This window comes from Cohnella sp. GCM10027633, from assembly GCF_042675445.1.
Taxonomy (GTDB): domain Bacteria; phylum Bacillota; class Bacilli; order Paenibacillales; family Paenibacillaceae; genus Cohnella.
This window is the reverse complement of sequence record NZ_JBHTGV010000001.1, coordinates 229,434-690,806: the sequence shown is the minus strand read 5'-3', so window position 1 is coordinate 690,806 and position 461,373 is coordinate 229,434. Positions and strand designations below refer to the sequence as shown.

At 59.4% G+C, this 461,373-nt stretch carries 413 protein-coding genes, 1 tRNA gene, 1 pseudogene and 1 riboswitch (2 of these 416 running past the window's edge); of the genes and pseudogenes, 336 read left to right on the top strand and 79 right to left on the bottom strand.

Annotated features, from left to right (window positions below; translation table 11 throughout):
• Both ACFQZG_RS03020 and ACFQZG_RS03015 read left to right on the top strand, forming a co-directional pair.
• Positions 1-858: the final stretch of a phospholipid carrier-dependent glycosyltransferase gene (locus ACFQZG_RS03020; RefSeq protein ID WP_378149849.1), read on the top strand. The gene continues 2,922 nt to the left of window position 1, outside the view; the window shows 858 of its 3,780 coding nt (coding positions 2,923-3,780); its start codon lies beyond the left edge, outside the window; its stop codon occupies positions 856-858.
• A gap of 97 nt (positions 859-955) precedes the next feature.
• Positions 956-4,717, top strand: coding sequence for a CARDB domain-containing protein (locus ACFQZG_RS03015; protein ID WP_378149847.1), 3,762 nt, complete (start codon positions 956-958; stop codon positions 4,715-4,717).
• A gap of 87 nt (positions 4,718-4,804) precedes the next feature.
• Here the strand turns inward: ACFQZG_RS03015 and ACFQZG_RS03010 are convergent, their stop codons facing one another.
• Positions 4,805-5,272 (bottom strand): hypothetical protein, encoded by a 468-nt coding sequence (locus ACFQZG_RS03010; RefSeq protein WP_378149845.1) that lies wholly within the window; start codon positions 5,270-5,272, stop codon positions 4,805-4,807.
• A gap of 220 nt (positions 5,273-5,492) precedes the next feature.
• On the opposite strand from ACFQZG_RS03010, the gene ACFQZG_RS03005 reads away from it, so the two are divergent.
• The 47 genes from ACFQZG_RS03005 to ACFQZG_RS02775 all read left to right on the top strand — a co-directional run bounded on the left by ACFQZG_RS03005 (position 5,493) and on the right by ACFQZG_RS02775 (position 44,271).
• A complete protein-coding gene (locus ACFQZG_RS03005) occupies positions 5,493-5,708 on the top strand; it encodes a DUF2768 family protein (RefSeq protein WP_378149843.1) in 216 nt (71 codons plus the stop codon).
• A 30-nt stretch (positions 5,709-5,738) separates the two neighbouring features.
• Positions 5,739-6,032, top strand: a complete 294-nt coding sequence (locus ACFQZG_RS03000) for a 2Fe-2S iron-sulfur cluster-binding protein (protein WP_378149842.1) — start codon at positions 5,739-5,741, stop codon at positions 6,030-6,032.
• Between the two features lie 35 nt (positions 6,033-6,067).
• Entirely contained in the window at positions 6,068-6,664 is a 597-nt protein-coding gene (locus tag ACFQZG_RS02995; RefSeq protein ID WP_378149840.1) for a nucleotidyltransferase domain-containing protein, read from the top strand.
• Positions 6,661-7,020 carry a 2Fe-2S iron-sulfur cluster-binding protein gene (locus ACFQZG_RS02990; protein WP_378149839.1) on the top strand — a complete coding sequence of 120 codons (360 nt, stop codon included), beginning with the start codon at positions 6,661-6,663 and terminating at the stop codon, positions 7,018-7,020. Before ACFQZG_RS02995 ends, ACFQZG_RS02990 begins: the two co-directional genes overlap by 4 nt.
• A 24-nt stretch (positions 7,021-7,044) precedes the next feature.
• Positions 7,045-7,797, top strand: coding sequence for a hypothetical protein (locus tag ACFQZG_RS02985; RefSeq protein ID WP_378149837.1), 753 nt, complete (start codon positions 7,045-7,047; stop codon positions 7,795-7,797).
• 227 nt (positions 7,798-8,024) lie between these two features.
• Positions 8,025-9,503, top strand: a complete 1,479-nt coding sequence (gene spoIVA, locus ACFQZG_RS02980) for a stage IV sporulation protein A (protein WP_378149835.1) — start codon at positions 8,025-8,027, stop codon at positions 9,501-9,503.
• Between the two features lie 233 nt (positions 9,504-9,736).
• Positions 9,737-10,789 (top strand): BMP family lipoprotein, encoded by a 1,053-nt coding sequence (locus ACFQZG_RS02975; protein WP_378149833.1) that lies wholly within the window; start codon positions 9,737-9,739, stop codon positions 10,787-10,789.
• 91 nt (positions 10,790-10,880) lie between these two features.
• The gene (locus tag ACFQZG_RS02970; protein WP_378149832.1) at positions 10,881-12,386 is read left to right on the top strand and encodes an ABC transporter ATP-binding protein; all 1,506 of its coding nucleotides are present in this window, start codon (positions 10,881-10,883) and stop codon (positions 12,384-12,386) included.
• Positions 12,370-13,434: an ABC transporter permease gene (locus tag ACFQZG_RS02965; RefSeq protein ID WP_378149830.1), complete on the top strand. Its 1,065-nt coding sequence runs from the start codon at positions 12,370-12,372 to the stop codon at positions 13,432-13,434. The genes ACFQZG_RS02970 and ACFQZG_RS02965 overlap by 17 nt, the downstream gene beginning before the upstream one ends.
• On the top strand, positions 13,418-14,341 hold the full coding sequence (locus ACFQZG_RS02960) for an ABC transporter permease (RefSeq protein WP_378149829.1): 924 nt from the start codon (positions 13,418-13,420) through the stop codon (positions 14,339-14,341). The genes ACFQZG_RS02965 and ACFQZG_RS02960 overlap by 17 nt, the downstream gene beginning before the upstream one ends.
• 43 nt (positions 14,342-14,384) lie before the next feature.
• Positions 14,385-15,059: a sulfite oxidase-like oxidoreductase gene (locus ACFQZG_RS02955; protein WP_378149828.1), complete on the top strand. Its 675-nt coding sequence runs from the start codon at positions 14,385-14,387 to the stop codon at positions 15,057-15,059.
• A 1-nt stretch (position 15,060) separates the two neighbouring features.
• Positions 15,061-15,789, top strand: coding sequence for a nucleoside phosphorylase (locus ACFQZG_RS02950; RefSeq protein WP_378149827.1), 729 nt, complete (start codon positions 15,061-15,063; stop codon positions 15,787-15,789).
• Between the two features lie 111 nt (positions 15,790-15,900).
• A complete protein-coding gene (locus ACFQZG_RS02945) occupies positions 15,901-16,173 on the top strand; it encodes an HU family DNA-binding protein (protein ID WP_378149825.1) in 273 nt (90 codons plus the stop codon).
• A 153-nt stretch (positions 16,174-16,326) separates the two neighbouring features.
• Positions 16,327-16,403: transfer RNA gene (locus ACFQZG_RS02940), tRNA-Pro, on the top strand.
• A gap of 27 nt (positions 16,404-16,430) precedes the next feature.
• Entirely contained in the window at positions 16,431-16,652 is a 222-nt protein-coding gene (gene mtrB / locus ACFQZG_RS02935; protein ID WP_378149823.1) for a trp RNA-binding attenuation protein MtrB, read from the top strand.
• Positions 16,653-16,742: 90 nt separating this feature from the next.
• A complete protein-coding gene (locus ACFQZG_RS02930; RefSeq protein ID WP_378149821.1) occupies positions 16,743-17,279 on the top strand; it encodes a hypothetical protein in 537 nt (178 codons plus the stop codon).
• Between the two features lie 120 nt (positions 17,280-17,399).
• Positions 17,400-18,278 (top strand): heptaprenyl diphosphate synthase component 1, encoded by an 879-nt coding sequence (locus ACFQZG_RS02925; protein ID WP_378149819.1) that lies wholly within the window; start codon positions 17,400-17,402, stop codon positions 18,276-18,278.
• Between the two features lie 7 nt (positions 18,279-18,285).
• Positions 18,286-19,005, top strand: coding sequence for a demethylmenaquinone methyltransferase (locus ACFQZG_RS02920; protein WP_378150431.1), 720 nt, complete (start codon positions 18,286-18,288; stop codon positions 19,003-19,005).
• The gene (locus tag ACFQZG_RS02915; protein ID WP_378149818.1) at positions 19,002-19,877 is read left to right on the top strand and encodes a UbiA-like polyprenyltransferase; all 876 of its coding nucleotides are present in this window, start codon (positions 19,002-19,004) and stop codon (positions 19,875-19,877) included. The genes ACFQZG_RS02920 and ACFQZG_RS02915 overlap by 4 nt, the downstream gene beginning before the upstream one ends.
• The gene (locus tag ACFQZG_RS02910) at positions 19,871-20,512 is read left to right on the top strand and encodes a UbiX family flavin prenyltransferase (RefSeq protein ID WP_378149816.1); all 642 of its coding nucleotides are present in this window, start codon (positions 19,871-19,873) and stop codon (positions 20,510-20,512) included. The genes ACFQZG_RS02915 and ACFQZG_RS02910 overlap by 7 nt, the downstream gene beginning before the upstream one ends.
• Entirely contained in the window at positions 20,505-21,371 is an 867-nt protein-coding gene (locus ACFQZG_RS02905; RefSeq protein ID WP_378149815.1) for a menaquinone biosynthetic enzyme MqnA/MqnD family protein, read from the top strand. The genes ACFQZG_RS02910 and ACFQZG_RS02905 overlap by 8 nt, the downstream gene beginning before the upstream one ends.
• A gap of 15 nt (positions 21,372-21,386) precedes the next feature.
• Positions 21,387-22,361, top strand: coding sequence for a polyprenyl synthetase family protein (locus ACFQZG_RS02900; protein WP_378149813.1), 975 nt, complete (start codon positions 21,387-21,389; stop codon positions 22,359-22,361).
• Between the two features lie 64 nt (positions 22,362-22,425).
• The gene (ndk, locus tag ACFQZG_RS02895) at positions 22,426-22,869 is read left to right on the top strand and encodes a nucleoside-diphosphate kinase (RefSeq protein ID WP_378149811.1); all 444 of its coding nucleotides are present in this window, start codon (positions 22,426-22,428) and stop codon (positions 22,867-22,869) included.
• A 27-nt stretch (positions 22,870-22,896) separates the two neighbouring features.
• Complete coding sequence (locus tag ACFQZG_RS02890; protein ID WP_378149810.1) at positions 22,897-23,712, top strand: CheR family methyltransferase; 816 nt, start codon at positions 22,897-22,899, stop codon at positions 23,710-23,712.
• A gap of 65 nt (positions 23,713-23,777) precedes the next feature.
• Positions 23,778-23,939 (top strand): hypothetical protein, encoded by a 162-nt coding sequence (locus ACFQZG_RS02885; RefSeq protein ID WP_378149808.1) that lies wholly within the window; start codon positions 23,778-23,780, stop codon positions 23,937-23,939.
• Between the two features lie 88 nt (positions 23,940-24,027).
• The gene (aroC, locus tag ACFQZG_RS02880; RefSeq protein WP_378149807.1) at positions 24,028-25,197 is read left to right on the top strand and encodes a chorismate synthase; all 1,170 of its coding nucleotides are present in this window, start codon (positions 24,028-24,030) and stop codon (positions 25,195-25,197) included.
• Positions 25,197-26,303, top strand: a complete 1,107-nt coding sequence (gene aroB, locus ACFQZG_RS02875) for a 3-dehydroquinate synthase (RefSeq protein ID WP_378149805.1) — start codon at positions 25,197-25,199, stop codon at positions 26,301-26,303. Before aroC ends, aroB begins: the two co-directional genes overlap by 1 nt.
• A gap of 6 nt (positions 26,304-26,309) precedes the next feature.
• Positions 26,310-26,678 carry a chorismate mutase gene (gene aroH, locus ACFQZG_RS02870; protein ID WP_378149804.1) on the top strand — a complete coding sequence of 123 codons (369 nt, stop codon included), beginning with the start codon at positions 26,310-26,312 and terminating at the stop codon, positions 26,676-26,678.
• Positions 26,679-27,034: 356 nt separating this feature from the next.
• The gene (trpE, locus tag ACFQZG_RS02865) at positions 27,035-28,600 is read left to right on the top strand and encodes an anthranilate synthase component I (RefSeq protein ID WP_378149803.1); all 1,566 of its coding nucleotides are present in this window, start codon (positions 27,035-27,037) and stop codon (positions 28,598-28,600) included.
• 66 nt (positions 28,601-28,666) lie between these two features.
• Positions 28,667-29,713, top strand: a complete 1,047-nt coding sequence (gene trpD, locus ACFQZG_RS02860) for an anthranilate phosphoribosyltransferase (protein ID WP_378149801.1) — start codon at positions 28,667-28,669, stop codon at positions 29,711-29,713.
• Positions 29,703-30,509 (top strand): indole-3-glycerol phosphate synthase TrpC, encoded by an 807-nt coding sequence (gene trpC, locus ACFQZG_RS02855; protein ID WP_378149800.1) that lies wholly within the window; start codon positions 29,703-29,705, stop codon positions 30,507-30,509. Before trpD ends, trpC begins: the two co-directional genes overlap by 11 nt.
• The gene (locus ACFQZG_RS02850) at positions 30,506-31,180 is read left to right on the top strand and encodes a phosphoribosylanthranilate isomerase (RefSeq protein WP_378149798.1); all 675 of its coding nucleotides are present in this window, start codon (positions 30,506-30,508) and stop codon (positions 31,178-31,180) included. Before trpC ends, ACFQZG_RS02850 begins: the two co-directional genes overlap by 4 nt.
• Positions 31,177-32,403, top strand: coding sequence for a tryptophan synthase subunit beta (gene trpB / locus ACFQZG_RS02845; protein WP_378149796.1), 1,227 nt, complete (start codon positions 31,177-31,179; stop codon positions 32,401-32,403). The genes ACFQZG_RS02850 and trpB overlap by 4 nt, the downstream gene beginning before the upstream one ends.
• On the top strand, positions 32,400-33,236 hold the full coding sequence (trpA, locus tag ACFQZG_RS02840; protein WP_378149794.1) for a tryptophan synthase subunit alpha: 837 nt from the start codon (positions 32,400-32,402) through the stop codon (positions 33,234-33,236). The genes trpB and trpA overlap by 4 nt, the downstream gene beginning before the upstream one ends.
• A 169-nt stretch (positions 33,237-33,405) precedes the next feature.
• Positions 33,406-34,497, top strand: a complete 1,092-nt coding sequence (hisC, locus tag ACFQZG_RS02835) for a histidinol-phosphate transaminase (RefSeq protein WP_378149792.1) — start codon at positions 33,406-33,408, stop codon at positions 34,495-34,497.
• A gap of 4 nt (positions 34,498-34,501) precedes the next feature.
• Positions 34,502-35,650, top strand: a complete 1,149-nt coding sequence (locus ACFQZG_RS02830; protein WP_378149791.1) for a prephenate dehydrogenase — start codon at positions 34,502-34,504, stop codon at positions 35,648-35,650.
• A 439-nt stretch (positions 35,651-36,089) separates the two neighbouring features.
• Positions 36,090-36,686, top strand: a complete 597-nt coding sequence (locus tag ACFQZG_RS02825) for an RNA polymerase sigma factor (protein ID WP_378150430.1) — start codon at positions 36,090-36,092, stop codon at positions 36,684-36,686.
• On the top strand, positions 36,683-37,285 hold the full coding sequence (locus ACFQZG_RS02820) for an anti-sigma factor family protein (protein WP_378149790.1): 603 nt from the start codon (positions 36,683-36,685) through the stop codon (positions 37,283-37,285). Before ACFQZG_RS02825 ends, ACFQZG_RS02820 begins: the two co-directional genes overlap by 4 nt.
• Complete coding sequence (locus ACFQZG_RS02815) at positions 37,282-37,875, top strand: histidine phosphatase family protein (RefSeq protein ID WP_378149788.1); 594 nt, start codon at positions 37,282-37,284, stop codon at positions 37,873-37,875. The genes ACFQZG_RS02820 and ACFQZG_RS02815 overlap by 4 nt, the downstream gene beginning before the upstream one ends.
• 143 nt (positions 37,876-38,018) lie before the next feature.
• Positions 38,019-39,236 carry a hypothetical protein gene (locus ACFQZG_RS02810; protein WP_378149786.1) on the top strand — a complete coding sequence of 406 codons (1,218 nt, stop codon included), beginning with the start codon at positions 38,019-38,021 and terminating at the stop codon, positions 39,234-39,236.
• Positions 39,237-39,376: 140 nt separating this feature from the next.
• Positions 39,377-39,559 carry an IDEAL domain-containing protein gene (locus ACFQZG_RS02805; protein ID WP_378149785.1) on the top strand — a complete coding sequence of 61 codons (183 nt, stop codon included), beginning with the start codon at positions 39,377-39,379 and terminating at the stop codon, positions 39,557-39,559.
• Between the two features lie 129 nt (positions 39,560-39,688).
• On the top strand, positions 39,689-40,120 hold the full coding sequence (locus tag ACFQZG_RS02800) for a DUF2487 family protein (RefSeq protein WP_378149783.1): 432 nt from the start codon (positions 39,689-39,691) through the stop codon (positions 40,118-40,120).
• A gap of 252 nt (positions 40,121-40,372) precedes the next feature.
• Positions 40,373-40,906, top strand: coding sequence for a Rieske (2Fe-2S) protein (locus tag ACFQZG_RS02795; RefSeq protein ID WP_378149781.1), 534 nt, complete (start codon positions 40,373-40,375; stop codon positions 40,904-40,906).
• Between the two features lie 23 nt (positions 40,907-40,929).
• Positions 40,930-41,601, top strand: coding sequence for a menaquinol-cytochrome c reductase cytochrome b subunit (gene qcrB, locus ACFQZG_RS02790; protein WP_378149780.1), 672 nt, complete (start codon positions 40,930-40,932; stop codon positions 41,599-41,601).
• A gap of 20 nt (positions 41,602-41,621) precedes the next feature.
• Positions 41,622-42,512 carry a c-type cytochrome gene (locus ACFQZG_RS02785; protein ID WP_378149779.1) on the top strand — a complete coding sequence of 297 codons (891 nt, stop codon included), beginning with the start codon at positions 41,622-41,624 and terminating at the stop codon, positions 42,510-42,512.
• A 93-nt stretch (positions 42,513-42,605) separates the two neighbouring features.
• Positions 42,606-43,250: a DUF1405 domain-containing protein gene (locus ACFQZG_RS02780; RefSeq protein WP_378149778.1), complete on the top strand. Its 645-nt coding sequence runs from the start codon at positions 42,606-42,608 to the stop codon at positions 43,248-43,250.
• A 52-nt stretch (positions 43,251-43,302) separates the two neighbouring features.
• Complete coding sequence (locus tag ACFQZG_RS02775) at positions 43,303-44,271, top strand: sporulation protein YpjB (protein ID WP_378149777.1); 969 nt, start codon at positions 43,303-43,305, stop codon at positions 44,269-44,271.
• 6 nt (positions 44,272-44,277) lie between these two features.
• Here the strand turns inward: ACFQZG_RS02775 and ACFQZG_RS02770 are convergent, their stop codons facing one another.
• Positions 44,278-45,147 (bottom strand): YitT family protein, encoded by an 870-nt coding sequence (locus ACFQZG_RS02770; protein WP_378149776.1) that lies wholly within the window; start codon positions 45,145-45,147, stop codon positions 44,278-44,280.
• 88 nt (positions 45,148-45,235) lie between these two features.
• Between ACFQZG_RS02770 and ACFQZG_RS02765 the strand changes: the two genes are divergently transcribed.
• The 24 genes from ACFQZG_RS02765 to ACFQZG_RS02650 all read left to right on the top strand — a co-directional run bounded on the left by ACFQZG_RS02765 (position 45,236) and on the right by ACFQZG_RS02650 (position 69,546).
• Positions 45,236-45,604 carry a nucleotide pyrophosphohydrolase gene (locus ACFQZG_RS02765; RefSeq protein WP_378150429.1) on the top strand — a complete coding sequence of 123 codons (369 nt, stop codon included), beginning with the start codon at positions 45,236-45,238 and terminating at the stop codon, positions 45,602-45,604.
• A gap of 47 nt (positions 45,605-45,651) precedes the next feature.
• Positions 45,652-46,200 (top strand): tetratricopeptide repeat protein, encoded by a 549-nt coding sequence (locus ACFQZG_RS02760; RefSeq protein ID WP_378149774.1) that lies wholly within the window; start codon positions 45,652-45,654, stop codon positions 46,198-46,200.
• Positions 46,201-46,205: 5 nt separating this feature from the next.
• Positions 46,206-47,009, top strand: a complete 804-nt coding sequence (gene dapB / locus ACFQZG_RS02755) for a 4-hydroxy-tetrahydrodipicolinate reductase (RefSeq protein ID WP_378149773.1) — start codon at positions 46,206-46,208, stop codon at positions 47,007-47,009.
• 39 nt (positions 47,010-47,048) lie between these two features.
• Complete coding sequence (locus tag ACFQZG_RS02750) at positions 47,049-47,471, top strand: methylglyoxal synthase (protein WP_378149771.1); 423 nt, start codon at positions 47,049-47,051, stop codon at positions 47,469-47,471.
• Complete coding sequence (bshB1, locus tag ACFQZG_RS02745; RefSeq protein WP_378149770.1) at positions 47,468-48,163, top strand: bacillithiol biosynthesis deacetylase BshB1; 696 nt, start codon at positions 47,468-47,470, stop codon at positions 48,161-48,163. The genes ACFQZG_RS02750 and bshB1 overlap by 4 nt, the downstream gene beginning before the upstream one ends.
• A gap of 100 nt (positions 48,164-48,263) precedes the next feature.
• A complete protein-coding gene (bshA, locus tag ACFQZG_RS02740; RefSeq protein WP_378149768.1) occupies positions 48,264-49,427 on the top strand; it encodes an N-acetyl-alpha-D-glucosaminyl L-malate synthase BshA in 1,164 nt (387 codons plus the stop codon).
• 54 nt (positions 49,428-49,481) lie between these two features.
• Positions 49,482-50,960: a CCA tRNA nucleotidyltransferase gene (locus ACFQZG_RS02735; RefSeq protein WP_378149767.1), complete on the top strand. Its 1,479-nt coding sequence runs from the start codon at positions 49,482-49,484 to the stop codon at positions 50,958-50,960.
• A gap of 373 nt (positions 50,961-51,333) precedes the next feature.
• The gene (locus ACFQZG_RS02730; protein WP_378149766.1) at positions 51,334-52,317 is read left to right on the top strand and encodes a biotin--[acetyl-CoA-carboxylase] ligase; all 984 of its coding nucleotides are present in this window, start codon (positions 51,334-51,336) and stop codon (positions 52,315-52,317) included.
• Between the two features lie 513 nt (positions 52,318-52,830).
• Positions 52,831-53,700: a 3-methyl-2-oxobutanoate hydroxymethyltransferase gene (panB, locus tag ACFQZG_RS02725; protein ID WP_378149765.1), complete on the top strand. Its 870-nt coding sequence runs from the start codon at positions 52,831-52,833 to the stop codon at positions 53,698-53,700.
• The gene (gene panC / locus ACFQZG_RS02720) at positions 53,697-54,617 is read left to right on the top strand and encodes a pantoate--beta-alanine ligase (protein WP_378149763.1); all 921 of its coding nucleotides are present in this window, start codon (positions 53,697-53,699) and stop codon (positions 54,615-54,617) included. The genes panB and panC overlap by 4 nt, the downstream gene beginning before the upstream one ends.
• Positions 54,602-54,985, top strand: coding sequence for an aspartate 1-decarboxylase (gene panD / locus ACFQZG_RS02715; protein WP_378149761.1), 384 nt, complete (start codon positions 54,602-54,604; stop codon positions 54,983-54,985). The genes panC and panD overlap by 16 nt, the downstream gene beginning before the upstream one ends.
• 70 nt (positions 54,986-55,055) lie before the next feature.
• Positions 55,056-55,700 (top strand): hypothetical protein, encoded by a 645-nt coding sequence (locus ACFQZG_RS02710; RefSeq protein WP_378149759.1) that lies wholly within the window; start codon positions 55,056-55,058, stop codon positions 55,698-55,700.
• A gap of 58 nt (positions 55,701-55,758) precedes the next feature.
• On the top strand, positions 55,759-58,653 hold the full coding sequence (gene dinG, locus ACFQZG_RS02705) for an ATP-dependent DNA helicase DinG (protein WP_378149758.1): 2,895 nt from the start codon (positions 55,759-55,761) through the stop codon (positions 58,651-58,653).
• On the top strand, positions 58,650-59,303 hold the full coding sequence (locus tag ACFQZG_RS02700) for a redox-sensing transcriptional repressor Rex (protein WP_378149756.1): 654 nt from the start codon (positions 58,650-58,652) through the stop codon (positions 59,301-59,303). Before dinG ends, ACFQZG_RS02700 begins: the two co-directional genes overlap by 4 nt.
• Positions 59,300-60,604 (top strand): amidohydrolase, encoded by a 1,305-nt coding sequence (locus ACFQZG_RS02695; protein WP_378149755.1) that lies wholly within the window; start codon positions 59,300-59,302, stop codon positions 60,602-60,604. The genes ACFQZG_RS02700 and ACFQZG_RS02695 overlap by 4 nt, the downstream gene beginning before the upstream one ends.
• Positions 60,601-61,134, top strand: coding sequence for a cell wall elongation regulator TseB-like domain-containing protein (locus ACFQZG_RS02690; RefSeq protein WP_378149753.1), 534 nt, complete (start codon positions 60,601-60,603; stop codon positions 61,132-61,134). Before ACFQZG_RS02695 ends, ACFQZG_RS02690 begins: the two co-directional genes overlap by 4 nt.
• Before the next feature lie 203 nt (positions 61,135-61,337).
• The gene (locus ACFQZG_RS02685) at positions 61,338-61,874 is read left to right on the top strand and encodes a hypothetical protein (protein ID WP_378149751.1); all 537 of its coding nucleotides are present in this window, start codon (positions 61,338-61,340) and stop codon (positions 61,872-61,874) included.
• Positions 61,867-63,372, top strand: coding sequence for an AAA family ATPase (locus ACFQZG_RS02680; protein WP_378149749.1), 1,506 nt, complete (start codon positions 61,867-61,869; stop codon positions 63,370-63,372). The genes ACFQZG_RS02685 and ACFQZG_RS02680 overlap by 8 nt, the downstream gene beginning before the upstream one ends.
• A gap of 140 nt (positions 63,373-63,512) precedes the next feature.
• Complete coding sequence (locus tag ACFQZG_RS02675) at positions 63,513-64,061, top strand: RNA polymerase sigma factor (protein WP_378150428.1); 549 nt, start codon at positions 63,513-63,515, stop codon at positions 64,059-64,061.
• Positions 64,061-65,248, top strand: a complete 1,188-nt coding sequence (locus ACFQZG_RS02670; RefSeq protein WP_378149748.1) for a hypothetical protein — start codon at positions 64,061-64,063, stop codon at positions 65,246-65,248. The genes ACFQZG_RS02675 and ACFQZG_RS02670 overlap by 1 nt, the downstream gene beginning before the upstream one ends.
• A gap of 87 nt (positions 65,249-65,335) precedes the next feature.
• Complete coding sequence (locus tag ACFQZG_RS02665; protein ID WP_378149746.1) at positions 65,336-66,208, top strand: 3-hydroxyacyl-CoA dehydrogenase family protein; 873 nt, start codon at positions 65,336-65,338, stop codon at positions 66,206-66,208.
• Positions 66,205-67,440 (top strand): acetate/propionate family kinase, encoded by a 1,236-nt coding sequence (locus tag ACFQZG_RS02660; protein ID WP_378149744.1) that lies wholly within the window; start codon positions 66,205-66,207, stop codon positions 67,438-67,440. Before ACFQZG_RS02665 ends, ACFQZG_RS02660 begins: the two co-directional genes overlap by 4 nt.
• Before the next feature lie 18 nt (positions 67,441-67,458).
• Positions 67,459-68,763: an asparagine--tRNA ligase gene (gene asnS / locus ACFQZG_RS02655; protein ID WP_378149743.1), complete on the top strand. Its 1,305-nt coding sequence runs from the start codon at positions 67,459-67,461 to the stop codon at positions 68,761-68,763.
• A gap of 42 nt (positions 68,764-68,805) precedes the next feature.
• Positions 68,806-69,546 (top strand): DnaD domain-containing protein, encoded by a 741-nt coding sequence (locus ACFQZG_RS02650; protein WP_378149742.1) that lies wholly within the window; start codon positions 68,806-68,808, stop codon positions 69,544-69,546.
• A gap of 83 nt (positions 69,547-69,629) precedes the next feature.
• Here ACFQZG_RS02650 and ACFQZG_RS02645 read toward each other — a convergent pair whose 3' ends face one another.
• The 8 genes from ACFQZG_RS02645 to ACFQZG_RS02610 all read right to left on the bottom strand — a co-directional run bounded on the left by ACFQZG_RS02645 (position 69,630) and on the right by ACFQZG_RS02610 (position 78,532).
• Positions 69,630-70,811 (bottom strand): ABC transporter substrate-binding protein, encoded by a 1,182-nt coding sequence (locus tag ACFQZG_RS02645; protein ID WP_378149740.1) that lies wholly within the window; start codon positions 70,809-70,811, stop codon positions 69,630-69,632.
• Between the two features lie 280 nt (positions 70,812-71,091).
• Positions 71,092-71,742: a methylthioribulose 1-phosphate dehydratase gene (gene mtnB / locus ACFQZG_RS02640; RefSeq protein WP_378149739.1), complete on the bottom strand. Its 651-nt coding sequence runs from the start codon at positions 71,740-71,742 to the stop codon at positions 71,092-71,094.
• On the bottom strand, positions 71,739-72,428 hold the full coding sequence (locus tag ACFQZG_RS02635; RefSeq protein WP_378149737.1) for a 2-hydroxy-3-keto-5-methylthiopentenyl-1-phosphate phosphatase: 690 nt from the start codon (positions 72,426-72,428) through the stop codon (positions 71,739-71,741). Before ACFQZG_RS02635 ends, mtnB begins: the two co-directional genes overlap by 4 nt.
• Positions 72,425-73,648, bottom strand: coding sequence for a 2,3-diketo-5-methylthiopentyl-1-phosphate enolase (locus ACFQZG_RS02630; RefSeq protein ID WP_378149735.1), 1,224 nt, complete (start codon positions 73,646-73,648; stop codon positions 72,425-72,427). The genes ACFQZG_RS02635 and ACFQZG_RS02630 overlap by 4 nt, the downstream gene beginning before the upstream one ends.
• A 19-nt stretch (positions 73,649-73,667) precedes the next feature.
• Complete coding sequence (proC, locus tag ACFQZG_RS02625; protein WP_378149733.1) at positions 73,668-74,546, bottom strand: pyrroline-5-carboxylate reductase; 879 nt, start codon at positions 74,544-74,546, stop codon at positions 73,668-73,670.
• A 12-nt stretch (positions 74,547-74,558) separates the two neighbouring features.
• Positions 74,559-75,806 (bottom strand): glutamate-5-semialdehyde dehydrogenase, encoded by a 1,248-nt coding sequence (locus ACFQZG_RS02620; RefSeq protein ID WP_378149731.1) that lies wholly within the window; start codon positions 75,804-75,806, stop codon positions 74,559-74,561.
• Positions 75,803-76,927, bottom strand: coding sequence for a glutamate 5-kinase (gene proB / locus ACFQZG_RS02615; RefSeq protein ID WP_378149729.1), 1,125 nt, complete (start codon positions 76,925-76,927; stop codon positions 75,803-75,805). The genes ACFQZG_RS02620 and proB overlap by 4 nt, the downstream gene beginning before the upstream one ends.
• Before the next feature lie 429 nt (positions 76,928-77,356).
• Complete coding sequence (locus ACFQZG_RS02610) at positions 77,357-78,532, bottom strand: pyridoxal phosphate-dependent aminotransferase (protein WP_378149727.1); 1,176 nt, start codon at positions 78,530-78,532, stop codon at positions 77,357-77,359.
• Between the two features lie 162 nt (positions 78,533-78,694).
• Between ACFQZG_RS02610 and ACFQZG_RS02605 the strand changes: the two genes are divergently transcribed.
• Positions 78,695-79,492, top strand: a complete 798-nt coding sequence (locus ACFQZG_RS02605) for a carbon-nitrogen family hydrolase (protein ID WP_378149726.1) — start codon at positions 78,695-78,697, stop codon at positions 79,490-79,492.
• Positions 79,493-79,559: 67 nt separating this feature from the next.
• Here ACFQZG_RS02605 and ACFQZG_RS02600 read toward each other — a convergent pair whose 3' ends face one another.
• On the bottom strand, positions 79,560-80,462 hold the full coding sequence (locus tag ACFQZG_RS02600; protein ID WP_378149724.1) for a LysR family transcriptional regulator: 903 nt from the start codon (positions 80,460-80,462) through the stop codon (positions 79,560-79,562).
• A gap of 137 nt (positions 80,463-80,599) precedes the next feature.
• Between ACFQZG_RS02600 and leuC the strand changes: the two genes are divergently transcribed.
• From leuC to ACFQZG_RS02580, 4 genes are all read left to right on the top strand, one after another.
• Positions 80,600-82,024 carry a 3-isopropylmalate dehydratase large subunit gene (gene leuC, locus ACFQZG_RS02595; RefSeq protein ID WP_378149723.1) on the top strand — a complete coding sequence of 475 codons (1,425 nt, stop codon included), beginning with the start codon at positions 80,600-80,602 and terminating at the stop codon, positions 82,022-82,024.
• Positions 82,025-82,037: 13 nt separating this feature from the next.
• Positions 82,038-82,637, top strand: coding sequence for a 3-isopropylmalate dehydratase small subunit (leuD, locus tag ACFQZG_RS02590; protein WP_378149722.1), 600 nt, complete (start codon positions 82,038-82,040; stop codon positions 82,635-82,637).
• 197 nt (positions 82,638-82,834) lie between these two features.
• The gene (locus ACFQZG_RS02585; protein ID WP_378149721.1) at positions 82,835-84,421 is read left to right on the top strand and encodes an N-acetylmuramoyl-L-alanine amidase family protein; all 1,587 of its coding nucleotides are present in this window, start codon (positions 82,835-82,837) and stop codon (positions 84,419-84,421) included.
• Positions 84,422-84,475: 54 nt separating this feature from the next.
• Positions 84,476-87,217 carry an S-layer homology domain-containing protein gene (locus tag ACFQZG_RS02580; protein ID WP_378149720.1) on the top strand — a complete coding sequence of 914 codons (2,742 nt, stop codon included), beginning with the start codon at positions 84,476-84,478 and terminating at the stop codon, positions 87,215-87,217.
• 264 nt (positions 87,218-87,481) lie between these two features.
• Here ACFQZG_RS02580 and ACFQZG_RS02575 read toward each other — a convergent pair whose 3' ends face one another.
• Positions 87,482-88,477, bottom strand: a complete 996-nt coding sequence (locus tag ACFQZG_RS02575; RefSeq protein ID WP_378149718.1) for a transposase — start codon at positions 88,475-88,477, stop codon at positions 87,482-87,484.
• 427 nt (positions 88,478-88,904) lie between these two features.
• Here ACFQZG_RS02575 and nth point away from each other — a divergent pair, with 427 nt between their 5' ends.
• The 9 genes from nth to gyrA all read left to right on the top strand — a co-directional run bounded on the left by nth (position 88,905) and on the right by gyrA (position 104,835).
• On the top strand, positions 88,905-89,588 hold the full coding sequence (nth, locus tag ACFQZG_RS02570) for an endonuclease III (protein ID WP_378149716.1): 684 nt from the start codon (positions 88,905-88,907) through the stop codon (positions 89,586-89,588).
• Complete coding sequence (locus ACFQZG_RS02565; RefSeq protein WP_378149714.1) at positions 89,585-93,280, top strand: dynamin family protein; 3,696 nt, start codon at positions 89,585-89,587, stop codon at positions 93,278-93,280. The genes nth and ACFQZG_RS02565 overlap by 4 nt, the downstream gene beginning before the upstream one ends.
• Before the next feature lie 267 nt (positions 93,281-93,547).
• A complete protein-coding gene (locus ACFQZG_RS02560; RefSeq protein WP_378149712.1) occupies positions 93,548-95,350 on the top strand; it encodes an ABC transporter ATP-binding protein in 1,803 nt (600 codons plus the stop codon).
• On the top strand, positions 95,347-97,146 hold the full coding sequence (locus ACFQZG_RS02555) for an ABC transporter ATP-binding protein (protein WP_378149710.1): 1,800 nt from the start codon (positions 95,347-95,349) through the stop codon (positions 97,144-97,146). The genes ACFQZG_RS02560 and ACFQZG_RS02555 overlap by 4 nt, the downstream gene beginning before the upstream one ends.
• 154 nt (positions 97,147-97,300) lie before the next feature.
• A complete protein-coding gene (locus ACFQZG_RS02550; protein ID WP_378149708.1) occupies positions 97,301-98,113 on the top strand; it encodes a GDSL-type esterase/lipase family protein in 813 nt (270 codons plus the stop codon).
• A gap of 26 nt (positions 98,114-98,139) precedes the next feature.
• The gene (locus ACFQZG_RS02545) at positions 98,140-99,111 is read left to right on the top strand and encodes an ABC transporter ATP-binding protein (RefSeq protein WP_378149707.1); all 972 of its coding nucleotides are present in this window, start codon (positions 98,140-98,142) and stop codon (positions 99,109-99,111) included.
• Entirely contained in the window at positions 99,104-100,093 is a 990-nt protein-coding gene (locus ACFQZG_RS02540) for an ABC transporter permease (RefSeq protein ID WP_378149705.1), read from the top strand. Before ACFQZG_RS02545 ends, ACFQZG_RS02540 begins: the two co-directional genes overlap by 8 nt.
• A gap of 63 nt (positions 100,094-100,156) precedes the next feature.
• The gene (parE, locus tag ACFQZG_RS02535) at positions 100,157-102,130 is read left to right on the top strand and encodes a DNA topoisomerase IV subunit B (protein ID WP_378149704.1); all 1,974 of its coding nucleotides are present in this window, start codon (positions 100,157-100,159) and stop codon (positions 102,128-102,130) included.
• 203 nt (positions 102,131-102,333) lie between these two features.
• Positions 102,334-104,835 carry a DNA gyrase subunit A gene (gene gyrA, locus ACFQZG_RS02530; RefSeq protein WP_378149703.1) on the top strand — a complete coding sequence of 834 codons (2,502 nt, stop codon included), beginning with the start codon at positions 102,334-102,336 and terminating at the stop codon, positions 104,833-104,835.
• Here gyrA and ACFQZG_RS02525 read toward each other — a convergent pair.
• Positions 104,832-105,008 (bottom strand): hypothetical protein, encoded by a 177-nt coding sequence (locus tag ACFQZG_RS02525; RefSeq protein ID WP_378149702.1) that lies wholly within the window; start codon positions 105,006-105,008, stop codon positions 104,832-104,834. The genes gyrA and ACFQZG_RS02525 overlap by 4 nt on opposite strands.
• A 190-nt stretch (positions 105,009-105,198) precedes the next feature.
• On the opposite strand from ACFQZG_RS02525, the gene ACFQZG_RS02520 reads away from it, so the two are divergent.
• The gene (locus tag ACFQZG_RS02520; protein WP_378149700.1) at positions 105,199-105,717 is read left to right on the top strand and encodes a MarR family winged helix-turn-helix transcriptional regulator; all 519 of its coding nucleotides are present in this window, start codon (positions 105,199-105,201) and stop codon (positions 105,715-105,717) included.
• Between the two features lie 97 nt (positions 105,718-105,814).
• Here ACFQZG_RS02520 and ACFQZG_RS02515 read toward each other — a convergent pair whose 3' ends face one another.
• The 3 genes from ACFQZG_RS02515 to ACFQZG_RS02505 all read right to left on the bottom strand — a co-directional run bounded on the left by ACFQZG_RS02515 (position 105,815) and on the right by ACFQZG_RS02505 (position 108,808).
• Positions 105,815-107,065 (bottom strand): CapA family protein, encoded by a 1,251-nt coding sequence (locus ACFQZG_RS02515; protein ID WP_378149698.1) that lies wholly within the window; start codon positions 107,063-107,065, stop codon positions 105,815-105,817.
• 40 nt (positions 107,066-107,105) lie between these two features.
• Positions 107,106-107,972 (bottom strand): class I SAM-dependent methyltransferase, encoded by an 867-nt coding sequence (locus ACFQZG_RS02510; protein WP_378149697.1) that lies wholly within the window; start codon positions 107,970-107,972, stop codon positions 107,106-107,108.
• Between the two features lie 86 nt (positions 107,973-108,058).
• Entirely contained in the window at positions 108,059-108,808 is a 750-nt protein-coding gene (locus ACFQZG_RS02505) for a response regulator (RefSeq protein WP_378149695.1), read from the bottom strand.
• Positions 108,809-108,954: 146 nt separating this feature from the next.
• Here ACFQZG_RS02505 and ACFQZG_RS02500 point away from each other — a divergent pair, with 146 nt between their 5' ends.
• Complete coding sequence (locus tag ACFQZG_RS02500) at positions 108,955-111,075, top strand: ATP-binding protein (protein ID WP_378149693.1); 2,121 nt, start codon at positions 108,955-108,957, stop codon at positions 111,073-111,075.
• Between the two features lie 15 nt (positions 111,076-111,090).
• Here ACFQZG_RS02500 and ACFQZG_RS02495 read toward each other — a convergent pair whose 3' ends face one another.
• Positions 111,091-111,438, bottom strand: coding sequence for a helix-turn-helix domain-containing protein (locus ACFQZG_RS02495; RefSeq protein ID WP_378149692.1), 348 nt, complete (start codon positions 111,436-111,438; stop codon positions 111,091-111,093).
• A gap of 234 nt (positions 111,439-111,672) precedes the next feature.
• On the opposite strand from ACFQZG_RS02495, the gene ACFQZG_RS02490 reads away from it, so the two are divergent.
• Together ACFQZG_RS02490 and ACFQZG_RS02485 are read left to right on the top strand one after the other, a co-directional pair.
• Positions 111,673-111,942, top strand: coding sequence for a hypothetical protein (locus ACFQZG_RS02490; protein ID WP_378149690.1), 270 nt, complete (start codon positions 111,673-111,675; stop codon positions 111,940-111,942).
• A gap of 105 nt (positions 111,943-112,047) precedes the next feature.
• Complete coding sequence (locus tag ACFQZG_RS02485) at positions 112,048-112,629, top strand: CatB-related O-acetyltransferase (RefSeq protein WP_378149689.1); 582 nt, start codon at positions 112,048-112,050, stop codon at positions 112,627-112,629.
• A 165-nt stretch (positions 112,630-112,794) separates the two neighbouring features.
• On the opposite strand, the gene ACFQZG_RS02480 is transcribed toward ACFQZG_RS02485, so the two are convergent.
• Positions 112,795-113,109 (bottom strand): Dabb family protein, encoded by a 315-nt coding sequence (locus tag ACFQZG_RS02480; protein WP_378149687.1) that lies wholly within the window; start codon positions 113,107-113,109, stop codon positions 112,795-112,797.
• A gap of 63 nt (positions 113,110-113,172) precedes the next feature.
• Here ACFQZG_RS02480 and ACFQZG_RS02475 point away from each other — a divergent pair, with 63 nt between their 5' ends.
• Positions 113,173-114,516: an MFS transporter gene (locus ACFQZG_RS02475; protein ID WP_378149685.1), complete on the top strand. Its 1,344-nt coding sequence runs from the start codon at positions 113,173-113,175 to the stop codon at positions 114,514-114,516.
• Here the strand turns inward: ACFQZG_RS02475 and ACFQZG_RS02470 are convergent.
• On the bottom strand, positions 114,497-115,381 hold the full coding sequence (locus tag ACFQZG_RS02470; RefSeq protein ID WP_378149683.1) for a helix-turn-helix transcriptional regulator: 885 nt from the start codon (positions 115,379-115,381) through the stop codon (positions 114,497-114,499). The genes ACFQZG_RS02475 and ACFQZG_RS02470 overlap by 20 nt on opposite strands.
• Positions 115,382-115,522: 141 nt before the next feature.
• Between ACFQZG_RS02470 and yicI the strand changes: the two genes are divergently transcribed.
• Entirely contained in the window at positions 115,523-117,859 is a 2,337-nt protein-coding gene (gene yicI / locus ACFQZG_RS02465; RefSeq protein ID WP_378149681.1) for an alpha-xylosidase, read from the top strand.
• Between the two features lie 16 nt (positions 117,860-117,875).
• Here the strand turns inward: yicI and ACFQZG_RS02460 are convergent, their stop codons facing one another.
• Positions 117,876-120,683, bottom strand: a complete 2,808-nt coding sequence (locus ACFQZG_RS02460; protein WP_378149679.1) for a glycoside hydrolase family 3 protein — start codon at positions 120,681-120,683, stop codon at positions 117,876-117,878.
• A gap of 133 nt (positions 120,684-120,816) precedes the next feature.
• On the opposite strand from ACFQZG_RS02460, the gene ACFQZG_RS02455 reads away from it, so the two are divergent.
• The 11 genes from ACFQZG_RS02455 (at position 120,817) to ACFQZG_RS02405 (ending at position 137,656) form a co-directional block, all read left to right on the top strand.
• A complete protein-coding gene (locus ACFQZG_RS02455) occupies positions 120,817-122,607 on the top strand; it encodes a sensor histidine kinase (protein WP_378149678.1) in 1,791 nt (596 codons plus the stop codon).
• Positions 122,600-124,126, top strand: a complete 1,527-nt coding sequence (locus ACFQZG_RS02450; RefSeq protein WP_378149676.1) for a response regulator transcription factor — start codon at positions 122,600-122,602, stop codon at positions 124,124-124,126. Before ACFQZG_RS02455 ends, ACFQZG_RS02450 begins: the two co-directional genes overlap by 8 nt.
• A 165-nt stretch (positions 124,127-124,291) precedes the next feature.
• Positions 124,292-125,245: an ABC transporter permease gene (locus tag ACFQZG_RS02445; protein ID WP_378149675.1), complete on the top strand. Its 954-nt coding sequence runs from the start codon at positions 124,292-124,294 to the stop codon at positions 125,243-125,245.
• Between the two features lie 12 nt (positions 125,246-125,257).
• Positions 125,258-126,166 (top strand): carbohydrate ABC transporter permease, encoded by a 909-nt coding sequence (locus ACFQZG_RS02440; protein ID WP_378149674.1) that lies wholly within the window; start codon positions 125,258-125,260, stop codon positions 126,164-126,166.
• Between the two features lie 90 nt (positions 126,167-126,256).
• Entirely contained in the window at positions 126,257-127,981 is a 1,725-nt protein-coding gene (locus ACFQZG_RS02435; RefSeq protein ID WP_378149672.1) for an ABC transporter substrate-binding protein, read from the top strand.
• A gap of 77 nt (positions 127,982-128,058) precedes the next feature.
• Positions 128,059-130,407, top strand: coding sequence for a glycoside hydrolase family 95 protein (locus ACFQZG_RS02430; protein WP_378149670.1), 2,349 nt, complete (start codon positions 128,059-128,061; stop codon positions 130,405-130,407).
• A 142-nt stretch (positions 130,408-130,549) separates the two neighbouring features.
• Positions 130,550-131,611 (top strand): glycosyltransferase, encoded by a 1,062-nt coding sequence (locus tag ACFQZG_RS02425; RefSeq protein WP_378149668.1) that lies wholly within the window; start codon positions 130,550-130,552, stop codon positions 131,609-131,611.
• Positions 131,608-132,681 carry a glycosyltransferase gene (locus tag ACFQZG_RS02420; RefSeq protein ID WP_378149667.1) on the top strand — a complete coding sequence of 358 codons (1,074 nt, stop codon included), beginning with the start codon at positions 131,608-131,610 and terminating at the stop codon, positions 132,679-132,681. Before ACFQZG_RS02425 ends, ACFQZG_RS02420 begins: the two co-directional genes overlap by 4 nt.
• Positions 132,682-132,833: 152 nt before the next feature.
• A complete protein-coding gene (locus ACFQZG_RS02415) occupies positions 132,834-135,383 on the top strand; it encodes an alpha-helical endospore appendage domain-containing protein (protein ID WP_378149665.1) in 2,550 nt (849 codons plus the stop codon).
• Positions 135,384-135,554: 171 nt separating this feature from the next.
• Complete coding sequence (locus ACFQZG_RS02410; RefSeq protein WP_378149664.1) at positions 135,555-137,027, top strand: exosporium glycoprotein BclB-related protein; 1,473 nt, start codon at positions 135,555-135,557, stop codon at positions 137,025-137,027.
• Positions 137,028-137,116: 89 nt separating this feature from the next.
• The gene (locus ACFQZG_RS02405) at positions 137,117-137,656 is read left to right on the top strand and encodes a DUF1697 domain-containing protein (protein ID WP_378149662.1); all 540 of its coding nucleotides are present in this window, start codon (positions 137,117-137,119) and stop codon (positions 137,654-137,656) included.
• 27 nt (positions 137,657-137,683) lie between these two features.
• Here the strand turns inward: ACFQZG_RS02405 and ACFQZG_RS02400 are convergent, their stop codons facing one another.
• The 3 genes from ACFQZG_RS02400 to ACFQZG_RS02390 are packed head-to-tail and all read right to left on the bottom strand — an operon-like array spanning position 137,684 to position 139,064.
• Positions 137,684-138,316, bottom strand: a complete 633-nt coding sequence (locus ACFQZG_RS02400) for a hypothetical protein (RefSeq protein WP_378149661.1) — start codon at positions 138,314-138,316, stop codon at positions 137,684-137,686.
• Positions 138,317-138,333: 17 nt separating this feature from the next.
• Entirely contained in the window at positions 138,334-138,738 is a 405-nt protein-coding gene (locus ACFQZG_RS02395) for a permease prefix domain 1-containing protein (protein ID WP_378149659.1), read from the bottom strand.
• Positions 138,735-139,064 (bottom strand): PadR family transcriptional regulator, encoded by a 330-nt coding sequence (locus tag ACFQZG_RS02390; protein WP_378149657.1) that lies wholly within the window; start codon positions 139,062-139,064, stop codon positions 138,735-138,737. Before ACFQZG_RS02390 ends, ACFQZG_RS02395 begins: the two co-directional genes overlap by 4 nt.
• 240 nt (positions 139,065-139,304) lie before the next feature.
• On the opposite strand from ACFQZG_RS02390, the gene ACFQZG_RS02385 reads away from it, so the two are divergent.
• Entirely contained in the window at positions 139,305-141,773 is a 2,469-nt protein-coding gene (locus ACFQZG_RS02385) for a DsrE/DsrF/DrsH-like family protein (protein WP_378149656.1), read from the top strand.
• An 18-nt stretch (positions 141,774-141,791) separates the two neighbouring features.
• Positions 141,792-143,027: an aminopeptidase gene (locus ACFQZG_RS02380; RefSeq protein ID WP_378149654.1), complete on the top strand. Its 1,236-nt coding sequence runs from the start codon at positions 141,792-141,794 to the stop codon at positions 143,025-143,027.
• Between the two features lie 60 nt (positions 143,028-143,087).
• Here the strand turns inward: ACFQZG_RS02380 and ACFQZG_RS02375 are convergent, their stop codons facing one another.
• Complete coding sequence (locus ACFQZG_RS02375; RefSeq protein WP_378149653.1) at positions 143,088-143,507, bottom strand: VOC family protein; 420 nt, start codon at positions 143,505-143,507, stop codon at positions 143,088-143,090.
• A 189-nt stretch (positions 143,508-143,696) separates the two neighbouring features.
• Here ACFQZG_RS02375 and ACFQZG_RS02370 point away from each other — a divergent pair, with 189 nt between their 5' ends.
• The 7 genes from ACFQZG_RS02370 (at position 143,697) to ACFQZG_RS02340 (ending at position 149,848) form a co-directional block, all read left to right on the top strand.
• Positions 143,697-144,176: a DUF6530 family protein gene (locus ACFQZG_RS02370; protein WP_378149652.1), complete on the top strand. Its 480-nt coding sequence runs from the start codon at positions 143,697-143,699 to the stop codon at positions 144,174-144,176.
• 1 nt (position 144,177) lies between these two features.
• Positions 144,178-144,564, top strand: coding sequence for a GIY-YIG nuclease family protein (locus ACFQZG_RS02365; RefSeq protein ID WP_378149651.1), 387 nt, complete (start codon positions 144,178-144,180; stop codon positions 144,562-144,564).
• A gap of 231 nt (positions 144,565-144,795) precedes the next feature.
• Positions 144,796-145,893 carry a sugar ABC transporter substrate-binding protein gene (locus ACFQZG_RS02360; RefSeq protein ID WP_378149649.1) on the top strand — a complete coding sequence of 366 codons (1,098 nt, stop codon included), beginning with the start codon at positions 144,796-144,798 and terminating at the stop codon, positions 145,891-145,893.
• Positions 145,894-145,980: 87 nt separating this feature from the next.
• Positions 145,981-147,504 carry an ATP-binding cassette domain-containing protein gene (locus ACFQZG_RS02355; protein ID WP_378149647.1) on the top strand — a complete coding sequence of 508 codons (1,524 nt, stop codon included), beginning with the start codon at positions 145,981-145,983 and terminating at the stop codon, positions 147,502-147,504.
• An 11-nt stretch (positions 147,505-147,515) separates the two neighbouring features.
• The gene (locus ACFQZG_RS02350; RefSeq protein WP_378149645.1) at positions 147,516-148,691 is read left to right on the top strand and encodes a sugar ABC transporter permease; all 1,176 of its coding nucleotides are present in this window, start codon (positions 147,516-147,518) and stop codon (positions 148,689-148,691) included.
• Positions 148,692-148,817: 126 nt separating this feature from the next.
• On the top strand, positions 148,818-149,429 hold the full coding sequence (locus ACFQZG_RS02345) for a LysE/ArgO family amino acid transporter (RefSeq protein WP_378149644.1): 612 nt from the start codon (positions 148,818-148,820) through the stop codon (positions 149,427-149,429).
• Positions 149,430-149,512: 83 nt separating this feature from the next.
• Positions 149,513-149,848, top strand: a complete 336-nt coding sequence (locus ACFQZG_RS02340) for a DUF1801 domain-containing protein (RefSeq protein ID WP_378149642.1) — start codon at positions 149,513-149,515, stop codon at positions 149,846-149,848.
• Between the two features lie 4 nt (positions 149,849-149,852).
• Here ACFQZG_RS02340 and ACFQZG_RS02335 read toward each other — a convergent pair whose 3' ends face one another.
• Positions 149,853-150,485, bottom strand: a complete 633-nt coding sequence (locus tag ACFQZG_RS02335; RefSeq protein ID WP_378149641.1) for a DUF6199 family natural product biosynthesis protein — start codon at positions 150,483-150,485, stop codon at positions 149,853-149,855.
• A 230-nt stretch (positions 150,486-150,715) separates the two neighbouring features.
• On the opposite strand from ACFQZG_RS02335, the gene speD reads away from it, so the two are divergent.
• The 4 genes from speD (at position 150,716) to ACFQZG_RS02315 (ending at position 154,544) form a co-directional block, all read left to right on the top strand.
• Positions 150,716-151,528: an adenosylmethionine decarboxylase gene (gene speD, locus ACFQZG_RS02330; RefSeq protein WP_378149639.1), complete on the top strand. Its 813-nt coding sequence runs from the start codon at positions 150,716-150,718 to the stop codon at positions 151,526-151,528.
• Positions 151,529-151,634: 106 nt separating this feature from the next.
• Positions 151,635-152,213, top strand: a complete 579-nt coding sequence (locus tag ACFQZG_RS02325; RefSeq protein ID WP_378149638.1) for an LURP-one-related family protein — start codon at positions 151,635-151,637, stop codon at positions 152,211-152,213.
• 35 nt (positions 152,214-152,248) lie between these two features.
• Positions 152,249-153,439, top strand: a complete 1,191-nt coding sequence (locus ACFQZG_RS02320) for a winged helix-turn-helix domain-containing protein (protein ID WP_378149637.1) — start codon at positions 152,249-152,251, stop codon at positions 153,437-153,439.
• 121 nt (positions 153,440-153,560) lie between these two features.
• Positions 153,561-154,544: an aldo/keto reductase gene (locus tag ACFQZG_RS02315; RefSeq protein WP_378149636.1), complete on the top strand. Its 984-nt coding sequence runs from the start codon at positions 153,561-153,563 to the stop codon at positions 154,542-154,544.
• 347 nt (positions 154,545-154,891) lie between these two features.
• Here the strand turns inward: ACFQZG_RS02315 and ACFQZG_RS02310 are convergent, their stop codons facing one another.
• Together ACFQZG_RS02310 and ACFQZG_RS02305 are read right to left on the bottom strand one after the other, a co-directional pair.
• A complete protein-coding gene (locus ACFQZG_RS02310) occupies positions 154,892-155,755 on the bottom strand; it encodes an IS3 family transposase (protein WP_378150427.1) in 864 nt (287 codons plus the stop codon).
• An 11-nt stretch (positions 155,756-155,766) separates the two neighbouring features.
• Positions 155,767-156,084 carry an LA_3659 family protein gene (locus ACFQZG_RS02305; protein WP_378149634.1) on the bottom strand — a complete coding sequence of 106 codons (318 nt, stop codon included), beginning with the start codon at positions 156,082-156,084 and terminating at the stop codon, positions 155,767-155,769.
• A gap of 334 nt (positions 156,085-156,418) precedes the next feature.
• On the opposite strand from ACFQZG_RS02305, the gene ACFQZG_RS02300 reads away from it, so the two are divergent.
• Positions 156,419-158,101 carry a methyl-accepting chemotaxis protein gene (locus ACFQZG_RS02300; protein ID WP_378149632.1) on the top strand — a complete coding sequence of 561 codons (1,683 nt, stop codon included), beginning with the start codon at positions 156,419-156,421 and terminating at the stop codon, positions 158,099-158,101.
• Between the two features lie 56 nt (positions 158,102-158,157).
• Here the strand turns inward: ACFQZG_RS02300 and ACFQZG_RS02295 are convergent, their stop codons facing one another.
• The gene (locus tag ACFQZG_RS02295) at positions 158,158-158,436 is read right to left on the bottom strand and encodes a DUF2653 family protein (RefSeq protein ID WP_378149630.1); all 279 of its coding nucleotides are present in this window, start codon (positions 158,434-158,436) and stop codon (positions 158,158-158,160) included.
• A gap of 6 nt (positions 158,437-158,442) precedes the next feature.
• Complete coding sequence (locus ACFQZG_RS02290; protein ID WP_378149629.1) at positions 158,443-158,883, bottom strand: SHOCT domain-containing protein; 441 nt, start codon at positions 158,881-158,883, stop codon at positions 158,443-158,445.
• A gap of 164 nt (positions 158,884-159,047) precedes the next feature.
• Here ACFQZG_RS02290 and ACFQZG_RS02285 point away from each other — a divergent pair, with 164 nt between their 5' ends.
• Positions 159,048-159,611 carry a DUF309 domain-containing protein gene (locus tag ACFQZG_RS02285; RefSeq protein WP_378149627.1) on the top strand — a complete coding sequence of 188 codons (564 nt, stop codon included), beginning with the start codon at positions 159,048-159,050 and terminating at the stop codon, positions 159,609-159,611.
• Here ACFQZG_RS02285 and ACFQZG_RS02280 read toward each other — a convergent pair.
• Together ACFQZG_RS02280 and ACFQZG_RS02275 are read right to left on the bottom strand one after the other, a co-directional pair.
• Positions 159,574-160,149 carry a beta-class carbonic anhydrase gene (locus ACFQZG_RS02280; protein ID WP_378149625.1) on the bottom strand — a complete coding sequence of 192 codons (576 nt, stop codon included), beginning with the start codon at positions 160,147-160,149 and terminating at the stop codon, positions 159,574-159,576. The genes ACFQZG_RS02285 and ACFQZG_RS02280 overlap by 38 nt on opposite strands.
• A gap of 27 nt (positions 160,150-160,176) precedes the next feature.
• A complete protein-coding gene (locus tag ACFQZG_RS02275) occupies positions 160,177-160,512 on the bottom strand; it encodes an iron-sulfur cluster biosynthesis family protein (RefSeq protein WP_378149623.1) in 336 nt (111 codons plus the stop codon).
• A 119-nt stretch (positions 160,513-160,631) separates the two neighbouring features.
• Here ACFQZG_RS02275 and ACFQZG_RS02270 point away from each other — a divergent pair, with 119 nt between their 5' ends.
• From ACFQZG_RS02270 to glnA, 18 genes are all read left to right on the top strand, one after another.
• Positions 160,632-162,161: a carboxypeptidase M32 gene (locus tag ACFQZG_RS02270; RefSeq protein ID WP_378149621.1), complete on the top strand. Its 1,530-nt coding sequence runs from the start codon at positions 160,632-160,634 to the stop codon at positions 162,159-162,161.
• 78 nt (positions 162,162-162,239) lie between these two features.
• Positions 162,240-163,211 (top strand): aromatic acid exporter family protein, encoded by a 972-nt coding sequence (locus ACFQZG_RS02265; RefSeq protein WP_378149620.1) that lies wholly within the window; start codon positions 162,240-162,242, stop codon positions 163,209-163,211.
• A 99-nt stretch (positions 163,212-163,310) separates the two neighbouring features.
• Positions 163,311-163,874 (top strand): outer spore coat protein CotE, encoded by a 564-nt coding sequence (locus ACFQZG_RS02260; protein WP_378149618.1) that lies wholly within the window; start codon positions 163,311-163,313, stop codon positions 163,872-163,874.
• Between the two features lie 230 nt (positions 163,875-164,104).
• A complete protein-coding gene (locus tag ACFQZG_RS02255) occupies positions 164,105-165,547 on the top strand; it encodes a putative amidoligase domain-containing protein (protein WP_378149617.1) in 1,443 nt (480 codons plus the stop codon).
• A gap of 111 nt (positions 165,548-165,658) precedes the next feature.
• Positions 165,659-168,418 (top strand): DNA mismatch repair protein MutS, encoded by a 2,760-nt coding sequence (gene mutS, locus ACFQZG_RS02250; protein WP_378149616.1) that lies wholly within the window; start codon positions 165,659-165,661, stop codon positions 168,416-168,418.
• The gene (locus ACFQZG_RS02245; RefSeq protein WP_378149614.1) at positions 168,415-169,845 is read left to right on the top strand and encodes a S41 family peptidase; all 1,431 of its coding nucleotides are present in this window, start codon (positions 168,415-168,417) and stop codon (positions 169,843-169,845) included. The genes mutS and ACFQZG_RS02245 overlap by 4 nt, the downstream gene beginning before the upstream one ends.
• Before the next feature lie 35 nt (positions 169,846-169,880).
• Entirely contained in the window at positions 169,881-171,878 is a 1,998-nt protein-coding gene (gene mutL / locus ACFQZG_RS02240; protein ID WP_378149612.1) for a DNA mismatch repair endonuclease MutL, read from the top strand.
• A 2-nt stretch (positions 171,879-171,880) separates the two neighbouring features.
• Positions 171,881-172,654, top strand: a complete 774-nt coding sequence (locus ACFQZG_RS02235) for a class I SAM-dependent methyltransferase (RefSeq protein WP_378149611.1) — start codon at positions 171,881-171,883, stop codon at positions 172,652-172,654.
• On the top strand, positions 172,644-173,630 hold the full coding sequence (gene miaA, locus ACFQZG_RS02230; protein WP_378149610.1) for a tRNA (adenosine(37)-N6)-dimethylallyltransferase MiaA: 987 nt from the start codon (positions 172,644-172,646) through the stop codon (positions 173,628-173,630). Before ACFQZG_RS02235 ends, miaA begins: the two co-directional genes overlap by 11 nt.
• Before the next feature lie 29 nt (positions 173,631-173,659).
• A complete protein-coding gene (hfq, locus tag ACFQZG_RS02225) occupies positions 173,660-173,902 on the top strand; it encodes an RNA chaperone Hfq (protein WP_378149608.1) in 243 nt (80 codons plus the stop codon).
• Between the two features lie 174 nt (positions 173,903-174,076).
• Positions 174,077-176,542 (top strand): transglycosylase domain-containing protein, encoded by a 2,466-nt coding sequence (locus ACFQZG_RS02220; RefSeq protein WP_378149606.1) that lies wholly within the window; start codon positions 174,077-174,079, stop codon positions 176,540-176,542.
• Between the two features lie 202 nt (positions 176,543-176,744).
• Positions 176,745-177,305, top strand: a complete 561-nt coding sequence (locus ACFQZG_RS02215; protein ID WP_378149605.1) for a ribonuclease FAU-1 family protein — start codon at positions 176,745-176,747, stop codon at positions 177,303-177,305.
• On the top strand, positions 177,306-177,971 hold the full coding sequence (locus tag ACFQZG_RS02210) for a YdcF family protein (protein WP_378149604.1): 666 nt from the start codon (positions 177,306-177,308) through the stop codon (positions 177,969-177,971).
• A gap of 76 nt (positions 177,972-178,047) precedes the next feature.
• Positions 178,048-179,055 (top strand): AAA family ATPase, encoded by a 1,008-nt coding sequence (locus ACFQZG_RS02205; RefSeq protein ID WP_378149602.1) that lies wholly within the window; start codon positions 178,048-178,050, stop codon positions 179,053-179,055.
• 29 nt (positions 179,056-179,084) lie between these two features.
• Positions 179,085-180,368 carry a GTPase HflX gene (gene hflX, locus ACFQZG_RS02200; RefSeq protein WP_378149600.1) on the top strand — a complete coding sequence of 428 codons (1,284 nt, stop codon included), beginning with the start codon at positions 179,085-179,087 and terminating at the stop codon, positions 180,366-180,368.
• A gap of 55 nt (positions 180,369-180,423) precedes the next feature.
• Positions 180,424-181,692, top strand: coding sequence for a methionine gamma-lyase family protein (locus tag ACFQZG_RS02195; RefSeq protein WP_378149599.1), 1,269 nt, complete (start codon positions 180,424-180,426; stop codon positions 181,690-181,692).
• 104 nt (positions 181,693-181,796) lie between these two features.
• Positions 181,797-182,210, top strand: a complete 414-nt coding sequence (locus ACFQZG_RS02190) for a MerR family transcriptional regulator (RefSeq protein WP_378150426.1) — start codon at positions 181,797-181,799, stop codon at positions 182,208-182,210.
• 31 nt (positions 182,211-182,241) lie between these two features.
• Positions 182,242-183,570: a type I glutamate--ammonia ligase gene (gene glnA, locus ACFQZG_RS02185; protein WP_378149598.1), complete on the top strand. Its 1,329-nt coding sequence runs from the start codon at positions 182,242-182,244 to the stop codon at positions 183,568-183,570.
• Between the two features lie 95 nt (positions 183,571-183,665).
• Here the strand turns inward: glnA and ACFQZG_RS02180 are convergent, their stop codons facing one another.
• Entirely contained in the window at positions 183,666-184,208 is a 543-nt protein-coding gene (locus ACFQZG_RS02180) for an NADPH-dependent FMN reductase (RefSeq protein WP_378149596.1), read from the bottom strand.
• Positions 184,209-184,372: 164 nt separating this feature from the next.
• Positions 184,373-184,993: a transcriptional repressor LexA gene (gene lexA, locus ACFQZG_RS02175; protein ID WP_378149594.1), complete on the bottom strand. Its 621-nt coding sequence runs from the start codon at positions 184,991-184,993 to the stop codon at positions 184,373-184,375.
• Between the two features lie 161 nt (positions 184,994-185,154).
• Here lexA and yneA point away from each other — a divergent pair, with 161 nt between their 5' ends.
• The 5 genes from yneA (at position 185,155) to ACFQZG_RS02150 (ending at position 187,902) form a co-directional block, all read left to right on the top strand.
• Complete coding sequence (gene yneA / locus ACFQZG_RS02170; RefSeq protein WP_378149593.1) at positions 185,155-185,571, top strand: cell division suppressor protein YneA; 417 nt, start codon at positions 185,155-185,157, stop codon at positions 185,569-185,571.
• Positions 185,572-185,706: 135 nt separating this feature from the next.
• Positions 185,707-185,898: a DUF896 domain-containing protein gene (locus ACFQZG_RS02165; RefSeq protein ID WP_378149592.1), complete on the top strand. Its 192-nt coding sequence runs from the start codon at positions 185,707-185,709 to the stop codon at positions 185,896-185,898.
• A gap of 47 nt (positions 185,899-185,945) precedes the next feature.
• Positions 185,946-186,467, top strand: a complete 522-nt coding sequence (locus ACFQZG_RS02160) for a hypothetical protein (RefSeq protein ID WP_378149590.1) — start codon at positions 185,946-185,948, stop codon at positions 186,465-186,467.
• Between the two features lie 13 nt (positions 186,468-186,480).
• The gene (locus ACFQZG_RS02155; RefSeq protein ID WP_378149589.1) at positions 186,481-187,272 is read left to right on the top strand and encodes an HAD family hydrolase; all 792 of its coding nucleotides are present in this window, start codon (positions 186,481-186,483) and stop codon (positions 187,270-187,272) included.
• A 66-nt stretch (positions 187,273-187,338) separates the two neighbouring features.
• Positions 187,339-187,902 (top strand): nucleotidyltransferase family protein, encoded by a 564-nt coding sequence (locus ACFQZG_RS02150; protein ID WP_378149587.1) that lies wholly within the window; start codon positions 187,339-187,341, stop codon positions 187,900-187,902.
• Positions 187,903-187,965: 63 nt separating this feature from the next.
• On the opposite strand, the gene ACFQZG_RS02145 is transcribed toward ACFQZG_RS02150, so the two are convergent.
• Positions 187,966-188,505 (bottom strand): 1,2-dihydroxy-3-keto-5-methylthiopentene dioxygenase, encoded by a 540-nt coding sequence (locus ACFQZG_RS02145; RefSeq protein WP_378149585.1) that lies wholly within the window; start codon positions 188,503-188,505, stop codon positions 187,966-187,968.
• Between the two features lie 145 nt (positions 188,506-188,650).
• On the opposite strand from ACFQZG_RS02145, the gene metH reads away from it, so the two are divergent.
• From metH to ACFQZG_RS02065, 16 genes are all read left to right on the top strand, one after another.
• Positions 188,651-192,103 carry a methionine synthase gene (metH, locus tag ACFQZG_RS02140; protein ID WP_378149584.1) on the top strand — a complete coding sequence of 1,151 codons (3,453 nt, stop codon included), beginning with the start codon at positions 188,651-188,653 and terminating at the stop codon, positions 192,101-192,103.
• A 165-nt stretch (positions 192,104-192,268) separates the two neighbouring features.
• Positions 192,269-193,237 (top strand): metal-dependent hydrolase, encoded by a 969-nt coding sequence (locus ACFQZG_RS02135; RefSeq protein ID WP_378149583.1) that lies wholly within the window; start codon positions 192,269-192,271, stop codon positions 193,235-193,237.
• Positions 193,238-193,391: 154 nt separating this feature from the next.
• Positions 193,392-195,677: a DEAD/DEAH box helicase gene (locus ACFQZG_RS02130; RefSeq protein ID WP_378149582.1), complete on the top strand. Its 2,286-nt coding sequence runs from the start codon at positions 193,392-193,394 to the stop codon at positions 195,675-195,677.
• Entirely contained in the window at positions 195,674-197,089 is a 1,416-nt protein-coding gene (locus ACFQZG_RS02125) for a ribonuclease H-like domain-containing protein (RefSeq protein WP_378149581.1), read from the top strand. The genes ACFQZG_RS02130 and ACFQZG_RS02125 overlap by 4 nt, the downstream gene beginning before the upstream one ends.
• 364 nt (positions 197,090-197,453) lie before the next feature.
• Positions 197,454-198,299 (top strand): HAD-IIA family hydrolase, encoded by an 846-nt coding sequence (locus ACFQZG_RS02120; protein ID WP_378149580.1) that lies wholly within the window; start codon positions 197,454-197,456, stop codon positions 198,297-198,299.
• Between the two features lie 44 nt (positions 198,300-198,343).
• Complete coding sequence (mutM, locus tag ACFQZG_RS02115; protein ID WP_378149578.1) at positions 198,344-199,162, top strand: bifunctional DNA-formamidopyrimidine glycosylase/DNA-(apurinic or apyrimidinic site) lyase; 819 nt, start codon at positions 198,344-198,346, stop codon at positions 199,160-199,162.
• Positions 199,163-199,164: 2 nt separating this feature from the next.
• Positions 199,165-200,001 (top strand): deoxyribonuclease IV, encoded by an 837-nt coding sequence (locus ACFQZG_RS02110; RefSeq protein ID WP_378149577.1) that lies wholly within the window; start codon positions 199,165-199,167, stop codon positions 199,999-200,001.
• Between the two features lie 3 nt (positions 200,002-200,004).
• Positions 200,005-200,355 carry a cyclic-phosphate processing receiver domain-containing protein gene (locus tag ACFQZG_RS02105; RefSeq protein WP_378149575.1) on the top strand — a complete coding sequence of 117 codons (351 nt, stop codon included), beginning with the start codon at positions 200,005-200,007 and terminating at the stop codon, positions 200,353-200,355.
• The gene (locus ACFQZG_RS02100; protein ID WP_378149573.1) at positions 200,348-200,656 is read left to right on the top strand and encodes a thioredoxin family protein; all 309 of its coding nucleotides are present in this window, start codon (positions 200,348-200,350) and stop codon (positions 200,654-200,656) included. The genes ACFQZG_RS02105 and ACFQZG_RS02100 overlap by 8 nt, the downstream gene beginning before the upstream one ends.
• 41 nt (positions 200,657-200,697) lie before the next feature.
• Positions 200,698-201,474 carry an ABC transporter ATP-binding protein gene (locus tag ACFQZG_RS02095; RefSeq protein ID WP_378149572.1) on the top strand — a complete coding sequence of 259 codons (777 nt, stop codon included), beginning with the start codon at positions 200,698-200,700 and terminating at the stop codon, positions 201,472-201,474.
• Positions 201,475-201,477: 3 nt separating this feature from the next.
• Complete coding sequence (locus ACFQZG_RS02090; protein ID WP_378149570.1) at positions 201,478-202,503, top strand: 23S rRNA (cytidine(2498)-2'-O)-methyltransferase RlmM; 1,026 nt, start codon at positions 201,478-201,480, stop codon at positions 202,501-202,503.
• 119 nt (positions 202,504-202,622) lie between these two features.
• Positions 202,623-204,233 carry a serine/threonine protein kinase gene (locus tag ACFQZG_RS02085; protein WP_378149569.1) on the top strand — a complete coding sequence of 537 codons (1,611 nt, stop codon included), beginning with the start codon at positions 202,623-202,625 and terminating at the stop codon, positions 204,231-204,233.
• Between the two features lie 112 nt (positions 204,234-204,345).
• Positions 204,346-204,645, top strand: coding sequence for a hypothetical protein (locus ACFQZG_RS02080; protein ID WP_378149567.1), 300 nt, complete (start codon positions 204,346-204,348; stop codon positions 204,643-204,645).
• Positions 204,646-204,807: 162 nt separating this feature from the next.
• The gene (chrA, locus tag ACFQZG_RS02075; RefSeq protein ID WP_378149566.1) at positions 204,808-205,995 is read left to right on the top strand and encodes a chromate efflux transporter; all 1,188 of its coding nucleotides are present in this window, start codon (positions 204,808-204,810) and stop codon (positions 205,993-205,995) included.
• 11 nt (positions 205,996-206,006) lie between these two features.
• Positions 206,007-206,708 (top strand): response regulator transcription factor, encoded by a 702-nt coding sequence (locus ACFQZG_RS02070; protein ID WP_378149564.1) that lies wholly within the window; start codon positions 206,007-206,009, stop codon positions 206,706-206,708.
• Entirely contained in the window at positions 206,705-208,063 is a 1,359-nt protein-coding gene (locus tag ACFQZG_RS02065) for a sensor histidine kinase (protein ID WP_378149563.1), read from the top strand. Before ACFQZG_RS02070 ends, ACFQZG_RS02065 begins: the two co-directional genes overlap by 4 nt.
• A 95-nt stretch (positions 208,064-208,158) precedes the next feature.
• Here the strand turns inward: ACFQZG_RS02065 and ACFQZG_RS02060 are convergent, their stop codons facing one another.
• A complete protein-coding gene (locus tag ACFQZG_RS02060) occupies positions 208,159-208,641 on the bottom strand; it encodes a C40 family peptidase (protein WP_378149562.1) in 483 nt (160 codons plus the stop codon).
• Between the two features lie 300 nt (positions 208,642-208,941).
• On the opposite strand from ACFQZG_RS02060, the gene ACFQZG_RS02055 reads away from it, so the two are divergent.
• The 4 genes from ACFQZG_RS02055 (at position 208,942) to ACFQZG_RS02040 (ending at position 211,993) form a co-directional block, all read left to right on the top strand.
• Positions 208,942-209,799, top strand: a complete 858-nt coding sequence (locus ACFQZG_RS02055) for a carbon-nitrogen hydrolase family protein (RefSeq protein WP_378149560.1) — start codon at positions 208,942-208,944, stop codon at positions 209,797-209,799.
• 73 nt (positions 209,800-209,872) lie between these two features.
• Positions 209,873-210,505 carry a GNAT family N-acetyltransferase gene (locus ACFQZG_RS02050; protein WP_378150425.1) on the top strand — a complete coding sequence of 211 codons (633 nt, stop codon included), beginning with the start codon at positions 209,873-209,875 and terminating at the stop codon, positions 210,503-210,505.
• A gap of 22 nt (positions 210,506-210,527) precedes the next feature.
• The gene (locus tag ACFQZG_RS02045; protein ID WP_378149558.1) at positions 210,528-211,199 is read left to right on the top strand and encodes a GNAT family N-acetyltransferase; all 672 of its coding nucleotides are present in this window, start codon (positions 210,528-210,530) and stop codon (positions 211,197-211,199) included.
• A 20-nt stretch (positions 211,200-211,219) separates the two neighbouring features.
• Positions 211,220-211,993, top strand: coding sequence for an MBL fold metallo-hydrolase (locus tag ACFQZG_RS02040; protein WP_378149556.1), 774 nt, complete (start codon positions 211,220-211,222; stop codon positions 211,991-211,993).
• Between the two features lie 22 nt (positions 211,994-212,015).
• Here the strand turns inward: ACFQZG_RS02040 and ACFQZG_RS02035 are convergent, their stop codons facing one another.
• A complete protein-coding gene (locus ACFQZG_RS02035) occupies positions 212,016-212,669 on the bottom strand; it encodes a thiamine diphosphokinase (RefSeq protein WP_378149554.1) in 654 nt (217 codons plus the stop codon).
• Positions 212,670-212,824: 155 nt separating this feature from the next.
• Between ACFQZG_RS02035 and ACFQZG_RS02030 the strand changes: the two genes are divergently transcribed.
• The 3 genes from ACFQZG_RS02030 to ACFQZG_RS02020 are packed head-to-tail and all read left to right on the top strand — an operon-like array spanning position 212,825 to position 214,452.
• Complete coding sequence (locus ACFQZG_RS02030) at positions 212,825-213,445, top strand: trimeric intracellular cation channel family protein (RefSeq protein WP_378149552.1); 621 nt, start codon at positions 212,825-212,827, stop codon at positions 213,443-213,445.
• Between the two features lie 10 nt (positions 213,446-213,455).
• On the top strand, positions 213,456-213,932 hold the full coding sequence (locus ACFQZG_RS02025) for a low molecular weight protein-tyrosine-phosphatase (protein WP_378149551.1): 477 nt from the start codon (positions 213,456-213,458) through the stop codon (positions 213,930-213,932).
• Positions 213,925-214,452: a hypothetical protein gene (locus ACFQZG_RS02020; RefSeq protein WP_378149549.1), complete on the top strand. Its 528-nt coding sequence runs from the start codon at positions 213,925-213,927 to the stop codon at positions 214,450-214,452. The genes ACFQZG_RS02025 and ACFQZG_RS02020 overlap by 8 nt, the downstream gene beginning before the upstream one ends.
• A 13-nt stretch (positions 214,453-214,465) precedes the next feature.
• Here ACFQZG_RS02020 and ACFQZG_RS02015 read toward each other — a convergent pair whose 3' ends face one another.
• The gene (locus tag ACFQZG_RS02015; RefSeq protein WP_378149548.1) at positions 214,466-215,218 is read right to left on the bottom strand and encodes an alpha/beta hydrolase; all 753 of its coding nucleotides are present in this window, start codon (positions 215,216-215,218) and stop codon (positions 214,466-214,468) included.
• Between the two features lie 248 nt (positions 215,219-215,466).
• Between ACFQZG_RS02015 and pdhA the strand changes: the two genes are divergently transcribed.
• The 6 genes from pdhA (at position 215,467) to thyA (ending at position 222,022) form a co-directional block, all read left to right on the top strand.
• Complete coding sequence (pdhA, locus tag ACFQZG_RS02010; protein ID WP_378149547.1) at positions 215,467-216,573, top strand: pyruvate dehydrogenase (acetyl-transferring) E1 component subunit alpha; 1,107 nt, start codon at positions 215,467-215,469, stop codon at positions 216,571-216,573.
• Positions 216,574-216,785: 212 nt separating this feature from the next.
• Positions 216,786-217,763 carry an alpha-ketoacid dehydrogenase subunit beta gene (locus ACFQZG_RS02005; protein WP_378149545.1) on the top strand — a complete coding sequence of 326 codons (978 nt, stop codon included), beginning with the start codon at positions 216,786-216,788 and terminating at the stop codon, positions 217,761-217,763.
• Between the two features lie 17 nt (positions 217,764-217,780).
• Positions 217,781-219,133: a dihydrolipoamide acetyltransferase family protein gene (locus tag ACFQZG_RS02000; RefSeq protein ID WP_378149543.1), complete on the top strand. Its 1,353-nt coding sequence runs from the start codon at positions 217,781-217,783 to the stop codon at positions 219,131-219,133.
• 4 nt (positions 219,134-219,137) lie between these two features.
• Positions 219,138-220,559: a dihydrolipoyl dehydrogenase gene (gene lpdA, locus ACFQZG_RS01995; protein ID WP_378149541.1), complete on the top strand. Its 1,422-nt coding sequence runs from the start codon at positions 219,138-219,140 to the stop codon at positions 220,557-220,559.
• A 103-nt stretch (positions 220,560-220,662) separates the two neighbouring features.
• Complete coding sequence (locus ACFQZG_RS01990) at positions 220,663-221,181, top strand: acyl-CoA thioesterase (RefSeq protein ID WP_378149539.1); 519 nt, start codon at positions 220,663-220,665, stop codon at positions 221,179-221,181.
• 46 nt (positions 221,182-221,227) lie between these two features.
• Complete coding sequence (thyA, locus tag ACFQZG_RS01985) at positions 221,228-222,022, top strand: thymidylate synthase (RefSeq protein ID WP_378149537.1); 795 nt, start codon at positions 221,228-221,230, stop codon at positions 222,020-222,022.
• 117 nt (positions 222,023-222,139) lie between these two features.
• Here the strand turns inward: thyA and ACFQZG_RS01980 are convergent, their stop codons facing one another.
• Positions 222,140-222,625 (bottom strand): hypothetical protein, encoded by a 486-nt coding sequence (locus ACFQZG_RS01980; protein ID WP_378149536.1) that lies wholly within the window; start codon positions 222,623-222,625, stop codon positions 222,140-222,142.
• On the opposite strand from ACFQZG_RS01980, the gene ACFQZG_RS01975 reads away from it, so the two are divergent.
• The 7 genes from ACFQZG_RS01975 (at position 222,615) to ACFQZG_RS01945 (ending at position 228,083) form a co-directional block, all read left to right on the top strand.
• On the top strand, positions 222,615-222,860 hold the full coding sequence (locus ACFQZG_RS01975; RefSeq protein WP_378149534.1) for a cupredoxin domain-containing protein: 246 nt from the start codon (positions 222,615-222,617) through the stop codon (positions 222,858-222,860). The genes ACFQZG_RS01980 and ACFQZG_RS01975 overlap by 11 nt on opposite strands.
• Positions 222,861-222,927: 67 nt before the next feature.
• Positions 222,928-223,494, top strand: a complete 567-nt coding sequence (locus ACFQZG_RS01970) for an RNA polymerase sigma factor (protein WP_378149532.1) — start codon at positions 222,928-222,930, stop codon at positions 223,492-223,494.
• A gap of 3 nt (positions 223,495-223,497) precedes the next feature.
• Positions 223,498-224,283, top strand: coding sequence for an anti-sigma factor (locus ACFQZG_RS01965; protein WP_378149530.1), 786 nt, complete (start codon positions 223,498-223,500; stop codon positions 224,281-224,283).
• Positions 224,284-224,394: 111 nt separating this feature from the next.
• Positions 224,395-224,877, top strand: coding sequence for a dihydrofolate reductase (locus ACFQZG_RS01960; protein ID WP_378149528.1), 483 nt, complete (start codon positions 224,395-224,397; stop codon positions 224,875-224,877).
• 187 nt (positions 224,878-225,064) lie between these two features.
• Positions 225,065-226,555 (top strand): glutamate synthase subunit beta, encoded by a 1,491-nt coding sequence (locus ACFQZG_RS01955; protein WP_378149526.1) that lies wholly within the window; start codon positions 225,065-225,067, stop codon positions 226,553-226,555.
• Between the two features lie 82 nt (positions 226,556-226,637).
• Entirely contained in the window at positions 226,638-226,958 is a 321-nt protein-coding gene (locus ACFQZG_RS01950) for a Rieske (2Fe-2S) protein (RefSeq protein ID WP_378149524.1), read from the top strand.
• Between the two features lie 102 nt (positions 226,959-227,060).
• Positions 227,061-228,083, top strand: coding sequence for a hypothetical protein (locus ACFQZG_RS01945; protein WP_378149523.1), 1,023 nt, complete (start codon positions 227,061-227,063; stop codon positions 228,081-228,083).
• A 100-nt stretch (positions 228,084-228,183) separates the two neighbouring features.
• On the opposite strand, the gene ACFQZG_RS01940 is transcribed toward ACFQZG_RS01945, so the two are convergent.
• Positions 228,184-228,924 (bottom strand): HAD family hydrolase, encoded by a 741-nt coding sequence (locus ACFQZG_RS01940; protein ID WP_378149521.1) that lies wholly within the window; start codon positions 228,922-228,924, stop codon positions 228,184-228,186.
• Positions 228,925-229,111: 187 nt separating this feature from the next.
• Here ACFQZG_RS01940 and ACFQZG_RS01935 point away from each other — a divergent pair, with 187 nt between their 5' ends.
• Positions 229,112-229,249: a hypothetical protein gene (locus ACFQZG_RS01935; RefSeq protein ID WP_378149519.1), complete on the top strand. Its 138-nt coding sequence runs from the start codon at positions 229,112-229,114 to the stop codon at positions 229,247-229,249.
• Between the two features lie 41 nt (positions 229,250-229,290).
• On the opposite strand, the gene ACFQZG_RS01930 is transcribed toward ACFQZG_RS01935, so the two are convergent.
• Entirely contained in the window at positions 229,291-229,521 is a 231-nt protein-coding gene (locus ACFQZG_RS01930; RefSeq protein WP_378149518.1) for a hypothetical protein, read from the bottom strand.
• A 136-nt stretch (positions 229,522-229,657) separates the two neighbouring features.
• Between ACFQZG_RS01930 and ACFQZG_RS01925 the strand changes: the two genes are divergently transcribed.
• On the top strand, positions 229,658-230,386 hold the full coding sequence (locus tag ACFQZG_RS01925; RefSeq protein ID WP_378149516.1) for a phosphonate ABC transporter ATP-binding protein: 729 nt from the start codon (positions 229,658-229,660) through the stop codon (positions 230,384-230,386).
• Positions 230,387-230,468: 82 nt separating this feature from the next.
• On the opposite strand, the gene ACFQZG_RS01920 is transcribed toward ACFQZG_RS01925, so the two are convergent.
• Positions 230,469-230,609, bottom strand: coding sequence for a DUF6254 family protein (locus tag ACFQZG_RS01920; protein ID WP_378149514.1), 141 nt, complete (start codon positions 230,607-230,609; stop codon positions 230,469-230,471).
• 112 nt (positions 230,610-230,721) lie between these two features.
• On the opposite strand from ACFQZG_RS01920, the gene ACFQZG_RS01915 reads away from it, so the two are divergent.
• The gene (locus ACFQZG_RS01915) at positions 230,722-231,396 is read left to right on the top strand and encodes an MOSC domain-containing protein (RefSeq protein ID WP_378149513.1); all 675 of its coding nucleotides are present in this window, start codon (positions 230,722-230,724) and stop codon (positions 231,394-231,396) included.
• A 64-nt stretch (positions 231,397-231,460) separates the two neighbouring features.
• On the opposite strand, the gene ACFQZG_RS01910 is transcribed toward ACFQZG_RS01915, so the two are convergent.
• Positions 231,461-234,439 (bottom strand): efflux RND transporter permease subunit, encoded by a 2,979-nt coding sequence (locus tag ACFQZG_RS01910; protein ID WP_378149512.1) that lies wholly within the window; start codon positions 234,437-234,439, stop codon positions 231,461-231,463.
• 126 nt (positions 234,440-234,565) lie between these two features.
• Here ACFQZG_RS01910 and ACFQZG_RS01905 point away from each other — a divergent pair, with 126 nt between their 5' ends.
• The 4 genes from ACFQZG_RS01905 (at position 234,566) to ACFQZG_RS01890 (ending at position 239,303) form a co-directional block, all read left to right on the top strand.
• Positions 234,566-235,483 (top strand): polysaccharide deacetylase family protein, encoded by a 918-nt coding sequence (locus ACFQZG_RS01905; protein ID WP_378149510.1) that lies wholly within the window; start codon positions 234,566-234,568, stop codon positions 235,481-235,483.
• A 145-nt stretch (positions 235,484-235,628) separates the two neighbouring features.
• Entirely contained in the window at positions 235,629-236,633 is a 1,005-nt protein-coding gene (locus tag ACFQZG_RS01900) for a 2-oxoacid:acceptor oxidoreductase family protein (RefSeq protein WP_378149509.1), read from the top strand.
• A gap of 41 nt (positions 236,634-236,674) precedes the next feature.
• Complete coding sequence (locus ACFQZG_RS01895; RefSeq protein WP_378149508.1) at positions 236,675-238,984, top strand: thiamine pyrophosphate-dependent enzyme; 2,310 nt, start codon at positions 236,675-236,677, stop codon at positions 238,982-238,984.
• Between the two features lie 25 nt (positions 238,985-239,009).
• Entirely contained in the window at positions 239,010-239,303 is a 294-nt protein-coding gene (locus tag ACFQZG_RS01890; protein ID WP_378149507.1) for a hypothetical protein, read from the top strand.
• A 460-nt stretch (positions 239,304-239,763) separates the two neighbouring features.
• Here ACFQZG_RS01890 and ACFQZG_RS01885 read toward each other — a convergent pair whose 3' ends face one another.
• Positions 239,764-240,276 carry a hypothetical protein gene (locus ACFQZG_RS01885; protein ID WP_378149505.1) on the bottom strand — a complete coding sequence of 171 codons (513 nt, stop codon included), beginning with the start codon at positions 240,274-240,276 and terminating at the stop codon, positions 239,764-239,766.
• A 145-nt stretch (positions 240,277-240,421) separates the two neighbouring features.
• Between ACFQZG_RS01885 and ACFQZG_RS01880 the strand changes: the two genes are divergently transcribed.
• The 3 genes from ACFQZG_RS01880 to ACFQZG_RS01870 all read left to right on the top strand — a co-directional run bounded on the left by ACFQZG_RS01880 (position 240,422) and on the right by ACFQZG_RS01870 (position 244,071).
• Entirely contained in the window at positions 240,422-240,937 is a 516-nt protein-coding gene (locus ACFQZG_RS01880; protein WP_378149503.1) for an ADP-heptose synthase, read from the top strand.
• Between the two features lie 90 nt (positions 240,938-241,027).
• Positions 241,028-242,992 (top strand): tetratricopeptide repeat protein, encoded by a 1,965-nt coding sequence (locus ACFQZG_RS01875; protein WP_378149501.1) that lies wholly within the window; start codon positions 241,028-241,030, stop codon positions 242,990-242,992.
• Between the two features lie 53 nt (positions 242,993-243,045).
• Positions 243,046-244,071, top strand: a complete 1,026-nt coding sequence (locus tag ACFQZG_RS01870) for a CobW family GTP-binding protein (RefSeq protein ID WP_378149499.1) — start codon at positions 243,046-243,048, stop codon at positions 244,069-244,071.
• Between the two features lie 18 nt (positions 244,072-244,089).
• Here the strand turns inward: ACFQZG_RS01870 and ACFQZG_RS01865 are convergent, their stop codons facing one another.
• Genes ACFQZG_RS01865 through ACFQZG_RS01855 form a run of 3 tightly spaced genes read right to left on the bottom strand, consistent with a single transcriptional unit; the run spans position 244,090 to position 247,847 of the window.
• Positions 244,090-245,277 (bottom strand): Ger(x)C family spore germination protein, encoded by a 1,188-nt coding sequence (locus ACFQZG_RS01865; RefSeq protein WP_378149497.1) that lies wholly within the window; start codon positions 245,275-245,277, stop codon positions 244,090-244,092.
• Between the two features lies 1 nt (position 245,278).
• Positions 245,279-246,766 (bottom strand): spore germination protein, encoded by a 1,488-nt coding sequence (locus ACFQZG_RS01860; RefSeq protein WP_378149495.1) that lies wholly within the window; start codon positions 246,764-246,766, stop codon positions 245,279-245,281.
• On the bottom strand, positions 246,753-247,847 hold the full coding sequence (locus ACFQZG_RS01855) for an endospore germination permease (protein WP_378149493.1): 1,095 nt from the start codon (positions 247,845-247,847) through the stop codon (positions 246,753-246,755). The genes ACFQZG_RS01860 and ACFQZG_RS01855 overlap by 14 nt, the downstream gene beginning before the upstream one ends.
• 171 nt (positions 247,848-248,018) lie before the next feature.
• Between ACFQZG_RS01855 and ACFQZG_RS01850 the strand changes: the two genes are divergently transcribed.
• The 3 genes from ACFQZG_RS01850 to ACFQZG_RS01840 all read left to right on the top strand — a co-directional run bounded on the left by ACFQZG_RS01850 (position 248,019) and on the right by ACFQZG_RS01840 (position 251,512).
• Positions 248,019-248,459, top strand: coding sequence for a GNAT family N-acetyltransferase (locus ACFQZG_RS01850; protein ID WP_378150424.1), 441 nt, complete (start codon positions 248,019-248,021; stop codon positions 248,457-248,459).
• A gap of 134 nt (positions 248,460-248,593) precedes the next feature.
• A complete protein-coding gene (locus tag ACFQZG_RS01845) occupies positions 248,594-250,555 on the top strand; it encodes a stalk domain-containing protein (protein WP_378149491.1) in 1,962 nt (653 codons plus the stop codon).
• A gap of 153 nt (positions 250,556-250,708) precedes the next feature.
• Entirely contained in the window at positions 250,709-251,512 is an 804-nt protein-coding gene (locus tag ACFQZG_RS01840) for a hypothetical protein (RefSeq protein ID WP_378149489.1), read from the top strand.
• On the opposite strand, the gene ACFQZG_RS01835 is transcribed toward ACFQZG_RS01840, so the two are convergent.
• The gene (locus ACFQZG_RS01835) at positions 251,509-252,966 is read right to left on the bottom strand and encodes a sensor histidine kinase (protein WP_378149488.1); all 1,458 of its coding nucleotides are present in this window, start codon (positions 252,964-252,966) and stop codon (positions 251,509-251,511) included. The two genes, ACFQZG_RS01840 and ACFQZG_RS01835, sit on opposite strands and share 4 nt — an antisense overlap.
• The gene (locus ACFQZG_RS01830) at positions 252,963-253,646 is read right to left on the bottom strand and encodes a response regulator transcription factor (RefSeq protein WP_378149486.1); all 684 of its coding nucleotides are present in this window, start codon (positions 253,644-253,646) and stop codon (positions 252,963-252,965) included. Before ACFQZG_RS01830 ends, ACFQZG_RS01835 begins: the two co-directional genes overlap by 4 nt.
• 252 nt (positions 253,647-253,898) lie before the next feature.
• Between ACFQZG_RS01830 and ACFQZG_RS01825 the strand changes: the two genes are divergently transcribed.
• The 15 genes from ACFQZG_RS01825 (at position 253,899) to ACFQZG_RS01755 (ending at position 270,579) form a co-directional block, all read left to right on the top strand.
• Entirely contained in the window at positions 253,899-255,428 is a 1,530-nt protein-coding gene (locus tag ACFQZG_RS01825; RefSeq protein ID WP_378149484.1) for an efflux RND transporter periplasmic adaptor subunit, read from the top strand.
• Entirely contained in the window at positions 255,428-256,156 is a 729-nt protein-coding gene (locus ACFQZG_RS01820) for an ABC transporter ATP-binding protein (RefSeq protein WP_378149483.1), read from the top strand. The genes ACFQZG_RS01825 and ACFQZG_RS01820 overlap by 1 nt, the downstream gene beginning before the upstream one ends.
• Positions 256,122-257,297 carry an ABC transporter permease gene (locus ACFQZG_RS01815; protein ID WP_378149481.1) on the top strand — a complete coding sequence of 392 codons (1,176 nt, stop codon included), beginning with the start codon at positions 256,122-256,124 and terminating at the stop codon, positions 257,295-257,297. Before ACFQZG_RS01820 ends, ACFQZG_RS01815 begins: the two co-directional genes overlap by 35 nt.
• 44 nt (positions 257,298-257,341) lie before the next feature.
• The gene (locus ACFQZG_RS01810; protein ID WP_378149480.1) at positions 257,342-257,908 is read left to right on the top strand and encodes an RNA polymerase sigma factor; all 567 of its coding nucleotides are present in this window, start codon (positions 257,342-257,344) and stop codon (positions 257,906-257,908) included.
• A 108-nt stretch (positions 257,909-258,016) separates the two neighbouring features.
• The gene (locus ACFQZG_RS01805; protein WP_378149479.1) at positions 258,017-259,165 is read left to right on the top strand and encodes a metallophosphoesterase; all 1,149 of its coding nucleotides are present in this window, start codon (positions 258,017-258,019) and stop codon (positions 259,163-259,165) included.
• A gap of 176 nt (positions 259,166-259,341) precedes the next feature.
• Positions 259,342-260,313 (top strand): class II fructose-bisphosphatase, encoded by a 972-nt coding sequence (gene glpX, locus ACFQZG_RS01800; RefSeq protein ID WP_378149477.1) that lies wholly within the window; start codon positions 259,342-259,344, stop codon positions 260,311-260,313.
• A 292-nt stretch (positions 260,314-260,605) separates the two neighbouring features.
• Entirely contained in the window at positions 260,606-262,675 is a 2,070-nt protein-coding gene (locus ACFQZG_RS01795) for a bifunctional aldolase/short-chain dehydrogenase (protein ID WP_378149476.1), read from the top strand.
• A gap of 54 nt (positions 262,676-262,729) precedes the next feature.
• A complete protein-coding gene (locus ACFQZG_RS01790; RefSeq protein ID WP_378149474.1) occupies positions 262,730-263,101 on the top strand; it encodes a sensory rhodopsin transducer in 372 nt (123 codons plus the stop codon).
• Positions 263,102-263,123: 22 nt separating this feature from the next.
• On the top strand, positions 263,124-264,392 hold the full coding sequence (gene rhaA, locus ACFQZG_RS01785; protein ID WP_378149472.1) for an L-rhamnose isomerase: 1,269 nt from the start codon (positions 263,124-263,126) through the stop codon (positions 264,390-264,392).
• A gap of 24 nt (positions 264,393-264,416) precedes the next feature.
• Positions 264,417-265,907 carry a rhamnulokinase gene (locus ACFQZG_RS01780; RefSeq protein WP_378149471.1) on the top strand — a complete coding sequence of 497 codons (1,491 nt, stop codon included), beginning with the start codon at positions 264,417-264,419 and terminating at the stop codon, positions 265,905-265,907.
• Between the two features lie 40 nt (positions 265,908-265,947).
• Positions 265,948-266,712 carry a DeoR/GlpR family DNA-binding transcription regulator gene (locus tag ACFQZG_RS01775; RefSeq protein WP_378149469.1) on the top strand — a complete coding sequence of 255 codons (765 nt, stop codon included), beginning with the start codon at positions 265,948-265,950 and terminating at the stop codon, positions 266,710-266,712.
• 101 nt (positions 266,713-266,813) lie between these two features.
• Entirely contained in the window at positions 266,814-267,542 is a 729-nt protein-coding gene (locus tag ACFQZG_RS01770) for a (Fe-S)-binding protein (RefSeq protein ID WP_378149467.1), read from the top strand.
• Complete coding sequence (locus ACFQZG_RS01765; protein ID WP_378149465.1) at positions 267,539-269,065, top strand: LutB/LldF family L-lactate oxidation iron-sulfur protein; 1,527 nt, start codon at positions 267,539-267,541, stop codon at positions 269,063-269,065. The genes ACFQZG_RS01770 and ACFQZG_RS01765 overlap by 4 nt, the downstream gene beginning before the upstream one ends.
• Positions 269,058-269,816 carry a LutC/YkgG family protein gene (locus ACFQZG_RS01760; protein WP_378149463.1) on the top strand — a complete coding sequence of 253 codons (759 nt, stop codon included), beginning with the start codon at positions 269,058-269,060 and terminating at the stop codon, positions 269,814-269,816. The genes ACFQZG_RS01765 and ACFQZG_RS01760 overlap by 8 nt, the downstream gene beginning before the upstream one ends.
• A 52-nt stretch (positions 269,817-269,868) precedes the next feature.
• Complete coding sequence (locus tag ACFQZG_RS01755) at positions 269,869-270,579, top strand: FadR/GntR family transcriptional regulator (protein ID WP_378149461.1); 711 nt, start codon at positions 269,869-269,871, stop codon at positions 270,577-270,579.
• 13 nt (positions 270,580-270,592) lie between these two features.
• Here the strand turns inward: ACFQZG_RS01755 and ACFQZG_RS01750 are convergent, their stop codons facing one another.
• The gene (locus tag ACFQZG_RS01750; RefSeq protein ID WP_378149460.1) at positions 270,593-270,787 is read right to left on the bottom strand and encodes a hypothetical protein; all 195 of its coding nucleotides are present in this window, start codon (positions 270,785-270,787) and stop codon (positions 270,593-270,595) included.
• A 120-nt stretch (positions 270,788-270,907) separates the two neighbouring features.
• Here ACFQZG_RS01750 and ACFQZG_RS01745 point away from each other — a divergent pair, with 120 nt between their 5' ends.
• The 12 genes from ACFQZG_RS01745 to ACFQZG_RS01690 all read left to right on the top strand — a co-directional run bounded on the left by ACFQZG_RS01745 (position 270,908) and on the right by ACFQZG_RS01690 (position 285,106).
• On the top strand, positions 270,908-272,731 hold the full coding sequence (locus ACFQZG_RS01745; protein ID WP_378149458.1) for an ABC transporter substrate-binding protein: 1,824 nt from the start codon (positions 270,908-270,910) through the stop codon (positions 272,729-272,731).
• Positions 272,728-274,947, top strand: coding sequence for a preprotein translocase subunit SecA (locus tag ACFQZG_RS01740; RefSeq protein ID WP_378149457.1), 2,220 nt, complete (start codon positions 272,728-272,730; stop codon positions 274,945-274,947). The genes ACFQZG_RS01745 and ACFQZG_RS01740 overlap by 4 nt, the downstream gene beginning before the upstream one ends.
• 29 nt (positions 274,948-274,976) lie before the next feature.
• Positions 274,977-276,293, top strand: a complete 1,317-nt coding sequence (locus tag ACFQZG_RS01735) for a deoxyguanosinetriphosphate triphosphohydrolase family protein (RefSeq protein ID WP_378149455.1) — start codon at positions 274,977-274,979, stop codon at positions 276,291-276,293.
• A 74-nt stretch (positions 276,294-276,367) separates the two neighbouring features.
• Positions 276,368-276,724 carry a MerR family transcriptional regulator gene (locus ACFQZG_RS01730; RefSeq protein WP_378149454.1) on the top strand — a complete coding sequence of 119 codons (357 nt, stop codon included), beginning with the start codon at positions 276,368-276,370 and terminating at the stop codon, positions 276,722-276,724.
• Positions 276,725-276,745: 21 nt separating this feature from the next.
• Positions 276,746-277,057, top strand: a complete 312-nt coding sequence (locus tag ACFQZG_RS01725; protein ID WP_378149452.1) for a thioredoxin family protein — start codon at positions 276,746-276,748, stop codon at positions 277,055-277,057.
• A gap of 135 nt (positions 277,058-277,192) precedes the next feature.
• Complete coding sequence (locus tag ACFQZG_RS01720; protein WP_378149450.1) at positions 277,193-278,284, top strand: MBL fold metallo-hydrolase; 1,092 nt, start codon at positions 277,193-277,195, stop codon at positions 278,282-278,284.
• Positions 278,285-278,333: 49 nt separating this feature from the next.
• On the top strand, positions 278,334-278,687 hold the full coding sequence (locus ACFQZG_RS01715; protein WP_378149449.1) for a metal-sensitive transcriptional regulator: 354 nt from the start codon (positions 278,334-278,336) through the stop codon (positions 278,685-278,687).
• Between the two features lie 16 nt (positions 278,688-278,703).
• A complete protein-coding gene (locus ACFQZG_RS01710) occupies positions 278,704-278,904 on the top strand; it encodes a copper ion binding protein (RefSeq protein ID WP_378149447.1) in 201 nt (66 codons plus the stop codon).
• Between the two features lie 120 nt (positions 278,905-279,024).
• Positions 279,025-281,259, top strand: a complete 2,235-nt coding sequence (locus ACFQZG_RS01705) for a heavy metal translocating P-type ATPase (protein WP_378150423.1) — start codon at positions 279,025-279,027, stop codon at positions 281,257-281,259.
• Between the two features lie 286 nt (positions 281,260-281,545).
• A complete protein-coding gene (locus tag ACFQZG_RS01700) occupies positions 281,546-282,307 on the top strand; it encodes an SDR family NAD(P)-dependent oxidoreductase (protein ID WP_378149445.1) in 762 nt (253 codons plus the stop codon).
• A 27-nt stretch (positions 282,308-282,334) separates the two neighbouring features.
• Positions 282,335-283,240 (top strand): aldo/keto reductase, encoded by a 906-nt coding sequence (locus ACFQZG_RS01695; protein ID WP_378149443.1) that lies wholly within the window; start codon positions 282,335-282,337, stop codon positions 283,238-283,240.
• Positions 283,241-283,552: 312 nt separating this feature from the next.
• The gene (locus ACFQZG_RS01690; RefSeq protein ID WP_378150422.1) at positions 283,553-285,106 is read left to right on the top strand and encodes a family 10 glycosylhydrolase; all 1,554 of its coding nucleotides are present in this window, start codon (positions 283,553-283,555) and stop codon (positions 285,104-285,106) included.
• Here ACFQZG_RS01690 and ACFQZG_RS01685 read toward each other — a convergent pair.
• Positions 285,103-285,963 carry an alpha/beta hydrolase gene (locus ACFQZG_RS01685; protein ID WP_378149441.1) on the bottom strand — a complete coding sequence of 287 codons (861 nt, stop codon included), beginning with the start codon at positions 285,961-285,963 and terminating at the stop codon, positions 285,103-285,105. The two genes, ACFQZG_RS01690 and ACFQZG_RS01685, sit on opposite strands and share 4 nt — an antisense overlap.
• Before the next feature lie 100 nt (positions 285,964-286,063).
• Between ACFQZG_RS01685 and modB the strand changes: the two genes are divergently transcribed.
• A complete protein-coding gene (modB, locus tag ACFQZG_RS01680; protein WP_378149439.1) occupies positions 286,064-286,732 on the top strand; it encodes a molybdate ABC transporter permease subunit in 669 nt (222 codons plus the stop codon).
• Positions 286,733-286,821: 89 nt separating this feature from the next.
• Positions 286,822-287,793, top strand: a complete 972-nt coding sequence (gene msrA / locus ACFQZG_RS01675; RefSeq protein WP_378149438.1) for a peptide-methionine (S)-S-oxide reductase MsrA — start codon at positions 286,822-286,824, stop codon at positions 287,791-287,793.
• Between the two features lie 9 nt (positions 287,794-287,802).
• Here msrA and ACFQZG_RS01670 read toward each other — a convergent pair whose 3' ends face one another.
• Positions 287,803-288,708: a DNA-3-methyladenine glycosylase family protein gene (locus ACFQZG_RS01670; protein WP_378149436.1), complete on the bottom strand. Its 906-nt coding sequence runs from the start codon at positions 288,706-288,708 to the stop codon at positions 287,803-287,805.
• A 160-nt stretch (positions 288,709-288,868) separates the two neighbouring features.
• On the opposite strand from ACFQZG_RS01670, the gene ACFQZG_RS01665 reads away from it, so the two are divergent.
• The 22 genes from ACFQZG_RS01665 (at position 288,869) to ACFQZG_RS01560 (ending at position 311,633) form a co-directional block, all read left to right on the top strand.
• Positions 288,869-289,462 carry a bifunctional transcriptional activator/DNA repair enzyme AdaA gene (locus tag ACFQZG_RS01665; protein ID WP_378149434.1) on the top strand — a complete coding sequence of 198 codons (594 nt, stop codon included), beginning with the start codon at positions 288,869-288,871 and terminating at the stop codon, positions 289,460-289,462.
• Entirely contained in the window at positions 289,437-289,958 is a 522-nt protein-coding gene (locus ACFQZG_RS01660) for a methylated-DNA--[protein]-cysteine S-methyltransferase (protein WP_378149432.1), read from the top strand. Before ACFQZG_RS01665 ends, ACFQZG_RS01660 begins: the two co-directional genes overlap by 26 nt.
• The gene (locus ACFQZG_RS01655) at positions 289,955-291,484 is read left to right on the top strand and encodes an extracellular solute-binding protein (protein ID WP_378149430.1); all 1,530 of its coding nucleotides are present in this window, start codon (positions 289,955-289,957) and stop codon (positions 291,482-291,484) included. The genes ACFQZG_RS01660 and ACFQZG_RS01655 overlap by 4 nt, the downstream gene beginning before the upstream one ends.
• A 194-nt stretch (positions 291,485-291,678) precedes the next feature.
• Positions 291,679-292,614 (top strand): ABC transporter permease, encoded by a 936-nt coding sequence (locus ACFQZG_RS01650; RefSeq protein WP_378149428.1) that lies wholly within the window; start codon positions 291,679-291,681, stop codon positions 292,612-292,614.
• A gap of 19 nt (positions 292,615-292,633) precedes the next feature.
• Positions 292,634-293,512: a carbohydrate ABC transporter permease gene (locus tag ACFQZG_RS01645; protein ID WP_378149426.1), complete on the top strand. Its 879-nt coding sequence runs from the start codon at positions 292,634-292,636 to the stop codon at positions 293,510-293,512.
• Between the two features lie 73 nt (positions 293,513-293,585).
• Entirely contained in the window at positions 293,586-295,142 is a 1,557-nt protein-coding gene (locus tag ACFQZG_RS01640) for an extracellular solute-binding protein (RefSeq protein ID WP_378149425.1), read from the top strand.
• 93 nt (positions 295,143-295,235) lie between these two features.
• Positions 295,236-297,041, top strand: coding sequence for a cache domain-containing sensor histidine kinase (locus ACFQZG_RS01635; RefSeq protein WP_378149424.1), 1,806 nt, complete (start codon positions 295,236-295,238; stop codon positions 297,039-297,041).
• Positions 297,038-298,126: a response regulator transcription factor gene (locus tag ACFQZG_RS01630; RefSeq protein WP_378149422.1), complete on the top strand. Its 1,089-nt coding sequence runs from the start codon at positions 297,038-297,040 to the stop codon at positions 298,124-298,126. The genes ACFQZG_RS01635 and ACFQZG_RS01630 overlap by 4 nt, the downstream gene beginning before the upstream one ends.
• Positions 298,127-298,186: 60 nt before the next feature.
• Complete coding sequence (locus ACFQZG_RS01625) at positions 298,187-299,476, top strand: hypothetical protein (protein WP_378149420.1); 1,290 nt, start codon at positions 298,187-298,189, stop codon at positions 299,474-299,476.
• Positions 299,473-300,594, top strand: a complete 1,122-nt coding sequence (locus ACFQZG_RS01620; protein WP_378149418.1) for a glycoside hydrolase family 88 protein — start codon at positions 299,473-299,475, stop codon at positions 300,592-300,594. The genes ACFQZG_RS01625 and ACFQZG_RS01620 overlap by 4 nt, the downstream gene beginning before the upstream one ends.
• A gap of 90 nt (positions 300,595-300,684) precedes the next feature.
• Positions 300,685-301,617, top strand: coding sequence for a manganese-dependent inorganic pyrophosphatase (locus ACFQZG_RS01615; RefSeq protein WP_378149416.1), 933 nt, complete (start codon positions 300,685-300,687; stop codon positions 301,615-301,617).
• A 228-nt stretch (positions 301,618-301,845) separates the two neighbouring features.
• Positions 301,846-302,493, top strand: a complete 648-nt coding sequence (locus ACFQZG_RS01610) for a GntR family transcriptional regulator (protein WP_378149414.1) — start codon at positions 301,846-301,848, stop codon at positions 302,491-302,493.
• Between the two features lie 11 nt (positions 302,494-302,504).
• Positions 302,505-303,533, top strand: a complete 1,029-nt coding sequence (locus tag ACFQZG_RS01605) for a Gfo/Idh/MocA family protein (RefSeq protein ID WP_378149413.1) — start codon at positions 302,505-302,507, stop codon at positions 303,531-303,533.
• 19 nt (positions 303,534-303,552) lie between these two features.
• On the top strand, positions 303,553-304,578 hold the full coding sequence (locus ACFQZG_RS01600) for a hypothetical protein (RefSeq protein ID WP_378149412.1): 1,026 nt from the start codon (positions 303,553-303,555) through the stop codon (positions 304,576-304,578).
• Between the two features lie 13 nt (positions 304,579-304,591).
• Positions 304,592-305,236, top strand: coding sequence for a histidine phosphatase family protein (locus ACFQZG_RS01595; RefSeq protein WP_378149410.1), 645 nt, complete (start codon positions 304,592-304,594; stop codon positions 305,234-305,236).
• Positions 305,237-305,343: 107 nt separating this feature from the next.
• Positions 305,344-306,096, top strand: a complete 753-nt coding sequence (locus tag ACFQZG_RS01590; protein ID WP_378149408.1) for an amidohydrolase family protein — start codon at positions 305,344-305,346, stop codon at positions 306,094-306,096.
• 20 nt (positions 306,097-306,116) lie between these two features.
• Entirely contained in the window at positions 306,117-307,226 is a 1,110-nt protein-coding gene (locus tag ACFQZG_RS01585) for an isocitrate/isopropylmalate dehydrogenase family protein (RefSeq protein WP_378149406.1), read from the top strand.
• A 24-nt stretch (positions 307,227-307,250) separates the two neighbouring features.
• The gene (locus ACFQZG_RS01580; RefSeq protein ID WP_378149405.1) at positions 307,251-308,579 is read left to right on the top strand and encodes a four-carbon acid sugar kinase family protein; all 1,329 of its coding nucleotides are present in this window, start codon (positions 307,251-307,253) and stop codon (positions 308,577-308,579) included.
• Entirely contained in the window at positions 308,576-309,328 is a 753-nt protein-coding gene (locus ACFQZG_RS01575) for a fumarylacetoacetate hydrolase family protein (RefSeq protein ID WP_378149403.1), read from the top strand. The genes ACFQZG_RS01580 and ACFQZG_RS01575 overlap by 4 nt, the downstream gene beginning before the upstream one ends.
• Before the next feature lie 163 nt (positions 309,329-309,491).
• Entirely contained in the window at positions 309,492-309,998 is a 507-nt protein-coding gene (locus ACFQZG_RS01570; protein WP_378150421.1) for a metallophosphoesterase family protein, read from the top strand.
• Positions 309,999-310,081: 83 nt separating this feature from the next.
• Positions 310,082-310,960, top strand: coding sequence for a radical SAM/SPASM domain-containing protein (locus ACFQZG_RS01565; protein WP_378149401.1), 879 nt, complete (start codon positions 310,082-310,084; stop codon positions 310,958-310,960).
• Positions 310,961-311,054: 94 nt separating this feature from the next.
• Entirely contained in the window at positions 311,055-311,633 is a 579-nt protein-coding gene (locus tag ACFQZG_RS01560) for a GNAT family N-acetyltransferase (RefSeq protein ID WP_378149399.1), read from the top strand.
• On the opposite strand, the gene rsgA is transcribed toward ACFQZG_RS01560, so the two are convergent.
• Positions 311,630-312,766, bottom strand: coding sequence for a ribosome small subunit-dependent GTPase A (rsgA, locus tag ACFQZG_RS01555; RefSeq protein ID WP_378150420.1), 1,137 nt, complete (start codon positions 312,764-312,766; stop codon positions 311,630-311,632). The genes ACFQZG_RS01560 and rsgA overlap by 4 nt on opposite strands.
• A gap of 345 nt (positions 312,767-313,111) precedes the next feature.
• Between rsgA and ACFQZG_RS01550 the strand changes: the two genes are divergently transcribed.
• Positions 313,112-314,182, top strand: a complete 1,071-nt coding sequence (locus ACFQZG_RS01550; RefSeq protein ID WP_378149397.1) for a M42 family metallopeptidase — start codon at positions 313,112-313,114, stop codon at positions 314,180-314,182.
• A gap of 43 nt (positions 314,183-314,225) precedes the next feature.
• Positions 314,226-315,464, top strand: a complete 1,239-nt coding sequence (locus ACFQZG_RS01545; RefSeq protein ID WP_378149395.1) for a DUF445 domain-containing protein — start codon at positions 314,226-314,228, stop codon at positions 315,462-315,464.
• Here ACFQZG_RS01545 and ACFQZG_RS01540 read toward each other — a convergent pair.
• Positions 315,444-317,519, bottom strand: coding sequence for a heavy metal translocating P-type ATPase (locus tag ACFQZG_RS01540; protein ID WP_378149394.1), 2,076 nt, complete (start codon positions 317,517-317,519; stop codon positions 315,444-315,446). The two genes, ACFQZG_RS01545 and ACFQZG_RS01540, sit on opposite strands and share 21 nt — an antisense overlap.
• Positions 317,520-317,701: 182 nt before the next feature.
• On the opposite strand from ACFQZG_RS01540, the gene ACFQZG_RS01535 reads away from it, so the two are divergent.
• Entirely contained in the window at positions 317,702-318,070 is a 369-nt protein-coding gene (locus tag ACFQZG_RS01535) for an ArsR/SmtB family transcription factor (protein WP_378149392.1), read from the top strand.
• 39 nt (positions 318,071-318,109) lie between these two features.
• On the opposite strand, the gene ACFQZG_RS01530 is transcribed toward ACFQZG_RS01535, so the two are convergent.
• The gene (locus ACFQZG_RS01530) at positions 318,110-319,039 is read right to left on the bottom strand and encodes a DMT family transporter (RefSeq protein WP_378149390.1); all 930 of its coding nucleotides are present in this window, start codon (positions 319,037-319,039) and stop codon (positions 318,110-318,112) included.
• Positions 319,040-319,129: 90 nt separating this feature from the next.
• Here ACFQZG_RS01530 and ACFQZG_RS01525 point away from each other — a divergent pair, with 90 nt between their 5' ends.
• The 4 genes from ACFQZG_RS01525 to ACFQZG_RS01510 all read left to right on the top strand — a co-directional run bounded on the left by ACFQZG_RS01525 (position 319,130) and on the right by ACFQZG_RS01510 (position 327,686).
• The gene (locus ACFQZG_RS01525) at positions 319,130-320,902 is read left to right on the top strand and encodes an ABC transporter ATP-binding protein (RefSeq protein WP_378149388.1); all 1,773 of its coding nucleotides are present in this window, start codon (positions 319,130-319,132) and stop codon (positions 320,900-320,902) included.
• Between the two features lie 104 nt (positions 320,903-321,006).
• A complete protein-coding gene (locus ACFQZG_RS01520; RefSeq protein ID WP_378149386.1) occupies positions 321,007-322,248 on the top strand; it encodes an MFS transporter in 1,242 nt (413 codons plus the stop codon).
• 74 nt (positions 322,249-322,322) lie between these two features.
• Complete coding sequence (locus tag ACFQZG_RS01515; RefSeq protein WP_378149385.1) at positions 322,323-326,741, top strand: DEAD/DEAH box helicase; 4,419 nt, start codon at positions 322,323-322,325, stop codon at positions 326,739-326,741.
• Positions 326,742-326,786: 45 nt separating this feature from the next.
• Positions 326,787-327,686: a glycerophosphodiester phosphodiesterase gene (locus ACFQZG_RS01510; RefSeq protein ID WP_378149383.1), complete on the top strand. Its 900-nt coding sequence runs from the start codon at positions 326,787-326,789 to the stop codon at positions 327,684-327,686.
• 17 nt (positions 327,687-327,703) lie between these two features.
• On the opposite strand, the gene ACFQZG_RS01505 is transcribed toward ACFQZG_RS01510, so the two are convergent.
• On the bottom strand, positions 327,704-327,898 hold the full coding sequence (locus ACFQZG_RS01505; protein WP_378149381.1) for a uracil-DNA glycosylase: 195 nt from the start codon (positions 327,896-327,898) through the stop codon (positions 327,704-327,706).
• 52 nt (positions 327,899-327,950) lie between these two features.
• Here ACFQZG_RS01505 and ACFQZG_RS01500 point away from each other — a divergent pair, with 52 nt between their 5' ends.
• The 23 genes from ACFQZG_RS01500 (at position 327,951) to rnz (ending at position 352,019) form a co-directional block, all read left to right on the top strand.
• Complete coding sequence (locus tag ACFQZG_RS01500) at positions 327,951-328,220, top strand: YqkE family protein (RefSeq protein WP_378149379.1); 270 nt, start codon at positions 327,951-327,953, stop codon at positions 328,218-328,220.
• 78 nt (positions 328,221-328,298) lie between these two features.
• A complete protein-coding gene (locus ACFQZG_RS01495; RefSeq protein WP_378149377.1) occupies positions 328,299-328,649 on the top strand; it encodes a PH domain-containing protein in 351 nt (116 codons plus the stop codon).
• 201 nt (positions 328,650-328,850) lie between these two features.
• Positions 328,851-330,017: a glucosaminidase domain-containing protein gene (locus ACFQZG_RS01490; RefSeq protein ID WP_378149375.1), complete on the top strand. Its 1,167-nt coding sequence runs from the start codon at positions 328,851-328,853 to the stop codon at positions 330,015-330,017.
• Between the two features lie 280 nt (positions 330,018-330,297).
• Positions 330,298-331,080: a glutamate racemase gene (gene murI / locus ACFQZG_RS01485; protein ID WP_378149374.1), complete on the top strand. Its 783-nt coding sequence runs from the start codon at positions 330,298-330,300 to the stop codon at positions 331,078-331,080.
• A 12-nt stretch (positions 331,081-331,092) separates the two neighbouring features.
• Positions 331,093-331,320: a hypothetical protein gene (locus ACFQZG_RS01480; RefSeq protein WP_378149373.1), complete on the top strand. Its 228-nt coding sequence runs from the start codon at positions 331,093-331,095 to the stop codon at positions 331,318-331,320.
• Positions 331,310-331,720, top strand: a complete 411-nt coding sequence (locus ACFQZG_RS01475; protein WP_378149371.1) for a DUF2203 domain-containing protein — start codon at positions 331,310-331,312, stop codon at positions 331,718-331,720. The genes ACFQZG_RS01480 and ACFQZG_RS01475 overlap by 11 nt, the downstream gene beginning before the upstream one ends.
• A gap of 370 nt (positions 331,721-332,090) precedes the next feature.
• Positions 332,091-332,190: riboswitch (purine riboswitch) on the top strand.
• A gap of 78 nt (positions 332,191-332,268) precedes the next feature.
• The gene (locus ACFQZG_RS01470; protein ID WP_378149370.1) at positions 332,269-333,228 is read left to right on the top strand and encodes an EamA family transporter; all 960 of its coding nucleotides are present in this window, start codon (positions 332,269-332,271) and stop codon (positions 333,226-333,228) included.
• A gap of 344 nt (positions 333,229-333,572) precedes the next feature.
• Complete coding sequence (locus ACFQZG_RS01465) at positions 333,573-334,349, top strand: sortase B protein-sorting domain-containing protein (protein WP_378149368.1); 777 nt, start codon at positions 333,573-333,575, stop codon at positions 334,347-334,349.
• An 87-nt stretch (positions 334,350-334,436) separates the two neighbouring features.
• Positions 334,437-335,297 (top strand): class B sortase, encoded by an 861-nt coding sequence (gene srtB / locus ACFQZG_RS01460; protein ID WP_378149367.1) that lies wholly within the window; start codon positions 334,437-334,439, stop codon positions 335,295-335,297.
• 131 nt (positions 335,298-335,428) lie between these two features.
• The gene (locus ACFQZG_RS01455; protein WP_378149366.1) at positions 335,429-335,854 is read left to right on the top strand and encodes a helix-turn-helix domain-containing protein; all 426 of its coding nucleotides are present in this window, start codon (positions 335,429-335,431) and stop codon (positions 335,852-335,854) included.
• Positions 335,855-335,870: 16 nt separating this feature from the next.
• A complete protein-coding gene (locus ACFQZG_RS01450) occupies positions 335,871-337,130 on the top strand; it encodes an MFS transporter (protein WP_378149364.1) in 1,260 nt (419 codons plus the stop codon).
• A gap of 194 nt (positions 337,131-337,324) precedes the next feature.
• A complete protein-coding gene (locus ACFQZG_RS01445; RefSeq protein ID WP_378149363.1) occupies positions 337,325-339,124 on the top strand; it encodes a sensor histidine kinase in 1,800 nt (599 codons plus the stop codon).
• Positions 339,117-340,700 (top strand): response regulator transcription factor, encoded by a 1,584-nt coding sequence (locus ACFQZG_RS01440; RefSeq protein ID WP_378149362.1) that lies wholly within the window; start codon positions 339,117-339,119, stop codon positions 340,698-340,700. The genes ACFQZG_RS01445 and ACFQZG_RS01440 overlap by 8 nt, the downstream gene beginning before the upstream one ends.
• 175 nt (positions 340,701-340,875) lie before the next feature.
• The gene (locus ACFQZG_RS01435) at positions 340,876-342,300 is read left to right on the top strand and encodes a carbohydrate ABC transporter substrate-binding protein (protein WP_378149360.1); all 1,425 of its coding nucleotides are present in this window, start codon (positions 340,876-340,878) and stop codon (positions 342,298-342,300) included.
• 263 nt (positions 342,301-342,563) lie between these two features.
• A complete protein-coding gene (locus tag ACFQZG_RS01430; protein ID WP_378149359.1) occupies positions 342,564-343,448 on the top strand; it encodes a carbohydrate ABC transporter permease in 885 nt (294 codons plus the stop codon).
• Positions 343,448-344,287 carry a carbohydrate ABC transporter permease gene (locus ACFQZG_RS01425; protein WP_378149357.1) on the top strand — a complete coding sequence of 280 codons (840 nt, stop codon included), beginning with the start codon at positions 343,448-343,450 and terminating at the stop codon, positions 344,285-344,287. The genes ACFQZG_RS01430 and ACFQZG_RS01425 overlap by 1 nt, the downstream gene beginning before the upstream one ends.
• A 6-nt stretch (positions 344,288-344,293) precedes the next feature.
• Positions 344,294-346,054 carry a glycoside hydrolase family 35 protein gene (locus ACFQZG_RS01420; protein ID WP_378149355.1) on the top strand — a complete coding sequence of 587 codons (1,761 nt, stop codon included), beginning with the start codon at positions 344,294-344,296 and terminating at the stop codon, positions 346,052-346,054.
• 33 nt (positions 346,055-346,087) lie between these two features.
• Positions 346,088-347,515: an alpha-L-fucosidase gene (locus ACFQZG_RS01415; RefSeq protein ID WP_378149353.1), complete on the top strand. Its 1,428-nt coding sequence runs from the start codon at positions 346,088-346,090 to the stop codon at positions 347,513-347,515.
• Between the two features lie 138 nt (positions 347,516-347,653).
• On the top strand, positions 347,654-348,967 hold the full coding sequence (locus ACFQZG_RS01410) for an MFS transporter (protein WP_378149351.1): 1,314 nt from the start codon (positions 347,654-347,656) through the stop codon (positions 348,965-348,967).
• 68 nt (positions 348,968-349,035) lie between these two features.
• Positions 349,036-349,701 carry a hypothetical protein gene (locus ACFQZG_RS01405; RefSeq protein ID WP_378149349.1) on the top strand — a complete coding sequence of 222 codons (666 nt, stop codon included), beginning with the start codon at positions 349,036-349,038 and terminating at the stop codon, positions 349,699-349,701.
• Between the two features lie 199 nt (positions 349,702-349,900).
• Positions 349,901-350,245: a YojF family protein gene (locus tag ACFQZG_RS01400; protein WP_378149348.1), complete on the top strand. Its 345-nt coding sequence runs from the start codon at positions 349,901-349,903 to the stop codon at positions 350,243-350,245.
• Between the two features lie 58 nt (positions 350,246-350,303).
• Complete coding sequence (gene bshB2, locus ACFQZG_RS01395; RefSeq protein WP_378149346.1) at positions 350,304-350,960, top strand: bacillithiol biosynthesis deacetylase BshB2; 657 nt, start codon at positions 350,304-350,306, stop codon at positions 350,958-350,960.
• Positions 350,961-351,089: 129 nt separating this feature from the next.
• Positions 351,090-352,019 (top strand): ribonuclease Z, encoded by a 930-nt coding sequence (rnz, locus tag ACFQZG_RS01390; protein ID WP_378149344.1) that lies wholly within the window; start codon positions 351,090-351,092, stop codon positions 352,017-352,019.
• A gap of 73 nt (positions 352,020-352,092) precedes the next feature.
• On the opposite strand, the gene ACFQZG_RS01385 is transcribed toward rnz, so the two are convergent.
• Positions 352,093-353,775: a ribonuclease J gene (locus ACFQZG_RS01385; RefSeq protein ID WP_378149342.1), complete on the bottom strand. Its 1,683-nt coding sequence runs from the start codon at positions 353,773-353,775 to the stop codon at positions 352,093-352,095.
• 161 nt (positions 353,776-353,936) lie between these two features.
• On the opposite strand from ACFQZG_RS01385, the gene ACFQZG_RS01380 reads away from it, so the two are divergent.
• The 6 genes from ACFQZG_RS01380 (at position 353,937) to ACFQZG_RS01355 (ending at position 363,328) form a co-directional block, all read left to right on the top strand.
• Positions 353,937-355,142: an MFS transporter gene (locus ACFQZG_RS01380; protein WP_378149340.1), complete on the top strand. Its 1,206-nt coding sequence runs from the start codon at positions 353,937-353,939 to the stop codon at positions 355,140-355,142.
• Positions 355,143-355,221: 79 nt separating this feature from the next.
• Positions 355,222-356,019: a DUF2935 domain-containing protein gene (locus ACFQZG_RS01375; RefSeq protein ID WP_378149338.1), complete on the top strand. Its 798-nt coding sequence runs from the start codon at positions 355,222-355,224 to the stop codon at positions 356,017-356,019.
• Positions 356,020-356,099: 80 nt separating this feature from the next.
• Positions 356,100-356,825: an MOSC domain-containing protein gene (locus tag ACFQZG_RS01370; RefSeq protein WP_378149337.1), complete on the top strand. Its 726-nt coding sequence runs from the start codon at positions 356,100-356,102 to the stop codon at positions 356,823-356,825.
• A 42-nt stretch (positions 356,826-356,867) separates the two neighbouring features.
• Positions 356,868-358,145 carry an erythromycin esterase family protein gene (locus ACFQZG_RS01365; RefSeq protein ID WP_378150419.1) on the top strand — a complete coding sequence of 426 codons (1,278 nt, stop codon included), beginning with the start codon at positions 356,868-356,870 and terminating at the stop codon, positions 358,143-358,145.
• Between the two features lie 105 nt (positions 358,146-358,250).
• Entirely contained in the window at positions 358,251-359,171 is a 921-nt protein-coding gene (locus ACFQZG_RS01360; RefSeq protein WP_378149336.1) for an NAD(P)/FAD-dependent oxidoreductase, read from the top strand.
• A gap of 329 nt (positions 359,172-359,500) precedes the next feature.
• Positions 359,501-363,328, top strand: coding sequence for a CARDB domain-containing protein (locus ACFQZG_RS01355; RefSeq protein ID WP_378149334.1), 3,828 nt, complete (start codon positions 359,501-359,503; stop codon positions 363,326-363,328).
• A 75-nt stretch (positions 363,329-363,403) separates the two neighbouring features.
• Here ACFQZG_RS01355 and ACFQZG_RS01350 read toward each other — a convergent pair whose 3' ends face one another.
• Positions 363,404-364,219, bottom strand: a complete 816-nt coding sequence (locus ACFQZG_RS01350) for a dienelactone hydrolase family protein (RefSeq protein WP_378149332.1) — start codon at positions 364,217-364,219, stop codon at positions 363,404-363,406.
• 559 nt (positions 364,220-364,778) lie between these two features.
• Here ACFQZG_RS01350 and ACFQZG_RS01345 point away from each other — a divergent pair.
• Positions 364,779-366,554 (top strand): right-handed parallel beta-helix repeat-containing protein, encoded by a 1,776-nt coding sequence (locus ACFQZG_RS01345; protein WP_378149330.1) that lies wholly within the window; start codon positions 364,779-364,781, stop codon positions 366,552-366,554.
• A 31-nt stretch (positions 366,555-366,585) separates the two neighbouring features.
• Here ACFQZG_RS01345 and ACFQZG_RS01340 read toward each other — a convergent pair whose 3' ends face one another.
• The 3 genes from ACFQZG_RS01340 to ACFQZG_RS01330 all read right to left on the bottom strand — a co-directional run bounded on the left by ACFQZG_RS01340 (position 366,586) and on the right by ACFQZG_RS01330 (position 368,885).
• A complete protein-coding gene (locus ACFQZG_RS01340) occupies positions 366,586-367,239 on the bottom strand; it encodes a DUF2238 domain-containing protein (protein WP_378149329.1) in 654 nt (217 codons plus the stop codon).
• 96 nt (positions 367,240-367,335) lie between these two features.
• Positions 367,336-368,109, bottom strand: a complete 774-nt coding sequence (locus tag ACFQZG_RS01335; protein WP_378149327.1) for a YheC/YheD family protein — start codon at positions 368,107-368,109, stop codon at positions 367,336-367,338.
• A complete protein-coding gene (locus ACFQZG_RS01330) occupies positions 368,106-368,885 on the bottom strand; it encodes a DUF6492 family protein (protein ID WP_378149326.1) in 780 nt (259 codons plus the stop codon). Before ACFQZG_RS01330 ends, ACFQZG_RS01335 begins: the two co-directional genes overlap by 4 nt.
• 216 nt (positions 368,886-369,101) lie before the next feature.
• Between ACFQZG_RS01330 and ACFQZG_RS01325 the strand changes: the two genes are divergently transcribed.
• The 12 genes from ACFQZG_RS01325 to ACFQZG_RS01270 all read left to right on the top strand — a co-directional run bounded on the left by ACFQZG_RS01325 (position 369,102) and on the right by ACFQZG_RS01270 (position 387,887).
• Entirely contained in the window at positions 369,102-371,714 is a 2,613-nt protein-coding gene (locus tag ACFQZG_RS01325) for a winged helix-turn-helix domain-containing protein (protein WP_378149324.1), read from the top strand.
• 80 nt (positions 371,715-371,794) lie between these two features.
• Positions 371,795-372,463 (top strand): DUF4386 family protein, encoded by a 669-nt coding sequence (locus tag ACFQZG_RS01320; RefSeq protein ID WP_378149322.1) that lies wholly within the window; start codon positions 371,795-371,797, stop codon positions 372,461-372,463.
• A 73-nt stretch (positions 372,464-372,536) separates the two neighbouring features.
• The gene (locus ACFQZG_RS01315) at positions 372,537-373,169 is read left to right on the top strand and encodes a copper resistance CopC family protein (RefSeq protein ID WP_378149321.1); all 633 of its coding nucleotides are present in this window, start codon (positions 372,537-372,539) and stop codon (positions 373,167-373,169) included.
• A gap of 173 nt (positions 373,170-373,342) precedes the next feature.
• Positions 373,343-377,077, top strand: coding sequence for an RCC1 domain-containing protein (locus tag ACFQZG_RS01310; protein ID WP_378149319.1), 3,735 nt, complete (start codon positions 373,343-373,345; stop codon positions 377,075-377,077).
• 145 nt (positions 377,078-377,222) lie between these two features.
• Positions 377,223-378,326 (top strand): type III polyketide synthase, encoded by a 1,104-nt coding sequence (locus ACFQZG_RS01305; RefSeq protein ID WP_378150418.1) that lies wholly within the window; start codon positions 377,223-377,225, stop codon positions 378,324-378,326.
• Between the two features lie 41 nt (positions 378,327-378,367).
• Complete coding sequence (locus ACFQZG_RS01300) at positions 378,368-379,063, top strand: methyltransferase domain-containing protein (RefSeq protein WP_378149318.1); 696 nt, start codon at positions 378,368-378,370, stop codon at positions 379,061-379,063.
• Positions 379,047-380,189, top strand: coding sequence for an NAD(P)/FAD-dependent oxidoreductase (locus tag ACFQZG_RS01295; protein WP_378149316.1), 1,143 nt, complete (start codon positions 379,047-379,049; stop codon positions 380,187-380,189). Before ACFQZG_RS01300 ends, ACFQZG_RS01295 begins: the two co-directional genes overlap by 17 nt.
• A 42-nt stretch (positions 380,190-380,231) precedes the next feature.
• A complete protein-coding gene (gene fabF / locus ACFQZG_RS01290) occupies positions 380,232-381,488 on the top strand; it encodes a beta-ketoacyl-ACP synthase II (protein WP_378149315.1) in 1,257 nt (418 codons plus the stop codon).
• Entirely contained in the window at positions 381,475-383,532 is a 2,058-nt protein-coding gene (locus ACFQZG_RS01285; RefSeq protein WP_378149313.1) for an MMPL family transporter, read from the top strand. Before fabF ends, ACFQZG_RS01285 begins: the two co-directional genes overlap by 14 nt.
• A gap of 30 nt (positions 383,533-383,562) precedes the next feature.
• Positions 383,563-385,086, top strand: coding sequence for an FAD-dependent oxidoreductase (locus ACFQZG_RS01280; RefSeq protein ID WP_378149311.1), 1,524 nt, complete (start codon positions 383,563-383,565; stop codon positions 385,084-385,086).
• 299 nt (positions 385,087-385,385) lie between these two features.
• On the top strand, positions 385,386-386,852 hold the full coding sequence (gene abc-f, locus ACFQZG_RS01275) for a ribosomal protection-like ABC-F family protein (RefSeq protein WP_378149309.1): 1,467 nt from the start codon (positions 385,386-385,388) through the stop codon (positions 386,850-386,852).
• A gap of 192 nt (positions 386,853-387,044) precedes the next feature.
• The gene (locus ACFQZG_RS01270; protein WP_378149307.1) at positions 387,045-387,887 is read left to right on the top strand and encodes an ion transporter; all 843 of its coding nucleotides are present in this window, start codon (positions 387,045-387,047) and stop codon (positions 387,885-387,887) included.
• Between the two features lie 60 nt (positions 387,888-387,947).
• Here ACFQZG_RS01270 and ACFQZG_RS01265 read toward each other — a convergent pair whose 3' ends face one another.
• The 3 genes from ACFQZG_RS01265 to ACFQZG_RS01255 are packed head-to-tail and all read right to left on the bottom strand — an operon-like array spanning position 387,948 to position 389,693.
• Positions 387,948-389,144, bottom strand: coding sequence for a hypothetical protein (locus ACFQZG_RS01265; protein WP_378149306.1), 1,197 nt, complete (start codon positions 389,142-389,144; stop codon positions 387,948-387,950).
• A gap of 16 nt (positions 389,145-389,160) precedes the next feature.
• A complete protein-coding gene (locus ACFQZG_RS01260; protein ID WP_378149305.1) occupies positions 389,161-389,391 on the bottom strand; it encodes a hypothetical protein in 231 nt (76 codons plus the stop codon).
• 2 nt (positions 389,392-389,393) lie between these two features.
• Entirely contained in the window at positions 389,394-389,693 is a 300-nt protein-coding gene (locus ACFQZG_RS01255; protein ID WP_378149304.1) for a hypothetical protein, read from the bottom strand.
• Positions 389,694-390,006: 313 nt separating this feature from the next.
• Here ACFQZG_RS01255 and ACFQZG_RS01250 point away from each other — a divergent pair, with 313 nt between their 5' ends.
• The gene (locus tag ACFQZG_RS01250) at positions 390,007-392,682 is read left to right on the top strand and encodes an Ig-like domain-containing protein (RefSeq protein WP_378149302.1); all 2,676 of its coding nucleotides are present in this window, start codon (positions 390,007-390,009) and stop codon (positions 392,680-392,682) included.
• A 60-nt stretch (positions 392,683-392,742) separates the two neighbouring features.
• On the opposite strand, the gene ACFQZG_RS01245 is transcribed toward ACFQZG_RS01250, so the two are convergent.
• The 5 genes from ACFQZG_RS01245 to ACFQZG_RS01225 form a co-directional block, all read right to left on the bottom strand.
• Positions 392,743-393,825, bottom strand: a complete 1,083-nt coding sequence (locus tag ACFQZG_RS01245; protein ID WP_378149300.1) for a GerAB/ArcD/ProY family transporter — start codon at positions 393,823-393,825, stop codon at positions 392,743-392,745.
• Complete coding sequence (locus ACFQZG_RS01240) at positions 393,822-394,073, bottom strand: hypothetical protein (protein WP_378149298.1); 252 nt, start codon at positions 394,071-394,073, stop codon at positions 393,822-393,824. Before ACFQZG_RS01240 ends, ACFQZG_RS01245 begins: the two co-directional genes overlap by 4 nt.
• Positions 394,070-395,257: a Ger(x)C family spore germination protein gene (locus ACFQZG_RS01235; protein WP_378149296.1), complete on the bottom strand. Its 1,188-nt coding sequence runs from the start codon at positions 395,255-395,257 to the stop codon at positions 394,070-394,072. The genes ACFQZG_RS01240 and ACFQZG_RS01235 overlap by 4 nt, the downstream gene beginning before the upstream one ends.
• Complete coding sequence (locus ACFQZG_RS01230; protein ID WP_378149295.1) at positions 395,235-396,707, bottom strand: spore germination protein; 1,473 nt, start codon at positions 396,705-396,707, stop codon at positions 395,235-395,237. The genes ACFQZG_RS01235 and ACFQZG_RS01230 overlap by 23 nt, the downstream gene beginning before the upstream one ends.
• Positions 396,708-396,896: 189 nt before the next feature.
• On the bottom strand, positions 396,897-397,769 hold the full coding sequence (locus ACFQZG_RS01225) for a helix-turn-helix transcriptional regulator (RefSeq protein WP_378149293.1): 873 nt from the start codon (positions 397,767-397,769) through the stop codon (positions 396,897-396,899).
• Positions 397,770-397,895: 126 nt separating this feature from the next.
• Between ACFQZG_RS01225 and ACFQZG_RS01220 the strand changes: the two genes are divergently transcribed.
• A complete protein-coding gene (locus tag ACFQZG_RS01220) occupies positions 397,896-400,925 on the top strand; it encodes a glycoside hydrolase family 2 TIM barrel-domain containing protein (protein WP_378149292.1) in 3,030 nt (1,009 codons plus the stop codon).
• Between the two features lie 223 nt (positions 400,926-401,148).
• Entirely contained in the window at positions 401,149-403,599 is a 2,451-nt protein-coding gene (locus ACFQZG_RS01215; protein WP_378149291.1) for a DNRLRE domain-containing protein, read from the top strand.
• 66 nt (positions 403,600-403,665) lie between these two features.
• On the opposite strand, the gene ACFQZG_RS01210 is transcribed toward ACFQZG_RS01215, so the two are convergent.
• Positions 403,666-406,044: a hypothetical protein gene (locus ACFQZG_RS01210; protein WP_378149290.1), complete on the bottom strand. Its 2,379-nt coding sequence runs from the start codon at positions 406,042-406,044 to the stop codon at positions 403,666-403,668.
• Between the two features lie 298 nt (positions 406,045-406,342).
• On the opposite strand from ACFQZG_RS01210, the gene ACFQZG_RS01205 reads away from it, so the two are divergent.
• The 8 genes from ACFQZG_RS01205 to ACFQZG_RS01170 all read left to right on the top strand — a co-directional run bounded on the left by ACFQZG_RS01205 (position 406,343) and on the right by ACFQZG_RS01170 (position 414,342).
• Complete coding sequence (locus ACFQZG_RS01205; protein WP_378149289.1) at positions 406,343-407,104, top strand: SDR family oxidoreductase; 762 nt, start codon at positions 406,343-406,345, stop codon at positions 407,102-407,104.
• Positions 407,105-407,232: 128 nt separating this feature from the next.
• Complete coding sequence (locus ACFQZG_RS01200) at positions 407,233-407,826, top strand: TetR/AcrR family transcriptional regulator (protein ID WP_378149288.1); 594 nt, start codon at positions 407,233-407,235, stop codon at positions 407,824-407,826.
• 146 nt (positions 407,827-407,972) lie between these two features.
• Positions 407,973-409,019, top strand: a complete 1,047-nt coding sequence (locus ACFQZG_RS01195) for a LacI family DNA-binding transcriptional regulator (protein WP_378149287.1) — start codon at positions 407,973-407,975, stop codon at positions 409,017-409,019.
• Between the two features lie 90 nt (positions 409,020-409,109).
• On the top strand, positions 409,110-409,847 hold the full coding sequence (locus tag ACFQZG_RS01190) for a 6-phosphogluconolactonase (RefSeq protein ID WP_378149285.1): 738 nt from the start codon (positions 409,110-409,112) through the stop codon (positions 409,845-409,847).
• Complete coding sequence (locus tag ACFQZG_RS01185) at positions 409,844-411,016, top strand: N-acetylglucosamine-6-phosphate deacetylase (RefSeq protein WP_378149284.1); 1,173 nt, start codon at positions 409,844-409,846, stop codon at positions 411,014-411,016. The genes ACFQZG_RS01190 and ACFQZG_RS01185 overlap by 4 nt, the downstream gene beginning before the upstream one ends.
• A 59-nt stretch (positions 411,017-411,075) precedes the next feature.
• On the top strand, positions 411,076-411,981 hold the full coding sequence (locus tag ACFQZG_RS01180) for a helix-turn-helix domain-containing protein (protein ID WP_378149282.1): 906 nt from the start codon (positions 411,076-411,078) through the stop codon (positions 411,979-411,981).
• Positions 411,982-412,022: 41 nt separating this feature from the next.
• Complete coding sequence (locus ACFQZG_RS01175; RefSeq protein WP_378149280.1) at positions 412,023-413,000, top strand: N-acetylglucosamine kinase; 978 nt, start codon at positions 412,023-412,025, stop codon at positions 412,998-413,000.
• A 25-nt stretch (positions 413,001-413,025) separates the two neighbouring features.
• Positions 413,026-414,342 carry a 6-phospho-beta-glucosidase gene (locus ACFQZG_RS01170; protein ID WP_378149278.1) on the top strand — a complete coding sequence of 439 codons (1,317 nt, stop codon included), beginning with the start codon at positions 413,026-413,028 and terminating at the stop codon, positions 414,340-414,342.
• An 81-nt stretch (positions 414,343-414,423) separates the two neighbouring features.
• Here ACFQZG_RS01170 and ACFQZG_RS01165 read toward each other — a convergent pair whose 3' ends face one another.
• Positions 414,424-416,364: an alpha/beta hydrolase family protein gene (locus ACFQZG_RS01165; protein ID WP_378149276.1), complete on the bottom strand. Its 1,941-nt coding sequence runs from the start codon at positions 416,362-416,364 to the stop codon at positions 414,424-414,426.
• Between the two features lie 109 nt (positions 416,365-416,473).
• Positions 416,474-417,346: a helix-turn-helix domain-containing protein gene (locus ACFQZG_RS01160; RefSeq protein ID WP_378149275.1), complete on the bottom strand. Its 873-nt coding sequence runs from the start codon at positions 417,344-417,346 to the stop codon at positions 416,474-416,476.
• Positions 417,347-417,698: 352 nt separating this feature from the next.
• Here ACFQZG_RS01160 and ACFQZG_RS01155 point away from each other — a divergent pair, with 352 nt between their 5' ends.
• The 13 genes and pseudogenes from ACFQZG_RS01155 to ACFQZG_RS01095 all read left to right on the top strand — a co-directional run bounded on the left by ACFQZG_RS01155 (position 417,699) and on the right by ACFQZG_RS01095 (position 430,294).
• The gene (locus tag ACFQZG_RS01155; protein ID WP_378149273.1) at positions 417,699-419,075 is read left to right on the top strand and encodes an ABC transporter substrate-binding protein; all 1,377 of its coding nucleotides are present in this window, start codon (positions 417,699-417,701) and stop codon (positions 419,073-419,075) included.
• Positions 419,076-419,162: 87 nt separating this feature from the next.
• Positions 419,163-420,059 carry a carbohydrate ABC transporter permease gene (locus ACFQZG_RS01150; protein WP_378149272.1) on the top strand — a complete coding sequence of 299 codons (897 nt, stop codon included), beginning with the start codon at positions 419,163-419,165 and terminating at the stop codon, positions 420,057-420,059.
• Positions 420,059-420,919 (top strand): carbohydrate ABC transporter permease, encoded by an 861-nt coding sequence (locus tag ACFQZG_RS01145; RefSeq protein WP_378149270.1) that lies wholly within the window; start codon positions 420,059-420,061, stop codon positions 420,917-420,919. Before ACFQZG_RS01150 ends, ACFQZG_RS01145 begins: the two co-directional genes overlap by 1 nt.
• Before the next feature lie 8 nt (positions 420,920-420,927).
• Complete coding sequence (locus ACFQZG_RS01140; RefSeq protein WP_378149269.1) at positions 420,928-422,130, top strand: MFS transporter; 1,203 nt, start codon at positions 420,928-420,930, stop codon at positions 422,128-422,130.
• A 30-nt stretch (positions 422,131-422,160) separates the two neighbouring features.
• The gene (locus ACFQZG_RS01135; RefSeq protein ID WP_378149267.1) at positions 422,161-423,189 is read left to right on the top strand and encodes an alpha/beta hydrolase family protein; all 1,029 of its coding nucleotides are present in this window, start codon (positions 422,161-422,163) and stop codon (positions 423,187-423,189) included.
• Positions 423,190-423,207: 18 nt separating this feature from the next.
• On the top strand, positions 423,208-424,449 hold the full coding sequence (locus ACFQZG_RS01130; protein ID WP_378149265.1) for a Gfo/Idh/MocA family protein: 1,242 nt from the start codon (positions 423,208-423,210) through the stop codon (positions 424,447-424,449).
• 30 nt (positions 424,450-424,479) lie between these two features.
• Positions 424,480-425,580 carry a Gfo/Idh/MocA family protein gene (locus ACFQZG_RS01125; RefSeq protein WP_378149264.1) on the top strand — a complete coding sequence of 367 codons (1,101 nt, stop codon included), beginning with the start codon at positions 424,480-424,482 and terminating at the stop codon, positions 425,578-425,580.
• Positions 425,581-425,744: 164 nt separating this feature from the next.
• Positions 425,745-426,374: a TVP38/TMEM64 family protein gene (locus ACFQZG_RS01120; protein WP_378149262.1), complete on the top strand. Its 630-nt coding sequence runs from the start codon at positions 425,745-425,747 to the stop codon at positions 426,372-426,374.
• A gap of 19 nt (positions 426,375-426,393) precedes the next feature.
• Positions 426,394-427,206 (top strand): GNAT family N-acetyltransferase, encoded by an 813-nt coding sequence (locus ACFQZG_RS01115; protein ID WP_378149260.1) that lies wholly within the window; start codon positions 426,394-426,396, stop codon positions 427,204-427,206.
• 114 nt (positions 427,207-427,320) lie between these two features.
• Entirely contained in the window at positions 427,321-427,845 is a 525-nt protein-coding gene (locus ACFQZG_RS01110; protein WP_378149258.1) for a sigma-70 family RNA polymerase sigma factor, read from the top strand.
• The gene (locus ACFQZG_RS01105; protein ID WP_378149256.1) at positions 427,842-429,176 is read left to right on the top strand and encodes a DUF4179 domain-containing protein; all 1,335 of its coding nucleotides are present in this window, start codon (positions 427,842-427,844) and stop codon (positions 429,174-429,176) included. The genes ACFQZG_RS01110 and ACFQZG_RS01105 overlap by 4 nt, the downstream gene beginning before the upstream one ends.
• A gap of 65 nt (positions 429,177-429,241) precedes the next feature.
• Positions 429,242-429,505, top strand: a pseudogene (locus ACFQZG_RS01100) (YetF domain-containing protein); the annotation flags it as partial.
• A gap of 60 nt (positions 429,506-429,565) precedes the next feature.
• Positions 429,566-430,294, top strand: a complete 729-nt coding sequence (locus ACFQZG_RS01095) for a hypothetical protein (protein WP_378149255.1) — start codon at positions 429,566-429,568, stop codon at positions 430,292-430,294.
• 40 nt (positions 430,295-430,334) lie between these two features.
• Here the strand turns inward: ACFQZG_RS01095 and ACFQZG_RS01090 are convergent, their stop codons facing one another.
• Genes ACFQZG_RS01090 through ACFQZG_RS01080 form a run of 3 tightly spaced genes read right to left on the bottom strand, consistent with a single transcriptional unit; the run spans position 430,335 to position 434,154 of the window.
• Positions 430,335-432,131, bottom strand: coding sequence for a glycoside hydrolase family 2 protein (locus ACFQZG_RS01090; RefSeq protein ID WP_378149253.1), 1,797 nt, complete (start codon positions 432,129-432,131; stop codon positions 430,335-430,337).
• Positions 432,128-433,210, bottom strand: a complete 1,083-nt coding sequence (locus ACFQZG_RS01085; protein ID WP_378149252.1) for a family 43 glycosylhydrolase — start codon at positions 433,208-433,210, stop codon at positions 432,128-432,130. Before ACFQZG_RS01085 ends, ACFQZG_RS01090 begins: the two co-directional genes overlap by 4 nt.
• The gene (locus tag ACFQZG_RS01080) at positions 433,207-434,154 is read right to left on the bottom strand and encodes an ArsR/SmtB family transcription factor (RefSeq protein ID WP_378150417.1); all 948 of its coding nucleotides are present in this window, start codon (positions 434,152-434,154) and stop codon (positions 433,207-433,209) included. Before ACFQZG_RS01080 ends, ACFQZG_RS01085 begins: the two co-directional genes overlap by 4 nt.
• A gap of 311 nt (positions 434,155-434,465) precedes the next feature.
• Here ACFQZG_RS01080 and ACFQZG_RS01075 point away from each other — a divergent pair, with 311 nt between their 5' ends.
• The 8 genes from ACFQZG_RS01075 to ACFQZG_RS01040 all read left to right on the top strand — a co-directional run bounded on the left by ACFQZG_RS01075 (position 434,466) and on the right by ACFQZG_RS01040 (position 442,463).
• Positions 434,466-435,533, top strand: a complete 1,068-nt coding sequence (locus ACFQZG_RS01075) for a zinc-dependent alcohol dehydrogenase (protein WP_378149251.1) — start codon at positions 434,466-434,468, stop codon at positions 435,531-435,533.
• Positions 435,534-435,580: 47 nt separating this feature from the next.
• Positions 435,581-436,420, top strand: coding sequence for an AraC family transcriptional regulator (locus ACFQZG_RS01070; RefSeq protein WP_378149249.1), 840 nt, complete (start codon positions 435,581-435,583; stop codon positions 436,418-436,420).
• Entirely contained in the window at positions 436,417-437,211 is a 795-nt protein-coding gene (locus tag ACFQZG_RS01065; protein WP_378149247.1) for a sugar phosphate isomerase/epimerase family protein, read from the top strand. Before ACFQZG_RS01070 ends, ACFQZG_RS01065 begins: the two co-directional genes overlap by 4 nt.
• Positions 437,212-437,253: 42 nt before the next feature.
• The gene (locus tag ACFQZG_RS01060) at positions 437,254-438,558 is read left to right on the top strand and encodes an ABC transporter substrate-binding protein (protein ID WP_378149245.1); all 1,305 of its coding nucleotides are present in this window, start codon (positions 437,254-437,256) and stop codon (positions 438,556-438,558) included.
• Between the two features lie 90 nt (positions 438,559-438,648).
• Positions 438,649-439,530 carry a carbohydrate ABC transporter permease gene (locus ACFQZG_RS01055; protein ID WP_378149243.1) on the top strand — a complete coding sequence of 294 codons (882 nt, stop codon included), beginning with the start codon at positions 438,649-438,651 and terminating at the stop codon, positions 439,528-439,530.
• Positions 439,531-440,337: a carbohydrate ABC transporter permease gene (locus ACFQZG_RS01050; protein WP_378149242.1), complete on the top strand. Its 807-nt coding sequence runs from the start codon at positions 439,531-439,533 to the stop codon at positions 440,335-440,337.
• Between the two features lie 33 nt (positions 440,338-440,370).
• Complete coding sequence (locus ACFQZG_RS01045; protein WP_378149240.1) at positions 440,371-441,093, top strand: ThuA domain-containing protein; 723 nt, start codon at positions 440,371-440,373, stop codon at positions 441,091-441,093.
• A 170-nt stretch (positions 441,094-441,263) separates the two neighbouring features.
• Positions 441,264-442,463, top strand: coding sequence for a sugar efflux transporter (locus tag ACFQZG_RS01040; RefSeq protein ID WP_378149239.1), 1,200 nt, complete (start codon positions 441,264-441,266; stop codon positions 442,461-442,463).
• 52 nt (positions 442,464-442,515) lie between these two features.
• On the opposite strand, the gene ACFQZG_RS01035 is transcribed toward ACFQZG_RS01040, so the two are convergent.
• The 3 genes from ACFQZG_RS01035 to ACFQZG_RS01025 form a co-directional block, all read right to left on the bottom strand.
• Complete coding sequence (locus ACFQZG_RS01035; RefSeq protein WP_378149237.1) at positions 442,516-443,487, bottom strand: stalk domain-containing protein; 972 nt, start codon at positions 443,485-443,487, stop codon at positions 442,516-442,518.
• Positions 443,488-443,577: 90 nt separating this feature from the next.
• Positions 443,578-444,459: an anti-sigma-V factor RsiV gene (rsiV, locus tag ACFQZG_RS01030; RefSeq protein ID WP_378149236.1), complete on the bottom strand. Its 882-nt coding sequence runs from the start codon at positions 444,457-444,459 to the stop codon at positions 443,578-443,580.
• Complete coding sequence (locus ACFQZG_RS01025) at positions 444,452-444,967, bottom strand: RNA polymerase sigma factor SigV (RefSeq protein WP_378149235.1); 516 nt, start codon at positions 444,965-444,967, stop codon at positions 444,452-444,454. Before ACFQZG_RS01025 ends, rsiV begins: the two co-directional genes overlap by 8 nt.
• A gap of 184 nt (positions 444,968-445,151) precedes the next feature.
• On the opposite strand from ACFQZG_RS01025, the gene ACFQZG_RS01020 reads away from it, so the two are divergent.
• The 10 genes from ACFQZG_RS01020 to ACFQZG_RS00975 all read left to right on the top strand — a co-directional run bounded on the left by ACFQZG_RS01020 (position 445,152) and on the right by ACFQZG_RS00975 (position 453,765).
• Positions 445,152-445,916 (top strand): DUF4358 domain-containing protein, encoded by a 765-nt coding sequence (locus tag ACFQZG_RS01020; RefSeq protein ID WP_378149233.1) that lies wholly within the window; start codon positions 445,152-445,154, stop codon positions 445,914-445,916.
• Between the two features lie 6 nt (positions 445,917-445,922).
• On the top strand, positions 445,923-447,305 hold the full coding sequence (locus tag ACFQZG_RS01015; RefSeq protein WP_378149231.1) for an MBOAT family O-acyltransferase: 1,383 nt from the start codon (positions 445,923-445,925) through the stop codon (positions 447,303-447,305).
• A 20-nt stretch (positions 447,306-447,325) separates the two neighbouring features.
• Entirely contained in the window at positions 447,326-448,468 is a 1,143-nt protein-coding gene (locus ACFQZG_RS01010; RefSeq protein WP_378149229.1) for a DHHW family protein, read from the top strand.
• 124 nt (positions 448,469-448,592) lie between these two features.
• Entirely contained in the window at positions 448,593-449,135 is a 543-nt protein-coding gene (locus tag ACFQZG_RS01005) for an RNA polymerase sigma factor (RefSeq protein WP_378149228.1), read from the top strand.
• 4 nt (positions 449,136-449,139) lie between these two features.
• Complete coding sequence (locus ACFQZG_RS01000) at positions 449,140-449,823, top strand: hypothetical protein (protein ID WP_378149226.1); 684 nt, start codon at positions 449,140-449,142, stop codon at positions 449,821-449,823.
• A 260-nt stretch (positions 449,824-450,083) separates the two neighbouring features.
• Positions 450,084-450,275, top strand: a complete 192-nt coding sequence (locus ACFQZG_RS00995; RefSeq protein WP_378149225.1) for a hypothetical protein — start codon at positions 450,084-450,086, stop codon at positions 450,273-450,275.
• Positions 450,276-450,363: 88 nt separating this feature from the next.
• Positions 450,364-451,749: a helix-turn-helix domain-containing protein gene (locus tag ACFQZG_RS00990; protein ID WP_378149223.1), complete on the top strand. Its 1,386-nt coding sequence runs from the start codon at positions 450,364-450,366 to the stop codon at positions 451,747-451,749.
• Positions 451,750-451,823: 74 nt separating this feature from the next.
• Positions 451,824-452,231, top strand: a complete 408-nt coding sequence (locus tag ACFQZG_RS00985; protein WP_378149221.1) for a VOC family protein — start codon at positions 451,824-451,826, stop codon at positions 452,229-452,231.
• Between the two features lie 198 nt (positions 452,232-452,429).
• Complete coding sequence (locus tag ACFQZG_RS00980; RefSeq protein ID WP_378149220.1) at positions 452,430-452,597, top strand: hypothetical protein; 168 nt, start codon at positions 452,430-452,432, stop codon at positions 452,595-452,597.
• Positions 452,581-453,765 (top strand): VOC family protein, encoded by a 1,185-nt coding sequence (locus tag ACFQZG_RS00975; RefSeq protein ID WP_378149218.1) that lies wholly within the window; start codon positions 452,581-452,583, stop codon positions 453,763-453,765. Before ACFQZG_RS00980 ends, ACFQZG_RS00975 begins: the two co-directional genes overlap by 17 nt.
• A gap of 66 nt (positions 453,766-453,831) precedes the next feature.
• Here ACFQZG_RS00975 and ACFQZG_RS00970 read toward each other — a convergent pair whose 3' ends face one another.
• Entirely contained in the window at positions 453,832-455,997 is a 2,166-nt protein-coding gene (locus ACFQZG_RS00970; RefSeq protein WP_378149216.1) for a hypothetical protein, read from the bottom strand.
• A 231-nt stretch (positions 455,998-456,228) separates the two neighbouring features.
• A complete protein-coding gene (locus tag ACFQZG_RS00965; protein ID WP_378149214.1) occupies positions 456,229-457,284 on the bottom strand; it encodes a serine hydrolase domain-containing protein in 1,056 nt (351 codons plus the stop codon).
• A gap of 234 nt (positions 457,285-457,518) precedes the next feature.
• On the opposite strand from ACFQZG_RS00965, the gene ACFQZG_RS00960 reads away from it, so the two are divergent.
• The 3 genes from ACFQZG_RS00960 to katG form a co-directional block, all read left to right on the top strand.
• Positions 457,519-458,418, top strand: a complete 900-nt coding sequence (locus tag ACFQZG_RS00960) for an AraC family transcriptional regulator (RefSeq protein WP_378149212.1) — start codon at positions 457,519-457,521, stop codon at positions 458,416-458,418.
• 137 nt (positions 458,419-458,555) lie between these two features.
• Positions 458,556-459,770, top strand: a complete 1,215-nt coding sequence (locus ACFQZG_RS00955; RefSeq protein ID WP_378149211.1) for an immunoglobulin-like domain-containing protein — start codon at positions 458,556-458,558, stop codon at positions 459,768-459,770.
• Positions 459,771-459,878: 108 nt separating this feature from the next.
• Positions 459,879-461,373 carry the 5' portion of a catalase/peroxidase HPI gene (gene katG / locus ACFQZG_RS00950; RefSeq protein WP_378149209.1) on the top strand. 689 nt of this gene lie beyond the right edge of the window, so the window shows 1,495 of its 2,184 coding nt (coding positions 1-1,495); the start codon lies at positions 459,879-459,881; its stop codon lies beyond the right edge, outside the window.

Below are 461,373 nucleotides of genomic sequence, written 5' to 3'. Positions count from 1 at the left end.
TACGCCGTTTACGAATATTACCGCCAGTCCGTCATCGAGCAGGCGAGCATGCGTCGGACGCTCGTTCCGCTCGCCGTGTCGGCGCTCGCGATCGGCATGGCGATCGCGACGAAGTGGATCGGCTTGTACGCGGGATTAGGCATCGCGGTCGCGCTGCTTCTCGTCTGGCGTTCCTCGCGTTTCCCGCGCGGCCGGTACGCGGCGACGCTCGCCTGGACGGCGGGGCTGTTCGCGCTCGTTCCATTGGCCGTCTACTTCGCGAGCTATATTCCGTTTCTGCGGTTGCCCGGTCCGGGCCACGGCATCGCGGACGTCGTCGCTTACCAGAAGCACATGTTCAATTACCATAGCGATCTCGTCGCCACGCATCCGTTCTCTTCGTCTTGGTGGGAGTGGCCGCTCATCCAACGCCCGGTGTGGACGTACGCAGGGCAAGCGGCTAACGCCGGGGACGTCGTCAGCATCGTGCTCATGGGCAACCCGGCCGTCTGGTGGATCGGTTCCGCGGCCGCCGTCTATATGGCTCTTCGGCTTCTCAAGGATCGCAGCCTTGAGGTTTCGTTCCTGCTGATCGGCCTCGCCGCGCAGCTCGTTCCGTGGATGTTCGTCTCCCGATTGACGTTCATCTATCACTTCTACGCGAGCGTTCCGTTCATCGTATTATGCAGCGTATACGCGCTGCGCTCGATCGCCGAGCGAGTGCCTTCGTTCCGGCTTCGTTACGGGATAGGGGCTTACGCCGCGATCGCCGCCTGCTTGTTCGCGATGTTCTACCCGATTCTCGCCGGCGCGGAAGTCGACAGAGATTACGTCGTCCAGGCGCTGAAATGGTATAAGAGTTGGATCATAAGTCTCTAATCCTCTGAGGGGAGGTGGTCGATCGAAGCTGAAGCGGTCTCGCGCACGCATGCAAGGTCACTCGTCGTTCCATTCACCCATTCGAAGGAGGTAAATTATGTTGCACAAGCGATTCAGATTGTCGGTTCTGGCACTCATTCTGTTATTCGTTCAGATTCCGCTATACGCGTCCGTCGCTTACGCCGATTCGAACTTGGCGCTGAACAAGCCGGTAACCGCTTCCGGCTACTCGGACGTCTACGATCCGGGCAGAGCCACGGACGGGAACGCGTCGACGTACTGGGAGAGCGCCAACAACGCGTTCCCGCAATGGATTCGGGTCGATCTGGGCGCGGCTTCGAACATTAACCAGATCGTCTTGAAGCTGCCGAACTCGACCTCATGGGCAACCCGTTCGCAGACGATCGCCATCGCGGGCAGCTCGAACGATTCGACTTACAACAATATCGCCGGGGCAACCAACTATACGTTCAACCCGTCCTCGGCGAACACGGTAACGATTCCGGTAACGGCCAACAACGTCCGCTACGTTCGTCTTACGTTCACGGCGAATACGGGCTGGCCGGCGGGACAACTATCCGAGTTCGAGGTCATCGGCAACCCCGCGACTTCGACGCCGAACGGCACTTACGAAGCCGAGTCGGCGGCGTTATCCGGCGGAGCGAAGACGAACACGGACCATGCCGGGTACTCCGGCTCGGGCTTCGTAGACGGGTATTGGACCCAAGGCGCGACGACGCAGTTCACGGTGAATGCCGCTTCGGCGGGCAACCACGCCGCAACGCTCAAGTACGCGAACGCGTCCGGCGGAGCGAAGAACGTCAGTCTGTACGTCAACGGTACGAAAATCAAGCAGACGACTCTCCCGAATCTCGCGAACTGGGATACCTGGTCCACGGTGGCCGAGACGGTCGCGCTGAATGCGGGCAATAACACGATTACGTATAAGTACGATCCGGGCGACTCCGGCAACGTTAACCTCGACACCTTGACGCTCGCTTATATCGGGCCAACCCCTACACCAACGCCAACTCCTACACCAACCCCGACGCCAACCCCGACACCAACGCCGACACCGACGCCGGGCTCGAATCTGGCGATCGGCAAGACGATCACCGCGACGTCGACCGTCCACACGTTCGTCGCGACGAACGCCAACGATAACTCGACGTCGACTTATTGGGAAGGCAGCGGCCATCCGAGCGACCTGACGGTCGATCTCGGCGCTAACGTCAATCTGTCCAGCGTCGTCTTGAAGCTGAACCCGGACAACGCCTGGGCGACGCGCACGCAGACGATCCAAGTGCTAGGCAGGGAGCAATCCGCGTCGGGCTTCTCGAACCTCGTCTCGGCGGCGACCTATACGTTCAACCCGGCCACTGGCAACAGCGTCTCCATCCCGGTATCCGGAACGGCAAGGGAAGTGAGACTCCGGATCACGACGAATACCGGCGCGCCTAGCGGCCAAGTGGCGGAATTCCAAGTGTACGGCACGGCGGCGCCGAACCCGGACTTGACGGTTACGAGCGCGACATGGTCGCCTGCGTCTCCGATCGAGACGAGCGCGATCACGCTGACCGCGAACGTGCGCAATGACGGCACGGCGGCGTCCGCCGCTTCGACCGTGAACTTCTATCTCGGAACGACGCTCGTCGGCTCCGCTCCGGTCGGCGCTCTCGCGGCCGGCGCGAACGCGAACGTCTCCGCGAACATCGGCGCGAAGGATGCCGGCACGTACGCGGTGTCCGCGAAGGTCGACGAGGCGAACGCCGTCGTCGAGCTGAACGAGTCGAACAATAGCTACGTGAACGCTTTGTCGCTCGTCGTGGCGCCCGTGCAGACGTCCGATTTGATCGGCAACGTCAGTTGGACGCCTAGCAATCCGTCAGCGGGCAATACGGTCGCCTTCAACGTTAACTTGAAGAACCAAGGCACGATCGCATCGGCAGGCGGCGCGCACGGCGTAACGGTTCTGCTGAAGAACGCCGCCGGAGCGACCATCCAGACGCTGACCGGCTCGTATTCGGGCACGATCGCCGCGGGCGCGTCGGTTAACGTCGCCGTCGGCACGTGGATTGCCGTTAACGGCAGTTACTCCGTCGCGACGACCGTCGCCGCCGACGCGAACGAAGTCGCGACGAAGCAAGCGAACAATACGAGCACCGCGAGCCTCTATTCGGGACGCGGCGCGAACATGCCGTTCACCGTTCTCGAAGCCGAGTCTTCGGCGAACGCCACGAACGGAACGAAGCTTGCGCCTAACTTCACGCCGGGCGACTTCGCCGGCGAAGCATCCGGCCGTTCCGCCGTCTATCTCGACGCGAACGGTGAGTACGTGGAGTTCACGTTGACCGCCCCGGCGAACGCGCTCGTGCTGCGCAACGCCGTCGCGGAGAATACGACGGGCACGGTCAGCGTATACGCGAACGGAGCCGACAAAGGCAACTTCGCGGTCACGTCGAAGTTCTCGTACCTGTACGCCTCCCCGACGACGCTTGGCCGTCTCGGCTATGACAATTCGGGAACCAAAGCTTACTGGCTGTACGAGGATTCCCAGCTCATGCTCGACCAGGTGTACCCGGTCGGCACGAAGATCAAGATCCAGAAGGACGCGGGCGACGTGTCCTGGATCTACGTGGACATGATCGAGACGGAGAACGTCGCGCCGGCGGCTTCCAACCCGGATCCGACGAAGTACGTGCAAGTGTCCGCGACGAAGTCGATCGATCAGGCGCTTAACGAGTTCCGTCAGGACGCGAACAAGAAGGGGATTTTCATCCCGGCGGGCACTTGGGAGATCGGCTCCAAGATCTACGTGTACGGACGCGCGACGGAGATCATCGGCGCCGGTCCATGGCATACGAAGCTCGTCGCGCCGACAAGCCAGACGAACACGGACGTCGGCTTCAACATCGCCTCGACCGCGAACGGCTCGACGATCAAGGACTTGTCCGCGTGGGGCAACTATATCTACAGAACGGACGGACCGGGCAAGTTCATCGACGGCAACGGCATGCAGAACGTTACGATCCAGAACGTGTGGGCTGAACACTTCGTCTGCCTGTATTGGGGCGTCAATTCCTCCTATAACACGTTCAAGGACAACCGCATCAAGAATATGTTCGCCGACGGCATCAACATGACGAACGGTTCGTCGTACAACGTCATCGACAACAACTACGCGCGCGGCACCGGCGACGACTCGTTCGCGCTGTTCAGCGCCATCGATTCCGGAGGCTCTTATAACGTCGGCAACGTGTACAAGAACTTGACGGCGACGGCCGTCCGGCGCGCAGCCGCGTTCGCGGCGTACGGCGGATCGGGCAACCTGTACCAGAACCTGTACGGAGCCGACACGCTCACGTATCCGGGACTGACGATCAGCAGCCTTAGCTTCGGCTACAACACGCTCGGCTTCGGCGACCAAGATTCCGTGTTCGACGGCATTACGCTCGATCGTACGGGCGGAGACTTCTGGACCAGCGTCGGAGCGGACGACAAGATCAACGATTATCAGAACTTCGGCGCGATTTGGATTTTCGGGGGCGACAGAGCCTTGAAGAACATATTGGTGAAAAACGTGGATATCAATAATCCGGTATACTTCGGAGTCATGTTCCAGACGAAATCGCCGGAAAACCTCGCCATGCAAAACATTCGCCTCGAGAACATCAACATCAATAACCCGACCCGCTACGGCATCAAGCTCGTCGTCAGCGCGGAACAGGGCCAAGGACCGGTCGTCGGCGGAGCCAGCTTCTCGAACGTGAAGATCAACAATCCGGGCGTTCAGGCGATCTACGGCACGAGCGGCAGCCCGAACTTCACGGTGACGAAGCTGTCGGGCAACAACTGGTAAGCGCGTAATCGATCGGCGCAATCGCAACAACGGCGGTCCGGGTATGATCCCGAACCGCCGTTTTTTGCGCTTGCTGGAAGCCAATAACTAGAACCGGCCGGACATCCTCTTAGGGAGAGTCCACGCCGTAATGGCGGCGAGGGCGATCCACAGGATATCGTAGCCGCCGAACGCGTCGCCGAAGCTGACGGCGCCGTCCAAGCTGATGCCCAGCTCGTCTTCGATTTCTTTGACGCTTAGATAGAAGTCGAGGTATTTGCCTCCGATGACTCCCGCCAGCGCGAACGCGACGGAGACGACAAGGTGGTTTTGCGCGAGCTGCGATTTCGCCGCGAACGCGACGCCGAGTCCGACGAGTCCGCCGATCGCCCACGCCAAGACGCCGATCTCGGTGTTGCTGTAGAACGTGATCAAGCCCCAGGCGATCGCCCCGACCAAGGCGGCGACGGCCGCCAGAGCCGCGACCTTGCCCATCGTTTGCTGAGGAGAAGCCTCGGGAGGAGCCAGTTCCGGTCTCAGCTGCACCTCGAAGCGGTCGTTCGTTTGATTTTCCACATCGTCACCCAATCCGTAGGAGAATATTGTCGAGCTTTGTTTTATTTCTACGCGGCCTGTCGTTTTCCTGCATTACCCAGTACTGTAATAATCATTTTGTCTTCCCTGTGACAATCGCCGCCGAAACGTCGTCCGAACGCCCGCGATTTTGTCAGATCCGCATGGAAAGTGGTATAATATTGTGCATTTGAGGGACTTGGACAAGGGCGGAGGAACATCAATGTTCGCGATGATTCAACTATATGCGGAAGCGAAGCTGAACCCGATGGACAAAATGTGGGTATCGTTCATCGGAATCGGCCTGATGGTGCTGGCCGCGCTCATCATTACGTTCGCCCGCAACAAGACGAAGGGCTGGGTGAAGCTCGTCCTGACGCTCGTCGCGGTCGTCATGCTCATCTACGGAATGATCTGCGGATTTTTATCGATCGTATAATTCATGAACGCATCACGGAGGGACACAGGATTGATTACGCTAACGGGAAAAACACGAACGACGACGATCGAGCCGACGACCGGCGCGACGTTGCTGAAGCTCGCCCAGGACGCGGGAATCGATTGGCTGTACAATTGCTCGCGCGGAACGTGCGCGAAGTGCAGGTGCATCGTTACCGAGGGGGTCTCTCTGCTGGCCGAATCGACCGACGAAGAGTGGGAACGCCTCGGACCGGACGAGCTGGAAGCGGGCTACCGGCTAGGCTGCCAAGCCGTCGTCGCTCAGGCGGGCACGATCGCGGCGAAGAACAAGCCGTATTTCTAATCGATCCATCAACAAGCAGAATGGAAGTGACTTGCATGCATACCGGTGAGCCCTTGTCCGCGCTGGTCCGTCTGGCGGAGCTGCTGGACGGCTGCGGCGTCCCTTGGGTCGTCGGAGGAAGCACCGGCCTCGCGCTGCGCGGGGCCAATCTCGACCGGGAGCCCCGCGACTTGGACGTGTACGCGGACCGCGAGGCCATTCCGGCGCTGCACGCGAAGCTGTCGACGCACGCGATCGACGGTCCCGCGGACAACGAGACGGACATCTACCGCTCGGTGCTATCGCACTACGAAGTGTCCGGCACGGTCGTCGAGCTCGTCGGAGACTTTCGCATTTCATCGTCGGGATCGACGTACCGGACCGAAGTGGAACTCGCTCTCTATCCGCATGCCGACGACTCGGCCGTGCGCGGCGCGAGCGCGAAGCTCATCCCGCTTGGGCACGAGTTGATCTTCAACATCCTGCGCGACCGAATGGACCGCGCGCGGGTCATCGGGAACTTGATCGCCGCGGACGCCTCGAGGCACATGCCCGTGCTTCTCCTGCTCATCGAGCGGAATCGGCTGTCGGACGACGTCGCGCGACTGGCGCTGCGGATGGCGCAAGGCGGCAACGAGGAGGGGCGGCCATGAGCCGGCAGCGTCCCGTCGTGACGTTCCTTCCGGCCCGCAAGACGGTCGAAGCGAGACCCGGCACGTCGTTGCTCGACGCGTCGAAGCGCGCTAACGCGGGCGTCCGCACCCGCTGCGGCGGCGTTGCGGGCTGCCTCATGTGCAAGGTGAACGTAGCGCCCGATCAGGCAAGGTTCTTGACGCCGCCGACGAATGCCGAGGTTCGCAAGCTCGGGCCGCTGCTGGATGCCGGCATGCGATTGTCTTGTCAGGCGCGCGTCGTCGGGGACGTCTCGGTGACCGTCCCGGAGGATCCGCTCAAGGCGGCGATCCGCAAGAAGCTCGAGGAGCAGGAAGAAGACGATTGGTTACGATAGCCGTAACGTAGGAGGATTACAACGATGAACATTCGCGCGATATCCCGCGCCGCGACGGTCGCGATGCTGATCGCGATGCTGGCGCTCGCCGGGTGCATGTATCCGGACGACAATACGCCGGGAGGCCAGGCGACCGCCCGCGAGTCGGTGCTGAACGTGCAGGACGCCATCGACCGCTATTACGAGAAGACGGGCGTGCTACCGATCGAGAACGCGGATGAAGCGACGCCGCTCTACGAGAAGTACAAGATCGACCTTGGCAAGCTTCAACGGACGGACTACTTGGGCAGCGTGCCCCCGATCGCGTTCGAGAAGGGCGGCCGCTTCCAATTCATCGTCATCGACGAGGAGACGAAGCCTCTGGTCAAGCTGCTCGACCTCGTCGCGTTCCAGCAAGTGAGCGACGTGCGGAAGAAAGTCGAGCAATACTTCATGGCTAACGGAGGGGGACTCCCTGCCGGCAACCAGCTTTACCCCGGCTTGGTCGGCATCGACTTCGAGAAGCTCGGCATGGACGAGCCCGACGTAAGAAGCGTCTACTCCAACCAGCCGCTTCCGCTGATGATGGACGCCGCCGGACGGGTATACGTCGATTACGGCATCGATATCGCCACGGCGATGAACAAATCGCAGTCGACGCCGACGGGAGACGCCGATCTGCGCCGGTATTTGATCGACGCTTCCTATTACGTGCCGGTCAAATCGACCGAATACCGGTACGTCGACGGCGCTCCGCAAGCGGTCGATCCGATCGCGAAGCCCTTGAAGCAGCAATGAACTTTTTCCGAAAGGGAGAGACATACGTCTCTCTCTTTTTTCATATGCTCAGGAGGGAAACAATAGGGGCGCCGGCGGCCGTACGTCGGTATGGCAAACATTTTGTACGTGCTTCGTCATAATCGCGGCGTTCGCACATACAATGTTACCAGTCCAAATTCGTGTACGAGTTCCGCCCAGCAGGCGGGTCACGAAACGTTTCGCGATTACGATGGGAGGGAATCTCAGTGGAAAAAGTGGACATTTTCAAAGATATCGCCGAGCGCACCGGCGGCGACATCTACCTCGGGGTCGTTGGTGCCGTCCGAACGGGCAAATCGACCTTCATTAAACGGTTCATGGAAACCGTAGTGTTGCCGAATATCGCTCTGGAGGCGGACCGCGTGCGCGCGATCGACGAGCTGCCGCAGAGCGCCGCCGGGCGTACGATTATGACGACGGAGCCGAAGTTCGTGCCGAACAACGCCGTGCAGCTCAAGGTGGCGGAAGGGCTCGAAGTGAACGTGCGTCTCGTCGATTGCGTGGGATACACGGTAGAAGGCGCCAAAGGCTTCGAGGACGAGAGCGGGCCGCGCATGATTACGACGCCGTGGTTCGAAGAGCCGATTCCGTTCCAGGAAGCGGCCGAGATCGGCACCCGCAAAGTCATTCAGGAGCATTCCACGCTAGGCGTCGTCGTGACGACGGACGGCTCGATCGCCGAAATTCCGCGCAGCGCTTACATAGGCGCCGAGGAGCGCGTCGTCAGCGAGCTGAAGGAAGTCGGCAAGCCGTTCGTGCTCGTCATCAACTCCTCGCGTCCGAAATCCGAGGAAGCGTTGGCGCTGCGCAGCGAGCTGCAGCAAAAATACGATATTCCGGTGCTGACGCTCAGCGCGGCGACGATGGGCGAGGAAGAAGTGTTCGGCGTGCTGCGGGAAGTGCTGTACGAATTCCCGGTTCACGAAGTGAACGTCAACCTTCCGAGCTGGGTCATGGTGCTCAACGAAAACCATTGGCTCCGTTCGAGCTACGAGAATTCGGTTCGCGAGACGGTCAAGGACATTCGCCGCCTGCGCGACGTCGATCGCGTCGTATCGCAATTCATCGAATACGATTTCATCTCTCGCGCCGGTCTGAGCGGAATGAACCTCGGTCAAGGCGTCGCCGAGATCGACTTGTTCGCGCCGGACGAATTGTACGATAAAATTCTAACCGAAGTGGTCGGCACGGAAATCCGCGGCAAAGACCACCTGCTCCAGCTCATGCAGGAGTTCTCGCACGCGAAGCGGGAATACGACCGGTTCGCGGAAGCGCTGGAGATGGTCAAGACGACCGGCTACGGCATCGCCGCTCCGTCCCTCGCCGAGATGCAGCTCGACGAGCCGGAGCTCATCCGCCAAGGCTCGCGCTTCGGCGTAAGGCTGAAGGCGACGGCGCCGTCGATCCATATGATCCGCGTCGACGTCGAATCGGAGTTCGCGCCGATTATCGGGACGGAGAAGCAGAGCGAGGAGCTCGTGCGCTACCTGATGCAAGACTTCGAGAAGGATCCGATCCGGATCTGGGATTCCGATATTTTCGGACGCTCGCTCCATTCCATCGTGAGGGAAGGCATCCAGGGCAAGATCGCGATGATGCCGGACAACGCGCGCTACAAGCTGCAGGAGACTCTCGGACGCATCATCAACGAAGGCTCCGGCGGTCTGATCGCCATCATTCTGTAACGAAGATCATCGAACGCGAAGCGATTCAGGGTTCTCGGACCCGGGTCGCTTCGCGTTTTTGGTTCGCGTTCCGATTCTCCGAATGTCAAGAGAGCGAACCCGATAGATACATATCTGTCACACAATAAGGGAAATATCTAATCTATATCGCACAATCGTTTTGACAAAAACCGACTAATACACTAGGATATAAAAAAGAGAGAGAAACTAACGACATGGGAGAGAGTGTTCAGATGAAAAAACCGTTACTGCTTATTCTTACGTTCGTATTGCTCGGGGGGCTTCTTGCGGCTTGCGGATCGAAAAATTCGAATAACGAAAACGCGGGCGCCAGCTCGCCGGCAAGCACCGCAGGCGCATCGCCGTCCGCGGACGCGAAAGATCTGAAAATCGCGTTGGTCACGCCGGAGCCGATCGGCGTCAACGCATTCTTCGTACTTATGGATGAAGGCTTCAAAAAAGCAGGGGAAGAATTCGGAGTCGAAGTCAAGACGATCGAGTCCACCGACCCGGCTTCCATCGAACAGAACCTTAGAACGGCCGCCGCGGGCGATTACGATCTGATCATCACGTCCACGTTCCAAGTCGAGGACGCGCTCAAGAAGATCGCTCCCGAATTCCCGGACAAGGCGTTCGCCGTCATCGATACGGTCGTCGACCTTCCGAACGTTCGCAGCGTAGCGTTCCGCGAACAAGAAGCTTCTTACCTCCTCGGCGCGGCAGCGGCTCTCGTATCCAAATCGGGTACGGTCGGCAACGTCGTCGCGGTCGACATTCCGCTGATGAAGAAGTATACGGGCGGATTCGAGCAAGGCGCGAAATCTATTAACCCGGACATCAAAGTTCTGGTAGGTTACGTAGGCGGATTCACGGATCCGGCGAAAGCGAAAGAACTCGCGCTTCTGCAAAACTCCCAAGGCGCCGACTTCGTAGCGGGCATGTCCGCGGTAGGCGATCTGGGCGTGTTCGAAGCGGCGGGCGAGAAAGGCTTCTTCACCTCCGGTCAAGACACGGACAACACGGACGGCAAACAAGTCATCCTCGCGCAGCTGAAGGGCACGGATGCCGTCGCATACGAGACGGTTAAAGATTTCGTAGCGGGCAACTTCTCGTACGGCGTTCGCGATTACGGGCTTAAAGAAGGCGGAGTAGGCTTGACTTTCGTCAACAAAGAAAGCAAATCGCCGCTTAACGACGCGATCGGACAAGCGAACGTTGACAAGTTGAAGAAGATCAATGATGATATTGTGGCAGGGACGATCGTCGTCAACAACCCGCTTCAATAATATCTTGCGAACCGCATACCGCTTAATGTAACCGGCTGCCCTTAAGCAGCCGGTTTCCTATGCTTTCGGACAACGGATAGGAGGATTTCGAATGTTGCTCGAGATGGAACGGATTTCGAAGAGCTACGGCGACGTTAAGGCCAACCGGGATATCGACTATTCGCTCAGGAAGGGCGAAGTCCATGCGATCGTAGGCGAGAACGGCGCCGGCAAAACGACCTTGATGCGTATTCTGTACGGGATGGAACAGCCCTCTTCGGGGACGATCAAGCTGAACGGCAAGGAAGCGTCGTTCGCCGATCCGAAAGACGCGATCCGATGCGGAATCGGGATGGTCCATCAGCACTTCATGCTGTTCCCGAATTTCACGGTCGCCGAGAACATCGTCATCGGCAACGAACCGGGAAAGCTGAGGTTCGACCGCAAGGCCGCCATCGCGGAAGTCGAAGCGCTGTCTCGTACATACGGCATTAAAGTCGATCCCCGGGCGATCGTCGGCGAGTGCCCGCTCGGCGTCCAGCAGCGCGTGGAAATTCTTAAGGTGCTCCATCAGGGAGCGGAGATCATCATTCTGGACGAGCCGACGGGCGTCCTTACGCCGCTCGAGGTGAAGGAGCTGCTGGACGCGATCAAAGCGTTGACGCTGAAGGGAAAGAGCTTCATCCTGATCAGTCATAAGCTTAACGAGGTCATGAGCGCCGCGGACCGCATTACGGTATTGCGGGACGGTCAAGTGACGGGTACGTTAGAGGCGGCGCAGACGAACGTCGAGCAATTGTCCAAGCTCATGGTCGGCCGATCGCTCGCGCCGACGGCGAAGCGTCCGTCGTTCCCGACGCATACGGTTCTAGCGCTGCAAGACGTCTCGATCGCCGGAAGCGGGAGCAAGCCCTTGCTGGATGCGGTCAGCATGGACGTGAAGGCCGGGGAAATCGTCGGAGTCGCGGGCATATCCGGCAACGGCCAGTCCGAGCTCATCCAAGCGATCTCCGGATTGCTCCCGATCGACCAAGGCCGCATTTCCCTTATGGGTGCCGACGTGACGGGCAGAAGCGCCCGCGAGATACGGGCTGCGGGGCTGGCCCACATTCCCGAGGATCGTTACATCTGGGGGGCGAACAAGTCCGCTACCGTGGCGGAGACCGGGATCATGGGACACCAACGCAGGCTCGGGCGGTTCGGGTTATTGAACGGCAAGGCAACGAAATCCCTCGTTAGAGGGTGGATCGAACAGTTCTCGATCAAAGCGGGCTCGGTCGACAATCAAACCCAGAACTTATCCGGAGGCAATCTCCAGAAGCTGATCGTCGCCCGGGAGCTGGCGCAACAATCGCCGTTCTTGATCGCCGCGGAACCGACTCGCGGCGTCGACATCGGCGCGATGGAGACGATACACGATCAATTGATACGGAAGCGGGACGGCGGAGGCGCTATCCTGCTCGTCTCGTCCGAACTGTCGGAAGTACTCAAGTTGTCCGATCGCATTCTCGTCATGTACGAAGGTCGAATCGCGGGTCAACTGCCGGTTAACGAGGCCACCGAGGAGAAAATAAGCTTGTTGATGGCGGGAGGCAAACGGAATGAACAACCTCAATAAATGGCTTCGTCCGTTGTCCGGACCGTTCTTCGCGATATTGATCGGGTTGTTGGCCGGTTCGATCGCCATCCTCGTCGCGGGAGGTTCCGTTACGGAAACGTATTCGGAAATGTGGAAAGGCGCTTTCGGAAGCTTTTACTTTTTCGCCAGCACGCTAAGCCGAGCGACTCCCGTCATCCTGATCGGAATGGGCGCGGTTATGGCCTTCCGTTCGGGCTTCTTCAATCTCGGCGCGGAAGGTCAAATGGTGCTGGGCGGATTAAGCGCTGCGCTCGTAGGCGTCTATCTTCCCGGACCGGGATGGCTCGTATGCATCGCGGCGATCGTCGCCGGTATCTTGGCGGGCGGGTTGTGGTCGGCGATGGCCGGCTATTTCGACGTGAAGTTCCGCGTGAATCTTCTTATCACGACGCTATTGCTCAACTATATCGCCTCGCTGTTGGCCGGCTACATGGTCGCTTATCCGTTCAAGGATAAAACAGGTTCGGCGGCGATGGCGCAGAGCGAGATGCTGGATGCGGGCATATGGCTTCCGAAACTGTTCAAGGGCACCGCGGCGCATGCCGGATTAATCATTGCCGTCCTCGCCGTGATCGTCATCTTCGTCTATCTATCGAGGTCCGTATCGGGTTACGAAGCGCGCATGCTGGGAGGCAATCCTCTGTTCGCCGTGTACGGCGGAATCAAGCGGACGTCGCTCATGCTCGCCACGATGTTCGCCAGCGGCGGACTCGCCGGATTGGCGGGAGCTTCCGAGGTGCTCGGCTCGCAATACCGTTATATCGACAACGCGTTCTCGTCGGCGGATTACGCATGGACGGGCATAATGGCCGCTCTGCTCGCGAACGCGAATCCGATCGGAACGGCGATCGCGGCGTTCTTCCTGGCCGCGCTGCAGACGGGCGGCATGGGCGTCGAATTGAACACGGACGTGCCGCTCGAGATCGGCGCGGTCATTCAGGCGGTATTGATTCTGTTCATCACGGTGAAATTCACGCTCGGATGGAGACGGAGAAAGGGGCGTAAACAAGATGGATCAGTTGTTTGACCTCGCATTGCTCAATTCCGCGCTCCGCGTGCTGACGCCGATCCTGCTGGCCGCGCTCGGCGGCGCGCTATGCGCCCGGGCCGGTCTGTTCAACGTCGGATTGGAAGGCCTGATGCTGATCGGCGCGTTCTCCGCGATCGTAGGCAACCATTACTTGGAGAACACGGCGCTTGCCATCCTATTCGCGATCGCTTGCGTGTCCGTCTTCTCGCTCTTGTTCGCGTATTTAAGCATTCATCTGCAAGCGAACGTGATCGTCGTGGGCATCGCGATGAACTTCTTGGCGCTCGGATTGACGACGTTCAGCCTTCGAACGATATTTCACGTCAAAGGCGCCTATCATAATAGCGAAATGGTCGGACTTCCGAAATGGAACATTCCGCTGATCGAGGATATTCCGGTCGTCGGCGACATTCTGTCCGGCCAATCTCCGCTCGTCTATATGGCGTTGGCTCTTGCCGGACTCGTCTGGTTCTACTTCTACCGGACGATCGGCGGGTTCCGCTTCCTGGCCGCGGGCAGCAATCCGCTGGCGGCCAGGAGCATCGGCATTCGCGTGCGGCGATACCAGTACGGGGCGGTATTGGCTTGCGGCGTTCTGTGCGCGTTGGCCGGCGCTCAGCTGTCCTTGGGGCAAGTGACGATGTTCACCGAAGGGATGACGGCGGGGCGCGGATTCATCGCGCTCGTCGCCATGATGCTCGGTCAGTCCGGCCCGCTCGGCGTCGTCGCTTCAAGCGCGCTGTTCGGGCTGATGGACGCGTTCAGCATCCGTCTGCAGGGCATATCTTGGCCTTCCCATTTCACGCAAATGGTTCCGTACGTCGTCACGATCGTCGCGATGTTCTTCTTCAAAGACAAGGGGTTCTTGAAAGACGCCCAAAGCGCGGGATCCAGCTCCAGATAGCCCAGGCACCACGAACGATAAGCGTTAACACGGAGGTAGAACCATGCATAATAAAGCGGATCGATTGAAGAACGCGAAAGTCATCTTGCCTTCGAACGTAAGCGCCGAGCTCGCGGACCGCATTCCGCCGGGACAAACCTTCACGGAGAAGTTTCCGATACTTCACGAAGGAGAGGTCCCCGAGTACGATCTGAAGCAGTGGACCTTAACGGTCGACGGCGAAGTCGAAGAGGCGGTCGCCTTCGGCTACGACGATATCCTTAAGCTTCCGAGCACGCGAATCCAGCGCGATATCCACTGCGTCACGCGCTGGTCCAAGCTCGATACCGAGTGGGAAGGCGTGCTGTTCAAGGATTTGCTCTCCTCAATCAAGGTCAAGCCGGATGCCAAGTACGTCATGTTCCATGCGGATCAGGATTACGAGACGAACGTTCCACTTGCCGATCTGATGCTGGACGACGTCATGTTGGCCTACCGTTACGCGGGAGAGCCTTTAACGCCGAAGCACGGATGGCCGTTGCGCGCGCTCGTTCCTCATCGTTATTTCTGGAAAAGCGCGAAATGGATTCGGCGGATCGAGTTCATGAAGGAAGACCGCCCGGGATTCTGGGAGCGCAACGGTTTCCATAACGAAGCCGATCCGTTCGCCGAGCAACGTTTCTCCGGAGAGGACTTGCCCATACCGGAAGACGAATGGACGAAGAAGGAGTTCGATTAATATGTTTCTGCCTATTCTGCAAATTCACTCGGAAGACATTCCTCCTTACGCGATCGTCTGCGGAGATCCGAAGAGGGCCGAGCTCATCTCCCGCAAGCTGGATAACGCGCGGGAGCTGTCGTTCAGTCGGGAATACCGTACGTTCGTCGGCGAAATCGGCGGCGTCCGCTTGGCCGTCGTCAGCCACGGCGTCGGGTCGGCCGGCGCGGCGATATGCTTCGAGGAGCTGATCCGCGCGGGCGCGACCACGTTGATTCGGGTAGGTACCGCGGGTTCCTACTCGGAAGCCACGCCGGCGGGCAGCCTGATCGTAAGCACGGCGGCCGTCCGCACGGACGGCTTGACGCGACAGCTCGTTCCGGATGGGTTCCCGGCCGTCGGAGACGGCCAAGTAGTCGAAGCCTTGTACGAATCGGCGCTGGAGCAAGGCGGCATCGTCGCCAAAGGCATTACGGTAACGTTGGACGTCTTCTTCCAAGGCGCGTTGGAAATCCCGCATAAGCAGTACAAGCAAGCGGGAGCGTTGGCGGTCGAGATGGAGATCGCCGCGTTATACGTCATCGCGAGCCTGCGGGGCGTCAGAGCGGGAGCGATCTTGGCCTTGGACGGATTCGCGGACGCGGATTTGGCCGCGGTGTACGATCCTGGCGCCGACGTGGTGGCGCAAGCGGTCGAACGCGAGATCGCCGCGGCGCTGCGGGCGGTCGTGAAGCTCGCGGAACGCGCTTAAACTGCGCAAATCCGCGCCCCGCTTGAAAATTTCGAAGACCCGAGTGTATAATTTCCGTGTAATCGGTTAAACAGATAACATGCCATGTACCCGCCCTGGGAGGTGAATGCCATGAATAAAACCGAATTGATCACCAAAGTGGCCGAGTTGGCCGACTTGTCCAAGAAAGACGCGACTTCCGCCGTCGACGCCGTGTTCGACGTCATCTCCGAAGCGCTTCAGTCCGGCGATAAAGTACAACTCGTAGGCTTCGGAAATTTCGAAGTCCGCGAACGTTCCGCCCGCAAAGGACGCAACCCGCAAACCGGCGTGGAAATCGATATTCCGGCCGGGAAAATCCCTGCATTCAAGCCGGGCAAAGCGTTGAAAGAAGGCATTAAATAAAAGGTTCGAGTTTCGTGGAAGGTCCATTTCCCGGCCGGCGCGCGCAAGCAGCGTCCGAGGGAGATGGTCTTTTTGCTGTCACGGGGTCTAATAAGCTAGCTCCATGTTGCGCCGCGGAAACGGCCTATGCTATAATTTTGCACATATAAGATTCGGGACGTAGCGCAGCCCGGTAGCGCGCACCCTTGGGGTGGGTGAGGTCGAGAGTTCGAATCTCTCCGTTCCGACCATATCAAATCGAGGGTGATTGCGTCCCAATGAGCGCAGGCGAACAAGAATACGTCGTCGTGAAGGCGAAGGATAACGGCGTGACGGTCATCGGATTGACGCGCGGCCAAGATACGAAGTTCCACCACACCGAGAAGCTGGACAAGGGCGAAGTGCTGATCGCCCAGTTCACCGACCATACCTCCGCGGTGAAAGTCCGCGGGAGAGCGACGGTCTGGACGAAGCACGGCGTCGTCGAAGCCGGAGAGTAACGCCGCGAGGCGCGAGCAAAGAGCAGGCATAGCCTGTTCTTTTTTGTTGTACACATAAGAAGAGCGGCGGAGCTTGAAGGGGGCGAGGGAATGGCGGTCGTACATTGGCGAAGATGGGGCATCTTAATCGCGTCGGGCTTGATCGCGGTCGTCCTGCTCGCGCGGCTTAGCGCGATCGACGAGACGATGAAGCAGCGCCGCGCGGCCGCGTTCGTATTCGAGCCCGCGAACGCGGGCATGCTGCGCGACGATAACCTCGTTAACGAGATGGCCAGCCTATCCGCGGACATGCGGCTGCTTCGCGTCCGTTGGGATCACGGCATTCTCGCCGTGGACTTGGCCGCTTCGGCGCCGTCGGACTTCTGGATGAACGCCGCGGCGATCGTAACTTTCGCGTTCAAGGATAAGAACAACGTCGGCCAAGTTCTGATTCGCGCGTTCGATGGCAACAATGATGAACGTGCGCTTCTATCGTCGATCGAGACCCGGCGAACCGACTGGACGGAGAAGGAGCTGTCCCGTTTGCGGCCGACCGATCTGGAGCTCGATGACGCCGCGCGGTCCCGCGTTCGCATGACGATTACGCCCGCGGGAGAGCGATGGCTGCGAAATTTTGCAATTTCATGAACATCGCGCGGCGCTTATGCGAGCCCGGCGCGGATATGCTATAATAGATCGAATCAAGATGTGCGGCCCGCTTAACCGCGTGCTTCATCGGACTTGGGCAACATGTTCGGAGGCGGAACGATGACGAGAGCTCGAATAGCCCAGACGGCTAACAAATACATGAGCCACGATATGATTACCCTGCACACGGAATTGCCGGATTTTCCGGAGGGCAGGATTTCTTTGTTATATGCGGTACTTAGCCATCAACCGTCGGCCGCTCACCAGAAAGAGCTGCTCGCGGTCGTCGCTTCGCTCGTGCAGATGGGACTCGATACGCACGACATGGTCGACAATCGCTCGGCGCCGGCGAAATCCGGCATGATGGCGATGCGCGCGCAGCAGCTCAAAGTGCTCGCGGGCGACTTCTTCAGCAGCCGGTTCTACCAGTTGCTGTCGCAAGCCGGCCAATTGGACATGGTGCGCCGCCTTAGCGAGGCGGTCTGCGACATTAACCGGACGAAGATGAGCATGTACGCGAAGATGATCCAGATGAAGCTGAACGCGGAAGAGTACGTGCAGCATGCGGCCGAAGCGAGAGCCGGACTTTTCCTCGCGTTCGCGGGCGTCATGGGGGGACTGTACGAGCGCGTATGGCCCGAGCTGGTCGACCGGTTCAGCCGCTGCGAGGTGCTCTTGCAGGAGCTGCGGCGCGCCCAGCAACACGCGAAGCTCGAAGGAAGCTGGGGCATATGGCACATCTTGCAGGACGGTACGGAGGAAGACCGCCGCGCGTTGCGCGAACGGCAAGAGGATCAAGGTCTAATCAAGACGTTACTGAATAAGTACGCGGTCGCGGATAAACTTACGGGCTTGCTTCGACAAGCTTCGGCGCAGCTCCAGGCGACGGCGGGGAGGCTGCAATCGGACAAGCTGGCGCGGGAGCTGCAGCCGTTGTTCGAGCCGTTCCTGCAAGCCGCCGGCCCGCAGCCGGCGACCGCTTTGAAGGAGCTGGGTTAACAACATGATGGATGCGGAATCCAAGCAGCGCAAAGTCCACGCGGTGTTCGAGAACATCGCGCCCAAGTACGATTTCATGAACAGCGTCATCAGCTTCAGGCGGCACAAGGCGTGGCGGAAGTACACGATGCGCAAGATGAACGTGCAGCCGGGGCAGACGTCGCTCGACCTGTGCTGCGGCACGTGCGACTGGACGATCGCGCTCGCGAAGGCGAGCGGGACCGGGAAGACGATCGGCCTGGATTTCAGCCGGAACATGCTCGACGTCGGACAAGCCAAGGTCGACAAGGAAGGGCTGGGCGATCAGATCTCGCTCGTGCAGGGCAACGCGATGGCGCTGCCGTTCGAGGACGACAGCTTCGACTTCGTGACGATCGGCTTCGGGCTGCGCAACGTGCCCGATTACGAGCAGGTGCTCCGGGAGATGCGGCGAGTGGTCAAGCCGGGCGGCAAAGTCGTCTGCCTCGAGCTGTCCAAGCCGACGTGGCAACCGTTCAAAGGCATTTATTATTTGTACTTCGAGAAGCTGATGCCATGGATCAGCAAAGTGCTGGTCAAGAAATACGAGCAATACAGCTGGCTGCCGGAATCGTTGACGACTTTCCCCGATATGCGTGCTCTCGCGGACATGTTCCGCGGCGTCGGCTTGCGCGAAGTGAAAGCCCGCCCGTTCTTCGGCGGCGTGGCTGCGCTGCATATCGGAACGAAGGGAACTGACAAGGCATGATCGCCAAAATCCGCACTTTTCTGGAAATGATCAAGTTCGAACATACGATATTCGCGCTTCCGTTCGCGTACATGGGCGCCATTCTCGGCGGCGTCGTCGTCGACGGGAGGCTACCCGAATGGAGCGAATGCGGCTGGATTCTGCTCGCGATGGTCGGAGCTCGCACGGCCGCGATGGGGCTTAACCGCGTCATCGACCGGGCGATAGACGCGCGCAACCCGCGTACGGCGAACCGCGCCATTCCGGCCGGGCTAATCAAGAGCGCGGAAGCGGCATTGTTCATCGTCGCGTCGTTCGCGCTTCTGTTCTGGGCAGCGTCGCAGTTGAACGGCTTGTCCGTGAAGCTGCTGCCGATCGCCGTCTTCATGACCGTCATCTATTCTTATACGAAACGCTTCACTTGGCTGTGCCACGTCGTACTCGGGTTGACGATCGGCCTTGCGCCTCTCGGCGGATGGGTCGCCGTTACGGGCGAAGTCACTTGGACCTCGATTATTCTGTACTTGACCGTCGCGATCTGGACGGCCGGCTTCGATATTATATACGCATGCCAAGATATCGAGTTCGACCGCAAGGAAGGGCTTCACTCGATTCCCGCGCGATTCGGCATCAAGGGCGCGCTATATATCGCGAGGACGTTCCATGCGCTGACGACAGTCGGCTTCGCGTCGTTGTTCGTGCTCACCGATCTCGGATGGCCGTACTTCGTAGGCATGGTCATCGCGGCGGGCTTGCTGCTCTACGAGCATCGCCTCGTCAAGCCTAACGATCTGAGCAAGCTGAACGCGGCGTTCTTCACGATGAACGGCGTGCTAAGCGCCGTCGTCTTCGCCTTCACGTTCATCGATCTCGTGGTGGTGAGATCGTGGTAACCGGAACGCAGCGCAACGGACCCGTCCCCGCTCCGCGGAGATGGGTCGTCGGCATGACGGGCGCCAGCGGCGCGCCATACGGCGTCAAGCTGTGCAAGGAGCTGCTCGCCGCCGGCATTCACGTCCACCTCGTCGTATCCGACGCGGGCTGGCGCGTATTGAAGGAAGAATTGGGCTGGGACGCGGCGAGAAGGCCGGACGCGCTCGAAGCGGCGTTCGGAGGCGCGATCGCGGCGGGAACGATGACTTACCATCCGCTCGGAGATATCGGCGCGAGCATCGCTAGCGGTTCGTTCCGCGCGGAAGGCATGGTCGTCATCCCGTGCTCCATGGGCTCGCTGTCCGCGATCGCCGCGGGCGCTTCGACGAACCTGCTGACCCGGGCGGCGGACGTCACGCTGAAGGAAGGGCGTCCGCTCTTGCTCGTCCCGCGGGAGACGCCGTTATCGGCGATCCACTTGGAGAACATGCTGAAGCTCGCGCGGCTCGGCGTCCGGATCATACCGGCGATGCCGGCGTTCTACAACGGTCCGCAAACGGTCGAAGACATCGTGTCCTTCCTCGTAGGCAAGGTCATGGACAGCATGGGCATTACACATAATTTGTTCAGAAGATGGGGCGAATCCGATGAGTAACGGCAATGAGCGCCCGCTGAAGATCGGACGCATATCGTTCACGAACGCTTGGCCGGTATTCCACCACTTCGACGCTTCCGCCCTCCGCGAACCCGCGGAGATCGTATCGGAAGTGCCGTCCGCGCTCAACCGCAAGCTTCGCGAAGGCGAGATCGACATGGCGGCGATTTCCTCGTACGCCTACGGCTTGTCTTCCGACGCGTATTATTTGCTTCCGAATTTATCCGTAAGCGCGCATGGCGCGGTGCAATCGATTCTGTTGTTCTTGAAGTCGCCGCTCGAGCAGGTCATCAACGGCAAAATCGCGCTGACGACGGCTTCCGCCACGTCCGTGAATCTGTTGAAGATCATCATGGAGAAGTTTTACGGCGGGAAGCCGACCTACGAGGACGCGGAGCCTTCGCTCGGTCCGATGTTGGATAACGCCGACGCCGCATTGCTCATCGGAGACCATGCCATTCGCGCTTCATGGGAGAATCACGGCTACCGCGTGCTCGATCTCGGCGAAGTATGGAACGTATGGACCGGCCATTGGATGACGTTCGCGCTATGGGCCGTGAGGCGCGAAGCCGCGCATGCGAATCCGGAGGCGGTTCGCGCGATCTACGACGGCTTGACTCTGAGCAAGGACTTGTCCTCGCGCAACCTAGAGCCCGTCGTCGCCAAGGCCGTACAGCAGATCGGCGGGACGTCCGCTTATTGGCACAACTATTTCGCGAATTTATGCCACGACTTCGGTCCGCAGCAGAAGGCGGGCTTGGAGCTGTATTTCCGCTACGCGAGGGAACTCGGCCTGATCGACCGTCCGGTCGAGCTGCTGGAACTGCCGCTGACGCGCGTCGCGGGAAACTTACTATAGTCCGCAGGTGACCTTATGAAAATGATGCAATTGTACGCCGCTCTCAAGTCCGACCTGCAAGCGATCGAAGACCGCATGGCCGCAACCGTTACGTCCGACCTCCCGATGCTGAGCGAAACGTCGCTCCATCTGCTCAAGGCGGGCGGCAAACGTCTGCGGCCCGTGTTCGTTCTGCTCGCCGGCAAGTTCGGCGACTATTCGCTCGAGACGTTGAAGCGCGTCGCGGTTCCGCTTGAGCTGATCCATATGGCGACGCTCGTACACGACGACGTCATCGACGACGCGGATACCCGCCGCGGGCAGCTGACCGTCAAGTCCAAATGGGACAACCGGATCGCGATGTATACCGGAGACTACATCTACGCGAAGGCGCTTACGGTCGCAACCGAGCTCGAACACGTTCGCATCCATCAGATTCTGTCCGGCGCGATCGTCCAGATGTGCATCGGAGAGATGGAGCAAATCCGCGACTTCTTCAACGTGGAGCAAAGCGTGCGCAACTACTTGCTGCGCATTCGCCGCAAGACGGCGCTCTTGATCGCGATCAGCTGCCAGCTCGGCGGGATGGCGACGGGCGCGCCGGATCGCGCCTGCCACGCGCTGTACCGGTTCGGCTACAACGTCGGCATGGCGTTCCAGATCACGGACGACCTGCTGGACATATGCGGCACGGAGAAGGCGATCGGCAAGCCGCCGGGAAGCGATTTGAGGCAGGGCAACATCACGCTGCCCGTTCTCTACGCGCTGCAGGACGAAGCGATCCGGGGGCCGTTGCTCCGCGAGATCGAGCTGATCCGGGGCAGCGACGGCCAAGGCGGATCGGCGGCGGCGGTCAAGATCGTGCGCGGAAGCCGCGGCATCGGGATGTCCGAGCAATTGGCCGACCGCTATATCGAGAAGGCGTTGCGGGCGTTGAACGCGCTGCCGGACATTCCGGCCAAGCGGAATCTTGCCGAAATCGCGCGTTTCGTGGCCAAAAGAAGTTATTAAACGGCACTTTGTGGTAAAATGAGGAATAAGTCGCAGCGAGAGATACATAGAGAGGAGCGAACATATGGAGAGAACGTATTTGATGGTGAAGCCGGACGGCGTGCAGCGCGGCTTGATCGGGGAGATCGTCTCCCGGTTCGAACGCAAGGGGCTGAAGCTCGTCGGCGCGAAGCTGATGAACGTCTCGCCCGAGCGCGCCAAGCAGCATTACGCCGAACACGACGGCAAAGACTTTTACGAGCGTCTGCTTACTTTCATCACTTCTGGTCCGGTATTCGCGATGGTGTGGGAAGGCGATCAAGCCGTGGCGCTGTGCCGCGCGCTCATCGGCAAGACGAACGCTCTCGAAGCGGCGCCGGGCACGATCCGGAGCGATTTCGCGATACATACGAATTTCAATCTGATTCACGGATCGGATTCGCACGACAACGCCGAACGGGAAATCGGCATTTTCTTCTCGGAAGACGAGCTCGTGTCCTACGACAAAGCGATACAAGCATGGATCTAATCGATTCTAGGGAGAGAATATGACCTCATGGGAGACAGAGGAACGAATCCGCTTGCGAAAACCGGCCTGACGGAAGACGAAGACTTCGCCCAGTTCATTGCCAACGTCAAGAAGTTCACTTCGATCGACTTGTCGCAATACAAGGAGAATCAGATGCGCCGTCGGCTGACGACGCTGCGCATGAAGCACGGATTCTCCACGTTCGGGCAATACTTCGCGGCGATATCGGCCGAACCGCGGCTGCGCAACGAGTTTCTCGACCGGATGACGATCAACGTGTCCGAATTCTGGCGCAATCCGAACCGGTGGCAAGTGCTTAAGGATCGTTTCTTGCCTCGCATGATGCAAGAGCATTCTCGCCTGAATATATGGAGCGCGGCTTGCTCGACCGGCGAAGAGCCGTATACGATCGCGATGATCCTCGATTCGCTCGGGGCGCTGGACCGCACTTCGCTGCTCGCGACCGATCTGGACGAGGGCGTGCTCGCCAAGGCAAAGGAAGGCGTATACTTGGAGCGGTCGCTGCGGGACGTTCCGGGCGATTTCAAGAAGTATTTCGCCGCGTCCGATGGCGCGTTCAGCGTATCCGACAAGCTGAAGCGCGCGGTGAAGTTCCAGAAGCAGAACTTGCTCCTCGACCGTTTTGGAGACAAGTACGACCTGATCGTCTGCCGGAACGTCATGATCTACTTCACCGAGGAAGCGAAGCACATGCTTTACGGCAAGTTCGCTCAAGCGTTGAAGCCGGGCGGTCTTCTGTTCGTCGGCAGCACCGAGCAGATCTTCTCGCCGGGACAATACGGACTCGAAACCGCCGATACTTTTTTTTACAGAAAGACGTAGCGCAAGCGTATGTTCGCTTCTCTTCCGACCGATAATACGGGTAACGCGGAAGCCGGAGGGACCGAATGGACAAACGCAAAGTAATCGCCGCATACCGGAGGGGATTGATCTCCGTCCAGGAATGCGCGCAAATTCTAGGGCTGGACAACGTCCAGCTTCTGAACGATATGAGGGAAATCCGCACGAGCCAGCCCGCGGGTACATCGCAACAGTCCGTCCGAAGTTGACGGGCTGTTTTCTTGTCAAACGCTTTAACGCTGTAATATAATGAGCAAAGACGTTCACGGGTTTAGTGGCAAAAGGGAGGAACTGGGGTTGACTTTACGTTATTTGACCGCGGGGGAAACGCACGGTCCGCAGCTTACGGCAATCATCGAAGGCTTACCTAGCAATCTGGAGCTTGATTTCGAAGCTTTGAATTTTCAATTGCAACGCCGCCAGAAGGGTCATGGGCGGGGGCGCCGCATGCAGATCGAGACCGACACGGCGAATATCGTCGGCGGCGTTCGTCACGGACGGACGACGGGAGCGCCGGTGGCTCTCGTCGTAGAGAACAAGGACTGGAAGCATTGGACGTCCGTCATGAACGTCGAACCGATCGAAGGCGGAGACGAAGCGAAGCGCCGCGTGCACCGTCCGCGCCCGGGACATGCCGACTTGAACGGCGGGCTGAAATATAATCTGAAAGACTTGCGCAACGTTCTCGAGCGTTCGAGCGCTCGCGAAACGGCAGCGCGCGTGGCCGTCGGCGCGATCGCGCGCCAGTTGCTGGAGAAATTCGGCATCAAGGTGGCCGGTCACGTCGTCTCTATCGGCGACGTCGTCGCGAAGGCTCCGAACTTGCCGATCGACGAACTGATCGCGCAGACGGAAGCATCGCCGGTTCGCGTCGTCGACAAGGACGCCGAACAGAAGATGTGCGATCTGATCGACAAGATGAAAGCCGACGGAGATACGATCGGCGGCATCGTCGAGTGCATCGTCGAAGGGCTGCCCGTCGGTCTCGGCAGCCACGTGCAATGGGATCGCAAGCTGGACGGACGCATCGCGCAGGCGGTCGTCTCGATCAACGCGTTCAAAGGCGTCGAAGTCGGCATCGGTTTCGAAGCGGGACGCATTCCGGGCTCCCAAGTTCATGATCCGATCATGCACGGCGCCGACAAAGGCTTCTACAGGGCTTCCAACAACGCGGGCGGCTTCGAAGGCGGCATGACGACGGGCGAACCGATCGTCGTGCGCGGCGTCATGAAGCCGATTCCGACGTTATATAAGCCGCTCGCCAGCGTAGATATCGATACCAAGGAGCCGTTCACCGCCCAGGTCGAGCGTTCGGACGCATGCGCGGTTCCCGCGGCCAGCGTCGTTATGGAACACGTCGTCGCCTGGGAAGTGGCGAAGGCGTTCCTGGAGAAGTTCGGCGGGGATTCGATGGACGAGATCGCGGCGAACTTGAAGAGCTACTTGAATCAAGTGGAGGCTTACTAATGGCGGGCCAGGCGCGGGAGCTGAAGGTCGAGCTCGGGGAACGTTCGTACCCGATCGTCATCGGCACCGGCTTGTTGGACGGGATCGGCGCGCGTTTCTCGGAGCGCGGCTTCCCGGTCAAGTCGCCGATTCTGCTCGTGACGGACGCTTCGGTCGCCGATCTGTACGCGGATCGCGTCGAAGCGTCGCTCGGCACGGCCGGCTATAAGGTGACGACGGTGGTCGTGCCGTCGGGCGAGACGTCGAAGTCGCTGGAGATGCTGGACGAGCTGATCGGAGTCGCCCTGCAGGGCGGTCTCGATCGCAAGTCGACGGTCATCGCCTTAGGGGGCGGCGTCGTCGGCGACTTGGCGGGCTTCGTCGCGGCTACGTACATGCGCGGCGTTCGGTTCGTGCAGGTTCCGACGACGATTCTCGCGCACGACAGCAGCGTCGGAGGCAAAGTCGCGGTCAACCATTCGTTGGCCAAAAACATTATCGGGGCGTTCTACCAGCCCGAGTTCGTGCTCTACGATCTGGATACGCTCGCAAGCTTGCCGATGCGCGAAGTGCGGGCGGGCTTGTCCGAAGTGATCAAGCACGGACTTATCTGGAACGCGGACTTCGTGAAGTGGTGCGACGATAACGCGGAGCGGCTGCTCGGGCTCGACCCGGATGCGCTCGGCTACGCGCTGTACGAAGGCTGCAAGGTGAAAGCGACCGTCGTGTCTCAGGACGAGCGGGAGAACGATCTTCGCGCCATTCTTAATCTCGGGCATACGATCGGTCACGCGCTCGAAGCGGTCGCCGGTTACGGCGAGCTCGTCCACGGGGAAGCGATCGCGATCGGAATGATCGGGTCCGCGCGGTTGGCCGCGCGATTCGGCTATTCGGAGGAGATCGTCGCGGTAACCGAGGCGATCTTCCTCAAGTTCGGGCTGCCGGTGCGCATTCCGGACGGCATCGACACGGACGAAGTGATGAGCGCGATGCTGCACGACAAGAAGTTCCAGGAAGGCAAGATGGTGTTCGTCGTCCCTACCGCGATCGGGACGGTCGAGATTCGCAACGACGTTCCATCCTCATGGGTGAGGGAGATCGTGGACGGACTAAGAGAGGGGAAATAGGGAGTCATGAGCGTAAGAGGAATTCGCGGTGCGATTACGGTAGCAACGAACGAGGAGAAACCGATTCTCGACGCTACGATCGAGCTCTTGAACGATATCGTGGAAGTGAATCGGATCGTGCCCGAGGATATCGCGTGCGTATGGGTGACGGTCACGCAAGATCTGGACGCGACTTTCCCGGCGCGGGCGATTCGCCAGATGGCCGGCTGGGAGCTCGTGCCGCTCATGTGCTCGCTGGAGGTGCCGGTTAAGGGCAGCCTCGAGAAGTGCATCCGCCTCATGGTGCTCGTGAACACGGACGCGTCTCAATCGGACATCCGCCACGTCTATCTCGGCGGCGCCCGGGTGCTTCGCCCGGATTTGAGCGCGAAGTAAGGTTCATCGCGCGGTTACATAGGTGCGAACAATGCGCCGTTCGTCCTCTCGGGGGCGCGCGGCGTATTTTATTTGCTAAAACCGTTGACGCCCCCATCGCTCCGATGCTATATTGCTTACATAGTAAGCGAAGCGGAACGGTCGGCCATAGGGACGGCAACTTACGCTGAGCTAGCCGAGTAGAGAAGAGCCGAGACGAGCGGAGCATTCGCGAGACTTGACGCGCATGGGCGTATTCTATCCATGCACGAACGGTACAAGCGACGCCATCCCCATCGATATCGACACGCATCTCTGCGAAGCAGAGGTGCTTTTTTTATTGTATAACAGCGTCCTACACAAGGGAGAGATGACCGATGAAAGAGCAGGAACTGCAAGGCATAATCGCGCTCGCGGGCAAATACAACGTCATTCCGGTCGTGCGCAGGCTGCTGGCCGATACGGAAACCCCGATTCGCGTATTCCAACATCTGAGCCGCGACAAGCGCGCCTTCTTATTGGAGAGCGTAGAGGGCGGCGCCAAGTGGGCGCGTTACTCCTTCATCGGCACGGACCCTTTCCTCGTACTGAGGCTGAAGAAGAACAAGCTGTCGCTCGAGCAGGACGGCAAGACCGAATTCCACGTAACCGACCAGCCGCTGCAACTGCTCCGGGAGAAGCTGAGGGCGTACCGCAGTCCGCAGATCGCCGACTTGCCGCCGTTCACGGGCGGGGCGATCGGATTTTTCGGATACGACCTGCTGCAATATTACGAGCGAAAGCTTCCGCCGCACGACATCGACGATCTGAACATGGACGACATGCAATTCATGTTCTGCGACCAAGTGATCGTGTTCGACCACTTCAAGCAGCAGGTGCTCGTCATCGGCAACGTGCACGTTCAAGACGGCGCATCGGATAGGGCGATCGAATCGGCGTACGATCGGACGTGCGAAGCGATCGAAGCGACGATCGATCGGCTGCAGCAGCCGGTATCGCCGATCTCGTCCCGGGGGGCGCCGCCGGTCGATCCGGATCTCGGCGACATCGCGTCGAACCTCACGAAGCAGCAGTTCATCGACAACGTGAATCAGGCGAAGGAGTACATCCGGGCGGGCGATATCTTCCAAGTAGTACTGTCCCAACGGTTCCATATCGAGACCGAAGTCGATCCCCTCCACGTATACCGCGTGCTGAGGACGATGAACCCCTCGCCGTACATGTATTACTTGAAGCTGGACGACGAAGTGATCGTCGGCACGTCGCCGGAGCTGCTCGTCAAAGTCGACGACGGCAAAGTCGAGACGCGCCCGATCGCCGGAACGCGGCCGCGCGGCAAGACGCCGGAGGAAGACTTGGCGCTCGAGAAGGAGCTGCTCGCGGACGAGAAGGAACGGGCCGAGCACGTCATGCTCGTCGACCTCGGACGCAACGACATCGGACGCGTATCGACGTTCGGCACGGTCAAGTGCGACAGCTACATGGAGATCGAACGGTATTCGCACGTTATGCACATCGTCTCGAACGTCACGGGCCGACTGAGACCGGACAAAGACTTCTACGACGCGTTCCTGTCCTGCTTGCCGGCGGGAACCGTATCCGGCGCGCCGAAGCTGCGGGCCATGGAGATCATCGCGGAGCTGGAGAACGAAGCGAGAGGCGCCTACGCGGGGGCGATCGGTTACCTCGGCTTCTCCGGCAACCTGAATACGTGCATCACGATCCGGACGATTATATTCAAGCATGGCAAAGCCTACGTCCAAGCCGGAGCCGGCATCGTATGGGACTCCGTACCGGAGAGCGAATACGAAGAGACGGTGAACAAGGCGAAAGGCATGCTGAAGGCGATCCGCTCGGCGGAAGCGGCGTTCCCGCCGTCTCCGAAAGCGAGCAAGCCGTTGGCCGCCATCGGCGATCGCCGGACGAACCTCGATTACGATTAAGCGACAAGACGATACGACGGTATAACGAGACAAGAGGCGAGATTAGCCGAGAGGACGGAGCTTGAGATGAGCGAAGCGAACACGATGACGTTGCCCCAGGCGTTGACGAAGATGATGAAGGGCGAGAGCTTGACGCGGGACGAAGCGTTCGGCGCGATGACGACGATCATGAAAGGCGAGGCGACGCCGGCGCAGATCGGCGGCACGATGGTCGCGCTGCGAATGAAGGGCGAGACGGTCGACGAAATTACCGGCTTCGCCGAAGCGATGCGTTCATACGCCAACGCCGTCCGCACGGAGCGCGAAGACTTGCTCGACACGTGCGGCACCGGGGGCTCCGGCATTCATAAATTCAACATCTCGACCGTATCCGCGGTTATCGCGGCGGCGAGCGGCGCGCGGGTCGCCAAGCACGGCAACCGGGCGATGTCCGGCAAGGCCGGCAGCGCCGACGTGCTCGAAGCGCTCGGCGTCAACATCAACCTGACGGCGGAGCAGGCGGCCGCGTGCTTGGAGCGGACCGGCATCACGTTCATGTTCGCGCAGCTGTACCATCCCGCGCTGAAGCACGCGGCCGTGCCGCGCCGAGAGCTCGGCGTTCGCACGATCTTCAACATGCTCGGCCCGCTCGCGAATCCGGCGAACGCCGACCGCCAACTGATCGGCCTGTACGATCGTTCGCGCACGGCGACGGTCGCCGAAGTGCTCTCGCGCCTAGGCCTCAAGCGGGCGATGGTCGTCGGCAGCCACGACGGGCTCGACGAGATCAGCATCTCCGCCCCGACGCAAGTATCGGAGCTGCGGGACGGCGAAGTCGTGACGTACGACATTACGCCGGAGGAGCTCGGCTTGAAGACGCTGCCGCTTAGCGAGGTGCAAGGCGGGGACGCTAACGAGAACGCGGGCATCATTCGCCGCGTGCTGGGCGGCGAGCGCAGCGCGTACCGCGACGTCGTCTTGGCGAACGCGGGGGCTTGCATTTACGTGGCGGGGCGTGCACAATCGTTAGCAGACGGCGTGCGCGTCGCGGCGGAGACGATCGATTCCGGGCGCGCGGTCGACAAATTGCAGCAATGGATTGCTACGACGGGAGAAGTGAGCCATGTTTCTTGATCGGATCGTAAATACGAAGCGCCAGGAAGTCGAGGCGCTTGCGCGCACGCTGAACATTGCGGAAGCGGAGAAGACGATCGCCGGACTCGCGGCTTGCCGCGGCTTCGAGCAAGCGCTGAGGGGACGCAACCGTCCCGTCGGGCTTATCGCGGAAGTGAAGAAGGCCAGCCCTTCCAAAGGACTCATACGCCCGGATTTCCATCCGGTATCGCTGGCTCGGCAATACGAAGCCGCCGGCGCGGATTGCATCTCGGTGCTGACCGATATCGATTATTTTCAGGGCAGCAACGATTACTTGACGCAAATTCGCGAGCAAGTGAAGGTGCCGCTGCTGCGCAAAGACTTCACGGTCGACGAACGGCAAATTTACGAAGCGCGCTTGATCGGGGCGGACGCGATTCTGCTCATCGCCGCGATCTTGACGAATGAGCAGCTCTCGTCCTTCCATACGCTCGCCCGCGACCTCGGGTTGGACGTCCTCGTGGAGGTGCATAACCGTCCCGAGCTGGAGACGGTGCTCGAGATCGGACAAGCGACGCTGATCGGCGTCAACAACCGCGACTTGAAGACGTTCGTGACCGATCTCAAGGTGACGGAGCAGTTGATCGGCCTTATGCCGAAAGAAGCGCTCGCGGTCAGCGAGAGCGCGATCTCCACGCGGGACGACGTCTCGTTCGTAAGCGGCGCGGGCGCGCAAGCGGTGCTCGTAGGCGAACACTTCATGCGCCAAGAGGACGTGCAGGCTGCCGTTAACGAGCTGCTCGGTCCGGCGACGAAGGCAGGCGCGGCCGGATGAGAGGCAACGGGCATGCGAACGAACCCGCCAAAGTGAAAATTTGCGGAATCAAGGAACAAGCGACGTTGAGCGGAATGTCCGGTCAACCTATCGACTATATCGGCTTCGTGTTCGCGAAGAGCCGCCGGCAAGTAACCCCGGAGCAAGCGGGAGAGCTGCACGCCTATTCCCGCACGGTGCCGATGGCCGGAGGGCATCCTCCGCGCACGGTCGGCGTGTTCGTCGATCCGACGATCGAGCAACTGGCGGATACGCTCGCGAGCGTGCCGCTCGACGTCGTGCAGTTGCACGGCGAGGAGACGCCGGCATTCGCTAAGGAAGTCGGAGAGCGGTTCGGCGTCGAAGTGTGGCGCGCGCTTCCGGTTACGGAGGGTTCCGGTCCGGAGCGATTGTCCGCTTACGCCGGAGCCGTCTCGACGATATTGCTCGACACGGCCGGCGGCGGCACGGGCGTCGCGTTCGGTTGGGACGTCCTCCCGGCGTACCGCGGCGAAGCCGACAAGCACGGGATGAAGCTGTTCGTCGCCGGAGGGCTGTCGCCCGACAACGCCAACGAATTAATAACGGGCTACCGTCCTTACGGCGTCGATATTTCGAGCGGCGTGGAGACGGACGGCGTCAAAGACAACGTGAAGATCGCGACATTCGCGGAAAGGGTGAAAGGTTCATGACACAAGCATCGCAAGCGTCTTCGGTACCCGACCAGCACGGCCGGTTCGGTCCGTTCGGCGGCAAGTACGTTCCCGAGACGTTAATGAACGCGCTCATCGAGCTCGAAGAGGCGTATAACCGATATAAGGACGATCCCGAGTTCATCGCGGAGGTCCGCTACCTATTGAAGCAATATTCCGGTCGACCGACGCCGCTGTACCACGCCGAACGGCTCTCTCAACACCTCGGAGGCGCGAAAATCTACTTGAAGCGCGAGGACTTGAACCATACCGGCGCGCACAAGATCAACAATACGATCGGCCAAGCGGTGCTCGCGAAGCGAATGGGCAAGAAGAAGGTCATCGCCGAGACGGGAGCGGGCCAGCACGGCGTCGCTTCCGCCACGGTCGCCGCGCTCATGGGTCTCGAATGCAAGGTGTTCATGGGCGAGGAAGACACGAAGCGCCAAGCGCTGAACGTGTTCCGCATGAAGCTGCTCGGCTCGGAGGTCATTCCGGTCATGTCCGGCACGCGCACGCTGAAGGACGCTTGCAACGAGACGCTTCGCTATTGGGTCAGCAACGTGAACGACACGTACTATATTCTCGGCTCCGTCACCGGTCCGCACCCGTATCCGATGATGGTTCGCGACTTCCAGCGCATCATCGGCTTGGAAGCGCGCGAGCAAGCGCTCGAAGCCGAAGGGCGCCTGCCGGACGCGATCGTCGCGGCGGTCGGCGGCGGCAGCAACGCGATCGGGATTTTCCATCCGTTCGTGGACGACGCGTCCGTTCGCTTGATCGGCGTAGAAGCCGCGGGTCGCGGCGTTGATACGGAAGAGCACGCCGCGACGATGACGAAGGGCCGCCCCGGGGTGTTCCAAGGCTCGATGAGCTACGTGCTGCAGGACGAAGGCGGCCAAGTTCTTCCGGCGCATTCGATCTCCGCGGGACTCGATTACCCGGGCATCGGGCCGGAGCACGCGTACTTGAAAGATATCAAGCGCGCGGAATACTATCCGATCACGGACGCGGAGGCGCTCGAAGCGCTGCACCTGCTGTCCCGCCTGGAAGGCATCATTCCGGCGCTCGAATCCGCGCACGCGATCGCCCAGGCGATGAAGATCGCTCCGACGATGGGCAAGGACGAGATTCTGGTCGTCAACTTGTCCGGACGCGGAGACAAGGACGTAGAGTCGATTCTCGCATACCAAGCGAAGATGGAAGGCGGAGAGCAGCTATGAGCACGACGACAGTACCGAACGCGATCGATGCCGTCTTCGCCGAGCTGAAGGCGAGAGGAGAAACCGCGCTCATCCCGTTCATGACGATGGGCGACCCGGACTTGGAGACGTCCGTGGCGCTCGTGCAGGCGGCCGAAGCGGCGGGCGCGCATATGATCGAGCTCGGCGTGCCGTATTCCGACCCGCTGGCCGACGGCCCCGTCATTCAGCGCGCTTCGGAGCGCGCGCTTAAGAACCGCATCGGGCTCGTCGACTGCATGGCGGTCGCGAGCAAGGCGAGAAGCCGCGGCGTGAAGATGCCGTTCATTCTGTTCACCTACTATAATCCGGCGTTGCAGCTCGGCTTGGAGAAGTTCTTCTCCTTGCTGCGCGAGCACGGCTTCAGCGGCGTCATCATTCCCGATCTGCCGCTCGAGGAAGACGGAGAAGCCCGCGCGATCGCGGAAGCTTCCGGCATCCATCTCATTCCGCTCGTCGCGCCGACGTCGAAAGCGCGCGTCGAGCGCATTGCCGCGCAAGCCAAAGGCTTCGTCTACTGCGTGTCTTCGCTCGGCGTAACCGGCGTTCGCTCCACGTTCCACGACGGCATCGACAGCTTCCTCGCGACCGTGCGTAAGGCCGCTAGCGTGCCGATCTGCGTCGGCTTCGGCATCTCGTCCCGCGAGCACGCCGAGCGTTTCGCCGGCCAGTGCGACGGCGTCATCGTCGGAAGCGCCATCGTGCGCAAGATCGAGGAAGCGCAGCCGCTGCTCGCGTCGTCGGACGACGCAGAGCGCGAGCGCGGAATCGCCGCCGTCCGGTCGTTCATCTCCGATCTGAAGCCGCGCAAGTAATTCGCGGATTTAAGCTGTACAGCGGTGAAGCAATGCGTCATAATAGAATACACATTTACATTCGGAGCGAAGTAGGCTTAGCCGGAGACGGCGAACGCGTACGCGCTCCGTTTGCCGTAATCGAGGGTGAGTCAGACCGAGCCCGACGAAGATTCGAGGAGGAAACCCCATGCAAGTGAAACCGAACATCGCGAACCTGCCGGTATACATGCCCGGCAAGCCCGTAGACGACGTCAAGCGGGAACTCGGGTTGACCGAAATCATCAAGCTCGCATCCAACGAGAACCCGTTCGGGTGCTCTCCGAAAGCGAAAGAAGCGATCGAGGGCGAGCTGAACCAGCTGAGCATCTATCCGGACGGAGCCGCGGTCAAGCTCACGAACGCCTTGGCGAAGCACCACGGCGTGAACGCCGATCAGATCATTCTCGGAGCGGGATCCGACGAGGTTATTCTGATGCTGGCCCGCGCGTACTTGTCCCCGGGCGACGAGACGATCATGGCGGACCTCACGTTCTCCCAATATAAGCACAACGCGCAAGTCGAGAACGCGACGATCGTCGAAGTGCCGATGAAGAACGGCACGCACGACCTTCCGGCGATGCTGGCGCGCGTAACCGACAAGACGAAGATCGTCTGGGTGTGCAACCCGAACAACCCGACCGGCACGATCGTCTCGAAGGACGAGCTCGTAACGTTCCTCGATCAAGTGCCGCAGAACGTCATGGTCGTGCTCGACGAAGCGTATTGCGAGTACATCGAAGATCCGTCGTACCCGGACGGCCTCGAGCTGCTTCCGAAATATCCGAATCTCGTGCTTCTCCGCACGTTCTCCAAGATCTACGGCCTCGCCGCGCTGCGCGTCGGCTACGGCATCGCGCGCGCGGACGTTATCCGCGCCGTCAATCCGATCCGTCCGCCGTTCAACACGTCGCGCGTCGGCCAAGCGGCCGCGGCGGCGGCGCTGGAAGACCAAGCGTTCATCGCTTACTGCCGCGAGCAGAACAAGAAGGGGCTGCAATTCCTGAACGCCTCGTTCGCTGAGCTGGGCCTTACGCCGTTCCCGGCATACGGCAACTTCATCATGGTCGACGTGAAGCGTAACGGCTACGACGTATATAACGCGTTGATGCGCCGCGGCATTATCGTCAGAGCGGGCTTCGGCGAGAACTATATCCGCGTTACGGTCGGCAGCCAGGAGCAGAACGAGCAAGTGATCGCCGCTCTGAAGGCCGTGCTCCAAGAAGTCGAGGTAAAGGTGTGACGGCATGACAGGCGAGTTTAGCGAATTTACAGGGACGACCGGCGGCGTCGCGGATAACGGGCCCGTCAGAGTCGTCATCTACGGCGTCGGCCTGATCGGCGGGTCGCTCGCGTTATGTTTCAAAGGCAAGCCCGGATTCACGGTCGTCGGCCATTCCGTCAATCCGAAGTCGGTCGAGAAGTACGTCGCGCGCGGCGTCGTGGACGAAGCGACGACGTCGCTCGAGGACGCGGCGAAGGACGCGGACTTCATCTTCGTCTGCGTGCCGGTCGGCATGCTCGACGATTATATGGACCGCCTGTCCCGCGTCGCGCTTAAGCCCGGCTGCATCATTACGGACGTCGGGAGCACGAAGGCTTCGGTCGTCCGGCATGCGTCCAAGCTGGCGCTGCGGGGCGGCGTCTTCATCGGCGGACATCCGATGGCCGGCGGCGAACGCTCCGGCGTCGAGGCGGCCAGCTCCCATCTGTACGAGAACGCGTACTACGTGCTGACGCCGACGGCGGATACGCCCCGGGACGCGCTGGAGCGGCTCGAGAGACTGCTCAAGCTGACGAAGGCTCACATCGTCAAGGTCGACGCGGTGGAGCACGATACGATCGTCGGGGCGATCAGCCATCTCCCCCACGTCATCGCGGCCGCGCTCGTCAACCAAGTGGCCGGCTACAACGAGACGAACGAGCTGTACGCCGTGCTCGCGGCCGGCGGATTCCGCGACATTACGCGCATCGCCTCGAGCGATCCGGTCATGTGGCGGGATATTCTGCTCAATAACCGCGACGTCGTCTTGAAGCTGATCGGCGATTGGCAGCAGGAGATCGGCCGGTTCGCCGACCAGATCGCGGCGGGGGACGGGGCGGCCGTCGCGGAGCAGTTCCGGACGGCGGGCGAATTCCGCAGCAGCTTGCCCGAGCGGCGCAAAGGCGTCATTACGTCGATCTACGAATGCTACGTGGACGTTCCCGACCATCCCGGCATTATCGGCCGCATCGCGACCGAGCTCGGAACCGCTTCGATCAACCTGAGCAACCTGCAGATCATCGAGAGCCGCGACGACGTGCCCGGCGTGCTTCGTCTCAGCTTCCGCAAGGAAGACGATTTGGAGAAAGCGGTGCAATTGCTCACCGGTTTGCGTTATTCCGTTCATCGATAGGTAAGGCATGCGAAAGACCGTTCGGCCTCGATGCCGAACGGTTTTTGTCATCGAAGAGGGCGCCCGCGCGACAAGCCATGAAAACGCTTAAAATAATCGTTGACAGAATGTAAACGTATACATATAATAAAAGTACAGTATGGTTTCTCTCCACTCCTATCCAATCCTCGCACAATGTGCAGCCACCCTTCGGGGTGGTATTTTTTTGTTCGCCTATCGCGTAAGATGATAAATAGGACGGATTTTCCTCGCATATTTGAGAAAGTTTTAAGCTCATGCAGTCATTTCCTGTGATACAATAGCAGAGATCATTTGTAAAATACTGGCTTATGCTAGGGAAATGCGCGATCGCAGCGCAACTTTTTCGTTCGCCGTCGGTACAATGTTACGTATACCGGTCGCGCGTTCACCCTTAGATGGGGGAGGGTCGCGGAAGATGATGACCGATTCCCAGTTAATACGGGAAATCAAGGACGGCAACGTCGAGCTTTACGCGACGCTGATGGGCCGTTATCAGAAGAAAATCATCGCATTCGTGTTTCATATGCTTAAGAGCGCCAAGCTCGAGCTGCTGGCGGAAGACTTAAGCTCCGAAACGTTCTATAAAGCTTACCGCAGTCTTCATTCCTTCCGGGAAGTAGACGCTTCTTTCTCCACATGGCTGTACACGATCGCCCGCAACACCGTGCTGAGCGAGCTTCGCAAGCAGAAGGCGACGCACCTGTCGCTCGACGACACCGCATATGTGCCGGCTGCGCCGGCAGAGGCGGCTCCCGAGCAGCAGCTTCTCCGCAGCGAGAAGGTGTCGAAGGTGAGAGAGGCGATCAACAGCTTGCCGGAGAAGCAGCGTTCGGCGCTTATCTTGCGGGAATACGACGGCATGGATTACCAAGAGATCGCCAATATTCTCGGCCAGACCGTCAGCTCCGTGAAATCGCTGCTGTTCCGGGCGAGAGCGAGCGTTAAAGCCCAATTGGAAAGCTACTTCACCGAACCTTCGATCATGAAAGAGTACGAGGAGATGAAACTGCGATGAGATGCGATGAAGCTGGAGAATGGTTCGGAGCGTATTGGGATTTGCCCGAGGATGCACCGGAACGATTAGCCGTCGATTTGCATGTACGCGAATGCCCTTCCTGCGCGGAGGAATTCCGCATATGGGAAGAGAGCGCATCGATCATTCAAGAGCTGCCGGACGGGGAGCGCGCCTTCGAGGAGCCCGCCGCCGCGCAATGGGTGAACGACAACGTCATGAACCGAATCTACTCGGAGCAAAGCTGGTTCCTGCCGGCCGTGCGCCGTACTTACGCGTTCTCATATAGCTTCAAGCGCAAGGTGGCGGGCTTGCTCGCCGCACTGCTGACCGTATTCATCTGCGGTTTCCTGTACACGACGATCGGGTCTTCCGGCGGCGACGGCGAGAAGATGACCGGCATCATGAACACGGCCGGAGCGTTCGCCGCCAGCCACAGCTTCGGCGACGGCGTTCATCTCGAAGTGCCGGTCGCCAGTCTCGGCGATCCGATCATGCTCCAAGTATCGCCCGCCATGCCCGAGTATTGGGTCGCCCTCTCCATGCTTGGCATCGTCATGACGCTGCTCATCCTGAACTGGCTCTCCCGCGTGCGTACATGACGAAACCGGTAACGGTCGGCTGGATCCGGCACGGCGTCACAGAATGGAATCAACTGGGCAAGATTCAAGGCGTAACGGATATTCCGCTAAGCGACGAAGGGGTCTCGCAGGCGCGTCTGTTGGCGGAACGGTTGGCGTCGGACGGCATGCGGTGGGACGGCGTCGTGTCGAGCGATCTGAAGCGGGCGGCGACGACCGCGCGCGTAATCGCGGATCGGCTCGGATTGCCGCACGAGACGGACGCAAGGCTGCGGGAGCGCTCGTTCGGCCGAGCGGAAGGCACGACGCTCGCGGAGCGGTTGGCGTTATGGGGAGAAGACTGGCGCAAGAACGTGCCGGATCAAGAACCTAACGCCTCGCTCGAAGCGAGGGGATTCGCTTTCGTGGGCGACCTCGTGACGGCGCGTCCGGGACAGTCGTGGCTCGTCGTCACGCACGGCAGCTTCCTGTCGACGATGATGAAGGCGATGTGCGGCGATTTGGACGACGGTTACATTCAGAACGTTTCGCTGACGGTGCTCGAAGAACGGGGAGGCGGATGGAAGCCGCTCATTCACAATTGCACGTTGCATTTACAAGCCTCTAAGTAAACTGTCTTCTCATAAGCCGACTCTTGACTATCACAAGGATAGTCAAGGGTCGGCTTCTTCTATTAAATACGAACGCCGACGTTTAAAGCGCGTGCCGTCGACCGATAATGGACAGTAAATGCTCCAAGAGGCGGGGAATGCCCATGAACTTGGCCGATATGCTCTGTTACGCGGACATCGCCGAGCTGACCGCGATCGCCGAGACGTACGATTGCACGTGCAGCAGCCATTCGAAGAACGAACTGATCCAGTCGATTCTTTCCGCCGTTCAGCGAAGGGACGTGCTGGAATCGAGGGTCGGGGAGATGGCCGCCGGCGACTTGCGGTTCCTGAATTCGCTGCTGTTCGAGAGCCGCGGCGCGTACAGCTTGGAAGAATTGAAAGCCCGCGCGCTCGGCGGCGAATCGGCAGGCGCCGCTTCGGGCGAAGCCAAGCCGGCGGAACCGAGCTCCTCTGCGCAAACGACGGCGACCAAGGGCAGCCGCTCCCGCAAAGGGAAGAGCGCCGTTCCGGCGCCGCTTGCTCCCGACGACGTCGCGAGGCGCACGATATCCCGGTTCAAGAAGTTCGGCTGGCTGTTCAACGGCTTCTCCCAACAGACGCGTTACTTGTTCCAAGTGCCGGAGGACGTCAGGTCCAGGTTAAGCGAAGCGTTGGAGCGCCGTTACCGGGCAATGCTCGTGGAGAGGGACGAGCCGCCCGTGTATAGGGACGAACGCAACCTTCTATTAGAAGATTCGATTCAGCTGCTGCGGTTCGTAAGAGACAACGATCTTCAGATCACGTCCGAAGGCGTGCTCTACAAACGCCAGCTCGGCCAACTGCTCGAGCTGATGGCCGTGAGCGAATCGGCTCCGACCCGCGGCGGTTGGCGGTTCGGTTACGGCCGCCATTTCCGCGACTATCCCGACCGGCTGTCATTTCTGTACGATTACGCGTATTATAACAAGCTCGTCGAGGAACGGTCGGACCGTCTGACGATTACCGAGGCGGGACGCGACATGGCGGACGGAACCGTCCGTCCGGATCCTGCGGATCAGTACCGGTTCTGGATGAGGCTGTACAAGGGCCCGATTCCGAACGTGACGACGATCGCGCAATGGGTAACGCGGCTCGCGAAAGAATGGGCGACGATCGAATCGCTGTACGCGACGCTGCAACCGCTCGTTCGTTCGTATTACTACGATACGAGCCGCGACGTGTTCGAGAGGCGCGTGCTGGCGATGCTCATGCATCTTGGGGTCATCAAGTGGGGAGAAACCGCGGCGGGAGAGGCGGTCGTTCGCGCGACGCCTCAAGGCAGAGCACTCGCGCAGGGGGCCGTTCTCCCGTTCGAAGACCGCATCGTATTGAATCGTTAGCGGATAGGCAACGGTATATTGATGGGGATGAGGGCGTTCGTCTTGTACTCGGGCCGAAACGCTGAATATGCTTGTAGTGGGGACCGCGCGACCGATACCAGGAAAGGTCCTTAACGCCGGATTATTCGGAGGTGCAACGAATGGACAACATGAAAGTCGCCTACGAGACGATGCTGGGACTGGCGGCAGAAATGGTCCTGGACGAAGCGCTGCGCAATTACCGGACGGAGAAGATTTACGACGCAATCGACGAAGCGCTCGCCCAAGGAGACGTCGAATCATTTCGGCGATTAACGGATGAATTGAAGACGATACGGCCATAGATTGCGCAAGGACCGATCGCCGGTCATTTCATATTAACGTGAGGCCCGACCGGATGGTTGGGTTTTTTCTTTTATTGTCGCGCGATTTGGAGTACGATGGACATACGCGAGTTGCAAGGAGAGAACATCATGAAATTTAGCGAAATCAGCGATCAGAGCTGGGCGGAGCTGCAGCCGTATCTCGACACGTGCTTGCTGCCGATATCTGGCTTAACCGGCATGGAGCCTCCGTGGGAGGCGAAGGAGCGGATGTTGCGAACCGGCGATTGGCTGTCGGTGCTGGAGCGCGCGTTCAACGGCCGCACCGTAACGTTGCCGGCGTACCATTACGATCGGGCGGGCCCGGACGCGTCCGGCAGGCTGAACGAAATGTGCGAGCGGCTCAAGGCGAGCGGTTACCGGTACGTCGTCGTCGTGAGCGGACAAGCCGGCGGCGCGCCGGACGCCGTGACAGCGGCCGACTTGCGCGTTCAACCTCTCTCGGAAGACGAACAGCCCGATGAAGACGCGATTCGGGCGACGGTCGCGGCCATGTGGCGGGCGGGGACGGCCCGAAGCTAGACGAATGCCGTCGTTAATGCCCTCGGCGCGAATAAAGTGAGGGCCGAACGGCAAACAATAGGGCGACAACGCCTACGGAGAAATGTGACAATTTGAGAACATTTTGATCGCGCATTTCACGCCGGACGGGGAAACTCTGCGGCCGATTCTTGACGCTATATATCGCGTGGGCTATTATAGTTATGTCCTTGTGAACAAACTGTTAAAGTCCGTATCGGACGCGAGATTGGTGGGGCAAAGGGGGTAGAATGAATGGACCACAAAGAGCAGCACGATACCGCGCACGCGCCGTCGAAGCGTAAGGAAATGACGAGACGTCAGTTTCTGTCGTATACGCTAGGCGGAGCTACAGCCTTTATGGCCGGCGGTGCCATTTTACCGATGATCCGCTTTGCTGTAGATCCTATATTGCAAAAGAAGGAAAAGGGTAATTTCGTCAAAGTTATCGAGGAAAGCAAGGTAACGACCGAGCCGACCGAGGTGAAGTTCAAAATTCACCAAGTCGACGGCTGGTACGAAAGCGACCCGAAGCTGTCGGCATGGATCACGAAGGGCGAAGACGGCAAGATTTTTGCCTTATCCCCGGTGTGCAAGCACTTGGGTTGCACGGTAAGTTGGGGCGGCGAAGAAGCGCCTAACGAATATCACTGCCCATGTCACGGCGCGCGTTACACGAAAGACGGCAAGACCCTCAAGGTCGCGCCGAAATCGCTCGACGAATACGAAGTGAAATTGGACAACGGTTGGGTATATCTCGGACCGATTGAGCCGAATAGCCGCGTGTAGTAGAAGGAGGGATACTCAGTCCCATGTTCAAAAATATGTACAACTGGATCGACGAACGTCTGGATATTACGCCGATGTGGCGGGATATCGCCGATCACGAGGTGCCTGAGCACGTTAACCCGGCTCACCACTTCTCGGCATTCGTATACTGCTTCGGCGGTCTGACGTTTTTCATCACCGTCATTCAGATTTTGTCGGGCATGTTCCTGACGATGTATTACGTGCCGGATATTATCAACGCTTATTACAGCGTCGATTACCTCCAGCATCAGGTCGCCTTCGGCGCGATCGTGCGCGGCATGCATCACTGGGGCGCTAGCCTCGTAATCGTAATGATGTTCCTACATACCTTGCGCGTGTTCTTCACCGGTTCCTACAAAGCGCCGCGTGAGATGAACTGGATCGTCGGTATGCTGATATTCTTCGTCATGTTGGGCCTTGGCTTCACGGGCTACTTGCTGCCGTGGGACAACAAAGCTTACTACGCGACGAAGGTTGGCTTGGAAATCGCGGGAGCCGTGCCTTTCTTGGGCGAATACATCAAGGAATTGATGAACGGCGGCACGATCGTCGGCGCGCAAACGCTGACCCGATTCTTCGCTATCCACGTGTTCTTCTTGCCAGGAGCGTTGCTCGCTCTGCTAGCCGGACACTTCATTATGATTCGTAGACAGGGCATCTCAGGGCCGCTGTAAACAGAAGGGAGTGGCTAGCGATGGCACATAAACATGATCCTAACGAAAAAATCGTATTCGTAGGCGACTCGCGCGTCCGGAAACGGGCACGCGTAGATAGTCCGCCGCCCGATTATACCGCGTTTCCGGGCAAGTCCGAAGCGTTCATCCCGAACTTCCTGCTGAAGGAATGGATGGCCGGCGTCGTCGTCCTGGTCGGATTCCTCGTCCTCGTCATCGCGGAACCGGCTCCGCTCGGTTATCCCGCGGATCCGCTGAACAGCGCTTTCATCCCGATGCCGGACTGGTACTTCCTGTTCCTGTATCAATTGCTGAAGTATCCGTATGCATCGGAAGATTACCTCGTCCTCGGCGTGCTCGGGTTGTCGGGTATTCCTTTCATCGCGCTCTTGCTTGCCCCGTTCCTCGATACGGGCAAAGAGCGTCGCTTCTACAGGCGTCCGATCGCATCGGGTCTGATGCTGACGTCGCTCGTGGCGGTCGCTTACTTGACTTGGGTATCTTGGGACCATTACACGCACGAATTGGAGAAGAACGGCGTAACGCCGGAACATATCGAGCGCGAGATCAAGTCCGAAGAGAACATCGAGAAGGGTCTCGGACGGTTCATCCCGGGCAAGGAGAAAATCGCGGCGATGGTCGAAGCCGACGATCCGGCGTTCACGGACACGATGACGCAAGCGGCTTGCATCAGCTGCCACGGCGCAGAGCTCGAAGGCGGCGGCGCGCCGACGCTTCGCGGCATCGGCGACACGCACTCCAAGGAAGAGCTCATCGATATCATCACGAACGGCAAAGGCGATGCGATGCCAGCCTTCAAAGAAGGCGGCACGGCACAGCATACGCTGACCGCCGAGCAAATCGAACAAGTCGCGACTTGGCTGTCCAAACAGAAGGCCGGCGCGGAGTAACGACCGACATAAGCAGTTAATCAACGATGGTGGCGCCCGGTTAGTCGAGCGTCACCATTTTTTCTTAGAGATAAGCGTACGGGGGGAAGTCCGTTGAACTGGCGAGTGCTGCAATCGAAGCGATTTCTGCTGAATCCGAAGATCCTCTGGCTGATGATGCTCATCTACGTTCCGGGTACGGTCTACGGCTATTATTGGTACAAAAATCAATTGATCGATACGTACGAGACGCATCCGCTGTGGCAACTGCCGTTCGTCCCGGACAGTCCGACCGCCTCGCTCTGGTTCGCGATCGCGGTGCTCTGGCTCTGGATCAAACCGGAGCGCTCGGAGAAGCCGTGGGTGAACGGCGTACGCGGCATCGTCGAAGCGCTCGGCGTCGTGACTTCGGTCAAATACGGCGTCTGGGCAACGGCGATTATTTTCGCCGGACAAGCGCAAGGCGACATCCTTCAGTGGGAGCATTGGATGCTCGTCATCGGCCATACGGCGATGGCCATCGTCGCGCTGCTATACGCGCGGCTGTTCACTTTCGGCGGGTTCGCCGTTATGGCAGCCGCGGCGTGGACGTTCCTGAACGATGGCGTCGATTATACGTACGGCGTGTATCCCTCGCTGCCATGGCAGCTTGACGACGATCTGGTCGCCGTCGGCGTATTCACGTTTGTCTTGACGGCGCTCAGCGTGCTCGCGGCGGCTATGGCGAAGTTCGCGGTGAACGAGAAGGAGCTGGACTAGCCGTTCTAAACGCGGACATCCCCTCATACGCTTAGGGCAGGAGGGGATGTCCGTGAATGTGCTTATTCGCGCACGATTATTACTGTTCGTCTTGGCGGCTGCGATCGTCATGCTGCTTACGTTGCCGCAGGCGGCAACCGCTGGGCGCGGCGACGGCGAAGTCTCGGCGGACGGCGCGAAGGCGCTGCCGAACGCGGATGTTTCCTCCTCCTCGGCGGAGGCGTACGCATCGCTGCTTCGATCCGCCAACCGATTGTACGCGGCGGCTAATGACGGGGATACGGCGCTCATGTCGCAAAGCTTGGCCGTCATCGACTATCGATTCAAACTGCTACCGATATCCAACGACGATTCCATCGACGGGCTGCAGGCGATGGATCGGCAGTTGACGCAAATCAGATTGTCTCTTGCCGTGCCCAAGCCGGACGAGCTGCGCTTGCGCAAGGAAGCGGCGGCGCTGCTGCTCGCCGCGGACGCGATGGCGAAGCCCGGACGGCCGTTGTGGCACGATTATCGCTCGGTGCTGTCCGAGGACGTGGACGCCCTCGGCCGCGCGTTGAGCGGGGATGCGGGATTTGGCGGCGAGACGAAGCCTCGCGCCGCGTTGGAGCAGCTGCGATCGGATTACGAAGCCATCCGGACGGCGGCGCTGTTCGGCTTCCAAGGCGATACGGCGATCGCGCGAAGCGATGCGGTGCTTCGTTACGCGGATACGGTGCTGCGCGAGGAGCCTTATCATAGGGAGTTGACGGAACTTCTCGTGCCTTCGTTGCAGGATGCTATGTTGGGGTTGTTCCCCGTCCCGGACGAACGAGGGGAGTCGGTCCTCGTACCGGCGGCGCCGGGCGCGTCTTGGGCTTGGTCCGCGATGATGGGGTCGTTCATCGTAACGGTTCTCACGTGGGTCGGCTGGCGCCGGTATCGCGACGAAGGAGAGGAAGGCATTCCGCCTTCGGCCAAAGCCCCGGAGCGCAAAGACGCCGCGGAACGGCTGATGGAACGCTGGCGATATCGCAAATAACGGTTCCTATTCTTCGCGGAAACCTTCTCCCAGCACGTCGTGCACATCGTTAATGACGATAAAAGCCCGTTTGTCGTGTAGACGAACGAGGCTTTTTAATTTGCGGATCTCGAAGCGGCTGACGACGCAATAGACGACGGTCTTCGGCTCGCGGGAGTACCCGCCGACCGCGGGCATAAGCGTAACGCCGCGATCGAGCTCCTTCGTAATGTCGGCCGCGAGCTTCTCCGGCTCGGCGCACACGATCGTGAACGCCTTCGCCGCGTACGCGCCTTCTTGGATGAAGTCGATGACCTTGGACGCGATGAACACGCTGACGAGCGTGTACAGCACCTTTTCCTTCGGGATGAACAGAAGCGACACGCCGAGGATGAACACGTCGAGCGTCAAGATGATCTGTCCCATGCTCCAGCCGCGGAGGCGGTGCACGATGCGCGCGATGATGTCGACCCCGCCCGTCGTGCCGCCGCCGCGGAACACGAGCCCTAGACCGACGCCGAGCGTGACGCCGGCGTAGAGGACGACTAGGATGAAATCCTGCTGCGAAGTGAACGGCGTCAGCCATCCGCGGTCTACGAGCAGCTCCGCGATCCAGAGGAACAGCGAGAGCAGCACCGTTCCCGCCAGCGTGAATACCATCGCGCTGTTCCCGAGCTGCCGCCACCCGAGCAGGAAGAGGGGGAGATTGATCAGCAGGGAGGTCAGGTAGACGGGCAAGTCCGCGGCGTAATTGAGCAGGACGGCGACGCCGGTGACGCCGCCTTCCATGAGCATGTTCGGGATGATGAAATATTGCAGGCCGAACGCGTACACGGCCGTTCCCGCGACGATCAGGCTCCAGCTTCTTACGGCGTTCCACACACGGGTGCTTTTCATCGTCATGACCTCCAAAAATGCATTTGTTTTCGCCAACGTCTTGCGCTAACATAGGAATCATAGCTTCGTGAAAGGAAGGATGCTGCGGATGGGAGAATCCCGCATAACGGGCAAGACGTTGTCGCAGCGCACGCTTGCCGACATCCAGCGCGACGTGGACGATTATATCGGCCAATTCAAGGAAGGCTACTTCTCTCCGCTCGCGATGCTCGCCAGAATGACCGAGGAAGTCGGGGAACTGGCTCGCGAAGTCAATCACGAGTTCGGCGAGAAGCCCAAGAAGCGGGACGAAGCGGACAATTCCATCGAGATGGAACTCGGCGATATTCTCTTCATCGTCATTTGCTTCGCGAACGCTTTGGGCATAGACATGACGGAAGCGCACCGGAAAGTCATGGATAAATTCAACACTCGGGACGCGAACCGTTGGACGAAGAAGAACACCGATACGATCTGATATTCATATGCTGTACCATCCCCTTAACGAAGGAGGGTGGTCGGTTCATGAACGGGGAAGCGTACCTCCGGCAAGCGTACGAAGCCATCTTGAAAGGCGACTTCGAGCTTGCCTTGCACGGGTTCCAGCTGGCGATCGCCGCGGAGCCGGGCAATGCCTCTTATTATTATAAAGGCTCCGTCACTTGCATGCGCAGCGGGAAGCTGCCGCTGGCGATGTCGTACGCGCAAAAAGCGCTCGAGCTCATGCCGGACGATCCGACTTACAAGCTTCATTACCGGACGGTCAAAGCGAAGCAGTTGATCGCCGAGACGAAGGGCCGGTTGGCGATGGCTCTCCCGAACGCGGACGCGTGCATCGCGGATTTGAAGGAAGCGACCGAACTGGACCCGCTGTCCGTAGAGGCGTTCCTGCTGCTCGGTATCGCTTACCGCATTCGCAAAGATTACCGGCGGTCGCTGGAGTCGCTTCGCGAGACGCTCGCGCTCGATCCGTTGAACGAAGAGGCCCGCAGGCTGTTGTTCGAGGTGCGCGCGGAGAGACGGAGAGCGCTCAAACAGCAATATTCGAATTCTAATCCGAAAAGAAACAGGTGATGCGCGTGTCTCAGCCTATTAAAGTAGCCGTAGCCGGCGCCAGCGGGCGAATGGGCAAGGAAGTCGTCAAGATGGTGTTGGAGGATCCGGCGTTGCGGCTCGTCGCCGCGGTCGCTAGAACCGCGGGAGCCGTCGACGCGGGAACGCTCGTCGGCAAACCCGATACCGGCGTGATCGTCCAAGCCGACCTGGAGGAGGCGTTGTCGTCGTCGCGTCCCGACGTGCTCGTCGACTTCACGACGCCGAAGTCCGCGCTTCCGAATACGGAGATCGCCCTTCGTTACGGCGTTCGTCCGGTCATGGGGACGACCGGGTTCACGCCCGAACAGATCGCGGACTTGGACAAGCAGTGCAAGTCCCAGGGCATCGGCGGGTTGATCGCTCCGAACTTCTCGATCGGCGCCATCCTCATGATGAAGTTTTCCGCGATGGCTGCCAAGTATTTTCCCCATGTGGAAATCATTGAATACCACGGAGACCAAAAATTAGACGCCCCCTCGGGAACGTCGATCAAAACCGCGGAATGGATCTCGGAAGCCCGCCAAGAGCTGCGTCAAGGCAATCCGCACGAGGAAGAAGTGATCGAAGGCGCCCGCGGCGGTTACTATAACGGATTCCGCATACATAGCGTAAGGCTGCCGGGCGTGTTCGCCCAGCAGGAAGTCGTATTCGGCGCGTTCGGCCAAACGCTCAAAGTTCGCCACGATTCGTACGATCGCGCGGGATATATGCCGGGCGTGAACACGGCGATCAAGAAGGTCATGGAGACGACGGGCATGGTTTACGGTTTCGAGCATTTTCTAGACTAACGCGCGGGCGCTTACCCCCGGCAGAGGAGAAAGACACCGATGATGGATATCGCGCTGATCGCGCACGACCGCAAGAAGGACGAGATGGTGAACTTCGCCATCGCCTTCGAGCACGTCTTGAAGCACCACCGCTTGTACGCCACCGGCACGACGGGCTCGCGAATCATGGAGAGTACCGAGCTGTCGGTGCACCGGTTCATGTCCGGCCCGCTCGGCGGAGACCAACAGATCGGCGCGCTCGTCGCCGAGAACAAGATGGACCTGATTATTTTCTTGCGGGATCCGCTTATGGCGCAGCCGCACGAGCCCGATATTATCGCCTTGCTTCGCCTTTGCGACGTGCAGGGCATCCCGGTAGCGACGAACATCGCGACCGGCGAGCTGCTGATCAAGGCGCTGGAGCGGGGAGACTTCGCTTGGCGCGAGCTGGTACATAAGTATAAGCCGGGTATCGAAGAATGACCGAACGCAAGCTCGATCTTCTCGTCTTCGCGGCGCACGCGGACGACGCGGAGATCGGCATGGGAGGCACGATCGCCAAACACGCGCAAGCCGGGGACCGGGTCGGCATCGTCGACCTGACGCGCGCGGAGATGTCGTCCAACGGCGACGTCGAGACGCGATTGCGGGAAGCCGCGGCGGCGTCGGCGGCGCTCGGCATCGCCGTTCGGGACAACCTGGGGCTGCCCGATCGGCGGCTGGCCGTCGTTCCGGAGATGATCGATCTAATGGTCGCGGCCATCCGGACGTATCGACCGCGTCTCGTATTCGCACCCTATGGGATAGACCGTCATCCGGACCATGTCGCGTGCAGCCGCATGGCCGAGGAAGCGGTGTTCAGCGCGAAGCTTAGGCGATATCTGCCGGAGCTGCCGGCATGGGGAGCGGATCAGCTCCTCTTCTACTTCATCAACGACGCTCATCCGCCGCAGCTGCTCGTCGATATTAGCGAGACGCAGGGCGTGAAGATGGAAGCTCTCCGGGCTTACCGGTCGCAGTTCATGCCCGCCGGCGAGGACGCTGTGGAGACGCCGCTTACTGCCGCTTATCTGGATGCGGTCGTCGCCAGGGACCGGTTGCTCGGACAACCGAAGCGTTACGAGTACGCCGAAGGCTTCATTCCGAAAGGACCGCTAGCGGTAGAACGCTTCTAAAAGCGCTCGCCGAACGAATACATTGTTGGGAAAGGCGTCCGACAGGATGCGCGGTAATATCCCGCGGATGTCGGAACGCAGCAGGAAGGAGGCATACATCATGAGTCGTCCGCTTAAGATCGGCATTACCTGTTATCCGTCTCTCGGAGGTTCGGGAGTCGTCGCCACCGAGCTCGGCAAGCTGCTTGCCGAGAAGGGACACGAAATTCATTTTATTACGCACAGCATGCCGTTCCGTCTCGGTAAATTTCATCGCAACATCTTCTATCATGAGGTGGAAGTATCGGATTATTACGTGTTCCGGTATCCTCCGTACGACCTTTCTCTGGCGAGTAAAATGAACCAAGTCGCCCGCCTGCAAAATCTCGACGTCTTGCACGTCCATTACGCGGTTCCGCACGCGATATGCGCGTACTTGGCGAAACAAATGAGCGGCGACCGGCTGAAAGTCGTCACGACGCTTCACGGAACCGATATTACGGTGCTCGCGCAGGACGAGTCGCTGAAGGACATTATCCGCCTCGGCATTCGCCAGAGCGACGCGGTGACGGCGGTCAGCAAGGACTTGATTCGCGAGACGCGCGAGCTGCTCGATATTCAGGAGCCGATCGACCTTACCTATAATTTCGTGGACAAGAGGATCTATTATCCGCGCAGATGCTCCGACTTGCGTTCGGATTACGCGGGCAACGGCGAGAAGATCCTTATGCATATTTCGAATTTCCGTCCGGTCAAGCGGACCTGCGACGTCGTCGATATTTTCGCTCGCGTCAGCGAGAAGGTGTCCGCTAAGCTGCTGCTCGTCGGCGAAGGTCCGGATCTGCCGAAAATCCAGGCGAAAATCCAGAAGCTCGGCCTCGTCGACCGCGTGCACTTCCTCGGCAAGCAAGACGACGTCGCGCACGTCATCTCGATCGCGGACCTGATGCTGCTTCCTTCGGAGAAGGAGAGCTTCGGTCTCGTCGCGCTCGAGGCGATGGCCTGCGGCGTGCCGACGATCGGTTCGATCGCGGGCGGCATTCCGGAGCTCGTGCAGAACGGCATTACCGGCTACTTGTCGCCGATCGGGCATACGGAAGAGATGGCCGACAACGCCATTCGCCTGCTGACGGACGATTCGCTGTACGCCAGCTTCAGGGAAGCGGGTTTGCAGAGGGCGCACAACGTGTTCTGCGACGAGCTGATCACGAGACAGTACGAGGATATTTATTACCGCGTGCTTGGCATGCCGGCCAGAGAGCCGGTAACGGTATGCCAGGCCTAACAGCCGGGAGACGTTCGCCCTCGCGGACGTCGCGCGGAAAGGACGTTGCCGGACATGGGTGAATCTGACAATAAGCTGTGGGCTCAAGGCGCGGGGGATGTGGACCGTAAGTTGTGTGCGCAAGGCGCGGAGGAGGCGGACCGTAAGCTGTGGGCGCAAGGCATGAAGCTGCTTCGCGTGCTCGCGGAGGCGGGCCATGAGGCTTACCTCGTCGGCGGCTGCGTTCGCGATCGGCTTATCGGCAGGCAACTCCACGATATCGACATCGCTACCTCCGCGTTGCCGGAGCAGGTGCAGGAGCTCTTCCCCCGCACGCTGCCGACGGGTCTGCAGCACGGCACCGTTACGGTCATGGCGGACGGAGCGCCGTTCGAGTTGACTACCTATCGGACCGAGTCGGGTTACTCGGATTCGCGTCGGCCGGACGAAGTCGCGTTCGTCCGCGACGTGAAGGAGGACCTGGCGCGCCGCGACTTCACGTTCAATGCGATGGCGGTCGGATTGGACGGCGAGCTGCTCGATCCGTTCGGCGGCCGGGACGACTTGGCCGCGGGCATCGTGCGCACGGTCGGCCGCGCGGAAGACCGGTTCGGCGAAGACGCGCTGCGTATGGTGCGCGCGATCCGGTTCGGCGCAGAGCTCGGCTTCGCGCTGTCGGCCGATACGTGGGGCGGCATCGCCTCGAGGCGGGAGAGGCTTGCGAACGTCGCGATGGAGCGGATCGGCGCCGAATGGGACAAGATGATGGCGGGCAGCGGACCTGATCTGGCTTGCGCGTGGCTTCGGCATAGCGGCTTGTTGGCCTATGCCAAGGAGGCGATGCCCGCGGTTAAGGGTGTCGGGGCCGACGAGCTGCAAGAGGGCGAGTGGGCGGCGAAGGAATCGGGTGTAGTTGGATCGTTGCGTCTGGCCGATATCCAGAACGTCGACGCGCGCTGGGCCGCGTTCTGGATCGGCGTCGGCGCGACGGAAGCGGACGCGCTGCAAGCGTGCAAGACGCTGCGCATGAGCGGCAAGCGGGGATCGCGCATCGCCGGCATCGTCGGCATCGAACGGCGGCTTGCCGGAGAGTCGGTCGGAGCCGGTACGAGCGGGTTAGCGTTAATCGGCGGCTGCGATCGCGGGGCGTGGATCGAAGCGGTGCTCGATTACGGCGTGCCGGTCGCGGAGGATTGGCTCGCGATCCGGGATGCCGTTCGGGGCGTCGCGGGCGCGAACCCGAAGGGCGGCGGTCAAGAGGACATCCGGAAGCACGGCGGCGATAAGGCAGCGGCTAACGGCGGAGGGGAGTTGCCGGACGAGCGACAGTGGCTGGCGTACATGCCGATCGCTCGCATCGGGGAGCTGGCCGTCCGCGGGGACGAGCTGTCCAAGTTGCTGGACCGGCCGCCGGGACCGTGGGTCGCGAAGCTGTTGCGGCAGTTGCTGTCGGAAGTCGCTCACGGGCGGCTTGCCAACAATGCGTCTGAGCTAGCGGAAGGAGCAGGAAGGCTAGCCGAAGAAGAGGGCGAACGCGTTGATCCGGCGAAATAGCGCTGCGTCATAACGTTAAAATGGTGCGCGTAAGCTGTTCGGCGAAATAGCGCTGTGTCATAACGTTAAAATGGTGCGCGTGAGAGGTTCGGCGAAATAACGCTGTGTCATAACGTTAAAATGGTGCGCGAGAGAGGTTCGGCGAAATAACGCTGCGTCATAACGTTAAAATGGTGCGCGTAAGCTGTTCGGCGAAATAGCGCTGTGTCATAACGTTAAAATGGTTCGAGTGAGATGTTCGGCGAAATAACGCTGTGTCATAACGTTAAAATGGTGCGCGTGAGAGGTTCGGCGAAATAACGCTGTGTCATAACGTTAAAATGGTGTGAGTGAGATATTCGGCGAATTGCAGCGAGGGAAGAGAGGGTTCATTATGAGCGACGTCACATTGCTCGGCTTGTTGGAATCGGAGCCCGGCTCGTACGTATCGGGAGAAGAGATTAGCAAGAAGCTGAACGTGAGCCGTACGGCGATATGGAAGCAAGTCCGCAAGCTGGAGGCGGAAGGCTACGTCATCGAGGCGACGCCGAGGCTCGGTTACCGGTTGAAGGACAAGCCGGCGCGCCTTACGCCGCAGGAATTGCTGCCGAAGCTGACGACGAACAGCTTCGGGCGCAACGTGCGCATTCTCGACGTCGTCGGTTCGACGCAGGACGAGCTTCGCGTGCTTGCCGAGCAAGGCGCGCCGGAAGGCACGCTCGTCATCGCCGAGCAGCAGACGAGCGGCCGGGGGCGCATGGGGCGCTCATGGGTATCTCCGTCCGGCAAAGGCGTATGGATGAGCTTGCTGCTTCGCCCGTCGGTGCCGCTGCCGCTTACGCCGCAGCTAACGTTGCTCGCCGCCGTCGCGCTAAGCCGCGCCATTACTCGAATCGTCCCGCTCGACATCGGCATCAAGTGGCCGAACGACCTGCTCGTAAACGGCCGCAAGATTAGCGGCATTCTGCTGGAATCGGCGGCGGAGGACGAGCGCTTGCGGTACGTGATCGTCGGGCTCGGCATATCCGCGAACCTGGATCCGGAAGACTATCCCGCCGAGCTGCTGGAGAAAGCGATCTCGCTGAAGATGGCCGCCGGGCACGCGATTTCGCGGAGCGAGTTGATCGCCGCCGTGCTCGAGCAGTTCGAGCAGCTGTACGCGCTGTATCTCGAGCAGGGCTTCGCGCCGATCCGCGCCCTGTGGGAGGCGCGTTCGGTTACGCTGCACCGACCGGCGACGCTTCATACCCCGCAAGGGGCGATCGTGGGCGTGCCGCGCGGCTTGGACGACATGGGCGGCATAAGCGTCGAGTTGGAAGACGGCAGCATGCGAACGATTTACTCGGCAGAGGTAGGGAATCCGGCTGCGGATCGTTAGATGCGAGGACCGTGGAAATAGAGGCCAATCCGCCTCTATTTCACGAAAGTTCCGGCAAGCGATGCAAATAGAGGCACATATGCCTTTAAATCGCGGAAATTCTAGGGCGCTTCGCAAATAGGAGGCAAATCCGCCTCTATTTCACGTAAGTCCCGGCAAGCGATGCAAATAGAGGCACATATCCCTTAAAGTCGCGGAAAACCGAGGAAGAGACGCAATCGGGCATTCGCCGTAAAGCTCGCCTTTCCATGGACTTCAGGGCCGAATTGTGCTACAATCGACATGCAAGGCGGTATCCGCGCGAACCGCACTTGCAAGATGAGATGGGCACACTACTTACGCGTTAACTGAATACCGTCAATGATTCGCGGCGGATTCTGCTCTGAGCCGAAAGGACCGAGACAGAAGGACGTGAAGGACGTTCTATGTTGAATGGGAACCTTTTTTGCTCGCGGGCAAAAAGAGGTTTTTTTGTTTGTTTCCAAACGAATACAACTCTAGGAGGGTACTCCCATGAAGCAAGCATTGACCCTACCTCGCTTGAAAGCGATGAAAAGCCAGAACAAACCGATCGCCATGGTCACCGCGTACGATTATCCTTCCGCCATGCTGGCGGAGGAAGCGGGCGTCGACATCCTACTCGTCGGCGATTCGCTCGGCAACGTGGTGCTTGGCTACCATACAACGGTTCCCGTTACGCTGGACGACATGATCTACCATACGCGCGCGGTCGTCCGCGGCGCGCCCGGCACGATGATCGTCGCCGACATGCCGTTCGCGACGTACCGGCTCGGACCGGCGGAGACGCTGCGCAACGCGGCAAGACTCATGCAGGAGGGCGGAGCCCACGCGGTGAAGCTCGAGGGCGGCGCGGAGCTTGCGGACGAGATCCGTCTGCTGACGCAAGCCGGCATTCCCGTGCTTGGCCATATAGGCCTGACGCCGCAATCGGTTCACCAGATCGGCGGCTACAAGGTTCAGGGCAAGAGCAGCGCGGAAGCGGAGAAGATGCTGCAGGACGCCAAGGCGCTCGAGCAAGCCGGCGCGTTCGGCGTCGTGCTGGAGCTCGTGACGGAGGAGCTTGCGGCGGCCGTGTCCCGGTCGTTGACCGTTCCGACGATCGGCATCGGCGCGGGTCGGGGCTGCGACGGGCAGGTGCTGGTGTTCCACGATCTGCTGCGCTACGGCTCGGGCATTCGCGACAAGCGCTTCGTGAAAGCTTACGCGAACATCGGCGACACGATCCGCGACGCCATCTCGTCGTACGTAAGCGACGTGAAGACCAAGGTTTTTCCGGAGGAGAAGCACGGATTCCCATTGCAGGAATCGAACGCTAACCAGGCATCGCCTGTCAAACTATACGGGGGAGAGGGTCAGCCATGACGCGGACGCCGAAGATTATCCGAACGATCTCCGAGCTTAGGCAAGAGGTTAACGCCTACAGACGCTCTCTCGTAACCGCGGGCGGAACCGTCGGATTCGTCCCGACGATGGGCTATCTTCACGAAGGACACGCCAGCCTGCTCGCGCGATCGAAGGCTGACAACGGACTGACGGTGCTGAGCATCTTCGTCAATCCGCTTCAATTCGGACCGAACGAAGATTTGTCCCGCTATCCTCGCGACGAAGAGCGCGATCTCGCGCTGGCCGCCCGGGAAGGCGTGGACATCGCGTTCCTCCCTTCCGTGGAGGAGATGTACCCGCAGTACCCGCTGCTGACGACCGTCAGCGTAGCTCAAGTGACCGACCATCTGTGCGGGGCGAGCCGCCCGGGACACTTCGACGGCGTCGCCGCCGTCGTGGCGAAACTGTTCAACATCGTTCAGCCCGATCGCGCGTACTTCGGCTTGAAGGATGCGCAGCAGGTCGCGGTCATTACGCAGATGGTGCGCGATCTCAGCATTCCGGTCGAAATCGTGCCTTGCCCGATCGTACGCGAGCAAGACGGACTCGCGCTAAGCTCCCGCAACGTGTACCTGAACGACGAGGAGCGGTTGCAATCGCTCGCGCTGTCCCGTTCGCTCTCGAAGGCCGACGGCTGGATCGCGGAGGGGGCTTCGGCCGTGCAATTGTCCCGTAAGTTGTCGGAAGACATCCGCAATTCGCCGCTCGCCGATATCGATTACGTTGAGATCGTGTCGTATCCGGACATGCGCAGACTTGAAGGCAATGAACCTTTGCGCGAAGCGGCGCAATCGATCCTGATCGCCCTGGCGGTTCGCTTCGGGCGCACCCGGCTTATCGACAACAAGCTCGTGAATCCTATAGAAGCAGGTGAACTCGTATGTTCCGCCAAATGATGAAAGCCAAAATCCATCGCGCGACCGTCACGGAAGCGAATTTGAATTACGTAGGCAGCATCACGATCGACCAGGATTTGCTCGAGCTGGTCGATATTCTGCCCGACGAGAAAGTCCAGATCGTGAATAACAACAACGGCGCGCGCTTCGAGACGTACACGATTCCGGGGCCGCGCGGCTCCGGCGTCATCTGCCTCAACGGCGCGGCGGCTCGGCTCGTGCAGCCCGGAGACCAAGTGATCATCATCAGCTACGGCTACATGACCGACGAAGAGGCGCGTAAACACCATCCTCGCGTCGCGATCATGGACGAGCGCAATCATGTTGTCAAATTGTTGGCGCAGGAGCCGCATTCGACCGTCATGTAAAGCGTATGAAACCCCCCCTCGAAACGCAGAATGAGCAGTACAGTTCGAGTTAGAGGGGGATGAACGCACCGTGATCCGTCAATGGTTCTCGACCATGAACGAATTGCTCGACGAACTTATTATCCGTTATCCGAATGCCTCCGGCGAAGAGAAAAACCAGCTTCAGGAACAATGGAACATGCTCAAAACGTTAAGTGATGATATTATTGAATCATGGCTTCAGTTCGAAGACCGGATGGCGTTTTTCCGGGACGTTCAAGGGCAGCCAAGCCCGCAGAAGCCCGCGCAAGATCCGCTGACGGAGATGGGGGCCTTCATCAAGGGCCAAGGGTACTTCAAGCTTCACATGTTCCCGCAGGCTTCCCAGCAATTGGAGGAAGCGATTTCCCGCTATCCCGATTTCGTCGGGGCGCGGCTGTTCCTGGCCATGTCCCGCATGCATATGAAGGAATGGTGCGAAGCGCAACGCCATTTTCAACTGATCGCCGCCGTCGCCGAAGAGAGCAAGCTTCGCGCGATCGCGCTCAACGCGCTCGGTTGCATTCAGGCGGTATATGCCCACCTGGATCAAGCGCAGTGTTACTTCCGCAAAGCGATAGACACGGATCCTTCGTTCGCCGATCCGAAACGCAATCTCGAATGCTGCCAACAAGGGTTGGGACAGCAGTTACAGCTTCAATTCGGAAGCGCGGAACTGCAGGCGATCGTTACGTGACAAGCAAGCCGCGTCCGGTCCCGCGACCGTAGCCGCCCGAACGGAAAGGAAGTCAGGCATGAAATTCGCCGTGCTCGATTTTGAGACAACGGGCTTGTCGTCCGACAAAGACCACATCATACAAGTCGGACTCGCGCTCGTCGACGAGACGGGCGCGATCGGCCATACTTATAGCAGCTTCGTCAAGCCGCAAGGCTCGATTCCCGCCGAGATTACGCGCCTAACCGGCATTACGGACGAGGACGTCACATCGGCGCCGGAGCTGGACGATATGCTCGCGGAGCTCGTCCCGTACTTGCAGGACGCTATTCTCGTCGGACATAGCATCGAATTCGATGCCAATTTCTTGCAAGCCGCCCTTGATCGGAGCGGCTATTTGCCGTTCGGCGGGCGAATGCTGGATACGCTGGAGCTGAGCCGGCTGGTGTTCCCGACGCAATCCTCGTTCGCGCTGAGCTCGCTGACGCAATCGCTGGATATCGCGCACGACCGCCCGCACCAGGCGGACAGCGACGCGGTCGCGACAGCCGAGCTATTCGCGCGATGCGCGGACAAGCTGCGCGGCTTGCCGATGTTCACGCTGCAACGGTTGAACGGAATGTTCGATCCGGATCGTTCCGACCTCGGCTGGTTCATCGCGCATACGCTCGCTTGGCGCGAGACGCAGCCCTACTCGCAGGAGGAAGGCATCCATCATTTCCGCCAGTTCGCGATGAAGGTTACGGATTGGGGTGAAGACGGCGACGACCGCGACCGCGAGAAGGACGCGGCCGCCGCGATGGAGATCCTCCGCGAGATGACGTTCGAGGATTACGTGACCCACGTTCGCGACAAACTGCGCGAGCTGCTTCCGGCTTACGAGGCGCGGGAAGGGCAGTCGATCATGTTCCGCGAAGTCATGGACGCGCTGCAGGACGACGCGCATTTGCTCGTCGAGGCGGGGACCGGTACCGGGAAGTCGCTGGGTTACTTGCTTCCTTCTCTCTATTATGGGCTGAAGGAGTCCAAAAAAATCGTAGTCAGCACCCATACGATCCAGCTTCAGGAGCAATTGCGGGAACGAGACTTGCCGATGCTGCAGCGGGTGCTGCCGATGCCGTTCCAGGCCGCCGTATTCAAAGGCCGCAACAATTACTTATGCCTGCGCAAGTTCGAGAACCGGCAGCACATGCCGGAGCACGCGCTGAACCGCGAAGACGCGATCGTCCGGGGCGGGATGACCGTATGGCTCGGGGAGACGCTCAGAGGCGAAGCGGAGGAACTGAACATCGGAGGCCGGAACAAGGACGAGTGGGACGTCGTCGCGAGCGATGCCGCTTCGTGCTTGAACCGGGCGTGCCCGTGGTTCCGCAAGTGCTTCTACCACCGGGCCAGGAACGAAGCCGGCAAATCCGATCTCGTTATTACGAACCACGCGCTGCTGTTCACCGATCTAAGGGCAGAGCATCGGCTGCTGCCCGCATACGAGCGGCTCGTCGTCGACGAGGCCCATCACTTGGAAGAAGTCGCGACGAACCATCTCGGACAGAAGACCGGGCATTCCGCCCTCGTCATTCCGCTTCAACGGCTATGGAAGGACGCGAGAAGCGGCCTTGTACCGCAACTAGTCAGCTCTATATCGGCGACGAGCGTCGTCGAAGCGACCGAGTGGGTCGAGAAGCTCGAGCTGGTCACGCCGAAGCTAAGCGAGCTTCGCGAAGCGTGGGAACGTTGGATGGAGGCGCTATACGGCTTGCTCGCTACGAACGCGGCGGCCGACGAGACGGGCAACTTCTCTCTTCGCATTAAGCCCGACGCGTTGCCTGCGGAGTGGGAAAGCTTGTCGGTCGACGGCAACAACGTCATTCAGCTGTTGTCCGACGTGATCAGGCCGCTCGATAAGCTCGCTTCCGAAATTCGCGAATCGACCGACGAGCTGACGATGCAAGGTCTCATTACCGACTTGTCCGGCGTCCTGAAGGATCTGCAGAACATCCGCTCGGACGCGCAATCGTTCGTCTCGCTCGGCAAACCGGAGTTCGTGTATTGGGTGGAAGGCCACTCGCAATACCGCGGCCGGTCGATATGGATTTACGGCGCTCCCGCGGACGTGAGCGGATTGCTCAAGGAAGGCGTGTTCGACCGCAAGTCGAGCGTCGTCATGACGTCCGCGACGCTGACCGTAGACAAGTCGTTCAAGTACGTGACGGAGCAGCTCGGGCTGGACGCCGCGGAGCGGGACGGCAAGCTGAAGACGGCGTTGCTGCCATCTCCGTTCAAGTACAGGGAGCAAGCGCTCGTGCTCATCCCTCGCGATTTTCCGAATATCAAGGGACCGGGCGGGGAAGCGAAGTTCGTGACCGCGCTGACCGAATCGCTCGCGGAGGCCGCCAAGACGGTCGGCGGGCGCATGCTCGTCCTGTTCACGTCGCACCGGATGCTGCGCACCGTCTACGATCCGTTGAAGGCTTCGCTCGAGCCTTCCGGCATCCAAGTGCTCGGACAAGGCGTCGACGCGGGAAGCCGAAGCCGGCTGACGCAGCAATTCACGAGCAATCCGGCGTCGGTGTTGCTCGGAACGAGCAGCTTCTGGGAAGGCATCGACCTGCCCGGGGACGCGCTGACTTGCCTCGCGATCGTCAGACTGCCCTTTCAGCCGCCGAACCATCCGGTCGCGGAAGCGAAGGCGGAGAAGCTCCAGGCGGAGAACAAGAGCCCGTTCATGAAGCTGTCGCTGCCGCAAGCGGTCATCAAGTTCAAGCAGGGCTTCGGGCGCCTCGTGCGCACGACGACCGACCGCGGCATCGTGCTGCTGTACGACACCCGCGTCATCGATACGAACTACGGCAAATACTTTTTGTATTCGCTGCCCGGACCGAAAATGGAGCATTTGCCGACCGCCGGCATTCCCTCGCGCATTCGCGCTTGGCTCGATCAACCGGTTGCGGACGTGAAGGAGGAAACCCCGACGTGAAGTCGTTCAAAATCTCGGAAGCCGTCATCAGCCGCCTGCCGATCTACCTGCGGTTTCTGAACGACCTGAGCCACAGTGGCATTCAGACCGTGTCGTCGCAGGATCTCGGGGAGAAGCTCGACCTGAATCCGGCGCAAATCCGCAAGGACCTCGCGTACTTCGGCGAATTCGGCCGCAAGGGCGTCGGCTACAACGTCGATTACCTCATCGAGAAAATCCGCCAAATCCTGAAGCTGGACCAGCCGATGAACGTCGCGCTCGTCGGCACCGGCAACCTGGGTCGGGCGCTGTGCAATTATAATATGTATTTGAAGGATAATATGAAGATCGTCGCCGTATTCGACGCGGACGAGTCGAAGCGCGGCTCTTACATCAACCATCTGACGATCCGGCCGATGAACGAGATGGCCGCGGCCGTGAAGGAGCTCGACATTTCCATCGGCATCATCACCGTGCCCGCGACGGAAGCGCAGAACGTCGCCGACCAGTTCATCGCGGCGGGAGTCAGGGGCATTCTCAACTTCGCGCCGGTCGTCTTGAAGGCGCACGCCGGCGTGCGCATCCATCATGTGGATTTTACGGCGGAGCTGCTTAGTTTGGCATATTATATGGACCATAATCAGGATAAAAGCGAAGGTGTATCCAAGTGAAGCGTTGGCTGATCAATAACGGAACGTTCATTACCATGGACGAACGTCGTCCGCAATATACGGGTTGGATGGCGATCGAAGGAACGAACATCGCGGCGATGGGCGAAGGGCCGGCGCCTCAGGAAGAGCTGAACGCGGCCGCGGACATCGTCGACGGCACGGGTTACTTGTATATGCCGGGTCTCGTCAATACGCACGGGCACGCGGCGATGTCGCTGCTTCGCGGCGTCGGAGGCGATCTGGCGCTGCAAGATTGGCTTCAGAACCATATGTGGCCGATGGAAGCGAAGTTCACCGGCGACGACGTCTATTGGGGCACCGCGCTGTCGGCGATCGAGATGATCAAGAGCGGCACGACGACTTTCGTCGATATGTACGACCATATGAACCGCGTCGCCGAAGTCGTCGAGACGAGCGGCATGCGCGCCAGCTTGACGCGCGGCGTCATCGGGCTATGTCCGGAAGACGTCCAGCGCGCGAAGCTCGCGGACGCGATCGGCTTCGCCCAAGATTGGCACGGCGCCGCCGACGGACGCATTCGGGTCATGATCTCCCCGCATGCGCCGTATACGTGCCCGCCGGACTTCATCGAGAAGTTCGTCCAAGCCTCGCACGATTTGAATTTGCCGATGCATACCCACATGTCCGAGACGATCGCGGAAGTCGAGCAGAACGTGCGCGATTACGGCTGCCGCCCCGTCGAGCATCTGGATCGCCTCGGCATGTTCGCCCGTCCGACGCTCGTCGCCCACGGCGTCCATCTGAACGACGAAGAGATCTCGTTGCTCGCGGAACGCGGCGTCGCCGTCTCCCATAACCCGGTCAGCAACCTGAAGCTCGCCAGCGGCGTCGCGCGCGTGCCGTCCCTGCTGAAGGCGGGCGTGACGGTATCGCTCGGCACGGACGGAGCGGCGAGCAACAACAACCTGAACCTGTTCCAGGAGATCACGACGGCCGCCCTGATTCATAAAGGCGTATCGGGCGACCCTACCGTTATTCCGGCCGCGGAAGCGCTTCGCATGGGCACCGCGTACGGCGCGAAGTCGATCGGGCTCGAGGGCGTAACGGGACAGCTGAAGCCGGGCTTGAAGGCCGACTTCATCGCTTTGTCGCTGAACCGATCGCACTTCGTTCCGAATACGGACCTGCTCTCGCACGTCGTCTACGCGTCGACGGGCAACGACGTCGCGCACGTATGGGTCGACGGCCGCCAACTGCTGAAGAACGGTCAACTGCTCACGCTCGACGAGGAGCGCATCATGGCCGAAGCGCAGCGCTGCTACGAGAGGCTGCGGGGATGAACCTAAGCCGAAGCGAGAGCTTGCGCAAGATTCCCCGGATCTCTTGGGCGAGGTGGATCATCGTCATTGCCGGGTTCATCGTCTTCGTCATCGTCTCGTTCGTCCTGTACGTCCGGTCCGCCGATTCCGATTACCGGCGGGCGGAAGAGCGGGCGATCAAGGCCGCGAAGCAGCAGGGAGGTCTCGCCGAGATCGACGGTGCGGAGCTGCATACGTGGCAGGAGAACGTCTGGATCGTCACCGGTGACGACGAGCAAGGCGAGACGTGGATGATCTGGGAGCGGCAGACGGAGACGCTGAAGCTGAAGGTGAGCGAGAACGTGTCGAAGTCGCGCATGATCGCGAAATTCGCCGAAACCCACGGCGGTCGGAAGCCGAACCGTATTCTCCCCGGCTGGTTCCAAGGCGTTCCCGCTTGGGAAGTCCGTTACTGGAGCGAGACGGGCAAACGCCATGAGGCGATCGACTTCTACGCCTTCAAGGACGGCGCCAAGCTGAAGACGTACGAACTGCCGACGCAGCGTTCTTAATCGAATACCTTTATTGAAGCAAGCCGCCCGCCGGGCGGCTTTTTCTCGTTGAGCGCGCCGTCTGCGGCATGCCAAGCCGATCCGCGTTTACCAATGATCGTCTAGCGATTCGTATATCAGAATTTGATATACTCATGTATGTAATGTTTGAACGCGCACATTCATCCATTCGACGATCACGAGACGAGGAGGACATTACGCCAATGAAACTTAGACTCTTACCGATAACGATTACCGCCATTGCGACCGCCGCGCTATTGTTCGGAGGATGGTTCGCCTATCGCCACTACGGCATCGAGCAGCCGCTCGACCGGATCGCGAACGCCGTGCCCGGCGTGACGTCCGCCGTCGTCGAGACGACGAACGGACACGTGAACATAGAGGTGAAGCTGGAACCGAACGCCGATATCGGCGAAGTGTTCCGCCGCGTCAAGACGGACGGCGCGACCGAAATCGGCGGCAAGTCGCTGACGCTGACGGCTGGCGAAGCGCAGTCGAGCGAGAAGCTCGAGCAAGCGTGGAGCTACGCGCTGTTCGACGTCGCCCAAGCGATGGAGAACCGTCAATATACGGGCATTCGCGAGGCGATGGATAAGCTGTCCGACAAGTACCCGGGCGTGACCGCCGACACGGCGATGGACGAGGACAACGTCTACGTAACGCTGCGCGACGGCGCGTCGGCGAAGTTCGTTATTCTGCCTCGCGAACCTGCGACGCTGGAGGTGTGGCCGAATGCGTAACTTATCCCAATACGGCAAAGAAATCGCGATTGGAATCGTTCCGGTCGCTTTCGTGTTCTTGATCTACGTCGGATTTCCGCCCGCGATTCTCGTCATGGGCGCCCTGATGGTAACCGCTGTGTTCCTGTTCACGAGGGCGAGAGGCGGCGGTCTCGCGATGGGCGCCGCAGGCAAGAAGGCGGCGACCCGCAAGCCGTCTTTCCTCAGCTTCGAGGATATCGGCGGCCAAGAGCAGCCCAAGCGCGAGCTGAAGGAAGCGCTCGAATTTCTCGTGCAGCGCGACATGATCGAGAAGCTTGGCATTCGTCCGCTGAAGGGCATCCTGCTGACGGGGCCTCCGGGCACGGGCAAGACGCTGCTGGCCAAAGCGGCCGCGCAGCATACGCATTCCGCGTTCATCGCCGCTTCGGGCAGCGAATTCGTCGAGATGTACGTCGGCGTCGGCGCGGGCCGCATCCGCGACCTGTTCAAGGAAGCGCGGCAGCAGGCGGCGAAGCTGAAACGCGATAGCGCGATCATCTTCATCGACGAGATCGACGCGATCGGCGGCAAGCGGGACGGCGGCGGACAGCATCGCGAGTACGACCAGACGCTGAACCAATTGCTTACCGAGATGGACGGTATTCAAGGAGACGAGAGCATTCGCGTGCTGCTGGTCGCCGCGACGAACCGCAAGGAGCTGCTCGACGCGGCGTTGCTTCGTCCTGGCCGCTTCGACCGACATATTCAAGTCGATCTGCCGGACAAGACGGGCCGCGAGCATATTCTGAACATTCACGCCCGCAACAAGCCGCTAGGCGCGGACGCTTCCCTGTCGAAGATCGCGGAAGAGACGTTCGGCTTCTCCGGCGCCCAGTTGGAGAGCGTCATGAACGAAGGCGCGATCTACGCGATGCGCGAACAGTCGGCTACGATCGGCATGGCGCATCTGTCGCAAGCGATCGATAAAGTGATGATGGGCGAGCGGATGGACCGCGAGACGACGCGCGAAGAACGCGAGCGCGTCGCCCTCCACGAGCTCGGCCACGCCATCGTCGCGGAGAGCGTTCGTCCGGGCAGCGTCGCGCAGGTGTCGCTGACGCCGCGCGGCCAGGCGCTCGGCTACGTGCGCCACCACCCGCGGCAGGACAGCTACCTGTACACGAAGCGCGTGCTCGAGGAACAGATTATGATCGCCCTCGGCGGCGCGGTCGCGGAGGAGCTGCATTACGGCGGCCGCAGCACCGGTTCCCGCGGCGACTTCGACCAGGCGACGAGCATCGTCCGCACGCTGATCGAGTCGGGGATGTCGGAGCTCGGAATCGTTCATCCGCAGGCGATTACCCAGGAGATGTGGTCGAAGGAGAACGGCGCTATCCTCGACGCGCTGACCGAGCAGACGAGATCGCTGCTCGCCGCCCATCTGACGACGTTCAAGGAGATGCTGTCGGTGCTTATCCAAGAAGAGACGTTATCCGGCGAGCAGCTTCGCTCGCGGATGGCGCAACTCGTCGCATGATCGGTTAACGGAACCGTCCGTCTCGCCTTGCCAGGCGAGGCGGACGGTTTTTTGCGCTAGCGCGTTCTTTATAGTTAAAAATATGTTAGCATTGAACCTATGTCTCGAATCGTTCGTTTATAGGAATAGAGGTGGCAATGTTGGATTCGCAGCAAAATTTCGATTATCTCAAATATATGGTCGATACCGACGATCACAAGCAGCTGCTCGACGAGCTAATGACGGCGTACGGCAAAGACGTGTGGAACTATGCCTTCAGCATCACCCGCAAGTGGGACTTGGCCGACGACATCACGCAGGAAGTATTCATCAAGGTGTTCCGCAACATGAACGCCTTCCGGCGCGACGCCTCGGTCAAAACATGGCTGCTCACGATTACGCGCAATACCGCGATCGACTTCAAGCGTTCGGCGTTTCTACGCAAAGTCACCTTGATGGATACCTTCGAAGACCGCGGTCAGCGGCAATCGGCCGAGAGCGAAATGATGGAGCAGCTGGCGACTTCCGACTTGTGGAAGCTCGTGCTGCAACTGCCGACGAAATATCGGGAAGCGATGATCCTGTTCGCGCACTACCAGCTGTCGCTTAAGGAAATCGCGCAAATGCTCGGGGTATCGGAAGGCACGGTCAAGTCGCGCATGTTCCACGCCCGGCAAAAATTACAGAAGATGAAGGAGGCGAACCGCTAGTGGACGACAAAGAGCTACGAGAACGACTGGCGCGCGGTCCGCTCGCAAGGGACGGCTTCAACGAAGAGCTTCGCAGGCGAATCAACGAGGAGATCGACCGTCCGGGCAAACGGACCCGGCGGTTGTGGGCGCCTTGGGCTCGGCTCGGCGGAACGTTCGCGATGGCGTGCGCGGTGCTGTTCGGCCTATGGATCTGGCAGGCGCAACCGAACGGATCCCCGTTCGAGGATCGTTTGCAGGCCGATCGGATCGAAGGCGCTTCGCCGAGCGCGAGCGAGGTCGCGTTCACGACCGAACCTCCGCGCTCCGTCATGCTGATCGGCTTGCGCAAAGATATGCCCGAAGGGCAAAGCGCGTACCGCTCGATTCTCGTCGCGCCGGAGGACGGCGAGCTGACCGTGAACGCGAGCTTGGAAGGCATCTATATGCCGTATAAGATGAAGTTCTATCGTCTTGACGCCGTCGGCGATTCGATGGGCAAGGGAACGCAGACGATCGTGTCCACGCCGGCGGGAGAAGCGCTGCCGATTACGGTCAAGGCGGATTCCGCCTACCGTACGAACGAGAAGCTGCTGTTCGCGGGCAACAAGTACGTCTCGCTGATCCAGACGAAGACGTCGGTCGACACCGGCGAGACGTCCGCTCACGTCTGGGTGAAGGACATCGAGCAGCTAGCGCCGACGTTGCGCGAGACCGTCGCCAAGTCCGGCGAAGAGCCGCACCACGGGCTGACCGAGCTCGTTCCGTCGTCGAGCACGTTCACGAACGAATGGGCGATCACGCGTCAAGAGGGACGGTGGGTCGGCAAGGTGCCGTCGGAAGCGGCTGGCATCGAGAATCCGACGGAAGCGCTGGCGGGCATCGCCGACGCGAAGATCGTCGGCGTACAGCTTCCGTTGGAGGTCTCCTCCTACGATACGCTGTGGTTAAGCTGGGACGATATTCGCTCCAGGGAGCCTGCGGCACTGGACGCATTCACATCGCGCACGCAGGACTTACTCGCGGTGCAGACGGCGAACGAAATTACCGTCAGCGCATACCGCATGAAGGAATCGGACATGAAGCCTCTCTCGATTCCGCTGCAGGATGGCGAGAGCGTCGTCATGGTGCAATGGGCGCAGGACGGCTACGTCGACACCTGGAAGCAGATGCTCGGTCAATGGATTGCCACGGCAAGCGGCGATTGAATATGATAAAATGGAGATACCCGCTAACACTAGAGGGTATCTTCTTTGTTTCATTCGACGGCATTGCAGGCGGAGGTTGGGGAGCATATGTTTCGGGTCATTGGCGTCGTAGGCGCAGGCACGATGGGGCAGAGCATCGCGGAGATGCTCGCCGTGAAGGGAATGGACGTCCATCTCGTGGAGAGGACGCCGGAGCGGCTTCAGCAAGCGTTGAACATGCTGGAAGCAAGCTTGGATCGGCAAATGGAGCGGTGGGCGATAACGGCCGCGGAGAAAAAATTAACGTTAAATCGCATACATACGGAAACGTCGCTGCACCATCTTGCCCATTGCGAGCTCGTCATCGAGACGATCAGCGAAGACTTGGACGGCAAGAAGGACATCATCCGTCAGCTCGACGGCATCCTGTCCAAGGACGCGGTGCTGGCGAGCAATACGTCGACGCTCAGCTTGACGGAGCTCGCGGGCGCGTCCATGTACCCTGAACGGGTTATCGGGATGCACTTCGTGTATCCGACGTCCCGGATCGACGTCGTCGAGATTATTCGCGGCTTGCAGACGTCGGACGAGACGTTCGACCGGACGAAGGCGTTCGTCGAGGAGTCGATCGCGAAGAAGGGCGTCATGGTGTACGAGTCGCCGGGCTTCGTCACGACGAGGCTGATCTGTCTGCTCATCAACGAGTCGCTGCACTTGCTCGAAGAAGGCGTGGCGTCGCCGGAAGACGTCGATACGGCGATGCGGGACGGCTATCAGTTCGAGCACGGGCCGCTCGAGATGGCGGACCGGTTCGGGCTCGATTCGGTGCTCGCCGCGCTCGAGCGCATGTTCCGTGAGTTCGGGGAGCTTAAATACCGGCCGTCGTTCCTGCTGAAGAAGAAGGTGCGGGCGGGGCATCTCGGCGTCAAGAGCGGCATCGGATTTTTCAAGTACGGCAAGGACGGTGAGCGGCTATCATGAACATCCTCGTCATTAACGCGGGAAGCTCATCGCTGAAGTACCAGCTGTTCGATATGAAGGACGAGTCGGTAAGAGCCAAGGGCCAAGTCGAGCGCATCGGCATGGACGATTCGATCCTGACGCACGAGACGGCGAACAAGCCGGAGCTGCGCGAAGTAAGCGAGATTCTCGACCATACGGCCGCGATCAAGAAAGTGCTGGCCGCGCTGACGCATCCCGAACGCGGCGTCCTGTCCGCCATTACCGACATTCAGGCGGTCGGCCATCGCGTCGTGCACGGCGGCGAAACCTTCAGCTCCTCGGCGCTAGTCAACGACCGCGTCAAGCTCGAGATCCGCAAGCTGTTCGACCTCGCGCCGCTGCACAATCCTGCGCACATGATGGGCATCACCGCGGTCGAGGCGAACTTGCCCGAAGTGCCGCAAGCCGTCGTCTTCGACACGGCGTTCCACCAGACGATGCCGGCGTTCGCGTACATGTACGCGATCCCGACCGTGCTCTACCGGAAGCACCGCATTCGCCGGTACGGCTTCCATGGCACGTCTCACGATTACGTCAGCAAGCAGGCGGCGACGTTCCTCGGCCGACCGGTCGAAGAGCTGAAGCTGATCACGTGCCATATCGGCAACGGCGCGAGCTGCGCCGCCGTGCTTCACGGGCGTTCCGTCGATACGAGCATGGGATTGACGCCGCTCGAAGGCCTCATGATGGGCACGCGCAGCGGCGACTTGGATCCGGCGATCGTGCCGTTCACGATGAACAAGGAAGACTTGACGCTGAACGAAGTGACGTCGATGCTGAACAAGCATAGCGGCTTGATGGCGGTATCCGGCGTGAGCGGCGACATGCGGGAGATCGTCCAGGAGATGAACGCGGGGAACGCTCAGGCGAATCTCGCGTTCGAGATGTACGCGTACCGCATCCGCAAGTACATCGGCGCTTATGCGGCGGCGATGAACGGGGTCGACGCGATCGTGTTCACGGCGGGCGTGGGGGAGAATTCCGACGTGCTGCGCAAGGCGGTATGCGAGAAGCTGACGTTCTTGGGCGTGCGGTTGGACGAGGAACGGAACAAGATCCGGTCCGGCGAGACGCGCCGCATCACGACGGACGACGCGTTCGTCGCCGCGCTCGTCGTGCCGACGAACGAAGAGCTGATCATCGCCAGGGACACGTTCCGGATCGTGAAGCAACTGGAAGGCGTCGAGTCGGGCAACGCGGATGGACGATAGATAAAGGAGTTATGCGGAATGACGATACAAGCGAATAAAGTAACGATAGCCACGATCGGCGGTTACGTCGGCCAGGCGGTAACGTTCGGCGGTTGGCTGACGCGCAAGCGCTCGAGCGGGAAGATTCAGTTCCTCCAATTGCGGGACGGAACCGGTTATATCCAAGGCGTGCTCGTGAAGGAAGAAGCGGACGAAGCGACTTGGGAAGACGCGGGCAAGCTCACGCAGGAGAGCTCGCTGTACGTGACGGGCGTCGTTCGCGAGGAGCCGCGGAGCCCATCCGGTTACGAATTGGCGGTCACCGGCATCGAGATCATCCAGGTCGCGCAGAACTACCCGATCACGCCGAAGGAGCATGGCGTCGACTTCCTGATGGACCATCGCCATCTGTGGCTTCGCGCGCCTCGCCAACGGGCGATCCTGCGCATCCGGGCGCAAATCATCTCCGCGATCCAAAGCTTCTTCGACGAAAGAGGCTTCACGCTCGTCGATCCTCCGATTCTGACGCCGTCGTCGGCGGAGGGGACGACGAACCTGTTCCATATTAAGTATTTCGACGAGGACGCGTATCTTACGCAGAGCGGCCAGCTGTACATGGAAGCTGCCGCGATGGCGCTCGGCAAAGTCTACTCGTTCGGGCCGACGTTCCGCGCCGAGAAGTCGAAGACGCGCCGCCACCTGATCGAGTTCTGGATGATCGAGCCGGAGATGGCGTTCGTCGACCACGAGGAGAACTTGCGGGTGCAGGAGCAGTTCATCGCCCACGTCGTCGGCAGCGTGCTCGAGCATTGCCGTCCGGAGCTGGCGACGCTGGAGCGGGACGTATCCGCTCTCGAGCGGGTACAGCCGCCGTTCCCTCGGATTACTTACGACGAGGCGATCGCGCTGCTGAAGGAGATCGGCATGGATTTGCCGTGGGGAGAAGACTTCGGGGCGCCTCACGAGACCGCGATCGCCGAGAAGTTCGATCGGCCGGTCTTCATTACCCATTACCCGGCGAGCTTCAAGGCGTTCTACATGAAGCCGGACCCGAACCGTCCGGAAGTGGTGTTGTGCGCCGACATGATCGCGCCGGAGGGTTATGGGGAAATTATCGGCGGATCCCAGCGGATCGACGATCCGGTGCTGATGGCCGCCCGCTTCGAGGAGCATAACCTGTCCGAGGAAGCGTACCAATGGTATTTGGACTTGCGCAAGTACGGCACGGTGCCGCACTCCGGCTTCGGACTCGGCCTCGAGCGTACGGTCGCATGGATATGCGGACTCGATCACGTTCGCGAGACGATTCCGTTCCCTCGCATGCTGTATCGGCTCTATCCGTAAGGGGAACCGGCCGGCATTCGAGGAAGAGAGAGGTGAAACGGGATGATGACGGGACAGGGCAGTTACGCTCGAGGACTCGCGGAAGCATATATGGACGGAGCGGCCAGTATTCCCTATTCGCTGCTCCGTTCGTACCGAGCGCTGAAGCTGAGCGACACGGAAGCGATGCTGCTGCTGCAGCTGATCGCGTTCCGCCAGCTGGAGCAGAACGAATTTCCGACGATCGAGCAGCTGCAGGAGAGGATCGGCTCCTCCTCGGCGGTCGTCGGGCAAGCGGTGCAGAAGCTCATGAAGGCGGGCTTCGTCTCGATCGACGAAGCGTTCGATCCGTCGACCGGCGTGCAGTCGGAAGTGTATAACTTGTCCGGGTTGTTCCAGAAGCTCGCCGTCTACGTAGCTTCGGGGGAAACGGCATCCGGCGGCGCAGGCGAAGGCGCTTGGACCGCCGGGGCGAAGACTGCCGGCGAGGCGGTCGCCAAGCCGCCGGCTGGCGGAGGTCGCTCGATCGCGCCGGCAGCGAACGGGACGCCTAGCGTGTTCGTCTTGTTCGAGCAAGAGTTCGGGAGACCGCTTACGCCGATGGAATACGAGACGATCAATAGCTGGCTCGACCAAGACCAGTATGCGGAAGAGCTGATCCGGTTCGCGCTGAAGGAGTCGGTGTTCGCCGGAAAGCTGCATTTTCGCTATATCGACCGGATCTTGCTCGAGTGGAGCCGCAACCGCGTGACGAACGTGGAGGAAGCCAGGCTGCACGCGCAGAAGTTCCGGACGGGGCGGTAATAGAAGGGATCGTTAAGGTAAAAAAGCTTCGACCAGCTCGGCGGGATGCCGAGTAGTCGAAGCTTTTTGACGTATTGTGGATGTTAGCTCGTTTTCTCCGCCGCCTTAAGCGCGTCTTTCCATAGCTTAGCCGGATCTAGCTTCGGGTTGTTGGCGAATGAACCGATTGCATCCATGAAGATCGTAGGGACGGACGACGTTGTCGCCCGCATGCTGACGTCCGGCTTAGCCTTGAGAACCGCGTCCGCAAGCAGCTTGCGAACGCTCTGGCCGCCGAAGAACGGGTCCTTCTCGCCGAGCCAGCTCTCGTCCGTCAGAAGATCGGTATTGGCCGGGAAAACGCCCGTTAAGTTTTCGTACGCCCACTGTTGGAGATCCGGGAGCGTAAGCCATTGGATAATATCTAAGGCGAGGATAGGGTCGGCGCTCCCTTCCGGTATGGCGAAGGAGAGGGTGCCGGAATCAAGAACGCCTCCCGGAACCGGAACCGCCGCCCATTGGCCGGAGCTTCCGCCGTATGCTTTTTGTTTGATTTGATCCGCAGTGTATTCTTCCCCGATAACGGCGCCGAAAGCCCCCGCTTTTGCCGACTTCGCGCCGCTGATCTCGTTGAGGTCCAAATGGGTTTTGGCGATCCAGCCTTCCTTCATGCCTTTGATTTCGTAATCGAACGTTTTCTTGAATTGCGGATTCAATGCGCCGACAAACTTTCCGGTTTTTCCGTTTTTGATCGGATATTGCTGCCGGATCATGTGCGAATAGACTTTCTTCCATTCTACGAATAACGGTTTTTTGAGCTTTGCGTTGAACGTTTTACCGGCTTTCGCGACCGAATCCCAGTCCTTAAGAAGAGTGGCGACTTTCGTCGGCTCGAACGGCAAACCCGCCTTCTTGAACAAATCCGTACGATAGAACATCGCTTGAGGGCTCGAGGAAAGCGGAATCCAACGGACATCTTTCGTCCCTTGAGGATTAATGGCATCCCAGACCCCCTTCGTGAGCGATTCCTTCAACGACGAGACCGTATCGGCATCGACCGTCGACAAGTCGAGCAATCGATGGCGTAGGACGTTGAATGAATCCTGCATCATCCAATTCGGTACCAGCAATAAGTCCGGCGCGTCGCCGGATGCTAACGCGAGCGGTACTTGGTTGATATAATCAAACAGCGGGAACGTATAGACATTGAGGGAGACGTTCGGATTCACGTGATCCACATAGGATTGAAATGCCGGTAAATAATCGTACAAATCGATTTGCCACACGTCGAACTCGATTTTCGGTTCATCCGCGGATGGGACGGTCTCTTCGGCCCAAGCCGGCGAAGATCCTAATAATAAGATGAACGCGAGAACAAGCAGGATTGAACGACGAAACGCAATGCGCAAAGGTAACGACCCCATTTTCCGTATATTGGATAATAACACCCAATATTCTACAGGCGGATGCCTGATCGTACAAGCAAAAATTGCACGTGAGCGGTTCCCCTCAACAAAAAAACCGAGAGGATTGGACTCGTCTCGGTTCATAACGGATATACGTCGATTACCGCCCCCGCTGCAGCAGCTCCCACTTGTACGCGTATTCGAACAGGAATTCGAACGCTTCTAGATGGCGCTTCGCCTCGAACGCGTCTTTGCCCCAGGCGCACACGCCGTGCTTGCGGATGAGCAGGCCGGGGATGCGCGGGTTCAGGTTGGCGGTAATCTCCGGCACGATGCGCGGCACGTCCGCGTAGTTCGGCAGGATCGGGATGTCGATGACCGCGTCCTCGTCCCAGATATCGAACGCCTTGATGAGCTCGACTCCGTCGATGCGGACGGCTCGCTTGTCCCAGAACAGCTCGGATACGAGGTTGTTATGGACGGAATGGATATGGAAAATCGCGCCCGCGCCGGTCAAGCGGTAAATCTCGCGGTGCAGCGACGTTTCGGCGGAAGGCTTCAAGCCGGTCGCTTCGCTGCGGTTGCCGTCCTGGTCGACGAACAGGAAATCCTCCGGCGTCGACTTCGTCTTATCCTTGCCGCTGGCCGTGACGGCGAAGTGAAAGGCGTCCGGAGCGAACGGGCCGACGCGCATCGACAGGTTGCCGCTCGTGCCGGGGAACCAGCCGCGGGAAGCGAAGTCCGCTTTCACCTCGGTAAATTCGCGCAGCACGCGTTGCTTTTCCTCTAACGTGATATCGGCGAAGCTCATTCGGCCAAGCCTCCTTGCTCCAAGTTACGGATGACGTCGTGGAACGTCTCGAACGGGATGTGCGGATAGCCGAGCTCGCGGCACCGATCCGTCAAGTGGGACCGGGAGAAGACGAGGTCGACGATCTTCGCGCCTTCGAAGTCGGTAATGCTGTCACCGATCAAGATACGGAAGTACTCTTCCTTCGGGAATCGCCTGATCACCGTCGTCTTGCACATGCCGCAGGCGCCGTTATCGCACTCGTCGTCGCATTCGTGCGGCCACGTAATCCGCATGCGGTCTCCGTCGAAGTCGCTGCCGTTGCAATAGATATGATCCGCCGGAATGCCGAACGGCGCGAGCAGGGGCTCGATGAAGAAATCGATGCCGCCGCTCGTTACGTAGAACGGCACGTTATGGTCTTTGCACCATTGCAGCAGCTCGGGGAATCCTTCGCGAATTCCCGCGGATTCCAGAATGTAGCTCTTCACTTCATCTTTCATCGAGGAAGGGAAGAGGGCGAACATCTCGCCGACGCCGTCCTGCAACGATTTGCGGCCGCCGACGATATCGCCGACGATCGTCTCCCAACCGGGAGGATTGAAGTGCTTCATGACGGCGACGATGTTATCGCTGAGCGTGATCGTGCCGTCGAAGTCGCAGAACAGGACGGGCGGACGCGGAAAATTGACGTTGTTAGCGCTCATGACGTGCGTACCCCCCAGCGTTCGATCGCGATGCGAAGTTCTTGATGTCGCTCTGAGTAGGCTTCGAGCGATTGACCGTTCATGACCGCGTCTACGGCTTGGCGGAACGCGCGCCCGCCGGCAGCCGCGCCGAGCGGATGGCCGTGCACGCCGCCGCCGGCGTTCACGACGACGTCCGTGCCGAAGTCCTGCACGATGAGCTGGACGAGTCCCGGATGAATGCCCGCCGAAGGGACGGGGACGGCGGGTCGCTGCGGCAACGACGCGTCGAGCAACGCTTCCTTGACGGCCAAGTTCTCTGCCTTAGGCATAACGACGGAGCCGTAAGGCGAAGGGAAGAGGCTAAGGTCCGCGCCTGCGATGCGCATCAGCTTGCCGAGCAGCACCGCGGCGGACATGCCGTGGTATTGCGACGGATAGATGGCGCCTGCTAGAGAAGGATGCGCGGCGATCGGCACGTTAACGTCCGGATCCGCGGCGAGTCCGGCAAGCGCGTCGAATCCGTAAGCGAGCACGTTGAACAGCAAGCCGTTCGCGCCTGCGGCGATCGCGCGCTTCGCGTTCGCCTTAAGCTCGAACGTCGAGCCGGTTAAGTTCGCGAAGTAGAGCAGCTTCTGACCGGTCGTCCGCTCGGCTTCGCGCGCGGCGTCCATGCAAGCTTCGACGCGCGCTTCGAGCGGCGTGAGCGAATTCTCGAACAGAATTTCGTCGTCCTTGATCAGATCCACTCCGCCGAGCGCCTGTTGCAGGAACTGTTCGCGCAGGCCGGCAAGGTCGTGGCCGATGACGGATTTAAAGATGCTCATGACGAGCGGGCGATCGTGAACGCCGAGCAAGTCGCGAACGCCTTGCAGGCCGAACTTCGGTCCGGGGAAGGCGCCGAGGAACGAGGCGGAAGGCTGCAGGTCGAGCAGCTTGATCCTGCCGTCCATCGACAGCTTGCCGAACGCGGTAACGAGCAGGGCCGGAATGTCCCTGCTGAAGTTGACGTCGGGATACGCGATCGTGATGTCTGCGTAACGATGTCCGGCTGCTCCGTCATGGACGTCCACGGATACGACTTGTCCGAGATGCCGACGCATTTGCTCTCTGGCCGCCTCCGGAAGCTCGGTCCAACTGCCGACGGTAAGCCCGACGGCGATGCCGAGCGCTTTTTTATCGAAATCCGCTTTGTCGTCGTAGAGTCGGTACGTTGCTAAGCTATAGTTGGCGTAATCCATCGCTTGCGATTCCTTCTTTCTATTGGCGTTGCCGGGAAGCGTCGGCTTCCGCGCGAATCGCTTCTCCCATCTCTCTGGCGCGTTCCGCGCAGCGGAGAATCGCCTTGTTCATGCCTTCCTCGAAGCCGTATTGGCGCATCACTTCGAGCGCGGCGAACGTCGTGCCGTTCGGGGAAGTGACTTTGCGGCGGAGCTCCGCGGGATCTTCTCCGGTAAGCTTCACCATCTCGCCGGCGCCGCGAACCGTCTGCACGGTGAGGGCGGTCGCGGCTTCGCGCGTGAGGCCGAGCTGCACGCCCGCGTCGATCATCGCTTCCATCATGAAGTATACGTATGCCGGACCGCTGCCCGACACGCCGTTTACCGCTTCGATGAGCGGCTCGTCGACGACGACGCTCATGCCGACGGCGTTGAATATCGCCAGCGAGATCGCTCGCTGGGCTTCGGTAACCGTCTCCGAGAAGCTGATGCCCGTCGCGCCGAGTCCGATCGTGCTCGACGTGTTCGGCATCGTGCGGACGATCGGCTGCCGGCGATCGAGAAGCTGATGCATCGTCGCGATGGACAGACCGGCGATGACGGATACGATCAGTTGCTCCGGACGAAGCGTCGCGCTCAGCGAGCTAAGCGCGCTTGCCGCGTCCTTCGGCTTCATTCCCAGGATGATAACGTCGGCCGTCGCTAGCGCGTCCAGCTTCTGCGCGTCCTCGATCGCGGGAACGACGCCGTACGCGTTCGCCAGCTCGCGCAGACGCTCGGCGTTCTGGCGGTTCAAGACGGTAATGCGGGAAGGTTCGGTCAGCTTCGCTTCCACGAGGCCGCGCAGAATCGCTTCCGCCATCGAGCCGGCGCCGAAGAAGGCGATGGATACGTTGGATAAGGGTTGTTTATCGGTCATGACGGTACGCTCCTAAGTTCGAATTTGTCCGGCGCCGCGGACGCGGTATTTGGTCGACGTGAGCGCGGGCAAGCCCATCGGGCCGCGAACGTGCAGCTTCTGCGTGCTGATGCCGATCTCCGCGCCGTAGCCGAACTCGAAGCCGTCCGTGAAGCGGGTGGACGCGTTATGGTAGACGGCCGCCGCGTCGACGTCCTGCATGAAGCGTTCGGCATGCTCCGCGTTCTCGGTTACGATGCACTCGGAATGCATCGTGCCGAAGCGGCGAATATGGTCGAGCGCTTCGGCCAACGAGTCGACGACCTTCACGTTCAGAATGTAGTCGTTGTATTCCGTCGCGTAGTCTTCGTCGGTCGCGACCTTCGCGTCGGGGATGAGTTCAAGAGTACGGCCGCAGCCTCTCAGCTCGACGCTCGCTTGTTTCATGGCGTCCGCCAGCGCGGATAGATGAACGTTCGCGAACTCGCGTTGGACGAGCAGCGTCTCCATCGAATTGCAGACGGAAGGCCTCTGCGCCTTGGCGTTGACGGCGATGGTCGTCGCCATGAGCGGATCCGCCGACTCGTCGACGAACGTATGGCAGATGCCCGCGCCCGTCTCGATGACCGGTACGGTCGCGTTCTGCACGACGTTCTGGATCAACGACGCGCCGCCGCGCGGAATGATGACGTCGAGCAAGCCGTTCAGCTTCAGCATCTCGTCCACCGAGGAACGGTTAGGGTCTTCGATGAGCTGCAGCGCTTCGAACGGCATCGCGGTATGGGACAACGCTTCCCGCAATACGTTCACGATATAGCGATTGGAGGAGAGCGCCGCGGAGCCTCCGCGAAGGACGACGGCATTGCCCGTCTTCAGGCAGAGCGCCGCGGCGTCGACCGTCACGTTCGGGCGCGCCTCGTAGATCATGCCGACGACGCCGATCGGCACGCGGCTCTTCTCGATGAACAGCCCGTTCGGGCGCGTGCCCGATTCGAGCACTTCGCCGACCGGGTCGGGCAGCGCGACGATTTGGCGTACGCCTTCTGCGATGCCGGCGATGCGTTCCGGAGTAAGCTTGATGCGGTCGAGCAGGGAAGGAGAAGTGCCGTTATCCCGGCCTCTCGCGAGATCTTCTTCGTTGGCCGCGATAATGCCGGCATGGTCGGCCATTAGGGCGTCGGCCATTCGCGTTAACGCTTCGTTCTTCTGCGCTGTAGTCAGCTTGCCCAGAATGACGGTCGTTTCTTTGGCCGCTCTTGATTTGTTGATGACTTCGCTCATGCGTGATCCGCCTCCTTAACGATCGTTGACGCGACCCATTCGTCGCGGTGAATGACTTCGACGCGCGGAACTTCGATTCTGCGCAATACTTCTTCGCTGGACAGCCCGGCTACCGCGGTCACTTGCCAAGCGGCGTAGTGGGTGACGCCGCGTCCGAGCAACCGTCCGTCGGCGTTCGCGACCTCGACGACGTCGCCGGGGTGGAAGTCCCCGGTCGCCGCCACGATGCCGGCCGGCAGCAGGCTGCGTCCGCTCTTCATGAGAGCCGTCTCGGCGCCGCCGTCGACGGTGATGCGGCCTTGCGGGACGGAGAGGAAGCCGACCCATTGCTTCTTCGAGGACAACGAATGATGGGAAGAAGCGAAGTAGGTGCCTTTGCCGCTGCCGGACACGGCGGCGTTCAGGTCGCCCGGTTCCACGACGCGTCCTACGAACAGCGGCACGCCGCCTTGCATGGCGATTCGGGCGGCTTCGATCTTCGAGCGCATGCCGCCGGTTCCTACCGCCGTTCCCGCGCCGCCGGCGACCCGGTACAGTTCGTCGGTGAGCACCTCGATCCGCTCGAACCGGACCGCGTTCGGATCCTTGCGCGGATCGGCGGAGTAGACGCCGTCCATGTCGGTCAGAATGTACAGCCCGTCGGCTTTCACTAAGTTGGCGACGAGCGCGGACAGCGAGTCGTTGTCGCCGAACTTGATCTCGTCGACGGCGACCGTATCGTTCTCGTTAATGACCGGTACGGCGCGTTGCTTCAGCAGCTCTTCGATCGTCCGCTGCGCGTTCTGCGCGCGGCCTCGGTTGCTGAAGTCCGGCCGGGTGAGCAGAATTTGGGCGACGGTGACGTCGCGGATCGCGAACGCTTCTTGGTACGCCTGCATCAGCAGCGCTTGGCCGACGGCCGCCGCCGCTTGCTTCTCGTGGATGATTTTCGGCTTCGACGGATAACCGAGAGCGCGGAACCCCGCCGCCTGCGCGCCGGACGTGACCAGCAGCACTTGATGGCCGGCCTGGTGCAGCGCGGCAAGCTCGTTCGCGAAGAATCGCACTTGCTCGCGGTTCAGGCCGCCTTCCTCGGAGGCGAGGGAGCTGCTGCCGATTTTGACGACGATACGTTGACCCATAGTTTGCTACAACTCCTTAGATGGAGAGAATAGTAGGTTAAGCTGCATGGCGGTTCGAGGGTCCGGATAGGCCGGAGTACGCAAAAAAGCTTCCATCCTCATCAAAGGACGGAAGCTTCAGCATCCGCGGTACCACCTTCGTTGACGGGGCGACGCAATCGTCGCGATCCGTCCGCTTAACGCCCTGGTAACGGCAGGGGCCGTACGGCTCTTCGCCGTCCGCTCGGGGATGGGGGAAGCGGGGGACAGGGTAAATTCTCTCAGCCTTGAAATTTACTCTCTGGACATGTCCGGTTCCGGTTCGTTTCCCGTCAATGCGTTGCTATCGATCGATCGCCGAATGGCCATCGGCGCTTAATATATTAACAATACCACGCTGCGCAAGGGATGTAAAGGAACGAAGCGCCTTGCGGGACGCGCGATTCCGCCTTAGAAAAGCCCCAGCTTGCCGATTCTCGCGGCGACTTCCCGAAGCCGGTCTTCGCCCGTCAGCAGGCCGAGCCGGACATACCCTTCGCCGCTCGATCCGAAGCCGGTGCCCGGGGCGACGACGATGTCGGCTTCCTCGAGCAGCTTGTTCGCGAACGCGACGGACGAGTAGCCATGGGGAATCGGCAGCCAGCAGAAGAACGAGCCCGCGGGCTTCGGCGCGTCCCAGCCGATCTCGGACAAGGCGCCGTACAACGTATCGCGGCGCTTCTCGTACGTGGCGACAAGCTCGCGGACGCTGTCCTGCGGTCCGGTCAACGCTTCGGCGGCCGCTTCTTGAATGCCGCCGAACAGGCTGCAGTACATATGGTCCTGGATGAGATTGATCATCTCGACGATCTGGGCGTTGCCGACCGCGAAGCCGACGCGCCAGCCGGCCATATTGTACGACTTCGACAGCGTGTAGAACTCGATGCCGACTTCCTTCGCGCCCGGCGTCTGCAGGAAGCTGACGGGGCGGTTGCCGTCGAAGCCGATCGCGCCGTAGGCGAAGTCGCTGGCGACGACGATTCCGTTCTTCTCGGCGAAGGCGACCGTCACTTCATAGAAGGAAGCGTCCGCCGTAGCGGCCGTCGGGTTGTTCGGATAGTTCAGGAACATGAGCTTCGCGCGCTTGAGCGCGTCCGGCGCGAGGCTTCCGTAATCGGGGAGGAACGCGTTATCCGCCGTCAGCGGCATGAACGCCATCTCCGCGCCGGCCAGAGCGACGCCCGACCAGTAATCCGGATAGCCCGGGTCCGGGACGAGACAGACGTCGCCGGGATTGAGCAAGCATTGGCTCAGCTCGACGAGACCGGTTTTGCCGCCGAACAGGATCGCGATCTCTCTGTCCGGGTCGAGGTCTACGCCGTAGTCTTCCTTATAACGCTTGGCGACCGCCTGCTTCAGGAACGGGTAGCCGCGGAACGGCGGATACTTATGATAGAGCGGATTGTCCGCGGCTTGTTTGAGCCGATCGACGATCGCCCGCGGCGTAGGCTGGTCCGGGTTGCCTTGGCCGAGGTTGATGACGTCGCGCCCGCTGGCCGCGCGCGCGTTCGCCTTGGCGACGAGCGAGGCGAAAAACTGTTCGGGAAGCGATTGAAGCCGGTTAGCGGATGTAATGGTGAAGGACATAAGAACGAGTTCAACTCCGTCATTCTAAGATTCGATTGATTCGATCGATTCGATTGAATTGAATGTAGCATAATCGCGCGGAGAACGGCAAACGTTGTTGCCCTGGCCGGGGCGATGCAGTAACATGGGAGCAATAGTAGCGAAATAGGAGTGGATTCATCGATGACAATGCCGCTGCGCATCGCGCTCGTTCAAATGAATATCGAAGCGGGCAATCCGGAGGCGAACTTCGCGAATATGCTCGCGAAGCTGGAGGAGGCCGCGGGGGCCGACCCGAAGCCGGATTTGATCGTATTGCCCGAGATGTGGAACACGGGCTATGCGCTGGATCGCATACGGTCTCTCGCCGATCCGAACGGAGAACGGACGAAGGCGGCGCTGTCGGCATTTTGCCGAGAACGCGGGGTCAGCGTTCACGCGGGCTCCATCGCCCGTTTGAACGGAACGAACGTGACGAACACGACGTATATTTTCGACGCGCGGGGCGAAGAGATCGGCCAATATTCGAAAATCCATCTGTTCCAGCTCATGAACGAGCACCTGCATCTCGAAGCGGGGGAGGCGCCAGGACGCTTCGAGCTCGGAGGCGTGCCGGCCGCGACGATGATCTGCTACGATATCCGGTTCCCGGAGCTTGCCCGCAAGCTGGCGATCGGCGGCGCCAAAATCTTGTTCGTCCCGGCGGAATGGCCGCATCCGCGTCTCCACCATTGGCGCACGTTGCTGCTGGCGCGCGCGATCGAGAACCAGATGTACGTCGTCTCCTGCAATACGGTCGGCGAGAGCGGCGGAACGAGCTTCTTCGGCCATTCGATGGTCATCGACCCTTGGGGCGAAGTGGTGGCGGAAGCGCCGGAAGAGGAGACGATCTTGATCGCTTCCGTCGATCTGTCGCTGGTCGACGAAGTGAGGGGACGCATACCGGTGTTCGCGGATCGCAGACCGAGTCTATACGAATAACCAAAGAGAAAGCCGGCCCTCGGTGGCCGGCTTCTCTTTGATCGTTATCGTAGACGGAGCGAAAGCGTCAGGGCACCATGCGGCTAAGGGTTTTGTGGAAAGTCGCGATGAACGCTTCGGCGGCGTTCGATAGGTAGCGGCCTTTGCGGTACGCGATGACGAGCGTGCGAGTCGGCCGGCCCTCGAGCTTCAAGTAGATCGGAGCGCGGCCGTGCCAGTCGTCCTGCCGCATCATCGCGGGGACGAAGGCGATGCCCATGCCGGCGGCGACGAGCGATTGGACGGTATTGATGTTGCCGCTCTCGAACACGACGCGAGGCTCGAAGCCGGCTCTGCGGCATAGATCGTGGGCGATGGCGCGGAAGCCTTGGCCTTTCTTGAGCAGAACGAACGGCTGGTCCGCGAGAGAGGAGATCTGAATCGGCAAGCGCCGGTCGCCGCGGGCGAGCGGACTGTCGGGAGGCACCGCCAGGCAGATTTCCTCGTCGACGAGCGGCTGGTAAGCGAGCGACTGCTCCTCGAGCGGCAACGTTAGCAAGCTGACGTCGGTACCGCCGCTGGCGGTCAACTGTTCCAGGTTCCGAGTCGACTCTTCGATGAGCACGATCTCGATGTCGGGATACGACTCGCGGAAGACGGGGAGCACGTACGGGAGCACGTGGGCGCCGGTCATCGGCAAGCTGCCGACGACGAGACGGCCTTTGCGCATATCGGCGATATCTTCCATTTCGCGGCGCAGTTGGTCGGCCATGTCGACGATCTGCTGCGCCTTCTCGACGAAGACGGAGCCCGCGTACGTCGGCTCGACCGAATTCGTGCTGCGCTTGAACAGCAGCACGCCGAGCTCCGTTTCGAGCTTGGCCAGCTGCTGGCTAAGCGACGGCTGGGCGATGTGAAGCTTGTCCGCGGCGCGGGAGAAGTTGCGCTCGGCAGCGATCTGTATGGCGTATTGCAATTGGCGGAACTCCATGGGGATCCCCTTCCGATTTTCGCGCATTATAGTTTGGAACTATTAACCTTATAGATATTATATCTTGGATCAATGAATGTTCCAATGTTATGATTATAACCAAGCAGAATAGAGTCATTATTGGGGTGAATCGAGACATGAGTAAAAAACTTACGATGTTCGAGAAAATTTGGAACAACCACGAAATCGTCGCCGAACAAGGCAAACCTAGCATCCTGTATATCGACCTGCACTTGGTGCACGAAGTCACTTCCCCGCAAGCGTTCGAAGGCTTGCGCTTGTCCGGCCGCAAGGTACGCCGTCCCGAGCTGACGTTCGCGACGATGGACCACAACGTTCCGACCAAAGACCGTTTCAACATTAAAGACCCGATCTCCAAGCAGCAAGTCGATACGCTGACGAACAACTGTCGCGAATTCGGCGTTAAGCTGTACGATCTCGACACGATCGACCAAGGCGTCGTTCACGTCATGGGTCCGGAGCTCGGACTGACGCACCCGGGCAAGACGATCGTGTGCGGCGACAGCCATACGTCTACGCACGGCGCGTTCGGCGCCCTGGCGTTCGGCATCGGTACTTCCGAAGTCGAACACGTCATGGCGACCCAATGCTTGCAGCAAGCCAAAGCGAAGACGATGCTGATCCGATTCAACGGCGCCCGCAAGCCGGGTATTACGGCGAAGGACTTGATCCTCGGTCTGATCGCGAAGTACGGCACCGACTTCGGTACCGGCTACGTTATGGAATATAGCGGCGAAGCGATTCGCGTGCTGTCGATGGAAGAGCGGATGACCGTCTGCAACATGTCGATCGAAGCCGGCGCTCGCGCGGGTCTCATCGCGCCGGACCAAACGACGTTCGACTACCTCCGCGGACGCGAATACGCGCCGCAAGGCGCTGCGTTCGACGCGGCGGTAGAACGGTGGAAAGCGCTCGTCTCCGACGAAGGCGCCGAGTACGATACCGTTCTCGACTTCGACGTGAACACGCTCGTTCCGCAAGTCACGTGGGGCACGAGCCCGGGCATGGGCACGGGTATTACCTCCAACGTTCCGGTACCGGCAGAGCTGCCGACGGAGAACGAACGCAAGGCGGCAACGAGCGCTCTCGAGTACATGGGTCTCAAGCCGGGCACTCCGATGACGGACATCGCCATCGACTACGTGTTCATCGGCTCTTGCACGAACGGACGGATCGAAGACTTGCGCGCCGCGGCATCGATCGCTCGCGGTTACAAGGTCGACTCCAAAGTCACGGCGATCGTCGTTCCGGGATCCGGACGCGTGAAGCTCCAAGCGGAGAAGGAAGGTCTCGACAAGATCTTCGTCGAAGCGGGCTTCGAATGGCGCGACGCGGGTTGCTCGATGTGTCTCGCGATGAACCCCGACGTCTTGCAACCGGGCCAACGCTGCGCATCGACGTCGAACCGCAACTTCGAAGGCCGTCAAGGCCGCGGCGGACGCACGCACCTCGTGTCGCCGGAGATGGCGGCAGCGGCGGCGATCCAAGGCCGTTTCGTAGACGTACGCAACTGGGAACTCAAGTCCGAAGTGTCGGCGTAAAGGAGAGATACACATGCAAGCATTCACGCAATTGAACGGTCTGGTCGCTCCCGTCGACCGCGTTAACGTAGATACGGATGCCATCATTCCGAAGCAATTCCTGAAGCGGATCGAGAGAAGCGGCTTCGGCCAGTTCTTGTTCTTCGAATGGAGATGGGACGAGCAAGGCAACGTCATTCCGGAGTTCAACCTGAACAAGCCGCGCTATCAAGGCGCGCAGGTACTGCTGTCCCGCGCCAACTTCGGTTGCGGCTCGTCCCGCGAGCACGCGCCGTGGGCGATTCTCGACTACGGCTTCCGCGTCGTCATCGCGCCGTCTTTCGCCGATATTTTCTACAACAACTGCTTCAAGAACGGCATTCTGCCGATCAAGCTGAGCGAAGAGCAAGTCGACGATCTGTTCCAACGCACGGAAGCGAAGGAAGGCTACACGCTGAACGTCGACCTCGAGAACAAAGTCATCACGGACGGCGCGGGTCTGAGCATCTCGTTCGACCTCGACGAGCACCGCCGCCAGTTCCTGCTGCAAGGCTTGGACGACATCGGCTTGACGCTTAAGCACGAAGACGCGATCTCCGCGTACGAAGCGAAACGCGCGGCAGTCAACGCGTAATCCATAATCAAGCATTTAGCGAATCGATAGGCCTTTCGACCCTAATTCGGCAGAATTCGGGACGAAGGGTCTTTTTTTCCTCTTTTACGCAACTTTTCATAGAGAATCTCGTCTAAACTTGCGTGGACGGGCCGACAAACCTACATACGCGTCTAGTAAACCGGCGTCCGCAAAATTTATAGACATCGAGGTGAAGCATGAAGAAGTGGTTGCCCTTGTTGTTCGTCGTCACCGTCATGCTCTTTCTGAGTGCCGGTATGGCTTATGCCGAGAAGGCAACGGTTACGCCCAAGCTCATTCTGGACGGTAAGGTACTGCAACCGCAAGTTCCGCCGATCATCAAGAACAATTACGTCATGGTGCCGGTACGCATCATTACGGAGAGCTTAGGGTATGAAGTCGATTACTTGAACGCCAAGAAACAAGTCACGGTATCCGGTGGCGCGAAAAAAATCGTCATGTCCGTGGATCAGCCGACGGCTTACGTCGACGGCAAGCCGAAGAAGATGGACATGCCTCCGGTGCTGCAATCTAATAGTGTACTTATACCCTTACGATTTTTAAGTGAATCGGTCGGCATCCAAGTGTTCTGGGACAACCCGACGAAGTCGGTGTTCCTCTATTCGGACGAATCGTCCAATACCGGCAACAATTCCGAGGGCGTGGAAGCGCCGGGGGAAGGCAACGAGACGCCGGGTACGACGGACCCTGGCACGACGGATCCTGGCACAACGGATCCTGGCACGACGGATCCGGGTACGACAGACCCCGGCACGACGGATCCCGGTACGACGGATCCGGGAACGACCGATCCGGGTACGACGGATCCAGGTACGACTAACCCGGGCACGACGGATCCGGGAACGGTCGATCCGACGCCGGCAGCCGGCAAGCTATACGAGATCCGGTATGAGGCCGAGCAAGTGCGCTTGAAGTACAGCGGCGAGATCGCGCCGAAGGTGACGACGCTGTCGAATCCGGATCGTCTCGTCATCGATTTCCCGAACGTCGACTTCGCGCCAACGTTCTATCCGATGCTTCCGACCGATCCGGCCATAGGAAAGACGGGCGAGTTCCAAGTCACTGGACACGAAGCGCTGACGAAAGTACGCTACTCGCTGTATGCCAGCGCGCCGAAGACGGTTCGGCTCGTGCTCGACCTGAACAAGTCATGGCCGTACGAGTTGATTCAAGATCCGACGATGGGCGATTTCATTATATCGCTGAAGAAGCCGGCGCCGGACAAGTCGTTGTTTACCGTCGTGCTCGACGCGGGCCATGGCGGAACGGATCCTGGCGCGCAGAGCTTGAACGGTCATTGGGAGAAGGAGTTCAACATCGCGATCGTGCTCAAGGTGCAGAAGCTATTGGCCGCGGAAGAACGCATCAAGCTGGTGCTGACCCGAAGCGGAGATACGTATCCGACCTTGTCCGAACGAGCCCAGTTGGCTAACTCTCTGAAAGCGGATTTGTTCCTGTCCGTCCATGCGAACAGCTACACGTCGTCGACGAACGGTACGGAGACGTACTACACCCGAGCGGATAGCCTGGCTTTCGCCAAGGCGATGCACGCCGCGATCGTGCCGGCGACGAAGCTGAAGGACGGCGGCGTACGCAGCAAGAACCTGCACGTCACCCGCGAGACGACGATGCCTGCCGCGCTGCTCGAGATCGGCTACATGTCGAACAAGACGGACAATGCCGCGCTATGGAAAGAAGATTTCCAAGACCGCGTCGCGCAGGCGATCGTAACCGGCCTCAAACAGTATTTGAAATTATATTAAAGATGACCGGCCCTCCATGGGGGCCGGCATGCTTGTATTAAGGAGAGGATTCAGTTGGCGAACAATTCGAACGTGAAGAAGTGGGTATCGGGAGTCGTCGTCGCTTCCGTCGTATGGTCGGGAGCAACGTGGACGACGAATGTCGCAAACGCCGCCGCGACGCCGTTCAACGACGTGGTCTCGGGAAGCTGGTACGAGAAGCACGTTGCCAAGCTGGCGTTGCAAGGTATCTTGAAGGGCAGCAACGGCAAGTTCAACCCGACCGTCAGCATGACCCGTCAAGAAGCCGTCATCGTGGCGCTTCGGTTCATGGGCATCGATGACGAGGCGGATCCTTCCGACGTTACGGTACTCCCGTCCGTATTGAATATTAAGAGCGATTATACGCATTCCATAAACTTGGCGTTCAAGAAGAAGGTGCTCCTGCTCGACGAGGAGACCGCGCTTGGCAAGAGCGAAGAGGCGGCGGCCAAGGCCGCGAAGAAGACGTACAAAGGTTGGGGATCGACTCCCGCGACCCGCGAATGGATGGCCAGATTGCTCGTGCGCGCAATCGGCAAAAACGAAGAAGCGTTGGCTGCGGCCGGCGACAAAACGGACTTCTCGGACGATGCATCGATCAACGCGAAGTTGAAAGCTTACGTTAGCGTCGCGGTCGAGAGCGGACTCGTCAAAGGCGTGGCGACATCGACCGGAACGGCGTTCAAGCCGTTGGACGCGGTGACGCGGGCAACCGCTTCGACGTTGTTCAGCCGCGCCGAAGCGCTCGTGACCGTACCTTATAACGGCCAAGTGTCGGGCGTCATGATGAACATAGCATCGGACCGGTTGACCGTCATGCACTCCGACGGCACGACAAGGGAATATCCGCTGACGGAAAATACGGCTTTCTATAAGAAGGATTCCGATTCGCCGATTACGTTGGCCGCGCTTCGCTTATATGGCGTAGCTACGCTTATTACCGGCTCCGACGGTAAAGTCGGCTTCGTGGAGATGACCGACGAGACGCCTCAAGTGAAATCGGTGGAAGGCAAGTTGACGCTTAGCACCCCGGCGCAAAATCGAGTTACGCTTTTGATCGGAGACGATTATAAGCACTATACTTACGACGCAACGCAATTAAAAATTACAGATGCCGCCGGACAGACGATCAATCTGGCAGACTTGCCGCTGAACGTCGACGTGAAGCTCACCGTCCGTCTCGACGAGAAAGTCATCGGCATAACGGTCAAGCAATCGGTCATCAACAAATCCGGCAGCGGAACGGTGGCGGCATGGAACGCGCAATCATTGACGCTTGGCGTGAACGGTGCCGATGGCAAGACGGAGACGTTCCCGGTCGCGGCTAACGCTCCGATCAAGCTGAACGGCACGATCAATCTCTCGGCGGACCAACTTCTCGTCGGCGATCAGATCGCCTACGAAGTGAAGAACGGCAACGTGACGGACATCGTCGTGACTCGCGTAGAGAAGCCCGTCACTTCGGTAACCGGTGCGTTCGAGTCGGTCAACAAAACGGAAAAGTTGATCGTATACAAAGTCGACGGCAAGCCCGAAGTGAAATACATGGCGGATTCGCTGTCCGTGAAGATTACCGGATTCGTCGACGCCACGCTAGACGATCTCGTCAAGGGCGACACGATTACGATGTCGCTTGACGCTAGCGGCAAGATTAATCTGATCACGGTGACGAACCGTTCGGTCGAAGCGGTTCGCGGCGCCGTCGTCGTCAAGTACGATGCGACGATCAAGGCGCTTACGTTCAAGGATGCGAACGGCAAGCAGATCACGAAGAACGTCATCGCCGATAATACGAGATTCGATTTGAACGGAACGAAACTGACGATCGCCTCTGCCCAATCGATTATTTCTACGCCGGGCATGCGGCTTACGATCGGATACAACGGCGAAGATATCGTTTACGTATCGTTCGTCTCCAAGTACACGGGCATCGTGACCGACAACAACACGGCGACGAAGACGCTGAAGCTTTCCCTCGAAGGCATATCTACGGGAACGTCGACGCTGTCCTACGTGTCTCCGCTCGTCGAAATTTATGGAATGGCCACGGAAACGTTCGCGGACGTGAAGGTCGGCGACCGCGTAACCGTGCAATTGAATTCGAGCCAAGATCAAGCGAGCTCGATTTACGTGCATAAGAACGTTCAGTTCGAAGTCGTAACGGTCGATAACGTCTCGAAGAAGCTGACGGTTCGTCTTCCGAACGCGACGGCTACCGAGACGTGGACGCTCGGCGCGGAAGCGACGATCAAGAACGAAGCCGGAACGGACGTGAGCTTGTCCTCTCTTACTGCCGGCTCGCTCATCAATGTGACGATGCAGGGCAATACGCCGCTGGCTATCCGCACCGTTCAAGTGTTCTCCGGCAAGGTGACTGCGATCGACGGGACGGGCAATCTCACGTTCTTGACCTCGAACGGAGAGACCGTGACGCGAGCTGTCGGCACGACTCCGCTCGTGAAGCGCGACGGCGCGACTCTCTCGCTGTCCGCCGTTCAAGTCGGCGATCTATTCGAGCTCAGCAAGGACGCGAACGATCGCGTCGTTCTCGAACTGGCGACGGTCGTCTCCCGGACGTTCTGGAAAGTCGTAGACGGCACCTCGAAGCTCGTTTATCTGAAGAATGTGTCTTTAGGGAACAAGACGTTCTACACCCTGTCTCCGCAAGCCGTTATCCGCCAGGGCACGACACCGGTCAGCTTGTCCTCGCTGAAAGACGGCGATGCGATAACGCTGTATGCGATTCGCGGAATTGTCGTCGAGATCGTCAAGTAAGTAAGATTAGAAGCATATGTCGAAAGAGCAGCCCGAGGCTGCTCTTTTCATTTTTCCGAATCGCGTACGATGTGGGCTATCCGGTCTTCGTACCTTATGATCACTATCCCATTGAGTCAGATGTAGGCAATACAGGGCACTTCTTCGTTTATGTTCATTATCCCGACGAGTCAGATCGTAGGCGATACAGGGCATTTCTTCGCTTATGATCATTATCCCGTCGGGTCAGCTCCCGTCGAGTCAGAAGGATGTTATGGAGCAAGGTCAAACGACATGTCGTTTCGATAGACGTATCAGTTTCGGAAACAAGTCGACGAGCGGGAGATTGTGAGGAGTATTGAGAAGTTTGCCCACAATTGAGGCATAAGTACTTGCTTTCGTGACCGCGCAGTGGTTCAGTAGCGTATGGAAGGCGGGCTTAGCGTGCTTGGATAGATTGAATAAATAACTGAACTGGTTCAAATAAGCCTGCAGATGCTTTGCGCCGATTCCGCAAAAAACGGAATTGATCCAATTCGAAGCTTCCCTGGCGATCGCCAACAACTTTCGATTGCGGCGAGGGCTATATTTTAGGAGATTCGCGGTGACTTGAGCGTCGGCAGCTACATGTTCGCGAATGAATGCATCTTTACCGCTTGACGAGATAATTCCTTCGCTCCAGAGGTGAAGTTCTTCGACGTGCTGGATTTTCAAATAAGTAATCTCTTCGTTCGAGTCGGCAGAAGCACCGATCAGCAATGGTTGTTCTTGCGGGTGGCGATATACGGTAGGGTTGTAGGGGCGTCCGTACTGGGCGCAATTGATGTGGACGATGCCGCACAGGCGCTCATTCGCGTCGGCCTCTTTCATGGCTTCTCGGATCTTATGGCAGATGAGCCAAGCCGTTTTGTAGGTGGTATCTATGATTTCCATTAGCCGCACCGCGCTTATTCCTTCCGGTAATGTGTGCAGGTAAAAAGCTTGAAACCAAAGCACGAGCGGGGTACGACTCTTCTCGATGACCGTGCCCACGGTTACGGAAGCTTGATGTCCGCATGCATTGCATTCGAAAAGCGGAAGCCGGCGACGGTGTATAGGCGTGTACCGGGAGTACGAGCAGCGAGGACAACGAAATCCGCGCGGCCACTTGGCATGGAATAGCGCTCGCATGCACGTGTCTTCGTCGCGATAATGCGCGACGAATTGTTCGAAGCTCGTAAAATCATCGGGTTTAGGCGAGTTGAAGGCTTGCTCGGACGAATCGGAACTCTTTGCGAACATTGACTCACCACCGAACATATGTTTGGTAATTTGATTATACCACACATATGTTCGCATTTGTCGCGAAAAAATATTTTTTTCTGACTTAACGGGATAAGGTGTAATTGTGAACGTTCGGCATATGGACGTAGGCGAAATGATCAAAGTGTTGTCCTGACTGGAAGGGATAATGACGATTAGAAGAGATATCGACAACGTGCATCCATCTGACCTGACGGGATAGTGATGATAAGGATGATGCGATGCGATGCGATGCGATGCGGTGAGTAAGTCTGACCAGACGGGATAGTGACGATAAGGGAGAAAATGAGGTGGTCATTGCTAGCCGCCCCCAGCCTTGCCCTGAGCCTGTCAATCCCTGCGGTATTGCCGCATAACGTAACTTTCGGTACACTTGTTAATGAATTTGTTAGGGCGAGGAGAAACCATGAACAAAGCGACCATACGGCAAACGCTAGACACGATCGCCGAAATGTTCCCCGACGCGAGATGCGAGCTCAACCACGACAACCCGTTCGAGCTGACGATCGCGGTGCTGCTCTCGGCGCAGTGCACGGACGAGACGGTCAACAAGGTGACGGCGGACTTGTTCCGGAAATACAAAACCCCCGAGGATTACTTAAGCGTGCCGCTCGAAGAGCTGGAGAACGATATCCGCCGGATCGGCTTGTTCCGAAACAAGGCGGCGCATATACAAAAGCTGTGCAGGATCTTGATCGACAAGCACGGAGGGGAAATTCCGCGCGAGCACCATCTGCTGACGGAGCTGCCGGGAGTCGGGCGGAAGACGGCCAATGTCGTAATGTCCAATGCGTTCGACGTGCCCGCGATCGCGGTAGACACGCATGTTGACCGCGTATCTAAGCGACTTGGCATCGCGAAGCCCGACGACTCGGTGCTCGAGGTCGAGAAGAAGCTGATGAGCAAGGTGCCGCGAGACGAATGGACGATCACGCACCATCGTCTTATCTTTTTCGGAAGATATCATTGCAAGGCGCAAAGTCCGAAATGCGAGATTTGCCCGCTCGTGACGCAGTGTAAGGAAGGCAAAGCCCGCATGAACCCGGCCGCGAAGAAGCCGGCGACGAAGAAAAGGAGCGCAACCTCGTGAACAGCATAGAAACGCATGCTCCGATCGCCGCGGCGGATGAGCAAATAACGAAGCTTCGAACGTATGAACAAGCGCTAACGCGAATGGCCGAAGAGACGATGTCGCAAGGCGACGCAACCCAATCCGACAAGCTCCGCGAGCTCGCAAGCAAGCTTGCCGGCGGAAGGCTCACCGTAGCTTTCTGCGGACACTTCTCGGCCGGCAAGTCTACGCTCGTGAACGGGCTGTGCGGCGCGGAGCTGCTGCCTTCGTCGCCGATACCGACGAGCGCGAACGTCGTGACGATCGTCAACGGAGAGAAGTTCGCGGAGACGGTATTCCAAGAGACGACCGGAGAGACGCACGAGGCGCGGCGCATCGGCGTCGAGGAGCTTCATAGCTACGCGGTCGACGGGGAAGGCGTATCGACGATTCGCGTATCCTATCCGATTCCGCTGCTAGGAGAGCGGATGGCGCTCGTCGATACGCCGGGCGTGGATTCGACGGACGGCGCGCACCGAGCGGCTACGGAGTCTGCGCTGCATCTGGCGGACGTCGTGTTCTTCGTGACGGACTACAACCATGTGCAATCGGAAGTGAACTTTCGTTTCCTCCGAAGCTTGTCGAGATGGGGCAAGCCGACGTACGTCATCGTTAACCAAGTCGACAAGCACCGAGAATCGCAGCTGGCGTTCGCCGAGTTCGAGCGCAGCTTGCGCCAAGCGCTGAAACAATGGGATATCGAGCCGGCTGGGCTCCTCTTCCTCTCGATGAGGGAGAAGGATCATCCGCTCTCCCAATGGGAGGAGCTGCAACGGCTGCTCCGCGATCTGCAGCCGCTCGCGACGCCGCTCATGCTCCGCAGCGCGGAGCGATCGGCGATCTATCTCGCGGAGCAATTTCGCGAGACGCTGCGGGCGAACGATCGCGAAGAGAGGGAGCGGCTTCAGCTCATCGCCGGAGACGACGACAAGGCGGAGCGTGAAGCGGTTAGCGCGCGGCTTCGCGAGCGTCTTGAAGAGGCGAAGGACGCGGCCGTGAAGCAGAGAGAGCAGCTTCGCAAAGAGCTCGACAAGTTGATGGGGAACGCGAACTTGACGCCGGCGGAGACGAGGGAGAAGGCTAGGCTATTCTTGGAGTCGATGCAGCCGGGCTTTAAGGCGGGCTGGCTCGCGAGCGCGGCGAAGACGGAGGCGGAGCGCGCAAGTCGGCTCGCGCAATTGACGGACGACTTCAACGGTCAAGTGGAGGCGCACGTCGTCGGGCATGCGAAGGCGCTGCTCCGGCAGGAAGCGAAGGCAGCGGGGAAGGGCGAGGGGCAGCAACTGGAGCAGGCGCTCGACGCGGCGTTCCGGCCCGTGTCCGCCGAGTGGCTGCGAAGCCTCGTGAAGCCGGGCGCCGGAGCGGACGGGCAAGCGACGCTTCATTACGCGGCGGAAATCAGCAACGCGCTGAAGACCGATTACCGCAAATCCGCGCTGCAGCTGTTCGACGAATGGGAATCGGGAAGAGGCGGCGAACGGGAAGCGGAGATCGAAGAGGCTCGGTCGAAGCTGTCTGCGATCGAAGAGAAGAACGCCGCCGCAGCGGACATCGAGAAGCTCGAGGAGGCCGCGCGCGCGCAGGAGCGGTTGCTGCTGTCGACGTTGCCGCGGCAAGCGGCGGACGGCGGCATGGCGTTGCCTGCGCCGGCCGGCGTCGACCCGGCGAAGCTCGCCGAAGTGGCGGAGACGACAGACGCGGCGTCGACAGCCGTACCAGCGACGGAGACGAACGTCGCAATCGCTCAAGCGGAGTCCATGAGCGACATAGAGCCGCAGCGCGCGGGCGACCCGCAGGGGGCGGCGGAGCTGCTGGAGCGGGCGGCCGCCCAACTGAGCAGGCTGCCGGCGCTCGCCGACATGGCGGAAGGACTTGCGGCCAAAGCCGCGCGCTTCCGCGACAAGCGGTTCACGATCGCGCTGTTCGGCGCCTTCAGCGCGGGCAAATCGTCGTTCGCCAACGTGCTCGTCGGACAGCCGGCGCTGCCGGTATCCCCGAATCCGACAACGTCGGCGATCAATCGCATTCTGGCGCCGTCCGAAGGGGACGTCGCGGGCACGGCGCGCATTACGATGAAGTCCAAGGATGCGTTCGCCGAAGACGTGCGTCTGTCGCTGAAGCGGATCGGCATCGATAAGGGTGAGCTTAGCGCAGCCGGACACGATGTCGAGCGAATGCTCGCGCTCAAAGCGCGCGTCTCCGCCGACGAGCTGCATCCGCGCGGACGGCCGCACTTGGCCTTCCTGAACGCCGCGGCCAGCGGCTGGGCGGAATACGGCTCGCGCCTCGGCACGAGCTTCGTCGTGGGCGAGGAAGCGTACCGGCTATACGCCGCCGCGGAGCAAGCTGCCTGCTACGTAGCGGAAATCGACTTGTACGTCGATTCTCCGCTGACGCGCGGCGGCGCGGTGCTCGTCGACACGCCGGGGGCGGATTCGATCAACGCCCGCCATACGGGTGTCGCGTTCCAATATATCAAGAACGCGGACGCGGTGTTGTTCGTTACGTATTACAACCATGCGTTCACCGAAGCCGATCGCGAGTTCTTGAACCAGCTCGGCAGCGTAAAAGACGTATTCGAGCTCGACAAAATGTTCTTCGTCATCAACGCGTCCGACCTCGCGTCTTCCGAAGCCGAGCTGGAGTCAGTACGCAATCACGTGGAAACCCAATTGCTTAAGCACGGCATCCGCAACGCGAGATTGTTCCCGGTGTCCAGCATGAACGGCATCGAAGCGAAGCTGCGAGGCGATCGAGAAGGGCTGGCTCGCGCGGGCATCGTCGCGTTCGAGCAAGCTTTCCAGGCGTTCTCGGAGCAGGAGCTGGGCGGTATCGCCCTCGCCGCCGCGCGCAAGGAGCTCGATCGCACGGGCAAGCTGCTCGAAAGCTGGCTGCAATCGGCGACGGCTGACGCCGGCGAGAGGGAAGCGAAAGCCCGCAGGCTGACGCAGGAAGCCGAATCGTGGCTCGCGCAGGGGGAAGCGGTGCTCCCGCCGGCCGCCGCGCAGCCGCTCTTGCAGGAGGCTAGCGAGCAGCTCTATCACTTGCGCCAGCGCGTAAGATTCCGCTTCAACGCACACTTCCAGTCGGCGTTCCATCCGTCCGTCCTGCAGGACGACGGGCGCGACTTGAAGAAGCTGCTCATCGCGTGCCACGGCGACTTGCTGAGGGCTCTCGGCGACGATCTGCTGCAGGAGCTGCGCTCCGCGAGCTTGAGGCTCGAGGGAACGCTGAACGGCATCGTCGATCGCGTCATCCAGACGAAAGCCGCCGACGGAGGCATGGCCGCCGAAGGGTTCTCGCCTGAGCCACCGGGTCGCGCCGTGCTAGATCTGCCGCTCTACGAGCCGTTCGCCGGCGGTCCGCACGCGGACGGGAAACGGCTATGGAGCGCGTTCCGCTCGCCGAAGCATTTCTTCGAGAACGACGGCAAGGCGGCGCTAAGGGACGAATTGCAGGATGCGCTGTTCCAAGAGATCGACCGCCAATTCGCCGAGCTGAAGGCCCAGTGGGAAGCCGCCGGATCCGAAGCGCTTAGAGTAGCGCTGCGCGCAGCGTCCCGGGCGCTCGCTTCGCAGCTGTCTTCGTTCGCGTCCAGCCTGGGCCGGACGCTGCGCGAGCCCGGGGAAGAAGCGGTGCTCGCGGATATTTTGAAACAATGGCGCGCATGAAACCGATAAAGTTCTTATCTGGCCTTCTTCCATCGGATTATCCGACGGAAGGGGGCTTTTTCTTATCGATGCTCCCGAATGCTTCCGATTAAGGCGTAAACCCGGGATGTTGGGTATGATTGCCGACGATAATGGCGTTATCGGGAGATTATGGCGAATTTATGGCGGCATCTACCAACAGAGCGACAATAAGCGGCGATTACTCGAATTGCCGTTCGTATTTTAATGCGTTAAACTGCCGAGGTAAGCAACGAGAGGAGGATTATCTTGGACGTTTTTCGCGCTTTAAAAGGGTTCTTCTGGCAAGACAAAAAGTTCTTGCTCGGCTCCGTCATCGGGTTAGCGATCGCGACGGCGCTAGGCTTGGCGTATCCTCTTCTCCTTAAAACGCTAATCGACGAAATGATCGTACCGGGCGAATACGGCGGCGTCGCCGGGCTCGCGTTCGGAGCGGTCGGCATTATCATCCTCAAAGCGAGCTTCCAGTACGTGCACGGCTTCAGCGGCTCCCGAGTCGGCAACCGCCTTGCTTACCGGCTGCGCAACAGCTGCTACGAGAAGCTGCAGCGTTTATCCTTCACTTATTACGACTCCGCGCGCACCGGCGACCTGATGTCCCGATTGACGGCCGATATCGAGGGCATCCGCAACTTCATCGGCTTCGGGCTCGCGCAGCTGCTCAATACCGGATTCCTGCTCCTGTTCGGCTTCACGATGATGTTCTTCATCGATTGGAAGCTGACGCTCATGATTCTCGTTATCGTGCCGGTCATCGGATTCATCGCGATCCGCTTCGAGCAGAGCATCCACCCGGTGTTCCGTTCGATCCGGGTCGCGGTCAGCCGCCTGACGGTCAGCGTGCAGGAGAACATCACCGGCGTCCGCACGGTCAAGTCGTTCGCCAGAGAACCGTTCGAGCTCGAGAAGTTCGAAGTCGGCAACGAAGACTACCGCGACCGGCATTTGCAGCTGGCGGACGTGTGGGCGAAATATTTTCCGCTGATCGAGTTCATCGCCAATCTGAGCGTGGCCGCGATGCTGCTCGGCGGCGGCTGGCGCGTCATAGACGGTTCACTTACTCTTGGCGAGCTGGTCGCGCTCAACGGCATGCTCGGCATGGTCGTGGCGCCGCTCTGGTCGCTCGGCTTCCAGATCAACGCTTATACGCAGTCCAAGGCATCGGGCGAACGGCTGCTCGAGCTGCTGAACCAGCATGTGTCCGTTAAGAACGCGGAGCAAAGCCTCGTGCTGGAAGACGAGGCGATGAAGGGGCACGTCCGCTTCGACGACGTCAGCTTCCGGTACGCGAACACGCCGAATCAACCTTCGGCGCTGCTCGGCTTCGAACTAGACGCGCCTTCCGGCTCGGTCATCGGCTTGCTCGGCGGCACCGGCTCCGGCAAGACGAGCGCCGTCGCGCTGCTGCTGCGGGCTTACGACGTCGGGGAAGGCTCGGTCACGATCGACGGCGTCGACGTGCGCCATATCGAGCTCGAAAGCCTAAGAAGCCGCATCGCGGTCGTCTTCCAGGAGTCGTTCCTGTTCTCGACGACGATCAAGGAGAATATCAGCTACGGCGTGCCGGACGCGTCGATGGAACAGATCGAGGAGGCGGCCAGGCTGGCGCAGGCGGACGGCTTCATTCGCGAGCTGCCGCTCGGCTACGATACGGTCGTCGGCGAACGCGGCATGGGCTTGTCGGGCGGTCAGAAGCAGCGGATCGCGATCGCCCGCGCGCTGCTGCGCAAACCGAGCATTCTCGTGCTCGACGACGCGACGAGCGCCCTCGACATGGAGACCGAGCATCTCATCCAGCAATCGATCCGCGAGGTAATGGCCGGCCGCACCGTGTTCGTCATCGCCCACCGCATCTCTTCGATGCGGCACGCCGACGAGATCGTCGTGCTCGACCGCGGCCGCATCGTGCAGCGCGGCATTCACGACAAGCTGATCAAGCAGCCCGGACTGTATCGGGAGACGTACCGGATCCAATACGCGGACCGTCCGGAGGAGCTGGACGATCTGCCGGCCGCGCAGGCCGGAGGCATGGAAAGGCGGGTGACGGGATGAGTCGCCAATTCGTATACCAAGACGACGATCTAATCGAGAAGCCGTTCAACTGGAAGCAGATCGGCAGGCTGTTCTCGTTCGTGAAGCCGTACCGGAAAGAAGTCATCGCGGTCACCTTCGTCATGACGGTGTTCGGCATGCTGTCACGGCTCGCGATTCCGTATCTGATGTACCAAGCGATCGACCAAGCGATCCAGCCGAAGGACGGGGACAAGAGCACGAGTCTACTCCTCGCGATCGTGCTCTCGATGCTCGCGATGTACGGCATGCGATGGTGGGCGCAGCACTACACGATCAAGAAGACGAACGAGCTGGGGCAAAAAGTGATTTTCGACCTGCGGTCGGCGTTGTTCAAGCATATTCAATCGCTGTCGTTCCGCTTCTTCGACAAGCGGCCCGCGGGCTCCGTGCTCGTGCGGGTGACGAACGACGTCAACTCGCTGCAGGACGTGTTCACGAACGGCGTCATCAATACGATCATCGATATCGTCCAGCTCATCGGCATTACGATCATCCTGCTCTTCATGGAACCGAAGCTCGGACTCGCGGTCATGATTACGGTTCCGATCATGTTCGTCGTCTCCTCGAAGCTGCGGCGCACGATCCGGATGGCCTGGCAAGTGGTGCGGATCAAGCAATCGCGCATCAACGCGCACTTGAACGAGAGCATCCAAGGCATCCGGGTCACGCAGGCGTTCGCGCAGGAGCGCGAGAACATCGGATACTTCGACAACATGAACTCGAGCAACATCCGCTCCTGGAACCGCGCCTCGGCGTATAACCAGCTGTTCGGCCCGGTCATCGAGATCACGTCGGCGATCGGCACGCTCATCTTGCTGCTGTACGGAACGTATCTGATCAAGAACGATTTCATGACCGTCGGCGCGCTCGTCGCGTTCATAACTTACGTCGGCAGCTTCTGGGAGCCGATCACGCGGCTCGGGCAAATGTATTCGCAGCTGCTCATCTCGATGTCGTCGGCGGAGCGGATCTTCGAATTCATGGACGAGCGGCCGGCCGTCCCCGAGAAGGAAGGCGCCGTTAAGCTGGAGCAGATCGAAGGGCGCGTGAAGCTGGATAACGTGACGTTCGGCTACGAGGCGGACCGCCCGGCGCTGAAGGGCATCAACCTCGACGTGAAGCCGGGTACGTCGGTAGCGCTCGTCGGTCACACGGGCTCGGGAAAATCGACCATCGTTAATCTGCTTTGCAGGTTCTACGACACGGTCGAGGGACGCGTCCTGCTGGACGGCATAGACGTACGGGACGTCACGATCGATAGTCTGCGATCGCAGATCGGCATCGTGCTTCAGGACACGTTCATCTTCTCCGGCACGATCCGGGACAATATCCGCTACGGCCGCCCGGGAGCGACGGACGCGGAAGTGGAAGCGGCCGCGCGGTCGGTTCGGGCGCACGAGTTCATCTCGATGCTGCCGGACGGGTACGACACGGAAGTGCAGGAGAGAGGCAACGCGCTGTCGGTCGGACAGCGGCAGTTGCTCTCGTTCGCGCGGGCCTTGCTCGCCGATCCGCGCATTCTCGTGCTCGACGAAGCGACGGCGAGCATCGACACCGAGACGGAGCTTCGCATCCAGGAGGCGCTGTCGACGCTGCTGCAAGGCCGTACGTCGTTCATCGTCGCGCATAGGCTGTCGACGATCCGCCATGCCGACATGATCGTCGTGCTCGATCACGGCGTCGTTGTCGACCAGGGCAGCCACGAAGAGCTGATGAAGCGTCCGGGCCACTATCGGAGCTTGGTCGAAGCGCAATACAGATACTTATCCGCCTGATCCGTTTTCCATCGTTAGCCCGGTTGCGCTTGCCGCAGCCGGGCTTTTGCGCGCATGGACATTTGATAATCCGCGAAAGAACCGTTATCGTGTAGATCAGAAGGATAATTACGGCAATTCATAACCGAACGGCGCGGCAGAGGAGAGATAACGGATGAAATCGGGCAACTGGCTATGGCGAACGTTAGGCGCGACGACGCTCGCGTGCTTATGCGCGCTGCTCGTCGGCTTCGGCTGGGCGCTCCGGGATACGTGGTTTCCGCAAGACGGACTCGTCATTCCGGAAGCTCCCGCGCAGGAATCGACAGGCGGAGCCTGGGCGGACAAGTCCGAGCTGTTCGTGACGACGCTCGGAGACTCGCTCACGAACGGCGTCGGCGACGCGACCGGACAAGGTTACGCGAAGCGCGTGACCGAGCGGCTCGGGGACCGGCTGAACAAGCCGGTAACGCTCGTGAACAACTTGGCGGTGAACGGCGCGAGAGCGCCGCAGCTGCTGGCCGGTCTCGATCAGACCGGTTACCGGCACGCGATCGCCAAGTCCGACTTGATCCTGTTCACGATCGGCGGCAACGATCTGTTCCAGATCGCGCAGGACGGCGGATCGATCGCCGAAGGCGGCGACATCTCGGTCGAGCAACTGGAGGAGCGGCTTCCGGAAGTTACGCCGAAGCTCGAGGAAGTATTCAAGAAGCTTCGGGAGCTGAACGGCAACGCCCGCATCGTGTACGTCGGGCTGTACAATCCGTTCTTCGATCTGCCGGAGATGCGAAGCGGCAGCGCGGTCGTCGCCGCGTGGAACGCGGCGGCGTACGCATTGGCGGCGGCCGACGGGAACGCGACCGTCGTTCCTACGTATGATCTGTTCGAGACGCACGTGAAACGGTACTTGTCGCAAGACCATTTCCATCCGAACGCGGAAGGGTATGACCGCATCGCGGAACGTATCGTTCAAGCGCTCGATTAGAGGCAGGGCCGAAAGGGAGAGCTGAGATGACAGTCACAGAGGCGCGGCGGGACATCGTATTGTCCGTGCAAGGCTTGAAGAAGAACATCGGCCGCAAGCCGATCATTCGCAACGTGTCGTTCGACGTGTACGCGGGGGAAATCTTCGGATTCCTCGGTCCGAACGGCTCCGGCAAAACGACGACGATCCGAATGCTCGTCGACCTGGTCAAGCCGTCGGAAGGCAGGATTCTCATCTGCGGCGACGATATCGGCGATCATCCGGAGCGCGCGCTGTCCCATATCGGCTGCATCGTCGAGAATCCCGAGATGTACAGCTTCATGACGGGATGGGAGAATCTCGAGCATTTCGCCCGTATGCAGTCCGGCATTAGCCGCGAGAGAATCGCGGAAGTCGTCGACATCGTCGCGCTCGGCCAGCGCATTCACGACAAGGTCAAGACGTATTCGCTCGGCATGCGCCAGCGTCTCGGCATCGCGCAGGCGCTGCTGTGCAGGCCGAAGCTGCTCATCTTGGACGAACCGACGAACGGCCTTGACCCGAAGGGGATCAAGGAGCTTCGGGAATTCATCCGGATGCTGTCCGAGTCCGGCATGAGCCTGTTCATCTCGAGCCATCTGCTGAGCGAGATTCAGCTCATGTGCGACCGCGTCGCCATTATCGCGCACGGGGAAGTGATCGCCGTCGGAGAAGTCGACGCGCTCGTGTCGCAGGCGGGGACTTATACGGTATGGCAGGTAGACAAACCGGACGATACGAGGCAATTGTTCGGGACGGAATCGGACATTCGCATCGTACCGGACGACGAGCACCGGATCGACGAATCGCTGACGAGCGGGTGGCAAGACGCGATCGTCACCGTCGTCGAGGAGGAACGGGTGCCCATATTGGTAAGCAAGCTGGTCGCGGCGGGCATCGGCGTCAAGTCGGTGCAGCGCGTCGCTCCTTCGCTGGAGGAGTTATTCCTGAAGCTGACGGAAGGTGAGACGATTGGGTAACATGCTCGCGCTCGTGCAGAACGAAACGCTTAAGGTGTGGAAGAAAAAACGGTTCGCCGTCATCGTCCTCATCCTGCTTATTCTGATTCCCGTCTTCGTGTACGCGCAGATGAAGATCGCCCAGAACAGCGCGGACAAGTACAAGGAAGATTGGCGCGCCGAGCTGCAGAGCCGCATCTCCGACAATACGCGGGCGCTCTCCAGCGACCGGATCCCGGAGGAATGGAAGCAATGGCGCAAGGCTCTCGTCCAGCAGTTGCAATATTATCTCGACCATGACGTCAACCCGCAGACGCCGAACGCGGTAACGTTTACGAAAACTTTCTTGGATAACGCCGTTAATCTGTTCATTCCCCTTATGGTGCTCGCGATCGCGTCGGACCTCGTCTCTTCGGAGCGATCGACCGGAACGATCAAGATGCTGCTGACGCGGCCGGTAAGACGATGGCGCATCCTTCTATCGAAGCTAGTTACGTTGTCGCTCTACGTATCGCTCATTATCGTGACGACGATCGCGCTCTGCTATGCGATATCCGGGCTCGTGTTCGGGTATTCGGGCTGGGAGGCGCCGGTGTTCGTCGGATTCAAGGTGTACGGCTCGGCGGTTGACACGACCAATGTGCACGCCGTGACGCAAGGCGTCTACGTGCTCATGCAAGCGGGGCTCGTCTGGTTCTCCGCCATGATCGTGGCGATCATCGCGCTCATGGTGTCGGTGCTGGTTCGCAGCACGGCGGCAAGCTTCGTCACGATGATGGCGACGATCATCGCCGGCACGATCCTGTCCGCGATGGCGTCTTCGTGGACGAGCGCCAAATACTTGTTCAACGTCAACCTCGAGCTGAGCGCGTATTTGCGGGGCACGCCGCCCCCGATCGAGGGCATGACGCTCGGTTTTTCGCTGGCGGTGCTCGGCATTTGGGGAGCTGCCGCTCTCTTCGCGTCTTTCTTCGTCTTTACGAAGCAAGACGTAATGAATTAGAATAGGTACGGTAACGCGTCCGAATTGCGTTCGGGCGCTCTAGACTAGCAAGGGGGATCATCCTTGACCGATCAATTGGACCTGTTCGCGGCATCAAGCGCGGCGGGGGGCAGCGAATACGGCGCCGACGATATCCAGGTGCTCGAAGGCTTAACCGCCGTACGCAAAAGACCGGGCATGTATATCGGCAGCACGACGTCGTCCGGGTTGCATCATCTGCTATGGGAAATCGTCGACAACGCGGTGGACGAGCATCTCGGCAAGTTTTGCAACAAAATCGACGTCACCGTACATAAAGACAATTCCGTCACGGTGCAGGACAACGGCCGGGGCATTCCGACGGCGATGCACAAAACCGGCATCCCGACGCCGCAGGTCGTCTTCACGATGCTGCACGCCGGGGGCAAGTTCGGCGGAGGAGGATACAAGAAATCCGGCGGCTTGCACGGCGTCGGCGCATCCGTCACGAACGCGCTGTCGGAGTGGCTGGAAGTCGAAATCTATCGCGAAGGCAAAATCCATCGGATGCGCTTCGAGACGTGGGTCGACGGCAGCGGCAAAGAGCACGTCGGCGAGACGACTTCCGGTCTGCAGATCATCGGCAACACGAACCGTACCGGAACGAAGGTAACGTTCAAGCCGGACGTGAAGGTGTTCCACGGCCACATCAGCATGAACTACGATACGCTCTCGGAGCGGTTGCAGGAGATCGCCTTCCTGAACTCCGGCCTGAAGGTGAACCTGAAGGACGAGCGTTCGGGCAAGGAAGACACGTTCCATTACGACGGCGGGGCGCGCCAATTCGTCCAGTTCCTGAACGAAGAGAAGACGGTGCTGCACGACGTCATTCACTTCTACGCGGAGAAGGACGACATCGAGGTCGAGATCGCGCTGCAGTACAACGACGGCTACACGGAGACGATCGCTTCGTTCGTCAACTCGATTCCGACGCGCGGCGGCGGTACGCACGAGACCGGCTTCAAGACGGCATACACCCGCGTCATGAACGAATACGCGCGCAAGATCGGCCAGCTCAAGGAGAAGGACAAGAACCTGGAGGGCAACGATCTGCGCGAAGGGCTCATGGCCGTCATCAACATCAAGATGGCGGAGGTCGAATTCGTCGGCCAGACGAAAGACCAGCTCGGAAGCGCGTCCGCGCGCGGCGCCGTCGACGCGATCGTCGCGGAGAAGATGGCGGTGTTCCTCGAAGAGAACCCGCAAGTGGGCGGCTCGCTCATCCGCAAATCCGTCCAAGCTTCCAAAGCCCGCGAAGCGGCGCGCAAGGCGCGCGAGGAAATCCGCAGCGGCAAGAAGAAGAGCGAGAGCGCCAGCCTCGGCGGCAAGCTGTCCCCCGCGCAATCGAAGGACCATTCCCGCAACGAGCTGTTCATCGTCGAAGGCGATTCGGCCGGCGGCTCCGCGAAGCAGGGGCGCGACTCGAAGTTCCAGGCGATATTGCCGCTGAAGGGCAAGCCGATGAACCCCGAGAAGGCGAAGCTGCTCGACATTCTGAAGAACGACGAGTACAAGGCGATCATCGCCGCGATCGGCGCCGGCATCGGCTCCGAATTCGACGTCGAGGAATGCAACTACGCGAAGATCGTCATCATGACCGACGCGGACACGGACGGCGCGCACATCCAGGTGCTGCTGCTGACGTTCTTCTACCGGTACATGAAGCCGCTCATCGACGCCGGCAAAGTGTTCATCGCCCAGCCGCCGCTCTATAAGATCACCCGCAAGTCGGGCAAGCTGGAGACGATCCGCTACGCGTGGACGGACGAGCAGTTGAACAACTACCTGAAGGAGTTCGGCAAGAACGCCGAGCTGCAGCGCTATAAAGGTCTTGGCGAGATGAATCCCGACCAGCTATGGGATACGACGATGAATCCGGAAACGCGCACGTTCCTGCAAGTCCAGATCGAGGACGCCGCCAAGGCGGAACGCCGCGTCACGACGCTGATGGGAGACAAGGTCGATCCGAGAAAACGATGGATTATCGAAAATGTCGACTTTACGGAATACGAAGAATAGCGGTTTCGTTCGGCGTTAGTCGCACTACGGAGTTGAAATATCCGTTCCGCCGCCATTCTCGTCAAGTTGCTTGGATGTATGGTCAGAGGAAGCAACTTGACTCGAAAAGCGGCCGCTTCGCTCTCCACGGACATTTCACTCCTTCGCGCTTGCGCCTTAACCATCGCATTTTCAAATTCCGTGAAAGTTGAGGGGGAAGTTTTGTGAGCCTACTGGAGAACTTTTTGCCGGCGTTCCTGGAAGAGGTCGTAGGCGACCGCTTCGGACGCTATTCCAAATACATCATTCAAGACCGCGCCATTCCCGACGTTCGCGACGGCTTGAAGCCCGTGCAACGCCGTATCCTATACGCCATGTACGACTCGAGCAACACCCCGGACAAGCCTTACCGCAAGTCCGCGAAGACCGTCGGCGACGTCATGGGCAACTATCATCCGCACGGTGACTCGTCGATATATGAAGGCATGGTCCGGATGGCGCAGCCTTGGAAAATGGCGCACATGCTCGTCGACGGCCACGGCAACTGGGGCTCGATGGACGACGATCCGGCCGCGGCGATGCGGTATACCGAAGCTAGGCTGTCCTGGATCGCCATGGAGCTGCTGCGCGACATCGAGAAGCGCACCGTCCAGTTCAAGGACAACTTCGATAACACGACGAAGGAGCCGGTCGTGCTGCCGGCGCGTTACCCGAACTTGCTCGTCAACGGCGTCAGCGGCATCTCGTCCGGCTTCGCCACCGAAATTCCGACTCATAATCTGCGTGAAGTCATCGACGCTTGCATCGCCGTCATGAACAAGCCCGACATTACCGTTGCCGAGCTGATGACGATCGTTCGCGGACCCGATTTTCCGACGGGCGGTCTCATTATGGGCGAAGACGGCATCCGGGAAGCGTACGAAACCGGCAAAGGCCGCATTTACTTGCGTTCGAAGACGGCGATCGAGGACCTCCGCGGCGGCAAGCAACAGATCGTCGTCACGGAAATTCCGTACCAGGTCGTCAAGTCGAAGCTCGTAAACGCCATCGACAACCTCCGGATGGAGAAGAAGGTCGAGGGCATCGCGGAAGTTCGCGACGAGAGCGGCCGCAACGGTCTTCGCATCGTCGTCGAGCTGAAGAAGGAAGCCGACGCCGAAGGCATCCTGGCGTTCCTGCTTAAGAAGACCGATCTGCAGACGACGTACAACTTCAACATGGTCGCGATCGTCAACAAGGCGCCGCGGCAGCTCGGCATCAAGGCGATGCTCGACGCGTACATCGAGCACCAGAAGGAAGTCGTCACCCATCGTACCCAGTACGATCTGGAGAAGGCGGAAGATCGCGCCCACGTCCTCGAAGGTCTCGTCAAGGCGCTGAACATCCTCGATCAGGTCATCGAGACGATCAAGCGGTCCAAGAACAGACAGGACGCGCAGAACAACCTGGTCGCCGAATACGGCTTCACCGAACGCCAAGCCGACGCGATCTTGACGCTCCAGCTGTACCGGCTCACCAATCTCGAGATTACGCAGCTCGAGAAGGAGCACGCGGACACACTGAAGAAGATCGCGCAATTGCGCGCCATCTTGGATAGCCCGCGCAAGCTGCTCGGCGTCATTAAGGACGAGCTGACGGAAATTCGCGACAAGTTCGGCATCGATCGCAGGTCGCTCATCCAAGGAGAGGTCGAAGAGCTCAAGGTCAACCTCGAGGTGACGGTGCCGGCGGAAGACGTCATCGTGACGCTCAGCCGCGAAGGCTACGCGAAGCGCACGAGCCTGCTGTCGTTCACGCGCTCCGGCGGAGAGATGGACAGCGCGGGCGTGAAGGAAGGCGACGTCATTCGCTACAGCCTCGGCGTAAGCACACTCGATCCGTTGCTCATCTTCACGCAGAAGGGGCAATATTACCTGCTGCCGGTCCATCAGATTCCGGAGTTCAAGTGGAAGGATACCGGCACCGCGATCGTCAACTTGCTGCCGGGCTTGGCCAAGGACGACCGCATCGTCGGCGTCATTACCGCCAAACCGGCGGAATTGACCGCTTCGTCCTCGGATGGGGAAGGCGCGGGAGAGGCTTCCGGACCCGTGCTCGTCTTCGTGACGAGGCGAGGCCAAGTGAAGCGGACGCTGCTCACCGAATACGCGACGTCCCGCAATATGGCGATCGCCGCCTGCAAAGTATCGGACGGCGACGAGATCATCAGAGTATTCCGCTCCGACGCTCAGTCCGACTTGATGCTCATAACGGAGCAAGGGATGAGCATTCGGTTCGGCGAAGCGGAAGTGAGCCTGCAAGGCAAGGTTGCGGGCGGCGTGAGAGGCATCGTCCTGAAGGAGAACGACGGCGTCGCCGACGCGTTCCAGGTCGAAGGGGACGAAGGCGAAGTGCTCGTCGTCTCGGATCACGGCTACGCGAAGCGCTCGCTGCTGCTCGATTATCCGATCCAGGGACGGGGCGGCAAGGGCATCCAGACGTTCGAGTTCAAGGAAGGCAAGCGGGTGAAGCCGAACGGCACGAAGCTGATCGCCGGCTTCCTCGTCAAAGAAGCCGTCGGCTTGCTCGCGCTCTCCGCCGGCGGAACGTTGTCGGAGTTCTCCTCGGAAGGAACGCCGATCGACGATCGCAGAGGCCAAGGCAAGCAGATGACGGCGATCGAACGCGGAGATTCGCTGATCGATACGTTCAGGAAGCCGCTTCCGGTTCCGAAGTCGAACGATTAATCGTAAGGGCCGCTACCCGGCTCGGTTCGATCGATCCATTTCAATAGCAGGTCCAACACGACCCACAGCGGCACCGGCTCATTGAGCCGGTCGAGCCACTGCGGGTCTTCGATTAATCCGGCGTTTTGCGCCATCCTGCCGATCATTTTGATTTTTTCGTCCGCGGTAGCCATTGTGCATGCCCCCTAGCTTATCCTACGTCATTCACCATAATATCCTACTAGCATATGTCACGAATTGTCGCAGCGTTCGCGAACGTGAGGTACGGTGTCGGAAATAATTAATCGCGTTAAACTATCTTTCGACATGGCCCCTAAGTATAATAAAAGAGAAGGCATCGTTCGGGATGAAAGGGGCGTACCCATGGAAAATGCGGCGGAATTTGTGAAAAGCTGGTCGAAGCTCACGAAGGATTGGAATACGCAGATGGAAGAGGAGCTGGCCCCCGGACTGACGGTCGGCCAACTGGAAGTGCTGGAGCTGTTGCAAGCGTACGAGCCGATGAAGCCGTCCGAGCTGCTCCCGTACTTGGAGACGACGCCGGCCGCGATCACGACGCTGCTCGACCGAATGGAACGCAACGGATTGGTGGAGAGGAATCGGGACGAAGGAGACCGGCGCATCGTCTGGGTGACGATGACGGCGCTCGGCCGCTCCGAGGTCGAACGGGGAGTGAACGTGCGCAACGCGATCGTCGGGCGATCGCTCGACCGCGTGTCGAGCCACAACCGTCAGTTGCTCGTCTACTTGTTCGGCAAAGTCGCAGGAACGCGCGAATCGACTTCTCCGGCGGCCGCGAAGCCGCAAGCGGCGACGCCCTCGGAATCGTCGGGGAACGCGGCAGAGACGTCCGAGAACGGCGTTGAGTCGTCTGCGGTATAACGTGCGCGGTAGGTGACGCGTTATTAGGAACGAATAGAACAGGGCTGTCCCGCCGGGGGACAGCCCTTCTTGCATATCGCAGGTATAGGATCCGACTCTACTCGTCCACGTCGCGCGTCAGATGCTCGTTCATGCCCGCGAGCAGCCGTTCCATCTTCGCATAGTCTTGAGCGGTCAATCCCGGTACGTTCCGGGAAGCCAGCGCTTGCTCCATAGGGATAACGGTATAATGCCGAAGCTTGCCGACCGTCTTGATATGCACCCAAGTCGGCGTCGTCGTCGCTTGCCCGAGCTCGATCCGGGAGGATCCGTCCGGGTGCACGGTCTTCTTGACGCTTATGCCGAAGATAAGGCCGACGTCTTTCCAGTCGCCGGACTGATTGGAGACGAAGTTGCCCATCGAATAGACGACGACGCCTTCCCGCTCCGGATCGTCCCCGCTCCCGGAGGCGGAAACGTGAAACCGTTCGTACGGCTGAACGACGTGAGGATGAGAGCCGAGGACGATGTCGGCTCCGGCAGCGATCAGTTCTCTCGCGAGCTTCTTCTGATGCTCGCTCGGCATCCGCTGGTACTCTTGGCCGAAGTGCAGCGACACCGTGACCACGTCGGCACCTGCCTCGCGCAGCGATGCGATCCCTGCGCGTATCGCCGCGGAATCGATGAGGTTGACGGCGAACGGCTTGTCTTCGGGAACGGGAATGCCGTTCGTCCCGTACGTATACGCGAGGAAGCCCATGCGGATGCCATTGCGCTCTTCGATGACGAGCCGCTTCGCGTCGTTCGGATCGACGGCGGTTCCGACCGGCACGAGACCGGCTTTCCTGACATGGTCGAGCGTGCGAACGACGCCTGGAAAACCGCGGTCCATCGTATGGTTGTTCGCCGTCGATACGATCTGGAAGCCGGCGCGGACGAGCGTGTCGGCAAGCTCGGGCGGCGCGTTGAAGCGGGGGTATCCCGAATACTTCAACGCTTGGCCGGCCAGCGGCGTCTCGATGTTGCCGAACACCCAATCGCCCGCTTGCAGAATCGGTTTCACTTGCTCGAACCAAGGATCGAACGTATACCGGTTGCTCGCTCTATCGTAATAAGCGGGCAGCTGAGGAGAGTGAACCATGATGTCTCCGACCGCGACGAGCGTCGATTCATGCACCCGAGGCGCTTCCTGGGTCGGGGTGGCCTCGGGAGATGAAGCGGTTGCCGTCTCCGTCGCCCGGGGATCGGCCGGCGATGCGGACTGCCCGGGCGACGGCAAGGCGTTCGGCTTGCCGTCCGAGCATGCGCCGAGCGGCAGCGCGATCAGCGCGATGCCTAAGACCCATGCGTTCATGCGGAAGATGTTCACGACTCACGCTCCAACGGACGACTTAGCGAAGACGCGCGGATTATTCGCTCTCCCAACGGCCGTAAATGCCGCAAGGCAGCGTCAGCCCGCTGCGCGTAATCGGCAACCCGATCTCGCCGCAATCGAGCTTGCCGCCGAATTTGCGGCCGATGGACATATGCAGCAAGTTGCGCAGAACGGTCGGGGACAATCCGGTCGTATACGAGTTGACCAGAATGAACAACGGGCGATCCGACAAGATCGATAGGCACGATTCCAGGAACGGGAACAGGTTCTCTTCCAGCTTCCACATTTCCCCGTTCGGACCGCGGCCGTAAGAAGGCGGATCCATGATGATCGCCTCGTACTGGCGGCCGCGTCTTTCCTCGCGCTGCACGAACTTGAAGACGTCGTCCGTAATATAACGGATCGGCGCGTCGGCGAGGCCGGACAGCTGCGCGTTCTCCTTCGCCCATTGAACCATGCCTTTGGCGGCGTCCACGTGGCAGACGTCCGCGCCCGCCGAAGCCGCGGCGACGGTGGCGCCGCCGGTATACGCGAACAGATTGAGCACCCGGATCGGGCGTCCCGCGCCCCGAATCTTGTCCATCATCCAGCTCCAGTTCACCGCTTGCTCGGGGAACAGGCCGGTATGCTTGAAGCTCGTCGGCTTAATATGGAATTTGAGCGGGCCGTACGAAATGCTCCAGCGCTCGGGCAGCGTCTTGCGGAACGTCCATTGGCCGCCGCCGCTGTTGCTGCGGTGGTAGTGGCCGTCGGCTTTGCGCCAAGCATCGTTCTCGGAGACGAGCGGCCAAATGATCTGAGGATCGGGGCGCCGCAGCACGACGTCTCCCCAGCGCTCCAGCTTCTCGCCGTTTCCGGTATCCAGTAGTTCGTAATCTTGCCAATCCCGTGCCATCTGCATCTTGTGTATACTTCCTTTGCGTTGATCGTCTGATCGAATGGTGTGGCTAACTTAATAAATCTTCTACATCTCGGCGCTCTAGCCGATTACGCGTGTTCGGCGCAGGCAGGATCGTCTTCGCTCGGCGCGTCCGGAGCGAACCGGTAGCCGAATCCGCGGACCGTCCGGATCCAGCGCGGCCGGGCGGGGTCGAGCTCCAGCTTCTTTCTAAGATTGCTGACGTGCACCATGAGCGTCCGCGTATCGCCCATGCTCTCGGAATGCCATACGCGGCGGTACAGCTCCTCGAGCGGGAATACCCGGTTCGGTTCGCGGGCCAGGACGGACAGCAGCTCGAATTCCTTGACGGATAAGTTCAAGCGTTCGCCGCCGAGCCGAACCTCCAGGCTTCGGTAATCGATCTCCAATTCGCCGAACAGCAGCGTCGGCGCCGGTTCTTCCGCGGTTCGCTCGCGGGTGCGGCGCCTGCGCAAGTGCGCTTGGATTCTGGCGACGAGCTGGCTTGGGCTGAACGGCTTCGTGATATAGTCGTCTCCGCCCTCGGATAGGCCCCGGATAATGTCGTTATCTTCGCCTTTGCAGCTAAGGAACACGATCGGCACGTCGGCGCAGGCGCTCCGGCGCAGTTGCCGGCATACTTCGATGCCGTCCGTAAGCCCGAGATTCACGTCGAGAATAATAAGATCCGGCATCAGCGTCCCCGCGATCCGTAGCGCGTCTTCTCCGTTATGGGCTATATGCACGCCGAAGCCTTCTCTTTGCAAGTATAGAGAAATGAGTTCGGTAATCTCCCGTTCGTCATCCACGACGAGAATGTTGGCCGCAGACTCCTTCAATCGCGATTCCCCCGTATCTTTGCGCCTGACTATCACGCTTATTATAACGAAAGCGTTGACGTGTAAGCAATCCACCGTTACAATGACGTTCGAATAGAACGCTGGGACGGATTGGATATCTAGGGATATCGAGGGAGCGTGCGGACGTGAAGGAACGAAGCGGCGGGACGAGATTGACGAAGCTAAGCCTGCGGGCGGCCATTTGGCTGGCGCTCGTCTTCGTCGTCACCGGCTGCGCGGCGATCGAGGGCAAGAGCGGCGGCCAAGAACCTGCCCCGGCAGCGGCGAACGGCGTCATCGACTTGTCGGAGCGGGATTGGGAACGGGAAGGCGTCGTGCCGTTGAACGGCCAATGGCGTTTCGCTTGGCTGGACGACCTCGGACAAGGCGCTTCCGAGAGCGGCGAGACGACGATCAAGGTGCCGGGGACGTGGGGAACGATGCCGACCGGCGACGGGCGGAAGCTGTCGGATCAAGGCCATGCGGTCTATCGGCTTACGGTCAAGCACATGCCGAGGGACGCTCAGATGGCGATTCGGGTTCCGAATATCTCGACCGCATATCGCTTGTACGTCGACGGGAAGCTAACGGCCGCCCGCGGCGTCGCCGGATCGGACGAGGCGGGCACGACGCCGTTCCAAGCGCCCGCGACCGTCTACTTCGACGCGTCGAAGGCGAATACCGAACTCGAGCTGTACGTATCCAATTACGATCATCGCAGGGGCGGCATTCGCACCGAGCTCGTCATCGGTCTCGAAGACCAGATCAAGAGCTTGAACTATCGCCACGAAGCGCAGGAATTGATCGTATTCGGCTGCTTGATCATGATCGGCTTCTATCACTTCGGACTGTACGTCCTGCGAAGGCAGGAAATCGCGAACTTGCTGTTCACGCTATTGTGCCTTTTCGTCGCCCTTCGGATGGGGATGATCGGGGAAGGCTTTCTCGTGCAATGGATGCCGGGGTATACGTGGACGTTGTCGCTGCGCACCGAATATATCGCTTTGGTGCTTAGCGGGTGGGCCGGGTTCGGTTATTTCCGGAGAATGTATCCGGAGGAAATCCGACGATCCTGGTTCGTCGCCGCCGGTTGGGGCGCAGCGGCGCTCGTGCTGTTCACGGCCGTCCTGCCGCCGATCTTCTTCACCTCTTGTCTGATCGTCTATCAGGCGTATATTCTGCTATGCGGCGTCGTTACGCTTGTCGCCTTGATCGCATCCGGCGTTCGCCGGCGAGAAGGGGCGAAGCTGGCTCTTGTAGGGTTCGCCGGATTTTTCGGAACGATCGTCAACGACATGCTGTTCTATAACGGCTGGTGGCGCACGATCGATCTCGTGTCGTTCGGCTTGCTGTTCCTGATCGTCATGAATTCCTTCATTATCTCGCATCGGTTCTCGCAGACGTACGGACGCGTCGAGACGATGTCCGCCGAGCTGATCGATTGGAACAATTCCCTCGAGCGCAAGATCGCCGAGAGAACGGAAGAGTTGCAGCGGTCCTACGCTGAAGTGGAGCGGGCGAAGTCGGAGCTCGAACGGATGGAGCTCGCCCGAAGGCAGCTCGTCAGCAACATTTCGCACGATTTGCGAACGCCGATTACGTTGCTGCAAGGCTACCTTGAAGCGCTGCGAGACCGGGTCATTACGGACGAAAGCCAACGGGACGCGACGATCCGTCTCATGCTGACGAAGGTCGAAGGCTTGGACGCGCTCATTCAGGACTTGTTCGAGATATCCGTGCTCGAGGCGCGGAAAGTCGAGCTGCTCGTCGATCGGTTGGCGCTCTCGGATTGGCGGGAGACGTTGCTGGAGCAATACGGACTTGAGCTCGAACAGCGGGGGATCGGATTCGATTGCAGACTGGAGCAGGAGGGGATCGACTCGTTAACCGTGTCGATCGATATTCAGAGAATGAACCGGGTGTTCGCCAATCTGATCTACAACGCCGTCCGTTATACGCCGGAAGGCGGCGGCATCGAGATCTCGATCTCAGCCGATCGGCCCGGGGGGTACGCGTCGCTCGTCGTCGCGGACTGCGGTCCGGGGCTGGATGACGAAGATATTCCGCATCTCTTCAACCGGTTCTATAGGAACGACAAATCCCGACATTCGCAGTCGGGAGGCAGCGGTCTTGGCCTAGCGATCGTCAAAGAGATCGTCGAGCTGCACGGCGGCGCGATCCGTGCCTATAACGGCCCGGGCGGAGGAGGCAGGTTCGAGATCCGGCTTCCTCTGGCGAGCGGCGAAACCAGACATGCGGCGGGTTAAGCTCTCCGCCTCGCGTCAGCCGCTCTCTCCGGTTCGCCTGTCATGATGGATCATGTCCTTCAGCAGATGAATCGACTGCTCCCGTTGCTCGCGGCTCATATGCTGAAGCAACGCGAGCACCTCGCGCGTATCGGCCGAATCGGACAACTCGGATTTGGATTTGGCAATCGTACCGCCTATAATATAATCCAAGGAAACGTCGAAATAAGCGGCGAGTTTAATGAGCGTGTCGTATACGGGCTGCCGATTATTGATTTCGTAATGGCTGTATGCAGAGCGCGTAATGCCGATATAGCGCGCGACTTCTTCCTGAGATATTTTCTTGTGGAGCCGCAACGCCCTCAACCGTTCTCCCATCGTCATCGTTAATAACCCCTTGAACCTAAGCTACTTGAGAATCTACATTAAATTTATGATACGTTTTGTATCGTGTCAAGGGGTTTGCAAGCGTTTTCTGCAACAGAATGCAAATAATTATAAGATTGTAATCATTTTCGCTCGCGGATTCGCCCTTTTATTCCGATATGTTGGGTAATCGGGTTCATAGGAACGCCACCTATAGTTACATATTGTATCATCAAAAAGGAGATGCGATGCATGAAAGTGCAAGTGATCGAAGCGACGATGAAACACAGCGAGGACAAGGGCTACCTCGGCCACGTCCAATTCGCGGTTGAAGGCCATAAACAGCCGTACGAAATTACGCTGCAAAGCGATAACGGCAAGTACGATTGGAATTACGCGCTTAACTTCAGCAACGAGCCGGGAAGCGAAGAGGAAATATCTGCGGTAGACGAGCTGTTGGAACAAGACGACGACTTGTTCGACATGTTCGTGGACGTCGCGAAGGAAGCGTTGGACAAGTAAACTAGCAAGGACGCCTGCGCCGCGATAGCTAAAAAAGGCGATAGCCATCGAACAACCCCCTTGCCGGCTGCATACGTATGTAGCACCGCTAAGGAGGTTGTATCTATGACGAGCGATCGCGCATCGCCGCTATTATCCGTTCTGCAGAGCCAACTGCCGCCGAGATTCGGAGATAAATTCATCGCGGGCGCTTTCACCTACGGAACGCCGACCATCCGGTCCTGGGGCGAGAACGCCGTGCTTCGCATCGGCAAATTTTGCTCCATCGCGCAGAACGTAACCGTGTTCCTCGGAGGAGAGCATCGCCCCGACTGGGTCACGACGTACCCGTTCAACGCGCTCGTCCCCGCCTTGTCGTATATTCCGGGCCATCCCCGGACGAAAGGCGACGTCGTCATCGGCAACGACGTCTGGCTGGGCGACGGGGCGACGATCCTGTCCGGCGTCCGAATCGGCGACGGCGCCGTCATCGGCGCCAGGGCGATGGTGACCAAAGACGTCCCGCCGTACGGCATCGTCGGCGGCAACCCCGCGCGATTGTTGCGCTATCGATTCGATCCGGACATCGTCGCGCGGCTGCTCGAGCTTCGTTGGTGGGATTGGGAGCTGGCCGATATCGAAGTCGCGGTTCCCTTGTTGCTTAACGACGATCTGGACGTGTTCCTCCGATATTCAGAGAGCCTGTGAAGGGGTTGTCCCAAAGGACGGGCTCATAGTAAGCAAACGGTTCACATCATGTCTAGATGAACGCAAACAGGCTATACAAGGGCTTACCCTTGAATAGCCTGTTTGCGTAAAGAAATGAAGATCCGTCCTTTAGTCATCTCATGCGATGACTAAGGGACAGCTCCTTTAACGCGCTACGTAATCGATTTCCAGGAAGCGCTCGACTTCGGTTTCCCAACGCTCGGTCACGAAGGCGACGTGGGCGGGATGGCCGTTGTAGGCTTCATAGTCGGCTTGGTCGTTGAATACCATGGAGAATCCGAAGCGATAGTCGTTCTTCGGACTCGTCTGCCGGAACACCCGGAAGTCGTTCACGGTCGGGATGGCGGTCAGAATGCGTCTTCCGTCTTCGAGGAAGCGATGCTCCGCTTCGGAGTCGTGCGGGTGCTTCAAGCTGAATATGACGGAGTGAATGATGCCGCCGTTCAACGGATGTGTCATCGTAATTCTCCTTCGCGTGTAATCGTATCGTACATACTCGTATTGTAGAAAGGGGGAGAACGAATGTCCAGTCCCCGTTCGGCGCTCTCGGAACCGAAAGCGCATTCTGCGCGGCTGCCGGTCATGATCAGCATCGTGCTCGCGATGCTGGTCGCGTCGATGGACGCGACGATCGCGAATACGACGATGGGCGTCATCGCCGGGGAGCTCGGCGGAATGCAGCTGTACGCGTGGAGCTTCGCCTCCTATATGGTCATGTCCACCGTCGTCGCTCCCATAGCCGGCCGCATCTCGGATCTGTTCGGACGGAAGAACATATTCGCGGCGGGCTTGCTGTTGTTCCTGGCCGGTTCGATTCTGTGCGGACTGTCGGAGACAATGCTGCAACTCGTGCTGTTCCGCGCACTGCAAGGCGTCGGAGCCGGTATCATGATGCCGTTCCCGGCGATTATCGCGGGAGATCTGTTCCCGATCGAGAAGCGGGGCAAGATTCAAGCGTTGTTCTCGGCGATGTGGGGACTCTCGGCGGTACTCGCCCCGATGTTGGGGGCGTTCTTCGTGGAATACGCAAGCTGGCGCTGGATCTTCTACATCAACATCCCGATCTGCCTCGTATCCGTCGTCTTGCTCGGATTCTACAAGGAAGCCTACGTGCCGCGCAAGTCGAAGATCGATTACTTCGGGTCGCTCCTGTTAAGCGTAGGGGTCAGCTTGCTGCTGCTCACGACGACCGTGGAGCAATACGTCTTCGCTTACGCGCTCGGCGGCCTCGCGGCGCTCGTCGCCTTCGCCGTCTATGAACGCGGACACGAGTCCCCGATCATTCCGCTCTCGCTGCTGCGCAACTGTCCGATCACGTGGATGAACGCGAACGGCTTCATCGCTTGGGTCGCGTTGTTCGGAACCTCGAGCTTCGTGCCGCTGTTCCTTCAGGAGGAAGGCTACTCGATCTTCATGAGCGGCGTCGCGCTGCTGGGCATGTCGGTCGGTTGGATGGCGGTCGCCGTTCCCGCGGGCAAGTGGATCCTGCGCTGGGGCTATGCCAGGTTAATCGTTATCGGCAACGCGATTCTCGTCGCGTCCGGCGCGATGCTGCTGCTGATGAAGCACGGCAACGGCTTCTGGTACGCGTTCGTCGCCTTGGCCGTGCAAGGGCTCGCCTACGGCTTGCTGTCGACCGTCGGCACGATCGGCTCCCAGCAGTTGGTCGAGCCGAACCAGAAGGGCGTATCGACGTCGCTGTCGTTGTTCTCCCGCAATATCGGCACCGCGATCGGCGTTACGGTCATGGGCGCGCTGCTGAGCGGCGCTTCCGATTTCTTCGCCGGCATCGAGCGGTTGTTCCTGTTCGGCTTCGCCATGTCGATCGTGGCCTTCTTGTCGTCGTTCATGATTCGGCGCGCGTGATCCGCCTCCGGTATTGACCGGGCGTGCACCCGTACCGCTGGCGGAAGACGACGTTGAAGTAGCTTAAGTTGTTGAAGCCGGCGTCCATTGCGATGTCCATGATCAGGTCGTCGGATTGACGTAGCCGGTCTGCAGCCCGCTGCGCGCGATAGCCGTTCATGTATTCGATCGGGCTCTTCGCCGTGATTCTCTTGAAGTACCGGCAGAAGTACGATTCGCTCATTCCCGCGATGCCGGCCAGCCGCGACAGCGTGATCGGCTCGGCATACCGCTGCTCGATGTGCGCGATGACCGGCTTGAGCCGCTCGATCCGCAAGCCGTCGTTCTCCTTGCGCGCGTGCTTCGGCTCGCTGAGGCGGAGAAGAGACGCGACGCACGCGAACAATAAGCCCTTGATCTCCAATTCCGAAGCCGTCCGCTTATCGCGGTCGGCTTCTACCAGTTGGGCGAGCCGGTCGAGCAAGCCGTCCGAATCCGGGGCGCCTCTCGCGATGCGAACGGGAATGTCGAATGTATCGCGAACGATCGGCGCAATATAGTGGTCGAACAAGCGATCGACAGTTCCGTTGCCGAACAGGCCGGCATGGAAGACGACCGCCGCGAACGAGCACGGCTCGTCGCCGACGACCGTTCCGGAGTGCAACTGTCCGGAGTTGACGAATATCGCTTCCCCGGCGCTAAGCTCGTAGTCTTGCGCGTCTACCCGGAAGACGGCGCGGCCTTCGGTCACGAGCAGCAGCTCGAGCTCGTCGTGCCAATGCAGGTCGAGCAGCGGAGCGTCCGGCGCGCAAGTAATCTCGTACAAGCTTACGGGGTAGATCGGAGTGCCGTGTTTGCGCGCTTCCTTCAGCAGCCGTTTGTTCATGACTCGTTGCTTCACCTCGCCGATGCATGCTATTGAAGTCAAAATCACGTTAGTATTGGGCAATATTCAGGCAGATTTTATCGATTATAGACAATATCATTATAGCATACAGGCCTTAGGCTTCGAGGGAGGAAAACGATAGTGAAATTTACAGACGGTTATTGGCAGACGCGCGAAGGCGTCGAGATTCAGTACCCGGTCGACGTCCGGGAAGTCCGCGAGCAAGGCAACGCCCTTACGGCGTTCGCCGCGACGAAGCCGATCCAGATCAAAGGCGATACGTTGAACGGAACGCTGCTGACGGTCGAGCTGAGCTCGCCGATGCCGGACGTCGTCCGCGTGCGCTGGATTCATCATGCGGGCAAGAAGCAGCACGGTCCCGCATTCGAGATTCACGCGGACCTCGACGCGAGCGCCGTCATCGAACAGAACGAGCACCAGGCGACGCTTCGGACCGGCGGTTTGACCGCGACGATCCGCAAGTCGCCGTCTTGGGGACTTACGTTCGCGCAGAACGGGCGGAAGCTGACGGGAACCGCGCATAAAGCGGCGGCGTACGTCAAGGACGTCGACGGAACGGCGTATTTCCGCGAGATGCTCGATTTGGGCGTCGGCGAACAAATCTACGGTCTCGGAGAGCGGTTCACGCCGTTCGTGAAAAACGGACAAGTCGTCGATACGTGGAACGAGGACGGCGGGACGAGCAGCGAGCAAGCGTACAAAAACGTGCCGTTCTACTTGTCCAGCGCCGGGTACGGCGTGTTCGTGAACCATCCGGAGAAGGTGTCGTTCGAGATCGCCTCCGAGGTCGTCTCCAAGGTCGGGTTCAGCGTGCCGGGCGAGACGCTCGAATATTTCGTCGTCGGCGGCGATACGCTGAAGGACGTGCTCGGCAATTATACGAAGCTGACCGGCAAGCCTGCGTTGCCGCCGGCCTGGTCGTTCGGCTTATGGCTGACGACGTCGTTCACGACCGACTACGACGAAGCGACCGTGAACAGCTTCATCGAAGGAATGGCGGAGCGCCGCATTCCGCTTCACGTGTTTCACTTCGACTGTTTCTGGATGAAAGAATACGAGTGGTGCAACTTCGAGTGGGATCAAGACATGTTCCCGGACCCGGAAGGCATGCTGCGCCGATTGAAGGAGAGAGGCCTCCGCATCTGCGTCTGGATTAATTCGTACATCGCCCAGAAGTCCGCGCTGTTCCAAGAAGGCATGGACAACGGCTATCTGGTGAAGACGAAGGACGGCAGCGTCTGGCAATGGGACAAGTGGCAGGCGGGCATGGGGCTCGTCGACTTCACGAACCCGGAAGCGGTCGCCTGGTTCCAAGGCCATCTGAAGCGGCTCATGGATATGGGCGTCGATTGCTTCAAGACGGACTTCGGCGAGCGCATACCGACCGACGTCGTCTACCATGACGGCTCCGATCCGATGAAGATGCACAATTACTACACCCAGTTGTATAATAAAGCCGTATTCGAGGTGCTGGAGCAGCACCGGGGCAAGAACGAAGCGATGCTGTTCGCCAGATCCGCGACCGCGGGCGGCCAGATGTTCCCGGTCCATTGGGGCGGCGATTGCTCGGCGAACTACGATTCGATGGCCGAATCGCTGCGCGGCGGATTGTCGCTAGGCTTGTCCGGCTTCGGCTTCTGGAGCCACGACATCAGCGGCTTCGAGCGGACGGCGCCGCCGGACATCTACAAGCGCTGGGTCGCGTTCGGCATGCTGAGCTCGCATAGCCGGCTGCACGGCAACGAATCGTACCGGGTGCCTTGGCTGTTCGACGAGGAGTCGGTGGACGTGCTTCGGTATTTCACGGAGCTGAAAAGCCGCCTGATGCCGTACTTGTTCGCCCACGCGGTCGAAGCGACGGAGCAAGGCTTGCCGATGATGCGCGCGATGGTGCTCGAATTCCCGGAAGATCCGACGACTCACTACCTGGACAGACAGTACATGCTCGGCGAACGGTTGCTCGTCGCCCCGATCTTCAACACCGAAGGAACGGTCAAGTATTACGTGCCGGAAGGCAATTGGACGAGCTTGCTAGACGGCAAAACGGTCGTCGGCGGCAGATGGGTGGAAGAGACGCACGGTTACGGCTCCATTCCGCTGCTCGTCCGTCCGAATTCGCTGATCGCGATCGGCAGCGACGATCAGCGTCCGGACTACGATTACGAGGACGGCGTGACGCTGCATCTGTTCGGGCTCGAAGACGGCAAGTCGGCGACGGCGACGATTCACGATCTGAACGGCGTACCGCAAGCGAAGGCCGTCGCGACGCGCGCGGGCGATACGATCGAGTTAACGGTGGAAGGCAACGGCAAGCCATGGCAAACCGTGCTGCGCGGCATTGCCGGCGTAGAGTCGGCGGAAGGCGCGAAGACGCAAAGCGACCCGGAAGGCGTGAGGCTGGTGCCGCACGGCGTATCCGGGCCGGGGAAAGCAACGAAGATTACGGTCGTGCTCTAAGCCGATCGAAGCTCGGTCAAGGACCGAAGCGGAACCAGCTCAGCTTGGCCTCGCCATCGATGAGCAGGTATACGCTTCGGTTTCCTGCCGTCGGTTCGATCGCGCAGGTCGACGTCTGCCAGCCTTTCGCGGAGCGCAGGCGACAGGTGCCGACGAGCGGGCCGTCCGGCGCGTCCAGTCGAACGCTGACGGCGACGTCCGCGGCTGCGGATGCCCGAAGCTCGAAGAAGCGGAGATCGTCGGCAAGCGCCGCGTCGTCGAACCGAATCCATGCGCCTTCGGCGCGAGTGGCAACGCTGTCTCGGCCCTCCGTATTGTCGGAGATGTAAACGTTCGCATAGTCGTCGTAGTTGACGGCGCGCGTCACGCGGCTCAAGTCGCGCGGCGGAATCGTTTCTCCGACGACCGACAGCTTGCCTTCGAGCCGGATGTCGCCGGACGAAGCGCCGACCAGGAACGCGTACTCGCCGGTTTCCAGGCACGCCTTCTCGCGGGTGACGTCCCAGAACGCAAGCTCGGCCGTCGCGACTTCGAACCGGACTTCGGCCGATTCGCCGGCGGCGAGCGAGATGCGCCGGAAGCCTTGCAGCTGTCTCAGCGGCCGCTTCACGCGGGACGTCAACGCTCTCGCGTATAGCTGAACGACTTCCTCGCCGGCGACGGGTCCGACGTTCGTCACGCGCAAGCTGACGCCGATGCGGTCCGGGCCGCCGTCCAGCTTCAGCTCGTCGTAGCGGAAGCTGGAGTAGCTAAGGCCGTGTCCGAATGGATAGAGCGGCTTGCCGGCAAAATATTGGTACGTGCGTTCGCTCTTGATAATGTCGTAATCCATGAAGTCGCCGAGCTGCGACGCCGATTCGTACCAGGTCATGTTCAAGCGGCCGGCGGGATTGCAATCGCCGAACAGCACGTCCGCCAGCGCGTTGCCGAGCTCTTGTCCGGCATGCGAAGAGTAAAGGACGGCCGGGATATGCTCCTGCAGCCATGGAATCGCGAACGGGTAGCTGCCGACGATGACGACGATCGTGTTCGGGTTCGCCTTGCGTACTTCCCGGATCAGCGTCTCTTGGGAAGCGGCCAGCGTCAGATCCGGCCGGTCGATCGTCTCCTTGCCGTTAATAAGCGGGTGGTTGCCGACGAAGACGATCGCGGTATCCGCGCTTCTCGCGGCGTCGACCGCTTCTTGCAGCCCGTCGGTCACCCGCTCGATCGCGAAGCGTTCCGCGTCTTCGCGGGCGCCGTCCAGTGCCGTTAGCTCGCCGGTCTTCTCGTCTACGGTAACCGGCCGATCGTTCCAAGTCGTGAACGAAGCAGATCGTCCTCCGTCCTGCGAGCGGACATGGAACACTTCCTTCGTGAACCATTCCCAGATATGCTCGGCCGACGCGGTTACCCGGCTGTCGTCGGTCGTCAGATAGCGGCCGTTCGCTTCGGAGACGAACGTATGGTTGTCCCAGCCCCAATCGGACTTCTCGAATATCGAAGCATCGTCCGATGTCTCGCCGGTTGCCGTTAGCGTTGCCTTCTCGTCGGTTCCCGCTCGGACGTAGAGCCCGGTCGCCGGAGACTTCAGCTTCACGCGGTCGCAGCCGCTCGCGAACGCGATCGAAGAGGCAGGGGCCAGCTTGGCGCGAATGCCTTCAAGCGGCGTAACCGCGTACGGAAGCAAGCCGCTATACCAGTCGCGGTATACTTTGCCGCCGAGCGGCCCGATGACCGCGATGTTGCCCGCCTTGCCGGCTTGCAGCGGCAGCGCGCCGTCGTTCTTGAGCAGCACGACGCTCTTGCGCGCGGCCTCGCGGGACAGGGCGGCGTGCTCCGGCCGCATAATCGCCGATTCGCCGATCGCGGCGTACGGATTGCGCTCGTCGGGATCGAATTCGCCTAGCCGGAACCGGACGCGGAACGTGTTGCGAAGCGCGACGTCCAGATCGTTCTCCGAGAGGAGACCATCCGAGAGCGCATCTCGGATCGCTTGCTTGGAGATCGGATGATCGTCGGTAATGCTGTCGACGCCGGCTCGGATCGTGAGCGCGACCGCTTCCTTGTAGGTGTCGACGTACTTATGGTCGTTCACGGTGCCGAGAACGTCGCCGGCGTCGCTGACGACGAAGCCGTTCATGCCCCATTCGCGCTTCACGATGTCGTTCACGTCGGTATTCAGGTTGGCGGGCACGCCGTTGACGGAGTTGTACGCCGTCATCATGGACAGGGCGCCGCCTTCCTTGAACGGGCTCTCGAACGCCTTCAAGTAATATTCGCGCATGTTGCGCGGATCGAGACTGACCGAGCATTCGCCGCGGTCGATCTCGTTGTTGTTGCCGATGAAATGCTTCAGCGACGCGACGGCTTTCACGTAGAACGGATCCTCGCCTTGGATGCCTTGAACGAGCGCGGACGTCAGCTTGCCCGCGAGATGCGGATCTTCGCCGTACGCTTCCTCGGTTCTGCCCCAGCGCGGATCGCGTTCCATGTCCACCGTGGGCGCCCAGAGAGTGAGCCCGTTGTGCGAAGGGTTGCGAGCATAGAAGCCGCGCGCTTCGTCGCCGATCGCGTCGCCGACGCGCTTCATCAGATCGACGTCCCACGTGCAGGCAAGGCCGATCGGCTGCGGGTACGTCGTCGCTTCGCCGAGCCAAGCCATCCCGTGCGCGGCTTCGGTGCCGTGCTTGTAGGGCTTGATGCCGAGACGGTCGATCGCGTCCTGGTATTGGCACATCAAGTTGATTTTCTCGTCTAGCGTCAAGCGTTCGACCAAGTCGTTCACCCGCTCTTCGAGCGGAAGGTCCGGATTGCGGAAAGGAAATGCCCTCGTATCGGTCATCGGTAGTCAGCTCCTTGTATTGTAAGGGGTTTCACACCGCATTGTAACATGGCCGCGCATCGGCGTTGTACCGTAGGAATTGTTCATGAAATCCGTTCATTATTAGTCGTTTTCAGGCAGGAGGTCGTCGTCCTTGTTCCGATTATTCTCTCATGCTTTCAATAACGTGAAGCTGCGGACGAAGCTTATCGTCTCGTTCGTCGTCGTCGTGTTCATCCCGGTGCTCATCGTCGGGGTGTTCCTGACGAACGAGCTGCGCAACATGGCGCTCGGCAACGCGACCGACCAGACGTCGACGAACGTGCAGCGCGTCAAAGCGCGGACGACGGACTTGATCAACGTGGCGTTCGACAGCGCGTACCGTCTCGCCAACGACGGCCGCCTCGGCAAAGTCGCGAACCGCTTCTACGAATCGAGGTTCGAAGTCGTCGAGGCGTACCGGGCGTATCCGGATTTCAACGAGATCCGCGAGCTGTACGAGGAGATCGACAACATCCGGTTCTACTTCGACAATCCGACGATGTTGAACAACTGGGAATTCATACAGCCGGACCGGAATACGGTGGAGACGGCGTGGTATCAACGGGCGCTCAGCGCCGGCAACGCCGTGAACTGGTACTACTTGGAAGACGAGCGCGACGGACGCAATTACTTGAGTCTCGTCCGCAAGATCAGCTTCCTCGACACGTCGACGAGCGGCGTCCTCGTCATCAACGTCAATATGACCATGCTCAACGACATCGTAAGCCAGGAGTCGTTCGAGACGATGATCGTCGACGACGACAATACGATCGTGGCGGCGAACCGTCCGGGACGGATCGGCAAGACGCTCGCCGACATCGACTTCGATCCGGACATCGCGGAAGCGAGCGGAGGCAGCTTCGAGACAGGCGTGTCCGGCCAACAATCCCGCATCTTGATCGAGCCGCTCGTGCCGGAATCGAGCGCGAACAAGCTGCGCATCGTCTCGATCTTCGCGGTCACCGACATCGTGAAAGACGCGAACCGGATCAATAGGCTCGCGCTGACCGTCATCTCGATCAGCTTGGCCGTCGCCATCTTCCTGATCTTCGCCGTCTCCACGATATTGTCCAAACGAATGCTGCGGTTGAGCAAGCATATCACGAAGGTAGCCACGGGCAACCTGGACACCGCGATGCAGATCGACGGCAAGGACGAGATCGGCCAGCTGTCCCGTCAATTCAATGCCATGGTGACGAGCATTAACGGCCTCGTCGCCGAGGTGCAGGAGACGAACCAGCAGAAGAACTTGCTCGAATCGAAGCAGAGCGAGATCAAGCTGAAGATGATGGCTAGCCAGATCAATCCGCACTTCCTGTTCAATGCGCTCGAATCGATTCGGATGAAGGCGCACCTGAAGGGAGAGAAGGAAATTTCGCAAGTCGTTCGGCTGCTCGGGAAGCTGATGCGGCGCAACCTCGAGGTCGGACAAGGGAAGACGAAGCTCGCCGACGAGATCGATATCGTGCGCTGCTACCTGGATATCCAGAAGTTCAGATACGAGGACCGCCTCGCGTACGAGCTTCATATCGACCCGGCGGCGACGCGGCTGCCGATTCCGCCGCTCATCGTTCAGCCTCTCGTCGAGAACGCGGTCATCCACGGGCTCGAGAACAAGATGGAAGGCGGCACCGTTCGCGTGACGATCGCGCTGGACGACGGCCTGATCCGCGTCGTCGTCGAAGACGACGGCGTCGGCATGACGCGGGAGAAGCTCGACCAATTGTCGCGGGCGCTGAGCGATACGAACGACGAAGAGAACCACCGTATCGGCTTGCATAACGTGCATACGCGATTGTTGCTGTCCTACGGCGCGGAGCACGGGCTTCGGTTCGAGAGCGAGCCGGGCGTCGGCACGCGGATCACGTTCACGATACCGATCGAGGAGGATGTATATGTATAAAGTCATGCTCGTCGACGACGAACCGACGATCAGGGAAGGCCTGCGCACGCTGATCGAGTGGGAGTCGCTCGGCTACGCGGTTGCGGATACGGCCGCCAACGGAATCGAAGCGCTGGACAAATGCGGGAAGCTGCAGCCCGATCTCATTATCGTCGATATCCGCATGCCCGTCATGAACGGCCTCGAGTTCGTGCAGACGCTCCGGGAGAGAGGCTTCGGCATGCACGTCATCATCTTGAGCGGGTACGCCGACTTCGAATACGCGAAGAAGGCGATGGCGTACCGGATCGACGGGTACTTGCTCAAGCCGGTCGACGAAGACGAATTGATCCAATACTTGAACCAATTGAAGCTTGACTTGGACATGGAATACGAGGACCGCCGGCTGGCCAAGGACGAGCGATCCGCCGATCACGAGACGGCGATCGTCCGGCGGTTGACCGGCGAAGGGCCGGAGTCGGCTTCGGCCCGTCCCGAATCGACGCGCGATTGGGAATCGTACGAGATCGCGCTCGTGAAGCCGTACGAGCTCGGCGACAACGAAGCGTCGGCTTACGCCGGCATTCGCCGCGAGCTGGTCGCCAGGTTCGAGGGCGCGGGACGGGGGCTCGTCTTCTCGATCGAGCCGTACTTCGGCCTGCTGCTGAAGAACGGCATCGAGGACGAGTGGCGCCGGCAGCAGACGCACAAGGATATCGCGGCGGCTTGCGAAGCGCATGCCGAAGATTTCGCCGCCGCGTCCGGGGGCAAGGTGGCCGATTGGGACGAGATCGGCGTCTCCTATCGGACCGCGCTGCGCGTCATGAAGCAGCGGTTCTTCCACGAGAGCGGGCGCATCGCGGGCAGGGAGGCGGAGGCGGAGCGAGACGAAACGCCGAACCCGGACTGCGCCGTCGATGCCGAAGCGGCGGCGGAGAAGTTGGTCCTGGCGCTGGACGTGGGCAATCGGGACGCGATCCGCGAGCAGGTCTCGGAGACGGCAGGCCATATGGCCGCGTGCCGGTACGGCGAACAACCGTTCAAATCCGAGCTCGTCCAGATCGCCGCGGCGGCGCTCGACAAGCTGTCCGTCGCCCGTCCGGAGCTGCGGAGCCGGGAATACCGGGCCAAGCTGCTCGAGCTGTACAAGGAGCATCGCAGCGGCACGTTCGTCGATCATCTCGTCGGCATTCTGCAGGAGATCGCGAGCCAGGTCGACGGCTCCTCCGCGGATAAGCAGATCGTGAAGATGATCGACCTGATCGGACGGAACTATGCCGAGAACCTGAAGCTGGAGAAGTTGGCGGAGCTGTTCAACTATAATAGCGCGTATTTGGGCAAGTTGTTCAAGAGCGAGACCGGCGAGAGCTTCAACACTTACTTGGACAAGGTGCGCATCGAGCAAGCCAAGCAGATGCTGGAGCAGGGGATGAAGGTGTACCAGGTCGCGGAGAAGGTCGGCTACGCGAACGTCGACTATTTTCATAGCAAATTCCGCAAATACGTCGGCATATCGCCTTCGGCTTACAAGAGGAAATGATCGTTCGGCCATCGGAGAAGCGAGGCGTCCCTGCGGGAATGCCTCGTTTTTTAGCGATCGTGAATCCGCTTACACTAATTTTTATATGATTTTATGCTCAATCCTTCGGGTATCGGGATGATCGGTGACAGCGTTATCATGAATGCATACGGCAGGAGGGATTGTATGAAAGCGATCACAACGGATTCGGCATTATCAACGAGAGATCGGGGCAGGTTCTGGCGTACGTTCGCACGCAACAAGTACTTATACATGATGTCGCTGCCATTCGTCGCATGGGTGTTCGTCTTCAGCTACTACCCGCTCTGGGGGTGGACGATGGCGTTCCAGAAGTTCAAGCCCGCGCTCTCGTTCGGAGAGCAAGAGTGGGTCGGGTTCGACCACTTCAAGGCGCTGTTCAACGACGACACGTTCTACCTCGTCCTTCGGAACACGCTCGCGATGAGCTTCATGGGCATTATCGCCGGCTTCGCGGTTCCGATCCTGTTCGCGGTCATGCTCAACGAAATTCGCAGCATGGCGTTCAAGCGGGTCGCGCAGACGATCTCGTACTTGCCTCACTTCGTCTCGTGGGTCGTCGTCGCGGGCATCGTCACGAAGATGCTGTCCACCGATAACGGCGCCATTAACGAATTGTTGATGTGGCTGGGCATCATTAACGAGCCGATCCAATTCATGGCCAAGGGAGAATGGTTCTGGGGCATCGTCACCGTCTCCGACGTCTGGAAGGAGATGGGCTGGAACACGATCATCTACTTGGCGGCGATCGCGGGCATCGGGCCGGAGCTGTACGAAGCGGCCAAAGTCGACGGCGCGAGCCGCATCAGGCAAATCTGGCACATAACGCTGCCGGGCATCCGCACGACGGTCGTCATCCTGCTCATCATGTCGATCGGCCACTTGATCCAGATCGGCTTCGAGAAGCAGTTCCTGCTCGGCAACAACTTGGTCCGCGATTACTCTCAAGTGCTCGACCTGTACTCGCTCGAGTACGGCTTGCAAATGAGCCGATTCTCATACGGCACGGCGATCAACATCTTCAACTCCGTCGTCAGCATCGCGCTACTGTTCGCGGCCAACGGCATTTTCAAACGAATCACGAAAGAAAGCATTATGTAGGGGGGTGCCAAGATGACAGCCAGAAAAATGCTGAAAGGCGCGCCTATGTCAGACCGGGTGTTCAACATCGTCGTGTACGCGTTCGTCATCCTCGTCATGGTCGTCACGCTGTATCCGTTCCTGAACGTGCTGGCGCTGTCGTTCAACGATTCGATCGACAGCGTCCGGGGCGGCATCACGATCTTCCCGCGGGAGTTCACTTTCAAGAACTACGAAGTCATCTTCTCGTTCTCGGGTCTCGTCACGGGCTTCAAAATCTCGGTGCTCCGGACGCTCGTCGGCACGGTGCTCGGATTGATCAGCGCCTCGATGCTGGCGTACACGCTCAGCCGTCCGGACTTCCAAGCGCGCAAGTTCGTCTCGGTATACTTGGCTCTAACGATGTACATCTCCGCGGGTCTCATTCCGTTCTACCTGCTCATCCGCGACCTGGACATGATGAACACGTTCGCCGTGTACGTATTGCCGGGCCTCGTCAGCGCGTTCAACGTCTTCGTCATCCGCTCGTTCATGGACGGCATTCCTTACGCCCTTCAGGAATCCGCGAAGCTGGACGGCGCGAACGACTTCACGATCTATTGGCGGATCATCCTGCCGATGTCGAAGCCGGCGCTCGCTACGATCGCGCTGTTCCTGGCCGTCGGACAGTGGAACTCCTGGTTCGATACGTACTTGTATAACGGATCGAACGACGCGCTCACGACGCTGCAGTACGAGCTCATGAAGGTGCTGCAGAGCACGACGAGCGGCAACAACGGGGATTGGCGCAACAACAACATGACGCAGGTCATGTCCACGGTGTCTCCGGAGTCGGTCAAAATGGCGATCACGATCGTCGTCACCGTCCCGATTCTCGTCGTCTATCCTTTCCTTCAGCGTTACTTCGTGAAAGGCATGACGCTCGGCGCGGTCAAAGGCTGATCGCCTTCGGCCCGCGCTTCGCAAAGATCGGTATTGTTGGGGAGACCCATTGATACAATATAGGCTTGATAAATATTAGGAGGGTTACACATGAACAGAATGCGCAAGTGGTCAGGCCTCGTTCTGACGACGACGTTGCTCGCCGGCGTGCTCGCGGCGTGCGGCAACAATAATAACGAAAACGGCGCGAGTCCATCCGCAAGCCCGTCCGCCAGTCCGTCCGGCACGGCCAGCGCGTCGCCGGAGACGCTCGAACCGATTAACTTCACGTTCTACAGCGAAGACCCGAACCCGCACTGGACGAACATGCAAGACGATGTCGGCAAAGCGATCACGGCGAACACCGGCATTACGCTCGACGCGGAATTCGCCGTCGGCGACCCTGTTCAGAAGTCTTCCCTCATCGCGGCAAGCGGCGAGTATCCCGACCTGATCAGCGCGAAGGCCAGCATCAGCAAATTCGTCGACGCGGGAGCGGTTCTCGACTTGACCGACCTGATCGACCAATACGCGCCGAACATCAAGAAAGTGTTCGAAGGCCAAATGTCCCGCCTGAAATACAGCGAAGAAGACCAAGCGATCTACGTTATTCCGTCCTATAGCCAAGTGAACCAACAATACTTCAACGCCGGCGGCGGCTTCGAGCTGCAGCACCGCGTCGTGAAGGAGCTCGGCTACCCGCAGATCAAGACTGTCAAAGATTTCGAGAAGGCGATCAAAGACTATCTCGCCCTGCATCCGACGGACGAGAACGGCAACCCGAACATCGGTCTAACGCTTAACGCGGACGACTGGCACATGTTCATCTCCGTAACGAACCCGGCGTTCCTGACGACGGGCGGCGCGGACGACGGCGAATTCAACATCGACATAGACACACAGAAGGTTACTTACCACTTCCGCCGTCCTGCCGAGAAAGAATACTTCCGCTGGTTGAACGGCATGAACGCGCAAGGCTTGCTCGACAAAGAAACGTTCGTGCAGAAGGACGACCAATACAAAGCGAAAGTCGCGACGGGCCGCGTGCTCGGCTTGATCGACCAAGACTGGAGCTACGGCGACGGCGAGAAAGCGCTGAAGGCCGAAGGCAAGTTCGAATACGGCTACGGCCACTATCCGGTCACGCTGACGGAAGAGTACAAAGAAGCTTCGTTCTGGCCTACGGGCTTCATGGGCGGCAACGGCATCGCGATCTCCAAGGACAATCCGGATCCGGTTCGCGCGATCAAGTTCCTCGATTTCCTCGCGTCCGAACAAGGCCAAGTGCTCGTCAACTGGGGAGTCGAAGGCAAGCACTACAACGTCACGGACGGCAAGCGCGTCATACCCGAAGACGTCAACAACCGCAAGATCAACGACGCGACGAACTTCCAGAAGGAAACCGGCATCGGCAACTACACGCTCATGTCCGCCCGTTACGGCGACGGCGTGAAAGATTCGACGGGCAACTACTTCACGACGAACTTCCCGGAGCAAATCGTAGCGGGCTTCAACCAAGCGGAGAAAGACACGCTGGCCGCTTATGGCGCGACGACCTGGAGAGACCTGTTCCCGAAAGAAGAAGAGTTCAAGGTTCGTCCGTGGGGCGCATCGTGGAACATTCCGATTCCTACGGACAGCGAAGCGGTCGTCATCGAGAAGAAGCTTCAAGACATTACGTGGAAGCGTATTCCGGAAGCGATCTTGGCGAAGCCGGAGCAATTTGATACGATTTGGGATAAGTACCAGCAAGAGCTGATCGCGGCCGACGTGGAAAAAGCGGAAAAAATCCGCGAAGAAATCGTCAAATCCCGCGTCAAGCTGTGGAGCGAATAATCGGTTCATAAGGAAATGGATTGGAGGGCCCGGGCTTGCGCGGGCTCTCCTTTCCGCGTAGAGGAGCGTTGGAGCGGATGGAATGGAAGCTGTGGTACAAGCATCCGGCAAGCGTCTGGGAAGAGGCGCTGCCGATCGGCAACGGCCGTCTCGGAGGAATGGCGTTCGGCGGCGCCGAGACCGACGTCGTGCAGTTGAACGAAGACACGTTATGGGCGGGTTTCCCGAGAGATCAAGTCGGCTACGAGGCGAGAAGGCATCTCGCGAAGGCGCGAGAGCTGATCTTCGCCGGCAAGTACGCGGAAGCCGAGCGGTTGGTCGAAGCGAAGATGCTGGGACGGGATTGCGAGCCGTATTTGCCGGCGGGCGACTTGATCGTGACGCGAAGAGGCGGCGGGGCCGCGACCGATTATCGGCGCGAGTTGAATCTTGCGGAGGGCATCGCGAGCGCGACATACCGGGTAGAGGAGACGACCGTTCGCGCGATTTATTTCGTAAGCGCGCCGGATCAAGCGCTAGTCGCGCATTACGAGACGACGGGCGGGACGCTGAACGTCGACGTCGCGCTGACGAGTCCGCTTCGATCGTCGGTCTCGGCGTGTCCGGACACGCAAGCGATAACGCTCGTCGGCCAAGCGCCGAGCCATGTTGCCGACAATTACCGGGGAGATCACCCGGAAGCCGTCCTGTACGAACCCGGCCTGGGCATGCCGTTCGCGGTTCGCGCCGCGATCGAGACGGACGGCATCGTCCGCGAGGAATCGGGCAAGCTGGTCGTCTCCGGCGCGCGCCGGATGACCGTCTACGTCGCGGCGGCAACCGGATACCAGGGGTATGCGTCTCCCTTCCGGGAAGCCGAGATCGGCGTCGACGAATGCAGGGAGCGGCTCGCCGCCGCAATGGCGAGAGGGTTCGAAGCGCTTCGGGAACGTCATGCGAGCGAGCACCGGGAGCTATTCGATCGGATGCGTCTCCGTCTCGGAACGGATGAAGCGAACGTATCTTCCGGGTCCGGCTTGCCGACGGACGAACGTCTCGCAGCCTACCGGGCAGGAAGCGAAGATCCGGCGCTGGAGGCGCTCTACTTCCAATACGGAAGGTATTTGCTCATGGGAAGCTCGCGGCCCGGCACGCAGCCCGCGAACTTGCAGGGCATCTGGAATCCGCACGTACAGCCGCCATGGAATAGCGATTATACGGTCAACATCAACACGCAGATGAATTATTGGCCGGCGGAGACGTGCAACCTGAGCGAATGCCACGATCCGTTGTTCGATATGCTGAGCGAGCTGAGCCGGACGGGCGAGCGAACGGCGCGCATCCATTACGGCTGCCGCGGCTGGACGGCGCATCATAACGTCGACCTGTGGCGGATGTCTACGCCTACGGGAGGGAGCGCGATGTGGGCGTTCTGGCCGCTCGGCGGCGCGTGGCTCGTCCGCCATCTGTGGGAGCGATTCTTGTTCGACGGGGACGAGACGTTCCTGCGGGAGCGGGCGTACCCGATCTTGAAGGGCGCGGCGCTGTTCTGTCTCGACTGGCTCGTGGAAGGACCGGACGGTACGCTCGCGACGAATCCGTCTACATCGCCGGAGAACGTCTTCCTGACGGCGGAAGGGGAACGCTGCAGCGTCTCGATGTCTTCGACGATGGATATCGCCGTTATCCGCGAGCTGTTCTCTTCGTGCTTGCAGGCGATTCGGATCGTCGGAGGCGACGAGGCGTTCCGCGAAGAGCTTGACGCGGCGCTCGGCCGATTGCCGGACTACCGGATCGGCAAGCACGGGCAACTGCAGGAATGGCGCGAAGACTTCGAGGAAGCCGAGCCGGGGCACCGTCACGTCTCCCACTTGTACGGCTTGTATCCGGGCGATCAGATTCACGAGGGGACGCCGGAGCTGCTCGCCGCCGCCAGTCGCTCGCTGGAGCGGAGATTGGCCCATGGCGGAGGGCATACCGGATGGAGCTGCGCGTGGCTGATCAATCTGTTCGCGCGGTTGAAGGACGGGGGGCGGGCGTACGAAGCCGTTCGGACGCTGCTGGCCAAGTCCACTTACCCGAACCTGTTCGACGCGCATCCTCCGTTCCAGATCGACGGCAACTTCGGCGGCATCGCTGGAATGGCCGAGATGCTGCTGCAATCGCAACACGGCGTATTGGAATTGCTTCCGGCGCTGCCCGGCGCATGGCCGGACGGAGCGATCGGCGGCTTGCGCGCGAGAGGCGGGTTCGAGGTCGATATCGAATGGCAAGACGGCAAGCTTCGCTACGCCGAGATTCGGGCAACCCGGGACGGCGAGTGCCGCGTTAAGTGTGCCGGGACGGCGAGCGTCCGGACGGACGAGGCGAGTGGTGAACGGCAGACGTTCGACGGCGAAGCGAGATTCGCCGTCGTCGCGGGCGGACGTTATCGGATTTACGTCTGAACGCGAGGAAGTGAAGAGGGGGTCGACCTTAGGTCGGCCCTCTTTTTTTATCGACGACACAGACAAGCGAACATACCGTTAAGCCGCTCCGCGCATATGCTTCGATCAGACCGTCCTTAGGAGTACGAAAGGAGTAGTTGGAGTGGAACAGGTGCAACGTCCGCTTGTGTCCCTGTGCATGATCGTAAGGGACGAAGAGATGTTTCTGAAGAGCTGTCTGAACAGCGTAGGTCCCTTCGCGGAAGAGATCGTCGTCGTGGATACGGGTTCCGCCGACCGAACGATCGACATCGCGAAGGAAGCGGGAGCGCAAGTGCATTCTTTCAATTGGAACGGCAGCTTCGCGGAAGCTCGTAATTACGGGCTGGAACGGGCGACAGGTCAATGGATTCTGTACATGGACGCGGACGAACAGCTGGAGGTGCACGACGTGCACCGTTGGCTGGAGGCGTTGCATGATCCCTCGGCACGGGCATTGGCGATCCGGATCGTCAACTATTACGGCAAAGACGAAGTGAAGGAGTCCGATGCGTATCTTCTCTCGCAGATCAGACTGTTCCGCAACGATCTCGGCCTTACGTTCGAAGGCGCGATTCATGAGCAATTGAACTTGCGCGAGAAACTGCCCGGATTGAAGGGGGTGTCCGTGTTGCCCGCCGAAATCCACCATTACGGATATATCGACTCGATCGCCGATGCCAAGGGGAAGCAGATGCGGAACGCGGAATTGTTGGAGGCGGAACAGGAGAAGCCGGACTATCATCCGTGGGTCGATTATCACGTGGCGAACTTGTACTATCAGGATCGCGGTTACAAGAGCGCGGTCGAATGGGTGAACCGGGCGATCAAACGGTTCCTCGAACGCAAGGAAGTGCCGCCTTCGATGCTCTATAAGCTGAAGTATGAGGCGTTGCTTAAAGCGGGATATACGGATGACGCCTTGCTAGGCATAGACAAGGCGATTCGTATGTATCCCGATTACGTGGATTTGCATTATTGCAAAGGCAGGCTGCTCTATTCGGCCCGTCGGTACGCGGAAGCGTCGGAGTCGTTCCAAACTTGCCTCGCGTTGGGCGACGGCCATCCGTTCTATCTCGTACAACGCGGCGCGGGCAGCTTCCTGGCCGAGAAGTACGCGGAACGTTGCCGGAGCATCATCGCCGACGCTTCGGCCGGGACTAACGACGGAGGTGAACGCGCTTGATCACGATCAGCTTATGCATGATCGTCAAGAACGAAGAAGACAGCTTGCCCCGTTGCCTGAAGTCGGTAGAAGGGGTCGCGGACGAGATCGTAATCGTCGATACCGGCTCCACCGACCGGACGAAGGAGATCGCGGCCGGCTTCGGCGCCGTCGTTCGCGACTTCGTCTGGATCGATCATTTTGCGGCCGCGCGCAATTACGCCTTCAGCTTGGCGACGAAGCAATATCAACTGTGGCTCGACGCCGACGACGTGTTCGAGGCGCCCGACAGGGAGAAGCTGCTCGCCTTGAAGCGGACGCTGAATCCGGCCGTCGACAGCGTGACGATGCTCTACAACCTCGCGTTCGACGCCGAGGGCAAGCCTTCCTCCAGCCTTCGCCGCAATCGACTCGTGCGCCGGGATCGCAAGTTCCAATGGATCGGACCCGTTCACGAGTATTTGGCCGTCGGCGGGAACGTCCAGCACAGCGACATCGCGGTCACCCATCGCAAAGAGCGGGCTTACACCGATCGCAACCTGCGCATCTACCGCAAGCGGGAACAAGCGGGAGAGGAATTCAGCCCGAGAGATTTGTACTACTTCGCCAACGAGCTGAGAGATCATCGGTTCCATGCGGAAGCGATCGTATATTACGAGAAATTCCTGTCCAGCGGAGCGGTATGGGTAGAAGACGGAATTCCCGCGTGCGTGAAGCTGTCGGACTGTTATTACGAGGAAGGCCGGAAAGAGGAGCAGCTGGTCGCGCTGCTCCGGTCGTTCGCGTTCGATAAGCCGCGACCCGAGCCATGCGTCAAGATCGGCGACTACTGGCAAGAGCGCCAAGAATACGACAGGGCGATCTATTGGTACGAGCTGGCGACGCGGTCGGAGCCGACCCAACAATCGATGGGCACCCGCAATTCATACGCGTCGACCTGGTATCCGCACCTACAGATGTGCGTCTGCTACGATCGGCTCGGCCAATTGGTAGAGGCGAACCGGCATAACGAGATCGCGCTCTCTTATTCTCCCTCTCATCCTAGCATGCTCTTCAACCGGCGGTATTTCGCGGGGAAAATCGCGCGCTGACCGGACGGGCGGGCTTATGCCGATGGGACTGACGCATAGAGACATTCATGTAATTTCGAGCGTGGCGTGTAAGTTGTCCCGTACCAAGGGACCCGCTTATCCATAAAATAGAGAGCAATCTATTTTGTTAATTTCAGAGAGGAGGTGTTGCATTGTCACCATTTCCGAATATTCCGAACTTGACGCAGCTGATAGAGCTATCCCGGGACGAAGCGATTAACTTGCTGCTCACCTCGATCGCGGTCGAAGAGATCGGACTCGGCCACATTCTGAAGGCGGAAGGCGATAAAATCAAATTCGCGGTCGGTACGCTGGGTCACAAGCATAAGAAGCACAAGCATAAGCACAAGCATCACCATCATCACGGCAGCGTCAAGAAGGCGTTGAAGGTGAACAAGAGCGTTCGCAAGACGATTCGCGAGGTAGCGAGAAAAGAGCGCATTCTGCTCGAGAAGCTGCAGACGATCATGGCGTACTTGGAGCCGATCGGTCCGACGGGCGGATACACAGGCGCAACGGGCGCAACGGGGCCGACCGGCCCGACGGGCGTTACGGGAGCAACGGGCGCTACAGGAGCGACAGGTGCAACAGGGGTAACAGGTGCAACAGGGGTAACAGGGGTAACAGGTGCAACAGGCGTAACAGGCGTAACAGGTGCAACAGGCGTAACAGGTGCAACAGGCTTAACAGGAGCAACCGGAGGTACCGGGGCGACAGGATCGACGGGCTCTACCGGCGCTACGGGCATAACGGGTGCTACGGGATCTACAGGAGCAACGGGTGCAACGGGCGAGACGGGGGCTCCGGGGCCGACCGGCGGCGCGACGGGATCGACGGGCGCGACGGGCGCGACGGGCGCTACGGGGGCAACGGGACCGACCGGGCCAACGGGCGCCACGGGATCTCTCGCGACGGGGGATTTCCTGTTCAACGTCATCGGGACGACCGGATCGGCGACGGTCGGTTTCGGAGAAAACCTGATCTTCGTCTCGGATACGCTCGAAATCGAGGTAACGGAAGGCTCGGCGATCGTGCGGATCGAGAACCCGACGCCGACGGGAGCAACCGGTTCGACTGGGGCTACGGGGGCAACCGGAGCAACGGGTGGAACCGGCGCGACTGGCGCAACAGGTGCTACGGGTGCAACAGGTGATGCGGGCGCAACCGGAGCAACGGGTGGAACCGGCGCGACTGGCGCAACAGGTGCTACGGGTGCTACGGGTGCTACAGGTGATGCAGGCGCAACCGGAGCAACGGGTGCAACGGGCGCTACAGGCGCAACGGGAGCGACAGGCAGTACGGGCGCAACCGGAGCAACGGGCGACACGGGCGCAACCGGAGCAACGGGCGACACGGGCGCAACGGGCAGCACGGGTGGAACCGGCGCGACAGGCGCAACAGGTGGTACGGGCGCAACGGGCAGCACGGGTGGAACCGGCGCGACAGGCGCAACAGGTGGTACGGGCGCAACGGGCAGCACGGGTGAAACCGGCGCGACAGGCGCAACAGGTGATACAGGCGCAACGGGCAGCACGGGTGCAACCGGCGCAACCGGAGCAACGGGCGCAACGGGCGCAACAGGAGCAACAGGAGCAACAGGAGCAACAGGAGCAACAGGTGCGACAGGTGCGACAGGTGCGACAGGCGAAACGGGAGCAACGGGCAGCACGGGTGCAACCGGCGCGACAGGTGCAACGGGTAGCACGGGAGCAACCGGTGCAACCGGAGCGACGAGCGCGACAGGTGCAACAGGAGCAACAGGAGCGACGGGCGACACGGGAGCAACGGGCAGCACGGGTGCAACCGGAGCAACAGGAGCAACGGGAGCAACGGGCGACACGGGAGCAACGGGCAGCACGGGTGTAACCGGGGCAACAGGCTCAACGGGTGACACGGGAGCAACCGGAGCAACGGGCGACACGGGCGCAACGGGAGCAACCGGAGCAACGGGCGACACGGGCGCAACGGGCAGCACAGGTGCAACGGGCAGCACAGGTGCAACGGGCGACACGGGAGCAACCGGGGCAACAGGCGCAACGGGTGACACGGGAGCAACGGGCAGCACAGGTGCAACCGGGGCTACAGGCGCCACGGGCGCAACGGGCAGTACAGGTGCAACCGGAGCTACAGGCGCAACGGGTGCAACGGGCGACACAGGAGCAACAGGCGCGACGGGAGCAACTGGCGATACGGGCGCAACAGGAGCAACCGGCGGTACTGCGCTTGCGGAAGGCTTCTCGGCGATCTTGCCTTCGTTGTCCGTAGCGGCAACTACGCAATTAACGGGTTGGTCGGTCGCAAGTCCGTATTTCGACAGCGCGAGCTTCAACGAGGTTGCAGGTACCTATACGGTACCGGCTGATGGTCGTTATCTCATTACCGCAACGATGAACTATACGACGACAGCCGCGATTTCGATTAACCTCGGTCCAGGCATTGACCCGGCTTTCGTCGTGCGCAGAACGTCTCCGGTCTTAACCGATTTGATCACGGGACTGTTCCCGATCTTGAACGTCAACGTGGCTTTGGTATTGACCTTGAGGGCGGTGTTGGGCAACGGTACGGTTACGTTGGCCGGCGAAGTCGAATTGACCGCGGGCGATGTCCTCGCCATGTTCTACGAGGCCAGCGGGTTGACGATTTCGCTTGACCTCGGCGGTGCCGGAGAAGGCATGGTTTGGTCGATTAACCGCATCACGTAAGAACGGAATTAACGGCTCTGCCAACGCATGCGTTGGCAGAGTTTTTCATGCGTGGACGGAACGGTCCACTAGCGGATTTTTGGATAAAAAAGGTGGTTGTCCCGTTGCTAGATTAAGAGAACGACATACGATAAATGGAAATCCATTTTCTTCACTATAAGGAGGTTATCGATGGCACCGCTACCTAACATTCCGAACTTGACGCAATTGCTGGCTTTGGATCAAGAAGAAGCGATCAACTTGCTGCTCGCTTCGATCGCGGTCGAAGAGATCGGCCTCGGCTACATTCTAAGCGCGGAAGCCGCAAAGATCAGATTCGCGGTAAGAGGGCGTCACAACAGCAAACACAGAGTCAAGAAAGCAATTAAGGTCAACAAGAGTGTTCGCAAAACGATCCATGCCGTCGCGAAAAAGGAGCGTATTCTGCTCGCTAAACTGAGAACCATTCTAGAGTACGTAGGAGGACCCGTAGGACCGACGGGAACAACCGGCGCAACGGGAACAACCGGCTCTACTGGAGCAACGGGAGCAACCGGAGCAACCGGTTCTACCGGCGCGACAGGTTCGACTGGCTTGATCGGCGCAACGGGCGCAACGGGTGCTACTGGAGCAACTGGAGCAACTGGAGCAACTGGAGCAACTGGAGCAACGGCTGCGACAGGTGCAACCGGTACAACGGGTGCGACAGGCGCGACGGGAACCACCGGAGCCACCGGAGCCACCGGAGCCACCGGAGCCACCGGAGCCACCGGAGCCACCGGAGCCACCGGAGCCACAGGTGCAACAGGCGCGACGGGAACGACCGGAGCCACCGGAGCCACCGGAGCCACCGGAGTCACAGGTGCAACAAGCGCAACGGGTGCGACAGGAGCAACCGGAGCAACCGGAGCAACTGGAGCAACTGGAGCAACTGGAGCAACTGGAGCCACCGGAGCAACTGGAGCATCTGGAGCAACCGGAGCAACCGGAGCAACTGGAGCAACCGGAGCAACTGGAGCCACCGGCGCAACTGGAGCCACCGGCGCAACCGGCGCAACCGGCGCGACAGGTACAACTGGAGCAACCGGCACAACCGGTGATACCGGAGCTACAGGTACGACCGGAGCAACCGGCGTAACAGGCGCAGGGGCGATCATTCCGTTCGCTTCCGGCTTGCCTGCGACGCTTACGACCGTACTCGGCGGGTTGGCCAATACGAGCACGCTGGTCGGGTTCGGTACGGCTTCGCCGGGCGTCACGCTGATTGGCGGAACGATCGATCTGACCGGCGGCCCGGGCTTGCTGCTTAACGAAGCATTCTCGATGCCGCGCGATGGCGTAATTACTTCGATCTCCGCTTACTTCTCGACGACGGCCGCAGTGTCGCTGATCGGAACCACGATATCGATCACGGCGCAGCTGTACCAATCGACGACGCCGAACAATATCTTTACTCCGATTCCTGGCGGGGGCGTGACGCTGACTCCATCCCTTCAAGGGTTGGTTACGCTCGGTACGATCAGTTCCGGCTTCATTACGGGACTCAGCATCCCCGTCACGGCGCAGACGAGACTTCTGTTCGTCTTCTCGGCGAGCGTCATCGACGGAATCGATATCGCGGCGGTTGTCGCAGGCTATGCTAGCGGCGGCATTACGATAGCGTAACGAAGACAAGACTTCCTCGCCACGCGGGGAAGTCTTTTATTATAATAGAACTATTCTTAGTCATACATGGGATGGAAGGGAAAGTAACGATGACCTTATATCATGCGTACTTAAGAGGCATTAACGTCGGCGGCAACCATATCGTGCGGATGGCGGAATTGAAGCGGGTGCTCGAGGAGATCGGCATGCGAGGCGTGCAGACTTACATTCAGAGCGGCAACGTCCTGTTCGAGTCGAACGATACGGCCGATGCGTTAGTGGCGCGATTTGAGACGATTTTCGCCGACGCGTTCGGCTTTCCCGTCCCGACGATGATACGGAGCGCGGATGAGATGAAGTCAATCATGAGCCGTTGCCCGTATTCGTTCGAAGCGTTATCGGAAGGGCAGAGCATTCATCTGTCGCTGCTTAAGCAACCGCCGGCGGAGAAAGACATCCTCGGCATCCCCGATCTCGAAACCGGGAACGACGACTACCGAATCGACGGAAGAGAGCTTTACTATTATTTCAGCCAGAGTATGCTGGATTCCAAGCTTCCGAAGAAGCTGGGCAAGATCGGACCGGCCACGATGCGCAATTGGAAGACGATTCGTAAAATGGACGAGCTAACGGCGGCGCGGACTCCGTAGGACGAAGAACGGCATAAGGCGGGAGCCTTATGCCGTTTGACGATTCGCATAGTAATAATACATGCTGAGCGGCCACCAGACGATGGCGAAGATCGGATAGATCGCCCAGATTTCTTCGGTCGTGATCGCGTTCACCGTCACGAACAATAAGGCGCTGAGCGTCGCTCCCAGGATGGAGAACAGGAACCACCGCCCGCGGCGGCCGCAATAGATCGCGAGCGGCCACCACAATACGGCGTAAGCGGGGAATATCGCCCACGGAAATTCGGGGGAGACAAACACGTTCAAGAACGTATAGCTTACGATCACGCTCGCGCTGCCGATGATCGCCATCGCAAGCGTCTTCGCGAAGCGTCCGGCGTATAATAGAATCGGCCACCAGACGATGGCGAACGCCGCGTACAGAAACCATAGATGATCGGGCGTGTACAGCATGTTGTCTACGTACAGGCATCCGACGATAAGCAAGCTGTCGACGGCCGCGAATTGCTTGACCATGCCCCGCGCGGCGAAGTAGATGGCGAGCGGCCATTGCAAGATAAGCAGCGTCGGGTGGAAGAACCAGATATCGTCCGGGGACGTCAACTGGTTCACGATGAACAGGAATAAGATCGTCATTACGCTGCCGGCGAAGGCGAACGCGAACTGCTGGTTTTTCATGCCGGTCAACTCCTCTCTCACTTATTCGCCAGCCAGCGATAGAACATGGCCAGCGGCCACCATGCGACTGCGAAGGTCGGGTAGACGAACCAGATGTCGTCCGGCGTGTAATAGATGTTCACGAACAGGCACAGCGCGATAATGAGCAAGCTGCCCCAGATCGAGAAGCCCAGGTGAAGCGCGTACTTCCGTCTTCTGCCGCGATCCGCTTGCCCGCCGCCAAGCTCTTCCTTAATATCCGCGATATCCCCGAAGTCGACGATCGCTTTGTTGATCGCGTCTTCCTCTGCTTTGCCCTTGCGGACGAGGTCTTGCACCTTCTCCTCGAGATTCTGAACGATCTCTTCTTTCATCGCGTCCTTAGACTCGCTGTCCGGTATATCCTTGAACCAATCCTCTACGTGTCCTCTAATCTTCTTCAATGTAATCCCTCCATGAATATGTCCATAATGTCTTTGATCTCGTTCCATTCTTCGACCGTTTCCTTCAGATAGGCCCGCCCGAGCTTCGTGATCTTGTAATATCGCCTCTTGCCGCCATGCGAGATGTCTCCGAGATAGGACTCGATCAGTTCCTTGCGCTCCAGCCGCTGGAACACCGCGTACAGCGTCGCTTCCTTGATCTGGAACCGATCGTTCGTGCGGGCGCCGATCTCCTTGGAGATTTCGTAGCCGTATCGGTCCTCCTCGTAAATAAGCCGCAATATAATGGCGTCCAAATGCCCGCGTATAATATCGCTTCGAATCATTCGTCGTCCTCCTGTTCGCAGTATCGTCGTTCATTCGTTACGGCAAGTGTTCTGCCTGATAGTGCTCTGCGTGGTAGTGCTCTATCACATAGAGTTCTATCTGATGGAGTAAATATATCACCATGTACTCTACGTGTCAAAGTAATTTTTCAAATTTGTTGACTTAATACCCTGTGGGGTATATATTAAGAGTCATGAAAATACCTAGGCAGGTATACATCAAGAGGAGCGTGCATCGGGATGAAGAGAACGATCGTAATCGTCGGAGGCGTTGCCGGCGGCGCGTCCGCCGCGGCAAGATTTCGCAGGTTGAACGAGATCGACGATATTATTATGTTCGAGCGGGGAGAGCATATTTCATTCGCCAATTGCGGGCTGCCTTACCATATCGGAGAGACGATCCCGATCCGCGAGAAGCTGCTGATCCAGACGCCGAAGGCGATGTACGACCGATTCCGCATCGACGTCCGGACGTTGACCGAAGTCGTCCGCATCGACCGCGGGCGCAAGCAAGTCGTCGCGCGGCGCGCGGACACCGGGGAGGAGTACGTTCAGGCGTACGATTATCTCGTGCTGTCTCCAGGCGCCAAGCCGATCGTGCCGGATATCGACGGCATCGCGGAAGCGGACAACGTGCATACGCTGCGCAATCTGGCCGATATGGATCGGATCAAGAAAGCGGTAGACGCGGGACGAGCCTCGCGCGCGACGATCGTCGGGGGCGGATTCATCGGCATCGAGATGGCGGAGAGCTTGCGCGAGCGCGGGCTCGAGGTTACTCTCGCGGAGAGGGGGGATCAATTGCTGAAGCCGCTCGACGTCGAGATGGCGCGGATCGTGGAGCAGCATGCCGCTAGCAAGGGGGTGAAGCTTCGGTTCGGCTCGGATATCAGGAGAATCACGAACCGGGGACGCTTGATCGAATTCTCGAATGGAGACGTTCTGGCTACGGACTTGATCGTCATGGCGGTCGGCGTCGCCCCGGAGAACAACCTGGCAAGAGAAGCCGGACTCGCGCTCGGCATACGAGGCTCGATCAAGGTGAACGAGAGACTGCAGACGAGCGATCCGTCGATCTACGCGGTCGGCGACGCGATCGAAGTGAAGGACCGCGTACAGGGCTACGATACGACGGTGCCGCTCGCATGGGGCGCGAACCGCCAAGGCCGGCTCGTCGCCGACCATATCAACGGACGATCCGCCGAATACGCCGGCGCCTACGGTACGGCGATCGTTAAGGTATTCGATCTGACCGCGGCGGTAACGGGCAATAACGAACGGACGCTCGCGCGGCTCGGCATTCCGTACGAGACGCTTCATATTCATCCGCTCTCGCACGCGGGTTATTATCCCGGGGCGGCGTCGATCGCGTTGAAGCTACTGTTCGACGGCGAGACCGGTCGCATCTTCGGCGCTCAAGCCGTCGGGGCCGACGGCGTGGACAAACGGATCGACGTCATCGCCACGGCGATGCGCGGGGGCTTGCGCGCCTCGGAGCTCTCGGATCTCGAGCTGAGCTACGCGCCGCCGTACTCGTCGGCCAAAGATCCGGTGAACATGGCCGGGTACGTCGCCGGGAATATGATGGACGGGACGACGAAGACGTTGCAATGGCACGAGGCGGACGCCTTCGTGGCCGGCGGAGGGTTGCTGATCGACGTGCGCGATCCGGTCGAACGCGATTTCGGCTACATTCCAGGGTCGGTGAATATACCGCTGAACCGACTGCGGAGCAGATTGAACGAGCTGCCCAAGGACAGGGACATCGTCGTCTCCTGCCAAGTCGGCTTGCGGGGATATTACGCGCTCCGCTTGCTCGCGGAGAACGGATATCGGGTACGCAACTTGGACGGCGGGTACAAGACGTATTCGGTGGCGTACGGCAACCGATCCGGCAGCGTCGCTTCGTCTCGGCCCAAGCATCTTAGCGCGGCCGATCCCGCTCAGGCGAGCCGTCAGAGACAAGACAAGGCCAACGTCACGATTCGCGTCGACGCGCGCGGCTTGCAATGTCCGGGTCCGATCGTCAAAGTATACGAGGCGATGAACGGAATGAACGAAGGGGAAAGGCTCGAGGTGAAGGCGACCGACTTCGGCTTCGCGCCGGATATCGCGAAGTGGTCCGAGAAGATGGGCCATACGGTCGAATTCGTCGATACGAGCGACGTCGGAGTCACCGCGATCGTGCGCAAGGGCGGCGCGAAACCGGTCGAATCCGACGCCCCAGCCGCGCGGACGAACAACGGCGCGACTATGGTCGTGTTCAGCGGCGACTTGGACAAGACGATCGCGGCGTTCATTATCGCCACCGGAGCGGCGGCGATGGGCAAGAAGGTGACGATGTTCTTCACGTTCTGGGGACTGAACGTGCTGCGCAGGGCGGATGCTCCTCCGGTCAAGAAATCCGCGATGGAAGCGATGCTGGGCATGATGATGCCCAAAGGGTCGACGAGCTTGCCGCTCTCCAAGATGAATATGGGCGGCATCGGTCCGAAGATGATCCGTCGCGTGATGGACGGCAAAAACGTACAGTCGCTGGAATCGCTCATGGAAGGGGCGCTGACCGCCGGCGTGAAGCTTGTTGCGTGCACGATGAGCATGGATATAATGGGAGTGAAGCGGGAAGAGCTAATGGACGGCATCGACTACGCCGGCGTTGCCAGCTATCTTGGCGACGCGGAGGATGCGGGGCTTAACCTATTCATATGACCTTTAGGGGATGACGCGTTGACCGGATCATTCGAGGAAAGCTTACGCCAATACGCCGCGCTGGCGGTAGAAGTCGGGGTGAACGTCCAGCCGGGACAGACACTGTGCGTCATCTCGCCGATCGCTGCGGCGCCGTTCGTGCGCCTGGTCGCAAGACATGCCTACGAGATCGGGGCAAGGAACGTTCACGTCGATTGGAGCGACGAAGGCGTTACGAGAGCAAAGTTCGAGCTGGCGCCGCAAGACGCCTTGTCCGAATATCCGATGTGGCACGCCAAGGGAAGGGAAGAGATGGCCGCGGGCGGCGCCGCGTTCCTATGGGTAATCGCGGACGATCCGGATCTGTTGGCCGGTATCGAGCCGGCGCGCATATCAACCTATTCGAAGGCGCAATCGGTGGCGATGCAGCCGTTCCGGGCTTACACGACGACGAATAAAGTCGCTTGGTCGATCGTGGCCGTGCCTTCGCCCGCGTGGGCGAACAAAGTATTCCCGGACCTTGAGCCGTCCGAACGGGAATCGGCGCTATGGGACGCCATCTTCGCCGCGACTCGCGTCGTCTCCGAGCAGCCGGTAGCCGAGTGGAGAGCGCATGCCGAAGCGTTGCAAGCCCGCGCGGACAAGTTGAATGCGCTCAAGCTGACGGAGCTGCGCTATCGCGGACCGGGAACCGAGTTGACGGTCGGTCTTCCGGAAGGCCATTATTGGCGCTGCGCGGGGACGAGCAACGAGCGCGGCACGCCGTTCATTCCGAATATGCCCACCGAGGAAGTGTTCACTTCGCCTCATCGCGAACGCGTTAACGGTACGGTCGCCAGCAGCAAGCCGCTAAGCTACGCGGGCAATCTGATCGACGGCTTCGCGTTGACGTTCAAGGACGGCCGCGTCGTCGACTTCCGCGCCGATCAAGGCTACGACACGCTCAAGGAGCTGATCGAGACGGACGAGGGCGCGCGTTACTTAGGCGAAGCGGCGCTCGTGCCGCACCGTTCCCCGATCTCGGACACGAACTTGCTCTTCTACAACACGCTGTTCGACGAGAACGCGGCTTGCCATCTGGCGATCGGCTTCTCGCTGCCGTTCTGCCTCGAAGGCGGCGTGAACATGAGCAAGGAGGAGCTCAGAGAACGCGGCTTGAACGATAGCCTGACGCACGTGGACTTCATGATCGGACGCGAAGAGCTCGATATCGACGGCATCGATGCGGATGGGCGAGTCGTTCCGGTGTTCAGGGACGGCAACTGGGCATGGTAACGCATAGACGGAAAAATGGAGCCTCCGGCAATCGGAAGGCTCCATTTCTATGTTGATCGATCAAGACTCCGCGACGTGGTTAAGCATCCATTGCGTGCCGAATTTATCGGTCAGAATGCCGTAATATTTGCTCCAGAACGTTTCCTGCAGCTCCATCGAGATCGTTCCGCCGACCTTGAGCTTGTCGAACAGCGCTCTCATCTGTTCGGTGCTGCTGCTGTTGAATACGATGCTGACGTTGTTGCCGACGCGCAGCGGCATGCCCGGGAATACGTCCGAGAACATCAAGGCGGTGCCTTCGATGTCCAGTCGCGCGTGCATGATCAGATCTTTGGCTTCATCCGGCAGCGGAAAGTCCGGGTTCGGCGGAGCCGCGCCGAAAGTCATCATGTTCGATGCGTCCGCGCCGAACACTTCCGCGTAAAATTCGACCGCCTCGCGCGTGTTGCCGGCGAAATTCAAGTAAACGTCGAGCGCCATGAATTCAACTCCTTGATCGTTATGGGTAACCCGGATCTATTGTATCACGAGCTTGTCCGGGATAAAAACGAACGGCTTGACGAAGCGCCGATCGTTGGGTAAGATTGATCTTGCGGTTTATAATTTAGTAAATTAGTAAATCACAAAGTTGAAAACGCGAAAAGCGATCGCATGAAGGAGCTGACGAATATGAAAATCCCGACGACGTTAAAACATAAACCGGTCATCGTATCCGAGAATTACGCGAACGTGGACGGCCGTTACGCCCGGGTCACGGATACGCAAGGATTATCGCTCGGCCTGGCGCAATGGAACGACCGAGGCAAAGTCGATATCTCGGCGAAAGTCTGGCGCCATACGGGGGATAAGTGGTCCCGCCAATCCGAGGAGCTGCCGATGCACCGCGTGCTGGACCTCGCGATTTTGCTGACGCGCTCGATGGAGCATTTTCGCGAAGCGTACCGATTCCCGAAGCTGTACGACCCGGAGAACCCGGTCATCGACCGGATCGGGTTGCAGGGCGACGCGATGACGGTGGAAGTGTGCACGGACAACGAGAGAATCGACGAAGACATCAAGCTGTTCAGCCAGGCGCTTAACGACGACGGGGAACTGATCGGCGAGCGGCTCCGGACGCTGTCGGCCATATTGAAGGAAATGGGATACTGACATGCTGGATAAACAGAAGAAGAAGGAACTCTCCGCGGCTTACGCGCAATCGCCTCGGGCGATGGGCATCTATCAAATCCGGAATACGGAGAACGGCAAAGTTCTCGTAGACGGAACTTTGGACTTGGAAGGAGCGCGCAACCGGTTCGCGTTCTCGCGCCAGACGAACATGAATTCGGTGTTCGAATACAAGGACGACTGGCAAACGTTCGGTTCTTCGGCGTTCGTCTTCGAGGAGCTCGACCGCATCGCGCCTCGCGAGGAGCTGGCGGGAGATCCGAACGAACGGAAGATCTACAAGCAAGACGTCGACGCCTTGCTCGAGCTATGGCTCGACAAGCTGCAGCCTTACGGGGACAAAGGATACAATAAGCTTAAGAGAACGTAATAGAGATCGTTCGCGCGCGAACCCCGGCATCCGATTGCCGGGGTTCGTCTTGTATCCGGGGCAAGCGCCGGAAATCGATACGATTCGTAAAAATCACGCATGCGATCTAAAGAATGACCACCTCTCATTCTCGCGATCGTTCAGTATACTGAGTCTATCTCTTGGCTAACTTACACGAATGAAGAAGTGGCCGGCCAAGATAAGGAACCAACATTCGAGAGGGGTAGAAGAATGAAAAGATTCGCGAAGTCGTTTTCCCTGGTCATGATCGTTGCGCTGCTCGCCATGCTGGTCGCGGCGTGCAGCAAGAGCAAAGACATCGACGTAGGCATCGTGCTGCCTACGAAGGACGAAGAGAGATGGATCCAGGACGAACAGAGATTCAAAGACGCGCTGAAAGACACGAAGTACAAGACGGAAATTCTGTTCAGCGAAAAATCGTCCGCGAAGGAAAAAGAAAACGTAGAATCGTTAATTTCCAAAGGCATCGAAGTACTGATCATCTGTCCCGTAGACGGCGACGCTGCCGCTTCCGCGGTAGAAGCCGCGAACAAGGAAAACATTAAGGTCATCTCCTACGACCGTCTGATTACGAACACGGATGCCGTCGACTACTACGTGACGTTCGACTCCATCGACGTAGGCAGAAAACAAGCGCAATACCTGGTCGACAACGCGAAAGGAAACGGCCAACCGCTATACCTGTACGCCGGCGCCGCGTCCGATAACAACGCGTTCCTGTTCTTCCAAGGCGCGTGGGAAGTGCTTCAACCGAAGGTCGCCGACGGCACGTTCAAGATCGCGAACTCCAGCGAAGCGGTCGCGCTTCAAGACAAGACGGAGCTGTCCCGCGACGAAATGAGCAAAATCGTCGGCCAAGTAACGACGGGCTGGGATCCGAACGAAGCGAAAAACAAAGCGCAGTCCCACTTGACGGCCGCAGCTGCCGACGCCAAAGGCGACGTCGCGATTCTCGCTCCCAATGACGGTACTTCCCGTTCGATCGCCGACGTATTCGCATCCGATTCCGCAGTTACCAGTTACGTGATTTCCGGTCAAGACGCCGATAAATCGTCGATCCAATACATTATCGACGGCAAACAATCGATGACGGTATTCAAAGACGTGCGCACGCTCGTTAAAGACGCCATGGGCATGGCCGTATCGCTCTTGGAAGGCAACACGCCGGAGACGACCGGCGCTTATCCGAACGGTAAAACCGACGTTAAAGCCAAGCAAACGGACGTTATCGTCGTCAATAAAGAAAACGTAAAATCGGCGATGATCGATTCCGGCTACTATGCTGCCGGCGACTTTACCGGTCTGTAATCGCACATTGTTCAAACGGAATAGTGATAGATTCGTCTATCACTATTCCTTATTTCCAAGAGTTGTTTCGTTAAGGAGTGCTGGGCCATGAACAATCCATACTTATTGGAAATGAACAACATCTCGAAGGAATTCACGGGCGTGAAGGCGCTCAGCAACGTTAATTTCAAAGTCCGCAAAGGCGAAATCCACTGCCTGATCGGCGAGAACGGCGCGGGCAAGTCCACGCTCATGAAGGTGCTCAGCGGCGTCTATCCTCACGGGACGTATTCCGGGGATATCTTGTTCGACGGCGAGGTGCAGCGGTTTGCCCATATTAGCGACAGCGTGAACGCGGGCATCGCGATCATCTACCAAGAGTTGGCGCTGTTCCCCGACTTGTCCGTGTACGAGAACATCTTCGCCGGCAACGAGATTAGGAAAGGCGGCATCATCAACTGGAACGAGACGATCGTTAAGTCGCAGGAAATGCTTCGCAAGGTGAAGCTTGAAGTAAATCCAGAGACGCTGACCAAAGACTTGGGCGTAGGCAAGCAGCAGCTCGTCGAAATCGCAAAGGCGTTGAGCAAAGACGTCAAGCTGCTTATTTTGGACGAACCGACCGCCGCGCTGAACGAGAACGACAGCGAGAACCTGCTTCAACTGCTCAGGGATCTGAAGGAGCATGGCATCACGAGCATCATGATTTCCCATAAGCTGAAGGAAGTCATCGCGATCGCGGACAAGGCGACGGTATTGCGCGACGGTCATACGATCTGCACGCTGGACGCGGCGAAAGGCGAAATATCCGAAAGCGTCATCATCAAGAACATGGTCGGACGGGAGATCGACGACATCTATCCGAAGAGAGCGGACAAGAAGTACGGCACCCCTATTCTCGAGATCCGAAATTGGACGGCGTACGACGTGGAGCTTGGCCGCAACGTCGCCGCTAACATCAATCTGCAGGTGAAAAAGGGCGAAATCGTCGGGATCGCCGGCTTGATGGGATCAGGACGGACGGAACTCGCGCAAAGTATTTTCGGAAATCCGAAAGGCTACAAATTGCAAGGCGAACTGTTGTTGGACGGCAACAAAGTATCGTTCGCGCATCCGAAAGACGCGATCGAAGCGGGAATCGCATACGTTACGGAAGACCGTAAAGGCAACGGACTGTTCCTGATTCAGGACATTAAACAGAATATATCCGCGGCGAACCTTCATGCGATCGCAACGCGCGGCGTCATTCAACCGAACGAAGAAGTCAAAATTTCCAACGAATACAAACGGTCTTTGAATATAAAAGCACCATCCGTCGAGCAACTAGTCGGAAACTTAAGCGGAGGCAACCAGCAGAAGGTATCGCTTGGCAAATGGCTGTTCGTCGGCCCTAAGCTGCTGATTCTCGACGAGCCGACTCGCGGAATCGACGTCGGCGCGAAGTTCGAGATCTATACGATCATGAACAAGCTGATCAGCGAAGGCATGAGCATCGTCATGATCTCGTCCGAGCTGCCGGAAGTGCTCGGCATGAGCGACCGCATCTATATTATGGCGGAGGGCAAGATCAAGGGCGAATTGTCCATCGAGGAAGCGAATCAAGAAAAAATCATGCAGCTAGCGACGCAATAGGGGGAAGTCCGGTGAACATTATTAGCGAAGCGAAATCCTTGATCAAGGTTAACATTCGGGAATACGGGATGTATATTGCCTTGTTCGTCATTATGGTTACGTTCTCGATCTTGACGGACGGCTTATTCATGTCTTCGCGCAACATCAGCAACCTGCTAGACCAGATGGGCTATATCGCCGTGCTTGCCGTCGGCATGACGCTCGTCATCGTCATTCGGCATATCGACTTGTCGGTCGGATTCGCGGCCGGGTTCATGGGCGCGATCGCCGCCATTCTGCTCACGCAGGCCGGCGTTCCGTTCTACTTCACAATTCCGATTATACTCGTGCTGGGAATCGTCATCGGGATGTTCAACGGCGTGTTGGTCGCCAAGATCGGCATTCCGTCGTTCGTCGCGTCGCTTGCGGGCATGTTGATCTTCCGCGGAGCATTGCTGCAAGTTACGGAAAGCACGGGGACGATCAGCATCAAGGACGACAATTTCAACGCGATCGGCAACGGCTTCATTCCTGCGATCCAAACCGTAGGCGGGTTGCACCTGCTGTCGCTCATTCTTGGCGGACTGCTCATTTTGTTGTTCGTCTACGGCGAGATTCGCAAGCGCCGCAACAAGCAGCGGTACAATTTCGAAGTGATCTCCGGCACGATGTTCGCGATCAAGCTCGTGTTCGTCTCCGCGATCATCGCATATATCACGTGGATTCTCGCGGGCTACAACGGCTTCTCCTGGACGATGATCATCGTGCTGATCGTCGTCGCGATCTACCATTTCTTGACGACATCGACGGTGCTAGGCCGACATATCTACGCGGTCGGCAGCAACCCGGAAGCGGCGCATCTGAGCGGCATTAACGTCAAGAAGATCACGTACATCGTCTTCGGCTCGATGGGCATGCTCGCCGCGCTGTCGGGCATCATGTACACGGCTCGCTTGCAGTCCGCCACGACGACGGCAGGGACGCTGTTCGAGCTCGACGCGATCGCGGCAGCCTACGTCGGCGGCGTATCGGCGGCCGGAGGCGTAGGCAAAGTAACGGGCTCGATCATCGGCGCTATCGTCATGATGTCGCTCACGAGCGGCATGAACTTGATGGGCGTAGGCATCTCTTATCAGTACATGATTCGCGGCGGAGTGCTGGCAGCGGCGGTCATCTTCGACGTCATGACGCGCAAGAAGAGAGCGTAAGCAGGATTGACAACTAGGCGTATAATGAGACTGTCTCCCAAGCCATTCCCGATTCCCGGATGGTTGGCGGGACGGTCTTATTGTCTCTTATTCAGTCAACCGGAGAAACGGAGCGCATATCGGAACATGGCACAAGTCATCTTGAACGGGTTCATTCTGGCGATCGGACTCATCCTTCCGCTCGGCGTGCAAAATTTGTTCGTATTCAACCAAGGGGCGGCCCACGGCCGGTTCGTCAAGGCGCTGCCCGTCGTCGTCACGGCGTCGCTCTGCGACACGCTCTTGATCGGCCTTGCTGTCGGCGGAGTATCGGCTGTGGCGCTCAGCCATGAAGCGGTGAAGCTAGCGCTGATCGGTGCGGGCGTAATATTCTTGCTCTATATGGGGTGGTTGACGTGGCGCAGCAATCCGAGGCCAGACGGCGGCGAAGCGGAGAAGTTCACTTCGAAGCGGCAGATCGGATTCGCCATGTCGGTGTCGCTGCTGAATCCGCACGCGATCATGGATACGGTCGGCGTCATCGGCACGAGCTCGCTCCGCTACGGCGGCGCGGAGAAGTTCGTATTCGCCTTGACGTGCATCGTCGTCTCGTGGATCTGGTTCGCGGGATTGGCGTACGCGGGCCAAGCCGTCGGACGCGTCGATCGCTCGGGCGGCATGCTCCGCGCGTTCAACAGGATATCCGCGATCTTCATGTGGGGCACGGCGATCTATCTGGCCGGCTCGCTATTCGAATGAGCGTCGCTTGCGGAGGGTTGACGGGATATTCTCTCTCGGGTATATTCTCTATATGGAATATACATAGCAGAGGAGGACTCACTATGAGTCAGGAAGTCATCGCGTTCATCGATCAGTTGCCGGCATGGCAATCGGAGGTAGGACGTACGTTGCGCGATCTCGTTCTTCGCACGATACCGTCGGCGGAAGAGCGGATCCAGTACAAGAAACCGCATTTTCTGAAAAACGGGCATTACGCCGCGATCATCTCGCCGTCGAAGGACGCCATCGCGTTCATGATCATGAACGCGACCGGTCTGGAAGTTCCGAAGTCGTTCGACGGTCCCGAGGAGCGCAAATGGTTGAAAATCAAGCAAGGCGACACGCCGGACTACGAGCTGCTCGGCAAGTTGCTCGCACAGGCGTCGAGCTCGCTGTAAGTCGTCAGAATGCCTTGAAGGCGATCCAGATTCCGAACAGCATGCAGGCGATTCCGCCGACCTTGCACATGAAGTAGTAGAAGTCGGTCGGTTCCGGGTCCCTTACGTACAACCAATAGAAAGAAAGCTTGAAGTTGAGATCCTGGAATTTGCGATAACGGAAGCCGCACCAGCCGAATACAACGGCGGCGAGCGCGAGATAGAGCAATTCCGGCGTACCGCGCTTAAGGTGATATTCGGAGTAGGCGGCGATAACGAGCTGTGCGGGAGGATAGATCTCTTCGCCTTCGGATAGTATCCGATTATCGCCTGCATATCTCATAACGCCAAGCACGAGTTCGCCTTTGTCGTCGTAAGTCCACCACATGCCGTTATGGCGCTCGGAATCGTACGTTCGTCCGCCGGGATACGTTAACCTGTATTTCGAGGCCGGAGAGGTAACGGCTTCTTCGACCGTATACGATTCGCCATCGATCTCGACGATTCGTTTCCCGCCATCTTGGCGAACTTGCACCGAATCCGCGGTACTGCTGCGGTAGACGGCAAGTTCGCCTTTTTCGTCGGCCAGCCTAAAGAGATGGTTGTCGAGATAGAAGACAGGCTCCGCGAAGTAAGGCCGCGACAAAATAGCGATCATGGCGGATAGAGCGAGCAAGCATGCGAAGAAAACGACGGTCGGATTCGCGAGCTGCCGGAGTCGATTGCGATTCGTGTCCGTAGCGGATACCCCCTTTGCCTTTCCTGTTCAATTGTACGTCTTCCGCATGGTTCGGTTGCGCGTCGGGATAGATGCCGCTTCGACATCGCATGATAGGTGTATGAATACTTATATGCCGCATACGACGTTCATCGAAGGGGGAGCTGCACGTGTTACTGACCTCGGAGCAACGCATTACGCTGCACGGCTTCAATAACTTGACGAAGTCGCTCAGCTTCAACATGTACGACATCTGCTTCACGAAGACGAAGGAAGAGCGCGAGGCGTATATCGCCTATATCGACGAGCAGTACAACGCGGATCGGTTGACCGCCATCCTGAAGTCGGTCGCGAACATTATCGGCGCGAACGTGCTGAACATTTCCAAGCAGGACTACGAGCCGCAAGGCGCAAGCGTCACGATGCTCGTGTCGGAAGGGCCGATCGAGCAAGCGCCGAGCGAATCGTTCGAGGAATCGCCGGGCCCGTTGCCGGACGCGGTCGTCGCCCATCTGAACAAGAGCCACATTACGGTACATACGTATCCGGAATATCATCCCGACGAAGGCATCAGCACGTTCCGCGCCGATATCGACGTATCTACTTGCGGAGAGATATCGCCGCTCAAGGCGCTGAACTTCCTCGTCCGCTCTTTCGACGCCGACATCATGACGATGGATTACCGGGTAAGAGGGTTCACGCGCGATATTAACGGCTACAAGCTGTTCATCGATCACGAGATCAGCTCGATCCAGAATTACATTCCTTCCGAGATTCAAGACATGTACCACATGATCGACGTGAACGTGTACCAAGAGAACATTTTCCATACGAAGTGCAAGCTCCGGGAATTCGATCTGAACAATTACTTGTTCGGCTATACGAAGGATACGTTGAGCAGGGAAGAGCAGCTCGATATCGAGAAAAGCGTTAAATGGGAGATGGACGAAATTTTCTACGGGAAAAACATGACGTTCTCATGAGGAAATCCGAATCGGCGACCGCGGTCGGAAGGGGATTGCGCGCGCTTGTCGAATTGGATAGGGGTACGGGATAAACCTGTCGAATCCGACCGTTGGAGGCCATGTCATGAACGCGAAGTTCACGCATCAACAGTATCAGGTCCGCAAACAGATTCTGTCCCTTATGGGGGCGAAAATCGATATTTTCGACGGCAACGGCGAGCCGGTGCTGTTCTCCCAAATGAAGGCGTTCAAGCTGAAGGAAGACATACGGCTATATAGCGACGATACGATGTCGCAGGAGTTGCTGACGATACAGGCGCGCAGCGTCATCGACTTCTCTGCGACGTACGACGTCGTCGACGCGGCGACCGGACAACGCATCGGGTCGTTGCAACGCAAAGGGATGAAGTCGATTCTGAAGGACGAATGGATCATTCTCGACGCGAGCGAATCCGAGATCGGGCTTATCAAGGAAGACAGTCCGCTCATGGCGTTACTGAGACGATTCCTGACGAACCTCATCCCGCAGAAGTTCCACGTCGAAGTCGGCGGCGGCAGAGTCGCCTTGTTCAAGCAGGATCTGAACCCGTTCGTAGGCAAGCTGAACTTGGACTTCTCCTTGGATACGGACAAGAAGCTTGACCGCCGACTGGGTCTCGCCGCCGCGGTGCTGCTCGTGACGATCGAAGGACAGCAAGGCTAAGCATCGCACTCTCTCTCCGGAAGTAGGGTCGCGGAATGAACGAATACCGATTGACGAAGGAGCAGGCGCGGAAGTTCCTGCTCCTGAAGCATGGACTTCTCGGGGGATACAAGTTCCGCGGGAAGGACGGCGTGCTCGCGTATGCGAAGCAGGCGGGGTGTATCCAGTACGACCCGATCGACGTGTGCGGCAAGAACGCGGAGCTCGTGCTGCAATCCAGGGTGGCGGATTTTACGAAGGAAATGCTCTACCGGTTGCTGTATGAAGAGAGGAAGCTGGTCGATTACTTCGACAAGCAGCTGGCGATCGTCCCCGTCGACGATTGGCGATATTTCGCCAGATCGAGAGAGATGTATCGGCAGCAGGGCAGGAGCCGGGATAAGGTAGAAGAGGTCGCCGAACAAGTGAAAGCGTTCATTCGCGCGAACGGTCCAGCCAGCTCCAAGGACGTTCCTCTCAAGGAGACGGTCGATTGGTCGTGGAGCCCGACGACGTTATCCAGAGCGGTGCTCGAGACGCTGTACTTCCGGGGAGACTTGATCGTTCATCATAAGAAGGGAACGATCAAGCATTACGCGTTGTCGGAGGATCATATCGATGCGTCCGTCTTGGCGGCGGCTGATCCGAACGCCGACGAACGAGCGCACGCGGAGTGGTTCGTGCGGCGCCGGATCGGCGCCGTCGGGCTGCTCTGGAACAAGCCGTCGGATGCGTTCCTCGGCATCGACCGGATGAAGGCGGGGCCGCGCAACGAGGCGTTCGCCGGGCTGATCGCTGCCGGCCGGATCGTCGCGTGCGCCGTAGAAGGCATCAAGGAGTCGTTGTACGCGCTCGCTGAGGACGAGCCGATATTGCGAGAGGTTATCGCGTCGATGGCATCGATGAGTCTTCTTCCGCGCGTCGAATTCATCGCTCCGCTCGATAACCTCCTCTGGGATCGGAATCTCATCCGCGCGTTGTTCGATTTCGACTACAAATGGGAGATCTACACGCCTGTCGTTGAACGTAAGTACGGTTACTACGTGCTGCCCGTTCTATATGGCGACCGATTCGTCGGGAGAATCGAGCTCGTCGCGGACAAGAAAGCGAAGCGATTGAAAGTGCTTCATTATTGGCCGGAAGAAGGGGCGGAGACGGACGAGGCGTTCGGGGAGCTTCTGCGTGAGCGGATCGAGCGGTTCGCGGCGTTCAACGGTTGCGGGGAAGTCGTCGAGTCAACCCGCTGATCGTATGCCTATCGGCGATACGCGTACCGGTCCGGAATCTATCGGGCCGGTTCTTTGTTTTCCATCGGCGAATTCGATAGAATAAAAATGAATTCCATAGGCGAAGAGGAGCGTGGCGTAAGTGAAATTCAGTCAACTGGGCCGATCCGGCCTGAAGGTTAGCAAGCTGTGTCTTGGAACGATGAATTTCGGCGTCGATACGGACGAGAAGGAGTCGTTCCGCATCATGGACGCCGCGCTGGACGCGGGCATCAACTTCTTCGATACGGCCAACATCTACGGTTGGGGCAAGAACGCGGGCAGAACCGAGGAGATTATCGGGCGTTGGTTCGCCCAAGGCGGCGGACGCCGCGAGAAGGTCGTCCTGGCGACGAAGTTCTACGGCGACATGAGCGACGAGAACGACGGTCCGAACGGCGAAGGCGGTCTCTCGGCATATAAGCTGCGCCGCCACTTGGAGAGCTCCCTGAAGCGTCTGCAGACCGATCATATCGAGCTGTACCAGATGCACCACGTCGATCGTAACGTCTCCTGGGAAGAGCTGTGGGAAGCGTTCAGCGTCGTGCTGCATCAAGGGAAGATCGGTTACGTCGGCTCGAGCAACTTCGCCGGCCGCGACCTCGTCAAGGCGCAATACGAAGCGAAGACGAGCCGCATATTCGGGCTCGTCAGCGAACAGCATAAATATAGCTTGCTCTGCCGGCTTCCGGAGCTGGAGGTGCTGCCGGCCGCCGAGGAGCTCGGCATCGGGGTCATCGCGTGGAGCCCGCTGGACGGCGGCTTGCTGAGCGGACACGCGTTGAAGCCGGTCGAAGGCTCGAAGCGGGCGGGCGGCAACCAAGAGCGCGTGGAGCGCCACCGCGACCAGCTTCTCGCGTTCGAAGCGCTCTGCCGCGATATCGGCGAGAGCGAAGCGAACGTCGCGCTTGCGTGGACGCTCGTACATCCGTCGATGACGGCGCCGATCATCGGGCCGCGCACGCTCGGGCAGCTCGAAGGCGCATTGCGCGTCGTCGACATCTCGCTCGACGAAGCGACGTTGAAGCGGCTGGACGAGATTTTCCCGGGACCGGGCGGTTCGGCGCCTAAAGCTTACGCTTGGTAATATAGACGGGATGAGGCGGGTTCGCGATGCGAACCCGCTTTTTTTAGCGCTGTCTGATAACGTTAATTCGGCGAAACGTAGGGTGGTAGCAGATTAGTGCTGTCTGATAACGCTATTTGGGAGAAACGTAGGATGGTGGCGGATTAGCGCTGTCTGATAACGCTATTTCGGCGAAGCGTAGGATGGTGGCGGATTAGCGCTGTCTGATAACGCTATTTCGGCGAAACGCAGGATGGTGGCGGATTAGCGCTGTCTGATAACGCTATTTCGGCGAAACGTAGGATGGTGGCGGATTAGCGCTGTCTGATTGGACCTCTGTCAAGAAAGTGGACACTCGTTTAGCGGAATTATGCTGTTGCGCATCCTTCGAAGCGTGCAGCAAATCGCACTGGAGAAATGTACCCTAGCGAGCCATGGATTCTTTTACGGTTATAGAAAAACTCAATGTATCTGAATATTGCCTGGTATGCGTGTTCCTCTGTCTTAAAAGTGGGTCTGCAATAGATTAGTTCTTTTTTGAGGATGCTGTGAAACGACTCCATGCTGGCGTTGTCGTAACAGTTGCCTGTACGACTCATGCTTGCCTCCATGCCGTATTCTGCAAGCTTCGCTCTGTATTCCTTGGATGCATATTGCGAGCCCCGATCGGAGTGGTGCAGTAAGCCGGCCGCTGGCATTTTGGCCTCATACGCGTCTTCTAGCGCCCCAAGGACAAGGTCGGTCTGCATGCGTCTGCCAAGCCGCCAGCCAACAATCTCGCGCGTACAAAGATCCATGACGCTAGCTAAATAGAGCCGATGTTGCCGGCAAGCGATGTAGGTGATGTCGGTCACCCAAACTTGATTCGGTAATGCGGTTTGGAACTGTTGGTTAAGCGTATTGGGTGCGATGTCTTCATCGTGGTTGGAGTCCGTCGTTGTCACCTTGAATTTGCGGGATACACATGAACGCAGCCCGAGCTCGGACATGTAGATGCTGACAGTACGCTCCGTTATCGACAGCTTCTCTTCCTGAAGAAGATGCGTGATTTTGGGGCTCCCGTAGCGCTCTTCGTTGTCATGAAAGTGGTAGAGGATTCGTTGCTTGGCGTAAGCTTTTCGAAGCTCGCTCTGGCTAGGCGATGCGCCCCTCCACTTGTAATATCCGCCCTTAGAAACGCCAATTGCTTTGCACATCTTCTCCACTGAAAATTCGGAGCGATGATCTTCAATGAATTGAAACCTTACTTCCTTGGTTTGCTGAAGATGTGCACTGCCTTTTTTACGATAGCGAGTTCCTCCTCGACATCGGCAATACGGCGTTCTTTTTCTTGGAGCTGTCTCTCTTTTTCCCGGAGCTGATGCTCCAACTGACGTACTTTTTCGATGCTCGCAACTGGTTCATCCTCGAAAGTACGATACTTGCTCATCCATTGATGAACCGTGCTAGATGGGATATTTAACTCCGTTGCAATGTCGCTAACCGTTTTCGTCTGTTCTTGAATGAACTTAACCGTCTGTCGTTTGAATTCATCCGTATACCGTTGTCGTTGCTCGCCCATGCGAACACCCCCTGTTAAGACTATTATGGAAATTCTCTTAACGGGTGTCCACTTTTCATTCTAGGTGCAGATAACGTTATTTCGGCGAAACGTAGGAGGGTGGTGGATTAGCGCTGTCTGGTAATGTTTAATAGGCGAAAAAACTATGGTACCGCTTTCTTCATCCTCTTTCAGGACGAGTTAATAACTGGAAAAAAATTCAATGCCGAAAAATACCATCGGCTTCCAATTAAAGAAATCCTTAAATGGTGAAAAGCGGCAAATGCCACTATCATAAACAGTAATCTCTCATTTTTCGAGGGAATCCGACAATCTTCATCACAGGGGGAAATTCATGAGATCGGTTAGGGCAAAGCTTCTGGGGGCTTTCGGCATCGTGCTCGTCTTCGTCTTCGCTTTGGGCTACACTTCGTTAACGCAATTGAAGAAAGAAAACGACCTCACGAAAGACATTGCGACGAATTGGATGTACGGCATCGAAGTGATCGGTCAGATCAATCTGAACATCGAGAAATTTCTAGGCAATTATTATCAGTCTTTAATGACCAAGGATGCAGAACAACTGAAGGCGTTGGCCGAATCCCGTAACGTGCTGGTGGAGCAAATCGCCGCAGGCATCGCGGATTACGAGAAGACTACGACCGAAGCCGAAATGGCTTATTACGACGAACTAAAGCGCGCGTGGGGGGGCTTCATGGCGATTCTCTCGCAGTCGAGTTCTTCCGCCGGCGGCGAAACGAAAACGGCTTCCGAGGATGCGAGCAAGGCGTTCGCCGATCTGCGGGCCGCGATCGACACGTTGATCGCCTACAACCATGACGGTGCGGTCAAGAGCGAAAAGGACAGCGACAGCATGTTCGACAAGACGGCGGGCACCGTGTTCTTCCTGGGAATCGGCATTCTGATCGTCATCGCGGCCGTCGCGACGTACTTGTACTTGAACTTGACGCGCCCGATCAAAGCGACGACGGACGTCATGAACAAGGTCGCGGAAGGCGATCTAACATCCGAGCCGCTGCCGGAAAACCGCGGCGACGAATTCGGCGTCATGATGCGCTCCGTCAACCGTACGGTTACCAACTTGCGGACATCCGTCCGTCGGATGCAGGAGGCATCGTCTTCGGTCGCCGCCGCTTCCGCGCAAATGCAGGCGAGCACGACGCAGAACGCCGAAGCGGCGAAGCACGTGTCGGCTTCGATCGACCAAGTGGCTGTCGGCTCGGAAGAGCAAGCTACGACGGCGTCCGAGAGCGGCCGCGTCATCGACGAGATGGCCGGCGGCGTCACGCGGATCGCGGAGACGACCGGCGAGGTGGCGGAGCTGTCCGAGAACGCGGCCGCGTTGGCGGCGAACGGCCTGGAGAGAATCGAGGACGTCGTCGACCGGATGCACCGCGTCTCCCAAGCCGTCGAGCGCTCCGGCGAGACGATTCGCAAGCTGGAGGAGCAATCGGCCAGAATCGGCGAGATCTCCGGATTGATCAGCGATCTCGCGGCGCAGACGAACCTGCTGGCGCTCAACGCTTCGATCGAAGCGGCCAGGGCCGGCGAGCATGGCCGGGGCTTCGCCGTCGTGGCAGGGGAAGTGCGCAAGCTCGCGACGCAGAGCAGCGAGTCTTCGCAAGGCATCATCGAACTGATCGAATCGCTTCAGCAAGAAACCTATAGCGCGGCGACCGGCATCCGGTCGAGCCTCTCCGAAGTGCAACAAGGCGTCGCAGCCGTCGAGCATGCGGAGCAGGCGTTCAAGGATATCGCCCATTCGACCGGCGAAGTATCCGGCCGGGTGCAGGAAGCAGCTTCCGCTTCCGAAGAACTCGCGGCAAGCTCCGAAGAAGTCGCGGCCTCCATCGCCAATATGGGACATATCGCCAGACAGACGGCGGCCATGAGCCAGCAAGTGGCGGCTTCGACCGAAGAGCAGCTCGCCTCGAGCGAAGAGATGGCCCAATCGTCGCAGAAGCTCGCGGATATCGCGGACGATCTACAAGAACTGGCAAGCAAGTTCAAAGTGTAACGAACAAGAAAAATACCGTTCCGCAAGCCTTATGGCCGCGGAACGGTATTTTTGTTCTAGGACGCGATGTCCGCCCAAATCTCGTCTTCGACGTCTAACGTAATCTGCGACGGGTATACGCGCTGATTGTATTCGGTCAACATATACCGCATGATCGCTTCCTTGATGTTCGCTTCGATGATGAAGCGGCTGCGGCCTTGCACCGTCACTTCGGCGCTGAAGCCTTGTTCCTCGTCGTAGAGCAGCTCGACTTCGACGCTCTCGACGGGAACCTCGTGACGCTCGGCCAGATGAAGGCAGACGGCGTTAACGATTTCGTCCATCGTAATTCGCATGGGCGATTACCAGCGAGGACCGTTGCCGTTCGGATCTTGCGGCTGACGGCGGCGATTCTTGAACCGGTCGTAGATCGCCCGGAATACGACGAACAGGACGAACAGCGCGAGCACGTTGATGATCAAGCCGAAGAAGTTGCCGAGAGCGCCCATGCCGGCGAACATGCTGCCGAACATCAGACCGGCCAAACCGCCGATCATGAGCCCTTTCATCATGCTGCCTCCGGAGAAGAAACCGCGGTTTTGCGTCGTCGACGCGCCGGACGCGGCGCTGGATTTATTCGTGGTGGAGCTTTGGGATACGCCATCGGACTTCGAAGGCGTCTTCGAGAACGACTTCTTGCCGGAGCTGAACGAACGCGGTTTCGCGTCGACGCTCTGCGCGGGTACCGTTACAGCGGCCGTGAACGCGAATAAGGTGAAGACGAGTAGCGCTTTTTTCCACATGTGATTGTTGGCCTCCAGTGAGATGAGAAAATGTTAATGCCTATTCATACGTGCGGGTTTCGTTCCGGTTTCGGATTCGCGCATAGAAATTTGTGGGATGCTTGCGCGGACCGATTGCGTTATGCTAAGGACAATAGGACTTGATATGCGAAAGGAGCCGACGGATGACGGAACTCGCGCCTTATCCAGATGAATATATCCAATACTTGGCCGAATATTACGGCTCCCGCGATTATTTCGAATGCCATGAGATCATGGAGGAATATTGGAAGGAACATCCCGAATCGCCGCTTCTCGGCTGTTGGCTCGTGCTTATTCGCATTGCCGTCGCCCAATACCATGCCAGACGCGGCAATCGCGCGGGGGCGTTGAAGTTGATGGGCAAGGCGGCGCAAGAGACGGACGCGACGCTATTCGATCGTCTCGGCATCGACGGAACGGAGTTGAAGGCGCTCCTGGAGCGTAAACGAGCCGAGTGGGAGGATCGCGAGTCGATCGCGTACGAGGACTTGGATCTGCCGATTACCGACGATGCGCTTCTCGAAGCCGCGAGGCAGAGAAGCGCGTCGTGCGGCTACCCGTGGGGGATCGGCGGTCAAGACGCGGGCGTGTCGGTCGTCGACCGGCATAAGCTGCGCGATCGCGGCGACGTCATCGCTGCCAGAGAATCGTCGGCCAAGCGCAAAGCGCTTAGCCGTTCGATTCCAGATACCGATAGCCGTCGATGACTTTCTCCAATTCGCCGGTCTGCGGATCGATGATGAGTCCGTGGATCGGGGTGTTCGGAGGCAATAGCGGATGGTTGCGAACGATGTCGACGCTGTTCTCGACGCTCTCCCGCACGCTGTCGAAGCCGGTAAGCCAGCGGTTCAAGCTGACGCCGGAATGACGGAGCGTATGGATCACGCTCTCGGGTACGCCGCGGTCCTTCATATGGCCGACGACCGTGTCGGGATCGATTCCCGTCATGCCGCAGCCGTGGTGACCGATGATGAACACTTCGTGCGCGTTCAGCTCGTACAAGGCGACGAGGACGCTGCGCATGATATTGCCGAACGGGGCGGTGATGATCGCTCCCGCGTTTTTGATGATTTTGGCGTCGCCGTCCTTCAGGTCCATCGCCTTCGGCAACAGCTCCGTCAGCCGCGCGTCCATGCACGTCACGATAACGATCCGCTTATCGGGGAAGTTACGTTCGATTTCCTCGTAAGCCTTGTTCGCGACGAATTGTTCGTTGAATGTCATGATTTCGTCGATCTTGCGCATTGCGAGCCTCCATTCCTGCAACTTCCGTTAGTGGTGGGACGTCGTGCGGTCTTGCAGCTTCAACCGGTTCGTATAGGTTTGTCCGTCGCTCGACAGCTTGAAGCTGCGATGCTCGGGCAAGTAGGCGACGCGAAGCTTGTCGTCGAAGAATACGATATGCTGGGGCTTGACCCACGCCTCGCCGCCGTTCGTGCCGGCTTGCACGTCGTCCGGCTCCGGATCCGTCACGAGCCAGAACGTCGGCACCCCGCTGACCGAACAGCCGCAATCTTCGGAATCGAACACGAGCTTCCACCGCACGGCGTCCGGGCCGAACCTCGCTTCGCGTTCGCGAAGCGCTTCCGCGCTCCATTCGATGTACATACGGATCGCTCTCCCTTCATTAGGTTGATTATAAATATTGCGGGGAGTATGATCAAGGAGACATTATCCAGTCGCCGACACGCGAACACATTCCGCCGCCGAAAGGACGTGCTTAGTCGATGAGCCATACCGATACGCAGAACGACGACGCGTTAACCAAATTCAAAGCCCTGACGGGCAAAATCAAACAGTTCGACGAGCTGCTCGGCGTCGTCTATTGGGACATGCGCACGGGCGCGCCGCGCAAAGGGATCGCCCAACGATCGGAAGCGGTAGGCGCGCTGTCCGCCGAATCGTTCAAGCTGGCGACGTCCGCGGAAATGGGCGAGCTGCTCGCCGAACTAACGAATCCGGAGCAGTTGGCGAAGCTCGGGGAGATCGACCGGCGCCTCGTGACCGAGACGAACAAAGACTACGAGCGCAACCGCCGCATTCCGCCGGAGCTGTACCGGAAGTACGTCGTTCTTACTTCCCAAGCCGAATCCGAGTGGGAAGTCGCGAAGGAGAACAACGACTTCGAAGGCTTCGTTCCTTACTTAGAGCAAATCGTCGATTATAATCGCAAGTTCATCGAACTATGGGGACGCAAGGACACGCCGTACGACACGCTGCTCGACATGTACGAGCCCGGTCTGACGACGGTGGAGCTCGACCGGCTGTTCGGCGAGCTTCGGGCGCGCCTCGTTCCGCTCGCGGAGGCGATCGCGAAATCCGAGCACCAACCGGACACGTCGTTCCTCGAAGGCACGTTCGACAAGGAAGCGCAGAAGCGGTTCAGCAAGCTGATCTTGAAGGAAATGGGCTACGACTTCGACGCCGGCCGGCTCGACGAGAGCGCGCATCCGTTCGCGACGGGACTGTCCACCGGAGACGTGCGGATTACGACGCGGTACTTGCCGAACGACGTGACGAGCGCGCTGTTCGGCACGATCCACGAGGGCGGCCATGCGCTCTACGAGCAGAACATCATGCCGGAGCTGGCCGGCACGCCGCTGTCCACGGGCACGTCGATGGGCATTCACGAATCGCAGTCCCGCTTGTGGGAGAACATGGTCGGACGCAGTCTCGGCTTCTGGCAACGATACTTGCCCGACTTGAGAGCTCAATTCCCCGGACTGCTCGACGACGTAACGCCGGAGCAATTCTATCGCGGCATCAACGTCGTGCAGCCATCGCTCATTCGTATCGAAGCCGACGAGCTGACTTACAACCTTCACATCATGATCCGCTACGAGATCGAGAAGATGCTGTTCAACGAAGGACTGAATCCACGCGACCTGCCGGAAGTATGGAACCGCAAGTACGAAGAAGCGCTCGGCGTCAAGCCGGCGAACGACGCGGAAGGCGTGCTGCAGGACGTGCATTGGTCCGGGGGGGCGTTCGGGTACTTCCCTTCGTACTCGCTCGGCAATATGTACGGCGCGCAGATGATCGCCACGGCACGGAAGCAGCTGCCGGAGCTCGACGCGCAGATCGCCGCCGGCAATCTGCTGCCGCTCAAGGAATGGCTCACGGAGCGCGTGTATAAGTACGGCAAGCTGCTCGATCCGTCCGAGATCATCGAGCAGATCAGCGGCAAGCCACTCGAATCGACGCATTTGTGCGATTATTTGGAGCAGAAGTACAAAGACATCTATAAGCTGGATTAAGGCGCGGAGGACGGAGCGGAGGCGACTCTCGCTTCGTCCTTCTTTGTGCGCCGTCGTCGACCGTTGGAGGAGATTCGCATGGGATTTCGCGTCATTAAAACCGCGGTCGCCACGCTGACCGCGATATATACGGCATACTTGCTGGGACTGGACAACCCGCTCGGCGCGGGCTTACTCGCCATTCTCGGCGTGGAGACGACGAGGTGGCGCGGGCTGCGTACGGTGTTCGCCAGGTTCATGGCTTCGGTATTCGGCCTGTTCCTCGCGTCCGTCCTGTTCGAAACGATCGGGTTCTATATTTGGGTATTATCGATCTACATCGTCCTCGCGTATCCGATTCTGTCCCGCGTCGGACTGAAGGACGGCATCATTACGGGCTCCGTCGTCGTGTTCCATCTGTTCGCCAGCGGGGAAGTCTCGGGCCATACCATCGGTGCCGAATTGCTGCTGCTGACGATCGGCTTCGGATGGGCGACGGTGTTCAATCTGGTCTACATGCCGAAGGAGAAGAAGACGCTGGAGCGGTTGCGCGCCAAGGCGGAGGAAGCGTTCTCGGGCATCTTCCGCGAGCTGGCGGCGCACTTGCGCGATCCCGACAAGGTGTGGGACGGCGAAGAGATGCTGCAGGCCGGGCAAGCGATCGACGAAGGCATCGAGGTCGCCGGGCGGGCGCGCGAGAACAGGCTCGTTCCGCAGGACGAGCCGTGGCTGCTTTATTTTCACATGAGGCGGGGACAGCTCGATTCGATCCAGCTCATGATGGAATCGGTCGCCTTCGTATCGAGGCGCGTTCCGCAGGCCGAGCTGATCGCGGCCCTGTTCGACCGGTTGACCGAGGACGTGAAGTCCGAATTTTACGAGGGAGAGACGGAGAGAAGGCTGGGCGATCTGGAGGGCAGCTTCCGCGGAATGCCGCTCCCCGCAAGCCGCGAGGAGTTCGAGATGCGCTCCTCGCTGTTCCATCTGTCCCGTGAATTGCGTCGTTATTTGTCTATCGCGAGCCGCGAGAAAAAACGGAAGTCTCCTTCCGCGGGTACCGTCATACAATGAGTCGTAAATGCGCTATGCGGGACTACATTTTTGTCACTCTAGACGAATGTCCTGCATAGACTTTAAGTGACTTGATCGTATGGAGGAGGTCTACCGACAATGGCTATTGCGGATAAACGGCTGCAGTGCAGGGAAATCATCACGAAGGCGGTTTGCGGAAAAGGCCGGAAGTTCCAGGCGGTTTCCCATACCGTGTCGCCGCCGCACTCTCCGACCAGCATTCTGGGCGCGTGGATTATCAATCACCAGTATGAAGCGGTGAAATCGGGGGACGGAATCGAGGTAATCGGGTCATACGACATTAACATCTGGTACTCGTACAGCAAGAACTCGCAGACGGATGTTGCCAAGGAGACGATCTCGTACGTCGAGCTCGTGCCTCTATCGTACGTAGACCCGAAACACCGCACTTCCACGGAAGAGGTATCTGCGGAGGCAACGCAGGAACCGAATTGCGTGGAAGCGACGGTGAGCGCCAACGGTTCGTCGGTCCACATCCGCGTCGAACGGGAATTCGCCGTGGAGATGGTGGCGGAAACAAAAGTGTGCGTCGCCGTATGCCCTGGCGGTTGCGACGACGACGGCAAAGACGGAGATTTCTCGCTTGGCGACGATGGAGACTTCGAGGATCTCGATTCCGATCTGTTAGACGACGAGTTGTAATCGGTGCGGTCTTAAGGCCGGTACTTATGTCTATGCTGAAGCGGAACAGAAGTCGAGGGCGAATGCCCGATCATGACGGTGGGAAAAGCCTGTTTTTGGCGACAGCCGATGCAGGCTCCATGGTTTGGAACGCGGAACAGGGTCATTCGGCTTCGGCGACGTATCGCCAGCGGGACGGCCCTTCCCGCTTTTTTGTTGTGGGGGGCGGTTGTGGGGAAGGGGGATGCGATGTGGGCGATAGCGGGGGTCAAGCATGGTTGGCGCGCGGCAAAAAATCCAGCGCTAAGTGGATGGATGCGTCCGGCGTTCCCGAGCTTCGGGCGGATGCGCGCATTCGGAACAACGATTGCGTACTGATCGTCGACGACTTATGGCCACTATCCCTTTCGGTCAGGGGCGAGGGGGAGGAGGGGCCGGATGGCTCGGTATCCCCGTGGCTCATGAATCGGTCCGCGCGCAGGCTCGCTTCGCTGGCTCCGGCGGAGATCGAGCGCAGATTGCGCCGCGAAGGGCTTGCCGCCTCAATTGATGGCGCCACCGTCAGCGACACATGGTCCGCGAAGGCTCGCAGATTCAAGGCAACGATATTCGATCTGGCGATGGTGGATGTGCATCGCGTGTACGACGAACGATACTTAGCGGATACCCTACGCGCCGTCGCTTCAATCGACGATCGCCTGCGGAACATTATCGCGAAGGCCGCGACGCGCGCGCTGTATATGCTCGGTCTAGATTACGGCGAAGTCGAAGTCGAGCTCGACGACTGGGCGAGAGCGACGATCTTCGCGATTCGGCCGCGGTTGGCTCCGTCTCCAGGGGAGGCCGAAGGCGCGCTGGCGGAAGCCGTCTCCGCGTTCTCCGCGGCTTGGACGTCGGAGACGAAGGATAGCGTCGCCGTGACGCTCGGCGCGGACCCCGAGTTCGTCATGCTCGCGCCGGACGGCAGAGTCGTTCCGGCGTCGCGGTTTTTGCCGCCGGGCGGCGACGCGGGTTGCGACTCGGTCGTCATCCGCGGCGTCCGCCGCTGGCCGCTGGCGGAGCTAAGACCCGAGCCCGCGACGGAGCCCGCCGCCGTCGCGGCCAGCTTGCGCCGCCTGCTGACGGCGGCGGCGCGAAGAACGGCCGGCGCGCAGCTCGCGTGGCGCGCCGGAACGGGACCGGTGCGCGGCCTGCCGCTGGGCGGGCACGTGCACCTGAGCGGCGCCGCGCTGACCGGCGAGCGGCTGCGCGCGCTGGACAATGCCGTCGCCCTGCCGCTGCGCCTGCTGGAGCCGCCGTCCGCCGCGGCTCGCCGCCCGCGCTTCGGGGCGCTCGGCGACTTTCGCCGCCAGAGCCATGGCGGCTTCGAGTACCGGACGCCGCCGAGCTGGCTCGTCTCGCCGCGGCTCGCTTGCGGTGCGCTCGCGCTGGCGAAGGTCGCGGCGGAGCATTCCCGCGAGTTGGCTTCGCGTCGCCCGCTCGACGATGACGCCGTGCGCGACGCTTTTTACTCCGACGGCGACCGGGGAGCGCTGCTCGCCGGTGCTGCCGCCGTTCACGCGGCGCTGGCTTCCACGAGCGGTTACCGCAAATACGAGTCGCTGATCGAGCCTCTGTTCCGGTCGATCGAGCGGGGAGTCACCTGGAATGAAACGGCGGATTTGCGGGAACGCTGGGGAATCACCGTAAAGTGAACGCTGCGCCAAGTAAGTTGCCCCGCAGACATTCGCAGGCTTTTTTTGCTATAATAAAGCGAATATCCGTTCGAAAGCTCGAACATTCACGATACATACTCGGAGGTTACGATGGCCGGTTACACTCCCATGATGGAGCAATATTTGTCCGTTAAAGCGACCGCGACGGACGCGCTATTATTTTTTCGCTTAGGCGATTTCTACGAAATGTTCTTCGACGATGCGGTGACGGCCGCGCGAGAGCTCGAGATTACGCTGACGGGCCGCGGCGCGGGGCAGGAGGAACGCATCCCGATGTGCGGCGTTCCGTACCACTCCGCCGAAGGCTATATCGCCAGGCTGATCGACAAAGGCTATAAAGTCGCGATCTGCGAGCAGGTCGAAGACCCGGCGACGGCCAAAGGCGTCGTCAAGCGCGAGATCGTGCGCATCGTCACGCCCGGCACGGTCATGGATACGCGGGCTCTCGGCGACGGCGCCAATAACTTCATCGTCGGCGCGGCGACTTTCGGCGACCGGTTCGGATTCGCCGCGTGCGATTTGACGACCGGCGAGCTGTACGTGACATCGTTCCCGACGACCGCGGAGGCAGTCAAGAACGCCCTCGGCGTGTACCGTCCATTGGAAGCGGTCGGCGACGAACGCGCGCTCGCCATGCTGAGCGAGGCGGTTGCCCCGACTCAGCGGACCCTCGTGACGACGCTGCGGGATGCCAGCGATCTCGCTTCGTTGTCCGCGCAATTCCCGGACGAGCGATGGGACGGGCACGAAGCGGTTCGCGGAATGGCGGTCGCCAAGCTGGTCGACTACTTGAACGAGACGCAGAAGCGTTCGCTCGATCATATTCGGGCCGTTAAGGCGTACGACTCGGAAGCGTATATGGCGCTGGACGCGTTCACCCGCCGCAATCTCGAGCTGACGGAGACGGTCCGCGACAGGTCCCGCAAGGGCACGCTGCTGTCATTGCTCGATCGCACGCGCACGGCGATGGGATCGCGGCTCTTGAAGCGGTGGATCGACCAGCCGCTGCTCGACAAGAGGCAACTGAACGAACGGCTTGACGCCGTCGAGTCGCTTCACCAAGATTGGCTGCAGCGCAAGGAGCTTCGGGACGAGCTCGGCGAAGTGTACGACCTGGAGCGGCTGACGGGCAGAATCGCCTACGGCACCGCGAACGGCCGCGACTTGAACGCGCTGAAGTCGTCTCTCGAACGCGTTCCGGCGATTCAACGGCTATGCCTGTCCTTGAACGCGGGTCCGCTGACCGCGCTCGCCGATCGAATGGACGCCTGCGGGGATCTCGCCGCCGCGATCGGACAAGCGATCGCCGACGAGCCGCCCGCGAACGTCCGAGACGGAGGACTCATCCGTCCCGGCTTCGACGCGAAGCTCGACACGCTGCGGGAGGCGAGCGCGAACGGCAAGCAATGGATCGCCGAGCTGGAGCGCCAAGAGCGCGAGGCGACCGGCATCAAGTCGCTGAAGATCGGCTTCAACAAAGTGTTCGGCTACTATTTGGAAGTGACGCGCGCTAACCTCGGCAGCTTGCCGGAAGGCAGGTACGAGCGCAAGCAGACGCTTGCTAACGCCGAGAGGTTCGTGACGCCGGAGCTGAAGGAGAAGGAAGCGCTCATCCTGGAAGCGGAAGACCGGATGGCCGACTTGGAGCACGAGATTTTCCTTGGACTGCGCGACCGGATCGCCGGACAGATGGCGCGCTTGCAGCGACTCGCCGAAAGCTTGGCGTCGCTCGACGTGCTGCAGGCGTTCGCGGAGGCGAGCGCCGAGCGCAGATATACCCGTCCGAGCTGGACGGAAGGAGACGGGTACGATCTGACGATCGAGGACGGCCGTCACCCCGTCGTCGAGTCGGTGAACGAGAACGGCGTGTTCATCGCCAACGATACGAATCTATCGCGGGATAACGGTTCGATCCTGCTCATCACCGGGCCGAACATGGCCGGTAAGAGTACATACATGCGCCAGGTGGCGATGATCTGCCTGATGGCGCAGATCGGCTGCTTCGTGCCGGCTCGCCGCGCCGCGCTGCCGTTCGTCGACCGCATCTTCACGCGGATCGGCGCCGCGGACGATCTCGTCGGCGGGCAGAGCACGTTCATGGTCGAGATGAAGGACATTCAAGTGATGACCGAGCAAGCGACCGCGCGAAGCTTGATCATCATCGACGAGCTCGGCCGCGGCACGTCCACGGACGAAGGAATGGCGATCGCCCAGTCGGTCATCGAATACGTGCACGACCATATTCGCTGCAAGGCGCTCGTCTCGACCCACTATCACGAGCTGGCGCACTTGGAGAATTCGCTGTCCGGTCTGAGCAACGGCTGCATGGCGGTCAAGGAAAGCTCCGAAGGCGTCACGTTCCTGCGCAAGCTCGTTCCGGGAGCGGCTGATTCGAGCTACGGCATCTATTGCGCGCAGCTCGCCGGCTTGCCGGATACGATCGTCAACCGCGCGTACGGCTTGCTGAAGGACGCCGGATCGCTATCGGCGAAAGAAGCCGCCGTCACCAAAGAAGCGTCATTCGCCGTCGCTGCGCAATCGCCTGTATCCATCGCGAAAGAATCGCCGGCAGCCTATGTGCCGCCTGCCTCGTCTACGCCGGCAGCCATCACGCCGCTGGCCGTTCCTGCGCCGGCCGGCGGCGAAGCTTCCTCCATCGGCGTTTTCCAGCTGTCGATGTTCGCAGAGCCGGCCGCTCCGGCGAAGCCTGCCAAGGCGACGACGCCCGCGCAAGACAAGCTGCTGGACAAGCTCCGCAAGCTGGACGTCATGCGCATGACGCCTCTGCAGGCGCTGGAGTGGCTGAACGACGCGCGCAACCAACTTACGGAGAGCGGTGAATCGCAATGAAGCTAGGACGCTTGGGAAGAAAGTCGGTCGCGTCGTTGCTCGGCATCGCGCTGTTGATCGGCCTAACGCCGGTCGCGTCGGCGGCCGACACGCCGGAGCAAGTCAAGGAAGTCAGGCAGCTGCTGCTGAACTATCATTACGGGAATCCGAGCGAAGCGTCGCTGAGCATGGACGACATCGACGGAATGATCAAGACGCTTAACGATCCCTATACGCAGTTTTTCGACGCGGCGGAATGGAAGGCGTTCAACTCCGTGCTGGAGCAGACGTTCGTCGGCGTAGGCATCGTCATGCGGCAAGAGAAAACAGGCATCGCCGTCGACGACGTCATACCGGGCAGTCCTGCCGCTTCCGCGGGCATGCAAGCCGGCGACGTGCTGGCGACCGCCGCGGGTCAATCCCTCAAAGGCAAGTCGACCGCGGACGTCCAGCAATTGCTGCTAGGCAAGGAGGGGAGCCTCGTTTCGCTCACCGTGACGAGGGCAGGGAAGAAGATCGACTTCATTCTGCAACGCAAGACGATCCACTTGCCGACCGTGACGTCCCGAATGCTCGGCGAAGGGGTAGGCTACTTGTCGCTGTCGGGCTTCACGTCCGACGCGGCCGCCGAAGTGAAGAAGCATCTCGAGGAGCTCGAAGGCAAAGGCATGAAAGCGCTCGTGTTCGATCTTCGCAACAACGGCGGCGGTTACGTCGATACGGCGCAGAAGATCGCGGGTCTGTTCCTGGAAGAAGGCGTCCTCGCGCACATGCGCGACAGAGAGGGCAACGATACGCCGCTCGAAGTCGATGGGGAGAACAACGATTATCCGGTGACGCTGCTCGTGAACGGCAACTCCGCGAGCGCGTCGGAGCTGCTGGCGGGAGCTTTGCAGGATTATGGCATCGCCAAGCTGGTCGGCACCCAGACGTACGGCAAAGGCGTCGTGCAGTCGATCGTCACGATGCAGAGCGGCGGCGTCCTGAAGCTGACGATCCGCCAATATTTCACCCCGAACGGACGTCAGGTCGACAAGGTCGGTTTGACGCCTGACTTGACGGTACAAGACCCTGCGAGCCAGCTCGTGGAGGCTTATCGCGCGGCGGGCGGCCATAAGGTGGAGCTGACCGCGACGTCGGACGTCGTCACGATGTCGGGCATTCGCACTAGCGAGCCGTCCGCGGCGATGAAGAACGCCAAGGGCGTATGGTACGTGAACATCCGCATGGGCGCTTCCATCGCCGGAGCGACGCTGAAGTACGACGCCGACAAGCGCGTGTTCACGCTAACCAAAGGGAAAGTCGTGCGCACGATTCTCTCGAACGACCCTCGCCTCTTCGTGAAGAACGGCCGGACGATGATCGACGTGAGAGTGCTCGAAGAGTGGTACCCGGGCTTCGACCATTCCGTCTCGGACGAGACGATCAAGCTGTCGGACGCGGGATAATCGAACGAGCTTACGCGGAAAAGGAGTGAGTCGGCATGGGCATCATCCGCCCCCTTGACGAACATTTGGCGAATCAGATCGCGGCGGGAGAGGTCGTAGAGCGGCCGGCTTCCGTCCTGAAGGAATTGATCGAGAACGCGGTCGACGCCGGTTCTACCCGAATCGACGTGTCCGCGGAGGAAGGCGGCCTGTCCCTGCTGCGCATCGCGGACGACGGCACGGGCATCGATCCGGACGACATGCTGGTGGCGTTCCAACGGCACGCGACGAGCAAGATCGCGACGAGCAAAGACTTGTTCCAGATCGAGACGCTCGGGTTCCGCGGGGAAGCGCTGCCGAGTATCGCCGCCGTCGCCAAGGTGAAATGCGTCAGCTCGACCGATAATAGCGGACTCGGACGCTGCATCGAGATCGAAGGCGGCGCCGTCGTGGCGAACAAGGACGCGAATGCCCCGAAGGGGACGGAGATGGTCGTGCGCGACTTATTCTTCAACACCCCCGCGCGGTTGAAATACATGAAGACGGTACAGACGGAGCTCGGACATCTGTCGGACGTCGTGTACCGTCAGGCGTTGGCGAGGCCGGATATCGCGTTCACGTTCAGCCATAACGGCAACCTGTTGCTGCGAACGCCGGGCAACGGCGATCTGCGCCAAGTCGTCGCGGCGATCTATGGAACGTCTTCGGCCAAGGCGACCGTGGCGCTTCGCGCCGAGAATCCCGATTACACGCTTACCGGCGTCACGGCGCTACCGTCGGAGACGCGGGCGAACCGCAACGCGGTGACGGTGCTCGTCAACGGCCGTTACGTTCGCAGCCCGGCCGTCATGCAACCGCTGTTGCAGGCGTATCATACGCTGCTGCCGCTTCATCGGTATCCGCTCGCCGTGCTGAGCTTGACGATGCATCCGACGCTCGTGGACGTGAACGTTCACCCGGCGAAGCTCGAGGTTCGGTTCAGCAAGGAGAACGAGCTCCGCGCGTTCGTCGAGAAGGCGGTCAAGGAAGCGCTCGGCGGCGAGAAGCATATCCCGTCCGGCGCCGCGACGCGTTCGGCCAAGGCGCCGGAGTGGGTGCAAGAGCAGATCCGCTTCCAAGTGCCGCCTGCCGACACGCAGTCTCCGGATTCCATGCCTGCATCGCCGCCGTCGTCGCCGGCAACGTCGCGGCAGCCGCAGACTCCGCCGGAGCGGTTCGCCGCGCCGTCCCAGGCTCCTACGTTCAGGCATGAAGCGGCCGCGACATCCGAAGCGTACGCGCGGAGAGAGCCGCGCATCGGGGAGGAGAAGCCTTCCTATTCGGCGCCGCGAGCCGCGAGCTCGCCAGGAGTCACGTACGGCTCCTCCTCGGCGCGTTCGACTCAGCTTTCCTCGCAGCCGCCCGTCCGCATTCCGGACAGCGTCTGGGAAGCCGCGTTCGCCGCGCCGCCTTCGAAGCCGCAAGCGCCCGCGTTCCCGGAGCTGAGCTGGATCGGGCAGCTGCACGGCACGTATATCGTCGCGCAGAACGAGAACGGCTTGTATCTAATCGATCAGCACGCCGCGCACGAGCGCGTCCATTACGAATACTATTACGATAAGTTCGGACGTCCCGAAGAGGCGAGCCAGGAACTCCTGCTGCCGGTGACGCTCGAGTTCGCCCCGGACGAATGCCTCGTGCTTCGCGGCCGACTCTCGGCCTTCGAGAGCGCGGGCGTCTACTTGGAGGACTTCGGCGGCAATACGTTCATGATCCGCGCCGTGCCGCATTGGTTTCCCGACGGGGACGAAGCCGCGATCGTTCGCGAGATGGCGGAATGGGTCATGATGGAGAAGAGCGTCGACTTGCGCAAGCTGCGCGAGACGGCGTCGATTCTATGCTCGTGCAAGGCTTCCATCAAGGCGAACCAAGCGCAGACGAGGGAAGCCGGAGAGAAGCTGCTCGAGCGTCTGGCCGCATGCCGGCAACCTTACACTTGCCCGCACGGGAGGCCGATCGTCGTCAGCTTCAGCACGTACGAGCTGGAGAAGATGTTCAAGCGGGTGACGTCGTGATCGTGACGACGTCCGAAAGGCCCGATACGCGTACGCTCGAGCTGGCGAAGGCGCTCGCGAAGGAATGGGGGACGGATTACGTACCGAGGCAGCAGCATTCGATCGCGCGGCTTAGCCGCATGAGGGACGATTCGGACGTGGCGGTCGTCGGTCCGCGGGAAGTGAAGCTCGTTCCCGCGGACGGACCGCCGCTGTTCTTCCACCCCAGCATGGCGCTCGTTCGGTTGAAACGGCTGCTGGAAGGCGGAATCGATACGCTGGTCGAGATCAGCGGAACGCGGCCGGGCGACGTCGTGCTCGATTGCACGGCGGGCTTGTGCGCCGACGCGCTCGTGTTCAGCTTCGCGGTCGGCCCGCAAGGCCGCGTCGTCGCTCTCGAGGCTTCCCCGATCGTGCACGCGATCGTGCGGGAAGGGCTGAAGCTGTACGATACCGGCTTGCCCGAAGTCGACCGCGCGATGCGAGCCGTGCGGCCCGTCCTTGCGAGCTATGAATCGTATTTGAAGCAACAGGAAGACGACAGCGTCGACATCGTCTACTTCGACCCGATGTTCGAGAGGCCGGTCGATGCCTCGAGCTCGCTCGAACCGCTGCGCGCGCGGGCGCACATGGGCCCGTTAACCGACGAAGCGGTGAGCGAGGCAAGGCGAGTCGCGCGAAGAAGCATCGTGCTTAAAGACCACCGCGGGAGCGGGCAGTTCGAACGGCTTGGCTTCCGCCAAGCCCGTAAGTCCGGCTCCTCGGTCGCATACGGAGTGATTACGATTGGAGACTAACGCGGACGTTCGTCCGCCGCTGCTCGTGCTCGTCGGTCCGACGGCCATCGGCAAGACGGCGCTCAGCCTGCAACTGGCGAAGGCGCTGAACGGCGAAATCATCAGCGGCGATTCGATGCAAGTATACCGCCGAATGAATATCGGCACCGCCAAGCTGATGCCGGAGGAGAGAGAAGGCATCCCTCACCACCTGATCGACATACGAGAGCCCGAGCATCCTTTTTCGGTGTCGGAGTTTCAGAGGCTATGCGCCGAGGCGATCGAAGACATTACGTCCCGCGGCAAGCTGCCGATGATCGTCGGAGGCACCGGACTGTACGTCGAGTCCGTCTGCTACGGGTTCGAGTTCCGGGAACAAGGAGCGGACGAGCCGTTCCGCGAAGAGATGCGCGCTTACGCGGCGAAGCACGGCAACGAGGCGCTGCACGACAAGCTGGCCGCCGTCGATCCGGCCAGCGCGGCGAAGCTGCACGCGAACGACTTGGGCCGCGTCGTCCGCGCGCTCGAGATTCATCATGTCACGGGCAACCCGCTCTCCGGGCAGCAGGCGCAAGCCAGAGGCGACGACAAAGCATCGCCGTACCGCCTATGCATCGTCGGACTGACGATGGATCGCGCGGCGCTCTACCGGCGAATCGAGCGGCGTATCGACGAAATGCTCGACGCGGGGCTTGTTAGCGAGGTGAGAGGACTGCTGGATCAAGGCGTGCCAAGGGATGCCATATCGATGCGCGGTCTAGGCTATAAGGAGATCGCGGCCTTCTTGGCCGGCGAGATGGATTACGGGACGGCCGTCGACGTGCTGAAGCGCGATACGAGGCATTTCGCGAAGCGCCAGCTGTCTTGGTTTCGACATATGAAGTCGCTCGAATGGATCGACGTGGAAGCAGCCGCAAAAAACAACGGACTTTTCGCGGCAACCTGTGCTATAATAGCAGGAAAGTTTCCGATTGACATTGAATATATTCTTTCATAAATATTTGTGGCGATGGGGGTTTTCGGCTAATGAACAAGTCCATTAACATCCAGGATACGTTTCTCAATCAACTTCGCAAAGACAGCATTCCGGTTACCGTCTACTTGACGAACGGATTTCAGATTCGCGGCATCGTCCGCGCGTTTGATAACTTCACCATCGTAATCGACAGCGAGGGTCGCCAGCAGATGGTATACAAGCACGCGATCAGCACGTTCATGCCGCAGCGCAACGTATCCCTCATGCAGCAGGACAACGCGTCCGACAACTAAGCGATCCGCCCCCGGGATCGGCAATCGGTGAAACTTTTGCCCAGCGTTAAGCGTCTAACTAAATAGACCGGCACACGAGCAACCCGCTAGCGGGTTGTTCTCTTTATTTAGGGTACTTATAAGAAGACGAACCTTTAGAGACAGAGACAAAGACGGAGTTAAGGGGAGAACGACATGAACCAAACCGTATCGCAAGGCAACGCAGGCGAGAACAATCGCGCAGGCAACGCGGGCAAGGGCAAAGGCAAGGGCAGAACCAAAGGTCCGCGCCGCAACAAGAAAAGAGGACTCGTGTGGCTGTTCTTCGTCCTCTTGTTCGCGGTCGTGTGCGCCGTCGTCGGTTATCTGCTCGTCATCTTGAACGGGGAGCGGATATTGACCGCCAACATCAACAAGCTGAATCTAGATACGTCGTCGATCGTCGTCGATCGCGACGGCAACCAAGTGACGAACTTGTATATGTCCGAAGGCAACCGGGAGTTCGTGCCGATCGGCGACATGCCGAAGCTGCTGACGGACGCCGTCGTCGCGACGGAGGACAAGCGGTTCTACGACCATAACGGCATCGACTTGTTCGGCATAGGGCGCGCGCTCGTGAAGGACGTCATCGCCAGAAGCGCGGTCGAAGGCGCCAGCACGATCACTCAGCAGCTCGCGAAGAACTTGTTCCTCAACGCGGACAAGACGCTGTTCCGCAAGGGGACGGAAGCTTCGATCGCGCTCGCGCTCGAGAACCACAAGAGCAAGGAAGAGATTCTGGAGCTGTACTTGAACCGGATCTACTTCGGCAAAGGCCAATACGGCATTAAGACGGCGGCGAAGTATTACTTCAACGTCAGCGACTTGAACAAGCTGAAGCTGTGGCAGATCGCCACGCTCGCGGGCATTCCGAAGGCGCCTAGCGTATACAACCCGCTGGCTAACCCGGAGCGGTCGCAAGAGCGCCGCGCCGTCGTGCTGAGCCTCATGTACGAGCAAGGGCTCATTACGAAGGAGGAGCAGGAAGCGGCGGCGAAGGTCGAATACGATCCCGACGTCGTGCCGGCGACGCGCGGCAAGTACTTGACGTACATGGATTACGTCGTAGCGGAAGCGAAGGACGTGACCGGACTTACCGAGGAAGAGCTGCTCAGCTCCGGCTACACGATCATGACGACGATCGATACGAAGGCGCAGTCCGCGATGGAGACGTCGTTCGCAAGCGACTCGCTGTTCGACAAGAGCCCGGACGATACGCTCGCGCAGGGCGCGATGGTCATCATGGACCAGCATGACGGCTCTCTGATCGCCATGGTCGGCGGACGGGATTACGGCAGGAAAGGCTTCAACCGCGTCGTCAATCCGCGCCAACCCGGCTCCGCGTTCAAACCGATCGCGGTGTACGGACCGGCGATCGAATCGGGAGACTACTTCCCGTGGACGACGGTACAAGACGTGAAGAAGTGTTGGGGCAAGTATTGCCCGACGAACTCGAACTCGAAGAACAAATACCGCGGCGAAATCCCGATGAGCGAGGCGATCCGCGAATCCCGCAACGTGTCGGCCGTCTGGCTGCTCAACGAGATCGGCATCAAGACGGGGGCGTCGTTCGCCGAGAAGCTCGGCATCGAGCTCGAAGCCGAGGACCGCAACCTCGCGATGGCGCTCGGCGGTCTCACGTACGGCGCGACGCCGGTCCAGATGGCGACCGCCTATGCCGCGTTCGCGAACGGCGGCTTGCTGCAGGATCCGCACAGCATCCTGTCGATTACCGACCGCAACGGCGACGAGATCTATTCGTATAAGGCGCCGAAAGCGAAGCGGGTCATGTCCGAGTATACGGCGTATTACTTGACGCAGATGATGCAAGGGGTCGTGCAGAGCGGTACCGGCAAGAGCGCGGCCATCAAGGGCAGGACGGTCGCCGGCAAGACGGGCACGACGCAGAACCCTAACGGAGGCGGCAACCGGGACATCTGGTTCGTCGGCTATACGCCGGAGTGGACGGCGGCCGTCTGGAACGGCTTCGACCGGACGGACGAGACGCACCACCTGTCCTCGACGAGCGACAAAGCCGCGCGAATGTTCGCGTCGGTCATGTCCAAGGCGCTGTCGGGCAAGAAGCAATTGTCGTTCCCGAAACCGGAAGGCTTGCAGACCGAAGAGAAGCTGCCCGGCGTGGACGGTCTTCTCGCGACGTTCGAAGGCTGGGAACAAGGTCTCGTTCACTTGGAATGGTCGAAGGTCGAAGGCGAAGGCATCACGTACAAAGTGTACCGTAAGGAAGCGGCGGACGCGGACTTCGCTTTGCTCGGGGACGCGACGGAGCCGTTATTCGAAGATATGACCGTCCAGCCGGCCAAGACGTACACGTATTACGTGACGGCTTACCAAGCATCGAAGAAGCTGGAGAGCGATCCGTCGGAGCAGGCGAAGCTGGAGCTTCCGGCCGGAGAAGCGATCGAGACGCCTCCGCCGGAAGAAGGCGGAGAACCGACGCCTCCTCCGTCCGAGACGCCGCTCGAGACGCCGACTCCGCCGGACGGCGGGGAAGAGCCGGGCGGTTCGCCGGAGCCGACGCCTTCGCCGGGATCGGGCGGAGGGGAATCCCCGCCTCCAGGCGAGGTCGTGCCTCCGCCGGAACAGTCGCCTATCCCATAATCGATCGGTAACAGGCAAGCCCCCGCGCATTCGACGAAAGTCGCCGCGCGGGGGCTTTTTCGCGAATCGATCGTCCGAAGGCGGGTTAGACCGCCGGAATATCCTTCCTCTGGACGGCGAGAGCCGTTTGTGCTTGGTTAGGGGAGGCAAGATGTGTTAGACTCTGTATATGTTGGATGGGATGAAAGGATAGGCATTGCTTATGAAACGTAAATTTTCGGATCGGGCCAATTGGCGGCGGATTTTGAAGAAAAGCTATGCTTGCATACCGGTAGACGACCCGCAGTTCAAAGGCTTCGTGACGCTGTACCGCATTCACGACCTTCGGGACCCGCTGTGGAAGGAATACAACGGCCGCAGAATGTGTCTCGCCGATCGCGGGTATTTATGGATGCAGCATTTTCCCCGCGGGGAGCACTTCGTCGTAACGACGATGTTCGACGATCGCGGGCATGTCGTGCAATGGTACATCGACATTTGCAAGACGCAGGGACTTACCGATCAGCAGGTGCCGTGGTTCGACGATCTGTTCCTCGACATCGTCGTGCTGCCGAGCGGGGAGAAGCTGCTCTTGGACGAAGACGAGCTGGAGGAAGCGCTGGACGAGGGTCAGATCACGCCGCGCGATTCCGCCATGGCGCAGCGCACCGCCGCGCGTCTGATGGAGCTCATCAACCAGAACAAATTTCCTTACTTCGAGATGAGCATGAATCATCGGCGCGCGTATTTGGAGAAACTGGGCTGGGAGAAAGGAAACGGTTAAATGCGCAGGTTAACGGAAGAGAGGCCGCTGGCCTCTCGTTCTGCTCCCAAGGGGTCGGCGAAGTCTCGGCTACCGCGCCGGTTGCTATGGATCGCCGCGTGCGGCGTTCTGGCGCTCGTCGTCTGGTGCGGCACCTTGTACGCGATGATCGTCTCTTACGGCGGAGAGCCGAAGGACGCAAGCGCCGTCCGAGCGGACGTCGGCATCGTGCTCGGCGCCGGGTTGTGGGGGGACGAGCCGAGTCCGGCGCTGAAGGAGCGGCTCGATTACGCGATCGAGTTGTACGACGATGGCATGTTCGGTCGAATCATCGTTACCGGAGGCAAGGCGACGCCGTCTTCCAAGATCACGGACGCCGAAGGAGCGCGGAACTACTTGACGGGACGCGGCATCCCGGAAGACGAGATCGCCTTGGACAATCTGTCGAAGGATACGTACGAGAATTTGACGTACGCACGAGACATCATGGCCGAGCGCGGCTGGCAGTCCGCCGTCGTCGTCACCCACGGCTATCACGGCTCGAGGGCGGCGGATATGGCGCGGAAGCTCCGCTTCTCGCCCGTTCAAGTGCAAGTGACCGATTCCAAGGTGCTCAGCATTCATTACCATGAAGCGCGGGAAGTGCTCGCCTACACGAAATGGCTTGTACGCAAGCCGTTCCTATGACTAGGGGCTGACCATCGCGAATACATTGTAACTGCGGCGAATTCGCGTCGACTTCGGCCAAGGTAAGGTGATCGCGATGAACGCAAAAGCAGGTACGCCGGGAACGAGGGACGCGCAAGCGTCGGCGAAGCGGCCTTCCAGGCAGATCAACGTCGTTCTGCGCAACGCGGAGCCATCTTCCGGCGGCGGTACGGGACAGTCGTCCGGCCACGCCGGAAACGGCTATTCCGAAGGGGCGGGAGGGTACCGCTCGCTGCCGCAGACGGGTCCGTGGACCGAGTGGCAGAAGGAATTGGACCGGATGGTCGGCCTGGACAACGTGAAGGAACTGGTATACGAAATATACGCCCTCCTGCAAGTCGCCCAATACCGCGGCGAGGCGGGGCTCCAATCGCAAGCGCAAGTGTACCACATGGTATTCAAGGGCAATCCCGGCACGGGTAAAACGACGGTCGCGCGGCTGCTCGCCAAGCTGTTCCAAGGGATGGGCTTGCTGTCCAAAGGCCATCTCGTGGAAGTGGAACGCGCGGACTTGGTCGGGGAATATATCGGACATACGGCGCTTAAGACGCGCGAGCTCGTGAAGAAGGCGCTCGGAGGCGTGCTGTTCATCGACGAGGCGTACAGCCTGGCGCGGGGCGGAGAGAAGGACTTCGGCAAGGAAGCGATCGATACGCTCGTGAAGGCGATGGAAGATTACAAGAACCAATTCGTGCTCATTCTCGCCGGTTATACGCTCGAGATCGACGCTTTTCTCATGACGAATCCGGGCTTGCCGTCGCGGTTTCCGATCCAGATCGAATTCCCGGACTATACGGTCGATCAGTTATCTTCGATCGCGGAAGGCATGATGAAAGAACGAGAATACGCGATCGTGCCGCATGCGATGTTCAAGTTGCGGCAACTCGTCGCTTACGAGAAGAACGAATCGATCTTCCACTTCAGCAACGCGAGATACGTGCGCAACGTGCTCGAGAGGGCGATCCGCTTCCAGGCGGTGAGACTGCTCGCGCAGTATCCGGCCAGCTCGCCGGGACGTCAGGAGCTGATGGCGCTGAAGCCCGAGGATATACGAGGACTATAGCCGCGCATATAGAAAGAGGTTATTACGGAATGAAAATGAATGCGTACGATACGGACTCCGGCTTGCCGGAGAAGGCGATTCTCGTCAGCTTGGTGACCGACGCGGTGAAGCGTTCCGGCGCGGATCCCGAGCTGTCTCTGACGGAGCTCGTATCGCTGGCCGAGACCGCAGGCGTCGAAGTGATCGCCTCGATCATGCAGAATAAGGACGTTCCCGACTCCAAATGGTTCGTCGGCAAAGGCAAAGCTCAGGAAATCAAAGCGCTGGCCGAGGAGACCGAAGCGACGACAGCGATCTTCGACCAGGAGCTGTCCGGAGCGCAGGTGCGCAACCTGGAAGAGGCGCTCGATCTGAAGATTATCGACCGGACGCAGCTGATTCTGGACATTTTCGCGGGTCGGGCGAAAACGCGCGAAGGCATCCTGCAGGTCGAGCTCGCGCAGCTGTCGTATTTGCTTCCGCGCCTGTCCGGGCACGGGGTTAATTTGTCGCGGCTGGGCGGCGGCATCGGGACGAGAGGTCCGGGCGAGACGAAGCTGGAGATGGATCGCCGGCACATCCGCGACCGGATCAGCGAGCTGAAGCGCCAGCTGGAGACGGTCGTGCAGCACCGCGTGCTGCACCGCGAACGCAGGCGCAAAGCCGGCGTCGTGCAGGTGGCGCTCGTCGGCTATACGAACGCCGGCAAGTCGACGCTGCTCCGGCAGCTGACGGCCGCCGACGTCCTCGCGGAGGACAAGCTGTTCGCGACGCTCGATCCGACGTCCCGGGGGCTGGAGCTGCCGAGCGGCAAGGAAGTGGTGCTAACCGATACGGTCGGCTTCATCCAGAACTTGCCGCACGATCTTGTGGCCGCGTTCCGGGCGACGCTCGAGGAAGCGAACGAGGCCGACTTGCTGCTCCACGTCGTCGACAGCTCGTCTCCGATGCGGGAGCGTCAGCAGCGGGTCGTCGAGGAAGTGCTGCAAGAGCTCGGCGCAGGCGGCAAGCCGACGTTGACGGTGTATAACAAGATCGACCGTTGCGACGAGGCAACGTTATCGCTGCCCGCGGGAGGACCGGACACGATCCGAATGAACGCTTTCTCGGAGGCGGATCTGACCCGATTGCGGGAGACGATCGAGGACCGCCTGCTAGGGGACGTCGCGTCGTTCCGCATACCGGCTTCGCGCGGGGATTTGGCGGCGCTCGCATATCGCGTCGGCGAAGTCGTGCTGCAGGAAGCCGAAGACGACATCCTAGTGTTGACGGTAAGGCTTAATCCGGCGGACATGGAGAAGCGCGGACGCGCGCTGGAGGAATTCCGGGTATAGTTCCGGAACGATCGACTATTATTGGAATCGCAAGAGCCGAAGGGAAGTCAAGTACATGCAAGACGGAAACGTTACATCGTTCGACGAATCGTGGGAGAGCTGGGCGGACGCGGCGGAAACGCAAGCGGCAGATCGGTTCAAGAGCATCGATCGCATCGTGGAGCGCAATCAGTGGAAGGTTATACAGGCGTTCCGGAAGCACAAAGTGAGCGATTACCATTTCGCCGGATCGACGGGCTACGGCTACAACGACCGCGGCCGCGAGGTGCTCGACCTCGTGTACGCGGACGTCTTCGGCGCGGAGGCGGCTCTCGTTAGGCCTCATCTCGTATCGGGCACCCACACGATCTCCGCGGCTTTGTTCGGCATGCTTCGCCCGGGCGACGAGCTCGTGTTCGTGACCGGGAAGCCTTACGACACGCTGCATAAGGTGATCGGCAAGCCGGGAGACGGCACGGGCTCGCTGTCCGATTGGGGCGTGCGCGTCGCGTTCGTCCCGCTGCTGGAGGACGGAGAGGTCGATTGGGACGGCGTGGCGGCGGCTTTAACCGATCGCACGAAGGTGTTCGCCATCCAACGCTCGAGAGGGTATAGCTGGCGTCCTTCGTTCACGGTGGATCAGATCGGCGACATGGTCTCGCGGCTTAAGGATCTTCGTCCCGAAGCGGCCGTCTTCGTCGACAACTGCTACGGGGAATTCACGGAAGAGCGCGAGCCGACCGAAGTCGGCGTCGACCTGATCGCGGGATCTCTCATCAAGAACCCGGGAGGAGGACTCGCGTCCAGCGGCGGTTACATCGCGGGCAGGGCCGATCTGGTGGAATTGGCTGCGTTCCGGCTTACCGCGCCGGGTATCGGCGGCGAAGTCGGCGCGATGCTCGGCACGACGAGGGCGATCTACCAGGGGCTGTTCCTTGCGCCGCTGCTCGTCGGGCAAGCGGTGAAGGGCAGCGTGTTCGCGGCCGCCGTCTTCGCGAATCTCGGATTCGAGACGCATCCGCGATGGGACGATCCGCGAACCGATCTGATCCAGGCGATCCGCTTCGGCGCCCCGGAGCCGCTCATTCATTTCGTGCAGGCGATCCAGCGGGCGGCGGCGGTCGATTCGCACGTCGTGCCCGAGCCGTGGGACATGCCGGGGTACGAGCACCCGGTCATTATGGCCGCCGGAACGTTCATCCAAGGCGGCAGTCTGGAGCTGTCCGCGGACGCTCCCATAAGGGAACCCTACATTGCATATATGCAAGGCGGACTTACTTACGCGCATGTGAAGTTAGCTGTACAGCAGGTTTTGTCGGTTTTCCGCGAACGCGGATATTTGTAAGTTCGGGCACGGTCAAACCTTACATGCCTTGACATGTTTTTGCGACTTCGTTACAATGAAAGTGATTTCAAAAACAGCAGGCAATCGTGGAAGGTTGGTATGACATGGGCGACGAGATTCGCAGGAATATGGCGTTGTTTCCGATCGGCATCGTAATGAAGCTGACCGATCTAACCGCCCGCCAAATCCGATATTACGAACAGCACGAACTTATCCAGCCCGCTCGTACGGACGGCAATCAACGACTGTTCTCCTTCAACGACGTCGAACGTCTCATGGAGATCAAGTCGCTGATCGAGAAGGGCGTCAATATCGCAGGCATCAAGCAAGTGATGAACCCCGTCGGGCAGAACGAGAGCGACGCGACCGTCATCAACGAGGTATCCGAGGTCAAGCGGCGCGAGATGTCCGACTCCCAGCTTCACCGCATGCTGAAGCAGCAGCTGATGCAAGGCAAGCGTCCGGGTCAAGTCTCGCTCATCCAAGGCGAGCTTTCGCGGTTTTTCAAGAACAAATAAAGCGGCTGTTGCCCATTATTAGGAGGCTGTCATGAGCTATACTCGCGAAGATATTAAACGGATTGCGAAAGAACAGAACGTTCGGTTCATCCGGTTGCAGTTCACCGACCTGCTCGGAACGATCAAGAACGTCGAGATTCCGTTCAGCCAGCTGGACAAGGCGCTCGATAACAAAATGATGTTCGACGGCTCCTCGATCGAAGGCTACGTACGGATCGAAGAATCCGACATGTACCTGTACCCGGATCTGAGCACGTGGGTCGTCTTCCCATGGGTGACGCAAGATCGCGTCGCGCGTCTGATCTGCGACATCTACATGCCGGACGGCACTCCGTTCGCGGGCGATCCTCGCGGCATTCTGAAGCGCGCGCTCTCGGAAGCGGAAGCGATGGGCTTCACGGCGATGAACGTAGGTCCCGAACCCGAGTTCTTCTTGTTCCAGACGGACGAGAAGGGCAACCCTACGATGGAGCTTAACGACCAAGGCGGATACTTCGACCTCGCTCCGACCGACCTCGGCGAGAACTGCCGCCGCGATATCGTGCTTATGCTCGAGGAGATGGGCTTCGAGATCGAAGCTTCCCATCACGAGGTTGCTCCGGGACAGCACGAGATCGACTTTAAATATGCGGACGCGATCAAAGCGGCCGACCAAATCCAGACGTTCAAGCTCGTCGTTAAGACGATCGCGCGCCAGCACGGTTTGCATGCGACGTTCATGCCGAAGCCGCTGTTCGGAATGAACGGTTCCGGCATGCACTGCCACCAATCGTTGTTCCGCGGCAACGAGAACGCGTTCTTCGACCCGAACGATAAGCTTGGTCTTAGCGCGATCGCTAGACAATACATGGCGGGTATCTTGAGACATGCGCGCGGTTTCGCCGCCATTACGAACCCGACGGTCAACTCTTACAAACGTCTTGTTCCCGGCTATGAAGCGCCTTGCTACGTAGCCTGGTCCGCAAGCAACCGGAGCCCGATGATTCGGATTCCGGCATCCCGCGGCCTTAGCACGCGCATCGAAGCTCGCAACCCGGACCCGGCCGCCAACCCTTACTTGGCGCTTGCGGTCATGCTGAAGGCGGGTCTCGACGGTATCGCGAACAAGATGACGTCTCCGCCGCCGGTCGATCGCAACATCTACGTGATGAGCGAAGAGGAACGGATCGACGCGGGCATTCCGAGCTTGCCGATCAACTTGAAGGAAGCATTGTCCGAGATGCTTCGCGACGACGTCGTATGCGAGACGCTCGGCGATCACGCGCTCAGCCACTTCTACGAGCTCAAAGAGATCGAGTGGGACATGTACAGAACGCAAGTCCACCAATGGGAACGCGATCAGTATTTGACGGCGTTCTAGAATAAACGCAACGCATAATAACCGGCCCCGCGGCGTCTTCGGACGTTCGCGGGGCCGGTTTCCGTATAGATAGGGTGAAATTCGCTAACGGATGTTTACGAACGCACCGTCTTGAGCGCGCCACTCCAGGCGACGACTTGGTCGAGCATGCCGTTCAAGTTCGTCAGGTGAAGCTCGGCGGGCTTGAACGTGCTGCCGTTCTCGAAGTCCGTGAACAGCGACAATGCCACATGGACGCGAACGTCGGCGATCGATACTTCGCCGAGAATGCCCCGCAGATGCTCGGCTGCGCGCGCGCCGCCTACGGAGCCGTAGCTGACGATGCCGGCCGCCTTATTGTTCCATGCGTCGCGAGCGTAGTCGATCGCGTTCTTGAGCGCACCCGTAATGCTGTGGTTGTACTCGGCGACGACGAAGACGAAGCCGTCGAGTCCGGAGAGCGTCGTATTCCATTTCGTCGCTTGCTCCGTGGCGTCCGTCTCGCCGAACATCGGCAGCTTGTAGTCCGCGATGTCCACGATCTCGTAATGCGCGTCGTTGCGCGCATCCGCGTGCTTCTTCACCCATTCGCCGACTTGAGGGCTAACGCGGCCTTGGCGGGTGCTGCCCAGAATAATTCCGATTTTCAATTGTGACATGTCGTCCTCCTGAATTGTTTATCGTTAAAAGCACGTTCGTTAAATAGTATGTCCAATCGTCATTACCCAGTATAAGCGACGTTCAAACGAGCAAGAAAAAAGGCAGACCCGTCATCTCCCGATGAGCGGGTCTGCCTTGTCGCCGAGCCGGCGAGCTTGCCGGCTTACATGAACGAGCGAATCAATCCGATGACTTTACCCAGGATGCTGACGTTCGGATAGCGGAGAGGCGACATGCTCGAATTCTCCGGTTGGAGACGAATATGATCGCGTTCCTTATAGAACGTCTTGACGGTCGCTTCGTTGTCTTCCGTCATCGCGACGACGATATCTCCGTTCGTAGCGTTCGGCTGCTGGCGTACGATGACGTAGTCGCCGTCGTGGATGCCGGCCTCGATCATGCTATCGCCTTGGACGGAAAGCATGAACACCGGTTGATCGCCGACCATCGTCGCCGGCAGCGGGAAGTACTCTTCGATGTTCTCCGTCGCCGTTATCGGCACGCCGGCCGTTACTTTGCCGACGAGCGGAATTTGGCGAACGGAGGCAGCCAGTCCGAACACGTTGTCGTCGTCTCCCAGAATCTCGATCGCGCGCGGTTTCGTCGGATCGCGGCGGATCAAGCCTTTCTTCTCCAGGCGATCGAGGTGGCCGTGCACGGTGGAACTGGATGCGAGCCCTACGGCTTCGCCGATCTCGCGGACGGAAGGGGGATACCCTTTGTCGCGCACTTCGTTCTTAATGAAGTCTAAAATGGCATTTTGGCGATTGGACATCTTGGACACGCCAAGCCCTCCCTATGTATCAGCTCATGATGACAAATTATAACACAGAACTCGAGTTCGCACAAACATTCGTTCCGCCGAACAAATGTTCCAAAATTTGTTGACAAGCACATATGTTCGTGCTAATCTGATACCAGAACAAATGTTTGGGGTGAGCGTAAATGGTACATACATGGGTATCCGGTTCTTCCGCAACTGCTTCAACGCTTCGTAACGGTACGGCTTACGCTAAGCCAGCATACGCGGGACGGACGGCGCCGCAAGCGCCGGCTCGTTCGCATCGCGGCTTAGGCATCGCGCGTTCCTTCTTTATACTGTTCGCCTTTCTGATTCTGTTCAGCGGATTCGCGTTCGCGCATACGTTCGCATCGGACGCCGAGGTTTCGCCGGCGACGGCAACGGAGATCTCGATCTCCGTCGATAGCGGCGATACGATCTGGGACTTGGCCGCTTCCTATAAGAAGGATACGATGGATACGCGCGACGCGGTGCATGCCATCAAGAAGCGGAACGGTTTGTCCTCGTCGTCCGTACAAGCAGGACAGACGTTGATTTTACCAGCCAAGATGTTGCCTTAATGCAATACGAACGCGATGCGAACGAATGTTCCGAGACCGGGGAAACCCGGTCTTTTTTGCGTGCCCGGTTTTCTTGACAACGCATCGCCGTTAATGTCAAAGTAGAGAAGATATACGGAAGGGAGTGACAACGCCATGGAAATGGAGAAGCTGATTGGGCGCATTAACGAATTGGCCCGCAAAAGCAAAGCCGAAGGCTTGACGGAAGAGGAAACGGTCGAACGCGATCGGTTGCGCAAGGAATACTTGGTCAACTTCAAGAACAACTTCCGGCAGCAGCTGGACCAGATCGAAATCACGGACGAGAAACCAACGATTGTACATTAAATAGATCGGTTGGCTTAACGCAGCAGCATTTGACGAGGAGGAGCTTTATGTCCCGCTCATGGGAACGCATGGTTCAGAAGAACGCCAAGCAAGTGAACAAACGCCGTAAAAGAGACGGCAAAAAATCGATTAGCGCAACATCCGCTCCGCATGTCGACAAATTCAAAGGGCGCAATTACGTCGTCCCGATCCTGCTCCTCATGCTCATCGCGCTCTACGTGACGTTGGCGCAGCCGTGGTCCGACGAATTCCTGACCGACCCGACGCTGTTCTGGGTGACGATCGGGTGTTACGTCCTGCTCGCTTTCTTCTACTACATGCGCCGCCCTTATTTGTCCGTCACCCGGGACACGCTAGAGACGCGCAAGTTCACGGGCTACAAGACGCTGCGGCCGTCCGAGGTTCGCAAGATCACGATTCAGCCCGGCTATGTCGTGATCGACACCGTCAAAGGCTCGAACTGGGTATTCTCGAAATTGATGAACCGATTCCCGATCGACCTGATGGCCGAGCGGCTGAAAGTATACGCAGACCTGCACCAAGTGGAATTCGAACAGAAGACGAAGTGAGGAGACCGCACCGATGTCGATTAAGGCAGTTCTATTCGATCTAGACGATACGTTGTTATGGGACGAGAGAAGCGTAACGGAAGCGTTCAGCAACACGTGCAAGCTCGCCGCGGAAGCGACGGGGCTGAACGAAGCCGAATTGGAAGCTTCCGTCCGCAAGGAAGCGCGAGCGCTGTACGAGACGTACGAGACGTATACGTTCACGCAGATGATCGGTATCAATCCGTTCGAAGCGCTGTGGGGCAACTTCAAGAAAGGCGAGCACGACATGTTCCGCAAGCTGGAACAGCTCGCTCCGGCTTACCGCACGAATGCTTGGACCGCGGGATTGGCGGCGCTCGGCGTCGACGATCCGAGTCTCGGACAGAAGCTGGCGGAGTACTTCCCGGCGCAGCGCCGCAGCCTGCCTTACGTATACGAAGAGACGTTCGCCGTATTGGACGAGCTTCGCCAGGACTATAAGCTGCTCTTGCTCACGAACGGTTCCCCGGATCTGCAACAGGAGAAGCTTGACGGCATGCCGACGCTCGTTCCTTACTTCGACGCGATCGTCATCTCCGGCGATTTTGGCGAAGGCAAGCCGTCGCCGCGGCTGTTCGCGCACGCGATGGAACGGATCGGCATTACGGTTGACGAAGGCGTCATGGTCGGCGACAAGCTGACGACCGACATTCTCGGGGCGAACGGCGTCGGCATGACTTCGGTGTGGATCAACCGCCACGAGACGAAGCTGAGCGGAGATATCGTGCCGAAGCACGAAATTCGCAGCTTGACGGAATTGCCCGGTCTGCTCAAGACGTTATAAACCGCAATCATCGACTTCGAAGACAGCGTCCCGCGCTGTCTTCGTTTTTTGTAAGGGGAGAGAGGAATGCGGATGAGGGAGCAAGACATTGCCGAATGGATAGCTTGCGATGAGAGGATGATGCACGTCCTCCGTTGCGTAAGGCAGTTACGCCTGCCTGACTCCTGCGTATGCGCCGGATTCATTCGTTCGAAAGTATGGGATGCTCTTCATGGCTTCGATGCCCCGACGGCATTGCCGGACGTCGACGTCGTCTATTACGATGCCGCCGATACGAGCGAGCGTACGGAACAAGAGTACGAGATTGCGCTGCTTGCCATGGACGGTTCGATCCCGTGGTCGGTTAAAAATCAAGCCCGCATGCATGCGAAATCCGGTCATTCGCCATACGTTTCGACCGCTGACGGATTGGCCCATTTTCCGGAGACGTGCACGGCCATCGGCGCCCATATAGACGCGAAGGGAAATGTGCAACTCATTGCTCCGTACGGAGTAGAAGACTTAGTACGTCTCATCGTGCGTCCGACGCCGTATTACTTATCCCCTGAGAAGATCGGAATTTACAGGAAACGAATCACCGATAAAAACTGGCGGGAGAAGTGGCATCGGCTGACGATCTTGGAGGGGTGAAGACCAAAAAGACGTACGAAACCGAATACGGTCCGTACGTCTTTTATTTATACAGCAATTGGCTTACTTCACGAATGCAGGATCGTCGTAGTTGTGGGCGACCCAGCCGGCAGGCTCGATGAAGAGGCGAACGGCGACGATCTGGCGGTTGTCCATGAGCGTGAAGAAGTGAGCGTAGCCTTCCGGAACGGAGATGACGTCGCCGGCTTCGAGCTCGACGTCGAAGTAGCCGACTTCCTCGTTGCCTTTGATGATGAAGATGCCGCGGCCGGCCGTAATGGCGCGAACTTCGTCTTCGGTATGCGTATGCACGTTCTCGAACTTCTTCAGCAGCTCATCGAGGTTCGGCGTCGCCTCGGACAGGGCGATGACGTCCCAAGTCTTATAGCCGCGGCGATCGGCGAGATCCCGGATCTCGGAGTCGAACGTCGACAGGATTTCGCTCTTGTCTTCGTCGGTCAGCGCGAACTTCTCTTGCAGGCGCTCCGGGAGCTTGGCGGCGTCCCAGTGTTCGTACAGCACGTCTTGCTTATTCAGGAACTCGCGAACCGCCTGCTCGCCACTAATGCGTTCGTTCGTGTTGCGGATACGGATTTCAGCCATCGTTAATTCCTCTTTTCCCAATCTGGATTATAGACTTAATTATAAAGCAGTTTGCAAACCATGTCGATGTGCACCTTTTCGTCCTAATGCGATTCTGTTACTATAGAATTTAATGATTTGACAGACGGGGGCAGCGATTCTAATTATGACTGTAACGCATACGAAACCTTCTCTGCAAGAGGAGCTAACGAAACGCATCCTGATCCTCGACGGCGCCATGGGGACGATGATACAGCAAGCGAATCTGGTCGAAGCCGACTTCGGCGGAGAGGAGCTGGACGGCTGCAACGAGATGCTCGTGCTGACGAGACCGGACGTCATCCAAGGCATTCACGAGGCATACTTGGCCGCGGGGTCCGACCTGATCGAGACGAACACGTTCGGCGCGACGAGCGTCGTCCTGCAGGAATACGACATTCCGGAGAAGGCGAGAGAGATTAATCTGGCGGCGGCCAAGCTCGCCCGCGATGCCTGCGACAAATATTCGACGCCGGATAAGCCGAGATTCGTGGCCGGCGCGCTCGGTCCGACGACGAAGACGCTGTCCGTCACGGGAGGCGTGACGTTCGACGAGCTCGTCGTCAGCTACGAAGAGCAGGTTGTCGCGCTCATCGAAGGCGGCGTCGATACGATCTTGATCGAGACGTCCCAGGATACGCTCAACGTCAAGGCCGCGGGCATCGCCGTTCGCCAGGCTTACGCGAAGACTGGCGTCACGCTGCCGATCATGATCAGCGGCACGATCGAACCGATGGGCACGACGCTAGCGGGACAGAACATCGAATCGTTCTATGTTTCTCTCGAGCATTTGAAGCCGATCTCCGTCGGCTTGAACTGCGCGACGGGGCCGGAATTCATGCGCGATCATATCCGGACGCTCTCCGGCATCGCCGACGTCGCGGTCAGCTGTTACCCGAACGCGGGGCTCCCCGACGAGAACGGTCATTACCACGAAACGCCGGAGTCGCTCGCGACGAAGCTGCGCGCCTTCGCCGACCAAGGCTGGCTGAACATCGTCGGCGGTTGCTGCGGGACGACGCCCGCGCATATCGCCGCCATGGCGGAGGCGATGAAGGATCTATCGCCCCGTAAGCCAGAGGGCTCGCATCCGCCGGCCGTCTCCGGCATCGATACCGTCTATATCGAAGACGACAACCGCCCGATCATGATCGGCGAGCGGACGAACATCTCCGGCTCGCGGAAGTTCAAGCGTCTGATCAAGGAAGAGAAGTTCGACGAAGCGTCGGAGATCGCCCGTTCCCAAGTGAAGGGCGGCGCGCATATTATCGATATCAACTTGCAGGACACCGATATCGACGAGGAGTACGCGGTCAATCATTTTCTCCCGATGGTCACGAAGAAGATCAAAGCGCCGCTCATGCTCGATTCGACGTACGACCATATCATCGAGCTGGGTTTGAAGTATTCGCAGGGCAAGGCGATCATTAACTCGATTAATCTCGAGGACGGCGAATCGAAATTCGAGAAGATCTTGCCCCTTATTCATCAATACGGCGCGGCCGTCGTGTGCATCCTGATCGACGAACGGGGACAAGCGGTGTCCCGCGAAGCGAAAATGGAAGTGGCGACCCGCTCGTACGAGTTGCTCACCGGCAAGTACGGCATGCAGCCGGACGATATCATCTTCGACCCGAACATGTTCCCGATCGGCTCGGGCGATCCGCAATATATCGGATCCGCAGTCGAGACGATCGAAGGTATCCGGATGATCAAGGAGAAGTACCCGCGCGCGAAGACGATTCTCGGCCTTAGCAACATCTCGTTCGGCTTGCCTGACGCGGGGCGCGAAGTGCTGAACTCCGTCTACTTGTACCATTGCACGAAAGCCGGTCTCGACTACGCGATCGTGAACACCGAGAAGCTGGAGCGCTACGCGTCCATTCCGGAAGAAGAGCGCAAGCTCGCCGAGGCGCTCATCTACGATACGAACGACGATACGCTCGCGGCGTTCGTCGCCGCGTTCCGCGACAAGAAGGTCGAGAAGAAGGTCAAGGCTTCGAACCTGACGCTGGAGGAACGTCTCTCCGGCTATGTCGTGGAAGGCAGCAAGGAAGGCTTGCCCGCGGATATCGACGCGGCGCTCGCCAAATACGCTCCGCTTGAAATTATTAACGGTCCGCTCATGGCGGGGATGGAAGAGGTCGGTCGTCTGTTCAACAACAACGAGCTGATCGTCGCGGAGGTACTGCAGAGCGCCGAAGTCATGAAGGCGTCGGTCGCGCAGCTCGAACCGCACATGGAGAAGAACGAATCCGCGGTGAAGGGGAAGATTCTGCTCGCGACCGTCAAGGGCGACGTGCACGATATCGGCAAAAACCTCGTCGAGATCATTCTATCCAACAACGGCTATAAGATCGTGAACCTCGGAATCAAGGTGCCGCCGGATCAGATCATCGAAGCGGCCCGCGCCGAGAAACCGGACGCGATCGGCCTATCCGGCCTGCTCGTCAAGTCCGCCCAGCAGATGGTCGTCACGGCGCAGGATTTGCGCAGCGCGGGCATCGACGCGCCGATCTTGGTCGGCGGGGCCGCGCTGACGCGCAAGTTCACGAAGAACCGGATCGCGCCGGAGTACGAAGGCATCGTCATGTACGCGAAGGACGCGATGGACGGGCTCGATATCGCGAACAAGCTGCAGGATCCGGCTCACCGCGAGCGTATCGAGCAGGAGCATTGGGCCGAGCAGAAGGCGATCGCCGAGCAGGGCGAGGCGCCGAAGGTGCTGCCGGAGCAGACCCGCGCTCGTCGCTCTGAAATCTCGCAAGACGCGCCGATCTTCAAGGCGCCGGACTTCGACCGCCACGTCATTCGGGACTACCCGCTGCCGCACGTCATGCCGTACGTGAACCTGCAGATGCTGCTCGGCCATCACTTGGGCCTGAAGGGCAACGTGGAAGAACTGCTGGCCGCCGGCGACGAGCGGACGACGAACCTCAAGGAGACTGTCGACGAAGTCATCTCCTTGTCGCAGCAGCACGGATGGTTGAACCCGCAGGCGATGTACCGGTTCTTCCCGGCGCAGTCGGAGGGCAACGACATCCTCGTCTACGACCCCGCGGATACGACCCGCGTGCTGAAGCGGTTCTCGTTCCCGCGCCAGCAGGTGGCGCCGTACCTCTGCTTGGCGGACTTCCTGAAGTCCGTCGAGAGCGGCGTCATGGATACGGTCGGCTTCCTCGTCGTGACGGCTGGCCAAGGGGCGCGCGAACAAGGCGAGAAGTGGAAGGAGAGCGGCGATTACTTGCGCTCCCACGCGCTGCTCGCGACCGCGCTCGAGGTGGCCGAAGGGCTCGCCGAGCGCGTGCATCAGATCATGCGCGACAGCTGGGGCTTCCCGGATCCGGCGGAGATGACGATGAAGCAGCGCTTCGGCGCGAGATACCAAGGCATTCGCGTCTCGTTCGGTTACCCGGCTTGCCCGGATCTCGAAGACCAAGGGCCGCTGTTCGAGCTCATGAAGCCGGAAGACATCGGCGTTCATCTGACGGAAGGATTCATGATGGAGCCGGAAGCTTCGGTGTCCGCGATGGTGTTCGCCCATCCGGAAGCGCAGTACTTCAACGTCGAGAAGGCGTAATCGAATCGCATTGGAACGAGGCGGGGCGCTTAGAGGCGTTCCGCCTTTTTGGTGCCTCGCGCGCGGAGATAATACGGCGTTAACGTCCGTTCGCAACGGTGCTAACACTGTCTCTTTACACTGGAGTAGGGGCAGTATATGTACCCGCGAAAGGACGGATGATGCATGGATACATGTTCTCATTTGTTGTTCGGAGCGTCTCTCGCGGCAATGGCGCAGCTTCACCCGTCCGTCGCGGCGGACCCCTATCTCTCCGCGGCGGTGCTGACGGCGACGCTCGCAGGATCGCACGCGCCGGATCTCGATTCGGTCGTCAGGTTGAAGAGCATGGAAGCCTATTGGAAATATCACCGCAGCTGGACGCACTCGATACCCGCTTGGTTCGGCTGGGCGGCGTTGATCGGCGGAGCGTCGGCTTGGCTATGGGGTTCGGGAGCCTCCTTCTGGTTGTTGTTCGCGGTATCATTGGCCGCCGTCTCCGTTCACGTGCTATTCGATTGGACGAACGCGTACGGCGTGCAATTTCTGTTGCCTTGGCACAAGCAATGGCTGCATCTGGACGCGTTGTGCTTAACCGACCCTTGGCTCGCGGCGTTACACGCGACGGTCGCAACCGGATGGTTCGCGGGCTGGTGGCCGGACGTCGGGATTGCCGGGGCGGTCGCATGGGTCGTCACGGTCCTATATGCCGTCTGGCGGATCTCGCACCACCGCCGAATGGTTGCTAAGCTGAAGCGGAGGTTCCGTCGCTGGCGCTCGGTGCACGTGCTGCCCGGGCTATGGTGGTTCCGCTGGCAATTCGCCGCGCAGACGGAGGAAGGGTTCGAGCTCGGCTGGATCGTCGGCGACCGGATCGTTACGACGCGCAAGCTTCCCCCGAGTATGCCGCATCCTTGCGTGGACGCGTCGCTCGGGGTGCCCTCGGTACGAACGCTGAACGATTTCGCCAAGCGCAAGTACGTCACTTGGACGATGGGGGCGGACGGACGTTATACGGTAACATGGACGGATGTTCGTTTTTGGCGGGAGCGGGAGTGGCCTTATCGCGCGGAAGTGGTGCTCGATCAGCAATTGAACGTGCTCGCGCATCGCATCGGCTGGCATAAGCGGGCATGGCAATATCCATACGTTTAAACGGGCGGACTGAAGCGAATTTTCCGAAAACTTTCCCGGGAAAGCGCAGGAGACGACAGGAATGTCGAAACGGGCCGCAAGGCTCGTTTTCCATTGCTAGGCGAACATATATTCTGTACAATAGAGAGAAAAACGATCGCTAGGAGCAATGCCCATGAATCCGTTGACGGAAAAAGCGGAATCGATGGAAGAATGGATCGGCTTGCTGAAAGGCAAGCGCGAGCTGATGGATAACGTTACGCATTGGCACACGCAGCCGGCGCGTCCGCCCAGGACGGTGCCGCTGCCTTCGCATATTCACCCGAAGCTGTCCGAAGCGCTGCGCGCCAAAGGGATCACGGAGCTGTACACGCATCAAGCGGCGTCGTTCGGCGCGGTGTCGGAAGGGCGTCACGTCGTCACCGTCACGCCGACGGCGTCGGGGAAGACGCTCTGCTACAACCTGCCCGTATTGCAGACGCTGCTGACGGACGACAGCGCCCGGGCGCTGTACTTGTTCCCGACGAAGGCGCTGGCGCAGGATCAGGTCGCGGAGCTGCAGAAGCTGGCCGACCTGATGGAAGTCGACATCAAGACGCACACGTACGACGGCGATACGCCGCCGACGGTCCGCACGGCGATCCGCAACGCCGGCCACATCGTCGTCACGAACCCGGATATGCTGCATTCGGCGATATTGCCTCACCATACGAAATGGGTGAAGCTGTTCGAGAATATCCGATACATCATTATCGATGAGCTTCATGCCTACCGCGGCGTATTCGGGAGCCACGTGGCGAACGTCATCCGGCGGCTGAAGCGCATTTGCAATTTTTACGGCAGCAATCCGCAATTCCTGTGCGCGTCGGCGACGATCCGCAACCCGCGAGAGCACGCGGAGCGGCTGCTCGGCGAGCCGGTCGCGCTCGTCGACGACAACGGCGCGCCGCAGGGCGAGAAGCACATGGTGTTCTACAATCCGCCGGTCGTCAACCAGCAGCTCGGCATCCGCCGAAGCAGCGTGCTGGAGTCGCAGAAGCTCGCCGCGCTGCTGCTGAGGAGCGGCATCCAGACGATCGTATTCGCCCGCAGCCGGGTTCGGGTCGAGATTCTGCTGACGTACTTGCAGGAGCTCGTGAAGGGGGAGCTCGGCAAGAAGACGATACGCGGTTACCGCGGCGGCTACTTGCCGAAGCTGCGCCGCGAGATCGAGAAAGGACTGCGCAGCGGGGAGATCCGGGGCGTCGTCAGCACGAACGCGCTCGAGCTCGGCATCGACATCGGGCAGCTGCAAGCATGCGTGCTGAACGGCTACCCGGGCTCGATCGCGAGCACGTGGCAGCAATCCGGCCGGGCCGGGCGCCGCCACGGCAGCTCTGTGACGTTCCTCGTCGCGAGCAGCAACCCGCTCGATCAGTATTTGATACAGAATCCGGACTACTTCCTCGGCCGTCCGCCGGAGGAAGCGCGCATCCATCCGGACAATCTGCTCATTCTGCTCGATCATATCAAGTGCGCGGCTTACGAATTGCCGTTCGAGGAAGGAGACTCGTTCGGCGGCGAGAAGCTGACCGATCTGCTCGAGTTTCTCGTCGAGGAGAAGGTGCTGCATCACGTCGGGACGCGCTGGTATTGGATGGAGCAGGCGTTCCCCGCCCACAACATCTCGCTTCGCACGGCGGCGCAGGAGAACATCGTCATTATCGACATGACCGAAGGGCACAAGGTCATCGGCGAGGTCGACCGGTTCAGCGCGCCGACGCTCGTCCACGAGGAAGCGATCTACTTGCACGAAGGCGTGCAATATCAAGTCGAGAAGCTCGATTATCCGGAGAAGAAGGCGTACGTCCGCCAAGTGAACGTCGACTACTTCACCGACGCCAGCTTGGCGGTGGAGCTGAAGGTGTTGCACGTCGACCGGGAGGCGCGTTCGGGACCGCTCGAACGGCATTACGGGGAAGTGACCGTCATGGCGAAGCCGACGATCTTCAAGAAGATCCGGCTGCGCACGCACGAGAACATCGGCTCGGGACCGATTCATCTGCCGGAGGAGATTCTGCACACGAGCGGCTATTGGTTCTCGTTCTCGGAGGAAGAGACGGCTAAGCGCAGCGCCAACGATATGCAGATGGCGCTGCTCGGGCTGGCGAACGTGCTCATCCACCTCGCGCCGCTGCACTTGATGTGCGATCCGTTCGACATACGCGTCGTGCCGCAAGTCAAGGCGACGCACACGAAGCAGCCGACGATCTACTTCTACGACCGTTATCCGGGCGGCATCGGGCTGAGCCAGCGGCTGTACGAGATGCACGACGAGCTGCTCGACGAGGCCGAACGTCTTATCGTCGGCTGCGGCTGCCTGAGCGGTTGCCCGGCTTGCGTCGGGCCGATCGAAGAGGTCGGCTTGCTCGGCAAGACGCAGGCGCTGTCGCTGCTGCGGAGCGCGAGGGCGGAAGCGTGAGCGGGCTGAGAGAGCGGCTGGAGCGGCTTCGCGCGGCGGCGCAAGCTTCGGAAGCCGCGGAGGCGGCGTTGGCCGGGGAGACGGGGGGCGCGGCGGAGAGCGTCGCTTCGGAAGGGGGCGGCGGGCAAGGCGATAGACGCGGATCCGGCGGCAATCGGAGCGGCGTCGCGGCCGAGCGGGTAGACGGGAACGATGCGCGGGTTCATCCCGGCTTTCGGTCCATCGGCGTCGAGGAGATCTCGAACGACGGCGGCAGCTTCTTGCTCCGGCGCATCGCGTATCCGTTGCCGTATATGCACGGGAGATACGGGCTCGAAGAGCTGCCGGACTGCGCGGCGTCGCTGACCCCCGTCGCCGCGAGGCAGAACCAAGCCCGCGAGGCTGCTCCCGTCGAAGCGAGCCGCATGCTGTTCCTCGACACGGAGACGACGGGGCTCGGCGTCGGCGCGGGCAACGTGCCGTTCATGGTCGGCTTCGGGTATTATGCCGAGGGTGCTTTTGTCGTCGAACAGACGCTCATTCGCCACCCCGGCGAAGAACGGGCGATGCTCGAATACTTGCTGACGCATCTGAAGGATAAGGACCATCTGGTTACCTATAACGGCCGGACGTTCGATTGGCCGGTGCTCGTTAACCGCTACATCATGAACGGCTGGCGCACGAACGGCGCCGAGCCGGGGCATCTCGACTTCCTTCACCCTTCGAGGGCGCTATGGCGGAAGACGCTCGTCTCGTGCAGGCTGGCGGTCGTCGAAGAGGAGCGGCTCGGCTTCCTCCGGGGGGAGGACGTGCCGGGTACGATGGCGCCGGCCTTGTACGTGCAATACTTGAACGACGGCAATCCCGCGCATCTGCACGGCGTTTATACGCATAACGAGAAGGACGTGCTGACGCTGGCGGCGCTCGCGGTCCATTTCGCCAGATTGCTAGAGGATCGGCCGGATGAGGACGAACGCGACGACGAGAGCGGCGAGGAACTGTACTGTACGGCGTCCTGGCTCGAGAAGCACGGTCAGCTGGCGCATGCCGAGCGGCTGTACGATCGGCTAGCGGAGCGGGCGGACGCGGGAACGGCGGCATGGTGCTTGCCGCTGGCGGCGAGATACAAGAAGCTGGGTTCGAACGAGCGCGCGGTTGCGCTATGGGAGGCGATCGCGGCGAGCGCGGAGCAAGCGCAGTTGCCGAGGCCGGACGCGTTCGTGGAGCTGGCGATGCATTACGAGCATCGGACGAAGGATCCGTTAACGGCATTAAGCTACGCGAGGCGCGCGCTGGAACTGCTCGGCCGCCGCGCCCGGATGCTTCGGTCGACCGCGTCGCGCAGCGACGAGAGGGAAAAGCTGCAGCGCAGGGTGGATCGCTTGCAGGCGAAGATCGGGCGGATGCCGAATGCTGGTCGATCGTCGGAATAACGCTGTCGCATAACGCTAAATCGCCGAATGTTGGTCGATCGTCGGAATAACGCTGTCTCATAACGCTAAATCGCCTGATGCTGGTCGATCGTCGGAATAACGCTGTCGCATAACGCTAAATCGCCGAATGTTGGTCGATCGTCGGAATAACGCTGTCCCATAACGCTAAATCGCCGATAATCGGCCGCCCGACCTCCGACTCATGGCCGACGACAAGCCGCCGCTGACAAGATGCGGCAATTCGATCGCCGATATGATAGAATGAAGGGGCCGCAAGGCCTCTTTTTTCGTGGCCTTGCATGAAGATAACCGCAAATTCGACAACAGGCGAGCGCGGATCGAACCGGAAGGGGTAAGCGCAACGTTGGAACCGATCTTGGAAGACGCACGGCTTAGATCGAAGCCGGATGCGCTATTGTTCGATTTGGACGGCACGCTCTATCGCGGGAACGAACGCATCCCCGGCGCGGACCGGATCATCGGGAAGTTGTCGCGCGAGGGATTGCCCTGTTGGTTCGTTACGAACAACTCGACCCGCACGCCCGCGGAAGTAGCCGCGCACTTAAGTCATCTCGGCATCGAGGCCGAGGAACGGCGCGTCGTCACGTCCGCGATGGCTGCCGCCTATTATGTACAGATGCATTATTCGCAAGCCGATGCGTTCGTGATCGGCGAGCGCGGGCTTCGCGAAGCGCTGCGGGAAGCCGGCGTTCGGATCGTCGAAGGATCCGATCGAGCCGTGCGGGCCGACGTCGTCGTGCAAGGGCTCGATCGAGAGCTCTCCTACGAGAAACTGCGCGTCGGCATTAACCATCTGCTGGCCGGAGCCGCGTTCGTGCAGACGAACCCGGATCGCTTGCTCCCGATGGAAGGCAGCTTCCTGCCCGGGGCGGGCACGATCGGAGCGGCGCTCGAAGCGGCGACAGGCATAAAGCCGGTCGTGATCGGGAAGCCTTCTTCCATCTTAATGGATTATGCATTGCGATTGGCGGGAACCGCTCCCGACCGCGCATGGGTGATCGGGGACAATCCGCATACCGATATCAAAGCGGGTAACGTTGCGGGATGCAAGGCGATACTCGTGCTGACGGGTTACTGCGACGAAGACAATTGGCGGCGAGAGTGCGAAGCCGCCGATGCCCGTCCGGATGCAGTGTGCGAGCATCTGGACGCGTTGGAGAAGCTGATCGACGCGATCGGCGCGCGATAGGCGAGAGCAAGCCCTCGCCGCGAACATAGGAGGAGAGAAACATCATGCCGGAATGGCCGGAAATGGAGCATTACCGCACGCAGCTGTCGTCGCTCGTCAGCGGCAAGAAGATTACGGGCGCGGTCGTGAACCGCGAGGCGACGGTCAACGAGCCGGCGGAGCAATTCATAGCATCGCTTGCGACGCGCACGATCCTGTTCGTCGAACGCAGAGGCAAGCATTTGTTGTTCCACTTGGACGATGGTAACCGGCTGGTGTTGCATCTGATGCTTGGCGGTTGGATATTTTACGGCGAACGGGCGCCCAAGGATGACGATCATTATCAGGTCATCGTGCGGCTTGCCGACGGCAACAGCTTGTATTTCGGCGGGCTGAGGCTCGGGTTCTTGCACCGGATGACCGCCAAAGCCGCGCTCGAGCAGATGAAGCAGCTCGGACCGGAGCCGTTCGACGCGAGACTTACGCCGGAGGCGTTCCGCAAGCGATTAAGCGGTAAACGCGGCAGACTGAAGTCGACGCTGACCGATCAGAAGTTCATTGCCGGCATCGGCAATTGTTATAGCGACGAGATCTGCTTCGCGGCGAAGCTCCATCCCGCGACGGCATGCTCGGATCTGAACGAAGAGCAAGCGGGGCGACTGTACGAGGCGATGAAGACGGTGCTGCTCGCGGCGAAGGAAGCGGGCGGATACATGGAGCAGCCGCTGACGGCGGACGACGCCGTAACCGGCGGGTACAACGACCGCTGCCTCGTCTATGACCGCGGCGGAGAACCGTGCGGCGAATGCGGGCACGAGATCAAGCACGAGACGTTGTCCGGCCGCAAAATGTTCTATTGTCCCCATTGCCAAGGCAACGCGTAACGATGATCCGCATCGGCAGCCATGTAAGCACGCGCGGCGGCTATCGGCAAGCGGCGGAATCCGCGGTCGAGATCGGCGGCGACGCTTATCAATATTTTCCGAAAAATCCCCGCACGCTCGCGACCAAGACGTTCTCGGCGGCCGATGCTTCGCGCTGCAAAGCGTGGTGCCGGGAGCGGGGAATTTCGTCGATCGCCCATGGACCGTACCCCGTCAACCCGGCGATGACCGGGGAGGCGGGCGACCGGATGGCGGCTTGCACGCTGAACGATCTCGCGATCGCGGAAGCTTGCGGATCGATCGGGGTCGTCGTGCATTTCGGCACGTTCAAGGGGCAGGATCCGCTTGAGGGCTATCGAAATATAATACAGTGGCTCAACAAGGTAACGTCGGCATGGAACGGCGAGGCGCTTATTCTTATCGAGAATCAGGCAGGCGATCACGGACCGATGGGGACGACGCCCGAGGAATGGGCGCAGATCCGATCGCTCAGCGATGAGCCGGAGAAGATCGGGTTCTGTCTCGATACGTGCCATCTGTTCGCGAGCGGCGCATGGAAGCCGGGCGGCTGGCAGGCGTTCGCCGAGCGGGCGCGGGAGCTGCGGATATGGGATAGCCTGCGCGCCGTGCACTTGAACGATTCGCGGTACCCCCAAGGCTCGCGCAAAGACAGGCATGCGCCTATCGGCGCGGGATGGATCGGCGAGAAGGGGTTCCGGGAGCTGCTCGCCACGCCGGAAATCAGGAAAGCGCCTCTATTATTGGAAACGCCTACAAGCGAAGGCCTGTCGCATCGCGAGCAATTGATGCTGGCAAGGCGGCTGTCGGAGGAGGAATGACGGATGATTAACGTGTATTTGGACGACGTAAGACCTTGTCCGCGCGGATTCGTCGTCGCCAGATCGGCGGAAGAATGCTTGCTCTTGCTATCGGAGAGCGAAGTGGACGTGCTATCGCTCGATTTCGAGCTCGGTTACGGCCAGCCGAACGGCTTGTCGGTCGTTCACGGCATGATCGCCGGCGGTCATTATCCGCGCGAGGTGTACGTACATTCCTCCAGCTTGATGGGCAGAGCCCAGATGGTTCGCGACCTGCGGGCGGCGAATCCCCCGGGCGTCGTCGTTCACGACGGCCCGATGCCGCAGGCGATGCTCGATAGAGTCGCCGCCGCGGGAGCGAGACGGGATGCTTGAATGGGAACGCGCGGATTGGGAGCGGGCGTGGGCGGAGGAGCCCGGCCCGCTTGCGGTGTTCGTGCATACGCCGCTGTGCGGAACGTGCGCGTTGGCCAGGCGTATGCTCGGAATCGTCGGCGAGATGAGGCCCGACTATCGGCTCTATGCCGCAAATTTGAACGCGATGCCGGGCATCGCCCAAGTCCATCGGATCGAGAGCGTGCCTTGCTTGCTCGTGAAGAATAGTAACGGCGAATGGTCCAAGCAATACCGCTTCCCTTCCGTAACGGACATCGTGGAACGGCTGGACCGGAGCTAAGCGGCGACTTGGCGTCCCGCAGGGGAAGGGGAAACGAACGAATGATCGAATTACGGAACTTAACGCTGCGCCGGGGTGATCGCGACATTCTGCAAGGCGTCGACCTGAGCGTGAAGCAGGGAGAGCATTGGACGCTGCTCGGCCGCAACGGCTGCGGGAAGACGACCGTGCTGGAGATGATCACGGGCTACTTATTCCCGACGACGGGAACGGTGGACGTCCTTGGCAACCGGTACGGGCAAGTCGACGTGCGCGAGGTACGCAAAAAAATCGGTTACATCGGCGCGTCGCTCATCGAGAAATTCACGCTGAGGGATCCGGTGTGGGAGATCGTCGCGGGAGGCGCGTTCGCTTACTTGCGCATGTACGAGGAAGTGCCGCAGGAAGTGCGCGAGAAGGCTTACGAAGAGCTCGGTAACGTCGGATTGCGGCAATTGGCGGAGCAGCCGTTCGGGACGCTGTCCCAAGGCGAGCGCAAGAAGGTACTGCTCGCGCGCACGATCATGGCGTCGCCGGAGTTGCTCATTCTGGACGAGCCGTGCGCCGGATTGGACTTGTTCGAGCGCGAGCGGTTTCTGGATTCTCTTACGGGGTTAACGGCCAATAAATTGTCGATGCTGTATGTGACCCATCATATCGAAGAAATCATACCGATATTCACGCATGTCGCGCTTATGTCGCATGGGAAGATCGTCGCATCCGGTCCGAAGCGCGAAGTGCTGACGCCGGCATGGCTCGAAGCCGCGTACGACGTGCCGCTGACCGTCGAGTGGCTCCGCGATCGGCCCTGGATTCAAGTCGGGAAGGAAGAGGACTAAACATTGATTACATACATCGGAACGGCGAACCCGGGCTTCGCGCCGTACGCCATGGAAGAGCTGCGCCGCCGCGTGCGCGGGACGAAGGTGTCGGGCGTCGCCGCCGCGGAGACGTTCAGCTTCACCTCGGGCGATTACGAACCCGAGCAACTATTGAAAGAGCTGCGGAAGAAGGAGCCGGTGTTCCTGCGGCACCTCTTCCCCGTGGAGGCCGAAGTTCCCGTCTCCGGCGAAGCGGATCCGACCGTAGAGGCGCTCAGGGAATACGCCGCCCGGCTGGCGGATCGCGTCGGCGGCAAGAAGGTCGCCATACAAGTGCGCAAGGCGCAGGACAGCCCGTTCCCGTTCGGCTCCGCTGAAGCGAGGGACGTCATGGCCGAAGTCGTCCGCGAGCTCGGGGGCGAAGTCGTCGCGCGCGACGCGGATTGGATCGTCTCGGTCTACTCGTCTCGGAAGACGCTATACCTGGGATGCTCCGCGCCGAAGGATAATCTGTCCGACTGGCCGGGCGGAGCGATCCGGTTCCGCCGCGACGAAGCGCTCATCTCGCGCGCGGCGTTCAAGCTGCTCGAGGCGGAGCAAGCGTTCGGGCTGCCGCTCGACAGGTTCACGAACGCGCTCGACCTTGGCGCCGCGCCGGGCGGCTGGACGTCGGTACTGCTGGAGCGGGGACTCAAGGTAACGGCGGTCGATCCGGCGGAGATGGACGAGTCGCTCGCGCTGCATCCGCGCCTTCGCCATATGCGCAAGAACGCGGCGGAGCTGTCGTTCGCTCCGGGCACGTTCGACTTGCTCGTCTGCGACATGAGCTGGGATCCCTACCACACGTGCCGCATCGTTAACGAGCTGTCGTCCGCGCTGTCGGCCGGAGGCTCCGGCATCGTTACGCTGAAGCTCATGTACCGGAAGCCGTTCCAGAGCATACAGGATTTGACCGAAGCCTACTCCGAACGGTTCGAGATCCGCAAGGTGAAGCAGTTGTTCCACAATCGCGAAGAGGTTACAATGTGGGTAAGGCGCAAGCCGTAACGCGTGACTCGAGCTCGCATATTCAATCGACCGTGGGAAAGCATCCCGCACCGAAGCAAGCCTGGCGACAGGTTGGCTCCGCGTGCGGGATTTTTTATATCGATAAGGAGGCAATCCACGTGGAAGAGAACGGCTTGCTGAGAGAAGGGGACGTATACGCGGGAAGATACCGCGTCGTCATGCAGATCGGCCAAGGCGGAATGGGGCGCGTCTACTTGGCGGAGGATTCGAGGCTGAACGGGAAGACGGTGGCGCTGAAGCTAACGAAGCCGCTGCCCGAGGAGCGGGACGCGTTCGTGTCCGAAGCGAAGCTGATGAGCGGGTTGTCGCATCCGCATCTGCCCGCGATCGTCGACTATTACCCGCCGGACGCGAACGGGCTCGCCTGCATCGTCATGGACTACATCGCCGGCGATACGTTGGCGGAACGGTTCGAGCGATTCGGCTTGCGGCTGCCGTTCCGGCCGTTGCTGCGCTACCTGCTGCAACTGTGCGACGTTCTCGCCTACCTGCACGCGCAATCCCCGCCGATCGTCTTCAGGGATTTGAAGCCGTCCAACGTGCTGATCGACCGCCGGGACCGGGCGATTCTCGTCGACTTCGGCATCGCCCGCCGTTACCGCCCCGGAGAACATGCCGACACGTTGCGTCTGGGCACACCGGGATTCGCTTCTCCCGAGCAGATGCAGGGCGCGCAGTCGGACGCGAGAACCGACCTGTATACGCTCGGGGCGTTCGCTTACTTCCTGCTATCCGGCGGCCGATTCGCGATGCGACATCGCGGGAGCATGAAGGAGGCGCTGCAGGGCGACGTTCCGCCGCCGTTCGCGCGCCTGATGGATCGGCTGTTGGCCGCAGATCCCGCTTCGCGTCCGCAGTCGGCTAGCGAGCTGAGGGAAGAATTGTCGCGAATCATGCCCGAGGGAGAGAGAGGCGAGCCTGCGAATCGAGCCGACGGCTTGATTCGCGCCGATGCGCTGTCGTCAGGCGTAACCGTCGTGGCGGTCGCTTCGGCGTACCCGGGCGCAGGCGCGACGTTCGCCGCGATGGCCGCGTCGGCGGCTCTGTCCCGCGCGGGCATCGCTCACGCGCTCGTCGAGTGTCCCGGCTGCGCGGGGCCGGAGCTGTACGCGCGGCTGAACGGGGACAAGCATCGGCCCAGAGGCGCCGCGTACGCGGACGGTTCGGGCTTGCAGCCGACGTCGCCGGCATGGCGCAGCGTAGCGGCCGCGTACTATCCGATCGATCCGGAGGCGGGAGCGACGGCAATGGGACCGCCTGGCGACGAGTTCACGAATTGGCTTCGCAGATTGGGCATGCCGATCGTATTGCTCGACGTCTCTAGCGGATGGGCGAAGACGGAGTCGTTGAGCTGGCTGCGGGAAGCGGCGGACCGAATATGGATGGTGGCGGATTGCGATCCGTCGAAGTGGACGAAGGGAAGGCAGGAGGCGTGCATCGCGTTGCAACTCGCTCGAGGCAGGAATAGCCCGCCGGTCGCGTTCGATTGGATCGCCAACCGGGATCAATCGTTTCCCGGCCGCGGGGCGTGGCTGGAGCTGTTCCCCTCGCGTCCGGGCGCGTTGCTGCCGCAGTTGGAAGGCGAGACGATGTTGGCGTCGCTATGGCGAGGTCAAGGCTTGCCCGACGATAAACGCACCGCTAGGCGGATCGACGCGGCGATGGAGAAGCTGCTCGTCGCCCTCGTCGCGGACAAGCCGAAGCGCTAAGTCGCGGTTTCCGGGATAAGCGCGATTTCAAACGGGTTTCCATACTTCTTTCGCCGATACGGGCGTATACATCTGCTAGGAACGGCATGATCCGGATAGGAGAAGATCGCGAATGGAGATAGACGGAATGACGGCGCACGCCGAATTTATGTCCGAGAAACGCCAGGTGGATTCGTTGCTCGAAGACGGCTACGCGATCGCGGGAGCGGGAGAGGATCTGGACGGCATGCATCTGTATTTCACGAAGCTAACGGAGCTGCCTCCGAACGAAGCCGGAGCCGAAGCGCCGGACGGCGTGCCGGCCGTTCGGTCGACCGTCCGGACGGCGAAGCTGTTGCTCCTGAACCCGGACGCGCGCCAATACGTCGCCTCGATCGTCTTGGCACAGAAGGGCAAGGACGACGCGTCATAGAAGATGCGTTCCCCAAGGTAGCGTCGGGACATTCCCGGCGCTACCTTTTGCCTTATTCGAACGTATCGTTGTTCATAAGCCTGTCCGCTCGCGTTACTTCGCCTTTGACAGTCATGTTACAATATAGAAGGACAATCGCTTGCGGGTAAGGGAGAGTATGCAATGGCGGGCAGTATACATCGATCGTTCGAAGCCGGATACGCCGCGCTTAAGCTCGGTTTGACCTCTTTCGGCGGACCGATCGCTCATATCGGGTATTTCCGACGGGAATACGTCGAGCGCAGGCGATGGTTGACGGACGATTCGTTCGCCGAATTAACGGCGCTCTGCCAGTTCTTGCCCGGGCCGGCTAGCAGCCAACTCGGCATCGCGATCGGCATCCGGCGCGCCGGCATGCTCGGCGGATTGGCCGCATGGCTAGGCTTCACTCTCCCGTCGGCGCTCTTGCTCGTCCTCTTCGCCGTCGCCCTGAACGGCAGCGATTATTCCGACGCCGGTTGGCTTCACGGACTGAAGCTGGCGGCGGTAGCCGTCGTGGCGCAAGCCTTATGGAGCATGGGGCGCGCGTTAGCGCCGGACCGTCCGCGAATCGCGATGGCGGCGCTGACGGCCAGCATCGCATTAGTATGGCCGGGGGCCTTCGGACAAGTCGTTCCGCTCCTCCTCAGCGGAATCGTAGGAGCCATGCTGCTCAAGCCCGAACTCGCGGGCAACGCCGAATCGTTCCATGCCGGCTTCAAGAAACGGACGGCGATCGTTTGCCTTGTCCTGTTCGCCGGTCTGCTCGTCCTGCTACCTTTGCTTGCCTCATGGCATGATAACGTTAAGCTTCAATTGGCCGATATCGGCTATCGAGCCGGTTCGCTCGTGTTCGGCGGCGGCCATGTCGTTCTGCCGATGCTGCACGAGGAGACGGTTCCTTCGGACATCGTCTCCGAGCAGCAGTTTCTGGCCGGCTACGGCGCGGCACAAGCCGTGCCCGGACCTTTGTTCACTTTCGCGGCTTATATCGGCGCAGCTTCCGCTCCGGGAGCGGAAGGCATCGCGCGCGCCGGCGTCTTGCTGATCTTCATTTTCCTGCCGTCCTTCCTGCTCGTCGCCGGCGTGCTTCCGTTCTGGACGCGCCTTCGCGCGCACGGCCGGACGCGCGCCGCCGTCGCTGGCGTGAACGCGGCGGTGGTCGGCTTATTGCTGGCGGCCCTCTATACGCCCGTATTCTCTGGCACGGTCAAGGCGCCGACGGATTTCGTATTCGTCCTGATCGGCTTCGTCCTGCTCGCGAGCTGGCGCTGTCCGCCATGGTTGATCGTCCTATTCGCGGCCGTATTCGGCTGGATCGTATATTCGTGAGGTGATACGCAATGAACAACAACGAGAAAATATTAATCATCGAAGACGAGGATGCCATCGCAAGAATTTTGCAGCTGGAACTGGAGCACGAGAGCTATACCGTCGGACGCGCCGCGGACGGCCGTACCGGTCTCGAGATGGCGCTGACCGGCGAATGGAATTTGATTCTGCTGGACGTCATGCTGCCCGAGCTTAACGGCGTTGAAGTGCTTCGGCGACTCAGACAGAACGACCGCGCCGTCCCCGTCATTCTGCTGACGGCGAGAGATACGGTACCCGACAAGGTAAGCGGATTCGAGCACGGCGCGAACGACTACATTACGAAGCCGTTCGCGATGGAAGAGCTGCTCGCCCGCGTCAGAAACCTTCTGCGTATCTTCCAAGCTTCCCGCGAAGGGGAGAACGAGGACGTATTGCGCATCGGCGATCTGTCCATCGAGCTGATCACGCGCAAGGTGTACCGCAAAGACCATTCGATCGACTTGACGCCGCGCGAATTCGAGCTGCTGCTTTACTTGGCCCGGCACAAGAACGCGGAGAAGACGAGAGACGAAATCTTGTCCGACGTATGGGGATACGAGTATATCGGCGACACGAACGTCGTCGACGTATACATCCGTTATTTGCGCCAGAAAATGGACAAGGGATACCGCCATAAGCTGCTGCATACCGTTCGCGGCGTAGGCTATATGCTGAAGGAGCCCGATGCATGACGTTAAGGTCGCGGTTTACGCTCTTCACCGTATTCTGGTTGATCTTCATCTTGATTCTCTATAATATCTTCGTCTACTTCTTCGTCATCCGTGTAACGACGCGGGGCGAGCTCGCGCTCATGACGAACAAGACGGATCTCGTCGTCGATACGCTGGCGCAGCAAGGAATGCTCGGGTACGAGGATCCGAAGCTGCTGTACGATCTGTATAACGCCAACGAGATGATGCGCATCGTCACCGAGGACCTCAGGATCGTGAACCAGATCGGCGACAAGGCGCTGTTGTCGTTACCCGCAATCCCCCGTACGGAGCAGATGTCGGAGACACGCCAGGTCAACGGCCAGCGGATCATCTATTTGGCCGTGCCGTTGTTCGACAAAGGCCATTTCTTCGGAACGCTCGAAGCGGCGCGACGACTGACGGTGCTCGACAGTTACTTGCAAATTCTCGTCGGCGCGCTTAGCGTTACGAGCGTCGGCGCGGTCGTATTCGCGATCTTCGGCACGTTCTGGTTCACGTCGAGGCTGACGGGGCCGATCGGGCAGATGGTGCAGACGATGCGGGAGATCGACCGCAGCGGCAAGCTGCAGGTCGTCAAGCTCGGCGGGCGGGAAGAGTCCGTCGAGCTTCAACAGCTCGTGCGGGCGTTCAACCAGATGATCGAGCGGTTAGACCGCACGATCGAGCATCAGAAGCACTTCGTTGCGGACGCCTCGCACGAGCTGAAGACCCCGTTGACGGTCATTTCCAGCTACGCGGACATGCTGAAGCGGTGGGGTAGAGACAACGCGGAAGTGCGTGACGAGGCGATCGAGTCGATCTCGAAGGAAACGCAGCGTCTGCAGAACTTGATCCGGTCGATGCTCACGCTTGCCGAAGCGGAACAGGACGCGTGGCTCAATATCGTCAAGTTCGACTTGTTCGGCGTCGTCCGGGAGTTGGGCGAGACGCTCGGCACGACGTTCCAGCGGGAAATCCGCGTCCATGCCGACGGCAACGCGACCCACGTCCAGTTGAGGGCGGACAAGGACAAGATACGCCAGTTGCTCCTGATCTTGCTCGACAACGCGATCAAGTACAGCAAGGAGCCGATCGACGTTCGCGTGCGCGGCAGCAAGAACACGATCAAGATCGAAGTGACCGACTACGGAATCGGCGTACCCGAGCACGAAATCCCGTATTTGTTCGAACGGTTCTACCGCGTCGACGACGCGCGGAGACGCTCGACGGGCGGCAGCGGACTCGGGCTGTCGATCGCCAAGAAGATCATCGACCTGCACGAAGGCAAAGTCGAGGTGTACAGCAAGTCCGGCAACGGCACGACCGTATCCGTACAGCTTCCTCGAAACCTATAACTCCCGCGGGAGAACGTAAAAAACCGGCAAAATCGGATTTCCCGATTTTGCCGGTTTTGTCGTTGCAACATTCGAGGCTCGGCAGGCGTTAATAATTACAGAACGCGGCGAGCGGTAATATAGTGGGACTTCCAGTGGCTGTTGCTCAAGCTGGAGTACGTAACGCCCGGCTTGCCGTACGTGTGAAGAATGCGGTTGTTGCCGGCATATACGCCGACGTGGCTGATTTTGCCCGGCTTGCCGACGCTGAAGAAGACGAGGTCACCTTTCTTCAAGTTCGACTTGGCGACTTTATAGCCTCTCTTCGCTTGGGAGCTGGAGACGCGAGGCAGCTTGATGCCGTATTTGCCGAAAATATATTGGGTGAAGCTCGAGCAGTCGAAAGAAGAAGTCCTGCCGGACGGCGCGCCGAAGCGGTATTTAACGCCGAGATATTTGCTTCCCAGGCTCACGATTTTGTCGGCCTTCGTTGCAGCCGAAGCGGTAGGCGCTTGCAACGCGGCGATTCCCGTGAAGCCGATGACGGCGCCGAGGCTGACCGTTAGCACTTTGCGGACGAGTTTATGTTTGAAGTTCATGATGTTATTCCCTCCGTTTAAGTTCGTGTTCGTGTCGCATGACCTGAACCGAGTATAGCAGACTAGCGATTTCCTAACGTTTGCCAAGGAGAGAAAAATGTGCGCCGCATCACGATATTAAGCGTTTTCTTAAAACGAAATGAGAAAATTCTAATGAACCGTACAAGGCGTTCGCGACGCTTTTCGTACGGTTATTCGGCGTAAGCATGCGAACGCCCGCTTGAACGGAACCGTTCGGGTGGATAAGATAAGGAAGAGAGAAGCAAGGCTGACAGCGTCAGCGGAAGGGAAAGTCATCGCATGAAGTTGAGAGTATCCGCCGTTCAATTCCTATTGCAAGATTGCGAGAGCTTCGACGATTTCGCGGCGCAGGCGACGCATTACGTTCGCAACGCCTCCGAATACGGCAGCTCGTTCGTGCTGTTCCCCGAATTCGTCACGACGCCGCTGCTCGCGATCGGAGACGGTTCCGGCCAGGGCCTGCCGATCGATCGTCTGGCCGACTACACGGAAGCGTACGTCGGATTGTTCGGCGGCCTGGCCCGGGAGTACGGCATGTACATCATCGCGGGAACCCACGTCACGAAGCGCGGCGACCGGTTGCGCAACTCCGCGTTCCTGTTCGCTCCGGACGGTACTTACCGAACGCAGGACAAGCTTCACATTACGCCGACGGAGAAGGAAGCCTGGAACGTCGAGGCGGGCGACGGCGTGGAGGTGTTCGATACGCCGTACGGCACGATCGGCTTGCTGACCTGCTACGACATCGAGTTTCCGGAGATCGTAAGAATGGTCAGGGCGAAAGGCGCGGACGTTATTTTCTGTCCGTCTTGCACGGACGACCGGCACGGGTTCTATCGGGTCCGGTATTGCTGCCATGCCCGCGCGGTGGAGAACCAAGTGTATATCGTGACGACGGGAACCGTCGGCTCGCTGCGCAAGGTCGACTTCATGCGGGCGAATTACGGGCAAGCCGCCGTCATTACGCCGAACGACATTCCGTTCCCGCCGCGAGGCATCCTATGCGAAGGGGACGCGAACGAAGACATGCTCATCACCGCGGACTTGGACTTGGCGTTGCTGGAGGACGTTCGGGCGGCCGGCTCCGTGACGACGTGGCGCGATCGGCGCACGGACCTGTATCCGGATTGGCGATAGCGACGGCGTTCATAAGCGAGGGAGGCGGAACGGCGAAGTGAGGAAGACGATCAGGGTTACGGACGGCAAGCGCATGCTGCCGGTCACGATCCGCAATTACGACCGGAGGGACTTCGAGAGCTTGATCTCGTTGCAGGCCGATTGCTTCCCTCCTCCGTTCCCTTCGGAGCTTTGGTGGAACGAGGAGCAACTGAACGAGCACGCGACGCGGTTTCCGGAAGGCGCGCTATGCGCGGACGTCGAAGGACGCATCGTCGGTTCCATGACGGGTCTCCGAATACATATGAAGCATCGGGAGAAGCACGATTGGTCGTCCGTTACCGACGACGGCTACATACGCAACCACGCCGCGGACGGGGAGACGCTGTACGTCGTCGACATCTGCGTCGCGCCCGCGTACCGCAAGTTCGGGCTCGGCAAATGGCTCATGCAGTCGATGTACGAGACCGTCGTTCATCTCGGATGCGACCGGCTGCTCGGAGGCGGCCGCATGCCCGGCTACGGGGCCGTGTCCGGCCGGATGACGCCGGAGGCTTACGTCGCGCAGGTCGCCGAGGGAACGTTGCAGGATCCGGTGCTGACGTTCTTGCTCAGATGCGGCAGGCTGCCCGTCGGCGTCGTCGCCGACTACCTGGAGGACGAACAGTCCGCGAATTACGCCGCGCTGATGGAGTGGCGCAACCCTTTTAGACCATTCGATCATTAACGATACAGAGGAGATTGACCAGATGGAATACATTCGCGTGAATTCAATCGATGACCCGCGCTTCGCGGCGATGCATCGCATGATGAGCAAGATTTTCCCGCCCGAGGAAGTGCTCGCGTTCGACCTGTGGAGAGAACCGATCGCCGATCCTTCGATTCACGTGTACGTCGCCGTCGAGGACGGGGAAGTCGTCGGCGCGACGGAGTATCGATATTATCCGGAGCTGTGCGTCGCGATGACCGACTTCACGATCATCAGCGCGCTTAGCAAGGGCATCGGCCGGTTCCTGTTCGTGGAGCGGCAGAAGGATCTGGTCCGCCTCCAGGCTGCATCCGGAACGGTCGCTCTCGGCATGTTCGCCGAAATCTACAACCCGCACGCGGCGTCGAGCTTCTCGTTCGGCGACGTTCTCGCGATGCATCCCGCCGTTCGCCGCGAAGTTCTGTCGCATCTCGGGTACCGCAAGCTCGATCTGGCTTACGTGCATCCTTCGTGGGATCACGAGGGCAAGGCGGTCACCGAATTGGATCTCGGGTTCCTGCCCGCGGACAACAAGATGACGGAAGTGCCGGCAGCGCTCATTGCCGCCTTCCTTCGGCAATATTACGAAGCGCTCCCGAACAAGCCGAGAGAGTGGCACAACATGATCGCGGGGCTGGAGACGAGAGACAACGTCGCGTTGCGTCCGTTGTAAAACATACAAGGAGTACTTACATGCGCATTACGCTGCTAGGAAACGGCGATTCGATGGGAACGCCGAGAATGTATTGCGACTGCGCGGTGTGCGCGGAAGCGAGGGAATCCGGCGCGAATCGCCGTTACCGTTCGTCCGCTTGGCTGGAGGAAGCCGGGCAACCGCCTCTGTTGCTCGACTGCGGGCCGGACTTTCGCTTGCAGATGGAGAGCCTAGGGGTGCGCCGCGTGGAGCAAGCGATCGTCACGCACGCTCATATCGACCATATCGCCGGCGTCACGGACTGGGCGGACGGCTGCAGATGGCTGGGAGAGCGCTCGCGCATGTACGCGCCGCAAGAGGTGCTCGATCTGATCGGCGCCAGGTATCCCTGGGTAGGCAATCAGCTGGAGATGGTCGCGAACGACGAGGGGATGACGTACGGCCCGTGGGCGGTTCGGCCATGGAAAGTCAATCACGGGAAGAACGGCTACGCGTACGCATACCGGTTCGACGACGTCGCCGGAGGCAGAGCTTGGGCGTATTGTTCGGACGCCATCCAGCTGACCGAGGAGCAGCAGCGGCCGCTGCTCGGGCTCGACCTGCTAGTGCTCGGCACGAGCTTCGTCCTCGAACCTTACCCGATGGAGACGCGGTCCGTTTACGATATGAAAGAAGGGGTCGCGCTCGCGGAGAAGCTGCGGCCGGGTCGCGTCGTGTTCACGCACTTGTCCCACGACGTGGATGCGCGCAAGCGATACGGCTTGCCGGCTAACGTCAGCATCGCGGCGACCGGAATGACGCTGGAAGTATAACGCCCGTTGACGCAATGCCGGTTCAATCCCGGCTGCGGATGACGAGGACGAGACCTCCGGTAATCGTAATCGTGCCCGTCGGCTCGTCGAGCACGTTGCTGACGCCGATCGATTGGCCGAGCCGGATCGTCGCGTCGTTAAGCGGATATCTGAATCCTTGCAAGGTAATGCCGGTGACGCGCTCTGTCAGCGGCAGCAGCGAGACATTCGGGTACCGCGGGTCGGCGGACAGCCGCATCGTGCCCGCGCACAAGCTAATGATATTATGCTCGTCGATCAAGCGCAGGCTGCATCCCAGCTCCTGCGCTTGTTTAAGTAGATGGACGTTGGCTAAGCTATGGTCGAAGCGCGTGCCGAGCGCGCCGGCGATGTCGATGTCGGAGAAGCCTCTGCCCGCGGCTTCGCGGAAGGCGAGCTCGGTGTCGGTCCAGTCTTTGTCGATCGCGTCGTACACGATCGTCTCGTCGCTGGCCGCGCGGACGGCGTCCAGTTGGCCGGGGCCGATCGAATCGAAGTCGCCGAGGGCGAGCTGCATGCGCCCCCCTGCCCGTGCGACGAATTCGGCGCCGCGGTCCGCGCCGATAACGAATGAATAAGCCGGCAGCAGCGCCAGCGTCCACGCTCCAATGTTGCCGCCCGTGACGATCAAGGTTCTGCGGCGGTCGGTTACGGACATCGGAAACACCCTTTTCTGCGTGATGTCGCAAGTTTTCAACGATACAGTACAGTATAACGGGAAAAAGAGCGTTGCGGAATATCCGGGCATGCCGCTACAATGAGTAAGGGTTGTCATCATTCGACAGGTATCGGGATATTCGGGGGTTGTCAGCGTTGGAATGGGATGTGTTTCATGTATTCAGCTTGATCGGAACGATCGCGTTCGCGGTCAGCGGCGGAATCGTCGCCATGGAAGAAGAGTATGATATTCTAGGCGTGTTCGTGCTCGGGTTGGTGACGGCTTTCGGAGGCGGCGTCATTCGGAATTTGCTCATCGGCGTTCCGGTTACGACGTTATGGGGCCAAGGCTTGTTCTTGAAAACGGCGGGCATATCGATCTTGATCGTGTTCTTGCTGCCGATCCGGTGGATTCATCATTGGAAAAGGGGCGAGGCGTTCTTCGACGCGATCGGGCTGGCCGCGTTCGCGATCCAAGGGGCGCTGTACGCGGTGAACGAGCAGCTTCCGATCAGCGCGGTCATGGTCGCGGCGATGCTGACGGGCATCGGCGGGGGGATGGTGCGCGACGTCATGGCCGGCCGCAAGCCGCTCGTGCTGCGGGACGAGATCTACGCGGTATGGGCGCTGCTCGCGGGGCTCGCGATCGCCCTCGGCAACCTGCAGAAGCCGTGGGAGCTGTTCGCGCTGTTCCTGTTCGTCGTCGTGTTCCGCATGCTGTCCGTCTATTATAAATGGAAGCTTCCGCGCCGGTCGTTCCCGGGCGGAACGATGTAGGAGGGCAACGATGAGTTATTCCGTATTGTTCGTATGTCTCGGCAACATTTGCCGCTCCCCGATGGCGGAGGCGGTGTTCCGCGACGTCATCCGCCGCGAAGGTCTAGAGGAGCGAATCTCCGTCGATTCCGCGGGCACGGGAGATTGGCATATCGGCCATCCGCCGCACGAAGGAACGCGCGATCTGCTCGACCGCCACGGCATCTCGTACGCGGGCATGAAGGCGAGGCAGATCGCCAAGTCGGACGGCGACAAATTCGACCTGATCGTCGCGATGGATACCCGCAACGAACGCGATATCCGGGAAGTGCTCGGCGTATCGGCAGGGTCTCAAGTCATTCGGTTCCTCTCTCTTCTGCCCGAGCAAGCATTGGAGGACGTGCCGGACCCGTATTATTCCGGCAATTTCGACGAGGTATACGAGCTCGTGAAGGCAGGCAGCGAGAAGCTGCTCGCGTTCGTGAAGACGAGGCTGTCCGATGGATAAGCCCGGACAGGACGCCGGATCGGGCGCCTCGCTCCCGTTCGGCTTCCCGCGCATGCGGTTCGTTCCGGAGGACGAGCTGTCGCGAAGGATCGAGAACGTCAAGACGCTGAGCGAGCTAGGCGGCGAGCTGTATCGCATCGTGAAGGACGCGGAGACGGGCGAGCATTACTTGCATTACGCTTCGTATCATTTGAACGTCGCCGGTGGGGGAGCGGAGGAGCATTATCACCATCTGCTGCCGCTCGCCCACGACGACGTCATCGCGTACGCGCTCGGCGCGAGCTGGCCTTCGTATCCGGCGGAATGGCACGGCGCGTATCTGCGTAACGGTCCGCACGGCGGGTTCGTCTGGTACGATCCGGACGGCGCCGCGATGGACGAGGCGGCGTACGAGGAAGCAGCGGCCGTGCTGAAGGAGAAGCTGCTCGCGTTCCGCAGGTCGGGCGCGAGCGGCGAAGAAGAGACGAGACGTCTGCTCGAAGACATCGAGCGAGGGCTTCCGCCCGCGCCCGATCGATAATACGCGTATTCGGTCATTCGAATGCCGGAGGCGAAGGGGAGAGGAAGGCCCCGAGCGCTTCCGGCATTTCTCGTTGCCAGAAGCCCCACTTGTGCTCTCCGTCCTTCTCCGTATAGATCAGCTTCGCGCCTCTAGCCAGCAGCTCTTCGCGCGCGGCGCGGTTCAACGCCACGAAGTCGAATACGCCGCGGTCGGTCTCGTACGCGCGCTCCTGCAAGCCGACCGTCATCCATACGCGAAGATGCGCCAGCGAACCCGCTCGCTTCAGCTCTTCGACGGACGGGTAATAATAGGCTCCGGACAAGCTGACGATGCGGCTGAACATCGCCGGGTAGCGAAGCGCGATCGACATCGACACGGTGCCGCCGAGCGAATCGCCCGCCAGCAACCGTTCGCTTGATTCGTCCCGCACCGGGTATTGCGATTCCACCCATGGAATCAGTTCTTCCGCGAAGAACCGTACGTAGCCGTCATGACGCTCCCCGTCGGGGGCGTATTCGGACGTTCGGTGACGTTTGTCGACGTCTACTCCGACGATAATGAAAGGATCCCAGCCTTCCTCGATGATGAGCCGCTGCGCTTGCGTGGCGATGCGGCCGAAGTTGAAGAAATCTTCGCCGTCTTGGCAATAGACGACGGGGTAGCTGATCCACTGTTGGAAACCGGGCGGCAAATAGACGCGAATCGACCTCGTTCGCTCCGGTAAATGTTGGCTGGGAATGTCGTGTCTGACGATCGTTCTCTTAAAAATCGGGTTGTCGCTCATGCGGCGAACCTCCTTAGAAGGTATGGGAAATCTCGGCTATGGGCAAACCATATTGAAGACTGAGGACCATAAAGTGTATTACTGTGTTATATAGATTACATAACCCTGTTATATAAACATGGATCGTCGAAAAGCTATATAAATAAAGGTTTTTAAACAGTTTTTCTTTGACCAAACCAGTTGAACAGGGATATAATAATTCTATAACAGAAAGCCCTCTTCCACAATTCAAGATGAGGTGAACCTTAATGAGCAAAGTATCTATCGAAGCACCGGTCAACCAAACGGCCGGACATCCAGCGCACGAAGTAAGGTCGGATAATGTCGTTCCCTTGCAAATATTGTCCCCCGAAGGGGAAGTCGTCAACGCGGAACGCATGCCGAAGCTGACGGACGACCAGCTGAAAGAAATCATGTACCGCATGGTATTCACCCGCACTTGGGACGACCGCGCCGTTAACTTGGGGCGCCAAGGACGTCTCGGCTTCTATGCGCCGGTATCCGGACAAGAAGCGACGATGGTCGGCAGCGAGTACGCGTTATCCAAAGAAGACTTCATCTGCCCGGGTTACCGCGATATGCCGCAGCTCGTCTGGCACGGACTTCCTCTCTATCAGGCGTTCTTGTATTCCCGCGGCCACCAGCACGGCGGCCAAATTCCGGAAGGCGTCAACGTGTTGATGCCCCAAATCATTATCGGCGCGCAAATCCTGCACGCTACCGGCGTCGCGATGGCTTACAAGCTGAAAGGCGAGAAGCGCGTCGCGATTACGTACACGGGAGACGGCGGCTCCTCCGAGGGCGACTTCTACGAAGGTCTTAACTTCGCGGGCTCGTTCAAGCTTCCAGTCATTTATTTCGTGCAAAACAACGGTTATGCGATCACGACGCCGTACGCGAAGCAGACGGGCGCGCAATCGATCGCCCACAAAGCGCTCGCGGCGGGCATTCGCGGTCTTCAAGTCGACGGCATGGACGTGCTGGCGGTTATCTCCGCGGTGCAAGAAGCCGCCGAGATCGGCCGTAACGGCGGCGGAGCTACGCTGATCGAAGGCTTGACTTACCGGTTCCGCCCTCACTCGATGGCGGACGACACGACGAAGTACCGCACGAAGGACGAAGAAGCGGAATGGAGCTTGAAGGATCCGCTCGTTCGCTTCGGCAAGTACCTGGAGAAAAAAGGCTTGTGGACGGAAGAAGATACGGCGCGCGTCAAAGAAGAAGCGAAGAACGCGGTGAACGAGCACATCAAAAAAGCGGAGCAAACGGAGAAAATGACCGTCGCCGGCTTGATCGATTCGATGTTCGAACATACGCCTCCGCATCTCGAAGAGCAAAAAGCCGATTTCCAATAATAAAATCAAGTTCAAAAATCGGCTTTTCAGCACCGAGAAGGTTGCGAGAAACAGAAGAAGGAGGAGCGGAGTGTAGGCAAACCTACATGAGCACCGGACTTCGAAGTTGAACGCAAGATTCGATGTCGAATCTGCTTCCTGAGTTGCTTCGTGATCAAAAGTCGACTTTTTGAACATCCACTAAACTCGTTTGACGGGAGAGTAGACACAGCATGGCTCAGATGAATATGAAAGAAGCGATCCGCGACGCGATGCGCGTCGAGCTGAAAAACGACCCTAACGTAATCGTGTTCGGCGAAGACGTCGGTAAAGTCGGCGGCGTGTTCCGCGCGACGGAAGGGCTGCAAGGCGAATTCGGCGAAACCCGCGTATTCGATACGCCGCTGGCGGAATCCGCGATCGGCGGACTCGCGGTCGGCCTCGGCATTCAAGGCTTCCGTCCCGTGGCGGAAATCCAGTTCGTCGGCTTCATCTACGAAGCGATGGATCAAATGTTCATTCAAGCGGCGCGGATGAGATACCGCTCCGGCGGACGTTACAATTCCCCGATCGTATTCCGTACGCCTTTCGGCGGCGGCGTTAAAGCGGCAGAGCTGCATACCGATTCCTTGGAAGGCTTGGCCATGCAGACGCCGGGCATCAAAGTCATCGTTCCGTCCAACCCGTACGACGCCAAGGGACTTCTCGTCTCGGCGATTCGCGATAACGATCCGGTATTCTTCATGGAGCACCTGAACCTGTACCACGCGTTCCGCGACGAAGTGCCGGAAGAGGCGTACACGGTGCCGATCGGCAAAGCGAAAGTCGTTCGCGAAGGCAAAGACATCACGATCATCGCCTACGGCTTGATGGTGCACACGGCCGTCAAAGCGGCGGAAGAGCTCGAGAAGAGCGGCGTATCCGCCGAAGTCATCGACCTGCGCACGCTGTTGCCGCTGGACATCGATACGATCGTGGAATCGATCAAGAAGACGAACCGCGCGATCGTCGTGCAAGAAGCGCAGAAGACTTCCGGCGCGGCCGCGGAAATTATCGCTCAGATCAACGAGAAGGCGATTCTTCACCTGGAAGCGCCCGTGCTTCGTTGCGCGGGCCCGGATACGGTTTATCCGTTCGCGCAAGTCGAGGACGCATGGTTGCCTTCTACGGCACGCATCGTGAAAACCGCTAACCAAGTGCTGCAGTTCTAATCGGAGGAGGATTCCAGGTGGCCAGATTCGAATATCGGTTCCCGGAGCTGGGCGAAGGGCTGCACGAAGGCGAAATCGTCAAGATGCACATCGCGCCCGGCCAGACGGTAACGGACGAAGATATAATCATGGAAGTACAGAACGACAAAGCGATCGTGGAAGTTCCGTGTCCGGTCAACGGCAAAGTGACCGAAGTGCGCGCCAAAGACGGACAAGTCATGCACGTCGGCGACATCGTCGCGATTATCGAAGCCGAAGGCGAAGTTCCGGAACAAGCGCCGTCGGAGGAAGCCCACGCGCAAGCCGCCGGCGGCGCTTCCGGCAACAGCGCGGTAGGCGGCGCGGATACGAAGGGCCAACCGGCGCAAGAAGCGGCGGCTCCCGCGGCTCCGGCACCTGCCGCCCCTGCGGCGGCTCCGTCCGCTTCGAACGCGTTCGTGCTCGCGACGCCAAGCGTACGCAAGCTTGCTCGAGAGAAGGGCGTCAACATCGCGCAAGTGAACGGCAGCGGCAAGAACGGCCGCATTACTCGCGACGATGTTCTCGGCGCAGGCGGCGCGGCTCCCGCGGCCGCGGAACCTGCCGAAGCTCAAGCGGCAAGCGCGCCAGCGGCATCCGCTCCGTCGGCTGCCCCGGCTGCGAAGACCGGCGGTCCCGTCGGCGGCCAAGGAGTCGAAGAGCGTATACCGTTCAAGGGCATCCGCAAGGCGATCTCTAACGCGGTCGTTAAGTCGGTGTATACGGCTCCGCATGTCACGATAATGGACGAAGTGGACGTGACCGCGCTAGTCGCGCTTCGCAACCGCGCGAAGCCGATCGCGGAGAAGAAAGGCGTCAAGCTGACGTATTTGCCGTTCATCGTGAAGGCGCTCGTCGCCGCATGCCGCGAATTCCCCGCGATGAACGCGGTTATCGACGAAGCGGCGAACGAAATCGTCTATAAGAAGTACTACAATATCGGCATCGCGACGGATACCGACGCCGGCGTCATCATCCCGGTCATCTTCGACGCGGACCGTAAGAATATCTGGTCCGTGGCGAACGAGATCCGCGATCTCGCGACGCGCGGCCGCGACGGCAAGTTGTCGGCGGGCGAACTGAAGGGCAGCACGATCTCGATCACGAACATCGGTTCCGCCGGAGGCATGTTCTTCACGCCGGTCATCAACTTCCCTGAAGTCGCGATTCTCGGCACGGGCCGCATTACGGACAGAGCGATCGTCAAGAACGGCGAGATCGTCGCCGCTCCGATGATGGCATTGTCGCTGAGCTTCGACCATCGGATCATCGACGGCGCGACGGCTCAATATTTCATGAACTACATCAAACAGCTGCTCAGCGATCCCGAGCTGCTCGTAATGGAGGTTTAAACCCATGGTCGTAGGAGATGCGTCTCTGGATATAGATTTGCTCGTCATCGGCGCCGGACCCGGCGGCTACGTAGCCGCCATCCGCGCCGCGCAGCTCGGACAGAAAGTCATGATCGCCGACAAAGGCAAATTCGGCGGCGTCTGCTTGAACGTCGGCTGCATTCCTTCCAAAGCTCTGATCAACGCCGCGCACCACTACGAGGCGATGCAGCACGCGGACGAGTACGGCTTGTCCGCGAGCAACGTCAGCGTCGACTTCGGCAAAGTGCAAGCGTACAAGTCGTCCGTCGTGAACAAAATGACGTCCGGCGTCGAGATGCTGCTCAAAGCGAACAAGGTGCAAATGTTCCAAGGCGAAGTCATGTTCATCAACGAGCATGAAGCGCGCCTGTTCAACGACCAAGAAGCGCCTCGTTACCGCTTCAAGAACTGCATCATCGCGACGGGCTCCCGCCCGATCGAGCTGAAGCCGTTCCCGTTCGGCGGCCGTATCCTGTCATCGACGGAAGGGCTGTCGTTGCCTGAAGTGCCGAAGAGCCTCGTCGTCATCGGCGGCGGCTACATCGGCATCGAGCTTGGTCAAATGTACTCGAAGTTCGGCACGAAAGTAACGATCCTCGAGGGCGCGGATACGATCATGCCGGGCTTCGACAAAGACATGAGCCAGCTCGTCGTGAAGAAGCTGAAGAAGAACGACGTCGAGATCGTCAACGGAGCGCTCGCCAAGGGCGCCGAGCAGACGGACAAAGACGTTACCGTTACGTACGAAGTCGGCGGCGAGACGAAGACGGTTACGGCCGACTACCTGCTCGTTACGGTCGGCCGTCGTCCGAACACGGACGGCGAGCTCGGTCTCGACCTGATCGGCGTGAAGGTCGGCGAACGCGGCCTGATCGAAGTCGACGACCAATGCCGGACGAACATCCCGCACATCTACGCGATCGGCGACATCGTGCCGGGCGCGGCGCTCGCGCACAAAGCTTCGTACGAAGCGAAGGTCGCGGCGGAAGCGATCGCGGGCTTGCCTTCGAAAGTCGACTACAAGTGCATTCCTGCCGTAGCCTTCTCCGATCCGGAGTGCGCAAGCGTCGGTTACACCGAGAAGGAAGCGAAGGACAAAGGCCTTAACGCGAAGTCCAGCAAGTTCCCGTTCGGCGGCAACGGCCGCGCGGTTACGCTCGGCGGCTCCGACGGCTTCATGAAGATTATCCATGACGCCGACAACGGCCTCGTGCTCGGCGCGCAAATCGCCGGCGTCGAAGCTTCCAACATGATCGCCGAGCTCGGTCTCGCGATCGAGATGGGCGCGACGATCGAGGATATCGCCCTGACGATTCACGCTCACCCGACGCTTGGCGAGATCACGATGGACACGGCGGAGCTCGCGATGGGTCATCCGATCCATACGATCGCGCCGAAGAAATAACCTATCGCAATCGATGCACCTCCCTGGCTCGCGACTTTTCGGTCGTGCGGGCCCGGGAGGTGCATATTTTTATAACAGAAGACGGAACGAGGAGCGGAGCGATATGGGCGTTGAAGCCATTCCGGTCAGCCGGTCGCGATCGATCATGACGGAGCTCGTGTTCCCGACGGACACGAACCATCACGGCACGATGTTCGGCGGCACGGTCATGAAGTATATCGATAAGATATCGGCGATAGCGGCCATACGTCATTGCCGCAAGCCGGTCGTCACCGCATCGACCGACAGCTTGGACTTCGTGTCGCCGATCCGGATGGGCGAGGCGGTCGAACTCGAGGCGTTCGTCACGTGGACTCACCGCAGCTCGATGGAGGTGTACGTCGTCGTGCGCGCGGAGAACCTGTTCACCGGCGAGCGCAGAGTGACGGTAACGGCGTTCTCGACGTTCGTCGCCCTCGACGAGCAGGGCAAGCCGACCCCGGTGCCGCCCGTGGCGCCGGAGCGCGAGCACGAGCGCAAGCTGCACGACAGCGCGCCGGAACGGCACGCGCTGCGGATGAAACGGCGCAAGGAACGTTACTCGGCGCCGGAATCTTCATCGACAGAAGCGGAGCCTCAGTGATACAATAGTTCATATTTTCATATCGAATCGACAGGGTGAGACTCAATTGCGCAACTACTTGGATTTGCTTCAGGACGTACTCGATAACGGTACCGACAAGTCCGACCGGACGGGTACGGGCACGCGTTCCGTCTTCGGCCGCCAGCTTCGCTTCGATCTGGGCGAAGGTTTCCCGCTCGTCACGACGAAGCGCGTGCATCTGAAGTCGGTCGTCCACGAGCTGCTATGGTTCATCAGCGGCGAGACGAACATCCGCTACTTGAAGGAGAACGGGGTCTCGATCTGGGACGAATGGGCGGACGAGAACGGCGATCTCGGTCCGGTATACGGCTCGCAGTGGCGCGCCTGGGAGACACCCGACGGCCGGAAGATCGACCAGCTGACGCAAGTCGTCGATAGCATTAAGCGGAATCCGGACTCGCGCAGGCATATCGTGAACGCCTGGAACGTGTCGGTCATCGACGAGATGAAGCTTCCGCCGTGCCATTTCGTGTTCCAATTCTACGTCGCGAACGGCAAACTGAGCTGCATGCTGACGATGCGGTCGATCGATACGTTCCTCGGCTTGCCGTTCAACATCGCCTCTTACGCGCTGCTGACGCATATGATCGCTCAGCAATGCGACCTGGAGGTCGGCGAGTTCGTCTGGTCCGGCGGCGATACGCACATCTACAGCAACCATATGGAGCAAGTGAAGCTGCAGCTGTCGCGCGAGCCGCTTCCGCTGCCTAAGCTCGTCATCCATCGCAAGCCCGAATCGATCTTCGATTATAAATTCGAAGACTTCGAATTCGTCGGCTACGAGCACCACCCGGCGATCAAGGCGCCTGTCGCGGTGTAAGAACGCATTAACCGAACCTCGAACGACTTCTTCCGAAGCGTTCGAGGTTTTTTTGCGCGCGCGATTCCGTACGTCGAACCGTTCGCCGAATGCTCCCGTTAACTCCAATGATGGAATTCATTCGGAAGGGATCGATCGAGAGATGGAGAATAAGTATAGCAATTGGAATAAAACGGCGAAGGCAGCCTTGCTCGCGTTGTCGCTCGCGATGACGATCGTCTTGCTGGCGTCTTGCGGCTCCGGATCGAACGAAGAACGCGCCTCCGGCGATGCGGGCGCATCCGCCGCGGCGACGGCCTCGCCAAGCGACACGGCGTCGCCGAGCGAGTCCGCAACGGCGAGCGAGTCCGCAACGGCGAGCGCGTCGGCTTCGCACGAAGAAGGGCACGAGGCAACTCCTTCCGCAAGCGCGTCGGCGAGCGCGTCAGCGTCTTCCGAGGCAACGCCTTCGGCTTCATCGACGCCTGCCGCTTCGCCTAAGCCTTCTCCATCGCCGAGGCCTTCGCCAACCCCGTCGGCTGCGCCTAAGCCCTCGGCGACCGCAGAGGCGGAGGCTTCCGCTTCGCCGGACGATTCGCAAGAGGAGGTCGTCGTGGAGATCAAGGGGTTCGCTTTCTCGCCTGGCGAGCTTACGATCAAGAAAGGGACGACGGTCGTCTTCATTAACCGCGACAAAGTCAAGCATACCGCGACGGCCGACGGAGGCGCCTTCGATACCGGCTTGCTCGGCAAAGACGAATCGGCGAAAGTCGAGTTCAAGGACGAGGGGACGTTCTCCTATTATTGCGCGCCTCATCCGGATATGAAGGCAACCATCATCGTGACCGATGACGATTAATCTCAGGCGGGCCGAGGGCGACCTCGGCCCGCCGTGCGCGTTAAAGAACCGCGGGGGAGGAAGAGGCATGACGATACCGACGGATGCCGAACTGATGCGACATATTCGCGATCGGCGCGAGGACGCGCTTGAGCAGCTGTACGACCGTCACTCGCGCCTCGTCTATTCGTTCGCGCGCAAAGCCTGCGCGGACGAATCGCTCGCAAGAGAAGTCGTGCAGCGCGTATTCACCCGATTATGGACGACGCGAGCGGAATACGACGCCTCGAGAGGCGCGTTCTCGAGCTGGCTGGTCGCCGTTACCCGAAATATCGCGATCGACGTGTTGCGAAGCGAACGTCGCCATCGAGGGACGTTAGCGATCGAAGCCGCGGCGGGCAACAGTCGCGATGACGAACCCGGCGATCCGGAAGCCGCGGCCATTCGATGGTCTACGCGTTCGGAGCTCGTTCGGGCTTCTCGCTCGCTGAGCGGGCCGCAGCAACGCGTCATCGAGCTGTTATATTGGAAAGGCTTCACGTTGCACGAGATCGCGGAGATGGGCCAAGAACCGATCGGAACGGTCAAGAACAGGCTTCATCAGGCGCTTAAGACGCTGCGCAGACAACTTCAGGGCATGAGGGAGGAACGATAACCGATGAACGGAGACAAGGAGAAGGCTTCCCCGTGCGATGGATTGGTCGATTACGTCGTCGGACTCGGCTCCGATGTCGAGCGCAAGCGGTTCGAACGACATCTTGCGGCGTGCGCGACGTGCAGGGAAGAAGCCGCGAGCTGGAGGGAAGTATGGGATCGGCTCGCGCACGATATGGACATGGTCGAGCCGCCCGCCGATCTGAAGGACGAGGTGCTCGGTCCGTTGCTAAGCTCGGCGAACGCGCCGGAATATCGCGTCGAATCGCGATCCGAGAGAAATTATAAGAAGCCTCTAATGCTGACGGTCGGCGCCGCCGTGCTGGCGCTTTTCTTCGCCGCGGGCTGGCTGGCGGCCGACCTTCGCGCGGAGGCGAAGCCGATCTCGTTATCGGCGGGCGGTTCGGTCGAGCCGACGGCGATCGAGACGCTGTACCGGCTGTCGGCGGTTCGGGAGTCCGGCCGCTTCGAAGACCGGCAACGCGCGTACGGAGTCGCGTGCTTCGTTCGTTCCGCCTCGGAAGAGCGGTTCGTCGTCTACGTGTTCGACTCTCCGGCGACGGTAGGATCCGAGGCTTACCAAGTATGGCTATGGCATGAAGGCAAGAGACGCAGCGCGGGAACGTTCACCGTCGACGACAGCGGCATCGGAATGATGACGTATCCGCTAACGGAAGGGTCCGACCCGGTCGACGCGATCGAAGTCACGTTGGAGCCGAATCCCGGTTCGACGTCGCCTCGGGGTCCCGAGCTGTTCGAATCCTATACGAACGAGATCGCCGAATCCTGATATTGGAACATATTCGTCACACATTGTTCGGGTAGGCAGCGGCAAATCGATGTGATATGATAGGACAAAACCATTTTCAAAAGCGATTTCCGAACGGGAGGAAGGGTGCGAATGTCGGTAACGTTGATCGCGGCAGTCGCCTCCAACGGCATTATCGGTAAAGATAACGAATTGATCTGGCGTCTTCCGGCGGACATGGCCTTCTTCAAGCGACAGACGATCGGCAAGCCCGTGCTGATGGGGCGCAAGACTTTCGAATCGTTGAAGCAACCGTTGAAGGACCGCACGAACGTCGTCTTGTCGAGGACCCTGAAGGAAGCGCCGGACGGCTGCGAGCTTGTGCGTTCGATTCCCGAAGCCATCGAGAATTACGGCGACGAGGAATTGATGGTCATCGGGGGAGCGGAAATCTACGAGCAGACGTTAGCGGTCGCCGACCGGTTAATCTTGACGGAGATCGACCGGCCTTTCGATGGAGACGCTTCGTTCCCCGCGTTCGACCGCGAAGAGTGGAAGCTCGTCTCGCGTACGCCGGGCGTTCAGGACGAACGCAATCTCCTGCCGTACTCGTTCTGCGTATACGAACGCGTATAGCGGAATCGTGCAAACAAGTAGACGGATAGTCCATTGTTCGACAGGATGCGATTTGATAGGATGATCTATTATTGCTATACAAATACGACCTCGAGCACGCTTGCAACCGCAGAAGCAACCCGATATAGTGGGATGAAAGATGGATTGCGCAGCACGTGCGTTACTTAGGCAGATGGAGGAAATGTAGATGTCGACACCTACGGGATTCATGGAATATCAACGGGAGCTTCCGAGCGACCGCGATCCCTTGGAGCGCATCAAGGACTGGAATGAATTCCACCGGATGTTCTCCGAAGAGCAGCTGCGCACGCAAGGCGCCCGCTGCATGGATTGCGGTACCCCTTATTGCCATACCGGAATGGAGCTTGCAGGCAACGCTTCCGGCTGTCCGATCAACAACTTGATTCCGGAGTGGAACAACCTCGTCTACCGCGGCCTCTGGAGAGAAGCTTACGAGCGTCTGGCGAAGACGAACAACTTCCCTGAATTCACGGGACGGGTATGTCCGGCGCCGTGCGAAGGCTCCTGTACCGTCGGCTTGATCGGCGACGCGGTGACGATCAAGACGATCGAGCAAGCGATCATCGACCGCGCCTTCGAGGAAGGCTGGGTAACGGCGGAGCCGCCGAAGACGCGCACGGGCAAGAAAGTCGCCGTCGTCGGTTCCGGCCCGGCGGGCTTGGCAACGGCCGCTCAACTGAATAAAGCCGGCCATTCGGTCACCGTGTACGAGCGCGCCGATCGCATCGGCGGGTTGCTGACGTACGGCATTCCGACGATGAAGCTCGAGAAGGACATCGTGCAACGCCGCGTCGATCTGCTCGCCGCGGAAGGCGTCAAGTTCGTAACGAACACCGAGATCGGCAAGGACATCTCTTCCCGCGAGCTGCAAGCGCAATACGACGCCGTCGTTCTGTGCGGCGGCGCGACGAAGGCGCGTCCGATCGGCAACGTCGAAGGTCATCAGCTTAAGGGCATCTATCAGGCGATGGACTACTTGAACAGCACGATCAAGAGCTACCTGGACAACGGCCTGCAAGAAGGCACCTATATTTCCGGCAAAGACAAGCACGTCATCGTCATCGGCGGCGGCGACACGGGCACGGACTGCGTCGCGACGGCTCTTCGCCACGGCTGCAGCAGCATTACCCAGTTCGGCACGCACGCCAAGGCTCCGCTTGAGCGCGATTCGATCAACAACCCTTGGCCGGAGTATCCGAACGTGTACACGCTCGATTACGCTCACGAAGAAGCGAAGGCGATCTACGGCGAAGATCCTCGCGCGTTCTCCGTTCTGACGAAGAAGTTCGTCGGCGACGAGAACGGCAACGTGAAAGAGCTTCACACCGTGCAAATCCGCCGTTACGTGGACGAGCAGGGCCGGAAGATCTACGAGGAAATTCCGGGTACCGAGAAAGTATGGCCCGCGGATATCGTTCTCGTGGCCGTCGGCTTCGAAGGTCCGGAGCGCACGATCATCGACGAGCTCGGCCTGGAGACGGACCGTCGCTCGAACGTGAAGGCGCGTTACGGCAAATACAATACGAACGTAGACAAAGTGTTCGCCGCGGGCGATATGAGACGCGGACAAAGCTTGATCGTATGGGCGATCAACGAAGGCCGCGAGGCCGCTCGCGAAGTCGACCGCTTCCTGATGGGAAGCACGATGCTTCCGTAAACCGATTAATCGATTATAATGAAGAGGTTGTCTCGCATCCGGGGACAGCCTCTTTTTTCACAGACGCGATGGGGGTTAGATAATGATTCGATACGGCGACGAGAAATGGACCGAGCTCCGGTTCGAGGGATTACGATACGAAGCGGTTCGAAGAGATAATCAATGGGTTGACGTGACCTTGCGCGTCGAGACGGCGGAAGAGACGCCGCTGCCGCTCGACTTGATCGATTTCGCGATATTGGCCGTCTGCACGCATCGAGGCGATCCGATCCAACTGGCCACGCTCGACGAGGACTGCGACTCGGAATACCAGCTGACGGACGGGGAGAAGCAGCAAATCGAAGCATACATCCGTTCGGAGGATGTTCAGCGCGCCATTCGACTAGCGGCTTCGGCCGAATAACCGGGCGACGATACAGGGCCGGAGATGCGTTCCCCAAAAGTTTCCTCTATGTTACACTGGGAAGGATTCGTCTGGCATCCCGATGGGCGAGAGGGGAATACGATGGAACGCGTCGCGCTGATGACGAAGGCGGACATGCATGTCATACGCCGTTACGTGAATACGAAGTATGCCCCGCTGCCGGGAGAGAAGCGGGCGGAGATTGTCGCGGACGCGATTCGCCGCGGCCTGCGCCAGCGGCTTCCGGAACTGCCTGACGAGGCGAAGACGAAGCTGGCGAACGAGCTGATCACGCGTTGTCTCGTTCGGGATAATCGCGACGTATCTCCGGAGGACGTCATCGACGTCTGCTCGGAGTGGAACGAAGATAAGCAAGCGACGGAACTCGTCGAGTCGATTCGCCGTTGGATGGACGAGCGATCTCCCGGCCGTTGGAGCGCGGAGCAAATCGCCGGCAGGCTGTCGAGATCCGGCGTCGGCGGCGATGCGAACGCGGAATCATACGTCTCCGATGCGAATCGGCGATCTTACTTTAAGCCGGGGAAGCTCGTCTGGACCGGACTTGCCGTAACGGCGATCGGAGCCGCCACCGCAGCGGTATTGTTGCTTATCAAGCCGGATGTTCCGGAAGCCAAGCCCGTTCCTTACGTGCCGCAGGTCATCGTCATGCCTGCTCCCGAACCGGATGTCGGCATGCCGCCTCGCTTGAGGTACGCGGAGATCGACGAGCCGGCGGTCAAGAGCTACTTGCGCGGACGCGACGCGTTGCTGGCGGAAGAGCCGTACTTCGGCGCGATCGTGGCGAGCGCGAAGGCGCACGACGTGCATCCGCTGCTATTGTTCGCCTTAACGGGACAAGAGCAAGGGTTCGTGCCCGAGACGGCCAAGCATGCGCGCGACATCGCCAATAACCCGTTCAACGTGTTTCATAGCTGGGAAGCGTACAATACCGACATTCACGATTCCGCGGATATCGCCGCGCGAACGATCGCGAATCTCGGCAAGAAGCGGCCGGAGGGATACGAGCCGTTCTCGTGGTTCAACACGACCTATGCGGAGGATCCGCTCTGGTCGGACGGCGTAAGGCGAATCTTCGAGAAGCTGAGCGGCTTGGTTGCGAAGTAGCCCGTCCGTTACGGTCCAAGGCGAAGAACAATAGAAGATATGCACAACGACCTAGGGATGCCGAGTCCCTAGGTCGTTGTCGTATTATCGCATGGTCGTATTATCGCAAAGAGCCGGCTAGAAAATCTTGAATCGCGGGAGGCACCTGCGGCAGCGCGTTCAGCGTCAGGAACGCGCCGCGGGGCGTCGCGTCGATCGGTACGACGTTGTACGTCCATTCGCCGTCCTGCTTCAGATATACGGCGTGGATGCCGCATTGCAGCGCGGGCAGAACGTCCGTGCGGACGGAATTGCCGATCATCCACGTCATGTCGCGGTCGAACCCGCCTTCGGTCAAGATCTGCTCCAGCGCCGACGTATTCTTGTGCATGCGCACGTAGATACGATTACCGAAGTAGCGTTCAAGCTTCAAGCTGTCGATCTTGCGATGCTGAATCGCGTAATCCCCGCCCGTATACAGATGCAGCTCGTGGCCGCTCTCGGCGAGCGAGAACAGCGTCTCCTCCATCATCGGGTACGGCTCCGCTTGAAGCTCGTACACGCTATGCCCCAGCTTCCACAGCTTCTCTTCTTCGTATACGGAAGGCGTTCGTCCCGTCAGCTGGGCAAAGTATCGGTACGTGTCCACGAACGATTGCGGGAAGTGCTCGCTCTTGAAGCCGTCGATCTGCACGCGCGCGACGTCGATCTCCGATTGCTTGCTCATGATCTGGTCGCGGCCGAGGCCGGCCGCCGCGTAACAGGTCGACATCTCGTCCGCGAATTGGTCGAGAATAAAGTGGAAGTACTTATTGCAATAGATGAGCGTATCGTCCAGATCGAACAAAATGCGTTGTTTCACGGCTTGCCAACTCCTTATGCTGCTACGAAGTCCGGCGACGCTCCGCTCGAGGCGAATCGCGCCGGCGCGAATGGGTATCGGATTCAATAAATTCATTATGGCCCGACGCAGAGGGTTTGTAAATGCGAGGAAAAAGGAAAACTAACAACAAACCCTTCGCGGAAGGCGAAGGGCGGGAGGTGATGCTATGCCTAAAAACAAAAGCAGCAAAATCGACGACCAGCGGAACAACGCGCACTTCAAAGACCGCGAGCAAGCGCTGAGGCTCGGTAAAATGGCGCGATTGCCGGCCAGCCTGAACGGAATCAACAAAAACTTGCCTTAACGCGAGCCGTTGGGACAACCTGCGTCATTGCTCGCGCGCGCTTAAGCGTACTTGGCGATCTTCTCCGTCAGCGTGCGTCTGATGCGATGGAGCCGTTGACGTACATAGAAGTCGTAACTGCCCCCGCTTAATTCGCGGGGGTTCATTGTATTGCCCGTATCGTTATCGATGATGACCAGCTTGCCGTCGTCGAAAAATTTGAATGTCAAGTCCATGGACGGCCGCGTTCCCTTGGGAGCTTCCACGTAACGGAGATGTTCGCATTTTACCATTCCGTCATCCCACCTTTAACATTATATGTCGGAACATATGTTCCTATTACCAGTATAGCAAACATTTGTTCGTATGGAAAGCTTTTCTCATATGCAATACACTAGATTTATATTGGACATAAGGAGCAGGGCATCGATGATCGTTATTACTGGCTTAACGCGCAAAATTCCCGATGGAAAAACGATTCTGGATCGCGTCAGCGCCCGTCTGGAGCCCGGCACGTTCATCGCCGTCGTCGGCGAGAGCGGCAGCGGCAAGTCCGCTCTGCTGAAGGCGCTGGCCTTGCAGGAGACGTGGACCGAAGGCGAGTACAAGGTTGACGGCAAAGACATTATGCAAGCGGGCTGGTTCGCCCGCATGAAGCATCGCAGGGAAGTCGCTTACATCGAACAGAAGCCACTGCTTCTTGAGAAGAAGAGCGCGCTCAAAAACGTGCTGATCGGCGTAGCCGGCCAAACGCCGCTATGGCGCAGGTTGATCGGATCCGTGCGCAGCGACGACTACATGGGCGGAATGGACATGCTGGAGAAGGTCGGCTTGCTGGAGCTGGCGCAGCAGAAGGTCGAACGGATGAGCGGCGGGGAACGCCAGCGGATCGCGATCGCGAGATCGCTCGTGCACGGCGCGAAGCTCGTTCTGACCGACGAGCCGGTGTCGGGACTCGACCCGCATACGTCGGAGGAAATGATGCGAACGCTTAAGAAGCTGTGCGCGGAGAAGGGGACGACGATCGTCGCCGCGCTGCACCGGCTTGAGCTGGCCGAGAAGTTCGCGGACGAGATCTGGGGCATGCAGGACGGCCGCATCGTGCTTCAAGTGAGTGGCAGAAGATTGACGGGAGCGGAGCGGATCCGAATCAGTTAATCCGTCGTCGTACAAGCCGCCGGCGCGGCAGGACGCGTTCGTTGCGCGCCGTGCCTCGCCGGCGGTAGGAAGAGGACCGCGGTTACTCGTTCGCCGGATCGGGTTTGCCTTCCGGATCGGCGTCGTTCGCCAATCCGTGGAGCGAAGGAACTTTGCCGTGAATTTGACTTTGCTGCTTGCGGCTTTTCCAGGCGCTTTCCCGGCGTCTCTTGGACGGTGCCATCGATGCAGCTCCTTTCTGAATCGGAATGAGGGTGCGATCTTATCGTGGCGATCGCGACGGTCGATTATACGCTGCCGGCGATCGGGCGATCGATGAAGGAGATTGAAGGAACGTGAACAACGCGAACGCGGCATTGGAGGCCATACCGGTCGTCTCCCTGAACGTGGGCAAGGTGCAAGCCGGGCAATACAAAGGGAAAGACCAGCGGTCTGCCATCGTTAAATCTTCGGTAGCCGGCGCGGTGCGATTAGGCGAGCTTGGCTTTGCCGGCGACGAGCAAGCGGATCTCGTCTATCACGGCGGACCCGACAAGGCGGTATGCGTCTACTCGCTGGACCATTATCCGCACTGGGAGCAAGTGCTCGGACGCACGCTGCCCCACGGTTCGTTCGGCGAGAATTTCTCCGTCTCCGGCTTGCTGGAGGCGGACGTGCGCATCGGCGATACGTTCGGCATAGGGAGCGCGGTCGTGCAGGCGAGCCAGCCGAGACAGCCTTGTTGGAAGCTCGCTATGCGATGGGGGCTCGACGAATTGCCCCTGCTCGTGACCGAGACGGGAGCGACGGGCTTCTACTTCCGCACGCTGTCGGGCGGGGAGGTTAGCGCGGGCGATACGCTGCGCTTGCTCTCGCGTCATCCGGCGGGCATCACGGTAGCCGAGGCGAACCGGGTCATGCATCGCGATAAGGACGATGCGGACGGCATTCGCGCTTTGCTCGCGGTGGACGCGCTATCGGCCAGTTGGGTGCGGACGTTGACCGCTAGATTAGAGAGGTTGGAAGGATAACGAGAAGGACCTTCAAGGCTCGGCGACAGGCCGATGATCTTGAAGGTCCTTTTTTGTCGTTCCGTTAGCGCGAGGGAATTGTTGTCCGTCTGCGGTGCATGAGGCTGAAGAGCACCGGCACGATGATCAGCGTCAGCAGCGTCGACGTCGCCAACCCTCCGATGACGACGACGGCCAGCGATCGCGAGACGAGTCCGACTTCGGAAGACAGCGTCAGCGGGAACAGCGCTCCCATCGTGGCGATGGCCGTCATTAGAATCGGACGGAGGCGGGTGACGCCGGCTTCCATTAAGGCGTCGTCTCGCGCCAAGCCTTCCTTCAGGTTGCCGCGCACGCGCTCGAGCAGCACGATCGCGTTCGTCACGACGATGCCGTTCAGCATGAGCAAGCCGATCATGGCTGGCATGCCGACCGGTTCGCCGACGAGCCATAGCCCGCCCAGGGCGCCGACGAGCGAGAACGGAATCGAGAACAAGATGACGAACGGCGTTAGCCATTCGCCGAACGACAGCAGCATGACGAGATAGACGAGGAACACGCTGATGCCGAGCGCCATCCCCATGCTGACGAAGCCTTCATTCATTTCCTTGGAGGCTCCGACGGCTTCCCAAGCGACGCCCGGCGGCAGCTGCATCGACTTAAGCTTGCTCTCGACCGTCGCGGTGACGCCGCCGGTATTCGTATCGGTAATCGTGCCTCTCAGCTGCAAGTATTGCTTCTGGTTCAGCCGCTGGATCGAGGACGGGCTGAGCTCGCGCTCCCAGCTTCCAACGTCGCCGAGCCGCACGGACTGGCCTGCGACGTTCGTTACCCTGATGTCGTCCAGGGCGGAGAACGGCGCGGGATCGGCCGGGGAGGAGCCGGAGCGGAGGACGATATCCGCGCTCCTGCCGTCCAGCATGGCGGTCATTAGAGTCTCTCCTTGAATGGCGATGCTCGTCGCTTGAGCGATTATTCCGTTATTGAGCCCGGCTTCGGCGAGCTTCCGTTCGTCGGAGACGAAATGAACTTCGGGCTTCTCTCCTTCGCCGGAATGTCGGACATCCGCCAGCCCCGCGACGTCCGACAACGCTTCGACCATCCGGTTGCCCGCTTGCAGCAGGGTCGCCGCGTCCGGACCGTTGACCGTGATCAGCAGCTCGTTCGTGCCCCCAATCGAGCCCTCGCCGGCCAGCGTGATCGTCCGCGCGCCTTGCACTTCCTTGAATTGCTCGCGAAGCTCGCGCGCCAGCTCGTCCGTGTCGACGACTTCGTCGCCGACGGCGAACGTGACGTTCGCGTTCTGGTTCGTTACGTTCGTAGCGACGTACTTGACCGGATGCCGCTTAACGATCTCTTCTATTCGCGCGGCGATGCCGTCCGTCGTCAAGACGTTCGCGCCTTCGGCCATCGATGCTTGGACGGTGAACTTGCGCGACGGCTCGGAAGGCAGGAAGTTGAAGCCGAGCACGCCGGAGGCGAGAACCGCCAAGCTGCCGAGCAGCAGGAGGAACGCGAGCAGCAGCGTGACGAGACGATGGGAGAGCGACCAACCGAGCATGCGCCGGTACGATCGTTGCAAGGCGCTCTCGGCATGCTCCTTGTGCTTCACCTTCAGCAAGCTCATCTTGGACAGCAAAGGCACGATCGTAATCGCGACGAGCAGAGAGAAGAGCAGAGAGACGACGATCGTCCAGGCGAGCGGCCGGAAGAACGCGCCGACGATGCCCGGCACGAACGCCATCGGCAAGAACACCGCGACCGTGGTCAGCGTCGAGGAAGTAATCGCTCGCGATACTTCGTTCGTCGCGTCCTCGACGAGCAGGTCGTCGCGCCGGGCGGACATTCGCACGCGCCGGAACACGTTCTCGATGACGACGATCGAATCGTCGACGACGCGTCCGATCGCGACGGCGATGCCGGCGAGCGTCATGATGTTGAGCGTGTAGCCGAGCCGGTTAAGGACGAGGAACGACGCGAACATGGACAGCGGAATCGAGATGATGGCGATCACCGTGGATCTTAGGTTGCGCAGGAAGAGCAAGGTGACGAGCATCGCCATGCATGCGCCCAGAAGCACTTCTTGCAGCATCGAGTCGACGGACTGCTGGATCTCAACCGTGCGGTTGATCATCAATTGCTTGCCGAGTCCGGCAGGCATCGCCATCTCGTCCTCGGCTGCCGCTAGATCGTTCACGAGCCGCACGCTGTCGTAGCCGCCTTGGCCGATGACCGAGAGGAAGACGGCGGGCTTGCCGTTCAACCTGACGCGTTGGTTCTCTCCGTGCTCGTAGGCGACATCCGCCACTTCGGAAAGGGCGATCGGCCCTTGCGCGCCGGGAAGCAGCAGACCTCGCAGCTGTTCGAGAGACGCGATCGTGCCGCCGACGCGCACGGGCAGCAGCTCGTCGTTCGTCCGCCAGCTGCCGATCGGAACGGACAGCTGCGCGGATGCGATGGCGGCTTTCACTTGATTGGCGTCAAGGCCTCGCGCAGTCAATTCTGCTTCGCGCAGGACGACGACGGCTTGCTCGTCCACGAGTCCCGTCGCGTCGACGCGGTCGATGCCGTCGATCGCCCGGAAGGCAGGCAGCAATCGATCTTGAACGTAAGCTTGCAACGCCTTCGCGTCGTCGCCGAAGATCGCGACCGAATAGACGTCGCCTTCCAATTGGTCTTTGTAGTAGGCGACGTTCTTGACGGCAGACGGCAGATCGACCTTGCCGACGGCGGCTCTCGCGTTCGCCTCGGCGACGTCCATGTCGATGCCCATCTCGAAGCCCATCGTGACGGCGAGGTAGTTCGTGCCGGCCGTCACGTACAAGTCGTCGAGCCGGTCGAGCCGGTTCAGTTCGGCCTCGACGTCCCGGCCGAAGGCATCCATCACTTGGGAGGGAGAAGCGCCCGGGTACACGATCTGGACGGTCAAGTAAGGGATGTCGACCGCGGGGTACTTCTCCATTTTCATCTGGTTCATCGCGTGCGCGCCGCCGCCGATCAATATCGCTACGATGAGCAATAAGGCGACGCCGTTGTTCATGCTGAATCGGATCCATGATTTCATAAGGAAAGGCTCCTTTAATTACGCTATGACGTTCATTATAGTCAATTGGATTGACGTGGAAAAGAGTCGTCGATCGGCAATCGGCGCGGCACTCCGTCATATAATGCAACAAGGAGGCGAGCGGCGATGAATACGGCAGAGCAGATGGGTTATGCAAGCAATGACCGTCTATTGATCGTAAACGCCGATGATTACGGGTTATGCCAAAGCGCGAACGAAGGCGTGCTGCAACTGCTGGAAGAGAACGCGATTAGCTCGGCGACCATCATGATGCCCTGCCCTTGGTCGGAAGCCGCGGCGGCGTCGCTTCTCGCCCGCGTCCCGGCGGCGGATATCGGCGTACATTGGACGTTGACGAGCGAGTGGGCCGGATATAGATGGGGGCCTATAGGCAGGCTGTACCCGTCCGATACGTTGACGGAGCGGGGAGGCTGGTTCCCTGCGACGAATACGGATATCGAGCGCAAGGCGGATCCCGAGCAGATCCGGGCGGAGCTGATCGCGCAGACCGAGGCGGCGCTTGCCGCAGGATTGACGTTGACGCATGCCGATAACCATATGGGCAGCTTGTACGGCTTCCATACCGGGAACGACTATCTCTCCATCGTATTCGACGTCTGCTCGGCGTACGGCTTGCCGTTCCGCCTGCCGCGTTCGCTGCGCGAGACCGGCGGCCGATCGATACCCAAGGAGCTGGGGAAGCGGGCGAAGGAACGGGCGAGACTGGCGGAGGACCGCGGCATCGTGCTGCCCGATTACGTGACGGGGCCGGAATTCAGGCTCGCCCCGGGCGAAGGCTACGAACAATTGAAAGCGCATGGCATCGCGATGCTTCGCGGTCTTCTGCCCGGCGTAACGGAGTGGATCGGCCATCCCGCACTCCTGACGGAAGAGCTCCGGTCGTTCCACGGGCAGCCGGACAAGAGGGGGATGGAGCTGGCGTTCTGGCGCGATCCGGAAGTTCGCGAAGCGCTCGAGGAACAGAATATCCGAATGATCGGGTGGCGGGAGCTTCAGCTGCTGCAACGAACTTTAGCGATTTAAGCCCGCGAAAAAACGCGAAATAAAGCGATTTCAAAGAGGAGGCAGGAAATCGCGAAAGAAACGAGAATAGGTTAATATTTGCAATCTACAAAAAAGTCTGAATTTTCAAAGTGCCACTAACCGCGAGAGGGGATTTCAATGCGCCATGGTCATGCTGCCTAAGGTAAATGAACTTGGATTTTTCGAAATTCGACTGGAATCGATCGGCGGACTAGGGGCGAACTTGGCCGGCAAAATGCTGGCGGAAGCAGGCGTAATGGGCGTCGGATTGAACGGCGTCAGCTTCAGCTCGTACGGCTCGGAGAAGAAAGGATCGGCGGTTAAGGCGCACATTCGCTTCTGCGACGCGAACGCGCGGATTCGCGATACGTCTCCGGTCGAAAGGCCGAACGTCATCGGCGTGTTCCACGAGAATCTGTCCAAGACGATCAACGTCATCTCGGGCATGTACGAGGACACGATCGTGCTCGTCAATTCGAGCAAATCGCCGGAGCAGCTCAAGGAGCAGCTCAAGATGAAGGCGGGTATTATTGCCGTCGTCGACGCGACGGGCATCTCGATGGACGAGAACAACCGCGTCAACATGGCGATGCTCGGCGGACTGTTCCGGCTGTGCGACTTCTTGGACGCCGAATTCATGAAAGGCGTCGTCCGCAAGTCGCTGGAGAAGAAATATCCCGGCGCGGTACAGCCGGCCTTGAATACGTTCCAGCGCGGCTACGACGAGGTGAAGTTCCAGTCGTTCGCGCTGCCGGAAGGCGACGAGATGCCCAGCTACGTGCGCATGGATACGCCGGTGCTCGGCTACGAGACGCAGCCGATCGGCGGGATGATCACGAACCCGGGCAATAGCATTCTGAAGGACCTGAGCATATCGCGCGCGGGGATGATGCCGCACTTCGCGGACGACAAGTGCATCCATTGCGCCGCCTGCGACAACGTCTGCCCGGACTTCTGCTTCGTCTGGGAGGAGCAGCTGGACAAGAAGGGCCGCCCGCAGATGTTCCTGCAAGGCATCGACTATCAATACTGCAAAGGCTGCCTGAAGTGCGTACAAGCGTGTCCGACCGAAGCGCTGTCCAGCGAACGGGAGACGGACGGCTACGCCGACGAGCACCGCGTGAAGCATAAATTCCAGCTGGCGCAATAACCCGAATATACGAGAAAAGCGATAGGAAGGTGGAGTCTGCAATGGCGATTGACATGCGCAAGGAGATGGAGCAGTCCGGAACCGTCGAGCAACGTATCGTCTATGAATCAGGCAACGAGATGGCAGCATATGCCGCACACCAGATCAACTATCACATCATGGGTTATTTTCCGATCTCTCCGTCGACGGAAGTCGCGCAATTCCTCGATCTCATGAAAGCGAACGGCCAGCACGACATCGTCTTGATCCCGGCGGACGGGGAGCACGGCTCCGCGGGCGTCTGCTACGGCGCTTCGACGGCCGGCGGACGCGTATTCAACGCGACGAGCGCGAACGGGTACTTATACATGCTCGAGCAAATGCCGGTTCAGTCCGGAACGAGGTTCCCGATGGTCATGAACCTCGTCTGCCGGTCCGTATCCGGTCCGCTCGACATTCACGGCGACCATTCGGACCTGTACTTCGCGTTGAACACCGGCTGGCCGATCATCATGTGCCGCGATCCGCAATCGGTATACGACATGAACATCATCGCGCTTAAGCTCGCCGAAGACCCGGAAGTCCGTCTGCCGGTGCTCGTCGCGCAGGACGGCTACTTCACGAGCCACCAGAAACGCCGCGTCATGACGTTCGCCAAGCGCGAGGACGTGCAGAAGTTCGTCGGCGAGAAGCCGCCGGAAGGATTCAAGCACGTGCTCGACCGCAACAATCCGATTACGGTCGGCCCGTATATGAACGAGCCGGATTACATTAACAACTGCTATCAGCAAAGCATGGCGATGTACCGCGCCGAAGCGGTATACGAGCGCATTACCCAAGAGTATGCCTCGCTGACGGGGCGCGACTATCCGATCCTGGAGCTATACCGGATGGACGACGCTGAAGTGGCCGTGTTCTTGCTCAACTCTTCATCCGAGATCATCAAGGACGTCGTCGACCAATTGCGGGCGCAAGGGGTGAAAGCCGGCAGCATCTCCCCGAACATCATCCGGCCGTTCCCTTCGAAGGCGATCGCGGAGGCGCTGAAGAACGTGAAGGCGATTACGGTCGGCGACCGCGCGGACGCCTACGGCGGCCACGGCGGCAACATGTCGCTCGAGATTCGCGCGGCGCTGCAGCAATACGGCAACCATACGACGATGGTCGTTAGCCGGATTTACGGACTCGGGGGCAAAGATTTCTACGCCGAGGACGGCTTGACGATGTTCGGGTTCGCGATCGAAGCTGCGGAGAAGGGCTTCGTCGAGAAGCCGTTCGATTACCACGGCCATTCGCCGGGCGATCCGAACAAAGCGCCGAAACGGGTGCTCGAGCCGATGAAATACGAAGACGTGAAGACGGGTCTCATCACCGTCACGCCGGACGAAGAGACGGGAAAGGTGAACGTCCGCATCCCGCCGCTGCGCGCGCTGACGAAGAAGGCGAAGCGGATCGCGCCGGGCCACGGCGCATGTCCGGGCTGCGGTATTTTCTCCGGATTGGAGCTGTTCTTCAAAGGCATCGAGGGGGACATCGTCGCGTTGTTCCATACGGGTTGCGCGATGGTCGTCACGACCGGTTATCCGTATTCCGCGCATAAGGCGACTTACATCCATAACCTGTTCCAGAACGGCGCGGCGACGCTGTCGGGCGTCGTGGAGATGTTCCACGAGCGCAAGCGCAGAGGCGAGCTCGACCATCTCGGCTTGCAGGACGACTTCACGTTCGTCATGATCACGGGCGACGGCGGCATGGACATCGGCATGGGGCCGGCGATCGGCGCGGCGCTCCGCAACCACCGGATGATCATTCTCGAGTACGATAACGAAGGCTATATGAACACGGGGGCGCAGTTGAGCTATTCGACGCCGATGGGGCATCGTACGTCGACCTCGAACGTCGGCAAGCATCAAGGCGGCAAAGTGTTCCACCATAAGGACACCGCCCAGATCATGGCCGCGACGAACATTCCGTACGTGTTCACGGGCAGCGAAGCGAGTCCGCAGGATTTGGTCAGAAAAGCGGCGAAAGCCCAATGGTATGCGCAGAACGTCGGCATGGTATACGGCAAAATTCTGATCACCTGCCCGCTCAACTGGCTGTCCGAGGACAAAGACGGGGCGACGATCATCGACTACGCGGTCAATACGTGCTTTTTCCCTCTATACGAAGTGGAGAGAGGCGTCACGACGATCACGTTCAATCCGGAAGAGAAGGGCAAGCGCGTGCCGGTCGGCGACTGGCTGAAACTGATGGGCAAGACGAAGCATCTGTCCAAGCCGGAATACGCCGAGACGCTGCGGGAGTTCGAGCACGAGATCGAGCGGCGATGGAACATGCTGAAGGCGAAGAACGACAATCCTTATTTGTAAAAATACGAAGCGGGTGAGCAGGCGGATGCCTTACGTCATGAAGCACGCGGCAAGCGGGACGTTGCTCTCGTACGCGCAGCGCAACGGCTATTCGCTCGCTTACTACGGTCTCCGTCTCTGGGAAGAGTCGCCGAGCGACGCCGAGATGGCCGAATCGCTGGCCGAAGCCGGCATCGCGCCGGGCGACCCGGGAGGCGAACTCCGCGAATGGGAGCCTTTGTCTCTCTCCGAGCACGAAGCGAAGATGGCGAACGTGAAGCTTCGCAACGATCCTCGGCGGGTCGTCGCGTACAGGGAAGGCGCGATCGTTACGCAATAACGGCAGGTGAATAAACGAACCCCGTCGCTCCGGGAGGAGCGGCGGGGTTTCGTCGTGCTTGCGGGTTCGGCGGCCTTATCGTCACTATCCCGTTAGGTCAGATGAGAATCGGACGGGTTGCCGCACGCTGTAACGGTGTCACGTACCGCTGCAACACACCAATGGCGAATCCGCACGCTGTAACGGTGCCACGTACCGCTGCATCGCGCCAAAGGCGAATACGCACGCTGTAACGGTGCCACGTACTGCTGCGGAAATTCACGGCCGGGGAATAGGTTAGAGGGCCGAAGGGGCAGGCGGATGCGAATCTGTCTGACGCGACGGGATTGTGGCGATAAGGCGGTCAAACGCTGAACGTGCAACTCCTGACGCGACGGGATAGTGATGATAAGGCGATAGGGCACTGGTCGCGCGCCATGTCTGGCGCGTTGCAATGTCGCGATCGTCTATCGCTCCTCGTCTAGCTACTCGGGAAGAAAGATTGCTCGGCGTTGCCGCTCGCGACGAGGCTATTCGTAACGCGTTGGAGTCGGAGCACCTCGTTCGGTTTCAGCTCGCGTTGGAAGTAGCCGTACAGATACGAGGCTTCCAAGAACGGCAACCCCGGATAGCAAACGACCTGACCGGTATGGTACGGATTGTCGATCAGTACTTGCCATTCACCCGCTCGATCCGCAGGGGGAACGGCGTCCAACGCTTCGTTCTTGGCGGCCAGGATGCGATCGTACTCGTCCCAGATTTCCCTGAAGGAGGGACTGAACCGCATCGGGTCGGGGAACAGCTCCCTGCCGCGGCGCAGGAGCTTCCCGAAGCGGGAGCGGTCCTCGTCGCCGTATTGCCGCAAGCACTCGCGGAATTGCTCCGCGAACGCGTAGAACGCGAAATAACCGGCGGCGTTCATGCCGTCACGGAACATTCGTTCAGTCTCGGGAGAATCGATCTGCATATAATAGCTGAAGGACAATTCGGACAAAGGCGACACCTCTCATGGCGGGGAGATATTGTTCGCATTCTTCGAATATTATACCCCAAAGGGTGGCAACGCGTCCGTCGTTTTATGATATAATGAAAGCCAATGCGAAGGCTGTGCAACGTTTTGTGGGAGGGAATTGTTTAAGATGAGTCGGCGTTTTGTCATCGAGGCGGTCATGATCGCCATCTATGGTCAACTGCTTCTGCCGAAACGGACAGTCGAATATCGAATTCCGTATACGACGGTAATGGAGCTTTACGATATGAAGGACAGTCCCGAACCGGTCATGCCGGAGAAGGACGACGATACGCACGTCAAGTCCAAGATCGGAGAGATGATCGCGTTCTTCGAGGATCCGTTCAATAAGAAGAAGCTGGAGAGAGCGCTCGCCGCTCCATGGCGGGAAAGCCCGCCGCTTCCGATCAACGAGAACGTCACGTTCGTCGTCGTGAACACGTCGGAGAACATGCAGTTCGGAGAAGCGTTCGATCCGATCGAGACGGAAGTCATCCTGCTGGCTCAGCGGATGGAGAGCCCGATCTTGACGGACCAGATCGAATTCCAAGACAAAGTCATACAGAACGGTATTTCGGTTCAGTTGTTCGATATCGACGACTTCGAGTTCGCGCTCGAGGAAGCAGCCGAGACGACCGAAGGATAGGTATAGAGCGAAGCTGCCGAGACATATCGGCAGCTTTTGCTTCACTTAAGGAACGGGTAGCGATACGACGCCGATAAGGAGGGGATGCACATGTTCAGACGATGGTCCCGCAGAATGGCGAAGAAGCTGCATCGGCAAGAGAAGCTGAAGCAAGCGCTCGTATGGTACGAGAGATGGGGAACGGCATCCATGTCGGAGGAGGAGCTCGTCGACTACGCCGGATTGCTTCACGATACCGGACACTCCGATCGCGCGCTCGTCGTGCTAGGAGGCTTGCTCCGCAAGAACGCCAGCCCGCATGCCTATGAACGGCGCGCCCATATCTACAACGAGCTCGGTCAAGAGGAGCAGGCGATCGAAGACTTGAACGAGGCGATCCGCATCGATCCGGGCCCGTATTTGTACTGGTACACGCGGGCGATATCCAATCACGATCTGGGGCGATTCGACCACGCCGTTCGAGACTTCGAGCAGGCGCTCAGGCGCAGGGAGGATTCGAAGGCGTCCACCTATTACGAACTCGGCAACGTTCACATGAAGCTCGGCCATTTCGGCGAAGCCGAACGGTGCTATCGGCTCGCGGCTTCCGACGAGACTCGAGCGATTCCGCACTACTATTACCGCCAGGCGCAGGCTCTCGAGAAGCTAGGCCGTACAGAAGACGCGATCGCCGTCCTGCAAGCCGGTATCCGCTTGCACGATCAATGGGAGAAGCTCGCCGACCACGGCGAATCGCTGCTGAAGACGCGCACGAATTACTCGCACGCGGCCGCGGCGAGCTTCGCGCAGAACGCGCGCGACGAATTCGGCTTCCGGCTGTACGAATCGCGGTTATACGAGCAGAACGGGCAGCCGGAGCAAGCGCTCGCGTCGATCGAGCAGGCGCAGCGCGGTCAACCGGAGGCGCCGGAGCTGCTGCTGCGGCAAGCGGTGCTGCTGCGAGCGCTGGGCAGGCACGAGGAGGCGACCGCGAAGCTGCTGGCGCTCGGCGCGGTCAATCCGCGATGGCTGCCCGTCTCGATGGAGCTCAGCACGACGTACCGCTTGCAGGGCAAGCTGAAGGAAGCGATCGCGGCGCTCGTCGATGCGCGGGCGCACGCTCCGGACAATCGCGTCGTGCAATATTGGCTGGCCGACGCGTATCGGGAAGCCGATCTTCATGAAGAAGCGCGCGCGCTCAGCGTCGATCTGACGGAGCGGGAGCCCGAGGATCCGCTCAACTGGAAGCAACGGGCGGAGCTCGCCATCGACGCGGACCGGTACGAGGAAGCCGAGCAATCGTACTCGAAGGCGCTGGCTCTCGAACGTACCGCGGAATATTACATGCGAAGAAGCTTCGCCCGTTATATGCTGGACCGGCACGAGGAAGCGATGATGGACATTCAGGAGGCGACGACGCTCGACGAGCGTCTGCTGCAAGAGAGCAGAACGAGCTACGCGCTCGGGGAGCTGTACGTCGGCATGGAGAACTGGGAGCTCGCGGACGCCGCTTACACGCGCGCGCTCGCCCTTGAGCCTGACAATCCGCAAATCTACGACCGGAGAGCGCGATGCCGCTTCTCCGCCGGACGTCTCGCCGATGCGCTGGACGATTGCAATCGAGGCTTGCAGCTGGATTTGAACAATGCGAGGCTGACTTGGTTACGCGGCTTCATCCACTTCCGGCTCGACGAATACGACGCCGCGTTGGCCGATTCCCGCGTGTACGCGCAGATGCTGCCCGACGACCCGCAGGGTCATTACAATCTCGGCGTCGTCTACAACCAGTTGGACCGCCATGACGAGGCGATCGCGTCGTTCACGAAGGCGATCGAGGTGAATCCGTTCGAGGCGCAGGCGTATTTGGAGCGGGCGTCGCTCTGGTACCACCATTCGTTCGATCGCGGACGCGCCGCGCACGATCTGGCCCAATGGCTGCTCTATGCCGGAGGCGAGCGGGAGGAGAACGAACGGTTCGCGTTGCTCAACGACCTGCGCGGGTTCGACGACGAAATGCGCGAGAGAGCGAAAGCTTGTTTCTTGGATTCTTACGGCGCGAGCAAATATTTATCTTAATTAACGAACGACATTCACGGCGGCAATCGAACGCGAAAGGTCAGGAGCAACGGATGAACGAGAATACCGCAACGAACGCAAGCAACGAACCGACCGGGGGCATCGTCCCGGTACATATTCTGACCGGATACCTCGGCAGCGGGAAGACGACGCTGCTGAACAAGCTGGCCGCCGACGCAAGAGCGCGCGGATTGAAGCTGGCCGTTCTGCTGAACGAGGTCGGCGACGTGAACGTGGAGGCAGATCTGCTCGGCGGCGACATCCCGATGGCGGAGATGCTCGGGGGCTGCATCTGTTGCCAGCTGCGAGGCGACGTGGCGATGGAGATCGTGCGCATCGTCCGCGAGCATCGCCCGGACGTCGTATGGATCGAATCGACCGGCGTAGCGCAACCGTTGGACATAATGGACGGCGTGGCAGAAGCTTCGCTGTACGAAAGGGTCGCCCTTCACGGCATCGTCACCGTCGTCGATGCCCGTCATCTGCTCGATCGGGTTCGGATCGGTTCAGGTAGAACGCTTAAGCTCATGATCGAGCAGATTCGGGCGGCAGGCACGCTTGTCTTGAACAAGATCGACTTGATCGGACCGGCGGAGCGGGAGGAGCTGACGGGCGCGCTATCGGGATGGAACGCCCGCGCGCGCGTCTTCGCCGTAGAGAGAGCGTCCGTGGATATCGCTTCGTTGTACGACGACAAGTCCGACGTGCCGGAATCCGCGCATCGTCACGGTCCTTCCTGCGACGAACATTGCGATCATGAACACGCGCGCGATGACGGCGCTCCCGAGGCTCGAATGCATGATCACGTCAGCGCATTGACCTACTATTTGCGGGGACCGATCGACAGCCATGCATTCGAACGATTCCTAGCCGGACTTCCGGAAGGCGTGTACCGCGCGAAGGGCATCGTAACCTTCGGCGATACGACGGGACGGTTCCTGTTCCAATACGCCTACCGCGAGAAAGACTTCATGCGCATAACGCCGCAAGGAACCGTCCACGACGTGGCGGTGTTCATCGGGGAAGAGTTCTCGGAGCGCGATCTGCTCGCGGAGCTGGATAGACTGACTCGCGATTGACCGGCCGCCGGCTGGCGGTCAATCGTACGGCGAGAACTTGCGGTTCAGCTTGTACATGCCGGAATCGGAAATCTGAACGTCGATCTTAAGCTCCGGAATCTTACCGTATTCGAAAGCGACTTGCCCGTTATGGGTGAGCCGCTTCCATATTTTATAATGCTTGCGATACAGTTCGTGTTCGATATTGTAGAGATCGGAACGACTCTTCATGCTCTCCTTCATGGACTTCTCGATGTCGGCGCGAACATGGTCGACCGCCGCTTGTTCAAGCTCCCGTTCGCCCGCTTCCTGCCAGAGCTCCAGCATTTCCGCGCGCATTTTGATCGAGAACGTCACTTGCAGATCGTCCGACGCGCCGGGAACGATCTTGATTTTCGCTTTCGGATTGCCGATGCGAAGCGTCGCGAGAGGCTTGCCCTCCCGTTCCAGCAACAGCCGGGAAGTGCGGTTGTATTTGCTCATCCATTTCACGCCCTGCATCTGTTCCAGGGAGTACCAGTTCTTATACCGCTCGTTCAGCAGCGCGTAGACGCCGGTCATTTCCAGTTTCGCGTCCGGCTTGCGATTGACTTCCCACGTGTCGGAAGAGACGCCGAGCGAAGGCAGGAGCACGGTGCACCCTGGGTCTCGCGTTTCCCGGACGAAGCGGTACATGCGCATCGGCACGATCGCGGATTTCTGCTTGAAGCTGCTCTCCGGCGCGTACAGAATCGTATTGAGGGGCGATAGGAAGAAGAACGCGAGCGTGGAGAATACATCTGACATCGGCTCGTTCGTTCCGAATATCCAGGGAGTCATCCGGATTTCGGGACTGCGGGTCAACGCGTCGAACACTTCAAGCAGCTTGTTCGATTTCAACAAGCTCTCGGATATGACGACGGTGCTTAGATGCCCCCAGAATACGGTCTGCTGCGAGGTCCGGTACAGCTCCATGACCGCGGCAGATAACGATTTGCCCTTAGCATGACCGATCCAGGACTTCGCGGGCTTGTCGCTCTTCCCGCCTCCGCCGCCCTCCGCCTTGGCTACGCTAGAGAAATCGAGCTGTTGAACGTAGATAACGTATTGTTCGTCCTTGTAGTCGATCCCGATGCCGGTGAAGTAATTGACGTCTTGGACGGATTTGATATCCCAACAACCGGATAGTCCGCAGGCAAGCGCAACGGTCGTCAGGACGGACACGAACGATCGTACGGCTCGCTTCATGTCAGGAGTCATCTCCTTGCCGGGTTGAGTCTTGGGTCTTATAGATTCTCGGTCTACGCTTGACGTAGCGCCACGGGATCGCGAACAAGCCTTTGCCCACGTCCTTGAACGAGATCGGCGACAACGGCGCCATGTACGGCACGCCGAACGACGTTAGGGACGACAAATACAGAACGATGAGATACATGGAGATGAAAAAACCGAGCATGCCGAACAAGCTGCTGAGCGTTAGCACGGCGAAACGGATGACGGTAACGGATCCGCTGAGCGACTGGTTGACGAGCGTAAACGTCGACACGGCCGTCACAGCGGAGATGACGAGCGTCGTCGGTCCCGTCAGTCCGGCGGAGATTGCGGCATCGCCGACGATTAAGCCTCCGACGACCGCGACCGTCTGACCGACGGCTTTGGGCAGCCGCATGCCGGCTTCCCGGAACAGCTCGAACAGGCCAAGCATGAGGAACAAGTCGATCGGTCCCGACAAAGGCAAGCCGAGCCGGGACACGGTGATGGTCGCGAGCAGAGGGAACGGAATTTGGTCCAGGTTGAAGGCGGACACGGCTACCCAGAAACCGGGAAGGAACAGAGCGGTCACCAAGCCGAGCATGCGAAGCATGCGTTCGATCGTCACGTAGTAATAAGGGGAATGGGCGTCCTCCGGCGATTTGATTAACGACATTAAATTCGTCGGCGCGATGAGTACCATCGGGTTGCCGTTCACGACGACGACGAATCGGCCGCGAAGCAGGCTCTCGACCGCGAAGTCAGGCCTTCCCATGTATTCTACGAGCGGGAACATCGACAGGGAGTTGTCCGATAGCGCCGATTCCAGCTGTTGGCCGGACACGATGCCGTCCACGTCGATCTTCGACAAGCGCAGGCGCGCTTCGTTCACGATCTCGCCGTTCGTAATATCCGTCATGTACAGCAGCGCGAGCGACGTCTTCGTCCGTCTCCCCAGCTCGTAATATTCGACCGCGAGCGACGTGGACTTCAAGCGTTTGCGGATGAGCGCCACGTTCGTATCGAGCTCCTCCGTGAAGCCGTCCCGAGGACCTTTGATCGAGATTTCCGTGCTGGACTCGCTCGGTAACCGTTGCGGCGGATTGCTCATGCCGATGCGGAACAGCGTTCCCTCGTCCGCGAAATACAGAACGAGGTTGCCGGAGAATACGGCATCGATCATCGCGGATACCGCGCCCGGCTCCTCGATCCGCTCCATGTGCCGCGAGTCGATGGGGGCGCTTCCGTCGTCTATGCCTTGGGCGGGGGAGAGAAGCTTGTTCAACTGACCGTAGAGAAAGTCGTTCAACAGCTTGGCGTCGATCATGCCGGTGCAATAGACGAGATAGGGATTCCGGCGGGAGCCAGCTTCGTCGTCGTAGTAAGGATGGATCCGCACGTCCCGGTTGCTGCGAAATAACCAGCGCAGCTTGTCGGAGGTCAGCTCGCGCAAGGTCAAGCGGACGCCGTCTTCAGTTCGTTGCATGCGCCGAATTCCTCCGTTTCGCGTAGATCATCGCCAGCAGCACGAACGGGAATGCGTAGAAGAAAGCGAATAGAGCCGGGTAATAGTAATCTTGCAAGAATAGAGCGAATCGGTTGTCGCTGATCTTGAGGCCGGTAACGGCGTACACCAAGGCTGCGCTAATCCCGATCAGCCACAGCGGTTTGCGCCTGTGGTTCGTCAAGCCCATCAAGTCGACGATCAGGAACATCGAGATCGAGAGTCGGATCAACGAGCCGGACAACCACTGGTAGATCGACAGGAAGTCGAGATGAGAGATGAACTTGCCGATGAGCACCATGCGCCATTGCTCGAACGCCGGATAGCGCTGGTCGGCCGCTTCGAACGGACCGAATATCGTGATCGAAGCCAAGATCGGGCCGAATACGAGTTCGGTGATGGCCAGCACGACGAGCAAGAACGTCCAAGCGCGCAGCTTGCCGACCATATAATGCCGCAAGACGAGAACCAAGATCATCTCCGTCGTTCCGGCCAGGATATAGACCATGCCGTGAAGCACGGGTTTTAAGCCGCCCGAGAGGATCGGGAACATATACGTATAGTCTTTGAATTGAAAGTTGACGGACATGACGAAAAACCCGAGCAGGATGACGAAAGGCAGCAAGACGCCGGAGGCGATGACGATGGTACGCAGCCCCTTCATCGCGCCCAACATGCTCGCGAAGACGAACAGCGACACGGTAACCGGGAACGGCGTCTTCGGCAAGTAGGTCACCTTCGTCCACGTACACGAGTCCAGAACGGTAATATAGAGGATCATAACGAGCATGCAGAGGAACGGTACGATGACCAGACGAGCGACGAACGCGCCGTAGCGGCTTTTGAACCATTGGAACAACGACTCTTCTCCGGTCCGCTTCATAATCGTATATACGGCATATGCCCAGATCAGCAGCGGAGGTATGGCCGCGAGAGCGCTAATCCACGAATCCCGGCGGGCGGCCTGCAGGACGAGCGGGACGATGATGACGTGGTTCTTGATTCCGACCGCTAGCGCGAATACGCAAAATAACGGAGCGACCCGGATTTGCAATCGTTTCATGGCTTGGCTCCAATCGTCCAGCGTTTCCATTATTATGGCAACCGCCCGGCGGCGCTATTCCAGAAAGTTCCCGTCCGGCGTCCTTGCGCGCCGGGATCGTCTTCGCTATGCTGGAATAACGCGTTTCAAAGAATCATTCGCAAACTATAGAGAGATAGGTGTTCATAGATGATGCAAGTCGTTAAGATAACGAACGAAGAGCAGCTCGAACAAGCGCTCGTCATTCGATTCGCCGTGTTCGTTGACGAGCAAGGGGTACCGTCCGATCTGGAGAAGGACGAATACGACGCGTCTCCCGAATCATGCAACCATCATTTGTTGCTAGACGGCGAGACGGCATTGGCAACGGGACGTTGGAAGACGTTCGAGCCGGGCGTCGCGAAGATGCAACGGATCGCGGTGCTGCAAGCCAGCAGAGGGCAGGGTTTGGGTAAAACGCTGCTGGAGGCGATGGAGCGGGACGCGAAGGCGCACGGGTATCATTCGTCGCTCTTGGACGCGCAATGCTCGGCCGAAGCATTCTACCGCAAGCTCGGGTACGAGACGATCTCGGCCGAGCCGTTCCTGGACGCCGGCATCGAGCACGTCCGCATGGTCAAGCGGCTTAATTAGTTTGCGAAAGTCGTCGAACCCGGGGACTTTTTCGATATGCCCATGAACCGAATCTTGCAACCTTACGTCCTCCGGAACCGTTAATAGATCAAGGTATAACGACATCATAGAATTCACATCAGCGAGGAACCGACATGAAGCATACGATCCGCAATACGTTACTGGCCGCCTTGTTGCTCGGCGCGATGCCGGCGACGGCGAATGCCGCGCAAGAGGCGGGAACGAACGGCCAAGAGCTGTTAATCGTGAATCAAGGGACGAACGTCTTCGTACATAACGGATGGAAGAGTTGGGCGGCGCAGCCGAGCGTCGTGAAGAAAGGCGTTACCTTCGTCGCGGCCAAGACGATCATGAAGGAGTTCTACGGCACGGTCGTCTTCGATTCGAAGACGAAGCAATACGCGCTGCAGAGCGGCAACGTTACGCTTCGGTTCACGGCGAACGCCGTACAGTACCGGGCGAACGGCAACGCGAAGACGGCTCCCGGAGCGCCTTACGTACAAGGCGGCACTCTCATGGTACCGCTCAAGACGCTGGCGACGCACTTCGGCGCGACGATGTCCAGCGTCGGAACGAACCGGGTGGAGCTCCGGTGGAGCATGAAGCCGGTCGCGAAGTTCAGCGTGTCGGACTTGGCTCCTTACGCGAAGGAGACGGAGGTTAGCTATAAGGACGAAGCCTACTCGCCGCGCGGCAATCGAATCGTGGACGAGAGATGGGAGAACCGGACCGCTACGTTCGACGAGCCCGGCGCATTCACGGTCACCCGTTGGGTGCAGGACGACAAAGGCGTATGGAGCGATCCGTATTCGGTCGTCGTGTACGTCAAGCCGGAGAATAAGCCGCCGGTCGCTTCGTTCGTCACGGACAGGGATACGTACAAGATGGGCGAGTATATCCGCTACTTCGACCGAAGCACGGACGACGAGAGCAAGATCGCCAAGCGGGAATGGACGAACGGCAAGCAGGCGTTCTTCGAGCCGGGAGAGCAGACGATTACGCTTCGCGTGACGGATTCCCACGGCTTGACCGGCGAATACGCCAAGACGATTCGCATTCTGGACGAGACGCTCTACTCCGAAGATCAATTCAATCTTCGGTATACGCCGATCGGGGACAAGTTCGCGATCAAGGGCGCGGACGTGCTTCAATATAGAACCGTCGGCTTCTCTGCCGCTCCATCGGGGCAAATGACGCTCATTCGGGAGAATAGCCCCGAGACGATCGTAGACGAGGGCATCTATTATGCCGCTTCGAACGTATCGGGTAACGTCAGGCTCATGCTGCATAACCACAACAAGCGGAGCACCGCGGTCCAAGCGTACGTCGTCGCGACGAATACGGGCGCTGCCGCGGCCAACGCGACGCTCGGCCCGATCGGCATCGGCGGACCGAACCTGTACGTCTCGCTCGCCGGCAAAGCGGCGGCGGGCAAGTACTTGGACGCCCGATTGAAAGGGGTCGCGCCCCAACGTGTGACGATACCGCCCGGGGAGAGTCGGGTGCTGTTCCCGGCGATCAGCGCCAACGTCGTCGATCCCGGCGACGTGTATTCCTTATATGCGGACGCCTCGTTCGACCGCGACGTCCAATTGAGGATCGCCTACGTCGACGCGGGCAAAGACATCTTCGCGATATTGCCCGGACTGCCCGTGCTCGAAATGAACGGACACTCGAGAGGCACGTTCCCGAACGCGGATCGGCTCATGACGATCGACGAGACGCTCGGGGATGTCAAGGGTAGGCTCATTCTCGGCGACGGCGTCTTCGATCCGCGCTTGCCCGGCGTGGACGAGACGAACGGGGCGGTCGCGGCCAATAGCGGCAATTACGGCGTCATGTACACGATCAAGCTGAACGACGTCAAGCCTCACACCGCGATCGCCGTCAATCCGCGCGGCGGATTTTACGCCGGCGCGTTCAACGTGAACGGACGAGTCGTCTATACGACGAGCAATACGATCATAAGCAATTCCAGCGAAGCGTGCATGCTGTACCGGACCGGGGACGAGACCGAGTCGGTGACGATTGCGTTCACGCCGGCTTCGGGCAGCAACCTGCCTATTAATCTATTATTCATGCCGATCGCTCAATAAATAGAATAGAGAGCCGCGATCCTTTGCCAGCGAGGCAGGTTCGCGGCTCTTTATGTTGTTCGGCGGACAACGTTCCAATCTCGAATTTGACAATGAGAATCATTATCAACTAAGCTAGGGGAATGAAATCCTAAAGGAGCTGGCACCGAACCAATGAATCGATCCGACAACGCGAACGAGCTTGCTTTTCATTATTCGTCCGTCAAGCTGGTTCATGACGATAAGCTCGTCGCGGCGCCGCTAGGGCGCGGCATCGAGCTGAGAGATTCGAGCTATCAACCTTGGGAACCAGCTAACGACGGCTTGCCCGAATTGTTCCACGTGAATCGGCTCCAGTCGAACGGCGGGCACGTATTCGCGTGTACGGACAAGGGGTTGTACCGGCTCGAAGATCGCGAGTGGGAGACGACGGGGCTATTCATTAGCACGTTCCAATATCGGCAATACGGCACGATCGCTTTGGCCGGCACGTCGAACGGCCTTTGGTTCTCCGAGGGGGATGACTGGCGCATGATGATGCGCGCGGACGCCGTCGTCTACGACTTCCTGTACTTGCCGCAATTCGTCGTGCTGGGTACGCACGAAGGGCTTGCCATTCTGGACCGGTTAACGTCCAGTTGGATGAGATACAACTATGGAGCCGCGGTGACGAGCCTGGCGATTCACCGCGACAGCATCATCGGCGCGACGGAGAAGGGCGAGCTGCTCGTCAGCAATTCCCGCGGCGGATTCGAGCGATACCGGATGGGCAACATGTTCGTCTTCTCGATCGTCTCGAAGGGCGACGCGATCTACGCGTGCACGGATCGCGGCTTGTATCGCGTCGTCAGCGTCGGCGGACGCCCGACGCTCATGGCCGTTAAGCTAGGCATTCAAGTGACGGACGTCGATACGGACGGATCGAGGCTATACATGGCGACTTTGTTCGACGGCGTTCAGAGCATGGAGACGGTTTAATCCGATCGGGAAGGGGACGACGGGAGGAAGACGCGGAAGACGCTGCCTTCTCCCGGCCGGCTGTCCACCCGAATCGAGCCCCCGTGCAGCGCGACGATCGCATGGCTGATCGCAAGTCCGAGTCCCGCGCCGCCGGACGCCCGAGCGCGCGATGCGTCGCTTCGGTAGAACCGGTCGAACAAGCGCGGGAGGTGTTCTTCGGGAATGCCTTGCCCGTTATCTTCGACCGACAAGGTTACGCCGTGTTCGGTCGATTCGGCGCGAAGACGTATGACGCCTTCCTCGGGATCGGTATGCTGCACCGCGTTGTGGAACAGGTTCAGAATCACTTGCTTCAGCTTGTCCGCGTCCAGCTTGATCGGCGATGCGGGCGCCAGGTGAAGCTCGACGCGGCGGCCTTCCGCCAGCAACCGAAGCTGCGGCTCCATCTCGGTTACGACGGACTCCAGCTCCGCCGGCGCGAGTCGCAATTGCGGCGCCCGATCGAGCCTCGCCAGCAGCAACAGGTCGTGGACGAGCTTATTGATACGCTTCGACTCCCCGAACATACTCTTCAGAGCGATGTCCAGCTGTGCCGGATCGGCGGCGGCCCCCCGCAGCAATACTTCCAGAAACCCGTGAATCGACGTCAACGGCGTCCGAAGCTCGTGCGAAGCGTCGGCAACGAACCGCCTCATCTGTTCCTTGGCTTCCTGCTCGGCGAGGAAGGAAGCTTCCAGCCTCTCCAGCATCCCGTTGAACGAATGTGATAGCCGGTCGATCTCGCTCTGCCCGTGATTGTCCGCCAGTCTCTCGTTAAGCTTGCCCGAATCGATCCTCTCCACCGTGTCCACCATGCGGGAGAGGGGGACGAGCGTTCTTCGTAACGCGGGCAGGAACGCGAGCAAGCTGCCGAGCAGCGCGAGAGCGGACAATCCGACGAACAGCAGCAATTGCCCGTACAGTTCGCTCTTCATCGGTTTCGTGCCCGTGGTGACTTGCACGACGCCGATTTCGCGCGAGAACGTGCGCACCGCCTGAAGGACGACGAGCTGCTCGCCTTTGTCCGGATCGTTCTTCACGTAGTAGACCGGCTTCGCGGAGCGACCGGCCCGAAGCGCATCCGCAAGCTTGCGAGAATCCGGCTCGAGCGCTTTCTCGGTTGCCGGATTCAAGCCGGATACGACTCTCGTCTTGCCGTCCGGATCGATATACGCGACCGTGGAAGCGGGGAAGAAGAACAGCGCCTCGCCCGGACCTCTGCGCATCTGCAGGTTGACCCGCTCCCAGATTTCGCCGGGAATCGACTGGACCTGACGTTGGATGGCCGACGCCTTGTTCTGATAGACGAACCGTTCCATGAAGACGAATTGGAACAAGCCGATAACGACGAGCAATCCGGCGACGATCAGCAGCATGCGGGAGAGCAATTGTCCGCGCAACGACCGCGGAAGCAGCTTGCGCGCCGCCCTCATACGAGGTCCACCCGATAACCCGCGCCTCTGATCGTGCGGATCAGGCGATGTTCCCGATCGCCGAGCTTGTCCCTCAGCGAACGGATGTACACCTCAACGATATTCTCTTCCCCTCCGAAATCGTATCCCCATACTTGATCGAGAATGGCGCTCTTGCTAAGTACGTGACCATGATGAACGACGAGATGCTTCAGCAATTCGAACTCGGTCGGCGATAGATCCAAGTCGCGATTCCGGTAGCTCAGCGCCTTGCGATTGGCGTCGATATTGAATGGACCGATGTCGATGCGTTCGAGCAGATACGGGAATTGGTTGCGTATCCGAGCCTGCATTCTGGCAAGAAGCTCTCCGAAGCTGAACGGTTTCGGCATGTAGTCGTCGGCTCCGAGCCCGAAACCCTTCACGCGGTCTTCGACCTCTTCTCTTGCGGTCAACATGATGATGGAGACGGGCTTCGCGCGCTTCAACGCCGCGCACGCTTCGAAGCCGTCCATGCCCGGCATCATAACGTCAAGAACGACGATATGAGGCGAGAACGACGCCGCGAGCTCGATCGCCTCGAATCCGTCGCTTGCGGTCATGACCGTATAGCCTTCATTGGTTAGTCCCAGCTCGATGAATTGACGGATATGTATTTCGTCGTCCACGACGAGCACGCGGATTCCTTTTCCTTGCGACATTGCGATAGTCTCCTCCCGGCGAAACGATAACCCCATTATGAAGGAAGTTGCTTAAGCTTGTCTGAGCGTAAGCTGAAAGAATGCTGAATTCCGTATTCAGCGAGCGTTCGACCAACCACATTCAGGAAACATTCAGCGCGCATTCATGTTGAACTAAGGTTGCCGTTGCATAATGTGCCCATGAACGAGACCGGGGCGCGTCGCTTGCGCATGCCCGGCTTCATGAACCAGGGGGAAGGATGAGAGGAACGCATGGCTAGCGCAAAATGGTGGATCGCCGGTCTCGCGGTCATCGTGGCGGCGGGCTCCGCCGGAGGCTATTGTTGGCTGAACAAGGAGGACAAGCAGCTCGCTCCCAGCTACTCGACGACGCAAGTCCGCAAAGGAACGATCGAGGTGAAGGTCAGCGGCACGGGCAGCATTCAAGCCGCGGCGAACGAGACGCTGAAAGCGACGTCGACCGGGAAAGTCGAGAAGGTGTACGTCAAGGAAGGCGACAAAGTGAAGAAGGGCGACGTGCTGGTCGCATTCGAGCAAGAGGATCTGTCGACGCAAATCCGCAGCAAGAAGATCGATCTTCAGAAGAAGCAGCTTGAATTAACGGACCTGCAAGACAAATACAAAACGGCGGACGACGAATCCAGGGCAGACATGGTGCTGAATATCGAGAAGCAGCAGCTCGACATCGAGATGGCGCAGGCCGATCTGGACGACCTGCAATCGGGAGACGCGATAGAGCCGATCGTAGCCCCGATCGACGGTACGCTGTCGACGTTCGACGTCGCGGAAGGAGATACGATCAACCCCAACGGCGAGCTGGGTACGATCGTCAATCTCGATCAGATGCAAATCGTCGTCGGCGTCGACGAACTCGACATTCCGAAGGTGAAGGCGGATCAGGAAGCTCAAATACTCGTCGACGCGCTGCCGGAGCAGACGTTCGCGGGCAAAGTCGTCTCCATCGCGGACGAAGGAACGGCTAGTAACGGCGTCGCCACCTTCGACGTGACGGTATTGCTCTCCGACATTACGGGGCTTAAGGTGGGCATGTCCGCGCAGGCGGACATTATGACGGCGAGCAAGTCCGACGTTCTGTACTTGCCGATCGATGCCGTGCAGTCGGCGCGGGGCAGCTATTACGTCATGGTACCGGGAAGCGGCGGGACGACGACGGGCCAAGGAACGGCCAATACGCAACAACCGGGAGAGAACCAGCAGCAAGAAACGCAAGGGGCGCAGCAGGAAGGCGCGCAAGGCACGAGACCGCAAGGAGGTCAAGGGACCGGCACGCGCGGAAGCGGATTCGGTGGCGGCGGAGGCGCTGGCGGTCAGTTCCAGAACATGACCGAGGAAGAGCGCACCGCCATGCGCGAGCAGTTCCAGAATATGACCGAGGAAGAACGCGGCGCGATGCGCGAGCAGTTCACGGGCGGAGCAGGAGGGCCGCCGGCGGGAGGAACCGCGGGAACGGCTGGCGGAACGACGACCGCTACGACGACGAGCCGCGTCAACGTCGAAGTCGGCATTAACAACGAGGATTACATCGAGATCGCATCGGGTCTGAAGGAAGGCGACCTCGTCGTCCTGCCTACGGTAGTCGGCACGAGCGGCTCGAACGGCCAGCAGCAAATGTTCGGCGGCTTCGGCGGAGGAGGCGCCGGATTCATTACCGGCGGAGGCGGTCAATTCCCGGCCGGCGGAGGCGGCGGGTTCGGAGGCGGAGGCGCGAGAACCGGAGGTACCGGCGGCGGAGGCGGCGCGGGCGGAGGCGGTGGACGCTAATGACGACAGCCGAGGCATTGATCCGCATCGATCGTCTGAGCAAACAATACAAGATGGGCACGGAAGTGCTCAACGCGCTCGACGAAGTGTGCTTGCAAGTGAACAGAGGCGATTTTCTCGCGATTATCGGACCTTCGGGTTCTGGTAAATCGACGCTTATGAACGTAATCGGTTGCCTAGATTCCCCGACGTCCGGCGATTATTGGCTCGACGGAGAAGAAGTGAGCCGATTGAAAGAGAACAAGCTCGCGGAGATCCGCAATCGGAAGATCGGCTTTATTTTCCAGGGATTCAACTTGCTGTCCAAACTTACCGCCATCGATAACGTGGAGCTTCCTCTCATCTACCGAGGCGTGCCCGCCAAGCAGCGCAAGGAGCAGGCGATCGCCGCGCTGGCGAAGGTCGGCCTCGAGGAACGGGTCCATCACCGGCCTTCGGAGCTGTCCGGCGGCCAGCAGCAACGCGTCGCCATCGCCCGGGCGCTCGCGGGCAATCCGCCGATTCTGCTCGCGGACGAGCCGACGGGCGCTCTCGACACGAGAACCGGCAAAGAAGTGATGGGCTTCATCAAGGAGCTGAACGGGCTCGGGCACACGATCGTCCTGATTACGCACGATCCCGAAGTTTCTCGGCAGGCGTCGCGCGTCGTCCGCATTCAGGACGGGCGCCTTAGCGAAGAAGGAGGTGCCAAGATTGAACTTCCTTCAGGGATTGAGAATGGCGCTTAAGAGCATCTGGTCGAACAAGCTTCGCTCGTTGCTCACGATGCTGGGCATCATCATCGGCGTTACCGCCGTCATCGCGCTCGTGGCGCTCGGACAAGGCGCGACGAAGTCGGTCACGGACCAGGTGCAGGGCCTCGGAACGAACCTGCTCACCGTGAACATCCTCGGCAGAGGTACGACGAGCACGCTAAGCGAAGCGGAAGCCGTCGGTCTCGCCGACGGCGTCGAGGGCGTCAAGTATATCGCGCCGGCCAGCACGCAGAACGCGTCGGTGAAATACGGAACGAAGAGCGTCAGCGTGAACGTCGTCGGTACGAACGCCGACTACGCCGACGTGCGGGACTACGAGGTCGCCTCCGGGAGATTCTTGTCGCAGATCGACCTCGACGTCCGCCAGAAGGTGGCGCTCATCGGCTCGGGCACGGCGACGGAGCTGTTCGGCTTCTCGGATCCGGTCGGCGAGTACGTCCTCATCAACGGCAACCGGTACAAGGTCGTCGGCCTGCTCGCGGAGAAGGGAAGCACGACGAACGGCTCGAACGACGAAGTCGTCATGATCCCGCTGACGTCCGCCGAACGGCTGTTCAAGTCGAAGGGCGTGCGCACGATCTACGTGCAAGTGGAGACGGACGACCGGATCGACGCCGTCTCGGCCGGACTGGAGACGAAGCTGAGCGAGCACTTCCGCGGCAATACCGACAGCTACCGCGTCTTCAATCAAGACGACGTGCTGTCGACATTGACGTCGGTGAACGACACGCTGACGCTGGCGCTCGCTGGCATCGCGGGCATCTCGCTGCTCGTCGGCGGCATCGGCATCATGAACATCATGCTCGTGTCGGTAACCGAGCGTACGAGAGAGATCGGCATTCGCAAGGCGATCGGCGCGAAGCGCAAAGACGTGCTCGTCCAGTTCCTGATCGAAGCGATGGTGCTTAGCGGCCTCGGAGGCTTGCTCGGTATCGGCTTCGGCGTAGGGGCCGCGAAAGGGGCATCGGCCGCGTTTGATATGGACATTGCTTTTTCGGCGGACGTCATCATGATCGCGTTCGCGTTCTCCGTCGCCATCGGCGTCGTGTTCGGCCTGTTCCCGGCGAACAAGGCGGCGAAGCTGAAGCCGATCGACGCGCTTCGCTTCGAGTAGACGGACGGAGAACGATTAAGCGCGCGAAGGAAAGGAGGAATCACATGGAGGTCATACCCGCTTACGAGCAGTTGGTATCGCCGCATCTAGAGGATTTGCGCAAATATTGCCTATACCTGACGAAGTCGAAGTGGGACGGCGAGGATCTGTACCAGGAGACGCTGCTCCGATCGTTGGTGTTCTTCTCCCACACGGATCCCTATCTCGAAGTGAAGCCCTTCCTCGTTCGCGTGGCGCGAAATTTGTGGATCGATCAATGCCGCAAGCAGAAGAGGCGCCGCATGCTGCTGTCCCAGCCGATGAAGGTCACGTATACCGACAACGATTATGTCGAAGTTAGAAGCGCGATCGAATGGCTTGCGGAGCGGTTCCCGCGGCGCAATATCGAGATGTGGCTGCTGTTCCAGCACTTCGGATACACGATGCAGGAGATCGCCGACGATATGGCATGCACGGTGTCGGCCGTGAAGTCGGTGTTGTTCCGCACGAGGGACATGCTTCGCAACCGTCATCGGTTGACCGACGGTCGCAACGTCATTCGGCTGGAGGTCGAACGATGGTCGAGAGCGATCATGCTGGATCGTCCGCAAGCGCTCATCTCGGATAGATAGAAGAAGAGAACGCCCGTACCGGCTCGATTCGGTTCGGGCGTTCATCTGTGCTATAATCGTTGCAGATTATTCACTCATCCTATCGGATCTCAAGGAGCTCGACACTTTATGGCCGCTAATCCTCGCTTTGTCGTCATGTTAACCTTCATGCTCGCCGTATTCGCCGGCTTGAACGTCTATATCGGATGGAATATTACGCTCTGGCTGGACGCGGCGGATATTCCGTACGAAGCAGCCGCGTTCTGGCCGGTGCTGTTGTTCCTCGCGTTCGGTTACGTCATCGGCAGAATCCCGTTGCCCGGAGCGCTTCGCCCCGCCGCGCGGTTGATCAAGATCATCGGTTCTTACTACATTTATTTGTTCGAGATCGGATTGTTGCTGACCGTCATCGCCGACATCGGCGGCCTTGCCGTTCGGATCGCCGGCGGAGATACGGATGCCTATGCGCAATGGGCCGGCTATGCGGTCGTCGCGATCGCCGTCGCATCGCTGGTGATCGGCACTCGCAACGCGTTCTCGCCCGTCGTGCGGGATTACGAGCTGACGATCGACAAGGAAGGCGGCGTCGCGAGAGAGTGGACGATCGCGGTCGCCTCCGACATCCATCTGGGCAACGTCATCGGCAATCGGCACTTGCGCAAGCTCGTCGCGCGGGTCGACGCGATGAAGCCGGATCTGATCCTGCTGCCGGGCGACGTCATCGACGACTCGATCGAGCCGTTCCTGCGCAACGGCATGAGCAAGACGCTCGGCCGGCTCCGCGCGAAGCACGGCGTGTACGCGGTGCTCGGCAACCACGAGTATTACGGGGGGCATATTCCCGAATATATCGAAGAAATGCGCAAGGTCGGCATTCGCGTGCTTCAAGACGAGACGGCGGAAGTCGCGGATTGCTTGTACGTCGTCGGACGAAAAGACAAAACGGCGGAAGCGCCCCAGTTCGGCGGGAGACGGAGCGTCGCGGAATTGACGGAAGGATTGGAAAAGACTAAGCCGATCGTGCTGCTCGACCATCAGCCGACGATGTTCCAGCAGGCCGCAGACGCCGGCGTCGATCTCATGCTCAGCGGGCATACGCACCGCGGTCAATTCGCGCCGAACCACTGGGTGACGAAGCGGGTGTTCGAGCTCGATTGGGGCTATATGAGGAAGCAGGCAATGCACGTCGTCGTCTCCTCCGGCTTCGGGCTATGGGGGCCGCCGATTCGGATCGGCAGCCGGTCGGAGATCATACGGGTAACGTTGAAGTTCAGGTAATGCCATATCTATCGCGATCCCCTCGGCTGAGCCGAGGGGATTTTGTTGTATTATACTAGAAATAGTCGCCTAATAATACGCAATATTAAACCCATTTTCATGATATATATTGTGTCATATATAAATATGTGATATACATGAAACAGAAAGCGAAGGAGCCGAAACGGAGGATTCTCATGGAGAGGGAATTAGCATTGGAAATCGTGCGCGTGACCGAGCTGGCGGCGCTGGCGTCCGCGCCATGGATGGGCCGGGGGGATAAAATCAACGCGGACGGCGCGGCGACGACCGCGATGAGGCGGATGTTCGACTCGGTCGAGATTCGAGGCGAAGTCGTCATCGGAGAAGGGGAAATGGACGAGGCGCCGATGCTGTACATCGGGGAGAAGCTGGGCAACGGCAACGGTCCGGACGTCGACGTGGCGGTCGATCCGCTCGAAGGGACGGAGATCGTCGCGAAGGGCTTGAATAACGCGATGTCGGTCATCGCCGTCGCGAACAAGGGAAATCTGCTTCACGCGCCGGACATGTACATGGAGAAGCTGGCGGTCGGACCCGCGCTCGTCGGCCAACTGAAGCTGACCGACCCGATGGAGCATACGCTGCTCCGCGCGGCGGAAATTCTGAACAAGCACGCATCCGAGCTGACGGTCATGATTCTGGATCGCGTGCGCCACGAGTCGATCGTGAAGACGCTCCGCAAAGTCGGCGTACGCATCAAGTTCCTGTCCGACGGCGACGTCGCCGGAGCGATGGCGCCGGCGTTCGGGGAAACCGGCATCGACCTGTACGTCGGTTCGGGCGGCGCGCCGGAAGGGGTGCTGGCGGCCGCAGCGCTGAAGTGTCTCGGCGGCGAGATCTTGGGACGCCTCATGCCGTCCGACGCGAGAGAATACGCGCGATGCATCCGCATGGGCATAGAGGAGCCGTACAAGGTATTGACGATGGACGACATGGTCGGCACGGAGGACGTCATCTTCGCCGCGACCGGCGTAACGCCCGGCGAGTTTCTCGGCGGCGTACGCTACTTGCCGGGCGACCGGGCGGAGACGCATTCGATCGTCATGCGCGCGAAGACGCGGACGATACGCAAGATTACGGCTTCGCATTATTTGCCGAACAAAACGCTGCTGCAGCAACCGATGTGAAACGAGAGAGAAGGAGCCTCGCCCTTGCGGCGAGGCTCTATGCGTTTAACGGGAGAAAGGCGGTTGGGAGGCAGCGTCGAAATAGGGGGGATTGACCTCAAATCTCGCATGAATTCGAGAATTTGCGTCATTGAAAGTCGATAATCCCCCTGATGTGACCAATACACCCGATATCAACATATCCAAATCTGTATTTATGCCCGATTTTATTATATTCAAACAAAAACAAATATGATAGACTACAAACAAAGCCATTCAAACATCAATCAAACATTCATTCGGAGGGATTACCGTGGTACAAAGCTTGTGGGAAACATCGAAAGCATCGCAGCAACAAACCGGTCTAGACCAGCTCGTATACCGTTCGAACATCATCGGCGCGGATCGCCGCGTCTGCAACTGGGGCGGCGGCAACACGTCGGCGAAAACGGTCGTGCAGGATTTTCGCGGTAGAGATGTCGAAGTGATGTACGTGAAAGGCTCCGGCTCGGACCTCGCGTCGATGAAGGCGGGCAATTTCACCGGTCTTCGCATGGACGACATCCGTCCGTTGTTCGAGAAGCCGGAGATGTCCGACGAGGACATGGTCGCGTACCTCGCGAACTGCATGATCGACGCCAAGCATCCGCGCGCTTCGATCGAGACGCTGCTGCATGCGTTCCTTCCGTTCAAGCATGTCGACCACACCCATCCGGATGCCATCATCAGCCTGTGCTGCGCCGATAACGGCAAAGCGCTGGCTAAGGAGATTTTCGGAGACCGGTTCGTCTGGGTGCCTTACATCCGCCCGGGCTTCACGCTGTCGAAAATGATCGCGGAAGGCGTGCTCGCCAACCCGAACGCCGAGCTCGTCCTCATGGAGAAGCACGGCCTCGTTACGTGGGGCGAAACGTCCGAACAAGCTTACGCGCAGACGATCAAGATCATCAGCGAAGCGGAAGCGTTCATCGAAGCTCGCGTTAATGAAGCGAAGCTGTTCGGCGGCCAGAAGCACGCGGCTCTTCCCGCGGACGTGCGCAGAAGCATCGTCTCCCAAGTGATGCCGACGCTGCGCGGCGCCGTGAGCGACGCGAAGAAAATGATCCTCTCGTTCGACGACGGCGACGACGTGCTGCAATTCGTCGGCGGCGAAACGTCGGCGAAGCTGTCCCAAGTCGGCGCGGCTTGCCCGGACCATCTCGTCCACACGAAGGTCGTGCCTCTGTTCATCGACTGGACGCCGAACGCGGAAGACGTCGAAGGCCTTAAGCAGAAGCTCCAAGAAGGCGTAGCCGCATACAAAGAACAATACAAAGCCTACTTCGAGCGCAACAAGACCGAAGGCGACGTCATGTTCGAAGCCGCGCCTCGCGTCATCTTGATCCCGGGCGTCGGCATGATCAACACCGGCAAGAGCTGGGCGAACTCCCAAGTGAGCGGCGCGCTGTACCACCGCGCGATCGCGGTTATGCGCGGAGCGACGGCGCTCGGCGAATTCGTCTCCCTGAGCGAGAACGAATCGTACAACGTCGAGTACTGGCCGCTCGAGCTCTACAAGCTGTCCCTTGCTCCGCCGGAAGCCGAATTCAGCCGCAAGGTCGCGTTCATCACCGGCGGCGCGGGCGGCATCGGAAGCGAAACGGCACGCCGCCTCGCTTCGGAAGGCGCGCACCTCGTACTCGCCGACCTGAACCTCGAAGGCGCGCAGAAGGTCGCCGACGACATTAACGCCAAGCACGGCGAGAACCGCGCGATCGCGGTGAAGATGGACGTCACGAGCGAGGAAGCGGTACAAGCGGCTTACGCGGAAACCGCGCTCGCGTACGGCGGCGTAGACATCATCGTCAACAACGCGGGTCTCGCGACGTCCAGCCCGTTCGACGAAACGTCGCTGCGCGAATGGAACCTGAACATGAACGTGCTCGGAACGGGTTACTTCCTCGTCGCCCGCGAAGCGTTCAAGCTGATGAAGCAGCAAGCGATCGGCGGCAACATGGTGTTCATCGGCTCCAAGAACTCCGTCTATGCCGGCAAGAACGCGTCCGCCTACAGCGCGGCCAAGGCGCTCGAAGCGCACCTGGCGCGCTGCATCGCGGCCGAAGGCGGCGAATACGGCATTCGCGTCAACACGATTCTGCCGGACGCGATCCTGCAAGGGTCCGCGATCTGGAACGGCAGCTGGCGCAACGAGCGCGCCGCGGCTTACGGCATCGAGCCGGACCAACTGGAAGAGTACTACCGCAAGCGCACGACGCTGCTCGTGAACATCTATCCGCGCGATATCGCGGAAGGCATCGCGTTCTTCGCTTCGTCGAAGGCCGACAAGACGACGGGCTGCATGCTGACGATCGACGGCGGCGTACCGGCGGCGTTCACGCGCTAAGCAAGAGATAGTCTGGATCCAATCAACGCGTTCATAAGGAGGGCACGATGACCGATGCATAAACCGCGCGGACACAAGTTATGGTACATTCCGGACGGCTACATTCCCGAGACGAGCTCCGGATCGCTCACGAGCCACGAGTCGATCTGCGTGCTGAACTGCGGCACGGAGGACGCGCTGTTGCGCATCACGATTTTCTACGAGGATCGCGAGCCGCTGGAGGACATCATGGTCGTCGTGCCGGGCCGCAGGACGAGACACATTCGCACGAGCTCGCTGCAACGGGACGGCCGGACGATTCCGGCCGGCGTCCCGTACGCGATCGAAGTCGCGAGCGACGTTCCCGTCATCATTCAATACAGCCGTCTAGACGCGACGCAGGCGGAGAACACGCTCATGTCCGTCATCGCTTATCCGATTCAGTAGAACGAACACGGGGGATATAATCATGCCATACGCAGATCAACTGAAGGCGAATTACGAAGCGGCGAAGTCGCAATACGCGAAGCACGGCATCGACGTCGACCAAGTGCTGGCGCGACTGGCGCAAGTGAAAATCTCGATGCACTGCTGGCAAGGCGACGACGTACGCGGTTTCCTGAACCGGGACCAAAGCTTGACCGGCGGCATCTCCGTCACCGGCAACTATCCGGGCGCCGCGCGCACGCCGGAAGAGCTTCGCGCCGACCTCGAGAAGGCGTTCTCGCTCATCCCGGGCAAGCACAAGGTGAACTTGCACGCGATTTACGCGGATACGGACGAGAAGGTCGAGATCGACCGTCTCGAACCGAAGCATTTCGAGAAATGGGTCTCGTGGGCGAAGGAGCAAGGCCTCGGCCTCGACTTCAACCCGACATGCTTCTCCCACGAGAAGTCGAGCGACGGCCTTACGCTGAGCCATCCGGATGCGGACATCCGCGAATTCTGGATTCGCCACTGCCAAGCGTCGCGCCGCATCGGCGCGTACTTCGGCGAGCAGCTCGGCCAGACGTGCGTCACGAACGTATGGGTACCGGACGGTTACAAGGACATTCCGGCCGACCGTCTCGGACCTCGCAAACGCTTGAAAGACTCGCTGGACGCCGTGTTCGCGGAAGAGCTTAATCCGGCGCACAACCTGGACGCGGTAGAGAGCAAGCTGTTCGGCATCGGCTCGGAAGCTTACGTCGTCGGCTCGCACGAGTTCTACATGGGCTACGGCTTGCAGAACGACAAGCTGATCTGCCTCGACGCGGGCCATTTCCACCCGACCGAAGTGATCTCGAACAAGCTGTCGGCGCTGTCGTTGTTCTCGAGCGGCATTCTGCTGCACGTGAGCCGCCCGATGCGCTGGGACAGCGACCACGTCGTCATCCTCGACGACGAGCTGCTCGATATCGGCAAAGAGCTCGTACGCGGAGACTTGCTGGACGTCACGCACATCGGCCTCGACTTCTTCGACGCGAGCATCAACCGCGTCGCGGCATGGGTCATCGGCACGCGCAACACGATCAAGGCGCTGCTGCGGGCGATGCTGGAGCCGACCGAAGCGCTGAAGCAAGCCGAGCTCGAAGGCGACTACACGACGCGTCTCGCGTTGACCGAAGAATTCAAATCGTATCCGTTCGGCGCGGTATGGGATTACTACTGCGCGTCGCAAGACGTGCCGGTACGCGAAGACTGGCTGGCCGAAGTGAAGACGTACGAACGCGAAGTGCTCGTTAAACGCGGCCAATAAGCCGATCGCGAGAGGGGGATTCACGTGAACGGCAATGGCAACGGCATTATCGCATTCGACCTGGGGGCGAGCAGCGGCAGAGCGCTGCTCGGCCGCCTGAACGGCGGCAAGATCGAAGTCGAAGAACTGCACCGCTTCCCCAACGATCCCGTGCAGGTGGGAGACCGCCTGCACTGGGACATTCTGCGGCTGTACCACGAGATCAAGCAAGGGCTGCTGAAGGCGAAGCACCGGGGCATTACGCCGGACAGCATCGGCATCGACTCTTGGGCGATCGACTTCGGACTCATCGGCGCGAACGGAGAACTGATCGCGAACCCGTACAACTATCGCGACCGCCATACCGAAGGCGCGATGGAGAGCTTGTTCTCCCGCGTGCCGGCGAGCGTTATTTTTGCCCGGACGGGCATCCAGTTCTTGCCGTTCAACACGATCTTCCAGCTGTACGCGATGAAGGAAGCGCATGCGCCCCAGCTCAAGGACGGCGCGAAGCTGCTCATGATTCCGGACTTGCTTCGCTACTTCCTGACCGGAGAGATGCACAACGAATTCACGAACGCGACGACGACGCAGCTGTACAATCCGATCGAAGATCGCTGGGATCCGGAGCTGCTCAGGTTGCTCGATCTGCCGGCCGCGTGGTTCGGCGCTCCGTTGAAGCCCGGCGACAAAGCCGGCGCGATTCGCTCGTCCGTGCGCGAGGAGCTCGGCATTCCGCCGATTCCCGTGTACGCGGTCGCGGAGCACGATACGGGTTCCGCGGTCGTGGCGGTGCCGGCGACGGAGCGTTCGTTCGCGTATCTCAGCTGCGGCACGTGGTCGCTCATGGGCACCGAAGTCGACAAGCCGGTCATCAACGAGACGGCGCAGAAGCTGAACTTCACGAACGAAGGCGGCGCCTACGGCACGATCCGGCTGCTCAAGAACATTATGGGGCTGTGGATCATCAACGAAAGCCGGCGGGAGTGGGAGCGGCAAGGCGCCAGCTACTCGTTCCCCGAGCTCGTGCGGATGGCCGATCAGGCGGAGCCGTTCCAGCAGTTCATCGAACCGGACGACGAATCGTTCCTCGCGCCGGGCGACATGCCGTCGCGCATCGCGGACTATTGCCGCAAGACGGGGCAGCAAGTACCGCAATCGCACGGTCAAACCGTCAGGTGCATTCTGGAAAGCCTCGCGTTAAAATATCGTTACGTGCTCGAATTGACGGAACGGTTGTCGGGCAACAAGTTCGGCGGACTTCATATGGTAGGCGGCGGCATTCAGAACGAGCTGCTCTGCCGGTGGACCGCGAACGCGATCGGCAAGCCCGTCTGGGCCGGTCCGGCCGAGGGCAGCGCGATCGGCAATCTGGCCGTGCAATGGATCGCGCAGGGCGCCTTCGCGGACATATGGGAAGCGCGGCGCGCGATCAGGGACTCGTTCCCGGTCGTCACGTACGAGCCGAATGACGCGGATACATGGACGGAAGCTTACGCGCGGTTCGCCCTCGTAACGAAGCTTGCGCGTCCGTAATCGTCCGTAATCGAACAACGATGCAAGGGAGAGAGAACAGATGCTGGTCGCCGAGCGTTACGAGAAAATCGTCGGGTTAGTGAACGAGAGGGGCAGCATCCGGGTATCCGAGCTGAGCGAGCTGTGCCAGGTGACGGAGGAGACGATCCGCCGCGATCTGGACCGGCTCGAGCAGAGCGGAAGGCTGCGCCGTTCCCACGGCGGGGCGGTCAGCGTCAAGGACGGTCAGCAGCAGACGGAAATTCCGTACGCGGAACGGGAGATTACCCATGCCGACGAGAAGCGGCGGATCGCCCGAGAAGCGATCAAGCGGATCTCCCCGAACGAGCGCATTCTGCTGGACGCCAGCACGACCGCCTGGTACATGGCGGGCAGCGTGCCCGACATGAAGCTGACCGTGCTCACGAACTCGATCAAGGTCGCGACCGAACTGAGCGGCAAAGACAAGATCGAAGTGATCGCCACCGGCGGAACCGTCGCCCAGCGTTCGCTCTCGTTCGTCGGGCCGCTCGCCGAACGTTCGCTCGACGCGTACTACGTCGACAAAGTGTTCCTCTCCTGCAAAGGCGTTCACCTCGAGCGAGGCATTAGCGAATCGAACGAGCTGCAAGCGCGCATTAAAGAAAAGATGATCGACCGCGCGGAAGAAGTCATTCTGCTGGCGGATTCGAGCAAGTTCGGCTCGCAGGCGTTCGCGCACGTGGCCGAGCTCGATCAAGTGGACGTCGTCATCACGGACCGCCGGATTCCGAAGGAAACGGTCGATCGGCTCGAAGCCAGAGGCATTAAGGTCGTCATCGCTTAAATCAAGGGTATCCCCGTGCTTCTCAAAGTATCGGGGATCTATTAGAATCAACTTGTCTGACAACCTGACAAAAAACAGACGATCGATAGTGAGGTGTCCCGATGAAAGTAAGCTTATTCATTACGTGTCTAAGCGACGCGATCTACCCGCGCGTCGGCGAGGCGATCGTGCGCCTGCTGGCGAAGCACGGGGTCAAGGTCGATTTTCCGCCGGTGCAGACGTGCTGCGGGCAGCCCGCGTTCAACAGCGGCTATTGGAACGAAGCGAGAGCGACCGCCAAGACGATCGTCGAGGCGTTCGAGGACAGCGACTTCGTCATCTCGCCGTCCGGCTCGTGCACCGGCATGATCCATCATTATCCGAAGCTGTTCGAGAACGATCCGGTCATGCACGAGAAGGCCGTTAAGCTTCAGCGCAAGTCGTACGAGTTCACGCAATTTCTCGTGAACGTGCTCGGCGTCACCGACGTCGGCGCTTCGTTCCCGTACAAGGTGACGTACCATCCGTCCTGCCATGGCAGCCGGTTGCTCGGCGTCAAGAACGAGCCGCTCGCGCTCATGGAGCGCGTGAACGGGCTGCAGTTCGTGCCGCTGCCGTTCGCGGAAGATTGCTGCGGCTTCGGAGGCACGTTCGCCGTGAAGATGTCGGACATCTCCGGCGCGATGGTGTGCGAGAAGTCGGATCACGTCAAGGAGACGGAGGCGCAAGTCCTCGTCGGTCTCGATATGGCGTGCCTGATGAACATCGCCGGCAACTTGCGTTACCGCGGCGAGCCGGTTCGGGTCATGCACTTGGCCGAGCTGCTGTACGAAGGGGTGACGAGCGCATGAGCGGACACGGACACGGAAGCGCGCCGGCGACGGTGAAGGAAAGAGCGGACTTGGCGCTGAACGACGAATTTCTGCGCAAGGCGGTCAAGTTCACGACGGAACGGTTGCGCAACGGCAAGATCAACGCGGCCGCCGATCACGGCAACTGGGACGATTGGCGCGAGCGCGGACGTCAAATCCGGCTGCATACGATCGCGCATCTCGACTATTACTTGAACCTGTTCGCGGACAACGCGCGCGCGAACGGCGTGCACGTGCACTTCGCCGATACGGCTGCCGATGCGGTGAAGCTGTCGCTAGACATCGCGCGGCGCAGGCAGGCGAAGACGGTCGTCAAATCGAAGTCGATGGTGACGGAAGAGCTTCATCTTAACCGCGAGCTGGCGACGATCGGCGTCGAAGCGATCGAGACCGATCTCGGCGAATACATTATTCAATTGGCCGACGAGACGCCGTCGCACATCATCATCCCGGCGATCCACAAGAACCGCTACCAGATCGCCGACCTGCTCTCCAAGGAAGCCGGCGAGACGCTTGCGCCGGACACGTCGATCTTGGCGGGCTTCGTGCGCAAGAAGCTGCGCGAGAAATTCCTCGAGGCGGACATCGGCATGACGGGCTGCAACTTCGCGATCGCCGAGACCGGATCGATGGTGCTGTTCGAGAACGAAGGCAACGCGCGCATGGTCACGACGGTGCCGAAGACGCAGATTACGCTCATGGGCATGGAGCGGATCATTCCTTCTTGGGAAGACCTCGAAGTGATGGCGACGCTGCTGCCGCGGTCCGCGACCGGCCAGAAGCTGACGGTGTATATGTCGGGGATTACCGGACCTAAGCGAGACGTCGACGCGGACGGACCGGAAGAGATGCACATCATTATCGTCGACAACGGACGCTCGCTCCAGCTCGGCGATCCCGAGTTCCAAGAGCTGCTCAATTGCATTCGCTGCGGCGCCTGCTTGAACGCGTGCCCGGTGTATCGCCATATCGGCGGTCACGCATACGGCGGCACTTACAGCGGCCCGATCGGAGCGGTGCTCACGCCGGCGCTGAAGAAGAACGTCGCCGAGTGGGACGACATCGCGAACGCGTCCAGCTTGTGCGGCGCCTGCTACGAAGCTTGTCCGGTCAAAATTCCGTTGCACGAGATGCTGATCTACCTCCGTCGCAGGAAAGTCGAAGCCGGACGGGGCAACATGCTGGAGGGACTCGGCATGAAAGGGTTCGCGACGCTCATGGGCAAGTCCGGCCGATTCAAGACGGTGTTGAAGCTCGGCAAGCTCGGGCAGAAGCTGGTCGCGCGGGACGGCGGCATCAAGCTGAAGGTCGGACCGCTCAAAGGCTGGAACACGTACCGAATTACGCCGACGTTGCCGAAGCAGTCGTTCCGCGACAAGTGGAAGACGCTCGAGTCGGAAATTCGCGGCGGACTAGCCGAGCTGGATCCGAAGGCGCAAGCGCGCATGGAAGCGCTCGTGAAGGATCGGGACAACGGCGGAGGAGGACACGGACATGGCTGACCTTAAGCAAGACGCGCATGCGGACCAGAATCCATCTCATGATGAGTGGCTGAAGCAGCTGGCGGACGCCTCTCGCGCGAAGCAGAAGACGTTCATAGACGGCATCAGCGCCAAGCTGAGAAGGCCGCGCGAGCAATCCGCGCCCGCGCATCCGTATCGCGGCGCGCCGGACTTCTGGCGGACGTTCGAATGGGACGAACAGGAGCGGATCGAGCGTTTCACGGGCAACTTCAAGGCCGCGGGCGGCCACGTCGTCCGGTTGAACGACATGGGCGAAGTCCGCTCGTTCATCACGGACAAGGCGAACGAGCTGAGCGCCCGCTATATCGTAAGGCAACGCCAACCGGAGCTGGACGCGCTCGATCTCGAAGGCGCGTTGCCGGACGCTCGTCTGTCCGTGTGGAACAGCGATCCGGAGGAAGCCTGGAAGGCTCGCGCCGCGGAAGCCGACATCGGCGTCGTCGTCGCGGACTACGCGGCGGCCTACACCGGTTCGATTACGGTGCTGTCCGCGAAGGACAAGGGCAGATCGGTAAGCCTGCTGCCGACTGCGCTGATCGCGATCATTCCGCTGGAGCGGTTGAAGACGCGGCTCGGCGAAACGCTGATCCACTTCGATCGCGCGGGCAGGGAGAACTTGCCGGCGGGCATCCACTTCATCTCCGGTCCGAGCCGTTCGGCCGATATCGAGAACGACCTGACGATCGGCGTCCATGGCCCGGGCGTCGTCTACGCGCTGATCGTCGGCTAGTCGGGACCGCCCGGACGTCCGCGATGCTGCGGGAGAGGAGGTAACGCGTACGATGGAAGTGACCCGCGTTACGAAGAAAAACCACTACGAGGAAATCGCCTCCCGGCTCGCGGATATGATCGCGGACGGCAGGCTGAACGTCGGCGATTCGCTGCCGTCGACGAAAGAGATGTCCGAGCGATTCGGCGTCGGGCGGTCGACGATGCGCGAAGCGCTCAGCGCCTTGAAGGCGATGGGCCTGATCGAGATTCGGCAAGGCGGCGGCTGCCGGGTCATCGGCAGCCCGGCTTCCGGCGCCGTATCGGCGCCCGAGCTGCAATCGCTCCGGATGAACCGGCGGACGCTCATCGAGCTGCTCGAAGCGCGCCAGGCGCTCGAAGGATCGAACGCGGCGATCGCCGCCGTCAAGCGAACGGACGAGGACGTCGCGGCGTTCGCGGCGCTTATGGTCGAGATGGAGCGAACCATCGGCGACGAGGCGGAAGGGGAGCGGACGGACGTCGCGTTCCATCTGCTTCTCGCGAAGGCGACGCATAACGAGATCATGGTGAAGCTGTTCGAGTCGATCGCCGGCCAGCTGGAGAAGGCGATCCGGGACGTTCGCCGGGTCGAAATCTACGCGAACCGTTCCGTAGCCGGCCAACTGTACGGCGAGCACTTCGCGCTGTACGAGGCGATCGCGGCAGGGGATGCGGAGCTAGCGGCTTCTCGCATGCGCGAGCATCTGCAACATGTGGAGAGCATTCTAATGAAATACTTATAGCCGGCGGGCTATTTCATAAGCGGAAGCTTTGAAGCCACTGACGCAGCCGGCGGATGCGACCCATGCCGATCGGCGGTCGGTTCGCGGGTACGGAAGAAGGGAGGGCACGGTGCGCATCCCTTCTTTTTTTGTCGTCTTGCATGACGTTCTCCCATTCGTCGCGGCGGTGTTGCGCCCATTGTTCGAGTTCTCTGAGGTTGTGGAACATTCGATATTCCTCCTTGCCATTCCGGTTGAGTTTGATTATGCTGTAGCCAAAAGGTGAAAAAAAGGGAAGACTTTCGAACGGTCATTTCCCCTTTTATCCGAAGCGGAAGGAGGGCTCCGATTGTATGCGACGGCGGATCGATATTTAACGCTGCTGAACAAGTTCGGGGACGGCGACCGCATCGGCGAAGAAGTCGACGTTACGGTCGAGGATCTGGCGCAGGCGCTATTCTGTACGGCTCGCAACGTCAAGATCATCCTGCGCAAGCTGCAGGGCGAAGGGCTGATCGAATGGCATGCGGGAAGAGGGCGGGGCAACCGGTCGCGCATCGTGTTCCTGCGCGAAGGAGAGCCTCTGCTGCTCGATTGGGCGCAGCGACTGGCGCGGGAAGGCGATTATAAGCAGGCGTTCGAAGCGATCCAGTCGTATCGGCACGGAATCGCGTTCAAAGAACGGTTCGTCCAATGGCTGAACGGCCACTTCGGCTACGAGACCGAGCAGGCGGACGGCAAGCCGTCGATCGATACGCTGCGGTTTCCGGTCAGTTGCACGATCAAGAACTTGGATCCGCGCGACATCTACTACGCGTTCGACGCGCACATCGTTCGGCAGCTGTTCGACCAATTGGCTCAATACGAGCATACGACGCAGCGCGTGAGCCCGGGACTGGCGCATAGCTGGGAGACGAACGCCGACGCGACGGAATGGAAGCTCTATCTGCGCAAGGGGATCAAGTTCCATCACGGCCGGGAGATGACGGCGGAAGACGTCGTGTTCTCTTTCGAACGGTTGCGCGGACGGCGGGCGATGAGCTGGCTCGTCGACAACGTGAGCCGGATCGGCACGGAAGGCCCGCGTACGGTCCGGATCGAGCTTCGCAAGCCGAACCGTCTGTTCCTCCGCTACTTGTGTTCGGCGGGCATGTCGATCGTGCCGAAGGAGCTCGTGCTCGAGGACGAGGCGCGCTTCTGGCGGCAGCCGATCGGGAGCGGGCCGTTCCGGGTCGCGGAGTGGTCCTCTTGCCGCATCGATCTGGAGGCGAATCCGGACTATTACACGGGCCGCGCGCACCTGGACCGCGTCGTCGTCGCGACGATACCGGCCGAGCCGGACATCGCGCACGACAACAGCGATTGGGAGAAGCTGTTGTTCGACAATCAGCTCGTCGACCATCGGCCGCATCCGGAATGGGAGACGGTCGAGGAGCTGTGCAGAGGCTGCGTGCTGCTCTCCTGGAACATGAACAAGCAAGGTCCGCAGCAAGACTACGCGTTCCGGCGCGCGATCGACCTGATGATCGAGCGGGGCAGAATGCTGCGCGAGCTCGGCGGCGACCGCATGTACCCGGCCGTAGGATATCGGATGTCTGAGACCACGCCCCGCGACGAGGACCGGTTCGACCCGGCGGCCGCGGAAGCGCTGTTGCGCCAATCCGGCTACGATGGCCGCCCGATCTTGCTGAGCACGTACGGCAGCTACGAGGCCGACGCGAGGCTGATCGCCGACATGTGCGCGGCGTTCGGGGTCGACGTTCGCGTCAGCGTCGATTACGCGACGAACCCTCGCGACGTCGAGACGATGCGCGCGGCCGACTTCCTCCTTTGCGGCGTCGTGCTGGCCAGGGACGAAGTGTGCGAGATCGAGAATTACGCCCAGTCCGGCAACTTCCTGCGGGAATCGTTCGCCCCCGAGACGCTCGCATGGGTGGAATCGCGCGTCGAGGCGGCGTTGGTGCTGGATGACGCGGATGAACGGCGGGACGTGCTCCATGGAATCGAGAGCCGCCTCGGCGACGAAGCGCTGCTCTCGTTCCTCTACCATAAGAAACTGAGCACCTATGTGCACCCGAGCGTGCGCGGCGTTCGTATGAATTACTTAGGATGGACGGACTTCAAAGATATTTGGCTTGAAAATCGGGGGACGGAGAGGAGCGCGACCTTATGAACGTAGCGATGAAATGGGTACAGAAAGTCAAAGATCGCGTGACGAATCATAAGCTGAAGGCTTACAAGGACAAGGCGGAACTGATTTGGCGAATCGGCGCGGCTTCGTGGACGGACGAGAAGCTCAAGGCGGAATCCGCGCGATTGAAGGCGGCGGCCATGGGCGGCGAATCACTGGACGAGCTTCTGCCGACCGCGTTCGCGATCGCCTGCGAAGCGTCACGCAGAACGCTCGGCCTTCAGCCGTTCGAGGTGCAGGTCATGGCCGGCATCGCGTTGCACGAGGGCCATCTGGTCGAGATGCAGACCGGCGAAGGGAAGACGTTGGCGGCTGTGCTGCCCGCCTACTTGAACGCGCTGCAAGGCAACGGCGTTCACGTGCTGACGTTCAACGACTATCTCGCGGAGCGCGACGCCTCGTGGATGGGGCCGATCTATCGGTTCCTCGGCCTGACCGTCGGCGCCGCGACGGCCGGCATGGGCATCGCGGACAAGAAGCGGGCGTACCTTGCCGACGTCACGTACGTCACGGCGAAGGAAGCCGGATTCGATTATTTGCGGGACGCGATCTGCATGGACGCCGGCGACGTCGTGCAACGGCCGTTCCATTATACGATCGTCGACGAAGCCGACTCGCTGCTCATCGACGAAGCGCGCGTTCCGCTCGTCATCGCCGGTTCGATGCCGAGCTCGGGAAGCGACGGAGCGCGCATGGCGAAGTTCGCCTCGACGCTGCGCCACGGCGAGCATTACGACTTCGACGAGCATAAGCGCAACGTGTTCTTGACCGACACGGGCGTGCACGCCGCGGAAGCCGAGCTGCGCTGCGACAACTTGTACGATGCGGCGAACGGCACATTGTTAACGTCGTTAAATTGCGCGCTGCACGCGGAAGCGCTCGTGAAGCGCGATATCGATTATATCGTGCGCGACGGCAAGCTGGAGCTCATCGATCCGTTCACCGGACGGATCGCGGAGAACCGGCACTGGCCGGACGGCCTGCAAGCCGCCGTTGAAGCGAAGGAAGGACTGCAGTCGAAGACGAGCGGGAAGATACTCGGGACGATCACCCTGCAGCACTTGCTCAGCCTGTATCCGAAGATCAGCGGCATGACGGCGACCGCGCTCGCATCTGCCAACGAATTCAAGGATACGTACGAGCTGAGCGTCGTCGTCGTGCCGCCGAACAAGCCGAGCGTACGCGCCGATCAGCCGACGCTGCTGTTCACCCACAAGGAAGCGAAAGTCCGCGCGCTCGTGCGCGATATCGCCGCCGTCCACGCGACCGGCCGGCCGATCCTGATCGGGACGTCGAGCGTGGAGGAGTCCGACGCGCTTGCGGAAGCGCTGGCGGTCGCCGGCGTCACCTGCAACGTCCTGAACGCGAGGAACGACGCGGAGGAAGCCGAGATCGTGGCGAAGTCGGGCCGTCTGGGCGCGGTGACCGTCTCCACGAACATGGCCGGACGCGGCGTCGACATCCGTCTCGGCGGAGGCGAACCCGCGCAAGCGGATACGGTCGCGAAGCTCGGCGGCTTGTACGTCATCGGCACGCACATGAACGAGAGTTTGCGCATCGACAACCAGCTTCGCGGCCGGGCGGGCCGGCAAGGCGATCCGGGCTCGTCCCGGTTCTACGTCAGCCTGGCTGACGAGCTGTTCGTGCGCTACGGCACGGAGAAGGCGATTCCGCCCGCTTACCGCGAACGCAAGCAGGACGAGCCATTAGCCGAATCCGCGTTGCATAAGGGACTCGACCACATTCAACGAATCGTAATGGGGCAGAATTTCGATATCCGCAGGGAGCTGAACCGTTACTCCGACATGGTCGAGGAGCAGCGGCAGATTCTGTACGCGGAGCGGGCTTCGATATTGGGCGACGAGACGCGGGGAGCCGCGGAGAAGCGCGTCCGGTTATTCTACATCGATAAGGCTTGGGCCGACCATCTGGCTTACGTCTCGTACATTCGCGAGGCGATCCATCTGGAGAGCTTGGCGAACCGCAATCCGCTCGACGAATTCCACGCGCGCATCATCCAGGCGTTCGAGAAGCTGCCGGAGCAGATCGAGAAGGACGCGGAGAAGCTGCTCGCCAAGCTGGACAAGACGAAGGACGACCACGACTGGGCGAAGCTCGGCTTGCAAGGTCCGGCTTCGACTTGGACGTATATAATGAACGATCAGTACATCCAGAAGCCGATCAACATCTTCGGATAGGATAGCGTTAACAGGAAGGTTGCATGCCCATGAACGTTCGTAAAATGAGACTGTACGATACCGAGAACATCCATTCCGGAGACGACCGGGACGAATTCGAGAAAGACTACGCGCGGCTCATCCAATCGCCGGCGTTCCGCAGGCTGCAAGGGAAGTCCCAGGTGTTCGGCGCGGGCTCTGGCGACTATTACCGGACGCGGTTGACGCACTCGCTCGAGGTGTCGCAGATCGCGCGCGAGGTAGCCAGGAAGCTTGGCAAGAGCTACGCGTTCATCGACAGGCGCGAGCATCCTGGCCTCATGCTCGACCCGGACGTCGTCGAATGCGCTTCGCTCGCGCACGACCTCGGGCATCCGCCGTTCGGTCATAAAGGCGAGGAAGTGCTTAACGCGATTCTGCAGAAGGAGCACGGGTTGAAGTACGAAGGCAACGCTCAGAACTTCCGGATTCTCATGTTCCTGGAGAAGCGCGCGGGCAGCGGCAGCGGGCTCGATCTGACGGCGTCCGTCCTGCTCGCCATCAACAAGTACCCGTTCTGCATCGACGACCCGGGCAAGCAGAAGGGCGTCTACCGGATGGAGTGGGAGGGGATCGATTTCCTGCGCCAGACGTGGGGCATGCCGGCGGGGTGCGCGACGCTCGAGGCGCAGCTGATGGACTTGTGCGACGACATCGCCTACTCGACGCACGACCTGGAGGACGGCATCCGCGCGGGCAAGCTGCAAATGCAGCGGAGCTTCTTCGAGGACGACCGCGTCGTCGCCCACCTGATCAAGCAGATCGAAGACGATCCGAGCTACGACGCGGGAAGCTGGGATCGGATCGACAAGACCGATCTCGTCAAGCAGGTGCTCGCGCATTACTTGGAGCAGTGGGAGAGCATCTACGCGGAGTGCGACCGCGAACCGTCCCGGACGCGGAGGGAGATGAAAGCACGCTGGGTACGCCGGTTCGCGGGTCAAGTCGGCATTCTGGACGACCCCGCGACCGGCTGGAAGAAAGTCACGTTCGTGAAGGACGGCCAGCAGGATTGGAATCTCGTTCGCACGATGGAGATTTTGAAGAAGCTCGCATGGGTGACGCTGATCAAGGACTTCCGCGTGCAGCGGCTGCATAAGCGGAGCGAGATCATGCTGGAGCGGCTCTGGGGCAGCTTCCGCGACTACGATACCGGACGCGACATCATTCCCGCGGACTGGCTCGAGAATTACGAGCAGCATAAGGGCAGATGGACGTGGGAGCGGCTCGTCGCCGACTATATCGCCGGCATGACGGACGCGTACGCGGAGAAGGTGTACGCCGAGTTTTTCGCGAGCCGTTCGGGTTCGATTTACGAAAGAGACTGAAATTGCGCTTGACCCTGACATCAATGTCAGGGTTTATTGTTGATATAAGGATCGACGGAAGGAGGCGTTAAGGGATGAGAATCGGGGAGCTGTCCGCGGCGACGGGCGTTAGCGCGCGGTCTCTGCGGTACTACGAGGAGCAGCGGCTGCTCGTGCCGATCCGGCACGACGCCAACGGGTACCGGGAATACTCGCCGCTCGCGGTCGAGGAAGTGCGCACGATCCGGCTGTACCTGGCGCTCGGCTTGTCCACGGAACAGATCGCGAGCTTCCTGCGCTGCGTGCTGAAGAACAAGGAAGCGTTCTGCTCGGAGGTGCTGCCGGTGTACGAGCGGAAGCTGGGGGAGATCGACGCCCAGCTGGCGCAGTTGACGCAGCTCCGGTCCAATCTCGTCGAGCGCATCCGATCGATCCGGGAAGAGAACGAATAGACGAGAGGAGCGGTGCGAACGATGTTGGCCGTTAACAATGGCACGTTCCGCGAGAGCGTGCGCCCGGCCGGGTTGACGCTCGTCGACTTCGGCGCGGAATGGTGTCCGCCTTGCAAGGTGCTGAAGCCGATCGTCGCGGAGCTGGACGAGGCGTACGGAGACAGGCTGACGGTACTGATGATCGACACGGACGAATCGCCGGAGCTCGCGGGCGAGTTCGGCGTCATGTCCAATCCGACGGTCATCTTGTTCCAAGACGGAGAGCCGGTCGAGAAGCTCGTCGGCCTCCGGCCGAAAGCCGTATACGAGACGATGCTGGCGCGCTATCTGTAACGGATTCGAGCAAGCCGTTCGGGCCTTGGAAGGCTCGGACGGCTTGTTTCGCGCGAGGGGCGCTTTCTGGTTTTCGACGGGGGATGATGATAGGATAGGGGAGTATCCCACTTCGGAAAAGAGGACTCTCGCGCCATGATCGTTCTTATTAGCCTCGTCGTTATCGTAATCGTTGCTTTGCTTGTCATCAAGCTGTATCCGCCGTTAGGAGCGAAGGCTTCCGGGGACGCCCTTCTCGCGATCGAGCGATCGCCGCAACGCGAAGGCGGCAAGTTCGCGTATCCGATTCCGACGCCGATGATGATGAAGGCCGGCACGATGGCCGGCGTTATGAAGGAAATGATTCAAGGAAGCCCGAACCGTCGTCCGGCGGCCGGCGCGATTCCGATGGAACCTCTGAACGCGGACGCGCTTCGCGACGGCGAGCCGAAAGCGATCTGGTTCGGCCATTCGGCGCTGCTGCTGCAACTGGACGGACTGACCCTTCTGCTCGATCCGATGTTCGGCAAGGCGCCTTCGCCGTTCCCCCTCGTGGGAGGGAAACGGTACGGCGGCAAGCTGCCCTTCGACATCGACGAGCTTCCGGCGATCGACGCGATCGTTCTGTCTCACGACCACTACGACCATTTGGATTACGGCTCGATCCGCAAGCTTCGTCATAAGGCGCAACGGTTCTTCGTGCCGCTTGGCGTCGGCGCCCACCTCGAGAGATGGGGCATCTCCCGCGATCGGATCGTCGAGGCCGATTGGGGCGACGAGCTGACGTTCAATGGGCTGAAGCTGGCGTGCGCGCCGGCGAGGCATTTCTCGGGACGCAGCGTGAACGACCGCATGTCGACGCTATGGTGCTCGTGGGTCATCGAGGGCAAGGACGCTAAGGTGTTTTTCAGCGGGGACAGCGGCTACGGGCCTCACTTCAAGCAGATCGGAGAACGGTATGGCCCTTTCGATCTCACGCTTATGGAATGCGGTCAGTACGACGTCCGTTGGCAGCTCATCCATATGCTTCCCGAGGAAACCGTGCAGGCGCACAAGGACGTCGGCGGTCGCGTGCTGCTGCCGATCCACTGGGGCGCGTTCACGTTGTCCGTCCACGATTGGACGGATCCGGTAGATCGCGTGCTGCTGGCGGCCGCCGCCGAAGGAGTGGCGGTAGCGACGCCGAGGATCGGACAGCCGGTGCCGATCGGCAAGTCGGAATATCCGAAAGACAAGTGGTGGAAATAACTTGACAATTATACCTACCGGGGGTATATTGAAGGCAGGAGGCGACACGATGGAATCGAAACCTAACGTCGATACGAACGGCCATGCAGGCGGCGAGCATTGCGCTCACGCACGCGATGACGACAAGCGCAAGAGCCATCACTCCGAGCAGATGAAGTCGACGCTCATCTCCAGGCTTAACCGGATCGAAGGACAGATTCGCGGCATTAAAGGGTTGATCGACAAAGATACGTATTGCGACGACGTGCTGAACCAGATCGCCGCGGCTCAATCCGCGTTGAACGGCGTCGGGAGGCTGCTGCTGGAAGGACATATGAAGAGCTGCATCGTGGAACGGATTCAAGCCGGCGAGCACGAAGTGATCGACGAGCTGCTCGTCACGGTCAACAAACTCATGAAATAAGAAGGAGCGGATAACGATGGAGAAGGCAACGCTGCAAGTGCAAGGCATGTCATGCAACCATTGCGTGCAAGCGGTAGAGAACGCTGTGCGGAACGTCGGAGGCGCCGCGAAGGTCGATTTGGCCGGCAAGTCGGTAGCGGTCGAATACGATCAAGCGAAGACTTCCCTTACGTCGATCAAGCAAGCGATCGAAGATCAAGGGTACGACGTCGTTTAAGAGCTTCGGCTCTTCTTTTTTTGATTGAATTATACCCCCTGGGGGTACGTAAGAAGCGGAAAGCAGGTGGGATCGATGACAGAGGCTATGAATCAAGGCGCGGCGGCAACGGGCGAGTCCATGGGCGAGTCCGCGGTCGGGATCGAGGTCGCGCAGTTCGCGATAACCGGCATGACGTGCGCGGCGTGCGCGACCCGGATCGAGAAGGGCTTGAACCGGATCGAAGGCGTATCCCGCGCGACGGTCAACTTGACGATGGAGTCGGCTCGGGTCGTGTTCGAGTCGGATCGCGTATCGGCGGCCGACATCATGGGCAAGGTCGAGCAGCTCGGCTACAAGGCGACGCCGAAGGAGAGACGCGAGGAGACGGAAGCCCGGCATCGGCGGGAAATCCGGCGTCAGCGCGGGAAGCTGGCCGTATCCGCGCTCCTATCGCTGCCGCTGCTGTGGGCGATGGCCGCTCACTTCAGCTTCACGTCCTGGCTATGGGTTCCCGACCTGTTCATGAATCCGTGGTTCCAGCTGGCGCTCGCGACGCCCGTGCAGTTCGTCATCGGCCGGCCGTTCTACGCGGGCGCCTACAAGGCGCTGCGCAGCGGCGGCGCGAACATGGACGTGCTCGTCGCGTTAGGCACTTCGGCCGCGTACTTCTACAGCCTCTATCTATCGATCGACTCGATCGGCGATCACCATCGGGCAGAGCTGTATTACGAGACGTCCGCGCTGCTCATCACGCTCATCGTGACGGGCAAGCTGCTCGAGATGACGGCCAAAGGCCGCTCGTCCGACGCGATCATGAAGCTGCTCGTGCTGCAGGCGAAGACCGCGCTCGTCGAGCGGGACGGCGTGCTGGTCGGCGTTCCGATCGACGCGGTCGCGCACGGCGACGTCGTCTTCGTCAAGCCGGGCGAGAAGGTGCCGGTCGACGGCGTCGTGCTTGAAGGCGTATCGAGTATCGACGAATCGATGCTGACCGGCGAGAGCGTACCGGTGGACAAAGCCGAGGGAGCCAACGTGTACGGCGGGACGATGAACCGGAGCGGTTCGCTTCGCGTTCGCGCCACGAACGTAGGAGAAGATTCCGCGCTGTCGCGAATCGTGCGCGCGGTAGAGGAAGCGCAGGGCGCCAAGGCGCCGATCCAGCGCGTCGCGGACAGGATCTCGGGCGTGTTCGTGCCGATCGTCGTCGGCATCGCGCTCGCCACATTCTTGATCGCTTACTTCGCGGCCGTGCCGGGCGACTTCTCCCATGCGCTCGAGCTGACGATCGCCGTGCTCGTCATCGCTTGCCCGTGCGCGCTCGGGCTGGCGACGCCGACGTCGATCATGGCGGGCTCCGGCCGCGCCGCGGAGCACGGAATCCTGTTCAAGAACGGTCAATCGTTGGAGCAGACGCACCGGATCGATACGGTCGTGCTGGACAAGACCGGCACGGTGACGATCGGCAAACCGGTATTGACGGATGTGGAGCTCGCCGTAAGTCCGGAGTGGACGAGGGAGCAGCTGCTGGTCTGGATAGCCTCGGCCGAAAGCCATTCGGAGCACCCTCTGGCGGAGGCGATCGTCGTCGGCATCGAGGAAGAGATCGGGGCCGCGCGGATCGCCGTCGATCGCTTCGAGGCGATACCCGGGCACGGCGTGCGTGCGACGGTACAAGGACGAGCGCTCTTGATCGGGACGCGCAAGCTGATGGCCGACAATGGCATCGAGATCGGTACGGCTGCGGAGGAGTCCCTTCGCCGATTGGAGGCGGAGGGCAAGACGTCGATGCTCGTCGCCGCGGACGATCGGTTCGCCGGGATCGTCGCCGTGGCGGATACGATCAAGCCGACATCCCGGGAGGCGATCGAACGTCTTCGCGAGCTCGGGTTGCGCGTCATCCTGTTGACGGGCGACAACGCGCGCGTCGCTCGCGCGATCGCCGATCAGGCGGGCATCGGGGAAGTCGTCGCGGAAGTGCTGCCGAACGGCAAAGCCGAAGCGATCCGACGGCTGCAAGCGGAAGGCCGCAAGGCGGCGATGGTCGGCGACGGCCTGAACGACGCGCCGGCGCTTGCGTCCGCCGACGTCGGCATGGCGATCGGGACGGGGACGGACATCGCCATCGCGGCCGCGGACGTGACGCTGCTGCGGGGAGATCTGAACGCGATCGCGGATGCCATCTTTATGAGCCGCAAGACGATGCAGAACATTAAGCAGAACTTGTTCTGGGCGCTGGGCTATAACGTGATCGGCATCCCGATCGCGGCCAGCGGCTACTTGGCTCCGTGGCTGGCCGGTGCGGCGATGGCGCTCAGCTCGGTGTCCGTCGTGCTGAACGCCTTGCGCCTTCAGAAGGTGAAACCGAATCGGTGAACGGGTATTCGGTAAATAGCGGATGACGAACGAGCGGCCGTGGGGGCCGCTCGTTTGCGTTGTTAGGCGATTATAGCGTTATGTGGTAACGTTATAATGGGGGTTGAAGGTGCCGTGGCGGTGTAGCGTTATGTGGTAACGTTAGAACGACGGTAGCGCTTATGGCGCGCGACCGCCGAATAAGTTTTTCATTTTATGAACGCGCGTTTATTGAAATTTACGCCACCAGCGCCTATGATGATAAGGTAGCGTATAACGTTTTCCTTGAGAGGAGCCGCAGACGAAGATGAAGCTGGATTTAACGAACCGAGTCGCGCTCGTGACGGGCGCGACCGGACAATTGGGACGCGTCATGGCGCGCACGCTGGCGCAATGCGGAGCGGACGTCGCGATTCATTATCGCAGCAACGAGGAACAGGCGACGAAGCTGAAGGACGAAATTACGGCGTTGGGACGCCGAGCGGTTATCGTGCATGGCGACGTCACGAACTTGGATTCGATCATGGCCATGAGAGATCGAATCGCGGCGGAGCTCGGCTCGGTCAATATCGTAGTCGCGAATGCCGTCGCGCAATACCAATGGACGTCGATTCTCGAGCAAGCGCCGGAAGATTACGAGAGCCAATTCGACTCTTGCGTCATGCAGAGCGTCTACTTGGCCAAGGCGTTCGCGCCGGCGATGATCGAAGCCCGGTGGGGGCGGTTCATCGGCATTAACACCGAATGCGCGATGCAGAACTTCGCGACCCAATCCGCCTACGTCGCGGGCAAACGCGGCATGGACGGCGTCTATCGCGTGCTGGCCAAGGAGATCGGCGAGCACCAGATTACGGTCAACCAAGTGGCGCCGGGCTGGACGATCAGCGACCGGGATCGCGAGAACAGCACCGAGCGCAGCGAGTCGTACGAGAGCACCGTGCCGTTGAAACGCAGAGGGACGGATCAGGAAATCGCCAACGCGGTCGCTTTTCTCGCGTCGGACTTGTCTAGCTTCATCACGGGCGCGTACATTCCGGTAAGCGGCGGCAACGTCATGCCGACGATCTAACGAAAGCAATGGAAGGGGAAACGGACGATGGATAAGGCGATACTGGGCAGAACGGGGCTCGAGGTTACGAAGCTCGGCTTCGGCGCGATGGAGATTCGCGGGCCTCGCGTGTGGAACGGCAGACCGGTAACGGACGAACAGAGCGGGACGATACTTAACGCGGTGCTCGACGCCGGCATCAACTTCATCGACACCGCCTACGACTATGGCAACAGCGAAGAGCTGATCGGCAAGCATATTAGCCATCGCAGACACGAATACGTGCTGGCCACCAAATGCGGCTGCACGCTCGTCGACCACGGGGATCACGACGAGACTCCGCACGTATGGACGAGAGACAACCTGCTTCGCAATATCGACGTAAGCCTTCGCCGGATGAAGACGGACTATATCGATCTGTGGCAGTTGCACGGTCCGACGGTCGCTCAAGCGGAGGAGGGGCAACTGGTCGACGTGCTGAAGGAAGTGCAGGCGACCGGCAAAGTACGCTGGATCGGTATCTCGTCGTATTTGCCTCATCTGCCGGCCTATATCGCATCCGGCGACTTCGATACGTTCCAGGTTCCCTATTCGGCGCTCGAACGCGAGCATGAGAACTTGATCTCGCAGGCCGGCGAAGACGGCGCGGGAATCATCGTCCGGGGCGGCGTCGGACGCGGCGAACCGGGCGAAGGGCTCGGATTGGCCGACCGTTGGGCGGCATGGGAGGCGGCGAAGCTGGACGAGCTGCTCGCCGAAGGGGAGAGCCGCACCGGCTTCCTGCTGCGCTTCACGCTCAGCCATCCGCAGCTGTCGACGACGATCGTCGGCACGCTTAATCCCGCTCACCTCGCGGATAACGTCAAGTACGCGGCGATGGGTCCGCTGTCTGCCGACGTGTACGCGGAAGCGAAGCGCAGGCTGGCGTCGAACGGCAGCAAGCCGGTCGCGTAATTCGTCATTGGCGAGGGAGATTGCTTAACGCTAGCAGGAGCAGCAATCGGGCGAAAATCAGGCTTCGAGCATGAGACTCCTGCAGTGTAATCGCAAGAAGCACCTTCATCTCCCAACGGAGCGGAAGGTGCTTCTCGCCATTTCAGGCGTTCGCGCGAGCCGCCGTACCTGCGGATTTGCGGTTCGCCCGGATGCGGCGCAACTTCATCGGGCGAACCGCGGAATAATCGCGTTCGTCCCGCAACCTCGTCCGCGAACCGAGCGTCTAATGAGGAAGAAGCTCGTTTGAATGACGATGGAGGTTGTACGATGATAGTCGCAAGAAAAGTATTGCCATTGATGTTGTCCGTTCTCCTATGCATATCCTTACTCGGTCCCGTTTCGTCCGCTCATGCCGCCCAACCGATCCGGATCTATCTCGACGGAGTCAAGATCGATTCCGACGTCGCGCCGTATATCGTGCCGAAGGCGAACGTGACGATGGTGCCGCTGCGAGTCATTAGCGAAAGCTTGAAGGCCGCGGTCGGCTGGAAGCAGAGCACGTCTACGGCGACGATTACCAAAGGCGATCTGAAGCTGTCGATGAAGGTCGGCCAGAAGCACGCGCTCGTGAACGGCAAGCAGGTGAAGCTGGACGCGAGCGTGCAGATCAAGAACGGCCGCGCCATGGTGCCGTTGCGATTCGTCAGCGAACAGCTCGGGTTGCTCGTTACGTGGTATGCATCCGTAAGCACGATCAAGCTGGAATCGTTCAGCGGCGCCGGCGAGCTTCGCGGCGCTTGGATCTCCACCGTCTATAATCTGGATTGGCCGTCCGCCTTGTCCTACGGGAACGCGGACATGCAGCGCCAAGAATTCTCCGCGCAGCTGGACGATCTGCAGGCGATGGGGTTGAACGCCGTATACGTTCAAGTCCGGCCTTCGGCCGACGCGCTCTATCCGTCGAAGCTGGTGCCGTGGTCGAAGGCATTGACCGGAACGCAGGGCGTCGATCCCGGCTACGACCCGCTTGCGTACATGATCGACGAGACGCACCGGAGGGGCATGGAATTCCATGCCTGGTTCAATCCGTTCCGGGCGAACGTCGTTACGAAGACGGATACGCTGGCGGCGAATCACGTCGCGATCGCGCATCCGGATTGGATCGTTAACGCGGGCAACGCGCTATATATCAATCCCGGCATACCGGATGCGCGCAAGCACATTATCGACGCGATCATGGAAGTGGTGAAAGGGTATGCGGTCGACGGCGTCCATCTCGACGATTACTTCTATCCGTCGCACGAGGTATTCGCCGACGAGGCCGCGTACGCGGCGTACAATCCGTCCAACATCTCCGATATCGGAGATTGGCGGCGCGATAATATTAACCAGTTCGTCAAGAAGCTCGGCCAGACGATCCATGCCGCGAAACCGAACGTCTCGTACGGGATCAGCCCGTTCGGCGTCTGGCGCAATATCGCTACCGATTCGTCGGGCTCGGATACGCGAGCGGGCGTGGAGACGTACGACGACATGTACGCGGACGTCAGGACGTGGATTCGCGAGGAATGGATCGACTACGTCATGCCGCAAATCTACTGGAGCCTATCGCTCTCGGTCGCGCGTTACGACAAGCTGGTCGATTGGTGGACGAACGAAGTGCGGGGAACGAACGTCGGCCTGTACATCGGCCATGCGGCGCATAAGCTGGGCACGGCCGAGACGGGCTGGCAGTCCGGCGAGGAGATTATCGATCAGCTGAAGTATAACGAGAAATACCCGGAAATCGGCGGAGACGTATTCTTCCGTTCGGCGTTCTTGCGCTCGAATACGCTCGGTATCGTGCCGCTCTTGCAGGCGCACTACGAAGTCGGTTCGAATTAGCGCGCGGACCATTCCGCCAACCGGCGGGACAGCCAATCTCGCATGACGGCGAACACTTCCTCGCGCCTCAGCTCGTTATACAGTTCATGCTGGAAGCCGTCCCATCCGATCCATTCGCAGACGGATCCGGCGGCTTCCGCGAACTGCTTGCTGGCGGCGGACGACGTCACCTTGTCTTCGGTCGCGTGCAGGACGAGCGTCGGCACCGTCAAGAGGGAAGCGTGCTCGATCGCCCAACGTCCCGAGCGCAGCATCGACAAGAAGAACTTGGCCGTAATTCGTCCGTGTCCGAGCGAATCGTTCACGTACCGGGCGATCATCTCCGGATCGGACGTCAGAACCGCGGCCTTCAGCGGCCGGTCGTTCGTATAGGACGGGTAAATCCGCTCGATGACCCGTCCGATCGCGACTTGAAGAGAGGGCGGTCTGAACGCCAGCTTCAGCCAAGGACCGGAGACGACCGCGCCGGCGATCCGGGGCTGCTTGCGAAGCAAGTAGTTCAGCGTGACGTTGCCGCCCATGCTATGGGCGATCAGGAATACCGGCAGGCCGGGGTACGATGCCGCCGCTTCCGCGAGCAGAAGGTCGATGCCTTCGAAGAGCGCCTCGTACGTCGGCGTATGGCCGCGCTTGCCGGCCGTTCGGCCGTGTCCGCGCTGATCGAAGCCGATGACCGCGTAGCCGTCTCGGGTAAGCCAATCCGCGACGTGGCCATACCGTCCCATATGTTCGCCCATGCCGTGCACGAGGCCGACGACGGCTTTGGCGGGTATTCCCGCCGGAGGCTGCCACGCGCAGCCGTACATCGCGGTACCGTCTTCGCAAGTCCATGAATGCTCCTTGAATGTCATGTTCATGATCCTCCCGTGCTCCTGGCGAAGTAGTCTATCTCTATTTTATATGGATCGCGTATGTTATTATAGCCCTATCTTGCAAGACGGCCGGAGCGTACAGTCGATGACGATCAATGGACAAGACCTTATCGCGCCTATCCTCATCTCGGTGAAGGTGGCGCTCATCAGCAGCATAATCGCGTTCGTCTTCGCCGTCGCGGCGGCAAGGTGGACGTCCCGTCGCCGATTCCGGGGGCAAAGCCTCGTGGAGACGGCGTTCTTGTTGCCGCTGGTCCTTCCCCCGACCGTCGTAGGCTTCGCGCTGCTCGTCGCGTTAGGTCGGCGCAGTTGGATCGGCGAGTCTTACGAATGGCTGACCGGTCAGCCGGTGCTGTTCACGTGGATCGCGGCGACGATCGCGGCGAGCGTCGTGGCGTTCCCGCTGGCGTACAGGACGATCAAGGTCGGCTTCGAGGAAGTCGAGCCCGCGTACGAGGACGCGGCCCGATCGATGGGGGCCAGCGAATGGCAAGTGTTCCGGTTCATTACGGTTCCGCTCGCATCGCGCGCGCTCGTCGCCGGCTATATTCTCGGCTTCGCGAGGGCGCTCGGCGAATTCGGGGCGACGCTCATGGTCGCCGGCAACATCCCGCACCGGACGCAGACGATTCCGACCGCGATCTACTTGGCCGTGGACGGAGGGCTGTGGCGGCTCGCGTGGACGTGGGCGATCGTCATGGCGATTCTCTCTTTCCTGCTCCTGCTGGCGGCGGGCCGATATTCGAGAAGATGATGCTTCGATCCGATTGGATCGGGGCATCTTTTTCGTCTACAATGATGATATAGCAGACTTACACAACTCAATGAGACGAGGTGCTTCATATGAGCGAGCAACAACCGAAGACAGAATTGGCGACGTTCGCCGGAGGGTGCTTCTGGTGCATGGTAACGCCGTTCGAAGAGCTTCCGGGCATTCGCGGCATCGTGTCCGGCTACACGGGAGGACATACGGTCAATCCGACTTACGAAGAGGTGTGCTCGGAGACGACGGGACATGCGGAAGCGGTTCAGATTACGTTCGACCCGGCTATCTTCCCGTATTCGAAGCTGCTCGAATTCTACTGGCGTTCGGTCGATCCGACGGACGCGGGGGGACAATTCCACGATCGCGGCAACTCGTACCGCCCGGCGATCTTCTATCACGACGAAGACCAGAAGAGGGAAGCGGAAGCATCGATGAAGGCGCTCGAAGCGAGCGGTCGGTTCGATCGTCCGATCGCGGTGACGCTGGAGCCGGCTTCGACGTTCTATCCGGCGGAAGATTACCATCAGGATTACCATAAGAAAAACCCGCTCCGCTACAAGTATTATCGCAGCGGATCGGGCAGGGACGCGTTCATCGGCCGTCATTGGAACACGGACAAAGACCGCGCCGAGCTGCGGAAAAGGCTGACGCCGATCCAATACGAGGTCACGCAGAATAACGCGACGGAGCGGCCGTTCACGGGCGAATACTATGCGCTCGAAGAAGAGGGACTGTACGTCGACGTCGTCTCCGGCGAGCCGCTGTTCAGCTCGCGGGACAAGTTCGACGCCGGTTGCGGCTGGCCGAGCTTCTCCAAGCCGTTGCAAGGCATAACCATTCAAGAGATCGAGGATTACACGCACGGCATGTCCCGTACGGAGGTGCGCAGCCGGGAAGCGGATTCCCACCTGGGCCACGTGTTCAACGACGGCCCGCGGGAGCTCGGCGGTCTCCGCTACTGCATCAACTCCGCGTCGCTGCGCTTCGTTCCGAAAGACCGGTTGGAGGCGGAAGGCTTCGGCCGCTACTTGCCGCTGTTCAACGACTGACGACGAGCGTCAATAGAGGACTCGCCACAGGTAGAACGTCGCGTACGCCTCCCAGCCGGCCCAACCGGCCGCCAGCTCGCGGATACGCGCGACCGAAGGCTTGTCCGGCAAGTCCAAGACGGCTTTGAGCGCGTTGTGAAGCCCGACGTCGTCGATCGGGAACGCGGACGGGTACCGCAGGCAACGCATGAGCACGTAATTCGCCGTCCAAGGCCCGATGCCGCGAATGCCGACGAGCATGCGTTCGGCCGTCTTGGCGTCGCCGGCATCGAGCAGCATTCGCTTGCCGAGCGCGCCATCCGCGACCAAGCGGGCGACGCCGATCAAGTATTCCGACTTGCGGCCGGTAATTTGAAGCGGGGTCAACGCATCCGGCGACAACGCCGCGATCGCGGCCGGCTCCGGAAACGTCCAGTACCGTCTGCCTTCGTGCTCGGTCGCCTTGCCGAACGTCTCGACGATCCGCCGCTTGAGCGCGTACGCGAAGGCCAGGTTAATCTGCTGGCCGAGAATGCCCCAACAGATCGCTTCGAACAGATCGGGAATGCCGACAATGCGCAAGCCGCGGAACCGCTCCGCGACGTCGCCGAGAATCGCGTCCTGCCGCGCCATCGCGTAGAAAGGCTCCAAATCCGAGTCCAAGTCGAACCACTCCCGCACGTAACGGGCGATCGCTTGGACTTCTTCTTGCGAGGGCGGCGCATCCTTGGCTTCGATCATCCGAACGTGAAGCGGCGCGTTGCCGCTCCCCGATATTCGGACGAGCGGATCGGACAGGCCGGTCGGGATTCGCTTCCATATCGCGCCGTCTACGACGGCATGCAAGCATTCGTTCGGAGAACGGGATAAGTACGCGACGTTCGCGTCGTAATCGAACGAGCCGGGTACTTCGATCGTGAATTCGTTCGATGTCATCATGCAACCGTCCTTCGTCTTCGATTGGTGCGAGCTACTTCGTTATCTAGTTATACCACATGCAGGGATCGTCCGATCTTCGTAAAATTGCGGTTCCATTCGAAACCGCTAACGTTTCCCGGCGGTCGGCGCTATACTAGGCGGTAGGAGGTGAGGCGAGGTGGACGATACGAATTGGCAAGCGATCGTCGAGTGCGACGAATCGTACGACGGCAAGTTCTATTACGCCGTCGCGACGACGGGCATCTTCTGCCGGCCGTCGTGCAAGTCGAGAACGCCGTCTCGCGACAACGTGACGCCGTTCGATTCGACCGCGCAAGCGCTAGCTGCCGGCTATCGGCCTTGCAAACGCTGCAAGCCGGACGAGTTGGCGGCGCCTAACGAATCGTGGGTCGAGCGGATTTCCGCGTACATCGAGCAACGACTGGCCGAGCCGATCACGCTGGAGGCGCTCTCGGCGCATATGCACGGCAGCCCGTACCATCTGCAGCGCACGTTCAAGCAGTTGCGCGGGATGACGCCGGCGCAATACGCGCTAGGGAAGCGGATCGAGCACGCGAAGGCGATGCTGGCCGGTACCGGGCAATCGGTCTCTGACATCGCTGCGGCCGTCGGGATGCGCAGCGCGGGCCATTTCGCGACGGTATTCCAGTCGAAGACCGGCCTGTCGCCGACGGCGTATCGCCGCCATCGCCTCGCGACTACGAATCTACGGGAGGGCGGTTACGATGAGCGGAACGCGGACGAAGGTTGACGTCTACTGGACGGAGCTGCGAGAAGCAGAGTGGCGTTTCGTCGTGGCGGCGACGGACGAGGGGCTGTGCTACGTCGGCTCGCAGGACGGTTCGCCGTCGGATCTGGCGGCCTGGGCGGACGCGCGCTACGGAGGACAATACGAGCTGTCTAGGGACGATCGCAAGCTGGCGCCCTATATCGGGCAACTGACCGAATATTTGCAAGGGAAGCGGAAGGCGTTCGAGCTGAAGACGGACGTCGGAGGGACGGCTTTCCAGAATTCGGTGTGGCAAGCGATGAACGAAGTCGGCTACGGCGCGACCGCGACGTATTCGGATATCGCGGAGCGGATCGGGAGGCCCTCGGCCGTCCGGGCGGTCGGCACGGCGATCGGACGCAACCCCGCGCTTATCGCCTTGCCCTGCCATCGGATCGTCGGGAAGAACGGCGCGTTGACCGGCTATCGCGGAGGCTTGGACATGAAGGAAATGCTGCTGAAGCTGGAGAGAACATGAGACGTCCGCGTAAGCCTATCGCGGCGTTCGCCGTCGGCCTGCTCTCGCTGCTCGTCGCTTGCGACGGAGACGCGGACGGCGTCGTCAGGGAGAGCGCGAGCCCGCTCGCCGATCCGGGATCGCCATCGGCGGACGCGCCGGACATCTCGTTGTACGTATCCGATCACGGACTGCATGTGCCGGGGGAAGAAGATCCGTTCTTCCGCTACATGGAGAGCAAGGCAAACGTAGATCTTGAAGTCACGTACTTGGCTCACGCCCAATACAACGAGCAGTTGAAGCTGAAGTTCGCCGGCGGTTACGAACCGGACGTCTACCAGAGCTGGAACGCGCCCGAACCGGCGCTCGTTCAAGACGGCAAAATTCTCGTGCTCAACGATCTGATCGACCGCTACGGGCCGAATTTGATGAAGAACATTCCGAAGTCCGCGTGGGAAGCCGTCACCGTGGACGGCGACATCTTGGCTGTCCCGCAACCGACGAGAACGAAGCAAGGACAAATCTTATACGTCCGTCAAGATTGGCTGGACGAGCTGAATCTGGACGTGCCGACAACGTCGGACGAGCTGCTCGAAGTGATGCGCGCGTTCAAGACCCGGGATCCGAACGGGAACGGACTCGCGGATGAAATTCCGTTCACGATGCGGCAGAACTTCGCATGGGGCGAAAATATATTCGGCATGTGGGGCGTGTACACCGCGTTCTCGGAAACCGCCTATAACGGAGAAATCATATTGGGCAGCGTCCACCCTAACATGGTCCCGGCGCTCGATTACTTGAAGACGATGTTCGCGGAGGGACTGCTCGATCCGGATTTCATGACGAACAGCAAATCGAACTGGGAACAGAAAATCAGACAAGGCATCGTCGGCATCTGGGGACATGCGCCCGAGATGGCCTGGCAATGGCAGCAGGAGCTGAACGCCTCGATCGGTTCGCAGAAGCCCGACGTCGTCGCGATTCCTACGCCGAGAGGCAGCGGATACGAAGGTCCGGTCGGCGTACGTTGGAGTCCGATCGACAAGACGTTCGCGTTGTTCAAGAACGCCCGCAATCCCCAAGCGATTATCGAATGGCTCGATTGGCTCGCCAGCGACGAAGGCCAGATTTTCACCGATCTAGGACTCGAGGGAGTTACCTACGATAAGCGGGAGGGCGATTACGTCTACCGCGCGCAGCAGAAGGATCGTCTCGATTGGCTGCAGACGATCTACAAGCTTCATGGCCGAAACGCGTCGACCGAGGTTGCTTGGGTCACGAACGCCGTCGCGGATAAGAAATTGAAGCTGGCGAACGACATCGCCGATTCCCAAGGTTTCGTCAGCGAGACGATCGGCATGCCGAACATCGAGAACGACTACCATATCCACTCGTTGTTTCCCCAAGAAGCGGCGGAGATCATTATCGGCAACAAGCGACCCGAGTCCTACCTGGATTTCATCGCCGAATGGAAAGCGAGCGGGGGGCAACGGCTGATCGACGAACGCACCCGTTGGGTGAAGGAGAATCGAAGAACCGACATCTGAATTTACGGACGCCCGAGAGGTTGTCCTTCAAGTCTGCCATGACTTGGAGGGCAACCTCTTTTGCGCGCGCGGAGCCGCTTCGCAAGTGTGATATATACCGATGCATGTCGATATATCGCCTCATGGTTGGCCCTGAAGTAAGCGTCTACAATGAAGGCATACGACACAGACCAAGGACGAGGGAGTGCATACGCATGGAACGGACCGTACCGACAATCGCGCCGAAGACATCGTTTTTCAAGTTCATGTGGAGGCATCGCGCGCTTTATCTCATGCTCGTTCCGGGTCTCGCCTACTTGTTGCTGTTCAAATACGTACCGCTTTTCGGAAGCGTCATCGCGTTCAAGGACTACAACATCTTCAAGGGCTTCTGGGGCAGCGAATGGGTCGGCATGAAGTATTTCGAACAATTTTTGAATTATCCGCAATTTACCCGGCTGCTATGGAACACGTTGATCATCAGCTTCTATCAACTGATCTTCGCCTTCCCCGCGCCGATCATTCTGGCGGTACTGCTTAACGAAGTGCGCAACGTCGCCTTCAAGAGAAGCGTTCAGACGCTTCTGTACTTGCCGCACTTTCTGTCATGGGTCATCATCGGCGGGCTCGGCTATATGCTGCTCTCCCCGCAAATCGGCTTGATCAACCAATGGATCACGTCGACGGGCGCCGAGCCGATCCATTTCATCCAAGATCCCGATTACTTCCGGACGATCATCGTATCCTCGGGCATCTGGAAGGAGATGGGCTGGAACGCCATTATCTTCTTGGCCGCGCTGGCGGGCATCAGTCCTTCGCTCTACGAAGCCGCGAAGATGGACGGCGCCGGTCGCTGGAATCAATTCAGGCATATTACGCTGCCGGGGCTGCTGCCGGCGATCATGCTCATACTGCTGCTCAAGATCGGACATACGCTCGACCTCGGATTCGAACAAATCTACATCTTCCTGAATCCGATCACGTACGAGACCGGCGACGTTCTCGATACGTACTCGTACCGCGAAGGCATCGTGCAGGGCCATTACAGCCTCACGACGGCAATCGGTTTGTTCAAAGCCGTCGTCGGATTCGTGCTGCTGATCGTCGCGAACCGCGCGAGCAAAGCAACGACGGGGCAAGGCATTTTCTAAGACAAGGAGCATACCGGTCATGGGAATCAAACGATCCATCGGCGAACGGCTATTCGACATCTCGAACATCGTCTTCCTCTCGCTGGCCTGCGTTACGGTCATCATTCCGATCCTGCACGTGTTCGCCAGCTCTCTTAGTTCGACGCAAGCGCTGATCCATGCGGAGGTCAGCTTATGGCCGGTCGAGTTGAACTTCGACAACTATACGGCAGTCCTGAACAACGGCCAATTCTGGCGCTCGTTCGGCATATCGGCATTCGTCGTCGTCGTCGGCACGCTGATCAATATGGCCGTTACCGTATTGATGGCTTACCCGCTCTCCAAAACTTATCTCAGGGGACGCAACGTCATCATGCTCATGATCGTGTTCACGATGATTTTCTACCCGCCGATGATTCCGGTGTACCTCGTCGTCAAGTGGCTCGGAATCATCAATACGGTATGGGCGATGATCATCCCCGTGGCGCTTGCCCAGTTTAACTTGCTCATCTGCCTGACGTTCTTCCGCTCGCTTCCCGAAGAGCTGTTCGAAGCGGCGAGAGTCGACGGCATGACCGAGACGAAGATGGTATGGCGCATCGCGGTGCCGCTATCGAAGCCGATCATGATGACGCTAGGCTTGTTCTACGCGGTCTACCATTGGAATAACTACTACACGGCGTTGCTGTACGTGACGAAGTCGTCTCTCCGGCCGCTGCAGTTGTACTTGTACAACATCATCGCCAAGTCGGAGATGAACGAGATGTTGTCCAACGTGACGGAGACCGCTTCGACGTTTAGCCCGCAAGGACTGCAAATGGCGACGATCATCGTCGCGACGGTGCCGATCGTTCTCATCTATCCGTTCATACAGAAACACTTCATTAAGGGCGCATTGATCGGCTCCATCAAGGAATAACCCCCGGATTCGGTGTCAATGGCGCAAGGCCATGCACATAGATCATCATCATTCCTAGGAGGTCAAAGAAGAGATGAGAAAGAAACAATGGTTCGGACTTCTAAGCACTGCCTCGCTTGCGTTCACGATGGTTGCCTGCAGCAGCAATAACAACGGGAATAACAACGCATCGCCGTCTTCGGGTTCCAGCGTCGCGCCTTCGTCGTCCGCGAGCGCTGAACCGTCCGATGCGCCCAAGGAAACGCCGAAGTTCAAGCTCGTCGTATCCGATAACAGCGTGCCGACGCCCAAGGCGGACGATCCGCGCATCGTATACATGGAAGGGAAGACCGGCGTCGACCTTGACGTCGAGTTCCTTCCTCACGGAACGTACCAGGACCAATTGAAGCTTAAATTCGCATCCGGCGAATTTCCGGATGTGTACCAATCATGGTCCGGACCGGATCAAGATCTCGTGGACGCGGGGAAGATTCTGCCGCTCAACGATCTGATCGACCAATACGGCCCGAACCTCAAGAAGTACATTCCGCAAGCGGCGTGGGACGCGGTAACGCAAAAGGGTCAAATTCTGGCGATTCCGCAACCCGCCGCGACGCAATCCGGACAAATGATGTTCATCCGCAAAGACTGGCTCGACAAGCTCGGCTTGGCCGTGCCGACGACTTCTGAAGAGCTGCTGAACGTGCTGCGCGCCTTCCGCGATAACGACTTGAACGGCAACGGGGAGAAGGACGAAATTCCGTTCTCGATGCGCGAGAACATCAGCTGGGGCGACAATATATTCGGCATGTGGGGCGTCGGCACCGCGTGGACGGAGTACTACTACAACAACGAAGTCATACTCGGCAACATCCATCCGAACATTCTGAAAGCGCTCGAGTTCTTCCAAACGATGTCCAAGGAGAAGCTGATCGACTCCGAATTCCTGACCAACAACCGTTCGGTATGGGAGCAGAAGATCAAGTCCGGCCTCGTCGGCGTATGGGGCCATGCGGCGAACCTCGTCACGCAATGGAATACGGACCTGCTGGCGTCGATTCCGGATCAGAAGCCCGAAGTCATCGTCATCCCGACGCCTCGGGGCACGGGTTACGAAGGACCGGTCGGAACGCGCTGGAGCCCGATCTCCAAGACGTTCATCGTGTTGAAGGACGCCAAGAACCCGGAAGCCATCATTCAATACTTCGATTGGCTCATCAGCGAAGACGGCCAAATATTCACAGAACTCGGCATCGAAGGCGACACTTTCTTCAAGGCGACTTCCGACGGACGGATCACGTTCGACGCGAAGAAAGCGGCGGAAATCCAGTGGCTGGACTTCTCTTTCAGAATGCACGGTTACAATCCGGAGACGACGAAGATCAAGCTCGGCGACGACGCGATGTTCGAGAAGCTCGACGCGGCTTACAAGATCGCGAATACCGAAGGGTTCGTCAACGAAGCGATCGGCATGCCTCCGATTACCGACGAGCGCAATATGACGACGATGTTCCGCGAAGCGGCCGCCAAGGTCATGATCGGCAGCTCGCCGATCGGCGATTACGAGAAATTCATGGATACGTGGAGGAAGCAGGGCGGCAACGATCTGATCAAGGAACGCACCGACTGGTATAACGCGAACCGGAAGTAAATCGTTAACGGATTACCCATTCGTGTATAATTGTGGAAGAGCATGACTGCGATCATGCTCTTCCATCTTCCATGGAAGGGAATGCGATGCAACGTGATTCAATGGGTCCAGAAGTCGCTCATGGCGAAGTTGATTCTGCTGTTCACCGGCATTATCGTCGTCATCGTCACCTCCATGGGGCTGTACAGCTATTACGAGATTTCGAAGACGATCAAACAAGATATCGTCCGGTTCAGCTCTCAGGTGCTGAAGCAGGCGAATTTGAATTTGGAGCGTTATTACCGGGAGTACGAGCAAGGATTTCTGCTTCTCGGCACGAGTCAGGAGTTCGAGGATTGGCTGGAGCTCGAGCCGGGCGATAAAGGCGCGCTGTTCAGCAACTTGAGCTTGATCCAACAAAACTACATCGCGCCGTTCCAATTCCGGCATCCGGAGATTTTGTCCGTGACGCTCAAATCGGACCGGGGCAACGAAATTCACCAAACGAAGCAGTACGGCTTGAAGCTAGGTTATTCGCTATCCGAAGAACCGTGGTTGAAGGATGTCGACCGAACGAACAAAGTGTACATGCGGGTCGGCATCAATTCGCATTATTTGAACGAATCGGGCGCGCCCGAGCCGCGAATGGTCATGACGATGGCGAAACGGTTCGGTACGTTCTCGAGCAAAGGGTATTTGAAGATGGACATCTCCTTGGGTCCGGCGCAATCGATCTTGAACGAGCTCGAACTCGGCGAAGATTCGATCGGCATGATCAGCGACACGAGCGGGACGATTATCGTGCATCCGGATTTGAACGAAATCAACGCGAAGCTGGAGCCGAGCTGGATATCGGAAATTTACGGGCACGATCGGGGCTCGTTCTTCGTCGAACGCACGGAAGACATGGTCGTCTACGAGACGATTCCGTATACGAACTGGAAGTCGATCGCGATCGTATCGTATCCGACGGTCGCGGGGAGCGTCGACCGTCTTAAGGTCGTGACGATTCTCGTCGCGATAGGCGGCATCGTCGGCGCGGTGCTGTTGATCTTAACGGTAACGACATCCGTAACCCGCCGAATCGCCGATTTGCGCCGCATGATGAAGCGGATCAAGATCGGCGATTTCGAGCAGCGAGTGCAGATCAGAGGCAAAGACGAGCTTGCCGACCTTGGCGTCTCTTACAACCAGATGCTCAATACGCTCGACGATTCCATCCAACAGCTCGCGGAGACGAGAATGCGGCAGCAGCAAGCGGTATTGTCCGCGCTGCAGTCGCAGATCAATTCGCACTTCCTGTACAACACCTTGGAATCGATCAATTCGATGGCGATACTCGCGGACCATGAGGACATCGAGAGAACGACCGTCAACTTATCGAATATGCTCCGCTATACTTCGACGTATAAAGACGCGATCGTAACGGTGAACGACGAAATCAACCATATGGTCAGCTATTTGAATATTTGCCGGATTCGATACGGAGACAACGTCTCTTATTCGATTCGCATGGATCCGGATTGCGGGCAGATCGCTTGCCTGAAGGCGATCTTGCAACCGATCGCGGAGAACGCGATCAAGCACGGTCTGGAGACGTCCGGCGCTTCGATACGTTTGTCCGTCGACGTGACGAGACATCAGGATCAACTATCGATCTCGATCGAAGACGACGGCGTCGGCTTCGGCGAAGAGGAGCTCCGTAGGTTGCGGGAGAAGCTTCAGGATGTCGGGGTAAGGGAGAATTACGACCAGTTCACGCAAGTCGGCATCTCCAACGTGCTCTATCGGCTGCGAACGTATTACAAGAACAAGAACGGACAAGCGAATTTGCTTATCGAGAACGCGCGGCCGTCCGGCGCGATCGTCACGTTGACATTCCCGGTTACCGAGAAGGAAGAGAAGGGGGATCGGCCATGAACCGCATATTGATCGTCGACGACGAGCGGCTGATCCGTTCCAGCCTGAACAAGATCATCGATCAGATCGGGGACAACAACGTCGTGGCGGGGCTCGCGGAGGACGGCGATAACGCGTTATCCTGGTTATCGCAATATTACGCGGATTTGTGCATTACGGACGTGCGAATGCCGAAGGTGAACGGGCTTGAGCTGCTGAAAGCGATCAACGATCGTTATCCTTGGATGTATGGCATCGTCGTGTCCAGTTACGACGATTTCTCCTATATCCAGCAAAGCCTGCAGCTCGGCGCGGTCGATTACGTGCTCAAGCCGGTCGACCGGGAGCTGCTCCGGCAAGCGATCAACCGATCGCGGGAGAAGATCACCCGCTCCCGGTACGACTTCGCTTACGGTCTGATGCTCAAGAAGCTGCCGCATCACCGGCCGATGCTCGTGAGATGGATCGAGCAAGTCAAGACGGCGCAATCGGAGACGATGCCGATCATGGTCGTGGATACGCTGGAAATGCTGGAGAGCTGGGTAGGCGAAGACGTTTACCATCTGAACATGCTGGCGATGGCGTGGCTCGAGGTCGTGAACGAGGAATTGAAAAAAGAAAAGCTGGACGTCGTCTTCGAAGAAGGAGACGATATCGGGCTCGGAGAAGCGGCGATTCCGGTCGAACGTCTGCGCGGGTATTTCCGGTTATGCGCCGTGCGGCGGCTGGAGGAAGGCGCGAACCTGCTGTTCGGCGGCAGCAAAGCGGCGAGGGACCATCCGAACCGCCGAGCGACCGAGGACGTGAAGAAATTCATCGACGAACATTACGCCAGGAAGCTGACGCTGCAGGAGCTGGCGGACTCCGCATGGGTGAGCCGCAATTACATCGCGATCTTATTCAAGAAGGCGACCGGCATGACGATCTGGAGTTACCTCGTCATGGTGCGCATGCAGAAGGCGAGAGACATGCTGCTCCATACGCCGCTCAAAGTATACGAAATCGCCGGACGGGTCGGCTACGAGAACAGCGTCCACTTCTCGCAACTATTCAAGGAAACTTACGGCTTGGCGCCTGCGGAATATAAGAAACGCATGGAAAGTTAACGGGATTAATTAATGAGCGATCGCGTTCGATAATCGCATATACGGGGAGAGGTTCGCAAGATGACATCGGGATACTATCGCACGCGAAGAACGGACGGCAAATGGCAATTGGTCGATCCGTCGGGGAAGCCGTTCTTCTCGCTGGGCATTAACGGCGTATACAATCAATTGTTGGACCAAGCGGAATGGCTTGAAGTCGATTTCGTCGATAAGTACGGGGGAGATCGCGATTGGCTGCAGCGTTGGGCGGATGTCCAATCGGATCGGATAACAAGCTGGGGCTTCAACACGTTGGGCTGCTGGCACGAGAAGCTTTATTGGGGCAACGGCGCGCCGAAGACGGTCGAAATCCGCATGTCGCGTTACGCCAAAAAGGCGAATAAGGACTGGGGCATCGGCTTCCCGGACGTGTTCGACAAGAGCTTCAAGGCTTCGGTATACAAAAGTCTGGCCGAATGCTTCTACGAGAAGGGCGAGGCGTTATTGGCCGATCAAGGCCTAATCGGTTACTACACGGATAACGAGCTTCATTGGTGGGGTTCTAGCGGTAAATGGGGCGACAACGAGCCTGACGCGGGATACGAATCGACGGGTCTCGTCGACGATTACTTCGAGCTGCCCGCGCACGCGGCCGGCAAGTGTGCCTGGGTTTCGTTCGTAAGGGAGAAATACGGTACCGTCGAGCGGCTGAACGAAGCATGGGGAAGCGAGTATTCGGAGCTGGACGATCTGCATCATATTGCCGTCTACCGCGCGCATCCGGACGTTCTGGGCGAGGATAAGATCGGCTTCCTGAAGCTGATCTCGGAAGTTTACTTCCGCACGACCGACGAAGCGCTCAAGAAGTACGACCCGAACCGGTTGAACCTCGGCTGCCGGATGGTCGGCACGAGCACGCCCCCGGTCGTCTTCGAAGCGATGAAGGACTACGCGGATCTCATCTCGCTCAACTTCTACAGCTTCGATCTGCCGGAGCGTTGGCTGGACGTCGTCAGCGAGCGGACGAACTTGCCGGTCATGATCACGGAATTCAGCTTCTGCGCGGGACGCGAAGCAGGCTTCCTGATCAGCACGAACGGAGCGCGCAACGTGCTCGTCCGCGACCAAGCGAGACGAGTCGAAGCGTACAGGGAGTTCGTAACGGCGGCATCCAAGCTTCCGAGCATCGTCGGTCTGCATTGGTTCGCGCTGTACGATTACGCGAATCCGAACGGGTTGATCGGAAATTACGGCTTGCTGGACATGAAGGACGAGCCTTATTCGGTATTCGCCGACGGCGTCGCGACAACGCATGCGCGACTGGGCGACGTCTATGCCGCGGCGGCTAAGGACGAGGGAGCGGACGCATGACGGCCGGACGGTGGCACGAACAGGCTTGGCGCCAGGTATGCTCCAAGGTCGAACGCGCGCGCGCGCGCGTCGGCACGACGTTCCCGGAGGCGTCCCATGGCGGGCGGTTCACGGAAGTGTCCCGCACGCACTGGGTGGCCGGGTTCTGGCCGGGCTTGCTCTGGCAAGTGTATAACGATACGGGCAACGAGGATATGAAACGAACCGCGATCGCTTGCGAGGCAAAGTTATCGGAGGCGCTTCGGTTCGATATCGAGAAGCTCCATCACGACGTCGGATTCATGTATCTGCTAAGCAGCGTCGCGCAATACGAACGAACGGGCGACGACGAGGCGCGCAAGCGCGGTCTCATCGCGGCCTCGATTCTCGCGTCGCGGTTTAATCCGGCGGGCAACTTCCTGCGCGCTTGGCCGGATTGGGACGGGGAAGATCACGCGGGCTGGGCGATCATCGATTGCATGATGAACTTGTCGTTGCTCTATTGGGCCTCCGACCAAGAGGGGGATCCCCGTTACCGGCACATCGCGAACCGGCATGCGGATACGGTGCTCACGGCATTCTTTCAACCGGACGATACGGTCAATCATATCGTCGTGTTCGACCCGGAGACGGGCACGCGGCTGCGGTCCTTGGCCGGACAGGGCTTCGCGCCGGATTCCGCATGGTCGCGAGGACTATCTTGGGCCGTCTACGGCTTCGCGAATTGTTACCGCCACACCGGTTACGCAAGGTACTTGGACGCGGCGGAACGCGCGGGCGAAGCATTCTTGCGGCTGCTTCCCGAAGACGGCATTCCTTATTGGGATTTCAAGCTCCCGACGTTAGAGGGAATGCCACGCGATACGTCCGCCGCGGCGTGCGCGGCGTCGGGCATGCTCGAGCTGGCGGAAGTCGCCTCGCCGGAGAAGCGGGAGACGTTCCGGGCAGGCGCGGAGACGTTGCTCCGCAACCTGTACGAGAAGTGCGCGGACGGGGAGTCGGACGAAGAGGGCTTGCTGCTTCATGCGACCGGATTTTACGCGAAGGGCATGCACGTCGACGTACCTCTCGTCTACGGAGACTATTATTACGCCGAAGCGCTTGCCAAGTTGAACGGCACGGCGCTGCGACTCTGGTAACGGGGAGCGGAATACTTGCATTTATCTTGCTTGTCGCTATCGGAATGCGGTATACTTTTCTCGCCAATTCACTAGCGAAGGAGCAAGAAAATGAGTAAAGTATTGATATTCGGCCACAAAAATCCGGATACGGATACAATCTGCTCGGCAATCGCTTACGCCGATCTCAAAACGAAATTGGGCTTCGACGTAGAAGCGGTACGTCTCGGCGCGGTTAGCGGCGAAACGCAATTCGCGCTCGACGCGTTCGGTTTCCAGGCGCCTCGCCTCGTCGAGACCGTAGCCAACGAAACGAAAGAAGTCATTCTCGTCGACCATAACGAACGCCAACAAAGCGCTCCCGATATCGACCAAGTGCGCGTCGTCGAAGTCATCGACCATCACCGGATCGCGAACTTCGAGACGAGCGGCCCGCTTTACTTCCGCGCGGAACCGGTCGGCTGCACGGCGACGATTCTGAACAAGCTGTACAAAGAGAACGGCGTGGAAATTTCGAAACCGGTCGCCGGCCTTATGCTGTCCGCCATCATCTCGGACTCCTTGCTATTCAAATCGCCGACCTGCACGGCGGAAGACATAGCGGCGGCACGCGAGCTTGCTTCGATCGCGGGCGTGGACGCCGACGCATACGGCCTCGACATGCTCAAAGCCGGAGCGGACTTGAGCGACAAGTCGATCGCGCAGCTGATCTCCCTCGACGCGAAGGAGTTCTCGATGGGCGGCGCCAAGGTCGAAATCGCGCAAGTGAACGCGGTGGACGTGAACGACGTGCTGTCCCGCCAAGCCGAGCTTGAAGACGCGCTGACGAATATCATCAACGCCAAGGGCCTGGATCTGTTCCTGTTCGTCGTTACGGATATTCTTAACAACGACTCGGTCGGCATCGCGCTCGGTAAAGCGGCGGACGCGGTAGAGCAAGCTTACGGCGTGAAGCTGAGCAACAACCAAGCGGTTCTGAAGGGCGTCGTTTCCCGCAAATCGCAAATCGTGCCGGTGCTTACCGATACGTTCAATAAACGCTAGTCGGAGTTGGAAAGCCCGCGTATGCTTACGCGGGTTTTTTTGCGAAGCTTGACGGGTGTTAGTTGCGTTCCTTCGCGATTGACAAGGCGGAGCAAGTAATGTATCATTTGAATACATTGTATACAATGAACGCCATGGCACGACATGATACGCCAAGGCCCGTAACAAAGATCCGAACAATAGACAGAATTCAGAACGGCTAGATCATGCTCGGGAGGTTAGGCATCCATGCAGCTGCAATCGAAGTCCACGTTGGACGCTACCGTCTATAATAAAATCAAAGAAATGATTATCGAGAACAAACTGAAGCCGGGCGAATTGATCGTCCAGAACCAAATGTCCCAGACGCTCGGCGTAAGCCGCACGCCGCTGCGCAAAGCGTTGGGTGAATTGGAGAAGGAAGGACTGCTGGAGGGCTCGCCGGTCGGTTGGTACGTCAAGGAGTTCACGAAGCAGGATATGGTATCCGTGTTCGAAATCCGCTCGGTACTGGAAGGACTTGCCTGCCGTCTTGCCGCTGGAAGGTTAGGCGCTCCCGATCTGATCTATTGGCGCACGTTGTTCGAGCACGCTTACGAAGCTTACCGTAACGGAGACGCGGAGGCGTATTACAACGCCGACGTGAAATTCCACAACGCGATCGTGGACGTTACCGGTGACGCCGTGCTCGCGAGAACGATCGGCGGAACCCGGATTATCGAGACGAGTCAGCTTCAGGGGTTATATCGAGATCCGCATGAAACATACGGCGAGCATTTGCAAATTCTCGACGCGCTGGGTTCGAACGACGGGGAACGCGCGGAGACCCTGATGAGAGACCATATTCGCAAGGCGATTCCATACTTGCTATCGGACGCTTATCGCGTTTACAAATAAGGAGCTTATCCATGACTGAACCATCGTATACGCCGCTTACCGGATTGCTGGTCGGAGCGGGCCATTTTGCTCCTATACAGCTCGAAGCATGGCAATCCGTTCAAGGAGGCGCGATCGGAGGCGTAATCGCCCGCTCGAGGGAAGAAGCCGCTAAGCTGGCGTCGCAGTACGGCATTGCGGCATACGCGGATTGGGAGGAGGCCATCGCCGGGCTGAAGCCGGATTATATCGATATATGTACGCCCCCGGATTCTCACATCGACTATGCCAGGCGAGCCGCGGACATCGGATTGCCGGTGTTGTGCCAGAAACCCGTAGCGCCGACGTTGGAAGAGAGCGAAGCGCTTGTCGCTTATTGCCGGGAGCGGGGCGTACCGCTCATGATCAACGAGAATTGGCGGTGGCAAGGCTGGTATCGGGAGATCAAACGGATGATCGACCTCGGCATGCTCGGAATTGTATACAATGTGTACTTTGCCATGCGCCCGGGTGACGGTTGGGGAGACGAACCTTATCCGGTTCAACCTTATTTCCGCAAGATGAATCCGTTCCTTCTCTACGAAACCGGCGTTCATTGGATCGATACGTTTCGTTATTTGCTCGGAGAGATCGACAGCGTGTACTGTCGCACGGCAACGATCAATCCCGCGATCGCGGGCGAGGATATGGCCGTCGTTCACTTTAATTTCGCTAGCGGCGCGATCGGTATCTACGACGCCAATCGAACGACGTACATGGAACGCGTGCGATCGGATACTTACGGCTACATGACGATGGAGGGAACGGAAGGCAAGCTGCGATTGGACGATAACGGAGACATTCGGTATACGCCGCGCGGCGGAACGGAAAGCTTGCATGCTTACCGGATCCCGGACGGATGGAAGGGCGGAGGCGCGATCGGGGCACAGCAGCATTTCATCGACGGGTTGACTCGAGGCGTGCCGTTCGAGTCTTCCGGGGAAGCGTATTTGCAGACGATACGTTGGATGTACGCTTGCTATAGATCGGCGGCCACGGGACAGGTCGCAACGTTGGGATAGGCGAAGGGGAGGGTCCAAGATGAGACATACGGAAGTTACCATCGTCGGCGATCGGTTCGCGATCAACGGCGAGCTTACGTATACAGGCAGGCATTGGAACGGCATCCGCATCGAAGGGTTGCTGATGAACAGCCGGATGGTGCAAGGAATATTCGACGACGACAACCCGGATACGGCGGGCAAATGGGCTTATCCCGATACGGGAACATGGGACGCGGAACGCAATACGAACGAATTCATCGAGAGGATGCCGGATTGGAAGCGGAACGGGCTGGCGGCTTTCACGATTAATTTGCAAGGGGGGAGTCCCGAGGGCTATTCCGAATTCCAGCCGTGGCATAATTCCGCCTTCCGCGCCGACGGCAGCTTGAAGGAAAGCTACGCGCGCAGGCTTGCCCGTATTCTCGATCGCGCGGACGAACTCGGGCTGGCGGTCATCCTCGGCTATTTTTACTTCGGGCAGGACGGCCGGCTTTCCGGAGAACTCGCGGTCAAACAGGCCGTGGCGAACGCGACGGCATGGATCGTGAACCAAGGATATTCGAACGTGCTGGTCGAGATCGCGAACGAATGCGATTATCCGATGTATTCTCACGATATTTTACGCGCCGGCAGGGTACATGAACTGATCGATCTGGCGCACGTCGTCGCGGCGGCGATACGGCCGGCGCGTCGGTTGCTCGTAAGTGCGAGCTTTCGAGGAGCGACGGTGCCGACGGATAACGTGATGGCGACGGCGGACTTCTTGCTCATCCACGGCAATTCCGCTCCGGCGGACTGGATTCCGCAGCAGATCGCTTGCATCCGCGACCGGGCGGCTTACCGCGGTCAACCGATCGTCAACAACGAGGACGACCATTTCGACTTCGACCGGGAGACGAATCATTTGGTTCTGTCGATCTCGCGCGGCGTTTCCTGGGGATATTTCGATCCCGGCGCTAGCGATTACGCCGACGGCTATCAATGTCCTCCGGTTAACTGGGGGATCAACACGGAGCGGAAAAAGCAATTTTTCGAGAAGTTGAAGGAAATTACCGGCGTATGAGGAGGGGGAGCCGATGGTCGATTCCGTGTGGCTAATTCGCCACGGGATGCGATTGAACTTCGAGGACCCGGGCTGGGCGAAGAGCGCTGCACGGCCGCACGACTCGCCTCTCTCCGAGACCGGGTTACAACAAGCTCGCGAGACGGCGATGTTCCTGCAAGACCAAGGCATCCGTCACATGTTCGTATCGCCGTTCTACCGCACGCTGCAGACGGCGAGCGTAATCGCGGAGACGCTTGATCTAAGCCTGCGCGTAGAATACGGTTTCTACGAATGGTTGAACCCGGCTTGGACGCCAGCCTTTCCGGAGATCATAACGCCCGAAGCGGCGTTCTCCGAATTTCGGATGATCGATCCGGCATATCGCTCGTATTCGGGACCAGGATATCCGGAGGAAGACGAGAACGTGCATGTCTACGACCGGGTTAAACCGGCGATAGCGGGAATCGTGCGCGACTTCGACGGCCCTGTCGCGATCGTCGGTCATGGCGCTTCGATGCATCAGGCAGCACGGGCGCTCGTCGATCCGCCGACCGGATTCCTGCGCGATATGTGCGCGATCAATAAGCTGGAACGGCACGGCGGCCAGTGGAGGCTCGCGTTGTCGACGACCGCGCATCTGAGCGTGCTCGGACACCAACCGACGCGATTTCATTAACCGCCGCTCAACAGGGAGAGACGGTCGGATTAACGGCAGTCTTTTTCTAATGCAAACTTTGTATACAATGAGTACAAGATTAACTGATGAAATACGGAGAGGGAGACGTGGACGCCATTCGCATCGTCGATACGCATATGCATCTGGGCACATCCCGATTCTCGGGCGTGTCCACGGAGGAAGAGGACATCATTCAAGCGATGGATCGGAACGGCGTAACCGCGAGCCTCGTCATGCCGCAACCTACGTTAGAGGATATTGCCGCCGTGCACGCGCGAATCGCGGAGATGGCCGATCGGCGCAAGGGAAGAATCTTCGGCATGGCCAGTCTCGATCCATGGCTCGAAGAAGAAGCGTATTATCGGCAGGCGGAGGTATGTTTCCGGAAATACGGATTCGTCGCCATCAAGCTGCATCCGCTCGGGCATAACGTATCCCCGCTATCCCCGCAGTGCGACAAGGTGTACGAGACCGCCCGCGCCTACGATGTTCCCGTGCTCGTTCATACGGGGTTAGGCGCTCCTAACGCGCTCCCGTCGCTCGTCATCGATCCGGCCAGGCGTTATCCGGACGTTCGGTTTATTTTGTGTCATGCGGGGTTCGCGGTATATACCGACGAAGCGATCGTAGCGGCTAAGTATTGCGACAATATTCATTTGGAACCCTCGTGGTGCCAGACTTATGCGGTGAAAAAAATGGTGCGGACGCTCGGGGCGGACCGGGTGCTGTTCGGTTCCGACCACCTAACCAACCTTCCGGTCGAGTTGGTAAAATTCCAATCGATCGGACTGTCCCCGGAGGAGCTGGAGAAGATCTTGGAACGGAACGCGGTACGGTTATTCAAATTGTCGCTGCAATAGAGAAGGGAGCTGCGAGAGAAATGGCTGCATATAACATTGCGTTGTTGCCAGGCGACGGCATCGGGCCGGAAGTCACGCGGGAAGCGGTCAGGGTGCTGAAGGAAATCGAGAAGAGGTACGACGGGCTGTCGTTCGCGTTCGAAAGCTTCGATGCGGGGGCCGAGCGGTATTTGCGGACCGGGACAACCTTCACGGAGGACGCTTTCGAGCATTGCAAACGGGCGGACGCGATGTTGATGGGAGCGATCGGATTGCCGGAGGCCAGACATGCGGATGGAAGGGAAGTGAACGGGGACGTCATCTTCCGGCTGCGATTCGACTTGGATTTGTATGCTGGGGTTCGCCCCGTGCGGTTGTTCGAAGGCGTTCCGAGCGCTCTCAAGGACGTGTCGCAGGGTATCGACTACGTGATCGTGCGAGAAAACGTGGAGGGACTGTATGCATCGAGGACCGGCGGCTGCAACGTGCGAGGAGAGGTAGCGACGGATACGATTATTATGACTCGGACCGGTATCCGCAAAGTATCGCATTACGCCTTCAAGCTCGCGGAGAAACGCAAGGGCCGCGGTCGGCCGGCAGACGGGCAATCGGTCGTTACGTGCGTAGACAAGGCGAACGTGTTGAGTTCGTACGCGTTCTTCCGCAGCGTCTACGACGAGGTGGCGTCCGAGTATCCCGACATTGCCCGGGATTATGCGTACGTGGATGCGATGACGCTATATCAGGTGCTGCACCCGCACCGTTACGATGTCGTCGTGGCGGAGAACATGTTCGGAGACATCATCTCCGACTTGTCGTCCGCCACGGTCGGAGGATTGGGCATGGCGCCGTCGGGAGACATCGGCGATCGCCATGGATTGTTCCAACCGTCGCACGGCACGGCGCCTTCGATCGCAGGACGGAATATCGCTAACCCGTTGGCCGCGATCCTGTCCGCCAGCATGATGCTCGACTGGTTAGGAGAGCGTCATGGGGATGCGCAAGCTACCGATGCGGCGGCGCGTATCGAGCGGGCGACGGCGAACGTGCTGCGCGAGGGCGGCTGCAGGACGGCGGACATCGGCGGCGCTTCGAGTACTTCGGACGTTGGCGATGCAATCGTACGAGAACTGCAAGCTTTAACGGACTAACTTATCGAGGAGGCGCGCAAGGGAATGACCGAGCTAACATGGGGCGAACGGATTGCACGGGATAAGAGGCGAGTCGTCATCTTGGACGATGACCCGACCGGCACGCAGACGGTGTCCGGCGTAGCGGTCATCCTCCGACCGAACCGCGATGCTTATCGCGCGTTCTTCGGCAGCGAAGCGCGCGCGGCGTTCGTCTTGACGAATACGAGGGCAATGCCCGAGCCGGAAGCGCGCGCCCTCGTAAGGCATATTCGCCGCGAGGTAGAGGAAGCGGCAGCCAAGGCAGGCGCGGAGACCGCCTTCCTGCTTCGAGGAGACTCGACGCTTCGCGGGCATATCTTCGCGGAGATCGACGAAATGTCGGACAGGGACTCTTCGGTTAGTTTGTTTGTTCCCGCTTTTCCGGAGGGCGGTCGGACGACGGTCGGAGGCGTTCACTATTTGCGGCAAGGAGACACCCGCGTACCGGTATGCAGGACGGAGTTCGCCGCCGATCCCGTTTTCGGCTACGACAGCGAACGGTTGGAAGACTGGGCGCGAGAAGCGCCTCATGGTCGGCAGGCGATTCTCGTTCCATTGGCGGCGTTACGGGAGATCGGAGAGCAGGCGATCGCCGAGGCGTTGATCAACGCGCCCGACGGCTCCGTCGTAATCCCGGATGCGGAGACGCGGGAAGATCTGGAGAGCATCGCCTCCGGTCTGCTGGCCGCGGAGGAGCGGGGCCGTCGCATCGTCGTGCGTTGCGCATCGACGTTCGCCGCCATACGGGCGGGACTTACGGGACGAGCGGCGGCGCCGCGCATCACTGCCGCGAGATTGCTTATCGTCTGCGGCTCGCACACGGCGGCGAGCACGGAACAACTGCGGAAACTGTCCGAGCGAACGGTTCCGCCGATCATCGTTCCGGTCGCGGGCGTTCTGGGCACGGAGCGGGAGCGGGGAGAGATCGTGGCGAAGCTGACGGTGAAGGTCAAGGAGCGGATTGCCGCCGGCGGGTTGGCCATTCTGGCAACGGAGCGAGAGCGGGATGCCGGACATGGGGATTTGCGGACGGGAGCCCGCGTCATGAGAGTTCTGACGGATATCGTCTCCAATGTGGCCGGGGATGTGGACGGGGTTATCAGCAAAGGCGGAATTACGTCCGCTCAGGTCGCGACGGACGGATTGGGCGCGGACTCGGCATTCGTATACGGACAATTGGCGCCCGGCGTGTCGCTATGGGAGCTTGCGGTATCGGGCGGAAAGACGCTGCCGTACGCGGTCGTTCCCGGCAACGTAGGAGGCAGCGAGACGATCGTCGACGTCGTTCGGCAATTCGGAGTCGGACGGGAAGAAAGCGAGGCGGGGCAATGAGATTCGTTAGATTCGTCGGGATTGACGGTATTCCAAGAAAGGCGGTCGAGGAGAACGGCAAGCTGAGAGAAACCGAAGGGGACTGGTTCGGGGGATGGGCGCCGACGGGCCGCGATTACGATGCGGATGAAATCAAGCTGCTATCTCCGATTCAGCCGAACATTCTGATCGGCATCGCCAACAATTACGCGCCTCCGGGCCAACCGGTGCCCGATTGCCCGGAGCTTCCGCTCTTCTTCCTCAAACCGGGTTCAACCGTTATCGGGCCGGAAATCCCTATCCGCTTGCCGCCGTCGCTGCAAGAAGTCAAATTCGAGGCGGAGCTTGTGGCAATCATCGGTAAAGAAGCTCGTAACGTGGAGGAATCGGAAGCGCTCGATTATGTGTTCGGGTATACGCTCGGCAACGACGTTACGGCACCGCAGTTGTTCCATCCGGCGGGACCGTGGACGCTCGGCAAGGCATACGACACGTTCATGCCGCTCGGTCCGGCGATCGTCCGTAAGCCGGACCTGTCCGCGCTTCGCGTTCGATCCCGTCTGGACGGGGTGCTGCGGCAGGATAGCCCGCTCTCCTGCATGATCATGAGCGTCGCCGCCCAGATTGCTTACTTGTCTCGCGTCATGACGCTCCGCCCCGGAGACGCGCTGCTCACCGGAGCACCCGAAGGCGCCGGCATGATGGGAAGAGGCGCCGTGCTGGAATGCGATTCCGAGGAGATAGGTACGCTGCGTAATCCGGTGTTTTGAATGCAAGAAGCAGCAGAAGGCGCTTGGGATATCCAAGCGTCTTCTTGATGTCGCCAATAGATGAAGGGTATCGGTTCACGATTCGCGAATGCTCCTTCAACGGACGATCCGTCTAGTGGTATGCTGGACGTATGCCAGAACGGGAACAATCGAGGTGAACCGGATGAAAATCGTCGTTATTTCCGATACGCACATGCCGAGATCGAGCCCTAAGCTGCCGGACATCCTGCTCGCGGAGCTAGCCGATGCCGACGCGATTTTGCACGCGGGCGATTGGACGAGTATGGACGTCTATCCGATGCTGTCGGCGTTCGCGCCGACCTACGGCGTGGCGGGCAATAACGACGGACCTGACGTGCATGAGAAGTTCGGATTGAAAAAGCTGCTGAATCTCGGCGGATGCCGGATCGGTCTTATACACGGACACGGCGCGAACAGATCGATCGCGACGGAGAAGAGGGCGTTGGAAGCGTTCAAAGGCAAACGCCTGCACGCGATCGTGTACGGTCATTCCCATACGCCGGTGCTGAAGCAAGTCGGAAGCACGCTCGTCCTTAACCCGGGATCTCCGACGGACAAGCGAAGACAACCGCAATATTCGTTCGCGATCGTTACCGTCGCGGACGGGAATATCGATGCCCGCCTTGTGTATTACGATGACAAGTCCTGACATTCGGCTTCCTCATTCCTATTCGGGGGCGTCCTTGCTATAATGAGACTTGCACGCAGACACGCGTCCGATTGGAGAAGCCCATGAAACGATTCAAGAAGTTTTACGTCGAGATCACGAGCGTGTGCAATCTCGCCTGCACGTTCTGTCCGCCGACCGAGCGCAAATCGAATTTCATTAAAATAGATGCATTCACGCACATTCTGGACGAGATTAAGCCTTTCACCGATTATATCTATTATCATGTCAAAGGCGAGCCGCTGCTCCATCCGAAGATCGACGAGTTGCTCGACATCAGCGACGCCAAAGGCTTCAAGGTCAATCTGACGACGAACGGCACGCTGTTGCACAAGGCGAAGCATAAGCTGCTCGGCAAGCCGGCGCTCCGTCAGATCAACTTCTCGCTGCACAGCTTCGACGGCCATCCCGGTTCGAAGGATAAGGCAGGGTACGTGCTTAGCGTCCTGAACTTCGCGAAGGAAGCGGTCGCGCAATCGAACGTCATCATCTCGCTGCGGCTGTGGAACTTGGCCCGGGACAACGAGACGAATCTCGAGAGGGACCGCAACCGCGAGGTGCTGGACATTATCGAGCGGGAATTCGCGCTGGACTTCAAGATCGACGACCATTTCACGAGAGGAAGCGGCGTGAAGATCGCGGACCGCATCTACGTGAACCACGAGACTGAGTTCGTATGGCCGGCGCTGACCGAAGAAGAGGACTTGAACAAAGGGTTCTGCCATGGCCTCCGTAACCAAGCGGGCATCCTATCCGACGGAACGGTCATCCCTTGCTGCCTCGACGGGGAGGGCGTCATCAACTTAGGCAACGTGCACGACAAGCCCTTCGCCGAAATTCTCGAAGGCGAGCGGGCGACCCGAATGCACGACGGCTTCTCGAGGCGCGAAGTGGTCGAGGAGCTGTGCCGGCGGTGCGATTATCGCCGCCGCTTCGGGACATAGACGACGTAACGTGGATGCATACTCATTTACAACGACGAACGATACGCCTTCGGGCGTATTTTTGCGCTTGCGCGAGGAGGATAACGCACTCGATATGATCGAAGCCTACGACAGAGACGAACGTTGCCAGATCGTCACGCTGGACAAGCTGGACGACCGGCTATGGCCGCAGGCGCTGGACATCTACCTGCGGGCGTTCCCCGAAGGGAAGCCGGAGGCGATACTCGTCGCGATGTTCCGCAAACGGATGGCGTACTTGCACGTCGTGACGGACGAGCAAGGCGTCATGGCGATGGCGATCACCGGACTAACGGCGCAAGGCAAGCTGCTCTTGATCGATTACTTGGCCGTTAGGGAAGACCGTCAGGGCGAGGGCGTCGGACATGCGTTCTTCGCCGCGATCCGCAGCTGGGCTCAGAGCGAGCTGCGCGTACTCGGCTTGCTCATCGAAGCCGAGTACGGCCCGGCGGAAGATAACGAGAGTCGAGTCCGTTTCTGGCAACGGTGCGGATTCACGCTGACGGAATACGTCCATTCTTATATCTGGGTTCCCGAACGCTACAGGGCGATGTACGCCCCGCTCGCTCCGGACGCCGACATTCCACACGACGGCCAAGCCTTGTTCAAGCATATTAACGATTACCACCGCCGGGCGTTCAGGGGAGAAGCTTAATCGTAATCGCTCTCGTCCGCTCGCGGCGACTTGCGGGAGCGAGGCGCCGACTTGGCGGACTTGCCTTGCGACTTGCCCGCGTTCGGCTTGGCTTCCTTGCGCGCTTGGCGGGCGAGCTCCCGCGAAGTCTTCTTGTAGTTCGCGAGCCTGGCGGCTTCCAGTTCGCCTCGGGCGATCGCTCCGAGGACGGCGCAGCCGGCATCGCGTTCGTGCCGGCAATCGCGATAGCGGCAGCCCTCGGCGAGCGCCTCGATATCGGCGAAGGCATGCTGCAGGCCGTCTTGGGCGTCCCATAGCTGGAGCTCCCGCATGCCGGGCGTATCCATGACAAGCGCTCCTCCTGACAGCGGGAACAGTTCGCGGTGCGTCGTCGTATGGCGACCGCGCGCGTCGCTCTCGCGAATGCTGGACGTCGCCATGCGCGTCGCCCCGGCAAGCCAGTTGAGCAGCGTCGACTTGCCGACGCCGGAAGAGCCGGACACGGCGATCGTCGCGCCGGGAATCATATAGGGGGCAAGTTGCTCCTTGCCTTGGTCATGCATTGCGCTAACGACGTGCACGTGCACGCCGGGGGCCGCTTCTTCGACTTGAGCTTGCAGGGCAAGCGGATCCGGACACAGATCGGCCTTCGTGAGCAGTACGACGGGCGTCGCTCCGCTGTCCCACGCCGAGATCAAATACCGCTCGATTCGGCGAACGTTGAAATCTTGATTCAATGCCGACGTAATGAATAAGTAATCGATATTCGCGCCGATGACTTGCTCCACGTCGACGTTGCCGGCCGCGCGGCGAATCATCGCGGAACGGCGGGGGAGCAGCGCGTGAATGACGGAACGCCGTTCGCCCGGCATCGGTTCGGCCAACACCCAGTCGCCGACGGCGGGGAACTCGCCTGGCGACTGCGCCGTATAGGCGTATTTGCCGGATACGACGGCGGTATGCTCGCCGTCCGTCGTCATCAGTTGATAGGAATGGGAGTGTTGTGCGACGACTCTCGCGGGCGACAACCGGCGAACGCTCTCGTGCATACGGTTGCGAGCTTCGTCCCAGTAGCCGTTCCAGCCGTAAGCGATCAAGGACGGATCGGCGTTCGTGCTTTCGTTCAGGTCGGTTAATGTCGTGTTCGATTTCATGGTTGGGTTTGGATTCAAATGGGTTGCTCCTTTTTAGTTAAACTATCGATTCGTGTTATTCTGGTTAAGCGGAACGCAAAAAAACCGCAGAGACGACGGTCCCCGCGGCGAAGAAGACGCAAAAAAACCGCAAAGGACCGGCCCGGTCCCTTGCGGCGAATACGATCGATCGAACGATCGAACGATTAGAAAGCGTTCCGCAGAGGTCGGGCGATATGCAATCGGGCAACGGACGACACATACGACACAATGGATAACGTGTTTCGCATACCGCAACGACCTCCTTCCGTAAGATGTGCTTATTATATGGAGATTAGCGGTAAATTGTCAATGGGGGGTTACGAAATGAACGCAACGAGCGCGGAGAACGCGAACCCTAGCGCCGAACCGAACAAAGACTACATGCTAGATACGCTGAGCTGGCTGCTCGATACGCCGAGCCCGAGCGGCTATTGCATGGCGATCATGTCGCGAGTCAAGGAAGAGTTGGCGAAGCTCGGCTACGACATCGAGACGACGCCGAAGGGTAACGGGATCGTAACGATACCCGGGCGCGATCCGTCCGAGACGATCGGTCTAACCGCGCACGTCGATACGCTCGGCGCGATGGTCCGGTCGGTCAAGCCGAACGGCATGCTGCGGTTCACGCCGATCGGCGGGTACGCGATGCAGACGGTCGAAGGGGAATATTGCGTTATCCATACAAGGGACGGCAGGAAGTACGAGGGAACGGTGCTATCGACGAAGCCTTCCGTGCACGTCTATCCGGAAGCGCGGGAGTGGAAGCGCGAGGAAGCGAACATGGAAATCCGGATCGACGAAGCGACCTCGTCGAAGGAAGATACGGAGAAGCTCGGCATCGCGGTCGGCGATATCGTCTCGTGGGACGCGAGGACGCGCATGCCGGGTAACGGATGGATCAAGTCGAGGCATCTGGACGACAAGGCGAGCGTCGCTTCGCTGTTCGGCATGCTGGAATGGTTTAAGAGATCGGGCGAGAAGCCGGTCAAGACGGTGAAAATCATTTTCTCGACTTACGAGGAGGTCGGACACGGCGCCGCGCATCTCCCTCCGGACATTACGGAGATGATCGCGGTCGACATGGGCGCTATCGGGGACGATCTGTCCGCGACGGAGCGCGACGTGTCGATCTGCGCCAAAGATTCCTCCGGCCCTTACGACTACGAGATGACGTCCAAGCTGATTACGCTCGCGCGGCGGGCGAACATTCCGCATGCGGTCGATATTTACCCGCACTACGGATCGGATGCGTCCGCTGCGCTTAGAGGCGGCGGCAACATTCGCGCGGCGCTCGTCGGCCCCGGCGTCCATGCCTCGCACGGGATGGAGCGCACGCATGCCGACGCGATCGCGAACACGGCCGCGCTGCTGATCGCCTATGTAATGGAGCCGTAATGCGCAATAAGCGACGCTGATCCAAGCGAGAGGAGGAGTAACCATGCAATCGAGATCTATAGCCGGTGCCTCGTTGGCGATTATGGGAGCCGGCTTCGTCGGGACGTTGTTCATGCCCGAAGGGAATTGGCAGCTCATCGCGCAAGGAGGGTTCGAAGCGGGCTTGGTCGGCGGCATCGCGGACTGGTTCGCGGTAACGGCGTTGTTCCGGCATCCGCTCGGCATACCGATTCCGCATACTTCGCTGCTGCTGAAGAACAAACCTCGCATCGTCAATTCGCTCGTCTCGTCGATGGAGAATGAACTGCTCAACAAGGAGAGCATCGCGGACAAGCTGAGGCAATGGCGATTGCTGCGGGCTGCGGCGTCCGGTTTGACGAAGCTGCTGGGCAAGCGGCGCAACCGGCTGGCGATCGTCGAGGCCGCCAAGGAGCTCGTCCGAGGATTGCCGCTCGACCAAGCGCCCCCTTATATTCAGCGCGCGTTGGCCGCTTACGCCCGCGACGTCGATCTGAAGCCCTTCGCCCGGACGGCGCTCGATTATGCGACGAACGAGCGTTTGGACGAGAAGGCTCTGGATTACGCTCTCGTCCAAGCGTCGGAGTGGGTCGAGCGTCCCGAGACGGCGATGCGGCTCGGCCAGCTCGCGAGCGAGAAGCTGGCGGCCGTCAACGTGCGCGGCTTCATGGGGTTCGCCGTGCAGGCGATATCCGGCTTCATGAGCGAGGATAAGCTAGGCGCGATATTGCAAGGAATGATCGTCTCGGTCATTCGAGACTTGCGCGAACCGGACAACGAGTACCGGGCCATGATCGTGAAGGAGATGCGCAACAAGCTCGGCATGCTGGCCGATAACGACGAGAAGCTGTCGAGGCTTAATCTGTCGCTCGAACGGGCGATATCCGGCCATAGCGGGGAGCGGTGGATCTCGGTACTGTTAGAGAAGCTCCGTTCGTTCGTGCTCGAGAAGCTGGACGCGGAAACCGAATGCGGCGGAAGGACGGTATTCCGCGGGTATCGCGCGATCGTCAGGCACGCGGAACGCAACGAAGAAGCGGTCTCCCGCTGGGAAGACCGCCTGCTCGGTTTCGCGCTGCACGTCGTCGAATCGAACCATCACCGGATCGGCGGACTCGTGAAGGAGAACCTCGACCGGATGGACGACAAGCAGCTGATCGAGATGTTGGAGGAGAAGGTAGGCAAAGACCTGCAATGGATTCGCGTGAACGGCGCGCTATGCGGCTTCGCCATCGGCATCGTCCTATCGCTGTTTCACCTGTGAGGATCGCCCCGGAAGCAAGATCGTCAGGCTGACGAACGTGACGAAGATCGTCGCGCCCATATCGGACAAGATGGCTACCCACAACGTAAGCCAACCGGGAATGGTAAGCAGCAGCGCCAGCAGCTTCAAGCCGAGCGCTACCGCGATGTTGAACCGCACGATCCGGTTGACGCGCCGTGCGATCCGGATCGCCGCCGGCAGCATGCCGAGATGATCTTGCATGAGGACGACGTCCGCGGTCTCTATGGCGCTGTCCGCGCCTTTGCCCATCCCGATGCCGAGCTGCGCGGAGGCGAGGGCGGGCGTGTCGTTGATGCCGTCTCCGATCATGCCGACCGTGCCTTCGGATGCCAGCCGCTTCACGTAGATGACCTTGTCTTCCGGAAGCAATCCGCCGTAAGCTTCCTTCACGCCGACGGCATGGGCGACTTTGTCCGCGACGAGAGGATGATCGCCGGTAAGCATGACGGTGCGGATGCCGCTCCGGTGCAGCTCGGCGACGACGTCCCGGCTCTCTTCGCGCAGCTCGTCGGCGATGCCGAACAAGCCGAGCACGCGCGATTCGTCGGCTACGGCGACGATCGTCAGAGCGTCTTGCTTCAGGGCGTCGATCGCGGCCGCGACGTCGTCCGAGAGCGACAGGTGCGCGATGCTGCGCTCGTTGCCCAGCCAATATTTACGCCCCTCGTACGCCGCTTCCATGCCGCGCCCCGCCGACGCCTGAACGTCCTCCGCGTCCTTCGCTTGAATCCCCATTCCTTCGACATGCTTCCTGACCGCCTTGGCAATCGGATGCGCGGACCCGCGCTCGATGGCGACCGCGACCTCATAGAACAACGGCTCGTCGTAAGCGATCGCTCGCACGACTTGCGGTTCGCCCTTCGTCAGCGTGCCCGTCTTGTCGAAGGCGAGCGAGTCCAGCTTGCCGAGCTGCTCGAGGTAAGCACCGCCCTTGACGAGCACGCCGAGTCTCGCGTTGCGGGTAATGCCCGATAAAATCGCGATCGGCGAAGAGAGAATGAGCGCGCATGGACAGCCGACGATCAGCACGGCGAGCGCTTCGTACAGCGAATCCAGCCACTCCGAACCGAGCGCGAGCGGAGGGAGGAGGAAGACGACCGCCGCTATGATCATGATGATCGGCGTGTACACCTTCGCGAACCGGTTGATGAACAGTTCCGTCGGCGTGCGTTGGCTTTGCGCCTCCTGCACGAGCTTCATGATCGTCGCGATCGCGGATTGCGCGTACGCTTTGGAGATGCGGACGCGAAGCACCCCTTCGTTGTTCAAGCTGCCGCCGAGCACGGCGTCCCCCTCGGTCTTGTCGACGGGGAGAGATTCTCCGGTAATGGCGGCCTCGTTCACCGAACTGAAGCCGGACAGCACGGTGCCGTCGGAAGGGATGCGATCGCCCGGCTTGACGACAACCGTGTCGCCGACCTGGAGCTCCGAGATCGGCACGACGGTCTCTTGCCCGTCGACCAGCTTCAGCGCTTGCTCGGGCGCGAGCTCGAGCAGCTTGCCCATCGCGTTGCGGGCCTTCGCCATGCCGAGCCCCTCGAGCAGCTCGTTCAAGCCGAACAGGATGGCGACGAGCGACGCTTCCTTCCATTCGCCGATCGAGACGGCGCCGATGAGCGCGATCGTCATGAGCGTGTCGATGTTGAAGCGAAGCCTCGTCAAGTTGCGCAAGCCGCGCAGGAACGTGCCGTAACCGCTCAGCACGATCGCTATAACATAGAGAGGGAGCACGATCGCTTGATCGGCGCGTCCGTCCAAGCCGAGCGCCGAGACGTAACCGAGCGCCGAGACGATGAGCAGCGTTATCAAGAGGCGTCCGCTGCCGTGCGAATGATCGTGATCATGGTGCGCGTGGTTATGGTCGTGTTCATGATCGGAGTGCCCTTCATGCGCATGGTCATGGCCGCGATGCGCGTCGGACGTGCCGTTGGCTTGCGAATGCGGCTCGGCCGCGCAGCAACCGTTCGCGGCATGGTCGTGACGGACGAGAGGCGTTTTCTGATCCTGAGTCAGATCGGCGGTTTTGCGGGTCATCGTGCTCACCTCGTTAACATATGAATATTTGCTCATATATTATTCCTGTTGGCGATGATTGTCAACAACAAATGAACATTTATTCATATAATATTATGCCGATCGGCGCTCGATCTTTCCGATCGCGGCGCTAACGGCTATAATGAATGACAGGAAGATGAGCGTAGGGTGGTGGTCGGACGATGGACAAGCAAGCGGTGGAGCTGTGCGAAGACAGCTGCGCGGGTACGGAGACGGACTTATCGGACGTCAAGCGGCGCATGGTGGACGACGCGTCCGCCGGCGATCTCGCGGAGACGTTCAAGGCGCTCGGCGACCCGACGAGGGTGAAGCTGATCGGAGCGCTATTGATTAACGAGCTGTGCGTGCACGATTTGTGCGTGCTGCTCGATATGGGGCAATCCGCCGTATCCCATCAGCTCAGGTACTTGCGCAATCTTAGAATCGTCAAACGTCGCAAAGTCGGGAAGACCGTCTTTTACTCGTTGGACGACGCGCATATCGAACAAATTTTCTCCTTGACGCTGCAGCACCTTAAGCATGCCCATTAGAACGCCAAAAACCCGCGAATCGCGGGTTTTCGTGCGTTGTTAGGAGGCTTCTCGCATACTGAGCGAAGGGGATATCGGCTTATCCGACGCAAGCTGCTCCGAGCGTAAATAGAGCAGCAGGCCGAAGATGACGAGCGCCCCGCCGGCAAGCTGGAAGCTCGTGATCAGCTCGCCGAAGATGAACATGCCCAGAATGCTGGCCCCGACGGGCTCGGCGAGAACGGACATCGACACCGTCGTCGTTTTCATATACTGAAGCAGCCAGTTGAAGATCAAATGTCCGAATACGGTCGGCACGATCGCGAGCAGCAGGAACACGATCCATTCCTTCTGCGGGTACCCTGCGATCGGAATGCCGGTCGCCACATTGTAGACCGTGAACAGAATGCCCGACACGGCGAACACGACGATGCTGTACAGGTAGGAAGAGACGCGCGTCAAAATCCGTTTGGCGATGAGCATATTAACGACGACGGCAAGCGTCCCGAAGAACGATAGCAGGTCGCCCTTGAAGGCGGTAGCCGATAGAGCCAAGTCGCCGGAGCTGACGAAGCATGTCCCGACGAGCGCGACGACGAGGCCGAGCATGGCCAGCTTCGTAATCCGATCTTTGAACAGGAAATACGCGCCGACCATAACGAAGACCGGTTCGAGAGCCAGTATGATCGTCGAGCTGGCGATCGACGTATAGTCGAGCGACGCCATCCATAGGAAGAAGTGGAGCGCCAGGAATATTCCCGCCAATACGAGCAGCAGCCAATCTTTGCGCGATATCGAACCGATGGTCCGGAATTGCTTGCCGCCGAACGGCAGCATGAGCAGCACGGTAAACAACATTCGGTACATGCCTTGGACGGAGACGTCGGCGTTCGAATAGCGCACGAGGATCGGCGCGAACGAAATGGCGATCATCCCGACGAACAGAGGAATGAGCGGCGGAACAGGGGGGTGTTTGTGTTCTGTCATCATGATGTTATAATAGCTAGCCTCCCGTTAATACGTACCTAAGCGAACAACTCGTCTATTATAGCACAGCGCGCAAGCGCGGGAAGGATCATCATGAACGGTTTCATTGCCTATTACCGATTCGTTAAGCCATACCGGAAGCTGATCGCGTTCACGCTCGCGATCGGCATGATCAAATTCGCCATTCCGCTCACGCTGCCGATCATAATGAAATACGTCGTGGACGACATTCTGCTGGGCGATATGCCGACTGACCTCAAGGTGGAGCGCCTCGTCTACGTTATGTTGGGAGCGTTCGCGCTGTTCGTCATCATCCGGTCGCCGATCGAATATTGGCGCCAATATTTCGCTCAGTTGACGACGAGCCGAATCTTGTTCGATCTGCGCAATTATTTGTATTCGCACATCCAGAAGCTATCGCTAAGCTATTACCAGAATCGCAAAACGGGCGAAATCATCTCGCGGATGATCAACGACGCGGAGCAGACGAAAAGCATCGTGGAGACGGGACTCATGAACGTATGGCTCGATCTGTTCACGCTGACGATCGCGCTCGGCTTCATGTTCTACATGGACGTCGAGCTGACGCTCGTCGCGATCGCCGTGCTGCCGCTGTACGCGCTGGCCGTCAAAAAACTGTATAAGAAGCTGAAAGGCTATTCCAAGGCGAGATCGCAGGCGCTGGCGGACATGCAAAGCTATCTCGTCGAACGGGTGAACGGCATCGCCGTGACGAAGAGCTTCACGCTCGAAGCCGAGGAAGCGTCCCGGTTCGAGGGGAAGAATACGAACTTCCTTCGCAAGGCGCTGGCGTTGACGCGGTGGAACGCGCGAACGAACATGGTCATCAATACGTTGACGGACATGGCGCCGCTCCTGGTGCTGACGTATGGCGGCTATCAGGTCATTCATTCGAATATTACGCTTGGCGCGTTCATGGCTTTCTTCGCCTACTTGGACCGGCTGTATAGTCCGCTCCGCCGGCTCGTCAACGCCTCCACGGAGCTGACGCAGGCAAGCGCCTCGCTGGAACGCGTCGTCGAGCTCATGAGCGAACCATACGACATCGCGGACGAGCCGGACGCGCAGCCGATCGACGACGTACGCGGCCGAATCGAGTTCGACGACGTCAGCTTCAAGTACAACGACGGCGGCGGATGGGTGCTGAAACGGATCCGGCTCGCGATCGAGCCCGGCCAGACGGTCGCGTTCGTCGGCATGAGCGGCGGAGGGAAGTCGTCGCTTATTAGTTTGTTGCCGCGATTCTACGACATTCAGCAAGGGACGATTCGCCTGGACGGGATCCCGCTGCGGGATATTACGCTGAAGAGCTTGCGCGGTCATATCGGGATGGTGCTGCAAGACAACATTCTGTTCAGCGGCAGCGTTCGCGATAATATCGTATTCGGCGATCCGTCGGCGGACGACGCGTCGATCGTGCAAGCGGCAGCGGCCGCGAACGCGCACGACTTCATTACGAGCTTGCCCAACGGGTACGACACGGAAATCGGGGAGCGAGGCGTCAAGTTGTCCGGCGGACAGAAGCAACGGATCGCGATCGCGCGCGTGTTCCTCAAAAACCCTCGCGTGCTCGTGCTCGACGAAGCGACGTCCGCGCTCGATCTCGAATCCGAGAGACTCATTCAGGAATCGCTCGGCAAGCTCGCCAAAGACCGCACGACGCTCATCGTTGCGCATCGGTTATCGACGATTACGCACGCCGATCAGATCGTGCTCATCGAGGACGGCGAGATCAAGGAAAAAGGGACGCACGAGCAGCTGATGCGGCTAGGCGGCGGCTACGCGAGGCTGTTCAACGTCCAAAAGTTGAACGAAGCGCAACCGGTCTCCGTCGAACGCCCCTGATCGAATCGTGATAGCCTTATCATCCAGCCCGCGAGCGATCGCGGGCTTTTTCCATCGGATTGGGCAACACTACGGAATGACAATCGATGGAAGCGAGGCGTTCTATGATTCAATCCTCATTGCTGCGGGAGCCGAAGCAACGCAAGCTGCTGTTCAGCGCGGGCATCAGTTGGCTGTTCGACGCGATGGACGTGGGCATGGTGTCGTTCATCGTCGCGGCGCTGGCGGTCGAATGGAAGCTGGCGGCGAACCAGGTCGGCTTGCTCGCGGCGATCAATTCGATCGGCATGGCCGCCGGGGCGCTCGCGGCAGGCTCGCTTGCCGATAAGTACGGCCGCAAGGCGATTCTGCTCTGGACGCTCGTGGTATTCTCGGCGGCAAGCGGCTTGTCCGCGCTGGCGGGCAGCTTCGTCGTTCTGTGCGCGCTTCGTTTCGTCGCGGGATTCGGCCTAGGGGGAGAGTTGCCCGTCGCGTCGACGCTCGTCTCGGAATCGGTGCCTCCCTCCGAACGGGGACGCGCCGTCGTGCTGTTGGAGAGCTTCTGGGCGGGCGGGTGGATCGTCGCCGCGCTCGTCGCCTATTACGTCATTCCCGCGTACGGTTGGCGCACGGCGTTCGTCATCGGCGCGCTTCCGTGCCTGTACGCGCTTGTTCTCCGGCGATCGATCGAGGATTCGCCAAGATATCTGGCCGAGCCGCGCGGCCGGAAGCTAAGCTTCGGCGAACGCGTCTCCGCCGTCTGGTCGTCGCCTCATCGTCGGGCGACCGTCATGCTGTGGGTGCTATGGTTCTGCGTCGTTTTCTCTTATTACGGCATGTTCCTATGGCTGCCGTCGATCATGCTGCACAAGGGGTTCGGACTCGTCAAGAGCTTCGAGTACGTCCTGCTGATCACGCTCGCGCAGTTGCCGGGGTATTTCACCGCGGCTTACTTCATCGAGCGGCTCGGCAGGAAGTTCGTGCTCGCCGGCTACTTGCTCATGACCGGCGCGAGCGCGATCTGGTTCGGCGTCGCCACGACGGAAGGGATGCTGCTGGCCGCCGGCGTCTGCTTGTCGTTCTTCAATCTCGGCGCCTGGGGCGCGATGTACGCGTACACGCCGGAGCTGTACCCGACGCCCGTGCGTTCGACCGGCGTCGGCTTGGCCGCGTCGTTCGGCCGGATCGGAGGCGTCATCGGTCCGTACCTCGTCGGCATGCTGATCTCGGGCGGTACGAATATCGCTTCCGTGTTCGCCGTCTTCTTCGTCGCCATCGTCATCGGGGCCGGCGCGGTGCTGCTGCTCGGCAAGGAAACGAAGGGAACGGACCCGGACGCGATTCCTTACGGATTCAAACCCGCGTAACCCGCAAGTAGGAAATCGGACGCCGCGCGCCGAATCCTTCCCTAACGACATGTCGATAAGCAGGAGGGATCCCGTTGGCGCATTCGCATGACAAGCTGCCGTTCCATCCCGTCGTCTCCGATTGGTTCTCGCGGACGTTCGGGGAGCCGACGGACGTTCAAATAGAAGCATGGCGGGCAATCGTCGCGGGAAGCCATACGCTGATCGCCGCCCCGACCGGTTCCGGCAAGACGCTCGCGGCGCTGCTGCCGTGCATCGATCGGCTCGTTCGCCGCCCGCCGGCAGAATCGGAACGACGCGGCGTTAGAGTCGTATATATTACGCCGCTGAAGGCGCTCAATAACGACATTCATCACCACGCGGCGGCTTTCGCGGGTCAACTGGACGCGCGAGCCTCGGAGCTTCGCACGCCGGATTGGCCGGGTATCCGGTGCGAGGTGCGTACGGGAGATACGCCGCAGAGCAAGCGGGCCGCCATGCTGCGCAATCCGCCCGAGCTGTTGATCACGACGCCGGAGTCGCTCTTCTTGCTGCTCGCATCGGACAAGGGGAGAGACATGCTGCGGACGGTCCGCCAAGTGATCGTAGACGAGATCCACGATCTCGCGGCGACGAAGCGAGGGGCGCATCTGTCGCTGTCGCTGGAGCGGCTGGCGCGCTTGTGCGGCTCGCAGCCGCAGCGGATCGGCGTGTCCGCCACGCAGAAACCGCTCGAGCGCGTCGCCGCTTTCCTCGGCGGATGGGAGGAAACCGGAGCGGTGAACGAACCGGGAGCGCGTTCGCCCGATCGCTTGCTCCGTCCGGTGGCGATTATCGAGAGCGAGATGAAGAAGCGAATGCAGGTGTCGGTAACGATGCCGGACATGAGCCGGGCGGCGGCGACGCGGGAAGGGGTATGGCTGCCGCTGCTCGATCGTATCATGGGCGCAATGGAAGGCTGCCGGTCCGTGCTGCTGTTCGTGAACAGCAGACGGCTGTGCGAGCGGCTCTGCTTGCGGCTGAACGACCACGTCGGTTACGAGATGGCGCGCTCGCACCACGGCAGCATCTCCAAGGAGCGGCGGCTCGAGGTCGAGCGCATGCTGAAGGACGGCGAGCTCCGCTGCATCGTCGCCACTTCGTCGCTGGAGCTCGGCATCGACGTCGGGCATATCGATCTCGTCATCCAGATCGATTCCCCGCAGGAAGCGGCGCGCGGCATTCAGCGCGTCGGCCGGGCGGGTCACGGCGTCGGGGAAGCGAGCCGCGGGCTGCTGGTCGCCAGGCAGAAGACGTCGCTGCCGGAAGTCGCGGTGCTCGGCAAGCTGATCGCGGAACGCGAGATCGAGAATATCCGCATCCCGCGTCAGCCTCTGGACGTGCTGTCCCAGCATCTCGTCGCCGCCGTGGCGGCCGAAGAATGGCGGATCGACGACCTGCATCGCCTCATCCTAGGAAGCGATAGTTATCATGCCTACGCCCGCGCCGAGCTGGAGAGCGTCCTTCGGGTACTCTCCGGGTATTATCCGTTCGCCAGGCCGCTGCTCGAATGGAATCAGGGCAGCGGCGTGTTGTCCAAGCGGAGCAACACGCTCATGGCTGCCGTAACCGGAGCCGGGACGATCCCGCAGAGCGGCGCCTATCCGGTGCATCATCTCGACAGCCGGGCGCATCTGGGCGAGCTCGACGAGGAATTCATTCACGAGAGCCGCGTCGGGGACGTCTTCTTGCTCGGCACGAGCGCATGGATGATTCGGGAAATCTCGAACGATCGCGTATACGTCTCCGAAGCGGGCAACCGCTTCAGCGAGGTGCCGTTCTGGCGCAACGAGTCGGGCAGCCGGTCTTACGAGATGGGAGAGAAGATCGGGGCGTTCATCCGGGATGTCGCGGAGCGATTGGGGTTAGCGGGAGACGGTACGGATTCGGAGGAGCTAGAGATCGACCGTTCACATTCCGTCTACGGATGGCTGGCGTCCGCGTACGGCATGGACGACGTCTCTTCGGAGGCGCTCGTCTCGGTGGTGCGCTCGCAGCATCGCGCGTGCGGCTTGCCGACGGACCGGACGCTCGTGATCGAGCAATACCGCGACGTCATGAACCAGACGCACGTCATCCTGCATAACCATTGCGGACGCAAGGTGAACCGAGCGTGGCTGCTCGCGATCGAGCGGCAATTCGAGAAGCTGTTGCCTTATCGCGTCTACGGCAACGCGAAGGACAACGGGATCGAGTTCGTGCTGCCGGAATGGGATCCGTCTTGGATGCAGGCACTATACCAAGTGACGCCGTCTAACGTCGAGGAGCTGCTGACCGAAGCGATTACGGGTTCGCCGCTGCTCGCGATCTCCTTCCGGAGAATCGCGGAGACGTCGCTGCTGCTGTCGCGAAGCTTCACCCGCACGCCGATGTGGCAGAAGCGGTTACGGGGCGAAGAGCTGCTCCGGCACTCGTTGCCGTACGCGACTCAATTCCCTTACTTGCGCGAGGCGATGAACGAATGCTTGCATGACTATCTAGGCCTTGCCGAGCTGAAGCGGCTGCTCGTCGCGCTCGGCGAAGGCCGGCTGAGGATGGACGTACGGGAGACGCCGTTCCCGTCGCCGTTCGCCGCGCAGTTCCTGGCCGATTACGTGAATATGCGGCTGTACGAAGGAGACGGCGTAGACGAGACGATCCAGCTGCAGCTGCTGAACGTTAGCAAGGAGCTGGCGAGTCAGCTGTTCGGCGCCGATGCGATGCAAGGGGCGATCGGACGAGAAGCGCTGGAGGAGGAGCGGCGGAGGCAGGAGGAGCCGCGACGGCTGCCGAACAGCGCGGAGGAACTCGCGGACCTGATGAAGCTTCGGGGAGACTTGACCGCGATCGAGCTGACGAAGCTTGCCGGGGAACGGACGCTCTCTTGGCTCGCACGGCTTCAGGAAACCGGGATGGCCGCGCCGATCGACGTCTCGGGGGACGGAGAATTCCGCTGGATTCGTTCCGACGAGCAGGGCGTATACGCGGAGTTTCCGCATACGGAAGCCTCGGTAACGTTCGTGCTCGGCAGGTACGTCGAACACGTCGTCTCGTTCACGGAGGAGGAGCTCTGCGAACGCTATCCCTCGTTAACGCTCCCCCTGGCAACGCAAGTCGTCGACCGTATGCTGGACCAAGGCATAATCGTGCGGGCGCCGCACGCGGCGGACGACGACGAACGGATCTGGTCGGGCGCCGGCGTCGCGTCGCGCGTCGTACGGCTCTCGATCAAGCATGCCCGCGAGCGCGCCGAACCGGTCGATCCGGCCAGATGGTGCGGCCAGATCGCCTTCCGGCAGCACGCGCTGCAGGGCGCGCAGCAGCAAGGAAGCGAAGGCTTGCGCTCGGCGATCGAGCGCTTGCAAGGTCTCTACTTGCCGTTATCGCTATGGGAGTCGGTCGTGTTCCCGACCCGCATGACTTCTTATCGCAAGGAAGATTTGGATTTGCTGTGCGCTTCGGGAGAGGTATTGTGGCTCGGCCGCAAAGATCAGGACGAGAAGGAAGGGAAGATCGCGTTCTTCCTGGCGGATTCGAAGACGCTGTACGAGCCGTTCGTCGAACGTTCGTCTGCGGCGGCCGATACGCCCACGAAGCATCCGCGATTGCTGGCGTTGCTCGAGCAAGGCGGCGCGAGCTTCCTGACGAAGCTGAGCCGCGACATGGACAAGACGCCGTCGGAACTGCTTGGGGATCTGATCGACCTCGTCTGGGAAGGCCGCGTCTCCAACGACCAATTCGCGCCGCTGCGACTGCAAGCGAACGCGAAGCAAGCGAATTGGGCGAGGACCGGCTCGGGACTCGGGCGCTGGTACGCGACGAAGACGCTCGCTGGGAATTCGGACGAGCAGGGAGCGAACGCTTCCCCGGTACTCGCGTGGGCGCACCATCTGCTTCGCGTCTACGGTCTGATCAACCGGGAATTGGTCGCCAAGTCCGCGCCCTATGATTGGGACACGATCTACCCGGCGCTTAAGCGGCTGGAAGAATGGGGCGTATTGACGAGAGGCGCGTTCGTCCGAGGGATGCCGTCGCTGCAGTTCACGACGAAGGAAGTCGGCGATGCCGTCCGGCTGCCGCTTCCCGATCTCCAGGCTCAAGCGCCGACGGTGCTGTGCGCCGCAGATCCGGCCAATCCGTTCGGGTGGATGATCGACTGGCCGAAGCGGACGCCGCACGCATCCTTCTCCCGAAGTCCGGGCAATTACTTGCTGCTCAGGGGCGATCGTTGGGCTTATTGGATCGAAGGCCGAGGCAAGAAGCTGTGCGCGATCGATGAAGAAGGAGCCGGCAGGTCCGACGATCCCGCAGACATGCGGAAGGAAGCGGACATGCTGCTCCAGGCGCTGCACGCGATCATTCGGAGACAACGGCTCGTGAAGCTGTCGATCGAACGATGGAACGGCCAGCCCGTCGTGGACACCGCAATCGGTCGCGCGATGTTGGAGCAGGGAGCGGAAAGGCAGCAACGGTCGATCGTCGTCTGGTCGAAGTAATACGGGGAAAACGTCAATTATTCCGACAGCAGGAGGATCCCGATCATGAGAACCGATAGGTCGAGACGCCGTCCTACCATGTTCCGTTCGTGCAAGCTGATCTTTCTGACGACGACGATCGCTTGGCTCGCCGGCGAATCGATGCCCGTTACGTTCTCCGCTCCGGCCAGGGCGACCTTCGAGACGATCGGTCATCGCGGCGCGTCGGGGTACGCGCCGGAGTGCACGCTGGCCGCATACCGTCTCGCGGTCCGGATGAACGTCGATTACATCGAGCTCGATCTGCAGTTGACGAGAGACGGGCACATCGTCGTCATGCACGACGAGACGGTCGACCGCACGACGGACGGGCATGGCGCGATCGGGCAACTAACGTTGGCGGAGCTGAAGAGATTGGACGCCGGCTCTTGGTTCAACGACGAATATCCGATATACGCGAGAGCGGAATATATCGGAGAGCGCGTTCCGACGCTTCGCGAAGCGTTCGAGACGTTCGGAGACGGAACGAAGTATTTGCTGGAGACGAAGTCGCCACGGGACAATCCGGGGCTGGAGGAGAAGACGTGGGCGTTAGTCGAGGAATTCGGCTTGCGGAATCGAGTCGCCGTGCAATCGTTCAGCAAGAAAAGCCTAAGAAAAATGCGCAAGCTATCGCCGGACGTCCGGCTGTTCCAGTTGATCTGGTACAATCATCCGTCGACGATCTCGCGCGATAAGATTAAAGACATTAAGGAGTACGCGAACGGCATCGGGGTCAACTTCGGCAAGATCAACGAAGCCTACGTTCGCAAAGTGAAGCTTGCCGGGCTGCTGTTGTACCCTTACACGGTCAATCGTACGCTTAACATGGACAGGGCGATGAGATGGGGGGCGGACGGCGTTCATACCGATTACCCCGACCGATTCAAGGAAGCGATCGAGAAGCATCGGCAATCCGAAGAGTAGTCGCGGTATCGCTCCGTTCAAGACGGATTCGGCTTCTGCTTCGGTTCGAAGCTCATGCAAGCGCGGCCGGAAGACGAGCGCACGGCTACGCTAGGCATCGCATGCGACTTGAAGCCGAACGCGCGGCAGCCTTTGGGGAAATTCGGATCCCAAGTTACGTAGTAATGAACGCATTTCATGCAATCGATACGCGATTGCGGTTGATCGGACATCGTCATCCCTCTTATGATTAGATAGGATCATTATAGCGTAAGGAGAATGCATATGGGCAGCAAGAAGAAACAATCGCGAGGTCATCAGCCTTCCGCGTCGGGCGGTTCCGATAAACCGGCTACGCTTAAGGATTTGTTAGGAGCGGATACGATCGCGAAGCTGAAGCAACAGGCGGAGGCGATGAAGCAGGAGGAAGCGGCGAAGCAGGAGGCGAAGCGGGCGGAGGCGGAAGCGGCGCGGCGAGCGGAGCAGAAGCGGAACGAGAACGACTTCGCCTATCTGCTCGAACACTCGAAGGTGAAGGGAACCAAGTATATATGAAAGATTCGGGATGTCCGGGCGGGAGGATGTCGTGTACAATAGAAGGGAAACGAACCAATCTCAGGGAGAGATGCCGCCATGTCAACCGAAAGCACGTTGTGGGAAGGCAAGCCTTTTAACTACGGCATTCCGACGTTCACCCGTTACCGGATCACGGACCGCCGCTTGATCGTCGAGAGGGGCGTGTTCACGAAAAGGCGGGAGGAGATCCAACTGTACCGCATCCGGGACATCTCGCTGAAGCGGAGCTTGCTCGAGCGGCTATTGAAATTCGGCGATATTACGGTGCTGTCCACGGACACGAGCCACCCTTCGTACACGCTGAGGAACATCCGCGATAGCGTGAATATATCCGATATCCTGAGTCTCGCCGCCGAAAATTCCCGAATCAAAAACCGGGCGACCGAGGTAACGGAAGTGCAATCTTAATCTTCTCATCTTTTTCTCATCTTTCTAATGTGAGATTTCGCCGACAAAACCGCACAATCTTTTTACGGCCGATCCGCGCTTAGCGCGGATTTTTTATTGCGATGCGACAAATAAACAGACATTCGCCTCAGACCGTTTGACACGCTTTTCAACCGCTTCTAGGTACAATCTTGGTAACCTTAAAGCGAAGAGGTGGTAGGTTTGCGCAGCGAACATCGACAAAGCATCGCTTATTCGATAAGCGTCGTATTGCTATTGTGCCTGGGCTTCTACTTGTTGATCTCGATCTATGATCACGCGAACGCGGCTTCCGAAGCGCGGGTTCCAGCGGCGATCGCTTCTGAGAACCAACCGCAATCGACCCCGAGCGAGACGCCGACCGTATCTCCGCTCGCGGATTCGAATCCGACGGTCGCGGCCGATCCGGCCCCATCGACCCATCAGCCGCCAATCCAAATCTCGGCGCAGCCGCAAGAAGCGGCGACCGCTCCTCCCGTTACGCCCGCCCGAGCCGCTCTCGTTCTGCACGCCATGACGACGAACGAAACATACCCGGAATTACCCAAAACGCATACATACGAAACGACGGCTTACTTCCTCAACGTAAGAGAAGAGCCGTACGCCAAAGCGCGAATCGTTACCGTATTGGAGCAAGGAACGATCATCGAAGTACTCGAGACGACCGACAACGGCTGGCTGAAGCTGAATGACGGCGGCTACGTCCATGGCGGTTATGCCAAGCTGCTGGACGACGTCGTCAGAATCGCATCCTTCGATGCCCCTGCAGAGGCTTCAGAAGCTGCGTCCGAGAGCGCGTCCGCAAGCGAAACCGCTAACGAAACCGAGCGTATTTCCGAGCGTTCGACCGAGCGTAATGCCGCGGATGCGCCTTCGCAACAAGAAGCGGATAGCGCGGAGGAAGACGAAGAACCGAACAAACCTTCTTCGGCCGTAAGCTCCGATTCCGGACTGAGCGCAGAAGATATCGCGAACATTCTCGATGGAACCGATCTTGCGGGCGAGGGATTGGAAGAAGTCATTCTGGACGTCGAAGCGGAATACGGCGTCAACGCCTATTTCACGATCGCGGTCATGAAGCTCGAGAGCGGCAACGGCGAGAGCCGGCTCGCGAAGAATAAGAATAACCTGTTCGGCTTGAACGCCATCGCCGGCGACGCGTTCAACCAGGCGCTCAGCTTCGAGACGAAGGCGGATTGCGTGCGGAAATTCGGACAACTTATCGCGGACAATTACGTCGGCCGAGGCTACACGACGGTCGAGAAGATCGCGAAGAAGTATTGCCCCGCCAATTCGAAATGGCCGAGTCACGTCAAGACGATCATGAAGCGGGATTACGAACGAATATAACAGGGCGCCCATGGCGTCGTTAGCCGACTTCGGGTCGGCTTTTCCGCTATTCCGTGATCGCCGTCGCGGGGGCTTGCCTTATGCCTTCCCACGATGCCGAGCTATGTCGTATAATGGGGAAAATGGGTGCACCATTCATGAGGCCCGGAAGTATTGTGATAAAGTGCATCGTGCGATGAAGAACGCGCGCTCACGCGGGTAGGCAACCCTTGCTGCAATGCTGACATTCGCGTTATGCTTGCGACATCCATCACAACTAACCTTTAAGGAATCGATAGCTATGACGATCGGATTTTTCGACTCCGGCATCGGCGGGCTTACGGTGCTTGCCGAAGCGCTGCGCAAGCTGCCGAACGAGGACTATATCTATATCGCGGATACGCTGCACGTCCCATACGGAACGAAGCCGAAGGACGACGTGAAGGACTATATATTCGAATCGATCGAGACGTTGATGCAATACCACGTCGACGCGCTCGTGATCGCCTGCAATACGGCGACCAGCATCGCCGTGTCCGAGCTGCGCGAGACGTACGCGATACCGATCATCGGCATGGAGCCGGCCGTGAAGCCGGCCGTCGAGATGAACCGCGCGACGGGCAAGCGCGTGCTCGTGTTCGCGACGCCGCTCACGCTGCAGCAGGAGAAGTATTACGCGCTCGTCTCCAGGGTCGACGAGCAAGGCATCGTCGATTCGTTGCCTCTGCCCGAGCTTGTCCAATATTGCGAAGCGCTGCAGTTCGATAGGCGCGTCATGGCCGAATATTTCCGCGCGAAGCTCGCGCCGTACGACTTGAACGAATACGGCATCGTCGTGCTCGGCTGCACGCATTATCCGTTCTACGCCGATATTCTGCGCGATGTGCTGCCTCCGCATATCGGCATCGTGGACGGCAGCGCCGGCACCGTCAGACGTCTCGCGGCGATGCTGCATCGCTACGGGATAGCGGAAAGCCAAGGCAGCGGGAAGGTGAAGCTGCTGAGCACGAGCGGTGACCCGGCATACGCGGAGAAGATGCGCGCGGCGCTCGACCTGTTGCTCGGCAACAAAATCTATTCATAGGGGATTACGCCGATGAATATGCCTGAAGAGAGCCGTTGCGCGGTCAAGCGAACGGGTATCGTCCTGTCCGCGGGACCGGACGGGACGCTGCTCGAGATCGAAGGAAAGCAGGTTGCCGTTCCGGCGGCCAAACGCGATCCTTCCGTTCGGACAGGCGATCGCGTCGGGTGGAACGGCGAACGCTGGATCGTCCTGCAAGACGAAGTCGGAATACCGGGAGGAACGGCGAGTGGAAGCTAGATTGTTCACGCCGAGCGAAGCGAACGAGCTGCTGCCTAAGCTTCGGGAGGAGTTGGCCAAGTTGCAGGCGCTCTTGAGCGATATTGAGAGCCAGCAACAGGAATTGAAACGCGCGAAGAGCGTTCATCGTTCGCCTTCTAACGGGAACGGCGACGGCGATCCGTTCTTCCTGATGGAGAGCCGAATCGATTTCATGAGGATGGAAGCGCAACTGCTGATCGACAACTTCGCGAGAGCTGGCGTGCTGCTGAAGATGGTGCAGCCGGGCTTGCTCGACTTCCCGTCGGTCATCGACGGAGAAGAAGCGTTGCTATGCTGGAAAGAAGGCGAAGAGCGGATCACGCATTATCACGGCTGGCAGGACGGGTTCGCCGGACGCAAGCCGTTGCCGGAGATTTAGAATATGGAATAAGTACGTAACGTTCCCTCCGAAGCCTTCCATTCATTGTGGATGGGGACGCAACGCTTAGAAGATATATAAGCTTTTTCATATGCATTTTCTAGATGGATGTTTAATTTTCAAATTCTGCATGAAATTTCATCTACAATTTGAGTGGATGAAATTTCTTCTCGATTTCTGTATGAAATTTCAAGTATAATCGGTTTTTGTGTGTATCCGCCGCGTTTCTACATGAAATATCGCACTCTTGTCGTGGTCTCTTCGGATTCCTTACGGATTACATGAACAATGGATCGACTTCCCTCCGATTGCTATTGACAATCGCGGGAGGCTAACGTAATATACGACCTGTTGCAGTTGATCGAACGGACGCCAATCGCATATCGAACATCGTATAACCCCACGACCATAGGGTGGGGGTTTCTACGGGAAGCCTTAACTTCCTAACTACGATACCGGAAACGTCTTACGACGTCCGGTGTCGCGGTTAGGGAGTTTTTTGTTGGTCCGGACAACTTAGATTCGACGAAAAAGGAGTACGAGAACGAATGAAATATAATATCGCCGTATTGCTCGGCGCGATCTGTTACGGCATCTTATCGACGATCGTCGTCAAAGCGTACGAACACGGCTATACGCTAGGCGAAGTGGTCGGAAGCCAATTACTGGCGGGCTGCGCGCTGGCTTGGGCGCTCGCGTTCGGCGCGAAGCGCTTGCGAGGCCGGAAGCGGGGGGCCGGCTCGAACGTCTCGGAGACGTCGCCGTCCGATGCTCGCCTTTCCTGGAAGCAGCGGCTCACGCTGCTCGCCGCGGGGACGCCGTCCGCCATTACGGGACTGCTGTACTACGAATCGCTTAAGACGATCTCGAACTCGCTCGCTATCGTGCTGCTGTTCCAATTCACGTGGATCGGCGTATTGTTCCAAGCGATCGGAAGCCGCAAGCGCCCGAACAAGCTGACGCTCCTTACGCTCGCGGTGCTGTTCGGAGGCACGCTGCTCGCCGCGGGAATCGTCGAGCATAGCGGGACTTCGTTCAACGGCAAGGGCGTGCTGCTCGGCCTTGCGTCCGCCGTCAGCTATTCGTTGTTCATTCTGGTGAGCGGCAAGGCGGTTCCGCATGCTTCCCCGGCGTCCCGCAGCGCGTGGATGTCTACGGGCGGCTTGCTGCTCGCGTTCGCGGTGTTCCCGCCGACGTATTTGTTCGACGGCACGTTCGCGGGGCCGCTGGCGCTATTCGGCCTATTGCTCGGTTTCTTCGGCGCATTCCTGCCTCCGGTGCTGTACACGTACGGCGTGCCGCGCATCGGAGGGGGGATGGCCGGCATTCTCGGCGCGGCGGAGCTGCCCGTCGCGGTGTTGCTGTCCGCCGTCGTCCTGCACGAGAGCGTGAGCTCGCTGCAATGGTTCGGCGTCGCGCTCGTCCTGGCCGGCGTCGCCTTGCCGGAGCTCGTCAAGAGCTTTCGCGGACCGAGGCCGTTAGACACGCGCGGCGTATCCGCTTCCTGACGCGATAGATCAAGTTCTTACGAAATCGAACCCCATCGTCCACTTGAATGTGGATGGCGGGGTTCTTTTGCTTGTTCCCTCACTGCATAGAATCGCGCACGATTCGCGTAAGAATGCAACTCTACATGTAACCGCTTTACAATTAGTATAAAAGTGAGAATATGCCAATTAAACGATCGATAACGCCGATATTCTCGACCGTTGCAGGGGGTGGCGACAACTCATTATTGCGGCAAGGGCAGCATGAGCGACTCGAAGGGGACGCGGGACGATAACGATCGCCTCTCGGCCCGTACGTAAGGTGCACATCTGATTGAACCCATTATGAGGAGGCCTTTTATTACATGAGAACCCTTGGCAAAGCACGCAAATTCACCGTATCGATATTGCTCGCGCTTGCGCTGACGCTGGCGGCGGGAATGTCCGCCATGGCCGCCGAAGGCGACCTGGTATACGATAACTACGATCGCTCCGATCTGAAGGACTTCGCGAGCTCGGGCGCCAACGCGGCTTGGGCGGACGGCAACGCGGGCAAGGGAGCTTCGATCGACGGCAACGCGCTGAAGCTCGAATTCGGCAGCCAAGGCTGGTTCGGATCCGGCGGCGGCATCGACGCCAGCACTTACAAATACCTCGTCATTCGCGCGAAAGGCGCGGCAGGCGGAGAAGGCGGCGCGTTCGATCTGAACTACGCGGTCGGTCCGGACGTGAAGACGACGGGCAAAGCGTTCTCGGATCTCGTCGGTCCGTCCGGCGATAAGCTGCCTGCCGTCACGAAGGATTTCCAGGATCTCGTCATCGATCTTGCCGCGAACGGCATCGACAAAGGCATTCAAGGATTCCACTTCAACTTCCACGACGGCGCTAGCGGCACGCTCTGGATCGACTCGATCTCGTTCACGAACAGCGCGCCGGGCGCCGCGGCAGAAGAACCGGCAGCGGAAGAACCGGCGGCGGAAGAGCCTGCGACGACGGACGATTCGGGCGCCGAAGCGCCTGCGGCCGAGCCTAACCCGCAAACCGGAGACGCGACGAACCTGTCCCTGTACGTGACGTTGGCCGCGATCTCCGGCGCCGCTGCGCTGCTGATGGCGTTCAAAGCAAGAAGAGCCGGCCGGTAAGCTCGGCGATACGACAAGCTAACGGAAAGTCCGCATAAGCCGATTCGGTCTATGCGGATTTTGCCGTTCGCGGAAGGAGGAGCGCGCATGCTCGCATGGATACGGAAGTACGGATACGTCGCCGCCAGCGCGGGAGCGCTCATTGTTTTCGCGGCATCGATGGCGTCGATCTTCGGGTATTACGCGGATACCCGCTCGGCCAAGTCGCAGATGGAGCAAGCAAGGACGCTGTATCGCGCCGAGGAGCCGACCGTCGAACGCGCCGAAGCGGATCCCCGACCGCCTGCCGAAGTCGTCGCGCCCGCGCCATCGTCTGCGGCAACGAAACCCGAAACCGTCGCGGCGCAATCGCCGTTCGATCCCGACGCCGTCCGGAAGCTGATCGTGCAAGACCGGTTCAAGCCGCTGCTTAACAAGAACGCCGACACGGTCGGCTGGCTGACGATCGCGGGCACGAGCATCGATTATCCGGTCGTGCAAGCGGAAGATAACGCGTATTACTTGCGCAGAGATTTCGAGCGCGATAGTAACGTGACGGGCAGTATATTCATGGATTACCGGAACGATATCGGGCAGCAAGAGAAGCATTGGATTCTATACGGCCATTACATGAAGGAAGAGATCATGTTCAAGGGGCTGCTGAAATACAGGGACGAAGCGTATTATCGCGAGCATCCGATCGTGACGTTCGATACGCTGTACGGCGACCAACAATGGCTCGTCTTCTCCGCTTACGATACGAACGCGGACGAGGATTACATCCGCACCGTATTCGATCGCGAAGATGAGTTCGCGGCTTTCGCGTCGGTATTAAAGTCGAATTCGCTGTACGATACGGGCGTCGAGGTCGGCGCGGGAGACCGGGTACTCACCCTGTCTACTTGCTCGCGGACCGAAGAAGGCGGCCGGTTCACCGTGCATGCGAAGCTGGTTACCGGCGCATCCTAACCTCGAGAAGAAGTAAATACATACGGGTATAAAGGAATTTATTATGCATAAAAGTTAACGTTGACGTTAACGTTACTAAGGGTGTATGATAATCCTCGTTGGTTCATAATCGGGGACGGAGGGAGGCAGACATGGATAAATTCAAGATCGACGACGTCGCCAAGGAAAGCGGCGTAACGAAACGTACGATTCGGTATTACGAAGAGATCGGGCTGCTGTCTCCGCCGGAGAGAACGGGCGGCGGCATGCGCCTTTACACGCGCGAAGACATCGAGCGGCTGAAGCAGATCGTGAACGCGAGGGACGTGCTCGGGTTCACGCTGCAGGAAATCATCGAGTACGTGAACATTCGCAAAGAACTCGAAGGGCACAAGCAAGCGTATTTCGAATCCGACGAGGCGGCCCGCAAGCACGAGAAGCTGATCGAGGTCAAGATCATGCTCGGCAAGCAACTGGCGCTCATCGACCAGAAGCTCGAGAAGATGGCGGAGATCCGCAACGACACCGAGCGCTCTTACCGGAAAGTGTGCGACGCCATCGACAAATACACAACTTAGAGGAGTTCGACCCGCAATGGCTACTACCGCTGTACGCAAGCAATCCCATGCTCACGCGGCTCCGCTGCAACCGGAGAACGCGAGCATGTTCAATCAACCGAAGGCGGTATGGGCGGTCGTGTTCGCCTGTATTATCGCCTTCATGGGTCTTGGTCTCGTCGACCCGATTCTGCCCGAGATCGCCAAGGAATTCGGCGCGACGCATGCCGACGTCACGCTGCTGTTCACGAGCTACAACGCGGTCATGGCCATCGCGATGCTGATAACCGGCGTCGTATCCGCGAAGCTCGGCGCGAAGCGGACGCTCATGTCCGGCATCGTCATCATTGCGTTATTCTCCGCGCTGGGCGGGCTGTCCGACGGCGTCATGTCGCTCGTCTGGCTGCGCGCGGGCTGGGGACTCGGCAACGCGCTGTTCGTCGCGACGGCGCTCGCGGCGGTGGTCTCGTTGTCCCGCACCGGCGTCGCCAAGTCGATTATCTTGTTCGAAGTCGCGGTCGGCCTCGGCATTTCCGTAGGCCCGCTGCTCGGCGGAGAGCTTGGCGCCATCTCTTGGCGCGGTCCGTTCTTCGGCGTCGCCGGCTTGATGATACTCGCCTTCTTCCTGGTGCTCGTGCTCATGCCGTCGGCGAACAAGAAGACGCCCGCCGCGGCGATCGCGAAGAAGAAGGCGTCGCTGGCCGATCCGTTCCGCGCGCTCAAGTTCCGCGCGCTGCGCGACTTCGGCATCGCCGCGTTCCTGTACAACTTCGGCTTCTTCACGCTGCTCGTCTACGCCGCGCTCGTGCTGAGCCACCTGGGCCTGGACACGCACGGCCTCGGATACGTATTCTTAGGCTGGGGATTGTTGCTCGCGTTCACGTCGGTGTTCATGGCGCCTAAGCTGCAGAAGAGGTCGGGCACGATCGCGTCGATGTGCTGGCAGCTGTTGCTGTTCGCGGTCACGCTGTTCGTCATGGCGAGCTTCACGGAATCCAAAACCGTCCTCATCGTCTGCGTTATCCTGTCCGGCGCGTTCCTCGGCAACAACAATACGCTCATCACGACGGCCGTCATGAACGCGGCGCCGGTCGAGCGTCCGACCGCTTCCGCCGCGTACAGCTTCCTTCGGTTCATCGGCGGAGCGATCGCGCCGTACTTGGCCGGCAAGCTCGCGGAATGGTACAACCCGGAGATGCCTTTCATCGTCGGAGGCGCTTGCGTGCTGCTATCGGTCCTGTTCTTGCTGATCGAGCGGAAGCATCTCGCGCACGTCGATCAAGCCGAGGCGCACTAACCTCGCGCGGCTTCGTTAACCCTAAGAACGACATGCCCCGTCTTCCGCTTGCCTAAGCGGACGGCGGGTTTTTTGCGCGCGGCGCGGGCTGATCGTTCGAGAGCAAGACGGTTCCATTCCGTCCGGAGTATGTTTATAATTAACGTTCATCGGAACCGTAAACGCACGCGTGCGATTCATAGGGGGACTAAGGCATGGCGGACAACATCATCGGCACGATCAAGCGGCACCCCGGGTTATTGCGGCGGCTGTCCATTAAGCGCAGGCTGTTGATCGCCTTCTTGATCACGTCGCTCTTGCCGGTATTGCTGGTCGCGATCTATTCGAACTTCCGCTACGAGGTGTCGATATCGGACAAGCTGAGCTCGTACTCGCTGCAGGTGCTGTCCGAGAGCGCGATCAACGCCGCGCGGGAGCTGCAGCAGTACGAGACGCTCAGCGAGACGATCATTATCAACGACGCGGTGCAGACGGGTCTGGCGAACTTCTCCCGGATGACGGACTACGAGCAGAGCCAGGCGATTACCGCGGTCAAGGACGCGCTCGGGGAGCAAGTGTTCCGTCTGAGCAACTTGTCCAACGTCGTCATTCTGACGAACGAAGGAGTTCCGTTCTACGATCTCGGTTACGAACTATATCCGAACGATCAAATCCTGAATTCGCTCAACGGACTCGGCCGCGCGCAAGGCAACATGAAATGGACCTATCTCAGGTCGAACCGCGATTCCGATAAAATCGCGCTTAGCCGCATTATCTATTCCGCGGACAACCTGAACGAGAAGCTCGGTTATCTCGTCATCGTCATCGACGAGCAAGTGTTCTCGCGCAACACGTACGAGCACGTCGATCTCGGTACCGATAGCAGTCTGTATATCGTCGACGGCAACGGCGTCGTCGTTTCGTCGGTCGACCCCGACATTCCGCATGGCGACACGTTCGCCCAGGAAGACGTGTTCGCGAGCGTGCACGGCGGCGCCGGCAAGACGTTCTACGCGACGGTGGACGGACAGCGGACGCTCGTAGGCAGCGCCTACATCCGGTCCGCCGATTGGTATATGATCGGACTCATCCCGCATGCCTATATTATCTCGGAGCTGTCGGCGATCCGCGGCAGCCTCATCTATATTTGCATCGTTATCGTGCTGTTGTCCGGGGTGCTCGCCTTGTGGATCTTCCAGAGCATCGGCAACCCGATGCGCGACCTGCTGCAATACGCGAAACGCGTCAAGATGGGCCACTTGGAGACGCGCCTGGACATTTCGTACCCGGACGAGATGGGAAAGCTCACGGAGACGATCGATCAGATGGTCGTGAGGCTCAAGCAGCTGATCTATCAGGTCGGGGAGGAGCAACAGGCGAAGAGGGAAGCGGAGCTGAAAATGCTGCAAGCGCAAATCAATCCCCACTTCCTGTTCAATACGCTGAATTCGCTGAAATGGAGCGCCATGATGAGCGGGAACGAAGTCGTCGAGCAGGGCATCGGCTCGTTGTCGGAGCTGCTGCGCAACACGATACTCGTGAAGGAAGAGATGATTCCGCTCGAGAAGGAGATCGAGAACCTGCTTCATTATTCGGTCATCCAGCGAATCCGGTACGGCGATTCGTTCAAGCTCAATTGCCGCATCGCGGACGATCTGCTGTACAGCTGCCTCGTTCCGCGGTTCATCATGCAGCCGATCGTCGAGAATTCGATCATCCATGCAGGCGGCGGAGACGGACGCCGCGTGACGATCGACGTGGACGGCTCGCGGACGGACGACGCGCTGTTGCTGCGCATCGCGGACGACGGCAAAGGCTTCGACATGAACGAGTTGCCGGCGCGCAAGCATTCGCACGACAAGCTGTCCGGCATCGGCATCGCCAACGTGGACGAGCGGATCCGGCTGTACGTCGGGCCGCAATACGGGCTGCAAACCCGCAGCCGGCCGAACGAAGGCACCGAGACGATTCTGAAGCTGCCGATTATCCGGAAAGAAGGGAAAGCCGATGTATAAAGTCATCATCGTGGACGACGAGATGATCGTCCGGCACGCGGTACACTCGCTTATCAAGTGGGAAGGGGGCCGGTTCGAGCACGCAGGCTCGGCGTCCAGCGGCGTATCCGCGCTCGAGCTGGCGGGCCGGACGAGTCCGGACATCGTCATTACCGACATCAAGATGGCGGAGATGGACGGTCTCGAGCTCATTAAGCAGCTGACCGCGAGCGGGTTCGACGGCGAAATTCTCGTCCTTAGCAACTATAACGACTTCGAGCTCGTCCGCGAAGCGCTGAAGTGCGGCGCCCACGACTATATGCTGAAGCTGACGCTGAAGTCGGATAGCTTCATGCAGGCGCTCGAGGAGATGGCGACGAAGCTGGACGGCAGAAGGACACGCGGCATTCAGGCAGCCTCTTCTGCGCGCGATCCGAGAACCGATAAGGCGGAGAAGCTGCGGGAATGGCTCGCGCGGACGGACGCCGGAGAAGGGCAATCGGAGTCGCGGGCAGCGCCGGAGCAGGACATGCGTCTACGGTGGTATTCGTTCATCTTCTGCCGGTTGGAGAGCGATGCCCGGGGCATCCAAGAAGCCGATGCGGGAGACAAGCTCGAGAAGGTGGCGGACGAGCTGCTCCCGGGACGCGAGGTGCTCGCGATCGTTCGGACGAACGCGAACCGATACGTCATGGCCGCGGCGGTGCCGGTATCGTCGGCCGCGCTCGTTCCGGAAGAGCTCGCCCAGCGCATGATCCGGCTTGCGGAGATGTATTACGGCTATGCGTTCAGCGTCGTATACGGACGCGAGGCGCAGTCTTTCCATGCGCTCGCCGATCAGCTGCACGCGAGCCGGAAGGCGGAGGAGCTTCGTTTCTACGCCCGGTTCAAGGAGGGGGCTCTGCCGAACGCCTTGGCGGCGAGAGACGAGGGGGAGGAGTTCCTCGAAGCGGAAGCGAGATTCAAGTCGAGCCTGCGCGGCTCGGGAAGCCTCGCGATCGAGTTGTGGACGGAGAGCGCGCTGCTGCTCGCGGAGATCGCCGCGAAACAGCTCGTCCATCCGCGCACGCTGAAGCGCGCCGTCGTCGGCGGCATCTGGAACGTGGCGAACGCCGCCGCCTTCGGTACGGACAACCCTTGGAACGAGAAGGCATGGGTCGAGAAGATCGAGGCGGCGGATTCCGATACGCAGCTCATGATCCTCATCCGCGAGCTGTCTGACGAGATCTACGAGACGCTCGGCAGGGCGACGAAACACGGGGCGGTGCGGGAGGAAATCCGGCAAGCGCTCGCCTACCTGGACAAGCGTTACGCCGAGCGGATCTTCATCTCGGACGTCGCGGCGCACGTTGGGTTGTCCGAGCCGTATTTGTGCCACGTGTTCAAGACGGAGACCGGCATGAGCATCCTGACCCGGCTGAACGAAATCCGGATGGTCAAGGCGCACGAGCTGCTCGCGACGGGCAATTACCTGATCAAGCAAGCCGCAGCGGAAGTCGGCATTCCCGATCCGTTCTACTTCAACCGCCTGTTCAAGAAGCGGTTCGGCATTTCGCCGAAGAACGTCAAGAAGGCGCCTCGGGCGGAAGATGTATGATTTTAAGATCGAAAGCAAAAACGGACAGGTTTGACCCGCGCGATCATCCGCGCCGGGCAAGCCTGTCCGTTCGGGCGTAAAATCGTCCATGAACATCCGCTAGTTTGTTCATATGGGCCGAACCCCGCGAATTCTATAATGAAAACATTACAAACGAAAGGGGTCATTCGTTTCAATGAACAACAAACGCTTAACCGTTCTGTCCGGCATCATCGCGCTGTCCGTAATCGCGACGGCTTGCGGATCGAACAACGACAACGGCAACTCCGCCGCTTCTCCATCCGCATCGCCGTCCGCATCCGCTTCTGAAAGCGCTTCTGCGGGCACGAAGACGTTCGCGGATCCCGATCTGAACGTCGCCGTCTTCCAGGGCGGGTACGGACGGGAATATTGGGACAGCATCGCTGCAGCGTTCATGAAAGATTATCCCGGCACCAAGATCAACATCACGGCCAGCCCGAAAATCGGCGAGCTCGTCCGTCCGAAGATCGTCGCGGGCAACCCGCCGGACTTCATGTACATCGCGGGCAGCGACAACACGCCGATCCTCGACGGCCTCATCAAAGACAAGGCGCTGCTCGACCTGACCGACGTATTCGACGGCGAAGCGCTCGAAGGCGGCGTGCCGCTCAAGACGAAAATCCTGTCGGGCGTTCTGCAATCCCGCGCTAGCGCGCCGTACGGCGACGGCCATGTGTACCTTGCGCCTTACAACTTCGGCGTCATGGGCCTCTGGTACAATAAAGCGTTGTTCGACGGCAAGAGCATCGCCCCGCCGAAGACGTGGGACGAAATGTTCGCCGCTACCGCGATCGCCAAAGAAAACGGCCGTTCGCTGTTCACGTACCAAGGCTTGTACCCGGGTTACCTCGAAGAAATGATCGTTCCGGCGATCTTCAACGTCGGCGGCCAGGATGCGCTGGACCAATTCTTCGACTTCGATCCGGAGTTCTGGAAGAGCGATACGTACAAGCAAGTATGGGGCCTGCTCGAGAAAATCGCCACGACGGACGACGCTCTCATGAAGGGAACGGTCGCCCTCAACCATACGCAATCCCAAACGGCGTTCCTGCAAGGCAAAGCGATGTTCATCCCGAACGGCACGTGGTTCGAGGACGAGATGAAGGACGCGCCTCGCGAAGACGGCTTCCAATACGGCTTCCTCGGCGTACCGGCATTCAACGCCGACCAGCACGCTTCCGCGCTGACGAACGTAGAGCAAATGGTCATCCCGGCGAAAGCGAAAAACCCGGAGCTGGCGAAGGAATTCCTCAAGTACCTGTACACGGAGAAGAGCGTCAAGCTGAACGCCGAGAAAGCGAAAAGCGTTCTCGCGGTCGTCGGCGCGCCGGATCTCGTGAAGGACTCGCTGTCGGAAACGACGTATAACATTTACAAAGCGGTAGACAGCGGCATGATCGCCATCAACGGTTCGTTCAAGTCGGTCGCGAAGGGCAGCAAGTACAATCCGAGCGACGAAGTGTACAAGCCGATTTCCTCCATCATGAGCAAGCAAATGACGCTCGACGAGTACAGCGCCAAGCTGTACAAAGTATATACCGAAATCCGCGCCGAGCTTGAGAAGAGCGGAGCGCAATAATTGATTCGAGATCCCATGAACAACCTGCCGAGCGAACGCCGCCGGCAGGTTGTTTTCGTACGGGGAGCGACGGCGCCGACAGAAACCTGTACGATTTTACGATTTCGGACGAGCGCAAGCGGCGGACGCCGGCGCAAGGAAGAACATGTCCGCCATCGCTTAAAATCGTCCATGAACATTCGCTCTTTTGTTCATTGGGAGCGCCGCCTTCCGAACTTATAATGAGAACAATCAGAACGAAAACGAAAGGAAGGCCGACACCAATGACGATGAAGACGCGGAGGGGACTGTTCATCGCCGCATGCCTGTTACCGGGGATCGTGCTGTTCTGCCTCTTCAAAGTGTACCCGACGGTTCAAATTTTCCAGAAGTCGCTGTACTTGTGGACGGGTCTAAGCGACAAGCCCACGTTCATCGGGCTGCAAAATTTCAGGGATATGTTCCATGACGATACGTTCCTGCTGGCGCTCCGGAACACGGGCTTCCTCATGCTCGTCGTGCCGGTCTGCACGCTGCTGCTCGCGCTCGTCAACGCTTCGCTGCTCGCGAAGTCCAAGCTGAAGGAAAAAGGGTTCTACCGGACCGTCTTCTTCTTCCCGAGCATTCTGTCGTTCGTCGTCGTCTCGATTCTATGGTCGTTCATCTACCATCCGACGATGGGCTTCATGAACGCCGGACTCGAAGCGATCGGCCTGGACGAATGGGCGAAGCCGTGGCTCGGCGACCAGAGGACGGTGCTATGGGCGCTGGCCGTGACGATGATCTGGCAAGCCGCCGGCTATTACATGGTCATGTACATGGCGGGCATCGACGGCATATCGCCGGAGCTGTACGAGGCGGCCGATTTGGACGGCGCGACGAAGTTCCAGCAATTTTACAAGATCACGGTTCCGATGCTGTGGGAGATCATTCGCGTCACGATTATTTTCAGCATCAACGGCGTCCTGAACATCAGCTTCATCCTCGTCGCCGTTATGACGGCCGGTGGGCCGGACCGCCACTCGGAGGTCGTTATGACGTACTTGTACAGCCAAGCGTTCACGAACTCGAACTTCGGCTACGCGATGGCGATCGGCGTGTTCATCTTCCTCGTCTCGATGGTGCTCGCGCTCTTGAGCCATAAGTTGACCGAAAGGAGCGAGAGCTAATGACCGCGACCAAATCGATCGTAGGGAAGACGCTATTGCGCATATTCTTGATCGCCCAAGCCGCGATCGTCATCTATCCGCTGCTGTGGAACGTCTTGGCGTCGCTCAAGACGAACGCCGAAGTGATGGAGAGTCCTTGGAAGCTGCCTAAGGGGCTGCAATGGAGCAACTTCTCGGACGCTTTCTCGAAGGCGCACATCGGCGACTACATGCTTAACTCCGTTCTCGTCGTCATTCTATCGATGATCGTCCTGCTCGTCGCCGCGGTTCCGACCGCGTACGTGCTGGGCAGAATGGCGTTCGTCGGCCGTTCGTTCTTCACGTACTTCTACATGGCGGGCCTGTTCATCGGCGGCGTCTACATCATCGTTCCGTTGTTCATCTTCATGAACAGCATGAACATGCTCGACAACCGGTTCTGGCTAAGCGCCGTGTACGCGACGGGCAGCCTGCCGTTCTCCGTGTTCCTGCTCACCGGGTTCATGAAGTCGATTCCGAAAGACTTCGAGGAATCTGCTATGATTGACGGATGCGGGTACTGGAGCACGCTGTTCCGGATCATCGTGCCGATGGCGCGTCCCGGCATCATCACGCTCGTCGTATTCGGCTTCTTCGACTTCTGGAACGAATACGTGCTCGCGATGACGTTCATTACGGACGACGCCAAGAAGACGATTCCGGTCGGCCTGAACAACCTGATGCAGATCCAGCAGTACGCGACCGACTGGGGCTCGCTGTTCGCGGGACTCGTCATCGTGCTCGTGCCGACGATCGTCATCTACGCGCTCTTGCAACGCAAGCTGACCGAGGGCATGATGCTCGGCGGCGTGAAAGGATAATGGGATATGGCGACATTCGGAACGCAAGGAGATCAGTTCGTCTATAACGGCGAACCGATCCGTATTCTATCGGGCGCGATTCATTACTTCCGCGTCGTGCCCGAGTATTGGGAAGACCGGCTGCTGAAGCTCCGGGCTTGCGGCTTCAACACGGTGGAGACGTACGTTCCCTGGAACGGACACGAGCCTCGCAAGGGGGAATTCGCGTTCGAAGGGTTGTACGATATCGAGAAATTCGTGCGGCTCGCGGGCAGCCTCGGCTTGCACGTCATCGTGAGGCCGAGCCCGTACATTTGCGCGGAATGGGAGTTCGGCGGACTGCCGGCTTGGCTGCTCGCGGACGACAACGTAAGGCTTCGCTGCTACGATCCGGCTTATTTGGCGCACGTCGACGCGTACTACGACGAGCTGCTGCCGCGGCTGAAGCCGCTGCTCTGCACGAACGGCGGTCCGATCGTCGCGCTGCAGATCGAGAACGAATACGGCAGCTACGGCAACGATAAAAGCTACTTGGCATACATTCGCGACGCGATGACGAGCCGCGGCATGGACGTGCTGCTGTTCACTTCCGACGGGCCGGAAGACCACATGCTGCAAGGCGGCATGGTCGACGGCGTTCTGGCGACGGTCAACTTCGGCTCTCAGCCTGCCGAAGCGTTCCGCAAGCTGCGCGAATACCGCGCCGACGGACCGCTTATGTGCATGGAGTTCTGGAACGGCTGGTTCGACCATTGGATGGAGCCGCACCAGACGCGGCCCGCGGACGACGTCGCGCGAACGCTGGACGAGATGCTGGGCGAAGGCGCGTCGGTCAACTTCTACATGTTCCACGGGGGCACGAACTTCGGCTTCTTGAACGGAGCGAATCATATCAAGGCGTACGAGCCTACCGCGACCAGCTACGATTACGACACGCTGCTCGCAGAATCCGGCGAGCCGACGGAGAAGTTCTACGCGGTGCGGGCCGTGCTGGAGAAGTACGCGGCGCTGCCGCCGCTGGAGCTGCCGGCGCCGATCGCGCGCAAGGCATACGGCAGCGTGGAGCTGCGAAGGGAAGCGGGCTTGTTCGATAAGCTGGGCAGCTTGTCCGTTCCGGTTCGCCGGACGAATCCCGAGCCGATGGAGAAGGTCGGCCAAGCCTATGGCTATATCGTCTATTCGACGTTCGTGACGGGACCTCGGTCCGGGCAGTTGCTGACGATACAGGACGTTCGTGACCGCGCGCTCGTCTATGCGAACGGCCGATACGTCGGCAAGGTCGAGCGGTGGAACCCGCAGCCGTTGCCGCTCGAAGTGCCGGCGGAAGGGTTGCGACTCGATATTCTTGTGGAAAATATGGGGCGCGTCAACTACGGACCGCTGCTGCGCGATCGCAAGGGCATTACCGAGGGCGTGCGGATCGACAACCAGTTCCTGTACGATTGGACGATCTATCCGCTGCCAATGGAATCGGTCGTCGGAGGGGATGTCGAAGGGGACCGGAACGCGGGGAGCGAGACCGAGAGCGGCGAGCAACCGGCGTTCTACCGGGGTACGTTCACGGTCGAGAAAACCGCGGATACGTTCCTTCGGTTGGACGGCTGGACGAAGGGCAACGCGTACGTGAACGGGTTCAACCTAGGGCGGTATTGGGAAGCCGGTCCGACGAAGACGTTATATGTTCCGGGACCTTTGCTACGCGAAGGAGACAACGAGCTCGTCGTGTTCGAGCTGCATGGCACGGCTTCGCCGGTCGTTACGCTGACGGACGAAGCGGACTTGGGCTGACGGAATCGATAGACAGAAGGAGGCAGTGCTTGCATGGGCGTTACGGCATGGGAAGCGGCGCGGATCGTTCCGTCGCCGAGGCAGTTAGCGTGGCAGGAGACGGAATTTTACTCGTTCATACATTTCACGATGAACACGTTCACGGACCGGGAGTGGGGGGACGGGCAGGAGTCGCCGTCTCTCTTCGCTCCGACGGAGCTCGACGCGAAGCAATGGGTCGACGCGTGCGTCTCGGCGGGGATGAAGGGACTTATTCTCACTTGCAAGCATCATGACGGCTTCTGCTTGTGGCCGAGCGAATATACGGATCATTCGGTCAAGAACAGTCCTTGGAAAGCCGGACGGGGCGATCTCGTGCGCGAGGTGGCGGACGCTTGCCGCGAAGCCGGGCTGAAGTTCGGCATCTATGTCTCTCCTTGGGACCGCCATGAACGATCGTATGGCGATTCGGAGCGATACAACGCCTACTTCGTCGCGCAATTGCGAGAGCTGCTGACGGGATACGGCGAGCTGTTCTGCGTCTGGTTCGACGGCGCTTGCGGCGAAGGGCCGAACGGCAAGCGGCAGCAGTACGACTGGGACGCGTATTACGGCGTCATCCGCGAGCTGCAGCCGGGCGCGGTCATCTCCGTATGCGGACCGGACGTCCGCTGGTGCGGCAACGAAGCGGGTCATACTCGCAACGTCGAATGGAGCGTCGTGCCGGCGAGCCTGCGGGATAACGAGAAGATCCAATCCGCGTCGCAGCAAGCCGACGACGGGACGTTCGCGAAGCGGCTCGGCACGGACGAGGAAGATCTCGGCAGCCGCGCGGTGCTGGCGGCGGCCGAGAGCGCGGTCTGGTATCCGGCGGAAGTGAATACGTCGATCCGTCCGGGCTGGTTCTATCACGCGGCCGAAGACGAGCAAGTGAAATCGGTCGACGAGCTGTTCGATCTGTACGAGCGGACGGTCGGCGGCAACTCGACGTTCCTGCTCAACTTGCCGCCCGACCGGCGCGGTTTGATCCACGAGAACGACGCTCGGCGCATGCGGGAGCTCGGAGAGCGTATCGCCCGGAGCTACCGGCAGGATCTGGCGACGCGCGCGACGGTCGCGGCTACGATGTCGTTGGACGACGCGCATGGCGCAGAACGGCTGACGGACGGCAGCCACGGTACGTACTGGAGAACGCCGCAAGGGGCGGAGGAAGCCGAGATCGTGTTGCGATGGGACGAAGCCGCGTCGTTCGACCGGATCGTGCTGATGGAGCAGATCGCGGAAGGCCAACGCATCGAACGGTTCGCGCTGGAGTACGGTGACGGGGAGAGCTGGTATCCGCTGTACGAAGGTCAGGTCGTCGGGTATAAGCGCATTTGCCGGTTCGAGCAGGTGTCCGCGTCCGCCGTTCGGCTGCGGATTCTCGAATCCCGGATGTATCCGACGCTGCGCCGGTTCGGCGTCTATCGGACAGAGGCGTAAGCGGAATATCGCGTTCATCGACAGGACCGTTCCTTAGGGAAACGGTCTGTTCGTCGTTCCCGAAAGGAAAAAGATTGACCGCTTGCGCCTCTCGTGTGGTAGGGTATTGATATTCTACGTACGGAAGGTCGGGGTACCATGCCTGAAGATGATCGCGCTACTCGAACGAACGAGCGCGCGGATTCGATTCGAGAATATATCGCAAGTCCCGAGAAGCTCGATAAGCTGCGCCGCAGAACGCTGGCCATCGTCGTCCTGTCGCAATTGTTCGGAGGCGCGGGGTTGGCTGCCGGCATCACCGTCGGCGCTTTGCTCGCGCAAGAGATGCTCGGAACGGACAGCTACGCGGGCGTGCCGACGGCGCTGTTCACGCTCGGAGCGGCCGCGGCGGCGCTGACGGTCGGAAGGCTGTCGCAGCGGCGCGGACGCAGGGTCGGACTGGCCGCGGGCTTCCTGAGCGGAAGCGTCGGCGCGGCGGGCATCGTGCTGGCGGCCGTGCTAGATAACGTTCCGCTGCTGTTCGTCGCGCTCCTCGTATACGGAGGCGGCAACGCCACCAATCTGCTCGCGCGATACGCCGGCGCGGATCTAGCCAAGCCGTCCGAGCGGGCGCGCGCGATCAGCACGATCATGGTGGCGACGACGTTCGGCGCGGTAGCGGGGCCGAACCTCGTCGACGTTACGGGACAATTCGCGGCTTCGATCGGCGTGCCCGAGCTCGCCAGCCCTTTCCTGCTCGGCGGAGCTGCCTACTTGCTGGCAGGCATCGTGCTTCTCCTGTTCCTGCGACCCGACCCGCTGCGCGTGGCGCAAGCGCTCGCCGAAGCGCAAGGCGCATCCGCGCCTTCGACCGCTCAGCCTGACTCGGGCATCGATAAGCCGTCGCGGAACAACAGGGGGTTAGCCGTCGGCGCGACCGTCATGCTGCTGACGCAGATCGTCATGGTCGCCATCATGACGATGACGCCGGTTCATATGAAGCACCACGGGCACGGGCTCGGCGACGTCGGGCTCGTCATCAGCCTGCACGTCTGCGCGATGTTCCTGCCGTCGCTCGTCACGGGGATGCTCGTCGACAAGCTCGGTCGCAAGACGATGTCCTACGCTTCCGGCGTGACGCTGCTGGCGGCGGGAGTGCTCGCCGCGACGGCGCCCGCCGATTCGATGCCGCTGTTGATCGTCGCCCTCGTGCTGCTCGGGCTCGGTTGGAACTTCGGTCTGATCAGCGGCACGGCCCAGATCGTCGACGCGACGACGGTCGAGACGCGCGCCAAGACGCAGGGAACGATCGACGTGCTGGTCTCGCTGTCCGGCGCGACCGGCGGAGCGCTGTCCGGCGTCGTCGCGGCCCATTCGAGCTACGCCGCGTTGTCGCTCGGAGGCGGGCTGCTGTCGCTGTTGCTGATCCCCGTCGTCGTCTGGTCGCGCGGCCAGCCTCGTTCGAATTGCTAACAAGGCGTGCCTCGCGAACGCCGCGCATATAATGGAGGCGTAGAAGGAAGCGGGGAGGGCGTCGAACGTTGAATGCTATTCTGTCGCAGGAACAAGCCGTTAGTATCGTGCGCGCGCTGCTGCCTGCAGGCGCGGAAGTCGAATACGTGGAGCATCCGGCGCGCCGGCCGGCCGTGCTGGTCGCCGATCTCGACGGAGACGGCGTTCCCGAGCTCGCGGGCGCGTATCGGATGAAGGACGTCATGTACGCGTTCATCGCCAAGTACGGATACGGACAATGGCAAGCCGTGCACAGCATGAAGGGCGTCGGCTTCGGAATCGCGAACATGATGGCCGCGCCTATCGTCGCTCCCGGGACGTGCGCGCTGCTCATCGGATGGCAGATCGGAGCGATCTGGGCGCAGTTGGACATGTGGCAATTCGACCGGGGGAATTACGCGCATTTGACGCCGTATGATCTGTTCTACGGCAAGCTGGAGGTAGAGGATATGCCAGGCTCTCGAGGCCAGGACGGTCAATGCGAAATCGCGCTCTGGGTTCACGATACGGGCGAGGCGTACCATATCGAGGTGTTGCGCTGGAACGGAAGGAGATTGGCTGCGGACCCTGACGCGTATCCGTATTACTTCGGTCGCAAAGTCGTTCCTTACTACGAGAAGCTCGTTCGCGACTATCCCGAAGCGCAATTTTACGCAGACCATCTTGCGATGGCCAAGGAGAAGGCGTCGATCTGAAGGGGTGTCGATCATACGCGCGAGATCGGCGATAACAACGCGCTCATGATCGACTCTTGCTCCGCTCGAGGCACATGGCGTTGGACAAGCAGGTTCCGCTCGAGGCGCCGGGGTGGTTGTGCGATCGGCAAAGTATGATACACTATCGATTAAACGATTCAAAAAATAGCACAGATTACGCGCCAAGGGAGGAAGCCGAATGAAACCTATCGTTCCGTACGAAGTTCAGCAATACATCGATCGCCTCAGCGACCAAGAGCTGTACGTTCATCTCGAGATGACGACCGGCGCCTATGCCGCGCACTTGGACGCCACGAAGCACCCGGCGGCGACGTTCATCTCGAACGCCGTCATCCGGTACGCCCACGGCTCGATCTCGGGCAACGGACCGTATCGCGTCGGCTTGAAGCTGCCGCACGGCTGGGTATACTCGGAAGGCCTTACCCATTACGAGGAAACCGATGCCGAGCGGCTTATCATGGCCGGTCACGACGGTCAAGGGAAGCTCGTCGTCGCGTTGCAACTGAGCAGAGAGCCGTTCTGACCGATCCGAATCGGTCATCCTATATCGCATAGCAGTGAGGACAAGGGAGATGAGAGAGATGGAACGACGCATACTCGTCGTATTGCCGCATCCGGACGACGAAGCGTTCGGACTCGCCGGTACGCTCGCCATGCATATCGCGCGCGGCACGCAGGTCACTTACGCGTGCCTTACGCTCGGGGAGATGGGCCGCAACATGGGATTCCCGCCGTTCGCGAGCCGGGTGACGCTGCCTGGCATTCGGCAGCTGGAGCTCGAAGAGTCGTGCAAGGCGATCGGCATTCAAGATTTGCGCATGCTCGGCTTGCACGACAAGACGATCGAATTCGAAGACCACGACGCGTTGGACGGACGCATTCAAGCGTTGATCGAGGAAGTCGATCCTACGTTGATCGTCACGTTCTATCCGGGCTTCGCGGTTCACCCCGATCACGACGCGACGGGAGCCGCCGTCGTACGGACCGTCGGCCGGATGCCGGCGGACCTTCGCCCGCCGGTGCATTGCATCGCCTTCTCGAACGGACATGAGCAATCGATCGGCCAAGCCGACATCATTAATGACATTAAAGAGTTCATTCCGAACAAGCTGGCGTCGATTCGGGCGCACGTCTCCCAATTCCAGATCGTCGGCATGTTCGGCGGCGGAGAGCCGACGGACGAGCAACTCGCCGAGAGATTCGGCACGGAGCGGTTCTGGACGTACCGGTTCGAATAACGTCAACGTCATATCGGGATGATCCTTCGCGGATCATCCTCTTTGCTCGTTATGCGGCGTACGCGATCGGGGAAGATTAGGAAGCATTGGGAACGTATCAACGACAACAGAGCGGAGGCTAGTCGCGTCATGCAGCTTACTTTCCTGGGTACGGGAGCCGGGCGTCCCTCCAAATCCCGCAACGTCTCCTCGTTGGCCTTCTCGTTAACCGAGCCGAACAACGGCTACTGGCTGTTCGACGTCGGCGAAGCGACGCAGCACCGGCTGCTGGAGCTGAAGCTGAAGCTGAACAAGCTCGACCGGATTTTCATCACGCACATGCACGGAGATCACCTATACGGCCTGCCCGGATTGCTAAGCAGCCGAACGTATTACGAAGGAGCCGGCAAGCTGACGTTGTTCGGTCCGGCCGGCATCCGCGCGTACGTAGAATGCGTATTCGCGCATAGCGGCGCGCATCTGAACTACGAGCTGGACGTCGTGGAGATCGAAGCGGGACCGATTCACGAGGATCATCGCTGCCGGATCGTCGCGGCCGAGCTCGATCACCGCTTGCCTTGCTTCGGCTATCGGATCGAAGAGAAGCCTCGTCCGGGCGCGTTGGATCTCGCGAAGCTGATCGGCATGGGCGTCCCGCTCGGACCGCTGTACGGCAAGCTGAAGCAGGGAGAAGACGTGACGCTCGAAGACGGGCGCACGATCCGCTCCTCCGACGTCGTCGGCCCGGAAGCGTCGGGCGCGGTCTTCGCGATCATGGGCGACACGCGTCCGTGCGATAACGCGATCGAGCTTGCCCGGAACGCGGACGTGCTCGTCCATGAAGCGACGTTCGCGACCGGTCTCGAGGACAAGGCGGAATGTTACGGCCATTCGACGATGCTGCAAGCCGCGACGATCGCGGCGCGGGCGAACGCGAAGCGCCTTGTCGTCACTCACTTCAGCTCGCGTTACGACGACGAGCAGATCTCGGAGCTCGTAGAGGGGGCGATATCGACGTTCCCGGACATCGTAGCGGCTCGCGATTGCATGCAGCTGGACATTTCGAAACCGCGTGAATGAACGCCGATATAGGAAAACCCGTCCTGCAGCCTAAGAGTCAAGGCTTGCAAGGCGGGTTTTTCCATGTGCTCGCTTACACTTGCATTATGATCGGCAGGATCATCGGCCTGCGCTTCGTCGTCGCGTACACGAACTTGCCGACGGAGTCTTTGATCGTCTGCTTGTACATCGCCCAGTTGTTGTAAGCTTTCACGGTATCCCGCTGGAGCTGTTCCACTTCGGCAACCGTGATTCTATGAATTTCCTCCATCAACCCTTCGGACTCCTTGACGAAGACGAACCCGCGCGAGATGACGTCCGGTCCCGAGACGATCTTGTTGTCCGACTTCGCGATCGTTAGGACGATGATGAGTATACCGTCCGCGGACAGCACCTTGCGGTCCCGCAGGACGATGTTGCCGACGTCGCCGATGCCGAGACCGTCCACGAACGTGTTGCCGCTCGGCACTTTGCGCTCCTGGATCGCCTCGGATCCGATGATGTCCACGACGTCGCCGTTGTTCACGATGAACACGTTGCTCGGCTTGACGCCGACCGCTTCGGCCAGCAGCTTATGAAGGTGCAGCATCCGGTATTCGCCATGGATCGGAATGAAATATTGCGGCTTCATGAGCGTAAGCATCAGCTTCAGCTCCTCCTGGCTCGCATGGCCCGAGACGTGCATGCCCGTAACCGTGCCGGAGCCGTAGATGACTTTCGCTCTTCGTTGGAACAAGTTGTCCACGATGCGCGCGACGCTGCGCTCGTTGCCCGGAATCGGGGAAGAGGCGAAGATGACCGTGTCTCCCGGAGACACTTCGACTTGCCGGTGGTTACCGCTTGCGATGCGGCCCATCGCCGCCATCGGTTCGCCTTGGCTTCCGGTGCACAGCACGACGAGCTCGTGACGCTTGTACTTATTGATCTCGGCCGCGTCGAGCAGCATGTTGGAAGGGACATCGAGATACCCGAGGGAGGAAGCGACGTCCACGACGTTCACCATGCTTCTGCCCATGACGATGATTTTCCGGTTCGTCCGCGTCGCAGCCTCGACGATCTGCTGGAGCCGATGCACGTTGGAAGCGAACGTCGTCACGAAGATTTTGCCTTCGGCGTTCGCGAACGCTTCCTGGATATGCTCGCCGACCACTCGCTCGGACGGCGTGAAGCCCGGACGCTCCGCGTTCGTGCTCTCCGACAGCAGCGCCAGCACGCCGTTCTTGCCGATCTCCGCCATGCGATGAATGTCCGCGAACTGGTTGCCGACCGGAGTCAGGTCGAATTTGAAGTCCCCGGTGTGGACGACCGTCCCTTGCGGCGTATGGAAGGCGATGCCGAGGCAATCGGGAATGCTATGGTTCGTGCCGAAGAACGTGACCGGGAGCGCTCCGAGCTTGAGCCGGGTTTCGGCGTCGATCTGGTGCAGCGTCGTCGTGCCGAGCAGCCCGTGCTCCTTCAGCTTGCCTTTGATCAAGCCTAGCGTCAGACGCGTCGCGTAGATGGGCATGTTCAACTGCTTGATGACGTATGGAATGCCCCCGATATGGTCTTCATGGCCGTGCGTCACGACGAGTCCTCTGACGCGGTCCCGATTGTCGAGCAAATACGTGATGTCCGGAATGATGACGTCGATGCCGAGCAAGCTTTCGTCCGGGAACTTCGAACCGCAGTCGACGACGATAATATCGTCGTCGTATTGGACGACGTACATGTTTTTGCCGATCTCTTGAACGCCGCCGAGGGCGACGATCGACAGTCTATGGTTTACCGCGCTCATATCACGACTCCCGTTAGGCAACCTTTTCCTGCCTGGATTGATGTATCTGTTGTACCCCGCGCCGGCGTCGATTATTCCGTTCCGAAGAGACGCAGATTAACGGGGGCGATTTCGGAGATTCTAATCCCAGGAAGCTTATCCGAATAATAAGGGATGGTAATGTGGAGCGTACCAAAATCAAGGATCTGGCGTCGATTGCTACGATTCCGCTAACGATGACGCTCGCCAACTCGATGCTCATCCCCGTGCTGCCCGCCATGCAGAAGGCGCTTGGGATCACCGCGTTCCAGTCGAGCCTTCTGATTACCTCGTATGCATTCATCGCGATCTTGTTCATTCCGATATCAGGGTACTTATCCGACCGCATCGGGCGGAAAAAAGTCATCTTGCCAGGCCTCCTCATCGTCGCCGCCTCGGGAGCGTTAGCCGGATGGGCGTCGGTGTTCATCGACAAGCCGTATGCGGTTATCATGGCAAGCCGTCTCGTTCAGGGGCTGGGAGCATCGGCTTGCTTCCCCGTCGTGCTGCCTCTCGTCGGCGACTTGTTCAAGCGGGAGGAAGACGTAAGCAACGGACTCGGCATCGTCGAGACCGCGAACACGTTCGGCAAAGTGTTAAGCCCGATTCTCGGCTCCGCGCTCGCGCTCTGGGCGTGGCATATTCCGTTCTGGTCGATTCCGGCGTTCAGCCTCGTCTCGTTCGCGCTCGTCGCCTTCTGGGTGAAGGTGCCGAAGCAGTCGAAGCCGGCCGTCAAGTTCGGCGCGTTCCTCGCGTCGATCGGCAAGCTGTTCCGTTCGGAAGGGCGATGGCTGTGGGCGGTATACGCGGCCGGCGGCATCAATATGTACGTCCTGTTCGGCGGCCTATTCTATTTGTCCGAGAAACTGGAGGAGAACGGGATCGACGGCATCGCCAAGGGCGGGCTCGTCGCGATTCCGCTGGCCGCGCTATGCACGGCGTCCTGGGCGGTAGGCAAGAAGATCGGCGATAACAAACCGGCCATGAAATGGATCGGGTTCTCCGGCCTTGCCTTAGCGACGGCTTGCATGGCCTATGCGACGTTCGCGGGCGCCGCGTCGAACGCGAAGGCGATCATCGTGCTGTTCGCCGCATCCGCAGGCTTGGGGGCGGCGCTGCCGAGTTTGGACGCGCTGCTGACCGAGGGCATCGATAAGGAACAGCGGGGGACGGTCACTTCGATCTACAGCAGCATCCGCTTCCTCGGCGTCGCGCTCGGGCCGCCGCTGGCCGCGCTGTTAATCGAGGCTTCCGGCAACGCGTTGTTCCGGACGAACGCCTGTTGCTGCTTGGCAGCATGCTTGATCGTCTTGTTCGCGATCAAGCCTTCCAAGGATAAGCAAGAGTAGTTCGAAGCATACCGTACTATCCGACCGTCTCCCTCATACACTTGCGTCAGGCGCAATTCACGCGAGGGGGATTCCGTTCATGGCTCAAGACGCGTTGTTCGAGCATCGGTTCTGGCTGCAAATCTTGGGAGATCACTCCCGTTTTATTCTCGGCACGCTATCGCCGGAGGAGACGAAGGACGCGCAAACCGCCGCTGCGTTCATTCCGGCGTTCGACCGATTGCTCGAAAAGGCGAGAAACGCATCGAACGAAACGGAAGCGAAGGCGATCGATAAGCCCGCATTCGAACTGACGGTGGCATTGCGGCAATTCAAGCTGGATCTGTTACGTCGGACGCTGCTCGGCAAGGTCAAGATCATGCTGACTCCGTCGTTCCTGAATCACATGGTGAACGAACTGGAGGAATACTGGCGCATTCTGACCGAACTCGTCGCGGGTAGGCCCGTACCGGCATTCGACGCGCTGCATCACGATTTTCTGTGGCTCCCGGACGCGGCGGGCCACGCGGCGGCGATCGCCGCGGACTTGGACGCGACGGAGAAGCCGCTCATCCTCAAGAGCGAGCAATTCGAGACCCACTTCCAGCAACTGTACATGAAGAGCATCGAGATGGCGGGGTTCATGCGCACGGAGCTTAAGGATTATCCGGCGTTTCGCCGGATGCACAAGGATATCGATATCGAGCTGAAGCTGTTCGTCGCGTTCTTGCGCGAGATCGAAGAGATGGAGCTGTCCGCCGAGGCGCTGGATCGGATCAGCCCCCTCATGCCCGATCACATGATGCGGGAGGAATGCTACTACTTGACGAAGCTGGCGCGTTTGGGCTTGGTACCGGGGCCCGAATGCGAGGCGGATCGGCCTCGCATCGAAGCTTGAACGAACCGATTTCCATCCGGTTCGGCGATCGGATACAATGAATCCGTACATATCATCCATGACGAAACGGAGCAAGGAACGTGACATCGACCATTGGCGTAATCAGCGAAATTAATCGTTATCCGATCAAATCGTTCGGGGGCGAAAGATTGGAAGCTTGCGAGATAGAACCGTACGGATTGCGCGGCGATCGCTTCGCGGCGTTCTACGACGAGAGCAAGGAAGGTTGGTGGAAGTATATCACTTGCCGCAACATCCCGAATCTGCTGACGTACGAGGCGCGGTTCGCGGACGGAGACATTCGCGTCACGGCCGCGGACGGCCGTACGTTCGGCTGGGACGAGGCGCTGCTGGAAGAAGTCCAGCGTCAGACCGATACGCCGATCGCGATGTCCGGGCTGCAAGCTCCGCATCCGCAGCAAGAGCATCCGAACCTGCTGTCGGTCGACGGGGCGAGCGTATTGCTCGTCACGGACGCGACGCTCCGCAAGCTTGAAGCGACGTGGGGCAAGCCGGTCGACCAGCGGCGGTTCCGGGGCAACTTCGTCGTGACCGTCGACGACGATTCGGTCTTCGAAGGAGATTGGATCGGGAAGCGGCTCGCGATCGGCGACGCTACGCTTCAGGTCGATCAATTCTGCGAGCGTTGCGTCGTCATTACGATGGATCCCGACACGCAGGTCAAAGACCCGTCGTTGCTGCGCAAAGTGAACGAGGAATTCAATCTGCACTTCGGCGTCTATGCATCCGTCGTGAACACGGGTCGAATCAAGCTCGGCGACGAAGTACGCGTCATCGATCGATAAGAGGGGCACACTATCACTCCTAATGCCGCGCAAGGGGTGAAGATCGTGAACGAAAGCTTGATCCTGCAATCGATCCGGGCGATCGCGTCGCGATATGCCGATCCGGAGGACGCGATTCCTCTTATCCAACGGGCGAGCCGCACCCGTTACGTGCTGCTCGGCGAAGCGTCGCACGGCACGTCCGAGTTCTACTCTCATCGCGCGGAGCTATCCAAACGACTCATCGAGGAATATGGCTTCCGGTTCATCGCCGTCGAAGGGGATTGGCCGTCGTGCTACGCCTTGAACAGGTACGTGAAAGGCTTCGGCGACGCCGGGCGCGACGCGCGCGAGGCGATGGACGACTTCGCGCGTTGGCCGACGTGGATGTGGGCGAACCGCGAAGTCGCGGAGCTGGCGGAATGGCTTCGCGAATATAACGCCAGCCGAGCGGACGAGTACAAGGTAGGCTTCTATGGGATAGACGTGTACAGTCTATGGGAATCGATGAACGAGATTATGGGCTATCTCGAGGCGAAGCCCGGATCCGACTTGGATGCCGCGAGACGAGCGTTCGAATGCTTCGAGCCGTTCGGCGGCGACGAGCAGCGGTACGGCATCTCGGCTTCGATCTACGGCGAATGCTGCGAGGACGAAGTCGTCGATTTGTTGCGCAAGCTGCAAGACAAGTGGAGGGGCGCGGTGCCCGGCGACAGGGAGAGCGCCTTAAGCGCCGAGATGAACGCGATGGCAGTCAAGGGAGCGGAAGCCTATTATCGTACGATGATCCGTCATGACGCCGAGTCCTGGAACGTGCGGGACGGGCACATGGTAGCCGCGCTCGAGAAGCTGATGGATTATCACGGCGCGGGCGCGGGCGCGATCGTGTGGGAGCACAACACCCATATCGGGGATGCCCGGGCGACGGACATGATCGATGACGGCATGGTGAACGTGGGGCAGCTTCTGCGCGAGAAGCACGGCGAAGACGTATACGCCGTCGGCTTCGGCACGTACGAGGGCACCGTCGTCGCGGCTCGGGCCTGGGGACAGCCGTTACGGGTCATGAAGGTACCGCCGGCGATCGCGGGAAGCTGGGAGGAGCTGTTGCATCGGGCCGGGCCGGACAACAAGCTGCTGCTATTCGATGAAGCCGACGGCGCGTTGGCCGACGCGTTCATCGGACACCGGGCGATCGGCGTCGTCTATCATCCCGAGCGCGAACGGGGCAATTACGTTCCCACGCGGATCGCGAAGCGGTACGACGCGTTCGTCCACATCGATCGGACGCAAGCGCTGTCTCCGTACGAATTAGTCGTTGCGATGCCGGGAGACGCGTGATGCGAAGATGAAGCCGCCACTAGGCGGCTTCGTTGCGTCTGCATGGTCCGGGAACGGTTGCGAATATCATGGATATAGCTAGGTGCGCGCAAGAGGAGGGAGAAGATGAACATACAGCTTACCGACGTTGCGATCATCGGCGGAGGCCCGGCGGGGATGAGCGCCGCGCTCGTGCTTGGCAGAGCGAGGAGGAACGTGGTCGTCATCGACGAAGGACGGCCGCGGAACCGGGTCACGAAGGAAATGCACGGCTTCCTGACGAGAGACGGCATGACGCCGGACGAATTCCGGCGCGTCGCGAGAGAACAGATCGCGGCGTATGCTTCGGTTCGGTTCGTCGAAGAAGCCGCTGTCGGCGTTGATGGCGTCGATGGGGACTTTCGGGTGACGACCGCCTCGGGGGGCACGGTCCGCAGCAAGAAGCTGCTGTTCGCGACCGGCATGAAGGATGGACCGCTCGGAATCCCGGGATTGGTCGAAACGTATGGCAAAAGCGCGTTCGTGTGCCCGTACTGCGACGGATGGGAGCTGCGGGACCAACCGCTCGTCGTCATCGCAAAAGGCGCGCAGGCGATGCATTCCGCCAAGACGCTGTCCGGCTGGACCGGCCGGATCGCGGTATGCTCCGACGGTCCGGCCGAGTTGACGGAAGCGCAACGCCTGGAGCTGAAGCGGCATCGCGTGCCCGTATACGAGAGTCCGATCGATAACGTCGTATCGGTCGGCGGAATGGCCGAGCGCGTCGTGCTGGCCGATAGAACGTCGGTGCCCTGCAAAGGCATCTTCTTCGCGCCGAGGCTCGTTCCCGGCTCGCAGTTGCCGATGAAGCTGGGCTGCCAAGCGACTTCGGCAGGGAATATCGTCGTCGATCCGTTCGGCAAATCGAGCGTGCCCGGCGTCTACGGGGCGGGAGACGCCGCGACGGAGCTGTACCAGGCAATCGTCGCCGCTTCGAAAGGCTCGCTCGCCGCCGTCGGCATCAACGCCGAGCTGATCGACGAGGCATGGGGAAGCGGGGGCCGCTGATCTGATATCCGGGGCTCGACCGTCTGTATAGATACTTGAAGTCCGCGACGTTCGCGGGCTTCTTCGGCGTTGCGCCGGAACGAAGAACGCGACCGCGTTGTTCTTGGAATCGCATACGATTTCCGTAGGATTGCATCTTATGGGTGCGATTGCCAATTCCATATAATGAGGGTGGATACCATCGAGGAACGCCGCGGGCAAATTCATGCAACGGGAATGCGGGGGAGAGAGGATCGGTTGTTGTCCGGACGAAATGTGTAAGCGCTATCATTATTTATTTCGATGGAACTCCAAGTGTGTTGTATCCACTAATCTCTAGGAGGAATATTATGCGCAACAAGTTGGTCGCATGGTCGATCATCATGACCATGCTGGTATCAAGCTTGTTCTTGACGGCAGGGCCGATCGCGCCCGCACATGCCGCCGGAGGACCGAACCTGACGTCCGGGAAGACGATTACCGCGAGCGGACAGACCCAAACCTATTCGCCGGACAACGTGAAGGACGGCAATCAAGCCACGTATTGGGAGAGCGCGAACAACGCGTTCCCGCAATGGATTCAGGTCGATCTGGGCGCGAGCACGAGCATCGACCAGATCGTGTTGAAGATTCCGGCCGGCTGGGGGACGCGCACGCAGACGCTCGCCGTGCAAGGAAGCGCGAACGGGTCGTCGTTCTCGGACATCGTAGCTTCCGCCGGCTACGTATTCAACCCGTCCGTCTCTAACAACGCGGTGACGATCAACTTCTCCGCGACGAGCGTGCGGTACGTTCGATTGAACGTGACTGCCAATACGGGTTGGCCCGCCGCGCAGCTGTCCGAATTCGAGATCTACGGCACTAGCGTGACTCCGTCGCCGGGCACGTATCAAGCGGAATCCGCAGCGTTGACCGGAGGCGCGAAGGTCAATACTGACCATACGGGATACGCGGGTTCGGGCTTCGTCGACGGCTATTGGACGCAAGGAGCAACGACGACGTTCACGGTTAACGTAGCCTCGGCGGGAACGTACGACGCGACGCTGAAATTCGCCAACGCGAGCGGCGGGGCGAAGACGGTAAGCTTGTATGTCAACGGAACGAAACTTCGCCAATCGTCGCTGCCGAACTTGGCGAACTGGGACACTTGGGGCAATAAGGTCGAGTCGGTGAGCTTGAACGCCGGCAACAACACGATCTCGTTCAAGTACGATTCCGGCGACACCGCCAACGTGAATTTCGATCAACTGACGGTAACGACATCCACTACGCCAACGCCAACACCTTCGCCTACGCCAACACCTACGCCAACACCTACGCCAACGCCTACGCCAACACCTACGCCAACACCAACGCCAACGCCAACGCCAGGAGGTAATATCGCGATCGGCAAGCCGATTTCCGCAACGTCCAGCACGTTCAATTACGTCGCGACGAACGCGAACGACAACGACGCGAATACGTATTGGGAAGGCGGCGGCAACCCGAGCTCGCTGACGATCGATCTCGGCGCGAACTACAACGTCACTTCGATCGTGCTCAAGCTGAACCCGGCCTCGGTATGGGCGACGCGTTCGCAGACGATTCAAGTGCTCGGCCATAACCAGAGCACGACGACGTTCGCCAACCTCGTATCCGCCCAGTCTTACACGTTCAATCCCGCTACCGGCAACACGGTGACGATTCCGGTCACGGCGACCGTCAAACGGCTTCAACTGACGATCTCCGCCAACTCCGGAGCGCCGGCTGGGCAGATCGCCGAGTTCCAAGTGTACGGTACGGCGGCGCCTAATCCGGACTTGACCGTTACCGGCCTGTCTTGGACGCCGGCTAACCCGGTCGAATCGAGCGCGATCACGCTGAACGCTACCGTATCGAACGCCGGCAACGCCAGCGCTCCCGCGACTACCGTCAACTTCTACTTGAACAATGAGCTGGCGGGCTTCGCCAACGTCGGCGCGCTTGCCGCCGGCGCTTCGACATCGGTATCGCTTAACGCCGGCACGAAGACCGCGGCTACTTATGCGTTAAGCGCGAAGGTAGACGAGGGCAACGCGATTATCGAACTGAACGAAGCGAATAACGCGTACGCGAATCCATCGTCGCTCGTCGTCGCTCCCGTATCCAGCTCCGACCTCGTCGGCGTCGTATCCTATTCGCCGTCGACGCCGATCGCGGGCAATAGCGTGTCGTTCACGGTCAATCTCAAGAACCAAGGGACGATCGCGTCAGCCGGAGGCTCGCACGGCGTGACGGTCGTGCTAAAGAACGGCTCCGGCGCAACGCTCCAGACGTTCAACGGTTCGTATACCGGCACGTTGGCGCCGGGCGCGTCCGCTAACGTCGGATTGGGTACGTGGACGGCCGCGAACGGCAGCTATACGCTGACGACGAGCGTCGCCGCCGACGCCAACGAGATCGCGGCCAAGCAGACGAACAACACGGCGACGACCGGCTTGACCGTCTATTCCGCTCGCGGAGCGAGCATGCCTTACAGCAAGTACGACACCGACGACGCGACCAGAGGCGGCGGAGCCGCGCTGCTGACGGCGCCGACGTTCAATCAGGCGCTGACGGCTTCCGAAGCTTCCGGTCAGAAGTACGTAACGCTTCCTTCCAACGGCTCGTACTTGCAATGGACCGTAAGGCCGGGCGAAGGCGGGGCAGGGGTCACGATGCGCTTCACGATGCCGGATTCTAGCAACGGCATGGGGCAGACCGGATCTCTCGACGTCTACGTTAACGGTTCGAAGGTCAAGACCGTTCCGCTCACGTCTTACTACAGCTGGCAATACTTCTCGGGAGACATGCCGGCAGACGCTCCCGGCGGCGGAAGACCGCTCTTCCGCTTCGACGAAGTGCACTGGAAGCTCGATACGCCGCTGCAGCCGGGCGACGTCATTCGGATTCAGAAGGCGAACGACAGCATCGAATACGGCGTCGACTTCATCGAGATCGAGCCCGTGCCGACCGCGATTCCGCGTCCGGCGAACGCCGTGTCGGTGACCGATCACGGAGCCGTCGCGAACGACGGGCAGGACGATCTCGCGGCGTTCAACGCGGCGGTGACCGCGGCCGTGGCCGGAGGCAAGACGCTATACATTCCGGAAGGCACGTTCCATCTCGGCAATATGTGGCAGATCGGCTCCGTCACCAACAAGATCAACAACCTGACCGTGCTCGGAGCGGGCATTTGGCACACGAACATCCAGTTCACGAACCCGAACGCGGCCGGCGGAGGCATCTCTCTGCGGATGTCAGGGCAGCTCGACTTCAGCCACGTCTACGTGAATTCGAACCTGCGCTCACGCTACGGCCAGAACGCGATCTACAAAGGGTTCATGGACAACTTCGGCACGAACTCGAAGATCCACAACGTCTGGGTCGAGCACTTCGAATGCGGCTTCTGGGTCGGGGACTACGCCCATATTCCGGCGATTATCGCCAGCGGGCTCGTCATCGAGAACAGTCGGATACGCAATAACCTCGCCGACGGCGTCAACTTCGCGCAAGGCACGAGCAACTCGACCGTGCGCAACAGCAGCATCCGCAATAACGGCGACGACGGGCTCGCCGTCTGGACGAGCGACACGAACGGCGCGCCTGCCGGCGTCAACAACACGTTCTCGTACAATACGATCGAGAACAACTGGCGCGCGGCGGCGATCGCGTTCTTCGGCGGCAGCGGCCACAAGGCGACGAACAACATGATCATCGACACCGTCGGCGGATCCGGCTTCCGGATGAACACCGTGTTCCCGGGTTATCACTTCCAGAACAACACGGGCATCTTGTTCTCCGACTCGACGATCATCAATAGCGGCACGAGCCAAGATCTGTATAACGGCGAACGCGGCGCGATCGATCTCGAAGCGTCGAACGACGCCGTCCGCAACGTCACGTTCACGAACATCGACATTCTGAACACGCAGCGCAGCGCGATCCAGTTCGGCTACGGCGGCGGATTCCAGAACATCGTGTTCAACAACATCAACATTAACGGTACCGGACTCGACGGAGTTACGACGTCCCGGTTCACGACGCCGCATCCGGGCGCCGCGATCTACACGTACACCGGAAACGGATCGGCCACGTTCAATCACCTGACGACAAGCAACATCGCGCATCCGAACACGAACTTCATCCAGAACGGCTTCATCGTCACGATCAACCCGTAAACCGGCATAACGAAGAGAGGAGCTCGCGGGACTCGCGGGAGCTCCTCTTTTTGGGCTGTTCGCCTATGCCGTCGATCACCGAAGATGTTCGGAGAAGAACGATAGCGTCCTCGCGAATGCTTCCCTGGACGCGCCGGAACGGTACGAGGGACGTCCGTCGTTGAAGAACGCGTGCGGAGTTCCCGGATACACGTGCACTTCGATCGACTTTCCTTGCTCCCTCATGGCCGCTGCGAAGGCGGGGACTTTGTCCGTAATGGCCGGATCCAATTCACCGTAATGGCCAAGGACGGGGCAAGCGACGGAGGCGATCCGATCCGCCTCGAGCGGCGCGCCGTAGAAGACGACGGCGGCGTTCAACTGCGGATCGAGGCTCGCGAGCATGCCGGACAGCATGCCGCCTAGACAGAAGCCGACGCTGCCGATGCGTCCGTCCTTCGTCTCTGGACGTTCCTTGCGAAGCCACGCGGAAGCGGCGACGGCAGCCTCGACGAATGCCGCCCGGCTCGCGGGGTCGAATAGCGACTTCATCGTGCCGGCGATCGACGTCCGCTCGCGATCGGGACGCGCCGCGAGCGCTTCGGCGCGCTTCTCCTGATCTTGCCATACCCCGTGCGGCAGCCCGTCCATGAACTCGCGCATAAGCAACACGCTATCCGGATCCAAGCCTGTCTTGTACGAGCCGTTCTCCCAGAACAGTTCCGGCGCGAACGCCGCATAGCCCGCTTGCGCGAATCGCCGCGTCACGTCTTGGATGTGATCGTTCACGCCCCATATCTCCTGAAGCACGATGACGGCCGGCAGACGCTCGCTATCTCGTTCCGGCTTCGCGAAGTAACCCGAATAGCGTTCCCCGGCGCCATAGCGCACCCATTCCTCCGTGAATCCCATGCTCTCGACTCCTTCATCGCGAATGTCCTTCTCCGATTACGAGCATAGCACGTAGCGTAACCGATCGCATACGAGCTATTCTCGCGAATCGTTCGAAAACCTTTTCCATTTTCCGATAAACCGTATTGACACCAATAAACTACCGATGTATGATGTCTTTGGATACATTGTATACAATGAATACGAAACAAAAAACTCATGGGGCAACCACCGCGTTACTCCTTCGTAAAGGCATACGGATGATCCTCGCCGATACGAAATTGACCTTCACACCCACCGAGCAGTTTTCCCATCAAAGGCACCAACGACATTCTAGCGCAAGCAATCTGCACGCTTAACAGGCTTCGCTCTCCAGACGGCAGCTTAGACCAGCACCGGTTCCAGCTTAACGCAACCGCGTCCAGTCAGCATTCCGTTCGAGAGGCGAGGCCTGTTTGCGCATGCAGTTGAATAGCCATTCCCCGCTATGGCGGGTGCTTGAATCCGGAAGAGAGGAGACGATAACGCCGAATATTGTTCGCTAAAGTAAGCAAGCCAATCTAAGGAGGAACGAATGTTAATGAGAAGAAAATGGTTAAAGTGGAGCACGCCCGCATTATTGGCGACAGCCGTTATATTGGGGGGCTTGCCTGTACAGCAGACGGCGAGCGCATTGGTCGATACGACGCCGCCGGCATCGTCAGCGATGACACCAGGCGATGTCCCAACCGAAACGTTGTCTAGCTTCTACGTGAAGCTTAGCTGGACGGCACCAGCGGATGACGGTTCAGTCATAGGCAGCGGAAATGCAGCGAAGTACGACCTTCGCTATAGCACGAGCACTCTTAACGCAACTAACTTTTGGAAGGCGAAGGAAGTACCTTTCGTGCCGATTCCCGGTACGCCGGGAAGCACGCAATGGAAAACGGTAAGCGGACTCGAGCCGTCCACGACGTATTACTTCGGTCTTCGTACGACCGATGATGCCGGAAACCAATCTGCCATCTCCTATTTGACGGTGACGACGACGGCCCAAAGCTGCGCGTATACATTGCCACCGGGCGATACGATTACGCGATTGCACGGAACGACGGGAACCAGCACGACCACCGTCAAATATATCGGCGATATGGATGGGAAAGTCGTCTGCCTTCAGAACACTACACGCACCGAGGAACTCGAGTTCAGGGATTTCGTCGGGGATGCCGATAAGCCGATCAAGATCGTCAATATCGGAGGGCAATTCATCATTAACACGAGTAATGCGGGATATGGCATGAAATTCACGGGCGCAGAACATATTCAGTTGTCCGGCAACGGCGTTCCAGGCCTATACGGTATCAAAATCTCAGCGGCAGGCCCTGCTCTTCAATTGAAATCGGGCAGTACCTTCTACGAGATCAATCACGTGCATATCGCATCGTCGAACACGGTCGGCATGCAGCTCCATTCCGATTTAAGCTGCGCGGCCCCTGGCGCAGCCGATGACTACTCCAGAACGGGTTTCGTGCAAGAAGAGACGGTCGTTCGCGACAACTTGATCGAAAATGTGGGCGGCGAAGGGATTTATCTAGGGAATTCTCATTACGATCAAGTGATGCAACTTCAATGTAACCCGGCTCCAGCCCCTAAAACGAACAAATTGGAGCATGCCGTCATAGGCGTTCGCGTGTATAACAACAAGACGAATAACACGGGTTTAGATGGCATTCAAGTCGGAGGAGCCCCGCAGGACGTCAAAGTTTATAATAACTCCGTTAAGTTTTTCGCGACGGATAACGAACGCAATCAGCGGACGGGAATTCAAATTAATCCCGGTACGACAGGCGACGTCTATAATAACTATGTCACGAACGGAACCGGGCATGGGATTATGTACCTCGGTAGAGGCGACAGCAGTATCTTTAACAATTTTGTCGAAGCATCATCCGACGCAGGGATCTATGTGGATAAAAAACCCGACCTAACTGGAACGAGCGCGTTTACGCAAGGCAATATCTATGTCATGAATAACACGATTAAGGATGTCGGCACTTTCGGTATCGAAATGAGAAACGATGTCGCTCCGGTCTCTTTCATGAAAAACAATTTTATCCTTATGACAGGTATCGGAAGTTTGTTCAATATTTACGACAATAACGGCATCCTCATTCAAACCGGAAATAAAGATTATTACAAAAACAACGCCGGCGGATTCGATACGATCTCCTCCAACACGATGATCCCTACGTCCGGTCCTCCTTACGCCATCGTGAACAACGGCGAAGATCTGAGCGCCTACGGCGTCACGTTCGATTTCTTTTACAACCCGCGTCCATTAAGCGGCGGCTTCGACCGCGGATACCTCGAGACGTAACAGATAGGCATGAATAGGAAGTCCGGCAGACCTACGTCTGCCGGACTTTTCTCGTTCCCCATGCGGCAAGAGCCATCATTCCTATCGTTGCGATCGCGCCGATCAAGCCCAGAACCATATCCTTCTGCGTATCGAACGGATCGCCCTGGAGTCCGACGAACTTCGCTTCGCCGCCTTGGCCCGCAACCGAAGCGGCGACCCATTCGAGTATTTCGAACAGCCCGCTGAAGGCGAGGACGAAGACGACGGGCAGCGCGTACGACCAGAACGAATGGAACTTCATCTTGGCCGTCGCGAACTCTCGGATCGGATAGACGACGAGCAAGCCGAACGCCAGATGAACGAAGCGGTCATAATAGCTTCTGCGAGTATGGAACGCGGTCTTCAGCCATGCGTCGAACGGAGTCGTCTCGTAGGTGTAATGGGCGGCGTAGACGTGCAGGCAGAAGAAGAGGAGCAGGAGCAGATACGATCGGTTCGAGAAGCGGAATCTCCTATAAGTGAACGCCAAGGCGAGCACGACGGCGATAAGCGGCGTGTTGTTGGCGAACCATTGCATGCGGTCGGAGGGCGCTATGGCCATCCAGCCGAAGTAGACGATGAACGCGAACGTCATGAACTGCAAGGGCCGATTGCGAGAAAATGGCTTGTCGGAGCTTGTCCGGTTCATCTGCGAAGCTGTCATGCGAATCCCTCCGAAAGGTAATACGGTTAACATGCCCAACAGGCAATCCTTACGAACGATTAACCCGCGAATCGTCCTGTTCGGGGTTCGTACGGGTTATCGGCGCTTACGCGCGCGAGGAACGCGGCCAAGAGCCCTTGCATAGCGAAGCACTTTATAATGGGTACGTTTGTCTTTCAAGTGCCTGAACAGATAAGGATCCGGCCTCGTGTTCAGCTCGATGATCCAAGGGCGAAAGCTCGCGTCCAAGCCGATGTCCGCACCCACCATGTCGATTCGCGGATAGGCGCGGGCAAGCGCCGCGGCCGCGTCGTACCCGACGCGAGACAGCCGCGCAACGATCCTTGCGCGTCGTCCTTCGGACGAGAGCGGCGCCAGAAGAACGCGGACGTCCGTCGGCTTGCCGCCGCTGTGATAGTTGGTAACGACTTTGCCGGGGTAGGCGACTCTTCCGATGATGCCCGTCGTCTCCCAACGCCGGCGAGAATCGCGTTGCACCATGACGCGGATATCGAATCGACGTCCGCGGTATTTCAGGAGATGAATCCCTTTTTGCACGAGATAATTCCGCTTGCGCTTATGCCGCGAGATGGAGCGATAGAGCGAATCGACCGAGTGGAACGAGCGCTTCTTCATGCCGGTCTGATAAGCGTAACCCGACGCGGTCCTCTCCACGCGCATGACGCCGATGCCGAACGTGCCGGAAGACGGCTTGACGTATACCATCCCGTAACGGGCGAGCATCGCGCGCAGCGTACCGATGCTCAGCTTGCGCGTGTCCGGCACGAGGGACCGCACTTTCGCGTCTTTTCTTATCGCTATCGTTTTCAGCCACTTGCTGACGATATGCTTACTTGCGCGTCCGCTCATTTGCGGCCTCCCCGGGCGTAGCCTTTGCGTTTATGGAACGAGACCGACCGATACTTCTTCGCGAGCTTCCGCCATGCGTCGCCGGACAGCTTGGACGGATCCGTATGGAGACTCTTGTTCATCGCGCTCTTCAATCGAACCGCTCCTCGGCTCGCGCCGTACACGTAATTGCCGTACGTCTCGTATTCGGAGAAGCCGAATTGCTTCCTGCGGTCGATGCTGCCGATGATCGCCTTGTACCAACTCTTGCCGTGTCTCGCTTCGATCTTCCTCTTGAGCGGGCCGAGCTTCGATTGATCGAACATCATGTAGTGGGTGACGAAGGAGCGCGGACGAGACGCTGGGCGGCCGATCAGCTTGCGGTACGTGACGAAATATTCGGGCTGACTCCAGCCGCGGCAATAGAATATCGGCTTGCCGTTCTCCAGGAACCGGTGGCGACGCACGAGCACCGTATCGGCGTCCATGACCAAATAACGACGCCGCTTAACGATGGAACTGCTGCCGAGCTTCAGCAACTGCTGATACAACCATCCCGATCGTTCCCAGCGTGAAGAACGGTAGGAGATGTCGGATTTGCGCATGGGAAGGACGTTGCGCTCGTGGACGAACGCGCAGCCTTTGCGTTTGCAGACGGCTCTGATCCCGCGGCTGTCCGGCGCGACGACGGCGATTCGCCCGATCGGATGGGCCACGTGCTTCCTCGCGCTATCGATCACGTAGGGGAGCGTCCCCAGGTCTTTGTCGATGGCCGGTATGACGACGTCGATGACCATAGCCTCTCTTAACAGCTCCTTCGCGTCGGTACATAGGTGACTGCCTTAGAGCATATGCGATAACCGCGGAGGGCGAAGCGGCTAATGCCTTGCTCGCGCAGCTTATCGCGCGCCGATCGTTCATTGACGCCGAAGGACCGGCGATTTTATAATCGAGCTATGACTATTCCAATATTATCCACGAAGCTATATATTCCGCCGCCGAGGCTGCATGCCGTGCGGCGTCCGAGACTCGTCGAGCGGATGAACGCGGGGGCCAAAGGCAAGCTAACGCTCGTGTCCGCCCATGCCGGCTTCGGCAAAACGACGCTCGTCGCCGAATGGGCGGCCTATTGCGAACGGCCGGTCGCATGGCTGTCGTTGGACGGAGGAGACAACGATCCTGCGCGTTTTCTGAATTATGTCGTCGCGGCTCTTCGCACGGTCGACCTGAATATCGGAGAAGGCGTATTCAGCCTGCTCCGGTCTCCGCTGCCCCCGCCGATCGAATCGATCGCAACGACATTGATCAACGAAATCGCCTCTATGCCGAGCCCCTTCGTCCTTGTTCTGGACGATTACCACGCGATCGAAGCCGAACCGATTGATCGAACGATCTCCCTTCTCGTCGATCGGATGCCCCCGCGGATGCATCTCGTCATCGCGACCCGCGAAGACCCGAGATTGCCGCTCGCGCAATTGCGAGCCCGCGCCCAGCTTGCCGAAGTAAGAACGGCGGATTTGCGGTTCACGGCTTCGGAAGCCGCGTTGTTCCTTAACGACGCCATGGCGCTAGACCTGCAAGAAGCCGACGTCGAACGGCTTGCCGGCCGTACGGAAGGTTGGATTGCCGGCTTGCAATTGGCGGCTATCTCGCTGCAAGGACAGGAAGACGCCGCCGTCTTCATGGACGCGTTCGCCGGCGATCATCCGTACGTGCTCGATTATTTGATCGAAGAAGTCGTGCAACGGCAACCGGACCGCATACAAACCTTCTTGCTGCGCACCTCGATTCTCGACCGGATGTGCGGCGACCTGTGCGAAGCCGTATGGGTTGACGAGATCGCCTCTTCCGGGCAGTCGGCGCTGGCCGAGCTGGAACGCCGGAATCTGTTCATCGTGCCGTTGGACAACGAGAGGCGTTGGTACCGCTATCACCATCTGTTCGCCGAATCGCTGCGGCAACGACTGAACCGAAGCGTTGCTTCCGCGGAACACGGCAAGGGCGCGAGCGTTGCCGAGCTGCACGTTCGCGCCAGCGCGTGGTTCGAAGACAACGGCTTCGAGCTGGAAGCGTTCCGTCACGCGACGGCTGCCGGAGACGTCGAACGCGCCGCGCGTCTGATGGATGGAGGCGGCATGCCGCTGCTGTTCCGCGGCGCGGTCGGGCCGATCTTGGGTTGGTTGGAATCGCTGCCTGCTTCCGTCTTGAACGGGAAGCCGGCGTTGTGGGTGACGTATGCTTCCGCGATGATGTTCGCAGGCCGGATGAACGACGCGGAGCGGAAGCTTCAGGCGGCGGAAGCCGCCTTGCGCGGCATAGCCCCCGACGACGATCGTACTCGCGACTTGATCGGTCATATCGCGTCCATTCGGGCGACGCTGGCCGTCTCGCGGCATGATGCGGACACGATCGTGGAACAGTCGCGCCGGGCGCTGGACCATCTGCATCCGAATAACTTGCCCGTTCGTACCGCCACGACGTGGACGCTCGGTTACGCCTATCAGCTTCAAGGCGACCGAACGGCGGCCGGCCAAGCGTACGCCGAGGCGATCGAGATCAGTCGGGCGATCGGACATTACATCATCGAAGTGATGGCGACGATCGGCCTCGGAACCGTGCAGGAGGACGAGAACGAGCTCGAGCTGGCGACGGACACGTATCGGCGCGCGTTGCGGCTCGCGGGAGATCCGGCGTTGCCGGTCGCTTGCGAAGCTTACTTGGGTCTGGCTCGCATCAGCTACGAACGGAACGACTTGGACGAAGCCGAGCTTCGCGCGGAACAGGCGTACCGGTTGGCGCTTCTTATCGACAACACCGACCGGTACGTGTCCTGCGAAGCGTTCCTCACCCGCTTGAAGCTCGCGAGAGGCGATCCGGCAGGCGCCGCTACGCTATTGTCCAGAGCCGGACAATCCACTCGCCGGCACGGCTTCGTCTTGCAAATTCCCGAAGTCGTCTCGGCGCGGTCGGCCGTTCTGCTGCGTCAAGGGAACGCGGCGGAGGCGGCCCGCATCGCAGAAGAGCATCGGCTGCACGGGAGCCTTGCCCGCGCCCAGCTCGCGTCGGGCGACTTCGCCGCGGCGCTGAAGTCGGCAGAGCGGTCGCGGCAACAAGCGGAAGCGAACGGATTCGCGAAGGAGCGGCTTCGCGCGATCATCGCGCAGGCGCTCGCGTTGCATGCGCTCGGCAACAAGGCGCAAGCCGTGCGGTTGCTCGGCGAAGCGCTTGCCGTGGCGGAGGCCGGAGGCTTCGTGCGGACGTTCGTCGACGAAGGTCCGCGGATGGCGCGGTTGTTGGCGGATGCCGGATCCGCCGGGATATCGCCGAATGCGATTCGGAAGCTGAAGGAAGCGTTCGATGCAGAAGATCGGCGGAACGGCGCCGGCGAAGCGCGCAACTCCGGACGTTCGCGCACCGCTTCTCTCCTCGAACCGTTAAGCGAACGGGAGATGGAAGTGCTGCGGCTGATCGCGCAAGGCTTGTCGAACGAGGAGATCGGCAAACGGCTCTATCTGGCGCTAAGCAGCGTCAAGGGACATAACCAGAACATTTTCGGCAAGCTGCAGGTCGGAAGGCGCACGGAAGCGGTCGCTCGCGCCCGCGAACTCGGGTTGCTTAGGGAATAACGATACTTAAGTAGCTTCGCGTCGACGGCGATATTCGGTACACTCCTCGTAAATAACGCGCAAGCGGAGGTATCGTATCAATGTTGACGAATCGAAGCATGAACCGGTTATCGCAGCTCGGCGGCATAGCCGCACTCGTAAACGCATTCGCTTATCTCGTAGGAATCGGACTCGTCGTCTCTTATTTAAGCCCGATCATGGACGCGGACCCGCAGGAATACGTGGCGTTCATCGCGGACAACGAAGCGTTGATGACCGTCTGGCATGTACTGATTTATTTGGTAGCCGGCGTGGCGATGGTCCCTATGGCGTTGGCGCTACATGAAAGATTGAAGGCCGAATCGCCCGTCACGATGTTGATCGCGACCGCCTTCGGATTGGTCTGGGTCGCGACGGTCATCTCCAGCGGCATGATCATCGTCAACGACGTCGGCGTTATCGCCGAGCTGCACGCCGACAATCCCGAACAGGCAAGCGCGGTATGGTTATCGTTATCCGCGGTAGAGGAAGGATTAGGCGGCGCCATCGAGCTGCCGGGCGGGTTGTGGATCTTGCTCGTCAGCTGGGCGGCGCGGCGATCGGGTCGCCTTCCGAAGACGCTGAACGGACTCGGCATCGCGATCGGGGCCTCGGGGATCTTGACGGTAATCCCTTCGTTATACGGCGCGGGTTACGTGTTCGGTATCGGCGCCATCGCATGGTTCATCGGGGTCGGGATCGCGCTATTGCGAGTCCGGAACGCCGAATAGCCCTTTCGAGTCATCCCTTGCGGGCGCAAACGTGGTATCGTTAACGTTCGATAGGGAAGGGAGTTCTCCGAACATGAAACGAGTCTATATGCTGCTGGTAGCGTTAGGTCTCTTCGCGATCGTCGCGCCGAATGCGGCGAGCGCGCACTCCGTCGTCGAGTCCTCGGAGCCTGCCGCCGGAGCCGTCGCGCAAGAAGCTTTGCCTAGGATAACGATAACGTTCAATACGAGCGTCGAGATCGTTAGCCTGAAGGTGACGAACGAGTCGGGCGATTCGCAGCCGTTAAGCCTCGAGGAAGACGGCGCTACCGTAACCGGCACGTTCGAGCAACCGCTATCCGTCAATGGCGCGTACACGGCGGCATGGCATATTATCGGAGCGGACGGGCATCCGATCAAGGGGAAGTACGACTTCTCGCTCGCGGTTCCGGAGCCGACCGCCCTGCCGAGCGCAACGCCGGTCCCGTCCGCGCCGGAGCAACCTGCGTCTACCGAGGAGACCGTTCCGGCAACGCCGAGCCCCTCCGCGCCTACCGATCAACCGGCAACCGACCAAGCGGCAACCGAGTCGCCGTCGACGGGCGCGGATAGCGATGCTCCGGAGCCGAAGGGCTCTCCCGACGTCTCGATGTGGATATTGGGCGCGGCGGGCTGTCTGTTGCTCGCGGCGGTCATCGTTACGCTGGCGAAGAAGAAGGGCAAGTAGAACGTTCATGAAGAAACCGCGATTTTGCGGTTTTTTTTTGTTGGCGTTAACTTTCGTTAATCGTTACTGACGACGCGGTTTGCTACAATTCGATTGCGTTCGCGCGAGCGGCGGCTTCTAGCTGCCGCGGCGAAGCGAATCGCGATCGAATCGCAGGAAGGAAGTGAACGACGATGAAGCTGCGCAGTCTGCTCTTCGGATTGCTGTCGGTAACCCTAGCGTTCCCGTCCGGCGTCGCTCTGGCGGCCGACGCGCCGACCGACGTCGCTCCCGGTTTATCGACAGGCTCTTACTTGAGCGTCGCCTTGGCCAGCAACGGAACCGTGTGGGCATGGGGAAGAGGTCAAGAAGGGCAGCTCGGCAACGGGCAAGCCAGCGACAGATCGACGCCCGTGCGAGCGTCCGGGTTAACCGGCGTCCAATCGATCGGGACAACGTACGACACTACTTACGCGGTTATGCAGGACGGAACCGTTCGCGCTTGGGGCATGGGAGACGTCGGCCAGATCGGCGACGGAGCGACCGACAATCGGCTCGTTCCGGTCGAGGTGACAGGATTGCACGGCATTACGTCGGTCGCCGCCGGTCCGGGGTTGCATGAGCTCGCCGTCGACGGCGAAGGCGACGTGTGGGCTTGGGGTTACAACAATTACGGGCAGCTGGGCGAAGCGTCGCCCGCACAGCGGGAGACGCCGGCGCTCGTGCCCGGAATCGGCGACGTCGTAGCCGTGTCGGTCGGCGGAAGCTTCAGTCTGGCATTGAAAGACAACGGCGAAGTATGGTCTTGGGGCAGGAACAAGCAAGGTCAGCTCGGCGACGGATCGGCGGCCGATCAACGCGCCGCGCCCGGTCCGATTCCGGGCTTGAGCGGCATCGTCGCGATCTCGGCCGGTTACAACCACGCATTGGCGCTTGACGGGAACGGCGACGTATGGGCGTGGGGGCAGAACACGAACGGAGCGGTCGGGAACGGAACGTACGCGGAGCAACGCACACCCGTGAAGATAGCCGGCGTGAGCGATATCGCGTCGATTTCGGCCGGTTTTTTCCACAATCTCGTCATACGGGAAGACGGCACCGTCTGGGGCTGGGGATTGAACAACTACTATCAGTTGGGAGACGGAACGACCGATAAGCGCAATGCCCCGATCCAAGTTCCGACGACGGTACGTATGGCCGCGGTATCCGCCGGGCAATTCCATAGCATCGCGATGGATGCCGAGGGGGCGGGCTGGGGATGGGGGTATAACGGCGGAGGAATGGTCGGGGACGGTTCGGGAACGGATCGCGCGACTCCCGTACGCAGCAGGGCCGCGATGGACTTGACTTCTCCTACGGCGGACGGTGGAACGCTGGCCGTCACCGGACGAACGGAGACGAGCGTAACGCTTCGTTGGACCAAAGCTTCGGATAATATGACGGCACGGAGCGGTATCCGCTATCTACCGTACGTCTCGATGACCGGCAATATCGACACCGTCGCGCGAACGTTGGCGCACGGCATGGCGGCCGGACCGTATCTCGCGGATACGGATACGTTCGAGCTGCAAGGCTTGCAGCCCGGCACGGCGTATTACGTCAACGTCGTCGCGGAGGATGCCTCGGGGAACAAGTCCGTTTATACGATGCGACAAGCGACGACCTTGAACGTGCAAGCTTATCGGCTAATCTACGACGGGAACGGCAGTTCGGGCGGATCTGCGCCCGTCGACGCGCGCGGCTACGAGCATGGCATGTCCGGCGTCGTGCAAGGGAACACGGGACTGCTGTACCGCACCGGTTACAGATTCTCCGGATGGAATACGTCCGATGACGGAACCGGCGTCCCGTACTTGCCTGGAGGCTCGGTGCCGTTCGACGACGAGGACGTGACGCTGTACGCGCAGTGGACGCCGGATTCGACGATAGACGCCGCGGCGCCGCAGGCGATCGCTTACGCGCCCGGCAACGGAGCGAACGGAGTTAGCGTCGGCGCGAAGCTGTCGATCACGTTCGACGAGCCGGTATCCGCGGTGGCGGGGAAGAAGCTCGTCGTTCGCAACGCCTCGGACAACGCGATCGTGGAATCGATCGACGCAGGCGCGGCGGCCGTTACGGGATTAACGGCTTCCTTCCGGCTATCAGCGGCGTTGTCGTACGGCGCGACGTACGACGTGCAAGTCGAGGCCGGAGCGTTCAAAGATGCTTCGGGCAACGATTACGGCGGAACTAGCGTCGGCGCGTGGACGTTCACGACGGCAGACGAGCATGTCCCGCCGGTTACGGGCAGCGATGCGTCCCTCTCGGGACTAAGCATCGCAGCCGGGGCGGGCCTGCGGCCGATATCGCCCTCGTTCGCGCCGAACGCGACGGAATATGTCGTGACGCTGCCGTACGACGCGGCTTCCTTATCGGTAACGGCATCGGTGTACGATAGTCGTTCCGTCATGAGCGTCAGTATGTATAACGGGGTTAATCAATTGACGAGCGGACCGTTCCCCTTGCCTAACGGATACGCGAGCGGCGCGCTTCCGACGGCGGTCGGCAGCAATCGCGTCGATCTTCTCGTAACGGCGGAAGACGGCTCGACGCGGCTTTACCGGGTCACGGCGATTCGTGCTTCGGCTTACGAGCCGCCGTCGACGACGGAGGGAGATCGCGAGGACGATCGCAAGGCCGCGGCTCCGATGACCGTCAATGGCCGCGCGAGCAACGCGGCGTCCGCGACGACTGAGGAATCGGACGGTCGGGTCAACGTTACCGTCGATATCGACTCGGAGAAACTGATCGCCGGGCTGACCGGCGAGGAGATGAATCCGGTCGTAACGATCGCTCTCGATGCCTCCGCGGACCGGGCGACGCTGCGGTTATCGGGAGAAGCGCTCGAAGCGCTGCGGAGCCGGAACGCGATCGTGGAGTTCAGGACGCCGGACGCGAGTTATCGTCTGCCGGCGGCATTGCTGCCGATCGAGCGGATGAACGCCTTGCTGGGCAATCCGGAATCACCGGAGGACATCGTCCTGGCAGCGAACATCGCGAAGAGCGGCGGCGACAAGCTCGCCGTGCTGAAGAAGGCCGCCCGCGAAGCGGACTTCATTACGACGGCTCCTCCGTTCGATTTCGAGCTCACCGTAACCTATGCGGGGAAATCCGCGAAGGTAGACAGCTTCGACGCGTTCGTCGAGCGTTCGATCGCGCTGCCCGAATGGGTCGGCCCGGACATGATCTCGACGGCCGTCGTACTGGAAGACGACGGCACCGTTCGTCCGGTCCCGACTCGGATCGTCGAACGCGAAGGACGAACCTACGCGCTCGTCAGCAGCTTGACGAACAGCACGTATTCGCTTATCCATCATGGCGTTTCGTTCGCGGACATGCGTGGACATTGGGCCGAGACCGCGGTGAACGACATGGCTTCCCGCATGGTCGTTCTCGGGACGGAAGACGGACGATTCCGCCCTGGCGCGTCCGTTACCCGAGCGGAGTTCGCTTCGATGCTCGTACGCGCGCTCGGACTCCCGTCAACGGGAACGGCTAAGGCATTCGTCGACGTATCTTCCGGCGCATGGTACGCGGATGCGGTGTTCGCCGCGCGGGAATATCGGCTAATCTCGGGCAATCCCGACGGGAAGTTCCGGCCGTCGGACACGATTACGCGCGAGGAGGCGGCGGTCGTGTTGACTAGCGCGATGAAGCTCGCGGGCGCTACCGCGAAACTTAGCCAGGAAGCCGTCGATCGGACGCTGTCGGCGTTCGAAGACGGAGGCAGGATCAGCGGTTGGGCAAGGCAAGCGGTCGCGGAAGCCGTCGAGGGCGGGCTCGCGACGGGCTCGGAAGGCGCGTTCCAGCCGGCGGGTACGTTAACGCGCGCGGAGGCGGCCGTGTTCGTGCGAAGGCTGCTTCAGGCAAGCGGACTTATCGATCGATAACCATCAACCGTCATGGACCGCGTTTCGGCTGCTCCCTAAGGAGCCGGAACGCGGTCTTCGGCGTTGCGCGCATCCGCCGGAATGTCCCGCACGCGCGGTTCATAGAGTGTAAGGATCGCGCTTCTTGTCCGCGACGCGAGGAGGCATGCATGCCGTGGAGCAACTAGCCATTCTGGGCATCGGAACGGCCGTGCCGGCTTTCCGGTTGGATCAACGGGACGCTTCGTCCCGGATCATGACGATTATGCAAGGCGAGCCCGAGCTTGCCCGGTGGGCGAACCGGATCTTCTCGCACTGCGGCGTCGATACGCGGTACACGTGCGAATCGAACTTGCTGGAACCGGCCGAGCGTTGCCGTTACGTTGCCGTCACGGACGGCGAGCGGGTTCCGACGACTGCGGAACGAATGGCGCTATACCGGCAGGCTTCCGTTCCTTTAGCGACGGATGCGGCGGCGAAGGCGCTCGCGGATAGCGACGTTCGGCCAGGCGAAATTACGCATTTGCTCGTCGCGAGCTGTACGGGGATGTTCCTGCCGGGCATCGATGCCGGGCTTGCATGGAAGTTGGATCTTCCCGCGGACGTGCGCATGCGTCCGCTTACGTTCTTAGGCTGCGCCGCGGGGTTGACCGCGCTTCGGGAAGCGATGGCCGTCGTTCGCGGAGACCCGAACGCCAAGGTGCTCGTCGTCAACGTAGAACTGTGCAGCATACATATCCAGCCTTCTCTATCCAAGGAGGAGTTGTTCACGGCGGCGTTGTTCGGCGACGGGGCTTCCGCTTGCGTCGTCGGGATGACGGACGGCCATCGTAACGGCGCGTTCGGTTTGCGCGATGCCCGCGCCGTGCGGTTCCCGGAATCCGAGGCGCTCATGGAGTGGGAGATCGGGGATTACGGGTTTCGGTTGCGGCTGTCTCCGAGGATTCCCGGGCTCATCGGAGAATACGCGCCATCCGCGGTATCGCGGTTCTGGGGAGACGAGTCATTGCCTGAACGGTGGGCGATCCATCCCGGCGGGAGGGGCATCGTAGACGCCGTGCAGCGCGCGTTCCGGCTCTCTGACGCGCAGACGGAAGCCAGTCGGGAGATCTTGCGCGACTACGGCAATATGTCCTCGGCGACGATCCTGTTCGTGCTCGATGCCATGCGCCGGCAACGGAGCGAAGCCGGAGGCGTACCGGCGGACGGCATCGCCGTCGCGTTCGGCCCGGGCGTTACCGCCGAGCTGCTGCGGTTCGTCCTCTTATGAGGAGCGCGGGCTTCTCCCGGCGATCCGAAGAGCCCGAGCGAATGGACGATCCGACGCAAGGCGGCGCCGAGCTGGAGCAGGCGTTGAGGCATCTGCGCATGCTGAACCGGTTGTTAGGCGCCTCGAGACCGGCGTTGTACGGCGTCAAGCGGCTGTGGGAGACGAACGGCCGACCGCTCCGATTGACCGTGCTCGACGTCGGTTCCGGCTCCGGAGACATTAACCGGACGTTGCTGCGATGGGCGCGACGACAGGGCGTCGACCTGTCGGTCATGCTGTGCGACGTGACGGAGGAAGCGCGAATCGAGTCCGATCGGCTGTTCCGGGGCGATTCGCGCGTCTCGTTCGTTAAGCGAAGCGTATTCGATCTCCCGTCCCGACATGCGGATATCGTCACGGCCTCGCAGTTCGCGCATCATTATGCCCCCGATGAAATCCCGTCCTTGATCGAGCGAATGCTCGACGTCTCGCGCATCGGCGTCGTCATTAACGACATCCATCGGCATTGGCTGCCTTGGACCGCCGTATGGCTGCTCACGAGATTGATATCGCGCAACCGGTTCATCCGTCACGACGGGCCGCTGTCGGTCGCCAAGGGCTTCCGCGGCGACGACTTCCGCGAGGCTGCGCGCCGCCTGCGCATCGACGACATGACGCTCAGCTGGAGACCGCTGTTCCGCTATGCCGCCATCATACCGTCACGTCGGGAGGGAACGCCGGATGCGCAAGGAAGCTGATGCCGTCGTCATCGGAGCCGGCGTCGCGGGAAGCGGAATCGCGTACGCATTGGCGGCGCAAGGCTGGAACGTCGTCCTGCTGGACAAGGATCGATTCCCGCGGCACAAAGCGTGCGGGGAGTTCCTGTCTCCCGATGCGCAGTCGTCGCTTCGCGCGTTCGGCTTGGAGGGCGTCGTCCGCGAATTGGCGCCAGCCTTCATTACGCATGTCCGGCTTCATACGGAGCGCGGCATGTCGCTTGAAATTCCGCTGCCCGGTCCGGCATGGGGCGTCAGCCGCTACGCGCTCGACGCCAGGCTGCAGCAATCGGCCGTCGAGGCGGGGGTCCGCATGCACGCTGCCTGTCCGGTGTCCGACGTCACGGCTACGAACGACGGGTATCGGATCGATTGCGAACCCGACCGGGAACCGATCTCGTTCTATTCCCGCATTGTCATCGGTGCCGGCGGACGAAGATCTTTGCAAGCGCAGCGATTGCCGAAGTCGTCCGCGAATCACCGTTCGTTCGTCGGGGTGAAGGCTCATTACGAGTCGGGCGCGGAAGTCTTGCCGGTCGTCGACCTGTTCTTCTTCCGCGGCGGCTATGTGGGCATCTCCCCGGTCGAAGGCGGTCGATTGAACGTCGCCGCGCTGCTCGGGAGCGCCGCCTTCCGGAAGCTGGGAGGCGCCTCGGCCATCGAACGAATCGTGGAGCACGCGATGCGTTCCTCCTCCGCGTTGCGGCATCGCATGGCGGGGCTGTCGCCGATTCCCGGTTCGCGGGCGGCGACGTTCCCGGTCGTCATACGACCGGCGCCTCGGCCTTGGTCCGAGTATCCGGTCATCGGCGACGCGGTCGCCGTCATACCGCCGTTCTGCGGGGACGGGATGGCCATGGCGCTTCGTTCCGCGGAGCTGTGCGCGCCGCTTGCCGGCGCTTATCTGAGCGGCGAATGTACCGAAGCGCAATGGAGAGAGCGATATACGGCTCAAGTGAAGAAGCAATTCACCGGGGCGTTGCGATGGGGAAGCGTGCTCGATCGGCTGTTGATCAATCCCGTGCTCGCTACGCTATTGCTGCGCATAGGCGTATACGCCCCTTGGATGGCCGAACGCATGGTTCGGTCGACGAGGCTGGACGGGTGAAGCGGATATCATCGGCAATGGAAGCCAAAATGGGGGATTCGAATGATCAACCGCGTCGTCATCACGGGGATGGGGTGCGTTACGCCGATCGGGCTGGACAAGGAGACGGCTTGGCGCAACGCGATCGGCGGCGTCTCCGGAGTATGCCGCATCGCGGACGAGCGTACGGAAGGATTGCCGGCGAAGCTCGCCGCGGAAATCGTCGGCTTCGATCCGCTTCGCTATATGGACGCGAAGCAAGCGAGAAGAACCGACCGGTTCGTGCAGCTGGCGATCGCGGCCGCGGACGAGGCGGTTCGCGACAGCGGTCTCGCGATCGGCGACAATGCCGTTCCTTGGAGGTCGGGCGTATGGATCGGAAGCGGCGTCGGCGGCATCGCGACGTTCGAGAAGGGAATGAAGGAAGCGCTCGAGCGCGGCTTCGACCGGGTATCTCCGTTCGCGCTGCCGATGTTCTTGCCGAATATGGCGGCCAGCCAAACGGCGATTCGGTTCGGCGCGCGCGGAATGACGTCTTGCACGGCGACGGCTTGCGCTTCCGGCTCCCACGCGATCGGCCAAGCGTTCCGGTTGATCCAGCGAGGCGATGCGGACGTCATGATCGCGGGCGGCGCGGAGGCGCCGATATGCCGGATCGGATTGGCATCGTTCGCCGCCATGAGGGCGCTGTCTTTCCAAGAGGACCCGGCGTTCGGCAGCCGTCCGTTCGATAGAGGTCGCGACGGCTTCGTTATGGGCGAAGGCGCGGGCATCGTCGTATTGGAGTCGCTGGCGCATGCCCGTGCCCGCGGCGCCGTACCATACGCGGAGCTGCTCGGATACGGCGCGGGCGGAGAGGGCTATCACGTCGCATCGCCTCGCGAGGACGGCAGCGACTGGGCAAGGGCGATGAAGGAAGCGATGGTCGAAGCGAGGCTGTCGCCGGAAGGCATCCAATACGTGAACGCTCACGGGACGAGCACCGCGCTGAACGATCTTGCGGAGACGCGGGCGATCAGGCAAGCGTTCGGAAGGACCGCTTACGAAGTGAGCGTCAGCTCCACCAAGTCGATGACGGGTCATCTGCTCGGCGCGTCGGGAGCGGCGGAGGCGATCTGGTCCGTGCTGGCGCTGCGGGATCAGATCGTTCCTCCGACGATCAATTACCGGGAACCGGACGAGGAGCTGGATCTCGACTATACGCCGAACGCCGCCCGCCGCAGGCCGATCGAGGCGGTTATGTCGAATACGTTCGCGTTCGGCGGACATAGCGCCGTGCTCGTATTCGGCCGCGGAGGCGACGACCATGCTTTATCGTAGGTTGGCCGGCTTCGCGATCCGGAATGCCGGGCGAATCATCGTCTGCTGGCTCGTAGTGGCGGAGATCTCCGCGGTATTCGCGGTACGGCTGCCTAACGTGCTCGGCGATCACGGGCTTAAGACGCGCGGGGCGTATTCGGACACGCAGCGGCTGCTCGCCGAAGCGTATCCGCCCGCGGACTCGGAACGTACCGTCGGGCTGTTGTTCGAGAACGATCGGGAGCTGATCCGCACCGATTTCCGCGCACTCATCGCCCGTATGCTGGAGCAAGCAGGCTCGTTGCCCGGAATCGACGTAACGGCGTCGCCGCTGACGGGGGCCGGAATGGAAGACGGGCGTTACGCCTATGCGTTGCTGCGCGTTCCCGAGGCGATCGACGAACGGCGAGAGGCGATCGCGGCCATCGACAACCTAAGCCGGCATGCTTCCGGCATGAGCGTCGGCATGACCGGCAAGCCGGTCGTGCAGCTCGACGTAAACCGCTCCAGCGGACGCGACTTGAAGGCGGCGGAGACGCTCGGCTTGCCCGTCGCTTTCGCGTTGCTGCTGCTTACGTTCGGAGGCGTCGTGCCTGCGCTTGTCCCGATCGTATCCGGTCTTATCGCGGTGACGATCTCGATGGGCGTTCTATACGCGATCGGAGCATCCGGACTCGTCGAGCTATCGTCGTTCGTCCATAACGTCGTTCCGATGGTCGGCATGGCCGTGTGCGTGGACTTCGCGCTTCTTATGGTTAGCCGATTCCGCGAGGAGTCGGCTTTCTTCGGCATCCGCAAGGCGATGGCGAATACGTTGGCCTCTTCCGGAAGAGCGGTCACGATTTCCGCGTGCTGCGTCGTGCTCGCGTTAGTCGGCACGTTCATCATCCGCATGCCGATATTCAATAGCGTCGCGCTCGGAGCGATCGTCGTTCTCCTCGTCTCGCTGCTCGTCAACCTCACCTTCGTGCCCGCGCTGCTATCCGCGATGGGCGACCGTCTCGCCGTCGATCTCTCGATCTTCGGGCGTCCGTCCCGCGCGATGCGCGTCTTCCTCTCGGCCGTCATGAGCAGACCTCGATCATGCGCGCTCATGGCAAGCGCGCTCCTCGTCCTATGCTTGCTGCCCGTTCAATCGATGCGATTGTCCGTACCGGGACCCGAATCGTTGCCCGCGCACGCGCCGTCCCGCATCGCCGCGGCAACGATCGCCGAGCGGTTCGCGCCTCCGAACGTCTCGCAAGCGTTCCTGTTCGCGGACGCGAGAATCGCGAAGGCAATCGAAGGCGAATTGGCGCGGGATGCCGGCGTCGTTCGATACTCGGCGACCCCGGCGCCCGCTGCGTCCGCGGCTTCTCCGGGATCCGTTCTGTTCACGGTCATGCTATATGGAGAAGCGTCTTCGGACGAAGCGATGCGATGGATGCGCGAGCGCGGCGAAACCTATGCCGGGTTGGGCGCTTCGGTCGGCGGAGAGCCGAAGTACCATCAGGAGGTTCACGACGAAATCGTCGGCCGCATCAAGTACGTGCTGGCTTTCGTCGTCGCGTCGAATTACTTCTTGCTGGCGTTGGCGTTCCGCTCACTGCTCATTCCCGCGAAGGCGATCGCCATGAATCTGCTCAGCATCGGGTCTTCGCTGGGCATCGTCGCGTGGCTATTCCAAGAAGGGCGGTGGGGGCTTGCTCCGTCGGATATCGCGATCATGATTCCGATCTTCGTCTTCGGCCTCGCGTTCGGCGTCAGCATGGACTACGGAATCTTCCTGTTGTCCAGAATCGAGGAGAGCTATCGGCGAACGGGCGATAACGAGCGGGCCGTTCGGGAAGGACTCGCCGTATCCGGCCGTATCATCACGTCCGCCGCGGCGATCATGATCGCGGCGACCGCGCCGTTCGCGATAGCGGGCGTGACGGGCGTGAAGCAGCTCGGCATCGGCATCGCGGCCGCTTTGCTCGTGGACGCCACGATCGTTCGCATGGTGCTCCTGCCGTCGCTGATGAAGATGTTCGGCCGTTGGAATTGGTGGCTGCCATTCGTGAGAAGCTATAGGAGACAAGATTAGCAAATGTTCGCAACTAAAGGAGCTACTCTCATGGCACAGCTTCCGCAATTTCCCGCCTCGTATTGGACGGCTTCCGCGAACATTCCGTCATTTCCGAAGCTCTCGGACGACCGGACGGCCGACGTCGTCATCGTAGGAGCCGGGCTGACGGGCATTACGACGGCCTACTTGCTGGCCAAGGCGGGCAAGAAAGTAATCGTGCTCGAAGCCGGACGCTTGCTGCACGGCACGACCGGGCATACGACCGCCAAGATCACGGCGCAGCACGACCTCGTCTACGACGAAATGATCAGCCATTTCGGAGAAGACAAGGCCCGTTCGTATTACGAAGCGAACAGGGACGCGCTGGCATTCATCCGCCGGACGGCGGAAGAGGAACGGATCGATTGCCGTTACGCCGCCGAGGACGCCTATCTGTACGCGCAGACGGAGCAATCCGCCGCCAAGCTGGAGAAGGAATACCGAGCGTACGAGCGGCTCGGCATTCCCGGCAAGCTGACGGACGGCATCGGATTGCCGCTACCCGTCTCGTCAGCTTTGTCGATGACGGATCAGGCGCGATTTCACCCAATCCCTTATTTAACGGCATTAATCGAACGGATCGTCCAAGCCGGAGCCGAGCTGTACGAGCATACGACGGCGATGCGCGTCGAAGAGGGCGCCGAGCCCGTCGTCATCGCGGAGAACGGCAGCCGGATCGCGTGCAAGCACGTCGTCTCCGCCTCGCACTTCCCGTTCCTTGATTGGAAGGGCTTCTACTTCGCGCGAATGCATGCGGAGCGTTCGTACGTGCTGGCAGCGCGCGTCTCGCAATCGTATCCGGGCGGCATGTACTTGAGCGTCGATCAACCCAAGCGTTCGATCCGGCTGGCGGAGGATGGGGACGAACCGCTGCTGCTGATCGGCGGCGAAGGCCACAAAGCCGGGCAAAGCCCTTGCACGATTCGGCATTACGAGGCGCTGCAGGCGTTCGCGGAATCGACGTTCGGCGCGAAGGAGATCGCCTATCGGTGGTCGACGCAGGACTTGGTCACGCTGGACAAGCTGCCTTACGTCGGCTCGATTACCGCGGGTACGGACAACGTGCTCATCGCGACGGGTTACCGGAAGTGGGGGATGACGAACGGCACGGCGGCCGCGCGCATCATCGCCGATCGCGTGCTCGGCGTCGATAATCGTTACGCCGAATTGTTCGATCCTTCGAGATTCCATGCCGATCCGGACATCAAGTCGTTCGTGAAGGACAACGCGGACGTCGCCAAGGAGCTGATCGCCGGCAAGCTCGAGCTGACGTACCGCACCCCGGAAGATCTGATCGCGGGCGAAGGCGGCGTCGTGCGCGTGAACGGCAAGCGCGCAGGCGCTTATCGCGATCCCGGCGGCGACTTGCACTTGGTGGATACGACGTGCACGCATCTCGGGTGCGAAACCCACTGGAACGACGGCGACCGGACATGGGATTGCCCTTGCCACGGCTCAAGATTTTCGTACACGGGCGAAGTGGTCGAAGGACCGGCGAAGGAGCCGTTGGCTAAGGTCGGCGCGAATGGATAATCGCGGAGAACGGTTGATAACCGCGAAAGTCTATGTTAAGATGCATGTAATTTTACGAATGGGAGTGAGCGATTGATGTGATTTTTCTTGCCGACTTTACCGACGATGAATTCGCCCGACGTCTATTCGTCATGCGATTCGTTGCCTATGGCAAGAAAGTTACGCAATCTTCCGCTCCTTCGGAACGCCTCTTGACTACGCCCTGATCAGGGCGCAGTTCGACGTATCGATTCGAGCCGCGGGAAAGGTAACTTTCTTGCGGCTCTTTCTATTGATCATCGAACGGGAGGAATTGATTTATGTCATTAATTAACGTTTCCCAGCTTACTTTCGCCTATGAAGGCACCTACGATAACATTTTCGAGAACGTGAGCTTCCAGATCGACACCGATTGGAAATTAGGCTTCACGGGCCGCAACGGAAGAGGGAAGACGACGTTCCTGAACTTGCTGCTCGGCCGTTACGAGTATAGCGGGCGCATCAGCGCGAGCGTCGGGTTCGATTACTTCCCGTTCCCGGTCGACGATCGGGGACGGTCTACGCAAGACGTCGTAGCCGAGATCGTGCCCGATAGCGCGGAGTGGGAGCTTGCGCGGGAACTGTCGCTCCTGAAAGTGCCCGAGGACGCGCTGGAGCGGCCGTTCGGGTCGTTGTCCCAGGGCGAGCAGACGAAGGTGCTGCTGGCCGCGCTGTTCCTGAAGGAGAACCGCTTCCTGCTCATCGACGAGCCGACGAACCATCTCGACAAGGAAGCGCGCCGGATCGTCGGCCAATATCTTCGGAACAAGAGCGGCTTCATCCTCGTGTCCCATGACCGGGCGTTCCTCGATCGCTGCGTCGACCACGTGCTGTCGATCAACAAGACGAACATTGAGATCCAGCGCGGCAACTTCTCGTCATGGTGGGACAACAAGCAGCGGCAGGACGGCTTCGAGCTGGCGGAGAACGACAAGCTGCAGAAGGACATCAAGCGGTTGAACGACGCGGCTAGACGCACGAGCGGATGGTCCGACGAGGTCGAGAAGACGAAGATCGGACACGGGGTCCCCGATCGCGGCTATGTCGGTCACAAGGCGGCGAAGATGATGAAGCGGTCCAAGTCGATCGAGAACCGGCAGCAAGCCGCCATCGAAGAGAAGTCCAAGCTTCTGAGAAATATCGAGAGCGCCGAATCGTTGAAAATCGCGCAGCTCCCGTATCACAAAAGCCGATTGGCCGAGCTGGAACGCGTATCGATCAGGTACGGGGACAAGGCGGTATGCAGCAACGTCAGCTTCACTGTCGATCAAGGCGACCGAATCGCGTTATCCGGCCGGAACGGCTCGGGGAAGTCGAGTCTCGTCAAGCTCATGCTCGGCGAACCGATCGCGTACGACGGCACTTTCAGAATCGGCAGCCAATTGAGAATCTCCTACGTCTCCCAGGATACGTCGCGCTTGCGGGGCAATCTGACGGACTACGCCAGGGATCGCCGCATCGACGAGAGCCTGTTCAAGGCCATTCTGCGCAAGCTCGATTTCGAACGGGTACAGTTCGAGAAGGACATATCGGATTACAGCGGAGGCCAGAAGAAGAAGGTGCTGATCGCCGGCAGCTTGAGCGAGAAGGCGCATCTGCTCGTCTGGGACGAACCGCTGAACTTCATCGACGTCATCTCGCGCATGCAGATCGAGGAGCTGCTGCTCGAATACGCGCCGACGATCGTCTTCGTCGAGCATGACGAGCAATTCGCGAATCGTATCGCGACGAAGACCGTCGAGCTGTAGAACGCGATAACGATAGGCAAGTACGAAGAGAGCGGCCCCGCGAGGGCCGCTCTTGTCGTTCTGCTTTCTTTCGAATTATCGATTGAATTTCACTACGTTATTTGCTATATTTCGACAAGAGTCATTAGGAAAATCCATACATATGCGCTGTATCTTTTCATTCATATTCGATTATTGGAGGAAACAAGACGTATGGCGAGCAAGCAAGAGAATCAAGGCATCGAAGGCTTCGTGAAAGGAAACGTATTCGGTAAAATCGTACTTACGACCGTATTCCTGAACGCGATCATGATCGGCATTCAATCGTATCCGAGCATCGAGGACGACTATTTTTCGTTGTTCCGCGCATTGGATCTCGTATTCCTCGGTATTTTCACCATTGAAGTCATATTGAAGCTGATCGTTAATCGCGGTGCTTATTTCCGAGACGGCTGGAACGCGTTCGACTTCGTTGTCGTGGCGGCAAGCCTCGTTTTCATTACGACGCCGTTCGTAAGCGTATTGCGGATTTTGCGGGTATTGCGGGTGCTGAAGACGATCTCGTCCGTTCCTTCGCTACGGCGCATCATAACGTCGCTGTTCATGGCGGTGCCGACGATTTCCAGCATCGCTTTGCTGATGTCCATCGTGTTTTTCGTGTACGGAGTCATTGGCACGACGTTCTTCGGAGAAGTATCGGATCGTTACTTCGGCGATTTGTCCAAGTCGCTGGTTACGCTATTCCAGATCGCGACTTTCGACGATTGGGCGAACATCTATCGGCCGATCGCCGAGACGATGCCGCTCTCCATCGTCTACTTCTTGTCGTTCATCTTCATCGTCGTATTCGTCATGCTGAATCTCGTCGTCGGCGAAATCGTCAACAACGCGACGAACATCACGAAGGAAGGCGATAAGAAGGAGGAGGGCGGCTCCGCCGCGATGATCGACCAAGTCGCGGTTTCCGAACAAGCGGAACTTTCGGAGCTCAAGAGCTTGCGCAAAGAAATTCAAGAGATGAAGCGGCTGCTGGAAGAGAAAGTCTCTCTCAAATAGCTGTATAAGGTAGATGTTCGGCTCATCGAACATCTACCTTTTTTTCAACAGGAGGCCGGCTTACTGCTCGTTCGTGACGACGAACGCTTCGTTGATCGGTACCGTGTTCTTCGAGATTTCCTCGAGCTGCTTCATGACTTCCATGTAATAATACTTAAGCCTGAGCGTCTTGCCCTCCACGCTGAGCTGATCCCAGTTCTCGCCCTTCTTCTGCGCATACGGGACCATGACGTCGCGGAAGCGAGTGAACCAATAGTTCGTCACGTCCCACTTGATGCCGTCGAAGCCTTTGCCTCCGAAGCCGACGATGCCCGGCGATGTCGCGAACTCGCTCGTGAAGCCGTACATGCGCGCCCAGATGATAATCTCGAACGTCCATTGGTACTGGTCGCGAATGAATTCGGTATCGGGCAGCTCCTCGACGACGAAGATCGACATCATGTCGCGCAGCTCTTGGACCGTCATCGACGGCTGGGAACGGATGAGCGCGATGATGCGCGCCTTCTGGACCTGCAACGCGAACCGCTGGCTGCCGACGTACGACTGGGCCGATTTAAGCATCGACACGCCCGGCGTATCGGTCGTTCCGAGCGTCGTCTGCTTCACTTTCTTCTGTATGTCCTTCCACTTGCCCACGGCGCCGGAGCCTTTCTTCCATACGACGTCCTCGAAGGAAGCGACCAGCGTCCGCGTTTCCTTGCTGAACATCGCGAATTCCTCGCTGCCGTACTGGCTCTTCTTCCTGACATGCTCCTCGATGATTTCCTTTAATAACGCTTTGCTGTCTTTGGGCTTCATATCGTTGCGAATATAACCGATCATCTCCGCGCCGTAATCGGACTTCGCCAACTGGTTGTACACGAGGCTGTACTTCAGAGAGCGTTCGCAGATGATGCGGGTCACTTCTTTGACGAGCGGCTGCACGACGTGGCCGATGAAGCCGACTTCCCATAAGTACACCGACAGCAGGTCGAAGATGACGTCGTTGATCGTCACCGTCTTGCCTTTCTCCTGCATCTCGAGCCGTTTGTCTTGCACTTGTTCGACGGCAAGCACCGCGGCGTCGACGATGATCTGAATACGCTGCTCCTGAATCGCGAACGATTGCTCGATGAGCGCGATCGCCTTCTCGACGTCCGCGCGCGTCGCGAGCGACTTATCGACGACGGGGATGTAGTTCTCCCCGGCGACCGCCGCGTTTCTCGAGACGGCCGAAGCGCTCGATACACGCTCGCTGTTCTTCAACGCTTGATCCACTATTCTCTCTCCTTCGTTAGGAAGCTTGGAATTGGAAACCTATTCCTAAGTATGAGAGATCGCGATCGGCCTTCTCCAGTTGCTTAGGGCTTATTTGCTCTACAGGATTTGTCATGACATTAACCATGACTTCTTCATGACTAGTCACGATGATAGGGGAGGAAGCGGCCGCGCCGCAAAAATAAGATCGCCGTTCTTCCGCCGTAGCGCCCGGAATCTCGACGATCTTGATCGTAACGAAAGTCATGCTTACTCGACGCCGTCCTTGAAGTTCTTCTCGTAATGCTTATGGCCTTCGTGAACGAGGTCGTCCAGCGTCTTCTCGAGCGTATCCACGATCAGCTCCCGGACTTCGTCCAGCGTATCGGAGAACAGCTTCTCTTCCGCGCCGACCACTTTGTAGCCGTGTATGCCGTATTTGGCGGCGACGACGCGATGTTTCTCTTCCAAGTCGTTGATCGCCTGCAGCGTATGCTTCATCTGCAAGAACAAGTCGCGATGGTCTTCCTCGACGAGCCGCCGCTCCAATTGCGTTAATCGTTCGTTCATGTTCGCGCGCTCCTTCCGTCCATTAACATAACCGGAGAACGGAATTCGCATACCGGGACGAAGGCCCCCTTGGAAGCGCAATTCGACACGAATTCCGGTAGATCAACAGTCCTTGTCGATTGCGGGATAACGAACTCGAATCGACCATCTTCGGACCTAGTCTGTAACGTGACGGATTTGTTGGAAATTAATGACACCGGGCACTGGTCATGTGACTGGCAATCGCGGTACATTCTTCACTGTCGAGCGGCGAATCCGCAGCGCCTCGAACCGGCGGACGCTCTCGTAAATCACCGTAAAGGGGACTTATGTTATGTCTAGCAATCAAGAACCGATGATCAAGCTTCAACCGGGAGGCACGGCTCCGATTCTGAGCTACAACGTGCCGGAGCCGACCGCTTATAGCGGACGGAACTTCATCGACCTGTCGTTCCCGGACAGCTACTTCACGGCGAGCACGCCCGCGAACGCCGCTTCGTTCAGCGCTCTCGCGGCGGGCGACGATTCGTCTTCAAGACTCTCCGCGCAACAACCGAGCGAATCGCTGGACGCGCTTGCATCGATCTCTCCGGAAGAGCGCCTGAGTCCGGGCTTGGCGAAGCTGACCGAGGACGACGTGCTTCGCATGGAGGCGTCCGGCAAGAAGCTGAACCTGTACAGATCGATGAGCGGCGCGCTTACATACACGTTCGTCGACAAGCAAATCGCTTCCGAGCCTGCATTCGACGCGGGCGCCGAAGCATCGTTCGCGTCGCTCGCGAGATTGCCTTCAACGGAGACGGACGGTTCGCTTCCGACGCTGCGGCCGATCGATGACGGCGGAGGCGGAGATCCGCTTCCGGAACCGATCAACGTGTCCGTGGACATTACCTCGCCGGCATCGAACGCGACGGTAACCGGCCCTTATACCGGAGCGGTATTCAGCGTTCACGGCTATGCGTCCAACAGCGGCGACGGAAGCATCTCCAGCGTGCAGGTTAAGATCGGATCCGGCGCGTATCAGAACGCGCAATTGAACGCGGACGGCAGCTGGGTATTCCCGAATGCGACCGCTAACGTCTCCGGCACGATCCCGATCTCGGCCAAAGCGTTCCACTCCTTCGGAACGAAGACGGCGGTCCGCACGATCAACGTAACCGTATCGCTCGCCGCCGCGCCGGATACGACGCTGCCGACGGTCAACGTGACGAGTCCGGCGCCCGGGCAGTTCTTCTCGACGAACGGAGCTCCGAGCGTTAACGTCACGTTCGAAGGGACGGCTTCCGACGATCGCGGCGTATCCAAGGTCGAGATGTCGATCAACAACGGCGCGTTCTCCTTGGTCGATACGACGAATGGCTACGCGAACTGGAAGAAGACGATCGGGTTCTCGTCGGGTACCCAGGCGGTGACGTTCAAAGCGACCGACGCGGCCGGCAACTTCGCGACGAAGAGCTTGTCGTTCACGATCGACACCTCGCCGCCGAGCTTGAGCATTACGACGCCGCTGCAGAACGCTCAGATCGCGGGGACGAACTCGAAGGGCGCGACGATCGAGATTACGGGGACGGCGTCCGACGCGGGCGGCGTTAAGCACGTCGAGGTGTCGTTGAACTTGAATCCGTCGTTCATCCGCGCGACCGAGAAGGGGCAAGGAGACTGGTCGACGTGGCGGGCGACGCTGAACGTGACCGAGCCCGGCATCCATATCATTACGGCCCGTTGCACGGACAACGCGAACAACACGATCGAGAAATCGGTGTCCGTCAACGTGACGATCGTGCCGGAAGTGAGCTCGCGGCTGAAGCGGATCATTCTCGTGGAGTCCTACCGGATGTCATCGTTCCTCGGCAACTACGGCGCGGGCCGCACGATCAAGACGTTCTCGCTGCTGCCGGGCGAGAAGTCGAAGATCAGCATCCGGTCGTACACGCAGAACGAGACGACGGCCAAGAACGCCTCGACGATTCTCGATTCCGTTACCGACGAGATCGCCGACGAATTCGAGAAGTCGATGGGCAACGAGCAGACCGATCAGAAGAACTATAAGGAAAGCTTCGAGTATCGGGTAAGCGCAGAAGCGAGCGCAAGCTGGGGCTGGGGCAGCGCCTCCGTCAGCGCGAGCGCTTCCGGCGGCACGAACTCCGCCCGCGAGCAGTTCGCGCGCAACATCTCGAACAGCACGCAGAAGCACGTCGCCCGCGCTTCCGCGCGCCGGGACTTGCAAGTGAACACGAGCTACGAAGAGAAGACGACTTCCGGGGAAGAGTCGGCGATCGTTCGCGAGATCGAGAACATCAACGTCGGCCGTTCGCTTAACTTCGTCTTCCGCCAGATGAACCAGGAGTTCATCACGCTGCTGCATCTGGTCGACCTGCGGATCGGTTTCTTCAAGGTCGAGCTCGTTAACGGAGTCGAGAAGCATGCTTACAAGGAAGTGACGTTGCCGCAGCTCGATTCGCTGCTGCAGGAGATTATCGTCGCGGACAAACGCAACGAAGTGCGCAACTCGATCATCAACCAGCTCATGAACATCTTCGACTATCAAGACCGCCATCACCGGTTCGTCGAAGATAAGCCTTTCAAGGACGCGAACGGCAACGATATCCCGCTGTCCAACTACTTGCGCGTGAAGAAGGAATACGTCTCCACGTATAACGACGAGGCTTCCGGGACGAAGATTTCGGTACCGGGAATCATTCTGGCGGCGAACCGCCACGTGCTGCGTACCGAAGGCGTCATGGTAGAAGCGTTGCTCGGCCAAGGGGAGGCGCTCGACGATTACTCGCGCAACCTGCAGACGGAAACCGTCCGCGAGCGGAACTTGCGCAACAGCCTGCTCGAGCAGGAGATCAAGCTGAAGCAGCTGGCGCTCGAGATCGTCGAGAACCGAGACGAAGCGGCCGCCAAGCTGTACAGCACGATCAACTTGCCGCCTGTCGTCGAAGTCGAGGGCGATGCGGCGGCGAGCGGCGCCGCGATTAACGGCGTGTTGGCCGCTGCGAAATAAGCACGATAAGTAGCCCGCGAGCCATCCGCTCGCGGGCTTTGTCATCGGAATTCGCGGGCATTATCTTCTTCGCAGCGAGTGTACGAGCGTAAGCGCGAGCGGAATCCCCGCCATCGGTAGCAGCGTCGAGAACGGCGCGATGGTTGAATTATAGGCGACAAGATCGTGCAATTCGGTGAAGCTATGGCTCGCGATCGCGAAGAACAACAGACCGATCGGCACGATGAACGGACGAACCTCGCGTATTCCGAACAGGCTGCCGAACACTTGCGCGAACACGTATTGCAGCACGATGATCTCGAACAGCGTGAACATCGTCCATATCCCGATGATCATGATCTCGATCCGTTCGATATACTCGCCGATCTTGACGAGCTGAATGGCCGAGAAGAACGGGAACGTCGCGTTCGCGGTCAGCCGATAGCCGAGAGAGCCGAATGCCAAGTACGCGGAGACGAACAAGTAGACGCAGGATGCGATCAAGGCGGCAAACAAGCCGATCAGCGTATGACGGCCGCCCGTCGTTCGGGAGAACAGGAAGCAGAAGACGATCGACTTGCCGAACGGGAAGAAGAAACACTGCAAGCCTCCGAGCGCGATCTCTGGCGCGGCGTGACGGAGCGGCGGCAAGAACGGGTTAATATGGACGTCCTTGAGAATCATGAGAATGATGAACGCGATGCCGACGAGGAACATCGGCAACGAGATCAGCACGGTTCTCGCGATCGCACCCAATCCGAGATACGCCGCATAGGTGGTCGTTAGCGCGATCATGAGCAGGATTTCCGCGGACGAGGTGTTCGGCAGGACGACGGTGCGGTAGAAGGAAGTGAGCGCTTGCGCGGCCGCGCCTTGGATCTCCAGCATATACGCCAGATAGACGACCAGCGCGGCTTTGGCGATCGGCTTGCCGAGCAGGCGATCGAATACTTCCGCCATGGACAATCCGGGATATCGCGAGTACAGCCGGTACATCAGCCAGATCATGAAGGACGACAAGCCAAGACCGATCGCGTAAGCCATCCAGACGTCCTGTCCGAGCGTCTGGGCTTCGGCGAGGAACAGCGTGGAGAAGCCGGACAAGAAGCTGAACAACAGACAGCCGATCGCGAAAGGGGTCAGTTGCTCCGGACGGGCCGTCATTCCGTCGGTATCCCAGGCTGCAGCAATCGTAACGCATATTCCGAGATCGGCGAATAGACGAATTGGTAAAGCGACTCGACGGTCGGCATGTAAGGGCCGGAGAAGGGCATGAAGTACAGGGACACGACGATACAGAGGAGTAGAAGCAACCGGGCATCGCGCTTCCGTTGGTTACGAAACAGCCTCGAGCAAGATAGGGCTCCGTAGACGAGCGAGCTTATGCCGACGATGAGGAACATGCGGATCATCCTTTCTTCAACTCGCGTATCATGCCTTGCTTATCGAATACCGCCTGCGCGTCGACTTCAACCTGAATGGCTGGGTAGACGGTATCCCATTCGTCTTTGATGCGATCCCACATGCGCGAATGGTCGCGTTCGATCGTGCCGGAGAATCCGACGACGTCCGTTCCGAGCTCGCGCTGGAACTTCCCGACGCTCGAAGATACCATCTTCCGAAGATCTGCCGACGCCGTCCGCTCGAGGAGAGCGATTGTCGCCGGATCGTCCAGCGACAGCGGAATCTCCGATTCGCTCAGAGCCAGATCGAACGTCAATTTGATCGAGATCCGCGGCTTTCCGTCCCGGAACGACGAGCGGATCGATTGCTTCGTTTGCCGGACGGCGAACGTGACCCGCCGGCTGTCTATCGCGGCAATATGCGAGAATTCCAGATTCGCCCACAGCCTTTTATCCGAGAGCAACTGTACGACGAGCACGTCTTGTCCGAACATCCAATGCCGCAGCTTTCCTCGGCCGATGACCGCGCCGCCGTCCAGAACGTTGCGATCGCGGTTGCCGCCGCCCCCTAAGATTTGCCCGCGGGAGGCGATTCTGCCGACGACGAACCCGCGATGCGGGTTCGGATAACAATCCGCGACTTCGTACAAATTCCGCGAGATGCTCCGACCCCAAGATTTCTCGTTGCGGATTTTGCCCAGCAGGTCGTTGGACAGAAGGTCGCCCGTCGTCGTCTTCGCACGCAACCGATCGGCGGCCTTGCCTTCGCTGACGATGAAATAGCTGGACATGCGCACTTGCCGGTTTCGGGTCAGAAAATCCAATATTTCGTACAGCGAGCCGCGAGCCGCTTCTTCTCCGACGATGACGAATTTATTGTGCATCCAGACGAGCGTCTTGCCGGCTTGGCTTCTCAACGTCTTGGCGGCTTCGAGGATCGAGCGCCCTTCGCCGACGGCGACCGTCTCCGTCAGCTTGCCGGCACCTTCCGTGTTCGGCGCGTTCGGCATGACGCTGTAGGAGGAGAACGAGAACCGTTTCGCTTCCGCGTCGTAGTCGACGCCAATGGCCATAACGAGCGCGATGTCGCCGATCTCCATCGTATCCGGCGAACAGCCGACGGGCGCCAAGACGAGCAGAGCGAGAAGAGCGCCCGTCGCCAATCGGCGATTAATTCTCGCGGTTCCCGTCATGCTTCGCCCTCCCGGTTGCGGATGTCCTGAACTTGACCGGCAGCAACACGAAATTCTGAAGAGACGCTTTCCAGCCCGCCGGATTGACGGGATCGAGGAAAGGAACGCCCAACGTTTGCAACGAGCAGAGGTGGAGAAGCAAGACCAGCAGTCCGAGAGATATTCCCAATACGCCCATATAGGAGGCGAACAGCATCATCGGGAACCGCAGCATGCGGAGCGAGAGCGCCATGCTGAACGATGGGTTCGTGAAGGATGCGATGCCCGTCATCGCGACGACGATAACCATCGGCCTCGACACGATTCCGGACTGTACAGCCGCTTCGCCGATGATGAGAGCGCCGACGATGCTGACCGATTGGCCGACGACCCTCGGCAGACGCAAGCTGGCCTCTCGCAAAATTTCGAAGGCGGCTTCCATGACGAGCGCTTCCACGAACGTCGGAAACGGGATGCCCGCCTTGGAAGTAAGGAACGCCATCATGAGGGGAGTCGGTATCATCTCCAGATGGAAGGTCGTCAACGCGATATAGAGCGAGGGGCCGAATAAGGAAATGAATAGCGTGATGAGCCGGAACACGCGCAAAAAATTCGTGATATAAAAACGCTCGTACAAGTCCTCGCTCGGATGAAGCATCTCGAAGAAGGTGGTCGGAGCGATGAGCGCGATCGGCGTTCCGTCCGCCAGGATGGCGGCTTTGCCCCGGTTCAAGGCGACGACGACGCGGTCCGGCCTTTCCGTGTTGAAGATCTGGGGGAACGGAGAGAACGTGCTCTCCTGCAGCAGCTCTTCCAGCTGAGTATTGGCGAGCAGCACTTCGAGCCGGCAGGCGGACAGCTTGTCTTGCAGCTCCTCCAGTATGGCGGGATCGATTCTGCCGTCGAGATACAGCAACGCGACCTTGGTGCTGCTATGCGTGCCGATCACGTAAGTCGACATCTTCAAGGACGGCGACTTCATTCTCCGGAATATCAGTCCCAGGTTCGTTCGGAGATCCTCGATGAACGCTTCGCGCGGTCCGCGTACGTTAATCTCGATTTGCGGTTCTTCGACGGCTCGCGTCACGTAACCCGGCAATCGAAAGCCGAACGCATCCGGGACGCCGTCCTGGAATACCGCGACGCCCGCATCGAGGATGAAGGATACCGCCGCGTTCAGATCGGACAGCGTCTCCAATCTGCAAGTCGAGCGCAACGCGGACAGCACGTCGTCCGCGGAAAGAGCCGAACCGCGCGTACCCGAGGTCCTTTCGCGCGCGTTGCGAACGACATGCACGTCCAACGTCTTCTCGTCGACGAGGACGTCCAAGTACAGAAGCAACGCACGGTCCCCGTCCAGGCTTCCCGCGATTTCCCTAACGATAAGCGATTCATTGTTCGAGAACAGCTCGCGTAAGGCGTCCGCGTTACGGGAGGCGGAAGCCGTCGGCGGCAGGGAGGATGGCTCCATCGTGCGACCCCCTTGGCGCAATGTGCCGAATTCGATCGGCTGTAGCTTACTATTGGATAATACGATGGCCGTTATTCCCAGATGAGGCGAGACGGCTCCGACTTTCCAATAAGAAGGAAGCCCGCGAGACGGATGCTCGCGGGCTTCGTGTGCGCATAGGACGTTGCGGCGCGTTCGTATCACCAATCATTAATCGTCGAACGGCGTGGCGCTAAGCCGGCGATAATCGTTAGGAGCGACGCCGAACGCGGCGCGGAACGCGCGGGCGAAGTAGGCGGGCTCCATGCCGACCTGGGCGGCGATGTCGGCGACGGGCGCGTTCGGGCGAATGCGGAGATGCCGGGCGGCGCTCTCCAGGCGCAGCGTCTTCAGATATTGCAACGGCGTCGTGGCGTATGCCGTCAAGAACAATCTCGTGAGATGCTTCCGCGAGTAGCCTAAGTGTTCGGCCAAACCGGTAATCGTCGTCGTGCGCCGGTTCAGGTGATCCCGAAGGAACCGGGATGCCGCCTCGACGACGGCATTCGCGCCCGATGCCTCGGCGGGCGGCCTGTCGGGCATGCGATCGGCGTTGGCGCCGGCATGCCGCTGTCGGCCGAGCTCGCACAAGAACGCGAGCAGCAGCTCGGACGCGCGCCAATAATGCTGTGCCGGACCGGACAGCTGCCAGATGCTCTCGATGAGCTCGAACATCCGCTCCGTGTTCCCGACGCCGATGAGAGCGGCCTCGTCTCCGAGCGACCATGCGCGCAGCGCTTCCGGCGGTGAGGAGAAGGAGACGAACCCGATCTTCCAAGGCTCGTAGCCTTCCGACACGTATTCATGCGGCGCATGCGCGGGTACGAACAGAACCTTGCCCGAATCGACGATGTCCCATTTCGTACGCCCGAGCAGCCGGAAGCGCCCCTTGCCGGAGAAGGTCGCGAACAGTTGATGCGCGGAGAAGCCTTTGGACCTCGTCATCGGGTACTGCTCTTCGGTTCCGACCGTATAGACGGAGTAGGGAAGCGGCTCTCCCGTCAGCTCCGTGAGCGCGTTCGTTCTTAACGGAAGTATGATCATCTCGATGGCTCCTTGCGTGATATGTCTCTTTTGTCCTATCGATTGTCGCTTTTGACTTCTATGAGATCCAGTATATCAGAATTTATACTAGCGGTAGCCTTAGCAGACAAAGGAGAATGGATAACGATGATTCGGATTCCGACATTATGGGAAGATCCAAGGCAATTGCACCTGAACCGGGAAGCGCCGAGAGCCGCATTCGTGCCTTACGCGGACGCGCAGTCCGCCGCTTCGGGGAAGCGCGGACGTTCGCCGTTCTATCGGACGTTGAACGGCAGCTGGGCGTTCCGCTATTACGAGAGCGTTCGCGACGTCAAGGAAGCGTTCTACGATCCGGACGCCGATCTTAGCGGCTGGGACCGGCTGCTGGTGCCTTCCTGTTGGCAGACGAACGGCTATGACCAGCTTCACTATACGAACCTCAATTACCCGATTCCGTGCGATCCCCCGTTCGTGCCGGACGACAATCCAGCCGGCGCCTATTCGCGCGAATTCAATTTACCGCCGAGCTGGAACGGCAAGCGTACGTTTGTCGTGTTCGAAGGGGTCAACTCTTGCTTCTACCTGTGGGCGAACGGACAATTCGTCGGCTTCAGCCAAGGCAGCCGCGTGCCGGCGGAATTCGACCTGACGCCGTACGCGAAGCCGGGCAAGAACACGATCTCCGCGCTCGTGCTGAAGTGGTGCGACGGCACGTACATCGAGGATCAGGACGCTTGGCGGTATTCGGGTATTTTCCGGGACGTGTACTTGCTGGCGCGGGAAGAGAAGCGCGTGCGCGACGTCTTCCTGAAGCAAGACCTCTCGCAAGACTTCGAGACCGCGACGCTTCGGGCGGACATCGAGACGGCTGGAGGCGAAGTCGCCGTGAAAGCCGTTCTGCGCGACGCGGGCGGACGCGCGATCGCCGCGGGAGAAGGAAAAGTGGACGGATCCGGTTCATTGGAACTCGTCGTGCGAGATCCGATCCTATGGAACGCGGAGCAGCCGTACCTGTATGCGCTTCACGTACAAGCGGGCGAGGAAACGTTGTATTTCCCGGTCGGCTTCCGGCGAATCGAGATTAAGGAAGGCGTATTCCTCATTAACGGCATGCCGGTGAAGCTCAAGGGCGTCAATCGTCACGATTCGCATCCGACGCTCGGGCAGACGATTCCGTTGAACCATATGATCCAAGATTTGAAGCTGATGAAGCGCCATAATATCAATACGATTCGCACGTCGCATTATCCGAACGATCCTCGATTCCTCGACTTGTGCGACGAGTACGGTTTCTATGTCGTCGACGAGGCGGATCTGGAAGCGCACGGTATCGCCAGCTCCGATCACTGGAAGGAAGGCGCGTTCCATAAGCTGTCGGCGGATCCGTCATGGCGCGAAGCGTTCGTCGAACGCGCGATTCGCATGGTCGAACGCGACAAGAACCACGCTTGCGTCGTCATGTGGTCGATGGGGAACGAATCCGGTTATTCGGACAACCATATCGCGATGCAGGAATGGACGCGAGGCCGCGATCCGTCTCGCCCGGTCCACTATGAAGGCGCCGCGCCGGGCTACAAAGGGAGCGAGAACACGGAATCGTTGGACGTGGACAGCCGCATGTACGCGACGGTTGCGGAAGTGAAGGCGCACGGGGAAGACGAGTCGAAGAAAAAGCCTTTGTTCCTGTGCGAATACAGCCATGCGATGGGCAACGGCCCGGGCGACCTGCAGGAATACTGGGACGCGTTCTACGCGTATCCGAAGCTGATGGGGGGCTGCGTGTGGGAGTGGGTCGATCATGGCATACTGACGCGCTCGGAAGACGGCACGCCGTTCTTCGCTTACGGGGGCGACTTCGGAGACAAGCCGCACGACGGCAACTTCTGCATCGACGGCCTCGTTACGCCGGACCGGAAGCCGCACGTCGGACTGCTCGAGCTGAAGCAGGTCATCGCGCCGGTGCTCGTGGAAGCCGTCGACGCGCAAGCAGGCTCGTATAGCGTCCTGAATCGTTACGACTTCCGGGATTTATCCGGCATTTATCTGACCTGGAAGATCGAAGACGATTCCGGGCGGATCGTTCGGCAAGGACAAGCGAAATCTCTGTCTGCGAAGCCGCACGAACGGGAGACGATCGACATTCCGGAAGCCGCTTCGTACGCGGGCGAAGGAATTCTGACGTTCGTAGCGCGCCTGCAGGAAGAGACGGCTTGGTCCGACGCGGGCTACGAAATCGCGTTCGCGCAGTTTCCTGTGCGCGGCCGGACCTCCGGAGAGACGGAACGTAATGCCGCCGCCGAATGGCCGATACAAGCCCGGGAGGAAGACGAGCTCCTCGTCCTTGAAGGAGAGAGCTTCCGCCACGCGTTCGATTTGCGCAGAGGAACGCTGGCCGGCATGTCGTTGAACGGGGTAGAGATGCTCGCCGCCCCGGCGGCCTTCGCGATCTGGCGTGCGCCGACGGATAACGATATGTACGTGAAGCAGAAGTGGAAGACGGAAGGCTACGACCGCGTAGGCATGAAGGTGTATGGCACCCGCTGGAAGCAGGTCGACGCAGCGCAGGTCGAGGTTCACGTCTCATTCGCGCTCGGAGGCTATATACAGCATCCGATTCTCAAGGGCGAAGCGACGTGGCGATTCGACGGCAGCGGCCGCGCATCGTTGTCCGTATCGGTTAACGTACGCGAAGAGCTGATCTATCTCCCGCGCTTCGGCTTGCGGCTCGAGATGCCGGGCGGAACCGAGGAGATCGAGTACGCCGGCTTCGGACCTCACGAGACGTATGCCGATAAGAGGCGCAGCGCCAAGAAGGGCGTGTACTTGACGACGGTCGAGCGCATGTTCGAGAGTTATATTCGTCCGCAGGAGAACGGATCGCGTAACGGCACCGAGTGGATGATCGCGACGAACGAACAGGGGATGGGGCTGCGCTTCGACTCCGAATCGCCGTTCTCGTTCAACGCCTCCCACTATACGCCGGAAGAGCTGACCGAGAAGACGCACGCCCATTTGCTGCGCAAGAGCGGCAAGACGATCGTGCACGTCGACTACAAGATGAGCGGCGTAGGCTCGAACTCGTGCGGTCCGGAGCTGCTTCCGGAATATCGCTTCGACGAGAAGAGCTTCACGTTCGAGCTGGATATCTTGCCGGTGTTCAAGGAAGACGAATAAGTACGTGCATGCAGCATCTTGGGACCGTCCCGGAAGTCGTAGAGACTTCGGGACGGCCTATTTCGTCTTCCGGTCGAGAAGATAGTATCAGTCGTGAAGAGGATAGAAGAAGAACGAAGGACGAGGCGATTATACAATGAAGGTGCGGGAGATGCGGCATAGACGGCGAGGATTCCCGAACACAGCTCCGTATCCAGTCCCGACACGATAAGGAGGTTGTATGATGTTGAAAGGATCCGTTGATCGAAAGGCCAAGATAAGCTTGGCGGCGTTACTGGCATTCGCGATGCTGATAGCCCTATTCATCAGCCTGAGACCGACGTATGCCGCGACGACGCTGATCGAAGGCATGAACAATCAGCAGCCGCCCTCGCTGCCGAAGCCGGCCAAGGGGATCCCGTTCGCGGATCCGACTTACAACGCTACGGTCGTCAGGGCGACGGACTTCCTCGCGGACGGCATCGTCAGAGTCGACGACGGCGTCACGCCGGTGTTCGTTCGCAACGACTATTCCCGGCGTCAAGCGTTCAATCAGGACGACTCGAAGTACATCGTGAAATCGCTCGACGGTTTCTGGTACTTGTACGACGCGAATACGTACGACAAGCTTCAAAGACTGCCTCATCTGGGCGGAGCTGCCGAACCGCAATGGAGTCCGGTCGATCCGAACTTGCTCTACTACATTCCGAACAACGGGGGGTTGGTGTTGAACCGGCTGAACATCGCGACCGGCGCGACGGCCGTCGTCGCGAACTTCGCGAATCGTCTGCCATGGTCGAGTTCGGCGCACGTCTTCACCAAATGGGAAGGATCGCCGTCGGCAGACCTCCGTTATTGGGGGTTCATGGTGGACGACGCGAACTACAACAGTCTCGGCGTGTTCACGTACGATCTGTTGACGGACACGATCCTGTCTACGAAAAATACGAACGGCGTGCGGCCCGACCATGTCAGCATGAGTCCGTCGGGAGACTACTTCATCGTATCCGGGGATGACTCGTCGGGCACGGTCGCATACGCTCGGAACAATCTAAGCACGCCGGTCCGGACGTTGCACCACAAGAGCGAACACTCGGACATCGCGATCGACGCGAACGGCGACGACGTGTACGTCGCGATCGATTACCAATCCAACTCCGGCGACGTGTTCATGACCAACATTCGCACGGGCGCGAAGATTTCGCTGTTCCCGACGTATGGCACCGGGCAGATTACTTCGGTTCATTTCTCCGGCAAAGGTTACGATCTGCCCGGATGGATACTCGTGTCCACTTATGACGATATCGCCGGCGTGCCCAAGCAATGGTACAACGAGAAGATTATGGCGGTAGAGCTGAAAGAAAATCCGAGAATCTACAATCTCGCGCACCATCATATGTTCAATCGCGTCTCGTATGAGAACGAACCGCATGCAACGGTGAACCGCGATTTCACCAAAATCCTGTTCAATTCCAACTGGGAGACGAATTCGGGGACCAATAACGACGCGTACATGATCAGACTCGAACCGGGCGATATCCCTGAAGCGGGGGCGCCGAATCCGAACCCTACGCCAACGCCGACCCCGACTCCGACACCAACGCCAACGCCAACGCCGACCCCGACACCAACGCCAACCCCGACGCCGCCACCAGGTTCGACGACCGTGACGTTGCAGCAGGGGACGAACGGTTACTCCGGCGGCAAGGACCAGAGCCACCTTCGGGAGACGAGTCCGAACGAGGGTCACTACGGAGCCGGGCAGACGACGAGTTACTACTTGCGCGACGGCGGCTTCCCGACGAACGCTCTCGTTTACTACGACTTGTCGGGGCAGTTGCCGGCCGGCGCCATCGTCGACTCCGCGACGCTATCGCTCTATAATAGCGGAATCGATTCCTATACGGGCGGTACGCTCGACCTGTACCGCATAACCGACGCCGGAAGCAACGGCATGTGGGCGGAGGGCGGCAATACGGATTATACCGTTAAAGACGGCGCCGCATGGACGAGAAGAACGGGGACGGGCAATACCGTCTCGTCCGGTTGGACGGATACGTCCGGCAGCACGATCATGGACGCCGTCGATTCGACCGCTTCGGGTACGATCGCGCTCTCGACCGGAGCCGGCTGGAACGTCTCGTCGGACGTTACGGACGACGTGCAAGCATGGTTGGACGGAACCGAAACGAACCAAGGCTGGTACTTGCGGACGAGAGCGAGCAGCGGCATCAATATCCAAGGCGTCGCGAGCAATCAGAGCGCGAACGCCGCGAACCGGCCGAAGCTGACCGTCACGTATCATATGCCATCCACGATCGTCGATGACGCGAACGCCGCGGTATCTTACAGCTCGGGCTGGCAGCACAACCCATCTTCCTATTATTACGCCGGCACGAAAAGCACCTCCAACACGACGAACGCTTCCTTCGATTACACGTTCACCGGAACCGGCTTCGCGCTATTCGCGACGGTTCAGCCCTATGCGGGCAAGTTCAACGTGTACGTCGACAACATGACGACGCCCGTCGCGACCGTCGATACGTACCATGCGACGCAATCGTTCCAAGTGAAGGTTTACGAGAACCTCTCGTTGGCTGCGGGCACGCATACGGTGCGCGTGAAGCTGAACGGCCAGAAGAATAGCGCGGCGCTCGGTTATAACATCGGATTCGATTATTTGGAATATCGGTAACGGGCACGACGGCATAAGAGAAGCCGAACGGGGATGATCCCGTTCGGCTTTTTGCCGCGCGATGTGTTATTCGACGAACGTTAACTTGATATAGTTGTCCGCGTCCCAATAGCCTCCGGTTCTGCCGAGCAGCGAGAACTCCCCGTAGCTGTTCAGTTCGATGCCTGCCTTCGCGTACATCGCGCCGTCCTTCTCGAGCTTGCTCCGCATCGCGTCGTTCAACTTAAACTCGGCTTCGAAAGACCATTTGCCAGGCTCTGCGGGCAAGCTTGCGACGATCGCGTCCGTCGACAAGCCCGAAGCTTCGAACAGATGCTTGCGGTTTAAGCCGTAATGAATCGCTGCCGTCCGGTTGTCCGCTTCGCCGTACGGCAGCTCCGGTACCAGGAACAGCTCGAACACGTCGTCTGTCCACCACGATTCGGACGTCTCGCGCTGTTCGGCCTTTAGCTCTCCGGGGCCGGTAATCGTGCCTTGCGCGTACAACGTATCGCCGCCGTCCCAGGCGAACGCGACAAGGTGCTTGTAGGTCAACGGTTTCCCTTCGGTGTCGACGGCGACCTCGTAGCTCTCGACGCCGTTCCAATCGTCTAGCGCGCCATCGATCCGGATCGGCGCGGTGCGAACGTCGAGCGATTCCGGGATGCCGGCGAACGTATCCGGGTTGAGCGCCGGTCCGGCAGCAGCGACAATCGGCGTTGGCGCAACATAGGGCGTCGCATCAGCGCCATCGTAACGCGCGTAAGGACCGACTTGCGTCGAGCCCGCGGCGAGCGGCCGACCGAGCGCGTCGAATCGGCTGTAGTCTATCCCGTCTACGACGAACGGTTCGGGAGCCGATCCCGCATCAATCGCGGGGCTGTCGGAACGGAGGAAGAAGTTGCCCTGTTCCGCGTTCAGGAACAGCGGATCCGCCGTCAAGCTGTCCGTGCCCGGTGCGGGAGGCTTGCCGACGCCGTGGAAGATCGAGTTGCTCGATGCGACGCTTGACGTGAAGTCGACGATGTAGTCGGAGAAAATATTGTTCGAGGACGCTACCCGCGCATCCTTCGGCGCGCTGACGGCGAAATGCGTCGTTCCGTAGAATAAGCTGTTGCGAATCGACAGCTGTTCGCCGGCGAGAATAAGCCCGCCGCCGGAGCCGTCGATCAGGTTATTGCGGAAGTTAATGGCGTTAACGATAGCGTAATCGTATTCCCATAGCTTGATGCCGACGCCGCCGTATTGATGGCCCGCCTGCGCTTCGTCATGCGTCACGACTCCGAACAACGAGGCGTGAGGGGAGCGGAGATCCCAGCCGTCCTGCCCGTTATGATGCGAGTAGCAGAACAAGTAGACGTTGTCCGCGGAAGGGTATCCCCATCGCTCGTACTCGCTGTTCTTGCTGACGAAGCCGTTCGCATGCTTGTATTGAAAAATATCCGCGGTCTTGCCGTTCGGATTCCATGCGGATTCGAGGTATTGGAACCGACCGTGGTCGATGCTGCTGAGATGGAAGCCGTCCGCGTCGTTGAACTTCGCCTCGCTGTGCGAGATTGTAATATAATGGCGATTGTCTTCGGGCGTATTGCCGGACATGCCGGCATGGAACCCGGTGCCGTATTCGAGATGGGTCTGTTCCTCGATCTGCTCGTAAGGATACGTATTATCGTTGAAGGAGCAGTCCCAGAACGCGATATGCTTCACGCGGGCGGCGAGCTCCACGCCGTAATCTTCGCCGCGCAAGCTGCTCTGATCGATGCCCATGATCGTCACGTGCTCCGTCTCGTAGGCGATGTCGATGCCCGCGCCTTTCAATTCCACGACTTCGCCGGGGACGTTCATGATCGTGATCGGCTTGCCCGCCGCGCCGCTGCGGTCGACGACGATCGGTTCGCCGTATTGGCCGCCGAGCAAGAACAGTACGTCGCCCGGGACAAGCTTGCCGGTCGCGGTCGTCGTATCCCAAGGCTTAGCCTTCGAACCGTCGCCGTCCGCCAGACCGTCCGGCGATGCGTAGTACCGGTTGCCGACGTTCGACTTGCCGTTGTCGATCGTCACCCGGTTGACGGCCGTACCGATTAATGCGCCGGTTAAGTCGTAAGCCGTCACCGTAATGGCCAGCGGACCGTCTTCGAACGCCGAGGTGTCGAACGTCCGAATCCAGTACCGGTTCTTGACGTAGGTTCGAGCCTCGAGCTCCAGTTCTTCTCCGAAGCGGACGACGACTTTGCCGACGCCCCGATCTTCCTCCAGCCAGCCTTCGCCGGTATACGCCAGGCCATGCACCTGCGCGATTCCGGACATAACCGCATCCTGGGGCGGATAGAAGAAGCCGATGCCGCGATCGTTCGCGTATTCGTCCAGCTTAACGGGAATCGGTTCGGGTTCGTCCTTCTCGCAACCGATTGCGAGCAGCAGAGACGCGGAAGTAAGTAGAATGGCGAGCATCCAGCGTAATTTCATACGGTTCCCCCTCGTTATTCGATATAGGCAGCGGCGCGCTACTCTTAAGCATAAAGAACGGGGAGGGGACGATTCCTCTGCAATCTTCTCGACAAGTGATACAATCCGATCGAACCTGGCCGTCGTAGCGGACGACAATACGACAGTGATTTGTCTATTATCCTGTACATGCGCGACATTCCGGTTCGCTCGTATCGTATAGGCGACGGAATCCGATTCGGCGTAATTGACTTGCTCGACCGCTCTTTTCTATAATGATAATGAACAGTTGTTCAATAACCTACCGGAGGGATCAAACATGAGATTGGAAGGCAAAGTAGCGGTCGTTACCGGAGCCGCGTCGGGCATGGGCAAAGCGATCGCGGAGCTGTACGCGAAAGAGGGGGCCAAGGTCGTCGTCTCCGACCTTAATCTCGAAGGCGCGCAAGCGGTAGCCGAAGGCATTCGCGCGAACGGCGGTACCGCCTTGGCGATCCGAACCAACGTAGGCGATCTCGGCGACGTGAACGCGATGATCGATACGGCGGTCGGCGAGTACGGAACGCTCGACATTCTGGTGAACAACGCGGGCATCATGGATAATATGGCAGGCGTCGGCGACGTGGAAGACGATCGCTGGGACTTGATCTTCGATATCAACACCAAAGGCGTCATGCGCGCGATCCGCAAAGCGCTGCCGATCTTCCTCGAGAAGGGCAAAGGCGTCATCGTCAACACGGCATCGACGGGCGGCTTCAGCGGCGCGCACGCCGGCGCGGCTTATACGGCGTCGAAGCATGCCGTCATCGGCATTACGAAGAATACCGGCTTCCTATATGCGCAGAAGGGCATTCGATGCAACGCGATCGCTCCGGGCGCGACCATCACGAACATCGCGTCGTCGATGACCCATTGGAACGAATTCGGCGCATCCCGGACGAGAATCACGCAAGGCGTCATTCCGCGGGCGGGCCAACCGGAAGAGATCGCGCAAGTGGCGCTGTTCCTGGCAAGCGACGAGTCCAGCTTCGTGAACGGCGCGGTCATCGCTGCGGACGCGGGATGGACGGCGGCGTTCTAATCGAATCGCTCTATTCGGAATACCGCATGCAGCTTGCCTGCTTGCGGTATTTTTTTGTACATTCCGGAATCGTCATTATATAATTAACAGATGTGCAATGAATCGTTCAATTAGCGGGGTTAACGAAGATGAATGACAACGACGTAAGAGTCGTGAATACGAAAAAAGCGCTGCACGGAGCGTTGTTGGCGTTACTGAAGACGACGGCGCTCGAGACGATCAACGTGTCCTCCCTATGCCGCGAAGCGGGCGTGAGCAGGGGAGCCTTCTATCTGCACTACAAGGATGTAGGATCGTTGTTCGACGAGCACGTCCTCCATCTGCTGAAGGATCTGGAGGACTCGTTCTACGAGCCGTACCGTCATGTGGCCCGTCTCGTGCCGAGCGATCTCGATCCGTCGACGATCCGGATTTTCCACCACGTGAAGAAGTATCAGCCGTTTTACGAGATCGTGTTCGATAAGAGATCGTCGCTCTCTTACTATTACGCGCTGCTGGACAAGATCAAGAGCCTCATTCTGGAGAGCGCCTCGAACGACCTGTCCGAAGTGAAGGACGTGGGGCTGCTGCTTGCTTTCCAGGCGAACGCGATCATGGGCATGCTCATTCTATGGAACGAAGAGGGTTACGACCGCAGTCCGGAGCAGATGAACGAGCGGTTGACCTACATGCTGAAGCTGCAGGGCAACGGGTTCTCCGACGACGAGAATCGCCACTTATAGACAATATAAAGATTTGTCTTTTAGAGGCAACGGTCCTATGATGAGAATATCCCGCGGTGTAGAAGGGAGAGAAAAGAAATCGATTGCTAGGTTACAGTTCCCTCGGTATAATTGAAAGGAATAGGTATACCCTTGGGAGCGTGACCATGAATAAACCGACGACTATCTACGATATCGCGAAGAAGCTTAACGTATCGGCGGCGACGGTATCCCGCGTGCTGAGCAAGAGCAGCTACCCGGTGAGGCCGGAGCTAGCCAGAAGGATCAAGGAAACCGCCGAGCAGATGAACTATATGCCCAACAGCATCGGCCGGCAGTTGAAGACGAACAAGACGTCCACGATCGGAGTCGTCATTCCTTCGATAACGAACCCGTTCTACGCCGCGGTCGTCTCCGGCGTCGAAGAGATCGCCAGCGAGAAGGGCTATCACGTGCTTCTGTGCAACTCGCAGCAGAACGCGGCGCTCGAGATCAGCCACTTGACGACGCTATTCGAGAAGCAAGTGAAAGGCGTCATTCTATCTCCCGTATCCGGAGCGAGCCGCGAATTGAAAGCCTATATGAACAACGGGCTCAAAGTCGTCTCGATCGATCAGACCATCGACGACTTCTCCGGCTTCCAGATCAACTTCGACTACCGCAAGGGCGGCATGCTCGGTACGCGTCATCTGCTCGAGAACGGGCACCGGGACATCGCGTTCTTGACGGCGCCGCTCACGTTGCCGAGCCGCAAGCAGCTTCTGCAAGGTTTCAAGGAGACGATGGCGGAAGCCGGGATAAGCGTTCCGGACGACCGGATCGTCGTTGGCGGCGACAAGGGAGATGGCGAGGAAGCTTCGCGCGCGCTCGGAGAGTTCGAGAACGGAAGACGGTTGACGAAGCGCTTGCTGCAGACGAAGCCCTGGCCGACGGCCATCTTCGCTTGCAACGATATGACGGCGTTCGGCGTATTGAACGAACTGATGAGCCAGCAAGTCCGCGTGCCCGAACAGATCTCGGTCATCGGGTTCGACAATCTGGAATTCGGCGGCATCGTGTCGCCGTCGCTCTCGACGATCGAACAGCCGAAGTACGAGATGGGCAGAATGGCTTGCCGGATGCTGATGGAATGGATGGACAAGACGGATAACCAGCCCGGAGAGATGATCCTTCAACCGAGGCTCGTGGAGAGAGCTTCCGTGCGCGCGCGCTAGCGACCGTGCGCAAGTACGGAAGAATTCATCGGACATTATAGAAATCGATTGCTATCATAACAACGCTAACGATTAAAGGAGCGAGAAACGATGCAACTTCATATTCACGCGAACGCGGACGAACTCGGGAGAAACGCCGCCGAGGCGGCCGCCGCTTATCTTAACGACTGTATACGGGAGAAGGGCAAAGCGCGTCTCGTCCTGTCCACCGGGGCGTCCCAATTCGAGTTCCTGGCGCATTTCATCGAGCAGCCGGTCGATTGGAGCGCGGTGGAGATGTTCCACTTGGACGAATACATCGGCTTGCCTATCTCGCATCCGGCGAGCTTCCGCAAATATCTCATCGAACGGTTCATTACGCGCGTTCCCCTGAAGAGGGCTTATCTCATCGATGGGGAGAGCAACCCTTCGGAGATCATTCAACAGCTGGAGGCCGCGTTAGCGGAAGGCGAGATCGATCTCGGCTTGATCGGAATCGGAGAGAACGCCCATATCGCGTTCAACGATCCCCCGGCGGACTTCGATACCCGCAGCGCGTACAAGGTCGTCGATCTGGATAACGACTGCAAGGCCCAACAGGTTCGCGAGGGCTGGTTCCCGAGCTTGGCGGACGTGCCGGCTCAAGCGATATCGATGACGGTATTCGGCATTATGAGCTGCCGCCGGATCGTGTCCGTCGTCCCGCGCCCTTCGAAAGCGAACGCGATCTTGAACACGATGGAGAGCGACGTATCGCCGCTCGTGCCCGCGACGATACTGAAGCGCCATGCCGATTGGTCGTTGTATCTCGACCGCGATTCCTCGGCGCTTCTGCCGGTCAAGTCATGACGGCGAATTGCAATGCCGGAAGCTGGATCGGCAGACATGTCGAGACCGGCCGTCCGATCGAAGTGAAGGTGGCGGACGGCATCGTTCAAGCGATCGTCGAAGCGCCGGAGTCTCCGGAGTTGCCGTGGCTATCCGCCGGATGGATCGATCTGCAAGTGAACGGTTGCAACGGAGGAGACTTCAACGGGGATCGGACAGACGCGGAAGACCTCGTCACGGCGACCCGGTATTTGTGGTCGAAGGGCGTGACGCGGTATTTGCCGACCGTCATTACCGGTTCGTTCGAACGAATGGATCGCGCGATGCGAACGATCGCTCTCGCTTGCGAGAGGGAGCCGGACATCGGGGCGTCGATCGGCGGCATCCATATGGAGGGACCCTACATTTCCGACATCACGGGTCCGAGAGGCGCCCATTCGGTTGTGCACGTGCGTAAACCCGACATTCGCGAATTCGATGTTATGCAGAAGAGCGCCGGAGGCAGAATCGCGCTCGTTACGCTGGCGCCAGAGCTGGAGGGCGCGGAAGCGTTCATCCGGCACGCGCATCGGAGCGGCGTCATCGTCAGTATCGGCCATAGCTCGGCGAACGCCGATCAGATTGCCGCCGCGGCGACGGCAGGCGCGACGATGTCGACTCATCTCGGGAACGGCTCGCATCTTACGTTGCCGCGCCACCCGAATTATATATGGGATCAATTGGCGGACGATCGGCTGTACGCGGGGTTGATCGCTGACGGACATCACCTGCCGACCGCCACCCTGAAGACCATGCTGAGAGCGAAAGGCGACAAGGCGTTCCTCGTCAGCGATTGCGTCGATCTGGCCGGATTGCCTCCGGGCGTCTACGGCAGCGAGATCGGAGGGCAAGTCGTCCTCCGGGAAGACGGCAGACTGTACATGCAAGACAATCCGGGCATTCTCGCCGGATCGGCCTCTACGCTCGAAACCGGCATTCGCATCCTCGTCGGGACGCTCGGATATTCGCTGGCCGACGCCGTCGCGCTCGTCACGGAGCGGCCGGCGGAAGCGATGGGCTGGAGCGGGTTAGGCAGGCTTGAACCCGGCGGACCCGGCAGCTTGACCCTATTCGAATGCGAAGAGGGAACGGCGGAAGTCCGCATCGTCGAGACGGTCGTCGAAGGCAGAACGGTATACGCAAGGCAATAGGGGCAGTTACATCATCGCGCGCGCATTCGTATTTTCCGATCCAATGGGGGGTACTGCGAATGAGAGAACTTATTCCCGGGTTCATCGCGTGCGACGATGACAAGCTCGATGCGACGTATCCGATCTCGGTTACCGAATCCGACGGCGTTGCGGCGCAATACCAACGGCTGCATTGGCATGAGCTGTTCGAGATCAATCTGATCAAGAACGGCACCGGCTATTACCATATTAACGGGCGGACGATCGAATTCGAGCGGGGAGACATCGTGTTGATCAACTCGAAGGACCTCCACCGCGCGTTCGAACGTGAAGGGCTCACGATTCTCGTCATCACGTTCAGTCCGTCTTGGTTCCTCGCTGACGCGCGCTACGATCCGACGATTCTGTCTCCGTTCAAAGAGCTGGGCAAGCATTACGCGAATCTCGTCCCGCGGGAACACGCGAGAATGAACGAGCTGCGCCGCATCCTGTTGACCATTCAGCAAGAGAACGAGCGCAAAGCGTTCTCCCACGTCTCCGTCATCCGGGCGTATCTGCTGCGGTTCCTCGCTTACATCGGCCGCGAATGCCGCATCGAGCAAGCGATGCTTGCGGGCAGGCACGCCGGAGCGAGCAACGGACAGCATGCGATCATTCGCGAAGTGCTCGAAATCGTCGATAGCCAGTACGCGATGGAATGGGATCTGAAAAGCTTGAGCGAACGCGCGTATTTAAGCCCGGCGCGGTTCAGCGCGCTCTTCAAGCAGGCGGTCGGCGTGTCGCCGATGGAATACGTCATTCAGATCCGGCTATCGCACGCGGTCCGAATGCTGCAACAATCCGACTGCAAGATCGTGGACGTGGCGAACGAATGCGGCTTCCGCAACTTATCGAATTTCAACCGGCTATTCAAGACTCATATCGGGCACTCTCCGAGCCTGGAGCGCAGACGCTCCGCGTCGGAAGCGCGACTCGGGCGAGCGTGAACGCCATGCTGTGCCAATCTTCAATCGAAGGAATGATCGATATGCCTATCTACCTTGGCGTCGACGCCGGGGGAAGCAAGACGTACGCGATGGTCGCCGACGAACACGGGCGCACGCTCGGCACGGGGAAGAGCGGCAACGGCAACCATCAACTCGACCGGGACGGCGCCGCCGCGAACATTCGCGACGCGGTCCTGCAAGCGCTGGCGGAAGCCGGCCGTTCCGTCGGAGAGGTCGCATACTCGTTCTTCGGTCTGTCCGGAGCGGATCGGGAAGCCGACTACCGAATATTGCATCCGATGATTAAGCCGCTCGGCTTGCCCGAGTACCGAATCAGCTGCGATACGATGATCGCCTTGCGCGCGGGAACGTACCAACCGCACGGCGTCGTCCTTATCTGCGGCACGGGCACGAACTGCGCCGGTCGCGACCGGAAGGGGAACGAGCTGCAGATCGGCGGCTTCGGCTCGATGTACGGAGATTACGGGGGCGGAGCGGATATCGCGATCGACGCGTTCAAAGCCGTTATCCGTCACTGGGAAGGAAGGGGATTCGCGACATCGTTGACCGCGGAGATGTTAAGGGTATACGGATATCCCGACGTCGCTACGATGTTCCACGATTTCCTCGACCGGAACTTAACCCGCGTCCCGCTGTCAATCGTGCCATGCTTGTTCGCGGAAGCCGCCAAAGGCGACCTTGTATCCGGCAGCATTCTGACGAAGCAGGGGAGAGAACTCGGGTTGTCCGCGCAGGCGATGATCCGACGACTGGAACTGGAACAGGACAGCTTCGACGTCGTGCTGGCCGGCAGCGTCGTGACCAAGGGCGAAGGCCCGTTCGTCTTCGAGCCGATCGAGCGCGCGGTAAGGCAAGTCGCCCCGCATGCGCGGGTCGTCAAGCTGCAAGCGGAGCCCGTCATCGGCGCGATACTGAGCGCGATGGACGCGGCAGGGGCGCAGGTGCCGGCGGAGGTCGACCGGACGCTGCGCGAGGTTCGATTCGAGAAAACAGTCTAATAAGGGTCTTAGAGGAGGAACGATCATGAAGAAGGCGATCAAAGTGGTCGTAATCGGCGGCGGTTCGTCCTATACGCCGGAAATCGTGGAAGGGTTCATTCAACGCTATCCGGACATGCCGTTGTCGGAGCTGTGGCTGGTAGACGTGCCGTCGGGGCAGGAGAAGCTCTCCATCGTCGGCAATCTGGCCAAGCGCATGATCGACAAGTCGGGACTGCCGATCGAGTTGCGATTGACGCTCGACCGGCGCTCGGCGCTCGAAGGAGCGGACTTCGTCACGACGCAGATTCGCGTCGGCCAGCTCGAGGCGCGCAGGCGGGACGAGGAAATTCCGCTCGCGCACGGCGTCATCGGCCAAGAGACGACGGGGCCGGGAGGGATGATGAAGGCGTTCCGCACGATTCCCGTGCTGCTCGACATCTGCAGGGACATCGAGGAGCTGTGTCCGGACGCGTGGCTGCTTAACTTCACGAATCCCGCCGGGATGGTCACCGAGGCGGTGAGCAAATATTCGCGCGTCAAGTCCATCGGATTATGCAACGCCCCGATCGGCTTCCGCAAGGCGATGGCGAAGGTGCTGCAGACGGACGTGAGCCGGATTCTGCCCGAATTCGTCGGCATCAACCATCTGCATTGGATTACCGCTCTGCATGTGGACGGCGAGAACAAGCTCGAGAAGCTGTTGAACGGCAAGCTGGAGCTGAATACGCCGGCCAACGTGCCGCATCTGGCTTGGGATGCCGAGTTCCTTCGCGGACTGGGCGCGATTCCGAGCGCATATCTGCGTTACTATTACATGAGGGACGAGATGCTGCGGGAGCAGCAGGAGGCGCTGAAGGGGAAGGGGACGCGCGCGGCGGTCGTACAACGCGTCGAACGGGAGTTGTTCGAGCTGTACAAGGATCCGAACCTCGACGTCAAGCCACCGCAGCTAGAGCTGCGGGGCGGCGCTTATTATTCGGAGGCGGCGGTCAACCTGATGCGCTCTTTGTACAACGATACGCGCGATATTCAGACGATCAACGTGCCGAACGGGAACACGCTAAGCTTCCTCCCTCCGGAGGCGTCGATCGAGGTCAACTGCGTCATCACGGCCGCGGGACCGCTTCCGCTTCCGGTTACCCGCGTGCCTCGGGAAGTGCAAGGGCTGCTGCATGCGGTCAAAACGTACGAGTCGCTGGCGGTCGACGCGGCCGTGCACGGGGACCGGGACTTGGCGCTGCAGGCGATCGTCAGCCATCCGCTCGTGCCGTCGATCTCGGTAGGCAAGGCGCTGCTCCGGGATTTGCTCGACCAGAACGAGGCGTACTTGCCGCGGTTCTTCCCGGCGACGGCGAAGTAAGGGTTCTAACTGAGTCTACGCTAGACGTAAATAAACAATGGCGGTACAGGATCTCCTGTAACCGCCATTTGCTTATTCGCGTTACACAATATCCGGAAGATCGAAGTACCGCAGCATCCCCGGTAGGATCAACCCTCTTAATAGCTCCCTGCTGTACAACCGATCGCGAACGATAGAGCCTACGCTCGCCAGACCGTCTTCGATACGCACTTCATAATCGCCATCGGCCAGTATCTTCGCCAACGAAGCGTACATCCCGAATCCGCCCTCGGCATACAGCTGGACGTCAGATCGATCGACGCCTCTCAAAGTTGCCGCCGCATCCATCGCGCGACAGACTTCGAATGTGCGAAGCGCCGCCAAGCTATCCTCGAGTCCGTACAGATCCGTATCGAACTTGTGCAGCGTGCCGAACCGTTCCTTCAATTCGTATACGGCATAGACGCTGTTGGGAGAGAGGGCGCCTTCGCCGGATACATTCAGAACGAGCGCGATCCTGCCCTCGGCGCACGTCTTCGCGATCCAATCCGCATGCGCTTCGAGCCGTGAAGTTCCGCCTTCCCATAGGCCGATCGTCAGCGGTAACGTGCGCTCCGAGGAACCGTCGCCGGATGCCCTGAAGGCGAACGCGTGAGACATCATTCGCTCTTGGGAGAACCAGATCCAACTGGTGGCGGTCAAGGAAAGGGAAGGCAATTCCCAACGATCGCAAGGCCGAGGGTTCGCATCGGCGGCGACTCTCGGAGCGATGACTCTATCCGTCAACCATTGCTTGGCGCGCGCCAACCGTACGTCCGGCGGAAGCGCGTTGCGCTCCTCCTCCAACGCGGCAAGCCGATCGACGTTCTCGTCGTATACCGCCCGGGCGTTCGGTTCGTCCAGCTTGACCTGACCCGTCCTGGTGCTGCGCAGAAGCGAAGGCTCGAGCAATTGCAGCGGGGCCGTCGCCCACGGTTCGCTTCTTCCGAACAGCCGCGAGGCGAAGAAGGCCGCTGCCGCGTCCGCCATCGCTTCCGAATATTGATGATGCGTCTCTTCCTCGAAGAGCCGAAGATCGTCTCCTTTGCCGTGCAGCTCCCAATAGCGGCGAACTTCGGATAAAGTCTTGCGCGTGCCTTCGATAGGGAAGAAATCTTCCGTCGCCGCCAATACTAGCAACGGGCGAGGAGCGAAGGCAAGAGCGACGTCCGCGTGATCGAAGCCCGCGCCGGCCATCCCCGGCCAGATCTGCTCCGCGTCCTGCGGCATGCCGGAGAGCTGAATCGCTTCCCGGGTAGACAGGAACGTAGCGGGGGCCGCGGCGGCGATTCGGTCGTCGCACATCATCGCGAGGCTGGTCTGCACGCCGCCGCCTGAATTGCCTGTCATGCCGATGCGCGACGGATCGACGTCCTCGCGCGAGCTTAAGTAATCGAGCGCCCGCATGATATCGTGCAGGAAATAGCGGGCTATTCCGTCGCCCAGCGGCCAGCATTGCGCGCCGGCATGCTCGTGGTCGGCTGCATTGGTCAGCGATACGCGATCGGATACGTCGGCATAGCTGTAACGTTCTCCTTGTCCGATCGGATCCAATGCCATGACGACGAGGCCGGCGTTCGCGAGCTTCTGGCACACCATCTGGTAATCCGGATCCTGCTTCGCCCGTTCGCGATGGCCGCATACGAAGAGCACGGCGCCGCCGGGCCGTACGGGCGTGTCGGGAACGTATACGTTCGCCGTCGCGTAAGTGCCTGGCCGCGGTTCGAACACGATCGATTCGATCGAGAATCCCGTCAGGCGCAGGACGTTCATCGTCCTCGGACGAAGAGGCGTATCGAGCGGCGGGAGGCCCCCGATGCCCTCGAGCAGCTTGCCGCGAACCGCCGCTTTCCGTGCCGTCAATGCTTCGACGTCCGCGATGTCGCGACGCGCCCGTTCCCCGGCGAGCAGGGTTTGTGTCGTTCGGCCGTTCACGTAATCTCTCAATTGGCTAGTCAAGTCATAGATCGGTACGCGATAACGTTCTAGATTCCGAAGCTCCATTCTCAACGGCCTCCTGCATCCTATTTGCAACGGTTTAGCAATCGATTGCTAAACGAAGACTATTCCATGCGCGTTCTCTTCCAAGCTATAATCGTAGAATGACTCGTCCTCAACTGCGGGCTTGCGCGGACTTGGCATACTCGGAAGGGGTCATGTTCGTCACTCGCTTGAACGTCTTCGAGAAGTAATGCACGTCGCTGAAGCCGAGCATGCGGGCGATTTCGGTGAAGTTATGTTTGCCCTCGCGGATGTCCAGCTTGGCGCGGTCGATCTTCATCTTGATGAAGTAGGTCATGATGCTGCTGCCCGTCTTTTTCTTGAACAGGTCTTTCAGGCGGGTTTTGGCGATATGCGTCGCATCGCTCATCTCTTCGATCGTGACCTTCGTATGAATCCGGTCCGACAGGAAGCGGATCATCGCGTCGGTGACGTCCGTCTCGGACTTCTCCTTGGCCGGAGTGGAGAGGGGAGAAGAGATGTCGCAGCCCGTATCCTTGCGCAGCAGGCGGATCAGGAACATCTCGAGGTAAATCTTGACCATCTGCTCGCAGCCGATCCCTTGCGTCGACTTACGCTTCAGCGGATAATCGAACGGGAACGTGAAGGCGCCGGCGCCTTCCTTAATGATCTGGGCAAGCAGATTGCGCTCCTCGTCCTGCAGCTGGAGGACGAGATTCTCGAACCGCTTCATCGCCCGGGAACGGCTCTCGAACGTCATGACGATGAAGTTCGGCGCGGTGCCATGGTAGGCGTAGAAGCTGTGGAACTCGTTCGGCTTATGGAAGATGATGGTGCCTTGCTTCAGGCGATGGAGCGTCGTGTCGGCCATGACTTCGATCTCGCCTTTGTCGACGTAGAGGAACTCCCAGAAGTCGTGTTGCTCGCCGGAGAAGACGAAGTTCTTGCTCTTCTCGAAATAGTGGATCGTATAAATGTGCGATATGGCAATCGTTTGCTTAAGCACCGTGTGGTTCGACGCCATCGATCTCACGCTCCCTGCCCGTATAGAGTCTCCGCATGCACTTATCTTATCAATCGGAATCAGGCGTGAAAAGCTTATTTTCGCACTCGGGAGGCGAGGAATATAGCATTTCGGCGGCTAATCGCACAAAGTCTGGCTAATAATACAAAGCCCATTCCTCGCTTGCCACTTATAATAAAGACATTATCGGATGAGAGCACGACTCTCAAAGATAGTAATCGATTGCTCAACGCTGCAGACGTTGCCACTTTATTGAGGACGGTGATTCGAGCTCGTTGCCTGTACTGAAGGAATCGCACTTGGTCTTATCGATTCGAATGCATGATCCAAACCATGGAGAGGGGTTATAAAGATGGTAAAATCGAACAAAACGGTTTTTCTTCTTACGATCGTGCTCGTCTTGTCTCTGGTACTGACAGCTTGTTCCAACAACAATAAAGAGACGGCTTCCAACTCGCCTTCGTCATCGTCTTCCGCAAGCCAACCTGCAAACGCTTCCTCGGAGCCTTCCGCGGAGCCGCAAGAGCCGGTCACTTTGAAAATCAGCTGGTGGGGCGGAGATACGCGCCATGCCGCATACCAAGCGGCGATCGAAGCATTCCATAAGAAATACGATTGGATTACGGTGGAGCCTACATTCTCCGGATTCGAAGGCTATCATGACAAACTAACGGTTCAGTTAAGCACGAAGAACGCCCCGGACGTCTTCTTGTTCTCCCGGGCGCAGACGCAGAACTACGGCAAGGGCGAATCGCTCGTCAATCTGTACGACCACAAGGCGGAGCTGCCGTTCATCGACGAGCTGGACTCCATGATGCAATCTCCGTTCTACAAAGTCGGAGATAAGCTGCTCGGAGTTCCGGCGGGGATTATCGCCAACGTGATCATGTACAACAAAAAGGTGTTCGACGATACCGGCGTACCTTACCCGACCGACGACGAGTCGTGGACGTCGCTGGGCGATAAGCTGTCGCAAGTGCATGCCGCCAATTCCAAGGTATACGGCTTGACCGGTTGGTACGATTTCCCGGATACGTACGCTCTTATGATGAAACAGCTCGGCGCCGAAATTCTCGACGGCTCCGTATCTCCGCCTAAGGCGACGGTTAACCCGGACAAAGCGGCGGTCGTATGGAACTGGACGGAGAAACTATGGGCGGACGGCACGATGGTGCGCACGACGAGCGATACGGTCGGCTTCGAGGCGGGCAACCTTGCCGCGGCTCTCGCCGCTTCCTCCGCCGCGGTTACGACCGTCAGCTTGACTCCAGACCCGATCGGCTTCGCCGTCATGCCGAAGACGTTCGACGGAACCGGCGCCAAGATCGCGAACCCTCCCGTACCGTCCGGTCTCTGGGGCGTGTCGAACGATTCGCCGCACGTTAAGGAAGCACTCTTGCTCGTTAACTTCTTGATGACGGACAAAGAAGGAATCAAGCTGACGGGCATCGAGAGCGGCGTTCCGGCGGTTGCCGAATCCGCAAGATACTTGTCCGAAGAAGTCATCGAGCCGAATACGCCGGCGTTCGACATGGTCGACGTCGTCACGAGATCTCAAGCGGGCGTAGACGAATTCTGGTTGCCCGCGCAGCCTGTCGGCGCTCCGGAAGCGAACGCGGCACTTACGACGACGATCGAGAAGTATATCTACGAAGAGTCGACGCAAGCGGAGTTCATCGCGGAATCCGAAGCCGAACTGAATCGCGTATTCAAAGAAATGAATCCATAATCGTCGCGATAGATTGCGGGCCGGCCGTCATCGGCGGCCCGCGGTCTGTATCGTCGCTCGCACAACAGCAGGAAGGAAGGGAACGCGATGTACAGAACATGGAAGCAGAATCTCGAAGGCTACTTGTTCATTGCTCCTTGGTTGGTTGGGTTCTTGGTCTTCATGCTTCTCCCTTCGGGGTGGTCCATGTACTTGGCGTTCACCGATTATAACTTCATCGAAGCGCCGAAGTTCACGGGAATGGACAATCTCAATAAAATCGTCGACAGCGACATCTTCTGGAAATCGCTCAAGGTGACGTCGATATACGCGGCGCTATCCGTTCCGCTTCATCTCGGCACGGCGCTTCTGGCGGCGCTCGCTCTCAACGTGAAGCTGAAGGGGATCGGCTTCTATCGCACGGGTCTCTATCTGCCCGCGTTCGTCGGTTCATCCATCGGCGTCGCGATCATGTGGAAATTTATTTTCAGCGACAGCGGCGTCGTCAACTCCTTCATCACTTGGCTCGGCTTCGATGCCGTGAGATTCTTCAATAGCGTCGATAACGCGCTGTTCACGCTCGTCGGCATTAATGCATGGGTGCTCGGTACGGCGATGCTCATCTTCCTCGCCGGTCTGCAGCAAATTCCGACCGAGCTATACGAGTCCGCCAAGGTGGACGGAGCCGGCGCGATGCGCAGGTTCAGGGCGATTACCGTACCGCTGTTAACGCCGGTTATTCTATTCAACCTTATCCTCGGTATCATTAACGCGATGCAAGTGTTCACGGCAGGCTTCGTCATTACGAAGGGCGGTCCGGTGAAATCGACTTACTTCTACGTGCTGTACTTGTACGAAGAAGCGTTCAAGTATTTCCGAATGGGCTACGCGTCCATGCTGGCGTGGGTACTGTTCGTCATCATCCTGCTGTTGACGCTCTTGACGCTTAGGAGCTCGTCCGCCTGGGTGTTCTACGAGTCCGAGATGAAAGGCGGGAAACGTTGATGGCTGCGAACCAACGGAAGAAAAAAACGAACGTCGGTCATCTCGTGCTCCACGTCGTTCTGCTGCTCAGTCTCGCGATGTTCATGTTCCCGTTATACTGGCTCATCGTCAGCTCGTTCAAGCCGATGAACATGATTTTCCGGATGCCGTTCGAATGGTTGCCCTCCGAATGGACGCTTCAGCATTATAAAGCCGGTTGGCATTTCATGGGCAGCGTCACGTTCGGACGCGTATTCTTCAACTCGTTCTTCGTAACCGGAGTCGCCGTCGTCGCGACGATCGTAACCGCTTCCATGGTCGCGTTCGGCTTCGCCAGAATTCCGTTCCGAGGCAGAAACTTCTGGTTCGTCGTGCTGCTCGCGACGATGATGCTGCCTTCGCAAGTCACATTAGTGCCGACTTACACCTTGTACGATTGGTTGGGTCTGATCGACAAATACGCGGCGCTCTATATCGGCGCATTCTTCGGCGGCGGAGCGTTCTTCATCTTCCTGGTCCGCCAGTTCATTATGGGCTTGCCGATCGATCTCGACGAATCCGCGCGCATCGACGGCGCTTCTACGTTCCGAATATTCCGGCAGATCATTTTCCCGCTGTGTTCGCCGGTGCTCATTACGGTCGTCATCTTGCAGTTTTCCTGGACGTATAACGATTTCTTCTCGCCGCTTATCTTCATTAGCAGCATCGAGAAATTCACGATACCGGTCGCCATCAACACGTTCATGGACGAATCGGGTTCGGGCAACATCGGGAAGGCGATCGCGATGACCACGGTGTCGATCATGCCGTTAATCATTCTGTTCTTCGTCATGCAGAAGCAGTTCATGCAAGGAATCGCGACGACGGGCCTTAAAGGATAACGCAGCGCATGGTCATCGGCAGCGATTCCGAACGCTCGCAAGCATGGCGCTTAGTCGCCCTTAACTTCCTCGTGTCCGGACCGCTCGTGTTCATCTCGGTCTACTTGCCGCTCGTGCTTCAGGACAAATCGTTCTCGATGCTGGAGATCGGGATGACGCTGTCAGCGGGATCGCTCGTCGGCTTCGCCGGTCAGCTGTTCTGGGGCATCGCCAGCGACAAGTACGGCACGATCCGGGTCATCACGCTTCTCGTCTTCGCGGGCACGTTCATCCTGTTCGGCGGCTTATACGCGGCCGATCGGTTCGCATGGGTGTTCGTCTTCGCGATCGGGGTCCGGTTCTTCACGACGTCTCTGCTGCCGTTCTCCGATCTGTGGACGCTGAATTACGCGGAACGGACGGGAAGGGACTTCGGCTTCTACCGGCACTGGGGATCCGTAGGCATCGTGCTGCTCACGCTGCTGTTCGGAGCCGCAGCTACGGCGGGCGAGCTGCCTGCCGTGTTCGGGACGCACGGCGCGATCATCCTGCTCGTCCTCTGGCTCGTCGCCGGCATGCGCGAACGGGGCAGACCCCGCATGCAAGCGGCGGAGCTTCGCCGGGGACTCGCGCTATTCGTAGCGCCCCGGATGCTGCTGTTCGCCGGCGCGGTACTTCTCGTGAACATACCGGCCAGGGCATTCGAAGGATTCTTCAGTATCTTCATCAAGCAGCAGGGCGGCAGCGACATGACGATCGCGATCATTGCGATCATCGCGCCGTTATGCGAAATTCCGTTCTTCCTCTACGGATCCAGATGGATTCGCGGCTTCGGGGTATACCCGATATTGCTCGTCTCGGCCGCGCTCTACGGCGCGATCTGGGCGCTATACGCTTGGAGCCAATCGGTATGGATGCTAGCCGTCACCCAAGTCGCGTTCGGCGGAGCGCACGTCCTGTTCTACGTCGCGGCGATGTTCCACATGCGATCGAAGGTGCCGGAAGCGATGCAGTCGACGGGGCAATTGGTGCTGTTCATGCTGACGGGCACGCTCTCCGGCGTCGCGGGCAATCTATGGGCCGGTCATCAGCTTCTTAACGGGAACGCTTCGCGCATGTTCGGCATATCGGCGCTCGGCACGTTATTGGCGTTATTGTTGCTCCTGCTGCTCCAAGCGTTCGATCGCAATCGTTCTAACGGCATTCAGACCCCACATCAACGATCGAGCTAACACATTACAGCAGCGGAGGTTAGTATCATTATGGCGAATCGGCATTTCTCCATGACCGAATATTGGAACGAGAAGGCGAAGGAGTGGGTACCGCTCAGCTCCTTCCAAGGAGAGACGAAGGAAGACTGGGAAGCATGGAGGACCGCTGCAACGGAGCGATTCAAGTCGTTGCTCGGGCCCTTCCCCGATAAAGTCGATCTCGCGGCGGAGGTCGAATACGTCGTGGAGGACGGCGACCTGATCCGCGAACGCGTCATCTTCGATTCCGAAGCGTTCGCTTCCGTTCCTTGCGTCGTCTTGCGGCCGAGGCACATGAAGCCAGACCGCAGCAACGCGGCGATCATCTGCTGCAACGGGCATCCCGTCGACTTGGGCAAAGACCCGGTCGCCGGCGTCCGCTCCTCGCCGGAGCACGACAAGCAGATCGCGCTCATGAACTACAACTACGGCGAACAGATGGCGCGGGCCGGCTTCTTCGTCATCGTGCCGGAGCTGCGCGGCTTCGGCGAACGCAACGATACGCACTGCAAGACGGACGCCTGCAATCTGAACTATATTAAGGGCTCGATCTTCGGCGTCTATCCTCAGACGCTGAACATCTGGGATATCAAGTGCACGATCGATTACTTGGAGACGCGCGCGGAAGTCGACCCGGAGCGGATCGGCATGATGGGACTCAGCTACGGCGGCACGATGACGACGCTGACGACGGCGATCGAACCGCGCATCAAGGCGGCGGACGTCATGAGCTACATCAACCCGTTCTCCGGCTTCGGCGTCGCCCGGGGCAACTTCTGCGGCTCGCAGATGGTACCGGAAATTTACAAGTACTTCGACACGCACGATATCGCGGGCTTGATCGCGCCGCGGCCGCTCCTCGTGGAGATGGGCATCTACGACGATTGTTTCTATATCGAAGACTTGCTGAAGGGCTACGATGGGGTCAAGCGCATCTATAACGCGGCCGACGCCGCTTCCCAGTTGGAAGAGGATACGCATGCCGGACCGCACGCGTTCGCGGGTAACAAGGCGTTCGAATTTTTCCGAAAACATCTATAGAGCGGAGGCCAGCAAGCGATGCGGACGAAATACGCCCTCGTAGGGGCCGGGCACCGCGGACTGTACATGTTCGCCAAGCCGTTGGCCCAGCAATTCCAAGACGTCGCGGAATTCGTCGGCATCCACGACTCGAATCCGACCAGAGCCCGCTATATGAGCACGATATGCGGAGGCGTGCCCGTGTACGACGACTTCGACCGCATGCTCGCGGAGAGCCGGGCGGATACGGTCATCGTGACGACGATCGACAGCGTCCACGACGAATACATCATTCGCGCGCTGCGCGCCGGCTGCGACGTCATCACGGAGAAGCCGATGACGACGGACGACGCCAAGTGCCGCGCCATTCTGCGAGCCGAGAAGGAAACCGGGAAGAAGGTGACCGTCACCTTCAACATGCGGTTCGCGCCTTACGTGCAGCGAATCAAGGAGCTGCTGCTCGAAGGCGCGATCGGCTCTGTGCTGAGCGTTCACCTGGAATACTTGCTCGATACGTCGCACGGCGCGGATTACTTTCGGCGTTGGCACCGGAATCGCGAATATAGCGGCGGGTTGCTCGTCCACAAGTCGACGCATCACTTCGACATGGTCAATTGGCTTCTCGGGGACGTGCCGGAACGGCTGTACGCGTACGGAACGACGAGCTTCTACGGTCCGACCCGGGAGAAGCGCGGCGTCCGCTGCACTTCCTGCGAGCACGCCGGCGACTGCGAATTCTACTTCGACTTGACCAAGGATCCGACGAACAAGGAGATGTACGCCGAGGCGGAGAAGGACGACGGCTATTATCGCGACCAGTGCGTATTCGGCGATGGCATCACGACTTACGATACGATGTCCGTGAATCTGCAATACGCGAGCGGCGCCCAGTTATCCTATTCGCTCAACGCGCATTGTCCTTACGAAGGGTGGAAAATCGCGATCAACGGCACGAAGGGGAGAATCGAAGCGGAGAGCTTCGAGAATCCGCTTAACGCGGGCGAACGCAACGAGCATATCCGCGTCTTCAATCGCCGTGGCGAGGCGGTCGTCTATCATGTTCCGATGGCAACCGGCGTTCATGGGGGCGGAGACGAACGGCTGCTTCGCATGCTGTTCCGGCGCGATGCGGAAGACAAGCTGAATCAGCAAGCGGGATCGATGGAGGGCGCGCTCTCCATGCTGATCGGCGTCGCCGCGAACCGTTCCATCGCGGACAACCGGCCGGTCTCGATCCGCGAACTGTTGCAAGAACGAGAGAGGGAAGATACGCTAGCGTAAAATACCGGACGAGAGTCGCGGGGAGGTACTATGGCCGAACGTTACGGAGTAGGAATCATCGGCGCGGGCAGCATCGCGGGCGCGCATATCGACGCGCTGAAGCAGCTTGGGGATCAGTGCAAGGTCGTCGCGATATCCGATCTGGATGCGGAGAAGGCGCGTCGTATCGCGAGCGATTACGGCGTGGAGGCCGATACTTACGCAGACTACCGGGACATGCTGGCGCGCGTCGATATCGACGTCGTCCACATTTGCACGCCGCCCTACGCCAGAGGGAGATTGGTAACCGATGCGCTGGCTGCCGGCAAGCACGTCATGTGCGAGAAGCCGTTCGCCGCGTCGTTGGAGGAATGCGACGAGATGCTGGCGGCGGCGGAGCGTCATGGCCGCAAGCTTGCCGTCATGCTGCAAACCCGCTGCGAGACCGATGTCAGGATCATGCGTCGGCTCGTTCGCGGCGGCACGCTCGGTCCGATCCTGTACGCGAACGCGTTCAACCATCATTGGCGGGGAGACGCGTATTACCGTAAGGAATGGCGGGGCACGTGGGAGAAGGAACGCGGCGGCACGCTCATGAACCTGGGCATTCATACGCTCGATATCGTCGTCTGGATTCTCGGCGAGCTGGACAGCGTCAAGGCGGATATCGCGACGCTCGGGCACGACATCGAGACGGACGACGTCTCGACGGCGATCTTGAAGTTCAAGACCGGCGCGATCGGGCAGTTCGGCTGCACGACGACGTATCCGATCAGCGGCAGCGCGATGCAGTTCGCGGGCAAAGCCCGTTCCGTCGGCTATCCGCTCCAATACGCGGCCGTCCGCGAGAACGAGGACGGATTCCCGCTGATCGACGACGACGCGCTGCGAGAGATCGCGCGCGAAGCCGAGACGGTCGTTCCGATGCCGGAGGGATTCGCCGGACCGATCCAAGATCTGTTCGCGGCCATCCGGGAAGACCGCGAGCCGCTCTCGAGCGGACATGAGGTTAGGCGAACGGTGGAAGCCGTTACCGCGATCTATAAGGCAGCCACGACGGGAACCGAAGTGAAGCTGCCGATCTCGCGCGACGATCCGTGGTATACGACGGACGGGTTCCATCGCGCGGTGAAGCGCGGCTCGCGGCAATAGAATACGGGGTACCGCGAACGACGGCGGCGCATGGGTGACGAACCCTGCGCTGCCGTCTTTCATTGCTTTTAATGGGACGATTTTGGCTTTTCCGCTTGCGTTTCACTATACTTGGATTATTGCGATTCGGACGAGCGTACAAGTAGAAGGGGGAGGTTCGATCGATGTTGTCGCGCAAGCAAGGGTTGATGATTCTATACGTCGCGCTCGCCGTGCTCCTCTTCCTATACAAGTCGTCGGTCGTCGCGTGGATGAAATCCGAATCGGTATGGTACGTGGACATCGCGGTCCTGTTGACCGGATACGCGATCGCGGTCGTACCCGCCATTCCGTTCGGCGTGTTCGCGCCGATCATGGGCGCGAAGTACGGCATGGCCGCCGGATTCGCGATCAATCTGTCGGTATCGTTGCTCGGCGCCATGACGCTGTTCGCCATCGTACGGGCGACGTTCACGCGGGAAGACAGAAGCGCGTTCGCGCAGACGAAAGGCTTCGCGACGTTGAATCGTTGGGCGGAACGGAACGCGTTCCTTGCCGTGCTCGTCGCGCGCCTCATTCCGTTCGTTCCCGCGCAGGCGATTAACGTCGTCGCCGCGCTTACCCGAATGGGGTGGAAGCCGTTCTTGCTCGCGACGCTGATCGGCAAAATCCCGTTCTTCCTGCTCGTCTCCATCGTCGGCCATCAATGGAAGAGCGGATTGGACCTCGGGACGATGGCGATCGCGGTCTGCATCTATGGCGTATTCCTAATGGGCGTCTATGCGGTCTATCGCTGGCGGTTCGCAACGCACTAATTATCGAAGGGGATCGCGCATGTTAACGATAAAACAATTAGCGGATATCGAACGTCTGCAACAAGAGTGCGAGACTTACGATAACGTTCAACTGAAGCTCAATTGGGATATGCTCGAAGCCCGCGATTCCGATCGGTTGGATTTCTTTCAATATGAGAATGACGAGCTTGTCGCATTTCTGGGTCTGTACCCGTTCGGTTCGACGGTCGAAGGATGCGGCATGGTGAAGCCGAGCGAACGTCGACGAGGACATTTTCAACGCTTATTCAAGCTTGCGATGGAACGAATCGAACAATCCGGCTACAAAACCGTATTGCTGAACGCGCCCGCGGGATCCGTCTCGGGAAAAGCTTTCATGAGCAAACAACGCGCGTCGTACGCATTCTCGGAATATCAGATGGAGTGGCAGCCTGCGCCTATCGAGCCGTTCGAAGCGGTTCACTTAAGGCTAACGACGGACGACGATTACGAGATGCGCGTTCGTCTATCCGTAACGGCGTTCGGACTGGACGAAGAAGATGCGAGAGCGATGGAGGGCATCGCCTTCGCGGCCGGCACCGACACGTTCATGATCGTCGTCGAAGGAAACGCGGTAGGGAAAATACGGGTATCCCGAACGGACGGGCAGGCGTGGATCTACGGCTTCTCCATTCTGCCCGAGCATCAGGGACAAGGAATCGGCAGACGTACGCTGCGCCAAGTCGTTATGGAGCAAGCCTCGGCGGGATACTCGGTACACCTGGAAGTCGAGACGAAGAACGACCAAGCGCTCGGCTTATATGAATCGGTCGGATTCAAGGTCGTTCATGCGCAGGATTATTATCGTCTCTAATTTGAATGCCTTTGCGAAGGAGCCGCCCGATTGCGGCTTTTTTTATTTTCAGGAAAACCGTTTGGCGCGCCGCGGCGTCTAACGATTAGATGCACAACGGCAGGAGAGAAACGCATGGATAACGAATTGCTGGCTCTCGCGGCCCGGCGTGGCGACGATGAAGCCTTCTATAGTCTCATTCAGCAGCACCGAGAGAAGATGTACCGGATCGCCTATACGTACTTGAAGAACGAGACGGACGCCCTTGAAGCGGTACAGGAAGCAACCTGTCGGGCTTACATGCAAATTCGCAAATTGAAGGAGCCGGGTTACTTCGGTACATGGCTGATCCGTATCGTCATGAACTATTGCACAGACGAAGTGAAAAGACGGGCACGCAGGAACGCGCCGGCGGTACCGACGGAACCGCACGCGACGAGCGGCGAGTCGGAATTGCTGGAGCGAATGCTGCTCGAGACCGAAGTGGAACGTCTGGAAGACAACTATCGCAAAGTCATTCAGTTGAAGTATTATCACGATCTGACGATTACCGAGATCGCGAGAACGTTGGAGAAGCCGGAAGGCACGATCAAAACCTGGCTGCACAAAGCGCTCGCCGGCCTTCGGCAGCGAATCGGGAAGGGCGGCGAACCTCAATGAACGATCAAAGCGAAGTGAATGAACTGGAATGGCCGGGCTTGAAAAAGATGAGGGAGCAACAGATGCAGATCGCGGTCCCTTCGGACATCGATGCGCGCATCAGGGAAGGCATGCGTCTCGGTAGACAGCGCAGAAGGCGGCGGATGGTAACGCGAATGGCGTCCTACGCGGCATGCATGCTGCTTCTTGCGATGGTCGCCTCGGTTCGCTTCTCTCCGGCGGTTGCGGCATACGTCGGGGATATTCCGGGTCTAAGGTCGCTCGTTAATCTGATTCATTACGATAAAGGTCTCCGGCTCGCCCTGGAGAACGACTTCATGCAGCCCGTCGGCTTGTCCGAGCAGAAGAACGGCGTCAAGCTCACGGTGGACGGCATCCTCGCCGACGATTCGAGGGTGATCGTATTCTACACGATGGACAACATGGACGGTAAGCAAGGGTTCGTTAGCGTCAAGAACGTAAAGCTTACCGAGGATGAAGAAACCTCTATCTCTTTCGGGACAGGGGGTTATGAAGAACAATGGGAGAGCAAGCAAGGAACGATCGACTTCAACTTCCAAGGGAATACGGGAATCCCGAACGTCTTGAACGTGGAATTCGAGCTCGGCATCGAGACCGCCTCTTCCTCGAGCACCGAGAAATGGCAGTTTGCCATTCCGGTCGACAAATCCAAGTTCGAAGGACTGAAGCAAACCTACGAGATCAACGAGACGGTTACGGTCGATAATCAGCGCATTACGTTCGGCACGATGACCGTATACCCGACAAGAATCGGTCTGGAGGTCGAGTACGATCCGGCCAATAAGAAGAAAATATTTTACTTCGACGATCTGCGGCTTGAAGACGAGAAGGGCGAAGTTTTCGGTACGATTACCAACGGCATGTCCGGCTCGTTAATCAACGATAATAGGCACATTCTCTATTTCCAGAGCAACTATTTCAGCAAGCCGGAACAGCTCTATCTGCGGGCGAGCACCATTCGGGCGTTGGACAAGAGCAAGCTGGAGGTGAAGATCGATCTGGAGCGCGAGGCGTTGCTCTCCAGTCCGGACGACAGGCTCACGCTGAAAGATGCAGGTACGGGCTCAAGCCGCATGCTCGCCTTTGGATTGAACAACGACGATCCGCTCGACGAACATCGTCAGTACGGCATATTCGATAACACATACGCGGATGCGACCGGTCGATCATTCTTTTCCAACAGGTCGGGATCGACCACGGATGAAATTCACTACTATCTTGATCAAGGGGAGTATCAAAGTCCTTTAACGCTCTACGTCAACGACTATCCGACGCGAATCCGCGGCGACATCAACGTTAGAATTAAATAAAGGCATGCGGGGACAATACCTCCTAAATGTTGGTATGATGGAGGTATCGTTCGCGCGGATTTTTCGATCCGCCGGCGATTACTCTCATCCAGAACGGGAAGCTTGACTACCGGAACCTATCCAAAGCGAAGTTGCCGATCGAATTCTTGTATACGGAGTTGAGAAAATCGAACGTCGAGGACATCTCGAAGGTGGCCTTCGCAGCCTGGGATCGCGGATGGGCACATCGAACATACGCTGCTGCGCGAGATCGGCAAGGACCGCGAATGGCTGGAAGCGAAGATTGTGCCTCATCCCTTGAAGCACGTAATTATGGCGACCGTAGATAGCGAGTTTACGGTGCAGGTGCATGTGGTTCGGGAATCTTAAATTTAGGGAGGACTCGTAATATGGACCCAAGCCATCAGAAGTTCGTATTGCCAAGGAAGCGGAGACGAACGTTCATTTGGAGCTTGACATTATTAACGGGTCTTCTTCTCGTATTCGGATTCATGTACGCCTACGAAGTCCCAGGAGGAATCGCAGATTGGAGATACGCGCGCGCGATCGGCCTCTCGGGAACGTTACGAATACCGATCGGCAAAACGCCGGAGGAAGCGGTGCAACGATTTCGCGGCGGGTTAGAGAAGCGAGTCATCCGCCAGGAGTCCATAGAGGGCGGCAAGTTACTATTCCTTAAACAGTACAATCAGAAGCCGGAGAATACCGACTTACAGATCGAATACGTACGTAAAACATGGTTGGGCGGTTGGAAATGGGCGATGGGCGGAGGTTATGGTTACTCGCTCCGTCCGGGTTCCGAAGAGGCGTTTACTTATATGAGCATCCGGAAATCAAAAGGGGTGAGCGGGCCATTCCCGATCGTGTTCGGTGAAGTGAACAATGAGAAGATCACGAACATTACGGTTACGGTCGGCGGCAAACGCGCGGGAGAGTATGCGGCCAAGTTGATCGAATACGCAAGAGGGCAGAGGCTATGGTACGTTGAACTGCCGACTTCCGCAGAGACTCCATATACGATTGCGGCCTACAACGGAGCAGGGGAGAGCGTAGCCAGTCAATCGGATAACGATTCGCAAAACTTCGCCTACGTTCTTATGCCTTCATCTTTGAAGTAAAACAGGTTGCCCCGCACCGGCGGAGCAACCTGTTCCTTTTTTACCGAACGAAATCAAAATGCCAAGCATCGTTAATGGCCTTGATCCGGGCCAAATCGCATTTCGGCGTCCGATCGTAGCCGACCAGTCCGTTGATCTCCTGCTCCACGTCCGTAAGTTGCGTATAGCAGTATCCGTGAATCGCATTCGACGAGTAGACGGCGGCCATGACCCGTGCATATTCGCTCACGAAGTCTTCTTCCGTCGTCACGGACGTGTAACCCCAACCGGCTTCCTCGCCGATCTTATAGCCGATGCCGCCGAATTCCGTCAGCAGGATGGGCTCGCCGCGATGGGAGAAGCCTTCGGCGTATTGGCTTCTCTTCGCCGGCTTCGACTCGACCATCGTCTCCCGAGTCGACAGCATCCGAATGAATTCCTCGTAGACGGCCGGTTCGTCCGGATTGCCGTGATGGTAGTTATGCACCGCGCAAATGTCCGTGACGGTCATTTCCCAGCCGTCGTTCGAAATAACGAGACGGGTAGGGTCAAGCGAATGAATCAGGCTATACATCGCCAGGCTATGATGCTGCTGCTGCTTGTTGCCTCGAATCGACGGCACGCCCCAGCTTTCGTTGATCGGAACCCAAGTCAGAATGGACGGATGGTTGAAGTCCCGTTCCACGATCTCGAGCCATTCTTTGGTCAGGCGGCCGACCGCGTCGTTGCTGTACGACGGCGACGCCGCGCATTCGCCCCATACGACGAAGCCGAGACGGTCCGCCCAATAGAGGAAGCGGGGATCTTCGACCTTCTGGTGCTTGCGGCAGCCGTTGAAGCCCATCTCCTTGGCCAGCTCGATGTCTTTGCGCAAGTGAGCGTCGGAAGGGGCCGTCAGTAAGCCTTCCGGCCAGTAGCCCTGATCAAGCACGAGCTTCTGGTAATACGGTCGATTGTTCAAATATACCATGCCGTTCTCAGTGTGCACTTTGCGCATGCCGAAATACGTCTCCGCGCGGTCGAGCGTCGCATCGTCCGCGCCTAGCGTCAGGACGACATCGAACAAATTCGGGTTCTCCGGCGACCACGTCCAGCCGGCCCCATGGAAGCTCGTCCGGAATACTTTGCGGGCGAACAAGTCGAACGTTCTTCTCGTGAAGCGGTCTTGGAGTTCGATCCGGTCGCGAACGACCGTCTCGCCTTGGAACGAAATCTCGACGTTCATCCATGCTCCGGCAAGGAGTTCGGACACCTCGATCTCCGCGGCGACTTCGCCCTTGTCCACGTCCGGGTAGAACTTCACGTTCGCGATATGGCACGCGTCTACCGCCTCAAGCCATACCGTCTGCCAGATGCCCGTCGTCCGGTTATACCAGATGGAAGCCGGCTTCTCGAACCACGATTGCTTGCCGCGAGGAATCGTCTCGTCCTCGGAAGGATCTTCGACACGAACGGTCACGCACTCTTCGCCGCCGGTCAACGCGTCCGTGACGTCGAAGCCGAACGGCGTGTGGCCGCCTTCATGCGTGCCTACGAATACGCCGTTGACGTATACCCAGGCGCGGTAATCGACCGCGCCGAAATGAAGCTTGACGCGCTTGCCTTTCCAAGACGGATCGACGGCGAACGTTCTTTTATACCAGACGAAGTCGTGAAAAGAAGGGTCATGGATGCCGCTAAGCGGCGTCTGGTAAGCGAAAGGAACTTCGATCTTCTTCGCCAGAGTCTTGCCTGGTTCGTACCAACGTTCGGAGACGCCAACGTTGCCGTCGTCGAAGTCGAATTGCCATTGTCCGTTCAAGTTGAGCCACTGTTCGCGTACGAATTGCGGTCTAGGATATTCGGCTCGTATAGTCATTCGTGATCCACTCCCGTAGTTGATTGTTTGTTCGAATAAGGTCCCGTTATCGATTGTCGGCTCGGTTCGTCGCCCTTAATAGTGGGCCAGCCGTCGACCCATCGGATCGGATCGATCATCAGCGGCCGTTTGCTCGCTTCGTTGTCGAGAAGAGGATCCGAGGCTTCGATCGCATGATACACAATCCAATCTCGATCTTGGTCGTCCGTAACGATCGCGTTATGTCCCGGTCCGACGAATTGCCGTCCGCTCGCGTCGGGTTCGTCGTTCGCCTCGAGCAGCAACGTGCCGCCGTAGCTCCTTAAGTCCAAGCCTTCTTGGTCGGCATAGGGTCCGCGAATCGAAGTCGCTTGTCCCACGTTCACATGGTAGGTGCTCCGAGCGCCGTTGCAGCAGCTGCCGACGGAACCGAAGAACGTATACGTGCCGTCTCGTTCGATGATATAGGGTGCCTCGTATTGCGTGTCGGCGATTTGAAATTTATCTCCGACGGTGCTAAGACCGTCCGGCGACAGCTCGATGCCGTATATGCCGTGGAAGCTTCCCCAGAACAAGTAGCTTCGGCCGTCGCCGTCTTCGAAGAAGAACGGATCGATCGAATTGTCCACGCCTATGCTTTCGCTCGTGAACAGCTTGCCCTTGTCCGCGAAAGGGCCGTCCGGCCGGTCGGAAACCGCGACGCCGATGCCCGGATCCGAATCGCCCCACTCGGATAGGGAATAGTACATGATATATTTGCCATCATCGCGGAGGGTGACGTCCGGTGCCCAGATGCCGCCTTCGCTTTTCCAATCCGGCTTCGATTCGAACGCGTCCCGGACGAACGTCCAATGGACGAGATCGTTCGTTCGGACGACGGGGACGAGGTGGACGACGCCGTCGTCCCACTGATCTTCGGTTCCATAGGCGTAATAATAACCGTCTTCGGCTTTGACGACGGACGGATCGGCCAACACCGGCTCGAATACCGGGTTCGCGTATTTCGCGGGAGCGTGGGTTCCCGCGCATGCGCTCAGAGAGACGGCGGTTGCCGCGAGGACGGCGATAACGATACCGTTGCAGATGAAGGGCCGCTTCATCGTACATACTCCAGCTTCATTATCAGATCCGTCTCGTAATTGCCGAATTTACGACCGAACAAGTTAAGGCCGCCGTCGTTGCGCGCATCGGGTTTGATGCCGATCCGCACGGTCACGTAGGGCTTGTCATCGAGCGCCAACCGGTCGAGCGCAAGCTCCGATAGCGACCGTCCGTCGATATAAGAACCGGATGCGTTCACCCGCCAATGCTTGAGTTGACCGTATTGCGTGTTCTCGGTTCCCCACCATTCGGGCGTCAGAATACCCCGTTCGCCGCCGAAGTCGCCCGGACTCGTCCACGTCCCGACTTCTTCGCCGTTCACCCACAACGTGATATCCGAAGGCCAATTGTCGTTATGGAGCGGCGCTTCCGAGCACAGTTCCATGGACAGCTCCAGATTGGAGATCCTCGCTCCGCGGGGTACCCGATTCGGAAATCGGTATTCGACGTAGCCTCTGCGGAACCATAGCAACTGCGCGTCCGCCCGCTCGGGCTCGAAGAAGGAGCGGGGCTCGTCCAATTCTCCGATAATCGAATGTTCGCTCAGCATGCCGCACGGGGCGGAGCACTCGGAATCCACGAACTGGCCGATCGGAAGCGATACGACGGCGCTCGTCTCGGCAGGCGGCGCCTTCAGATCGGTAAAGTCGACGACGATGCGGCTGATGACGGCGGAGCATAGCTTCTGCGTGCCCCGGGTTCCGGGAATTTGCTCCGTCAAGATCAATCCCGCGTCTTCGAGCTTCTTGATATTGATGGCCGCGGTCGAAGGAGGAATTCCGAATTCGTCCGCGATCTCGTTCACGTTAAGCGATCGGCGGAGCAGCGCCTTGAAGATATCCAACCGGAGCTCCGTCGATAACGCTTTCGCGACATCCAGGAAATCGTCGATGCCGGTCTTCAGCACGCGGTCTAACTTGTCGACGTTCGAATCGTCGCGCACGATTCTCAATACGATCGCCTCCCGGTTAATTACGATTTCTCGGATTCAGTATATAACAAACCATAATAATTGCAACAAATAGTTTATACGCACGTTTATAACAATAAATTATGTTATAAATAGGTAAGCTATCAGAAAATTCGATATCGTTAAAAACCTGTATTAGTGATAAATATCCGCCAATTTGGGATAACGTAAATGCGCGAACGACGCGCTATAATGGCACTTGTAAGCGGTAACACCGCAGATAATTGTCGCATAACATCACTGATTATTGCGAAAGCTATACCAATGACTGGAGGAACACCCACATGCCTAAGCAATTAATAGCCCAAGCGCCGCGCAAAGCGGCAATCACCACGTACGAAGACCGCGGGATTAAGCCGAACGAAGTCAAAGTCCAAGTCGAGAACGCGTCTCCGAAGCACGGCTCCGAGCTGGCTGGCTTCCGCGGCGAAAGTCCGCATACGGCCGACTACTTCGACGAGCAGGACGGCTGGAACTTGTTCCTGCCCCGCGATCCGAAGGACATATCCACGGACGGCGGCTTCGGTCGTTGGAACCTAGGTAACCAATGGGTCGGCGTCATCGTCGAAGCTGGATCGGACGTCACCGAGTATCAAGTCGGCGACCGCGTCTGTTGCTACGGCGGCATCCGCGAGACGCACATCGTGAACGCGGTAGACAACTATTATCTGAAGAAAATGCCTAGCGACATGTCCTGGAAAAACGCGGTCTGCTTCGATCCGGCGCAGTTCGCGCTCGGCGGCATCCGCGACGGCAATGTCCGGGCGGGCGACCGCGTCGCCGTCTTCGGCCTTGGCGCCATCGGCCAGCTCGCCGCGCAAATGGCGAAGCTTGCCGGAGCGAGCTGGGTCGCGGTCATCGATCCGATCGCGAGCCGCCGCGACGTCGCGCTGGCTAACGGCGCGGACGCAGCTTACGATCCGGTTAACGAGGACGTAGGCTTGGAGCTGAAGAAGGCGACGGGCAAACTCGGCGTCGACGTAATTATCGAGACGAGCGCAAGCGAATTCGCCCTTCAGCAATCGCTGAGAGGATTGGCTTACGGCGGCACGATCGCTTTCGTCGGGTGGGCGAGAGCGTTCAAAGGCGGCCTCGATCTCGGACGCGAAGCGCACTTCAACAACGCGAAGATCGTCTTCTCCCGCGCATGCAGCGAACCGAACCCGGATTATCCGCGCTGGAGCTGGAGACGCATCGAGGATACGGTATGGGAGATGCTGTCTACGAACCGCATCAATTGCGAAGGCATCATCAGCCCGGTCGTTCCGTTCGGCGAATCGGCGGATGGCTACGAGCAATTCGTCGACCAGCGTCCTGATCAGAGCATCAAGCTAGGCGTAACGTTCCAATAATCGCTCCAAGACAACTAGAGCACGATCGGACGGAAAGGAGGGAGCCCATGAGCGACCAATTAGGTTCTCTACTTAGACACGCCGAGCTTCAGGTCGTGGAGTTCGACGTGAACAGGCGAACCGAAATGCAGACGCTCGGCCGCACGCTGCCCTGGTACGTCATGTCCTATCTGAAAACCGGCAGTGCCAAGCTGCGAATCAAAGACGACGTGATGTCCTTGGGACCGGGATCGGTCACCTTCATTCCGCCTTACGTCACGCATGACCATTACAAAGACTCTTCGGAAGAAACCGAGTTTCTCTGGTGGCATTTCACGTTCGAAATCGCCGGCGTCATGGACGCGATGAAGATGTTCCAAATTCCGTACGCGTTCCACCTGGAAAACCGAGACTATTTCGAAAAAGTGTTCATGGAGTTCATGCAAGCGACGGCTTCAAGATCGCCGTCCTTGCCGCTCTCCATCCTGAAGCAGGCGAAGTCGCTCGAATTGCTCTACATCATCTTGGAAAGCGCGGTCGGCCAAAGCGGGTCGCACGCGGAAGTGTCGAAGTCCGCCAGCTTCATGGACTTGCTCTCCCGGATCGTGCAGTCGCCCGAGGACCCTCTGACGCTTCAAATGATGTCCGGCGAGCTGCATCTTCACCCTACGTATATTAGTAACCGCTTCAAGGAGCTGTTCGGAAAGTCTCCGATGCAGGTGCAGAGGGAAATGCGCATCCAGCGCGCGAAGACGCTGCTCGAATCGACGGAGCTCTCCGTGACGGAAATTTCGCAAAGGCTCGGGTACAGCGAAATTCAGAATTTCACCCGGCTGTTCAAATCGTACGTCGGCATCTCGCCGACGCAGTTCCGGGATTTAAATCGCAAATGGAGGGTTATGAAATGAAACTCGCAACGCAGGATAGAGGCTTCTTCGGCTCTACCTATGAACACAAGCTTGCCACGCTGAAGGAAATCGGATTCGAAGGTCTCGAAATCGACGGCAGAAACTTGGTCGAACGCTACGACGAAATCGAGAAAGCCGTACGCGCTACCGGCGTGCCGATCAGCTCCGTCTGCGGCGGATACCGCGGCTGGATCGGCGATTTCGATGCCGATCAGCGCGCGATCGCGATCTCGGACATCGGCGCGATCATGGAACGGACGGCCGCGATCGGAGCGGAGGGCATCGTCGTCCCCGCGGCGTTCGGCATCTTCTCGAAGAAATTGCCTCCGTTCTCGTCTCCGCGGGATGCGCTGGAAGAGCGCAAAGTGTTGCTGGACGCCTTGAGCCAGCTGAACGACCACGCGAGACGCACGGGCAGCGTCTTGTTGCTCGAACCGCTTAACCGTTACGAAGACCACATGATCAACCGGTTGGACGAGGCGGCGAGCCTCATCCGCGAAGGCGGCTTCGAAGGCGTGAAGGTCATGGCGGACTTCTTCCATATGGCGATCGAAGAGCGGGACATCTCCGCGAGCTTGCGCGAGACCGGCGACTTGGTCGCCCATGTCCACCTGGCGGACAGCAACCGCTTGCAGCCCGGGTTCGGACATACGGACTTCAAGACGTATTTCAAGACGCTTAAGGATATCGGCTTCGACGGCTACATGGCCGTGGAATGCGAATTGTCCCCGGGCGACGGCCTCGAGCTGTACAAGCAGATGGCTGAATATTTGAAAGCTTGCATGAATTAGGATCGAAAAGCGAAAACCATCAAACGATAGAGGTGTTCATTCATGATGAAACCCGCAATCCGCACGATCGGCGCATCGTTGTCCCTAGTTACTATGGCTTCTCTCGTATTGACCGCTTGTTCTTCCGGCGATAAAGATTCCTCCAAAATCAAGCTGCAGGTGCCCGACGCGGCGATCTGGGGCGAAGAGAGCTCCGCGCTGCAGATCATGTACGACAAGTTCGAAGCCGATCATCCGGACGTGAAGCTCGAGCAAGTAACGATGTCCGACGATCAGGCGATGTCCGCGGCGCTCGCCGCCGGCAAAGCGCCGGATCTCATCCTCATGGATCCGTCCCAAGCCAAAGAGCGTTATAAAAGCGGTTTCGTCGAGCCGATCGACCGCTACTTCGACAAATACGGTTGGGGCGATAACATGTTCGCCTGGGCTAAAAACGCGTACTTCGAGGACGGCAAACAAATCGGCGTACCTTGGAACTACGAAGGCTTGATTCTCGTCTACAACAAAACGATGTTCGAGGAGAACGGCTGGAAAGCGCCGGAGAACTATAACGACTTGATGGCGCTCGCGCCGCAAATGCAAGACAAGGACATCATTCCATTCGCATGGGGTTCTTCCGACGCGCCGGGCGTCGACGATTGGTGGGTTACGAGCATCGTGAACAGCATTCTCGGCAAGGAAGGCACGAAGCAGCTGTACTCCGGCGATATCAAGTGGACCGATCCTGCGATTCTAGACGGCATCCAGCGCTATAGCGACTTCTGGAACGCGGGCTACGTGTCGGACAAGAAGTCCCAAGCGATCTCCCAAGAGGACGGCAACCAGCTGTTCCTGAACGGCAAAGCGGCGATGCGCCTGGACGGCACGTGGAGCCTGGCCGCGGATAACGATCCGGACTTCGACATCGGCTTCGCGCCGTTCCCGAGCTGGAAGCCGGACGGCGAACCGATCATTCCTCTCGGCGTAGGCGGCGGACTCGTCATCAACGCCAAGTCGGAGCACAAAGACGAAGTCGGAGAGCTGCTGAACTACTTCTTCGATCCGGAAGTCGTGAAGACGATGGCCGAGCACGGCATTCCCGAGCCGATCCAGACGGATTATAGCCAATTCGACTTGAAGCCGAACGTGGCAAGCGCCTTGAACTTGATCACAGAATTGGAAAAAGCGGGTAAGACGAGCTACGTCGCATGGTCTTACGCGCCTCCGAGCGTCGTGCAAGTGCTCGAGTCCGATTTCGCGAGCGTCTATCTGAAGAAGACGACGGCAGCCGACTGGCTCGCCAACTTGCAGAAGCTCAAAGAGAAAGACATCGCGGACAACCGCCAATTCGCACTCGATAAATTCTAAACTGCGATCATGCACGCCGGAAGCGTTCCCGTTCCTCCTCGCGAGGGGCGCGAACGCTCCGGCGCTTGATCCCGAGAGGAGAGACCGGCGGTGAAGAAACGTTCGCGTCTTGTTCGTTGGAAGGGATGGCTGTTCATCCTTCCCGGCTTGTTGTTCCATATTTTCGCCGTCACGATTCCCGCCATGCTGTCGCTGTACTTGCCTTTCACGGAGTGGAACGGCTTGAGCATGCCGAAATTCATCGGAATGGACAATTTCGTCCGCGCGTTCCAAGACAAGGTTGTCGGCATCGCGTTCTTCAACAACGTGAAGTGGATGCTGTTCTGGATCACGATTCCGATCATCTTCGCGTTCTTGCTGGCTTACCTTCTGTCCAAGATCAAAAGAGGCCAAACAGTCTATCAATCGATCTATTTCTCGACTTCGATCATCACAGTGACTGTTGCGGGACAAATTTGGTTCTGGATCTACAACCCGTTCAGCGGCATGAACTTTTATCTAGATAAAGCCGGATTAAGCGCCTTGGAATGGCCGGGTCTCACGTCGTCCGGTTTCGCGCTGCTGTCGGTGCTCATCGCGGACATGTGGCGAGGGTTCGGGGGCAACGTAATCTGGCTGCTCGCGGCGCTCACTCAGAACGACAAGTCGATCGAGGAAGCGGCGAAGATCGACGGCGCGGGACGGTTCCGGATCATGTGGAACATCGTGCTCCCGCAAATTCGTCCGACGCTTGTCATCGTAACGTTGCTTACGGCGCTCGGCGCGTTCGGCGCGTTCGAGATGGTGTACGTCATGACCGGAGGCGGACCCGCGCACGGCACGGAGACGCTGTCGACTTATTACTACTCGCTCAGCACCAAGGGACAGGAAGCGGGCTACGGTTCGGCGATCGCGCTGTTCCAGATGTTCATCGCGTTCATCCTGATCGGCGTATACGCGTATCTGAAGAAGAAGAAAGGGTGGGACGTGTAGATGAAACTGAACTGGCGTCATCTTCCGCTGTTGGCCGTCGCCGCGTTCTCTCTTATTCCGATGCTGCTGCTGCTCATGAACGCCTTCAAGAAGAAGTCCGACATCGCCAAGAACCCGTTGGGCTGGCCGAAGATATGGACGCTCGAAAATTTCTCGAAAGCATGGACGCAAGGCAACTTCGACGTCGCGTACATGAATACGATCATCATCACGGGCATAACCGTGATCCTGGTCTGCGCCCTGTGCGGACTCGCCGCTTACGGCATGACGTTCATGAGCACGCCGGGCACGGGCGCTTTCCTCGCGTATTTGTTCATCTCGATGAGCATACCGGTCGGGTTCATTCCGATCTTCTTCATGGAAATCAAATTGAACCTGATCAACACGTATTGGGGCGTCATCATTCCGTTCGTCGGAGGGGCGTTCGCGTTCAACGTGTTCCTGCTGCGGGCGTTCATGCTCGGCATACCGAAGGATTTGTTGGAGTCGGCGCGGGTTGACGGGGCAAGCTCGCTCGGCACCTTCTTCCGGATCATTCTTCCGCTCGCGCAGCCGGCGTTCGTCGTCGTCGCGATCTTCACGACGCTGTCGTCTTGGAACGAAATCTTCCTGTCCAACGCGATACTGCAAACCGACGATATGAAGACCGTTTCCGTCGCGTACTTGAACTTCACGAGCAAATACGGCACCAACTGGGCATTGATGGCGGCGGGCGGCGTCATGACCATCGTGCCGATGGTCATCCTGTTCCTGGTGATGACGAAGAAGTTCGTCGGCGGCTTGCAAGAGGGCGGCGTGAAATTCTAATTCAACCTATGACATTCGCGAGGTGAGACATCCGTGATCAACGTAACGATATGGAACGAGAACGAACACGAGAAAATGAATCCGGAGACGAAAAAAGTATATCCGGAAGGCATTCACGCCGCGTTAGCGAAAGGGATCGGCTCGTCCGATCTGAATATCCGCATCGCGACGCTCGACCAGCCGGAGCACGGTCTGACCGAGGAAGTGCTGAACGCGACCGACGTCCTCACTTGGTGGGGCCACGTTGCGCACGACAAAGTGTCCGACGAAATCGTCGAACGCGTCCACAAGCGCGTCATGGAGGGGATGGGGCTGATCGTCCTACACTCCGGCCACTTCTCGAAAATATTCAAGAAGCTCATGGGCACGGGCTGCGACTTGAAATGGCGCGAAGCGAACGAGAGGGAGCGCATCTGGGTCGTCAATCCTGCGCATCCGATCGCGGCGGACCTGCCCGAGCAGTTCCTCATCGAGCGCGAAGAAATGTACGGAGAGCACTTCGACATTCCGGCGCCTGACGAGCTGATCTTCGTCAGCTGGTTCGAAGGCGGCGAAGTGTTCCGCAGCGGCTGCACGTTCAACCGCGGCCAAGGCAAGATTTTCTACTTCCGCCCGGGCCACGAGACGTATCCGACCTACTACAACGAGAACGTGCTGAAGGTCATCTCCAACGCGGTCCGTTGGGCGGCTCCGTCCCGAGCGGCGGCGCCGATTCGCGGCCACCACGAGGCGCTGGAGCCGATCGGCAACAAGTAATGTAAAGCGATGAAGAGCGATCTTTCCCGACGAATCGGGAAGGGTCGTTTTTTTATTATTGCATCGGCATGTCTTGACTTGGAGCGTACTCCAAGGTGTACACTATGACGTGGTTCCCGTTCCTAGACGGAAGCATCTCGACATCATAGAGCAAGATGGAGGACTCGCCATTGTACGCAAGATTAACCCGATTATTCGAAATTAGAGGCTACCGGCTTCTCATCGTCTGCATGATGCTGATCGGCATCGGATTCTCGATTACGTCGCCTTACTTGTCGCTGTATTTCACCGAGGAACTCGGCATGAGCACGGGCGCGTTCGGCGTATTCATGGCCGTCAGCTCGATCAGCGGCGTCCTTGTCAGCTCTTTGCTGGCCAGGCGTTCGGATCGTGGAATGGACCGGAAGAGTCTTATCATCATCGCCGCTTTGTCTTCATCGCTGGCGTTCGCGTCTTATATCACGTTCCAGAACTACTTCGTGCTTCTCGTTGCGGTAACGCTGTTCAACGGTCTAGGCGCGCTTACGATTCCGCAAATGTACGCTTACGCGCAAGAATCTGCGACAGAGAGCCGTTCCGATGATAAGACGTTCGCTATGTCCACGTTGCGCTCGCTGTTCTCGCTCGGATTCCTGATCGGACCGCTGGGCGGTACGCTCATCTTGAGCGCGTTCGGTTACTTGGGATTGTTCTGGGGAACGTTCTCGATCTATGTCGGCATCGCCGTGCTTGTCTTCTTGTTCCTGCGGAAGCGTGCGCCGGTTGTCCGAACCGCAGCGAAAGGCGGGGAACCTCTTGTACCTACGCCGAGCATCAGGCAGCTTTGGCTGCCGCTGACCGCCTTCGTGTTATTATTCATGGTCAGCTTCATGAATGGAATCAATACGCCGCTCTTCATCGTGAACGAGCTGCAAGGCACGCATACGGACGTCGGCATCGTCGTCAGCGTGTGCGCGGGCTTGGAAATTCCGATCATGCTGGCGCTAGGCGCGATGGGCAGAAGAATTTCCAACCACGACTTGATGATCTACGGCTGCGCTGTCGCCTTCGCGTATTTCGGGATCCTGTGCGTGTCCACGGAGCCCTGGCATCTTATCGCCGCACAGCTGCTGCAAGCGACGTTCATCGCGATTCTGATGGGTAACGGACTCAGCTACTTCACGAATTTGTTGCCCGGCTCGGCGGGAATGGCTACGACTTTGTACGCCAACAGCTCGACGATCGGCAAGCTGCTTGGCAATCTCGCAGGCGGATTCGTCGCCCAGTTCATCGCCTTCCGTTACGTGAACGGGGTATGCATGGCTATCGTAGTTCTCTCGTTCTTGTTACTATGGCGTTCAAGACCACGGCAACAATTCGCAAGCGCATAACTTTCCGATCACGAATCAAGGGTGCGATCCCATGGGATCGCACCCTTGATAATTATGGATGACGAGTAAACGTTTGTCCGGCCATTACCAGCCGATCTCCGTCTACTTGAAACTCTACCGTATTGTCGGCATCGTCGGCGATAATCCGAATATGAGACGAGTCGACGACCGCATAGGTGCCGACCGCAACGCCCGCGCGGTAGAAGACGCCGTCGGCGGTCAGCTCCATTACGGTTCCTTTAAGCGATTCGGTCCAAGTGCCGACGACATGGGCAACGATATCCGCGCTCGCCGAGACGACAGGGGAGAGCACGAGATCGTATCCGCTGGCCGTCAAGTGGTCGTCGATCGCCTTAAAGCTCGCGTAATCGGCAGTGCCCGCTACGAACGGGTTCGACTTTGCGTCCCGCAGCACGTATACGTAATCGCCTTTGGTCGCCAACACCGAATCTTGGGCATCCTGTTTCGTGCCCGACCACTCTTCTTGACCGACCACTTCTACGGTCGCCATTACGCGCGCGGCGGGAGAGGCGGCGTCTTCCGGGAGGTATAGCAAGTCGATCGCGCTCAGCGTGTTCGCGGTCAACGCGCCGGACTTTATGCCGTCCGCGATCGATTCCGCCGGCCATACGGTCGGGCGCAGCTTGCCGCCGTACGAGGATGGGATTCGCAACGAGTAGCCGTACTTGTCCAGAATCATCTGCTCGTTCGCACGGTACGCGATATACTCGCTCGTCCCCGTGAAATACGCCGTCTGAGACGGTTCATCCCAATATACGTCGTATCCGAGCTGCCCGGCTACGCTGCGAACGGGCAAGTACGTGCGATCGTTATACGTAAGAGGCGTCAAGGCCGTGCCGTCTTCGTCTTTCATTTCGATATTGTTCCCGCCGACGTTGAGGTGTATGGACGGATTCAGGAACGCTTTGACTTGCGTTAATTGTCCGGCGGCGAATACGCCGGTGGCTAGCACAACCGTAACAGTAGCGGTCAAGCCCGTCGCGATCAGCGTTTTACTCTTCATAGGATTACCTCCGATAGGTCGTTGGAATGTTTACGACGCTATGACGGGCGACCCTGCGAAAAAGTTTGGAACATTTGTCCACCGTTTGGCTTATTTTACGTAGTCATGATGAATCAGTACGTCAGCGAGCAGCTCACTCGGAATGACGAATTCCACGATGCCCATCGAACCGGGCGCGACGGCATACTTATCGAAGAAGATAACCAGCTTGCCGTCGGGATCGATGTAGAAATTGTCGTCTTTCGTTATCGTCGTGAAATTCATCTCGGACTCTTCCGTGCCGTTGCCCTTCACCCAGAAGAACGCGTTCGCGTCTTGCTTCATTCTTCCCAGCATTTGTTCCTTGATATTGGCGCTGATGAGGTCGATATAGCGGTCGTCTTTGAATAGACCCGGCAACGTTAGGAGAACACGGCCGACTTTGTCCACCGTATCGTACTCGAACGTCGTGGAGGAAGAGCCGACCGTATTCACGACGTATCGTCCGATGGACAGAAGACGTTCGTTGTCGGTTTTGACGACGTAGCCGCTCTCGATACCCGCTTGACCTCCGCCGTTTTGCTTCATCAGTTCGATCTCCGCTATGAACTCATCGTACAATCTTCGGCCTTCCGCCGCGTACTTGTCGTTCAGTTCTTGTTCCGCCCTCGGATCCCCGAGCCCGGTAATGACCGGAACTTGAATATTCGCTTTATAAGTCGGTTCTTCCACCTTGTATTCGCGCAGGGTGAGAACTTTGGCGAGAGGACCGATCACGGGCCATTTGGAAGCCGCGCTCGCAAAAGAAGCGCTTACGTTCAGCGCGTACATGAATAACGTCGCGACGACGGCCGCAGTTGCGGCAATCCGTCTGCCCCGGAACATATTCTTGCGGGCATGCCGGTTGAACGCTTCCTCGACGACGAGTTCCAATCGATCAGGTACCGGAATATCGCCGTACTGACGTTTCAGTTCGTTCAACCGGTTATCCATGGATACTCACCTCTTTTAACGTATCTTCGTTCATGAGGACGCGCAGCTTCTTGAGCGCTTCGTATAGCCGCGACTTGACGGTGTTGACGTTCTCGTTGAGCACGTGCGCGACTTCTTCGATCTTCATGTCTTCGAAGTAACGAAGCACGACGACGCTACGGTATAGGGGAGGGAGCAAATTCAAAGCATGCTCCAAGTCGAAGTTCCGATAGTCGTCTTGCGCGCTTAATCCGTAGGTTTCGAGCGTTTCTTCCGCGAGAGGGAATAGGCGCTTCTTCTTCCGCAACAAATCCAGCGCTGCGTTAATGACGATTCGATAAAACCAACTCTTCGCTTGGGCGGCGTCTTTCAGCGACTTCGAGGCCGTTAAAGCCTTCTGAATCGCTTCTTGCATGACGTCCAACGCATCGTCGGAATTTCTGACGTACGTATATGCCAATCGATAGGCGTTATCCTTGTGTTTCATAATGCATTGCATGACTTCCTGGGATGCGGGGGAAGCAGCCATGGCGAATATACTCTCCTTTGCTAGATAGGCCGTTACCCTAAGACGCGCCAGCCTAACGAAAAGTTTGGTCCCTCTCGATGAAACGCCATGGTATGTATTGGCTACGATTCGTTGCAACCTTTGTCATCTATCCTGCGTCTCTGTACTCGTGCAAATCGACAACATAACCCAGGAGCGTGTCACCATGAACAACAAAAAACGCATCATCGCCTTGCTAATCGCAACTGCCATTATAGGTGGAACATTAACCGCTTGCGGCGGTACGAACGATAACTCGAACGGAAATTCTCCTTCGGCAACGCCCAGTGCGAGCGCCGAATCGAGCACGAGCGCTTCCGCGGAAGCATCGGCGGGCGCTTCTTCCGAAGCATCGGCAACGCCGTCCCAGGAGCCTTCCGCTTCGCCGAGCCCGGAAGCTTCGCCGAGTGCTTCTCCGTCTCCGGAGCCGACGGAGAAGCCGGAACCGAGCCCGAGCCCGAAGCCGACCGAGAAGCCGGCCGCTAAACCGAAGCCTACTCCGAAACCTACGCCGAAGCCTACTCCGGCGCCAGAAGAGTCCGGGCCGTCCGTATCGAAGCTGTACGACGCGATCGTAGCCGGCATCGAACAGCCGATGTATATGGAGATGACAGCCGACGATCTGAAGAACGCTTACGAGCTCGACGCGAGCTTGCTCGCCGAGTTTTCCGTCCATGCCCCGATGATGAACGTCAAGACGAACGAGATCGGAATCTTCAAAGTAAAGAACAAGAAAGATATCGATAAGGTGAAAGCAGGCATCGAGAAGCGCGCGGCGTTCGTGCAGGAGCAGTTCAAGACGTACTTGCAGGATCAATACGAAATCGCCAAAGATTATCGGGTCGTCACGAACGGTAGCTACGTGCTCTTCGTCATTTCGGAGGATGCCGACGAAATCGAAAAGGCATTCCGCGACGCGCTAGACAAGTAATCGGTCATGGTATTCAGCAGCCTGTTCTTCCTGTTCCTGTACCTTCCGGCCGTGCTTGCGCTCTACTTCGGTTCGCCGAAGCGGGCGCGCAACCTCGTCTTGTTCCTGACAAGCCTCGTGTTCTACGCATGGGGCGAGCCGGTCTACATCTGCATCATGTTGCTGTCGACGGTGACGGATTACGGCTTCGGCCTGCTGCTCGACAATCGGAACCGCAGCGCGGCGACGCGCAAGGCGATCGTCGTCTCGTCGGTCTTCGTCAACCTCGGGTTGCTCTCGTATTTCAAATACGCGGATTTCCTGATCGCGAACGTTAACACCGCGCTGGGTACTTCGATTCCTCTTACCGAGCTGGCGCTTCCGATCGGCATCTCGTTCTACACGTTCCAATCGATGTCCTACATCATCGACGTGTACAGGGGAACAGCGCGAGCTCAGCGCAACTGGATCGACTTCGGCACGTTCGTCGCCTTGTTCCCGCAGCTGGTAGCCGGTCCGATCGTCCAGTATAACACGATTGCCGAGCAGTTGAAGACGAGGCAAGTGACGATCGCGGGGTTCGCAGAGGGCATTCGGAGGTTCGTCATCGGACTGGCGAAGAAAGTGCTGTTAGCCAACAATATCGGTCTCGTCTGGGACGCGGTATCGTCATCGGATCTGCAGTCGTTGCCGGCGTTGCTCGCATGGCTCGGCATCATCGCGTTCGCGTTCCAGATCTACTTCGACTTCAGCGGTTACTCCGACATGGCGATCGGACTCGGCCTCATGTTCGGCTTCCGGTTCAACGAGAACTTCAATAAGCCGTACGCGGCGCAGAGCATTACGGATTTCTGGCGCAGATGGCACATCTCGCTCGGCAGCTGGTTCAGAGACTACGTGTACGTGCCGCTTGGCGGCAATAGGCACGGATTGGCGAAGCAGCTTCGCAACATCATGATCGTCTGGGTGCTCACGGGCATCTGGCACGGAGCGAGTTGGAACTTCCTGTTATGGGGCGCGTACTTCGGCGTCGTGCTCGTCTTGGAGAAGCTGTGGCTGCTCAAGCTGCTGGGCCGATTACCGCGTGCTTTCCGGCACGCCTACGCGATCGTGCTCATCTTGATCGGTTGGGTGCTGTTCGCCTTCGATAGCTTGTCGAACGTCGGGCGCTACTTCCAAGCGTTGTTCGGAGCGAACGGGCAATCCGCTTGGAACGATGCCGCTGCTTACGCCCTCTATACGAACGCGATACTGCTTGCCGTTCTCGTCATGGCATCCGTTCCGGGAGGCGCTTGGAGACGCGATTACGCCGCTCCCGTCCGAATGTTCGGCTTGGCGGCGTTGTTCTTCCTAAGCGTTGCCTACTTGGTCGACGCAACGTTCAATCCGTTCTTGTATTTCCGTTTCTAATCCAGCAAGGAGTGTCAACAATGAGCGCGAGATCGGATAAACTGCTCGTCGTCGGCTTCGTGTCCGTCTTGTTCGCGGCTTCCGCCTTGTTCTTCCTCTCCCCGAAGCTGCCGTTCTCCGAGACGGAGAACCGATACCTGCAGAAGTTTCCCAAGCTCTCTTGGGAAGGCGTCTTCTCGAAGGAAGTTCCGCAGCAACTGGAAGATTACGTCATCGACCATTTTCCGTACCGGGACCGATGGGTGTGGGCGAAGTCGGCGACGGAGCAGCTTCGTCTGAAGCAAGACAACAACGGGATCTACAAGGGTCAAGGCGGTTACTTGTTCGAGCGATATGACGAGCCTGATGACGCGAAGCTTGACGCCTATACGGAAGCGATTAAGCGATTCGCCCTCGCTCATCCGGAGGCGGACGTCAAGTTCCTGCTCGCGCCGACTTCGGTAGGCGTCTACCCGGAGCTGCTCCCTTGGAAGGCACCGTCAGGTTCGCAGAAGGAGACGATCGCTTCCGTCGGGAATCGGTTCCATGGCGAAGTCTCGTTCCTGAACGGATACGACGTGCTGCTTCCGCACAAGAACGAGGACATCTATTACCGTACGGACCACCACTGGACGACGCGCGGTGCTTATCTGGCTTACGAAGCGTATGCGCGGAGCATGAGGTGGGAGCCGATGCCGGAGTCGGACTTCGACATAGAAGCCGTAAGCGATTCGTTCCTCGGAAGCTTCCATTCCAAAAGTCAATTCGCCGGTTCGCGGCCGGACGCGATCGAAGTCTATACCCCGAAGCGTCAGGGTCGGCTCACGATGTACGTCGCGGACACGAACGAGACGCATACGAGCTTGTACGCGCCTGATTACCTGAACAAGAAGGACAAGTATTCTTACTTCATGGGCGGCGTTCACGCGCTGACGATCATCAAGAGCGATTCCTCGCCGGAGGACAAGAAACCGGACAAGCTGCTCGTCCTGAAGGATTCGTACGCGCATAGCTTCATCCCTTTCTTGGTAGGCCACGTCTCCGAGATCCACGTCATCGACTTGCGTTACTACAACGGCCCGATCGGCAGTTACATGGAGCAGAACGGCATCAAAGACGTGTTGATGCTCTACAATGCCGCGACGTTCGTTCAGATGGGGGCGGATATGTTGAAGCTGAAGTAGGGTAACAATAAGACGTAGCACCGACAGGCAGGTCCCAAGCGACCTGCCTGTTTTGCAATTATTAATCGCAACGTGAAGCGGAATCCGCGCACGAGCCGTCTAATAGGGTGGAGGTGGTTATCCAGTGAAGCCGGCCGGCTTGCCAATCAAAGAAAGCTTCTCGCAACAACCCGATCAAGCGCTTGAGCAACTGATGGAACAATACGGAGTGACCGTCATGCGTACCGCGTATTTCTATACGGGCGATCGGCATCTCGCGGAGGATATTAGCCAGGAAGTATTCCTGCGAGCCTTCCGCAATTGGGCAACCTTCAGGGGAGACAGCACCGTCAAGACGTGGTTGACGACGATTACCGTTAACGCCTGCCGGGACAAAATGGGGCTGCGGATGTTCACCGAGCAACCGACCGACCCTCACCGGATGGCGCAAGGCAGAACGATCAGCGTCGAGGAAGAGGCGCTTGAACGGCTGGAGAAGAGCGAGGTGCTTCGGCATCTGCTTCGCTTGCCCTTGCCGTACCAAGAAGCGTTGTATCTGTACTATTACTTGGATCTGAGCACGCGGGAGATCGCGGAAGCGACGTCGGCTCCCGAAGGGACGGTGCGGAACAGACTGCACCGGGCTCGCGAAGCGTTAGCCAGAGAGATGAACAATAAGGAGGAGTAGAACGATGACGGACAACGATCGCGTATTGCGTCAACGAATTCGCGAAGAATCGGATGAACTGTTGTTCTCCCGAATGGAATTAAGCGACAACGTCAAAGAGAGCATCCGCCGGCAAGCTGCGGCCGGGAAGGCGAAGCGTAAATTCGCGTTCCCGAGAGCGTGGATCGTCGGTACGGCGGCGCTGGCCGCGGCGATCATCCTCTTCGTCGGATTCCCGATGCTGCAAAACCCTGCCGCGCCGGCTCCGACCGATCAAATTGCCGAGCCGTCGCCGACGGGGAACGAAGGAGCCTCGGGTTCGGAGCTGTCCCCATTGGTTACGACGACGCTAGACACGATAGAGGAAGCAAGAACGGCGTTCGGTCCGGGCGTGCTCGTTCCCGCAGCCGCGCCGGAAGGTTATACGCTGTCGAACATCGTCGCGGTCGGGATGAAGGGCGAGCCGACGAGAGATATCGTATTCACCTATACGGCCGGCGAGAAGACGATTACGTTCTCGGCAAGCCGATTGGCCGGCGCGTTCCCGATGGAGCTGTTCACCAAGGCGCAAGTAGGCGACGCGGAAGGCTACGTCTTCGAGCAACCGGAGCTTGTCGAGCTCTATTGGACGGTTAATGGCATTAATTACGGCATTATCGGACCGCTAACGTCTGCCGAGGCGATGAAGTTCGCCGAGTCGGCGCAGTAATAAGCTTATCGTAATATGAAGCAGCTCTAACGTTCATTCGGACGTTGGAGCTGCTTTTCGTATGTTCCTCGTGCATTACTCGATTGATTAAGAACATACGTTCGCTTATAATAGACGTATCTTAGAATAAGGTGATGATCGATGTGGTTCACGACGAGCGTAAGGAAGAACCTTGCGAATATGCCCCGGCGATGTTGTCGGAGCTGCCGCATCTTCGAAGAGAGAGGCCTTTGTTAGAAATACGCGAACGAGAGCTCATAATGCGCGTCCTGATGGAATCGCTCGGCATGCGGTTGGACGCGGAGTTCCGGCTCTACCACGAGGTTGAAGACTGCGCCGCGATCGGCGTCGTAGACCGCGTGGATCCGTATAGCCGAACGTTCATGATCGACGGCGAGAGATTCCGGATAGACGACATTATCGGGGCGACGATCGTAGGTTCGCGAATGTGATAAAAAAATACATTCCCGCGTTCTCGCGATTTGCTATGATGTGTGCATAGAACAAATTCCGCTATTGATCCGAGGGTGGGGAGGCGCTATGCATACCGCCGATATCGTACAGAACGCCATCGATTATATCGAAGAACATCTGTTCGAGCCTCTGGCATTGGAGCGGATCGCCGGTGCGGCCGCGATGTCCGTCCCGCAGCTATACCGGTTGTTCCATGCGATGACCGGACACCCGATCAAGGAATACGTCCGCAAGAGAAGGACGAGCGAAGCGGGATTGCAACTGCGATATTCGAAGATGCCGGCCAACGAGATCGGCTATCGTCTCGGCTTCGAGACGTATCAGACGTTCATCAAGGCGTTTAAGCGTCACACGGGACTTACGCCGGGCTTGTACAGGCAGTCGGATTGCATCTACAGCTTCGAGAGCATCGTTCTTCGCGAAGATTACGCCTACGCGGAGGATCGGGACGTCTCCGCGCGCTATCCGGACGTAAGGGTCGTCCGCCTTGCTTCGCAAGCCGGCATCGGCTTCCTGCACGTCGCTTCGTTCGAGGAGGGGCTCGAGGAAGAGGCTCTCGGCAGGTTCCGAAGCGTACTCGCCGATTGCGGTCTCGATTCAGTCAGAATGAAGTTGTTCGGATGGAACGTCGAGATTAGCGGTCATGCCGCGCTATTCGGGTATCAGATGGTCGCTGTCGGCGAGGCGATGCCGGTGCCGGAGCATCCGCTACTGACTCGGACGGATGTGCGTGGTAATTTGTACGCCATGACACGGGTAGCGGCGGGGAAAGCCTCCGACATCGTCGCGGCGTGGAACAGGCTCCTCTCCGAATGGTTGCCGAGAAGCACGTTTGAGCTCGGGGAGGAGCCGTTTCTGGAAGAATACCTGCAACACGGCGGACAGATCGTCCGGCTGAAGCTGTATCTTCCCGTCCGTCGCCGATTAGACGCGGAACCGATCGTCATCGTCAAGCGTGATGCCGCGAGCGTCATTCGATTCCGCGCGGAAGGTCCTCGGAGCGCCGACTTGGCGGATGAAGCCGCGATCGGATGGATCAATCGGAATGTCCCTGCCGGACATAGCCGGCTACAGCTGTTCATGTCTCGCAGCCATGGACATGAGCCGGGAGAAGACGAGCATTGCGAGCTGTTGGTGTCCGTGCCCAACGGCTTCATCCCTATGCAGGATGACGAGCATCAAATCAGCCAGCTGGAAGGCGGGACTTATGCCTGCATTCGGACGAAAGCATATGGATCGATGACCGGCGTACTCGATCGGATCTACCGATGGCTTGGCACGTCGGCCGATTACGCGCCGGACGACGACCGAACGTGGTACGCCGCGTACGTACCAGGCGCCGCTGGGTTAACAGAAGACGCGGCATTCGAACGGTCCGTCGAGGTCGAGTGCTGCGTCCCGATTCTCACCACTCACGAAAGCGAGGCATCCGAATGGGCCGTCAACCCCTAAGAAGAACGTTACCTGAAAGTTACAAACCCGCGATGGCGCCCAAGGCGCTAAGATCGATCCAAGGAGGAAGGCCGATGAACGAACAGCAGCAGTTAACAGGCTCTGTGCAAGCCAGCCCGATCAAGAACAAGATCGGAAGCGTATTTATCCCGGTCCAAAATATCGAGGAATCCCGCGACTGGTATTGCCGGTTGCTCGGATTAGACGCTGAGGCATGCGAAATCGTCTTCGGACATCTGTGCCCGCTGCCGATGGAGGGCGCAGGCGTCATCCTGGATACGATGCCGAAGTGGGGCGGGCAGCAACCGGACGGGGCACCTCCGATCGTAACGCCGGCGTTCATGTTCCTCACAGGCGACTTGCAGGGATCGTTGGCGCACGCGAAGGCGCTCGGCGTAGAACTCGTAACGGAAATCGAACACGATCAATGGTTCGTCGTTAAAGATCCGAACGGCAACAAAATCATGATTTGCCGAGAATAACGGTCCGCGGGCCAGGGAGAGAGAGGCGACGGTCATGGAGCAAGCTTCGATTCGCTCGAACGCGCCCGCTTACTCGACCTCGGCAGGGAGCAGGACCGTCGCGCTTTGTTCTGGGAGGAGTAAAGAATGGACTGTCCGCGATGGCCGGACGAAGAAACGACCTGCGATGTTTGAGCGCATCGATCGCGTCATACGCTGATGGCCGAGAGAATCGGCGAGACGTACCGCAAGCTAAGCGAGCGGGGCATCGCGATGGACGCGTGTAAGGAACGCGACGGGATCATCGGGTTCCATGTTCGTTCGCCAGAAGGATTGCTCATTCGCATCACCGACAAGGAGGCCGTTCCGATTGAACAACCGTATTAGCGCTGCATCGCCATTGAATCGCAGCATCGCTTCGATATTCCTGCATGTCACGGACTTACGGAGGTCAGCCGAATGGTATAATCGCCTGCTTGGCCTGCCGATGCTCGAGGATCGCTTCAACGGTGGACCCGTCTATTGGTACGATCTGCCGGACACGCATCTGATCTTGGACGATAATGCCGGTAACCGACGAAATCCAGATTGGCGCGAGTCGATGAAGCCGAGGCTTATGTTCAAGACGCCGGACATCGATCATGCGTATGCATATGTGAAGGAACGAGGCGAACCGTTAGGAGAACCGGAGCATCTTGGGGACGTGATGGCTTACTTTACTTTCCGGGATCCGGAAGGCAATGCGCAGATGGTATGCTGGACCGCCTCCGAGGATTCGGCCGTCATCGAACCGATTCATGGCAGCCCGATTCAGCCGCGAGTAGGCGCCGCCTTCATCGACGTGAAAGACATGGCTGCGATGGCGAGTTGGTACGCGGACTTGCTCGGCATTGCCGAGGACGAGTACGTTCCGGAAGGCGAAATCGTCGCTTTGCCGGTCGAGAGAGGGGGAAGCCTGCTGCTCGACGCCAATCGTCATCTCCAATATCAAGATTTTACGATTCCGCTCTTATTCGCGACCGATGATCTCGAAGCATCCTTGTCCTACGTGAAGGACAACGGTTTCGAGTTGTTCGGGGAACCGGAGTACCATGGCGATATTTCGTTCTTCGTTCTCAAGGACCCGGACGGGAATCTCGTTATGGTGTGCAGGGACGCAAGCGTGAGCCCGGACTCTCTCCGTCCCGAGACTGCATTAGTCAACGAGAAGATCAACGGCGTGCTTGTCTACGTCCGGGATATCGAGGCCGCTGCCGGATGGTACGAGCGAATGCTAGGATTCGAGCGGGGAGCGCATGATTACGATAATTATTGCGAGTTAACCGTCTCGGGATCGTACGTGATGCACCTGCTTCTAGCGGAGGAAGGCGGGGAGCCGATGAGACGGCCGGCGTTCTCGTTAGATACGACGGACCTCGCGGAAGCGCACCGCAGCTTGTCCGTTCGCGGCGCAATTGTCCATCCGATACGGCAATACGGAGACCATCGCAGCTTCGACTTCGAGGACCTCGAAGGCAACCGGCTCATGATTACCCAATTCGACCGCGATAAATGACGAAGCGCGAACAAAAGCCGAACGGGCAGGATCGTCCGTTCGGCTTCTTCGCGTTGTCGCTAGCGATTACGGGAATCGGAAATAATCGAATCCGATATTGTACCCTCCGGAGTTGCTATGCTTCTGTCCGTTCAGCTTCACTCTTACCGTATGCGCGCCGGCTGACAGCGTATTGTTCTCGTACACTTTGACTTTGAATAACTGCGTCGCGCTGTACGTGTCGACGGTGGCGGCCGGCGTCGTCATGTTGTCGATGTAGACATCGAACTTGCCGGCGTACGGCTGCGTCGTAGCGTATATGGAGAACCCGGTGCCGATGAACGAATAGTCGAAATAGGCGTTCGTCGTAAAGGACGTGCTCTTCGTTCCGCCGTAATAATAGGAGGAAGTCGTGTTATTCCAGTTCGGCCCGTACGAGATACCCGAGTTTTGGTCGTCGACGATCTTCGGCAATACCATGAAGTAATCGAAGCCGACGTTGTAGCCGGAAGACTGGGCGTTATGTTGTCCGGCCAGCTTCAGCCTGATCGTATGTGCGCCGTCCGCGAGCGTCGTATTCTCGTACACCTTAACCTTGTAGATTTGAGAGCCTTGATTGTACGTATCGACGGTGGCCACAGGCGTCGTCATGTTGTCGATATAGACGTCGAACATGCCGCCCGCCGGCAGCTTGGACGCGTAGATCGCGATGCCGGTGCCGTTGAACGTATAGTCCGCCGTCGCGTTCGTTATGTTGGTTACCGTCTTCGTGCTGCCGTGGTAGTTCGCGTCATTGTTGTATTGGAACCAATTGGAGTACGTAATGCCCGAGCCTTGATCATCGACGAGCCCCGGCGTAGGCGGAGTAGGCGTTGGCGTAGGTGTCGGTGTCGGCGTAGGGGTTGGAGTTGGAGTTGGCGTCGGAGTAGGTGTAGGCGTCGGCGTCGGCCCGCCGAGATACGGGATGTCCGAGGAGCTAAGATTGATCATGTAGCTGTCGATGCCTGCTTCGTTCGTCACGACTTCCCAGTTCGAGTTGAACAATACCTTCGTGAAGTCTCTGTTCACGGTCGCTTTCGGTGCCATCCAGTAAGTATCGTTAGGCGGCATCGTCGCCACATGGTTATGCGCGAGAGAGTAGATGCGAGGGTTCGCCGCTAACTCGACCGCGAATATTTTGTTGTAGAACCAATGCTGACCGGGACCCTTCTGGTACGTCGAGACAACGACCCATCCCGGCTTGTTGTACCCTTTGCCCGAGAAATGGACCGCGGTACCGCTTCCGCTAATGTAGGTATCGAACAGCACCGTTTTCACGCCCGTAACAAGATCGATATAGAAAACGTCTCCGCCGTTGCTGCCATAATCGAGCGCGACATAGGCGTCATTGCCATTCGGCAGCAGGGCGATATCCGAATGTTGGGAAGTCGTTGCCAATTGGCGAACGTAGTTAAGTTGCCTGTCGTATTGCACGGCGCCAGGCGCTCCTACGATACCCATGACCACGTAGTTGCCCGACGGAGACATCGTGACGTAATCGATCGCGGCCAAACCGTTCGAAGACGTCACGGTCAACGTTGCGAGAATGGTGTCCGTCTGCATATCCCATGTGAAATAACCGACCGCCTGCCCGCTCGCGTTCGTGCAAGCGAGCGCCCAATAACGGGCATCCGCGGAGGGCGAGCCTTCTGCTTTCGTGGATACATAGGAACACGGCCACGGCAGTCTGCCGTTGAAATCGCCGACGGTGCTGGACGGGCTAGTCGGATTGGACAAATCGTACTTGTAGATCCGTTTCGTTCCGCCGTTCTCGCTCATGTAGTAGAAAACGTTCGGGTTGCTCGGATCCCATTGCGGTTCCGCGGCTCCTCCGCCGATATTGTAGCCGGATATCGACTGGATCTTGTTATAAGGGGGATTGGCGTTATACACGTTCCAGGCCGCGCTGCCCCAGGACAAGATCAGCATCTTCGTATTATCGCTGTTGATTAGCTGGATTCGCGAATAATGATTGATGCCGAACGGCGTGATGCCGTCGGCCGTCGGGTCGGTCACCCGCGTGACGCTCGTGCCGTACACCGGATCGACGTAAGGGACGTTCTTGGCGGGCTTCGCCATTCCAGTCGGGGTAGGGGTGTTGTCTTTGCCTTCGACCAACGCGGCATTGGTGACAGGGGTTCTGAATAGGCCGAGTATGGCGAACGATAATGCGATGACGAGACATATTCCGATCGTTCTTTTCGATCTGAACATCAAGGCCATCTTCCATTCACGCTCCGATATCGTAGATTATTCGAATCCAATCCGAGCGCGCAATAACCCTAGTCCTTATCCGTGTCCCAACGATCGCGAATTCCCTCCCTTCATGCTTAAGGCGCGCTCTCTTCAAGCTTAGCCCCCGTTCTCTTCGGCTTCCTCTGCAATCTTATCGAATACCGATACAATCCTATCGATCGAATCGCGAAGTTACGCAATCGTTCGAGCTTATCCGTCGTTAACCGCCCGAACCAACCGATCGATATAAGGGATGGGCACGATCGTGTCTTCCGCATTGCCCGTAGCCGCCGAGTTCAAGACGATGACTAGATTCAGATCGGGCACGATGGTCAAGTATTGGCCTCCGTATCCCATCCCGAATATCGCCTCATGTCCCGCATATCGGCTTAACCACCAATGATAACCGTACGTTCCGAAAAAAGCGTTCCCGGCAGCGTGTCTCGAGGTCGATTCCGTCAGCCAAGACTCCGAGACGATTCGTTTGCCGTTCCATACGCCGCGGTTCAAGACGAGAAGCCCGATCTTCGCCAAGTCCCTCGCGGTCATCTTCAGGCCGAAGCCTCCCGTATTCGAACCGTCCGGAGAAGGCGGCCAATCCACGTCGTCGATACGGAGCGGACCGAATAGCCGCTCCCGCGCGAATGCAAATTCGGATTGTCCGGTCGTCCGGCTCAGGATAGCAGCCAGCAACTGGGAACTGCCGGTGTTGTAATTCCAAAGCTCGCCGGGCTTGGCATCCATCCGTTGCCCGAGCACGAAGCCGTTCCAATCCTCGCTGTCCCTCATTGGACGCAGACTATAATTCCATTCCGTCCACTCCGGAAAATGCAGTCCGCTCGTCATGTCGAGTAACCGAGCGACAGTAATGTCGCTCTTGCCTGGGGAATCGAACGCATCCCGATAGTCGGGGAAGTAGGGAGCGATCGGCTCGTTCGAACCGTTCAGATAGCCTTGATCGATCGCGATTCCGATCAGAAGGGAGGTTACGCTCTTGGTTACGGAATGGATTGCACGCTTCGTATCCGACGTACCTTCCTTGTAATATTCGGAGACGAGCATGCCGTCTTTGATCAAGAGAAGAGAGAGGATCTGCGGAGAAAGCCTGGCGTCTTGCATGACTTCGTCGATTTCTTCTGCATCCATGCTGACTTGTTCCGGCGTGCCTAGCGGCCATTCTCCGTTAAGCAATTCGAACACCTTATCCTCGGTTTGCGGCGCGACAAGAGGCGACGACGCTCCTGAATTGCAGCTCGTCGAGACCATGATTAATCCAACTGCCGTTCCTAACGCAATCAACTTAACGAATGTACGGGCTACGCGCATCGGAGGGACACATCCTTGTCATCGAATTCGTTTCTCCGATTACCGTACCGTTGCGGTGCTTTCGCGTCTTCCGATATTTTGCTGACCGATTAACGATTATTGCTATAATAGAGAGAAGCTAGCATTTAGCCGAACCTATCGGAACGGGGGCCGCGATCGGTGGGAGCCCAAGTCATGCAATCGGAGTACCGGCACGCCGTCAACCGGGTCATCGATTATATCGAAGCCAACCTTACGAATCCATTGACGTTGGAGGAAGTGTCGGGCGTGAGCGCTTTTTCCCCATATCACTTCCATCGGGTGTTCAAGGCGGTCATCGGAGAGAACGTTCACGCTTATATTCGCCGTATTCGCATCGAGAAGGCGATCAAATTACTGCTATTCCATCCGGACCGCGGTATATCGGATATCGCGTTCGATTGCGGCTTGCGGAGCTCCGCGCACTTCTGCAGAGCGTTCCGCGAGCATACCGGATGGAGCGCGTCCGAACACCGCGAGCGATATCGACTCGGTGCCGTCGCGCGGCAATTCAAGTCACGGTTGACGCCAGAACGAACGGCCGAGCTGGCGAGTAAGCTGGAGAAGCTTCCGATCGAGATACGGAATATGTCCCCGATGCATGCGGCGTACGCAAGGTATTGGGGGACGATCAACGAAGGGAAGAGCAATCCGGCGATATCGGACAGTTACGAGCGCTTATTCTCGTGGTTGGAAGCGAGGGAGGCGCTGGCGTCGGGCAGCTTCGCGGTAGGGCTTGTCCATGATGACCCGTATATTACGCCTCCGGGCCGACATCGATACGATGCTTGCGTAACGACGGAGCATCCGATAACGCCTGCCGGTGAAGTGGACGTCCGTACGATTCCAGGGGGCAAATACGCGGTCGTTAAGCTTGCGGAGAAGCCCGATTTCATTATCGATCTGCTGCACATGGTCTGCATCGAATGGCTGCCACGAAGCCCTTACATATGGGACGTCTCGCGTCCCGCGTTAGAGATTTATTACCGCAATCCCGTTCATCACCCGGAAGGGCTGTGGGAGATCGAGTATTGCATCCCTGTCAAGATCGGCTAATACGCGAACGGAACGGCTGCCGAGAAGCAGTCGTTTTTTTTCTGCTATATATGCAAGTAGGGCTGGAACTTTTTTACATGCCGAGCGTTTAACTACATAGTCGGTTCATGGACGATACTCTCATCGGAGGTAAAGAGATGAAAGCTTTGTTTGCCCTTGCCGTCGGCATATTATGGTTTACGACGTTAAATACCCATTCATTCGCTGCAACGAACTTACGTATCCAAGTTAGCGATAAAGACGTCACGAATGCGTATCAGCCCTTGATGGTCAACGGAGTGGTATTTGTTCCCGCCGAAGCGTTCAACGCGACGCCCGAGCTTGCATTCGCTTCCATCGCTGATACGAAGAACAATCTCGTTATGTACATGAATATCGATAAAACGGCGTATTTCACGGTAGGAAACGCGAAGTCGAATGTCGTGTCCGATACGATCAAAGCAAAGTATCCTCCGTTCGTGAAAAACAAAACGATTTACGTACCGCTTCGGATCGTCGTCGAGACGTTCGGCAACGTCGTGAACTGGGATCCGAAGACAAGAACGGTTCGGATTGCTCCTCGTCCCGAAACGAAAAGGGCGAAGTGGACTTGGATCAAGTCCGAGTATAACGAATTGCCGAGCAGCGTCGGCGATACATCTAAGCTTCACGATCCGCCTTTTGTACTGCCGTTGAACTTTAACGAAGGATTGGAACATCGAACCGAATATGGGGAACGCACGAATCGATGGTTAGGTTCGGGATTTGCCATTGCCTCCGGGAAAGTATTACCGGGCGAAGAGATAAGCGTGTATATCTATCGCGTTCCCGGAGATCGGACAATTCGGTTCCAACTCACGGAAAGAAACGCGAATCTGGAGAAGATCAGCCTTCTGAAAGAGGAGATATCGTTAACCGGAACCTTTACCGCCAATTTACCAGATAAAGATGGAGCTCTCTATCTGTTAAGCGCGGAAGTCGTAAACGAACGCGGCGAAGTCGAAGATACGCTCTTATCGCTGATTGAAGTGCCTCCGCAAGCATTGAACGCGCAACTCACGACGGATAAACCCGAGTATGAAGGGAGCGACGTCGTCTTATTGAAGCTTGAAAACTTCGGACCTACGGAGTTGTTCTTCGGATCAAGTTATCAGATCGAACGATACGAGAAAAATGAATGGCAAACGTTAACATACAATGCACTGGTACTCTTCGATATGGCTGGTTACACGCTTAAACCCGGACAAAACACCATATACAAGATAACGCTTCCAGGCTTGCCGGCCGGGATTTATCGCATCGTAAAATCGTTTGACGGAAAGGGAACGCAACTAGAAGCAACGCTTGCCGCGCCGTTCCAAATCCTCGAATAACATCTTGCGAATTTGTATTGCTTTCTGTCCCGGATCGTATTATAAATAGAGTGTAGATTGTAATTATTATTATTTAGAATTTAATTTAAACTGAATGGAGAGGTAACAATGGACGCAACGGTTAACGCAAGCGCAGGCAAATGCCCGTTCCACCACGGGGGCGCGACGAGCCACACGTCGAGCGGCACGTCGAACAAGGACTGGTGGCCCAATCAGTTGAACTTGAATATTCTTCATCAGCACGATCGCAAGACGAATCCGCTAGGCGACGATTTCGATTACGCCGAAGCGTTCAAGACGTTAGACTATCAAGCATTGAAGCAAGATCTTCGCGACCTGATGACGGACAGCCAAGATTGGTGGCCGGCCGACTACGGACATTACGGTCCGTTCTTCATTCGTATGGCATGGCACGCGGCAGGTACATACCGCACGGGAGACGGACGCGGGGGCGCGAATACAGGCAACCAAAGGTTCGCTCCGCTGAATAGCTGGCCGGATAACGGCAACCTCGACAAAGCGCGTCGGCTGCTCTGGCCGATTAAGCAGAAGTACGGCAACAAGATCTCTTGGGCGGACTTGTTCGTTCTGACGGGCAATGTCGCCATCGAATCGATGGGCGGCAAGACGTTCGGCTTCGGCGGCGGACGCGCGGACATCTGGCACCCGGAAGAAGATATCTACTGGGGCGGCGAGAAAGAATGGCTGGGGGATAAGCGTTACTCCGGCGATCGGAATCTCGAGAATCCGCTGGCCGCCGTGCAGATGGGTCTCATCTACGTGAACCCGGAAGGTCCGAACGGCAATCCGGATCCGCTCGCGAGCGGTCGCGACATCCGCGAGACGTTCAAGCGGATGGGCATGAACGATGAAGAAACGGTCGCTCTCGTGGCCGGCGGACATACGTTCGGCAAGGCTCACGGCGCGGGCGATGCCGCGCACGTCGGCGCGGAGCCGGAAGCCGCGGCCGTCGAAGCGCTCGGCTTGGGCTGGCTGAGCACGCACGGCTCCGGCAAAGGCCGCGACACGATCACGAGCGGCATCGAAGGAGCATGGACCGCGAATCCGACGCAATGGGATAACGGCTTCTTCGAACTTCTGTTCGGCTACGAATGGCAATTGACGAAGAGCCCGGCTGGAGCGCACCAATGGACGCCGGTCAATCCTGCGGCAGAGCATCTTGCGCCGGACGCGGAGGATTCGTCCATACGCGTGCCGACGATCATGACGACCGCGGACATGGCGCTCCGCTTGGATCCCGCGTACGAGAAGATTTCCCGCCGTTACTACGAGAATCCGGACGAATTCGCGGATGCGTTCGCTCGCGCATGGTTCAAGCTTACGCACCGCGACATGGGGCCTCTTGCCAGATATCTCGGTCCGGAAGTGCCGGAGGAAGAGCTGATCTGGCAAGATCCGATTCCGGCGGCTGCATCCGCGTTAACGGATGCGGACATCGAAGACCTGAAGACGAAGATTCTGGATTCCGGCCTAAAGGTTAGCGAGCTGGTTACGACCGCTTGGGCTTCGGCTAGCACGTTCCGCGGCTCCGATATGCGCGGCGGCGCGAACGGCGCCCGTATCCGCCTTGCCCCTCAGAAGG

Bases quoted from the DNA above. Each gene is read 5' to 3' on its own strand.
- ACFQZG_RS02095 (WP_378149572.1), top strand. From the start codon at position 200,698: ATGATCGAATTACGGAACTTAACGCTGCGCCGGGGTGATCGCGACATT.
- ACFQZG_RS02195 (WP_378149599.1), top strand. From the start codon at position 180,424: ATGCAAGACGGAAACGTTACATCGTTCGACGAATCGTGGGAGAGCTGG.
- ACFQZG_RS02055 (WP_378149560.1), top strand. From the start codon at position 208,942: ATGAAGTTGAGAGTATCCGCCGTTCAATTCCTATTGCAAGATTGCGAG.
- proC (WP_378149733.1), bottom strand. From the start codon at position 74,546: ATGACCGATAAACAACCCTTATCCAACGTATCCATCGCCTTCTTCGGC.
- ACFQZG_RS02665 (WP_378149746.1), top strand. From the start codon at position 65,336: ATGTTTCGGGTCATTGGCGTCGTAGGCGCAGGCACGATGGGGCAGAGC.
- ACFQZG_RS01805 (WP_378149479.1), top strand. From the start codon at position 258,017: ATGGCCGCTAATCCTCGCTTTGTCGTCATGTTAACCTTCATGCTCGCC.
- ACFQZG_RS01620 (WP_378149418.1), top strand. From the start codon at position 299,473: ATGACGGCCGGACGGTGGCACGAACAGGCTTGGCGCCAGGTATGCTCC.
- ACFQZG_RS02105 (WP_378149575.1), top strand. From the start codon at position 200,005: ATGATTAACGTGTATTTGGACGACGTAAGACCTTGTCCGCGCGGATTC.
- ACFQZG_RS02160 (WP_378149590.1), top strand. From the start codon at position 185,946: ATGTCCCGCTCATGGGAACGCATGGTTCAGAAGAACGCCAAGCAAGTG.
- modB (WP_378149439.1), top strand. From the start codon at position 286,064: ATGACGATCAATGGACAAGACCTTATCGCGCCTATCCTCATCTCGGTG.
- ACFQZG_RS01735 (WP_378149455.1), top strand. From the start codon at position 274,977: ATGAACGTTCGTAAAATGAGACTGTACGATACCGAGAACATCCATTCC.
- ACFQZG_RS01585 (WP_378149406.1), top strand. From the start codon at position 306,117: ATGGCTGCATATAACATTGCGTTGTTGCCAGGCGACGGCATCGGGCCG.
- ACFQZG_RS02325 (WP_378149638.1), top strand. From the start codon at position 151,635: ATGAACGCGAAGTTCACGCATCAACAGTATCAGGTCCGCAAACAGATT.
- ACFQZG_RS02305 (WP_378149634.1), bottom strand. From the start codon at position 156,084: ATGGGCGAGCAACGACAACGGTATACGGATGAATTCAAACGACAGACG.
- ACFQZG_RS01200 (WP_378149288.1), top strand. From the start codon at position 407,233: ATGAATGACAACGACGTAAGAGTCGTGAATACGAAAAAAGCGCTGCAC.
- ACFQZG_RS01015 (WP_378149231.1), top strand. From the start codon at position 445,923: ATGGTATTCAGCAGCCTGTTCTTCCTGTTCCTGTACCTTCCGGCCGTG.
- ACFQZG_RS01500 (WP_378149379.1), top strand. From the start codon at position 327,951: ATGGGCAGCAAGAAGAAACAATCGCGAGGTCATCAGCCTTCCGCGTCG.
- msrA (WP_378149438.1), top strand. From the start codon at position 286,822: ATGAGCGAGCAACAACCGAAGACAGAATTGGCGACGTTCGCCGGAGGG.
- ACFQZG_RS01575 (WP_378149403.1), top strand. From the start codon at position 308,576: ATGAGATTCGTTAGATTCGTCGGGATTGACGGTATTCCAAGAAAGGCG.
- ACFQZG_RS02245 (WP_378149614.1), top strand. From the start codon at position 168,415: ATGAAGCTAGGACGCTTGGGAAGAAAGTCGGTCGCGTCGTTGCTCGGC.
- ACFQZG_RS01600 (WP_378149412.1), top strand. From the start codon at position 303,553: ATGAGACATACGGAAGTTACCATCGTCGGCGATCGGTTCGCGATCAAC.
- ACFQZG_RS01245 (WP_378149300.1), bottom strand. From the start codon at position 393,825: ATGACGGCCCGTCCGGAGCAACTGACCCCTTTCGCGATCGGCTGTCTG.
- ACFQZG_RS02355 (WP_378149647.1), top strand. From the start codon at position 145,981: ATGAACAATCCATACTTATTGGAAATGAACAACATCTCGAAGGAATTC.
- ACFQZG_RS01440 (WP_378149362.1), top strand. From the start codon at position 339,117: ATGTATAAAGTCATCATCGTGGACGACGAGATGATCGTCCGGCACGCG.
- panD (WP_378149761.1), top strand. From the start codon at position 54,602: ATGTTCCGCCAAATGATGAAAGCCAAAATCCATCGCGCGACCGTCACG.
- ACFQZG_RS02795 (WP_378149781.1), top strand. From the start codon at position 40,373: ATGGACCACAAAGAGCAGCACGATACCGCGCACGCGCCGTCGAAGCGT.
- ACFQZG_RS01630 (WP_378149422.1), top strand. From the start codon at position 297,038: ATGAACCGCATATTGATCGTCGACGACGAGCGGCTGATCCGTTCCAGC.
- mtnB (WP_378149739.1), bottom strand. From the start codon at position 71,742: ATGAGCTTCGCCGATATCACGTTAGAGGAAAAGCAACGCGTGCTGCGC.
- trpD (WP_378149801.1), top strand. From the start codon at position 28,667: ATGAGCGAAGCGAACACGATGACGTTGCCCCAGGCGTTGACGAAGATG.
- ACFQZG_RS01235 (WP_378149296.1), bottom strand. From the start codon at position 395,257: ATGACGGGAACCGCGAGAATTAATCGCCGATTGGCGACGGGCGCTCTT.
- ACFQZG_RS01820 (WP_378149483.1), top strand. From the start codon at position 255,428: ATGACGACAGCCGAGGCATTGATCCGCATCGATCGTCTGAGCAAACAA.
- ACFQZG_RS00995 (WP_378149225.1), top strand. From the start codon at position 450,084: ATGCGCGTCCTGATGGAATCGCTCGGCATGCGGTTGGACGCGGAGTTC.
- ACFQZG_RS01105 (WP_378149256.1), top strand. From the start codon at position 427,842: ATGAACGATCAAAGCGAAGTGAATGAACTGGAATGGCCGGGCTTGAAA.
- nth (WP_378149716.1), top strand. From the start codon at position 88,905: ATGAACAAAGCGACCATACGGCAAACGCTAGACACGATCGCCGAAATG.
- ACFQZG_RS01685 (WP_378149441.1), bottom strand. From the start codon at position 285,963: ATGAACATGACATTCAAGGAGCATTCATGGACTTGCGAAGACGGTACC.
- ACFQZG_RS01640 (WP_378149425.1), top strand. From the start codon at position 293,586: ATGAGAAAGAAACAATGGTTCGGACTTCTAAGCACTGCCTCGCTTGCG.
- ACFQZG_RS02990 (WP_378149839.1), top strand. From the start codon at position 6,661: ATGAGCCGGCAGCGTCCCGTCGTGACGTTCCTTCCGGCCCGCAAGACG.
- ACFQZG_RS01930 (WP_378149518.1), bottom strand. From the start codon at position 229,521: ATGGTAAAATGCGAACATCTCCGTTACGTGGAAGCTCCCAAGGGAACG.
- ACFQZG_RS02765 (WP_378150429.1), top strand. From the start codon at position 45,236: ATGGGAGAATCCCGCATAACGGGCAAGACGTTGTCGCAGCGCACGCTT.
- ACFQZG_RS01125 (WP_378149264.1), top strand. From the start codon at position 424,480: ATGGCCGAACGTTACGGAGTAGGAATCATCGGCGCGGGCAGCATCGCG.
- ACFQZG_RS01455 (WP_378149366.1), top strand. From the start codon at position 335,429: ATGGATAAATTCAAGATCGACGACGTCGCCAAGGAAAGCGGCGTAACG.
- ACFQZG_RS02215 (WP_378149605.1), top strand. From the start codon at position 176,745: ATGAAACGTAAATTTTCGGATCGGGCCAATTGGCGGCGGATTTTGAAG.
- ACFQZG_RS01770 (WP_378149467.1), top strand. From the start codon at position 266,814: ATGAAAGTAAGCTTATTCATTACGTGTCTAAGCGACGCGATCTACCCG.
- ACFQZG_RS00970 (WP_378149216.1), bottom strand. From the start codon at position 455,997: ATGTTCAGATCGAAAAGAACGATCGGAATATGTCTCGTCATCGCATTA.
- ACFQZG_RS01755 (WP_378149461.1), top strand. From the start codon at position 269,869: ATGGAAGTGACCCGCGTTACGAAGAAAAACCACTACGAGGAAATCGCC.
- ACFQZG_RS02525 (WP_378149702.1), bottom strand. From the start codon at position 105,008: ATGGCTACCGCGGACGAAAAAATCAAAATGATCGGCAGGATGGCGCAA.
- ACFQZG_RS01180 (WP_378149282.1), top strand. From the start codon at position 411,076: ATGAGAGAACTTATTCCCGGGTTCATCGCGTGCGACGATGACAAGCTC.
- ACFQZG_RS02785 (WP_378149779.1), top strand. From the start codon at position 41,622: ATGGCACATAAACATGATCCTAACGAAAAAATCGTATTCGTAGGCGAC.
- ACFQZG_RS02260 (WP_378149618.1), top strand. From the start codon at position 163,311: ATGGCTATTGCGGATAAACGGCTGCAGTGCAGGGAAATCATCACGAAG.
- mutM (WP_378149578.1), top strand. From the start codon at position 198,344: ATGCCGGAATGGCCGGAAATGGAGCATTACCGCACGCAGCTGTCGTCG.
- ACFQZG_RS01880 (WP_378149503.1), top strand. From the start codon at position 240,422: ATGAGTCGGCGTTTTGTCATCGAGGCGGTCATGATCGCCATCTATGGT.
- trpC (WP_378149800.1), top strand. From the start codon at position 29,703: ATGTTTCTTGATCGGATCGTAAATACGAAGCGCCAGGAAGTCGAGGCG.
- ACFQZG_RS01825 (WP_378149484.1), top strand. From the start codon at position 253,899: ATGGCTAGCGCAAAATGGTGGATCGCCGGTCTCGCGGTCATCGTGGCG.
- ACFQZG_RS02900 (WP_378149813.1), top strand. From the start codon at position 21,387: ATGAAAATGATGCAATTGTACGCCGCTCTCAAGTCCGACCTGCAAGCG.
- ACFQZG_RS01350 (WP_378149332.1), bottom strand. From the start codon at position 364,219: ATGGGATTCACGGAGGAATGGGTGCGCTATGGCGCCGGGGAACGCTAT.
- ACFQZG_RS01910 (WP_378149512.1), bottom strand. From the start codon at position 234,439: ATGAAATCATGGATCCGATTCAGCATGAACAACGGCGTCGCCTTATTG.
- chrA (WP_378149566.1), top strand. From the start codon at position 204,808: ATGGCGGGCAGTATACATCGATCGTTCGAAGCCGGATACGCCGCGCTT.
- ACFQZG_RS01090 (WP_378149253.1), bottom strand. From the start codon at position 432,131: ATGACTATACGAGCCGAATATCCTAGACCGCAATTCGTACGCGAACAG.
- ACFQZG_RS01135 (WP_378149267.1), top strand. From the start codon at position 422,161: ATGGCGAATCGGCATTTCTCCATGACCGAATATTGGAACGAGAAGGCG.
- ACFQZG_RS02770 (WP_378149776.1), bottom strand. From the start codon at position 45,147: ATGAAAAGCACCCGTGTGTGGAACGCCGTAAGAAGCTGGAGCCTGATC.
- ACFQZG_RS02660 (WP_378149744.1), top strand. From the start codon at position 66,205: ATGAACATCCTCGTCATTAACGCGGGAAGCTCATCGCTGAAGTACCAG.
- ACFQZG_RS01085 (WP_378149252.1), bottom strand. From the start codon at position 433,210: ATGAAGCGGCCCTTCATCTGCAACGGTATCGTTATCGCCGTCCTCGCG.
- hfq (WP_378149608.1), top strand. From the start codon at position 173,660: ATGAACAAGTCCATTAACATCCAGGATACGTTTCTCAATCAACTTCGC.
- ACFQZG_RS02385 (WP_378149656.1), top strand. From the start codon at position 139,305: ATGAAGAGAACGATCGTAATCGTCGGAGGCGTTGCCGGCGGCGCGTCC.
- ACFQZG_RS02100 (WP_378149573.1), top strand. From the start codon at position 200,348: ATGCTTGAATGGGAACGCGCGGATTGGGAGCGGGCGTGGGCGGAGGAG.
- ACFQZG_RS01765 (WP_378149465.1), top strand. From the start codon at position 267,539: ATGAGCGGACACGGACACGGAAGCGCGCCGGCGACGGTGAAGGAAAGA.
- ACFQZG_RS02285 (WP_378149627.1), top strand. From the start codon at position 159,048: ATGACGGAACTCGCGCCTTATCCAGATGAATATATCCAATACTTGGCC.
- ACFQZG_RS02750 (WP_378149771.1), top strand. From the start codon at position 47,049: ATGATGGATATCGCGCTGATCGCGCACGACCGCAAGAAGGACGAGATG.
- ACFQZG_RS02825 (WP_378150430.1), top strand. From the start codon at position 36,090: ATGACCGATTCCCAGTTAATACGGGAAATCAAGGACGGCAACGTCGAG.
- ACFQZG_RS02730 (WP_378149766.1), top strand. From the start codon at position 51,334: ATGAGCGACGTCACATTGCTCGGCTTGTTGGAATCGGAGCCCGGCTCG.
- ACFQZG_RS02165 (WP_378149592.1), top strand. From the start codon at position 185,707: ATGGAAATGGAGAAGCTGATTGGGCGCATTAACGAATTGGCCCGCAAA.
- ACFQZG_RS01145 (WP_378149270.1), top strand. From the start codon at position 420,059: ATGGCTGCGAACCAACGGAAGAAAAAAACGAACGTCGGTCATCTCGTG.
- ACFQZG_RS02915 (WP_378149818.1), top strand. From the start codon at position 19,002: ATGATCGCCAAAATCCGCACTTTTCTGGAAATGATCAAGTTCGAACAT.
- trpB (WP_378149796.1), top strand. From the start codon at position 31,177: ATGACACAAGCATCGCAAGCGTCTTCGGTACCCGACCAGCACGGCCGG.
- ACFQZG_RS02375 (WP_378149653.1), bottom strand. From the start codon at position 143,507: ATGGCGCTCGACGTTTACTTGAATTTCGCCGGCAACACGCGCGAGGCG.
- ACFQZG_RS01195 (WP_378149287.1), top strand. From the start codon at position 407,973: ATGAATAAACCGACGACTATCTACGATATCGCGAAGAAGCTTAACGTA.
- ACFQZG_RS01320 (WP_378149322.1), top strand. From the start codon at position 371,795: ATGTTGACGAATCGAAGCATGAACCGGTTATCGCAGCTCGGCGGCATA.
- ACFQZG_RS02070 (WP_378149564.1), top strand. From the start codon at position 206,007: ATGAACAACAACGAGAAAATATTAATCATCGAAGACGAGGATGCCATC.
- ACFQZG_RS02190 (WP_378150426.1), top strand. From the start codon at position 181,797: ATGGGCGACGAGATTCGCAGGAATATGGCGTTGTTTCCGATCGGCATC.
- rnz (WP_378149344.1), top strand. From the start codon at position 351,090: ATGCAGCTTACTTTCCTGGGTACGGGAGCCGGGCGTCCCTCCAAATCC.
- ACFQZG_RS01480 (WP_378149373.1), top strand. From the start codon at position 331,093: ATGAATATGCCTGAAGAGAGCCGTTGCGCGGTCAAGCGAACGGGTATC.
- lpdA (WP_378149541.1), top strand. From the start codon at position 219,138: ATGGTCGTAGGAGATGCGTCTCTGGATATAGATTTGCTCGTCATCGGC.
- ACFQZG_RS02605 (WP_378149726.1), top strand. From the start codon at position 78,695: ATGACAATGCCGCTGCGCATCGCGCTCGTTCAAATGAATATCGAAGCG.
- ACFQZG_RS01165 (WP_378149276.1), bottom strand. From the start codon at position 416,364: ATGGAGCTTCGGAATCTAGAACGTTATCGCGTACCGATCTATGACTTG.
- ACFQZG_RS02045 (WP_378149558.1), top strand. From the start codon at position 210,528: ATGGAATACATTCGCGTGAATTCAATCGATGACCCGCGCTTCGCGGCG.
- pdhA (WP_378149547.1), top strand. From the start codon at position 215,467: ATGAGCAAAGTATCTATCGAAGCACCGGTCAACCAAACGGCCGGACAT.
- ACFQZG_RS01225 (WP_378149293.1), bottom strand. From the start codon at position 397,769: ATGATCATACTTCCGTTAAGAACGAACGCGCTCACGGAGCTGACGGGA.
- ACFQZG_RS01870 (WP_378149499.1), top strand. From the start codon at position 243,046: ATGAACGAGAATACCGCAACGAACGCAAGCAACGAACCGACCGGGGGC.
- ACFQZG_RS01110 (WP_378149258.1), top strand. From the start codon at position 427,321: ATGGATAACGAATTGCTGGCTCTCGCGGCCCGGCGTGGCGACGATGAA.
- ACFQZG_RS01510 (WP_378149383.1), top strand. From the start codon at position 326,787: ATGAGAACCGATAGGTCGAGACGCCGTCCTACCATGTTCCGTTCGTGC.
- ACFQZG_RS01890 (WP_378149507.1), top strand. From the start codon at position 239,010: ATGCCTTACGTCATGAAGCACGCGGCAAGCGGGACGTTGCTCTCGTAC.
- ACFQZG_RS02630 (WP_378149735.1), bottom strand. From the start codon at position 73,648: ATGGATTACGCCAACTATAGCTTAGCAACGTACCGACTCTACGACGAC.
- ACFQZG_RS01300 (WP_378149318.1), top strand. From the start codon at position 378,368: ATGGACGATCCGACGCAAGGCGGCGCCGAGCTGGAGCAGGCGTTGAGG.
- glpX (WP_378149477.1), top strand. From the start codon at position 259,342: ATGGAGAGGGAATTAGCATTGGAAATCGTGCGCGTGACCGAGCTGGCG.
- ACFQZG_RS01295 (WP_378149316.1), top strand. From the start codon at position 379,047: ATGCGCAAGGAAGCTGATGCCGTCGTCATCGGAGCCGGCGTCGCGGGA.
- ACFQZG_RS01120 (WP_378149262.1), top strand. From the start codon at position 425,745: ATGTTGTCGCGCAAGCAAGGGTTGATGATTCTATACGTCGCGCTCGCC.
- ACFQZG_RS02965 (WP_378149830.1), top strand. From the start codon at position 12,370: ATGAACAACCTCAATAAATGGCTTCGTCCGTTGTCCGGACCGTTCTTC.
- ACFQZG_RS02035 (WP_378149554.1), bottom strand. From the start codon at position 212,669: ATGTCCGTAACCGACCGCCGCAGAACCTTGATCGTCACGGGCGGCAAC.
- ACFQZG_RS02510 (WP_378149697.1), bottom strand. From the start codon at position 107,972: ATGCAGATGGCACGGGATTGGCAAGATTACGAACTACTGGATACCGGA.
- ACFQZG_RS01470 (WP_378149370.1), top strand. From the start codon at position 332,269: ATGAAATATAATATCGCCGTATTGCTCGGCGCGATCTGTTACGGCATC.
- ACFQZG_RS02150 (WP_378149587.1), top strand. From the start codon at position 187,339: ATGCGGATGAGGGAGCAAGACATTGCCGAATGGATAGCTTGCGATGAG.
- ACFQZG_RS01850 (WP_378150424.1), top strand. From the start codon at position 248,019: ATGCAAGTCGTTAAGATAACGAACGAAGAGCAGCTCGAACAAGCGCTC.
- ACFQZG_RS01740 (WP_378149457.1), top strand. From the start codon at position 272,728: ATGAACGTAGCGATGAAATGGGTACAGAAAGTCAAAGATCGCGTGACG.
- srtB (WP_378149367.1), top strand. From the start codon at position 334,437: ATGCTCGCATGGATACGGAAGTACGGATACGTCGCCGCCAGCGCGGGA.
- ACFQZG_RS02975 (WP_378149833.1), top strand. From the start codon at position 9,737: ATGAAAAAACCGTTACTGCTTATTCTTACGTTCGTATTGCTCGGGGGG.
- bshB2 (WP_378149346.1), top strand. From the start codon at position 350,304: ATGGAACGACGCATACTCGTCGTATTGCCGCATCCGGACGACGAAGCG.
- ACFQZG_RS01415 (WP_378149353.1), top strand. From the start codon at position 346,088: ATGGGCGTTACGGCATGGGAAGCGGCGCGGATCGTTCCGTCGCCGAGG.
- ACFQZG_RS01250 (WP_378149302.1), top strand. From the start codon at position 390,007: ATGTCTAGCAATCAAGAACCGATGATCAAGCTTCAACCGGGAGGCACG.
- ACFQZG_RS02005 (WP_378149545.1), top strand. From the start codon at position 216,786: ATGGCTCAGATGAATATGAAAGAAGCGATCCGCGACGCGATGCGCGTC.
- ACFQZG_RS02735 (WP_378149767.1), top strand. From the start codon at position 49,482: ATGGGTGAATCTGACAATAAGCTGTGGGCTCAAGGCGCGGGGGATGTG.
- ACFQZG_RS01160 (WP_378149275.1), bottom strand. From the start codon at position 417,346: ATGGCGTCGAACCACACGGTGCTTAAGCAAACGATTGCCATATCGCAC.
- ACFQZG_RS01775 (WP_378149469.1), top strand. From the start codon at position 265,948: ATGCTGGTCGCCGAGCGTTACGAGAAAATCGTCGGGTTAGTGAACGAG.
- ACFQZG_RS01925 (WP_378149516.1), top strand. From the start codon at position 229,658: ATGATCGTTATTACTGGCTTAACGCGCAAAATTCCCGATGGAAAAACG.
- ACFQZG_RS02220 (WP_378149606.1), top strand. From the start codon at position 174,077: ATGAACCAAACCGTATCGCAAGGCAACGCAGGCGAGAACAATCGCGCA.
- ACFQZG_RS02820 (WP_378149790.1), top strand. From the start codon at position 36,683: ATGAGATGCGATGAAGCTGGAGAATGGTTCGGAGCGTATTGGGATTTG.
- ACFQZG_RS02970 (WP_378149832.1), top strand. From the start codon at position 10,881: ATGTTGCTCGAGATGGAACGGATTTCGAAGAGCTACGGCGACGTTAAG.
- ACFQZG_RS02685 (WP_378149751.1), top strand. From the start codon at position 61,338: ATGAAACTTAGACTCTTACCGATAACGATTACCGCCATTGCGACCGCC.
- ACFQZG_RS02290 (WP_378149629.1), bottom strand. From the start codon at position 158,883: ATGTGGAAAAAAGCGCTACTCGTCTTCACCTTATTCGCGTTCACGGCC.
- ACFQZG_RS01610 (WP_378149414.1), top strand. From the start codon at position 301,846: ATGCAGCTGCAATCGAAGTCCACGTTGGACGCTACCGTCTATAATAAA.
- ACFQZG_RS02480 (WP_378149687.1), bottom strand. From the start codon at position 113,109: ATGACACATCCGTTGAACGGCGGCATCATTCACTCCGTCATATTCAGC.
- ACFQZG_RS01400 (WP_378149348.1), top strand. From the start codon at position 349,901: ATGAAACCTATCGTTCCGTACGAAGTTCAGCAATACATCGATCGCCTC.
- ACFQZG_RS02345 (WP_378149644.1), top strand. From the start codon at position 148,818: ATGGCACAAGTCATCTTGAACGGGTTCATTCTGGCGATCGGACTCATC.
- ACFQZG_RS02495 (WP_378149692.1), bottom strand. From the start codon at position 111,438: ATGACGATGGGAGAACGGTTGAGGGCGTTGCGGCTCCACAAGAAAATA.
- ACFQZG_RS01010 (WP_378149229.1), top strand. From the start codon at position 447,326: ATGAGCGCGAGATCGGATAAACTGCTCGTCGTCGGCTTCGTGTCCGTC.
- ACFQZG_RS00980 (WP_378149220.1), top strand. From the start codon at position 452,430: ATGGCCGAGAGAATCGGCGAGACGTACCGCAAGCTAAGCGAGCGGGGC.
- ACFQZG_RS02390 (WP_378149657.1), bottom strand. From the start codon at position 139,064: ATGATTCGAAGCGATATTATACGCGGGCATTTGGACGCCATTATATTG.
- ndk (WP_378149811.1), top strand. From the start codon at position 22,426: ATGGAGAGAACGTATTTGATGGTGAAGCCGGACGGCGTGCAGCGCGGC.
- ACFQZG_RS02360 (WP_378149649.1), top strand. From the start codon at position 144,796: ATGAAAAGATTCGCGAAGTCGTTTTCCCTGGTCATGATCGTTGCGCTG.
- ACFQZG_RS01645 (WP_378149426.1), top strand. From the start codon at position 292,634: ATGGGAATCAAACGATCCATCGGCGAACGGCTATTCGACATCTCGAAC.
- ACFQZG_RS01425 (WP_378149357.1), top strand. From the start codon at position 343,448: ATGACCGCGACCAAATCGATCGTAGGGAAGACGCTATTGCGCATATTC.
- ACFQZG_RS01410 (WP_378149351.1), top strand. From the start codon at position 347,654: ATGCCTGAAGATGATCGCGCTACTCGAACGAACGAGCGCGCGGATTCG.
- ACFQZG_RS02955 (WP_378149828.1), top strand. From the start codon at position 14,385: ATGCATAATAAAGCGGATCGATTGAAGAACGCGAAAGTCATCTTGCCT.
- ACFQZG_RS01545 (WP_378149395.1), top strand. From the start codon at position 314,226: ATGCAATCGAGATCTATAGCCGGTGCCTCGTTGGCGATTATGGGAGCC.
- ACFQZG_RS02485 (WP_378149689.1), top strand. From the start codon at position 112,048: ATGACGAGCGATCGCGCATCGCCGCTATTATCCGTTCTGCAGAGCCAA.
- mutS (WP_378149616.1), top strand. From the start codon at position 165,659: ATGGCCGGTTACACTCCCATGATGGAGCAATATTTGTCCGTTAAAGCG.
- ACFQZG_RS01725 (WP_378149452.1), top strand. From the start codon at position 276,746: ATGTTGGCCGTTAACAATGGCACGTTCCGCGAGAGCGTGCGCCCGGCC.
- ACFQZG_RS02065 (WP_378149563.1), top strand. From the start codon at position 206,705: ATGACGTTAAGGTCGCGGTTTACGCTCTTCACCGTATTCTGGTTGATC.
- ACFQZG_RS02020 (WP_378149549.1), top strand. From the start codon at position 213,925: ATGGATAAGCCCGGACAGGACGCCGGATCGGGCGCCTCGCTCCCGTTC.
- ACFQZG_RS01810 (WP_378149480.1), top strand. From the start codon at position 257,342: ATGGAGGTCATACCCGCTTACGAGCAGTTGGTATCGCCGCATCTAGAG.
- ACFQZG_RS01660 (WP_378149432.1), top strand. From the start codon at position 289,437: ATGAGCGGAACGCGGACGAAGGTTGACGTCTACTGGACGGAGCTGCGA.
- ACFQZG_RS02490 (WP_378149690.1), top strand. From the start codon at position 111,673: ATGAAAGTGCAAGTGATCGAAGCGACGATGAAACACAGCGAGGACAAG.
- ACFQZG_RS01905 (WP_378149510.1), top strand. From the start codon at position 234,566: ATGAATACGGCAGAGCAGATGGGTTATGCAAGCAATGACCGTCTATTG.
- ACFQZG_RS01615 (WP_378149416.1), top strand. From the start codon at position 300,685: ATGAGTAAAGTATTGATATTCGGCCACAAAAATCCGGATACGGATACA.
- trpE (WP_378149803.1), top strand. From the start codon at position 27,035: ATGAAAGAGCAGGAACTGCAAGGCATAATCGCGCTCGCGGGCAAATAC.
- ACFQZG_RS01950 (WP_378149524.1), top strand. From the start codon at position 226,638: ATGATTCGATACGGCGACGAGAAATGGACCGAGCTCCGGTTCGAGGGA.
- ACFQZG_RS02810 (WP_378149786.1), top strand. From the start codon at position 38,019: ATGAACTTGGCCGATATGCTCTGTTACGCGGACATCGCCGAGCTGACC.
- ACFQZG_RS01945 (WP_378149523.1), top strand. From the start codon at position 227,061: ATGGAACGCGTCGCGCTGATGACGAAGGCGGACATGCATGTCATACGC.
- ACFQZG_RS02600 (WP_378149724.1), bottom strand. From the start codon at position 80,462: ATGGAGTTCCGCCAATTGCAATACGCCATACAGATCGCTGCCGAGCGC.
- ACFQZG_RS01865 (WP_378149497.1), bottom strand. From the start codon at position 245,277: ATGAAGCGAGCCGTACGATCGTTCGTGTCCGTCCTGACGACCGTTGCG.
- ACFQZG_RS02435 (WP_378149672.1), top strand. From the start codon at position 126,257: ATGAACAGAATGCGCAAGTGGTCAGGCCTCGTTCTGACGACGACGTTG.
- ACFQZG_RS02430 (WP_378149670.1), top strand. From the start codon at position 128,059: ATGGAATGGAAGCTGTGGTACAAGCATCCGGCAAGCGTCTGGGAAGAG.
- ACFQZG_RS01520 (WP_378149386.1), top strand. From the start codon at position 321,007: ATGATTCAATCCTCATTGCTGCGGGAGCCGAAGCAACGCAAGCTGCTG.
- ACFQZG_RS00990 (WP_378149223.1), top strand. From the start codon at position 450,364: ATGCATACCGCCGATATCGTACAGAACGCCATCGATTATATCGAAGAA.
- ACFQZG_RS02205 (WP_378149602.1), top strand. From the start codon at position 178,048: ATGAACGCAAAAGCAGGTACGCCGGGAACGAGGGACGCGCAAGCGTCG.
- ACFQZG_RS01215 (WP_378149291.1), top strand. From the start codon at position 401,149: ATGTTGAAAGGATCCGTTGATCGAAAGGCCAAGATAAGCTTGGCGGCG.
- ACFQZG_RS01760 (WP_378149463.1), top strand. From the start codon at position 269,058: ATGGCTGACCTTAAGCAAGACGCGCATGCGGACCAGAATCCATCTCAT.
- ACFQZG_RS01965 (WP_378149530.1), top strand. From the start codon at position 223,498: ATGAACGGAGACAAGGAGAAGGCTTCCCCGTGCGATGGATTGGTCGAT.
- ACFQZG_RS02135 (WP_378149583.1), top strand. From the start codon at position 192,269: ATGGATACATGTTCTCATTTGTTGTTCGGAGCGTCTCTCGCGGCAATG.
- ACFQZG_RS03015 (WP_378149847.1), top strand. From the start codon at position 956: ATGTTGCACAAGCGATTCAGATTGTCGGTTCTGGCACTCATTCTGTTA.
- ACFQZG_RS01960 (WP_378149528.1), top strand. From the start codon at position 224,395: ATGTCGGTAACGTTGATCGCGGCAGTCGCCTCCAACGGCATTATCGGT.
- ACFQZG_RS00955 (WP_378149211.1), top strand. From the start codon at position 458,556: ATGAAAGCTTTGTTTGCCCTTGCCGTCGGCATATTATGGTTTACGACG.
- ACFQZG_RS01095 (WP_378149255.1), top strand. From the start codon at position 429,566: ATGGACCCAAGCCATCAGAAGTTCGTATTGCCAAGGAAGCGGAGACGA.
- ACFQZG_RS02370 (WP_378149652.1), top strand. From the start codon at position 143,697: ATGAAAATCCCGACGACGTTAAAACATAAACCGGTCATCGTATCCGAG.
- ACFQZG_RS01330 (WP_378149326.1), bottom strand. From the start codon at position 368,885: ATGGTCATCGACGTCGTCATACCGGCCATCGACAAAGACCTGGGGACG.
- ACFQZG_RS01190 (WP_378149285.1), top strand. From the start codon at position 409,110: ATGCAACTTCATATTCACGCGAACGCGGACGAACTCGGGAGAAACGCC.
- ACFQZG_RS01315 (WP_378149321.1), top strand. From the start codon at position 372,537: ATGAAACGAGTCTATATGCTGCTGGTAGCGTTAGGTCTCTTCGCGATC.
- ACFQZG_RS02635 (WP_378149737.1), bottom strand. From the start codon at position 72,428: ATGAGCGCTAACAACGTCAATTTTCCGCGTCCGCCCGTCCTGTTCTGC.
- ACFQZG_RS02110 (WP_378149577.1), top strand. From the start codon at position 199,165: ATGATCCGCATCGGCAGCCATGTAAGCACGCGCGGCGGCTATCGGCAA.
- ACFQZG_RS01285 (WP_378149313.1), top strand. From the start codon at position 381,475: ATGCTTTATCGTAGGTTGGCCGGCTTCGCGATCCGGAATGCCGGGCGA.
- ACFQZG_RS01000 (WP_378149226.1), top strand. From the start codon at position 449,140: ATGACGGACAACGATCGCGTATTGCGTCAACGAATTCGCGAAGAATCG.
- ACFQZG_RS01595 (WP_378149410.1), top strand. From the start codon at position 304,592: ATGGTCGATTCCGTGTGGCTAATTCGCCACGGGATGCGATTGAACTTC.
- ACFQZG_RS01835 (WP_378149488.1), bottom strand. From the start codon at position 252,966: ATGAGGGCGGCGCGCAAGCTGCTTCCGCGGTCGTTGCGCGGACAATTG.
- ACFQZG_RS01360 (WP_378149336.1), top strand. From the start codon at position 358,251: ATGAACATACAGCTTACCGACGTTGCGATCATCGGCGGAGGCCCGGCG.
- ACFQZG_RS02950 (WP_378149827.1), top strand. From the start codon at position 15,061: ATGTTTCTGCCTATTCTGCAAATTCACTCGGAAGACATTCCTCCTTAC.
- ACFQZG_RS01115 (WP_378149260.1), top strand. From the start codon at position 426,394: ATGTTAACGATAAAACAATTAGCGGATATCGAACGTCTGCAACAAGAG.
- ACFQZG_RS01970 (WP_378149532.1), top strand. From the start codon at position 222,928: ATGACGATACCGACGGATGCCGAACTGATGCGACATATTCGCGATCGG.
- leuD (WP_378149722.1), top strand. From the start codon at position 82,038: ATGCAAGCATTCACGCAATTGAACGGTCTGGTCGCTCCCGTCGACCGC.
- ACFQZG_RS01495 (WP_378149377.1), top strand. From the start codon at position 328,299: ATGTCAACCGAAAGCACGTTGTGGGAAGGCAAGCCTTTTAACTACGGC.
- bshA (WP_378149768.1), top strand. From the start codon at position 48,264: ATGAGTCGTCCGCTTAAGATCGGCATTACCTGTTATCCGTCTCTCGGA.
- ACFQZG_RS01580 (WP_378149405.1), top strand. From the start codon at position 307,251: ATGACCGAGCTAACATGGGGCGAACGGATTGCACGGGATAAGAGGCGA.
- ACFQZG_RS02475 (WP_378149685.1), top strand. From the start codon at position 113,173: ATGTCCAGTCCCCGTTCGGCGCTCTCGGAACCGAAAGCGCATTCTGCG.
- panB (WP_378149765.1), top strand. From the start codon at position 52,831: ATGAAGCAAGCATTGACCCTACCTCGCTTGAAAGCGATGAAAAGCCAG.
- ACFQZG_RS01130 (WP_378149265.1), top strand. From the start codon at position 423,208: ATGCGGACGAAATACGCCCTCGTAGGGGCCGGGCACCGCGGACTGTAC.
- ACFQZG_RS02555 (WP_378149710.1), top strand. From the start codon at position 95,347: ATGAGTCGCCAATTCGTATACCAAGACGACGATCTAATCGAGAAGCCG.
- ACFQZG_RS02440 (WP_378149674.1), top strand. From the start codon at position 125,258: ATGACAGCCAGAAAAATGCTGAAAGGCGCGCCTATGTCAGACCGGGTG.
- ACFQZG_RS02985 (WP_378149837.1), top strand. From the start codon at position 7,045: ATGAACATTCGCGCGATATCCCGCGCCGCGACGGTCGCGATGCTGATC.
- ACFQZG_RS02690 (WP_378149753.1), top strand. From the start codon at position 60,601: ATGAACCTAAGCCGAAGCGAGAGCTTGCGCAAGATTCCCCGGATCTCT.
- ACFQZG_RS01255 (WP_378149304.1), bottom strand. From the start codon at position 389,693: ATGAACGAACGATTAACGCAATTGGAGCGGCGGCTCGTCGAGGAAGAC.
- ACFQZG_RS02050 (WP_378150425.1), top strand. From the start codon at position 209,873: ATGCTGCCGGTCACGATCCGCAATTACGACCGGAGGGACTTCGAGAGC.
- ACFQZG_RS02025 (WP_378149551.1), top strand. From the start codon at position 213,456: ATGAGTTATTCCGTATTGTTCGTATGTCTCGGCAACATTTGCCGCTCC.
- ACFQZG_RS01855 (WP_378149493.1), bottom strand. From the start codon at position 247,847: ATGAAACGATTGCAAATCCGGGTCGCTCCGTTATTTTGCGTATTCGCG.
- ACFQZG_RS01345 (WP_378149330.1), top strand. From the start codon at position 364,779: ATGAGAAGAAAATGGTTAAAGTGGAGCACGCCCGCATTATTGGCGACA.
- ACFQZG_RS02800 (WP_378149783.1), top strand. From the start codon at position 39,689: ATGAAATTTAGCGAAATCAGCGATCAGAGCTGGGCGGAGCTGCAGCCG.
- ACFQZG_RS02335 (WP_378149641.1), bottom strand. From the start codon at position 150,485: ATGATCGCTATTTTGTCGCGGCCTTACTTCGCGGAGCCTGTCTTCTAT.
- hisC (WP_378149792.1), top strand. From the start codon at position 33,406: ATGCAAGTGAAACCGAACATCGCGAACCTGCCGGTATACATGCCCGGC.
- ACFQZG_RS01335 (WP_378149327.1), bottom strand. From the start codon at position 368,109: ATGAGCGGACGCGCAAGTAAGCATATCGTCAGCAAGTGGCTGAAAACG.
- ACFQZG_RS01185 (WP_378149284.1), top strand. From the start codon at position 409,844: ATGACGGCGAATTGCAATGCCGGAAGCTGGATCGGCAGACATGTCGAG.
- ACFQZG_RS01530 (WP_378149390.1), bottom strand. From the start codon at position 319,039: ATGATGACAGAACACAAACACCCCCCTGTTCCGCCGCTCATTCCTCTG.
- ACFQZG_RS01280 (WP_378149311.1), top strand. From the start codon at position 383,563: ATGGCACAGCTTCCGCAATTTCCCGCCTCGTATTGGACGGCTTCCGCG.
- ACFQZG_RS02470 (WP_378149683.1), bottom strand. From the start codon at position 115,381: ATGAACAAACGGCTGCTGAAGGAAGCGCGCAAACACGGCACTCCGATC.
- ACFQZG_RS02885 (WP_378149808.1), top strand. From the start codon at position 23,778: ATGGACAAACGCAAAGTAATCGCCGCATACCGGAGGGGATTGATCTCC.
- ACFQZG_RS01900 (WP_378149509.1), top strand. From the start codon at position 235,629: ATGGTCATGCTGCCTAAGGTAAATGAACTTGGATTTTTCGAAATTCGA.
- ACFQZG_RS01035 (WP_378149237.1), bottom strand. From the start codon at position 443,487: ATGAAGAGTAAAACGCTGATCGCGACGGGCTTGACCGCTACTGTTACG.
- ACFQZG_RS02585 (WP_378149721.1), top strand. From the start codon at position 82,835: ATGAAGAAGTGGTTGCCCTTGTTGTTCGTCGTCACCGTCATGCTCTTT.
- ACFQZG_RS01025 (WP_378149235.1), bottom strand. From the start codon at position 444,967: ATGGCTGCTTCCCCCGCATCCCAGGAAGTCATGCAATGCATTATGAAA.
- ACFQZG_RS02280 (WP_378149625.1), bottom strand. From the start codon at position 160,149: ATGCGCAAGATCGACGAAATCATGACATTCAACGAACAATTCGTCGCG.
- ACFQZG_RS01650 (WP_378149428.1), top strand. From the start codon at position 291,679: ATGGAACGGACCGTACCGACAATCGCGCCGAAGACATCGTTTTTCAAG.
- ACFQZG_RS01170 (WP_378149278.1), top strand. From the start codon at position 413,026: ATGAAGAAGGCGATCAAAGTGGTCGTAATCGGCGGCGGTTCGTCCTAT.
- ACFQZG_RS01065 (WP_378149247.1), top strand. From the start codon at position 436,417: ATGAAACTCGCAACGCAGGATAGAGGCTTCTTCGGCTCTACCTATGAA.
- panC (WP_378149763.1), top strand. From the start codon at position 53,697: ATGACGCGGACGCCGAAGATTATCCGAACGATCTCCGAGCTTAGGCAA.
- ACFQZG_RS01210 (WP_378149290.1), bottom strand. From the start codon at position 406,044: ATGAAATTACGCTGGATGCTCGCCATTCTACTTACTTCCGCGTCTCTG.
- ACFQZG_RS01175 (WP_378149280.1), top strand. From the start codon at position 412,023: ATGCCTATCTACCTTGGCGTCGACGCCGGGGGAAGCAAGACGTACGCG.
- ACFQZG_RS02890 (WP_378149810.1), top strand. From the start codon at position 22,897: ATGGGAGACAGAGGAACGAATCCGCTTGCGAAAACCGGCCTGACGGAA.
- ACFQZG_RS01505 (WP_378149381.1), bottom strand. From the start codon at position 327,898: ATGTCCGATCAACCGCAATCGCGTATCGATTGCATGAAATGCGTTCAT.
- ACFQZG_RS01790 (WP_378149474.1), top strand. From the start codon at position 262,730: ATGCATAAACCGCGCGGACACAAGTTATGGTACATTCCGGACGGCTAC.
- dinG (WP_378149758.1), top strand. From the start codon at position 55,759: ATGAAATTCGCCGTGCTCGATTTTGAGACAACGGGCTTGTCGTCCGAC.
- fabF (WP_378149315.1), top strand. From the start codon at position 380,232: ATGATCAACCGCGTCGTCATCACGGGGATGGGGTGCGTTACGCCGATC.
- mtrB (WP_378149823.1), top strand. From the start codon at position 16,431: ATGAGCGCAGGCGAACAAGAATACGTCGTCGTGAAGGCGAAGGATAAC.
- ACFQZG_RS02760 (WP_378149774.1), top strand. From the start codon at position 45,652: ATGAACGGGGAAGCGTACCTCCGGCAAGCGTACGAAGCCATCTTGAAA.
- ACFQZG_RS01050 (WP_378149242.1), top strand. From the start codon at position 439,531: ATGAAACTGAACTGGCGTCATCTTCCGCTGTTGGCCGTCGCCGCGTTC.
- ACFQZG_RS02805 (WP_378149785.1), top strand. From the start codon at position 39,377: ATGGACAACATGAAAGTCGCCTACGAGACGATGCTGGGACTGGCGGCA.
- ACFQZG_RS02680 (WP_378149749.1), top strand. From the start codon at position 61,867: ATGCGTAACTTATCCCAATACGGCAAAGAAATCGCGATTGGAATCGTT.
- ACFQZG_RS01140 (WP_378149269.1), top strand. From the start codon at position 420,928: ATGGTCATCGGCAGCGATTCCGAACGCTCGCAAGCATGGCGCTTAGTC.
- ACFQZG_RS01340 (WP_378149329.1), bottom strand. From the start codon at position 367,239: ATGACAGCTTCGCAGATGAACCGGACAAGCTCCGACAAGCCATTTTCT.
- ACFQZG_RS02445 (WP_378149675.1), top strand. From the start codon at position 124,292: ATGAAAGCGATCACAACGGATTCGGCATTATCAACGAGAGATCGGGGC.
- ACFQZG_RS02610 (WP_378149727.1), bottom strand. From the start codon at position 78,532: ATGTCCTTCACCATTACATCCGCTAACCGGCTTCAATCGCTTCCCGAA.
- ACFQZG_RS01695 (WP_378149443.1), top strand. From the start codon at position 282,335: ATGGATAAGGCGATACTGGGCAGAACGGGGCTCGAGGTTACGAAGCTC.
- ACFQZG_RS01060 (WP_378149245.1), top strand. From the start codon at position 437,254: ATGATGAAACCCGCAATCCGCACGATCGGCGCATCGTTGTCCCTAGTT.
- ACFQZG_RS02520 (WP_378149700.1), top strand. From the start codon at position 105,199: ATGGAAAATGCGGCGGAATTTGTGAAAAGCTGGTCGAAGCTCACGAAG.
- ACFQZG_RS02180 (WP_378149596.1), bottom strand. From the start codon at position 184,208: ATGTCACAATTGAAAATCGGAATTATTCTGGGCAGCACCCGCCAAGGC.
- ACFQZG_RS02460 (WP_378149679.1), bottom strand. From the start codon at position 120,683: ATGACCGATACGAGGGCATTTCCTTTCCGCAATCCGGACCTTCCGCTC.
- ACFQZG_RS01075 (WP_378149251.1), top strand. From the start codon at position 434,466: ATGCCTAAGCAATTAATAGCCCAAGCGCCGCGCAAAGCGGCAATCACC.
- ACFQZG_RS01310 (WP_378149319.1), top strand. From the start codon at position 373,343: ATGAAGCTGCGCAGTCTGCTCTTCGGATTGCTGTCGGTAACCCTAGCG.
- ACFQZG_RS02080 (WP_378149567.1), top strand. From the start codon at position 204,346: ATGGAGATAGACGGAATGACGGCGCACGCCGAATTTATGTCCGAGAAA.
- ACFQZG_RS01375 (WP_378149338.1), top strand. From the start codon at position 355,222: ATGGCTCAAGACGCGTTGTTCGAGCATCGGTTCTGGCTGCAAATCTTG.
- ACFQZG_RS02450 (WP_378149676.1), top strand. From the start codon at position 122,600: ATGTATAAAGTCATGCTCGTCGACGACGAACCGACGATCAGGGAAGGC.
- ACFQZG_RS01845 (WP_378149491.1), top strand. From the start codon at position 248,594: ATGAAGCATACGATCCGCAATACGTTACTGGCCGCCTTGTTGCTCGGC.
- ACFQZG_RS01875 (WP_378149501.1), top strand. From the start codon at position 241,028: ATGTTCAGACGATGGTCCCGCAGAATGGCGAAGAAGCTGCATCGGCAA.
- trpA (WP_378149794.1), top strand. From the start codon at position 32,400: ATGAGCACGACGACAGTACCGAACGCGATCGATGCCGTCTTCGCCGAG.
- ACFQZG_RS01430 (WP_378149359.1), top strand. From the start codon at position 342,564: ATGACGATGAAGACGCGGAGGGGACTGTTCATCGCCGCATGCCTGTTA.
- ACFQZG_RS02040 (WP_378149556.1), top strand. From the start codon at position 211,220: ATGCGCATTACGCTGCTAGGAAACGGCGATTCGATGGGAACGCCGAGA.
- ACFQZG_RS01465 (WP_378149368.1), top strand. From the start codon at position 333,573: ATGAGAACCCTTGGCAAAGCACGCAAATTCACCGTATCGATATTGCTC.
- ACFQZG_RS02155 (WP_378149589.1), top strand. From the start codon at position 186,481: ATGTCGATTAAGGCAGTTCTATTCGATCTAGACGATACGTTGTTATGG.
- ACFQZG_RS01420 (WP_378149355.1), top strand. From the start codon at position 344,294: ATGGCGACATTCGGAACGCAAGGAGATCAGTTCGTCTATAACGGCGAA.
- rhaA (WP_378149472.1), top strand. From the start codon at position 263,124: ATGCCATACGCAGATCAACTGAAGGCGAATTACGAAGCGGCGAAGTCG.
- ACFQZG_RS01750 (WP_378149460.1), bottom strand. From the start codon at position 270,787: ATGTTCCACAACCTCAGAGAACTCGAACAATGGGCGCAACACCGCCGC.
- ACFQZG_RS01525 (WP_378149388.1), top strand. From the start codon at position 319,130: ATGAACGGTTTCATTGCCTATTACCGATTCGTTAAGCCATACCGGAAG.
- ACFQZG_RS01220 (WP_378149292.1), top strand. From the start codon at position 397,896: ATGATTCGGATTCCGACATTATGGGAAGATCCAAGGCAATTGCACCTG.
- ACFQZG_RS01840 (WP_378149489.1), top strand. From the start codon at position 250,709: ATGAATCGATCCGACAACGCGAACGAGCTTGCTTTTCATTATTCGTCC.
- ACFQZG_RS01445 (WP_378149363.1), top strand. From the start codon at position 337,325: ATGGCGGACAACATCATCGGCACGATCAAGCGGCACCCCGGGTTATTG.
- ACFQZG_RS01920 (WP_378149514.1), bottom strand. From the start codon at position 230,609: ATGGCACCGTCCAAGAGACGCCGGGAAAGCGCCTGGAAAAGCCGCAAG.
- aroB (WP_378149805.1), top strand. From the start codon at position 25,197: ATGGCGGGCCAGGCGCGGGAGCTGAAGGTCGAGCTCGGGGAACGTTCG.
- ACFQZG_RS02365 (WP_378149651.1), top strand. From the start codon at position 144,178: ATGCTGGATAAACAGAAGAAGAAGGAACTCTCCGCGGCTTACGCGCAA.
- ACFQZG_RS02300 (WP_378149632.1), top strand. From the start codon at position 156,419: ATGAGATCGGTTAGGGCAAAGCTTCTGGGGGCTTTCGGCATCGTGCTC.
- ACFQZG_RS02270 (WP_378149621.1), top strand. From the start codon at position 160,632: ATGAGCCATACCGATACGCAGAACGACGACGCGTTAACCAAATTCAAA.
- ACFQZG_RS02995 (WP_378149840.1), top strand. From the start codon at position 6,068: ATGCATACCGGTGAGCCCTTGTCCGCGCTGGTCCGTCTGGCGGAGCTG.
- hflX (WP_378149600.1), top strand. From the start codon at position 179,085: ATGAAAATGAATGCGTACGATACGGACTCCGGCTTGCCGGAGAAGGCG.
- ACFQZG_RS01240 (WP_378149298.1), bottom strand. From the start codon at position 394,073: ATGATCCGCATGTTCCTCATCGTCGGCATAAGCTCGCTCGTCTACGGA.
- ACFQZG_RS02545 (WP_378149707.1), top strand. From the start codon at position 98,140: ATGACAGTCACAGAGGCGCGGCGGGACATCGTATTGTCCGTGCAAGGC.
- bshB1 (WP_378149770.1), top strand. From the start codon at position 47,468: ATGACCGAACGCAAGCTCGATCTTCTCGTCTTCGCGGCGCACGCGGAC.
- ACFQZG_RS01070 (WP_378149249.1), top strand. From the start codon at position 435,581: ATGAGCGACCAATTAGGTTCTCTACTTAGACACGCCGAGCTTCAGGTC.
- ACFQZG_RS01565 (WP_378149401.1), top strand. From the start codon at position 310,082: ATGAAACGATTCAAGAAGTTTTACGTCGAGATCACGAGCGTGTGCAAT.
- ACFQZG_RS02550 (WP_378149708.1), top strand. From the start codon at position 97,301: ATGAAATCGGGCAACTGGCTATGGCGAACGTTAGGCGCGACGACGCTC.
- ACFQZG_RS01560 (WP_378149399.1), top strand. From the start codon at position 311,055: ATGATCGAAGCCTACGACAGAGACGAACGTTGCCAGATCGTCACGCTG.
- ACFQZG_RS01705 (WP_378150423.1), top strand. From the start codon at position 279,025: ATGGGCGAGTCCGCGGTCGGGATCGAGGTCGCGCAGTTCGCGATAACC.
- ACFQZG_RS02265 (WP_378149620.1), top strand. From the start codon at position 162,240: ATGGGATTTCGCGTCATTAAAACCGCGGTCGCCACGCTGACCGCGATA.
- ACFQZG_RS02015 (WP_378149548.1), bottom strand. From the start codon at position 215,218: ATGAGCGACAACCCGATTTTTAAGAGAACGATCGTCAGACACGACATT.
- ACFQZG_RS01270 (WP_378149307.1), top strand. From the start codon at position 387,045: ATGGCGAGCAAGCAAGAGAATCAAGGCATCGAAGGCTTCGTGAAAGGA.
- ACFQZG_RS02930 (WP_378149821.1), top strand. From the start codon at position 16,743: ATGGCGGTCGTACATTGGCGAAGATGGGGCATCTTAATCGCGTCGGGC.
- ACFQZG_RS02295 (WP_378149630.1), bottom strand. From the start codon at position 158,436: ATGCGAATTACGATGGACGAAATCGTTAACGCCGTCTGCCTTCATCTG.
- ACFQZG_RS02650 (WP_378149742.1), top strand. From the start codon at position 68,806: ATGATGACGGGACAGGGCAGTTACGCTCGAGGACTCGCGGAAGCATAT.
- ACFQZG_RS02320 (WP_378149637.1), top strand. From the start codon at position 152,249: ATGAACGAATACCGATTGACGAAGGAGCAGGCGCGGAAGTTCCTGCTC.
- ACFQZG_RS03005 (WP_378149843.1), top strand. From the start codon at position 5,493: ATGTTCGCGATGATTCAACTATATGCGGAAGCGAAGCTGAACCCGATG.
- murI (WP_378149374.1), top strand. From the start codon at position 330,298: ATGACGATCGGATTTTTCGACTCCGGCATCGGCGGGCTTACGGTGCTT.
- ACFQZG_RS00960 (WP_378149212.1), top strand. From the start codon at position 457,519: ATGCAATCGGAGTACCGGCACGCCGTCAACCGGGTCATCGATTATATC.
- ACFQZG_RS01450 (WP_378149364.1), top strand. From the start codon at position 335,871: ATGGCTACTACCGCTGTACGCAAGCAATCCCATGCTCACGCGGCTCCG.
- ACFQZG_RS00985 (WP_378149221.1), top strand. From the start codon at position 451,824: ATGAACGAACAGCAGCAGTTAACAGGCTCTGTGCAAGCCAGCCCGATC.
- ACFQZG_RS02145 (WP_378149585.1), bottom strand. From the start codon at position 188,505: ATGGCTGAAATCCGTATCCGCAACACGAACGAACGCATTAGTGGCGAG.
- abc-f (WP_378149309.1), top strand. From the start codon at position 385,386: ATGTCATTAATTAACGTTTCCCAGCTTACTTTCGCCTATGAAGGCACC.
- ACFQZG_RS01715 (WP_378149449.1), top strand. From the start codon at position 278,334: ATGGAATCGAAACCTAACGTCGATACGAACGGCCATGCAGGCGGCGAG.
- ACFQZG_RS01205 (WP_378149289.1), top strand. From the start codon at position 406,343: ATGAGATTGGAAGGCAAAGTAGCGGTCGTTACCGGAGCCGCGTCGGGC.
- glnA (WP_378149598.1), top strand. From the start codon at position 182,242: ATGAGCTATACTCGCGAAGATATTAAACGGATTGCGAAAGAACAGAAC.
- proB (WP_378149729.1), bottom strand. From the start codon at position 76,927: ATGGGTCAACGTATCGTCGTCAAAATCGGCAGCAGCTCCCTCGCCTCC.
- ACFQZG_RS02920 (WP_378150431.1), top strand. From the start codon at position 18,286: ATGGATGCGGAATCCAAGCAGCGCAAAGTCCACGCGGTGTTCGAGAAC.
- ACFQZG_RS01020 (WP_378149233.1), top strand. From the start codon at position 445,152: ATGAACAACAAAAAACGCATCATCGCCTTGCTAATCGCAACTGCCATT.
- ACFQZG_RS01990 (WP_378149539.1), top strand. From the start codon at position 220,663: ATGGGCGTTGAAGCCATTCCGGTCAGCCGGTCGCGATCGATCATGACG.
- qcrB (WP_378149780.1), top strand. From the start codon at position 40,930: ATGTTCAAAAATATGTACAACTGGATCGACGAACGTCTGGATATTACG.
- ACFQZG_RS01305 (WP_378150418.1), top strand. From the start codon at position 377,223: ATGCATGCCGTGGAGCAACTAGCCATTCTGGGCATCGGAACGGCCGTG.
- ACFQZG_RS02575 (WP_378149718.1), bottom strand. From the start codon at position 88,477: ATGTTCGCAAAGAGTTCCGATTCGTCCGAGCAAGCCTTCAACTCGCCT.
- ACFQZG_RS02905 (WP_378149815.1), top strand. From the start codon at position 20,505: ATGAGTAACGGCAATGAGCGCCCGCTGAAGATCGGACGCATATCGTTC.
- ACFQZG_RS01730 (WP_378149454.1), top strand. From the start codon at position 276,368: ATGAGAATCGGGGAGCTGTCCGCGGCGACGGGCGTTAGCGCGCGGTCT.
- ACFQZG_RS01710 (WP_378149447.1), top strand. From the start codon at position 278,704: ATGGAGAAGGCAACGCTGCAAGTGCAAGGCATGTCATGCAACCATTGC.
- yneA (WP_378149593.1), top strand. From the start codon at position 185,155: ATGGTACATACATGGGTATCCGGTTCTTCCGCAACTGCTTCAACGCTT.
- ACFQZG_RS01535 (WP_378149392.1), top strand. From the start codon at position 317,702: ATGGACAAGCAAGCGGTGGAGCTGTGCGAAGACAGCTGCGCGGGTACG.
- ACFQZG_RS01540 (WP_378149394.1), bottom strand. From the start codon at position 317,519: ATGACCCGCAAAACCGCCGATCTGACTCAGGATCAGAAAACGCCTCTC.
- ACFQZG_RS02405 (WP_378149662.1), top strand. From the start codon at position 137,117: ATGACCTTATATCATGCGTACTTAAGAGGCATTAACGTCGGCGGCAAC.
- ACFQZG_RS02815 (WP_378149788.1), top strand. From the start codon at position 37,282: ATGACGAAACCGGTAACGGTCGGCTGGATCCGGCACGGCGTCACAGAA.
- ACFQZG_RS02130 (WP_378149582.1), top strand. From the start codon at position 193,392: ATGAATCCGTTGACGGAAAAAGCGGAATCGATGGAAGAATGGATCGGC.
- ACFQZG_RS02210 (WP_378149604.1), top strand. From the start codon at position 177,306: ATGCGCAGGTTAACGGAAGAGAGGCCGCTGGCCTCTCGTTCTGCTCCC.
- ACFQZG_RS01625 (WP_378149420.1), top strand. From the start codon at position 298,187: ATGACATCGGGATACTATCGCACGCGAAGAACGGACGGCAAATGGCAA.
- leuC (WP_378149723.1), top strand. From the start codon at position 80,600: ATGAGTAAAAAACTTACGATGTTCGAGAAAATTTGGAACAACCACGAA.
- ACFQZG_RS01830 (WP_378149486.1), bottom strand. From the start codon at position 253,646: ATGTCGCAAGGAAAAGGAATCCGCGTGCTCGTCGTGGACGACGAAATA.
- asnS (WP_378149743.1), top strand. From the start codon at position 67,459: ATGACGATACAAGCGAATAAAGTAACGATAGCCACGATCGGCGGTTAC.
- mutL (WP_378149612.1), top strand. From the start codon at position 169,881: ATGGGCATCATCCGCCCCCTTGACGAACATTTGGCGAATCAGATCGCG.
- ACFQZG_RS02275 (WP_378149623.1), bottom strand. From the start codon at position 160,512: ATGTACATCGAATGGAGCGCGGAAGCGCTTCGCGAACGCGAAGCGAGG.
- ACFQZG_RS01700 (WP_378149445.1), top strand. From the start codon at position 281,546: ATGAAGCTGGATTTAACGAACCGAGTCGCGCTCGTGACGGGCGCGACC.
- ACFQZG_RS01260 (WP_378149305.1), bottom strand. From the start codon at position 389,391: ATGACTTTCGTTACGATCAAGATCGTCGAGATTCCGGGCGCTACGGCG.
- ACFQZG_RS02060 (WP_378149562.1), bottom strand. From the start codon at position 208,641: ATGAACTTCAAACATAAACTCGTCCGCAAAGTGCTAACGGTCAGCCTC.
- ACFQZG_RS01720 (WP_378149450.1), top strand. From the start codon at position 277,193: ATGATCGTTCTTATTAGCCTCGTCGTTATCGTAATCGTTGCTTTGCTT.
- ACFQZG_RS02340 (WP_378149642.1), top strand. From the start codon at position 149,513: ATGAGTCAGGAAGTCATCGCGTTCATCGATCAGTTGCCGGCATGGCAA.
- ACFQZG_RS01150 (WP_378149272.1), top strand. From the start codon at position 419,163: ATGTACAGAACATGGAAGCAGAATCTCGAAGGCTACTTGTTCATTGCT.
- ACFQZG_RS01570 (WP_378150421.1), top strand. From the start codon at position 309,492: ATGAAAATCGTCGTTATTTCCGATACGCACATGCCGAGATCGAGCCCT.
- ACFQZG_RS02410 (WP_378149664.1), top strand. From the start codon at position 135,555: ATGGCACCGCTACCTAACATTCCGAACTTGACGCAATTGCTGGCTTTG.
- ACFQZG_RS01670 (WP_378149436.1), bottom strand. From the start codon at position 288,708: ATGACATCGAACGAATTCACGATCGAAGTACCCGGCTCGTTCGATTAC.
- ACFQZG_RS01550 (WP_378149397.1), top strand. From the start codon at position 313,112: ATGAACGCAACGAGCGCGGAGAACGCGAACCCTAGCGCCGAACCGAAC.
- ACFQZG_RS02960 (WP_378149829.1), top strand. From the start codon at position 13,418: ATGGATCAGTTGTTTGACCTCGCATTGCTCAATTCCGCGCTCCGCGTG.
- ACFQZG_RS02620 (WP_378149731.1), bottom strand. From the start codon at position 75,806: ATGAGCGAAGTCATCAACAAATCAAGAGCGGCCAAAGAAACGACCGTC.
- ACFQZG_RS01385 (WP_378149342.1), bottom strand. From the start codon at position 353,775: ATGAGCGCGGTAAACCATAGACTGTCGATCGTCGCCCTCGGCGGCGTT.
- ACFQZG_RS00965 (WP_378149214.1), bottom strand. From the start codon at position 457,284: ATGGTCTCGACGAGCTGCAATTCAGGAGCGTCGTCGCCTCTTGTCGCG.
- ACFQZG_RS01435 (WP_378149360.1), top strand. From the start codon at position 340,876: ATGAACAACAAACGCTTAACCGTTCTGTCCGGCATCATCGCGCTGTCC.
- ACFQZG_RS01895 (WP_378149508.1), top strand. From the start codon at position 236,675: ATGGCGATTGACATGCGCAAGGAGATGGAGCAGTCCGGAACCGTCGAG.
- ACFQZG_RS01860 (WP_378149495.1), bottom strand. From the start codon at position 246,766: ATGCAACGAACTGAAGACGGCGTCCGCTTGACCTTGCGCGAGCTGACC.
- rsgA (WP_378150420.1), bottom strand. From the start codon at position 312,766: ATGAAATCGAACACGACATTAACCGACCTGAACGAAAGCACGAACGCC.
- ACFQZG_RS01230 (WP_378149295.1), bottom strand. From the start codon at position 396,707: ATGGAGCCATCCTCCCTGCCGCCGACGGCTTCCGCCTCCCGTAACGCG.
- rsiV (WP_378149236.1), bottom strand. From the start codon at position 444,459: ATGGATAACCGGTTGAACGAACTGAAACGTCAGTACGGCGATATTCCG.
- ACFQZG_RS01655 (WP_378149430.1), top strand. From the start codon at position 289,955: ATGAGACGTCCGCGTAAGCCTATCGCGGCGTTCGCCGTCGGCCTGCTC.
- aroH (WP_378149804.1), top strand. From the start codon at position 26,310: ATGAGCGTAAGAGGAATTCGCGGTGCGATTACGGTAGCAACGAACGAG.
- ACFQZG_RS02400 (WP_378149661.1), bottom strand. From the start codon at position 138,316: ATGAAAAACCAGCAGTTCGCGTTCGCCTTCGCCGGCAGCGTAATGACG.
- ACFQZG_RS02850 (WP_378149798.1), top strand. From the start codon at position 30,506: ATGAGAGGCAACGGGCATGCGAACGAACCCGCCAAAGTGAAAATTTGC.
- ACFQZG_RS01935 (WP_378149519.1), top strand. From the start codon at position 229,112: ATGCCTAAAAACAAAAGCAGCAAAATCGACGACCAGCGGAACAACGCG.
- ACFQZG_RS01605 (WP_378149413.1), top strand. From the start codon at position 302,505: ATGACTGAACCATCGTATACGCCGCTTACCGGATTGCTGGTCGGAGCG.
- ACFQZG_RS02925 (WP_378149819.1), top strand. From the start codon at position 17,400: ATGACGAGAGCTCGAATAGCCCAGACGGCTAACAAATACATGAGCCAC.
- ACFQZG_RS01355 (WP_378149334.1), top strand. From the start codon at position 359,501: ATGCGCAACAAGTTGGTCGCATGGTCGATCATCATGACCATGCTGGTA.
- ACFQZG_RS01155 (WP_378149273.1), top strand. From the start codon at position 417,699: ATGGTAAAATCGAACAAAACGGTTTTTCTTCTTACGATCGTGCTCGTC.
- ACFQZG_RS01955 (WP_378149526.1), top strand. From the start codon at position 225,065: ATGTCGACACCTACGGGATTCATGGAATATCAACGGGAGCTTCCGAGC.
- ACFQZG_RS02945 (WP_378149825.1), top strand. From the start codon at position 15,901: ATGAATAAAACCGAATTGATCACCAAAGTGGCCGAGTTGGCCGACTTG.
- metH (WP_378149584.1), top strand. From the start codon at position 188,651: ATGACTGTAACGCATACGAAACCTTCTCTGCAAGAGGAGCTAACGAAA.
- ACFQZG_RS02830 (WP_378149791.1), top strand. From the start codon at position 34,502: ATGACAGGCGAGTTTAGCGAATTTACAGGGACGACCGGCGGCGTCGCG.